Source organism: Tateyamaria armeniaca, assembly GCF_045797845.1.
GTDB classification, from domain to species: Bacteria; Pseudomonadota; Alphaproteobacteria; order Rhodobacterales; family Rhodobacteraceae; genus Tateyamaria; species Tateyamaria armeniaca.
The window spans coordinates 3,715,574-4,099,920 of the sequence record NZ_JBHDIY010000002.1; the positions used below are offsets into that span (position 1 = coordinate 3,715,574).

Here is a 384,347-nt window from a genome sequence, read left to right on the forward strand (position 1 = left end):
CAGCCTTCGAAGTTCAATTCTGGGACCGACCGTCGCGCCTGGGCAAGCATCGCTTCTGTCATCGAGGTCGTGCTGTTGGGGTTAATTATGATGATCGTCATCAGACCATGCCTTGGCCGGCGTCAGAGCCGTTCCGTGCCCGTCGCCTATTCGTAATCCACGCAATCAGGAGAAAAACTCCGATGACCAACAGCGAGAATACGGTCGTCAAAGTGCCCAAGGCGAAAAGCACCGGCGTGGTCACGTTTGTTGTCATACCGAATATCTCAAGCGGTAGTGTGTTATAGCTGCCGGAGGTCAGCAGCGTTCGCGCAAACTCGTCGTAGCTTAGGGTGAAGCCAAAGAGCGCGACACCGATGAGCGAGGGCGCGATAATGGGAAGGACCACGTGGCGTATGACTTGCCATGGGCTAGCGCCAAGGTCGCGGGCCGCTTCTTCAAAGGATTTGTCAAAGCGGTTGAACACAGCAAACATGATCAAAAGACCGAAGGGCAGAGTCCAAGTCAGCTGCGCACCAAATCCTGAACTTGACCAATGCACGGGCAGATCGGATTGCGACCAGATCAGGCCGACGCCAAGTGAGATCAAGATCGACGGGATCACCAGCGAGGTGATGGTCAGGTAGAACAGTACGGTCGAGCCCGCAAATCGTGTGCGAAACGCCAGCCCACCCATCACCGAAACCACGACGGTGGTGATCATGACCATCAGGCCCAGCACGAACGAGCGGCTGAATGACCCCCAAATATCGCCTACGGCTTGTTGTTCAAACAGGTCCCGGAACCAATGCAATGAGACGCCCCGCATCGGAAAGGTCAGCCCTCCGCCGGGGCCTTGGAACGACAAGATGCCAATGGTTAAAGTGGGACCATAAAGGAAAATCAGAAACAGCACGAAGAAGGCCGTGAGGATGTAAAAGGATTTGGGGCGCGGCTCCATGATCAAAGCTCCCTGCGGATATCGACGAAACGCAGCAGCGTTCCAATCAATAGCAGAACCGTGACAAGCAGAATGACCGCAGTTGCAGAGGCGGACGGATATTGAAGCAGCGCGATGTCGTTCTGGATCAGACGGCCCATATTGGCGGATTGGCTGCCTGACATGAACCGCACTGTGATGAAGTCACCCATGACAAGTGCCACAACGAAGATTGTGCCAATCATGATGCCGGGTTTGGTCAAAGGGATGATCACGTGCCAGAGCGTCTGCCAGCCCGTCGCCCCTGCATCCGCTGCCGCCTCAATCAGCGATTTGTCGATACGCATCATGGTGTTGAAAATCGGGACCACCATGAAAAGCGTGTAGAGATGCACGAAGGCAAGGATCACGCTGAAATCGCTGAACAGCAGCCATTCAAGCGGTTCATCTATTACGCCCATGGAGATCAGGGTCGAATTGGCGATCCCGTTGCGCCCCAAGAAGGGATCCAGGAAATCATTCGTATAATATTCGACGTGAGAAACGGGATCGTGCACAGCAGGAACAGCACGATCTGCCATGTCAGCGTGCGAATATGGAACGCCAAATAATAGGCGACGGTAAAGCCGATCAGCAGGGTGAAAGCCCAAGTGATCGCGGCATATTTAAAGGTGTTTAAAAACACCCGATATGTCACATCAGACGTCAGTAGGAATTCGTAATTGTCGAACAGAAACGCAGGGTAAATCGACCACTCTGTCGCGCCCCAGAAGCTGACCACAACGATCATGACGATCGGGGCGACAAGGAACACCAGGAGTACCAGCGACAATGGGGAGGCTAATAGCCAACCTAAGACGGAGTTATTTCGCAAACCTGCCTCTGCTACCTTGATGGAAATTTTGGGATGCTGGAGGGCCGGAACCCTCCAGCGCGTATTGCTTAGGCCGCGATGAACTCGTTCCACTTGCGGACCATGTACTGGTTCTCGTCCATGACAGAGTTCCAGCAGACCACCGGCCCCATGCGTTCCAGGAAGGAGCCGCCATCGCGCACTTCGCCGGGACCGGCCAGTTTCGCGCCTGTTGGAGAGACGATATCGCCTTGGGATTCTTTGCCTTCGTACCAATAGCCCCATTCGTCTTCGGACATGAATTCTTTGGAGGTGCTTGGCACGGCTGAGTAATAGCCCTGGCGCATCAGATAGCCGCCAACCCAACCGGACAGGTACCAGTTGATGTATTCGTAGGCCGCATCGAGCTCCATGCCAGACAGCGAGGCCGACAGACCCAAGCCGCCACCCCAAGAGCGGTAGCCTTCTTCAAGCGGCTGGTAGACACATGGGATGCCTTGCGAGCGGATTGCAGTGATGGCGGGCGACCACATCGACTGGATGACCACCTCACCGGATGCCATCAGGTTCACGGACTCGTCGAAGGACTTCCAGAACGCGCGGAACTGGCCGTTCTTCTTGGCTACGGTGAAGATTCCAAGGGTCAGATCGATCTCTTCCTTGGTCATGTTTCCTTTGTCGGGGTAGGTGTATTCGCCCATGGATTCCACGACCAGAGCCATATCCATGATCCCGATGGACGAAATATCGAGGATCGACGCCTTGCCTTTGAATTCCGGGTTGAGAAGCTCGCGCCAGTTGCTGATCGGACGACCGATAAGGTCAGGCCGGATGCCGAGAGTATCGGCGTTATAGATTGTTGGGATCAGGGTCATCCAGCCGGATTCTTCCTGAACAAACTCGGTTCCGTTGACGCCCGTGGTGAACCCGACGGTGTGCGGTGCAGTCCCTTGGGCGATTGTACTTTCAGGGGTCAGAAGACCACTGCGGAAGGTACCCGCGATGTTGTCATATTGGGCGATTTTGGACGTATCCATCGCCTGCAGGTTGCCAGCGGCCCAGACCTTTTTGCAGATGAAGTACTCGATATCGGCAATGTCGAAGCTGTTGGGCTGCGTTGCCGCGCGCTGTGTCACGCTGTCTGTATCCAGCGCGGTCATTTCCAGATTGAAGCCCAAATCTTCTTTGACTTTCAGAGCAACGTCATTCAGGTTCGACACCCCGGTGCCGAACTGGCGCAAGGTGATGTCTTTCGTCTCTTGCCCCCAAACCATTGGAGCCGGAAGCGCGGCGGCCGCCACCGCCGCGCCACCCGACTTCAGAAGCGAGCGACGCGAATAGCGTACTTTGGAGATTGTCGTCATGGTTCGTCCTCTCTGTTGAACGGTTCGTTATCCAGCCAAGGCATGTGCCGCCTCGGCCTCCCAGTCGAGGCCGATTGCCTCGCCCAACTCCTTCGGATTGCCGAAGAAATCCTTGTCAGACAGCAGTGCCGTGACTTCTTGTTCGTCGGGAACGGAAGCGGTAAGCGCAACATGCGTGCCTTGATATTCGATGTTGGTGACGGTGCCCGGCAGCTTTGCATCCTTGTCGGTCGTCAGCTTCAGAGCATCCGACCGGACAGCGACCAGTCCCTCGGGCATCGACACCACGTTGTGCGACCCCAGAAAACGAGCGACAAAAGCCGTTTTGGGTGCGTCAAAGACCGCACGCGTTTTGCCCGCCTGCTCAATCTTCGCGTCGTTCATCACGACGATCTCATCGGCAAGCGCCAAAGCCTCATCCTGACCATGGGTGACATGGACAAAGGTGATGCCCAGTTCCCGTTGCAGTTTTTTCAATTCAGCCCGCATACGAATGCGCAAGAAAGGGTCGAGCGCCGACAACGGCTCATCCAGCAACAACACGTCTGGTTTTGTGATCAGGGCCCGCGCCAAAGCCGCGCGCTGTTGTTGGCCACCTGACAGTTGTGCAGGCAGGCGATCCGCCATTGAGGTCATGTCAACTAGCTCCAATAGCTCGTTGGCGCGTGCATGGCGTGTACCTTTATCGATACCTTTCATGGTCAGACTGAAGGCCACATTGTCGAGCACACTTAGGTGCGGGAACAATGCATAGTTCTGAAACATCATCGCGGTGCCACGTTTGGCGGGCGGCAGCGCCGAGATGTCGCGTCCTCCAAGGGTGATTGCCCCATCAGACACAATTTCATGTCCGGCAATCATCCGTAGGGTGGAAGACTTCCCGCAACCCGATGGCCCAAGAAGGCACGCGTAGGTTCCCGCACTGAAGTGGTAGCTGATTGCGTCAACCGCGACCGTCGCGCCATAGCGCTTCGTCAGGCTGATAAGTTCAAGGTCACTCTTTCGGCTCATGTCATCCCCGAGGCGTTGTGGCGACGCTGCCTCAAGCCTCTTGATGCGACCAAGTTGAATCCACCAAACGCGGGGTGAGGGACTGACGGCTATTCAAATTGAAGCATTCGAAGACGGGTTTGTATAAAAATCAGGCATGAATTGTATACAATGTGCGATGACACAACCTGATCCATTGTATTGGATCAGCGCAGTTCGCAAGTTGTCGTCAGAGGGACCAGTATGTCGAGCATAACCAAAACAAAGAGCGCATCTGCAGAAGACATTACTGCACAGCTTGCAAACGCGGTGCATGAGCATCGGCTTAAGCCCGGAGCGAAACTGCGTGAAGACGAAGTCTGTGACATCTTTGGGGTAAGCCGTACAGTCGTTAGACAGGCTTTGCGGGCAATGGCGTTCGAAGGATTGCTGACAATCGAGAAGAACCGTGGTGCTTTTGTCTCAAAACCATCACTGAAAGAAGCCCATGAGGTCTTTCAGGCCCGTGCGTTATTGGAACCGAGCACAGCAAAGGCCGCAGCCGAACGGACGACACCGGATGATATTGCGCTGCTTGAGAGGCACATCAAAGAAGAGCACGAAGCACTTGATCTTAACCAGCCCGGCCTTGCTTTGAAGCTCTCGGGCGATTTTCATCTCGAAATTGCTCGCATCGCAGACCAACAGACAATCGAGCAGTTCCTAAAACAACTTGTGTCCCGTTCTTCGCTGGTCATAGCGCTCTATTGGAAGCGACGCAGTGCTTTGTGCGAAAACAACGCCCATCACGCGCTTGTTGATGCGCTCCGAAACCATGACGGAACTGCCGCCGAAGACCTTATGAAGGGCCACCTCCTAGACATCTATTCCCAGCTTGATCTACGCGGAAAGGATGAAAGCTCGACGTCTCTGAAAGAAGCATTGCGCAGATGACAGATGTCGAAGCGCATCACGCGATTGAGCTGAATACAGTCGGGAAAGTTCTTATGACGGACAGCAACAGCCCAGGGTTATGACGCAGAATGAAGACCTAAGATGCGCCAAAGGCTTCATTCAGCTGCGCACGCCTTCAGGTCGTACCCTTTAACCAAAGCAAACGCAGCGAATGTCCGGAATGCGGGCTGCGGCCGCAGTATTGGACCTGCATGGTCAACGGCAGCAAAGGGCCGGTGCCATCGTTCGGGCCGCTCCTTCTGCGAAGGCGCAAGATCCAATACGGCGGCAGCAATTTGTGCGATGTCATCTGATGTCTTCATCCGAGAGGTTCTTCGCCATCAACGCAATAAACTCTCGTGAGGCGGCTGGCTGAAAAGGCGTTGGAGACCATATGGCGTGAATTGGAAAGCCTTCGAAACGAGCTTTCGCCAGCACTTCTACGACGCTCCCCTCTTTCAGATCGTCGCGAAACGCCCAAAGTGGTCCGAGATGCGCGCCGCGACCGGCTAAAACCGCTTCGCGTACAGCCGCCATTGAATTCACCGCGTAGCGACAAGGCATACGCAGTTCCTGATGCATGCCTTCCCATTCGAAGCTGGAGCGCATCTCTGTCATGCCGGTCCTGTAGGACACAATGCTGATCTGGCTCAGATCCTCGGGCGAAAGGACCTTTGCTGCAAGGTGCGGTGCCGCGACAAGCACACGATGCGAGGTGCCGATCCGCTTCGCCCTCAACGTGCTGTCAGCGAGTTTGCCGATGCGAATTGCGACGTCTATTCCTTCAGCCAGCAGATCGGCAAATCCTGATCCCAGCCTAAGATCGACACTCAGCTCCGGGTGGGCTTCTGACATCTCCATTAGTACCGGGGCGACATAGCGCGCGCCAAAATCAGTGGGTGCTGCCACGCGCAAACGGCCTTTCGGTAGATCCTGACCGCCTGTGACTTCCGCAAGCAGTGCCGCGCGGGCGTCACTCAGACGTCGCACCCCTTCGGCATAGCGTTTTCCGGCTTCGGTTGGCGCAGACGCCCGGGTGGTACGGTTTAGCAGTTTTACTCCCAACTGCGCCTCAAGCGCTGCGATACGCCTGCTGACGCGACTGGGATCAAGACCAGCAAACTGCGCTGCGGATCGAAAGCTACCGCCGTCGACAACAGCGAGGAATAAGTCATCATCAGTCATTGCTGCGTTTTTCGCAATTCTGATTGGTACAATCGCCCCATACCGGATGAACAAGGCACGATCCATATGTTTCTCACGGAAAGGCACAGAGCCTTTTGACAGCAAGGAAACGAAAGGAACGGCAATGTTCAGACTGATTGCATCGCAGCGTCGCGCGCCTGCTCTGCCCGGCAAGCGGGATGACGTGCTGGAGGGCCTCGCAGCCAACGAACGGCTCAGCCATCTGGTTTTGCTCACGTTCTAAGCGCGTTTCGCAACAGTCCAGTCTTACCCAAAACCACGCGCCCGGACCGGGCCAAATCAAGGAGTGATCACAATGACGTCCAATTCGAAAAATACCGCACACGCTCAAAAAGTGTCGCGCCGCCAAATGTTGCGCACAGGCACAATTGGCGCAGCAGCTGTGGCCGCATCCACCGTGATGACCGCGCGCCACGCGGCGGCCCAATCCGGTACCACAACCAGGGAACTTGACGGCAAAACCGCGTTTGTGACCGGCGGCGCCCGCGGCATCGGCCTTGCCTCTGCGGAAGAATTTGCAAAGGCCGGTGCCAATATCGTCCTGTTCGACATCGCGACACCAAACATGCCGCATGTTAGCTATGCTTTGCCCAGCCGGGCCGATCTTGCCACAGCGCAGGCACGGATCGAGGCGCTCGGAGCCCAGTGCATGACGTACCGGGGTGACGTGCGCAATCTGGAGGATCAGCAAGCCGCCATGCGCCGGGCCGTGGACCGTTTTGGCAGCCTCGACATCGTGCTCGCCAACGCAGGTGTAGGCCATGCAGGCGCAATCGAGGATGTCACGGCAGGCGAAATTTCGACGCTCTATGAGGTGAATGTCGGTGGCTATATGAAAACGACACAGGCCGCCTTGCCGCATCTCCGCACTGCCGGTGGGGGCCGGATCATCTATATCTCTTCGGGTCTCTCACGCACAGGCAATGGCATTTTTGGCTCTTACGGAGCGACAAAATGGGCCGTGAACGGCTTTGCCAAAAGTGCAGCACTGGCCTACGGGCGCGAAAACATCATGTGCAACGTTGTGGCACCCGGACTGGTGCGCACACCTTTCGCCGACAATGAAGCGGTTCTGCGCGCAGTTCTGCCGAATGCTGAGAATCCGACCTTCGACGATGTGTCAGCGGCGATCGCATCCGGCAGCACGCTCGGCATCGGCCACCACGAGGTCGAGGATATCGCAAAAGCTGTCATGTGGTTTGCAAGCGATGCGACCAAGCGCATGACGGGTGAGGTGATGGACGTCAGCTATGGGGACGCCGCACGCAGCGTCGGCTAGGCCGAAAACACTGTGCATCGCCGGTACGGGCGGGGCACACAATTCCAAAAGGAGCATGGATTATGTGGAACGAAGCAATCAAAGTGGGAGGCGTCGCGGTCATCATGCATATTTCGACAACGATCAGCACGCTCTACAAATCTCGTTCGGCGTTGACCGCAATTTGCAATCAACGCCGATCCCAAGTTGAAACACGGCCTAGGTATGTAGATCGTCAAGACTTGCTTCTTTCTTGCGACGGGATTGCCCCTTCAGCTTGATGTGCCAGCGATTGCTCGACAATCTATCCATGACGGCGTCTGCGATGATGGGTTTGTCAAATATACAATCGCCTTTGATTTTGTCACGTTTTTGGCCGTGCCGCGATAGAGCAGACATTCATGCATGGTGCGGCACCATGCAATCTGGTCTCATCGCCGCCATTAGATCGGCTGCAGCATTTTAGCTTCAACGGCCCATCATCACCGGCATGGACGGCCCAAAGCCGCCGTCCAACAACTGACTCAGATGCTGCGGCCGCAGCCCGCATAGCCGACATTCGCTGCCAGCGCTCAATTCTTGCATCTGCCGAGGTCTGGATCGCGGGACAAAGCTGACGTGACGTGTACAGCAACCTGCACGACAAGCGCGCCGGTGGGCAACAGTCCAAAAGAAACGCCCGCTGACCTACGCATCCTTCCTCGAAGCGGCCAGTCCGCGAGGACTATGATGTCGCCGAGGTCACCGAACTTGGCCAACGTTCACGGGATGCGTACACCAACGCCCCACCCCTTTTCAGGCCGGAGGCGGCGGGAGGGGGTTGGTGTCCGTGTCTTTTGACTTTTTGTCCGACACTGTTGCCTCCAACCAGTCGGGCGGAACGGGTGCCGGAGTCTCGGGCCCGACTTCCGGGTCGGTCCCAAAGAGCATCTTCAACCCGGCGTCGGACACCGCCTTACGTGGTGGGGTCGGCAGAGGTGTCAACGGCATGGGCTGAACGTCCGGCGTGTCCAGGCGATCCAGCGCAGCAGTCACCACATAGGGCAGCCCGGTGATCGCGTCTTCGGCACACCAGGTCAGCGTACTGTCCGTCAGCACAGGCTCGGCAATATCCTCAAACTCCGGGACGCCATGGTCGATCAGCCGGTACACGCCCTGCCGGAAGGACTGCGCCGGATCCTCGCTGTCGATCCGCGCGCGATAGGCCTCTTCGAAAGCCGCGCGGTCCGTGATGACGCGATAGTCGCGCCCGCGGGCGAAATGGGTGATCACACGCGCCAGCTCCGCCGCCGCTTCCGGCGCAACAAGGTCCGGCATACGCGCAATCACCTCTGTCACAGAGCCCATGGTCTGCGCACCGATCACGGCCTGGGGCGTGGTTCCGTCTTTCTGAAATCCAAGTGCGATTTTGGCGGGTGATGTCATCTGAAGACTCCTTTTCCTAACTTAAGCCACATTGCGCCAGCCATCGGCAAGCCAACCATCGGCATCCCGCTGCTGCGCCAACTCACCTTCGGGATCATTGCGTATACACAGTTTGGGCGTGCCGCTGATCGGGTCGGGCACGATGACGAACATATGGTGGTCTTCCGGGCTGCCCCAGTTGGTGTCCGCCATCACGATCTCCGGCAACCCAAGATCGGCAACCATGCGCACGGTCAGCTCTTCCTTGCGGCGCTCTTTCTGAATGGCGATGGACTCTGCCTTGTAGGCATCGACGTCCGCCTGGGTCATTGGCTGGCCCTTCTTGGTTTTCTTCGCCTGCCGCTGGTCCGCCTTGATCTGGGCCGCAAGGTCTGTCGCAGGGTCCATCGCCTGTTCCAGATGCGCGGCAAATTCGGGCGGCGTCATCGCCCGTGTCGGCACCTCATCGCGCCACGCTTTCTCCAGCGCCGCCTTGACCCGGCCGCTCGTGCGCGAGACGGCGCGCTTCATCTCGTTGTCGAACATGTAGTTCACGCGTTCAAGTGGCATGGCCGTATCCCTGACGGTCACCGCCTTGTCGACCACCTCGCGCTGGATATTGGCGCGGGTCTCTTCGGGCGTCTCGCCCTTCAGCGCCTGCATCGACGGATGGTCCGGCACCGCGTTAAAGACGTGCTGATGCACCGCGACGGGTACCATTCCATCCCCGCCCAGATCAAGGAAACCGGCCAGCAGGTCCGTGGTCCGTTCGGCCGGATCCAACGTGTCCTTGTCCACCTTTCCAGCCAGCTTCTTGCTGGTGTGCTCTTCGCCGTCGAGGACCTGCGCGGCCTCATCACCATAGCCCCCGCCATGCGGCCTGTAGGCCGGTCCGCGGTCCGACTGGAACTGCTTGATGAAGCTGCCGGTCAAAATCGCTTTCAAAAGCTTGTCGACAGTCAGTCCCTTCTTGACGTCGTCCTTGCCGACCCTGGCCTTCACCGCCCTGTACACAAGTTTCAGGAAGTCCTTGTCCGACTCGATCGGCGCACCGCCCATTTTGTCGACCAACTTGAACGCGCCCTGGCTGGACGACCCGTCCCCTGCCAGTTTCGTGACCTCGTTTGGAAAGTACTTGTACTCCACCGCATCCATGATGGCGTTCTGTATGTCGGTCAAAATCGCGTCCGCGCGCTCCGGCTTGAGCGCGCCTTTCAGTTTGCTCAGGCCGCGCGCGGTCGCCTGGTCCAGCTCTTTCTGGTGCCTGTTGTCCTCCAACCGGCTGGTCGCCTGGGCCAAGGTGTATTCAAAACTGCGCAGCACGGCGTTCTCGTCTTCGGGCAGTTGCTGCACCGCACGCACAGGATCCACAGGATCTGCAGGATCGCCACCCGGCAGCTCGTAGACGCCCGTGTCCACAAGCGTCGCCATCGCCTGCATCGTCCCCATCGGGTCTTCCTTGCGCATCTTGACCACCGAGGCGGTCACGAAACAGGACCCGACCTTGTCCTGGTAAACCGGCGTCATCATCGCGGTCACCAGGGCCTTGCGGGTGTCGTTGTCCGTGACCACGAACGCATCATCCCGGCCGGTGGCCTTAAAAACCAGGGCCTGCCCCGCCTTGTCCTGTGGCACCTTGGCGTTCTCGACCAGTTGCACAGCCGCCGGCGTGGTGTCGAAGAACTCAAGCGTTTCGTGCATGTGGCGCACCTGCTCGACCGAGCCGGCGTAGACGCCACCAATATTGAACGCCACGTCCAGCATGGCGTCACGGCCCGCATCCAGGTCCATGGACCCATCTGGTCCGACCATACGGGCCCCGACGGCGTCAACACTTGACTTGCCTGACGCGATCTTGTCGATGCGAACGATCTTTTTCTTCGGGTTCTTCGGATCTTTGCGGACGTCAAAAACCGGCACGATGCCCGGAACATCATCCAGGTGACGACCCGACGCGATATAGGTGTCCAGTTTCTGCACATCCTCAAACGGGATGACCGAAGACACTTTCAGAAGGCCCTCGGCATAGTCGTCCACCGACAGGTCCTCTGGCAGCTGGTTACCGCCGTTGTCTTCGAACCGAGACTCCATCCGCTTGGCCACCGTCTGGGCGCAGAGCAAAACGTTTTCCGGGTTCTCGGACTTGGACGCGATGGCCAGCGCCTTGGCGGCAATGTCCGGTTTTGTCTTGAACAGCTCGACCAACCCAGCCGCTTGCGGGTCCTTCAGCTGATGGGCATGACCCGGCGACAACACCCCGAACTGCATCGCATCCAGCAGCGTCCGCTTGGTGTAGGCCGCGCTTTCCTTCTGCTTGGCCTCGTCATAGGCACTCTGTGCCTCGTCCTTTTTGATCAGGGCCTCCACCGCCTCGAGACGCGCGGGTTCAAACTCCTGTGCCTTTGCATCACGGTCCCGCCCGGCGGCTTTGACCTTGGCGTCCTCGGCTTCATAGGCCGCATAAAGCTTTTTGTACTCCGCGCTTGCACGCGCGTGATCTGCATGCGCGGGATCTGTCAGGGCCGCTTGGTTGTCGCGGTGGAATGCCCGGGCGGCCTCTTCGGCGGTCGCAGCCTCTTTCTTGGCGGCCTCCAGCGCAGTCGTCGCCTTATCAAGCGCATCGTAAAGCGGTAGGGCGACCGCCTCTTTCTCGTCATAGGCCTTGGCTTTTTTACCCAGCTCTTTCTTGCAGTTGGCCGTGGCCAGCGCGCGCGCTTCGAGGTTGTGATGATCCACCGCCGCGCCGTTCAGATCCTTGTCCAGGTCCTTGAGCACCGAAAGCGCCGCAAACATCGTGTCAGGATTGTCCTTGCCGACCTCCAGAAGCATGTTCACTTCCGCGTCCGTCACGCCCGCATTGGTGGGGATCATGACGCGCAGATTGTCGGTTGCGGCCTTGTCCGTGTCGGTTTCCAGGTCTGACAGCCGTTTCTCCAGATCCGTTAATCCGCCATGCGCCGTCGCAATCGCGTTGACCTCCTTGCTGTCCAACGCGGTGCGCAACGCAACGACATCGGCGCGGACGGCGGCGGCCCGCGCCTGCAGACCCGCGTCCGGTTTCACAAGGGCGGCCAGTTTCTTGTCAATCGCGTCCAGCGTCGGAACACCCGTGGTCCACAATTTTGCAACCACGGCCCGCTCGGCGCCGCGGGGCTGGCGCAGCCGGTTCACTTCCACAGTGACCTCATGCAACAGCTTTGCGGCGTTGCCGTAATCCTTGTCGGTTGCCGGGTCCGTCGCCATCAGGTTCTTGGCGTCTTCGATTTTCTTTTCCAGATCGACGGCCTCGGCTGTCAACACATGGTCAGACACCGTGAACCGGTTCAGATGATCGCGCAGAGTATCCTGGCCTTTGTCGTATTCGTTCACATGGTGATACGCCAATTGATAGGCCGGCAGCGCCTTGTCATAGGCGGCCCGCCCGTCCAGGGCCGCAGCCTCGGCCAGGATCTTCTCGATCTTGGCGACGACCTCGGGGGCTGTGACGTGCACCTGCATATCCTTCAGTCGATTCAGAAAGCCGGTGGTCACGTTGACGGTGTCGTAATACACCTGCGTCCAGTCAGGCAGCGCAACCTTGCGTTTGGTGAGGTACTCTTCGACAAACCGGAGACCCACGCTGCTCAACATTCCTGACATGGCCAATCCCCTTGCTGCGTTTCATTCAAGCTGAATGTTTGTTCGATGCGCAGGGCCCAAGGCATCGGGCCGCTTGCTGTTATGACAACGTCTGAGCCGGGGTGTTTATTCGGATCGCCCGGCAAAAAATGTCCAAAAATCCCTGGACCTTTTGCGCGCATATCCACAGGCGTCCTCGCCCCCTGCCCTTCATGGCTACGCCGCCAGAACCTTTCCGATCGCGCCCAGCGAACTCACCGCAGCCCGCGCCACGGTGACCTCGACAAACCCGTTGTTGGTGTCGACGTCCTTGAAAAACGGCTGCTGCAAAAGGCTTTGGTACTGCGCCACCTTCTGGGCCGCGGCCCGCTTGAGCTTTGCGCGCTCGGCACCATCGGGCGTGTTGGTGATGGCGTCCAGAATGGTCTGCAAGCTGTCGTCAAAATCCCTCAGCCGCCCGGTCAAGGTACTCGCGCGCTCTGCCACCTCCTGCAGGGCCTGTTCCTCTCCGCAGGCTGCCTTGATCGCTTTTTCCAGCTTTTTCATCTCGGCAAACATCGTGTTGCGCGTTTTGACCCAGATGACGCGCGACTTCTGGAATGGCACGACGTCCTTGGGCACCTCGGCCTGCTGGCCCGTGCCCTCGGCTGACGTCGCTTTCTCCATCAATGGCTTGATCTTTTCGGCGATCATAATGGCGGCCGCGAATTGGTCCGCATCGGCCTTTTCCGTCGCCATCCCCCATGCTGCGGATATCTTGGCACGGTCCGGCGGGTTCCTGGCCATCACCGCTTCATAAAGCTTAACCATCGGCCCCTGCATGGCCTGCCACTTGGCCTTGTTCGGATCCTCGGCGGTTTCTGCGGGGGTGCCGCCGCCTTCGATGACAGGTCTAATCTTGTTTGCCGTTGCGATCGCCGCCTTGTGGTTGCCTTTCTTGGCCGCGACCTGCGCGCTTGCCCACGCTTTGACAATCGCCGGTGCGCGTGCGTCCCCGGACCGGGTGAAAGTGTCCACCAGCCCCTGTTGGACTGGTTCAATCCTGACCCATTCGGCGACCGCAGGATCATCGGTTACAGGTTCAGCTGCCGCGGTCGGTCCACCTGCGTCCGGCTCTTCGTCGCCGTCGGCCTCCAACACGGATCCGGACGCGTCCATGATCACGATGTTCATCTTCATCCCGATGGTCAGCAAAAACGTGCGCATGGTCCTCGCCATCCCGGGCAAGGCATCCCCTTCCAGCGTCAGTATCGCTTTCTTGCCCTCGATACCGACCTTGCCGCCGACCGCCTTGCTCGTTTCGCCCGCTTTCTTGGCGCGCCGCAACAAAACGTCGGACGACTTCTGCTTGTCGAGGTACATCACGGTGTTTTCCGGCTTCTTGCCCAGGCAGACCCCAAAGGGGATGTCAGCTTTGCGCGCCTTGGCCAGATTGGCCTTCAAGCTGTCGATATCGGTTTGTTCCATGATCGGCATAATGCTCGGTCCTTCTGAGATGCGAGGTGACAACGCGCCATGTCAGGCCCTTGAATTCACCAATGTCAGAGGAGGAACACGCGGATCAGCGGAGTTATTCGCCAAGTCGGACCGAAGAACGTCAAAAATGACGAGACATGACCGCTACGCGGGGCAAATGCTTCACAGTACCCGTGCCCTGTCCGTTATATGGAGAGGATGTGATTTAACACGCCAAATGCCGTGCAAAAGCCATCTCCAAAGCGCCTACGAAACTACGCCGACGCATGCAGCGAGCATTGCGTACGTGATGGTAAAGTGAGACTAGGGTCAGGACCCGTTGATCTCCGCTTGGCGGCGTGATTCATCGCGCCCAAAAGCGGTGAACATGTCTGACCTTTTCTGGCTGAGCGACGAGCAGATGGCACGTCTGAAACCCTTTTTCCCAAAGTCCCACGGGAAGCCTCGCGTTGACGACAAACGGGTCTTGAGTGGGATTATCTTCATCAATCGCAACGGCTTACGATGGCGTGATGCACCAAGGGAATACGGTCCGCACAAGACGCTGTACAATCGCTGGAAGCGGTGGAGCGACAAGGGCATCTTCGCCGAGATGCTGATTAGTTTGGCCGCTGACTATGGTGAAGAGAAGACGATCATGATCGACGCAACATATCTCAATGCCCATCGCACAGCGTCCAGCCTTGCGGTGAAAAAGGGGGGCGTGGCCGTCTGATCGGTCGGACCAAGGGCGGCATGAACACGAAGTTGCATGCATTCTGCGACAGCCAAGAGCGTCCTCTGAACCTCTTTGTGACTGCCGGTCCGGTCAGTGATTGCATCGGTGCACGGGCGCTCGTTGGCAGCCTGCCAAAGGTGGATTGGCTGCTCGGGGATCGTGGCTATGATGCCGACTGGTTCCGAGATGCGTTGAAAGACAAAGGGATACGCGCCTGCATCCCACGTCGAAAACAGCGATAGACAGCGGTCCGATTCGACAAGCGCCGCTACAAAGGACGCAATCGGATCGAGATCATGTTCGGAAGACTGAAGGACTGGCGGCGCGTAACAACCAGATACGACAGGTGCCCAAAGGTCTTCCTGTCGGCAATCGTCTTGGCAGCAATCGTCGTTTACTGGCTATGAGTCCTGAGCCTAGAAACCAGTTATGCTGTCCGCTTCGGGCTCTTTCCGGACCTCAGAGGCAGCGCAGCAATCCGTGATATGGTGCCGCGTCAACGTCAGGTTGTCGTTTTGGGAGGGCATGGCGGATCGGAGGATCAGTCATGGAAACACCAAACCTACCAGCCATTCGCGCACTTCGCCCCGCATGGAACAAGGGCCGCATCGTGGGGCAGAAACGACCGCTGAAACCAAAGCATGTCTGGGCGATCCGTGTTCGACTTGAATTAGCCGAAAACCACCGCGACCTTGCGCTGTTCAATATGGCGATCGACAGCAAGCTGCGCGGCTGTGACCTGGTTAAGATGAAAGTCGTCGATGTAATGGCATCAGGTCAGATTAAGGAGCGCGCCTCCGTCCTACAAAGCAAGACACAGAATCCTGTTCGATTTGAGATTTCCGAAGGCACACGCGCCTCAGTCGAGAAGTGGATGGAAGACGAGTTGATGGTCGGCTCCGAGTACCTTTGGCCTGGCCGGTTTCATGAGCGCCTGCATATTTCTACTCGCCAGTATGCACGGATTGTTCGCGACTGGGTTACGTCAATCGGTCTTGAGGCGAGTGCTTATGGCACCCATTCGATGCGGAGGACAAAAGTCACACAGATCTACAAGAAGACCGGGAACTTGCGGGCGGTTCAGCTCCTACTTGGGCACACCAAGATGGATAGCACCGTTAGGTATCTCGGCGTTGAACTGGAAGATGCCCTTGCGATTGCAGAGGCCATTGAAATCTAACAATTTGGGCCGTCTTCGCGGACGGCCCAAAGGAGACATCCGGCCGTCACCTGAGATGCTGCGGTGCGGCTCGTCGAACCTGTCGTTCGCTGCAGGCGCGAAGCTGAGAGGTGGCTTAACTGGAAGTGTGCGGACGAAGCTGTCGTTCACAGGCACGTTGTTTGTCAGCAGTCAAGCGTCGCGTCCCGCTCCCATTGAGTAAGATGCTGGCAAAATTGCGTCCACTCCCGCATGCGCAGTTTTAGATAGGCTAGCGAAAATTCCGAGCCCAAGGCTGCAGTCAGGTATTTGTCTTTCTCAAAAACACGCAATGCATCGAGCATGTTCAGTGGCAAATTCTTCGCGCTGCGAACTTTATGCCCTTCAGAGTACATGTCGATGTCGAGCCGTTTGCCAGGGTCGAGCGGCCTTTCGAGACCATCCAGGCCCGCAGCTAACAGCACCGCTTGAAGCAGATAAGGGTTTGCCGCACCATCAGCGAGACGCAGTTCCAAGCGTCCACCACCGGGGATGCGCACCATGTGGGTTCGGTTGTTACCCCCGTAAGTCACAGATTGAGGAGACCAAGTCGCACCCGAAAGGGTTGCTGGTGCATTGATACGCTTGTAGCTGTTCACTGTAGGGTTGGTGATCGCGCAAATAGCTTGCCCATGTGCCATTAAACCGCCCAAAAAGTGGTAGGCCACTGCTGACAGGCCCATCTCGTCTTCGCCATCAAACACACAAGTTTGCCCATCGGCGGTCCAAAGCGAATGGTGCACGTGGCAGCCGTTGCCAGTCAGGTGAGAGAAGGGTTTGGGCATGAAAGTCGCACGGAATCCATGTTTCTCCGCGATTTCTTTGACCATAAACTTAAAAAATGCGTGCCGGTCGGCGGTTTCGAGGCACGGACCGAAGTCCCAATTGATCTCGAACTGGCCGTTCGCGTCTTCGTGGTCGTTTTGATAGGGTTTCCAACCCAACTGGATCATCGCCGAGCAAATCTCTGCAATAACATCGTACCGACGCATGAGTGCTGACTGATCATAACAAGGCTTTTCTTGGGAGTCGCGATTGTCAGAAATGTCAGTCCCATCTGCATCGATCAGATGGAATTCTGGTTCCACGCCGGACTTCAGCATGAACCCCTGATCCATGGCTTTCTTAACAAGAGACTTCAGGACGTTTCGCGGCGCTTGAGCGACGGGCTGACCGTCCATCCATGGATCACCTGCAACCCATGCAAGTTCCGGCTTCCACGGCAATTGAATAGCGGTTTCGGCGTCAGGCATCACCAGCATGTCCGGATCGGCGGGCGACATGTCGAGCCAGGCCGCAAAGCCTGCAAACCCCGCGCCACCCTCCTGCGCACCGGCGATCGCTTCAGACGGGACAAGTTTCGCGCGTTGTACGCCAAACAAGTCAGTAAAGTTGCACAGGAAGAACTTGACGCCTCTATCGGCGGCCCATTGGGCGAGATCGGTCATAAGAAGTCTCCCTTTTGTCCAGGTATCCATTCAGTGCCTGCAAGAGGTACGCCCGCCATTGCGGCGGCTTCGATCGTAAGCGCGCAGAGGTCTTCTGGCTCGAGGTTCTGGACGTGGCTCTTGCCATTGGCCCTTGCGATCGTCTGGGCTTCTAGGGTCATGACTTTCAAGTAGTTGGATAGTCTGCGCCCTGCGGCAATGGGGTCAAGTCTAGCCGCCAAATGCGGATCCTGAGTTGTGATGCCTGCGGGATCGTTTCCTTCGTGCCAATCATCAAACGCACCAGCCGTGGTGCCAAGCTTGCGATATTCGTCCTCAAGTGCGGGGTCGTTGTCACCCATAGCGATCAAAGCAGCGCTGCCGATGGACACCGCATCAGCCCCCAGCGCAAGCGCCTTGGCCACATCCGCTCCGGTTCGCACACCACCCGAAATCACAAGCTGTACCTTGCGGTGCATGTCGAGATCCTGAAGCGCCTGCACTGCGGGTCGGATACACGCAAGCGTAGGCTGGCCCACATGTTCAATGAAAACGTCCTGCGTCGCCGCGGTTCCGCCTTGCATTCCGTCAAGTACCACAACATCGGCGCCGGCTTTCACCGCGAGGGTGGTGTCAAAATAAGGGCGCGCTCCTCCGATTTTGATAAAGATCGGGACTTTCCAACCAGTGATTTCACGAAGTTCGAGTATCTTGATCTCAAGATCATCTGGGCCAGTCCAATCTGGGTGGCGACAGGCAGACCGCTGGTCAATGCCTTGGGGCAGATTGCGCATTTCGGCAACCCGGTCGTTGATCTTTTGACCAAGGAGCATCCCGCCACCGCCTGGCTTCGCTCCTTGCCCGACTACAATTTCGATTGCATCGGCTTTGCGCAGATCATCAGGATTCATCCCGTAACGTGAAGGTAGATATTGGTAGATCAACTTGTTCGAGTGACCACGCTCCTCAGGCGTCATGCCGCCATCGCCTGTGGTCGTCGAAGTACCCGCGGCCGAAGCGCCACGCCCCAACGCTTCTTTCGCCTGGCCGGACAGCGCACCAAAACTCATCCCGGCAATCGTGATGGGAATGTCGAGTTCAAGAGGTTTTTCGGCAAAACGCGTGCCCAGAGTAACCTGCGTGCCACAAGCCTCGCGATATCCTTCTAAGGGATAGCGAGACATGGACGCGCCCAAAAAGAGCAAATCATCAAAATGCGGGACACGCCGCTTCGATCCACCACCGCGAATATCGTAAATTCCGGTGGCGGCTGCACGCCGGATATACGACGTAGTATAGTCGTCGAAGGTCCAAGGCTTTACGGGGAACGTCTTGGGCGTTTGATCCATCAATAGGCTCCCGCGTTGTCGATATCGAAATTGTAGAGCTGCCTGGCGGAGCCGTAGCGGCGAAACGTGGAAGGGTCGGCATCGCATTCGGCGGCGCTTAACAGTTCCGAAAGCTTCGCTATATGCTCGGGACGCATCTCCTTTTCGATGCAGTCTGCACCCAGCGAGGCGACCGAACCGCGCACAAAAAGCTGCGCTTCGTAGATGCTGTCGCCCAAGGCATCGCCTGCGCCACCACAAACAATCAAAGTTCCGGATTGTGCCATGAACGCACTCATGTGGCCGATGTTACCGTGCACAACGATGTCGATCCCTTTCATGGAAATCCCGCACCGGCTGGAGGCATTTCCCTTGATCACCAGCAGGCCGCCATGGCCCGTCGCGCCAGCGTATTGGCTGGCGTCACCCTCGACCACCACTTTGCCAGACATCATGTTTTCACATACGCCCGGACCCACCGAGCCCGTTACGCGGATTGTAGCGTGCTTGTTCATGCCTCCACAGTAATACCCCGTGGCACCCTTCACTGTGACGTCGATTTCAGAGTCGAGGCCGCAGGCAATGGCATGCGCTCCTTTGGGATTAAGGATCTCCCATTTGGTTTGGTTCGTTTGAGGGTCTTGCGCTTGCAACATGGCATTCACGTCGCGGAGGGATTGGGTCTCAAGGTCCAATTGCTGCATCAATGGCTCCAGAAATAAACGGTGGCCGGCTCAGGTTCCCACACGTTCGCATGTGCAATTCCGGGCAGGTTCACCAAAGCGCGATATTCCGACCCGAAGGCGACATATTGATCGGTCTCAGCCAGCACAGCGGGTTTGCAGGCAATTGGGTCTCGCAGAACGCCAAACCCGTTCTTGGTGCCCACGACGAAAGTGTAGAACCCATCAAGGTCGCTCAGTCCGGCCTCAAGCGCGTCGCCCAAGTCGTCACCCTGTTCCATTCGGTAGGTGAGGTACGCTGCGGCAACCTCAGTGTCATTCTCAGTTTGGACCTGAGTGCCCCGACGCGCCAGCTGACGGCGCAAACGATTGTGATTGGACAGCGATCCATTGTGCACGAGGCATTGATCAGCACCCGTCGAAAACGGATGCGCCCCGAGGGTTGTTACCGCGCTTTCAGTGGCCATGCGCGTGTGACCAATTCCGTGGCTGCCCGACAGCTCAGGAATGTTAAAACGGTCAGCAACCGATTGCGGCAGGCCAACCTCCTTGTAGATTTCGATCGCTTTTCCACGTGACATCACGCGCAACCCGGGATGCGCAACTTCAATTTGTGCCAGAACTTCTGTGATTGCGTCAGAAGCAACGGTCAGGATGGCGTGGGTGTCAATCACCTCGATTTTGACGCCAAGGTCCTGATGGAGGTCAGCGAAATCGACGGTTGGGTTTGCCGATTGCACGGTTATTTTGAAACACCCTGAGGCCGTTTCTCTGTAGACCGCGATACCAGCACTATCCGGCCCTCGATCGGACATGGTGACCAGCATATCCGTCAGCAGTATACCCAACTGAGGCTGCATTTGCTTGTCTTTCAGAAATAAGCCAACGATTCCGCACATATCCGCACCGCTTGATTTATCCGAAGCCTAGCTTCGGCGCCGATACTGTCGAGCGAAAACCTACCAAAGGGAATATTTTTTCCTTTGGGGAAATTTCTAGCTACTATCATTCCTGCGAGTAACAGATGATCGACAGGTACCGCGCCGGTAGCTTGGTAAGCGTTTCCGGTCCGTGCGGTGCATCCGCGTCGAAGAACAAACTGTCACCCGGAGCGAGTTGGAAAAGCTCTGAGCCATGCCGGTAAGTCACGAAACCTTCAATCATAAAAATAAATTCCATTCCGACATGCTGAAATGCTTTGAAGGTATCGGATTCCTCGCTGAGCGTGATGAGATAAGGTTCAACCACGACAGAACTCGATTGGGCGCTGAGATGGCCCAGCATGGTATAATGGTGACCTGCACGCGTTCCTGCGCGCTCTGCTTCCGCTCCTTCGCCAGCTTTGACCTGCATGACCGGGCGATGCTCTTCATAACCTTGGAAGAACGCCGTGAGCGGAACAGACAGGCTGCGCGACAAAAGCTGAAGCATAGACAATGATGGAGACACCTGGCCGTTCTCTATTTTGGAAACCATCCCTTCGCTCACGTCTACTTCAAGCGCAAACTGAGCGATCGTCCATCCGCGTTGCTTGCGCAAAAGCCGAACTTGACGACCAATGGCCACCTCCAGCTCCTTTTCGCGGAACTGCACCGTGTTGTGCGGGTCTTGCGACAATACTGTTTTCATGTCCCCTCTCTAAAGCCACGATTTCAATTTGTGAGCTTGACCAGAACTCGGGCAATGGAAGCAGCGGGCATCTAACGCCTTGGAGAAAGTTTGGATTGTCCGTTGCTTGTTCTGCAGCTCAGTTCCCGTATGTCGTTTTTGAGAACTTTGTAGCTTGGAACAGGGCGGCTGATCGCGGCTTTTGTCATTTCCAATGCCGTACAGGCAGGGCTCTTTGCGGTTGTTTGCTACGTTTTGCTCCGACGTCTGCCTTGGGTTCTTTTGCGGTCGTTAGATCGAAAGCAGCATTTTCAGTTGTCATATATTGCAGCGCCAGCAAGGATGGCCCTAAGCTGCCGTTGATTGTACTGTTCTATGCTGCAGTCGCAGTCCGGATTCCGGACATTCGCTGCAGTTTCGGAAACTGGTGATCATCGAACGCCCTTGTCGCAGGCTGCGGAGACACTCCCCGCAACCCGTAGTCTAGTGGTAGTTACTCATTCGACATCTTTGTCAGCCCGTTGGCTGGCGTAGGCGTTGAGCATCATTTCCGTGTACTCGACGGTGCTCTTGGTGTGCTCACCCAACCCTGGCCAAGCAATCGGCAACTCCCGCAGACAAAGCTCTAAATCAACATTGACCCCGAGTTGTGCCGCAACCGCGAGTGCTGAAACAGGTTCCTTGTGCTCCGGCCAAAGGTCCTCATCAAAGGTGATGCATACATCGTTGTCATCATGAACAAAGATATCGGCGAACAATGCACCCAAACGCTCGCTCACATTCGAGGCATCGTCAACAAGAGCACTTCGTATCAACAACGTCACCTTTTCTGCATCGAGCTCCAGTTTCAGCCGTGTATCCAAGACATCCACGACTAGCTCGGGCCTCCCATTTAACTCGTTGTCAGCAATGGGTTCCAGCTGAACATCTTGTTCCCCAAGCCACCAAGGACTTTCGAAGACATCAAGCGGTGAGGCGTCGCAGCGTGGGCAATGCCAAAAACTCTTGGCGATTTGTGCGCCAGTTATCGACGCATCGCAGTGCAAGCAGAACCACTCATTTGACTCAGCGCCGTGTATGGGATGACGGACGAGATCGTCGTTGTCAGGTTTGGTTGAACGTCTTGGCCAATCTGATGCTATGCCTGCACGAACCTGTTCCGCACGATTGATTGCGATGGCGAGCGCTTCTTGCTGAAACGCAGCTTCATAGACTGGGGCCTCGTGCTTAATCTGTTTTGCGATCTCTAGGCGAGGTTCCCTGTTTGGAGCTTCAGGCACGTGAAGGTGCCAACCTGTTCCATGCATATGAACGTCGCCCATTGAAGCTGAGATAGAGTATTCGTGCCCGTCAATGGTGCCGTGTTTGACGTCTGTCTCGAGGGTTGAGTCTCCGATAAATGACCCAGATCGAGGTCCTCCAGCTTCATCGCCGGGCAACGCTTCGACGAGCAAGCTTTCAACAGCAGAGACATGCTCCTTTGTCGGAGTCCAACCGGCTCTGTGTGCTTTGGTAACGTCGTTCCAGTGTGAAAAGCCTAGTACTTCGGCAACCGTATCTCGTGCTTTGTGGAGAGGTACCTGTTGAGCCCGTGCGTAGCGCTTGGACAGCTCTTTCAGTTCCTTAAGGTAGTATGTCGGTTTCATGATCCATATCCGAACTGGATCCGAAAAGGTGCCCGCTGCTCATCGGACCCTGCCAACGGCATGGTATCCAAAAAAATGAATTCGCGTTGCTTTGCTTCGCATGGCGGGCACACCGGCCTACGCAAGGCCGCGGATAACATCGCCCACTCGACCGAAAAGGTCAAGCGGCCCGTAGCCGATACTTGGCGCGGGGTCGCGATGCTGCGAGTGGAGCCCGGAAAGTCGACGTTGCTGCCCTTGCAATCATGCTTTCTCGATCTGGCTTACCTCTTTCAACGCTTTGGTTGCCTGTTGGAGTTGAACCTTGGGACCTCCACCGGGAAACCTCGTCCTCTGCAGCTGTTGACCTGCTCCCCTGAGAGTCCTCGTTTATGAGTTAGCTCTGTTCAGGTTTGGTCCTTCTTTGACCGGTTTACATACTCCTTCCGAGTCATGCCAGCGAGGCTGGAATGTGGGCGGTGTTGGTTGAAGTCGATGCGCCATGCCGCCACCAGATTGCGTGCATGGCGCAGAGTGTAGAAGTGGTGCTCGTTTAGTCCGTCTATTGAGTTTGGTGAGGATAGTGACTGCAGGCTGGTTAAGCACATGCTCGCTTCGGTCTCTCAGCATCAGCGTGAGAAAAACGCCGAACAAACATCCAACCGGATGAAGGGCCGGATGATGAATGGGTATTTTGTCTTCGCAGCCCCCGTTGGCTACCGCTACAAAAAGACCAAATCGCATGGCAAACTCCTCACGCGCGATGAACCGGTCGCTTCCATCATCCAAGAAGCGCTGGTAGGATACGCATCAGGCCGCTTTGGCACACAGGCGGAAGTGACGCGCTTTCTCGAAACCCAGCCCGACTTTCCTAAAGACTTACCCGGCGGCCATATTCGTCAGCAAAAAATCACCAACATGTTGGGTCGCGTCATCTATGCTGGATACATCGAACATGAACCCTGGGGCATTGTCCGCCGCAAGGGCCATCATGAACCCACCATTTCCCTGGAGACCTTCCTCAAAATCCAAGAGCGTAAAGCGGCAAAGACAGTTGCCCCCATGCGCAAGGATTTGAATGAAGACTTTCCTCTGCGCGGTGCTGTTGTCTGCGCATGTTGCAGCCAGCCCGTGACGGCTTGTTGGTCCAAGAGTTCCACGGGCAAGCGCTATCCCTATCACTGGTGCCAGAGCCGTAACTGCACCGAGTACCGCAAGAACATCCCTGCTCAGGCGATTGAGGCAGGCTTTGAAGACATCCTCAAAGCCATGAGCCCAACGCCCAATCTCCTAGACATTGTCAAAACCATGCTGAAATCAGCCTGGATCCAAAGAGAGGATCAAGCCGCTGCCATAAAACAAGCCTACAAGCGCGACATTGCCTAGTTGGACAAACAGCAAGATGGTCTTCTGGAACGGTTGGTTGAAACGACGAATCCAAAAGCCATCGCAGCCTTCGAGGCCAAGATCGCCAAGCTGGAAGATGAGAAGCTAATTCTCACCGAAAAGATGAGGCAAAACACCAAACCGCGTGTGACCATGGGCGAGATTTTCGAACTATTGAGTGAATTTCTCTCAAGCCCTTTGGAATATATACGAAAATGGCAGTCTGGGAGTGAAGAAAACAGTGCTCAAAACCGTATTTAGAGCACCCTTGGCATTCGACCGCAAAGCCGGATTTCGAACGCCGCAAACCTCTGTAATCTTTAGGTTTTTGGATGAAATTTCGGAGAAATGTCAAATGGTGCGGCCGGCGAGACTCGAACTCGCACGAGTGTTACCTCACAGCGACCTCAACGCTGCGCGTCTACCAATTCCGCCACGGCCGCATGCCTTGACTTGGTGAAAGGGTCTTTAGCGGTGAACGCCCCCCTTGCCAAGACCACATTGCAAAGAAAAACCGGGGCGCTTGCGGGCCCCGATTTCATGTCTGTTTCCAAAACCGAGCGATCAGTCGCTGGCAACGCCGAACGTGGGCAGTGACGCAGGCTGCACAAGCGGCTGAACCGGTGTCACACTCGAATTCGAGGTACCAAGGCTGAGCGACGCTTTGCGCAGCAGTTCCACACGCTCAGGCTGTCCCGGCGCAAAGACCGCAGGTGCGCCGCTGTCAACGGCCTTGAGACCTTCGGCATACCACACACGGGCGGCATCGACGCGCTTGGAGGTGCCAAAGCCCTGCGCCAGATGGTGCCCCATCAATTCGCCATAGACGTGGTCACCCATCGCGAACAGCATGAGGGCCGAGCCCAGCGCCACATCCATGTCGTCGGTGCGATAACCAACACCCATGCAGATCTGCGCGGTGCCTTTCAGCTGAGCAGGCGACATGCCCGTGGTCAGGATGAACCCGGCCACATCACGCACAACTTCCTGCTGCGTCTTGAGCGCCAGAGCGGACACATGCGGCTGCATCGCCGGGCCGAATTGTTTGCACTGTGCGGCGATCTGATCGGGGGTGAACCCCTGCACCTTGGAAATCATGTCCTCGCTGGTGGCGATGGCATAGGTGCGCGCAAGGCAGAACTGTTCGTTCAGCGCAACATACGGGTCGGTCATGGCCGCGGCCGTGGTAAAGCCGCCATTGGTGTTGGTCAGCAGCGACACCGTGTTGCAATGCGAGGCCAGCGACGGTGAGGCGCCATTGCCAAGGAAGCTGGGCAAACCGGCGGCTGGTGCCTCTGGCGCGGGGGCCGCAGGTGCAGCCGCAACAACCGTCGTTGTGGTTGTCGTGGTTGCAGGCGCAGTGGGCTGTGGGGCGACAACGATGGTCGTGCCCTGCACAGGGGCCGCCGTTTGCCCTGCCAATTCGGCGCGGTATGTTTTCAGCAGCCCACGCGTGCCGTCAGGGTTCGTGGCTACCTGCTGCGTGACTGCATAGCCACCGGCCTGCGCGCGGTTGTAAGAGCTGATCAGAAGGTTCTGTTCAAAGGGCGACAGTTGCCCTGTCGACGGATAGCCCAGATAGGCCTGATAGGATGAAATCGCATTGCGCGAGCGCTGACCCAACTGGCCGTCGACTGTACCGGCGTTGAACCCGAAATAGTTCAGGGATGCCTGGATTTCGCGCCCTTCCTGCGTGGATGGCAGGCGCGGACGGCTGTATGTGCGTGTCGCTGTCCTTTTGCGCTGGTGGTTCTTGGTTGCGGCGTGCCCGACGATGCCGCCGATAATGGCCCCTGCAACGAAATCGCCTGCATCTGCTGCGGCGCGCCCTGCCGGGACAATGGCGATGGACAGTGCCAGAACCGACGCTGTAATTGACTTGGTGAACATGAATGACCCTCCGAAGAATACGCGGACAGGTTAGCACTCTGACCTGATTCCGAAAGTCATTATTTCCCTACCCGGCGCCAAAACCCGTTGAAACGCTTGAAATCTGCGTTTTTGTGCATGATGTAAAACCCGGAACCGCGATCAGGATCACCCCATGCCAACGCCAGACACTGCCCCGGTCATCCAGATCGACATCGTATCAGACGTGATGTGCCCGTGGTGCATTGTCGGGTTTCGCCAGTTGGAACAGGCGCTTGGGGTGACGGGCATGGGGGCACGGGTGCGCTGGCAACCGTTCGAGTTGAACCCTAATATGGGGCGCGAGGGTCAGAACCTCGCCGAACACATCGCGCAGAAATACGGCGCAAGCCCCGAACAGTCGGCACAAAACCGCACGCATCTGCAACAGATCGGTCAATCGCTTGGCATTGATTTCGTGTTTTCACCCGACAGTCGGATCGTGAACAGTTTTGCCGCCCACCAATTGCTCGAATTCGCGCTGAGCGTCGGGCTGCAAAATCCGCTGAAACTTGCGTTGTTTCAGGCGCATTTTACTGAGCAGCGAGATGTGTCGGACATTGACGTGTTGCTGGATGTCGCTCAATCGGTCGGGATCGTGCGCACCGATGCGGCTCAGGTTCTGGAATCCGGTGCACTTGTCGCATCTGTCCGGGAAAAGCAGGCGTTCTGGACGTCGCGCGGCATTTCCGGCGTGCCATCTCTGATTTTTGCGGAAAAATATCTGGTGACCGGGGCGCAAGGCACCGACACCTATGCCGACATTCTGCGCCAGGTCGCCCAAGAGGACGAGGCCGCCTGAGACCCATGGTGGAGTGGATCACCTCTGCCGGTCTGACCGACTATCGCAGCGCGGAGGCATGGATGGAGGCGCGCGCCACCGCCATCGCCGCCGGAGACGCGGAGGAATGCATCTGGTTGCTCGAACACCCCCCGCTTTATACGGCGGGCACCTCGGCCAAACCCGCTGACCTGACGGACCCCGACCGCTTTGACGTGTTCGAGACGCGGCGCGGCGGGCAGTACACCTATCACGGTCCCGGCCAGCGCGTCGCCTATGTGATGCTGGATGTCGGCAAACGCGGTCGCGATGTGCGCGTCTTTGTGCAGCAGTTGGAGGCGTGGGTGATCGCGACACTCGACACGTTCAACGTCCGCGGCGAAATCCGCGACGGGCGCGTGGGTGTCTGGGTCGCGCGACCCGAAAAGCCGCCCCTGCCCGACGGCACGCTCGCCGAGGACAAGATCGCCGCCATCGGCATTCGCCTGCGCAAATGGGTCAGCTTTCACGGGCTGTCGATCAACGTGGAGCCGGACCTGTCACATTTTGACGGCATCGTGCCCTGCGGAATCGCGGATCACGGGGTGACAAGCCTTGTCGATCTCGGTCTGCCGGTCGGCATGGATGACGTGGATGTCGCGCTGAAACAGCAGTTTGGGACGGTATTCGAGGGGGACTAGCCCAACAGGCCCGCCAGCGCACGCGCCTCGTATCCCTTGACCGAGGGGCGGGCACAGCGGCTGGCGCAGATCAGCAATTCGGGGAACACGCGCGCGATCTCGGCGGCAACGGCCCCCTCCTCGCTTGTCCCATACTCAACAGCTTCAGCGGCCTCGCGGGTGAGGTGAAAGCTTTCGGTGGCGGCCCCTTCGGCAAAGATCACTTCGTGGTTGTCCATAAGGATATGGTAATAGGTGATCAGCGGGCGCGGCGCGCGATAGATCAGATCGCCGCGCACCAGATTGACGGCAGGCACCAACACTTCGTCCGCGCCAAACAGCATCTGCGCGCGCCAGTCGGCGATCAGCATCCGGTGTGCAGGCGAAACAAGCAGATCGCGCGTGTTGTCGAGCGCGCCTGCCGCGATGCAAACCGGGGCCAGATCGCCCGAGGCGTCCACCTCGCGGCGCAGCACGGCCCGCACCAGCCTGTTGCCATTGTCCAGCGTTTTCAGACGCATGCCACGGCGCAGCGCCTCGATGGCGACAGGGCCGTCTTCTGTTTCGATCAACGTACCTTCAGTGAAACAGGCCACGTTTGTGTTGTCTTCGGTCAGTTGATTGGCGCTGACCCCGGTAAAGGTCAGCGATCCACCCATGGCCGTATTGTCGGTGAAATCCCCGGTCGACTGGTTCAGGACCCCATCATCGGCAAGGTCGGCGCGCAATTCGCCCAGATGCGTGTAGAACGCGCTGAGGTCGATGAAATCGTTGTTGGCCTGATCGTCGTCCTCGATCCCGCCCGTGTTGCCAAAGTTGAAATCGGTGATGACATCGTCGCCGTCACCGGCATTGTAGACGAACACGTCGTCGCCCGCACCACCGGTCAGCTTGTCATCCCCCGTCCCGCCCGTCAGCGTGTCATCAGACGGATCCGTGCGCGCTACGCGAAAGTTGTCGATCGCAAAACTTTCGTTTGCGATGGTGCTGTTCAGATCACTGCCAAATCCAATCGTCAGGCTGGGCGGTGGGTTGGTGATGGACAGCGCGACATTCAGGATCGTGTCATCAGTTCCGCTGGAATATCCAAGGGCACCAGTGGCTTGGTTGGTGAAGGTAAAGCTGTATGTTGCCCCGTCAGGCCCGGTGAAGGACTGTGGCGCGGGGTCGCTGGCGTCACCTTCAAGGAAGGGCACGCGCACCTCGGTGCCGTTGACGGTGATGATGAAATCTTCACCGTTCCAGCTGTCGAGCAGCAGCGCGTCGAAATCGACTGTGATCTCATCGGCGTCCGAACCAAGGTCAAAAGTGCGCTGCGTCGCGATTATGCCGTCCGGCGATCCAAACCGGCCCAGCGATGTGCCAAGGCTCGGGTCGCTGTCCGTCTGGTTGTTGGACCAGCCCGTCACCGCGCCCTCGAAATCATCCTCGTAAAGCACTGTTTCAACAGAACCATCGTCGCCTGTCAGAACGTCGTTGCCCGCGCCGCCCTCAAGTTCGTCCGAACCTGCATCACCTGCGAGGGTGTCGTTGCCGCCGTCGCCGGTCAGACTGTCATTGCCGGTGCCGCCCGAGATGGAGTCGTTGTCCGCACCGCCAATCAGCGTATCGTTGCCACCGTCACCCGAAATCGTGTCGTCACCTGCGCCACCGTCAAGGACATCGTCGCCCTCGACACCCGCAGGGGTGCCCGTCACGGACGTCGTGGGGCCCGGCGGGATGCCGATCATGTCCGTGGTCAGCAGGTTTTCAGCCACATTGCCCGTATCGGGCCCCGAAATCGTGCCCGACAACACATCCTGCCCGGCATTTTCCCAATAGCGGATCTGGATGGTGTAGGTTTCGTTCGGATCCAGCTGCACATCGCCGAACCGGGTGTTGGACGGCTGGTGAAAGTCGTTGTTGAGATAGTCGAGCGTGCCGCCGGTCTGGTTGCTGAACGACAACGGATTGCCACTGGAATCAAAGATCTGGATGGTCGAACCGTCATCAGATGTGGTTGTCAGCCGATAGGTGCCGCCCAGCGTCGTGTTCAGCGTGCTGGTGTAGATGACACCGAAATCCTGCGGGTTGTTTGTCGTCCCGCGCAGCGTGTTGACCAGACCGCTTTCGTTGAAATCGGTGACATAGCCGGTTCCGGCCAGCGTTCCGTTCTCGATGTCAAAGGCCTGCCCGGCGCTGGAGTCGAAATTGTAGTTGTAGGCCTCAAACAGCCAACTGCCCGCGACAGGGCCATCACCGCTCAGAACGTCAGCGCCTGCGCCACCTATAATGGTGTCAGACCCCAGCGCACCTGTCAGCGTGTCGGCACCGGTAGTGCCCGAAATCACCTGATCGCCTTCGGTGCCCGGATTCGTGTTGTCGTTGGTCGCCATACTGCCCTGTCACTCAAAACTATTGGGGTTTTGCACTCCCCTTGCCCGTGGCAGTACCGGCGAATTTCGGTCCAAGCGTGAACGGACTGTGACAATGGCGCATCCACTTTATGGCAATTTTGTGCATAGTTTTGCGGTTTCAGGTGCTCAAAGGGTGCACTGGCATCAGCGCAACAGACCGAAAAGCCGCTACGCCGCGCGGTTTACGTCTGACGCGCGACAATTCATCCCGGTCACAGCCGCGATCTGTCATTGAAGCGGCAAACGCAAATCTCTAGAAGACTGGGGTAACGCATTGCGCGGACGGGAACCCCGCGCATGCCGAAAACACAAATTTAGGAGGCACCGCATGGCAGACGCAGCCATTCACGGCCACGAACACGAAGACAACCGCGGGTTCTTTACCCGGTGGTTCATGTCCACCAACCACAAAGACATCGGCATTCTCTACCTGATCACGTCAGCCATTGTCGGCTTTGTGTCGGTGGCCTTTACGGTCTACATGCGCCTCGAACTGATGGACCCCGGTGTCCAGTATATGTGTATGGAAGGCGCGCGCCTCACGGCTGCTGCTGCCGGTGAATGCACCCCCAACGGGCATCTTTGGAATGTTTTGATCACCGGTCACGGCATTCTCATGATGTTCTTTGTTGTGATCCCCGCCCTCTTCGGCGGATTTGGCAACTATTTCATGCCCTTGCAGATTGGCGCGCCGGACATGGCGTTCCCACGGATGAACAACCTGTCTTTCTGGCTGTACGTGGCCGGTACCACGCTTGCCATCTGTTCGGTGCTGGCACCGGGCGGCAATGGCCAGCTTGGGTCTGGTGTGGGCTGGGTGCTGTACCCGCCGCTGTCAACCAATGAACAGGGCATGTCGATGGACCTTGCGATCTTCGCGGTGCACGTTTCCGGCGCCTCGTCGATCCTTGGTGCAATCAACATGATCACCACGTTCCTCAACATGCGTGCCCCGGGCATGACACTGTTCAAGGTACCGCTGTTCTCGTGGTCGATCTTCATCACAAGCTGGCTGATCCTGCTGTCCCTGCCCGTTCTGGCCGGTGCGATCACCATGCTGCTGATGGATCGCAACTTCGGCTTCACCTTCTTTGATCCCGCAGGCGGGGGCGACCCGGTGCTGTACCAGCACATCCTGTGGTTCTTTGGACACCCCGAGGTGTACATCATCATCCTGCCCGGCTTTGGCATCATCAGCCACGTGATCGCCACGTTCAGCCGCAAGCCGGTGTTTGGCTACCTGCCGATGGTCTGGGCGCTGATCGCCATTGGTGTTCTGGGCTTTGTCGTGTGGGCGCACCACATGTACACGGTGGGCATGTCGCTGAACCAGCAGGCCTATTTCATGCTGGCGACGATGGTCATTGCGGTGCCGACGGGGGTCAAAATCTTCAGTTGGATCGCGACCATGTGGGGCGGCTCGGTTGAGCTGAAAACACCCATGCTCTGGGCCTTCGGCTTCCTGTTCCTGTTCACCCTCGGTGGCGTCACAGGCATCGTTCTGTCCCAGGCAGCGGTCGACCGCTACTATCACGACACCTACTACGTGGTGGCACACTTCCACTATGTGATGTCGCTCGGGGCTGTGTTCTGCATCTTTGCGGGGATCTACTTCTACTTCCCCAAGATGACCGGCCGCATGTACCCTGAATGGGCAGGCAAAGTGCACTTCTGGACGATGTTCATCGGGGCCAACCTGACTTTCTTCCCCCAGCATTTTCTGGGCCGTCAGGGCATGCCACGCCGCTACATCGACTATCCCGAGGCCTATGCCTACTGGAACTACGTATCGAGCTGGGGCGCCTTCCTGTCCTTTGCCTCGTTCCTGTTCTTCTTCGGTGTCATGTACTACTCGCTGCGCCGCGGCGCTGTGGTGACCGAGAACAACCCATGGAACGAGTATGCGGACACGCTGGAATGGACTCTGCCCAGCCCACCGCCCGAGCACACGTTCGAAATCCTGCCGAAACAGGAAGACTGGGACAAGTCGCATCGCTATCCCGACACGTTTGATGAGTGGGTGGATACCGATCACCCCCATGACGCTCAAAACGAGACGGCCAAGCCCTGACGGGACCTCGATACCCTCAAAGCCAAAGGCCCCCGGTCATACCGGGGGCCTTTTTCATCACCCGCACACGAAAGACTCCACCCCGATGCGCATACCCTTTCTGGCAGCGGCTGCTGCAATACTCCTGACCGCGTGCAGCGCGCCCTCCGAATCCGGGTCTTTCGACCGCAGCCTGAACACCCAGACCGCAGGCGTGGCCGTGGCTGCCAGCTTTGCCAAACTGTGCGGGGGCAAGCGGATCGACGCGTTCGAAAACAGCTATGTCCGATTTGTCAAATCCCAACGCCCCCTCACAGCCGAGGCAGAAGCACAGGTGCGCGACGTTTTCACCCGCGCAGATGCCGGGGTGGCCGCGCGCTTTGACGACGCTGCACGCGCAAAACAATGTGCCGACTACCCACTGAACCAAGCTGCGATCGATCGCGGGATCGCGGGCGACTTCACCGGCCTGATCTGAGACCGGCGCACCAGGCCTCACCAATAAGCCAGCGGCGCGCAACTCTGCTCTGTTATGCAATAACAGACCCGCCCCGACAGCACGTCCTTGCCGACATCGCGCGCCTATTCGGCACCCTGCCGCGCAAGAGCGTGCCCCGTGCGTATGGCCCTTTGCCGCATGCGGTCACAGGCCATATGCAAACGCAACTGCCACTCATTGCGCCCCGCTGCCCGAACGGCGCGGCCCAAACGGTGCAGGAGAACAAGACAAAGGACACTGACATGCTGTCATCCAAACTCACTGCCGCCGTGCTGGCGGTTTCACTCGCCCTTGTGCCCGCAACCCGGGTTGCCGCAGATGGGCGCGACTTTCTTGCCGGGGCCGTTCTGGGCGGCGTGGCCGGTGCGCTAATCCAGAAAGAGGTGCGCAAACAGAGACTGGCGCGCCAGCAGCAGGAACGCTATCGCGCCCGCGCCACAACTCCGCAAAGATACGTGGCACAGCCCGGCCGCGCAGCGCCCAAGAAAACCTACCGCCCCAGCATCCCGGCCACAGCCGAAGGGCGCGACATTCAATCCTCGCTCAACTACTTCGGCTTTGATGCAGGTACCGTCGACGGGCGCGTCGGCCCCGCCACGCGGCGCGCGATCTCGGACTACCAGCGCTATATGGGCTATGACGCCACGGGCAACCTGACCGGCTTTCAGCAACGGCTGCTGACCAGCTCGTACCTGCGGGCCGAAGCGGCAGGCGACAGCACGCTGGGCATCATCGCAGCCTTGCCCGATGGCACCAAGGGCCTGCTGAAAGTCTACCGCGAGGAACTGGCATCCGGGGCCGCACAACAGCGCGGGCTGCGACCTGATCCAACCTCGGCACCGGTGATTGGCGCAATCGACCTCTGAGGCGAAGGTACCACGTGATCAGCGCGCGCCTGCCTGACGGGCGCGCGCTTTTTTGTTGTGTAAGGGAAGGCCTGATCCTGACGGCGCTGGACAAGCCGTCGAATGCCCGGTCATAACGCGTGAGCCTTTCCTCAACTGGACATCCGCGTGACCGCACCACCTGCCACCTTTGAAACCACCTCTGTCCTGATCCTTGCAGCTCTGATCGCGTTTAGCGTGTTCATGTGGTCGCGCAAGACCCCGACCTATGTCCATGCCGCGAGCCTCGGCGCTGCGCTGCTGATTTGCGGATTCGTGCTCGGGTTTTTTAATGTCTCTGGCCTGTCCAATTCGGGCGACTTCAGCGTGGACGCACTGGCCGCCACCACCCCTGCGCTGCTGCAGGACCTCGCCATTCCCGCGTTCGTTTTGCTGTTTGCGGCACCTTGGCTGTGGGTCACACGCAGGTGGCCGCCACAGATATCCCCTGTTGCCGGATACGTACTGCACTGGGTCATAGTATTGGCATGGGGCGGTTTGGTTCTTTTGCAACCCCTCGGCTTTTTGGACATGTCCGCACTGCTGGAGGGCGCAACCGCTCAGGAAAGAAACGGCTTTGTGCAGGAATATGCCGCCCGGTCCCGCGCCCATGGTATCGCAACGCTTTCCTATTTTGCAGTGTTGGCCGCGCTTTGGATGACGCCTCTGATCGGCCTGATTGTCTCTTCTCTGCACAAACGGTCAGTGTGAACGCCAACGCGCGATACGAAGCGCGAAAGGCGGCACCGTTCCGCACACCGCGACAACCTGCCCTTCGACTTGGGCCACAACGCGGCTATACTGTGGCCCATGCCCTACCAGTGGACCACACCGCCCGACAGCCCGACGCAAGAGTTGCAGCTGTGGCCGCACAACTCGCTGCCGCAGGCGGGCATGGCGGCCTTTGTACTGTCGACCTTCACCCTGATCCTGATCCCTGCCCTGCCCCTGCTGGGCAGCGTCGTGCTCTGGGGGTTGTTGCCGTTCCTGATGCTGGCGGTCTGGGGCATCTTCTATGCGCTGCGCCGCAACCGGCGCGCCCGTCAGATCGTAGAGGTGCTGACACTGGATGGGGAGCAGGCCCACCTTGTGCGCACCAACCCCAAGGGCGACACGCAGGAATGGGACTGCAACCGCTACTGGACTCAAGTGCTGAAATACGAGCGCGAAGGGCCGGTGCCGCAATACGTCACGCTCAAAGGCATGGGGCGCGAAGTCGAAATTGGCGCCTTTCTGAGCGAGGAAGAACGCGTCGCCCTCTATGACGACCTGATCCGCGCACTGAAACGGTGACACCAAAAAAAGGCGCAGCACCAGCTACGCCTTACATTGCCGCATGCCCGTAAGGCGGAGGTGTCCTCCGCCCGATCCTCAGATCAGTTGCACAGACGGTCCTTGACCATCGGGCCGACCGAACCGAAATCCATCTGCCCCATATACTTGGATTTGAGCACGCCCATCACCTTGCCCATATCGCGGATGCCGTCGGCCCCCACTTCGGCGATGGCGGCGTCCACGGCCTTGGCGGATTCGTCGTCACTCATCTGCTGAGGCAGGAATTCCTCGATCACCTTGATCTCGCCCAACTCGCGCTCGGCCAGATCAAGCCGCCCACCCTCTTCGTAAGTGCGCGCGCTCTCGACGCGCTGTTTGGACATTTTGCCAAGGATGGCAAGCACTTCGCTGTCCGCCACACCGTCATCCTGCCCGGCGGCGCGGGCGTCGATATCCTTGTCCTTGATCGCGGCATTGATCAGCCGCAATGTCGACAAACGATCCGCTTCCTTGTCTTTCATGGCCTGCTTGAGCGCGGCCGAAATCTTCGTGCGCAAATCCATAATCGATGTCCATCCCCATGGCCACGTGTTAAGCGCTCATTCATAGGCGAAGTCAGAATAGGTAGCAAGGGACGTGGCCCCGCATAACCTATTGAAATCGTTACGAAGTACAAAATTCCAATCCCGCTTGACCCCACGTGGCCCTGCCATTAGTTTCCGCCCAATTTGCCAAATTTGCGCTGATTTGTCCCTTGCTGCCAAAGGTCTGCCCCATGAACACGACTGCCCCCTCCGCGCCGACTGCCTGCCTTGCTCTGGCCGATGGGACGCTGTTTTACGGGGCCGGGTTCGGGGCCACCGGGCAGGTCGTGGCCGAGCTGTGTTTCAACACCGCCATGACCGGCTATCAGGAAATCATGACCGACCCGTCCTATGCCGGTCAGGTTGTCACCTTCACCTTTCCCCATATCGGCAACACCGGCGTGAACCCCGAAGACGACGAAACCGGCGATCCCGTGGCCAGCGGCATGGTGGTGAAATGGATGCCCACGGACCCGTCCAACTGGCGCGCAACCGAAGGGCTGTCGACCTGGCTGGCCGCGCGGGGGCGGATTGCCATCGGTGGCGTCGACACGCGGCGTCTGACCCGCGCCATCCGGCAGGCCGGTGCGCCGCATGTGGCCCTTGCCCACGATCCGGACGGCATTTTCGACACCGACGCGTTGGTTGCTGCCGCGCGCGGGTTTGCCGGGCTCGAAGGGATGGATCTGGCCAAGGAAGTCACCTGCGCCCAGTCCTATCGCTGGAACGAGATGCGGTGGGCCTGGCCCGAAGGCTACAGCCCCCAGACCGATCCCAAATACAAGGTTGTGGCCATCGATTACGGCGCCAAACGCAACATCCTGCGCTGCCTTGCCTCGGCGGGTTGTGATGTGACCGTGCTGCCTGCAACGGCGACTGCTGACGAGGTGATGGCGCATGAACCTGACGGCGTGTTTCTGTCCAATGGCCCGGGCGACCCTGCGGCGACTGGCGCATACGCGGTCCCGATGATCAAGGACGTGCTGGCGCACGACCTGCCGGTCTTTGGCATCTGCCTTGGCCATCAGATGCTCGCGCTCGCCCTTGGTGCCAAAACGATCAAGATGAACCACGGGCATCACGGCGCCAACCACCCGGTCAAAGACCTTGAGACCGGCAAGGTCGAAATCACCTCGATGAACCACGGCTTTGCCGTTGATGCCCAAACGCTGCCAGACGGCGTCGAGGAAACGCACACATCCCTCTTTGATGGATCAAATTGTGGGATTCGCGTGACGGGCAAGCCGGTCTATTCCGTGCAATACCACCCCGAGGCCAGCCCGGGGCCGCAAGACAGCTACTATCTCTTTGAACGCTTTGCGGCCGCCATGGACGCGCAGCGCGCCTGACACAAATCCGGTCAATTTGTCCAGTTTTGCGACAGGCTTAACACAACATTAACCATGCGTGCGCAGGTTGGGACCAGCCCCTGAGGTTCGGACCCCAAAATGAGTGATCCTTTACTGCGATTGTCCGCGCCGCGCCCTGTTGCACGGCGCGACCGCCCCGCCCTTCCGGTGGGACGGCAGTTGGTCAATGACGGGCTGATCAGCCAGACGACCCTGCTGCATGCCCTTGCCGTCCAGCGCCGCATCGACGCGCCGATTGGCGAGATCCTTGTCGCCGAAGGGCATGTGGCGCGCATCGATGTTCTTTCCGCACTCGCGATCCAATATGACGCGGAACGCGTTGACCTGAGCGTTGATCCCCCAAATCCGGAGATGGCCAAGGCGCTGCCCGCCACTCTGTGCCAACGGTTTGGCGTGGTGCCGTGGCGGTGGATCGGACAAACGCTGCTGCTGGCTACGACACGGCCCGACCAGATGGACGACATCGCCGCCGCGTTGCCACTGGGCGGGCCCGAAATGCTGCCGGTGATCGCGGATCAGGATCAGATCATTCAGCAAACCAGCCGTCTTTACGGCGTTCAGCTGGCCCGCCACGCCGTCACCAGACTGGCGGCGGAACACAGTTGCCGCAACTGGGCCCTTGGCGCGGCGAACGGTCGGGTGCGGGCCAGCGTGCTGGGATTCAGTGCCGTGGGCCTTGCCCTGGCCTTTCCGACATGGGCGCTCACACTGCTGATCGCATTTGCCGTTCTCACGCTCGTCATGACGACCACGCTCAAGGCGCTGGCCCTTGTCGCCCGCATCAGCCACCGCGTTCCCGCGCATGTCGAACCGCTGGCCCGCCCGCCGCGCGCACGATTGCCGCGCATCTCGGTGATGGTGCCGCTGTTCAACGAAGAACGGATTGCCGAAGCGCTGGTGCGCCGCCTGTCAAAACTGAGCTACCCCAAGGCCTTGCTGGACGTTGTTGTGGTGCTCGAAGCCAAGGATGCCGTGACCCGTGCCACCCTTCAACGCACCGCGTTGCCCAGTTGGATGCGCGTCATCGAGGTGCCGGATGACGGTAGCCTTACGACCAAGCCGCGCGCCCTCAACTATGCTCTGGATTTCTGCAAGGGTGACATCATCGGGGTCTGGGACGCCGAAGACGCGCCCGAAACGGACCAGCTTGAAAAAGTGGCCACGCATTTTGCCAATGCCGCACCCCATGTTGCCTGCCTTCAGGGCATCCTTGATTACTACAACCCGCGCCAGAACTGGCTGTCGCGCTGTTTCACCATTGAATATGCAAGCTGGTGGCGTCTGGTGCTGCCGGGTGTCGAACGCCTTGGCCTCGTGCTGCCGCTTGGGGGCACGACGCTGTTTTTTCGCCGCGCAATCCTTGAGGAACTGGGCGGCTGGGACGCGCACAATGTCACCGAAGACGCCGATCTGGGCCTGCGCCTTGCGCGGCGTGGATACACCACGGAATTGATCCCGACCGCCACGTTCGAAGAGGCCAATTGCCGCGCCTGGCCATGGGTCAAGCAACGCTCGCGCTGGATCAAGGGATATCTGATCACCTATTTCGTCCACATGCGCAGCCCCCGTACGCTGCTGCGCGATTTGGGGTTCATGCGGTTCCTCGGCATTCAGGCGATGTTTCTCGCCACCGTCTCGCAATTCGCTGCTCTGCCCTTGCTCTGGAGCTTTTGGCTGCCTGCATTCGGCCTGCCCCACCCGGTGATGAGCACTTTGGGTCCATCGGTGTTCTGGCCACTCGCGGTCTTCTTTGTCGCCACCGAAGCACTCAACATCACCATCGGGATGCTCGCCGTGTCAGACCGCAAACACCGCCACCTGTTGGCCTGGGTGCCGACACTTGTGTTTTACTTCCCGCTTGGGTCGCTGGCCAGTTACAAGGCCCTGTACGAGCTGGTGACCAAACCGTTCTACTGGGACAAAACGCAGCACGGGCACGGCGAACATGAGGTCGTGGAAAACGCCTAGCCCTCTTCCTGCCGGGCATTTGCATCCTGTTTCAGCCGGGTCATGAACGCGACCGAGATATGTTCGCGCAGGGCCGCACCTGCCGCGTCTTCATCCTTAGCCTCGATGGCCGCGACGATCTTGTCATGTTCGGTCTGGGCAATCTGCGTGCGCCCCACCGCTGCCAGCGACGTCGTCGCCATCAGCGCCATGGTCCGATGCACCAGATCAAGCTGCTGCACCAGATAGCGGTTGTGCGAGGCCAGATGGATCTGTTTGTGAAACCGCCGGTTGGCGCGTGACAATGCCGCCGGATCGCCGATCAGGGCGTTGTCGTCCTCGACCATCTCGCGCAGGATCCGCACTTCTTCTGCAGTGGCGTGGCGGGCGGCAAGCGACGCGGCCAGTCCTTCCAACTCGCGGCGCACCACGTAAAGCTCGGACATCTGGTTGTGATCCAGCGAGGCCACAATCAGGCTGCGCCCGTCACGCGACAAAAGCGACTGCGTCTCAAGGCGCTGGAGCGCTTCGCGCACGGGCGTCCGGGACACGCCGAACCGCTCTGCCAACTCGCTTTCGACCAACCGGTCGCCGGGGCGATAGGTGCCGATATCGATCGCCTCAAGGATCAGGGAATAGGCATCGGTGCTGGACGGGCGCGCAGAGGGCATGAAAAGACCTGACAAGTCGTTGATTTGGTTCACACTAGGGTGCCGCGCGCGCATCGTGCAACCCTATTGCGGTTGCACGCCCGTCTGATCCCACCTAATCCTCGCACCATGCCAGCCGCTGATTTTGATCATGTCCGGGCGTGGGTCTTTGACCTCGACAACACGCTCTATCATCCCTCCGCCCGACTGTTTGATCAGATCGAGGTGCGGATGGTGGCCTATGTGATGGACGCCCTTGGCGTGGACAGGGCCGAGGCAAACCGCTTGCGTGTGCACTACTGGCGCACCCACGGGACCACGCTGGCGGGGCTCATGCGCGAACACGACCTTGATCCGGACCCTTATCTTGTGGACGTGCACGACATTTCCTTTGACGGGCTGTCCCCCGACCCCACGCTTGCCGCCCATATCCGCGCCTTGCCGGGGCGGCGCATCGTCTACACCAACGGGTCCGCCCCTTATGCCGAACGTGTGCTGGCGGCGCGGGGCCTGTCGGGCCTCTTTGACGCAGTCTATGGCGTCGAACACGCAAGCTATCGCCCCAAGCCAGAGCCCGATGCCTTTGATCAGGTGTTTGCGCGCGATGGACTGGACCCTTCGGTCGGTGCAATGTTCGAGGACGAGCCGCGCAATCTTGCCGCCCCGCACGCCATGGGGATGAAGACGGTGCATGTCGCCCCCGACCCGATCCCCCAGGACCACATTCACCACCACACCGACGATCTGGCCCGGTTCCTGTCGCGTTTGGTCGGGTAGGACAGGATGCCGCCTTGGCCCCGCGCGCCCATGGCATACATCTGTGCCAACGGAGGGCGAACATGACCAACATAACCCACTGCGACATCCTGATTTCCGGCGGCGGCATTGCTGGCCTGACGGCGGCTGCGGCCTTTGGCACAGCCGGGTTCAACGTCATTTGCGTCGATCCCGCCCCGCCAGTCACCGACCGCGAGGCCGACGGGGCCGACATGCGCACCACCGCCATGCTGCAACCCGCGCGCGATCTGTTGCAACAGGCCGGCTTGTGGGACGCGCTGGAACCCCACGCCACGGCCCTTGACGTCATGCAGATCGTGGATGCTGGCGGCACGGACGGGTCCGCACGCGAAGTGAAGGCGTTTCGCGCCAGCGACGTGTCCGACCTGCCCTTTGGCTGGAACCTGCCCAACTGGCGTTTGCGGCGCGAGATGGTCGCACGGCTTGATGCCCTGGACACGGTGGATTTCCGCCCCGGCGTCGGCACACGCAGCCTGCTGGGGCGCACGGCCGAGGCCCGCGTCGGCCTGACAGATGGCAGTCGGATTTCCGCCAAGCTGGTGATCGCCGCCGACGGACGCGCCTCGCCCATGCGGCAGGCCGCAGGGATCAACGTGACGACGAAACGCTACGGGCAAAAGGCGCTGGCCTTTGCCGTCACCCACCCGATCCCGCATGAAAATGTCTCAACCGAGGTGCACCAGACCGGCGGGCCTTTCACCCTTGTGCCGCTGCCCGATCACGATGGGATGCCTTCTTCGGCTGTGGTGTGGATGGACGAGGGGGCTGCAAGTGTTGCGCGCATGGGCTCGGACGTGGCCGATTTCGAGGCCGAGATGACAGCGCGCAGTTGTCAGGTGCTCGGGCCGCTCACACTGGCCTCGCGCCGCTCGATCTGGCCGATCATCAGCCAATATGCCGAACGCCTGTCCGCCACCCGCCTTGCCCTGATCGCGGAGGCCGCGCATGTGGTGCCGCCCATCGGCGCGCAGGGCTTGAACATGAGCCTTGCCGACACCGACACTTTGCTGGGATTGGCCCAAAAACGACCCGACGGGCTGGGCGACGCCGAGATGCTCGACGCCTATCACAAGGCCCGCTACGGCGATATTCGCATGCGGGTCACGGGGATCGACCTGCTCAACCGTGCCAGTCAGGCCACATCACCCTTTGCGCGGGATGCGCGGGCGTGGGGTCTGAACGCGCTGCATCAGGTCACGCCGGTGCGCAAGACCCTGATGGAACTGGGCCTTGGCACCAGGCGGATGCGTTAAAGAACCTGATCGACCACGCGCGCCAGACGGGCCACGGTACCGTCGACGTCATAAAGTTTGTCGAGGCCAAACAGGCCGATGCGGAACGTGCGGAAATCGGCAGGCTCATCGCATTGCAAGGGCACCCCGGCGGCAATCTGCATGCCCTCAGCGGCAAAGCGTTTGCCGGTCTGAACATCCGGGTCACTGGTATAGCTGACGACAACGCCCGGCGCGCCAAACCCATCTGCGGCCACAGATGTGATGCCCTTGTCGGCCATCATCTGACGCACCGCACTGCCCAGTTTCCACTGCGCCTCTTTCAGCCGCTCGAACCCGTAATCCTGGGTCTCAAGCATCGTGTCGCGAAAGTCGCGCAGCGCATCCGTGGGCATCGTCGCGTGATAGGCATGCCCGCCGTTCTCATAGGCCTGCATGATCTGGTGCCATTTCTTGAGGTCGATGGCAAAGCTGTCCGAAGTCGTCTCCTCCATCCGCGCCACGGCACGGTCCGACAACATCACGAGCCCCGCACAGGGCGATGCACTCCACCCCTTTTGTGGGGCCGAGATCAGGACATCGACACCAAGGGCGCGCATATCGACCCAGGCACAGCCCGACGCGATGCAGTCGAGCACCATGAGCGCCCCGACCTCGTGGGCCGCCGCCGCCATGGCCGCTACATAGTCATCGGGCAGGATCACACCCGCGCTGGTTTCCACATGGGGGGCAAAGACTACGCCGGGTTTTTGCGTGCGGATGGTGTCCACCACTTCCTCGATCGCCGCCGGGGCGAAAGGCGACGGGCTGGCATTGCCGGTCTGGCGCGCTTTCAGCACATGGGTCGATGCGGTCAAATCGCCCAGTTCGAAAATCTGGGACCAGCGGTAGGAAAACCAGCCATTGCGCACAACCAGCACGTCCGCCCCGCGCCCGAACTGACGGGCCACCGCCTCCATCCCGAAGGTGCCGCCACCGGGCACAACCACGACGGCATCGGCGGAATATACGTCTTTCAGCATGGACGAGATGTCGTTCATCACGCCCTGAAACGCCGCGCTCATATGGTTGAGCGAGCGGTCCGTGAACACGACCGAGAACTCTTCGAGCCCCTGCGGATCTACCGTATCAAGTAATGCGGGCATTGGCCCCTCCTCTCCTCATTCCCGGCACACATAGCGGCGCATGGCGGTCACGGCAAAGTTTACTTGGGTATACAGCTGTTGCGTTCAGGCAATTTTGCGCGCCGGATCGGACCGCAGGTTTCCGATGGGATGCATCCGCACCTGATTGCGCCCGTCATTCTTGGCAACATACAACGCGTCATCCGCACGCTGGATGGCGGTCTCGATATTGTCAGCCGCCTCTTTCAAAGATCCGCCAATAGAGACAGTCACGCGCAGCGTCGTGCCCGCCTCGTCAATGGGGCTGTCGGCCACCAGCGCGCGCAGCCGTTCGGCTGTCGCCGCCCCCGCACTGTGATCCGTATCCGCCAGAAAAACGACGAATTCCTCGCCGCCAAAACGGCAGACGATATCCTCAGGACTCACCGCGCGCTGCAAAAGGGTGGCCACATGCGCGATCACCTTGTCACCCGTGAGGTGCCCATAGGTGTCATTGACCCGCTTGAAAAAGTCGATATCGACCATCAGCGACATCCCATAGGCCTCGGGTTTTTGCGCCATACGGGCGAAAAAGAAGTCGCGGGTAGACACGTCCGTCAGCCTGTCACGCTCAACCAGACGGCGCAATTCAACTGACAGGCGCACATTCTCGCGAATTTTCGAGCCCACAAACAGGCAGGTCGGGATCGTCACCAAGGTCACGATCATGATCGTGCCCGGCACGGTGCGCGACAGGTAAACAGATGGAAAGATGACGTAATTGAGCGCCACTGCGGACACCATCGTGATGACGGTCACCACCAGCGAAAACAGCACAACATCCAATCTGCTTTCAATTTTCAAGGCGCATTCCCCTGCTTTGCCGGCGCACATCTAGCGCAAGGATACCACCAAACTGTTAATGTCGCCCGCCAAGCGGGCCGGGTCGGCGCTCTTCGCTCAAAAGCACGTTGGCCTCGACCTCGCCCGCGCCCGGCAGCGTCATGATGCGACGGCGCAAAACCCGCTCAAAATCGGGCAGGTCGCGCGCCACGACACGCAGGCGATAGTCGTAAAGACCCAGCACATGTTCGACGGTCTGCACTTCGGGGATGGCGCTGACGGCACGCTCGAAATCCTCAAGGCTGACGCGCCCTTTCGTGGCCAGCTTCACACCCAGAAACACAGTGACCCCAAACCCCAGCGCCTCGGCATCCAGCACCAGCCGCTGACCGCCCACAATTCCTGCATCGCGCAGCCGCTTGATGCGCCGCCACGCAGCAGGCTGGGACAGACCGCAGGCGCGGCCAATGGCTCCGGCGCCCTGCCCGGCATCCTCCGCCAGCAGGCGCAGGATCGCGAAATCGGTATCATCCAACGCACTCACAGCGGCAGCGCCAGATCGCTCTTGATGCGCGCCACATGCATCAGCGCTTCGATGTCCGCGATATGCGGCAGGGTCAGAATGCGGCTGCGATAGAGATGCTGATAATGAGACATATCGCGCGCGATCACGGACAGGCGGACATCCACCCGGCCCAGAAAGGTCTGGATTTCGATGACTTCGGGCACCAAACGCGCTTCGGTCATGAAATCATCAAAGGCGTTGCCTTGCGTCTTGTCCAATGTCACCCGCAATGACACCTCAACCGCATAGCCCAGCATCGCCCAGTCGATCACAGCGGCCACACCCTTGACCACACCCGCGTCGCGCAGCTTGGCCTGACGGCGCGCCAGTTGGCCAACACTCACCCGTGCGCGCTCTGCCAGTTCGGCAGGCGCAAGGCTGGGGTCAGCCTGCCATTGGCGCAATATGCGGCGATCCACGTCATCGAGCATGATTTCACCGCATATCTGTAATAATGCGCATGATCTACCCTTCATCTCGCAAAATAAACTCAAAACCCAACGCTGACGGCCCGTGATCCCGCCCGTATAACGCGCCCCAGACACAAACCGCCAAAGGAAACATCATGCGTGTGTATTACGACCGCGATTGCGACATTAACCTGATCAAGGACATGAACGTGGCCATTCTCGGCTACGGCTCTCAGGGCCACGCCCACGCGCTGAACCTGCGCGATTCCGGCGCCAAGAACGTCGTCGTGGCGCTCCGCGAAGGCTCGGCATCGATTGCCAAGGCCGAAGGCGAAGGCCTGAAAACCATGGGCATCGCCGAAGCCGCAGCATGGGCCGACCTGATCATGTTCACCATGCCCGACGAGTTGCAGGCCGAAACCTACAAGAAATACGTGCACGACAACATCCGCGAGGGGGCTGCGATTGCCTTCGCCCACGGCCTGAACGTGCATTTCGGCCTGATTGAACCCAAAGCGGGCGTTGACGTTGTGATGATGGCGCCCAAAGGCCCCGGCCACACCGTGCGCGGCGAATATGTCAAAGGCGGCGGCGTGCCCTGCCTCGTGGCAGTCGACAATGACGCGAGCGGCCGTGCGCTCGAAATCGGTCTGTCCTACTGCTCCGCCATCGGCGGCGGCCGCTCGGGCATCATCGAAACCAACTTCCGCGAAGAATGCGAAACCGACCTCTTCGGCGAACAGGCCGTGCTCTGTGGTGGTCTGGTCGAGCTGATCCGCATGGGCTTCGAAACACTGGTCGAGGCGGGCTATGCCCCCGAGATGGCCTATTTCGAATGTCTGCACGAGGTGAAGCTGATCGTGGACCTGATCTATGAAGGCGGCATCGCCAACATGAACTACTCGATCTCGAACACGGCGGAATACGGCGAATATGTCTCCGGCCCGCGCGTGTTGCCCTATGACGAGACAAAGGCGCGGATGAAGGACATCCTGACCGACATCCAGACCGGCAAATTCGTGCGTGACTTCATGGGTGAAAACCAGGTCGGCCAGCCGTTCTTCAAAGGCACACGCCGCATCAACGACGCCCACCAGATCGAAGAAACGGGCGAAAAACTGCGCGCCATGATGCCATGGATTTCCGCAGGCAAGATGGTCGACAAGGCCAAGAACTGATTGAAATCACGCATCCGGGAAGGTCGCGGCAAACGCGGCCTTCCCTTTTTCGGTCAGGCGCATGGCCCGACTGTTTTGCACAGGGCACATCCAGCCTTGTTCCTGCATGACACTCAGCATGGCGCGCCCAAGGCTGCCCGCCAGATGGTTGCGCCGCTCGCTCCAGTCCAGGCATGACCGGCACAGCGGTGCCCGGGCGCGGCGCAACCCCGTCACATCGACACCAAATGCGCTGGCAAAGCCATGACCTTCTTGCGTCAGGTCCACATCCTCACCCGTTTCCCGCAACAGCCCGCGACCCAGCATGCTGCGATACATCTGCACGCCCATGCGCCCCGCCAGATGGTTGTAACAGACCCGTGCTTCCTGCATCTGCGCATCGCGCGGGCCCGTACGCACGCGTGTCGCACCACGACGGGCGGCAAGCCCCATCAGCGCCTCAAGCACGCCTGCCACATCGTCATCGGCCAGTTGAAAATACTTGTGCCGCCCCTGTTTGCGAGGACAGATCAGGTCTGCATCGCTGAGCTTGCTCAGGTGCCCGCTGGCCGTGGACAGGCCCACGCCCGCCTCGGTGGCCAGTTCAGACGCGGTCAGCGCTCGCCCGTCCATGAGGGCCGTCAGGATATTGGCGCGTGCCGGATCACCGATCAGCGCGGCGATCTGCGAGATGTCAGGCCCTTCTTTCATAGTTCGACCGTAACCGAAGCATCCGCGTCGCTCAACCGTTTAAAAAAGATGCAGCACAACACCGGAGACCCGACATGCTGACCTGCATCATCCAATACCAGATCGACCCGACCCAACGCGCCGCCTTTGCCGAATATGGCGCGCGCTGGGGCGAGGCCATTCCGCGCTGCGGCGCCGACCTTGTGGGCTATTTTGCACCGCACGAAGGGTCCTCGACCCTCGCTTATGGCATCTATCACATCGAAAACCTTGCCGCATACGAGGCCTACCGGGCGCGCCTGGCCGATGATCCCTTGGGGCGCGAGAATTACGCCTTTGCCCAGTCCCGAAAATTCATCCTCAAAGAGGACCGCACATGGCTCAAATCCGTGCATCGCTAGGGTGGATTTTCACCCCACCCGCTCTCCACCAAGTCCTAACGAATGGTAAATTCGCCTCTGTAACCCATTGATTTTTGGTGTCTCGGTGCATGTCCCTGCATGGGACACCGGTGGACAACTCCGCCCGGATCCGCCAAGACACGCCCAATTCAAAGGAAGGCAAACATGATCGCCGTCATCTTCGAAGTCTGGCCCAGGGACGGCCACCGCGCCGCCTATATGGAGCGTGCCGCAGCCCTCAAACACCACCTCGCCGACATCCCCGGCTTCATCTCGGTCGAGCGGTTTGAAAGCCTGATGGAGCCTGGCAAGCTGCTGTCCCTGTCCTTCTGGGAGAACGAGGCGGCGCTGGAACACTGGCGCAAACTGCCCGATCACCGCGCAGCACAAAGCGCGGGCCGAGACATCCATTTTGACGACTACCGCCTGCGCGTCGCCGGTGTGATGCGGGATTATGGCATGACGGCGCGGGATGAGGCCCCGGCAGACAGCAAGGCCGTGCATGACGGATAGGCCACAGATCACGTGGGTAAGCTGGCTGATGGTCGCCACGCTGGGCCTCACCTGGGGTGCGACCTTTCTGGTGACCGAAGTTGCGCTGGAGGGCATCACGCCCTTCTGGCTGGCCGCGTTTCGCATCGTTTTTGCCGTGACCCTCATGGTGCCGATCTGGCAGTGGCGCGGTGGCGCGTTGTTTTCCGCCCCGCCGCCGCGCAGCGCCAAACTCGCCATCATCGCCATCGGGGGTTTCAGCACCGCGATCCCTTTCATGTTGCTGGCCTGGGGCCAGCAATTCGTGACGGGGGGTTTTGCGGGCGTGTCGATGGCGTCCGTGGCCCTGATCGTACTGCCATTGGCCCATTTCCTCGTGCCCGGCGAGCGGCTGACATGGCGGCGCAGCCTTGGATTTTGCATCGGTTTTGTCGGGGTCTGCGTGCTGATCGGCGCGCAGGCCTTCGAAAGCTCGGGTGCGGCCTATGAAACCGCCGGGCGCATTGCCTGTGTTTCGGCGGCGTGCTGTTACGGGATCAGTTCGGTCCTGATGCGTCGGCTGCCCGCCATCGACCCGATCGGTCTGTCCACGGTTCTGCTGATCATCGCAGCAGCCATCACGGTTCCGATGGCCCTGATCAATGAAGGGCTGCCGCCCCTGCCCGATACGCAAACCCTTGCGGTCATTGCCTTTCTTGGGCTGATCCCGACGGCGGCGGCCAACATGCTGCGTGTGCTGGTGATCCGCAGCGCTGGCCCTGTGTTCATGTCACTCACGAACTATCAGGTGCCGTTGTGGTCGGTAATCATGGGCGCGCTCATTCTGGGTGAGCCGTTGCCATCCAGCCTGCTGCTCGCCATGACGCTGATCCTGATTGGCGTGGGCCTCAGCCAGTACGGCGCGCTCAAACGCTTGTTCAAAGGGGCGGGTTGAAACCCGCCTTACGGCGCTGCGCCCACGGCCTCTTCGACGGCGGCGACGACCTGATCGACACTGTGGTTCAGAATGCCCTCATCCTCGCTTTCGGCCATGACGCGGATCAGCGGCTCGGTCCCCGATTTGCGGATCAGCAACCGCCCGTTGCCCTGCAATCGCGCCTCGGCCTCGGCAATGGCGCTTTGCACCGACGCGATGTCGAGCGGTGCCTGACCCGCCGCATAGCGCACGTTCTTCAACAGCTGCGGCACAGGGTCAAACACGTGCATGACCTCGCTCGCTGGCGCTCCGCTTTCGACCATTGCAGCGAGGAATTGCAAGGCGGCCATCAGCCCGTCGCCGGTCGTGGCATAGTCCGTCATCACGATGTGACCGGATTGCTCGCCCCCAAGGTTGAACCCACCTGTACGCATGCGTTCCACCACATAGCGGTCGCCAACGGATGTGCGTTCCAACCCGACGCCCTTGCCCTGCAAGTACCGTTCAAGCCCGAGGTTGGACATGACTGTCGCCACCAGTGCGCCGCCCTTCAGCCGACCCTCCGACGCCCAACGGGCGGCCATCAGCCCCATGAACTGATCGCCGTCCCCAACGCGGCCATGTTCGTCCAGCAGGATCACGCGGTCCGCATCACCATCAAGGCAAATTCCCACATCCGCGCCATGTGCGACAACCGCCTCGGCCGCAGTCCGGGGGTGCATTGACCCGCACCCGTCATTGATGTTGTGCCCGTTTGGTGCGGTGCCCACAGGGATCACTGTCGCTCCCAGTTCCCACAACGCTTCCGGTGCCACGCGGTAGGCGGCCCCGTTCGCGCAATCGAGGACCACCTTCAACCCGTCCAGACGCATCTGGCGTGGAAAGGAGGATTTCACACGCTCCACGTAGCGATATCGCCCGTCATAGACGTGTTTGGCCCGCCCGATCTCTGATGCGGGCACCGGTTCGACACCACCCGCGACCAGTGCTTCGATCTCTGCCTCAGCAGCATCGCTCAGCTTGTATCCATCGGGTCCAAAGAACTTGATTCCGTTGTCATGGGCGTGGTTGTGGCTGGCCGAGATCATGACCCCCAGATCCGCGCGCATCGACCGCGTCAAAAGCCCGACCGCAGGTGTGGGCACCGGCCCCAGCAACAGCACGTTCATGCCTGTGCTGGTCAAACCCGCCGTCAGCGCATTTTCAAACATGTAGCCCGACAGGCGGGTGTCCTTGCCGATCACCACGCGGTGCACCAGAATCTCCGTCGCGGCGAAAATACCGCCCCACCGCAGCGCCGATGCGCAGCGCGGTTTCCGCCGTCATGGGCGACGTGTTGGCCGTGCCGCGCACGCCGTCGGTTCCGAAAAGTTTGCTCATGTCAGGGATGTGCCACAGCAGCCCGCCACAGCGCAATGGCCTGCGCGTGGTCTGCCACGTCATGGGCGCGGATGATTGCGACCCCTTGCGCGATGGCGGCCAGTGCCACGGCGATGGAGCCGGGTGCGCGGTCTGCCGCCTCTGGCGCGTTTCCGATGGTGCCAATGAACCGCTTGCGCGATGCACCCAAAAGGATCGGCACACCCAGCCCGTGAAACAGGCTGATCCGGTTCAGGATGGCAAGGTTATGGGCTTGCGTCTTGCCAAACCCGATGCCGGGATCGGCAGTGATCTGCGCGCGCGGGATGCCAAGGGCCACAAGCGCGTCGATACGTTCAGCCAATGCATCAAAAACATCCAGCAACACGTTGTCGTAGATCGGGTTTTTCTGCATCGTTTGCGGCTCACCCTGTGCGTGCATCACGCATATAGGCACGCCGCAGGCCGCACAAAGGGGCGCAAGATCAGGATCGAAGGTCAAGCCGGAGACGTCGTTCACCATGCTTGCCCCGGCCTCCAATGCAGCCTTTGCAACCTCTGCCTTGCGCGTGTCGATGGAAATCGGTGTCGCGACACCTGCGGCACGCAGTGCGGCGATCACCGGGGCCGTGCGCGCAATCTCTTCGTCGGCAGGCACAAGCGTGGCGCCGGGGCGCGTGGATTCACCGCCAATGTCGAGAATGTCGGCCCCTGCCGCGACCAGCGCACGCCCTTGGGCGACACCCGTGTCCAACGTGTCAAAGGCCCCGCCGTCGGAAAAACTGTCCGGCGTGGTGTTGAGAATACCCATGATCTGCGGCGCGGCACCGGGGCTGATGAAACGCGCGCGTTCGTCGTCGCTCAACTCGGTTGCGGGGATGATGCGGGATGGCGCTGTGCGCGACAAAACCTCCACATGGGTGAACCAGCACCATCCCATCTGCACGGCCCCGGGCGCTGGCACCGGACCCACCTGCATGAGTGGTCGCAGATAGCGCATCGCTAGATGGTGGCTTGTATGGCTGGCATGACGCGCAGCGCAACGGATGCCTGTTCCGGCGCCGTATCACCGATCACCAGCATTTCGCGCGCCTCGAAAGTGGCCGCAAACCACGAAGCCAAAGCGACAGCGTCAGCCCCTTTGGCCGATGGCCCGTCAACGGCATCAAGTACGATCTTGGACGGTGCCCAGACACAGATCTGACCGTTGCGCATGGCCCAATCAAGCTCCGTGCGCGTGTCCACCACCTTGCAGCGGGCATCGCGCGCGGCCAGCACCCACGCGTTCTGTTCGATGGCAAGCAGATCAATACGGCGCTGCGCCAGCGGGTGGCTGGCCACCGGGGCGGCTGCCTCTGCCGGGCCGACGCAAAAAATCAACGGGCGGCCCATCGCCTCAAGCTGGTCGATCCATGCCCCCAGATGGGGCGACGCAATCGCGGCATTCGAGAGGTATACAAGTTCGGGGTGCAGCGCGTCTTCTTCGGCCAGCGCCTCGACAGGGCGGACGGTGCCCCGGCTGCGCACAATTTCAACGCCCAAAGCACCGGGGCCGCGATCCAGCTTTTCGATGCGCACAAAGACGCGCATGGCCTGCGGTTCCAGCAGAATGCGGTCCGCCACGCGTTCTGCCAATGTCTCAAGCAGGTTCAGACGCTCGTCCGACAACTCATAGGCAATCGCCTCGGTCACCTTGTCGTAGCTGAGGATACGGTCGACATCGTCGTCGATGGGCCCGGTCAGCGGGCGCACTTCGACAACCACGTTGCAGCAGATGCGCTGGGTGACACCGCGTTCGGCCTGGAACGCGCCGATTTCAACATCCACGACATGATCGCGCACCGAAATACGGTCAAGCGGCGCACTTGTGGCCGTGGCCTCGGAACGTTCGGATGGGTGCGAGAACGCAAGGCGGATATCAGAGGCCATGTCAAAGGTGCCTTTGCAGCGAGGGTCAGAGCCGCCGTTCTAGCGCCCACATCGGCCACAGGACAGGGGTAAACACGCCGCCCCCGCGTCGAAAAACGTCAGATCGCGCTAGTTCGTGGCCGTGCGATAGGTGTGGCGGTAAAAGACATGCACGCCAATGGCTGCCGTTTTGCTGTAAACGCGCGACCATTTCGGGTTCACCGCAGTCGTGTGATAGTGCGTGGCACCGCTCGTCAGCGCGGGTGCGCGTCCATCGATCACGGCGCGGGCCACTTTGCCGACATTTTCGTAAGCCGCCTTTTCGCGGATCGTGTCGGGGTTGCCATCGCAGGTGTAGGTGAACTGGCACTGGTACTTGCGCCCCGTTCCCTGATTGATCACCGCACAGATGTTGTCGGGAAAGCGCGAGCTTTTGACACGGTTCATGATCACTTCGGCCACAGCGAACTGGCCTTTCAGTGTTTCACCGCGCGCCTCGAAATACAGCGCCTCTGTCAGACAGGCCCAGTTGGCCTGGCCCGTGGGCGCGGGCTGTGTGTCGAGCCAGCTGCGGGAAAAGGAAACCTCGGTTGCATTTTCGGGCGCGGTCAGCAGACCGGAAAACCGGGACATCGGTACGGAACTCAATCCGCGCGCCTCTGCTTTGCGTACTGCGCTGCTGGCATCGGTGCTTGGTGCTTCGGCAGACAGGCTTGTCGCCAAAGCGAGGCTTGCCGCCACCATGATGGCGGATTTCATAATGAAACGCATAAAAGTGACCCCCAGGATCGTAAGAACATCGGGGCATCTAGCTAAAAATTAATCGATCGTCCAGTTTTGCGGCACGAGATCAGCGGGAATGCGCCCTGCCGTCGGACTTTTGCGGTGGTTTTTGGGGCCCACACGCACGCCGCAAATACCTGTTATTGCTGAGCAATCTGACTGGAGATCGCCAATTGCGCCGCAGCGAGCCGGGCCACTGGCACGCGAAACGGGGAACAGGAAACATAGTCAAAACCCGCATCACGACAAAAGGCAATTGATTCGGGGTTGCCGCCATGTTCGCCGCAAATCGACAGGGTGATGTCGGGGCGCGACGCCCGTCCCCGCTCAGAGCCGAGTTTGAGCAACTCGCCCACCCCGTCGATGTCGAGCGAGTGAAACGGGTCTTCAACGAACACCTCTTGACGCACATAGTCCGACATGAACCGCCCCGCATCATCGCGGCTGAGACCGTATGTCATCTGCGTGAGGTCGTTGGTGCCGAAGCTGAGAAAGCTGCAATGCTGCGCGATGTCACCTGCACGCAGGGCCGCACGCGGCGTTTCCACCATCACCCCGAGGCGATAGGTGAAATCGACACCGGTTTCCGCCGTCACAGCAGCCGCAATGGCATCGACATTGGTGCGCACCAGTTCGACTTCGCGCTTGGCACTGACCAGCGGGATCATGATTTCAGGCACGACCGGTGCCTTGTCGCGGCTGGCAAAAACGGCGGCCTGAAAGATGGCGCGCGCCTGCATTTCGTAGATTTCCGGCACAGTCACGCCAAGCCGCACGCCGCGCAGGCCAAGCATGGGATTGTATTCCATCATCGCCTCGATCCGGCGCGTCACGTCTGACAGCGGCAGATCAAGAGCGTCGGCCAATTCGCTTTGACCCGTGCGGTCCGTGGGCAGGAATTCGTGCAAGGGCGGATCAAACAGGCGGATACAGACCGGCTGACCCTCCATGATCTCGAACAGCTGAATAAAATCAGTGCGCTGCATAGGCAGCAGACGTTGCAAGACGGCCCGCCGGTCATCGCCGGATTCGGCAAAGATCATCTCGCGCATGACCGTCAGGCGGCCCGCCTCGAAGAACATGTGCTCCGTGCGGCATAGGCCGATGCCTTGGGCGGCAAAGTTGCGCGCAGTCTGCGCGTCTGCGGGGGTGTCGGCATTGGCGCGGATGTCGATGTCGCGCGCGGCATCCGCCCACTCCATCAAATCCTGAAATGCGTCATCCAAAGCGGCCTCTTGCATCTCTGTCGCGCCCAGCAGGATGGTGCCGTTGGTGCCATCTACTGTAACGACTTCGCCTGCTGGAATGACGCGGCCATCCTTGGTGACCAACTGCCCTTTGCGGGTCTGAAACCGGATGTCGCTGACCCCGACAACACAGGGCAGACCAATGCCACGACCGATCACCGCCGCATGGCTGGTGATGCCGCCGCGTTCGGTGATCACGGCCTTGGCTGCGTGCATGCCACGGATGTCTTCGGGCGAGGTTTCGCGGCGCACAAGGATACAGTCCTCGTCCCGCGCAGCACTGGCCTGCGCCTCATTCGCCGAAAACACCAGTTTGCCCGTCGCAGCCCCCGGGCTGGCGGCAATGCCGGAGCCAAGCAGTTCACGTTTGGCGTGCCGGTCGATCTGGCGGTGCAGCAATTCGTTGAGCGCATTGGGTTCGATGCGCATCAATGCCTCTTCGCGCGGAATGATCCCGTCACGTGCCAGTTGCACCGCGATGCGCACCGTTGCACGAGACGAGCGGGAAACCCGCACACCGTCAAGAATACGCAACTGACCGTTTTCAATGGCAAATTCGACCTGCATCTCTTCGCGCAGCTTTTCGCGCATCAACTTGGCATGATCGACCAGTTGGGCAAAACAGTCCGGCACGGTTTCTTCCAGCGACGCACCGCGGGGATCGCGGCTGATGTAGAGGCTGTCGGCGTCACGTGCCAGCGCATCGCGGCCCTGGCTTTGGCGCAGGTAGCGCCCGGTGATCTGCGGCATCCCCGTTTTGGAGGACACCAGTTGCAGCACACCCGACCCGCTTTCGCCCTGCCCGACGCCAAAGGCCATCTGCTGCACAACGAGGCCAAGGCCCGCATCCAGCGGCGCACCCTTGGCCTGACGCAACAGGCGGGCGGATGTGCCCTCCCACGCGCGGGCCATGGATTTGAGCACGCCGGCCAGTTGTTCAGCGCGGGTGGCGGGGAACGGCGTTTCGGTTTCGGCCTCATAAGCCTTGAGGACTTCGGCGAGGGCCGCCGGACCTTCGCCGGTGATGTCGTCAAACATATCCGGGTCCAGACGGTCCACGTGGATCGCGTAGCTTTGGACAAAGCGGGTGAACAGTGCCGCGGCAGAGCCGGGCCCGAGGGTGCCGCACAGGATTTCGTAGCGGGCATCGTTCATGCCGATGTTGAGGATGGCCGACGGCCCGCCCCAATCGGGGTCTTCGGAAGACGGGCGCACGCACAAGAGCGCGTCTTGCGGGAACTGTCGCAGGATGGCGTCGATGTCGGGCAAATGGCCGCTGGCAATGTGGTGCACCGCATTGAAGGACAGCGCCACGGTTGTCGGGACAGGCAGGGCCAATCGCGCCAGTCGTTGCAGGCATTTTGCACGCCCCCCATGGGTGGCCGTGGTGATCGGCGCATCGGTGGTCACGAGGGTCGTATCGGGATTATTCTGCACTGCGGCGTTCCTCTCGCGGCGCAGCATAGAGTGTAAACTTGATGTGACAAGAGGGCGCGGATCGGCTGCGCCTGCGGCGGGCGGGTTGGGGGCTCTGCCCCCCGGCGCTGACGCGCCTCCCCCGGAGTTTTTCTGGCGAGATGAAGTCCGGATCAGCCTTCGATTCTGGTCAGGTCCGCGACCGAGAGACACAGGGTGCGGACGCGGCTGAGCAGGTTGAGCCGGTTGCGCCGCAGGGTCTGGTTGTCGGTGTTGATCTGCGTGGCCTCGAAAAAAGCGTCGATGGGCGTGCGCAGAGATGCCATGGCGGACATGGCTGTGGTGAAGTCCTCGGTCGCCATGGCGGGGGTGATTTGCGCCTCGGCGGCGTCGAGGGCCGCAAACAGCGCGCGTTCTTCGTCGGTTTCGGCGAATTTGGGGTCTGCGCCGTATGAGTATTCGACGCCGTCGGCTTCTTCGGCTTGCGTGAGGATATTATTGGCGCGTTTGAAGCCCTGGATGAGGTTTTGGCCGTCGTCGGTTTTGAGCGTTTCGGAGAGCGCTTGGGCCCGTTTGACCAGCAGGGTGAGGTCGTCGTTCTGGGGCATGGCGATGCAGGCGTCGATGATGTCGTGGCGGATGCCCTGGTCGCGGAGGTAAACTTTTAGGCGGTCGTGGAAGAAAGACAGCAAGCGACTTGCGGGGCCCGGAATGTCCGAACGTACAGGCGTCACTTCCACGCTGTCATCCATGTTTTCTTTGGCTTGCGCGATCGTTAAACCAGTCTGGTCTGTATAGTCTCGAGCGGCTCGATCTTCAGCACTATCGGCAAGTGCGTCAAATTGATCCGTCATCTGATGGAATGCTAAATCAATTGCGTCATCAATCAGTGCGAGGCGGATACTATTCTCCAAAATCAAACGAGAAACTCCCAATGCGGCACGACGTAGCGCATAGGGGTCTTTGCTGCCGGTAGGCGTCTCATTAATCGCCCAAAAGGCAGTCAGAGTATCCAACTTGTCCGCCAGCGCCACGGCCACCGACACCGGCCCAGTGGGCACTTCGTCGGATGGACCCAGCGGGGAATAGTGTTCTTCGCAGGCCTCGGGCACGCCGTCGTCGTGACCTGCGGCGGCGGCGTAATACCGCCCCATCAATCCCTGCAATTCCGGGAATTCATAGACCATTTCCGAAGCCAGATCGGCCTTGGCCACGCGCGCGGCCTCTGCTGCCAGATCTGGTTTTGCACCGACCATGGGGGCAAGCTCGCGCGCGAGCGCTTCGATGCGGGCCACCCGGTCGGCCTGACTGCCCAGCTTGTTGTGGAAGGTGACGTCGGCCAATGGCTTGGCCATGCCTTCAAGTCCCACATCACGAACGGTGCGCAAGTCATTCTCCCAAAAGAATTTTGCGTCTGCCAGCCGTGCGCTCAGCACCTTTTCGTTGCCTGCGAGGATCGTCGCCCCATTGTCGGCGGTTTCGCGGTTGGCGACCGTGATGAACCGTTCGATCCGCCCCGTCTTGGGATTGCGCACAGAGAAGAATTTCTGGTGCTCTTTCATCGAAGTTTGCAGCACTTCGGGCGGCAGGTCGAGGAAGTCCTCGCCAATCCTGCCCATCAGCACAACGGGCCATTCGACCAGACCTGCAACTCCGGCCAGCAGGCCCGCATCCTCGACCACTTCCAACCCACTGGCAAAAGCGTTGTTTGTTGCCTCTTGCCAGATCGCGTCGGCCCGTTCGGATGCGTCCAGAACCACGTGCGCGCGCTTGAGCTTGGCGCTGTAATCCTCGAAAGACGTGACAGAAATCCGCGCGGGCGCCATGAAGCGATGGCCGTGCGTGACATCGCCCGCCGCAATGCCATCGACGCTCAGGGACACGACCTCGTGCCCGGCCTCGTCCGACAGAATGCACAGGATCGATTGCAGCGGGCGCACCCAGCGCAGGCTGCCCGCCCCCAGCGCATCGACTTGGGCCATGGGAAATTGCGGATCGTGGCTTCCAGCACTTCGGCGATGATGTCCGCCGCCGGGCGGCCCGGTTTTTCGATCACGGCAAACAGCACGGGGCCTTTTGGTGTGTCGCGCTCCTCAACTTGATCACGGGTCAGACCCGCGCCGCGCAGGAACCCTTCGATCGCCTTTTCCGGGGCATCGGCTTTGGGCCCTTTGCGCTCTTCGCGTGTGGTGGGGGAGTTGGCCAATACCCCCTCGACAGTGAGGGTCAGACGGCGCGGCGTGGAAAAGGCGGCAGCCGAGGCATAGGTCAGCCCCGCCTCGACCAGACCGTTGGTGACCAGCTTTTGCAGATCCTGCGCTGCACGGGTCTGCATGCGCGCGGGGATTTCTTCGGAGAAGAGTTCGATCAGAAGATCAGGCATTATTCATTTTCCAGATTTGGCCGTCTCGGGCATTTTTCGCCCACGATGGTCCCGTCATAGGCTTTTTCGCCGCAATCGTTGAGTTCGTGCCAGATATAGCCGCGCCCGTCCTCGGTGATGGCCACGATCCGGTCGACGCCGAATTCCACGTTCTTCTGGCCCAGAAACGGCAGGGCGGTGCCTGCGTCGAGTTCTGCGGCAATCGCTTCGGCGTCAAAGCAGTCAAACCAGTGCGGGGCGTTGCGCGGTGTGACGTCATCAAGCCCGATGAAGGTTTCGGTCAGCAAAGACAGCGACATATCAGTGGTGAAACAGGCGCGGTAACGGATCGGAGAACTGTCCGCGTCAATTGCCTCGAAGCTGTTGACGCTGATGGGTTCGGGCATATCGGATACGACCGAGACAAGACGCACCTCGGCCTCGTCAGCGCTGACCGGATCGTAGAATCCATAAACCTGAAGGTAGTAGAGGGCGATGCCGCCAATCAGTGAGCCTATCAAGATGATCAGTCCAATCAGTTTGCCGCTCATCCCGCGTCCTCGCCCAGACAGATGACATTGCCATCCGGGTCGGTAACTTCGGCCTCGCGCATGCCGTATTCGGTGACTACGGGGCCGGTATGCGTGCCGCCGGCCTCAGCAATCTGTGCCAGTCGTGCATCCAGATCCTGCGGATAGAGGTAGACGCGCCAGCGTTTGTACTCCGCCTCCGGACCGTCCCAAGCCATCAGGAAAACCTGTGCCGCCCCAGCCCGCAATATCCCGAATCCCACAATCGGCTCGCCAGCCTCTTCCATGACTTCAAAGCCAAGGATGTCGGTGTAAAACGCGCGGGCGCGCTGATAGTCGGACACGCGCAGTACCGGGGTGGCGTTCGTGTAGCTCATGCCGCTGTCTCCGGTTGCCAGCCCCCGGCACGGGTCTGCACAAAGGCGTCAGCGCATTGCTTGGCGAGCGCACGCACCCGCCCGATATAGGCCTGCCGTTCGGTGACCGAGATCACGCCGCGCGCGTCCAGCAAGTTGAACATGTGCGAGGCTTTGATGCACTGGTCATAGGCGGGGTGCGCCATGATGATCCGCTTGCCGGTCTTGGGGTCCACATTTTCCTGTGCAAGGATCTTTTCGCATTCCGCCTCGGCCTCTTCAAACTGTTTGAGCAGCACGTCGGTGTTGGCCACGTCGAAATTCCAGCGGGCGTATTCCTCTTCGGTCTGTTTGAAGATGTCGCCATAGGTCAACGGAATCGGAGTTTGCGGATCGTTGAACGGCATGTCCATGACGTGATCGACGCCAAGGATGTACATCGCCAGCCGTTCCAGCCCATAGGTCAGCTCACCCGAAACAGGGTGGCAGTCGTGGCCGCCAACCTGTTGGAAATAGGTGAACTGTGACACTTCCATACCGTCACACCAGACTTCCCAGCCCAGACCCCATGCGCCCAGCGTCGGGCTTTCCCAATCATCCTCGACAAAGCGGATGTCGTGGAGCGCCATGTCCACGCCGATGGCTTCGAGCGAGCCGAGGTAGAGCTCTTGCAAATCCGGTGGGCTGGGTTTGATCAGCACCTGGTACTGGTAGTAATGCTGCAGCCGGTTCGGGTTCTCGCCATAGCGCCCGTCGGTGGGGCGGCGCGAGGGCTGCACATAGGCCGCGGCCCAGGCTTGGGTGCCGAGCGAACGCAGCGTCGTGGCCGGGTGGAACGTCCCTGCCCCGACTTCCATGTCATAGGGCTGCAAAATCGCACAGCCTTTGGACGCCCAGTAAGACTGCAATCTCAGGATGATTTCCTGAAACGAGCGGGGTGTATCGGGCGGGTTGGACATGGCACTTGGCCCCTTGATGGATGCGCGCCTTTCCTACGGCCCGCCCAAAGGGACGTCAATTGCGCGCAACGTCTCTTTTTTGGGGTATTCCCCCATTTTCATTGCGCGGTTTCCTGCTTATTCTGCACGCTAGGGAAAAACGGCATCAAGACCATCAAAGGGGATATCGGGTGATTTTCAGACGGATAGCGTTTGCGTGGGCGATGATCCTTGTGTGGTGCGGTGCAGGTATCGCGCAAGACAACGTGGTATGGGTACAGATCGAAGCGCAGCCGAGCCTGACCGAAGCCTCTGAGCGCGCGCGCATCTATGCCGCCGATCTGCCGGATGTGAACGGATTTGCACTGGGCGGCGGATGGTATGGCATCGCTCTTGGCCCCTACACGCGACAGGACGCCGAACAGGTGCTGCGCGTCTATCGCAACGAAGGGGTCATTCCCCGCGACAGCTATATCGCCCTTGGCACCAGTTTTCGCCAACAGTTCTGGCCGGTCGGTGCCAACGTCCTGGATCGCGGTGTGGTCGATGCCCCTGTGGACACACCCGTTGTCGCCACGCCAGAAGATCAGGCGGTGGTCGCAGAACCCGCCGTGATACCGCCTGCCCCACCCGCTCCGGATGAAACCCGTGCCGAGGCGCAGCGCAGCGAGCGCCTGTTGAGCCGCAGCGCACGTGAGGAGTTGCAGGTGATGCTCAAATGGGCGGGCGTCTATCCGGGTGCCATCGACGGTGCCTTTGGGCGCGGGACACGCGGCGCGATGTCGGCCTGGCAGGAACAGAAAGGCTTTGAGGTCACGGGCGTGCTGACAACCGGTCAGCGGGCCGCTCTGCTGCGCGATTACAACGCGGTTCTGGACGGTCTGGGGCTGGAAGTGGTGCGTGACGACACGGCGGGCATCGAAATGATGCTGCCCATGGATGTCGTTGCTTTCGAGAAATACGAATACCCCTTTGCCCATTACACCAAGGCGGGTGCTATCGACGCGCGCGTCCTGCTGATCTCGCAGGCGGGCGACCAGTCCACGCTGTTTGGTCTTTATGACATCATGCAGACCCTCGACATTGTGCCGCTGGATGGGCCGCGTGAGCGCAGTGATCGCTCCTTCGTGCTGGTGGGTGAGGACGCCACCCGTGTCTCCGAAACCCGGGTCACGTTGCAGGACGGGCAGATCAAGGGCTTTACCCTGATCTGGCCCGCAGGCGATGAAGAACGGCGCACGCGCCTGATGGCCGCGATGGACAAAAGCTTTGAGCGTCTTGCCGGTGTCATCCCGCCCAGCGCGACCACCGAAGAACAAGCCATTGATCTTGTGTCTGGCCTTGAGGTGCGCAAACCGCGCCTGTCACGCTCGGGCTTTTTCGTGGACCGCCGCGGGACTGTCATCACAACCTCCGAAGTTGTCGGCTCTTGCGGGCGGGTGACGCTGGACGAGGTGACAGAGGCCGATGTGGCCCTCGTGGATGATGCGCGCGGCGTCGCGGTTCTGACACCCACAACCGATCTGGCACCGCTGGCCGTGGCCCGGTTCAGCGATGTTACACCGCGCCTGCAATCGGAGGTCGCAACCTCAGGCTACAGCTTTGAGGGGGTGCTGGGCGCGCCTTCGATGACCTTTGGCACACTCAGCGATGTGCGCGGCCTGGGCGGTGAACAGGACGTTCTGCGGATCGAGATGGGCACCCTGCCCGGCGACGCGGGCGGACCCGTGCTGGACGCGGGCGGCGGTGTCTTGGGCATGTTGCTCCCTGAGGCCCAATCGGGCCGGGCCTTGCCGCAAGGCGTGCGCTTTGCGCTCGACCGAGGTGCCTTGCAGGGTGTGCTGGAACAGGCGGGCATGGCCGCTGCCGGGACAGACAGTGCGACACCCATCGACCCGGTGGATCTCACCGGTGAGGCCACCGGTATGACCGTGCTGGTCAGCTGCTGGGATTAGAAAACCGGGGCAATGGGGGCGTTGCCGCGCTTCCCTCTTGGTATTTCTGATCAGAAGGAACCTAAGCGCTGATCGCAGGGGTGAGGTAGATCAGGGTTGGGCCGTCTGCTGCGAAGGCGGCTTTGACCGTCTCTTGCATCTCTGTCAGCGTTTGCGGTGCGGCTGAGTAAGCCTCGAAAGCTTCGGCCAGTTTGCAGAAATCCGGGTTGCGCGCGACCACCGCGTTGGGCGCGATCTGGGCGCGCACCATCGAGATCCTCGATCTCGCCCAGCTTGGCATTGTCCCACAGGATGATTGGGATCGGCAGGCCCAGTTCCACCGCGACGCCCAGTTCGGCCATGGTATAGTGGAACCCGTAATCCCCGATGATCGCCATGGTGGGCAGGCCCTTGCGCGCCACAGCCCCGCCGATGGCTGCCGGTGTTGCATATCCCAGCGTGCCAAAGCCTGTGGGGTGGTGCCAGTGCCCGGGGCGGTCCATGTCCCAGACTTCCTTGGCGGTATAGGCCAGTTGGGTCATGTCGGAATAGATCATGGTGTCGGGCGGGACGGCGTCGCGCAGGGCATCGCAGACAGGAACGATGCCCGGGCGTACTGCGTCGATCTCAGCGCGCCAGCGGGCGCGCGTGCTAGCGATCTCCGTTTGGGACCATTGGCTGCTCATCGGTTTGACGCGTTGACGATTGGCCAGGCTGCGCAGCATTGCGGGCGCATCCGCAATAAAGCCCTCGCTGGCCCGATGACTGTCCTGCACAACCTCTGGGTCGCAATCTACGCGCACGAAATGCGCGGTGTGACCCAGCTGACTGCGCCACAGGTCCACCTCGGCCAGCTCGGTACCAAATGCGATGACCAGATCGCTTGAGGCGAGGATGTCCTGACTGCCCGCGCGCGACAGCCCGGCGCCAAAGTGCAGGGGCTGATCCGGCGCGACCAGACCGCGCCCGGCATAGGTGACAAAGGACGCAGCCTGCGTGATCTCAAGAAATCCCCTGATCCAATCGGCTGTTTTCCGGCTGTTCGGATCACCCACCATACCTCCGCCGAAGATCACAAGTGGGCGCTCTGCCTTGATCAGCAGGTTGCGTATGTGGTCCGCCTCTCCGCCCGATGTAAAGGACGGACGCACCGTGTCGGCGGACGGGGTGCGTGGCGCGTCAGGCGCAAGACCTTCGAGCAAAGCAATGGGCACCTGAATATGCTTGCTGCGCGGGCGCGTGGTTTCGAACTCGACCAGAGCGCGATCAATGAGCGCATAAGCCGCTTCGGCACTCCGCGCCTCTTCTGACCAGTCACAGACCGTCGCTGCCGCGCCGCGCTGATCCTTCATCTGGTGCAATTGCCCGCGCCGCGCCGCTGTCTCGTCCAGGCAGCTTGAAATCACCAGCAAAGGCACCGAATCCGAATAGGCCTGCCCCATCGGCGTCATGATGTTGCACAGCCCCGGCCCCGTGATCACGTAAGCCACCCCCGGCTTGCCGGTCGCGCGCGCATAGCCATCGGCCATGAACCCCGCCCCCTGTTCGTGACGCGCCAGCACATGGGTAATCCCGGCCTCTTCGATGCCGCGATACATTTCCTGATTGTGCACGCCCGGAATGCCAAAGATCACATCGACCCCGCGATCCTTGAGCATGTGCGAGATTTGGGCACCAAGGGGACGCTGCATTCAGGCTCTCCAGAAACCGACAGTGAAAATGACGTAGACGGCCATCAACTCAAGCCGCCCGATCAGCATCGCAGTGGCAAGCAGCCATTTGGCCGTGTCGTTGAGGCCCGCGAAGTTGCCCGCAGGCCCGATTTCACTGCCAAAGCCGGGGCCGACATTGGCAAGTGCCGTGGCCGCGCCCGACAGCGAGGTCACAAAATCAAGACCCGTCATCGCCAGCGCCACTGACAGCAAGCCCAAGGTCACTGTGAAAAACATGAAAAACGACATGACCGAGTTCAGGACATCATCGCCCACGGGCCGCCCGGCATAGCGCGGCGTAAAAATGCCGTGGGGGCTGCGGGTTTTCTGGAGTTGCGATTTGATCGAGGCAAACAAAAGCTGATAGCGGAACACCTTGATCGAACAGGCGGTCGAGCCCGCGCAGCCGCCGATCAGGCCGGTGAAAAACAGCACTGCAATCGCGAAACTGCCCCACTGGCCGTAATCTGCATTGGCATAGCCCGTGCCTGTCATCAGCGACACCGAATTGAACAGCGCAAAGCGCAGGGCCTCTTCGCCACTGGCATTGGCCTGCAACAGGTTCCAGCCGGTGATGAGGGCGGCAATGACAAAGGCGGTGATGAGAAAAACGTGGATCTGCGTGTCCCGCAGCAGGGGGCGTGCGGTCCCCGCACTCAGTTGCACAAAGCGCACAAACGGCAGGGCGGCCATGATCATGAACAGGCAGGCCACGTAAGACACCGGCGCCCCGAAGGCGGCAAAGGAGGCGTCGTAGTTGGCAAATCCTCCCGTCGCGATTGTCGTCATGGCATGCACCACCGCATCGAATGGACCCATCCCGGCGGAGACGTAAGCGAGGGCGCAGATCAGCGACAGACCGACATAGATGACCGAAATGCGGCTGGCAATCTCGGTCGCGCGAGGCAGGATTTTGCCAAAGGTATCAAACCCTTCGGTGCGGAAAATCTGCATGCCCCCAACCCGCAGTTCGGGCAGGAACACCATCGCGACAACAATGATGCCGATGCCCCCCAGCCATTGCAGGATACCGCGCCACAGCAACAGGCCGCGCGGCAGCGCTTCAAGCCCGGAAAAGACGGTGGAGCCAGTGGTTGTCAGCCCCGACATCGCCTCGAAAAACGCATCGACAAAGCGGGCCTCGGTCGCGCCCAGATAGAAGGGCAAGGCCCCGAAGATGGGCAGCGCCAGCCAGACGCCCGTGGTCAGAAGAAAGGTCTGCTGGATCGTCAGGCCTTCCTTGACGCTGTTGGAACAACTCAGCGCGATCACCCCGCCAATCACGAAGGTGATGATGCCGCTTTCGGCAAAGACCGCCCAATGGCCGTTGCCATCCGCGATATCCATCACCATCGGCACCATCATCGCGGTGCCAAGCATCGCGACAAGCAGTCCGATCACGTATCCAACAGGGCGCAAGTCTAACATTGCGCCCAGCGTTGAAGCGCGGCGCGCGGGGTGTCAAGCAGCACGCGGCAGTGCCAGCCCGCAAGCAACAAAGAGCCCGCGATTTTGCGTGTTTGTCAGATGTGCATCAGGTCGCGGAACACAAAGGCCGGAATGTCTTCGCGGCGCAGGTTCATCGCGGCCAGTTCTGCATCAGTTTTCGCATTCAGTGCCTCGACCTTGCGCAGGCGCGCCTCGGCAGAAGACGAAACGATCATCGCGCGACCGACACCGGCAAAAAAGCGTGTGACGCTGGCGCGGATGTTGGAAAATGCGGTGTTATGGGCGTGTGTGACGTAAGCCATCGGATACCTCGTATGGGTTAGGGTTTTGATCCTCCCGATGGCTCAAAAATAGGGCGGCGCGGTGCCGAATACCATTGCCGATCCTGCATAGCCGGGTTGCGGACAGCGGGTAAGCTGTTTGAAATGCTATATAAAAATCGACGCGCTTATCAGTTTTGGTTCTTTTGGCGAAACAGGGCATCCTGCCCTTTCTGATCATGTTCGGTCTTGCGCTTGTCTGCGTGCAGCGCGCGGCCGGCCTGTACTGCGGGGCGCGCGCCCACCGCCTCCAGCCAACGGGCCATGTGCGGTTTGTCCTCCAGCGTCTGTTGCTGCCCTTCCCAAAGGGACGCCCATGGCCAGATCGCCATATCGGCAATCGAATAGTCTCCGGCCACGTATTCATGTTTGGCCAGTTGGCGGTCGAGCACCCCGTAAAGCCGTGCGGTTTCGGCGCGGTAACGATCCTTGGCATAGGCAATGTCGTGGCCCATTTGGGGTGCGTATTTCAAGAAGTGATGCGCCTGCCCCGCCATTGGCCCGACCCCGCCCATCTGCCACATCAACCACTGGTCCACCGCGATCCGCGCCCGTTCCGTCGAACCACCAAATTTGCCGGTCTTGCGCGCGAGGTATTGCAGGATGGCCCCGGATTCAAAGATTGAAATGGGCGCACCGTCCGGCCCGTCCGCGTCAATGATCGCGGGCATCCGGTTGTTGGGGGAAATTTCCAGAAACGCGGGCTTGTGCTGATCTCCGTTGCCGATATCGACCAGATGGGTGGTGTATGGCAGCCCGAACTCCTCAAGCGCGATGGACACTTTCCAGCCGTTTGGCGTGGGCCAGAAATAAAGGTCGATCATCTGCACATCCCCCGTTTTGTGAGGGGGTCATGATGCGGTTTTCTGTGCCATGGGCAAGGCCAGCGCAAAGGATGGGCGCGCAAACATCCGTGACCAGCGCGGTGCAGGCAACCCGGGCAGGACCTGCCGCATATCCTCCAGCCGCACGCATTCGGGGTGGCGCAGCGCCTGGCCATAAAACCGCAGAACGCCCGGGCGCGTGTAACCTGACCAGTGGCACATCCGTCGACACGGGGCCGCGATATGCCCCCCGAAACGGGTGAGGGCCGCCAGCGTGCGCGGACAATCGAGCTGGATGTTCACTGCATTGGGCAGATCAACCCCGTTGCCCATCGCACGGTCACCACGCAGCGGAGGGGCGGTCAGCCGTTCATACATGAAGTCGAACACATCGTTTTCGCGGCTGGTCACGTTGAACAATTCGGCGGTCTGCCCCGCGCCGCTTTGCATCGCGGACATGGCGCGACTGGCATAGGTCGCACCCGACAGGGTGATGATGCGCTGAATGGCGTGTGGTGGCAGGGCGTTCAGGGCCTCAAAGATGACTTCGGACCCCATGGAATGGCTGATCACGTGGATGGGCCGGTCAGGGGCACGGTGACGGATCAGGGTGATCACATTCGCCAGATGGCGCCCTGCGGCGCGGGCCGAACGCTCTGCCCGCCACAGATTGCCGCGCGCGCGCCAGCCAAAGGCGATGGCGAGTCCTTCGTCCGCATCCCCGGTGCCAAAGCCGAGATGGCGCAGCCATTGCACGTTTCCGGGTTTGTGATGATGCGGTGCCGTGCCAAAGATCAGGGTGTGCGGCGAGCAGGTCGTGTCGGCAGGATCGTATTTGAAACCGTGGATCAGAACGATCACCGGCCCTGCCCCGTCGGCGGCACCCCGGATCACAGGCACAGCGGCGGCGGGCGAGCCGTGCAATGCGAGCCCATCGGGTCCTGCATTCAGTCTCAGGATCGGCATTTCAGCACCTCCTACCACATCTAGTGGGGCTGCTATGGATCAGACATATGACGCAGAGATGAATTTAAGGTTACAGCACCGTGACGCTGTTGACCTGCGGCACTTCTGGCCGTACTCAAACCGCGTGGCGATTTGTTACCGGATTGCGGGCCACCCCAGCGCTTTGACACCAAGGCTGGCTGGAAAACTCCGCTAAAAGGTCAGGATGAAAGCCCCCTTTCGCTTGACTGAGCGTTTGGGGTTTTTTTGTGGCCTGACCCCCATTTCAGGCCCGCCGAAGATGGAGCAATGCTCATGAGAGACAACTGGAACCCCCGCACCCGCGCCGTGCATGGCGGCACACGCCGCAGTCAGTATGGCGAAGTGAGCGAGGCGATCTTTCTCACCCAAGGGTTTGTCTATGACAGTGCCGAGGCCGCCGCGCAGCGGTTCGAGGCCGCCGGTGAAGATGAATTCATCTATGCCCGATATGGCAACCCCACGGTCGCGATGTTCGAAGAGCGTATTGCCATGCTGGAAGGGGCTGAAGATGGCTTTGCCACGGCCAGCGGCATGGCGGCGGTGTCCGGTGCGTTGACGTCCATGCTCAAGGCTGGCGATCGCGTCGTATCCTCGCGCGCATTGTTCGGCTCGTGCCTTTACGTGCTCGAAGACATCCTGACCCGCTACGGGGTCGAGGTCGTTTTTGTCGACGGTACCGATCTGGACCAGTGGCGTGCTGCGATCACACCGGGCACGACCGCGGTTTTCTTTGAATCCATCTCGAACCCAACGCTCGAAGTGATCGATATCGCCGCGGTATCCGACCTTGCCCATGCGGCCGGGGCGACAGTTCTGGTGGACAACGTGTTTGCAACGCCGGTCTTTTCCAACGCCATTCAGCAAGGCGCGGATGTGGTGATCTATTCGGCCACCAAACATATCGACGGACAGGGGCGCGCGCTGGGTGGGATCATCCTTGGCACGCGCGATTTCATCCGCAAAACGGTGGAACCCTACATGAAGCATACAGGCGGCTCCATGTCGCCGTTCACTGCCTGGGTGATGCTGAAAGGGCTTGAAACGCTGGATTTGCGGGTGCGCGCGCAAGCGGCCTCTGCCCTCGCGCTGGCGGACGCCCTGCAAGGGCACAGTGCGCTGACCCGCGTGATTTATCCCGGCCATCCCAGCCACGCGCAGCATGCGCTGGTCGGTGCACAAATGGATGGCAAGGGCGGCACGGTCCTGTCCATTGATTTGAAAGACGGTCAGGCGGCGGCGTTCAAATTCCTCAACGCGCTGACAATCCCGGTGATCTCGAACAACCTCGGGGATGCCAAATCAATCCTCACCCACCCGGCGACGACAACGCATCAGCGCCTGCCGCAGGATCAAAAAGACGCATTGGGCATCACGCCCGGACTGGTGCGTATGTCCGTGGGGCTTGAAGATGCGAGTGATCTGATCGCGGACATTCGGCAAGCCCTTGATCAGGCGCAATAATGCTTGCGCGTGGCGTAAACTGCCCCTCATCGGCGCGGCGCCCGCCTTATTGTCATCCATGTTGCAACGACGCACGTAATCGTTAGCACTATTGGACAATGGGGGCGGGCGGCTTACATGCCTCTCCACACAAGACAGAAAGGGGGCTACTTCTATGAACATTCATACGCCCGACATTACCGCAATACCCGAACGCGACGAGGCCGAAGCCGCACTGAACGTGCTGCGCCGCTGGGCCAAATCAGCCACAGCAACCGACATTCTGGAACTGGACCCCTCCGTCGCGCGTCTTGTGCCCGGTTCTGACGCCGTGGATTACCCGTCGTTCGAGCGGGACTATCCGACAGATTTCACAATCAATGAGGGCTACAAAGACACGCTGCCCGACTTGCAGAACGGCCCTTCCAGCCTGATCCGCGGGGCCAAGCAGCAAATCCAGCATGTGGGCATTTCGAATTTTCGCCTTCCCCTGCGGGTCCAAACCCGCGCGGGCGATGCGCTGACGCTTGAAACCTCCGTGACCGGCACTGTCAGCCTTGAGGCCGACAAGAAGGGCATCAACATGTCCCGGATCATGCGGTCGTTCTACAAATATGCCGAGGAAACCTTCAGCTTTGAAGTGATCGAGGCGGCACTGGACGATTACAAATCCGACCTCGAAAGCTTTGATGCGCGCATCCAGATGCGGTTTTCGTTCCCGATGAAAGTCGACTCGCTGCGCTCGGGCCTGTCGGGTTACCAGTATTATGACATTGCGCTGGAACTGGTCGAAAAGGCCGGTGTGCGCAAAAAGATCATGCACCTGGATTATGTCTATTCGTCAACCTGCCCCTGTTCGCTGGAACTGTCCGAACATGCCCGCGCCACACGCGGCCAGTTGGCCACGCCGCATTCGCAGCGCTCTGTCGCGCGGGTGTCCGTCGTGTTGGACGAAGATGCGCAGTGCCTGTGGTTCGAGGATCTGATCGAGGCCTGCCGCCGTGCGGTGCCAACCGAGACACAAGTGATGGTCAAGCGCGAGGATGAACAGGCCTTTGCCGAGTTGAACGCAGCAAATCCGATCTTTGTCGAAGATGCGGCGCGCCTGTTCTGCGAGCAACTGCTGGCAGACGTGCGGATCGGCGATTTCCGGGTGGTGGCCAGCCATCAGGAAAGCCTACACAGCCATGACGCGGTGTCGGTCCTGACCGAAGGCGAAACCTTCGCCAGCGACAGCATCGACCCGCGCATGTTCGCAACCCTATTCCACGTCGGCTGAGGCGGGGCGCAGGACACCTACGCCTTACATCTCCGCGAAGCGCTTGAGGCGTAGCTATTGCCGCGCCTCCGGCGGGTCGCCCTCTTCGATGAGGTAGGATTGCAGCGCGTGGATCTGCCAGAACAGGAACGCCACCAGCGCAATGGGAAAACCAAAGGTTTCGATCTTGACCCAGGCATCGGTGGACATGGTGCGCCAGATCACCTCATTGGCCACGGCAAGCCCTGCAAACATGGCGCACAAACGACGCGTCAGGATCATCCACCCCTCATGGCGCATCGGCATCGCGTCGTTGAGCACATAGGCCAGCCAGCTTTGGCCACGCAAAAGGCCAATGCCCAAGAGCAGCGCAAACACGCCGTAGACAATCGACGTCTTCATCTTGAAGAACCGTTCGTCATTGAACCACGCGGTCAGGCCACCGAAAAAGATCACCATGAAAGCGGTGAAAATCTGCATGCGTGACAGCTTGCCCGTCATGGCCCACAGCACGCCCATGGCGATCAGCAGGATCGGCACAAAGATCAGCGTGGCGACAATGAAACCGGAATACTCTGTCCCACCCCAGACGTAGGTTTCATCCCGGATGCGCAGATAGATCAGGAAAAAGACGATGGGAGGCCCGAGTTCCAGAACCTGTTTCAGGATCGGATTGATGTCGCGTGCTTCACTCATGTCTCACCTCGTTATCCGCCCATTTCCACGATCACCGCGCCCAGCGCGATCAGGGCCATCAGCGCAATTCTGCGCGGTCCTACCGTTTCTTTGAGGACCAGCCAACCGATAATGGCGGCAAAGACGGTGGATGTTTCGCGCAGCACCGCCGCCTCGCCCACCTTGTCGAGCCGTGTGGCCATCATGACCGACCCAAAGCTGAGGAACGCGACCACACCGCCAATGACACCGCGCAAGGCAAGGGGTGGCAGCGCGGGTGGATTGTCCATGCGTTTCCAGCGCATGTAGGCAATGGGCGGCATGAATATCCCGTCAATCATGAAGAACCACGCCAAAAACGTGAATGGGTTTGCCGTCGCACGGATGCCGTAGGCGTCGTAGGTCGTGTAAAGTGCTACAAACAACCCGGTGACCACTGCCAGCCCAAGGGCGGCGTTGAGCGTGTCCCGCTCGGACGTCAGGAACATCAGGTTGTAAAGCGCAAGGCCGAAGATGCCTGCAAGCAGCACGGCAACGCCCAGCCATTGGGTGAGCGTGAACACCTCTCCGAACAGATAATAGGCCCCGATGACCGTGAAGAGAGGACCCGTGCCCCGCACCACAGGGTAAACGACCGTGTAGGCCCCCTTGGTATAAGCCCAGGCCTGCAGCACCTTGTAGACCACGTGGATGACGAAGACAGTGGCAAAGATCGGCCACATATGCGCCTCGGGCCACGGCACGACGAACAGCGCAAACGGGGCCGCCATCAGCCCGTAGGAGGCATCTATTGCCCCGCGGGTCAGCCACGGATCATGCCGCCCCTTTTGCAACGCGCCGAAAACCGCGTGCAGGAAGGCCGCCAGCAGGGCGAGGCTGAGCGCAACTGTGTGCCCCGTTTCCGTTCCCTCAATGCTGATCAGCCAGTCCGTCATGACCGTGCGGTCTGTGCCTGCGGCGGGCGGGGATGTGGGGCCAGCCCTCCGCCCTGCGGCCTCTCTCCGTGGTATTTCCGGTCAGAAGAGATCAGGATCATTCCGCCTCAAGGCCAGTCAGCGCTGCGGCGAAATCTTCGGGGTCAAAGGCTTGCAGATCGTCGATCTGCTCGCCCACGCCAATCGCGTGGATCGGCAGGCCGAACTTGTCGGCCAGTGCGACCAGAACGCCACCCTTGGCAGTACCGTCGAGTTTCGTCATCACAAGGCCCGAGACATCCGACACCTCCTGAAACACTTTGACCTGATTGAGCGCGTTCTGCCCGGTCGTGGCGTCCAGCACCAGCAGCGTGTTGTGCGGAGCACTTGGATCTTTCTTGCGGATGACGCGCACGATCTTGGCCAGTTCCTCCATCAGATCACCACGGTTTTGCAGGCGGCCAGCAGTGTCGATCATGAGCAGATCAGCGCCCTCGTCCTGCGCCTTGGTCATCGCCTCAAACGACAGGCTTGCCGGGTCCGACCCTTCGGGCGCGGTCAAAACAGGCACGCCCGCCCGCTCACCCCAGACTTGCAACTGTTCAACGGCAGCCGCGCGGAACGTATCCCCCGCCGCGATCACCACTGACTTTCCAGCCGCACGAAACTGACTGGCGAGTTTACCGATGGTCGTGGTCTTGCCCGACCCGTTCACACCCACCACCAGAACCACTTGCGGGGTTTGGGGGTAGATCGGCAAGGGTTTTGCGACCGGTTCCATGATCTGCGCAATTTCGCCCGCCATTAACTCTTTGATTTCGCGCACGGAAAGCTTCTTGCCCATCCGTCCTTCGGCCATGTTCGCCGTCACGCGCAGGGCCGTATCAACGCCCATGTCGGCAGCGATCAGCAACTCTTCGAGCTGTTCGAGCATGTCGTCATCAAGCTCGCGGCGCAGGACGGGCGCTGCATCCTTGCGCCCCAGCAAACGGCCAAGGATACCGCGCGATTGAGGTGTTGGAACCGGCGTTGGATCGCTGAGCGCCGTGGCAGGCGGGTTCGGGTCCGCCGGAGTTGGAACCTGTGTGGGCTCCGGCGTTGGCACAACGTCCGGGGCGCGTGTGGGTATCTCGACCGGCACCGGGTTTGGAGTGGGAATTTCGATGGGCACCAGATCGGGTTCTGGCGTTTGCTCCGGTTCTGGAATTGGCACGGGCTCCGGTGTGGGTATCTGTTCCGGCTCTGGTTCCGGCATGGGTTCAGGTGTCGGCGCAGGCTCGGGGTCTGGCTGTATCTCGGGCGCAGGTTCCGGCACGGCGGGGATTTCGGGTTCAGGTGTTTCAGCGGGTTGCGTGGGCAATTCCTGATCCGGCGCCTGCGCAGGTTCCGCTGCCTCTTCGACACCGCCGTCCTCGACAATCGCCTCTAGCCCTTCGTCCAGTTTGGACGAGGATTTGAACAGCCGATCCTTGAGCTTTTTGAAAAATGCCATTCCCGCACGCCTTATCGCAGTGGTTGGAACCACCTAAGACCTATCGCCGCCAGATGGAAGGCCTCCGCAGCAGGTGCCTAGATCTGCAAAATGCTTTCAGGGACGCTGTCGATGGGCGCAGCAAGGCGCAAGAAGCTCGCATATCTGCCCAGGCTAAGCCAGTCTGACCCAATTACGCTAATCTCTAACGTCTCAATATCTGCACGCCAAGCGCCGGTACCAGGGTGTCTACGCGACTGACCTACTGAACTGAGCACAAAGGATGGAGCCCCAAGTCAAACTTCGTCAGGAAAATGCTGCATCACCAGTTTGATCGGGTTCGGGGCCGCCTGCCCCAGACCACAGATCGACGCATCTGTCATCGCCGTGCACAACTCACCCAGCAATCCCTGATCCCAGCTGTCCGCCTGCATCAGCTTGACCGCCTTTTCACAGCCCACCCGACAGGGCGTGCACTGGCCACAGCTTTCATCCTCGAAAAACCGCAACATGTTGAGGGCTGCATCGCGCGCGCGGTCCTGATCGGACAGGACGACAACCGCCGCCGAACCGATGAAGGTGCCATGGGGCTGGAGCGTGTCGAAATCAAGCGGGATGTCGTCCATCGTCGCGGGCAACAGCCCTGAAGACGGACCGCCGGGCTGGTAGGCCTTGAACACGTGGCCCTCGGCCATGCCGCCCGCTTCGGCAATGATGTCGGTGATGGTTGACCCTGCGGGCAGCAGATAGACCCCCGGCTTGGCCACACGGCCTGACACGGAATAGCTTCGCAAACCCTTGCGTCCGTTCTTTTCCGTGACGTTCAGCACCTCAGGCCCTTCGCGACAGATGCGTGCGATCCAGTGCAGGGTTTCGACATTGTGCACCAGCGTGGGCTGACCGAAAATGCCAACGGCGGCCACATAAGGCGGGCGGTGACGGGGCATGCCGCGCTTGCCTTCGATGCTTTCGATCATCGCGGATTCTTCGCCGCAGATGTAGGCGCCCGCACCCCGGCGCAGGTCGATGTAACCGGCCTCAACGATGCCTGCGGCTTCCAGCGCTTTGATTTCCCGCGCCAGAATGTTGAGCACGGCGGGGTACTCGTCGCGCATGTAGATATAGCAACGCTCGGCCTCGACGGCCCATGCGGCGATCAACATGCCTTCAAGAAAAAGGTGAGGAACACGCTCCAAGTAGTAGCGATCCTTGAATGTTCCGGGCTCGCCCTCGTCTCCGTTCACGGCCAGATAGCGTGGGCCTGCATTGCCTCGGACAAAGCCCCATTTGGTGCCGGACGGGAAACCGGCGCCGCCCAATCCGCGCAAGCTGCTCTCTTTGATCCGGGCCTGCACCTCCTGCCAGTCGCCATTTGCGCGCAAGTCTTTCAGCGCGCCGTAGCCACCTTCGGCCATGTAGGCATCAAGCGTTTCATAGTCAGGCACATGGGCGTGCGTGTCGCCTGCGGCGATGGCGGCGTGCACCTTTTCCGGTGTGGCGTTGTCGATATGGTTGTGGCCCAGTTCCAGCGTCGGTGCAGTGTCGCAACGGCCCATACAGGGCGCACGCAGCACGCGGACCTCGCTGGCATCAAGGCCGTCCTCAAGTGCAGCTTTCAGCGCCTGTGCACCCGCCAGTTCGCAGCTGAGCGAGTCGCACACCCGGATGGTCAAGGCAGGCGGCGGCGTCTCACCTTCCTTCACCACGTCAAAATGCGCGTAGAACGTCGCGACCTCGTAGACTTCGGCCATGCTCATCCGCATTTCTTCGGCCAGCGCGCGCAGATGGGCGGCACTCAGGTGGCCGTATTTGTCCTGAATCAGATGCAGGAATTCGATGAGCAGATCAGCACGGCGCGGCTGATCGCCGAGCAGGTTGCGCACCTCTTCCCGTGGCTGATCTTCCAATGCGCGCCCCTTTGGGCGCACCCGGCCCTTGCCCTTGCCGGACTTCCAGACACCTTTGCCTTTTTCCGCTTGATCCAGCGCCATGCCGCACTCCCCTTGCCCGATTTGTGGTGACAGTATCAGCGCGACGTCCCCGCAATCAGCCCAAAAGCGACCCGTCACGGCGCAAATACCGCGCCGATGCACCTCACTGTGGCGCGCATGGGACACGGGCGGGCGGCTGCGGCATTGCGGCTAAGGCGGGACCAAGCGGGCTGTGTTAGCGTGCGCGCACGAGATTTGGAGTGATTCTGTTTGATGGTCCGTCTGTTGCCCTTTGCCGTTGCGACGCTGACGCCCGCTGCATTGCTGCTTGTGGCTTTTGTCCATGGCGGTCTTTGGGCAGGCAGCGCAATTGCCGCCATCACGGTCCTCGTCTTTGGCCTCGACAAAATCGGGCGGATGGCACCAACCGGCGAAGGCGACGGGCACGCATTGTCGCTTCTGCTCGGGGTGGTGCACTTTGTTCTGCTGGGCGCTGCGGCCTGGGCGATGAACGGGCCACTGCCGCTGCTGGACAAAGTGCTGATTGTGATCGGATGTGGCCTCTATTTCGGCCAGATATCCAATTCGAACGCACATGAATTGATCCATCGCCCCGAACGCTGGGCGTTTCGGCTGGGGGCTGCGAACTATGCCAGCCTGCTGTTCGGGCACCACACCAGTGCGCACCGGCTTGTGCATCACGTCCATGCCGCCACGCCAAAAGACCCCGCGACCGCGCGGCGCGGGGAAGGATTTTGGACCTACCTGCCTCGCACTTGGGCGGGCAGTTTTCGCGCCGGGCTGCGGGCCGAACGCCAGCGCCATGGCGGTCGGCGCTGGCCCGCACCCTATCTGGCCTACGTGACAGGTGCCGTGCTGACGCTGCTAGCCGCCTACGCCTTGGGCGAGATGGCCGGGGTGATCGGGCTGATTGCCATTGCCGTATATGCCCAAACCCAGTTGATGCTGTCCGACTATGTGCAGCATTACGGGCTGGAGCGGGCCGTGCGCAGCGACGGGCGGCGCGAGCCCATGGGACCGCAGCATTCGTGGAACGCGCCGCACTGGTATTCTTCCGCGATGATGCTGAATGCGCCGCGCCATTCGGCACACCACACGCAGCCTGCGCAGGCATTTCCCCGGCTTGATCTGGACGCGCAAACAATGCCCATGTTGCCCCAATCCCTGCCCGTCATGGCCGTGATCGCACTAGTGCCGCCGATCTGGCGACGCATCATGGACAAGCGGGTGGCCGCATGGCGCGGACGCGCAGACCCACAGATCAGCGAATTGGAGCCATTGGCCCCATGATCACGCGCTTGCGACTGGTGCGCCACGTCCGGCTCTGCCAAGGTGGCGCCATGCGTTATCTGTTGTCTGTGCTTGCCCTTGTATCCTCTGCCGCCTCCGCGATGGCGTCCCCCATGTCGGCGGCCGAATTCGAAGCCTACGTCACGGGAAAAACCCTGTATTACGGTCGGGCAGGTGCGCCCTATGGTGCTGAAATATATCACGAAAACCGGCGCGTCACGTGGTCCTTCCTCGATGGCGAATGCAAGGAAGGGTATTGGTACAACGAAGGCACCAACATCTGTTTCGTCTACGAAGACCGGATCGAGCCGCAATGCTGGACCTTCGAAAAAGGACCGCGCGGGCTGATCGCCAATTTCGAGAACAACGCCGAAAGCGAAGAGCTTTACGAGGCGCAGGATGTAGGCGAAGAAATGATCTGCTACGGACCCAAAATCGGGGTCTGACCGCTAGAACAAAGACCCCTGTTCCGGCGGTTTTCCCTTGGCCTTGCGGACACTGGTGCCTCCCCCCAGCTTCAGACGCCCATCGGCAAATTCGACCTCCAACCCGGAGGCGGCCTCAGCCGCTGCCTTGGTTGTCACGATCTCTCCGTCACCGCGCACCACCGCATATCCGCGCGCCAGCGTCGCCTTGTAACTCAACGTCTCGCGCAGGCGGTCCATGCCATCCAGCCGCTGACGCAACCGTTCGATCTGGCGCGTGCCTGTGGCCTGCAGACGCGCGGTGATGGTGTTAAACCGGACTTTGGCCTGATCGACATCCTGCGCAAGCAGGCGCGGCGCAAAACGCGCAGCGCGGGCCTCCAACTGTTCGCGCCGACGCGCGGCGATACGGCCCAGTGCTGGCGCAAGCCGGTCCGAGACGGCGTTTAGTCGCTGGCGTTCGCTGCGCACCTGCCGGGTCAGGACCGTCGGGCGCAGGCTGCCCGCGACATCCGACAACCGCACACGACGGCGCTGAACTCCGGCGATCAACGCGGGCCCAAGCCTGTCCCCCAGCACATCAAGGCGCTGTCGCGGTCCTTCGACCAAAGCGTCAGGCCGCGGCAACGCGCGCGCCAGATCGCGCAAGCGCTGCGATCGGCGCAACACGCCGGAACTGAGCGATGAGGCCATCCGTCCGCCCGCCTGTTCGACCCACGCCGCCAACTCGTGCCGTACCGGGACCGCCATTTCGGCCGCAGCTGTCGGGGTTGGGGCGCGCTGATCGGACACGAAATCAATCAGCGTGGTGTCGGTTTCATGGCCCACCGCAGAAATCAGCGGAATCTCCGAGGCTGCGGCGGCGCGGGCAACGGCTTCTTCGTTGAACCCCCACAGATCCTCAACCGATCCACCGCCGCGCGCCACAATCAACAGATCGGGACGCGGCATCGAACCGCCGGGCGTCAGGGCATTGAACCCGGCAATCGCGCGGGCTACTTCCGGCGCACAGGCCGCCCCCTGCACCGCCACCGGCCAGATCAGCACCTTGCGCGGGAACCGGTCACGCAGACGATGAAGAATGTCGCGGATCACCGCCCCTTGCGGCGAGGTCACAACCCCGATCACCTCGGGCAGATAGGGCAGCGGTTTCTTGCGCGACGCATCAAACAACCCTTCGGCGGCAAGCGCCTTCTTGCGCTTTTCCAGCAGCGCCATCAGCGCACCCTCGCCCGCAATGGCGATGCGCTGTGCGTTCAGCGAAAACTTGGACTGAAACCCGGACGCGGTCATACGCCCCTCGGCGACCACCTCCATCCCCTCTTCGGGCATGGTGCCAAGGTCGCTCACCTGCCCTTTCCATGTCATGCAGGACAACACGTTGCGGTCATCCTTGAGATCGAAGTAAAGGTGCCCTGAACGCGCCAGCACGACGCGTCCGACCTCGCCCTTGATCCGGACCCATCCCAATTCGCCCTCGATCAGCTTTTTGACACGGCCCGCGATCTCGGACACGGAAAATTCGGGCGTATTCGAACCGGGAACCGGATCATCGAGAAGGTCCATGGGCCATCCTTGTGCAGCGCTGATGCGCAGCTTAGAACGCAAGGCACCAAAGGCCAAGGAGTGCTGCGCCATGAACATCCTCATCCTCGGCGGCGGGGGCCGCGAGCATTCTCTGGCCTGGGCCGTGCTGCAAAACCCCAAATGCGACCGGCTGGTGGTGGCCCCGGGCAATGCGGGCATCGCCGCGATTGCGGATTGCGCCGATCTCGACATCAACGATGGTGGCACCGTGGCCGGTTTTGTCGAGGAAGAGGCGATTGATTTCGTGATTATTGGCCCCGAGGCTCCCTTGGCCGCAGGTGTCGCGGACCGGTTGCGCGATGCAGGCATTCTGGTCTTCGGTCCCAGTCAGGCGGCAGCCCAGCTCGAAGCGTCCAAGGCATTTACCAAGGACATCTGTGCTGCCGTAAACGCGCCCACTGCCGCCTATGGTCACTTTACCGACGCCGCCCCAGCCAGAGCCTATGTCACCGCCCAAGGTGCGCCCATCGTGGTCAAGGCTGACGGTCTGGCCGCAGGCAAAGGGGTCATCATCGCCGAAACGGTTGAACAGGCGCACGGCGCCATCGACGACATGTTCGGCGGTGCCTTTGGCGGTGCAGGCGCCGAAGTGGTGATCGAAGAGTTCATGGACGGGGAAGAGGCCTCTTTCTTCGTGCTCTGCGACGGTGCGGACGTGCTGCCCATCGGTACGGCGCAAGACCACAAGCGCGTCGGCGAAGGTGACACAGGCCCCAACACGGGCGGCATGGGGGCCTATTCCCCCGCCCCGGTGCTGAGCGACGCCATCGCAGAACGCGCGCTGACCGAGATCATCCGCCCGACCATGGCGGAAATGGCGCGGCGCGGCATGCCCTATCAGGGCGTGCTTTATGCCGGGCTGATGATCAAGGATGGCGCACCGCGCCTTGTTGAATACAATGTCCGCTTCGGCGATCCCGAATGTCAGGTGCTGATGATGCGGCTTGGGGCACAGGCCTTTGATCTGATGCACGCCGCAGCTGACGGGCGGCTGGCCAAGGCGCAGGTCAACTGGGCGGACGATCACGCGATGACGGTGGTGATGGCAGCAAACGGATACCCCGGTGACTACGAAAAAGGGGCGGCAATCGGCGGGTTCGACAAAATGCCGGAAACCAGCAGCCAGATGGTGTTTCACGCCGGAACCAAGGCGCAAGGTGGCACACTCACAGCCTCAGGTGGGCGTGTGCTGAACATCACCGCGCGGGGCAGCACACTGCAAGAGGCGGCAGAACAGGCCTATGCGATGGTGGACGCGATCGACTTCCCGGGCGGCTTCTGCCGACGCGACATCGGCTGGCGCGCACTCAAATCCTGAGGCGGTCACCCTTTCACCTTGCCAGATAAACTCCCGCCGGAGGCTCCGGCGTTTCAGCCAGCCTCCACGTTGGCCTCACTCTGCGCAGGCCATGGCGCGCGCAAAGGCCGGACGGGTTGTGTCGCGCCCCAGATCAGTGACGGCAAATTCGGAACCGTCCCAACGTATAGCAAGCAATGTCGACCAGTTGCCGGTGGCCACGACCATCTCGGGCCCGCTGCCACAATCGCGAATGCCGCCCGCAATATCCGGCTCGCCGATACGGTGATTGGTGACATTGTCGAAGGTTGCAACTTGGTTCAACACAGCATCCTTGTATCTCCAGATGCGCAATGTTTTGGCCAGATGAGGACGGTCGACATATGCGATTTCCATAATACCGTCGCCATCCAGATCCGCCGCGCCGACCACCGCCAGCCAGCGAAAGGGTGTGCCAATCGGCGGTGTTTCGGCGACAACGGCAATGGTCGTACCAGACGGGTGATCGTCTGTTTTGACTTCGTCAAAGATGCGCAGTGCGGCACCTCTATCAAAATAGGAAACGACCGTTATGACCTCGTTTGTTCCATCCCCGTCAAGATCGACCAGACGCGGTGCAGTGTCCTCGTAGACAGTTCCGGACGTACCGGCGCCAATCTCACGCCCGCCACTCAATCGAAAACCGAGGGCCGCATATTCACCACCCGGCAAAACGCCGTGCCCGTATTGGTCCGTGGGGATATCGTAATAGGCCGCTTCGATCTCAGCGCCGACCGGAGCGCCTGCCACAAGTGCTGTGGCCAGCAGTGCGCCGCGGGTGCAACAGCCCCACAAGCGCATCAGCAGACGCGGCGCCCTGCCCGTCATATCAGATCTGTTTTTCAGGCATTTGCACCACGAGACCGTCCAGCGCATCCGACACTTTCAATTGGCATGTCAGGCGCGACCGGGTCTCGTCCGGCTCATAGGCAAAGTCGAGCATGTCGGTTTCCATGTCGTCCTTTGCGGGCAGCTTGTCCACCCAGTCCGGAGCGACATAGACATGGCAGGTCGAACAGGCACAGGCACCGCCGCAGTCGGCCTCGATGCCGGGAATGTTGTTGTCCCGTGCACCTTCCATGACCGTAAGGCCGTTGGCCACGTCCACCACGTGTTCGGTGCCGCCGTGTTCGATATAGGTGATCTTGGCCATTCATGCCCCCTTGGTGTCCTGATGTTCGCACATTCCTACCTGCGTCGATTTAGACCCGCCAGCCCCTTTTGCGACCCTGCATTTCCCCACTTGCGACATCCGGGATTTGTTCTATCTTTGTTCCCATGCGCATCGCCGAGAATCTCACCCCAGCCCCACAGGGAACAGCGCCCAAACCCTGGCCGCGCCCGCCGTCATGCCTGCGCGCCTGCGAGTTGGATGCCCCGCCCGTCAATGCGCGGATCGCTGTGGCGGGTCTGGTGATCCTGCGCCAGCGTCCGGGCACCGCCAAGGGGGTGATCTTTCTCACGCTTGAGGACGAAACCGGCGTCGTGAACATCATCGTCTGGCGCCATATCTATGAACGCTTTCGCCGTGCAGTGGTGGCAGGGCGGATGCTGCGGGTGACCGGGCGGATGCAGCGGGCCCACAATGTCACCCACGTGCTGGCCGAAGAGATCGAGGATATCTCGCCCCTGCTCGACCAGCTTCTGGCCGAAGACACAGGGCGACAGATGGCCGCCGAAGCGCGCACCGAAACATGGGAAAGCCGCAAGTAACAGGCCCGGGCACGCAGGGCTAGGCAGACTGCCCGCCCCGCGCTATGCTGCCAGAAAAGCCCAACCAGAGGCCCGAGCATGCGATCCATACCCTTTATCCCTGCCCTTGCGGCAGTCGTCTTTGTCACAGCCTGCGCCGAGAACGCAGTCGTGACATCCTCCAACATTGATCCCGTTTCGCTGGCGACATCGCCACCGGGGGCCGCCCCCGGCACGTGCTGGGGCAAAACAGTCAGCCCGGCCGTGGTCGAAACAGTCACCCGCAAGGTGCTGCTGCAACCCGCGCAGATCAGCAGCGACGGGCGCGTGCAGGCCGCACCCATCTACAAGGACGAAACCCGGCAAGAGGTGGTCAGACCGCGTCAGGACACATGGTACGAAGTGCCCTGTGCCACGGACCTCACCCCGGAATTCATCTCCTCCGTTCAGCGCGCGCTTGCCGCACGCGGCTATTATCGCGGCCCTGTTACAGGCGAAATGGACACAGCGACCAAATACGCGATCCAGCGCTATCAGCGCGACGAGGGGCTTAACAGCAAAACACTGTCCGTGGCCGCGGCCCGCAAACTTGGCCTGATTGCCGTGGCCCAACCCAACGCAGGCTGACGGGCGCACCACAGGTGCGCCTTACGGGTCAACCGGCCCTATCCCAACAAAAAAGGCGCCCCGCAGGGCGCCTTTCTCAGTCCATTAGATACGGGCTTACTCAGCCAGGCTGAGTGCCACAAAGCGTGGATCACCGCCCCGACGCACAAGCAGCAGCAACGACTTGCGCCCGGCATCTTTCACTTCTTCCAGACGCGTCTCGAAATCGGCGATGGACGTGACCTTTTGCTGGCCCGCCTCGGTGATCACGTCACCGGCACGCAGGCCTTTTTCATAGGCCTCGGTGGTTTCATCCACGGCTGTCACGGCCAGACCATCCTGATCTTCGCTCAGGCCCAGTTCAGTGCGCATCTCGTCCGTGAGAGTGCTTAGGGTCAGGCCCAGAACATCCTTAGTTACCGGATCGGCGGGCGTATCCTCGGGGCCCTCGGCGACCGCAGGCACGGCCCCTTCGGCTTCTTCGCGGCGGCCAAGTGTGACAAGCAGGGTCACTGTCTCTCCGTCGCGGAAGACAACCACCCGCACCGTCTCGCCCACGGGGCTGTTGCCCACCTGACGGACCAGACCGCGCGTGTCTTCGACATCGACGCCAGCAAAGCTGATGATCACATCACCGTCCTGCATGCCTGCTTCCATCGCAGGCCCTTCGGGTACGGATGTGACCAGCGCGCCCGCGACAGGCTCAAGACCGATGGCTTCAGCGATGTCTTCGGTGACGTCCTGAATGCGCACACCCAGCCAGCCGCGACGGGTTTCGCCGAATTCCTGCAACTGGTCGACAACGCGGGTGACCACGTTGGACGCCATGGAAAACCCAATCCCGATCGAGCCGCCGTTAGGGGACAGGATCGCGGTGTTCACACCAATCACTTCACCGTCCATGTTGAACAGCGGACCGCCCGAGTTGCCGCGGTTGATGGCAGCATCAGTCTGGATGTAATCGTCATAGGTGCCGGACAGCGCGCGGTTGCGCGCCGACACGATGCCGGCAGAGACGGAAAAGCCCTGACCAAGCGGGTTGCCCATTGCAACCACCCAGTCGCCGACCCGTGCGCCGTCACTGTCGCCAAATGGCACGAAAGGCAGCGGGCCGCTGGCTTCGACCTTGAGAAGGGCAATGTCCGTGTTCGGGTCCGTGCCGATCAACTCGGCCTCCAACTCATCGCCGTTGAAGAACTCGATCTGGATCTCGTCCGCGCCTTCAATCACGTGGTTGTTCGTGACGATGTACCCATCTTCGGAAATCACAAAGCCCGACCCAAGAGCAGAAGACCGACGGGGGCGGTTGCCCTGCCCGTTGCGGTCCTGAAACTCACGGAAAAAATCCTCAAACGGCGAGCCTTCGGGCACGATGCCCTGGGGGCCGGTGCGGCCCTCGACAACCGTGGATGTGGTGATGTTCACAACCGACGGGCTGATCTGCTCGGCCAGAGGCGCGAGGCTTTCGGGGCGGGCATGGGCCATCACGGCCTGCACCAGCACAAAGGCCAGTGCGAGGGCGCCAAGCCACAGGGCCCGCATCAGGTTAAGGTTTGGAATCTGCTGTGATAGGGCAATAGCCTGTCTTTGCATCAGGTCTCTCCTGGAACGTCACTCGGCCGGTTTTGGCCATCTGCACATGTATATGCGCCATTGCGCACAGGGTGCATGTAGGGTTGCATCCATGCAACATTAAAGATGGTTTCGCGGCGTCTGGTTTCAACACCGTGTTACCAATGTGTGAAGATCACGTGTTCACAGGCCAAGGAAGAAGGCCAGCCAAAGGCAGATCAGACCAGATACAGCGACCAGCAGCCCGAACTGGCGGCGGATGGGCACAGGCATGCTGCGCAAAACCTCAAGCACCCGTTCGATAAGCGAAGGGGCCAGCGCATAGGCCAGCCCCTCCACAACCATCACCAACCCAAGGGCCAGAAGCACCCAGGCCATCAGTCGCCTTCGACGCTGCGCGATCCTTGATCCGACCGCAGGTAGTTGAAGAACTCACTGTCGGGCGACATGACCATGGTCGAATTGTCACCGCGCAGGGCGCGCTCATAGGCGGTAAGTGAGCGGTAGAATTCAAAGAATTCCGGGTCTTCGCCAAAGGCTTCGGCAAAGATCGCGTTGCGGCGGGCATCTGCCTCACCACGGATGATCTCGGCCTGCCGTTCGCTGTCGGACACCAGTTCCACCACTGTCCGGTCGGCTTGCGCACGCACCCTTTGGGCCGCTTCGTTACCACGGGCACGTTCGTCTGTTGCTTCACGCTCACGTTCGGCGCGCATCCGCTCGAAGGTTGCATCGAGGTTTTCCGACGGAAGGTCGGTCCGCTTCAGTCGCACGTCGATGATCTCGACGCCCAGCGCGCGAGCTTCGGCAATGGCCGAATTACGGATACGCAGCATAAGTGCGGCCCGGTCCGAACTCAGGATGTCGTTGGAAGACACCGAACCCAGAACTTCCCGCGTTTCTGCGCGCAGGATCGAATCAAGGCGATCCTCGGCAAAGACGATGCCACCGGCACCAACCGCCTGACGGAACTGGTTCACATCAACGATCCGGTAACGGGCGAAGGCATCAACGACGAGACGGCGATCATCCAGCGGTGTGACTTCGAGCGGGTCGATGTCACGGCTGAGGATACGGTCGTCATAGCGCACAACCTCCTGGATCAGGGGAATCTTGAACGCCAGACCGGGGTCTTCCTTGACGGCGACGACGCGACCAAATTGCAGGACCAGACCCTTTTCACGCTCGTCCACGATGTAGATCGACGACAGGCCAAGTGCGGCAAGGATCACGACAATGGGCAAAAGATAAGTTGCTTTACGCATCAGTTCGTCCCTCCCGTGCTGCGGCGGAGTTCATTCAGCGGCAGATAGGGGACAATGCCCTGGCCGCCCGCGCCACCGGTGTTTTCGTCGAGGATGATTTTGTCCATCTGTCCAAGCACGCGTTCCATAGTTTCAAGGTAAAGACGCTTGCGCGTCACATCCGGTGCTTTGACGTATTCATCCAGAACAGCAGTGAAACGGGACGCTTCACCTTCGGCCTGGTTGACCTGCTGGGCACGGTACCCTTCGGCCTCTTCCAAGAGCTGCGCGGATTGACCACGCGCTTCGGCAAGGACGCGGTTGGCATAGGCGTCAGCGACGTTTTGCAAACGGTCACGTTCCTGTTCGGCGGCCTGAACATCGCGGAAGGCATCGATCACCTCGACGGGCGGGTCGGCCTTGTCAAAGTTCACACGAATGACGTTCACACCACTGTTGTAGCTGTCCAGCGTGGACTGGATCAGATCCTGAAGGCGATCACCGATCACACCACGGTCCCGGTTGAGGATCGGGGCAAGGTCGGACTGGGCGATAATCTCGCGCATGGCCGACTCAGACACGGCGCGAATGGTTGGGCGTGGATCACGCAGGTTGAACAGGAAAGCGCTGGGATCATTGATGTTCCACTGCACCTGAAAGTCGATGTCGACGATGTTCTCGTCACCTGTCAGCATCAGGCCCGCTTCGGACCCGGCACGGCCCACACCGATCTCTTCGGTGCGTTCGGTGGTGACCGCGATCACCTCTGCGGTGATGACAGGCCATGGGGCAAAGTTCAGACCCGGCTCACCGATGGCGGAAAACTCGCCGAGAAACAGTTCGACCGATTTTTCTTCGGGGCGGACTGTGTAAAAGCTTGCCATCCCCCAAAGGACGATTGCTGCCACAAGTGCGATACCGACTGTGCCACGTGTGAGGAAAGGACCGGCACCGCCGCCGCCACCGCGGCCACCACCTGTGTTGCCGCCACCGCGACCGCCCATCAGGACGCGCAGTTGCTCCTGACCCTTTTTGACCAACTCGTCGATTTCCGGGATCTGCGGCCCGTCATTGCCGGGGCGCTGCCCGCCATTGCCGCGATCTGGGCGACGTGGGCCATCGCCGTCTCCGCCACCTGAATTTCCGCCACCCCCCAGGGGCCGCCCGTATTACCAGCCATATGGTGTAGTTCTCCTCTTATCGTGCAGTCGTGCTGCAACTTGTCCTTGTACCTGTGCTTTTTTCGCGAGAATTCAAGCAGTCCGCATGGGTGTCTTCATGGTTACGATCTCTTCGGACATTGTGGGGTGAACCGCAACCGTCCGGTCAAAATCCTCTTTGGTCGCGCCCATTTTTATCGCGATCCCGGCAAGCTGGATCATCTCGCCCGCATCCGGTGCGACGATGTGACAGCCCAGCACGGTGCGGTTCTTGGCGCTGACGACCAGTTTCATCAGCACGCGATCGGGTTTGCCTGCAAATGCAGTGCGCATGGGCCGGAACGACGTGCAATAGACTTCGATCTCTTCGCGGTCGCGCGCATCCTCTTCGCTTAAGCCAACGGTGCCCATTTCGGGCTGGGTGAAGACGGCAGACGGGATGAGGTCGTGATCGACAGCTGTGGGGTTGTCCTTGAACACCGTTTCGACAAAGGCCATGCCTTCGCGAATGGCGACAGGCGTCAGGTTGACCCGGTTGGTCACATCGCCGATGGCATAGATGCTGTCGGTGGCCGTCTTGGAAAATTCATCGACGACAATCTCGCCGCGCCGACCGATTTCAACGCCGGCCTCTTCCAGCCCCATGTCATCGGTGTTTGGATCACGCCCCGTGGCAAACAGCACCGTGTCGAACACACGCTCGCGCCCGTTCGTGGCCTTGACCCACACTGGCCCGCCCCGGCTGGGGCTTGCAGCATCGGATGTATTATCATTCGCCATCACCTGACTTTGCTGGGCACTTGCGCCCATGGCGGCATCGGACGTGGTGGGCATCGAGGACATCGTGTGATCGTCACTTGCGAGCGCCATCTCGACAATGTTGGTCCCGGTGTGCAACTCGATCCCGCGATCACGCATGGATTCCGCGATCAGCCCGCGCGCCTCGTCATCAAACCCGCGCAGGATCTGGGCCCCGCGGTAATATTGCGTCACTTCGACACCCAGGCCATGCAGGATGCAGGCGAATTCACAGGCGATGTAGCCACCGCCGATGATGAGGATGGATTTTGGCAGGGTTTCCAGATGAAAGATGTCATCGCTGACAATGCCCAGATCAGCGTTTGGCATATCGGGGCGCACGGGGCGCCCGCCGGTTGCCACCAGAATGGTCTTGGCCGTTTTGGTCTCGCCGCTGGACAGCTCGACAGTGTGCTTGTCCTTGAGGCGGGCGCGGGCGTCAAACGTGTCAACACCGGAGTTCTTGAGCAGCGTGCGGTATACAACCTCGAGACGATCCAGTTCGCTTTCAAGACGACCACGGAAATTCTGCCAGTCAAACGTGCCCGATGTCATGTTCCAGCCGTAGGCGCTGCCGACGCTGGCCGACTCGGCAAATTCGCTGGCAAACACCATCAGCTTCTTGGGCACACAGCCCCGGATCACGCATGTCCCGCCATAGCGGTCCTCTTCGGCCAATGCGACGCGGGCATCTGCATCCCCGGCCGCAACCCGTGCTGCACGCACGCCACCCGACCCGCCGCCGATGACAAAAAGATCGTAATCATAGTCGGGCATGTGGGTCGTCCTTATTCTGCAAGATCGGTGAACAGGTTGTCGGTCTCAAGAAAATCGAGCCGATCCTGCTCAACGGTGCCTTCGTTGATATCGCGTATCTCGACGCGCCCGTCGCCATAGCCGATCACGACCGCATCACAAATATCAATGAACAACCCGTTTTCAACCACGCCCGGCATCTGGTTGATCACCAGCGCAAGCTGGCGGGGGTTTCCGATGCGTTGCAGGTGCAGATCAAGGATATAGTTGCCCTCATCGGTCATAAAGGCCTGTTCGCCGTTCATGCGCAAAGACGACTGGCGGCCCAGAACGTCCATGGAAATAAGGGTTTCCTCGACAAGGGCCTGCGTGGTCTGCCAGCCAAAGGGGATCACTTCGATCGGAAGGGGGAACGCGCCCAGATGCTCGACCTCTTTGCCGATATCGGCGATCACCACCATTTGATCGGATGCGGTCGCCACGATCTTTTCCTGCAGCAGCGCGCCGCCGCCGCCCTTGATCAGGTTGAGGTCGCCGTCAAACTCGTCCGCACCGTCAATGGTGATGTCGAGCCACTTGGCCTCGTCCAGACTGATCACTTCGATCCCGACATCGCGCGCCAGATCAGCCGTGCGGGTCGAGGTCGGCACGCCTTTGAACCGCAAACCGCCGTCCCGCACCTGTTCGCCCAGACAGCGCACCAGCCACGCGGCAGTACTGCCGGTGCCAAGGCCCACGCGCATCCCGTCTTCAACGTAATCTGCCGCGCGTTTTGCGGCGACGTATTTGGCCTTGTCGATGGGTGACAGTTCTCCGGTCATGATATGCGACTCCTCGGCGTGGTGGGCGGGTTATAGAGGCAGGCTCGCAGTGTTGCGACCCCAAAGGCACGCCCAAATGGCGCAAGGCGGGTGACAATCGGGTTAAACTGCGGAACAGATAACGCCAACACTTTGAATTGAGAGCATTTGCGACGTGGCCGACCTGTTTGACAACATCAATGATTGGCTGATGCAGGAGGCGCTGGATGAAAACCCGCTCACCAGTATCGTCGAGACCTTCGGCAGGCGCCTTGTCGAAGGGGGCGTGCCGGTGGCACGGATCAGCATCGGGCGGTCGATCCTGCATCCCACAATCGGATTGCTGGATGTGCAGTGGGAACAGGACACAGGGCAGGTCAACACCCAGGCGGTGCCGCGCCAGATCGTGCGCAACAGTCTTGAGATTTTCGACACCCCGTTTGGCGAATTGTCCAAAGGCAAGACAGATCGCCTGTTTGCCGATCTGCGCGACCCGGATGAGGTTGCGCGCTTTCCCATGTTTGAGCAACTCGCCGCACGCGGCATGACGTATTATGCCGCATTCAGCAGGAGTTTCGGGCGCACACATCATCTTTACGAGCGCATTTCCAACGAGTTCCGCGGGGCCTCACTTTCATTCACGACCAAGCGCTTTTCGGGCTTCTCGCAGGCCGATCTGGACGGGTTGGAACGCGTGCTGCCTGCTTTTTGTATCTGCCTGCGCATGGACATAGAACGGTTCGTCGCCGGAGAAATCCTCGAAACCTACCTCGGCAAGATCAGCGGCAAGCAGGTGCTGGACGGACAAGTCGAACGCGGCGACGGGCAAGAGATCGACTGCGCCATCCTCTATTCGGACCTGCGCGGATCAGTCACCCTGTCACAAACGCTCGACAGCACGGCCTACCTTGATACCGTGAACGCCTATTTCGACTGCGTGGCCACGGCCATCGACGAACATGGTGGCGAAGTGCTGAAATTCATCGGGGATGGGGTGCTGGCCATCTTTCCCTTTGACGAGGCCAATCGCCCCCGCGCCAACATGTGCGCCGCCGCCCTGTCCAGCGCCCAAGAGGCGTTCGCCCGCGCCGAGCACGCCAACCGGGGCCGCAGCGGCGATGGCCTTCCTGCCCTGCACTTCGGCGTCGGCTTGCACGTGGGCACGGTGATCTATGGCAATGTGGGCACGGCGCGTCGCCTTGATTTCACCGCGACAGGCCCCGCAGTAGGATTGGCCAGCCGTTGTGAAGGGATGACGCGCGAACTAGACACGCCCCTTGTCGCGACCGGTGCGTTCGCCGAACATTGCCCGCGCGCAGGCGCCGACCTTGGGCAGCACAGGCTGCGCGGCTTTGCTGACCCTATCGCCCTTGTGTCCTATCCGCTGACATGAACGCGGGCTGATGTACTGATGCATCCCCGGCCAACGCCATGCGCCAGGGCATGAGACAGGCAACGACAGATAGTAAAACGATGAAGATTCGCATTTGGCAGCTCCTCCTGCCCTCACTCAACGCCAGCTTGGTTAAAACCGCGTTAAGCCGGGCGGAGGTTTGAAATGGCACTGCAACGAGACAGAATGAAACCGCAGAGCTGATCAGCGTCAGAGCGGGGTAGCGGCTATCTGCGCATGGCCCGCATTCGGCATCTTGAACCCCGGCAGGCGCGTCGCAGTCCTCCTCGCTACCAGATCGCAAAGACACCGAAACCGTCGTTTTTGTAGCGCAGTGTCGTGATCCCCGTGGTATCGCAGGCGCAGGTTCCAAGGAGTTTTGCACGCATGTTCCTGTCCGTCTTCGAGATGTTCAAAGTGGGCATCGGCCCGTCCTCGTCCCATACCATGGGGCCAATGGTGGCGGCGGCGCGGTTCCTCGGACATGATGCGGGCCTCGCCCTTCCAGTTTGCAGGGGTGCGCGCCTCGCTGCATGGCTCTCTTGCCTTTACCGGGGTCGGTCATGCCACGGACCGCGCCACAATCCTTGGCCTTGCCGGATTTGTGCCCGACACCTACGATCACGACCGGGCCGAGCAGGTGCTGAGCGACCTTGACCGGGATCATACGTTGCGCCCGGACGGCCTGCCCCCATTGCAGTTCAATCCCAAAACCGACCTCGCCTTTGACTACGACACACAACTGACCGGCCATGCCAATGGCATGATCCTGATGGCGACAGACGGCCAGGGCGACGTGATCCTGCGCCAGGTATTCTACTCCATCGGTGGCGGTTTCGTGATGACCGAGGAAGAGCTGCAAGCAGGCAAGGACACGGATGAGGGCGCGCCTGTCCCCTTCCCCTTCAAATCCGCCGCAGAGATGCTGGAGATGGCCAACCGCTCTGGCAAATCCATCGCAGCCATGAAACGCGCCAACGAGGAATCGCGCGGAACGCCTGAAAGCCTCAAGGCAGGCACCCGCCGTCTTTGGCAGGTGATGAACGACTGCATCGAACGTGGCCTCACATCAGACGGCACCCTGCCCGGCGGGTTGAACGTGAAACGCCGCGCCAAGGACATCCATGACAGATTGCAGACCGAGCGCGGCATGAACCTGAATGCGCCGCACACGATCAACGACTGGATGGCCGTCTATGCGATGGCGGTGAACGAGGAAAACGCAGCCGGGGGGCAGGTTGTCACCGCCCCGACCAACGGGGCGGCAGGCGTGCTGCCTGCCACGTTGCGCTATTACCTTGATCATGTGCCCGGCAGCAGCGAGGCGCATATCGAAGATTTCCTTCTGACCGCCGCCGCCATCGGCGGGCTGGTGAAATTCAACGCCTCCATCTCGGGAGCCGAAGCCGGGTGCCAGGCCGAAGTGGGCAGTGCCGCCGCAATGGCTGCCGCGGGCCTGTGCGCCGTGATGGGCGGCAGCCCCGAGCAGATCGAGAACGCCGCCGAAATCGCGTTGGAACATCACCTCGGCATGACCTGCGATCCGGTCAAGGGGCTGGTGCAGGTGCCATGCATCGAACGTAACGGACTGGGTGCGATCAAGGCCGTGTCGGCGGCCTCCCTCGCCTTGCGCGGCGATGGCACCCATCTGGTGCCGCTGGATGCCTGCATCGAAACCATGCGGCAGACCGGGGCCGACATGAGTGAGAAGTACAAGGAAACGTCGCTGGGTGGTTTGGCGGTGAACGTGCCCAACTGCTAAGGGTGATGTCCTCGCAGAGTGACCCGCCAAACAGTCGATCCTCAATGCGCCAAACCTCGCCAAGTCCGGCGAAAACCTGCTGAAATAGATCGCCCATTTAACGCAATTCACGCATTGCGGGAAACCCTGCCACCAGCACGCAAACACCCGACGCCAATTCGCGTCACTTATGCTGCAATTGCAGCATTGCGCCCCCGCAAAGCGCTGATAGGGTGCCGCGCATGGCTCAGGATCGCCCCCTCCTCGGCATCCTCTTGATGCTGGGTTTTTGCGTCGTGGCCCCGATGGGGGACGCGGTGGCAAAGCTGTTGGGCCAGACTGTTCCGCTCGGAGAGTTGCTGTTTGTGCGCTTTGCGATACAGGCGATCATCCTGATCCCGCTTGTGTGGCTTGGGCGCCGGGCCTGGAAAATGCGCGGACGGGTGCTGCGCCTCACCGCCCTGCGCACCGTGCTTCATATCTTTGGCATCGGTGCGATGTTCACTGCCCTGCAATACCTGCCGCTGGCGGATGCAGTCGCGATTGCTTTTGTCATGCCGTTCCTGATGTTGCTGCTGGGCAAGTACGTGCTGGGCGAAGAAGTCGGCAGCCGTCGCCTTCTGGCCTGCATCGTGGGGTTCGTCGGCACACTTCTGGTGGTTCAGCCCAGTTTTGCCGAAGTGGGCTGGCCCGCGCTGCTGCCTGTGGTGGTCGCGGTGAATTTCGCCGTCTTCATGCTGGTCACACGCCAGATCGCAAAGGAAACGGACCCTATCGGGCTTCAGGCCGTAAGTGGCGTGATGGCCGTCGTCATTCTTGGCCCCGCGCTGTGGTTCAGCCGAAATGCTGGTATTGCCCCGCTTGAAATGATTGCGGTCAACGGCACCGAAATGGCGCTGCTGGCTGCAATCGGCATCCTTGGCACGCTGGCGCATTTGCTCATGACCTGGTCGCTGCGCTTTGCACCGTCGGCCACGCTGGCCCCCATGCAATACCTTGAAATCCCGGTTGCCACGATCATTGGCTTCATCATCTTTTCGGATCTGCCCAATGGTCTGGCGGCGACCGGCATCTGCATCACGATTGCATCGGGGCTCTATATTGTGCTGCGCGAGCGGGCCATCGCGCGGATGGAGGCGCAGACGCCAGCGCCCGTGTGACCTCTGCCAGATAGGCGCGCGGCAACATGACGATCATCGCCGGGGCATCCATGGTTAACGCAAGCGGACCTGTGGCGGCATTGGACGTACTGGTTTGCCCCATCGGGTGAAAGCGCAGGCCCGCAATCTCCCACCGCAGACCAGAGGACGTGCCACTCACATCACCAAATGGAAACAATGACACGACATCGCCAGAACTGGTGTCGATTTCGATCTGCGGCGGGCAAAGAAATGCAATCTCGATTTCGCCCAACAATACGCAAGGCCGCGCGGGATAGCCCACCAGCACGTTCAGCGCCGCCAGTTGATGATCCAATCGCCCGCCCAGAAAACCGACGCCGATCACGACCGGGGCATCGATATGGCGCAGCGCCTTGTTGAAATCGGTACTGTCCTGTTCGGCAATATGAAAACGGCGCTCAGCTGGCGTCAGCGCCAGCGTTTCCGGCGACACACTGTCAAAATCGCCGATCAAGCCATCCAGTTTGACGCCCGCTTGCCGGGCCAGTTCGGCCCCGCCATCTGCCGCAACACATTGAGGGGCAAGGGCCATTGCGGTTTCGACATCCGTGGTTAACGCCGCACCACCGCCAAGCAGGGTGACCGGTTCGGAACTGTGAACAATCATCTCTTTCATCTGTTTTTAATGCAATTTCCGGAAACAGATCACAATGTCGCCACGAAATGATACCCTTCCGGGCACAGATTCGGGCCGCTTTGGTCCGGCATTGCAGCCTATGACGCTTGCGCAGACAGGCAGAGGACGAGCATCCTATGACAATGAATAACAAAATTCTGACGGTCTCCTACGGTACATTCTCGTGCACGTTGGAGGGATTCGACGACAGTTTCGGCACGATGAAGGCGATTGCGGAGTATTTCCGCGATCTGGCCTCTGACGACCGCTATTTCGGGGCCGAACCGCCGCAGCCGGACGCAGAGATGCTGACCCGCATCGCCGAACGCGAGATTTCCCGCCGTGTCGAGGCGCGCCAGCATGACGGCCGCATCGTGCTGAGCGCAACTGACGCACAGCAACCCGACGCCCTGCCTGCCGCCGCACCCGCTGCCGCAGTGGCCGCCGCACATCTTGCAGAGGACGCGACAGCGCCGGCGGACGACACCGCTCCGGTTGCCGAAGTGGCCGACGCGCCCGACGAGATCGAGGCTGCGCCAGAGGCTGAGACAGAAATCGCAGCGGACGCCCCCACAGAGGTGGAGGCAGAGAGCGCAGCACCGGAAGTCGCGTCAGAGCCTGACGTCGTATTCGACAAAGCGTCTGACGAAGCGGAAACACCGGAAGAAGTCACCGACACGTCCGAAGAAGCTACCGACGCAGTGGGCAACACTGACACACCGTTCGAGGCCGAAGCGTTCTTTGCTGCGAGCGAGAGCGACACCGACGCAATGGCCGACACCAGCGAAGAAGACACAATCGTCGAAGCTGAAACAGTCGAAGCCGCGCCTCAGGACATGCCTGCCGACAGCATCGCCGCCAAACTGCAACGCATCCGCGCGGTCGTGTCGCAAAGCCAACAGGACTCCTCCGAGGACGAAATGTTCGAGGACGAGCACGCTGAAGAGGTCGCGACACCCGAAAGCGCATTCGCCATCTCCGAAGATGTTGCCGAAGACGAGGACGCATCCGATGACGTGATCGCCGATGCGGCGCGCGACATCGAAGAGGCGCTTGACGCCGACGATGCAGCCATTGCGCATCAGGACGATGAAGCGGCGGACGAGGACGACGATGTCACCGCCATGCTGGCCCGTTTTGACACCGACACAACCGCCGAAGCGGGCACTGCCGACGAAGCGGTGAGTGACGACGATCAGGTTGAGGCTCAAAGCGACGACGATATGGGCCTTGATTCCCTCGCCGCACTGATGGCAGCGGATGAAGGTGACACGGACGCTTCGGAAACCGGCGAAAACCTGTTCGATGAAGCCGAGGAAACCGACGACTCAGTTGCGGACGAGGCTGAACAAAACCCCCGCCGCGCCCGTGTGATCAAGGTCAAACGCGCCGATATCGACGCCGCCCTTGCCAGCGGTCAGCTGGAGCAGGTCGAAGATGACGATGATGAGGCAGAAACCTCGTTGTCCGAACAGGAAGAAGCCGAACTGCTGGCCGAATTGGCCGAAGTCGAAGCAGAATTGCCTGCCGAGAATGAAGCTGAGCCTGAAGTTGCGGTCGACAGCGACGAGGATGACATCGCAGAGGAAGTCGAAGACGACGAAGCTGCTGAAGTTGGCGCTGAAAGCGAAGACGACGACATCGCGGACGAAGTTGACGACCTGACCGAAGCGGAAGAAGATGTCACTGCTGTTGCTGCAGAATCCAAATCGCAAAACGTGCAGGACGACGATGTATCCCGCCTGATGGCCGAAGCCGAAAACCAGATGGAAGAACCCGAAGGGTCAAATCGCCGCGACGCGTTTGCCCATCTGAAGGCCGCTGTAAAAGCCAAGAAGGCAGACTCCGATATCGGCAACGATTCAATCAAGGACGAAGACGCGTTCCGCTCTGATCTGGCCGAAGTGGTCAAACCACGCCGTCCCGAAGTGAGCGCAAGCCGCGGCGACCGCCCCGAAAGCGCGCGCCCTGCCCCCCTCAAACTGGTGGCGGAACAACGCGTCGACGTTGACATGGGGCCCAAAGGCCCCGTGCGCCCCCGCCGCGTCGCAGCCCCCCAAGAGGTTGGACAGGATGCACAGGATGCGGACAGCTTTGCGGAATATGTCGCCGAACTGGGCGCGCATGATCTGCCCGCACTGCTGGAAGCGGCCGCAAGCTATCTGAGTTTTGTCGAGGGTCGCGATCAGTTCTCGCGTCCCCAATTGATGACAAAAGTGCGTCAGGTGGAAAAAGAGGACTTCAGCCGCGAAGACGGCTTGCGTTCCTTTGGTCAGTTGCTGCGCTCGGGCAAGATCGAAAAGATCTCCGGTGGCCGCTTTGCCGTAACCAGTGACATCGGGTATCGCCCCGAGCAACGCGCCGCTGGCTAAGCCAGCGTGCTTGCTGAGATCATAGTGAGGCGCCCTTGCCGGGGCGCCTTTTTTGTTGTTCATCCGGCTCATGAATTTTCCGGACCAACCCACCTTGACCGGTGAAACACTTCACTTGCGGCCTTTGCGCGGCGACGACATCCCCGCCCTCACACACGCCGCAAGTGATCCCGCCATCTGGGCCGGACACCCCGCGCGCGACAGATACAAGCCCGAGGTCTTTGCGCCCTATGCACACATGCTGCTCCGCTCTGGTGGCGCGCTGGTTGTCACCGACAAGGCCAGCGGATCAGTGATCGGCTGCTCGCGCTATTACCCGGCGCCCGAAACACCAAAAGCGTACGGTATCGGCTATACTTTCCTCACCCGACCCTATTGGGGCGGTGCCGCCAATAGGGAGATGAAAGCGCTCATGCTGGATCACGCCTTTGAGCACATGGATCAGGTCTGGCTGCACGTCGATCCTGCCAACATCCGCTCACAACGGGCGACACTCAAGATTGGCGCGCGCTTTGTCGAAGAGGCGCAGCGCAACCTTGGCGGCAAGATCGGCATCTGGCGATGCTATGTGGTAGAACGGGACGCATGGCGCGCCTGTCAAACCTGAGCAGGCGGAATGTCTGTGCAAAAGATCAGCTTGTTTCCGAACGGATCAGAGATCGACATATCGTCCATCCCCCAGCTTTGGCGCTGCACGCCTGGCCGCGCATGGCGATAAGACTTGGCATTCAGCGCGGCACACAAGGCGTGCACGTCCTCCACCTCGATCCGCATCGACGCGCCGGGTGCGGCATCGCCGAAATGCTCTGACAGGTGCAATTCGCACCGGCCCAACCGCAACCCCATGTACAGCGGCGTGTCCGGTTCGAAGCGATGTTCAAACACCACCTCGAAACCCAGAAAATCAATGTAGAATTCGCGCGCCTTGGTTTCGTCAAAGCTGCGCAAGATCGGTATTGCGGGGTCGACCCTCATGACATCCTCCGTGCCGTGCCGCACACAGGATAGCACAAGTCTCAGGCGTCAGGGTCCGGTTGTCCAATCCCCTTGAACACATATTTCAGCGGGATCGCCCAGATCACACCCAGCCCCACATAGATTAGCAACTCGACAAGGATCGACGGACGGTCAAACAGCGCAACGATGTTGACGGCCATGACGATGTAAAGCGGCAGACCAAAGACCAGGATCAGCCCCGCCAGCCATTTGCGCGCCCTGTAACTCACCTTTGCGACCTCCTCAGTCCGAAAACGGGTCCCGGACAAGGATCGTGTCCTCCCGCTCGGGTGAGGTGGAAAGTAGGGCGACGGGGCAATCGATCAACTCTTCGACGCGACGGACATATTTGATGGCATTGGCGGGCAACTCGGCCCAGCTGCGCGCGCCTTCGGTCGATTCTGACCATCCGGGCATTTCTTCGTAGATCGGTGTGCATCGGCTTTGCTGATCGGCTGCGGTGGGCAGGTAATCAAGGCGCTTGCCGTCCAGCTCATAACCTACACAGATCTTGAGCGTCTCGAACCCGTCGAGCACATCGAGCTTGGTCAGCGAAATGCCGTTCACACCACTTGTCGCGCAGGTCTGGCGCACAAGGCAGGCATCAAACCAACCACAGCGACGTTTGCGCCCGGTTGTGGTGCCAAATTCATGGCCACGCTCACCCAGCCGGTCGCCGTCTGCGTCATGCAATTCGCTTGGGAACGGCCCCTCGCCGACGCGGGTGGTATAGGCCTTGACGATGCCAAGGACGAAATCGATGGCACCGGGGCCGACGCCGACGCCGGTGGCGGCCTGCCCCGCGATCACATTGGACGAGGTCACAAAGGGATAGGTGCCGAAATCAATGTCGAGCAGCGCGCCTTGTGCGCCCTCGAACAGGATACGTTTGCCGGATTTGCGCGCTTCATTCATCGCCTTCCAGACCGGCGCGGCATAGGCGAGGATTTTCGGCGCAATCTCGACCAGACTGGCCAGCAGTGCATCGCGGTCCACAGGTGCAAGGCCCAGTCCGCGACGCAGCGCGTCATGGTGCACAAGCGCGCGGTCCACGCGCAATTCCAGCGTCGCAGGATCGGCGAGGTCGGCCACGCGCACCACGCGGCGGCCCACCTTGTCCTCGTAACACGGGCCGATGCCCCGCCCAGTGGTGCCGATCTTGGCCACCGAATTCTGCGCCTCGCGCGCGCGGTCCAGCTCTCCATGAATAGGCAGGATCAGCGGTGTATTTTCGGCAATCATCAGCGTTTCAGGCGTAATTTCAATACCTTGAGCGCGGATCGTGTCGATTTCGTTCAGCAGGTGCCACGGGTCCAGCACAACGCCATTGCCGATGACAGACAGTTTGCCGCCCCGCACGACGCCCGAGGGCAGCGCGTGCAATTTGTAGACCTCGCCGTCGATGACCAGCGTGTGGCCCGCATTGTGCCCGCCCTGAAAGCGCGCGATCACATCGGCCCGCTCGCTCAGCCAATCCACGATCTTGCCCTTGCCCTCATCGCCCCATTGCGCGCCGACAACCACTACATTGGCCATGAGAGATCCTTTCCATGCAAACCCGCGCCCGTATAGCGATGCGACCAGCAGAGGCAAACCGATACTTTTGTTTCGTCTGACCAAAAATGCGACGCGCACGGGCATCGAACAGTTGAGATCGGCGTCGTTTCGCGCCATGACGCGCCAACCCTGAAGAAGGATACGACATCATGACGGGATTCCTCTGGCGCTGGCTTTTTGCCTTCGGACTGCTTGCCGCCACGTATAACCCCACAGAATTCAACTATGCGCGCTGGGTGATGGACCATGGCGGGGCCAACCTGTCCATCGCCGTGCTGGTGGGGCTGCTGCTGAGCGTCGGCTACATCATTTACCTGCGTGCCACTCTGCGCTCGATCGGGCCCTTTGGCATGTTGCTGGTGCTGGCGCTCGTCGGGGCGATCCTGTGGGTGCTTTATGATCTGGGGATCGTCAGCCTTGCCAATCCGGGTTTTAACACGTGGCTTGGCCTGCTCGCACTTTCGGTTGTGCTTGGCATTGGTCTGAGCTGGAGCCATGTGCGCCGCTACCTGTCCGGGCAGGCGGATATGGACGACGTGGACGAATAACCCGTGACCCAAAGGCGCTGCGCACGCGATTGATTGAGGGGGCTCTGCCCCCGGCCTGCGGCCTCCCCCGGGATTTTTTTCAATCAGAGAATGTCTGGTCGAGATGAACGGGCTGGCCATGCGGGGTGCGCAAGTAGGCGGCTTCCCATTTGGCGCGCATGTCAGCGAGTGTTTGCGCTTCGGACAGGCCGGAGTCCGTCAACAGTGCTTCGAGTGTCTCAAGCCATGCGGCAAAATAGTCGTCGCCGCCGTTCAATTCCCGATCCAACCCGTGCTGTTTGAGCGTTGCGCCGAACCGTGTCGCCCAGTCGGGCCACGTGAACACGCCCGTCTCGTTCAGATACACCGTCAGCGCAAAAAGCTGTGCATGCCACGGGGCTGCGAATGCCGGTTCCGGCCTCATGGAGAGGCCAGATAGCTGTCCCACAGATCAAGGATCACTTCGTCCTGCGGGTGTTCGGGATGCGCCCAGATGTCGCCTGCCTTGAGGGCCACGGCGTAAAGCGGCTCGGGCGCTTCACCCAAGCCGTGGGCGTTGCTGTCGGGCAGCACATGCGTGCCGTGGACGCGCAGGATATGTCCCATCGCACCGGCGGCATAAGACGGCAGTCTTGTGTGCCCCCCGGCAACCGCCACATTTTCCGGCATCGCACGCAACCGCACCACGTCGCCCACCCCAAAGCGCGGAGCGATGTTGCTGGGGCGGTCTGCAGGCCCGCCCTTTGCCAACACGTCCGCGACGGCGGATGCCTCAAGGCGCCGCGCGGCCAGCGCACTTTCGCCCTGTGCCTGCCCAGCGGCCAGTTCATCGGCGCTCAACGCGCCCTTTTCCACCAGCAGGTCAGCCAGTGCGGCGATCCACTTTTCGTAGTAGGCAAAGCGGGCATAGTCCTTGGGCGCAAGGCTTTCTCGGGCATGGCGGGACACGTCGATGTTCCACAGGCCAAGGCTGCCGCACGCCAGTGTCAGCGCGAGAGCACGCGGATGCCAGTCGGCATGGAATTTCACATCCTCAGGTTCGGGCACCACAGGCCCGTCGCCAAACCGCCCACCCATGTCATGCACGCGGGTCATTGGGCGCCCGCCAGACCACAGCCGATCATGGAATCGCGGCTTACCAGATCCATCAGTGCAGTCTCGTCCAGGCCTTCAGTGCCTGCGGGGCGCTGCGGCAGAACGAGATAGCGCACTTCAGCCGTCGAATCCCAGACGCGCACAGCGCACCCGTCGGGCAGGGTCACACCGAATTCGGCAAGCACCTTGCGCGGTTCACGCACCGCACGGGCGCGGTAGGCATCAGATTTGTACCAGCCCGGCGGAATGCCCAGCAGCGGCCATGGATAGCATGAACACAGGGTGCAAACGACCATGTTGTGCAGAGTGTCCGTGTTTTCGACGACCACCATGTGTTCGCCCTGCCGTCCATAAAACCCAAGGTCGGCAAGGACCGGATCGGCGTCTTCCAACAATGCGGCCTTGAAGGCGGGATCACACCACGCCCGCGCCACCACCTTTGCGCCGTTGCGCGGGCCGATGCGATTTTCATAGGTGTCGATGATTTCATCCAGCGCGGCGGGGTCCACCAACCCCTTTTGCGTGAGGATGGTTTCCAGCGCTTTGACCCGCAAGGCGGGGTCGGGTGGCAACAGACTGTGGGGGTGGTCGTGGTCGGAATGATCATGTGGCATGGGTCAACTCTGGGCGAGGCGATCACAGAAATCCACCCCCTCCTGTGCCCTGATGGCACCGCGCGATGCGGCTGTCCCAAATTGCCACGAAACGCGACTTGCGGGTCAAAGCGTTTCTGCATACATACCGCCCATCGCGCAGCAAAGGTTACGTCCCCGTCCATGGAAAATGTCGTTCTGATCGTCCACCTGTTCCTCGCCCTCGGCCTGATCGCCGTGGTGCTGATGCAGCGCTCCGAAGGGGGCGGTCTGGGCATGGGTGGCGGCGGCGGTGGTGCCATGGCCGGTCGGCCAGCGGGCACCGCACTAGGCAAGGTCACGTGGATCCTCGCCATTTGCTTTATCATCACCTCGATCACGCTGACGATCATCGCCGCGCAAAAGGCCGCAGGCACCTCCGTGATCGACCAGCTGGGCATCACACCACCCGCGCAGAACGCGCCCGCAAACGATCTGGTGCCACCCGGTGGTGATCTGCTGCCGCCCACGGCAACTGACGACGCACCGCTGGTCCCCAGCGCGGACTAGGGCCTTTCGGATTTCCAACCGAGTGGAATTATCGGATTTCGCGTTCGACCGCAGGGAGAGGCAGCGAACATCCGATTCACGACTATCCGAAAGGACTGACACGAAATCTTGAGGCGGTGCGCGCACTTGCAACATCATGTTGCGCGCGCCTTGCCCCTTCAAACCGAATCCTGTTATACTGAGGCCCCGTGGGGAACGCTTTATCGCGCCTCCCGCAGATGGCCTTGTGCCAAAGACGAACCACGGGGGACTCCTACAATATGGCGCGCTATATCTTCATCACCGGCGGCGTTGTGTCATCGCTTGGCAAGGGGTTGGCTTCGGCCGCCCTCGGCGCACTTCTTCAGGCGCGCGGGTTTTCGGTGCGCCTGCGCAAGCTGGACCCCTACCTGAACGTCGATCCCGGCACGATGTCGCCCTTTGAACATGGCGAAGTGTTCGTGACAGATGACGGCGCGGAAACCGACCTAGATCTTGGCCATTACGAACGCTTCACCGGTGTGGCCGCGCGCAAGACCGACTCTGTGTCGTCGGGCCGCATCTATTCCAACGTGCTCGAAAAGGAACGGCGCGGTGACTACCTTGGCAAAACGATCCAGGTGATCCCGCATGTCACCAATGAGATCAAGGACTTCATCGGCATCGGCGATGACGAGGTTGATTTCATGCTCTGCGAAATCGGCGGCACCGTTGGCGATATCGAGGGCCTGCCGTTTTTCGAAGCGATCCGGCAGTTTTCGCAGGACAAACCCCGCGGGCAGTGCATCTTTATGCACCTGACCCTGCTGCCCTTCATCAGGGCGTCAGGCGAGTTGAAAACCAAACCCACCCAGCACTCGGTCAAGGAATTGCGCTCCATCGGCATCGCGCCCGACATCCTTGTGTGCCGGTCTGAGGGTCCGATCCCGGTCAAGGAACGCGAAAAACTGGCCCTGTTCTGCAATGTGCGCCCCGAATCCGTGATTGCCGCACAGGACCTGTCCACGATCTATGACGCCCCCCTTGCCTATCACCGCGAAGGCATGGACCAGGCGGTGCTCGATGCCTTCCAGATCAGCCCGGCCCCCAAGCCCGATCTTACGAAATGGGAAGACGTCAGCGACCGCATCCACAATGCCGAAGGCGTGGTGAATGTCGCTATCGTCGGCAAATACGTGCAGTTGGAAGACGCCTACAAATCCATCGCCGAGGCGCTGACCCATGGCGGCATGGCCAATCGTGTGCGGGTCAAGGTCGAATGGGTCGACGCGGAACTGTTCGAAAACGAAGACCCGGCCCCCCATCTCAGCGGCTTTCACGCCATTCTGGTCCCCGGCGGGTTTGGCGAACGCGGCACCGAAGGAAAGATCAAGGCGGCCGAGTTCGCGCGCACCCGCAAGGTGCCCTATATGGGCATCTGTCTGGGCATGCAGATGGCGGTGATCGAAGCGGCACGCAACGTGGCTGGCCTGACGGCTGCGGGGTCCGAGGAATTCGACCATGAGGCCGGGAAAAAGCGTTTTGAACCGGTGGTGTACCACCTCAAGGAATGGGTGCAGGGCAATCATAAGGTCGAACGCAAAGTGGGCGACGACAAGGGCGGCACCATGCGCCTTGGAGCCTATGATGCCGTCCTGACGGCTGGCAGCCGGGTGGCAGACGCTTACGGCACGACCCAGATCGACGAGCGCCATCGCCACCGCTATGAGGTCGATATCAAGTACCGCGAGCAGCTGGAAAAGGCCGGACTGAAGTTTTCAGGCATGTCGCCGGATGGCCGCCTGCCTGAAATCGTGGAGTGGCCCGATCACCCGTGGTTCATCGGCGTCCAGTTTCACCCGGAGCTGAAATCCAAGCCGTTCGCTCCGCACCCGCTGTTCGAAGATTTCGTGCGCGCCGCCAAAGAGGTGTCGCGGTTGGTGTAAGCCCTCCCTTCGCGAATTCGCCAAAAGCGTGTATCCTGTAGGGCATTGATTTAGTGCATTGCCTGGGGGACACGATATGGAACTGCTCCAAACAGGAAAGACGCGTTATCAGCCTGCCCCGGCGGGTAAGGACGGCTATGCGGCCATTGACCAGCGTGCATTGGCGCGTGTGGTCGGCATGGTCGCGGTGGGGTTGCCGGTGGTCCTGTGGATCGCATCACACCTGCCATCGTCAAATCCATACATTGACTCGTGCTTTCGCTTTTCGATCAGCCATTTTTACTATGCCCCTTTCTGGGGCACCGTGTTTACTGGCGCACTGGTGTTCATCGGGGCCTACCTCATCGTCTACAAGGGCGAGGACAGACATGATGCCGAAAAGCGGCTGGCGAGCTATGCGGGGCTGGCCTGCTTTGGCATCGCGCTGTTTCCGACTGGCGGTTGGGGCTGTGACGAAGTGGTCTTTGCGGCCCGGCCCATGCTGCTGTTCGATCTGATCAAAGGTGTGCCGGTGATTCAGGGTGCATTCGATCCGGACCGCGCCTTCATGCTCTTCAAATATGCCAGCGTCATTCACTACGGCAGCGCCGCTGTGGTCTTTTTCTTTCTCGCCTGGTTCTGTTTTTTCGTCTTCACTGCCATCGACGACGACCAGCGGGGGCCAGATGGCAAGCCGACACAGGTTAAAGTGATCCGCAACGCGCTCTACTACGCAGCCGGAACCGTCATCGTCATCGCCATCTTGGCCATGGGCACTGTGTTTGCAGTCGAAGGGCTGTTAGGCATCCCGGTGCCGTGGTGGGACGCGGGCAACTGGACTTTCACATGCGAGGCTGCCGCATTGATCGCCTTTGGCGTGTCATGGCTGGTCAAGGGCCGATTCATCGCCTGGCTGCAGGACGAGGTCGCCCCTTAACCCTTCCTGCGCAAACTGCACCGCGCTTTGGCCGTGTAAAACTGGGGTCAAAGACCGGATCGGAATGCACTGTCGGGTGGTCCGGTTAACCATTGCGCGCCCGCTCCATTCCGCTACACCCGGGCGCATGCTCAGCTATCAACACATCTATCACGCCGGGAACCTTGCGGACGTTCACAAGCACAGCCTGCTGGCATGGATGCTCGACTACCTCATCCGCAGGGACAAACCGGTCAGCTATATCGAGACGCATGCAGGCCGTGCACTTTATGATCTGAGCGCAGAAGAAGCGGTGAAAACCGGCGAGGCCGACAGTGGCATCGTGCGTGCAAGGTCGTGGTTTTCTGACGATCATCCCTACATCCGCTCCCTGCGGCAAACCACTGAACTGCATGGGGAAACCGCCTATCCCGGCTCTCCCCTGATCGCCGTGCAACGGCTGCGCCACAGTGACACGATCACGTTGGCCGAACTGCACCCGACCGAACATCTCAACCTCGAACTTGCGCTGCCGACCGCCACCTGCCGACGCACGGACGGGTTCGCGATGGCCCATTCGATGCTGCCGCCGACCCCGCGTCGGGGGCTGATGCTGATCGATCCCAGCTATGAGATCAAAGACGACTATCAGACGATCCCTGGGCAGATTAAAAAATACGCACGCGCATGGAATGTCGGGACTATCGTTTTATGGTATCCGATCCTGACATCAGGTGCGCATCACAGCATGTTGAATTCGCTTGAAAACAATCACCCGGACGCTTTTCGCCACGAGGTTCGCTTTCCGCCAGCACGACCCGGTCACGGCATGATCGGCTCAGGCCTGTTTGTCATCCGCCCGCCCTTTGGGCTTGCGGGCGAAGCCGCAAAATTGAAAACTCGCTTCGACGCTCTCAGCTAGGGGCCTTGCCCATGTTCGAACGCCTGTTTCCCAAGCGGCCCAGTGGAAAAGCCAACGCTTCCGGAACCAACCCCGCAGCTTGCCCTTGGCGCGCTATTGGTGCGGATCGCCATGGCCGATCGCGACTACCGCGCCGCTGAAGTGGGGGCCATCGACCGCATCCTGTCGCGCACATTCTCCCTTGGCCCCATCGACGCGGCGAAACTGCGTGCCACTTGCGAGGCACTGGAACGCGACGCGCCGGGCACGCCCGAGTTCGGTGAAATCCTGCGCGAAACCGTGCCTTACGACGATCGCTTCACCCTTGCCCTGTCGATGTGGCAGGTGCTGCTGGCGGATGGTGATCACGCCGAAATCGAAGAGGCCACGCTGCACCAGATCGAGGCTGCCATCGGCATCACCCCCGAAGACAGCGCAAACATAAAATCGCGCGCGCTTGGCTAATGTGATGCACGCGCATATATGCACATAATGTTCCAGGACCTCCTCAACCGCCTGATCCAACCACATCCCGATCCCATCGCGGACGGTGATGCACGTCTTGCCCTCACCGCCCTACTGGTGCGTGTGGCCCGTTCTGACAACGACTACTCAGGTGATGAGAAACGACTGATCGAGCAAATCGCGCAGGATCGATATGCGCTGTCGCCTGCCGATGCCTCCGCCTTGCGCGCCGAGGCCGAGGCGATGGAGGCCGAAGCCCCCGACACCGTGCGTTTTACCCGCGCCATCAAGGACGCTGTGGCCTACGAGGATCGTCTGGCCGTGATCGAGGCCTTGTGGAAGGTCGTGCTGGCGGACGGGCAACGCGCTCAGGAAGAAGATGCCTTGTTGCGCCTTGTGACCAACCTTTTGGGCGTTTCGGACCCCGACAGCGCACGTGCAAGGCAACGCGTGTCACGGTGATTGCATTTCTGGGCATGTACGACATGCCACACGCAGCAGCAGCCTATGACAGGTTTTGGTCGGCCATCCGGGGTGAGCTCGGGCATGGCCCCGACCACCTGACGCGCAGCGCTGAGCCCTGGCCGATCTGGCAGTCGGATGATCTGTTGCTTGCCCAGACCTGCGGTCTGCCCTACCGCGCCCGCCTTTATCCGCAGGTGCGCCTTGTCGGGACGCCCGATTACGGGCTGCGCGACTGCCCGCAAGGCTATTACTACAGTTACATCGTTCGTCGCAGCGGCGACAGGCGCAGCATCCGCGAACTGGCCCGCGCGGGCACCATCGCCTTCAACGAACCGTTGTCTCAGTCGGGCTGGGCCGCGCCGGTTGCGCATCTTGGCCACCTTGGCCTGCGCCCCGGTGAGACAATGCAGACCGGATCGCATCTGGAATCTGCCCGCGCCGTGTTGGCGGGGCATGCCGATTACGCAGCGATTGACGCGATCACCTACCAGATGTGGGACCGCGCCGAACCGCAGGTCTTTGCCGGGCTTGAGGCCTTCACGCGCACCGATCCGACCCCGGGCCTGCCCCTGATCACAAGTGCCACGCAGGATGCGAAAAAGATCGCGCGCGCCGTGACCCGCGCCATCGACACGTTGCCCGCCGAGGATCGCGAGATCCTGATGCTCAACGGGTTAGTGCAGATCCCGCAATCGACGTATCGCGCCATTCCCATTCCACGGATGCCCTGATCAATTTCGCCTCACCTGACGTCAATTTGGGCAAGTGCTGCGTGTTTCGTGTCATTTGCCCGTGGACATGACCCCGGTTTTGCGCCCTTATACCGCCTGATTGTCCAACCAGAGCACACCTTTGTCTGATCAACCCGTTATCGAAATCCGCAATCTTCACAAGGCCTACGGCGCGCTGGAGGTTCTGAAAGGTGTCGATATCGCGGCCCAACGGGGTGACGTGGTGTCCCTGATCGGCTCGTCCGGCTCGGGCAAGTCAACGCTTTTGCGCTGCTGCAATCTGCTTGAGGACAGCCAGCAGGGCGAAATGCTGTTCAAGGGCGAACCGGTGACCTGGAAGGGCAAGGACCATGGCCGCCGCCCGTCTGATCCCAAACAGGTGCTGCGTATCCGCACGAACCTGTCGATGGTGTTTCAGCAGTTCAATCTGTGGGCGCACATGACCATCCTGCAAAACGTGATGGAGGCCCCCGTGACCGTCCTGCGCCGCGATCCGGCCGAGGTCGAAAAGGCGGCGCGCAAATATTTGGACAAAGTCGGCATCGGCGACAAATGCGATGCATTCCCCGCCCAACTGTCCGGTGGACAACAGCAACGCGCCGCCATCGCGCGCGCCCTGTGCATGGAACCCGAAGCGCTGCTCTTTGACGAACCCACCAGCGCGCTTGATCCTGAACTGGAACAGGAAGTTGTGCGCGTGATCAAGGATCTGGCAAGCGAAGGGCGCACCATGCTCATCGTCACCCACGACATGAAACTGGCCGCCGATGTGTCCGACCACGTCGTGTTCCTGCATCAGGGCCTGATCGAAGAACAAGGGCCGCCGAAAGACCTCTTTGGCGCGCCCAAATCCGAACGTCTGCGCGGGTTCCTATCGGCAACCCACGCTGCGTAAACAAAAAACCGAAAAACGGGAGTAATCACTCATGAAATCCATTCTTCTCAGCACTGTTGCGGTCGCCATGACCGCCACGTTCGCCCTTGCCGACGGCCATTCGGTCGTGCGTATGGGCACCGAGGGCGCCTACCCTCCCTACAACTTCATCAATGACGCAGGTGAAGTCGACGGGTTCGAGCGCGAGCTCGGCGACGAATTGTGCGCGCGCGCCGAACTGACCTGCGAGTGGGTCAAGAACGACTGGGACAGCATCATCCCCAACCTCGTGTCCTCCAACTACGACACGATCATGGCTGGCATGAGCATCACGGACGAGCGGGATGAGGTCATCGACTTCACCCAGAACTACTTCCCGCCCACTGCATCGGCCTATGTTGCCGCAGCAGAAGGCGTCGATCTGGCAGGCGGCGTTGTGGCCGCACAAACAGCCACGATTCAGGCCGGTTACATCGCGGAATCCGGTGCGACACTGGTTGAGTTCGCAACGCCAGAAGAGACTGTCGCCGCGGTGCGCAACGGCGAAGCCGACGCTGTCTTTGCCGACCGCGACTACCTCGTGCCACTGGTCGAAGCGTCGGGTGGTGAGTTGATGTTTGTCGGCGACGAAGTACCCCTTGGCGGCGGCATCGGCATGGGCCTGCGCGAAAGCGACACCGAGCTGAAGGAAAAGTTCGATGCCGTGATCACGGACATGAAAGCTGACGGCACGCTGAACGCGCTGCTGGTCAAGTGGTTTGGTGAGGACACAGCCCAATACTAAGCCGATCAAAGGCCTGCTAAGGCCACAGAATCACCAGCGCCTGCGTGGCCCTGTTCACCGCCGAAAGCGGGAAAATGGGGCGATGCAGGCGTTTTTCGTTTTGCAAAACCGCACGGTGTCGCAGGGAATGAACGGCCGTGAAAAATAGCCGCGCGCGCGCGACCACACGGAAAGGTAGCAAAACCCCGTTTCCATTCCGAAAAACAGTTCCTTTTTGTTTTGACAATGATCGAAACGCTCACTCGTTTGGGGGAAGTAATTAAAAATTTTGGAGTTCCCGAATGTTCAAGTTCCTGACTGCGGCTTTTGTCGCGAGTGGTGTAATGGCTGGCGCTGCGAGCGCCACGACAGTGTCGTTCACGACATTTCCGAATTCATTCAACAATAATCCTGAGACACTCACCTTTGACGCCAACGCTTGGGCCGACAACGCTACAATCGCGTCCACAGCTGGCGGAGGAACCCCGGCGGCCAGCCCGGCATCCGGCGCGGACGGAGATCTGTCTACTGCGACCAATCTGAACAACTCGATCGTGGAAATCTCCTTCACCGACAACGTCCTGATCAACGGAGCGGGGGCTGATCTGGTCATCTTCCAGAACACAAACAACAACGTCATTCAGTTGTCCTCAGGCGCCACTTTTCCAAATCTGGCAAGCGGGACCTTCAGAGGGTTCATTCGAGCAAATGAGCCGGGGAACACGAGCGGCTTTGAAATCGGTGTTCTGGAGTTCGACCTCTCCGACCTTGGATTTGCCGATGGGGCCGAGGTGACGGATGGCTTATTTTTGAGACGCGCTTCGATCTTCTCGACGGTGTGGGATGTTGCGGCATTGAACAGCCGTAGCGTTGTCGCCCCGCCGGTAAACCCCGTCCCGCTTCCTGCAGGTCTTCCCCTTCTGCTGGCGGGACTGGGCGTGTTCGCGTTGCTGCGCCGCAAGGGCTGAACCGAAAAACCGGCACCGCGCCCCCACCCGGCACATGGGAGGGGGCGCGTTGTGCGTTTTGGCTGGTACGGCGACGACATTTCGCTAGTCTCTGCGGAACTGCGCCGGAGCCACCCTTACATGTTCTCTTACTGCACCGACCCTGACACGCTCGCCACGCTGAGCTGGCTGACCTGTTACCTGACGACCGGCGTGCATTTTTCCTTCTATTACAGCTTTCTCAAGGTGCTCGGCATTCTGGCCGTCACGGCCCCCGTCGCCCTTGCCTTCGGATTTGGCGGGGCGATGGCGGCGCGCTCTTCCATTCCGCCGTTGTCTTGGTTCGGCAAAGGGTACATCGCAATCGTGCGCGGTGTGCCAGACATCGCCTTTTTCCTGTTTTTCGTCATCGCGCTTGATCAGGGGTTTGAATGGATGCGCCATCAGGTGCTGTGCCCGGACTGGACCGATCCGATCCGGCAGGGCAATGATTTTCTGGTCTGCCCGGAGGCCAAGTTGCCACTGGGCACGGCCCCGCAGGTCGTGCACCAGACATATGCCTTCGGCCTTGCCGTCATCACCTTTGCCCTCGTCTTTGGGGCGTTCGCTGCCAACGTGATCTTTGGTGCTATGCGCGCCGTGCCCAAGGCGCAGCTTGAAACCGCCGAGGCCTACGGGATGAGCCCGCGCCAGACGTTCTGGCGGGTGCTGGTGCCGCAGATGTGGGTCTATGCGCTGCCGGGGCTGAGCAATCTGTGGCAGGTGCTGATCAAGGCCACGCCGCTGCTGTTCCTGCTGGGCATCGAAGACGTCGTCTATTGGGCGCGCGAGTTGGGCGGGACCAAAACCGCCCGCTTTACCGACTATCCGCATGGTGACTGGCGGATGTGGTACTTCCTCGCTTTGCTGGTGTTTTACCTGTTCATGACCTGGGGGTCGGAAAAGATCCTGGGCCGCATCATGGGGCGCCTCACCCGCGGTCAGGCCACCAGCGGCGGTGAGGCACAGCGCAAGGGGGCGCCCGCGTGAGTTGCCTGCAAACCATCCAGGATTACGGCCTGCGCGCCATCGGCATTGGTGAGCGGTTGCTGCCCCGCTCGGACTTTACCTTGTGCGAACAGTTCACGCTGATCGGGTCGGGCATGTTCTGGAACGTGTATTTCGGGGTCATGGCGCTGTGCACAGGCTTTTTCCTCGCAGTCGCCATCGCGGTGGCCAAAAGCCAGCCCAATCCGTGGCTTCGCAAACCGGCGGAATGGTTCATCTTCCTGTTTCGCGGTTCGCCGTTGTTCATCCAGTTCTTCTTTGCCTACTTCCTCTTTCTCAGCCTCAAGAGCGTGCACCCGGTCTTTGATCCGTTCACGGCTGCGTGGCTGGGTGCGCTGATCGTTTTGTTTCTCAACACAGCCGCCTATTCGGCGCAGATTTTCTATGGAGCATTGCAGTCCATTCCCAAAGGCGAAGTCGAGGCGGCAGATGCCTATGGGTTGTCGGGCTGGTCGCGGTTTCGTCGCGTCGTGTTCCCGACCATGTTGCGACTGGCATGGCCCGCCTACACGAACGAGGCGATCTTTCTGTTTCACGCCACTACGCTTGTCTATTTCTCGGGCTTTCCGGCATGGCAGCAGCGGGGCGATGCGCTTTATTATGCCAGTTATTTCGCGGACAAGACATTCAACCCGTTCATCCCCTATCCCATTCTCGCGATGTATTTCATCTTGCTGACGCTGATGATTATTGCTGGCTTCAGTCTGGTCAATGCGCGTCTCAATCGTCATCTCCCTGCCAATACACGCCAGAAACTGCGCGTGCGCCCCAATCTGATCCGCTAGGTCGGTCGGACCCGGCAGCACGGGGCGCGGGCGGCTCACAAAAGAAAAGAACAAGACCCATGCATGAGTGGCTGATCGAAAATCCCCACATCCGGACAATCCGGGTGGCGGCCTCGGATTTAAACGGTGTGGCGCGTGGCAAGCGGATGCCGGTGCGCTTTGCCGATAAGGTGGCAACGGACGGCACGCGCTTTCCCATGTCCGTGCTCAACCTCGACATCTGGGGTGAGGATATCGAGGGCAGCCCGCTCGTGCTCGAATCCGGAGATCGCGACGGCGTGCTGACCCCGACCGAGCGCGGGTTCATGCCCATGCCATGGCTGGAAAACCCATCCGGGTTGTTGCCCATCTGGATGTATCATGAGGATGGACGTCCCTATATGGGCGATCCCCGCCACGCTCTTGCCGCCGTTCAAAAACGATACAAAGACAAGGGGTTGACGCCCGTTGTTGCCGTGGAACTTGAATTCTTTCTGATCGATGATGCGGGCAAGCGGCTGCGCGTGCCAATGTCGCCCCGCTCGGGCAAGCGCCGGGTCGCGGGCGAGATCCTGTCGTTGCGCGCACTGGACCAATTCGACGAGTTCTTTTCCGAGCTTTACGACGCCTGCGAGGCAATGGACATCCCCGCCGACACCTCGATTTCCGAGGCGGGCCTTGGCCAGTTCGAGATCAACCTGATGCATCAGGGCGATGCGTTGAAGGCGGCGGATGATGCGTGGCTGTTCAAAATGCTGGTCAAGGGCATGGCGCGCAAACACGGTTTTGCCGCCTCGTTCATGGCCAAGCCTTACGAGGATTATGCGGGCAACGGGCTGCACATGCACTATTCGGTGCTGGACGCGGAAGGCAAAAACGTCTTCGACGATGGCTCCGCCACGGGCAGTGACATGCTGCGCCATGCGGTCAACGGGTGCCTCAACGGCATGCCCGGATCGACCCTGATCTTTGCACCACATGCCAATTCCTACGCCCGGTTCGTGCCCGGTGCACATGCGCCCACAGGCATCGCGTGGGCGTATGAAAACCGCACTGCCGCCATTCGCATTCCGTCCGGCCCACCGGCGGCGCGACGTATCGAACACCGTCTGGCGGGCGGGGATGTGAACCCATACCTGTCCATCGCTGCCGTGTTGGGGGCGGCAATGAACGGCATCGAAGACGCAACTGACCCGCCCGCGCCCATCACCGGCAACGCCTATTCGCAGGACCTGCCGTTAGTGCCGATGACATGGGAGGGGGCGATTGACGCCTTTGAAACCAACCCCGAAACGGCCCGCATCTTTGACCCTGAACTGATCCGCAACATGGTCATGACCAAGCGGCAGGAAGCGCAGTACATGGCAGAGTTGAGCGTCGAAGAGCAGACAGAAATCTACCTCGACACGGTCTAGGGGCTGCTTTATCTTTGGCCCGTAAACCTTGGGTGATCCATGAAAATCGGCATATTGCAAACCGGTCATGTGGCCGATGATCTGGTTGCGGAAAATGGCGACTACCCGGAAATCTTTGCGCGGTTTCTTGACGGTCGGGGCCTGACATTCGACGCATACCCAGTGGTGGACAACGTCTTTCCCACATCTGTGGACGCAGCCGACGGATGGCTGATCACCGGCTCGAAATTCGGTGCCTACGAAGACTTGCCATGGATCGCGCCGCTCGAAACGCTGGTCCGCGACATCTATGCCGCCGGACGGCCGATGATCGGGGTCTGCTTTGGCCACCAGATCATCGCGCAGGCGCTTGGTGGCAAGGTCGAAAAGTTTGCGGGCGGATGGTCGGTCGGGGCACAGGCTTATGCCGTGAACGGCGCAGATGTGACCTTGAATGCGTGGCATCAGGACCAGGTGGTAAAGCGCCCAAAGGACGCGCAGGTCGTGTCATCGACCGCGTTTTGCGAAAATGCCGCCCTGCTCTACGGCGACCGTGTCTTCACGATCCAGCCCCATCCCGAAATCGACCGGACCTACCTCAAGGGACTGCTCGATGTGCGTGCGCCCGGCGTGGTGCCCGAACCCATGCGGCAAGCGGCCATCGACGCGTTAGACACCCCAACACACAGTGCCGATCTGGCCGACATGTTCGCGCTGTTTTTCAAAGAAAAGAGGATCGCATGAGCGAGCCCATGTTGACCGACCTGCCCGACTCTGCCCGCCTGTATCTGGAAGGCAAACGGCTGGACGAGGTGGAGTGCATCATCTCGGACCTGCCCGGCATTGCGCGCGGCAAGGCGGTGCCTGCGACCAAATTCGCCAAGCAGGACTATTTCCACCTGCCCGACAGCATCTTTTATCAAACCATCACCGGCGACTGGGGCGAAGCGGCGGACGAGGACGGGTTCATTGAAAAGGATATGATCCTCAAGCCCGATATGAGCACTGCAACCGCCGCACCGTGGACGGCGGACTGGACCTTGCAGGTGATCCACGACGCCTATGATCGCAAGGGCGTTGCAGTTCCGTTTTCCCCCGCAATGTGCTGAAACGCGTCGTGCAGCTTTATCACGATCAGGGCTGGAAACCGGTTGTCGCACCAGAAATGGAGTTTTTTCTGATCGCGCGCAATCTGGACCCCGCGCAGGAAATCAAGCCGATGACGGGCCGCTCCGGACGCCCGGCGGCGGCACGGCAAGCCTATTCGATGACGGCGGTGGACGAATTCGGCCCCGTGATCGACGACATCTATGATTTCGCCGAAGCCCAAGGCTTCGAGATTGACGGGATCACGCAGGAAGGCGGCGCAGGCCAGCTTGAGATCAATCTGCGCCACGGGCACCCGGTCAAACTTGCCGACGAAGTTTTTTATTTCAAACGGCTGATCCGCGAGGCGGCGTTGCGTCACAACTGTTTTGCAACCTTCATGGCCAAACCCATCGCAGATGAACCCGGCAGTGCCATGCACATCCATCATTCGATCATCGACATGGAAAGCGGCAAGAATGTCTTTGTCGGCCCTCAGGGTGGCGACACGGATGCGTTTTTCCACTTTATCGCGGGCATGCAGAATTACATGCCTGCAGCCCTTGCGGTGATGGCCCCTTACGTCAACAGCTATCGCCGCTACGTCAAGGATCACGCCGCCCCGATCAATCTGGCCTGGGGTCGGGACAACCGCACGACTGGCATCCGCGTGCCCCTGTCCGAACCCCAAGCCCGCCGCGTCGAAAACCGGATCGCGGGCATGGATTGCAATCCATACCTTGGCATCGCGGCATCACTGGCCTGCGGCTATCTTGGCCTGATGGAAGAAAAGCGCCCCACGGCACAATTCAAGGGCGATGCATACGAGGGCGACGGCGATATTCCCCGGGTCTTGGGCGAGGCACTTATTCTGTTTGACGCCTGTGCGCCGCTGCATGACGTGCTGGGGCCGGAATTCGCGCGCGTCTATTCCATCGTGAAACGCGCGGAATATGACGAATTCCTGCAGGTGATCTCCCCTTGGGAGCGCGAGCATTTGCTGACGAACGTCTGAGACGGCGCCCCGGCCCTTCGGGGAGGATTTTTTCAATCAGAGAAGTTCCATGGATCTGCTTTACGCCAATGATGCCGCAGGGACCTATCCCGACAGCTGGTATGCAGCGACGTCCGACCTTCCTGCCGAACGCGCGCCTTTGCAGGGGAGCGCGCGCGCAGATGTCTGCATCATAGGGGCAGGCTATACCGGCCTGTCCGCCGCCTTGCATCTCGCGCAGGCTGGTCACAGCGTGGTTGTCCTTGAGGCCCACCGCGCGGGCTTTGGCGCGTCGGGGCGCAATGGCGGGCAGCTTGGCTGGGGCCAGCGGGCCGAACAACCCTATCTCGAAGAGATGCTTGGCATGGATGCTGCCCGCGATCTGTGGGCACTGGGGCAAGAAGCTGTTGCGCTCGTCAAATCGCTCGTGCGTGATCACGACATCGACTGCTATCTGCGCCCGGGCCTTGTCCATGTCGGCGAAAGCAAGGGCGAGGTTGCAGACCTGCACGCCTATGCGGCGCATATGGATACCCATTACGGCTATCAACTGGACATGCTGGACAAGGATGCCCTGCACGCGCTTTGCCCCTCACCTGCCTATATGGGCGGGATCATGAACCGGGATGCGGGCCATTTGCACCCGCTGCGCTTTGCGCTTGGCCTTGCGCGGGCGGCGGAACAGGCAGGCGCCGTCATTCATGAACGCAGCGCCGCACTGAACATCGAACGCGACGCAAAGATCACCGTGCGCACAGAAAATGGGCAAATCACAGCCGACCATCTGATCCTCGCCTGCAACGGCTATCTTGGGGATCTGGAGCACAAGGTTGCGCGCAATGTCATGCCCATCAACAACTTTGTTGCCGCCACTGCCCCACTGCGCGACGATGCGGCGCGGGTGCTGGCCGAGGACATCGCCGTGGCTGACAGCCGCTTTGTGGTGAACTACTTTCGCCTGTCCCATGACAAACGCCTGCTGTTCGGGGGCGGGGAATCCTACGGCTACCGCTTTCCGCGCGACATCGCCGGGGTTGTGCGCAAACAGATGGTCCAGATCTTTCCCCATCTGGCGGACATCCCTATCGACTATGCGTGGGGGGGCACCCTTGCCATCACCATGAAACGCCTGCCCTACCTTTCCCGGCTTGCGCCCAATGTCCTGTCAGCCTCGGGCTACTCGGGTCATGGCGTGGGCACTGCGACCCATGCGGGCAAGCTGATGGCGGATGCGATCAGCGGACAGGCCAGTGGCTTTGACACCATGGCCGCAATCCCCGCCCAGCCCTTTCCGGGTGGGCCACGCCTGCGCACGCCGCTGCTGGCCTTGGCCATGACCTGGTATGCGCTGCGCGACCGCATCGGCATCTGATTTTCTTGCACGCCATCACCGCCGATTGGCTGTGACCCGCCTGCGGTGTCACAAAACCGTTTTCTTTTTCAATCAATAGTTTTACTAATCCGAAATCAAATCATAAGGATTCTGAAATATGACCCTTCCCGACATGCACAGTGCCGAAGCGATCCCAGAGGCTGCGCGCAGTGAAATCGACCGTCTCCTGACCTCGGGCGATCTTTTCCGCTACACGGCCGCGTCCGATGCACCCGTTTCCCTCCTTGAATCCGAATTTGCCGAGATGATGGGTTCCAGATTTGCTCTGGCCGTCTCGTCCTGTTCGGCGGCGCTGTTCCTGTCGCTCAAGGCACTGGACCTTCCGCGCGATGCGCGTGTGCTGATCCCCGGCTTTACCTTTGCCGCCGTGCCTTCGTCTGTGATGCACGCAGATTGTCTGCCGGTCCTGTGCGAAGTGCGTGAGAATTACCGCATCGACATCGATGATTTCGCCGCCAAGCTGCCAACCGTCAGCGCCGTGATCGTAAGCCACATGCGCGGTCACACGTCGGACATGGATGCGATCATGGAGCTGTGCGACGCCGCCGACATCCCGGTGATCGAGGATGCGGCGCACTCGCTTGGCACGACGTGGAATGGAACCAGGATCGGGACCATCGGCAAGGTGGGCTGCTTTTCCTTCCAGTCCTACAAGATGATCAACGCCGGTGAAGGCGGGATCATGATCACCGACGATGCCGACCTGATCGCGCGCGCCATCATCATGTCCGGCGCCTATGAGCATAACTGGAAGAAACACCCCGTCCTGCAGGACGCCTTTGCCGCGCACCAGAACCGCCTGCCCTTGTACAACCTGCGCCTGTCCAATCTGTCGGCGGCTGTGATCCGCCCGCAACTGCCCCACCTTGCCCGCCGGGTCGAGGACGGGCGGCGCAATCACGACCATGTCGCCGACCTGCTGGGCCAAAGCCCGCATATCCATGTGCCTGACCCGCTGAAGGGTGAGGTGCGCGCGCCGGATTCGATCCAATTCAACCTGATCGACATGAGCGACGCGCAAGTCGAAACCTTTGTGGATGCGGCAGGCGCGCACGGAGTCAAAGTTCAGGTCTTCGGGGCCAGTGCGGACAATGCGCGTGCCTTCTGGAACTGGCAGTTCATCCCCGATCTGCCCGAACTGCCCCGCACCCGCGACATGCTGATGCGCGCCTGCGATGTGCGCCTGCCCGTCCACCTGCCGACGCATACGCTCAACGCGGTGGCCGATGTGCTGCTGTCAGCTGTGGCCAAGGCGAGCGAACAACAGGCAGCCTGACGCCACGCGTTTTCCGACCAAGTAATCACCGGAGAGGGGCGGCCGGAGGGAATGTCATTGGTCCGACAGACAATGGCGATGCCCCCTTTCCCCGACCAACCGCGCGCGCTAGCGTCCGCCCATGACAGATCTGAGCAAAGGGGCCGCCTGGATGGGCGGCCAGATCATTCCCATCGCGGATGCAGCCATCCCGGTCACCGATTGGGGACTGACCCACAGCGACATCGCCTATGATGTGGTTCCGGTCTGGCACGGGGCGTTCTTTCGCCTTGACGACTACGTCACCCGGTTCATCGCGTCACTGACTGCGGGACGCTATGACATCGGCATGGATCACGCCGCCATCTGTGCGGCCTTGCACGACATGGTGGCTGCCAGCGGATTGAGCGACGCATACGTGGCCATGGTCGCCGCACGCGGACGCAACCCGGTGGCCGGCAGCCGCAATCCGCGCGACTGTGACAACCACTTTTACGCATGGTGCGTGCCATATGTGCACATCGTCAAACCCGAGGCTGCAACCAAGGGAACCAGCGTCTGGATCGCCAAATCCGTGCGCCGCATCCCGGCGGACAGCGTGAACCCGAGGGTCAAGAACTACCACTGGGGCGATTTCACATCCGGCCTGTTCGAGGCGAAAGACAGGGGGTTCGAAACCACCTTGCTGCTTGATCACGCAGGCAACGTGACCGAGGGGCCGGGGTTCAACATCTTTGCCGTCTTCGGGGATCGGGTGGTGACGTCCGATCATGGCGTGCTGCACGGGATCACGCGCAGAACTGTGCTGGAGATGTGCGCCGAGGCGGGGCTGGCAACCGAAACGCGCGCCCTGCCGCTCGAAGAATTCTGGGAGGCGGACGAGGTGTTCCTATCCTCCTCCGGCGGCGGCGTTATCCCCGTGGCACAGGTGGATGAGCGGCACTTTTCCAACGGTGCGGCAGGGCCTGTCGCAACCGGGTTACGGGCGCGTTATTTCGACTGGATCATGCGCGACGAACATCGCACGCCTGTCAGGACATCTTAGACAGTTTCGCCTGCAACTCGGCCAGTTGCTTCTTGATGGTGGCCAGATCCTCGGCCTCTTCGGCTGGCTCCGCATCGGTTGCGCTGCCACCAGTCCAGCCTGGGGTCAGACCGCCTGTCATGGCTTTCATAAAGGCCTCTTGCTGCGCCTGCATCAGCTCGAAACCTGGCATCTTGGTCATCGGGTTCATGGCGGTGACATTCTCCAATACCTTGCTTTGCCCGTCGCGCAGCATCTCGAACGAGGCTTGCAGGAACTGCGGCACCACGGACGCACCACCGCCCATGTAACTGCGCACAAGATCGTTCAGCACATCCACCGGCAGCACGTTCTCGCCCCGGCTCTCATGCTCGGCGATGATTTGCAGCAGGTATTGCCGGGTCAGATCGTCGCCGGTCTTGAGGTCCACGATATGCACCTCGCGCCCGTCACGGATGAACCCGGATATATCCTCAAGCGTCACGTAATCGCTTGTCTCGGTGTTGTAGAGACGGCGGCTGGCATAGCGTTTGATCAAGAGCGGTGCAGGTTTGTCCGTCACGATGCTGTTCTCCCCGAGCGTGCGTGCTGCATTGCAGCTTAGGCCTGTGCGGCGGAAAAAGAAAGGTGGCGTATTGAGGGGTGAGACGCGCGCGCGATCGCCAGCACGCATACGCTAGCGTCTGCCAGCATGGCGCCCCGGCACGTTAGACTGCCTTGCGGAGCGCACATGCCCCAGAGAGCACACATCTGGGTTCGCACAGGACTGATCATTCTCAAAAAAGGGATAATCCTAAATATTTTGCCCATCGTTTCAGAAGGCCTCTTCTCGGTTCCTTAAGTCAGAACCCCCGATTGTGCCGCCCACGCAAGGAGCGCGGTATGCCAGGCTATATCTCCGAGTTCGACTATTTCGGCACTTCGGATCAGGAATTCGTCGAGATCGCCGTGCCCACGGGCACCGATGTCTCGGGCTATTCGCTGGTCTTCTATCAGGGCGACGGAACAGTCTATAACACGGTGTCGCTGGGTTCTTTCACAGGCACCTACGACGATCAGGACGTCTATCTTGTCGATCAGTCTACGCCCGGTTTTGACTCGGGCGGCGACTCGATGGGTACGTTTTACCCGGATGACGCAATTGCCCTCGTAGATGACAACGGCACGGTCATTCAGTTCATCTCGTGGGAAGGGAACACTGTCACTGCATCCGAAGGCCCGGCAAGCGGTATGTCCAGCACGAACGCCGGAACGCAAAGCGACAGTCTGCAAACCAACGATGGTGGCAATACCTACTTTGCCCAGTCTTCGTCGAACGAGGGATCGATTCCGGCCTGCTATGCCGAAGGGACGATGATCGCCACACCCAGCGGTGCCCGCCCGGTCGAACGACTGCGGCCCGGCGACCGGGTCTGGACGGCTGACAACGGCTCTCAGACCATCCGCTGGATCTGGGACAGCACTGTGCCGCTCGAAGATGTCGAGAACCCAAGCTATCCGGTGCTGATCCGCGCCAGTGCCCTCGGCCCCGGCTTGCCCGTTGCCGATCTGGTCGTCTCACCGCAGCATCGCATTCTGGTGGGTGGCGGCGGGCAGCTGACAGGGCCCTTTGAGAAAGCGGTGTTCGTACCGGCCAAGTCGCTGACGTCGCTGCCGGGCATTCGATATCTGCGTGGCAGGAAATCCGTTCGCTGGCTGCACTTTTCCTGCGACCATCACGAAGTGATCATCGCAAATGGCTGCATGTCGGAATCCTTGTATCTGGGCCCGATGATCCTGCGCCAGTTGCCGCGCCGCCTTCGCTATGAACTGCGTGCCATTTATGCAGGTTGCGAAGTGGACGGGCCGATGAATGGGCCGCTGGCGCGTCCCACCCTGTCCGTCGGACAGGTCGAGCGCACCTTACACGCTTGGCGGCGCAGTATGCGCTCCGCGTCTCTTGAGATGCAGGCCTGAGCCGCTGCGTAATATAACGCCTGGCAGTGAGAATGGCGGGTATCCGGCGCACGGATGGCACCTCTGCATCGCGCGAACAGCAAGCCTGCCAATCGATAACATCCAGGGGAAAAACCCATCGGTCAGACCCAAAGAAAAAGGCGGGCCCCGGGGGACCCGCCAAAGTCATCGCACCCGATCAGGGAGGAAGTAGGGCGCGATATTTCTTGAACGCTTACTTGGCAGCGGCAGCTTTCTTGGCAGCAGCTGTCATGTCGCCTGTGGCTTTTTTCACGGCGGCAGATGCGTCTTCGCTCATGTCTTTGCCAGCGGCCATCATCAGCTCGACTGTGTCCATTTGGACTTTTTTCGCGACTTCAGCGAAGGCGGCCATGTGCTCGGCTGTCACTTCAGCATAGGACGACGCGAAGTCGGTCATTGCTTTGGCGTAGTCGGCAGGCTCGGCTTTGGCTTTCGCCATGTCGGACATTTTTGCCAGAGTCTCTTTGGTCCACTTGGACGAGATTTCTGTCGATTTCTCAGCTGCGTCGATCGCGACGGAGCTCAGTTTTTCGTTCAGCGAAGTCGCTGTTTTGAAGGCGTCTTCCATGGATGCTGTGTCGACGGGGAAAGAACCCATAACGTCTTTGAACATCGCGCTCATGTCTTGTGTCTTAGCCATTGTATCAGTCCTTTGTGTTCAGGTGTGGGGGAGGACCCACGGTTTAATTCCTGAAACAGAACATAGATGCTGCGCCGCAGCATTTCAAGTATTTTCGCTGCACTGCAGCAAAAAAGTTAACCCTAAGGAAAGGCTCGCAAAATCCCTTGCAGGCTTAGGGTTTTGCCTTGACGGTCACGTATGTTCCGGGCGCATCACACAGCACAGGGTGCGACTCAGTGCCGGGGATTCGGGCCGCAACCTGCGCCCCTGCCCGCTTTTTCAGCCAGGCGCCCCAGCGCGGCCACCACGACCCTTCGTGAAACTCCGCACTCTCCGCCCAGTCCTGATAATCGAGGCCAAGATCCTCGTTGGTGTAGTGCCCGTACTTGTTCTTGGTTGGCGGATTGACGATGCCCGCGATGTGCCCCGACTGGGTCATGATGAACGTCTTGTCCTTTGACCCCATCGCCTGCACGCCGCGATAGCTGTCTTTCCAGGGCGCGATATGATCCGTCTCGCACGCAATGGCACACAAGGGGACTTCGACATCATCCAGCGTCAGGTGATGGCCCAGCAGGTCAAACCCGCCGTCCGCTAGTTCATTGCGCTGACACAGGCCACGCAAATACTGCATCGCCATCTTGGCAGGCAGGTTGGCCCCGTCCCCATTCCAGTAAAGCAGATCGAAGGCGGGCGGCGTTTGCCCCATCATGTAGCTTTTGATCGCGGGTGTGTAGACGAGATCATTGGAACGAAGGAACGTGAATGTGCGTGCCATGATGACAGAGGGCAGAATGCCTTTCTCTGCCGTTTCGGCCTCGATCCCATCGATGAAGTCATCTGTCAGGAAGGGTGCAAATTCGCCCTGATCACCGAAATCGGTGAGGGCCGTAAAGAAGGTGGCGGACTTGATCGACGTGTCACCGCGCTGTTTCAGCAGGCTCAGGGTCAGCGCCAGCGTGGTGCCCGCGATGCAATAGCCGATGGCGTTGACCTGTTTCTGGCCGGTGATCGCCTTGGCCTCACGGATCGCAGCGAGGTAACCGTCCTCGACATAGTCCTCAAGCCCCACACCGGCATAGGCCGCATCAGGGTTGATCCAGCTGACCACGAACAGGGTGTGCCCCTGTCCGACCAGCCATTTGACCATGCTGTTCTGTTCCTTGAGGTCCAGAATGTAGAATTTGTTGATCCATGGCGGGAACAGGACCAGCGGCAGCTTGTGCACCTTTTCGGTGGTCGGCGTATACTGGATCAGCTCCATCATCTTGTTGCGGTAGACGACCTTGCCGGGCGTGGTGGCGATATTGCCGCCCAGCTCGAACGCCTTGTCATCGGCCAGCTTCACGATCAGCTCGCCATTGTTGGCCTCAAGGTCGGAAATCAGGTTCTCCAGCCCCTGCACCAGCGACTGCCCTTCCGTCTCGACCGCCTTTTCCAGCGCATCCGGGTTGGTGGCCAGAAAGTTGGTCGGCGCCATCAGGTCAAGGATTTGGCGGCTGAAATAGGCAAGGCGCTGCTTTTCCTTGGCGTCCATGTCGGTGACATCGTCGATGGCTTGTTCTACGGCGGCGGCATTGATCAGGTACTGCTGCTTGACGAAGTTGAAATAGGGATGCGTGTCCCAGAGCGGATTGACGAAACGGCGATCTTTGGGGCCGGGATCGGCCAGGGCCTGCAGCTTGCCGGAGGCCAGCGCTTGCTGGGCTTCAACGAAATGGGTGACGGACTTCGACCAGAACTGCAACTGGTGCTCCAGCACCTTGGCCGGGTCGCGCAGGGCCTCACTCCAATAGGCGGTGGCGGCCTTGGAGAACAGCTCCTGATTCGGGCCATCAAGGGCCGCATTGTGCATGCTGCGGTGCGACATAACCTGCGTCAGTCGCTGTGTCAGTTCCTCGACTTTCTTGAGATTTGTGTTCAATTTGTCGAGGTTTTCGCCCGAGACTACACCATTTGTTGTGTCATGCGTCGTCTTGGTTGTCATATTAACGTCTTCCTCGTAGTCTTTGCACATGCAGCATTTGGGTCCGCCCAATTGGTGCCAATGTATGGTCGCATGTTTCAGGGGGCAAAGCGACACTGAGTCCAACGCGGGTTTCGTGCGCACCCGCCCCCAGAGTGTCAAGGAGAGCGCGATGCGCTACATGATCAACTACGACTTGATGGAAACACTGCGAAACACCAATCAATGGCTTGGTGCGACAGCACAGGCGATTGGCAGTTACCCCGCATTTTCGATGATACCAAACCCGGGCATGGAATGGATGCGCGCATGGGGTGAGGTGACCGAACGCACGTTCCAGCGCATGGTCGTCAAACCCGACTGGGGCATTCCGTCGATCACCGGTGAAGACGGCAAGGACCACCTTGTCACCATCGATGTGGTCGTGCCCGAAGCGTTTGGCGATCTGATCCACTTCAACGTGACTGGGCGCAAACCGAGGGACCGCAAGGTGCTGCTGGTTGCGCCGATGTCGGGCCACTATGCCACGCTGCTGCGCTCGACCGTGATGTCGCTGCTGCCCGATTGCGAGGTCTATGTCACGGACTGGCACAATGCGCGCGACATCCCGGTAAGCGCCGGCAAGTTCGATATCGAAGATTACACGCTCTACCTTGTCGATTACATGCGCCACCTTGGCCCCGACACCCATGTGATCGCCGTTTGCCAGCCTGCTCCGCTGACGCTGGCCGCCACCGCTTATCTGGCGGAGGAAGACCCCAAGGCGCAGCCACGTTCGCTGACGTTGATCGGCGGCCCCATCGACCCGGATGCAAACGCCACGGATGTCACCGATTTCGGCCGCCGCGTCACCATGGGCCAGCTTGAGGAAACCATGATCCAGCGCGTGGGGTTCAAGTACCCAGGCGTGGGGCGCATGGTCTATCCCGGCCTGCTGCAACTCGCCTCGTTCGTGTCGATGAACGGCGAAAAGCACGCCAAGGCGTTTCAGGACCAGATCAGCGCCGTCGCGCGCGGCGAAGCGGGCGATCACGACAAGCACAACAAATTCTACGACGAGTACCTTGCCGTGATGGACATGACGGCGGAATTTTACCTGTCGACCGTGGATCGCATCTTCAAGAACCGCGAAATCGCCAAGAATGAATTTACCGTGGCGGGCAAAGCGGTTGATATCGGCAAGATCACGACCGTGGCTGTGAAAACTGTCGAAGGCACCAATGACGACATCTCGGCCCCCGGCCAATGCATTGCAGCCCTTGATCTGTGCACCGGCCTGCCCGCCGAGAAAAAGGCGAGCCATGTCGAAGAAGGTGCGGGCCACTACGGCATCTTTGCCGGGAAAAGCTGGCGCAACAACATCCGGCCCCTCGTGCTGGAATTCATCGACGCCAATTCGCCCAAGACGGCGAAGAAGAAACCGGCGAACAAGAACCGGGCGGCATAACGGCGATGGCGGGTGTTGATCTGCCATTCAAATGTGACTGCGGTCAGGTGCACGGTGTTTTGCGCGGGGTCAGCCCCGAGAACGGCAACCGGATTGACTGCTATTGCAACGACTGTCGCGCCGCTGTCACCTTTGCCTCGCCCGATGGCACTGTGCCTGATGCCCCGGTGCATCTTTACCAAACCACACCGGATCGCATCCGCTTTGACGCAGGGCAGGATCAGTTGGCGGTCTTTTCCCTTTCGCCCAAGGGCATTCTGCGCTGGCATGCCCGCTGCTGCGGCGCGATGCTGTTCAACACTTTGCGCAAGCCCAAGATCGCCTTTGCCGCGTTCTTTATGGACCGCACGCCCGATGCCACACCGCTGGGCCCCGTTAAAACCCGCGCGAACATCCAGAAAGACGACGGCACATCGCGCAGCGAAGGCTTGGGGCACGCGATCCGCTCCCTGTTGCGCCACGCTGTGCCTGCGCGGATTACGGGCACGTGGAAAAACACGCCATTCTTTGATCCCGATACTCTGGAACCGACCAGCGAAATCTATGTCCTGACGAAGGACGAGCGCGCAGCGGCGACGCCTTCTGCCGCTTCAAGCTAGAAACCTAACGCAAAATGAGCGGTTGCCGCATCCAGTTGCGCAATGCCTGCGTCGTCTCTGCAGGCGCTTCAAGCGTGGGCACGTGCCCTGCATGTTCCAGAACGCACAATTCGGCACCGGGGATCAGTTCAGCCATGAACGTGTGGCGTTTGACCGGGCACAGTTCATCGTGTTCACCACACAGGACCAGCGTCGGCACCTTGCATTTGCGCAGTGTTCCCTGCTGGTCGCGGCGGCGTTGCAGCGCGCGGGACTGGCGCACGAAGGTATCGGGGCCAAGGACATCGGCCATGTCCAGCATCAGCTCCGTGATCTCGGTGCGATACGGGCCCGGGCCAAGATAGGAAGGCAACACTTCGTCCCGCATCAATTCGTGCAGCCGACCCGTGCGCACCTTGACGATCTGAGGTTCGCGCGCCGTCGAGGCCTGCGGTGTTTCGGCCAACGGGCTTGTATCCATCAGCGCCAGCCGGGTGATGCGGTCCGGGGCGCGGCGCAGCAGTTCCATCGCCACGATCCCGCCCATCGACAGTCCGGCAAGGGCAAAACGGGCGGGCAATTCGTCCAGCAGACCGCTGGCGATTTCCTCGATCCGCTCGCCACGGGTCACGGGCGATACCATGATTGAAAACTCCGGCGACAACTCAGCGATTTGCGGGCCAAACAGGCGCGCATCGCACATCATCCCCGGAAGTAAAACCAGCGGTTCAGCCATCCCCCAGCCTCATCACTTGCACTATCCCCTGTCCCGCACACTGCCTTGATCGCCACAATGGCTTGTCAGGTGCGGCGCGGCAAGCCCAAGATGTTGTCACATTTCAGGGATATGCGATTCCGCGAAACGGCGGGAAGTCAGCATAGCGTTTCCGGCGCTGTTCCAGCGGTTCACCCGGGCTTTCCCCTGCCCGCAACAGCAACCCTTTTGGCGCGATATAGCTGCCGATCATGCGGCGTGGCGTTGGCCGCCAATCCAGATTGAAGGCGCAGAGCTTGGGGAAAAACCACATCGCCGAGTAAGGCAGATGATCATGCACCCACCACGCCAGGTCACGCCAGTCGCGCCCCGCCTCATAACGGTCGGTGAACCACGGGATCGCCAGCGACGTGCCCGCAATCGCCGCCTCGCCCGTGCCCCAGTCCCAGATGTGGCATTCGATCGGATTGTCATTGCGCGCGCAGTTCAGCTTGTTTTCGTTGCCATACTGGTTGAGTTCGGGCGAGCGATAGCCCGAACGGATGGCGACCCGGCCGAATGTCTCTTCCAGCGGGTCGAGCAGTTGCGTACACAACATGCGCCCGTGTTCAATCGCAAGATCAGGGTCGCGCGGCAGGTTCCTGATTTCGTGGAAGTTTCCGATTTCAGAATAGAGGAAGTCACGCATGTAGAAATGCTTGGACAGCCGCACGCGACCGAGGTTTTCAAGGCTCCACATGCTGGCTGGTCGCCGCATCAGGTGGCCCCATTCCACTGAAACGCGCCGTCCGGGCCAAGCGGGGAGTATGGGTTCCATGCGACTTCCCAGATATGTCCTTCGGGGTCGGCAAAGTATCCATGATGCCCGCCCCAGAACACGTCCGACGCCGGTTTCAGCACCCGCGCCCCAGCTGCCTCGGCGCGCGCCATCAGCGCGGTGACTTCAGCCTTTTCGCGGACATTGTGACTAAGGGTCATCGCCCCGCGTCCCAGATCCTCGACCGCCAAACCAATGTCATCAGCCAATGCCTGAAGCGGATAAAGCCCCAGCGTCTGCCCAATCAGATCAAAGGCAACGACCCCATCGGGGCTGTCCACGCGCGCCCATCCAAGGGCCTCGTAAAATTCCGCCAGCCTCGGCATGTCCCGTGCGCCCAACGTGATCAGGGATACCCGCTGTTCCATCATTGCACCTCAAGCCCGCGCACCCAGTCGAGCATCCGCTGAACTGTTGCCTCGTTTTGCCCCCAATTCTTCAGCCAGACGATCCGGAACCGGTCGGATCTCCTCTGAAGTGGCGGAAAAGCCGTGCACATAGAGGATCGCCCATTCGGTTTGCATGCCCGGATCACCGGCCCAAACAACCCGCTTTTCCACGCCCGGCGTGATGTCATCAAATGCGCCTTCGACACTCGCAAAATGCGCGTCCAGATCAGGGTTTACAGTGACGGATTGCGGGGTCAGCGTGGCGTCTTCGTACGGGCCGAACAGCCATAGGGCGCCGACAAGCAGCCGAAGGCAGAGCAGCACATAGCCCAGCATTCGTCCAATCCGCTTCATGTTGATGCATCCAGTATCTCGGTGATCGCCGCCTCTATCAGACCCAGACAGGGGCCGTCGGAAAAACGGTGATCAGCATCCTTGACCAGCAACAGGCGTATGTCAGGGCTGTCGGCATGGTTCAGCAAACGCACAGCCGTTTCCGTGCTCACAGCCGTGTCCGCCGTGCCTTGCAGGCATCGCACCGGGAAGGGCAAAGGCAAGGGTGCCCGCAGGACAAGCTGCTTGCGGCCATCCTCGATCAGATGGCGGGTGATGATATAGGGCTCCATGTAGTCGGACGGCATTTCGACCTGCCCGTCCCGTTCCAGCGCGGCCCATTGTGCGTCTGTAAAGGACGCGGCGTACCCGTCTTCGGTAAAGTCGGGCGCAGCGGCGATCGTGACCAGTCCGGCCACGCGGTCAGGATGTGCGCGCGCAAACAGCAGCGCCTGCCAACCGCCCATCGAACTGCCCACCACGATCAGTTTGCCGCGCGTCAGTTCCGCCAATGCAGCGCTCGTGTCTTCGGCCCATTCCCCGATGCCGCCGTCTTCGAAGGCCCCGGAACTCAACCCGTGACCGGAATAATCAAACCGTAAAAAGGCGCGGCCCTGTGCGGCACACCATGCCTCAAGGTGCACCGCCTTGGTCCCTTCCATGTCGGATTTCAGCCCCCCGAGGAACACGACGGTAGGTCCGGTGCCATCGGACAGATGATAGGCAAGCCGACGGCCCTGCGCGGTGTCCAAATATGCAGGCTCTGCCATGTCCGCTCCTCCCCTTCGTTTGGCTTGCGGCGATCATGCGCAGGGCACTGGGCACTGTCCATCCTGACGCTGGGAGATTTTTTACGTGACCATCTTGTCACGTGACTATAGAATCACATATATCCAATCCATGGATGCCCTATTCAAAGCCCTCTCCGACCCGGCGCGCCGCACGCTGCTTGACAGTTTGCGCACACGCGACGGGCAAACCCTGCAAGCGCTGGAAACACAGCTCGACATGACTCGGTTCGGCGTGATGAAGCACCTTGGTGTGCTTGAGACGGCGGGGCTGATCACCACAAAGAAGGTGGGGCGCTTCAAGCACCACTACCTCAACGCCCTGCCCTTGCAGGAAGCGATTGACCGCTGGATCGACCCGTATCGGGTGAAACCGGCGGCGCGAGCGGTACTTGACCTCAAATCTCAGCTTGAAGACGAAGGAGACCCCGAAATGTCAAAGCCCGATTTCGTGATGGAGACATATATCAAGACCTCGCAAGACCGCCTGTGGGATGCGCTTCTCGATGAAAATTCGATCCCACATTACCATTTTATCTGCAGCAAAGCGACGCGGGATGGTGATGCGATCACCATGCTGTTTCCCGACGGATCACCGATGCTGGTGAACCGGTTGCTGTCTTCGGACCCGAAAAGCCGAATGGAATGGACGTTTGAGCCGCACTGGGACCCAACGGCGGACATCCCGGCGAGCCGCGTCCTGTACCTGCTCAAGCCCGAGGGCGAATTCATTCGCCTGACCGTTGAACATTACGACCTTGGGGAACCTGCGGTTCCGGGCGAAGGCGTGGCTGACGGCTGGGTGCGCTGGGCCTCGGGCCTCAAGACCTGGCTGGAAACCGGGGACGATGCGCATATCGGCCCCATGGACCGGGCGGAGGCGTGAGACATGGCTGTTGAGTTGATCATTCTTGGCGTTTTGGCGCTGACAGCGGCATCGCTTTGGATTCCTTACATCGTGGGTGTGAACACGGCACCTGACGGGTCGATCCCTGCCGACGCCCCTGACGGGTTCATCATCCCGCCCGATCCAAATGTGCATCGCCCGTGGGTGCGGCGGGCTTATCGCGCGCATCTGAATTTGCTGGAACAGTCCGTGCCCTTTGCGATTCTGGTCCTGCTGGTGGATCGGGTCGACGGGTTCAGCGCACTGACCCTGTGGGCGAGCATTGCGTTTCTGATCCTGCGCATCGCCCATGCGGTCGGTTACATCACCGGCACGGCGCGATTTCCGGGCCGGCCCCTGATCTTTACCGGTGGCTGGATCTGTTGCCTGTTGATGGCATGGGCATTTTTTGCGGCCTGACAGTGCGCCCGTGCCCTTGACGGGCGCGGGCGATCCCGGTTCAGTGCGCATCATGAAAACCTGCAACGCACACCGCTATTGCCCTGGCACGCATCCCTTGCGTGCTTTCGGTGTGCCTGCGTAACACCCACAAAGCCGCGTTCGTGCGGCTTTTCCTCTGCCTTCCCGAACGTGGCCCGTTCGACAGAAGGAGGCAGGGATGCCCATCACCATACGCAAGATGACCAAGGCTGATGTGGGCCAGGTCGTGACGTTGATCAATGCGCTGGCCGCGCATCATGACGACACCCCCGACACCGATGCCGCAAGGCTGTCGCGCGATGCACTTGGGGCACATCCATGGGTCACTGTTCTGGTGGCATCAGGTGGATCGCAAATCGTGGGCTACGCCGCCCTCGTCCCCATGGCACAACTGCAATTCGGAGTGCGTGGCATGGATATGCATCATCTGTTTGTGCATCGCGACGCGCGCGGACATGGCGTGGGCGCGGCCCTTGTACGTGCGTGCAAAGATGAGGCGCGGGCGCAATCCTGCAGTTTCCTGACGGTCGGCACGCATCCGAACAACCAACCGGCCGGGCGATTTTACGAAAATTGTGGGTTCCTGCGGCGCGGCGCCAACGGGCCGCGCTTCAGCGTGCGGCTTGATCAGCCGCTGACATAGGTGCCTTTGGCGGGACGGTAGAATGTCTTTTGATTGTGCAGCTTGCCCAAAAGCTCGTGAATCTGGCGCGCACCATCGCCGGATTTGCCAGCTTTCAGGTCCGATTGGGTCTGGGCCAGTTTACGGCGCCGCAGCGCGTCTTCGATCAGGTCGAGTTCTTCGATGCTCAGTTCGAATGTCGTGTTATATTTGGGCACTGCGCGTTCCTCTTGCGATCAGAAATTTCCGATAGTGAACTGGTTTGTAAAGTAAGGTTTGCGCAAGAAAGGTCCAGCCCAAAACGTCGCAAATCGCACCGCAGAAGTCGTTTTTTCTGCACGCGATGGTATACTGTGCACACAGTCAAATGTGACGCCAAGAGACCGCAACGCCTGTCTTTTATGCGCAAACCCCGACCGGGCGCTTGACGAAACGTGACGCCCCTGCCAAATGCCACCTCACACATAACCCGCAACCGGGCGTTCCGTGGGCGCCAAACTGACGAGGAGTGCCGATATGGCCCAAGTCTCCCTTACTTTTCCCGATGGCAATGCGCGCGATTACGAGGCCGGTGTGACCGCCGCCGAAGTCGCCGAGAGTATTTCAAAATCCCTGTCAAAAAAGGCGATCAGCGCGACCGTGAACGGCCAGCATTGGGATCTGGCCTGGCCGATTGAGGGCGACGCGCAGATCGCCATCCACACCATGGCAGACGAAGAACAGGCCAATGAACTGGTTCGCCACGATCTGGCCCACATCATGGCCCGTGCCGTACAGGAAATCTGGCCCGACACCCAGGTGACCATTGGCCCCGTCATAAAGGACGGCTGGTACTATGACTTTGACCGGGCCGAACCGTTCACCCCCGAAGACCTAGGCGTGATCGAAAAGAAGATGCGCGAGATCATCAACAAGCGTGACCCCGTCCGCACCGAAGTGTGGGAGCGCGACGTGGCGATCCAGTATTACAAGGACCGTGGCGAGCCTTACAAAGTCGAACTGATCGACGCGATTCCGGGTGATGAGCCGTTGCGCATGTACTGGCACGGCGACTGGCAAGACCTGTGCCGTGGTCCGCATCTGCAGCACACCGGTCAGGTGCCGGGCGATGCGTTCAAGCTGATGTCCATCGCGGGTGCCTATTGGCGCGGGGATTCGGATCGCGCGATGCTGCAGCGTATCTACGGCGTGGCCTTCACCGGCAAGGAAAAGCTGCGCGCCCATCTCAATATGCTCGAAGAGGCGGCCAAGCGCGATCACCGCAAGCTGGGTCGCGAGATGAACCTGTTCCACATGCAGGAAGAGGCGCCGGGTCAGGTGTTCTGGCACCCAAATGGCTGGACCATCTACACCGAGCTGCAGGACTACATGCGCCGCAAACAACGGGCTGCGGGATATGTCGAGGTGAACACGCCTCAAGTCGTGGACCGCAAGCTGTGGGAAGCCTCGGGGCACTGGGACAAGTACCAGGAACACATGTTCATCGTCGAAGTGGACGAGGAACACGCGCGCGAAAAGGCGATCAATGCGCTCAAACCGATGAACTGCCCCTGCCACGTCCAGATCTTCAATCAGGGTCTGAAATCCTATCGCGACCTGCCCCTGCGCATGGCCGAGTTTGGCTCCTGCAACCGCTATGAGCCCTCGGGCGCGCTGCACGGCATCATGCGCGTGCGCGGCTTTACCCAGGACGATGGCCACATCTTTTGCCGAGAGGACCAGATCGAGGCGGAATGCGCAGCCTTCATCACCTACCTGTCCTCGGTCTACAAAGACCTCGGCTTTGACAACTTCGAGATCATGTTCGCCACCCGCCCGGAAAAGCGGGTCGGGTCCGAAGAAAGCTGGGATCATGTCGAGGCCGCGCTTGAAAACGCGATCAAAGCCACCGGGCATCCCTATACTCTGGATGCGGGCGAAGGGGCGTTTTACGGCCCCAAGCTTGACTTCAAACTGACCGATGCGATCGGGCGTGAGTGGCAATGCGGCACCTTTCAGGTCGACCCCAACCTGCCCGAACGCCTTGGCGCGACCTATATCGGCGAGGACGGGGCGAAGCATCGCCCCTATATGCTGCACCGCGCCTGTCTTGGGTCGTTCGAGCGGTTCATCGGCATCCTGATTGAGAACTCGGCTGGTAAGCTGCCCTTCTGGCTGGCGCCGCGGCAGGTTGTTGTCGCCTCGATCATTTCGGATGCGGACGCGTATGTGCAAGAGGTCGTGGACACCCTGCGCCGTCAGGGCGTGCGCGCCGAAGCCGACATTCGCAACGAAAAGATCAACTACAAAGTCCGCGAACATTCGGTCGGCAAAGTGCCGGTCATTCTGGCCGTTGGCGCGCGCGAAGTCGAAGAACGCACTGTCACTGTCCGTCGTCTTGGCGAAAAGCAAACCAAGGTGCAGGCGCTGGATGAACTGACACGCGAATTGTCACAAGACGCCACACCGCCCGACATACGCTAGGCTGGAATTGCAACAATTGGGCCTGTTTCACGTCAAAACAGGCCCGAATCCTGACATCGTGTAACGGCTCTGTGACACACGGGGCTGTGAGTGGTAATGTGATGCGAAAGTGTCTTAGTCAGTGTGTACCAAGGTTCTGCTACGAACATCCAAAGGGAGATTGAACATGTCTAACACGATGAAAACCTTCGCAGTTGCGGGCGCAGTTGCCGCCGCACTGGCCGCGCAATCCACCACACCGGCCCAGGCCGCTGGCAAGGAAAAATGCTATGGCGTGTCCCTTGCAGGCGAAAATGATTGCGCCGCAGGCCCCGGCACAACATGCGCAGGCACATCCGTAACGGATTACCAGGGCAACGCGTGGACACTGGTCGATGCAGGCACATGCGCCGAAATCGAACTGCCCGCCATGGCCGACGGCACACCACGCACCGGTTCGCTGGAAGAGCTGGATCGCGACCTGCCCGCATAAGCGCGCACCTGTCAAAATTATCTGTGCCCCAACGCAGCGTGGGGCACAGATCACCACGAATTCGGAAAGGCCACATCATGCTGGATGCGACATCAAACGCGCGCCACCTGCCTGCGGCCCCCGGAGTAGGGTACAAAGCCCAGCATTTCACCGACCTGCGCGCCGATCCTGGCTCGGTCAAGTGGCTGGAAATCCACGCAGAAAACTACATGGGTGATGGCGGACGGCCACGTGCCCAATTGCGTGCCCTGCGCACTGACTTTGCCATTTCTGTGCATGGTGTCGGCCTGTCCATCGGCGGCGAAGGCGCGCTTGACGCGGACCACCTCGCGCGCCTGAAAACCCTGATCGACTGGCTGGAACCGGCCAGCTTTTCCGAGCATCTCGCTTGGTCGACGCACGGGGCCGAGTTTCTCGATGACCTGTTGCCCCTGCCCTATACCGATGCCACGCTGACCCGCGTCGCCGATCACATCGATCAGGTTCAAGAGGTACTTGGCCGCCAGATGCTGCTGGAAAACCCGTCGAGCTATCTTGCCTTTGAGGAAAGTACGTTGAGCGAGACGGCGTTCCTGGGCGAACTGGTGCGTCGCACCGGCTGTGGTCTTTTACTCGATGTGAACAACGTGTTCATTTCCGCAACCAACCTCGATTACACGCCAGAGGGCTACCTTGACGCCTATCCCCTTGCCGCTGTGGGGGAAATTCATGTCGGCGGTCACGCCGAGGATGCGGACGAACATGGTGCACCGCTTTTGATCGACAGCCACGGATGCACCACGGCCGACCCGGTCTGGACCCTTCTGTCGCACGCGCTGGCCGCCACCGGCCCTGCCCCTGTGCTGGTTGAATGGGACAATGACGTGCCCGAGTGGCCCGCCTTGCGCGCCGAAGCGGACCGCGCGGCGCAGGCCCTTGCCGCGCATGTTGCCAGCTGACCTGTCATGACCGGCACGCAATCACAGTTCAGATCGGCCTTGCTTGACCCAGAGGCGCGGCCCCCCGACGGATTGCGCGACGCCCAAGGACGCCCGGCAATCAAACGGTTTGACGTCTACCGCAACAACGTGACCGTCGCACTGATCGAGGCGCTCGGCACCGCCTTCCCGGTCCTGCACAAGCTGCTCGGCACGCAAAACTTTGACCATCTGGCGCGTCTTTTCGCCCGCGCCCATCCCCCCGAAACACCGCTGATGATGCACTATGGCGCCGCGATGCCCGCCTTTCTGGAAGGGTTCGCGCCACTCTCGCACATTGCGTACCTGCCGGACGTGGCGCGGTTGGAACTGGCGCTGCGGCGGTCCTACCACGCAGCGGACGCGCCGGAATTTGATGCCGGACGGTTGGGTGCAGTGTCGCCGGACGCGCTGATGGCCTCTACCCTCACGCTTGCGCCTGCTGTTGAGCTGATCGCCTCACGCTGGCCGCTGGTCGACATCTGGCGTTTCAACACAATCGACGACGCCCCAAAACCCCGCGCCAGCGCGCAATCCGCACTGATCACCCGGGCCGCGTTCGACCCCGAACCCCATCCGCTTGATCCGGCGCAAACCGAATGGGTCGCGCGCATCATGTCCGGCGCATCCCTGGCCGCCGCACAGGACGCAGCCGGCGCAATTGACGCCGCATTCGACCTCACGCCGCTGCTCAGCCTCTTGATCCAGAACAACGCCATTGCCGACGTCACGACCCCAAAGGAATAGACTTATGACTGCCCTCACACGCCTGCACACCGCCATCTTCGCTCCGCTGGAACGCGCCGAGTGGATCCTGCCGACCCTCGCCCGGTTCCTCTTTGCGGCCGTGCTGGCCGTCTATTTCTGGGTGTCGGGGCTGACCAAGGTGGGTGACGGGCTGTTCGGGGTGTTCCAACCCTCGCTCGGGGCCTATGCGCAGATCTTTCCCAAGGTGATGGAAAACGTGGGTTATGACATCACCCAGTTGAGCCTTTATCACTGGGCCGTGGTCACAGCGGGCACAGTGGCCGAATTCGTCTTGCCACTGCTGATCATCATCGGACTGCTGACGCGCCTGGCCTCGCTGGGAATGATCGGGTTCATCGTGGTGCAATCTCTGACCGACCTTAACGGTCACGACAAATGGGGCGACGGACTTGTGTTGGGGGCGTGGTTTGATGCGCCGTCAAACAGCCTGATCATGGACCAGCGCGCACTGTGGGTGTTCCTGCTGCTTCTCTTGGTGATCAAAGGGGCCGGGCCGCTGTCCTTTGACCGTGCCCTTGCCCCGCGCGCGAGCGCCTAGGCGACACCAAGCGACTTTTGCACGTCCCCGGTCCAGCCCAGATACAGCGCATCGCCATCGACGATCAGCGGGCGCTTCATCAGGGCCGGATGGTCAGCAAGCAGCACCTCGGGGGCCTTGGCCCGTTCATCCTCGGACAATCCGCGCCAGGTGGTCGAGCGGGTGTTGAGCAAGGCGGCCCCGAATGCACCGCGCGCACGCTCCATCACGTCTTCGGGCACACCGTCTGCACGGACATCGACAAAGCGCGCCGCAGGCAACGCCTTGATCGCCTTGCGGCACGTGTCACAGGTTTTCAAACCGTATATTTCCATACCAACCTTCACATTTTCGTTGAATTAAGCAGCATCTGCACCGCTTTGCACCCGTGGCGTCTTGATTTTCAAGGCTGAAGGGCAATCTCATAACCCATGCGTGCAAAAATTGAGACAAATGTCTTGGCGCGCATGAACGAACCCCGCTGATGCGGGACTGACTGAAAGGCAAAAGGAGGCACGGACCATGCCAACTGGCACCGTGAAGTGGTTCAACACCACAAAAGGCTACGGATTTATCGCCCCTGACGACGGCGGAAAAGATGTTTTTGTACATATTTCAGCCGTGGAACGGTCGGGTCTGACCGGGCTTGCCGACAACCAGAAGGTCGGCTTCGAGATGCTCGAAGGGCGCGACGGACGGCAAATGGCGGGCGATTTGAAGCTGCTTTGACCGAGGTAGCACGGTGAGATGCCGCGCCGATAATTTTTCCTGACACGACCGACCAGCCACAGGCTGAGCGCAACAGCTTTTGCGTGGTGTGGCGGCAGGCTGGGAGCGGTTGGTGCGGAGCCGTGTCAGCGCCGAGCCGCGGGGTGGCGCGCCCTACGGTTACGCGGCGCGATTTATGGGTGTGATGATAGCGCGAGGCGCAAGCGGAGTACTTGTGTAAACATAGCGCCGCCCCGGGGGCGGGTCGGCGCTGGCACGGCGGCCTGCGGCCTTGATCCCGTGCTTGGTTTTTGTGCGGGTGGGGTCCAGGAAGCGTCTCGCAAAGTCAATTGTGTTGTTCGTGATAAAGGGATGCAAGCCACCGAACAAAACTGTAGCCTTGGCCCACCAGAACTACGGTAGTCATTTCCGAAGGTTGACTGGGCTCTGTTTGGCCGTCGGCATGCCTATAAAAATGAGCGGCATCTATCCATTCCGAAAAGGAACGTACCGTCTTTAGCGACGCTTGTTGCTCCGGGCTTTGCCCCTCAAAACGCGCTTGTATGGAACTCTGCAAGACACTTCGGATTGCAGCGCTGTTTAAGCTATTTTGGGTTGGGAACATAATTCGGAAAATATTTTCTGCCGCATCAAAAATACCTCGTACTGCACTGCGGCCATCCATCGGCACTTGAAGAAGCATTCTGTCGACACTTGAAACATGCTCCAACGCCGCCGCCAAGTCACCAGCGTTCAGCGTAAGTATCGTGTTTGTTCGCTCACTCTCAAAGGCTTCATCAAATCGGCGTCGGACGATTCCACTATCATCTATAGCGTAACCGACACATTCCTCGTCGAAAATTCGAGAGTATTCCTGCCGAAGGCAACCCCTCCTATTAGAGATCGTCATTCTATCTCGAAAGACTGAGTCGGGAACTATGCGAATGGAAAGCGTTAGAGTATCAAAGACGTCCCTCAATTCGCCTCCGCGAAACAAAGAACCCCAGTCCGAATACGAAGAAGAAGCAATTCGAACAACGTCTATACCGCACTCACGCTCTACTAGCCTACCTAATTCGAGCGAAATCGATCTATCATCTCTGTGGCTTAGGAAGTGCTCTAGCGTTCTCAACAGACGGTTGCGCATTCGCGCACTATCTCGTGCCAAATCCTCGCGGCGCTCGTAAATCTGAGAATAGCGACTAAGAGTCTTGCTCATAAGAACTCACCCAATCACCCCCATAAACTCCCGCCATTCCCCCTTGCTCATCCCCGACGTCTCCTGCGTCACCTCCTCGCCCTTGATCATCCGGCGTACACAGTCCAGCGCCTTGCCCGACATCGTCGCCCCCCCAACCGGTAATCCTCGAACGCGCCGTAGGCCGCAGGCACCCAGTCCTTCACCATCTCACAGATCGCATCGGCATAGACCCTGATCTCGTACTGCGCATGGGCATCGGCCCGCAGGCGCAGGAAGTGGAAGAGGTTGTGCAGATCCACCTTCCAGTACCACTGGGTGTAGATGTTGGCGGGCAGGTTCATGCGCGCCAGTTCCCGGGCGAGACCCTGCTGGCCGTCGTCCGAGATCATCTCTTCGTAGTGGTCATAGGCGCGGTTGCTGTCCGCCTTGAGGATTTCAAGGACACGTTCGGCCTCGGCCCCTTCCAGCACGGCGCCGCGCCCCTGATTGTTGACCACGGATTGTGCGTTCAGCGCGTCGGGCTGCGGGATGTAGAATTCACGGTCCAGGATCGAATACCGGGCCGAGTATTCGTTGACGTTCGCAGTGCGGTGGCGGATCCACTGGCGCGCCACGAACACGGGCAGTTTGACGTGCAGCTTGATCTCGCACATCTCGAACGGGGTCGAGTGCCAGTGGCGCATGAGGTAGCGGATCAGCCCCTCGTCATTCTGAACGGATTTGGTGCCCTTGCCATACGACACTCGGGCGGCCTGACAGATGGCGGCATCGTCGCCCATATAATCGATAACGCGAACAAAGCCGTGATCGAGAACGGGGCGGGCGTGATAGAGATGCGCCTCCATCCCCGGTGACGTCGCGCGCAAGGTCGGCTGGGGGGTGGCGCGCAGGGCTTCGATTTCGGCAAGCTGTTCGGGCTCAAGCGGCATGATGCGCATCCTTTATCCACAGAATCTGTCAGAGGTTCACTCTATATGGTGGACAGCAATACGTGAACCACCATATGAGGGTGCGCTTTTGGCAACGGTTATGGTTGAGGTCTGCGTCCTAGCCTCAAGATTTCGTTGACTTTTGCGCGATTGGGGCAGAGTCTCGGCTCAAAGAGGCAGAAAATTAAACCGCAAAAGGTTTGGCAGGTATGAAACGGACAGCAGCAGCGATGTGCGCGCTCGCCCTTGGGGTCGTTGCGTGCGGGGATGGCAATCCATTCACAGATGGCGGCACGACGACGCCGGGTGGGGGCACGAACACATCCAACGTGCCTGCCGAGATTCTGAACGATCTGGAGCGCATCAGTTTCAACGCGACAACCAACACCCTGACGGTAACGGGTCTGACGCAGGACGGGGTGCCGCTGGTCAACAACTATCGCCACATTCCCGCGACCTTCGCCGCGGGCTACGAGACCTTTACTGGACAGAATGACCCGCTTGGACGTCACGCCACAGCCTTTGTTGCTAGCCGCGAAGGTGTGCAGGCGGGAGTTGTGCTGACTGGCGGGCAATTCAACAAATTCTTTGGCGGGTCGTTTTTTGAGCGAACGGGCACATACACGGCACCCACCGCGCCCGAGAGCCGGTTCGACGTGACCTATTACGGAAACTATGCGGGTGGCATCAACGGCGTTGGCCCCGTCACCGATTTGTTCCCGACCGTTGGGTTGGATCCGAGTATCGGTCGACCCACCCAAACAGCCTATGTGCGCGGATTGATGTTCGTAAACGTGGACCTGAACGATTTGTCGGTCGAGGGCGAGATCTACAACCGGACCGGAGTATTTGAAGGTGGATTTGCCGACCTGCCCGATCTTGTGCTGGTTGATGGCGCATTGACCGGGGACGGCACGTTCAGTGGTAACATCGAATTTGATGCCCGCGACACGAACCCCGGCACGCCAGCAGACCCCGTCGGCGACGACATCGGGGATTTCGCCGGAGTGATTGGCGGACCGGGCGGCAATGCCATGGCTGGTGGGACCGTGTTGTCGGAATTCACCGACGAATTGGAAAACGAACTGGAATACGGTGTCTTTGTTCTGGACCTTTGCGTGGCCGGAAACCCCGACCCGATTTGTGTCAACGCCCAACAACCCTGATCCGCGATGAAACGCGCGTTCCTGGCAGCCGCATTTGCGCTTTGGGCGGGTGTGGCCGTACCTCAGACTGCGGACCCGGATGCGGGCGCCACCTTCACGCTTGATCAGGCGCGCGCAGTGGCCCGTCATGCGTTGGCGGTCGGGGATTTCGAACTGGCACGCCAGATCGCGATGGGCTTGTTAAAGGCGGATGCCGAAGATCCGTACGCCTACGGTGTTCTGGCGGCCGCTCATTCCCGCCTGAACGACCCCCGTCTGGCGCGCGCGGCAGCGCGGCTGTCCTACCGCTATGCCGAAACGAGTGCGCAAAAGTTCGGAGCCGCCCGTACCGCGGCCAGCGTGGCCGCTCAGCAAAAACGCCCGACGATGTCGCAAGCCTGGCTGCGCATAGCGGCAGCACATACCGAAACCCCACAGCAGGACAAACTTCTTGCGCGTGAATACGCACAGGCCCGCGCCGCAAATCCACTCCGGTTCAACATCAACGTCTCTGTCGCCCCCTCTGACAACGTCAACAGCGGCACGGACAACGTGCTTGAGGTGATCAACGGGGTACCCACCTTTGGTTTCTTTCAGGGCAGTTCGCGCGCGTTGTCGGGCACAGTCGGTGTGTTTGATGCGCGGCTTCGGTACCGCCTGAGGGCAGACGAGTCATCGCGCTCGACGGCAACCGGTCGCCTCTACACACGGCGCGTGGACCTGTCGAGCGAGGCGCAAACCCTCGCGCCGAACGTCACAAACAGCGATTTTGCGTCGACTTACGCGGAACTCGGCGTTGAACACCGCTTTGCGCTCGGGGCCGTGGGCAATGCCATGACCCTAGGAGGCGCTTTGGGCGCCAGCTGGTCCGGCGGCGAACGGACATATGACTTTGCGAAGCTCTATGCACTACGCGATGTGCGGTTGACGCCAAACACACGGTTAAGCCTGAACGGGGCGGCAGAGCGCCGCCTGTCCACCGTGTCATCGACCCGGGATGCCGACGTGCTGACATTGGGCGCACATCTGGGCCACAAGCTGGCGCGCGGAGACAGCCTGAGTATCGGTCTTACGGTGCAGAACGTGACGGGCGACATCGTCAATGCCGATTACCAGACCGCGAGCCTGCGCGCGCGCTACACCTTTGCCAAACAAGTCGGACCGGTGCAGGTCACCACGGGTCTGACCTACGGATACACCGACTACGATTCCTATGTGCTGGTGCGTCCGGTGGACGGTGGACGGCAAGACACGTCACTTTACGGCGATGTGTCCCTGTTCTTTGCCGATTACGACTTTGCCGGGTTCGCTCCGACCGTACAACTGCGCACCGGGCGGCGGTCATCCAACGTCAATCGGTTTGAAATCAGCGAAACGACCATCAGCCTCGGCATTCAATCAAAGTTCTGAGAGGCGCTGGCCCTGCTCGTACGACGTGTTAGGTTAACAACAAGTGTTTATTAACAAAGAAAGACGCGCTGATGCCAACCAAATACCTGCACACCATGGTCCGGGTCAAAGACCTCGACGCCTCGATGGCATTCTACAAACTTCTGGGGCTGGAAGAGACCCGGCGCATGGACAGCGAAAAGGGGCGCTTTTCCCTGATCTTCATGGCCCCGCCGGATCAGCCGGAATGCCCTGTCGAGTTGACGTATAATTGGGATGGGGATGATGGCCTGCCCAGTGACAGTCGCCATTTCGGACACCTCGCCTACCGCGTCGACAATATTTACGAGATGTGTCAGCACCTTATGGACAACGGCGTCACGATCAACCGCCCCCGCGCGACGGACATATGGCTTTTGTGCGCTCACCTGACAACATCTCGATCGAGTTGCTGCAGGAAGGTGACGACCTGCCCCCGGCAGAGCCCTGGGCAAGCATGGAAAACACAGGTCATTGGTAAGGGCAGCAGCCCTTCTGGTCGCGCTTTGCGCGGCCTCTCCGGCGGCAGCGTGCCGTTTGGCGTTGTTGTTGGCGCTGGATGTCTCGTCGTCCGTGGATGCAACCGAAGACCAGTTGCAGCGTGGCGGGTTGGTGGCCGCCCTCACCTCTCCCGAAGTGCGCGCGGCATTCTTTGCGGTGGATGCCCCCGTCGCACTGGCCGTGTTCGAATGGTCGGGCCGGTACAATCAGGAAGTCGTGCTGGACTGGACATTGATCGACAGCCCCGCCGCCCTGCTGTCTGCAGCCGAAACCGTGGCCGCCAGCAAGCGCAGTCATAACGAATTTCCCACGGCCATGGGGTACGCGCTTGGGTACGGGGCCGAAATGCTGCGCCGCGCCCCTCACTGCCTGAACGAGACCATCGACATGGCGGGGGACGGACAGAACAACGAAGGGTTCGGCCCGCGACTTGCCTATAAGGAGTTCGATTTTGCGAACGTGACGGTAAACGGGCTGGTGGTGAATGCCGCCGAGTTCGCATCCGAAACCCAACTGATCGAGTTCTACCGCAACGAAGTGCTGTGGGGGCCGGGCGCGTTCATGGAAGTGGCGCAAGGGTTCGAAGACTATGAGCGCGCGATGCGACGCAAGCTGGAACGCGAACTGACACCGCCCGTCATCGGAGGCCTGATCGACGAGCGGCAGGCCGGATGAGAGCGCTGTTGCTTGCACTGACCCTCGGCGGTTGGGCTGGCTTCGCTGACGCGGCCTGTCGGCAGGCGCTGGCCCTTGGGCTGGATGTGTCCGGATCGGTCGATGCGCGCGAATACCGGTTGCAAATGGATGGGCTGGCGGCAGCGCTCGATGACCCAAAAGTGCGCCAGGCGCTGATGGTAATGCCGGGCACGCCCGTGCATCTTCTGGTCTATGAATGGAGCGGGCCGGAAGACCCGACAGTCGTGCTGCCATGGACTGCCGTGACTGGCCCGCAGGTTTTGAACGGCATTATCGGTCATTTGCGCAGTCTTGAACGGCGCAATTCAACGCCGGGTACCGCACTTGGTCTAGCCATGCGCGAAGGAGTGGCGCATTTGAACCAGCGATCCGAGTGCTGGAAGCGCACGCTTGATCTGTCAGGTGACGGCAAATCCAACCTTGGACCACGACCCGTGGACATCAAGTCAGAGATCGAGCCGACGGGCATCACGGTCAATGCGTTGGTCATTGGTGCGGACGCGCCCGCGCTTGGGGATGTCCGGCAAGCGGAGATTTCAGCGCTGTCTGCCTACTTTCATGCCAACGTCATTGTGGGTTCAGACAGTTTTGTCGAAACCGCACTTGGCTTCGAAGACTACCCCGAAGCCATGGCGCGCAAGCTGGAACGCGAACTTGAAACACTGATCCTCGGGGCGGCGCCTGACTTGGCCCCAGCGCGCGCACCCGGTCAGTAGATATAGCGGATCTGATCCGTCCAGTACCGTTCCATCCGTTTGAGGGATGCTGTGATGTCCACGATCCCTTCGGGGCCAAGGACCCCTTTGGCCTGCAAGCCGTCAGCATGGCGCAGGAACAGTTCCGCCACCACATCCCGGATTTTGCGACCCTTTTCCGTCAGCTTTACCCGGACCGAGCGGCGATCAATCTCGCAGCGCTGGTGGTGCATATACCCCATCTCGACCAGTTTCTTGAGGTTGTAGCTGACGTTCGAGCCTTGATAATACCCACGGCTTTTCAACTCACCCGCCGTCACCTCGTTGTCGCCGATATTGAACAGCAACAGCGCCTGCACGGCGTTGATTTCCAGCACGCCCACCCGCTCGAATTCGTCTTTGATCACATCCAGCAGCAATCGGTGCAGCCGTTCGACAAGCGATAGCGCTTCCAGATAGCCAACCATAAAGCTCGCGTCGTTGCGCGGCGGGGTGTCTGCCAGTCCGGTGGACTGTGCGATGGGATCCTGAATGCTCATCCGCGTTCTCCGACTCATGTCTGCTCGGGAACAGAAAATGACCATGATTCGGAAATATTCGGTTAAACGCCGAATTCACTTGGTTTTTTGCCCTGAAAGGTCTGCGAAATATCAGAAATGAGGGCTGCGAACGCTTCCGGCGCGGCCTCTTGTCCGGTCACCCAGCGGATCAGATCCTGATCGTTTTCGTTCAACAGGGCATCGTAAGTATCAAGCTGTGCGTCATCCATATCGCCCAGATGCGTGCCCGCATAGGCCGACAGGATCAGGTCCATTTCCTTGATCCCGCGCCGCATCGAACGCATGTGCAGCCGTTTCAGACGGTGCTGGCGCGTCTCTTCACTCATCGACAGAGATTTCCAACGTCGCGCGCAGCCGCTTTTCCAGCCGCGCCACCTGTTCGGCGCGTTGCAGCATGTCGGCGCGCAAATCACGCAACTCTGTCAGGATGTTGCGGGTCTCGTCCGTCATCGTGCCGCTGGTTTCAACCGGGCCAGTCAGCCCTTCGCCTTCGCCGTTGATCAGCCACATCATCGAGACATTCAGCAGCCCCGCCATGATGGACAAACGGTTTGCGCGCGGCTCGCTCAGGTCGTCCTCCCAGGATCGCATCGTCGCCAGACGCACCCCCAGCCGCTTGGCCAGTTGCTTTTGTGTCATTCCGGCTGCTTCGCGCGCGGCGGCAACGCGGTCTCCGAATGTCGCGGCGTCTGCGCCGTACCAGTCCTGTGCATCGTCCATGATCATTCTCCTAGTCTGAGGCATATCCGGCGCGCCTAGCGCTTGCCCGAACCGGGCCGCGCGCCTATGACGGGTCGCGAACCCTTATTAACGAGGCTTGGGCACAGATGACATTCCTTTCCGCGACGCTTGACCGCGTCAAACCGTCCCCCACCATCGCCGTCACCAACAAAGCGGCAGAGTTGAAGGCTGCAGGCCATGATGTCATCGGCCTTGGCGCGGGTGAGCCCGACTTCGACACGCCCCAGTCGATCAAGGACGCGGCCGTTGTTGCCATCGCACTTGGCAAGACGAAATACACGGCCGTGGACGGGATTGCCGAGCTGAAACAGGCCATCGTGGCCAAGTTCAAGCGCGACAATGACCTCGACTACACCCCGGCGCAGGTGTCCGTGGGCACAGGCGGCAAACAGGTGCTTTACAACGCGCTGATGGCCACGCTGAACCCCGGTGACGAAGTGATCGTGCCAGCCCCCTACTGGGTCAGCTACCCCGACATGGTCCTGTTGGCAGGCGGCACGCCTGTTACCGTGTCTTGCGGGATCGAAAGTGCGTTCAAGATGACAGCGGAACAGCTTGAGGCCGCGATCACGCCCAAAACCAAGTGGCTGATCTTCAACTCGCCTTCCAACCCCACCGGGGCGGGCTACAACCGCGAAGAGCTCAAGGCCCTGACCGACGTGTTGATGCGTCACCCGCATGTCTGGGTGATGACAGACGACATGTATGAACACCTTGCCTATGACGGCTTTGAATTCTGCACCCCTGCCCAGGTTGAACCGGGGCTTTATGACCGCACACTGACGGTGAACGGGGTCAGCAAGGCCTATGCGATGACCGGCTGGCGCATCGGCTATGCCGCAGGGCCAGAACAGCTGATCCGTGCGATCCGCAAGGTGCAGTCGCAATCGACATCCAACCCCTGTTCCATCAGCCAGTGGGCGGCGGTCGAGGCGCTTAACGGTCCGCAGGACTTCCTTGCCCCCAACAACGAGACGTTTGTGCGCCGCCGCAATCTCGTGGTCGAGATGCTGAACGCCATCGACGGCATGGAATGCCCGGTGCCTGAGGGGGCGTTCTATGTCTATCCGTCCATCAAGGGGCTGATCGGCAAGACCAGTGCCGCAGGCACAATGATTGTCGATGACGAAGCCTTTGCCACCGCCTTGCTGGAGGAAACCGGCGTTGCCGTCGTTTTCGGCGCAGCATTCGGGGTATCGCCCAACTTTCGGGTCAGCTACGCTACCTCCGACGAGGCCCTGAAAGAGGCCTGCACCCGCATTCAGACCTTTTGTGCGGGACTGACCTGAGCGAGGGGGCAATGGGCACCGAACTACCCGAATACTATTTCCGCGTGCGCGAAAACGGGGCGGCGGTGTTCCGCGTGGACACCGAAAACCGCCAGCGCCGGATTGAGATGGACCAGATCGCGGTGATTAACATCCGCAATGGCGAGATCAAGCCACACGGGGATCGTACCTTGTCCGACGCCGATCTTGCGCGGATCGAAGCGTGGATGGCGGAGCGCGCAGATGTGTTGGCCCATCGCGACATCGACGACATTCACCGGGCGGTGGATTACCTCAACCTCACAACCCAATGGGCGCAATCGCGCGCCAGCGAAGAGCAGCTTGAGGATGTAACGGACGCGCTGCTGCTGGCCATGCACGATCTGCGTTCGGTGCTTGTGCGCAAAAAGGCCGACAGGCTGACGTCCAAGACGTGAATTGGGTCACGGGGCACCAAAGGCCCTGTCAGGATGCAGGCACCACGTCCGCGCCGCCATCATCGGCAAGGCGGGGCACCATGACCCACCAAAAGCGGATGATCAAAGCCACGCCCGCACAAGCAAGGCCCAGCGTGAGGCCAAGCCAGACGCCGACGCCTTCCCACCCGACCACAAAGCCAAGCACGTAAGACACAGGCATCCCCACGACCCAGTAGGACACCGCCGCAAGGACCATCGGCACCTTGGCATCCTGCACACCGCGCAACAGCCCAAGGGCGACAACCTGCGCCCCGTCAACCAACTGGAACAATGCCGCGAGAGCCATGAGGACAACGCCAATGGCAACCACCTCGTCCCGCGCCTCTTGCCCGGCGTCGATAAAGATGCTGATCAGTTGTTCGGGCAGGGTAACAAACAGAACAATCGTGGCGAGGGCCATTGCGACACTCATGCCCAGCACCATGCGGGCGCCGCGTTTCATGTGTTCCAGATCATGCCGCCCATAGGCGTTGCCCGCCCGGATCGTGGCGACGTTTCCAAGCCCCATGTGCACCATGAACGTGATCGATGCGAGTTGCAGTGCGATCCCGTGCGCGGCCAGCGGGACGGTCCCGAGCCAGCCCATCATGAAAGCCGATGCGGCGAACAAGCCAACTTCGCTTAAGGACGTCAGACCGATGGGCCAGCCAAGGTGAAAGACGCGCCCCAGCATCTCGAAATCGGGACGCCACAGGCGTTCGAGGATGCCGTGTTCGGGCAGCGCCCACAGCGCGTAGACGACCACACCGACAAGCGAGACAAACTGCGTGACCAGTGACGCGACAGCCGCGCCCGCAATGCCCATTTCAGGCGCACCCCAATTGCCGAAGATGAATGCGTAATTCGCCAACCCGTTTGTCAGAGCCGCCACAAGCGTGATCCACAGCACGATCTGAGTGCGCTCAAGGGCGGCGAGATAGCTTTTGAACGTCATGACGATCAGCGCGGGGATGATCCCCCACCCCGCAATCTGCAAATACGCCGCCCCGTCGCGGGCCACCTGATCGGTTTGTCCAAGGCCCAGCAGGATCGCCTCTGACCAGATCATGATGGGCATGACCGCAACCGCAAAGGCCATGCTGAGCCACAGGCCCATCCGTGTGGCACGGCGCAGGTTCACCTCGTCTTCTTCCGCGGCATAGGATGCCACCATGGGCATCACGGCCCAGGCAAAACCGGACCCCATGAGGAACAGGACGAAAAACAACGATCCTGCCGCCGTCATTGCGGCCAGTTCCTCGACTCCGTAACGACCCAGCATGACAGTGTCGGTGATGCCGATGGCCACCTGCCCCAGATGCCCGCCGACAAGCGGCAGACCAAGGACCATCACCGCGCGGGCGTGACCGGAATATGACATATGAGAAAGGGCCATGTCTTTCCCTTACGCCTGCTTTTTGGGCAAGGAAAGCCCCGCACTGTTCGCGGATGACAGATGTGGATGTGCGCCGGTGCAATCGCCGGGGTCTGCCGTCCTGTCCGCGCCGCGACAGGCTAGAGCAGAGGCAGTGCCAGTGCGGTCGCAACAAGTGCGATCAACCCACCGGCCACGATTTCGATCAGGGCCATGGCGCGCACGGCCCCCGCCCCGCTGAACCCTGCCAAGGCCGATTTGCGCGTGCCCACGGCTGCAAGGGCGACAAGCACCGTCACGCTGGCCGTCCCCAGCCCCATCACGAAAGCGCCTGCGATCCCGGCCCACGGGATTCCGAGCGCAAAACACAGGATCAGAAGGAACACGGCACCCGTGCAGGGCCGGATCGCAATGGAGGCGATGATTGCAGCGGCATCCCGCCACGACGTGACTGCCTCTGCCTGATCGACACTTGGCCCGTGGGCATGGCCGCAGGTTTCGCAGTGCCCATCGGCATCAACGGCATGGGCGGCCTTTGAAAAGGCCCGCCGCGCACCGCGCACAACCAGCCAGGCCCCCACAAGGGCGATGGCGATGAAACTCGCCGGGGCCAGAACTTTGTCGGCCGTGTCGGTCATCTGCGTACGGCTCCATCCCAGGATCAACGCCCCGGCCGCAACCAGCAGGATCGCCGCCAGTGCCTGTGCAAGCGAGGATGCGATTGCGAGCACCGACAGACGCAACGCCGTGACCCGTGCCGCCGCGCCGTAGCCGCCGATCACCAGCTTGCCATGTCCCGGACCCGCCGCATGGAAAAAGCCATAAGCCGCGCACAAGCCCATCAATGTCGCCCAAGCGCCGGTTTCGCCCGCACGCACGGCCCGCAACCCTTGCGCAAGCGCATTCTGGGCATCGCGCTGCTGCGCATTGGCCCATTGGGAAATGTCGCTCATGCCGCCAAAGCCGAACAGCCACAGCAGGACCGCTGCTGCGGTGATCAGCACCCCGATCCTTACTGATCGCATGACAGCATCACCGTATCGGCAAAGGATTCGCCCACTTCGGGGTAGTAATCCGTCGCCTCGCTTTCAGGTGTTGCGAAAAGCAACTCTTCGAGCCGGGAATAGGCTGCGTCCAGATCCGCAGGTTCGATCACTGCAGTGCAGGGCCCATCGACCTCGACCTGCCCCACAAGCGCGTAGGCAGTGTAAAAGGTCGGATCAAAGGCTTTGATCTGCAAACCGGCTGCCGGCGCTTCGGCGGCGCGGAAATGTGTGGTGATGATGCGCCCGTCTTTGACCGTGGTGCCACGGGCCTGAGGCGGACCAAGGGCAACGGGTTGCCCACCCTGACGGGCATAACTGTCGCCTTCGTAACCTTCGACCCATTCCAGATCAAACCCTTCGAGGCGTTGCAGCTCGTCCGGGCGCAACCGCCCGTCCCCATCTGAATCCACGCCGAGATCGGCAAAAATCAGCAGCGAGTAGAAATCATCATAGGCCCACTGCACCTCAAGCCCTTTGAAAGTGCCATCCTCATCCACGACCGCCCGCAGTGTCGTGTCGATAAAGACATGCGGATGGGCCTGCCCGATGATGGGTGTGGCAGACAGGCACAAGGCCAGCAGGGGCGCGCGCAACATGGACATGAGCGTGATGTAGCGACCCACCCCACCGTCCTCAACCCTCGGGGGCAGAAAACTGAAGCCGCGCGTGCCGCGCTGACGGATTGGTGATAAGTATTGGAGCACAGCGGGAGTTGGCGTGACTGATTCCCGTCATTGGGGAAATTTCGGATGTCACGCGCGTGTCCGGAAAAACCTGCAAAGGAAGAGACTATGACTGCCCGCACGATCCAGGCCCTTGCCACCGTAGCAGCCGCTGCCCTGACAGGTGCGGCACTGGCCAATCCCATTGATCAGATCCGGCCCGATGCGCCTGCGCTTGCGCCATATGGCATGTTTCCCATCGGGGTGCAGACCCTGACGGCCACCATCCCGGGCAGTATCGACGTGCTGAATGTCACCGAAGACGATGTGCCACTCTATGACCGCCCGCTCACGCTTGAGGTCTGGTATCCGGCGGAACTGGGCACAGTGCAGGGTGGCAGCTATACTGCGTTCCTGCGGGACGGCGTGACCGAGGTGACACTGACGGGCCGTGCGGCACGCGACGCAACTCCGGCGACCGGGGCACAGTTTCCGCTGGTCGTGATCAGCCATGGCTATCCCGGCAACCGCTACCTGATGAGCCATCTGGGCGAAAACCTTGCCTCCAAAGGCTATGTGGCCGTGTCGATCGATCACACAGACAGCACCTATTCAGATCAGGGGGCGTTCGGCTCCACCCTGCTCAACCGCCCGCTCGATCAGGCTTTTGTCGTGGATCACATGGCAACGCTTGAGGGGCAGTTGGGTGACATCATCGACGCCGACAACACGGGCGTCATTGGCTATTCCATGGGCGGGTACGGCGCGCTGATCTTTGGCGGGGCGGGGGTAACCCAGGCCTCGACTGAATTCAGCTGGGGCACACCAAACGGGCTGCTGGAACAGCACCTTGCCGGGTCCGAAAGCCATGAGGCGTTAATGGATCCGCGCATCAAGGCGGTGATCGCCATCGGCCCCTGGGGCAACAATGCGGGTTTCTGGGACGCAGACGGGCTGGCAGGACTTCGCGTGCCACTGATGCTGATGGCAGGCAGCGATGACGATGTGTCAGTTTATGGCGCTATGCGCAGCATCTTTGATGGGGCCGTGGACACGGACCGGCATCTGCTGACCTTTGACCACGCAAACCACAATGCCGCAGCCCCCATGCCGGCCCCGGCCGAGGCATGGATGCCGTCCGATACGCTCGATTTCGTTCCGTTCGAACATTACGCCGATGCGGTTTGGGACACCACGCGGATGAACAACATCGCGCAGCATTTTGCGACTGCCTTCATGGGGGTACACTTGAAGGGCGACCCCGAGATGGCGGCCTATCTCGATCTGGTTCCAGACTCGGACGACGGTGTGCATGCCCTTGATGATGCGGGAAACCCGACCGAGGATCACACCTATTGGGCGGGGTTCGCGGCGCGCACCGCCAAGGGGCTGACATTCGAAACGAAGAGAACCGGCGAATGATGCGCGTCACGCAGCGCGATCTGAACGGTCACAGCTTTACCGTGCGCGAATGGGGCGTCGAAGGACTGCCCAAATTGCTGATGTTGCACGGCTTTCCCGAGTATGGCGGCGCATGGAACGCACTTGCCCTGTGCCTGTCGGATCGATTTCATTGCATCGCACCGGATCAAAGGGGTTATGGGGCCAGCTATGCGCCTGAAGCGGTGGAAGACTATAAATTGGACGCCCTCGTCGGAGATATGGTCGCCCTGATCGGATCAGAACCTGTGATCGTCATGGGCCACGACTGGGGATCGGCGGTGGCTTATGGACTGGCGATGTTCCATCCCAATCTGGTCAGCCATCTGATTGTGGCCAATGGCGTACACCCGGTCGTTTTTCAGGACGCCACCGCCGCAGGCGGCGCACAATCGGAGGCCTCGCACTATATCGACAAGCTGCGCAATCCCAAGTCGGACGCAGTGCTGGAGGCGGATGACTTTGCGCGCATCATGGACATGTTTTCATCCCACATGGACAAGTCATGGCTGACAGGCGATGTGATGGAGGCACAAAAGGCCGCGTGGCGGCAATCGGGCCTGCGTGGCATGATCAACTGGTATCGCGCCTCTCCCTTGGTGGTGGCAGACCCCGGCAAACCGATCGAACTGCCGCCCAGGCCACAGGAACGGTATATGGTATACTGTCCGCACCTGCTGATCTGGGGCCAAGGGGACACCGCGTTGCTGCCCGAAGCGACGCAGGGGTTGGAAGACTTTGTGCCCGACCTCACACGGGAAACCATCCCGGATGGCGATCACTGGGTGTTGCATCAACATCCCGACCGGGTGGCGCGGATCATCCGCGACTGGCTGTCCTAGCGCCTTTGCAGAAAACCGATTTCGCGTCATAGTGGCAGGTATTCAACAAAGGTATTTGTCATGTCTCACAGCTATGAAATCAAACTGGCCGCGCAGATGGCCGAAGCCTCTTATGCGGGGCGCAATCATGGATCGCTGGCCACGGCCTTGCGCAAGGAACTGGACGACGACGACGTGCAGGCGCTGTTCCTCAAGGGGGATATCCTGCTGATACCGGGTTCGAACTCGGTCGCGGATTACCTCAAGTTCAATCTGCGCGTCCTCAACATCGGCGGCAAACGGTTCCGCCTGAACGATGATCACACCGAGGCCGGCGCGTCCGGCACAATCTGGCATCAGGGGTTCCTGCGCCATGCACAGGTGATATTCGCCTGGCTCGAACGCGAGCGGCTTCGGCCCAAATTCATCATCGGACATTCGCTGGGGGCCGCGGCCACGCAGATCCTTGTGCGAACCTACGGCGTACCCGGCATCGGCTTTGCGGCACCGCGCCCACGGCGCAGCCGGGGTGCGATCAAGCATTCACATCTGTGCCTGTGCATCAATCGCGACGATGACGCAGTCTGCACTCTGCCCGGCTCGTTCCACCACATGGGGCATGTGCACCACGCCCGCGCGAAACGATCCGTCTTTGGACCGGATCACAGCATGAAACACTACCGCCGCGTGATCGATGAACAGCAAGTGGCCGGGATATTGGGCAAGCGCTGGCCAGGCTAAAGGCATCGGCTGGCCAATGGTTGCGGCGGTAAAGGGCCTGATTCGTCTTGAGACCGGGGTTTTCGCGATAGTTGAATAATACCAACCCCCGGTAGCACCGAAAAACAATTCGCCAAAGTGCAGGCGCGTTGTTCTCGAAATTGGCGACAAAGGATGCGTAATCTTTTGTCGCCAAATAGGCGCTTAACCATTTCATTTTGTTAAGATTAATTAATTTTCTCTCGCAATAGTAGAAATCACAAACTGGAAAAACACTCGCGCAGCTGACCAATTAAGGCGTAACTTGGACGCGCTAAGTACTTTATTATGGTGAGGACGTGTTTTGAAAAGCCTATTGATTGCATTCGCCGTTGCGGCCATTTCACTGACAACCGCAACTGTCACCCACGCGACAACATACGTGTACCAACTGGCCGACCACCCAAATGGCGGTTTGGCGGGCACCTATGATTACGGCCTGCGGCTTGACCGCGAAACGCCCAGTCCGCGCTTCTTTTCCTTTGGCAACGGAGCGTCGGCGACGCTGTCCTATGACTCCGTCAACCTGACCGCCACGATGTCCGGCACGATGGTTGAAAGCCTGGGCAACGGGTCGACTGGGGCCACCTACTCGTTCAGCTACACGATGGACGGGCTGACCGACATCGGGAACGGCGGGTTCATCGACACAACTGGCAACGGTTCGGGCAGCGTCATCGGCGCAGGTGTCGGTATGACCGATCTGCTGCTTGGCGCTGCCGCCAAGGGCAGCGCGCCTTACGTCGGTGAATACTTCCGCTTTGGTCTGGATGCACTGGCGGATCGTGCCTTCACAGGGTTCGAGGGCACAGGTTGGGTCCAGTCGAAACCGGGCGCGAACGACTTCCTGTTCACGGCAACCCTTGTCACCACACCTTTGCCGGGCGCGGCATGGATGTTGCTGGCCGGTGTTGGAGGGTTGGGCCTGATGCGCCGCCGCAAGAAAACCAGCTAAGGGGGCCAAACCCCAAGGCTTAGGAAAGGCGGGCTCAGGCCCGCCTTTTTCCGTGTGAGCCGGCGCGCACGCCCACACGCACCCCCTTCCCCCGGATATGACGGTCTGGCATACTCGGCAGCAACAAACAAAAAAGAGCAGCTGCCATGACCGACCTGCTAAGCGGGGCCGCCAAGGCCTCGGACTATGACGCCTCCTCCATTCAGGTGCTGGAGGATATGGAACACGTCCGGCTGCGCCCGGGCATGTATATCGGCGGCAAGGATGACCGCGCCCTGCACCACATGGTGGCCGAGATCATCGACAACTCGATGGACGAGGCCGTTGCGGGCCACGCCACCTGGATCGAGGTTGAACTGCACGAGAACGGCCATGTGTCGGTACGCGACAACGGGCGGGGCATCCCCACCGATCCGCACCCCAAGGACCCGTCCAAATCCGCGCTTGAGATCATCTTTTGCACGCTGAATGCGGGTGGTAAGTTCTCCGGGGACTCTTACGAGACATCGGGCGGCCTGCATGGCGTCGGCAGTTCTGTCGTGAACGCCTTGTCCGACCATTTGAGGGTCGAGGTGGCGCGCAACCGCGAACTTTATGCGATGGAGTTTTCGCGCGGTTTGCCGCAGGGCCAATTGGAAAAGATCGGCTCGGCCCCCAATCGGCGCGGCACAGCCGTCACCTTTCATCCCGACCCTGAGATTTTCGGGTCCCTCAAACTCAAACCCGCCCGTCTGTTCAAAATGGCGCGCTCCAAGGCGTACCTGTTTTCTGGCGTGGAAATCCGCTGGAAGACAGCGATTGCCGACGGCGACACACCAACCACCGCGACGTTCCACTTTCCCGGCGGTCTTGCCGACTACCTGAACGAAGTCATGGCAGGTGCCACGACCTATGCAGATGCCCCGTTCGCGGGCACGGTGTCCTTTGACAAGTTCAAGGTGCCGGGCAAGGTCGAATGGGCGATCAACTGGACGCCCGCGCGCGACGGCTTCATCCAGTCCTATTGCAACACCGTCCCCACCCCCGAGGGCGGCACGCATGAGGCCGGGTTCTGGGCGGCCATCCTCAAAGGGATCAAGGCTTACGGCGAGTTGGTGAACAACCGCAAGGCCGCGACCATCACGCGCGAGGACCTGATCACCGGGGCGGGCGCGCTGGTGTCCTGTTTCATCCGCGAACCGGAATTCGTGGGCCAGACCAAGGACCGCCTTGCCACGGTCGACGCCCAACGCATGGTCGAAAACTCGGTCCGCGACCACTTCGACAACTGGCTTGCGGCCGATACGAAATCCGCAGGCGCGATCCTCGACTTTCTGGTGCTGCGGGCCGAGGAACGGCTGCGCCGCCGCCAGGAAAAGGAGACCGCGCGCAAGACTGCTACGCAAAAGCTGCGCCTGCCCGGCAAACTGACCGACTGCTCAAGCAAATCGCGTGAAGGGACCGAATTGTTCATCGTCGAGGGCGACTCGGCGGGTGGCTCTGCCAAAATGGCGCGGGATCGCAAGACGCAAGCCCTGCTGCCCCTGCGCGGCAAGATCCTGAACGTGCTTGGTGCGGCCAGTTCCAAACTGGGATCAAACGCCGAGATTTCCGATCTGACGCAAGCCCTTGGCGTAGGTCTGGGGGCCAAGTTCAACGTCGACGATCTGCGCTATGACAAGGTCATCATCATGACCGACGCGGACGTGGACGGCGCCCATATCGCAGCACTGCTGATGACGTTCTTTTTCACCCAGATGCGGCCCATGATCGACGCAGGCCACCTCTACCTCGCCTGCCCGCCGCTGTTCCGCCTGACGCAAGGGGCACGCCGGGTCTATTGCCTTGATGAGGCCGAAAAGAACGCGCTGATGGAGCAAGGTCTGGGCGGCAAGGCCAAGATCGACGTATCGCGCTTCAAGGGTCTGGGCGAGATGGACGCGAAGGATCTGAAAGATACCACGATGAATCCGGCGACCCGCAAACTGATCCGCGTGAGTATCGACGATGACGAACCCGGAGAGACGGGCGATCTGGTTGAACGGCTGATGGGGAAGAAGCCTGAGATGCGGTTTCAGTACATTCAGGAGAACGCGCGGTTTGTGGAGGAGTTGGATGTTTGAGTGAGAAACCAGGATTCCAAAGAGTCTACAAATTCTATTCCTCTCATTCAGCCTTACGGAACATTTCCAGCCAACGCTTAAAAGTGTCTACTCTTGATGATTTGAATGATCCATTCGAGTTTCTTGGTTTTCAACTTCCAAAACCGGAACCAAGAAACTCTTGGATCGCGGCGAAGACAGTCTTGCAAAAGCGGATCGGCTTGATCAGTTTTTGCAAATCCTGGAGCAACCCTCTCGTCTGGGGGCACTACGCTGAGAACCACAGAGGCTTGGCACTTGGGTTTGATGTTTGGAGCAGCATGCTTCGACCCGTAAAATACTACAAACACCGTCGAAAGTTGCCGAACCTGTCTTTGACAGACCCTGACCTGACTTATCAAGCGGTAGTCTCGGCACTTTATGCGAAGTACATACATTGGCAATACGAGGAAGAGTATCGCATTGCCTTGCGACTTCCCGACACGATTCAAGAAAATGAGATGTACTTTCAACCGTTTGAAGATTGGTTGAAGCTAAGTGAGGTCATCGTAGGATCACTGTCCCAAGTATCAGCGCAAGACCTTGTGAATGCCGGACTTTCAAATTCTACAAAGGTAAAGAGAGCCCGGCTGTCGTTCAAAAGTTACAGAGTTGTTCTAGCTGGAAAGGAATGATCGTAATTCTAGTGCGCCGCATTGGTTTGCCGCGGTACGGCGCTCCGAACACCCCACCACGGCACTTAATCCAAGCCAAGTAAATCTTCGCTCACAGCTATGCACCAACACCCACCATATCGCCGTGCCGGGGGACGGCCCGGCTATGGCCCTCTCGCACATCGCTTCGCAATGTGCTGCCGGGTTACGCGCCCACGGTGTGGACGCTAAGGCGGCGGCCTGCGGCCTTGATTCCGCCCTTTGCGCAAAGTGTCGTCGTGTTGCTAGCGCTGACCCACTCCGAAACTGCTCGGGGATACGCTGCCAGATAACACGAAAAGGAACGGAGGCTCTCGCCCCCGCTCCATACTCGTTACCAAACCAACGGGCGACAACTCTGCCCGTGGCTCTGTTCTTTTTGCCGCGTAAAGGTGAACACGTGTTTACCAAAGCAAGGCATCTTCAAGGCATTTTACCGACCTCCTTTGGCCATCCTCCCCGACGATTGGCTTGTTTCCGCCGATGCGATGAAGCAGCGCCAAATCCACATCCAAAACCGTCCAGACCCCTGTATTTCCTGACGCAAGCGCAGCGCCCCGCGTGCTGGCACTGTCGCCACCCCTCGCCCAATGTGGCAAAAATGGTGTGACTGTCGACATCCCCGTCACAGACGCAATTGCGCGGGTCCGTGGCATCATCTCGGACGACGCAGCACCAAGCTCGCGGACAGGACAATGGTACAGGTCGCAAAGACGCATACGGAACGCTTGATTCCAATGGCCATGCATAGAGGCACTGGCATTATGCGCAGAGTGATCCATGATCCGCGCTCACTGGACCCTGCCCGCAGCGCTACGAGCCAAGCCCATCACCGACACCCATGACAATCTGGCGTATTCGCGTCTTGATCCTCGTCGCGTTCTGGCCCCTACTGCGCACATGATCCTGCGCACTCTTTTGATCCTGACCCTGCTTGCGGGCTGTGGGCGGCCCCTGACCCAAGCCGAGATCGCCTTTTCCTCGACCATTCACGGCGATGCGCTGGATACCTCTCGGGTACGCCTTGTGAACGGTTCACCCACCCGCGCTGTCACCTTTCGGCGCAAGGCGCGGCCCCGCACCTCATGCCGCGAGCTGATCCTGCCGCCACCTACGGACGCCATCGTGACGGCCAAACCCGCTGCCGTTGCCCTGTGGCACAGCGTGCTGTTCGACAAGGACTGGTACCTTGAGGATTACGTTCCCGACTATCCCGACCAGATCAACCTGATCGCGGCGATGCTGTTGGCACACGAACTGACCCATGTCTGGCAGTGGCAAAACCGGGCAGAGACGGGTTATTCCCCCTGCGTGCTGCGCGCGAACATCAGGTGAGCGATGACCCCTACCTTTTTGATATCGCGGCAGACCGCGAGTTTTCGGAATTCGGCTACGAGCAACAAGGCTCCATCGTCGAAGAGTTCGTCTGTTGCCGGGCACTCGCCCCGCAAGCGCCGCGCACCAAGCGTCTGCATGCCCTGATATCCAAGGCGATGCCCGTCGCCGCCCTGCCCCAGTCACGTCAACACGATGTGCGCCTGCCCTGGGACGGGGTAGAGCTGGACGGGATTTGCGGCTGACCGATGTCTGACAAGGAAAGATCACCCATGGCCCATTATGCCCTGATCATGCTGCTGGCCGGGATCGGCATACCGGTTCTTGCCGCCCTCAATGCCGCCCTTGGCACGCGCCTTGGCAATCCGGCGGCGGCGGCTGTGGTTCTGTTCATGATTGCGCTGCTGACGGCGACGGTCGTCTTTGCCCTGACCGGCGCGCACGGGATGGACCGGGTGGCGGCGGCGCCCAAACACCTGTTTCTGGCAGGTGCGCTGATCGCCTTTTATGTGCTGTCGATCACCTTCATCGCGCCGCATTTCGGCATCGGGAACGCGGTGTTTTTCGTGCTGATCGGGCAGTTGATCAGTGCGGCGGCCATCGATCATTTCGGGCTATTCGGCGCGCAGGCGATGGCCCTCAGCCCCGCGCGTATGGGCGGGATTGCCCTGATGGCTGCAGGTGTGTGGCTGACGCAGCAGGCCTAGTCCGACAGGGCTAATTCCTGCGCCTGCGCCCAAGCTGCATCGTCCACGTCCGCCGGATCTGCGATCACGCGCCGCTGACCCGGCATGCGCCCGCCTGCATCCTCTGCAATCATCGCGCTCAGCGCATCAAGCCGGTTCCGGAACGCGTCAGACGTGCTGGGATCAATCAGAATGTAGTATTGCCCAAGATCGTGGGGCGGACCTTCGGGTGCTTTGAGCGGTTTGACATCGCGGCTGAGCACACCGCCGGTCATGCCGGCCGCAAGCAGTTCGGCCATCAGACCAAAGCCCCAGCCCTTATAACCCCCCATCGACACCAGTGACCCGGCCAAAGCGGCCTCCGGGTTAGTCGTGGGATTGCCGTCCGCATCCAGCGCCCAGCCCTCGGGGATCGCCTCTCCGGCGGCCTTGGCCATCGTGATCTTGCCCAGCGCCACGGTCGTGGTTGACTGATCGAACTGCATCGCCAACCCGCCCTGCCCGTCTGGTACGGAAAACGCGATAGGGTTCGTGCCGATCATGCGCGTCTTGCCACCGGGCGGGGCCACGATGGGCGAGGCATTGGTCATCCCCAGCCCGATCAGACCTGCTTGCGCAATCTGTTCGGTGAAATAGCCCAGTGAGGTGCACGTATGTGCATGCCCAACGGCCAGCGTTGCCACCCCGTATTGCCGCGCGGCGTCCAGGGCCGGGGCCAGACCATAGGCAAAGGCGGGTTGGGCAAAGCCCATGAGCGCATCGACCTGAATGGCCGAGGGGCGCACGGCTGTGACGACAGGCACCACATCGCCCTGCACCCGGCCAGTGCGCAACTGCGCGCAATAGCTTTCGAGGTAGTAAAGGCCGCAGATGCGGTTGCCCGTTGCCTCGGCGCGCGCCACGGCCCGCGCCACTTCGGCAGCCGCAAAGGTTCCGGCACCATGACGCATCAATGCGGCCTGAACGGTACGTTCGATTTCAGCCAGTGAGACAGATGCCATGTTCAGTTCCTTTGCGGAATGGCCGCAACGCACAGTCAGAGCAAACCGCGCAGTCCACGTCAAGCGTGCCCGTGAGGTCCAGAGGGATGTATCCCGCCTAAGCTGTGCTCAAACGTCCCGCATCCAACCGCAGGGTGCGATCCATGCGCGCGGCCAGCTCAAGGTTGTGCGTGGCGATCAGTGCCGACAGGCCGGTATCGCGCACCAGCGTCATCAGCGTGTCGAACACCTGATCCGACGTGGCCGGATCAAGGTTGCCCGTCGGCTCATCGGCCAGCAGCAGGCGCGGCCCATTGGCAAGTGCGCGGCAAAAGGCGACCCGCTGCTGCTCCCCGCCCGACAACTCGGCAGGACGGTGATGCGCCCGCGGGGCCACTCCCACTTTGTCCAGCAACATCAGCCCGCGCGCGCGCGCCTCACCTTTGGTCACGCCATTGCTCAGCTGCGGCAAGACAATATTTTCAAGGGCCGAGAATTCGGGCAGCAAATGGTGAAACTGATAGATGAAGCCCACATCCGCCCGCCGCGCGAGCGTCCGGCGCCGATCGGACTGTCCGGTCAGGTTTTGACCCGCCAAAGTGACAGTCCCGGTGTCAGGCGTGTCCAGCAGCCCCGCGATATGCAGCAATGTCGACTTGCCTGCGCCAGATGGGGCCACAAGGGCGACGATTTCGCCCGCGTCAACGCTCAGATCGACACCGCGCAGCACCTCGACCTGGCTGGGTAGGCCCACATTGTAAGTCTTGGCGATCCCTTGCAGCGCCAGCACAGTGTCACTCATAACGCAGCGCCTCGACAGGGTTCATCCGGGCCGCACGGCGCGCCGGAAAGATGGTGACGATAAACGACAGGCCCAGCGACAGGGCCACGGCACTCAGCACATCGGACAGGTTTAATTGTGCGGGCAACGCATAGATGCCCCGAATGCTCGGATCCCATACGCCGCCGCCCATCACGTAGTTCACGAAAGAAAACAGGGGGTCGATGTAAAGGGCAAAGAGGCACCCAAGCACCACGCCCATGGCCGTGCCGATGAGGCCTGTGAAAGCACCGCAGATGAAGAAGACGCGCAGGATCGACCCTTCGGTCAGACCCATGGTGCGCAGGATACCGATGTCTCGCCCCTTGTTCTTGACCAGCATGATCAGGCCCGAAACGATGTTCATCGCCGCGATCAGCACAAGGATGCTCAGGATGATGAACATCACGTTGTCCTCAACCTCAAGCGCGCGCAGGAAACCGCCCGACGCATCGCGCCATGTCCAAAGCTGCGTGCGCTCGCCCGCGGTTTCCAACAAGGCGGTGGCATAGGTGTCGACAGCCTCGGGGTCGTCCACCATCACTTCGATCTCGTCCACCACCCCTTCGCGGTTGAAGAATGTCTGCGCCTCGGCCAGCGGCAGATAGACCCGCACCCGGTCGATGTCATAGCGCCCTGCGGAAAAGATATAGGTGACTTCATAGGCATTGATGCGCGGGCTGGTGCCAAAGGCGGTCCTGACCCCGTTGGGCGAAATCAGCTTGATCCGGTCGCCCACCTGCGCGCCGAGTTCAAGGGCCACACCCGACCCGATGGCGATCCCCTGTTCATAGCGTTCAATGTCACCTTGCGCCGTTTCAGGGTCGGCAATACGTGGCAGGCTGGCAAGGTTTTCTGCCGACATGCCATAGACTTGCACCCCGGCGTTCGCGCTGCGTAGGTTGGCCATCACCTGCCCGCGCACAATGGGGGCCGCACGGGTCACGCCCGGCACGCTGCGCAGGGCCTCGGCCTTGGCGTCATAGTCGGTGATGGTGCGGTCAATCGCCCCGGTCGGGGTGACTTCGCCGATCTGATAGACGGTCACATGGGCGTTGGCCCCCAGGATCGTGTCCACAAACTCGGCCCGAAAGCCCGAGCGCACCGACAACGTCGCGATCAGCGCAAACACGGCCAGCGTGATGCCGATCAGGCTGATCCACGTCATCGTGCTGACGCCGCCCGTCGCACGGCGCGCACGCAGGTAGCGCCATGCGATCATCCACTCGAAAGGCGCAAAGGGGGTGTGGCCACGGTTTCGGGCTCCTGCTCAGTAATTGATGCAGACTTGGGCGTATCGCGCGGCAAGGTCAAGCGGTTGGGCATCTGTGCTTGGCACCGGGCATGTTCACGCTATGGTTAACGGCGACGCGGTGCGATGAACGCACCGCCCAAAAGCACCGCGCTTTTGCATCCGTAGCCAACCGACAGGCTTTTTCCCATGACACATATGAAATCCATTCACCCCGCCGCCCACGCCTATGCCGACGAGGTCAAGGCAGGCACCCTCAGCCGACGCGAATTTCTGACCCGTGCCACATCGCTTGGCCTCACGGCGGCGGCATCCTACGGGTTGTTGGGCCTTGCCCGGCCAGCCAAGGCCGCAGCCCATGCCCAGACAGGCGGGACGTTGCGCATCGAAAGCTCGGTCAAGGCGCTGAAAGATCCGCGCACCTATGACTGGCCACAAATGTCCAACTTCACCCGTGGCTATCTTGAATACCTGGTCGAGTACCAGGTGGATGGCAGCTTTGCCCCCTCGCTGCTGTCTGGTTGGGAGGTCAATGCAGACGCGACCGAATACCTGTTGACGGTCCGCGAAGGCGTCACATGGTCCAATGGCGATCCCTTCACCGCCGAAGACGTCGCCTTCAACATCGCGCGCTGGTGCGAAAAGGCGGTCGAGGGCAACTCCATGGCCTCGCGCATGGATTCACTGGTGGATGCAGAGACCGGTCTGGCGCGCGAAGGCGCGATCACGGTGGTCGATGCCAGCACAGTGAAACTGGTGCTGAACACCGCTGACATCACGCTGATCGCAGGTTTCTCCGACTATCCGGCGGCCATCGTCCACCAGTCCTTCAATGGCGACCCGCTTGCCAATCCCATCGGCACCGGCCCCTACCTACCCGGCGAGTTCGAGGTCGGGGTCAAGGCCGAACTGGTCAAGAACGAAAACCACACATGGTGGGGCGAAGGCGCCTATCTCGACACAATCGAATATATCGACTTTGGCACCGATCAGGCTGCCATTTTCGCCGCCGTCGACGCGGATGAGGTGGACATGGTCTATGAATCCATCGGCGAATTCATCGAATTGTTCGATTCCATCGAATGGACCAAAAGCGAGGCGGTGACCGCAAACACGGTCGTGATCCGCCCGAACCAGCAGGCCGAGATCAATGGCATGAAACCCTACGCAGATGCGCGCGTGCGCCGTGCGCTGGCCATGGCCATCGACAACAACGTGCTGCTGGAACTGGGCTTTAACGGCAACGGGCTGGTGGCGGAAAACCACCACGTCTCACCCATTCATCCCGAATATGCCGAACTGCCCGCGCCCGTACATGACCCCGAAGGCGCAATGGCCCTGCTGGAAGAGGCCGGGATGGCGGATTTCGAACATGACCTGATTTCCATCGATGACACATGGCGCAAGAACACTTCGGATGCCGCGGCAGGTCAGTTGCGTGATGCAGGCATCCCGGTCAAACGCACGGTGCTGCCCGGATCGACCTTTTGGAACGACTGGGCCAAATACCCGTTCTCGACCACGGACTGGGCGCAGCGCCCCCTTGGCGTGCAGGTTCTGGCGTTGGCCTATCGCTCGGGCGAGGCGTGGAACGAAAGCGCCTTTGCCAACGAGGAATTCGATGCGACTCTGGCCGAGGCGCTGTCCATTGCCGATGCCGATGCCCGGCGCGAGGTGATGGCCAAGCTGCAAAAGATCATGCAGGACGAAGGCGTTGTGGTCCAACCCTACTGGCGGTCGATCTATCGCCACCACAAGCCCGGCATCGTGGGCGGAGAAATGCACCCGACGTTTGAGATTCATGTCGCCAAGCTGGGTTTTGCGGCCTGATCGCTTACGTTCCGGCGCGGCGTGGGCTGCGCCGGAACGGCCATGCAAGAATTTTGAGCGCTGCCCAGAACGCCACCAGCCCGGCAAGAAACCCTGCCCCGGCAAAACTAACCCCGGCCATGTCCAGCGGCACAGCCGGTTTGTAGGCCTCCAGCGCTGCGCGGGCGACATCTTCGTCCGTCATCCGGGCTGCGTGATAGGCGCGCATGAACGGTCCAGATTTTTCAAGCACAACCAGATCTTCGCGCAACGTGTCATAGCGCGCGAATGTGCGGGTCATGTCACGACGCCGAGCGTCCAGAAAATCAGTGCCCTGCATTTGTGACAGCGCCGCCTCACGGCTCAGGCCCGCATCCGCCGCAGAGGCATCAAAGTCGGCCACGACCTTGCCCAACGCATCGACCGCCCCACCCAGACGCTGGGTGTATTGCTGCGCAAACTCGGGAAATTGCGAGGCCGACGCCCCGCCCAGAACACCAGTGGCCAGCATAAAGGCCCGCAGGATCACTGGAACGGTCCATAGGCCGCGCGGCCCATCACGGCATCGAGGTCCCGGCGCGCGTCATCATCGACACATCCGTCATATCCCATGACGGCCGTCCATTCGCCGCCCCAGGTCACGGCATAGGCACCGACGCTGAACAGGCCGGGAAAACACAACGACCCGAAGTGCCAGAAGTTATAGGTGCCATCGCCGGTGTGGTTTTCGCGGAAAACCGTGCCAAGGCCGTAATATGCACCGCTCGTTCCAAGGGGGACGTGGGGGTAGTTCATTGGCGCGCGGCCCGTATCATTGCCGGGTCCGAACCAGTGACTGTGCACCCGCGCATAGTCCAGCGGTGACATCGCCCAGCCACCCCAGCTGAGGAACCCGCCACTGCGCTCAGAGGCTTCGCCGCGCGCGCCAGCCGGTTCAAGCACAAGGCGGTGACAAACCTCTTCGTAGGTTTCACCACTGCTGGCTTCGATCACCATCGCCAGCACCGCGTAGTTGACATTGTTGTAGTGATACGTGCCCGCCGGTCCGACAGGCTCTTTCATCAGGTTCACCACGATGTCGGCGCGATGCCCCTCCGTATTCAGCCACAGCACCATGAGCGGCTGCGTGATGTCAGCGACAATCCCACTGGTGTGGGTGACAAGTGACGCGACGCTCACATCCGGCCCGCGCCCCAGCACTTCGCGCACGCTGGCCGAAAAATCCAGACGCCCCGCATCTGACAGGGCGGCAGCACATAGCGCAGTAATGGATTTGCTGACACTGGCAAGGTCAACTGGCGCCGACCCATCGCCAATCACCGTGGTCGGCGCACCTTGATAGGCAAAAGCGCCGGTGCCCGTCACCTCGTTGCGTACCAGCCAGCCCGCATAGGCATCCCGAAGCGCCGTCATGCGGTCCGCGTCCTGTGCAGCCACGCCCAGCGGCAGCCACATCAGAACCAAAACAGTTCGAACAAGAGCAAGCATTTCAGTCACCCTATCACATCGTCGCGGCTAGTGGTTGGCGTAAATCTCCGCGACGCGCTTGACCGCCTCTTCAGGCGGCAATTCTTCGCTAACGCCGGTGCGGCGCGAGGTCAGTTCGACCACCCCGTTCTTGAGGCCACGCGGCCCGACGGTGATGCGCCATGGCAGGCCGATCAGGTCCATCGTGGCGAACTTGCCCCCGGCCCGTTCATTGCGGTCGTCATACAGCGGCTCAAGCCCCAGCAGGCCAAGGCTCGCATAAAGCGCCTCGCAGGCGGCATCGGCCTCGGCGTCGCCCTGTTTCAGGTTCACGATCCCGCAGTGATAGGGCGTGACCCCTTCGGGCCAAATGATGCCCTTGTCGTCATGGCTTGCCTCAATGATCGCGCCCATCAGGCGGCTGACCCCGATGCCGTGACTGCCCATGTGCACCGGCACCTGTTTGCCATCGGGGCCCTGCACGACTGCGTTCAAAGGTTCGGAATACTTGGTGCCAAAGTAGAATATCTGCCCCACCTCGATCCCGCGCGCCACGCGGCGGCGCTCTTCGGGGATGGCGTTGAACAGGGCCTCGTCATGGGTCTCGTCCGTGCGGGCATAAAGATTGGTAAATTCTTCCATGACACCCGCGCATTGGGCCACATCATCATAGTCGATGTCGCGATCCCCAAAGGTCAGGTCGGTGACTGCGCTGTCGTAAAACACTTCGGACTCGCCCGTGTCGGCCAGCACAAGGAATTCATGTGTGTCGTCGCCCCCGATGGGCCCGGAATCCGCGCGCATCGGAATCGCCTGCAACCCCATACGCTCGTACGTGCGCAAATAGCTCACCAGATGGCGGTTATAGGAATGCATCGCATCTTCTTTGGTGAGGTCGAAATTGTAGCCGTCCTTCATCAGAAACTCGCGGCCCCGCATCACGCCAAAACGTGGTCGGATCTCGTCGCGGAACTTCCACTGGATCTGGTACATCGTCAGAGGCAAGTCCTTGTAGCTGCCCACATGGGCGCGAAAGATGTCCGTGATCAGTTCCTCAGCGGTGGGCGTAAACAACATGTCCCGGTCATGCCGGTCGGTGATGCGCAGCATTTCGGCGCCGTAGGCATCATAGCGCCCGCTTTCGCGCCACAGGTCTGCTGACTGGATGGTGGGCATCAGCATTGCCATGTGCCCGGCGCGCCCCTGTTCCTCGTGCACGATGTTTTCCAGCTTGCGCAGCACCTTGAACCCAAGCGGCAGCCATGAATAGATGCCCGCACTCGCCTGCTTGATCATACCCGCACGCAGCATCAGGCGATGGCTGACGATTTGCGCCTCGCTGGGGTTTTCCTTCAGAACGGGCAGAAAATAACGGCTCAGGCGCACGGGGGTGTCTCCTTTTCAAGTCGTCCCTGATTAGGGCAAAGGCAAAACGCCCGCAACGTCCCTTCTCTGATTGCAAAAAATCGCGAGGCGGCATCGCACACCCCGGCGCCGAGCCCCTCATGAAAAAGCGCGCGCGCCAGCGCACCGTTTGGCAGCGTCAAGGGCCGCATACCCCTTGCAGCAGCGCGCAAAACCCCGCAAATGTAGCCCATCCATTAAGGTCGGAGAACAGCATGGCCCTGCCGGTGCGCGAACAGATCAAGTATTGGGGGGCCGCTGCAGCGGTCTTTTTCGTGCTGCTCTATGCCCTTGGTGACCAGCTTTTGCCGTTCTTTCTGGGTGCTGCCATCGCCTATTTCCTCGACCCGGTCGCCGACTGGCTGGAGGCACATGGATGCAGCCGGGCCGTGGCGACGGCCATCATCACGATCACGGCCATCATCGTTTTTGTGCTGCTGGTGCTGCTGGTGATCCCGACCCTCGTGCAACAGGCCGTTGCCCTGTTCAACGCCGCCCCCGAAATCGCACGCAACGTGGGCACCTTTTTGGCCGAGAAGTTTCCAAGCCTGCTGGACGAAGGGTCCACGATACGCAAATCCATTGACGGGTTGGGCCAGACCATTTCCGAACGCGGCGGACAGCTTTTGAATTCCGCGCTGACATCGGCGGCAAGCCTCATCAACATCATTGTGCTGTTCGTGATCGTGCCGGTCGTCGCAGTCTACATGCTGCTGGATTGGGACAGGATGGTGGCGCGCGTGGACACGCTTCTGCCGCGCGACCACGCACCGGTAATCCGCCGCCTCGCGCGTGAAATCGACGCTACGCTGGCCGGTTTCATTCGGGGCATGGGCACCGTCTGCCTGATCCTTGGCACTTATTACGCGATCACGCTCATGCTGGTGGGTCTGCAGTTTGGGCTGGTTGTGGGCTTTGTCGCAGGGCTGCTCACCTTCATCCCCTATGTCGGCGCGCTGGTCGGCGGGGCGCTGGCCATAGGCCTCGCCCTTTTCCAATTCTGGGGCGAATGGGCCTGGATCGCTGCCGTGGCGGGCATTTTCATGATCGGTCAGGTGGCCGAAGGCAACGTGCTGACGCCCAAGCTGGTCGGCGAAAGCGTTGGCCTGCACCCTGTCTGGCTCATTCTGGCGCTCACCGTGTTCGGCGCGCTCTTTGGTTTTGTCGGAATGCTCGTGGCCGTGCCGCTTGCCGCCTCTCTTGGCGTCTTTGTGCGCTTCCTTATCGATCAGTATCAGGACAGCCGGCTGTATCAGGGGCTAGAGGCAGAGAACCGGGATGCCAAAACCGGCACTGACGACTGATCATGGCAACGCAACTGGGATTGGACCTGCCTGCACGCGCAGCCCTTGGGCGTGATGACTTCATGGTTGCCCCCTCCAACGCGCTGGCGCTCGCGATGATCGATGCCTGGGAAACGTGGCCGCTGCACAAAATGGTGCTGAGCGGGCCGGACGGGTCGGGCAAGACACACCTCACCCATGTCTGGGCCGCCGCCAGCGGCGCGCGCATCATCGCAGCACGCGATCTGACACCCGAAACGGTCGAAGACGGCACAACCGGCCCGATCGCGATCGAGGACGTGCCGGAAATCGCCGATGACATCACGGCACAAACTGCGCTGTTCCACCTCCACAACCTCCTGCACGCGGCGGGCTTGCCCTTGCTGATGACAGGGACCCAAGATCCGTCTCTGTGGCACATGTCCCTGCCCGACCTGCAAAGCCGCATTGACGCCGCAGGCCACGCCGCGCTGGATGCACCGGACGACAATCTGCTGGCCGCGGTGCTGGCCAAGTTGTTCAACGACCGGCAAGTGACGCCGCGCCCGGACGTGATCCCCTATCTCGTCACCCATATGGAGCGCAGCTTTGACGCCGCGGGCCGGATCGTGACGATGCTCGACAAGGCAAGTCTGGCGCGTAAGAAACCGGTGACCCGCGCCCTCGCCGCCGAGTTGCTGGACATTGACGGGGGCGATGGGGGATAGTCGTCACTCAACCTTCATATGTGATCGCCATACCCCTGCCATGACCAACGCAGATTTCCTTGCCTCGCCCTTTCCCGAACCCGTTGACCTGCCCGATCTGGACACGAACGGGCCGGGCCGCTTTTTCAATCGCGAACTCAGCTGGCTCAGCTTCAACTGGCGTGTTCTGGAAGAGGCCGAGAACCCGCGTGTGCCGCTGCTGGAACGGTTGCGGTTCCTGTCGATCTCGGCAGGCAACCTCGATGAATTCTATACCGTGCGGGTCGCCGGCCTGCGCGAACTGGCCATCGCTGGCAACACGACACCCGCTGCTGACGGGCTGTCGCCTGCCGAACAACTGGTTCTGATCAACGAAAATGCCCGCGCCCTGCTGATGGAACAACAGCGGGTGCTGGTAGATTTGCACGAACAGATGGACGCCGAAGGCATCAATGTCCTCACCCCCCAAGAGTTGACGGAAGAAGACATCGCGCATCTCGAAGACGTGTTTCTGGCCGAAGTCTTTGCAGTTCTGTCGCCCCTCGCCATCGACCCGGCACACCCGTTCCCGTTCATTCCCAACACCGGCTACGCCCTTGCCCTGCAGATGGAGCGCAAGGCCGACAAGCGTTCCTTGCAAGCGCTGCTGCCGATCCCGGCCCAGATTGACCGGTTCATCGCGCTGCCCGGCCCCGGCCAACGCTTTCTGCCGCTCGAAGAGTTGCTGATCATCCACATCCCCAGCCTGTTTCCGGGCTACAAGCTCAAGGCGCATTTCGAATTCCGCGTGCTGCGCGACAGCGATCTTGAAGTCGAGGAAGAGGCCGAAGACCTCGTGCGTGAATTCGAAGTCGCCCTGAAACGACGCCGCCGCGGTGAAGTGGTGCGTATGACGCATTCTGCCGGCGCGCCTCCCGCGCTGATGTCTGTGATCAAGGAGGAACTCGGGGTCACCGATCCCGAAGTGGTCGAAGTCGACGGGATGCTGGGCCTGTCAGACCTGAGCGCGCTGGTGCTCGACAACCGACCCGATCTGCTCTGGCCGTCGTTCACGCCCCGTGTCCCGGAACGCGTCAGCGATTTCGAAGGCGACATGCTGGCCGCCATCCGCCAGAAGGACATGCTGCTGCATCACCCGTACGAGACATTCGATATGGTGGTGCGCTTTCTGCAGCAGGCCGCGCGCGACCCCGACGTTGTGGCGATCAAGCAGACGCTTTATCGCACCTCGAAAAAGTCGCCCATCGTCGAAGCACTTTGCGAGGCGGCCGAAGACGGCAAATCCGTCACCGCACTGGTCGAGTTGAAAGCGCGGTTCGACGAGGCCGCCAACATCCGCCAGTCCCGCCGTCTGGAACGCGCTGGCGCGCATGTGGTCTATGGCTTCCTCGACCTCAAGACCCACGCCAAGATCAGCACCGTGGTGCGCCGCGAGGGCAAGAAGCTGGTGACCTACACCCATTACGGCACCGGCAACTATCACCCCATCACCGCACGGATTTACACCGACGTGTCGCTGTTCACCTGCGATCCCATTCTGGGGCGCGATGCGACCAAGGTGTTCAACTACCTGTCGGGCTACGCCCTGCCCGAAGGGCTCGACAACCTCGCCATTTCGCCCACCACGCTGAAACCCCGCCTGCTGGAAATGATCGCCGCAGAGGCCGACCATGCCGCCAACGGCAAACCGGCAGAGATCTGGGCCAAGATGAATTCACTGATCGATGACGAGGTGATTGACGCGCTTTACGCCGCCGGACAGGCCGGGGTGAAGATCAGTCTCGTCATCCGCGGAATTTGCGGATTGCGCCCCGGTATCAAAGGGTTCTCGGACAATATTCGTGTGAAATCCATCGTGGGCCGGTTCCTCGAACATTCGCGCATCGTCTGTTTCGGCAATGGGCACGGGCTGCCTTCGAAAAAAGCGCGGGTGTTCATCTCAAGCGCGGACTGGATGGGGCGCAACCTGAACCGCCGTGTGGAAACGCTGATCGAGATCGAAAACGCGACCGTCAAGGCACAGATCGTCAGCCAGGTCATGGCCGCCAACCTCGCAGACGTCGCTCAAAGCTGGGTGATGGCGCCGGATGGGTCTTTCACCCGGCCCGAACTGCCCGAAGGCACCTTTGCGTTCAACTGCCACCGTTTTTTCATGGAAAACCCGTCCCTGTCCGGGCGCGGATCGGCGGGCGCGTCGGACGTGCCCAAACTGACCCATACCGAAGACTAGGGCGTGCAGCCCGGGTCGGCGGGTGGGCGTCTTTCGGCGCAGCCGAAACAGTGCCACACGGCGGCGCGGGCGCATTGACCCGACGGTCACACTGGTCCATCACTGAAAAGGCAAAGGCACCACGGGGGGTCCATGAACGCTTTGGTCGAACCGCACCATGACGGGGGCCTGTTTGGTCGTCCGCTCTTTGAGGATCCGTCCGCCCGCGCGCTGGCCCGTGTCGGTGTTGTCGATGTCGGATCGAACTCGGTCCGGCTGGTCGTCTTTGACGGGGCAGCACGCAGCCCGGCCTATTTCTACAATGAAAAAATCATGTGCGCGCTGGGTGCGGGTCTTTCTGACACCGGCCACCTGAACCCCACCGGGCGCACCCGCGCGCTGGGGGCGCTGCGCCGTTTCCAGCGTCTGGCGATGGGCATGGGCCTGTCCGACCTCACGGTGGTGGCCACGGCCGCGGTGCGCGATGCCAGCGACGGTGCTGATTTTTGCGCCGATGTCGAACGCGACACCGGCCTGTTCGTGCGCACGATTGACGGGCGGGAAGAGGCGCGCTTGTCCGCGCAAGGCGTGTTGCTGGGCTGGCCGGGTTCTTATGGGCTGGTCTGCGATATTGGCGGGTCGTCCATGGAACTGGCCGAGATTTCGGGCGGCATCGTGGGGCGGCGCGAAACCTCTGATCTGGGCCCACTGAAACTACAAACCGTCAAGGGCGGCAAAAAGGGGCGGACCGCCCACATCAAGGCCACGATGGAGCGGCTGCAGGCCGCGATGGGCACGCAACGCGACCGCCTGTTTCTGGTTGGCGGATCGTGGCGTGCCATCTGCAAGGTCGACATGCACCGGCGCGGATACCCGCTGCAGGTGCTGCACGAATACCGCATGACGCCAAAGGCGGTGCGCCAGACGGCCAAATTCATCGCCGCCCACGAGGATCACGAGGCGTTGCGGTCTGCCTGCGGTATCTCCTCCACCCGGATGGCCCTCGTGCCGCTGGCCTGCGAAGTTCTGGTGCGGCTGGTCAAGACCTTCAAACCCAAGGACATCGCCATCTCAAGCTATGGCATCCGCGAAGGGATGCTGTACGAGCAGATGCCGCAGCGCCTGCGCGACCGGGATCCACTCATCGAGGCGTGCCGATTTGCGGAGGCCAAGGACGCGCGCATGCCGGGCTTTGGCAAGCTATTATACGCCTTCATCGAGCCGCTGTTCAAATCCGCACCCCAGCCGCGCAAGCGCCTGATCAAGGCGGCGTGCCTGCTGCACGACGTCAGTTGGCGCGCCCACCCCGATTACCGGGCCGAAGTCTGCTTTGACAACGCCACCCGCGCCAACCTTGGCGGGCTGAAACACTCCGAACGCATCTTTCTGGGTCTCGCCCTGTTGCACCGCTACACAAACAAGCGTGAAGGGACCCATTTCGAAGAGCTATATGACCTCATCGACGAAAAGACCAAGGTAGAGGCCGAAGTGCTGGGCAAGGCGATGCGGTTCGGTGCGATGCTGTGGATGGACAAAGACGCCAACCTCGGCGAATTCCGCTGGTATCCGAAGAAGAAACAGCTCGAACTGCGCCTCGCCCCCAATGCAATGCCCTTATTCGGGGAAGTGGCCGAGGCGCGGCTGAACTCACTTGCTGCCTCGCTTCAGGCCGAGGTTACGGTCAAACAGCGCAAGCGCTAGATGTCGATCTGTGCATCCGGGTCGGGATCGGCATCTGGCACCGGATCGTCCTGCGGTGGTTTACGGCGGATGATGATATCGCCATTGTCGAGCATCTCGGGCGGCTCGTAAACGCTCCAGTCCTCGACCTCATCCAGCAATCCGCGCAACGCAGGCCCCATCTGGGCAGTGAAGTCGCGCAAGGACGGGCCGAATTCCTCGGCCATGCCCTGCAAGTCTTCCAGTGCCGGTTCCATCTCGCGCATCAGCCCTTCCATCAGCATCTGCGCGCCGCGTTCCATCAGGGACCAACTGTCCTGTTCGCCATCCTGGGCCATGGCAGGCGTGGCAAGACCAATCGCAGCTATCAGGATCATACGTTTCATAGGCCTAATATGGGGCCTCAAAGCGCAATATCCAAGGTGACGGGGAAATGATCGGACGCGGTGACAAGTGCATCGCGCAGCTCGGGCTTTGCCCAGCATTCCGGATCATCCAGCGGATGCCAGATGCGCCAGTGCCCGTCGCGCGCCGCCAGATCGGGCGACACCATGATGTAATCCAGCAACGCCTGCAAATACCGCTGCTCGGGTCTGATCCAGAAGCGGGCCGTGGTGGGCGTGGCCCCCAATCGACGCTGCAAGGCTGTGCGGGCGTGTGGGTCAAACAGCGAGCGATCGCCCTCACCCATTATGATCTCGACCGAAGAGCGACCAAAGAGGTGTTCATATTCATCAAGACCGGGACCATCGTTCAGATCGCCCATCAGGATCAGCGACGTGTTGTCTTCAAGATGCGCGGCGATCCGCGCCCTGAGCCAGATGGCCTGCGCCAGTTGCTTGCGCCGATTGGCAATCGAGATGCGCAACACCTCGTCCCGCGTCGTGGCGCCATAGGGCGCCTTTGATTTCAGATGCGCCCCGATCAGGCGAAACCGCGCACCCGCTGTCGTCTCAACCTCCAGTTCCAAAGGTGGTTTTGAGAACACCACGCGATCCTCGGTCGCGTCGATATCCAGATCGATGGCAAAGGCGCTGTCAAATTGCGGAGCACCCGCGTGCGTTTGCGGGTCGTGACGGACCGACATCACATCGGGATCAAACAGCAATGCGATCTCTTGCTGGGTGTCATTGGCAAAGCCGACGATGGCTTTGCGGGTGCGAAGGCCCGCATGATCCGCGAATTTCTCAAGCGCCTGCACCGTGCTGCGGGATCGGCTATCATCCGGCGCTTCGATAATCATCGCCGCATCAGCGTCAATTGCGCGAAACACCATCGACAACGCGGCAATCTGCTCAGCGCGGGTGATGTCGTGACGCCCGGACCATTCGCCATCATTCAGCAAGGCACCATTGTCACCAAACAGGCTGTTCATCCATTCAACATTGTAGGTCGCAAGGCGCATCAGCTATGCGCGCTCCGGATGTCTTCCCAGGCACGGTTGATGTCGATCATCCGCTTTTCAGCGAGGCGCACCGCCTCTTCGGGAACGCCGCGGGCCATCATCGCATCGGGGTGATTTTCGCGCACCAGCTTGCGCCAGACGGCGCGCATCGCCTCAAGGTCCATATCGGGTGTCACGCCCAAAACGGTGTAAGGGTCAGGCACGGCATCCGGCACGAAACGGGCACGCAAGGCACTGAATTCAGCGTCGGGAATGCCAAAAATATGGGCCACCTGCTCAAGAAAAGCATCCTCATCCGGGTGATAGAACCCATCCGCCATGGCGATGTGGAACAACCCCTCCAAAAGGTCAGCCAAGGTCTCGGGCTGCTCGGAGAACATGGAATGGATGCGCGTGGCATAGTCTTCGAACCCGGCCACGTCCTGACGGGCCAGGTTGAACACGCGGGCCGCGCCCGCCTCGTCCTGTGCGGCGATGTGAAAAACGTCGCGAAAGGCGGTGACTTCGTCCCGGGTCACTTGCCCGTCGGCCTTCGCCATCTTGGCCCCCAGCGCGATCACGGCAATGGCAAAAGCGACGCTGCGCTCGGGCGGGGCGCGCAAACGGTCGAAAATCGCCGTCAGCCCCTCGCCCGCGGACAAGGCGGCCAGCGCGTCGGATATGCGAGTCCAAAGTGACATGAGGCAATCTTATAAGCCAACACGCGGGCGCATGTTAGCCAAGAACGCGGTGCTAAAGCAGCTTTTGCATCAGGATCAGATCCAGCCATTGGCCATGCTTGCGCCCCACCTCAGGCATCTGCGCAACCCTATCGAAGCCCATCGCCGCGTGGAAGGCGACTGCACCGGGATTTGCACCGCTGATACCCGCGACCATAACGTGATGCCCCGCATCGCGCGCGTGATCCATCAGGGTCTGCATCAGCACCCGCCCCTGCCCGTGGCCCTGCGCCGCCGGGTCGATCAGGATCGTATGTTCCACCGTCGCAGCGTACCCGGGGCCCGAGCGAAACGGGCCATATGTGGCGAAACCGGCATCTTCGGGCAGCACCAGAATCGGGCGTGTCCGGATCATTTCTGAAACGTCAGCAACAGATTTGAGGTCGGTGGTGAAGGTATGAAGCGTCTCTGAAATCATCGCGTTCCAAAGTGCCGCGATCCAGCCAGCGTCCTGCGATGTCGCAGGCCGGATCACAGCGAGCGTTCGCCGTGGGGCGTGTCAAAGACTGCATGCATCGCAACCGGGCCAACCTCAAATCCGACGCGCGGATCGTTCAGGTGGGTCGTCAGGGCAGTCGCGAGAGTGTCAGCATCCGGATGGACAAGCGTCAGGCGTTTCAAACGCACACGGGTCGGCGTCAAGCGTGCGGCGGGGTGGGCACCGGGTGGCCATTCGATCAGCGCTGGCCACAGGTTGTCAAATGGTGTCGTGCCATCCTGTGACACCGCCATCCGCCACTTCAGCGACCCACGGGCCACGTCAACCGGTGCACCCACGCCCTCGGGCATCTGATCAAGATCGGCGGTCATATCCTCAACCGCGCAGGCCCAGTTGGACAGACGTGCCGGGCCAGAAAAGCGGTCAAGGTCATACCAGCGCGGGCGCTGCGGTTTTGGGGCGGCAGGATCGGGCGCGATGGCCTCAAGGTATATGCCATCTTCCAGCCCCATCAGCGCGTTGTGCGTGTGAAACACACTGTGCTGCCCGCCCGGTTGCATGGGCAGGCCCAGCGCGTTTTCGACGATTGCCTGCGCTTCGGCCAAGGTTTTGGCGCCGACGACAAGGTGGTCGAACAACATCGTCTAAGCCTCTGTTTCCCCGAGGATTGTCAAAATCTCCTGAGCGGCGGCAGGGATATTGGTGCCGGGCCCAAAGATCGCTTTGACCCCCGCATCATAAAGGAATTGATAGTCCTGCTGCGGGATCACACCGCCGCAAATCACGATGATGTCTTCGGCCCCGGCCTCCTTCAGCGCTTGCACCAGTTGCGGCGCCAGTGTCTTGTGCCCAGCGGCCTGAGACGAGATGCCAACCACGTGTACATCGTTGTCCACGGCGTCCTGCACCGCCTCGGCAGGGGTCTGGAACAACGGGCCCACATCGACGTCGAATCCGATATCGGCAAAGGCTGTCGCGATCACCTTGGCGCCACGATCATGCCCGTCCTGCCCCATTTTGACGACAAGCATGCGTGGGCGGCGGCCCTCGGCTTCGGCAAAAGCTTCAACCGATTTCTGAATGGCGGCGAACCCTTCGTCCCCTTCATATGCCGCGCCATAAACGCCGGCGAGGGTTTTGACCTCGGCCCGGTGACGCCCGAATATCTTTTCCATCGCCATGCTGATTTCTCCTACGGATGCCCGGGCGCGGGCGGCCTCAACCGCGAGTGCAAGCAGGTTGCCCTTGGCGGCGGCGCCCTCGCTAAGAGCGGACAGGGCCGCCTGACATGCGGCTTCATCGCGGCTGTTTTGGATGCGGTCGAGCCGCGCGATCTGCGCCTCGCGCACGGCGGCGTTGTCGATATCGAGAATGTCGATCGGGTCTTCCTTGCTCAGGCGGAACTTGTTCACACCGACGATCACCTCGTCCCCCTTGTCGATCAGCGCCTGCCGGGTGGCCGCCGCCTCTTCGATGCGCAGCTTGGGCATGCCGGACGCGACGGCCTTGGTCATGCCGCCCATCTCCTCGACTTCTTCGATCAGCTTCCACGCTTCTGTCGCAAGATCATGGGTCAGCTTTTCGACGTAGTAGCTGCCCGCCAGCGGGTCGACCACGTTCGTCACGCCCGTTTCGTTTTGCAGGATCAACTGCGTGTTGCGCGCGATGCGAGAGGAAAATTGTGTAGGTAAAGCAATGGCTTCATCAAAGGAGTTCGTGTGCAGCGATTGCGTTCCACCAAGTACGGCTGCCATCGCCTCATAGGCCGTACGGACCACGTTGTTGTATGGGTCCTGTTCCTGCAAGGACACGCCTGACGTCTGGCAATGCGTGCGCAGCATGGAGGATTTGGGGTTCTTCGGCTCAAATTCGGCCATGATCTTGTGCCAGAGCAAACGGGCCGCGCGCAGCTTGGCCGCTTCCATGAAAAAGTTCATGCCGATGGCAAAAAAGAAGCTGAGCCGCCCGGCAAAGGCGTCGACATCCATGCCTCGCGCTATCGCGGCGCGGACGTATTCGCGCCCGTCGGCAAGGGTAAAGGCCAGCTCTTGGACAAGGTTCGCCCCGGCCTCTTGCATGTGATAGCCCGAGATGCTGATCGAGTTGAATTTGGGCATCTCGGCAGACGTATATTCGATGATATCCGCGATGATCCGCATCGATGGTTCGGGCGGATAGATATAGGTGTTGCGCACCATGAATTCCTTGAGGATGTCGTTCTGGATAGTGCCCGACAAGGCGGCGCGATCGACCCCTTGTTCTTCGCCAGCGACGATGAAATTTGCAAGTATCGGAATAACTGCGCCATTCATCGTCATGGAAACGCTGACTTTTTCCAACGGAATGCCGTCGAACAGGATCTTCATGTCCTCGACAGAGTCGATGGCAACGCCTGCCTTGCCCACATCGCCCTGTACGCGGTCATGGTCACTGTCATACCCGCGATGCGTGGCCAGATCGAAGGCGACGGACACGCCCTGCTGACCAGCGTCCAGCGCGCGGCGGTAAAAGGCATTGGATTCTTCGGCCGTGGAAAAGCCCGCATATTGGCGGATGGTCCAGGGGCGACCGGCATACATCGTCGCCTTCACACCCCGGGTGAACGGGGCCTCCCCCGGAATGGTGCCCAGATGATCGACGACGTCCAGGTCCTCTTCGGTATAGACGGGGGCGACGTCGATCCCCTCAAGCGTCTTCCACGTCAGATCGTCCGGGCTTTTGCCGCGCAGTTCGCCTTCAGCGAGGCTGCGCCATGCGCCTTTCTTCGATGTCATGTCCTTGTCCTCTATGATGCGGACCGTGTGGCGGGGTTTTCCCCGCGCGTGTCTGGTCCAGTTCCTCTGTCAGTGTCGCCAACCCGTCTGCACCGGCCACAAGCCAGTGCATGTCGTCAGCATATGCTTCGCGCAGAGCTGCATGCCCGGCCCTGTCAAACGGGCTCCAGCGGGCGGGCCTGTTGGGCACGGCACCTGCATCTTCTCCGCGTTCTGTCAAAAGCGCGTGCAGTTGTGCGGCATTCGGGGCCCTGTTCAACCATTCGGGCGCGTTGTCGCGCGGTGCGGCGTGACCCGTGCAGGCGCTAAGCATCAGATCGGGGCGTCCCACCGAAACCTCGAACGGTATGACCTCAATCTGGGCGAGCGGTGCCGCGCAGGACACATCGGCAACCACATCGCGCCACGTGCGCGCGCCTTGTGCCACAGCAGCGCATCGGTCGGCATCCGGCAACGCGTGCCCGCGCCCCACCCCATAGGCAATCGCGGACGCCCAATAGTGATCAAGGCCACGCACAGACATCACGATCTTGTCGATGCGCTGATCAAAGGCGCATACGTAGCGGGACATGCGTTCGCCGATATCAGGATAAAGCCGCCCCTTGCGCAGGTTCAGCCGCACTGATCCCATCATGTTTTCGTCGCTGACCAGCAGCGTTTGGACGCCATTTGTCTGCGCCTTTTTCATCTGCAACAAAAGGCGCCCGCGCGCCCGGCGCGCCGCTTCAAGACCGAAGCCGGGTGTGGGCTGGATACCGGCAAACAGCCCTTTACGCGTGCGGGCGGGCCCCCAAAAGCCGACGCCGTCCTCGCGCAGATCACCCGCGTGCCGTCGCACATAGGATTGGAAGCTGGTTGTCGCGGTGCGATGTGCGCCGATGTGCAGAATGACTTTCATCTGTGCCCCTTTTGATGCCCTATGGGCCATATGGCGCGCTTTTGGCATACGCACGCGGGGCGAACGTGACATGAAGAGACTTGCAGAGCGATTAAAGCTAAAATTGATGTGACCAGCAGTCGCAATCGCGAAAAAGGCTGCTACATAACGGTCATCAGGAGAGCATATGAAACACGTACTACCCGTTGTTATTGCAGGACTTATGGGCGGATCACTGGCAGCCGCAGAAGGTGATATCCCACCCTCGGCCTCCATTTTTCTGGAGGGTGATGTGGAAGATTTGAGCCAATTTGTCTGGGAAAAGCGCCCCATCATCGTTTTCGCGGACAGTCCGAACGATTCCAGCTTTAGCCTGCAGATGGAATACCTGAATGCCCGGGTCGAAGATCTGGAAGAGCGGGACGTGGTTGTCCTGACCGATACGGACCCGTCAGTGCAAAGCGCATTGCGCACCAAACTGCGTCCGCGCGGCTTTATGATGGTGCTGATCGGCAAGGATGGCGGCGTCAAACTGCGCAAACCCTTCCCGTGGGATGTGCGGGAAATCAGCCGGACCATCGACAAAATGCCCATGCGACAACGTGAAATCCGCGAACGCCGTGCGAATGACGACAGTTGAACGGGCCGTTTACTCACCCTTAGCCTGACGGTGCTAGGGCTCGGGCAAACCTTGCGAAACGCCGCGCGCGCACGTATATTGACGACATCGAGAGGCGGCGCAGGCCGTCTGCATCTTTGAGGTACGGATATGGCTGATACGACCAAACGCTCTACCCCTATCACTGGCCGGAACGGGCCGAGCCCGGGCTACTGACATCCGGCGCGACACCCATTTCTCGCAGCGCCTGTAGGGCATAGGTCTTCGCACGCTGCTTCATCTGCAAATACTGAAAATATGATATCTCGCGACGGCGGCGGCTGTCCTCGTCCGTGCCTTTGACAAAGGGATCAAGGCGCGAATCCGCAATCTGCGCGTCAATCGCCTTGAGTTGCGAATAGTACTTCACAACAGGGTCAATCACCGTCTTTGGCAGGATGTGGATATTGGCCAGCACCGACTGGAACACCATGTCGTTGTCTTCGCTTGGCAGAAACGGCACATAGCCGTTCGCGATGCGCGGTTGCATCGCCTCCCACGCCGCATTCAGGTCCTCACCTTCCAGCACTTCGAGATAGTGCTTGATCTCGGCCACGATAGCTCGCTGCACATCGTCGCGCCGCTCGCGGCGCAGCCGACGCGCATCCGCGCGGTTTTGCGCGCCGTTCACGATCCAGCCCACGGCCACAAACAGGCCGGCCAGCACCGCCTGCCAGACCCGCGGGTCTATGGCTGAAATCCAGCCCTCTATGCCAGCCTCGCCACTCACTCAAATTCCAGAATGACTTCGTCGACGGCCAGACTGTCGCCTGCTCCGGCATTGACCTTGGACACAATGCCCTTGCGTTCAGCACGCAGGATGTTTTCCATCTTCATCGCCTCGATGGTGCACAGGGCCTGACCGACCTGAACCTCTTCGCCCGCCTCGACATGCAGCTTCACGACGAGTCCCGGCATCGGGCACAAGAGCAGCTTGGACGTGTCGGGCGGCGTTTTGACCGGCATCAGGCGCGCCAGTTCGGCCTGACGTGGCGTGCGCACGTGTACAACCATATCAGCACCGCGCGTGCGGATGCGAAAACCCCCCGAGACTTTGCCGACCTTGAGGACAAGCGGGGCATCATCGACCGTCATCAGCGCCAGTTGGTCACCGGGCGTCCAGTTGCCTGACACGCGCAGTGTCTTCCCATCCGCCAGACGCACCGTCGCCCCGGCGTGATCCGCATCGATGGTCACATAAATGGATTTGCCCTGCAGCGTGACGTTCCAATCCTCGCCCACCTTTCGCTCGTGATTGTCCATGCGGCCAGACACCCGCGCGCGGCGAATTTCGGCAACCCGGTGCATCGCGGCACAGGCGGCAGCGACGCGGGTCAGGTCGGCGTCTGGCAATGTGACCCCTTCGAACCCGTCGGGATATTCCTCGGCGATGAATGCGGTTGTCATGTCGCCCTTGATGAAAATCGGATGATCCATCACGGCACTGAGGAAGGGCAGATTGTGGCCGATCCCTTCCACCTCAAAGCTGTCGAGGGCCACGCGCATCGCCTCAATGGCGGTGGCGCGGTCCGGACCCCATGTGCAGAGCTTGGCGATCATCGGGTCGTAATACATGCTGATCTCGCCACCCTCGTACACGCCGGTGTCATTGCGCACCGCCGTCTCGCCCGAGGGCGCATCGCCCTGCCATTTGCCGGTCTCCAGCAATGGGCCTGCTGCCACCTCCATGGGCGGGCGGTAGCGGGTCAGGCGGCCGATGGAGGGCAGAAATCCGCGATACGGGTCTTCGGCATAAAGGCGGTTTTCGATGGCCCAACCGGTCAATGTCACATCGTCCTGCGTGATCGACAGTTTTTCGCCCGCCGCCACGCGGATCATCTGTTCAACCAGATCGACGCCGGTGATCAGCTCGGTCACCGGGTGTTCGACCTGCAAACGCGTGTTCATCTCAAGGAAATAAAAGTTCTTGGACCCATCCACGATGAATTCAACAGTACCAGCGCTGGCATAGCCCACGGCCTTGGCCAAAGCGACGGCCTGTTCGCCCATGGCCTTGCGGGTGGCCTCGTCCAGAAACGGGCTTGGGGCCTCTTCGACCACTTTCTGGTTGCGGCGTTGGATCGAACATTCGCGTTCGCCCAAGTAAATGCCGTTGCCATGGGCATCACAAAGCACCTGAATTTCGATGTGGCGGGGTTGGGTCACGAATTTCTCAATGAAAATGCGGTCATCGCCAAAGGAATTGGCCGCCTCGTTCTTGGAGGACTGAAACCCCTCGCGCGCTTCGTCATCGTTCCACGCGATGCGCATCCCCTTGCCGCCGCCACCCGCACTGGCCTTGAGCATCACGGGATAGCCGACCTCGTTGGAGATTTTCACAGCCTCCTCCGCATCGGCGATCAGACCCATGTATCCGGGCACCGTGCTCACACCTGCTTCCTTGGCGATCTTCTTTGAGGTGATCTTGTCCCCCATCTTTTCGATGGCGCCCACGGGCGGGCCGACAAAAGCGACACCGGCAGCATCCAGCGCCTCGGCGAATTTGGAGTTTTCCGACAGAAACCCGTATCCGGGGTGGACCGCCTGTGCGCCCGACGACGTGACCGCATCCATCACCTTGTCGATCACGATATAGGACTGGTTGGCGGGCGCGGGGCCGATATGGACGGCCTCATCCGCCATCTGAACGTGCAGGGCCTGTGCATCAGCATCGGAATAGATCGCGACAGTGGCAATTCCCATCTTGCGCGCGGATTTGATAACGCGGCAGGCGATTTCGCCCCGGTTGGCGATCAGAAGCTTTTTGAACATGGGGCCTCACTTGAGTTGGGTGGTGTGATACGCAAAACGCCGCCGTGCTGCGCAGCACGACGGCGTTTCAGGAATTTCTGTTCGGGTGACGCGCGCGGCGTCAGGGTGTCAGCAGTTGACGCTTTCCAGTTCGCAGGCCAGCACGTTGCCTGCAGCACCGATTGCAGCCCCGCCAACGACGCTTCCGCCTGTGACAGCACCGGCGCCTGCACCAACCGCTCCGCCGATGACGGCGCGCTCAGCAACTGTGTCACCGCAAGCCGCGAGGCCGAATGCTGCAACTGTCGCGAGTATAACTGGTTTGAATGGCATGATTTTTTTCCTTTGCTCGTGTTCGTTCTGAATAACGAAACACCCCGCAACGTCAAATGTTCCCGCGCCTCGCGCGGAAAATGCGCGCGGAGTTGCCGAGACGGGCAAAGAACCGCCTGTAGAGCGCAATGACGCCGATGCTGGAGAGTTGAGAGCGGGCGTGAGCCCGGAGAAAAAAGGTGGGCAGCAGGGTGTCCGAAGACATCTGCTGCCCACCAGGGGAAGGGGTACGGAAATGGTATTGGCCGACGGGGTTTTTCTGGGGAACCGCCGACACGATTCCACCGTTGCACGCGCCTGTCGATAGCGCAAAGCGCATTTTTGCCGCGCGGCGCCGATCAGCCAAGTTTCGCCATATCCGGGAATTTCTTGGCGGCTTTATGCTTATGGGTGTGTTGATCACCGCGCCCCCTCCCCGTCAAACGCATCCGGAAAAGACGCGCGTGCCACGGTCTCGTCGATGACCAGAAGGGCCTCGTAATCGGCAACATCAAAGGGGTCCGTGGCCGGGATCACCTCGCGCCCGAACAGCCATGACAGGCGGCCCGCATCCAGGTTGCCGCGCTCGAACGGCTCTGGCCCGAACTGCGCCCAAAGCGCTGCCATAAAGGCCGCATCAGCACGTTTGTCGGGCGGGCGGCGGTCGGAAAACCGCTCGCGCCGGGTCAGCGGAGTCACCCCTTTGGGGTTCGGACGTCGGATTGTGAACTGGAAATCTGTGCCGGACAGGCGCCCGGGAAAGCCGCGATGTTTCAGCATGTGCTGCCCCCCGCGGATAGGGGTGTCAGGGCGGGCTGTTGGGCCCGCCCTGCGAAATTACTTGAACTTGCCCGTGTGGACCGGTTCCTGGCTGATGGGCTCCGGATCAACCACAACGAATTCTTCGTTGTTGTTGCGGCCACATGCTGCGGCCAGAACCATGAGGCTAACCAAGCCCAACGCTTTGATGCTCTTCGACATCTGTCTCTCCTGTATTCAAAAATTGGACGCACCGACCGGCACGCCCCCTGCGAGGTAAGGCGATCTTGGGGATGCCTTATCCGCCATATACGGGAAATCGGGTTCAAAAGAAACGGTATCGCAACGAGTTGCGCGGGTTGTGGCCGCAATGCCGCAACACAAGCATGCGTCGGTGAATGCCCCAAACCCATCAGAATGCCTCCCAGATGCAGCGATCATCGGCGATCCTGAAGGCTTCGATAAACTGGGTGGCGTCGGCGTCGGCCTGCCCGAAAGGCACCGGGCGATCCATCAATGCAACGACAATCACATCCGGTGCCAAGTCGAATTCGACAACATAGGGACGGGCGACGGTGTCACACAGATGTTCAAAATCCGCCTCCGCCTGCGCATAGGTGACATCGCCATCGTCGCGCGCGATTTGCGGCGCCAGAAACCGGAACCGCAGCCAGCTTTCGGCATTCACCTCGTCAATCAACACTTCGTGCAAGGAAATCGCCTGACCGGACGGCACATCAATGGCCCATGCGGGCGTCGCCAAAGCAATGAGAAAAACGCAGCCCCGGACCCCGAACCGTTTCCGGAACAAGGCTCCTCCCTCCGGGGCTGCTGTGCGGGCGTATAACGGCCAACGCACTATCCTGTTCACCAACGTATGGGCGCGGCGAAAGTTCATTTTGCACCTTCATCCTGCGTTGTAAAGTCGGCAGGCGACGTGATTTCGACCAGTTCCATGTCGTCAGAATGGCGCACCTCGCGGTGTACGATGCCGGGGGGCTGCAACACGGACGACCCGGCGCGCAGGGTGTGTTCCCCCTGCCCCTCATACTCGAACACAACCCACCCTTTGGTGACATAGACCATCTGAAAATCGAGGTCATGACTGTGCCAGGTACCTGGGCTTTCCATGCCCGGAACGGCGCGGATCACATGTGCGCCGAACTTGCCTTGGGTCGCTTCCTTGATGCCCAGTTGACGGTATTCAAAGAAGGGGCGCAGGCCCGCACCCTCAAAGGTGCCGCTGTCCGCATGTGCGATGACAAAAGCCTGATTTTTCCAAGTGCTCATGACATGATCCCCGCGTTGCTGATCCAGCGGTCCCGTTTCGCGACATCGTTCAGCACCGCCTCTATCCGCGCTTCAACCTCGGCACTGACCTGCCCCATCGCCCGCCCACCGGCCGTAACGGTCCATCCGGCCCCATCTCGTTCCAACCTCACCACCGGCGAAAAGCCCCGCACATCCCTTAACGCGCGCCACAGATCCTGACGGATCTGATGGGCCAGCCGTGCGGGGCGCGCGGCAGGCAGGTGCGTGTGCGCAGCCACGTCAAAGCGCGGCGGCATATGACGGCACAGCGTGACGCCGCCCGCTTCTTCAAGGATATGCCAGCCCTTCCTCATGCCGGTCGCCGCGCGATGCAGTCGATTTCGACCAAGGCACCAACAGCCAGCGCAGTCACCCCAATGGTCGTGCGGGCGGGTCTGCGATCGGGTGGAAAATACGTCTGATAAGCCTCGTTGAATGCGGCATAGTCCCGCTCGAATTCGGTGAGATAGGCGCGGCATTGCAGCACGTGGGAGAGGTCGAGGCCGACGCCATTCAATACAATTTCGAGGTTGTTCATGACACGGCGCGTTTGTGCCTCAATGCCATCTGGCAAGGGGGCGTCTGGCGCGTCCGGGTCGGTGGGCATCTGACCGGTCAGGATCACCCAGCCGTCGGATTCCACGGCGTGCGAAAACGGCGCAACAGGGCGCGGGCCTTGCGAAAGCAGGTGGAAATCAGCCATGCGTCACCTCGCAGTCACACCGCCGTTCAATGGCGGTGTGCGGCGAATGCGCCAGCATAGTTCCAGCTTTCACACCCGCCCCCATCATCAGCCAAAGAACTTTACGCCGCGACACTGCGCACTGGAAAACCCGGGCTGCACAGCAACCTTCGCCTCTGCCTTGGGCACGTAGTTTCCGGGATTTTCGATGCGCGGCCAGATCAGGACCACGACAATGCGGTGATAACTCAGATCCGTCAGTTCGGCCTGCAAGGTGGGCAGGAACGTCCGGCAGATCGTCTTGATCCGATTGCCGGTCACCTGTCTGGACCCGTTATATTCACCGAACATCAACACTTCGATTTTGCCGGTTGCATTTTTGCGCACCGACGAACTGGCACCGTCATCACGCGTGCGGGTCGTCGTGATCTGTGATGTCCCCACTTCCTGCAAGCATCCATAGGACCCGTCGCCAAGGTCAAATGCCTGTTTGCCCCGACATTCGCGTTCCTGCTGCGCAGCGGCTGGCAGGGCCAGAAGTAGGGTGAAAATCAGAAAATATTTGTGCATTTGAACTCCGATACATTGGCTAAAGGATGAAAAAACAACGTGCTACAATGGGATGTTGTCGTGCTTTTTCCAGGGCGTCTGGACGTTCTTGGTGCGAAGAGACGCAAAGGCGCGTGCGACGCGCTTGCGGGTGCTGCGCGGCTGGATCACTTCGTCAATGAACCCACGTTCGGCGGCCACGAACGGATTGGCGAACCGGTCTTCGTAATTCTTCGTGTGCTGTGCGGTCTTTTCCGCATCACCCAGATCGGCGCGGTGGATGATCTCGGTCGCGCCCTTGGCCCCCATCACCGCAATCTCGGCCGTGGGCCAGGCATAGTTGAAATCGCCGCGCAGGTGCTTGGACGACATCACCACATAAGCCCCACCATAGGCCTTGCGCGTGATCACCGTCACCTTGGGCACCGTCGCCTCACCATAGGCAAACAGCAGCTTTGCCCCGTGTTTGATCACGCCGCCATATTCCTGCGTGGTGCCGGGCAGGAAACCGGGCACATCGATCAGCGTCAGGATCGGAATGTCAAAGCAGTCGCAGAAGCGGACGAACCGCGCCGCCTTGCGGGCACTGTCGATGTCCAGCACACCGGCCAGCACCATGGGCTGGTTGGCAACGACACCCACGGTCTGCCCCTCAAGGCGAATAAAGCCGGTGATGATGTTGCGCGCAAACTCCTCCTGCAGCTCGTAAAAATCGCCCTCATCGGCGAGTTTTTCGATCAGCTCCTTCATGTCGTAGGGTGTGTTGGGGTTGGACGGCACAAGCGTATCAAGGCTGGTCTCGCTACGCGCCGGATCATCAAAGAACGGGCGTACGGGCGGTTTCTGCCGGTTGTTGAGCGGCAGGAAGTCGATGAGGCGACGGGCCTCTGCCAGCGCCTCGACATCATTTTCGAACGCAGCATCCGCCACGCTGGACTTGCGGGTGTGGGTGCTGGCCCCGCCCAGCTCTTCGGCTGTCACGTGTTCATTGGTCACCGTCTTGACCACGTCCGGGCCGGTCACAAACATGTAAGAGCTGTCTTTGACCATGAAGATAAAGTCAGTCATCGCCGGGCTATAGACGGCACCACCCGCGCAGGGGCCCATGATCAGGCTGATCTGGGGGACCACACCGCTGGCGCGGATGTTGCGCTGGAACACTTCGCCGTATCCCGCAAGGCTGTCGACGCCTTCCTGAATGCGCGCACCGCCGGAATCGTTGATCCCGATGACCGGCGCGCCATTGTCCATCGCCATATCCATGATCTTGCAGATCTTGGAGGCATGTGTGGCCGACACCGATCCGCCCAGCACGGTAAAGTCCTGGCTGAACACGTAGACCATACGCCCATTGATGGTGCCCCATCCGGTCACGACCCCGTCGCCTGCGGGCTTTTGGTTTTCCATCCCGAAATCGGTGCAGCGATGGGTGACGAACATGTCGAACTCTTCGAACGATCCTTCGTCCAGCAACAGTTCGATGCGTTCGCGGGCTGTCAGCTTGCCACGCGCGTGCTGCGCATCGACACGCTTTTGTCCACCGCCCAGACGCGCATCCGCGCGCCGCGATTCCAATTCGGTCAGGATATCGTTCATGCTGTCCCCGCTGGTGATTTTGCAGCAGCATACAAGCGCGAAGGGGTATCGTGAATGGCCATTTGGAATATTTGCAAAGTCTTTTCATGAGCACTTCTGCAAACTGCTAATCTGCAAAGCACAGAGCACCGTGCAAAACTGCACTGGACAGTTCATTTAGCCCGTCCTAACTCCGGTGACATGGACAACCACCCCAAGGTCCGCTTTCTGGATCGCTCCACTCCGCCACATATTTCGACGCTGATCCTGCTGGCAGGCGTATCGGCCATGGTCATGAACATGTTCCTGCCCAGCCTGCCGAACATGACCGCCTATTTTGAAACAGATTACAGTGTCATGCAACTGTCCGTGGCGCTCTATCTTGCGATATCTGCCGTGATGCAGACGATCATCGGCCCGATCTCGGACAATATCGGGCGGCGCAAGGTGCTGATGTGGGGGATCGGCCTGTTCATGCTGGCAACGCTTGGATGCATCTATGCGCCCAATGCCGAAGTCTTTCTGGTCTTTCGCATGTGTCAGGCGGTCGTCGCGGTCGCCATGGTGCTCAGCCGCGCGGTGATCCGCGACCTTTATGATCAGGATCATTCGGCATCCATGATCGGCTATGTCACCATGGGCATGGCCGTCGTTCCGATGATCTCGCCCGGATTGGGTGGCCTAATGGACGAGGCGTTTGGCTGGAAATCTGTCTTCTGGTTCTTCTTTGCCACTGGCGGGCTGATGATGTGGCTGGTCTATGCCGACCTTGGCGAAACCGCGCAAAAATCCTCCAAAAGCCTGATCGGGCAATTCAAGGAATACCCCGAACTGCTCCGCTCGCCCCGGTTCTGGGGTTATTCGCTGGCAGCGGCATTCTGTTCGGGCTCCTTCTTTGCGTACCTTGGTGGTGCACCTTTTGTCGGCACCGAAGTGTTTGGCATGGGCCCGTCCGAGCTTGGCTTTTACTTTGGCGCACCCGCAGTCGGGTACTTTCTGGGCAACTTCCTGTCCGGGCGTTACGCGACCACATTCGGTGTGAACAGGTTGGTTCTGTGGGGCTGTATCGCCAATGCAGTCGGCACCTTCGTGTCTCTTGTGATCTTCTTGGCAGGCTTTGGCACACCGCTCAGCTTTTTCGGGATGATGACCTTTGTTGGCTTGGGCAACGGCCTTGTGATCCCCAACGCGACAGCAGGCATGTTGTCGGTACGCCCCCATCTGGCAGGCACCGCGTCGGGTCTGGGCGGGGCAATCATGATCGGGGGCGGTGCGGCCCTGTCCGCGCTTGCTGGGTTCCTGCTGACGCCGGACACTGGCGCATACCTCCTGTTGCTGATCATGTGCGCCACCGGCGTCTGTGCCTTGCTGGCCATCGCCGCAGTTTATCGCCGTGAACGACGCCTCGCCCTTGCCTAAGGGTTGCCCGCGCCGCTTTGCAAACCTAGCGTAGCGGCATTGCAAACCTGCAAAGGCGGGATTCAGATGGCCAGCCCCAAACTTTATGCCGGTGCCAAGCTGCGCGAGGTGCGCACGCGCGTCAGCCTGACCCAAAAGGACTTTGCCGCCAAGCTGGGCGTGTCCCTGCCCTACCTCAACCAAATGGAGAATAACAACCGACCCGTCAGCACGTCGGTTGTGCTGAGCTTGGCACAGGAATTCGGGCTGGACGTCACGGAACTGAGCGCGGGCGACGGGGCGCGTCTGGTCTCTGACATGCGCGAGGCGTTGGCCGACCCGGTCTTTGCCGCCGATATGCCCCCCTCGCCGATCTGCGCCTTGTGGCCTCCAACGCGCCCGCGCTGGCCCATGCGTTTCTGGATCTGCATCGAGCATACCGGCAAACCCATGAACGCCTTGCCTCTCTGGACGAGGCGTTGGGGCGCGAGGATGCACGCCTGCGCCCGTCCCCATGGGAGGAGGTGCGCGACTTTTTCCACTATTGCGACAACTACATCGATGCGGTCGACCGGGCCGCCGAACGGTTTGCCACCGCTGATGGCGGGCATGGCAACATCCGCGTCGCCGCCGTATCGACCCTCGCCAATGCAGGCGTCACAGTCAGTTTTGAAGACAGCGACACCTTGCGCCGCTATGACGCCGAGGCCGGCACGTTGGTCATCTCAACCCGCGCGGCCCATCAAAGCCAGACGTTCCAACTGCTTCTCCAGGTCGCTCTGGTGCGCCAGAACGCGCTGCTGGATGCGACGCTTGATCTTGCGCGGTTTCATTCGGACGAGGCGCGCGCCATCGCCAAAATCGGCCTTGCCAACTATTTCGCCGGGGCGGCCCTGATGCCCTACGCGCCGTTCCTTGAGGCTGCCCAGTCCACTCGACACGATCTGGAACAACTCGCCACCGGGTTCGGGGCGTCCATCGAACAGGTCTGCCATCGTCTGTCGACGTTGCAACGCCCGGGGGCCAAGGGCGTGCCGTTCTTTTTCGTCCGTGTCGATCAGGCAGGCACCATCACCAAACGCCATTCGGCCACACGGCTGCAATTTGCGCGTTTTGGCGGGGCCTGCCCGCTCTGGAACGTGCATCGGGCGTTCGAACAACCCGGCCAGTTCCTGCGCCAGCTTGCCGAAACGCCCGATGGCGCGCGCTATGTCAGTCTGGCCAGGGATGTGTCCAAAACCGGCGGGCGCTTTGGCGCGCCCGTGCGCCGTTATGCGATTGCGCTGGGATGCGAGGTCAAACATGCGCCGCACCTGGTGTTCGCTGACGGTCTGGACATCAGCCGGGACGCGGCATTCGAGCCTATCGGGATTTCCTGTCGCATCTGCGAGCGTAAGGAATGCCATCAGCGTTCGGTGCCGCCGCTGGAACGGCAATTGTCCGTCGATCCGGACCTGCGCGGCGTGTTGCCCTATGCGGTCCGCTAGCGACGGGCGGCCCGCCAGCCCGCGTCGCGGGCCTGCGCGCTTGAACAGAACCAACGCTCGCCCCGATCTGGGTTGATTCCAGTCTGTTCGTAAAACGCCTGACCGGGCACGTGAAAGATGTAGCCGTTTTTTGATATGTTGCCCTTGATCCGACAAGTCGGGTCGGGCGGGATGCGCCCCTTGGCACGGGTCTTGCGGAACTGTGCGGGCGACTGAACGCGAAACCCGTGCAGGCCGCGGTCGGCCACATAGGCCGACTTTTCATCCAGATCATAGTCCATTCCATAGCGACGATAGGCAAAGGCCCAGCCTTGGGCGACGATCTCCTGGCCGACGTCAACGCCATTTGCTTCACAGGTCGCCACAACGCGGCCATAACGGTCGGTATCGGTCTGAGTGCAGCGTGCATGCGCGCCCTCAAACCGGGCAGTGACCTGCGCACTGGCCCACTGCCCGCAGGCAAAGGCGATGCCGTGTTCTGTCTCGCACATCTGATCCTGTTCGGGAGCGTCGATGGCGTGCAGACGCACGCGGGTCTGGCCCACGTCGAACGTATCCGCATCAACGACGCGCACGTGACCCGCAACGTCCGCCCAAACGGGCAGGCTCGTGCAAATCAGAACAAGAAAAGAACAAAGTCTTAACATCCCCTTTACGTGGGGAAGCCGCGTTAGGAATTCAATCACATTTGTGCGGTGTGCTTAACGCTGCGATTTTTCCCACTCGGGGTGAATCCACGGCATATCGTTGCTGCGCGCCAGCGGGTCGCGGCCCAGAATATGATCGCTCATCTTTTCGCCGGTCATGATCGAGGGCGCGTTCAGGTTCCCATTTGTGATGCGCGGAAAGACGGAACTGTCCACGACCCGCAATGCATCAACTCCGATCACCCGGCCCTGCGGGTCCACCACCGCGTGCTTGTCATCGTGCCGCCCCATCCGGCAGGTGCCGCAAGGGTGATAGGCGCTCTCGGCATGTTCGCGGACGACATCGTCGAGGTCCGCATCGCTTTGGGCTGCGGCACCCGGTTGAATCTCATGCTTCACAAAGGGCTCAAAGGCGTCCTGCGCAAAAATTTCGCGCGTCAGGCGGATGCAGCGGCGGAAGTCATCCCAATCCTCATCGGTGCTCATGTAGTTGAAGCGGATCACCGGAGCGTCGCCCGGATCGGCAGAGCGCAACGTGACCGCCCCGCGCGAGGGCGAGCGCATCGGCCCGACATGGGCCTGAAACCCGTGCCCCTCGGCAGCCGTCTTGCCGTCATAGCGCACGGCAATGGGCAGGAAATGATACTGGATGTCGGGATAGGGCACGCCGGCCTGCGACCGGATAAAGGCGCAGCTTTCGAACTGGTTCGAGGCCCCAAGCCCCGTGCCGGTGAACAGCCATTGCGCCCCGATCACCGCCTTGGACGCCAGGTTCCAGTGTTTATAAAGTGTGATCGGCTGTTTGGAGGCCATCTGTATATACATCTCAAGATGGTCCTGCAGGTTGGCCCCGACACCGGGACGATCCGCCACCACGCCAATTCCGTGTTCGGCCAGATGCGCGGCGGGGCCGATGCCGGACAGCATGAGTATCTTGGGCGAATTGATCGACGAGGCGGCAAGGATCACCTCGCGCCGTGCCGTCACCACCTGCCCCCCGGCCAGTGCCACGCCAGTGGCGCGCCCGTCTTTCATCACCACACGCTCGACCAGACCCCGGATCAGATCGCAGTTGGCGTGCTTGAGTGCGGGGCGCAAATACGCGTTGGCCGCCGACCAGCGCCGCCCCTTGTAGACCGTCTGCTCGAAGGGGCCGAAGCCTTCCTGCTTCTCGCCGTTATAGTCATCAGTGACCTCGTAACCGGCCTGCCGCCCGGCCTCTACAAAGGCGTGAAACAGGGGGTTGGCACGCGGGCCGCGCATTACATGCAGCGGGCCATCCATGCCGCGCCAGCTTGGATCGCCACCGTGGCCCGCATCATTCCACGTTTCCATCCGTTTGAAATATGGCAGCACGTCCGCATAGGACCACCCATCGGCACCCGTTTCCGCCCAATGGTCAAAATCCATGGCATGTCCGCGCACGTAGACCATGCCGTTGATCGAGGATGACCCGCCAATGACCTTGCCGCGCGGACAGGCCAGGCGGCGGCCCCCCAGATGTGGCTCGGGCTCGGAACTGTAGCCCCAGTCGTAGCGCGCCATATTCATCGGATAAGACAGCGCGGCAGGCATCTGGATGAACGGGCCTGCATCCGTGCCGCCATGTTCGATCACCAGCACCGATTGGCCAGCCTCGGCCAGCCTATAGGCCACGGCGCAGCCCGCCGACCCGGCCCCAACAATTACGAAATCCGCTTCCATCATTCACCTCTTGGTGATTCCGCGGAGGGTCAAGGATGCGAAGCACCGCGCGCATGCGCGGCATGTCCTTGAGGCTCCGGGGAATCGCGTCTCACGATCGATAAGGTGACTTGAGGATCGAACCGATCCCTCAAGCACCTCTCAGTAAAAATCCTTCAAACCTAAAATTCCGCAGCGGTCGCCCCCTATGCCGCCCTTTTTCCGGAGCCCGGGGTGGGCGGGCGGGCGGGCTCCGGAAAAAGGGCCTGCTCAAAACGGGGCCTCAAGATCGCCCATGCGCACGTAGACCGACTTCAACTGGCTGTAATGCGCGATGGCGGCCTTTGAATTCTCACGGCCCACGCCGGACAGTTTTGAGCCGCCAAACGGCGCCTCGACCGGCGCATCGTTATAGGTGTTGATGTAACAGGTGCCCGCCTGAAACCCGGCCGCGACGCGATGCGCGCGGGCCAGATCACGGGTAAAGACGCCCGCAGCAAGGCCAAATTCGGTGTCATTGGCACGCGCCATCACCTCGTCTTCATCGTCGAAATCGAACACGGCCATGACCGGGCCAAAAATCTCTTCGCGCGCGATGGTCATGTCGTCGGTGACGTCTGCAAAGACGGTGGGTTCGATGAAAAATCCATCCTTCGCCAAACGCTTACCGCCATAGACCAGCCGCGCCCCTTCTTCTTGTCCATTCGCGATGTAACCCTCGACAATGCCAAGCTGACGCTCTGACACCATCGGGCCAAAAGACGTCGCCGGGTCCTGTGGGTCGCCGATCACAGCGCCCTTCAAGCGTTCAGCCAAGCGGGTCAGGAACGCCTCCTTGATCCCGGACTGCACAAACACGCGCGTTCCGTTCGAACAGACCTGCCCGGAGGAATAGAAGTTGCCAAGGATCGCGCCGGACACCGCGTTTTCGACATCCGCGTCGTCAAAGACGATCATCGGGGATTTGCCGCCAAGCTCCATCGTGACGTGCTTGATGCCCGCCGCTGCCGCGGCATAAACTTTGCGCCCCGTCGGGACCGACCCGGTGAGCGACACCTTGTCCACCCGGTCATCCGCCACCAGTGCGGCCCCGACGTCCCCAAGGCCCTGAATGACGTTGTAGACACCTGCAGGCGCGCCCGCTTCGTGCAGGATTTCAGCCACCTTGAGGGCACAGAGCGGCGTGGTTTCAGACGGTTTGAACACCATCGTGTTGCCACAGGCCAGTGCCGGCGCGCCCTTCCAACTGGCGATCTGGGTGGGGTAGTTCCACGCGCCGATCCCGACACAGACGCCAAGGGGTTCGCGGCGGGTATAGACCCAGTCCTCGCCCAGCTGGATATGCTCACCCGTGAGCGTCGCCGCCATACCGCCGAAATACTCCAATGCGTCCGCCCCGCTGGTCGCATCCACGACAGAGGTTTCCTGATAGGGCTTGCCCGTGTCGTAGGTTTCGAGCACCGACAGGTCGTGGTTGCGATCGCGCATAATGTCGGCAGCGCGGCGCAGGATGCGGCCCCGTTCGGTGCCTGTCATCGCGGCCCACGCAGCTTGGGCGTTGCGCGCCGCACGCAGCGCCTGATCGATGATCGCAGGCGTCGCGGAATAGACCCGCCCAATCACGGCGCCGGTCGCGGGATAGATGACGTCGATGGGCATGCCGGTGTCATCCTCGACATAAGCGCCATTGATGAAATGGCTGGCAGTGGGTTGGGTTGGATAGGTCATGTACGCCTCCGGCGGTGGTATTTCTGGTCAGAAGAAGATCATTCGCCGCGCGGGAAACGCTGGTTTTCTTCGACGGTGTTGAGGTCCATGTGATTGCGCATGTATTGCTCTGACGCTTTTTGCAGGGGCTGGTAATCCCACGGGTAGTACCCTCCTTGCCGCAGTGCCTCGTAGACCACCCAGCGCCGTGCCTGGCTGGCGCGCACATCTGCGTCGTAGCGCTCAAGATCCCACCGCGCTTCGGACTTTGCGCGCAGTTGATCGAGCGTGCCCCGATGTTCGGGGACCTCGGCGAGGTTGGTCAGCTCATGCGGATCAGCCTCAAGATCGAACAGTTGATCGGGGTCGAGCGCGCAGCGGTTGTACTTCCACTTGCCATAGCGCAGCGACACCATCGGGGCGTACGACCCTTCGGCGGCGTATTCCATGGCAACCGGTTCGGTCCGCGCAACGCCCTGCCCTTGCGGCACGAGGCTTTGGCCGGTAGTCCACGCGGCCACTTCGGACATGTCGACACCGGCCAGATCACACAGCGTGGGGCACACATCGATATTGCTGACCGGATCGGTGACCAGCCCGGGCGTCATATCGGGGCTTGAGATCATCATCGGCACGCGCGCGGACCCTTCAAAGAAGGACATCTTGAACCACAGCCCCCGCTCGCCCAGCATATCGCCATGGTCAGAGACAAAGAGGATGATCGCCTCTTGCCGCGTGGCTTCCAGCGCCTCCATCACTTCGCCGATCTTGTCATCGAGGTAAGAGATGTTGGCAAAATAGGCGCGGCGCGAGCGGCGCACGTCTTCTTCCGTGATGTCAAAGCTACGCCAGTCGTTGGCGTCAAAGATGCGTTTGGAATGGGGGTCCTGATCCTCGTAAGGAATGGGGCCAACCGTCGGCATCAGGTGGTCGCAATCCTCATAGAGATCCCAGTATTTCTTGCGCGCCACATAGGGGTCATGTGGGTGCGTAAAGCTCACCGTCAGGCACCATGGCCGGTCATCATGCCCTCGTGCCAGATCATAGACTTTGCGCGTCGCGTAATAGGCAACCGCATCGTCATATTCCATCTGGTTCGAAATCTCGGCCACGCCCGCGCCCGTGACCGACCCCATGTTGTGATACCACCAGTCGATCCGCTCGCCCGGTTTGCGGTAATCCGGCGTCCAGCCGAAATCAGCGGGGTAAATGTCGGTGGTCAGCCGTTCCTCGAACCCGTGCATCTGGTCGGGACCGACAAAGTGCATCTTGCCGGACAGGCAGGTCTGGTAGCCCGCGCGGCGCAGGTGGTGGGCGTAGGTGGGGATGGAGGACGCGAATTCGGCCGCATTGTCATAGACCCCGGTGACAAAGGGTAGTTGGCCGGACATGAACGCCGCCCGCCCTGGCGCGCACAGCGGCGACGCGGTGTAGCAATTGGCAAAGCGGGTCGACCGGGCAGCCAGTTTCTTGAGGTTGGGTGCATGCAACCAGTCGGCAGGCCCGTCCGGGAACAAAGTGCCGTTCAACTGGTCGACCATGAAGATCAGGATGTTGGGCGTGCTCATTGCTTTGGTCCAATCAGGGTATCAAGGGCACGCTGTGCCGTGGCGCGCGCCTGCTCGACCGTGCCATCGGGCGACAGGGCCGCGCGCAGGTAAAGCCCGTCGATCAACGCGCCCAGCATCTCGGCATGCCCGCGCGGGTCCGCACTCAGTGGGCGCAGGGCGTGGGTCAGATTGCTGCGCAAACGCCGCTGATAGAGGTGCAGCAGACGGTGCGTTTCAGGATGGGTGGTGGCCTGCGCATAAAGCGTCATCCAGGCACTGACCGTGGCAGGGGCAAAGCAGGAGGGCGCGAAACTGGCGGCAATCAGCGCTTCGGCGCGCCCTCGGGCCGTGTGGGCCTGTCGCAAGCCCGCCACCACCTCGACCCCGAAGTCGCGCAAGATCTGGCGCATCGCGGCAAGGAATATCTGGTCTTTGCCACCAAAGTAGTGGTGCGCGAGGGCGGTGGACATGCCTGCCCGCTTGGCGATCTGCCCGACAGTGACATCCAGTGACCCGGCTGCCCCGATCTCGGCAATTGTGGCCTCGACCAGTGCGGCGCGCCGGATCGGCTGCATTCCCAGTTTTGGCACATCTGCCCCCTCGCTTTACATCGCTGCAAAACGTGGCGGTTTTTTATTGACTCGTCAATCAAGAAAAAATCTACATCTTCGTCGCAGGTGTCGGCGGCGTCATCGGGCGTCGTTTCAGGACCGCCTCGCGCCATGTGATGAAGGTGACCGAGGCAAGGATCAGCGCACCGCCAAAGATCACCCAGATGTCGACGGGTTCGGCAAAAACGAGCGCACCGAGGGCAACGGCCCAGACAAGCTGCAGGAACGTAACGGGTTGCGTGACGGTCACCGGGGCGGCGGCAAAGGCCATGGTCATCGTGTAATGCCCTGCGGTGGCAAAACAGGCGACGGCGAACAGCAGCCCCAGATCGCCCCAAGTCGGCGTCACCCAATCGGCCAGCGCAAAGGGTGCGAGGCCAATGGTCACAAAGATCGACAGCATGAATACGACCACGGCGGGTTTCGCCTCGTCCGCGAGGATCTTGGCCAGCAGGTACGACCCGGCAAAGGTCACGGCACAAAACAGCATTGCGACGTGGCCGGGTTCGACGACGCGAAAGCCGGGGCGCAGGATGACCGCAGTGCCGATCAGGGCAACGACAATTGCCGCGATCCGGCGCATGGCCAGCTTTTCGCCCAGAAACAGCGCGGCCCCGATACTGACATAAACGGGCGCGAGGTAATTCATCGCCGTCACTTCGGCGATGGGGATGCGCGTCATCGCATAAAACCACAGCATGACGCCCCCTGAATGAAAGATGCCGCGAAAGGTGAACAGCCGCCATTGGCGCGGTGTCAGGTGCGCTGCCCGCACCGCAGGTAGCATCGGCAGCAGAAACCCCAGACCCAGCAGATAGCGCAAGAATGCAGCCTCGGCCGGGGGTACGCGGGGGCCCATATATTTGACAAGCGCCGTCACAGCGACAAAGCAAAAGCCGGTCACCAGCATCCAGAATATACCTGTCAAAGGTTTCGCGTCACCGGTTTGCATGGGCTATCAATGCGGGCTGGCGCGCAGGCTTGCAAGCCCGTTGCGTGCCCTCAAAGATAAAGCAGTTTCAACGCGATGGCCCACATGGTCAGTGCGATGATGGCGTCCAGCACACGCCACGCGCGCGGGTTGGCGAATACCGGGGCCAAAAGGCGCGCCCCGTATCCAAGCGCAAAGAAAAACGTGAAACTGGCAAGTGTCGCACCTGCCCCGAACAGCACCTTGTCTTCGTATTGGGACGAGATCGATCCGATCAGCACAACCGTGTCCAGATAGACATGCGGGTTCAGAAAGGTCAGCGCAAGCAGCGTGAGGATCGCCTGCCGCAGACTTTGCGTTTCCGCCCCCGCGGTGGTCAGAACGGACCCGCCACGCCACGCCGAGCGGGCGTTGAGCCACCCGTACCACAACAGAAATGCCGCCCCGCCATAGCGCATCACAGGCTCGAACCACGGCACCGCCTCGGTCAGTGCGCCGAATCCGGCAACGCCACAGATGATCAGAACCGCATCGCTCAACCCGCATGTCAGACACACCCAGAACACGTGCGCGCGGCGCAAACCCTGCCGCAAAACAAATGCGTTCTGCGCCCCAATCGCCAGAATAAGCGAAAATGACAGGAAAAAACCGGGTAAAAATGAAGCCATTTTGAACGCCTAGACCACTGCAACAGCGTCCATAAGTCATGTAAAGACTGCTCACAAGTCCACGCAAGGTATACGTTTTTTGCACAGCAGCCATGCACAGATTGACAGAGCAATTCCAGATCGCCTGCCTTATATCCCTAAAACCCAACCGGCGATGTCTTGCCAAAAAATGACACCAGCACTGCGTATCACGGTGATCTGATCATAGATGATTAGCGTAACCCTGAAGAACACTTATGCTGGTCAAAGATAACAAGGATAAATTCCGATGCTCGACGAGACACACAGCGTTGACCTGACCCTCCAAGACCTCGAGCTGATCGAGGCGGCCCTGCAAACGCAGGAAAAGATCTTGTCGGTACAAAGCCGTGCGGGCGGAAGTGCTGCGCGCACACGCCTGAATGACCTCAAGGGGCTAATGCGTCGTTTGCGCCGTCAGACGCCCGCGCCACAAGGTGCGTCCGCCGCCAGCTGGAGCCAGACCGCACGCCAGTTGTTCTTCTGACGCCAGTCACCACCACTCACGAAAAACGCCGCGCCCGTTTCCGGGGCGGCGTTTTTTTGTTGCCAACTGCTGCGTGTCTGATCAGATCACTCGTCTTCCAACTGCGCCATGACCTCGTCGCTGGCCTCAAAGTTGGTGGTGACCTGCTGAACATCGTCGTCGTCTTCAAGCGCATCCATCAGCTTCATCAGCTTTTGCATCCCCTCAAGGTCCATCTCTGTGGTGGTGGTGGGGCGCCAGACCAGCTTGGTGGATTCAGACTCGCCCAATTCGGCCTCAAGCGCGTTTGATACTTCGTTAAGGTCCGTGTCCGCACACCAGACGGTGTGACCCTCTTCGCCGGATTCCACGTCCTCTGCCCCGGCCTCGATCGCGGCCATCATGACGGTGTCAGCATCACCTGCATCGGCGGGATAGTTCACTGCGCCTTTGCGTTCGAACATGAATCCGACGCTGCCCGTCTCGCCCAGGTTGCCGCCGTTCTTGGTGAAGGTCGAGCGCACGTTGGATGCGGTGCGATTGCGATTGTCCGTCATCGCCTCGACAATCACCGCCACGCCATTGGGCCCGTACCCCTCATAGCGGATTTCCTCGTAATCCTCGCCCTCGCCCGCAATCGATTTCTTGATCGCGCGGTCGATGTTGTCCTTGGGCATGGACTGGGATTTGGCCTCTTTCACGGCCAGACGCAGACGCGGATTTTTGTCGGGATCAGGGTCGCCCATCTTGGCGGCAATCGTGATTTCCTTGGACAGTTTCGAAAACAGCTTGGCGCGGATCTTGTCCTGCCGCCCCTTGCGGTGCTGGATGTTTGCCCATTTGCTGTGGCCTGCCATGGCTGTCTCCTGTCGTCTGCGAGATGGCGATATGTATGCGCCGCGCTGCTATAGGGCAAGGCGGCAATCAGGGGCAAGTCGCATCCCGAAATGCCCGGCGTGCCCGGCCCGAATTGTTTCGCCGGACAATCCACGCGCGCGGTCAAGGTGACCGCCGCCTCGCCTCCATTTTGTCCTCGCATTTAGCATCTGGCGTTGAACAGGGTGCACGCCTATCGTGCGCGGTCATGACCAGTGATCAAATTATCCTCTTCTGTCTCTTTGGCGCGGTGTTTGGCCTGCTCCTCTGGGGTCGGTTTCGTTATGATATCGTGGCGTTCACCGCCCTTATGGTGGGCGTTGTCCTTGGGGTTGTACCCAACTCTGAAGCGTTTTCTGGCTTTGGCCATCCCGCGACGCTGGTTGTGGCCCTCGTGCTTGTGGTTTCCGCCGGGCTTGTGCGGTCTGGCGCAGTCTTTCTGATCACGCGCACTCTGGTGGATGCCAGCCGCAGCCTTGGCAGCCATATTGCGCTGATGGGGGCCATCGGTGGTGTGTTGTCGGCCTTCATGAACAATGTGGCCGCCCTTGCCCTGCTGATGCCTGTCGACATCCAGACCGCGCGCAAGGCGGGGCGCAGTCCGGGCCTCAGCCTGATGCCGCTCAGCTTTGCCACGATCCTTGGGGGCATGGTCACCCTGATCGGCACGCCCCCCAACATCATCATTGCAAGCATCCGCGAAGAAAGCCTGGGCGAGCCCTTCCGCATGTTCGACTTTGCACCGGTGGGCGGTGTTGCAGCAATTGCCGGGTTGATCTTTGTCGCGCTGATCGGCTGGCGCCTGATTCCGGCACGCAGCGACGCAACGTCCGAGCTGGAGGATGTGTCCGAGTACATTGCCGAACTGACCGTACCCATCGACAGCAAGCTGATCGGCAAACGTCTTGGCGAACTGTCCGAAGACGCTGAAAAAGCGGACGTGGCGCTGATCGGGCTGATCCGAGATGGCAAACGGCGCTATGGTCAGGCGCGCAATTCCACTTTGCAGGCGCAGGACGCTCTCGTGATCGAGGCCACGCCGGACGCGTTGGATGAGTTCCGCGCGGCCACCGGGCTGGCGGTCGCCGATGCCGAACGTGAGGAACGGCTGAAGGCGGGCGGTGACGGGGTCGAGATCATCGAGGTCGTGGTCACGGACAATTCGCGCCTCGTGGGCCGGACGGCACAGGCGGTCGGGCTCGCATGGCGGCGGTCCACCGTCATGCTGGGCATCTCGCGACAGGGGCGCAAGGTCACCAAGCAAATCCGCAAAACGCCTGTACGCACAGGCGATATTTTGCTGTTGCTCGTGCCGCGCGATTCCGGTGCGGATGTCACTCAGTGGCTGGGCTGTCTGCCATTGGCCGAACGCGGGCTGGCCGTGACAGCAGATGACAAAGTGTGGCTGGCCATCGGCCTTTTTGTCGGCGCAGTGGCCGCTGCCAGCGTCGGGCTCCTCTATCTGCCCGTTGCGCTCGGGCTTGTGGTCATCGCCTTCGTGCTCTCCAAGATTGTCCCTCTGTCCGAACTTTACACCCATATCGAGTGGCCGGTCATCGTGCTTTTGGGCTCGATGATCCCGCTGGGTGCAGCACTTGAGGACTCCGGTGGAACGGAACTTATCGCGGGTTGGCTTGTGGCCCTCACCGGCGGTATGCCCGCCTGGGCCGTGCTGACTGTGCTTATGGTGGTCACGATGAGCCTGTCGGACGTGCTCAACAACACCGCCACGACCATCGTCGCCGCACCCGTCGGCATTCAGATGGCGCAAACTCTTGGCGTCTCACCCGATCCGTTCCTGATGGCAGTGGCGGTGGCGGCCTCCTCGGCCTTTCTCACCCCCATCGGGCACAAGAACAACACGTTGATCCTTGGGCCCGGCGGCTATCAGTTTGGCGACTATTGGCGCATCGGTCTGCCGCTTGAGGTGATCGTCGTGGCCGTTTCGATCCCGGCCATCCTTGTGTTCTGGCCGCTGTGAAGCATCAAAGACAAACACCCGCGCCTGCGCGCTCCGGAAGGACATAAATGGACATACTGATCAACGTCGTTTTGCCACTCTCGCTGGCGGTCATCATGCTCAGCCTCGGGATCGGTCTGACGGTGAGCGATTTCACCCGCGTGCTGAAAGCGCCCGCCGCCTTTGCCATCGGTGCCATCAGTCAGGTGATCCTGCTGCCCATCGCTGCATTTGCCACAGTCATCGCGTTCGATTTGCACACCGAAATCGCCGTGGGGTTCATGCTGCTCAGCTTTTGTCCGGGCGGGGTGACATCGAACATGGTGTCAAAGCTGGCCAAGGGCGACGTCGCCCTGTCGGTATCCCTCACAGCTGTGATCAGCCTTCTCAGCCTGCTGACCGTGCCGGGCCTGACGGCACTGGCGGTCGAGTGGTTCATGGGTGGCTCGGCACTTGACGTCTCCATCGCGTCGCTGACCATCGCGGTGTTCCTGATCACCACCCTGCCCGTTGCCGTCGGAGTGGCGATCCGCCATTTTGCGTCCGGATTTGCACAGGCCATCGACCGGACCCTGTCGACCATCGCCATCGTCCTGTTCGTCATCATCGTCGTGGCCGCACTTGCCGCCAACTGGGGCGTTTTCATTGACAACCTTGCCACTCTAGGGCCTGCCCTGATCCTGCTGAACGTCGCACTTCTGCTTATCGGCCTTGGGCTGGCACGCATCGTCTCGCTGGGCTGGCAGCAGGCGAAAACAGTGTCGATCGAAACCGGCATTCAGAACGCCACCCTTGGCATCACGCTGGCTGCACTGATCTCGGGCCAGTCCGAGGGGTTCAGCACCATGGCCTTGCCCTCTGCTGTCTACGGGATCACCATGTACCTTGTCGCCGTGCCATTCGTGGCGTGGTACCGCAGCCGTTAGGAGACCAATCATGGATCAGGCAGACGCTATTGTCGTGGGTTCCGGCCTTGCCGGCCTTGCTGCCGCAGCCGAGTTGGGAGACCGCGGCAAACACGTGCTGATCGTCGATCAGGAACCGCGCAGTTTTCTGGGTGGCCAGGCGTTCTGGTCCCTTGGCGGTCTGTTCATGGTCGACACCCCCGAACAACGCCGCATGGGCATCAAGGACAGCCGCGCCTTGGCCCTGAACGACTGGATGGGCAGCGCGCAATTTGACCGGGATGAGGACGCGTGGCCGCGCAAATGGGCCGAAGCCTACCTGGACTTTGCCGCAGGCGAGATGCGCCCGTGGCTGCACGCCATGGGCCTGCGCTGGTTCCCTATCGTGGGCTGGGCGGAACGCGGCGGTGGCTTTGCCGATGGGCACGGAAACTCGGTCCCGCGTTTTCACCTGACATGGGGCACTGGCCCGGGGATCATCGAACATTTCGTGCGCCGCTGTGAAGAACATGAAAAGGCCGGGCTGATCCAGTTTCATTTCCGCCATCAGGTTGACCGGATCGACATGGAAAACGGGGCTGCCAAAGGTGTCAGTGGCACGATCCTTGCCGATGACACCGCCGCGCGCGGACAAAAGACCAACCGCGACGCGGTGGGCGATTTCGCGTTGCGCGCCCCGTCTGTCATCGTGACCTCAGGCGGGATCGGCGGCAATTTCGAGATGGTGCGCAAGGTCTGGCCCACAGACCGTCTGGGCCCCGCCCCCAAGGAGATGATCGCAGGGGTACCCGCCCACGTGGACGGGCGCATGATCGACATCAGCGAACAGGCAGGCGGCCATGTGATCAACGGGGATCGCATGTGGCACTACACCGAAGGCGTCAAGAACTGGGATCCGATCTGGCCCGCCCACGGCATTCGTATTCTGCCCGGGCCGTCGTCGATGTGGTTCGATGCGCGCGGCAACCGCTTTGCGCCCCCGGCCCTGCCCGGTTTTGACAGCATGGGCACGTTGCGCGAAATCCTTGCCACCGGGTTTGATTACAGCTGGTTCGTGCTGACCCAGAAGGTGATCAAAAAGGAATTCGCGCTGTCCGGGTCTGAACAGAATCCTGACCTGACGTCCAAGAAATGGGCCGAGGTGATCAAGCAGCGCGTCTTGTCCGGCGGCAATGCCACCGGCCCGGTCGAGGCGTTCAAGGAAAAGGGTGAGGATTTCGTCGTTGCCAATGACCTGTCCACCCTTGTGAACGGCATGAACCAGATCGCGGGCGGCAACCTGATCGACGAGGCGCGGCTGCGCCGACAGATCGAGGCGCGCGATGCCCAGATCGACAATCCGTTTTCCAAAGACGCACAGATGATGGCAATCCATGCCGCGCGCAACTATCGCGGCGACCGCCTGTTGCGCACAGCCAAGCCGCACAAATTCCTCGACCCTGCCAACGGGCCGCTGATCGCAGTCAAGCTGCACGTGCTGACACGCAAGACGCTGGGCGGGCTGCAAACAAACCTTGAGGCCCAAATGATCGGCGCCGATGGGCAGACCGTGCCGGGCCTGTTCGCCGCCGGAGAAGTTGCGGGTTTTGGCGGCGGTGGATACCACGGCTGGAACGCGCTTGAGGGCACGTTTCTAGGGGGCTGCATCTTTTCCGGGCGCAATGCGGGGCGGGCGCGCAGCATCGCCTGAACCTCGGCCTTGCACGTCGCATCGCTCAAGTTTTAGGCACTTTTCCCATGCCAACACATCATTAACCACCTATACGTGCAGCGGGGACACAACCCCGCGCAACTTTGATGAAAGGTGGTGTCAGACATGCAAGCAAGCGTCCTACAACGCGATGAAACGGCAACCATGCGCGACTTGGGCTTTGACACGCCTGAACGCGAGGCCGCCATGATGGCCTGCAGCCCGGATTGCATCAAACTTCTGTCCGCGGACGGCGCCATCGCCTACATGAGCCAGAATGGGCTGTGTGCGATGGAAATTCCGGCGCTGTCGAACATTCTGGGCAAGTTCTGGCCCGACCTCTGGCCTGAATCGCAGCGCGACCTTGTCGCCTCTGCCGTAACTGCCGCGGGCCAAGGGAAGACCGTCAATTTCGTCGCCGATTGCCCCACGGCCCTTGGCAACCCCGCCCGTTGGGATGTGACTGTGCAGGGCGTGTTCGCGCCTGACGGGCAGTTGATCGAAATCATCTCGGTCTCGCGGTTGACCAAGGATCCGTTGCGCGCCCTGTCGGTGGTGCAGACCTAAAGCGGCCAGTTGAACGGGATCACGAAGGATGCCAAGACCGCAATGCTGAGGTTAAGTGGTATCCCCACCCGCATGAAATCGCTGAATTTATACCCGCCGGGGCCATAGACCAGCGTGTTGGTCTGATAGCCGATGGGCGTGGCAAAGGCGCAAGAGGCCGCGATCATCACCGCCACCACCAGCGGACGTGGATCCAGCCCCAGCGCCGCTGCGAGGCTGATCGCGATGGGTGTCATGATCACGGCCACGGCATTGTTCGACACGATCTCGGTCAGGGTCGAGGTCATGATGAACACAACGAACACGATCAGAGGTGCGGGCAACATCGCCAACCCCGGTGAAGCCCCATCGACGATCAGCATGATTGCCCCTGAATTCTGCAATCCGGCCCCGACTGCAAGCATGCCAAAGATCAGGGCCAGCAGCTGCCCGTCGACAAAGGAAAACGCCTCATCCGCGTCAATGCAGCCGGTGACCAGCACAAGCGCCACCGCCAGCACGGCCAGCAACAGGATCGGGGCGACATTGAGCGCGGCAAGGATCACGATACCTGCCAGTGCAGCAATTGCGATGGGCGCATGGGCACGGCGATAGGCGCGGGCCGAGGGGTGAGACACATCCACCATCTCCTGATCTGCGGCGAGGCGCTGGATGTCCGCCGGGGCCCCTTCCAGCAGCAGCGTATCGCCGACCTTGACCACCAGCGCATCCAGTTGCCGCCCGATGTTCTGGTTCCGCCGGTGCACCGCCAACGGATAGACCCCATAGCGCCGCCGCAAGCGCAGCGACCCAAGGGAACGGCCCACCATCTTGCACCCCGGCGTGATCAGCGCCTCGACAGTGGTCGTTTCAACCGCAGACACCTGATCAACGCGGCGCAATTCCTTGTTGGCTTGCAGGCTGAGCAGTTCGGTCATCTGTGTGCGCAACACCACCCGGTCCCCGACTTGCAACACCACATCGGCCAGCTCGCGGCGCAGCGAGGTATCGCCGCGCACCACATCGATCAGGCGCACACCCTCACGTTTGAAAAGTTGCACGCCGGTGACTTCGCGCCCGATGAGGTTGCTGTCAGGGGGGATCACCGCCTCGGTAAAAAATTTCATCTTTGAGCGGTCCGACAGCATGTTCGCCATGCTGTCACGGTCCGGCAAAAGACGCGGCGCAAAGATCGCCATGTAGATCAGCCCCCAGACGCAGACGACAAGGCCGATGGGCAGGATTTCAAAGATGCCGAACGGGGCCAGCCCCTGATTGCGCGCCACACCGTCCACCAGCAGGTTGGTCGATGTCCCGATCAGCGTAAGCGAGCCACCCATGATCGCCGCATAACTAAGCGGGATCAGCAGTTTGGAACCTTTGACGCCCAGCGTCTGGCTTAGCTGCACCATCACCGGGATCATCACGACCACAACGGGCGTGTTGTTCATGATGGCGGACCCGGCCATGACGGCGATGATGACCCCGACAAGGGTCGTCTTGGGCCGAATCTTGGCATGGCGCTCCGCTTGTCGTGTCAGCACATCAAGCGCGCCTGTGCGCACAAGCGCCCCCATCACGATGAACATGGCCGCGATGGTCCAGGGTGCTGGGTTGGACAGTACGGAAAGGGCTTCGTCATAGGGCAGGATGCCCGTGGCCAACATCAAGGCCGTGCCCGCGATCGCCACCACTTCGGTCGAAAACGTCTCGCGCACGAACAGCACGAACATGACGACAACCAGAAACAGCGCCAAGAGCGGACTGATCAGAGGCGAGGCAGAGAGCAGCGACATGGGTGCATCATCCTGAAAGCGCGCAGAACGGGACGCGCGAACCTAGACGCGAGTGTTGCGCATTGCCGATGTGTCATCAAGCGCCGCTTTGCCGCGCGGCTGCACAAGGTACATGCCGAGCAGCATCAGCGCCAGCGCACCCCAGATCACCGGCGGATAGGCTTCGTTCAGGATCAGCTTGGCCCACAAAAGTCCAAACAGCGTGACAAGATAGCTGATCTGGACGGTGAACACCGGCCCCGCCCGCCCCACCAGCCAGACATAGCCGGTATAGGTAAGCACATGCAGCACCGAACTGATCAAAAGAGCCAGGTCCGGCGCGGCGTAAGGCGGGCGTGGATCGATCCACTGACCTGAGCCCAGCGCCAATGGCAAGGCAATGATCGACCCGACAATGGACGCCCCCCACAGCACCTGAATTGGGTCAAGCCCGGCCGTGCCCCACTTGGCCACGAAATTGCCCTCAAAGGCATAAAACAACCCCGAAATCAGGCCGATCATCACCCAGAACACCGAGATTGCCCCGGACATTTCTGCCCCGGGCAGCACGATCAGCAACACCGCGCACAGGCCCGCAACAAGGCCAGCGAACCGGCGCCATTCGAACCGGTCGAGCGCCAGCAGCAATGCAATGGGAAAAGCCCAGATCGGGATCATCGACAACAGGATGGACAGGATCCCCGACGGCAGGTGTGCTGCCGCCTGATAACTCGCCGTGTTGGGCAGGACCGACCCAATGAGCGCAATCAGCAGGTATATCCGCAGTTGAGGGCCCCCCAGCGGAAGGCGCGTGCCCCGCAGTGCCGCGATGGTCGACATCACGATCACACCGATGGCCAATTGCCAGAACAGCAATCCGAAATGCTTGTAGCCCGTGCTCACCGCGATCTTGGTCAGCGGCATGGTCATGCCCCACGTCGCGCCCAGTACGATCAACGCACCGACGCACAGCAACGTCTCGGACCGGCTCATGGCCCGCAGGTCTGCAGCGCACCACCCTGGCGCACCATCTCGATCCGGGTCGCGTGACCTCTTTCATCCGTCTCGAAATAAACGCCGGACAGCGTGGCCGGACCCAAGGCAGGGGCAAAGCGTTCCTTGGGCATACCCGTGATGAAGCGGCGCAAGGGCTCATCGCGCTGCATCCCGATCACCGAATGGTAATCCCCGCACATGCCCGCATCGGTGAGGTACGCACAGCCTTTGGGCAGGATCATCGCGTCGCCCGTGGGCACATGGGTGTGGGTGCCCACCATCAGGCTCGCACGTCCGTCACACCAATGACCCATGGCCATTTTCTCGGACGTCGCCTCGCAATGAAAATCCACCACAATGGCATCCGCCTCACCGCCCAAGGGATGCGTGCGAAACACCGCCTCAAGGGCGGAAAACGGATCGTCAAAGGGGCGCTTCATGAACACCTGTCCGAGCGCTTGGGTGACCAGAACCGTCTTGCCACCGCGTGCTTTGAACAGGCGCGCACCCTTGCCCGGTGCCGCTTTTGAGAAATTGAGCGGGCGCAGGATGCGCGGCTCGGTCTCGATAAACTGCAACATGTCCTTTTGATCAAAGGCATGATCGCCCAGCGTCACACAATCGGCGCCCGCTTCCAGCAAGGCGCGGGCATGTGCGCCCGACAGGCCCATGCCAGATGTCGCGTTTTCGCCATTCACCACGACGAAATCGAGATCCCATTGGTCACGCAGACGGGGCAGGTGATCGGTGATCGCCTGACGGCCCGACCGGCCCATCACATCACCCAGAAACAATATCTTCATACCGCCCCATATGCCGCGATGTATGCGATGGGCAAGGATGCAGCGTTTCTTTTGACCAAAAATACCACGGCGGCGCAGCAAGCGCCGGGGCATAGCCCCTTCAGACTTCGATCACCTCAGTATCCGTGACGATCATGTCCAAGGTTTGGTCCGTTGGCTCAAGCGGCAAGGTCGCTACCTCCTGCGCCCCATAGGCAAAGCCGATGGCAAGCGTCGCGCGCGCGCCGCGCAAACCTGCAAGCGTGCGATCATAAAACCCACCACCATAGCCCAGCCGCCCCCCGGCGCGGGTGAACGCAACCAACGGGACAATCACGATTTCCGGGTCAAAAAAGTCATCGATCTCCGGCACTCGCGCTCCGAAAGGGCCTTCGCGCAGCGCGCCGTTAGGCGTCCAACGCGAAAACATCAAGGGCCGGGCCTCGCCCATGATCACAGGCACGCTGACGGGACCATGGGCCGCCGCCTCGGCCATGGCAGGCAAAGGGTCAATTTCTGACCGGATCGGCATGTAGCCTGCCAACGGGACACCGCGATAACCCGCAAGCACAGAGGATAACAGACCCGACGCCCCACCCCGATCCAGATCAAAGGCCGCCTTGCGTGCGGCAAACGCCGCCTTGCGCACGGCCGCCTTTTGCGCATTTAAGTCCATGACACTCCAACGGGTCGGCGGGCGGGCGCATTTGCCCGGATGGGCGAACAGCCCGGTCCCGACCTCTTCACAACAATACCAACGCGGCCAGCCCCAGAAAGGCAAAGAACCCAACCACATCCGTGACCGTCGTCACGAAAGCACCCGAGGCCAGTGCCGGGTCCACGCCCAACCGGTCCAGCACAACAGGAATGACGGTGCCCGCAAATCCGGCCACCACCATGTTGACGACCATCGCCGCGGCAATCACGTAGCCCAAAGCGGGTGAGCCGAACCAGATGATGCCGACGATCCCCATGACCACGGCAAAGACAAGGCCGTTGATCAATCCGACCAGCACTTCGCGCCTGATGACGCGCCACACGTTTGCACCCGTCAAATCCTTGGTCGCCAGCGCGCGCACTGCCACCGTCAGCGATTGCGTGCCCGCATTGCCACCCATGGACGCCACGATGGGCATCAACACGGCCAGCGCCACGATCTGGGCAATCGCCATCTCGAACTGGGCAATGACCAGAGAGGCCAGAATGGACGTCACAAGGTTCACCGCCAGCCAAGGCAGACGCTGGCGCGTCGTTTCGGCCACATTGTCGGACAGCGCGGATTCGTCCCCCACCCCGGCGAGACGCAGGATGTCTTCCTCGTGCTCTTCATCCAGCACGGCCATCGCATCATCAATGGTGATCTGACCGATCAGACGCCCCTCGTCATCGACCACGGGCGCGGAAATCAGGTGGTACTGGTTGAAAGCGTAAGCGACCTCGCTTTCGGCCTGCGTCGCGGGGATCAGGCGGAAGGTCTCCTCCACCAGATCCTTCAGGTGCACCTCACGGCGCGACCGCATCAGCTTGCCCAGCGTCACATTTCCGATGGGGTGCAGGCGCGGGTCGACCAGTACAAGGTGATAAAACTGATCCGGCAATTCACGCTCATCCGCGCCGCGCAAATGATCGATGGCCTCGCCCACTGTCCAGTGTTCGGGGGCCATGACCACTTCGCGCTGCATAAGGCGTCCGGCCGAGTATTCGGGAAAGGCCAGCGACTGTTCGACCAAGGCGCGGTCAGATTCTTCGAGCGCGCCTAGAATGGTTTCCTGCTGGGCGTCGTCCAGATCCTCGATCAGATCGACAACGTCGTCACTGTCCAGTTCGCGCACCGCATCCGCAAGCACGGCGGGCTTGAGGACGGCAATCACCTCTTCCCGGATCGACTCGTCGAGTTCGGACAGAATCTCGCCGTCAAATTCGCGATCATAGAGGCGGATCAGCCGCGCCCGCTCAAAGGCGCTGATCTGCTCCAGAAGGTCGGCAATGTCGGCCGCGTGCAGCGGCTCCATAAGTGCGACCAGCTGCTCACGGTCGTCGATTTCAACAGCATAGAGGATCGCCGCAACGTCTTTGCTTTCAAGGACATAGCCCTTGTCTTCGCCTTTGTCCTCGGCGGCGGGCTCCATCATATCGGTGTCGTCAGACATGGGGCCCTCGTCCGTTGCGTTACGTGTCGGGCTGACCATAGGGCGCGGCTTGCAAACTGACAATGGGCGCGCGTTTTCACTTTGCGCGCCGCGCCCCTGATGGTCATAAGGCGATATGAATACCCGCCATCTTCTCACCGGCCACGTGCTGCGCTTTTCGGGCAATCCGTATACCGGCCCATGGCAGGATGCCGTGCGCATCGATGAAAACAGCGCCCTTCTGATCGAGGACGGCCACATCGTATCGGTCGGAGAAGCCGCACACGCCGCCGCCGGGCCTGACGCCGTGCTGCACGACTATACCGGACAGTTGATCAGCCCGGGGTTCATCGATGCCCATGCGCATTATCCCCAAACGGCGATGATCGCGTCCTGGGGCAAGCGTCTGATCGATTGGCTCAATACCTACACCTTCCCCGAGGAAATGCGGCTGGACGATGCGGATTATGCGCGCACCATCGCCGCGCGGTATCTCGATCTGGTGCTGGATCACGGCACGACATCGGTGGCGAGCTTTTGCACCATCCACCCGCACAGTGTCGATGCGCTGTTTCAGGCAGGTGCCGCGCGCGGCATGGCCATTGTCGCGGGCAAGACCTGCATGGATCGCTACGCGCCCGACGGTTTGCGCGACACGGTTCAAGGCGCCTATGACGACAGCAAGGTCCTGCTGAACCGCTGGCACCGAACCGGCCGCGCGGTCTATGCCATCACGCCGCGTTTTTCGCCGACCTCCAGCCCCGATCAAATGCACGCTCTGGGCGCGCTCTGGGCCGAATACCCGGACGCGCTGATGCAGACCCATCTGAGCGAACAGGTGGACGAAATCGCATGGGTGCGCGACCTATACCCTGAGGCGCGCGATTATCTCGATACCTACGAGGCCACAGGTCTGCTGGGCGCGCGCGGCCTTTACGGCCATTCGATCCACCTTGAGCCGCGCGAGATTGACCGGCTGCGCGAGGTGGGCGCGGGCGTCGTACATTGCCCGACATCCAACACGTTCATCGGCTCTGGGCTGTTTGATCTCATGGGCCTGGCACGTGGCGGGCAGTCGGTGGGGCTTGCTACGGACACAGGCGGCGGGTCGTCCTTTTCGATGCTGCGCACGATGGCGGCGGCATATGAGGTGGCGCAACTGCGCGGAGAGGCGGTGCATGCCGCCCAGCTTTTGTGGCTGGCAACCGCAGGATCAGCGTGGGTTTTGCATCGTCAGGATGAAATCGGCGCTCTCGCCCCCGGCATGGCCGCGGACATCTGTGTGCTCGACCTTTCCTCGACCCCGGCCATCGCGCAGCGGAGCCACGAGGCGGAGCAGATCTGGGACGCGGTGTTTCCGACGATCATGATGGGGGATGACCGCGCCGTTTCCGCAGTCTGGGTGAATGGAAAGCTGCGGCGCGGCTAACAGGGCGCTGCCAGCACCATGACCCAGCGGTTGCCCGTCACCTGCGCCACACCCACTGCGCGGGCCTTGCGGTGCAGGATGTTGTTGCGATGCCCGCGCGACGTCATCCACGACTGCATCACTTCGCTCAGGCTGCGCTGTCCGGCGGCAATGTTTTCGGCCCCAAAGCAATAGGCGTAGCCAACGCGGCGCAACCGGTCGCCGATGTCCGACCCGTCAGAACCGGTGTGCGAGAAAAAGCCGCGCCGCGCCATGTCTTCGCCATGCGCGCGGGCCGCAGCCTCCAGCTTTGGGTCATAGACCAGCGCGGCGCGTCCATTGTCGGCCCGCGCCGCGTTAACGGCTGCCAGGGTGGCCGGATCGGCCTGGGCCGCGGCACTCATCAGGATTAGTGCCAATATCGCGTGTTTCATCATGCTTCCTCAGTCAGGGCGCGCGCCAATGCGTTCTGGCGCGCCACCGCCTTGCCAAGATCAAAAGTTACCACATGCCCGTCTCGCACAACCTGCCGCCCTTCCACGAACAGATCGCGCACCGTCGTTGGCCCGGCCAGCAACAGGGCCGCCGGGTCCCAACTGCCTGCCGAGGCGACGCCGGACACGTCCCAGATCGCGATATCGGCGCGGGCATTCACGGCAATGCGTCCGCATTCGTTGCGACCGAGCACATCCGCACCGCCCCGCGTCGCAATCTCAAGCGCTTCCATGGCCGACATCGCGTCCGCGCCATATGCCACGCGCTGCAACAGCATGGATTGGCGCGCTTCGGCCACGAGGTTGCCCGCATCATTGCTGGCTGAACCATCCACTCCAAGGCCAACCGGCACGCCCGCATCGCGCATGGCACGGACCGGAGCGATGCCCGACCCAAGGCGACAGTTCGAACAGGGGCAATGCGCCACGCCCGTGCCGGTGCGGGCAAACAGATCAATCTCGGATGCATCCAGCTTGACACAATGCGCGTGCCAGACATCCGGCCCTACCCAGCCAAGGTCTTGCGCATATTGACCCGGGCGGCAGCCGAACTCGGACAGGGAATAGGCGATATCCTCGTTGTTTTCGGCCAGATGTGTGTGCATCATCACACCCTTATCGCGCGCCAGTACGGCCGCATCGCGCATCAGGTCCCGACTGACGGAGAAGGGCGAACAGGGGGCCACGCCGACCCGGCACATCGAAGCCGCAGACGGGTCGTGAAAGGCGTCAATCACCCGGATACAATCCTCAAGGATCGCCGCCTCATCTTCGACAAGACTGTCGGGGGGCAGGCCGCCATCGCTCACGCCGATGCTCATCGCACCGCGTGTGGGGTGAAAGCGCAATCCGACTTCGCGCGCCGCGGCAATCGTGTCGTCCAGCCGTGCGCCCCCGGAAACAGATAAAGATGGTCCGATGTCAGCGTGCAGCCCGACAGCGCCAGCTCGGCCAGCCCCACCTGCGCCGAGACAAACATATGTTCCGGGTCGAACCGCGCCCAGATCGGATACAGCGTCGTCAGCCAGCCAAACAGCAGCGCGTCCTGCGCGGCAGGCACGGCGCGGGTCAGCGTCTGGTAGAGGTGGTGATGCGTGTTCACGAGGCCCGGGGTCACGACACAGCCCGACGCATCCACAACTGCGCCTGTCGTGGTGAGGCCGGTGCCCACAGCAACAATCGCACCGTCGCGGATCAGGACGTCGGCCCCGTTCAGAACGCGCCGTGTGTTATCCATGGTGACAAGGTGGTCGGCACCCCGGATCAGCGTCTCGCTCATCTTTGGGCCTGCAGGATGTCGAGGGCCGCGCGGTGAATGTCGCGGTTGGCCGCTGCGAGAGCACGCCCGCCTTCGTGCACCAGGCCACCTTCCCAATTGGTCACAATACCGCCTGCGGCCTCGATCAGGGCAATCGGGGCCTGAATGTCGTAGGCGTTCAGACCGGCCTCGATAACCAGATCGACGTGCCCCGCCGCGACCAGCGCGTAGGCATAGCAATCCATCCCGTACCGGACCAGTTGCACGTTACGCGCAACTGCCTCGAACCCGGCGCGGTCGTTCTCTGTGCCCACTTCGGGGAAAGTGGTGAACAGGGTCGCTTCGCTCAGATCGCGTGGCGCGCGCGTCCTGATATCAGACGCCCCGTGCGGCCCGACCAGTCTGGACCGCCCAGCAGCACCGATGAAACGCTCGCCAATATAGGGTTGATCGATCACGCCAAGGATCGGACCCGTATCAGGGCCAACGGCGATCAGTACTCCCCATGTGGGCGTGCCGGCGACAAAGCCGCGCGTGCCATCAATCGGGTCGAGCACCCATGTCAGTCCAGATGTTCCGGCCGTGGTGCCGAACTCCTCACCCAGAATGGCGTCATCGGGGCGCAGATCGGCCAGCACGGCGCGCATCGCCTCTTCGGCGGCGCGGTCGGCCACGGTGACAGGGTCATAGCCGCCCGCCAGTTTGTTGTCTGTGTGAAGGTCTGTAGCCCGAAAATGGGGCAGGATTGCCGCACGGGCCGCATCGGCAAGCGCATGAGCGACCGCCGTCAGTTCATCAATCTGTTTGTCCATGTATTTCGGGTGCCAGACACGACGCCCGGACGCAAGAGAGAGATGCGCCAGTCAGAACCGGCAAATGCGTCTTAGGCCACGTCGCTGAGCACGCGGGCCAGTTCAAACAGACGACGCCGCTGGTTTTCGGGAATCGCGTAATAGGTACGCACCAGTTCCATCGCCTCTTTGTCGCTCAGCATGTCGGGCGCTGCATCGCTGTGGCCGCTGCCCTGATACATGCCCTCTTCCTTGATCCCTTCGAAAAAGAAGGCGACCGGCACGCCCATCGCTTCGCCAATATCCCAAAGGCGGGAGGCGCTGACACGGTTGGAGCCGGTTTCATATTTCTGGATCTGCTGGAATTTGATACCGACGAGGTCGGCCAGTGTTTGCTGCGTCATTCCGATCAGCCAACGCCGCTGGCGAATTCTCTTACCGACATGAACGTCCACGCTATGTGCCATTAGGAAAATCCACCTTGTTTGTGCATTTGTTGTGCTGAATTATCCCAGCGGGTCGCTCGTGACGTTACACTTTCGTGCAATTTACTCAGGTTGTAAAAGACAATACGCCGCATCGGACCAACTTTCAACGCTCACTACCCGTAATACGCGAGTTACATCGCGGAAACCAACCTCAAAAGTTGTTAACCTTTTTTAACAGGTTGTTAACGATTTCAGTTGCTTGATGCAGCAATTGGGTTGCACTCAGGCCTGTGAACAAATGTTTGTGTGGGTGCAATCAATGCCTTAGCCACAGGCACTGCATGTACAACTTTAACGGGAATAGCAAGAGGACCGCGGGCCGTTTTGCAGCGCGCAATGCTTGCATAAAACGGGCCAAAGGCACGGGCGAAAAACCGCGCACTTTGGCCCCGTACACGCAACACCGCAGCGAATCATCACTGCCTACAGGTTGGAAACCGTGCGCAACTGCACGGATTCCGGTGCCTTGAAGGCGCGGCGCAGCATCGACACCAGCGCGTCCTGCACCTCTCCCCCCGCGCGCGCTGCGCCATAAAGGTTAATGCGGTGGGCGGGCAGTTCCGGCAGGGTGCCGCCATGATCGATGCGGTCCAGATGCGGAGGCTCGGTGCCTTCGATCATCGTATGCACTGCCAAATCCGCGCTGACCGTCGCCTCGATGGTGCGGTCGCTTTCGGTTTCAACCACGACGTCCCAGGGGATTCCGGCTTCGTCCAGATGCTCGACGACACGCGGGCGGAAGGTGCATTGACGGCCAAATGCCAGTTTGAGCGGACGCTGACGCCAGGCCGACCCGCTTGGCGCTCCAACCCAGCACAAGGGCCGAACAGCCAGCTCTTCTCCGCCCGCATCCAGCCCGGTTTCGGTCGTCAGGATGATATCGCAGGCCCCTTTGGCAAATTCCGACTTGAGGCGCAGGGTGAATGAACTGTCCAATTGCACCTTCACGCGCGGGAACGCGGCATGGAACTGTTTGAGAACCTGCGGGATCGCCGGATAGACGATGTCATGGGGCACGCCGAGGGTGATTTCCCCTTCATAGGCCTGATCGGTCAATCGCGTCATGACCTCGTCATTCAGTGCCACCATGCGACGGGCATAGACCAGCAACTGTTCCCCCGACGCCGTCAGCGCGATGCTGCGCCCGGAGCGGTCAAACAGATCAAGCCCCAGCAACTCTTCGAGCCGTTTAAGCTGCATCGACACCGCAGACTGGGTCAGATGCAGGAAACCGGCGGCCCGCGTGACGCCGCCGCTTTCGGCGACAGCAACGAAGGAGCGCAGCGTCGTTATGTCCAGATTTCTCATATCACCATCCTTGATGTGTCGGGTCACAAACATTCGTTTTCAAAATGTGCCACATACGTCCATATACATCAACAGATTTGATAGGAACCCGATGAACCATCACCTTTACCCAAGGAGAGACCACATGGCACTGACAGATTTCACCAACGGGCACACCCGCATCGACACCCGCCCTGCCACGCCCCGGTTTTCCCTCATGACCATGTTGTCGGTCTGGAGATCGCGCCGCGCGCTGGCCCAGTTGGACGCCCACGCGCTGGAAGACATCGGCATTAGCGCAAAACGCGCACAGGCCGAGGCCAGCAAGCCCATCTGGGACGTGCCAGCAACTTGGCGCAAATGAATGAAAAACAGGCAGTCTGCGGCAGATTGACCCGATTTATGACAAAAACAGTCGGAATGTCGCCGTCTGCCCCTGCAATCCTTGCGAAAAAGCCTTGAAACACATCCGCAGGCACCCGATATTTGACGCAATGCGGGCGGAAATCCGCGCCCCGGTGTAAATCACCGGCAACTTGTATCAATTGGAGGTCACTATGGCTGAGTTGAATACGATCCGGTCAGCGTCCCAAACACAGGCCGCCCAGATCGACGCCGGGCTACGCGCCCACATGAATAAAGTCTACGGCACAATGTCCGTGGGCATGCTGATCACGGCTGCGGCTGCTTGGGCCATTGCGGGCCTTGCAGTTACGTCCGACCCGACAGGCGCAACAGTTGCGCTGCGTGAAGGTCAGTACCTGACAGGCCTTGGCGAAGTGCTCTACACGACGCCGCTGCGTTGGGTTGTGATGTTTGCCCCGCTGGCCTTCATCCTGTTTGGCTGGGGCGCGTTGATGCGCCGTGGGTCGGCTGCGACCGTGCAACTGGGCTTCTTCATCTTCGCCGCCGTTATGGGCGTGTCGATGAGCTCGATCTTCCTTGTGTTCACCGCCTTCTCGATCACACAGACCTTCCTGGTCACTGCGATCGCCTTCGCGGGCCTCAGCCTCTGGGGCTACACAACCAAGAAGAACCTGAGCGGTATGGGCACATTCCTGATGATGGGCGTGATCGGCCTGATCGTTGCGATGGTCATCAACCTGTTCTTGCAGTCCCCTGCAATGATGTATGCCATCTCGATGATCGGTATCCTGATCTTTGCGGGCCTGACAGCGTTCTACACGCAGGACATCAAGAACACCTATGTGGCGCACGCCGCACATGGTGATCAGGAATGGCTGGACAAAGCCGCTTCTGACGGCGCGCTGAGCCTCTACATCTCCTTCCTGAACATGTTCCAGTTCCTGCTGATGTTCATGGGGCAACAGGAATAAAACCTGTCGCATAAGTGACGAAAGGGCTGGTCTTCGGACCAGCCCTTTTTTTGTTCGATCCCCAAAATCACCTGCATGGCCACTTTGAAACCCGCTGTCGCCAAGGCGCGTCAACCTCCCGTATAGCGTGTTTTTATGCACTAAAATGCCGGATTATCTTGACCCGTCGCGTTCAACCTGTGCAGACCAGATGCAGATTTTAACTTATTTTATGAGGTTTTTGATGAAACGGCATCTAATTTCGCTTGTCGCCGCCCTCACGCTCAGTGCGAGCGCCGCGCAGGCGATCACCATTGTAAATGCCGGGTTCGAAGATCCTGCAGGCTCAGGACTCCTGTCCTTTTCCCCGTCCGTTCCACTGCCCGGCTGGACTGTCATCAGCGGAGATGTCGAAACAGTCGACGCCGGTGCATTTTGGGCGCCCTCCGAAGGGTCGCGCAGCCTTGACCTCAATGGTTTGAATCCGGGCGCCATCCGGCAAACTCTGTCAGGCTTTCAGGTCGGATCGACGTATGAGCTGCTTTTTGACATGGGCGGCAACTTCTATTCCGGTGCGTTCTCGCAGATTGCCAATGCCTCGATTGGCTCGGCGAGCCAGGACTTCACCTACACCCTCGAACCGGGGGACACGCGGGGCAATTTCACCTGGAAAGAAATGTCGCTGCAATTCACAGCATCGGCCACATCTCAGGATCTGACGTTCACTCAGGTTTCGCTGGCGCTTGGCGCAGGTGCCGCATTGGATAATGTCCGGGTCAACCTTGTGGGCGTTCCTGCCATTCCGGTACCCGCGACGCTTCCGTTGCTTTTGGCTGGTGTCGGGGCCTTTGCATGGATGCGTCGCCGAAAAGGCTAAAGCGCGCGCAACATCTTGATCGAAGGAAAGACGATCCCTTCGGCCAGCGTGACATCGATCGGCCCGACTGTGTGGAATCCGACGGCCTCATAGAACGGCACAGCCGTGCGCGTGGCCCAACACTCCATTTTGGTCATCCCTGCGCTCCGCGCTTTATCAAAGCAATGCTGCATGAGCGCCCGTCCCACCCCGCGCCGCACTGCACGGTCGTCTGTCACCACGTGACGGATGTGGCCCAGCCCCTGCACCTTGCGATCCGGTGTCCACCCACCCGCGCCAAGGATACGCCCGTCTTCTTCAACCACATAATATGTCCCGCAGACCAGCAGGTGAGGCTGTGCGCGCGCGATGATCGGCAACGCTGTAACCAGAACGGACGGCGGGTAGTCGGCCTTGAGCAGCTTGGGATAGCTGCGCGCCAAAAGCGCATCCACGGCCGCCAGATCGGCCTTGGTCGAGGGGCGGATCAACATGGGCTTGCCTCCGAGCAAACAAAAAAGGCCGCGTCCTTGCGGCGCGGCCCTTTGAAACGAAAAGAGAGGCGATCTTACTTGATCTTGCCTTCCTTGTATTCCACGTGTTTGCGCACCACGGGGTCATATTTCTTGACGACCATCTTTTCGGTCATGGTGCGCGCATTCTTTTTGGTCACATAGAAGTGGCCAGTGCCTGCGGTCGAGTTCAGGCGGATCTTGATCGTGGTTGGCTTGGCCATTGTGTGTCTCCTGCGTCGCGGGCGCGCCGCAAAGGGCGCGACAGCGGGAAATTCGTTAGAGCGCCGCTTTTACCCGCAGCCACCCCCGAGTCAACCCCGCTTGCAGCGCATTCGGGCCGGGGCGGCAGAAATTCCACCCCGGCCCGCCGGATCAGACGAACACTGCGCGGATCAGCGGCCAGCCAGTGACAACTGTGGCCACCATGCCACCGATCCAGAACCCGCTGCGGATATGGGTGATGCCCAGCGCATAGGTCAGCGCGTGCCCCGCGCGAAAGGCAAGAAAGGCGAGAGCCGCGATCCCGGTGACAGACGTATTGAGCCCGGCCACGACTAGCGCTGTGGCAACGGGCACAAACATCACCGCGTTTTCGACGTGGTTCACGGTTGCCCGTGCCAGACGCTGCGATGTGGGCGGCATGTCCTGATCGTCACGATTGGACAAGGCCCACGCAGCCCCCTTTGCCTTGTCGTTAAAGAGTTGCTGTCCAAACACCAGAAACACCCATACCGCGCTCAGGCCCGCCATCGCCCAAAGCTCGGGCACCATTTGCGCGCCCTCAGCCAACGACATTGCCCCCGATGGCGTAGCCACCCGTGGCCGCTTCCATGATTTGGATGTTGATGTATTGACGGATGTCGCCCTTACCGGCGTCTGTTGCGACGCTCGCAAGGCTGCTGGTCAGACCATCGGCGATTTTCGCTTTTTCTTCCGTGCTCCATGCGCCTGCGGGCACTGTGACTTTGATTGTGGGCATGTGATTTATCCTCTACTGTTGATTATGCATCAAACGATGCATAATGAGAGATAAGGACATGGCGTTCATTTTGCAACGCTTGATGCAAAATTATGGCCCGACCCCGCAATTTTGATGAAGATAAAGTTCTGGATGCCGCGATGATGGCGTTCTGGCGTCATGGGTACGAGGCCACGACCACCCGCATGCTCGAAGATGCGACAGGCGTGGGCATCCGCGGTCTGTTCAATGCGTTCGGCAGCAAGGAGCAGTTGTTTGAAACCGTGCTTGCCCGCTATTTCGCCATGGTCAGCACGACTCTTGAACAGGTCTTTGCCACGCCTGGGCGCGCCGCCATCGACATGGTGTTCGCGGGGTTCTCCCAACCCGAACCGCCCGAGGCCATTGCGCACGCAGGGTGTCTGATGGTCAATACCGTGTCCGAGCTGGAACGCACAAATGCGGCGATACGCGCGCGGGTGAACGCCTATCGGGACTTGTGGAAAGCGCAGTTTCGCATCGCGCTCGTCGCGGATGGGATTGCAGATGCGGACAACCGCGCCGAATTTCTGGTCGGCGCGCTCTGGGGGGCGCTGAACCAGATCAAGCTGGCGGGTGACAAGGCCGCCGCCGTTCCGCTGGCCGAAGTCATGCGTGACACGGTGCGGGGATGGTAGATGCGCGGAGAGGCTGTAAGCCGGATTCTGTCTAGGACGGTTGCCCGCCCCGAGATGACCATTCCTCTTGAGGTGCTGTTGCCAACACCCCTCTAGCTGCCAACCCGGACCTGCTGGGGCAAAGCGGCCCCGTTGGTTGCCCAACGCGCGGTCCCTATTTGGCATTGCTCCCGGTGGGGCTTGCCATGCCCGGTCTGTTGCCAGCCCGGCGGTGGGCTCTTACCCCACCGTTTCACCTTGACCCTGCAAGCAGGGCAGTCTGTTTTCTGTGGCGCTGTCCGTCGGGTTGCCCCGCCCGGGCGTTACCCGGCACCGTATCTTCTGGGAGTCCGGACTTTCCTCTGTGACAGGTTACCCCGTCACAGCGGCCATCCGCCCCTCCGCGCGACGTTTGCCTTACGGGGTGTGGACGGGGTGCGTCAATGGGGGGCATTGCGCACGGGGCGACTGCGGGAGCCTCCGGCGGGAGTTTATTTGGCGAGATGAAGGTGGATCGGGGTCAGATTGCGAAAGGCGCGAGAGGTGTGAAGTCCTGTGGCTCGATCGGGCCCGTCTTGAAGCCGCGATACCGCAGGCGTACGGCGGCGAGCAGCGTTTCAGGATCGGTGTTCATGGTATAGCCTGCACTGCGCGCGCGCACCGTGAACTGTGTAAGCTGCGCGTCCTTTGGGCCGGGGGTGCTCCCACGCTGCCCGGCCAGCCCTTGCGCCTCCAACCGAGGCCAGTCGAACCACGGCCCCGGATCGAACTTGCGCCCCGGTGCCATGTCCGAGTGGCCGATCACGTTTTCAGGCGGGATGTCCCATGCGTTCAGCATCTGTGCCAACAGCGCCTCAAGGCTTTGCATGAGCGCTTCGGCAAATGGCCCCTGACCGTCATTGTCAAGCTCGATCCCAATGGAGCGCGAGTTGATATCCCGCAGCCCGTGCCATTCCCCGGCTCCGGCGTGCCATGCGCGCAAGCCCTCGCTCACCAACTGGCTTACACGCCCTGTCTTGCAGATCACGTAATGGGCCGACACTTCGTGGGTGGGATCGCACAGCCGCGCAATCGCCGCCTCGGCGCTTTTCATTGCGGTGTAGTGCAGCACCACGAAACGCGGGATTAGCCCGTCACGTCGCGGGCCGCAATTCGGGGACGGGATCTGGTGGATCTCCACCTCGGCTCTCAGCCGCCAGAGGCGCGCCGGAACGGGGCCGGATCCCAGCCGCAGGCATAGCCATCCCCATCCGGGTCAAGGCCCTTGCGGTCCCGTTCGGGGCCACCAAAGGCCAGAAAGTCGATCTGCGCCTCATCCGAAGAATTGTACTGCGCGCAATTCCGCTGCGTGCGGGCCGCCGAAGCAATGCTGACACGCCGGTGCACTTGCGTGCCGCGCGGATGGCTTGTCTGCAGCGCGTATTGCACGACGTTGGGCTGGGTGTTGCCGCTGCGCGATGGCAGGGCGGTGGGCTGGATCACCTCGTATTGCTGCCTGTTGGCCGCAATCCGGGCTGCATCGCTTTCGATGGACTGGCGCGAGGCGACGGCGTCAAAGCTGTTTTCGTCCGAAATGCCCGGATTGTTCAGCAGTGGCGGGGCCGCATTGGACGGGCTGGCATTCACCACGTTTTCACCCGAATTGGCACGCGCTGCCGCAGCATCGTTTTGCGTGGCGATCTGAGCCAGTTCGGCATCCAGCCCTTGCGGGTCGGACACGGCACGGGGTGCGGTGGCAGACCCGGCCTGCGGCAATGTCGAAGTTCCAACGGAAGGTGCCGGTGCAATCGTGCTGCGCGACAAGGCGGCTTCACGCGCGGCAAGCGTGCTTGGGTTGTCAAAGCCCACACCGCGCCCCGGGTCCGCGATCCCTGCACCGCTGTCGGGAATAGCAGGCTGGCACGCGGCCAGCGCGGCGGTCGCACCGAGGATCAGAAAGTGTCGGATTTTCATCTCTGCTCACCCTTGTTCTGGGTTCTCTTTCGAGATGCCTACCACCATTTTGCAGGCTTGGCCACAAACCCGGCCCGCGCCTCCAAAGCGTAAGCGGTGTTCAGCAAATCACCCTCTTCCCATGGGCGGCCGATCAGTTGCAGACCCAGTGGCAAACCCTGTTTGTCCTGCCCCGCCGGCACGGCGATGCCCGGCAATCCGGCCATGTTGACCGTCACGGTGAAGACGTCGTTCAGGTACATCTCGACCGGATCATCCGATGCCTCGCCCAGCCCAAAGGCCGCCGAGGGGGTCGCTGGTGTCAGGATCGCGTCGATGCCTTGCGCGAAGACGTCCTCAAAATCCTTCTTGATCAGTGTCCGCACCTTGCGCGCGCGGTTGTAATAGGCGTCATAGAACCCCGCCGACAGCACATAGGTGCCGATCATCACGCGCCGCTGCACCTCGGCGCCGAACCCTTCGGCGCGGGTTTTCTCGTACATCTCGGTGATGCCATCGCCCTGATCGAGTCGGGCCCGGTGCCCATAGCGCACGCCATCATAGCGCGCGAGGTTCGAGGACGCCTCGGCAGGCGCGATCACGTAATAGGCAGGCAGCGCGTATTTGGTGTGGGGCAGCGAGATGTCCACAATCTCGGCCCCCGCATCGCGCAGCATGGCAGTGCCGTCGGCCCACAGCGCTTCGATCTCATCCGGCATACCGTCCATGCGGTATTCTTTCGGGATACCGATCTTCTTGCCTTTGATGTCGCCCGTCAGCATCGCTTCGAAATTGGGCACAGGCAGGTCGGCAGAGGTGGAATCCTTGGGATCATGGCTGCACATCGCTTCAAGCATGATGGCCGCATCGCGCACCGACTTGGTCATCGGCCCCGCCTGATCGAGTGAGGAAGCGAAGGCCACGACGCCCCAGCGCGAACAGCGCCCATATGTCGGCTTGATGCCGGTGATGCCGACAAAGGCTGCGGGCTGGCGAATGGAGCCACCGGTGTCAGTGCCCGTCGCGGCCAGGCACAGGTCCGCGGCCACGGCAGAGGCGGAGCCACCCGACGATCCACCGGGCGTCAGGGCCGTGTCATCATTGCCGCGCCGCCACGGGTTCACTGCATTGCCGTAGACAGAGGTTTCGTTGGACGACCCCATGGCGAATTCGTCCATGTTCAACTTGCCCAGCATCACGGCCCCTGCATCAAACAGGTTCTGGGTGATGGTGCTTTCGTATTGCGGCAAGAACCCTTCGAGGATGCGCGACCCGGCCTGGGACGGGACACCCTTGGTGCAGAACAGATCCTTGATGCCCACAGGCAGACCGCACATGGCGGGCGCATCACCGGCCTTGATGCGCGCATCGGCAGCGGCGGCTTGTGCACGGGCGATGTCGGGCGTGTGGTGGACAAAGGCGTTCAACGCCCCTGCCCCGTCGATCGCAGTCAGGCAGGCATCGGTCAGCTCCACGCTTGTGACGTCACCCTTGCGCAGCGCATCGCGCGCCTCGGCCAGTCCCAGTTTGTTCAGATCAGCCATTATTCAACCACCTTCGGCACCGCAAAGAACCCCTCGCGCGCGTCCGGCGCGTTGGCGAGCACCGCCTCCTGCTGGCTGCCGTCCGTCACCTCGTCCACGCGCCGCTTGAGCCGCTGCGGGGTTACGGAGGTCATCGGCGCGACACCCTCCACATCGACTTCGCCCAACTGCTCGATAAAGCCGAGGATGGTGTTAAACTCGGACGCCAGGGCCGGCAGGCGGTCAGGTTCGACCTTGATACGGGCCAGTTTCGCCACGCGGGCGGCAGTGCTTTCGTCGATGGACATGGAAACCCCTAGAGATACTGGTTTGCGCAGGCTTTAGCGCGGGCGTGCCACGCCTTCAAGAGCATGGGCGCGGATATGGCGCACGTAGACCTCGATCATCCAGCCCAGCATCACCGCATTCAGCACATGCCAGATGAAATGCGTGCCCAGCGGCAGATCGGCACAGAGGGTCTCGTCCACCGAACGTGCGGTGAGCGAGACCAGCAAGATGCCCACCCCGATCAGAAGGCCCCGTGCCGTTTTCGGATACCGCCGCCACAAGAGCACCGCATAGATCGCGATCAGCATGGGGACAGGCATATAGCCCGCAGAGACACCCAAAACCGGCAGACCCTGCCACAGCGGGACAGTCAGCGCGGCATATGGGATGAACAGGGCCGTGCCCAGCAACGCAACCCACACCGGCATGCCCCAGACATCCCGGTTTACTGCGAAGATATAGATCAGGATGTAGCCAAGGATCGGCGTTACATCCAAAATTGCTGCCCAGACCTGCGCATGGGTGTGAAACAGATAACTGCCCACGCCTATCAGGCCCAGGACCACACACAAGCCGCGTGCCATCGGCACACCGTGCGACCGGCGCCACATGATCAGGGCGGCAAGGACAAAGGCTGCATTTGTCAGCGCATTGACTGGCTCGGCCCAGTATCCCGGGTCCATCCGTTCGCAATAGCCATCAATCTCGCGCCATAACTCCATGCCCTGCCACATAAAGCCTGACGCGGATCAATCAATCTCCAAAGGCGGGGGCATCTGACCGGACCAGATCAGACCGACGTATCCCGCAAATATACGTGCGCAAGGTTCCCCTTCTCTGATCTAAAAAAATCCCCACCGAAGGCTCCCGAAACCACAAACACGCGCTAAAGTGCGGTAAAAGAGGGGGACGCCATCATGAACATCATCTGGCTTGGTCACGGCAGCTTTCGCATTGAAATCGGCGATCAGATCTTGCTGATCGACCCGTGGCTTACGGGCAATCCGATGTTGTCCGAAGACCAGCATGACGCAGCGGTCGAGGGTGCGACGCATATCCTGATCACGCACGGGCACTTCGATCACACCGCTGACGTGGTCGACATCAGCAAATCAACCGGAGCACCCGTGTCTGCGGTCTACGAATTGGGCAAACACCTGCACGGGGCTGGCGCCGTCGAGGGGCACGCCTATGGCAAGGGTGGCACGATTGCGCTTGGCGATGTGACCGCGACCCTCGTGCCTGCCTCGCATTCGTCTTCCATCGATGTGGATGGGCGCAATGTCTACATGGGGGCCGAATGCGGGTACATCGTCAAAGGTGAAGGCAAGGTCATATACTTGTCCGGCGACACGGACATCATGGCCGACATGGACTGGATCGGGGATTACTACAAACCCGGCATCGGCATCCTGTCGGCGGGTGGGTATTTCACCATGGACATGGCCGGGGCCGCCTATGCCGCCAAACGCTATTTCAACTTCGACACCGTGATCCCCTGCCACTACCGCACCTTTCCGCTGCTCGAACAGGACGCAGAGGCGCTCAAGGCGGGGCTGACGGGGGTCGATGTGATCGAACCCCAGGTGATGCAGGCGATCACCCTGTGAGCGGGTCACAGGACCCCTTTGTACCCTCGCCAGAACTTGCCGCTATCGCGCGGCGTTGGCTGGTGGCCCATGCCAGCCGCGATGTCACCGCGACCCTGGGCCTGTTCTCGCAAAGCGCTGCTCTGACCTTTGTCGGCTCGGACGAAGGCGAATTCGTGACCGGCGCAGACGTGCATGACACGTTTGCAGACTATTTTGACGACGGGGTGAAACTGGAAGCTCAGGACATTGAGGTCATCGCTTACGAGGCGGGCAGCTTTGGATGGGCTTTTACCACGTTGACCGTGCATGCCCCCGACAGCAACATGTTCATGAAATTCCGCAATACGCTCGTGTTCTCGCTGGAAAACGCGGTGTGGCGGGTGGTGCACGCGCACAATTCCAACCCCAAACCCAATATTGAATCCATGGGCTATGACGCCCCCGATCTGGATAAACTGATCGAGGCCAGTCGCGGCAAGATCGACGCAGGGCGCACCGGCATCGCTTCGGTCATGTTCACCGACATCGTGGACAGCACAGCACTGGCCGCAGCGACCGGGGACAGCAGGTGGAGCCGGATCGTGACCGACCATGTGGGCGACATCACCCGGTCCGTCGAGGCGTCGGACGGTAAACTGGTGAAATCGCTGGGCGATGGCACCTTGTCGACTTTCGGCTCGGCCAGTGCGGCATTGCACGCAGCCCAAGCCATCATGCGCGCAGCCGCCGCACAAACGGATGAACCCCACCTGCGCCTGCGCATCGGCATACACACCGGCGATGTGGTCGAGGCCCAGGGCGACTATCTTGGCACTGTGGTGAACAAGGCCGCCCGTGTCGCCGCCGCCGCCAGCCCGGACGAAATCCGCATCTCGGACGCCACCCGCGCCATGGTCAGCGCAGGTGATTTCAGCTTTGTCGACCCGATCACCGTACCGCTCAAGGGGCTGGACGGCGAACATGTCCTTTACAGCCTCGCGTGGCAGGCATGATCGCCCCCTCGCCCGAGATCGAAGGCATTGTGCGGCGCTGGACCAATCTGATCCGCACCCATCGGGTCGAGGACCTGCCCCACTACCTGTCCCGCTCCGAGGCGCTGATCTATATCGGCACTGCGGATGGCGAAAGCTGGCGGGGACAACTGGTTCGGGATGGCATCGCCGATCACATGGCCGAAGTGCCCGACTTCATTGAGGAAGACGTTGAAATTGACGCCTGGGAAAACGGCGACACCGGGTGGGCCAACTACAAAAGCCGGTTTACTTTCCCCGGCACCGGCACCCAGGGCGTGCACCGCGCAACCTTTGTCTTTGTCCTTGAACGGGGTAGCTGGAAAATGGTGCAGCACCACATCAGCCAACCGGATTCCAACGTCGCCAAGATGGGGGTTGACCACAACGCCTTTGCGTCGCTGATCGCAGCAGCGCAGGCGACGCAGCACGATTTCGGGACCGAAGGCCTCGCCTCGATCATGTTCACGGACATCGTCAACTCTTCGACGCTGGCAACCGCTACGGGGGATCGCGCGTGGTCGGCAATCGTCGCGGATCATTTCGCTGCCTTGCGCAGGATCATCGAAGAACATGACGGACAGTTCGTGAAATCGCTGGGGGACGGCACGATGTCGTCCTTTGCCTCGGCGCGCAAAGCGCTGGCCGCCGCCCGTGCTATCCAGCGGCACATGGCGTCCCGCGACATCGAGCCCCGTCTTGGCCTGCGGATCGGGGTGCATACGGGCGACGTTGTGCAGTCGGATGACGACTTTTTCGGCTCTGTCGTGAACAAGTCGGCGCGCATCACCGCCGTCGCCGATCCCGGTGATATTGTCGTCTCGGACGTCACGCGGGCCATGGTCGGCGACGCGCCAGACTTTGTGTTCGAGGCCCCGCAAAGCATCCCGCTCAAGGGATTTACAGGCAAAACGACGCTGTTCCGCCTTGTGTGGAAGGGCTGAAAACCCACAGCTATGGTGCGACGCAGGGTTACCGACAACTGCCGGATCTCCTGACTTGACCCACGTATAGGTTGCAGACACACTTTCAGCGCATGCAATTTTCGCATGTCGATGAAAAGGAATTTTGAACCATGCCTGATAAGAAAGCTGAACCCACATTTGAAGAACTCAAGAAAGAAATGGACGCCTTTTTCGCTGATTTTGAAAAGCGACTAAAAGCGCTGAAACTCGATCCCAAGGTGAATGACGAGGTCAAGAAGAACTTCATGCCGACCCAAAAGCAGTTGATGGACTGGGCCAAGAAGAACCAGACCAACAATGCGGTTCCGATGAAGAAATTTCAGCCCCTCGCCAAGAAGTCCTGCAAGGGCGTTCCCTGGTTCCACATTTCGGCCTCCAAAGGCATGCCGCCGGAAATTCCCGATGGCATCAAATTCAACTTTGGCAGCAAGAAGATTTCAGCCGGGTTCAAGCTGAAGTTCGACAGCAAGAAGCAAAAGTTGAAACTTGAACCCGTCGGGACCATCAAGTTCAACTTTTGAGCTTTAATGGACGTGCAGCGCGCGTTGTGAAAGGCCGGCGGCCTCTAGCCGCCCGCCACCTGCCGCGCATATTCCTCTGCGTCGAACCACCCGCGCGATGCCTTGACGTTCATATCTGCATCCATGTCCCATTCTTCCCAGCCATGGATGGTCAGCAGCAATCTATTCAATGGACGTCGTCATTGGCATTCTTTCTATGGCTTGGATTGAATGGGCCCCACTCTGCGCAGAATGGATCACCCTGTCCAATGCTCAGCGCTTGGCGGCAAAGAAATCCCGCAGCAATGCCTCGGCCTCGGACGCGGCAATCCCGTCATAGATCTGGGGCACGTGATGGCTTTGGGCGTGGGAAAACACACGTGCGCCTTGCGCCACACCGCCCGATTTCGGATCGGAGGCTGCGTAATACAACCGCTCGATCCGCGCTGCCGCAATGGCGGCGGCACACATCGCGCAGGGTTCAAGCGTGACATACAGGGAATGCCCCCCGAGCCGCTCAGACCCCAGCGCTGCACAAGCCGCGCGAATGGCCAGCATTTCGGCATGGGCCGTCGGGTCACGCAACTCGCGGGTCCGGTTGCCGGCGCGCGCGACCACATCACCTCCCGGTGCCACGACAACCGCCCCCACGGGTACCTCATCGCGGGCACCGGCTGCGCGCGCCTCTTCCAGCGCCAGTTCCATGAATGAGCGAAACTCCATTCCTCCAGTTGCCACGTCCCTTGCCTCATGCGCAAGCCACCGCTATGGCCACGTCATGACCGACACCCCATCAAAGGGCGACCGCATCGCCAAGGTTCTTGCCCGTGCCGGGATCGCCAGCCGTCGTGGTGCCGAAACCATCATCGCCGCCGGGCGGGTCAGCGTGAACGGCAAGCAGATCGACAGCCCCGCACTGAACGTCACGGACGCCGACCGCATCACCGTCGATGGCAAGGCGCTGAGCGAACCCGAACCCGAACGGATGTGGCTGTATCACAAGCCTGCGGGCCTCGTGACCACGGACGCGGACGAAAAGGGGCGGCGCACGATCTATGACGCGCTGCCTGAGGACATGCCGCGCGTGATGTCCATCGGGCGGCTCGACATCACCTCCGAAGGGCTCTTGCTGCTGACCAATGACGGTGGGATCAAGCGCAAGCTAGAACTGCCCAGCACCGGATGGATGCGCAAATACCGCGTGCGCATCAACGGACGGCCCACAGATGCCACCCTGGAGCCCTTGCGCAAGGGGATCACAGTCGAAGGTGAGCGGTTCCAGCCCATGCAGGTGAACCTTGATCGCCAGCAAGGGGCCAACGCCTGGCTGACGGTCGGCCTGCGCGAAGGCAAGAACCGTGAAATCAGGCGCGCGATGGAGAGCATCGGGCTGGTGGTGAACCGGCTGATCCGGATCAGCTATGGCCCCTTCCAGCTGGGAGATCTAAAGCCGGGCGCGGTCGAGGAAATCCGCCGCAAGATCGTGCGCGATCAGTTGGGCATCGAAACGCCCGACGCCACCGGAACGGCCAAACCCAGACCCAAAGCGCCCGTGCGCAAGCGCAAATCGCGCTGAAACCGCCTGAAAATGCGGCAAAACCCGCAGAATTCCCCTTGCGCGCGCCCGACGCGATTATACCTCTTGCGGGGGCACGCTGGCGTGCGGGACGGCTCTAGTGCCGCACCTGCAAAACACCTATAGTCGCGCCAACACGGGTCGGGGGACATTGATGCAACCAACTGCGTTCCAGAAAATCGCCTATGCGGTGCTGATTGCACTGATGTTTGGCGTGACCACCGGCCTGATCGGGGGCTTTGAACCTATGGCGCAACGCTTTGGCGGAAAATACAGCCCCGATGGCAACGACACCGCACCCAAAGGGGGCGAACGCGGGGCCTTTCAGGGCGCGCAGGTGGACCCTGTCGGCGCCCGCGCCAACATCCTGTTCCTGCCCGCCATCCCGATGGTTTTTCTGGCGCTGAACGACGGCGCATTGAACCTTGCGCTGGCGCTTGTGTCCGCTGGCATCCTGACGCTGGCGGCGTGGCTGCTGCGCGGCGGCCTGCTGGCCGAAGCGGCCTATACCGCGCGCAAGGTCGCCCGCCGCCCTGCTATCCCGCGCAAACTGTTCTCGTCCGTGCTGACCGGCTTCGGCATCGCGATTGCCGCCTACCGCTCGGAGCCCGGGCTGGTGGCCCCAATCCTTTTTGGTGTCGCCGCAGGCGGGTTGCATCTGGCCGCCTTCGGGATCGACCCGCTGAAAGACAAAGGGATGGAAGGCGTCGACACGTTCCAGCAAGACCGCGTGGCGCGCGTCGTGGACGAGGCTGAAACGCATCTGAGCGCCATGACAGACGCTATGAAGCGTGCCGAAGACCGCCAGATGGCGCTGAAGCTGGAGAAATTTCAGGCCACCGCCCGCGATCTGATCCGCACAGTCGAGGAAGACCCGAGGGACCTGACCGCCGCGCGCAAATATCTGGGCGTCTATCTGATGGGCGCGCGCGATGCGACGATCAAGTTTGCCGACATCTACGCCCGCACCCGCGACACACAGGCGCGCAGTGACTACAGCGACCTGCTGGACGACCTGACCAACAATTTCGCCGCCCGCACGCGCAAGCTGCTGGTCGAAGACCGCTCTGATCTGAACATTGAAATCGACGTGCTGCGCGACCGGTTGCAGCGCGAAGGGGTGCGGACCGCGCCCGAAGACACTTAAATTACAGCAAGGTATCCCATCATGTCCGAGACCATCCGCAAAAAGGCCGAAAGCGCTCTGGCCGCCGTCGAAGAAGTGACAGCCGTCGTGTTGCCCGAACCCAAGGACGCGAACGCGATTGTGCCACTGGCCGAGGCGGACGCCCCTGTCGGCACCGAAATCCGCGCCCGGATGGACGAGATTGATATGAACGACACCAATTCAATCGTGTCCTTCGGCTCTGCCGCTCAGGCCGAATTGCAGGAAATCTCTCAGGCCATGCTGACGGATGTGCGCAACAAGGATGTGGGGCCTGCCGGTGACTCCTTGCGCGGGATCGTGACCACCATTCGCGGCTTTTCCATCTCGGAACTCGACGTGCGCCGCGACCGGTCGTGGTGGGAAAAACTGCTGGGCCGCGCGGCCCCGTTTGCCAAGTTCACGGCGAAGTTCGAAAAAGTGCAGGACCAGATCGACAAGATCACCGACAACCTGCTGGCGCATGAACACACGCTGCTGAAAGACATCAAATCGCTCGACCTGCTGTATGAAAAGACGCTGCAGTTCTATGACGAGCTGGCGCTGTACATTGCCGCCGGCGAGGAAAAGATCAAGGAACTGGACGACACCGTCATTCCAGCCAAGGAAAAGGATGTCGAAGCGGCAGCCGAAGACGACAAGGTCATGGTTGCACAGGAACTGCGCGATCTGCGGGCTGCCCGCGACGATCTGGAACGCCGGGTGCACGATCTGAAACTGACGCGTCAGGTGACCATGCAATCGCTGCCCTCGATCCGTCTGGTGCAGGAAAACGACAAGAGCCTCGTGACCAAGATCAACTCGACCCTCGTGAACACCGTGCCGCTTTGGGAAACCCAGCTGGCTCAGGCCGTCACCATCCAGCGCTCTGCCGAGGCTGCGGCTGCGGTGCGCGATGCCAATGACCTGACCAACGAATTGCTGACCTCGAATGCGGCCAACCTGCGCGAAAGCAACAAGGCCATCCGCACGGAAATGGAGCGCGGCGTATTCGACATCGAAGCTGTCAAGAAGGCCAATGCCGACCTGATCGGCACCATCGAGGACTCGTTGCGCATCGCGGACGAAGGCAAGGCAAAACGCGCCGCCGCCGAAGAAGACCTCAAGAAAATGGAAGCCGATCTGCGCGACACACTGGCCTCGGCCAAGGCGCGCAAGGATGGGGCTGGCGACAACGCGGCCACCTCCGTTCCGGGCTGATCGACAAGGGCATGACCGGCGCGCGGGCCAGAAAATCAGGGTGGGTGTGGCGCGGATTTGCGGCACTCACCCTGCTTGCGGCCTGTGACGAATTCGCGCCGGTTGAACCCGTGCTGACCCCACAGGCGCGCCCGGCGGCGGTGGCCCTGCCTGCCCCCGCCCCGCCCCGCGCCACGTCCGAGCGCAGCGCGGCCCTGCGTCAATATCTGACCCAGGTGCAATCCAGCCAATTGACGTCGGGACTGCTGCGGCAGGACGGCGGCGGCCCGGACACGCCATTCTCGGCAGAAATGCTGGCGCGCAATTTCGAGCAAATCGTGTTTTACAACGAATACGCGCCCAATGGCGCGCGTCGCGGCGGGGCCAGCGATCTGCGCCGCTGGTCTGGCCCGGTACGCATCGGCGTGGCGTTCGGCCCGTCCGTACCACCCAGCCAGCGCATGCAGGACCGCGCCGACGTGCGCGCCTATGCCAGCCGTCTGGCGCGCACGACTGGGCACCCCGTGTCGGCCTCGGGCACGCCGAATTTCATGGTGGTCTTCGCCAGCGAAGATGACCGCGCCGCCACCCTCGACCAGATCGCCGCTCGCCTGCCCGGGGTAACCGTTGCAAACCTGTCCGCCCTGCGCAATCTGCCCCAGGACGCCTATTGCGCGGTTGCGGCCTATGCGTCCGGCGCCGACCGCACAACCTACACTGCTGCCGTGGCGGTGATCCGCGCCGAAAACCCCGACTTGTTGCGCCTGTCCTGCATTCACGAGGAACTGGCCCAAGGCCTTGGCCTTGCCAATGACAGCCCCGAGGCGCGGCCCAGCATCTTCAACGATGACGACGAATTCGCCTTGCTGACGGATCATGACGAGGCCCTGCTGGGCATGCTTTATGATGCGCGCCTCGCGCCCGGCATGACCGTTGAAACCGCGCGCCCTATCGTGCGCATTCTCGCCCGCGAGGCCGTTTCCGGCCCGCTCTGACACGACCAAAGGAGACCCCAAATGGGTATTTTCGACTTCCTCTCCGGTGAATTCATCGACGTCATCCACTGGGTGGACGACACCCGCGACACGATGGTCTGGCGCTTTGAACGCGAGGGGCACGAGATCAAATACGGGGCCAAGCTGACCGTGCGCGAAGGGCAAGCGGCGGTGTTCGTGCACGAAGGGCAACTGGCCGATGTCTTCACCCCCGGGCTCTACATGCTTGAAACCAACAACATGCCGATCATGACGACGCTGCAGCACTGGGATCACGGCTTCAAAAGCCCGTTCAAATCCGAAATCTACTACGTCAACACAACCCGCTTCAACGATCTGAAATGGGGCACCAAGAACCCGATCATCTGCCGCGACCCGGAATTCGGCCCCGTGCGCCTGCGCGCTTTTGGCACCTATAGCGTCAAGGTGGCAGACCCGGCCAAGTTCCTTGTGGAAATCGTCGGCACGGACGGCGAATTCACCATGGACGAGATCAGTTTCCAGATTCGCAACATCATCGTGCAGGAAATGTCGCGCAGCCTTGCCAAATCCGGTATCCCGGTGATGGACATGGCCGCCAACACCCGCGAACTGGGACAGATCGTAGCCAAGGAAATCAGCGCGCAAGTGGCCGAATACGGTCTGGTGATCCCCGAACTTTATATCGAAAACATCTCGCTGCCCCCCGCGGTCGAGGAGGTGATGGACAAACGATCCTCCATGGGAGTGATCGGAAACCTCAACGAATACATGCAATTCCAGGCCGCCGAAGCGCTTGGGCGCGAAGGTGGCGGGGCCGGAGACGCGATGCAGGCGGGCCTTGGGGCCGCGATGGGCCTGCAAATGGGCAACATGGCGGCGCAATCCGGTCCGTGGGGGCGCAGCCTACGCGCAGCGCCGCACCCACACCGCCCCCGCCCCCTGTCGAACATGTCTGGCACATCGCCGAAGGCGGACAGACCACCGGTCCGTTCTCCAAAGCACGCATGGCCCGCATGGCAGCGGATGGCGACCTCAGACGGGACTCCTATGTCTGGACGGCCGGGCAGGACGGATGGCTCAAGGCCGAGGATGTGACGGAACTGGCGCAACTTTTCACCATCCTGCCACCCCCGCCACCGGGCGCATAAGGGGGCACGGCGGCGCGCCTTTGACCGGGATCGCAAGCACAGATGGAACGAATTGGCATGCGCGGCACGTACGCCCCCGCATGCCAATATTTTGACGGGCCATGCCGGCACCCCGGACCAGCTGACACAAATGTCACCAGACGATTCGCATCGCCGTGCCCAAGTTACCTTTCCGAAACGTCTCGGGTCGTGTATCAGCTTCCGGTATAACAAAAAAATAGCAGGCACATGTTTGATCACGACGACACGGCCGGGCAGACGCCCGCGCAGCGACCTGCCATTGAATGGGTCAAGACACTTTCCCAATATCGCGAACCTGATGCCCTGCGCAGCTCGTTCGAGCTGGCGGTGACAATCGGGCCGTTCGTGCTGCTTTGGGCGCTGGCATGGTGGGCCATGTCGATCAGCTATTGGCTGACATTCACCATTTCGCTGATCAACGCCGGGTTCCTGCTGCGCCTGTTCTGTATCCAGCATGATTGCGGGCATGGCGCGTTTTTCAAGAACCGCACAGTCAGCGACTGGCTGGGGCGTGTCATCGGGGTGGTAACCCTGACACCATATGATGTGTGGCGGCGCTCGCATTCGCTGCATCACAGTTCGTCGGGCAATCTCGGGCGGCGTGGAATGGGCGACGTGCACACGCTGACCGTGACGGAATATCGCGCATTGACCCCCTTCAACCGCTTGATTTATCGCCTTTATCGCAACCCCGTTGTGTTGTTTGGTCTTGGGCCCGGGTACCTGTTTTTGCTCCAAAACCGGCTGCCATTGGGTTTGACGGGTCACGTCAAATACTGGGTCAGCGCGATGTGCACCAATGCGGCCATCATCGCCTGGGTCGCGCTCATCGTGTACCTGGGGGGACTGATGCCGATCCTACTTATTTTCCTGCCCTCGACACTGCTGGCAGCCACCGCAGGTGTCTGGCTGTTCTACGTGCAGCATCAGTTTGAGACGACGATCTGGGACAAGGAAGAAAGCTGGCAGATGCACCACTCTGCCCTTGAGGGCAGTTCGCATTACGTTTTGCCGCCCGTGTTGCAATGGGTGAGTGCAAATATCGGCATTCATCACGTTCACCACCTCTACAGTCGCATTCCGTTCTACCGATTGCCGGAAGTGTTGCGCGATCACGTGGATCTGGCCGAGGGCAACCGAATGACCATCAGGCAAAGCCTTGGCAATGCGCGCCTGAACCTGTGGGATGAAGAATCCAGACGCCTGGTGTCATTCGCGCGTGCAAAGGCGCTGTAGCGCCGCGCGAACTGAGAGTGCTGCCACACTCTGAGGGCACAGCGCCGAAGCGCCAGCACACTTTCTCTTGACCGGTGCCAACCCGCACGGATCTTGACAGCTCGCACGTCCAGCCCACACTGAAACGCGTGAAAAACACACGCCCCCTTCTGTCGCGCCTGCCTGCACGGCGCACCGCCCTGAAATGGCTGCACTGGGTCATGGTGCCGCTGTTCATCTGGTTCCTGCTGGTCCAGCCCAAAGACGTGACCCCCTTCGGTCCCGCCGCCTTTCAGGCGCACTCCATGCTCGCCCTGATCTTTGTGTCGCTGTCGCTGTTGTGGTTTGCAGACCTGATGCGCCGGGGGTTGGCCAGCCGACCGGGCCCCAAGCTGAAAGGGCGCTGGCGGACCTTGCATCGCGCGCTGCATCTGACCCTAATCTGGGGGCTGTTCTTTGTCGCTGTCACCGGGTTCCTACTCGGCCTCACATCTGCGGTGTTGCTCAAGGCCGGAGGGTTCCTGCCCATCGCCCCGCCCATGGGCTGGCGCGACGCCAATGACATCGTCGGGCAAATCCACATCATCGAATTCTACGCTCTTGGCGTGGTCGCGGGCGGACATGCCCTGTTCCATCTCTGGCGGCACTACATCTTACGGGACAACGCCTTGCGGATCATGTTACCCAAGGTCCTGCACCGATACCTGTAAAGGGCAAACCCGAATGCGCCGCCGCGCCACGATCCTTCTGCACTGGCTCACCTTCGTGGTGCTGATCCTGCTGGTCGCCGCAGGACCACTGCCCGCTCTTGCATGGACCTTCGGGCTGAGCGGGCTGGCGATGTGCGCGCTTGCGCTGACAAACGGGCTTATGAACGGCCCCGGTCCCAAACTGGAAGGGGCCTTGCGCACCGCGCATCCGTGGCTCAGCCGGGCCATGTACGCAGCGCTCGGGGGTGTTGCAGCCCTCAGCATCTGGGGACAGGTGGCACAAGGGCCTGACCTCGCGCCGATCTACTTTTACCTCATGTCCGCATCGGCGCTGCATGCCATTTTCCATCTCTGGCGGCATACGGCTCTTGGCGATGGTGCCTTGCGCAGGATCACACCCAAAGCAGTGCACGGAGTGCTATGACAGACCTGCCCGACCTCTCGAACGCGCCCGCCCCGGCGGACCACCGTTTTCCCTGCGACAATTGCGGGGCGGATTTCCGTTTTGACCCGCAAGCAGGCACGCTGACCTGCGATCATTGTGGCAACACGACCCAGATCGAAGGGACGCGCGAGGCAGCGCCTGCGGCCATATCGGAACTCGACTACCGCGCCGCCTTAAACGCCACCTTGCCCAGCGAAGAGATCGAGGAAACCCGCGTTTCCAAGTGCCCGAACTGCGCGGCACAAGTCGAATTCGACGCCAACGTGCACGCCGCCGAATGCCCGTTCTGCGCCACGCCCGTGGTCACGGACACCGGCGCGCACCGCCACATCAAACCGCGCGGTGTGTTGCCCTTTGCCATGACCGAGGCCGAGGCACGCAAGGCCATGACCGACTGGCTCGGCTCGCTTTGGTTCGCCCCGAACGGGCTGCAGGACTACGCGCGCAAGGGGCGCAGCCTGCAAGGCATCTATGTGCCCTACTGGACCTTCGATGCAGACACGCGCAGCGCCTATACCGGCGAACGCGGCACGGTCTATCACGAGACGCAAACTGTAATGCGCGACGGCAAACGCACACAGGTGCAGGTGGCCAAGGTCCGCTGGCAACGCACGCGCGGCAAGGTTGCCCGCTTTTTCGACGACGTGCTTGTGCTGGCCTCAACGTCGCTTCCCAAACGCTTTACCGATGCGCTGGAACCCTGGGATCTCAGCGCATTGCAACCCTATGCCCCTGAATTCCTCGCGGGCTTTCGGGCCGAAGGGTACGCGGTCGAGCTTGAACAGGGTTTTGTCGAGGCACGGCTGCGCATGGACCGCATCATCGCCCGCGACGTGCGTTTTGACATCGGCGGGGATCGCCAGCGTATCCATTCCGTTGACACCAAACTTGGCGCAGTCACCTTCAAGCACATCCTTTTGCCCGTCTGGCTGGCCGCCTACAAATACCGCGGCGAAACCTACCGCTTCGTCGTGAACGGGCGCACGGGCCGGGTGCAGGGCGAACGCCCTTATTCGGCGGGCAAGATTGCACTGGCCGTTGTGATCGGGGTGCTGATCGCCGGGGCCGTCGGATTCGTCGCGGCGTTGCAGGGATGAGCGGTTACGACACGCTCACCGACCTGCTGCGCGCCCGTTTTTCCTGTCGCGCGTTTCTGGACACTCCCGTGCCGCAGGATAAGATCGCCCGCATCGTGCAGGCCGCACGCCACGTGCCAAGCTGGTGCAACGCCCAGCCGTGGCAGTTGATCATCACCAGCGGGGCCGCCACCGACGCATTCCGCGAAGCACTTTTCACAGCCGCCAGCACAACGCCCCCTGCCCCCGATCTGCCATGGCCCGAAGGCTACCCCGGTGTGTACGGGGATCGCCGCCGCGCCTGCGGTTTTCAGCTTTATGATGCGGTGGGGATCGAAAAAGGCGACCGCGCCGCCTCGGGCAGACAGATGATGGAAAACTACCGCCTGTTCGGCGCACCGCACGTGGCCATCGTGACAGCGCCAAAAGCACTCGGACCCTACGGCGCGATGGACACCGGCGGCTTTGTCACCGCCTTTTGCCTTGCGGCCCAAGCACTTGGAGTGGCCAGCATCCCGCAAGCGGCCATCGCGGCGCAAGCCCTCTTCGTGCGCAACCATTTCGACATACCCGAAGACGCGATGATCCTCTGCGCCATTTCTTTCGGCTATGCCGATCCTAACCACCCAGCGAACAATTTGCGCACCGCGCGGGCCGAGGTCGAAGACATCGTGGACTGGCGCAGATGAGAGCGCTGCTGCAACGGGTGAGCCACGCGCAAGTCGAGGTTGCGGGCGAAGTGGTTGGCCAATGCGGAGCGGGTCTGCTGATCCTTGTCTGCGCGATGCCCGGTGATGATGTAGACACGGCGACGGCCCTTGCCGCGAAGATATCAAAGCTGCGTTTGTTCAAAGACGATGCGGGCAAGATGAACCTCTCCATCCTGCAAACCGGTGGCAGTGCCTTGGTGGTCAGCCAGTTCACTTTGGCGGCGGACACATCGCGCGGCAATCGCCCCGGATTCTCGGGTGCCGCAGGGCCCGACGCGGCCGAAACTCTCTACCTGCAATTCGCACACGCCCTGCGCGACATCGGCATCACGACAGAGACGGGAAAGTTCGGCGCGGACATGAATGTTTCACTGGTCAATGACGGGCCGGTGACGATCTGGCTGGATACGAACGACCCTTAAGTCCGCTGCACATGCGGGCGCATCGCGGATGCGGACACATCCGATCGGCCCACCATGCTGTTGGCACGTCCAGCCAGGGCTTATCACGGAGAAATGTCGTCAGGGTCGTTTCACTGGCCCACCTTTGTGTGAACCCAGACTTCCGCTTCTGGTTCATGCTGTGCCCTCGTGCCATCTGTACTGGCCCCAAGCCGTTTCGCCACAGCCTGTGAGCGGGTATTGCCGCAGTCAATGTAGCTGTAAAGCTGATCCAGCCCCAGCTCCTCAGCGGCCCATTTTTTGACGGCAATCGCCGCTTCTGTTGCGTAGCCTTTTCCTTCCGCGCCTTCGAACAGATGCCACGCCAGTTCCTCGTCCGGCCAATTGGAATGCTTGAGCAGGCCCACGCGACCAACCGGCTGTCCGGTCTTTTGTAGAACGAGCGTAAAAAAGCCGAAGCCGTGCCACTGCCAGTGGCCGACGCCCGTCAGAAATCCGAACCACGCCTGTTCCGCTGTGATCGTCTCGCCCTGCGCCTGCATCGACGGGGCACTGGTCATGAACCGGGTAAACGCCGCAAGATCACTCCGTTCAGGTCCACGAAGGGTTAGCCGTTCGGTCGTCAGCATGGGTGCGGTTGTGAGATTCTTCATGACACGCCTTTCTGTTCGCAGACCCGGGGGGCAGTTAGGAGAAGTATAGCGAAGGGTGTCGTCCCACTGAAAGCAGCCATTTGGGAGCTTCCGCCGCAAGCTGAGACCCACCGTGAACACTCAAGAGACCTACAGGCTGCCCGTCATGGGGCACAGACACGTCTCATGGCTCGCGAAACGCCTCGCGCGACTTGTACAGCGGCTTCAGAAGATACTGCAGCACTGTCTTTGAACCGGTGTGCAACTCCACCTCGGCCTGCATGCCCGGACGGATTGCAATGCTGCGCTGGCGAACACTCAGATCGGACGTATCCACTCCAAGTGTCACTTTGTAATGCGGATCGCCATCCGCCTTGCGCTCGTCCTTGAACGTATCCGCCGAGATCAGGCGCACCTGCCCTTTGAGCGAGCCATAGATGGTGTAATCATACGCACTCAGCTTGATCGTCGCCTCTTGCCCCGGACGCACCCCGGCGATGTCCTTGGGGGACACCCGCGCCTCGACGAACAGTTCCTCGTCCAGCGGAATGATCTGCATGATCTCTTCGCCCGGGCGCACCACGCCGCCGATGGTCGTGACGGACAGATTGTTCACCACGCCGCGCATCGGGCTGACCAGCGCAGTGCGGTTCAACTGGTCCTGTGCGGCCTTGAAGTTCTGGCGCAACGTGCCGAGTTCCTTGAGCGTGTCAGAATAGGCCTGCGCGCGCTCCAACTCGGTGCTGGTCATGATCTCATCCAGCTTGATGCGCGCATCCGCGTGGGCTTTGCGGGCGCGCGTCACTTCGATCAGCGCCACGATGTTGCGCTCCAGCAAGTCTTCGAGCAGTGCACGTTCCTTGGCCGCCTGATCCAGCACCCGTTGTGCGCCCTCCCGACGGCTTAAAAAATCCGTCTGACGTGCATTCAGCAACGCGCGTTCACTGGCAAGCAGCCCTTGCATTTGCGCGCCAAGATCTTCGGGGATCGTAAAGTCGAACTGCCCGGCCAATTCCGCCTCAAGACGCAACTGGCGGACAGTCAATGCGGTGATCTGGTTTTGCAGATCGTCCGCCTGACTTTGAAACTGGGTGCTTTCAAGCCGCGCCAGCACTTCACCCCGGTTCACGATATCGCCCTCGCTCACCGACAATTCCGCCAGAATGCCCCCTTCGAGGTTCTGGATGATCTGCGGGCGCGAGGACGAAATCATCTCGCCCTGCCCGCGCACAATCTCGTCCACCCATGCAAACGCCGCCCAAAGGACAAAGACCACCACCGCCGCACCACACAGATAGATGACGCGGGCCGGGCCGCGCATGTCCGCCTCAAGCTGCGCGCCCAGACTGGCAGAGGCCATGGTCATGCGATTTTCCCCCGCAACGGAACTGCCTTGTTGATGTGGGCCAGCACCTGATCCTGCGGCCCATCAATCGTCATGCGACCGTTCTGCAGGATCAGCGTGCGGTTGGTCAGCGACAGGATCGGCACACGATGGGTCGCAATGATGGCCGTGCGTCCGGCCATCCATGTCTCAAGCCGTTTGACAAGCGTGGCCTCAAGCGTCTGATCCAGCGCTGCCGTGGGTTCGTCCAGCAGGCAGACCTTGGGGTCCTGCAACCACAGGCGCGCCCAGCCGATCGACTGGCGCTGCCCGATGGACAGGCCCTGCCCGCCGTCCTGAATTTCCAGATCAAGGCCCTTGTGGTGCTCCTTGACGAATGGGCCAAGCCCCGCGAAATCAAGCGCTTGCATCAGGCGCGCATCGTCACGCTCCAAAAGCGTCAGGTTCAGGTTGTCGCGCAACGTGCCCGAAAACAGCCGCACGTCCTGCCCCAGATAGCCGATCAGGCGGCGCAAGTCGCGCGGTTCGATCTGGGCCATGTCGGTGCCGTCGATCAGCACGCGCCCTTTGGTGGGTGCATAGACGCCCGAGAGGAGTTTGAGCAGTGACGACTTGCCTGCGCCATTGCTGCCCAGCACCGCGATCTTTTGACCCGGTTTGATCTGAACCGCCCCGATGTCGAGCGTGGGCGCGCCGTCCTCTTCATACTGGAACTGGACATCGCGCAGCTCAAAATGGCCGTTGAGTGCATCGCGTCGCAGATAGGTCCGGCCCGGCAGTGCATCCTGCGGTGCCTCTGCAATGGCCTCAAGCCCATCAAGTGCCGCCTTGACGTTGCCCCAACGCGCCATGGTGCCTGCAAGCTGCGTGAGCGGCGCAAGTGTGCGCGACGTGAGAATGCCGACGGCGATGATCGAACCGACGGTCAACTGCCCGGCGAATACCAGATAAGTGCCCGCAATCACCGCGCCCACATAGGTCATCTGCTGCATGCCTTGGCTCCAGAACGTCAGCACCGAGGCAAGGCGGCGCTGTTCGGAGGACTTCATCGCACTCAGCGTTGTCAGTTCCTGCCACAGGCGCATGACGCGATCTTCGGCGCGCTGGGTCTTGACCGTGTCGCGTTCAAAAATTGCCTCGTGCAGCAAGCGCGAGGATTTGGCAGAGGCCCCTTGGGTATCCTGGGTCAGTTGCAGCATCCGCCGTTGCAGAAAAAAGCCGGGGATGACCATTAGCGCGCCGCCCAGGATCAGAACCCATACAACCGGCCCCGCAATCGACGCGACAAGCAACAGGAACACAAAGATGAACGGAATGTCGGCAATGGTGCCGATGGTCGAGGCGGTGAAGAATTCGCGCACCGACCCGAATTCGCGCATGGCCGAGAATGTCATCGACGGCGACTGGCCACGCAGGTCCGACCGCATGCCCATCACGCGCTCCATCAGCAGGGTCAGCACGCTGAGTTCGATCTGGCGGCCCGCGCCGTCCATTAGACGTGCCCGCGCGATCTTGAGGAACGCCTCAAGCAGCAGGGCAAGGCAGGCACCGATGGCGAGCACCCACAGCGTCGCCTCGGACTGATGCGGGATCACCCGGTCATACACCTGAAGCGAAAACAGCGCGACAGACACAGCCAGCAGATTGGCGACGAACGATCCCAGCGCGATCTCTCCCAACGCCTTGCGGAAACGATGAAATTCACCCCAGAACCAATGTGGCTTGTCGCCTTCGGTGCCATGGGTTTCGGCAACGCGCGACAGTGGTGCCTCGGCCCGTACCACCAGCCCCGCAAAGAACGGGGCAAATTCGGTGACCGGCACCTGTGCGCGGTTGTCGGTGCAGGTCTTGTCGTAAAGGATCACATCGCCGCGCGACACGCCCAGCACCAGCACGACCTGCCCGCTGGTCATGTAGGCAAGGGCGGGCCACTGGTCGGCGGACAGATGTTTGACCTTCTGCGCCTGCGCGACCAGACCACAGGCCTGCAACCCGGCAACAAGGGCTTGCGCCTCGTCCGTCACACTCGCCCCGGCGCGGGTGCGCGCGCGCAAGCTGTCAAGGACATCCGCATGGGCCGTTTTCACACCCAGAATACCAGCATAAGCGACCGACACGTCCGCACGCGCATGCAGGCGATCATCAAAACGGTTGGCATTGTCGGCCTGATTGACTTGCCGCGCCGCACCTGTCCCGGCACTGATCGACGCACCATTTCCGTTCATGATGGTGAGGGTAAAAGGGCGTTTGGGGCTCAAATCTGATCTCCGTCCGCAAGCACGCCCTGCACGCGCGCCAATTCGATCTGCAACCGCAGTGCTTCGAATTTGAGGGTGATCTCGCTGGTCTGGCGGGCGGCGAAGGTTTCGTACACGCCGACCACATCCATGACAGGGCGGCGTCCGGCCTCGTACTGGGCGCGGAACAGATTAAGGTTGGCCTTGGCCTGCGCGGTCAATCCGCGCGACTCCTGTGCCTGACGGGCCTTGGCGGCCACTTGCCCTTCGAGCTTGCGCAAGGTGCGGTTGGCGTCTTCAGTGGCTTGGGCAACGCGGCGGCCTGCCGCCTCTTTTGCGGCGCTTATGGCTTGCAAGCGTGCGCTGGTACCAAGGCCGATGCCCGTGCCCCCGGCGGTGATGCCTGCCCCGCTGTTTTCACCCACGGCGGCTTGCGCGCTTATGCCGGGCAACTGATTGGCGCGGTCGATCCGGGCCTGCGCGATGTCGCGCTCTTTTTCCGCTTCGGCGCGGGTGACGGCCAAAGGTTGCGCTGCAGAGGCGCTGACGCTCAGCGCCTGAAGACCGCGCACGTCGTTTTGCGGGGCGATGGACATTGCGTTGAGTTCGGCCAGAGCCGTTCCCGCCGCTTCATCGCTTGCCGCAATCGAGGCGCGGATTTCGGACAGTTTCTGGCGGATCACGTTCAGGTCAGACATATCGGACACCCCGCCGCGAACGCGTTCGGACATGATGTATTCGAAATGCTCCATCTCGCGCAGTGTGGCCCGGTGCAGATGCGCCGCCTCGCGCCCCTCGGCAGCTGCAAGGTACAGGCCAAGCCCCGTTGCGACCCGATCATTGGTGTCTTCGGCCAGTGTGACAGCAGCCACTTCGACATCCGCCTTGGCAAAGGCACGCTCCCCTTTCTTGCGGCCATTGTCGAACAGCACCTGATCGACAACGATCTGGCTGACGATGTCTCCAAGGGAATTGAGGCTGATGCGGGGGCCAATCGTGGGCAGCCAGTTTTTGGAGGCCGCTGACGCGCGCAGGCGTGCCGCACGCAATTCGGTTTCTGCCGCGCGCGCATTTGCCGCCAGCACGCTGGTTGTCACACGCTCATATGCGCTGCCCGAGGGCAGGACGGATGAACGCGTCAAAAGCCCTTGGATAACAACGCTTTCACTGTTCAGTGTCGCATCGTTTTTCGTCGGAGTCTGGCGCAGGGCCGCATTGGGTCGCTCTGTTCCGACATCCATACCCGCACCGGAATTCATCCGCGAGACAAAGGACGCCTCACCCGTGCTGCCCATGCACCCTGCCTGCAGCGTTGCAGCGACACACAGCGCCGCCAACCTGATACCACCTTGCCTCATCGTCCGGTCCCGTTTCGGGTTATTATCGTTGTAGAGGATGGGCGCGGTTGCGGAGTTTCGGTCCGCGCCTCTTATCTTTCTGGAATGCTCGATTTTTTTGTTTTTGTTGGTCTTGCCCAGTGAAATTTCGTTTGATTTTACCTTATGCGATGGCCGTGTTGACGGTGATGTCATCGTCGAGGATGACAGTGCCCTCGGTGCCCAGCGAATAGACATCATAGGTCTGGTCATCGACCGCGACCGATCCGGTCCAGGTGGCCCCTGCGATTGTCACAGTATCGTCCGCGCCGCCATGAATGGTCAGGGTGTCGGTTGCATCCGACAGGCCCACAAGCTGCGCTTCGGTGATGGTCAGGTTCGCTTCTTCGGCGAATTGCAACTCGACCGCTTCGATCTGGTAGCCACCCAGCGATGGGTTGGACAGATCAATGGCGCTGTTCGCGCTTTCGTCGTCCAGCACGACGTAGGTGCCACTGGTGTTGCCTGCCGCATCTGTCGAGTTCACGATCAGATGCGAGCCGTCCGGCACGTTTGTGGCAAACTGGAAATTGGTCTCGCCCAGCACGTCGATGTCCACCTGCGTTGCCTGCACATCGCTGATGGTGCCATTTGCGTTGACCTGTGCAACTGTCAGATCGCCGTCGCTTTGCTCGGTCGATATCCCGCGGATGCCGTCGCCAGCGCGGGTGTAGCTGGCAATGACCGGGCCGTCTGGCGCGTCCGTGTCGATGGCCAGCGTGTCGCTGATCGTGTCGGTATTGCCCACGGGATCCGTCGCCAGGACCGTGATCGCCGCATCGTAGGTGCCGCCCGGGATCGCGGATGCCGGGATGTTCAGCGACCAGCTGCCCGAAGCATCTACATTTGCGGCCAGCACGGTGCCGTTGAAATCGACCATGACGGTCGATCCCGCCTCGACCTGACCGCCAAGCGCGATGCCGCTGCGCGCCTCGGCCCCGCTGATCACATCGTCCGCTGTAACAGTGTCCTGAATGTCGAGCTGATTGACCAGCGTATCGACCCGCACGGTGTCGCTGACCGACGCCACGTTGCCTGCCAGATCGGTCGCCGTCACGCTGACATCGGTGATGTATTCGCCCAAGGGCACCTGCGCAGGCGTGAAAGGTGCTGTCCAGTTGCCTTGCGCATCCACGATGGCCTGCACAGGTGTGCGCGCCCATTGTGACCATAACGGACGATCCAGGCTCGGTCGTGCCGGTCAGGATGACGCCGTCAGACTGCTCTTCGGCGTTGATGATGTTGTCGCCTTCGATCACATCCGCTGCGACCGACAGGTTGTCGACCCGCGTATCCACCTGAACTGTGTCCGTGGCTGTGGCCGTATTGCCTGCGGCATCTGTGGTCGTTGCCGATATCTGCGCCTGATAGGTGCCCTGCGGGATCTCGGCAGAGGAATAGAAGGCCTGCCAGACGCCCGACCCGTTTGCCACCGCCTGATGGGTGACCCCGTTCATCGTCACGCTGACAAGCGCGCCGGGGTCGGCATTGCCCGTCAGGATGACACCGTCGCTGGCCTCGACCCCGTTGATGATGTCATCGCCCTCGATCGGACCTGCGATGGTCAGGACACTGGCGTCAGTGTCGACATTCACCGCCTGTGTGATGCTGCGCGTGTTGCCTGCGGCGTCTGTGGCTGTTGCGCTCACCTGAGTGGCATAGGTGCCGGGCGCGATGGCGTCGCTTGAGAAACTCGCGGTCCACGTGCCGTTGGCTGCCACGATTGCCGTGGTGGAGGTTCCACCAAGGGACACAACGACACTCGATCCGGGTTCCGTGACGCCGGTGACAACCAGACCGGACGCGGCCTCGGCTGCGTTGATCACGCCGTCTGACCCACTTGCGGTCGAGGTGAATTCCAGCGTGTTGACCAGAGTGTCGACCGTGACTGTTCCAGTGGCGGTCGACGTGTTGCCCGCCGCATCTGTTGCCGTGGCCGAGACGTTCACCTGTGTCTCGCCCGACGGAATGTCGGACGGGCCGTAAGTTGTTGACCAGTTTCCGTTGCCATCGACCGTTGCTGTCTGGGTGACACCTTTGAATGTCACCTCGACAGTCGATCCCAGCTGTGCACTGCCAGTCAGGGTGACGCCATCGGCGGCCTCGGCGGCGTTGATCACGCCGTCGCCTTCGACTGTGGCCGTCACAAGGGACAGTTCGGCGATCGTATCGACCACCAGGACATCCGTGACCGTGGTTGTGTTGCCAAAGCTGTCTGTCGCCACGATGCGCACGTCCGACGCATATTCGCCCTCGACCAACGTACCGGACTGCCATGTGGCCGACCACGTGCCAGTGTCGGAAACCGTGACGTTGCGCGTCACATCCGCGATGGTGATGGCAAGCGTCGCGCCCGCCTCGCCCGTGCCGGTCAGCGTGACGCCGCCTGACAGTTCCGTACCATTTACGACGTGCCCAGCGCTTTCGACACCCGTCGTGATCGCGACATCCGGGCCTGTTGTGTCGATGACAAAGACAGGGCCGTCAATTGTTGTTTCGCCGCCGCCGCCATGCGTAAAGGTTACGACTGTTTCCGCCATGCCGTCGGCCGGGAAGTTGGCGCCCTCATAGGTGATCGACCACGTACCATCGTCACCAATCGTCGTTGTCTGAACCGAGCCACCCGCATCCACTTCGACCGTGTCACCGGGTTCGCCCGTGCCGGAGACAACAAAGACATGCGTGTCCGTATCGTCACCGCCCAGTTCCGTCGTGGTGCCGACATTGTCGACTGTCGGCGTTGCAGGGGCGGCTGGACCACCTCCGCCATCTCCTCCGCCACCGCCGCCGCCCAGAACGGCAGCACCACCGACAACAGCAGCCGCGGCTGCAGCGCCGGAGCCAAGCAATCCGGAACCGCCCAGCAAGGCGGCCCCGAGCATCGAGACGTCCTCGTCACCATCCGTGTAAGCGGCATTCGCAACTTCTGTCCGGCCGAGATAGATCAGATCGTCCGACGGGCTCCATTTGCCCCACTGCTCTGTCGGGCCGTATTGCGCGTACAATGCGCCATCGGATGTTTCGACAAACACGACCTCGTTCAGGTAGCCATCTGCCGAAATGAACAGACGGTTCGTCGGGCCTGCATCGTTGAAATAGTTTTCAAGGGTGATCGTGCGGCCATCGACAAGCGTGATGATCAAATCGTCGCCGCTGCGCTGCTGCCCGGCGAGGTCGATCTGCCTCAGGTTCAGGGACACTTCCTGCCCGCTTGTCAATGCGACGTTCGTATCCTGCTCGACAGGAACAATACCACGTTGCAATGCGCCCGTACTATCACGGACAACGAAATCAATCGCTTTCATACCAACACCACTCTCGCCTCTGGCCGCTTTTCGCGATCCAATTCTAATATGCCGCCAGCATTATTCGCCGTGTCAGCACCGCTTTGTGTCGCCATGCATAGCGGAATCGCGAATCAAGGGATAGAGTCTTTTTGACCGTACGTCACAATTTAGCGGGTCCAGCGGTAGATGTTGTGGCGTATCGGGTGTGTTTTGCCGCTGAAAGGTGAGGATTGGGCATGGAAAAGACGGATGACATCATGGCTTTGTGGATGACAGGCGTGCGCGCAGTGCGCGGCGACGTGGCCGTATCCCGTGCGATAGCGGATGGCATTGTGCCCAAGCCTGATCGCATCATCGCGGTTGGCAAGGCGGCCGTGGCGATGGCCCGGCCCGCCTGCGATACGTGGCCGGATGTGCCCTGCCTGATCGTCACGAAATACGACCATGCCGAGGGCGCGCCGCCCCATGCCACGGTGATGGAGGCCGCGCACCCCGTCCCGGACGAAGCGTCGATCACAGCGGGCCGCGCCCTGCAGGAAGCGGTCGCCGCCTGCGACAGCAGTTCCCGCCTGCTGATGCTGGTGTCGGGCGGGGCCTCGGCACTGGCCGAAGTGCCCCAGGACGGGTTGAGCCTGCAGGATCTGATGGACAGCACCAGTGCTTTGCTCGCCTCGGGCGCGACAATTGCCGCGATGAACATGCACCGCTCGGCCCGTTCGCAGATCAAGGGCGGCAAGTTGTTGGCCGGGTTCAAGGGCGCACAGGTCACGACGCTCGCCATTTCGGATGTTGAGGGCGACGCGCTTGCCACAATCGGGTCGGGCATCGGCGACGCGCCCGCAGACCGCGAATTTGACTTCCAGCCTTACATCGTCGCCAGCAATACCATCGCGCGGGACGCCGTGGCCGCTGCCAGCGCATTGCCGATCACGATGAAAGCCGAAACGCTTTACGGCGACATCACCTCTCTGGTCCCGGTCCTGCGCGCACAACTGCATGCAGCACCCGCCGGCCTGATCGTCCTGGGTGGTGAACCGGTGGTTCTTTTACCCCCAGCCCCCGGCAAGGGCGGGCGCAACATGGCACTGGCCCTGAACCTTGCCCGCGAGATTGCGGGTATTGAGGGCCTTCGCATTCTGGTGGGCGGCACCGATGGCACCGACGGGCCAACGGACGCCGCGGGCGCACTGGTGGACGGCTCGACTTGGGATGACAGCGGGGCAGACGCATTGGAGCGCGCGGATGCATATCCATGGCTTGAAGCACGCGGCGCATTGGTCAAAACGGGCCCGACGGGTACGAATGTCGCCGACCTTCTGGTCGCGATCAAGGATTGAGGGGGAACGCTTGACTCTGACACGCGGCGACGAAACCGTGCGCCCATGAAAAACACCCTGCGCGAGATCGAAGAAACCCCCGACCTTGGGATCACCATGGCCGATGGCACCCGCCTGTCGGCGCGCATGTGGCGGCCCGTTGATGCAGGCGATGATCCGGTGCCGGTGATCCTCGAACACCTGCCCTATCGCAAACGCGACGGAACCTGCGCGCGCGACGCGCTGACCCACCCCTATTTTGCGGCCCGTGGCTATGCCTGCCTGCGCGTGGACATGCGCGGAAACGGGGACAGCCACGGGCTGATGGAGGACGAATACACCCAAACCGAACTGGATGACGCCGTCGAGGTGATCAACTGGGTCGCAGCACAGCCATGGTGTAATGGCAGCGTCGGAATGATGGGGATCAGCTGGGGCGGCTTCAACGGGTTGCAGGTCGCGGCCATGGCGCCCGAGCCGCTCAAGGCAGTGATCACGCTGTGTTCGACCGTAGATCGATTTGCCGATGACATCCACTACAAGGGCGGTTGCCTGCTGAACGAAAACCTTGGATGGGGGGCGACGATGTGGAGCTATTCGTCCCGCGCGCCCGACCCTGTCCTGCGCCCCGACTGGCGCGAGATGTGGCTTGAGCGGCTTGAGGCGGAACCGTTCCTGCCGTCGGTCTGGCTGCGCCATCAAAGCCGCGATGCCTACTGGAAACATGGCTCGGTGATCGAAACCTATGACACGATCAAGGCCGGGGTTCTGGCCATCGGTGGCTGGGGCGATGCCTACAAGAACGCGGTGCCGCAACTGGTCGATGCCTTGCCCGGCGCAAAAGGCATCATCGGGCCATGGGTGCACAAGTATCCGCATTTCGCAGTGCCCGAGCCGCGCATCGGTTTTTTGCAGGAAGCGCTGCGATGGTGGGACAAATGGCTCAAACGAGTGGACACAGGTGTCGAGGAGGACCCTGATCTGCGCACATACCTCATGGACGGTGTGCGCCCCGCCACTTGGTACACCGAACGGCCCGGGCGTTGGCTGGCAGATGCAAGCGCCGACACGCAGACATGGCACCTGAGCGATGCCGGGTTGAGCGAGGCGCCCGACCGATTCCACCGCACGATTGCCTCGCCACACGACACCGGCGCAGACGGCGGAGAATACTGCGCCATCTGGCTGGGCCCGGAACTGCCCGGCGACCAACGCCATGATGATGCGCGCAGTGCCACCTTTGACAGCGCCCCGCTTGACCAAGACGTGTCGATCATCGACGCACCGACGATCCGCCTGACCCTCAGCGCCGATGCCCCTGTCGCGCAGATCGCTGTCAGGCTGAACCATGTGCATCCGGACGGAGCCTCCACCCGGATCACCTATGGCGTGTTGAACCTTGCCCGCCATCTGGGGCGTGCGCTCACTCCCGGCCAGGAGGAAGAGATCGAACTGGCGCTTGATCATATCGCCTACACCGTCCCTGCGGGTCATCGGCTGCGCATCGCCATCTCGACCGCCTACTGGCCCCTGATCTGGCCAACGCCAACGCCGGTCACCCTTGAATTGCACGCAGGCTCCCTATCCGTGCAGGCCTTGCGGGCTGCGGGCGACTGGACCTTCCCCGATCCCGACGCGGCGCCGCCGTGGCGGACAGAGGAGTTGCGCCCGGAAAACCATATACGTCGACAGGAAACGGATATGGTCACTGGCGTCACCAGCCTGATCATCGAGGACGATTTCGGAAAGGTCCGCGATCTGGAGTATGGGCTGATCAACGGATCGATTGCACGCGAGCGCTGGTCGATCCATCCCGACGACCCGCTGTCGGCAAGGGGAGCCTGCCACTGGACGGAGGAGCTGAAACGCGACGGCATCGCACTGCGCACCGAAACAAAGTCCGAGATGTGGTCTGATGCGACCCACTTCCATCTGCGCGCATCGCTTGACGCATTCGAGAACGGCAAATCCGTTTACCACCGAGAGGTGACAGACAAAATCAAACGCGATTTGCTCTAAGCCTGCACCCGCATGTCACAGAATTGTCGTGTCAGTTTCCGGCATTAGCCCTTGCGAGCAGGCGGCAAATGCTTAGGCTCTGCGCCACAAACAAAAATACCGCGCACCAGACGCGGATATGATCCAATTGGGAGACACATATGTCGAAAGAACTAGAAAAGCTGTCCGCACGCGTGACAGCAGGTGCGATGACGCGCCGTGAATTCATGAGCCGCGCCGCCGCACTGGGTGTGAGCGCAGCCGTGGCGTCTTCGATGCTGGCCACGCCAGCCAAAGCCGCACCTGTCGCGGGCGGCACCTTTAAAATGGGTGTACAAGGTGGTGAATCCACCAACAGCCAGGACCCCGCCACATGGGCCTCGGACGTGCCGATTGCCGGTGGTCAGCTCTGGGGTGAGGGCCTTGTCGAGGTGGAAGCCGACGGTTCGCTGACAGGTCTTGTCGCCGAAAGCTGGGAAGGCACATCGGATGCCAAGACATGGCGCTTCAAGGTGCGTCAGGGCATCACATTCTCGAACGGTCAGGCCGTCACGGCCGAAGACGTCATGCAGACCATGGCGCGCCACTCGAACGAAGACTCCAAATCGGGCGCCCTCGGCATCGTGCAGGGTATTGAATCCATGCGCACCGATGGTGACGTTTTCGAAGTCACGCTGGCCGTCGGCAACGCCGACCTGCCCTACCTGATGGCCGACTACCACCTGATGATCCAGCCGGGTGGCGGCTTTGACGATCCAACTGCAGCCATCGGCACCGGCGCCTATACGCTGGAAAGCGACGAGCCTGGCGTGCGCATGGTTGGCAAGCGGCGCGACGATTACTGGGGCGGCGACCAGACAGTCACGGCCCACTACGACACGGTCGAAGTCATCGTGTTGAACGACGCCACCGCCCGGACAGCGGCCCTGCAATCGGGCCAGGTCGATACGATCAACCGGGTTGAACCCAAGATTGCAAAACTGCTGGACCGTGCGCCCACGATCGACGTGCTGTCCACAGCCGGGCGCGGTCACTATGTGTTCATCGCACATATCGACACCCCGCCCTTCGACAATCTGGACCTGCGTCTTGCGCTGAAATACGCGCTTAACCGCGAAGAAATGGTTGAAAAGATCCTGCAGGGCTATGGCTCGGTCGGGAACGACATGCCGATCAACGCCGCCTACCCGCTGTTTGACGAAACCATCCCCCAGCGCGAGTTCAACCTCGAAAAAGCGGCCGAGCATTACAAGAAATCAGGCCACGATGGCTCGCCCATCATCCTGCGCACCGCCGACGGGGCCTTCCCCGGCGCGGTCGATGCCGCCGCCCTGTTCCAGCAATCGGCCCAAGCCGCCGGTATCCCGCTGGAAATCAAGCGTGAGCCCAATGATGGCTACTGGTCCGAAGTCTGGAACGTGCAGCCCTTCTGCTGTTCCTATTGGGGCGGTCGCCCGGTGCAGGATCAGATGTACACCACAGCCTACCTCTCCACGGCAGACTGGAACGACACCCGTTGGAAACGTCCCGAATTCGACGCGATGCTGCTTGAGGCGCGCGCCGAACTCGACGAGGCCAAGCGCAAGGACATCTACTCGAAAATGGGTCGCATGCTGAACGAAGAAGGCGGCCTGATCGTTCCGATGTTCAACGACTTCGTCGACGCCGTATCGACCAATGTCAAAGGCTGGGAAAGCGATCCCAACGGTCCTCAGATGAACTGGTACGCGTTCAAAAAGACCTGGAAGGCTTAAAAGCACAGGATCGGGCGGCCCCCACACGGGGCCGCCCGATTGCTTTTAGACACATATATGAATGTCTCGACAAACAGCGAACGGATCGCGCGGCCTTGGCACAGGCCTGCCATTTGCTCGTATCGGTCAGAGACGCTCCTTGGCAGCGGACCGCTGACACCGGCACCGCGCCCAAGCATTTTTAGCAGAACAGGTCCATCCTCATGCACCCCATCCTGAAACTTGTGGCAGAACGCCTCGGCATCGGGCTTTTGCTGCTGCTGGCCGCCTCTGCCCTGATCTTTGGCCTGACCGAAGTCCTGCCCGGAGATGCCGCGCAAGCCGTGCTCGGTCAGGGCGCGACCGAAGAAAACCTCGCCAACCTGCGCGCCGAAATGGGTCTGGATCGCCCGGCCTTCACCCGCTACTTCGAATGGCTCGGCGGCATATTCACAGGTGACATGGGGCTCGCACTGACCAACAAGCTGCCTATTGGCGAGCAGATCGCGCGGCGCATGTCCGCCACACTGTTCCTTGCCTTCTGGGCCGCCATCATCTCGGTCCCTCTGGCGATCCTGCTGGGCCTGATCGCCGTACGCTATCAGAACCGCTGGCCGGACAAGCTAATCTCGGGGATCACGCTCGCCTCGATCTCGCTGCCGGAATTCATGATCGCATATGTGCTAATCTTTTTCTTTGCCGTGCAAAGCATGACATGGCCGATCTGGGGGTGGGTCGGCATGGACCCTGTCGCCTTCCCCTCCTTTGCTTCTGTCTCGCCTGGTATGCCGCTTTCAGCACAGCTTTACGCCATCGCGCTGCCCGTGGCGGTCCTGACGCTGGTGGTGCTGGCGCATATGATGCGCATGACACGCGCCGCGATCCTGAACGTCATGCAGTCGGCCTATATCGAAACAGCGGAACTCAAGGGCCTCAACACCTTCGCCGTGATCCGCAAGCACGCCTTTCCAAACGCCATCGCGCCCATCGTGAACGTGGTGATGATTAACCTCGCCTATCTGGTGGTGGGCGTCGTGGTGGTCGAAGTGGTGTTCGCCTATCCCGGCATGGGCCAATATCTGGTCGATGCCGTGGTCAAACGGGATGTGCCGGTCGTGCTCGCCTGCGGGGTCATCTTTGCCGCCGTTTACATCATCCTCAACATTGTCGCTGACGTGGTGTCCATCCTCGCCAACCCGCGCCTGAGGCACCCCAAATGAGTTTTGTGCAACAAAACTCATTTCGAGCGGATGGAAGTCTTTGCGCAGCAAAGGCGCGATCCGGCACCCGTTCGCAAATCTGGGCGCAAATCAAATGCTAAAAAACATACCCCTCTCCGCCGCCATCGGGCTCACGATCACCGCGATCTACTTCCTCGCTGCCATCTTTGCTGACCTCATCGCCCCTTACGGCATGGCCGAAGCGGTGGGCGATGTCTGGGAACCCTCGTCCGCCAAACACTGGCTTGGCACCGACCAGATCGGACGCGACCTGCTGACACGCATGATCTACGGCGGGCAAACCACCATCCTGATCGCCACTCTGGCCACAATGCTCAGCTTCACAACAGGCTCGATCCTAGGGTTTATCGCCGCCGTCTCGGGCGGGTGGGTCGATCAGGTGATGAGCCGCCTTGTTGATCTGTTCATGTCGATCCCATCCCTGATCCTCGCCCTCGTCATCCTGTCCTCGATCGAGGCCACAGTGGTCACACTGGTGGTGATCATGGGCCTGCTCGACAGCACGCGGGTCTATCGCCTGTCGCGCGCCGTGGCCGTCGACATTTCGGTCATGGACTATGTCGAGGCCGCCCGCCTGCGCGGCGAAAAACTGACATGGATCATCTTCCGCGAAATCCTGCCCAACGCGCTCTCACCACTTGTCGCCGAAATGGGGCTGCGGTTCATCTTCATGGTGCTGTTCATCTCGACACTGTCCTTCCTCGGGATCGGGGTCCAACCCCCACTCGCGGACTGGGGCGGCATCGTGAAAGAGAACAAGGAAGGGATCAACTTCGGCATCGGTGCCGCACTCTACCCGGCGGTCGCCATTGCCACGCTCGCCATCAGCGTCAACCTCATCGCCGACTGGATCCTGAACCGGACCACCTCGCTCAAGGGGGTCGCGGATGACACGATCCTTCTTCATCTCGCCAGAAAAACTCCGGGGGTCCGGGGGCAGCGCCCCCTGGGATAGCCACTCATGACCACACCTCTCCTGCAAGTGCGCGGCCTCAAGATCGGGGCCACTGTCTACCCACCCGGTGAAAAACCGCATGACATCGAAATCGTGCATGGTGTCGATTTCGACGTCGAGGCGGGCAAGGTGCTGGGCCTCATCGAGGAATCCGGCGCCGGAAAATCCACGATCGGTCTTGCCGCCATGGCCTATGGGCGCGGCGGCGTGGAACTGACGGGCGGCACGGTCACGGTCAACGGGCGCGATGTGCTGCAGGCCTCGACCCGCGATGTGCGCCGCCTGCGCGGGGCCGAGGTGACGTATGTCTCGCAATCCGCCGCCGCCTCGTTCAACCCGGCCAAGCGGATCATGGAGCAGGTGATCGAGGCCGCCGTGCTGCAGGGCAAGTTCTCCAAATCCGACGCGGAAAAGCGCGCAGTCGAGTTGTTCAAGAAACTTGGCCTGCCGGACCCGGAAAACATCGGCAACCGCTACCCCCACCAGGTCTCGGGCGGGCAGTTGCAACGCTGCATGACAGCGCTCGCGCTTTGCCCTGAACCCGACCTTGTGGTGTTTGACGAACCGACCACCGCGCTTGATGTGACCACACAGATCGACGTTCTGAAAGCGATCAAGGATGCGATCCGCGACACCGGCGTTGCTGCTCTCTACATCACCCACGACCTCGCTGTGGTCGCGCAGGTTTCTGACCACATCATGGTCCTGCGCATGGGCGAAAAGGTTGAATACGGCACGACGGACCAGATCATCAACGCACCCCAGGAAGAGTACACCAAGGCGCTCGTTTCGGTCCGCTCCATCGTGCATAAGGAGAAGCAACCGACTGAGCCGGTTCTGAGCGTTCGGAACATCACGGCGCGCTATGCGGGCACCAATTTCGACGTTCTGCATGATGTCAGCGTGGACCTCAGCCCCGGGCAGACGCTGGCGGTGGTGGGTGAGTCCGGGTCGGGCAAGTCCACCCTCGCCCGCGTCATCACGGGGCTTTTGCCGCCCCGTGACGGCTCAATCGAATTTGCGGGCCGCACCCTGTCAGCCGATCAGCCCTCGCGCACCCGCGAGGACCTGCGCGAGTTGCAGATGATCTACCAGATGGCGGACACCGCGATGAACCCGCGCCAGACCGTGGGCACGATCATCGGGCGTCCACTTGAATTCTACTTTGGCCTCAAGGGGGCCGAGAAACAGAAGCGCATTCAGGAACTGCTGGACGAGATCGAACTGGGGAGCGGCTTTCAGGATCGATATCCGGCGGAGCTGTCAGGCGGGCAGAAACAGAGGGTCTGTATTGCCCGCGCGCTGGCGGCCAAACCCAAGCTGATCATCTGTGACGAGGTCACGTCGGCCCTTGATCCGCTGGTGGCTGACGGCATCCTGAAACTGCTGCTGGACCTTCAGAAGATCGAGGACGTGGCCTATCTGTTCATCACCCACGATCTGGCTACGGTGCGGGCCATCGCGGACAGTATCGCGGTGATGTATCAGGGGCGGGTGCAGCGGTATGGGACCAAGTCCGAGGTGCTGACCCCGCCCTTTGATGACTACACCGATCTGCTGCTCAGCTCGGTTCCGGAGATGAAACTGGGCTGGCTTGAAGAGGTGATCGCGCACCGGAAAATGGAGAGCGCCGGAAACTAGGTGTCCCACGCTGGGACACTATTCCGCCCTAGCAATTTCAAGGGGTTACAGAGGCGGATTCACCTTTCGTTAGGATTTCGGGCACCTTCTGCGCCCCATTTGCCCGCGTAAACTGAAGGCAAACGGCCCCCCGCTGGGCCATCTTCGGCGAATTTATTCGACAGGACACGGGCGCGCGCGCTAGCGTTCGGACCATTGCTTACTCGACCCAATTTTATCAGGAGACCGCGATGACACGTCAGCAATTGGCCATGGACTTTTTCGATGCCTGCGAGACCGGCAAAGGCTGGGACGTCTGCAAGGACTGGTGCACTCCGAACGCGAGCTTTTCCGCTCAATCCGATGCCATCGCGGATATCGACACGCTTGAAGCCTATTGCGAGTGGATGAAGGGGCTGCTGACGCCCGTGCCGGACGGGCATTATGAGTTGAAGGCCTTTGCCATGGATGAAGAGCGCGACACAGCCCTTGGATTTGCGGTCTTTCACGGCACGCAGACTGGCCCCGGTGGCCCTGTGGAACCGACGGGCAAGACGGTTGCCGCCGATTATGTCTATGCCATGAGGTTTGAGGGCGACAAGATCAGCCACATGACCAAGATCTGGCATGACGGGATATCGCTGCGCCAGCTTGGCTGGGCATAAGGCCCCTGCTCAGGCCACGGCGGCTTTGTGCGCGGCGAACACCTGCGCCAGTTGGCTGGCCTGCTGCAAGCCTTGCACGGTCTGGTGCAATTCCCCGTCGCCATCAAACAACAGCAGCGTCACATGCGGCACGCGGTACCGGCGGGCAAAGGCCGCGCCTTCGGGCGTTTTGATGTCGGCCACCAGATAGGTGATCCCGCAATCGTCGAAATCGCGCAATGCGGCGCGGGTCTGTTTCTGCAAGGCCGTGCAGGTCGGGCATTGCGGGTCGTGGATCTGCACGATGGTGACCGGCCCCTCGCCCACACGGCTGAGGTCGTGTTCGGCGGCATAGGCGCGGAACGAACTGACGCCCCAGATGCCGGCACCCGCAGCCCCGGTTGCGGCGATCACACCGCCCCCCGCCAGTTTCAGCACATTGCGGCGCGTCGGCGCGGCAGCAGATGCCGGAGCGGATTTGGATTTGCGGGACTTGGCGCGGGATTTGGGCATGATCTGTTGGTCCTTCGTTGCGCCCCGACCCTAGTGCCAAAACGGATCACGCGGCCCTCACAACTCTGTCATGTCGCCAAGAAAAAAGGCGCGCAGGCCCAAAGGTCTGCACGCCCGTTACCGCAGTCGCTGGTGGTCGCCTACTTGGCCGCCGTGGCCCCTTGCGCCACTTCCCAGGGCCGCACGAAATCGCCCAGCACGGTCTGGACCGAGGCTTGCGTGGCCCCGTTCAGGGCCACCTGGGCAACCAGCCCGCGTTTCTTGTCATCGATGACGGATGTGACGCGCGCCTCAAGCTCTGCCTTGCTGAGCGTTTCATTGTAGATTCGCGTGATCGCTTCCTTGCGCAGATCGGGTTTGAACACTTTGCCAACAGCCGTTTTGGGCAGTTCCGGCATCACCGTCATGTGTTTGGGTTGGGCGGCGCGTTCGTGCACGTGTTCCTTGCAGAACTCCATCAACGCATCCGGGGTGACGGACGCACCCGCCACCAGTTCGACATAGGCGCAGGGCACTTCGCCTGCGTGGATGTCCGGTTGTCCGATTGCCCCGGCAAAGGCGACGGCCTCGTGACCCAAAAGCGCCTCTTCAATCTCGGCGGGGTCGATGTTGTGACCGCCGCGAATGATCAGATCCTTGGCCCGGCCCGTGATCCACAGATAGCCATCCGGGTCGATCCGCCCCAGATCGCCCGTGCGCAGGAAGTCCGTGTTGTAGAACAGGTCGGTGTTCTTGTCTTCTTCGGTATAGGTGTGGCCAGCATAGACGCCGGGGTTGGACACGCAGATTTCGCCCACCTCGTCCACGTCCGCCTCGACCGGCCCTTCGGGCGTGACCTTGTAGATTTTGACGCGGGTGTAGGGGAATGTGATGCCGACCGATCCGATCTTTTTCTCGCCATCGAGCGGGTTGACCGACACGACACAGGTCGCTTCGGTCATGCCGTAGCCTTCGATCAGGTTCACGCCGGTCGCCTTTTCGAACCGCTTGTAAAGTTCCTGCGGCAGCGGGGCGGAGCCTGAGAACGCCGTCTTGATGGTTGAAATGTCGGCATCGATGGGTCGCTGCATCTTGGCCGAAATGGCCGTTGGCACGGTGATGATGAAGGTGACCTTCCAGCGTTCGATCAGTTTCCAGAAATTGTCGAACACCCCATCACCGCGATAGCCCTGCGGTGTCGGGAAGACCACATGCGCGCCCGATGCGATGGCCCCCATCAGGATCGGATGGCAGGCAAAGACGTGAAACAGCGGCAGCGGGCACATCACCACGTCCTGTTCGGTGAACAGCAGTTTCTGTGCGCACCAGCCGTTGTAGATCATGCCGGAATACTTGTGCTGTGCGACCTTGGGCATGCCCGTGGTCCCGCCGGTGTGGAAATAGCAGGCCACGCGGTCCACCTGTTCATCTTCGAACTGCAGGGTGGTGGGCTGTTTGGCGCATTCGGCGTTGAACGCCTTGTAGGTCACGCCCGGTGCCTTTTCCATCTTGGGCCGGATCAGCGGGATGATCAGGGATTTGAGGCCCGACACATGGGTCAGCAGATCAACCTCGAGCACGGTTTTGACATTGGGGGCCAGGGCGACCGCCTCTGTCGTTTTTTGTGCGACATCGGTTTTGGGGAAGGGGCGCAGGGTGACGACAACCTTGGCGTTGGTTTCGCGCAGGATCGCGCCGATCTGTTCGGCCTCAAGCAGCGGGTTGATCGGGTTGACGATTCCAGCCGTTGCCCCGCCCAGCAGGGTGATCACCGTTTCGGTGGCGTTGGGCAGCACATAGGCGATGACATCGGTGGGGCCGATGCCAAGGGCGCGGAACATATTGGCGCATTGCGTCGTGCGATCCTTGAGCTGTGCCCAGGTCAGCGTGTCGGCCTTGGATTTCGGATCAGAGAAGATCTGGTAGCTGATCGCCTTGTGGGTCGGATAGGCCTGTGCTGTGTTGCTGAGCATGCCGTACAGCGTTGTGGCAAAGCCGCGTTTGTCCCACGGCATTTCATTCTCGATGGCGTCGCGATCGGCGATCCCGGCAAAGGTCATTGGCATCCTCCCTGATGCGCCTTTGGTTTTTATGGCGGCGCATGTGTTCCTTTTGTCAGGATGCGGTGCATGGTCGCATAGTTCAAGTTTTGCAAGATGCAGGGTGGCTGCGGGACGCGGCGTCAGAGGATGTGACCCTGGGTCACGATTAGCCCTGTGTCACTCGGCCGCAATGCCGTCGGTGAATTGCAGCCGGGCGAGGCGTGCGTATAGCCCGCCCTCTTCGACCAGCGCGTCATGGGGGCCTTGGGCCACGATGCGCCCCTGATCCAGAACGATGATCCGGTCCGCCTTTTTCACCGTGGCAAGGCGGTGGGCGACGATGAGGGTGGTGCGCCCTTGTGACAGGCTGTCGACGGCATCCTGCACGGCCCGTTCGCTTTCGGCATCCAGCGCGCTTGTCGCCTCGTCCAGCAGCAGCACGGGGGCGTCGCGCAGGATGGCGCGTGCAATGGCGATGCGCTGCTTTTGCCCGCCCGACAGCATTACGCCCCGCTCCCCCAGCGGGCTGTCATAGCCCTGCGGCAGGGCAGAGATGAAGTCGTGCGCGGCTGCCGCCCCGGCCGCCGCCTCGACATCCGCGCGCGATGCACCGGGGCGGCCAAAGGCGATGTTTTCAGCGGCAGAGGTGGCAAAGATCATCGGGTCCTGCGGGACCAGCGCGATGTTCTGGCGAAATTCTTCGCGCGCCATGTCGGCAACGTCGATCCCGTCAAGGCGGATGTGGCCCGACTGCGGATCATAAAACCGCAGCAGCATCTGTATCACGGTGGTTTTGCCCGCGCCCGAAGGGCCGACAAAGGCCACGGTTTCGCCGGGCTGGATGTCGAAACTGGCCCCGTCCAGCGCATTGATCGAAGGGCGCGCGGGGTAGGAAAAGTGCACGTCCTCGAAGGTGATGCGCCCCTGCACGGGGTGCGGCAGGACGGCGGGGCTGTTGCTGTCGATCACATCGTCTTTGGTCTGCAACAACTCGACCAGCCGTTCGGTGGCACCAGCCGCGCGCTGCAACTCACCGATGATTTCAGACAGGGCGGCGACGGCCCCGGCGACCATGACGGCGTAGATCACGAACTGGATCAGCGCGCCCTGCGACATGAGGCCAGCGCGCACGTCATTGGCACCGATCCACAGCACACCGACAATGCCCGAGAAGGTCAGAAAGATGACGATCACAGTCATCAAAGCGCGCGTCGTGATGCGCCGTTTGGCCGAGCCATAGCTTGCCTCGGTCACGTCCGAAAACATCATGCGGCTGGCCGCCTCGTGGGTGAAGGCCTGTACCGTCTGAACGGCACTGAGCTGTTCGGACGCACGCCCCGACGAGGCCGCGATCCAGTCCTGATTTTCACGGCTGAGAACCCGCAACCTGCGCCCCAGCACAAGGATCGGCACGACCACGGCAGGCACGATCAACAGTACGAGACCCGTCAGTTTGGCCGAGGTCAGCAGCATCAGCACAAGGCCCCCGGCAAAGATGAGGATATTGCGCAGGGCAATCGATACGGACGAGCCGATGACGCTGAGGATCAGGGTGGTGTCGGTCGTGATGCGGCTCAGGACTTCGCCGGTCATGATGTTTTCATAAAAGCTGGGCGACATGCCGATCACCCGGTCAAACACAGCCTTGCGGATGTCGGCGACAACCCGTTCGCCCAAGCGCGTCACAAGTGCGTAGCGGATGCCGGTGCCAACGGCCAAGAGCCCCGCAATGCCAATCGCAGCCATGAAATAGAGATCAAGAATATGCGGATCTTCGGAACCGAAATTGTCAACGACACGGCGCACGGCCAGCGGCAGCGTCAAGGAAATGATCGCCGTGCTGACAAGGGCCGCAAGTGCGGCGATCAGCAGACGCCAATAGGGCAGCACAAACGGGAAAAGTTGACGCAAAGCCCCGATTTTCTTGGACTTCTCACGCTCTTCATTGCCCGAGGGAGGGGGCGTCTGAGGGGTCGCGGTATCGCTCATGCGGGCTCCGGATTTCAACTTGCACCGCAGATGGCCGCAATGGGCCTGTAAGGTCAAGTGGACACGATCCCGCAGGCAGGTCGCGTGGTCAATTTTCTTGAGATTGGAGCGGGCGGCGGGAATCGAACCCGCGTCATTAGCTTGGAAGGCTAAGGTCTTACCACTACACAACGCCCGCTCAACGGATTGAGGTAGTATTTGATCGCTTTGAGAGCGTCAAGGGAAGCCGTGCGGTGCGGCGGTCGTGAGAGGGGCGGTGGCTGTCGCTCGTTTTGGTGGGTGGGTTGCGTTCGTGTTGTGGGGCTGCGGCCGGACATGCGCTGATGGTGTGTCATTAGAGTGACGTGGACTGTCCGTAGTGCGGGACAATATTGCCGTTCGAACATCACACCACCCCGCCCGGACTCAAGCCGAAGGCGCCGGGCGATCGACAGCCCGTCCCGACGGGATGGCGATATGACACCATTCGCAACCCGCTGATCGGGAAGATGCACATGGCAGCCATAAAGCGCAGTAGCGGACAGGCCTGATCGCCACCCCACGGGCTGGCGATGCCCCGGCTTGCGTTGGCGCAGAGGTTTCGAGGCAGGGTTGGACGTCCAAAGCACATGTCGAGGGCGGCAAAGCAGGACAGGGCTGACTTTGAGAGACTGCTGTTCTAACGTCTGAAGCGGGAGGAACAGTCATGTCAGAGCGCGTGTCTGGTGGATGCAAATGTGGGTCAGTGCGTTATGAAGGCACCCGTTTGGATGTCCCGATGTTTCGCTGCCACTGTCGTGATTGCCAACAGCTCACAGGTTCGGGGCATTCTGAAATGATGCCTCTTGCCCGCGCAGATTTTTCCATAACGGACACCTGTAAAACATACGAAATGATGGGCGGATCGGGTCAATCAACCTTCAGCGGTTTCTGTCCGCAATGCGGATCGCAGATTACCCGGAACAGCCAGCGGATGAGCGACCGGATTTATGTGCATGCGTCTTCACTGGACGATCCGGCCACGTATGAGCCGGAAAAATCAATTTACCCGGACTCTGCGCAGGCATGGGATGAGGCGGCAATCATCAAAGGGTAGTTAGGGGCCAATGGCCGTCTGCCGTCGCTGTTGCTGAATGATGGGCCATCAAAAAGGAAGCATTCTTGGTGACTTCGCAGGAAGCGTGTATGCAGGCAGGCACACATCACCAACCGGGTTAGGGTCATCGTGGTGCAATCCCCCCTCTTTGACATGTTTCTGTGCCACAACAGTGCCGACAAGGCCGCCGTCAGCGCTATCGAAGCCCAACTGCGCGCGCGGGGCATGCGGTGCTGGTTTGACCGGCATGAATTGCGGCCCGGCAGCGACTGGAAGGCCTTTGTGCGTGCCGAATGGCCCCGCATCGGTGCGCTGGTGGTCTGTCTGGGGCCAAACGGGCTCAGCCCCGGTCAGCTATTTGAGATCGACGCGTTGGCCCCGGTCGTGGGCCCGACCCAGTCCGTCGTTCCGGTGTTGTTACCCAGCATTGCGTCGGATGTTGCTGCGCACGAAGTCGTGCCCGAGCAGCTCAAGGGGCTGATCTGGGTGGATTTCAGGCGCGCTGACGGCGATCCGCTGCAGGCGCTGATCTGGGGCGCGAATGGCGAGAACCCGCATATTCGCCTGTCGGTCGGCAGCTATTACCGTGATGCGGATGGGCTGGAGGACGACGCACTGCGTACCTGTCTGGGCAGGATCACCAAGGAGGGCCACCATCGGATAAGCTATCAACCGCAGGCCACCGAAGCCATGAAAGACCTGTTTCGCGATCCGCTGAACGATCAAAATGTCATCCGCTTTCATGACGGTGTTTCGGTTCCCATCACTTCATATGGACCGGGCGCGGTGCCGCAGGATCGCTGGAACAAGGATCACATCTGGCCCAAGGCCTTCGGTTTTGCCGACAATGCGACTGCCCATGCGGACCTGCATAATATCGCTGTGGCCGATGCGGTTCACAACTCAAGGCGCAGTGCGGGTCTGTTCTATGACCGGCGTCTGGATCATCTGGAGCGGGAGATGGAAGTGGCACCCGAGCGCCACTTTGACCCGCGCGGTGTGATCGCGCGTGCGTGCCTGTACATGGCGGTGCGCTATCAGGGTGTTGATGGCGATCCCGAGCTGACGCTGGACGAGCGCGCCCATGTGATTGGCGAGCCCCATATCGGTTCGCTTGAGACGTTGCTGTTGTGGAACAAGCTGGCCCGTGTCAGCCGGGCGGAGCGGATCAGGAATGACCAGATTGCCGAACGACAGGGCAATCGCAATCCGTTCGTGGACCGGCCCGACTTTGCCGATTTGATCTGGTATCCGGTTTGAGCGGGTGTTTTGGCCTTGTCGCGCACCACCGTTTCGGAGCGTCATGGCGTGGTGGCGGCGTTCGTTGCGCAGACCGAAGTGGCGCGACGCTTGCGCGCTAGGCCCCGACCAGCTCTTTCAGTTTGGTCATCTCGTCATGCGCGCGCTTCAGTTCCGTCACTGCCTGTGCGACCGGCATGCTGACGCGGGCGCCCTGTCCGTCCGAGAACGTGGCGACATCGTCTGCCACGCGAATGTCCAGCACTTCGGGGTCATAGTAATACTCGAACACCACGTGTTCTCCGCGCTCCAGTTGGTCTGGTGCGGCCACAAGCAAGGCGGCGATGATGTGGTCGAAATCGTCCTCAACGAAAATCGGCCCGCCCTCACCTTCGATGGCGAGCCCCCCGACGCAGTCGTTGAAGATGTCATGCTCGGCGCGCAACTGCTCTTTGGCGATGAATTCGCGGGCGTAGATATAGTCGCGGTCGGGCAGCGTGAAGTAGAGGATGATCTCTGAACCGGGCATGCGGGGCCTCCTTTGCCTATTGGCCGATGGCGCGGCCGATGGCCATCATGTCGGGCATTGTCATTGTGACTTTGGTGCCGTGAACCATATCGGCCTTGGGCACCGCGGGTGTACCGGCCAGCTTGATGCCGATATGAATATCGGCTGGCGGGGGAATGTCCACACTGACGGTGTCCTTCAGGAAACCGGGCTGGGCTGCGGTGGCAATCGCGGTGTGAAACGCAGCTGTGTCTGCGTAATTGGCACGCACGGCGGACAACGCCTTTTCCACGACCTGTGTGACATTGCCGACGTTCACTTCTTCGGGCAGGAAGGAATTGACCTTTTGCGCCTTGGCCTGTTTGCGCAATGAGCGCAGCTTGGTACCCGGCGGCGGCAGATTTCCGGTGCCTTCGCCGGGCCATGGCGGAACCCCTTCGTAGGCCGCGGCGATCATGTGCCCGGCGGTCACGTCATCCGGGTTGGGCCCACCATCGACGTGGCCGAATTTGAACGCTTCGCGCACGTGACGCCCGCAGATGTGGTTCTTGCGGATGGTTGCCGCTTCGGGCGCGGGCGGGGGTGGTGCCGCACCGACGGCGCCCGGAGGAGGAGGTGGCGGAGGCGGGAGCGCGATATTGCACGGCTCGACAATATTCGTGCCGCTCGGCAGGCCCGACGCAACGGTCGGGTATGGTGCGAATTTGATGCCCGAGGCCACGCGAATGAGTTCGTCCTGCTGTGCACCGACGTGATTGGATCGCCGCTTGGTTTCGGTTGTCATCATGGTCGCGACACCGGAACTGGCCATGATGTCGCCTGCTTGGGCAACGCCTGTGTGGCCGTTCGCATTGATCCAGGCGGTCCAACCACTGGCAATCGCGTTCAGGCGGGAAATCGATGACCCGGCATCATCCGGATCGATCGCGCGCTGTGCCGCCAGTGCCTGGGTCACTTTGGTATCGGCCTCGGTATTCAACTGGTTCAGACGGGCGGTGTCGGGATGCGATCCGGACAACGCGGACAGGGCTTCGGTAACGGCGACCTTGACGGCATTTGCGCTTTCGCTCCACTTGGCGGCGGCGCTGTTGGCCGCTTCAAAGGCCGCAACTGCGGTGCGCAGGGCCGCGTCGGGCGTGACACCGCCCACCGCCGTCGTCAGTTCCGTCGCATTGACCCCGCCGGGCACTGCCGGGACTTTGCCGATGCGGTCGTCCACAAGCGCTGTGGCAAGTTTGCTCACTTCCTCGTTTGCGTCGCGCACCGCGACCAGCGCCTCGACCTTGGCCAGTTTCGACGCACCCGGTGCCGCCGCCAGCGCCTGCGCCTTGGCGGCGGCGTTGCGTTTTTCGGTGGCATCGGCGCTGTCCAGCAACTCTTGCGCCAGCAACCCGTTGGCCGTTTTGCACATGGCGGCGCGAAGCTCTTCGGTTTGCGCCGAAAGTGCCGACCCATCCATCGAATTGGTGGCCCCAACCCCCACGTAGTCGTCGATGAGCGTCTGACGTGACGCGCTGGTCAGCGTTGACTGGTTGCCTTGCTCCGTCGCCAATGCCGCGTTGGCCCCGTCCAGTTGCTCATCTGCGTATTTGCCTGCAGCCGCATGGACTTCTTTCAGGGCGAAAGTGGCTTGCGTGACGACCCGTTTGCGCAATGCCTCATCAACGACCATCACCGCCAGACCAAGCGCCACTTGTGCCTTGGCCTCGGCATCGTCAATCAAATCCTTGTAATTGGCATCTGTGGCACTTGCCACATTCAGAACTTCCTGAGCGAGCTTGGCCGCATCACCGGCATCGCTTGCATCCTTTTCCCTGGCCGTGATCACCACGCCCAAACCGTCCGTATCTGGCGCACCTTGCAGTGCTGCATCCCGCGCGGCTTTTGATGCCGCCGCCGGGTCGGTGAGAATGCGTTCCACCTCCAAAAGCGCCATGCCGCTTCGACGTGCCGCTGCGGCCACTTCGGCGACATTAACGGCCTCGGCGTCCATGCCTGCCGCGACAAGGTTGGCATGGGTCTGGTCGCAATCGCCGCCTGCGGCCAGCGCCTCGGCGGCGGCGGGGTTGTCATAGGCTGCAGCCACTTTGGATGCAGCCGCGGCGCGTTGCGCGGCCTTGGCCGACGCCTTGCTTGCCTCTTTTGCGGCGTCGAATGCAGCCTTTGCCTGCGGTTCACCCGGTGCGGCCTGACCGGCGGCAGCAGCAGCGGCTGCCAGTGCAGCCACGCGTGCCACCAGTGCCGGATCAACCGGCGGGGCGGCCCGCAGGATTTCTGTGGCCGCCTCATTCGCCGCCGCAGCGGCAGCCGTGGCTGCCGCGTTGCGCCGGTCCGTTTCCGCGCCGCGTTCGCCCGCGTCCAGCAAATCGACTTGTGCCTTGGCCGCCGCTGCGGTTTCTGCCGGTGTGCCAGAGGCGGCGGCAGCGGCCACTGCCCCGTCCATTGCTGCTGCGGCCAGTTCGTTCAGCACCGCCTTTTCGGCATCGCTGGCACCGGAGCGCAGGGCCAGCGTTTCGGCGATACCAACTGCCGCACTTCCCGCCTCGGCCGTTTGGGACAGCGCGTGCGACGACAGCCGGGCCAGTGCGGTGTCAATCGCCTGACCCGCCGCGCGCACTGCCACAATGGCCGCAGACCGCTTGTCATCATCGGGTTCACTTCCGGCCCGCGTCATCAGGGCGTCGGCCTGTGCCTCCAGCGCCTTGATCGCGGTAATCTCGACCCCGGTTGCCGCCTTGAGAAGAGCATCGGTGGCCGTTGACAGCTCACCCGTCAGAACTTCGGTTTGTGCGCTGTATTCGTCATCTGCGTCTCCAGCCGCGGGTGTTTTTTCAAGCGCAGCCGCGCGGTTTTCCAACCCGGTGGAGGACAGTGCGAGGGCCGCGGCGTCCGGGCCAAGCATCAGGGCGATCTGGCCCTGATCCAGCGTCGCGCCGGGCCCGCCAGCGGCCAGAAGGGTCGTCATGGCCCCCCCTATCGCATCGGGCGCGCGCGGAGCACCTGCGGCTGCTGCATCTGCGGACCGGTCGGCGGCACCGGCAGTCACATCCGGCGTGCCGTTCGAGCGTGCCATCTGTTCCAGCTTGGTCATGAACGGATCCTGCAGGCGTTTGGCCGCATCCGCTGTGGAGCATCCGTCGCGGAAAACGAACCCCTCCAGCGTTGATTTCAGCCTTTCGCCCGCTTTGCCATCCTCACCATCAAAGGCGGTGATCATGTGTTCGAACTGATCCAGGTGCGACACGGCAGGTGCGACGCCAGGGTCGGTATGAAACCCGTCGTACAGCTCTTTCAGGCGGGTCGGATCATCGTCCAGCCCCGTGCGGATCACGTCCGCCAGCAAACCGGGCCGCCCGGAGGCCGAGCCATCAAGCCCACCTTCGGTCAGCATCGTGTTCAGCCGGGTCAAATCATCGTCCGTCGTGAACCCATCGGCCAGCTTTTTCAATGTTGCGCCATCGTCTCCCGTCACCAGCGCGCCTAATGCATCGGGGCATTGCGCCAGACCACCTGCGCCCAGCGCTTTTTCCAGCTTGGCCGCGTCGCCGGGGGCTTTGAATTTGTCCACGACCTTGGCCAGTTCGGAGGCCGTGCCACCGCAGCCCTGAAGCAGGGCGGCCAGCGCCTCGGGGCGCTTGGTCATGCCGCCCTTGTCCATGACAACCTGAAAATCGGCGTTGCCTGCGAATGTGGTGGCGAAATCCTTGAGTTTGCCGACGTCACCGCCACATCCTTTGGCCGCAACCAGACCAAGTGCGCGCATATCGCCGCCCAGCGTGCCGTCCACCAGCGCGGCCAATTCGGCAGGATTGTCAAAGGCCGCCAAAATCGCCTTGGCGCCCGGGTTTTTGGGCATTTCGGTCAGGAAGGCGTTGGCCTTGGCGGGGTCGGTAAAGGCAGTGGTCAGGCGGGCCAGTTCAGTTGCGTCCAGATCGGTGCGCAATGCGCCTTGCGCTGCGATCATGGAGATCACCTGGATCGCGTAGCGCTCCAATGCGCTTGCGGATTTTTTGACAGCATCGAGGGTCATGGCAGCGCCTTGTCCAGGTCAGCCAGGGCCGCCTTGTGCAGTTTGTCGAGTTCAGCAAGTTCGGCGGGGGACGCATGGGCCGGTTTCAGATCCACCGCCCCGATGCGCTGCGCCAGACCGCGCAGGTCCACCTTGAACGCCTTGGCTGCTGTTGCAACCTTGACCAGTTCCGCAATGGCGGCGGCACTTTCGGATGCGACGGTTTTCAAAAGCGCGGCGGCGGTCGTCGCCTGATCGGCGAACGCCTTTTGCTGTTTGTCCGACATCTGGTGCACGGACGCGCCGGCGATAAAGGCGTTCACTTCGGTCAGCTTGTCCTGCACGTCTGCGCAGGCCTTGTTCACGTCCGCGAGTGCCGCATGCACTTCGTCCCGGTCGGTTTCCATCTTGGCCAGAAGTGTCGTCAGCTTGTCGGTCGCGGTTTCGGGCCACTGTTCGGGCTTGGCGGGGTCGCGCATGACCTCATAGGCCTTGATCAACGCCTCTGCCTGCAATTTGACCGGTTCGGACATCGCCGGTGGGACGGCCGCATCGGGCGTCAAGGCGCCGCTGCCCCAGACCAGCGTGTCGAGGACGGCGACCACCTTATCGCTGTGCAGTTTGCGCGCAGCGACACTGGCGCGGACATCTTCCAGTTTCTGCGCCAACGCGGTGACCAGCGGCGCGACCTCGTCCAGAACTTTTTGCGCAGGCACGCCCGACAGATCGGGAAACCGGGCCAGTATCTCGTTGATTTCGCCTTGTTCCCCGGCTGTCGCGCCCTCAACCTTGACGTTGGTCTGAGCGGCCAGAATTTCGTCGCGCCGCAAAATGCGCGCAGCCACGGCCAGCTTTGTGTCCTGCACCAGCGTGTCCAGCAATGCGCGGTTTTCTTCTGCCGTCTCAAGTTGCTTCGGGCTTGGATATTCAGGCAGGTCGTCTGTCACGCGCTTGCGGGCCGTTTCAAGTGCTGCGGCCTCGTCTCCGTCGGCACCTTCCACCTTCGCCGATGCGACGGCCTTTCGCAATTTGTCGGCCTTGCTTTTACGGTCTGCTACGACGTCAGCAAGGTCACTGGCCGCTTGCTGCAACAGTTTCAGCGGCTCATCACCATCGCCAAGTTGATCCCACGTCGGGGGCGTGTCCCAATCCTGTGTGACCTTTTCCGCCAGTTCCAAAAGCGCCTTGGCTTCGGTTTCCGTGGCGTGATCCACCACAGCCTTTTCCACCGCGTCACGCACCTCGGCGGCCTTTTCCTCGCGTTTCTCAAGGTCAACGCGCGCCCGTTCAGCGGCTTCACCCACGAAAGTGGCCAGCGCCTTGATGTCGGTGTCTGCCTGAACCAAAATCGGCTCGTCAGGGGCGGGTGGCGCCAACCCGACGCGGATCAGCGCGAGGCGGTTGGTGATCTCCATCTTGTCCGCGTCCAGAAGATCCGGGCTGGCAGACTGTTCAACCGTATCGCATTCAAGAACCAGCGCATCGCGCCGGATCCGGCGCAGGCTGGCGTCGTGCGGGGCGCGCATGCGTTGAACAACCTTGGCCGCAGCACTTATGTCCGCCTTGGTGATAGGGGGCGTGAGAAAGCTCATCACTTCGCGTTGCAGACCCTGCAATTCGGCCTTTTCCGCCGAATTCGCAAGATCAGGTGGCCCAAACTTGTCCATGAGTTCGCGCAGCGTCACGGTATCCTTGAACAGCTTGTCGCTGTCCGCCTCAGCCGGGGTTTCGCGTGGCGGCTCATGGTCCAGCCCGCGTACGCGCATCGAGTGCTGGGTCACATAAGTTTCGAGAAACGTGCGCTGTGTGTCTGTAAGCTCGGTCATAAACCGACTTTTCCAAAGTGGCTTAACAATAGACCTTCAGAGTTGCCCGAATTGCGCAGCTATTCAAGCATTACGTGCATTTCTTTGTCTTCGTGACGTGCGCAAAGCCAGAGTGGTTGTCGCGCTGCTGTCCGAGGAAGGGTTTTCTTTCAATTACTTGCCGCGCACCGCCACGTCGCCAATGTCCATCGTCGGATTTTTGGCGTTTTCCGGACTGACGGTCGGTCTTTTGAGAAGGTCATGTTCTTTGCGCTGTCGCGTGCGCGAAATTTCAGCGCGGCATACGCGCTTGTCTGGTGCAGCGCGTCGGCCTCGTATGGCAGGTCCAACTCCGCAAAACTTGATCGCCACACGCTCCGGTGGCATGATCGGACCATCGACGCCCTTTTGGTTGGCCGTCACTTTGGCCAGCCCATTTCATATTGCTTCGCCTTTTTTGATTGTGTCCAAAATGAAGAATTCAAATTCAATAGCCCCAAAGGCTTTGCGAACGGCACTGTTTGATCCCGACATATTTGCGGATTTTGTTGCAGTCGTGTCAAAAGCGCTTGCTGCTGCCGACGTCTGTTCCGACATCGCGCCGCAAAAGCTGAAACCGATGATCGCGTGCGCGCCGACCCTGTTGCAGCAGGCGCGCGACGTATTGGGCGGCAATGGCCTGGCGGCAGAGACGCTGCGCGAGACGCTGGGCGCGTTCGGGGGTGCGGCCTATCCCACGTCAGTTGGGATTTGGGCCATTCAGACGGATACGTCGAAACTGAAGCCAAGCAACACAAAGCGCATTAAACTCAGCCCTGCCCGGTCGGGCGAGCCGAGGCTTGTGGCGTTCGAGGATCTGGAAACCGTGCTGGCCGCAACAGTCTATGTGTCGCGCACCCCTGCCGAACTTGCGGTCCATCTGGGGGGCATGCAGCTTGCCATTCAGGGCGTTGACGAAATGCAACACCTGTATCGGCTGGCCCTTGATGGGGCACAGGGACCCGATTTTTCAAGCGCCTTTGACACCGCCGTGCGCGTGCTGTCATCGACACCGGGCTTTCCCTTTGAACCGGGTCGCCCCGGCCTGCCCGGTGTGCCTTTTGGCCCGCCCGGTGCGGCGCCGTGGTTTGACTGGCCGCCCGGATCAACGCCGCCCAACACGCAACCACGCGTGCCCACATCGCCGCCACTGCCGACCGAAGTGCCGCGCGGCATCCGGCTGACGGATTATTTCGAGCGGTGCCTGACCAATGATCTCATTCCCGAAATGCACCGGCGCGGGATCGGATTTATCAACCTGATCACCAACAACAGCGGCGCCTACAGGGTGACGTCCATCGACCCGGCATCAGTTTGCCCCGGCGCCCGGATCGACATTCTTGGGTCGAATTTCAACGGCACGACCGAGGTCCGCTTTGTCAATGCGCGGGGGGAAACCATTTCGGCCGAGCCGAGCGAGGTCAGCGACGACAAGATCGAAGTCGTCGTGCCCCTTGATGCGCGATCCGGGCCCGTCTGGCCCTATATCCCCGTCACCGTCCGGTTGTGCCTGACCGACATCACGACCGCGCGCCCCGGTGTCGGCGGCGAGATTGAGATCGGCGTGCCGGTGATCCACCGGTTCGGGCTTGAGGCGGGGCGGGACTGCGTCGGGCCCGGTGACCCTGCGACCCTGAACTGGTCGATCAGCCCGGACACCGCGCGCGTCACCATCGTGCAGATTGCCCCTTGGGGGGAACGCACGACCCTCGTTTCGGCGGACAGCGCAATCGGGACGTTGGCGCTGGATTTCCGGGGCTTTGGCAGATGGACCTACGAGCTTGAGGCGGATGTGCCTGGCCTCACCTGCGGGATCACGCGCGCCACCCGTCACATCGACGTCGCCGAGCGTGGCAATGCCAATTACGCGATTGCAGGCATCGAAGTGACACAAGGCATTCAGGTGTTTTCCCTCGAAGACCCTCCGCCCGAGCCGAATAACTCCATCGATCTGATCGACGGCATGGACACGATCGTGCGCGTCTATCTGCGCTCTATTCTGGCGGGTGATTTTGGCTGGCACGCGCGCTGCACGGGCACGCTGACGCTGGATGGCACGACGTTCACCCCGATCAACGAGGATGCACCGGGTGTCGCCAATCCGTTCATCGAAACAGTTCCCAGCCCACGGCGCGACATCACCAACAATTCGCTGAACTTTCAGATACCTGCGGCACTTGCGACGGGCCTTGATCAGCGCGCGGTTGTCGAGGTGTTCAACACCGGCGTCTGCGCACCACTGACCCGCCGCGAAGAGCTTACGCTCAGCTGGCTGACCCGCCCCGCCCTGCCCGTCACCATCCGCCGCATCGCCGAAAGCGACAGATCACGCACCCCGCGGTCGGTGGCAAGCAGCATGCGCCTTGTTGTCGATGCGTTTCGCAGGATGCCCAGCCCGCGCACCGCAATCGTGGTCCATCCCGGCGTGTTCCAGATCGAGGAGGGCACGACCGAAGACAATTACTGCAATGACGGTGGTTATTATCAACTGGCCCTTTCGATTGCCTATGAACACAACGACAACGAAGGCTATCCGCCAGCCGACCACACATCGTCGTGGATCGGTCTGTATGAGCGGTTTGGGTGTTCGGCGGGCGGGATGATGGCGTGGCCGTCGACATCGACCTGCATCTCGCAACGATCCAGAGAAGTCATTGCCCACGAATTGCTGCACACCGTTGGCCTCGGGCACACCAAAACCAGCGTCGGCGAAGACTGTGAAAGCCTGTTCCAACCCGTTGCCTGTCACATTTTGCGCGACGCAAGCGGTGTCGACAGGAATGGCCTGCTGATCCATGTGCCTTTCGATATTGACGGCAACACGGCTGTCAGAGGTGCGGCCGACCTGCAATCTTATCGTCGCGAAGAACGCTGGTTGAGCGCGCAATTGTGGGTTCTGGCCCGCACGCTGATGGACACACGGTACCCCGGTTAGAGAGGTTTTGGATGCAAAACGGATACATCATCTTGGAAGGGACGCTGAGCGAAGGCGGCCTGTTCTCATTGATCCGCGGCACCGAACAGCAACAGGCGGAACTGCCAGCGCGCTTTGCTGACGCCGCCGTGCCAAACGGCGGGCGGCAGGTCGAGGCAGTCCTGTTGGACAGGGACATGAAACCGCTGTCGCGCGCCACCTGCCCGCTTCACTTTCCGACGGGATGTGAGGGCCATGGCCAATTTCAGGGGGTCGGCCTTGTCCGTGCAGCGCTGCCCACCGATGACGCGGCGCGCAGGCTTGAATTGCATTATGACGGCGCCACAGTCTTTTCCGCAGACGTGCACCCGCAGCCGCCGGATGTCCGGGTCAAAAGTTTCAGGGCCAGCAAGACCGAGGCGCGCCTGACGCTGGAAGACTGTGAGGAGATGACCGTCACCATCTGGGCCGATCTGAAAGATGGCAGACGCCTCAGACCCAAAACCACCCAAAAAGGATCGACGTGGTTGATCGACCTTGGCACCCTTGCCGGGTTTGGCGAGGCTGATCTTGTGCTCGAAGCGGTTGCAGAATTTCGCAGTGCCGACATCGCGCTTGGCCAAGTGGCGCTGCCGCCAAGTGACGTCGTGGCGTGGATCATCGAACCGGTTGAGGACGCCACCATTCCTTTTGGCAAGACTGTGAGCCTGATCGCCACGCTGTCAGATCAGAACGGGCGCCTGATCGACTGGTGCGACAAGAGTTATGCCTGGCGCGTTGATGGCAAGGTTGTCGCCAAAACCAGCCCTCAGATGCTGGCGTGGCGGGCGGACAAGCCCGGGAAACACAAGGTCGAAGTGATCGCGGGACCCTCGAATGCGAAACGACCGAAGGTTCTTGCGTCAGTCGCGTTTGAAGTTCAGGAAATGACCGAGGCGCAGGCGGAGTATTTTGCCCTGATCAAATCACGCAACGCTCAGTCAGAAACCGCACAGTCAGGCACGTGATCCGAGTTGTTTTACGTGTGAACGGCATCTGCCACGACCAGCAGGGCAGCCAGTGCCTCATCTCGACAGACGATTGCGCATGGACCCGTACCCGACAGTCCAGCCAACAGTGATCTCACCGCCTTTGCACCTTCCCGGCACAGCACCCATCCCCATACCAGCAGTTGTGATCGACCATCGGCCTTGCCATGCGCGAAAATGGTAAGCATGATCAGGCTCCGGGCGTTTTTCTGCCGCATTGCCAACTGATCAATTGAAGGGGACTATTTTGCCCAACGGATCGCCGCCGCCCAATCTTGTTGTGACCAGCATCAATGCCAAACAGATGGAGTTCATTCAGACGCATCTGGGCAAAAACTACAAAGGCAAAAACAAGGACCGTCAGGACCGGCTGACCCAGGCCTGGAACCGCCTGACGACCAACCGGGACCGGAGCCTTGATATTGTGGACCAGGTGGACCGTGTTGCGGCGACCAAGGAAGACCGAGAATTCGTTACCCGTCAGAAAAAGTCGATCTCTGATGCCATGACGGCGGTGAACCAGGCAAAGATCAAATCTCTCAAACAATCCCTTGCCGTCATCGAAACCGCAGACACGGCCGTTCAGCAGCACCGTCAGGAGTCGATGAAGTACCTTTTGTCGGCGGGGCAATCGGGCCGAGATTTGGACACAGAGGACGAAATCGCGCGCGCCAAGGCCGTGGCATTGGCCGAATGGACGTCGGTGAGCGTCGAGTTTGACGAAAAGCTGCAGGGCACCAAGGACAAGCTCAGGGAAGAAACCGGAGTCGAGGCGCTGTCCTTAGGCATCAGTGCCGATTTTTCGGCACGCATGAAAGTGTTCCGCACGCAGATCGAAGGGGTGCCGCAACGGGGCACTTGGGCAGACCCGGTCGTGGCGCAAGAGGCGCTGGACGACATCGTCGCCAACATGCGCACCTTGCTGAGCGGAGCACCAACGGGCGGTGGCACGGGCGGCGTGCTGCAAACGATTGAAGAGGTGAATGACAGCGAACTGCTCGCCTTCTTCATCGAAAGCGTCAAGCGGCAAACCATGTTCAACGGGCAAATGGACCTGCTCAACGGGCATCTGGACACGCTCAACCGCTGGGACACGGACACGTACCCGGCGCTGAATGCCAAGGCCAAGGACATGACCAAGATCGCCGGCACGGTGTTCAAACCGTTCAAGGCGCTGGTCGAAGGTGAAACGGACGCTTTGGGCGAGACGGAAGAGAACCTGATCATCGATGCGCGGCGCGAAATCATTTCAGCGCAGCGCGCGATTTCGGCGGCGGAAAACGCGTTTGACGAACCAAAACGGGCGCTTGAAGCGGAATACAACCTGCTCGAAGCGCGCATGGCGGCGGTGCGCAAATCCGTCGACAAGGAACAGCGCGCCCCGATCGAGGCCTATCTTGCGGCCCTCAAAAACGCGATTGTGGGCTTGGGCGGGTTCAATGTGGACGCTCTGAAACCTGCGCGGGCGATGATGGTCGAAGCGACGTCACTGGTGGCCGCCGCCGAACAGATCAAAGTGATCAACACGGGCATCGAAAGCGTTCTGGCCGAGGCCGCAACCACCGCCTCTGCGTTCAAGGATAAGGCAAATGCGCTGGCCGAAGTCGCGGTTGAGCTGATCGCCGAGATCAAAACCTTCAAGAAGACCTACAAGACCCTCGCAATCAGCGACGCACAGGTGCAGGTCGATGCACTTAAAGTAAAGGCGAGTGAGGAGAAGGCGCGCAACGACGCACTGGTGGCAAAGCGGGCCGATGTGCAGACCGGGATCGACAATGCCGAACGGATGCTCACGGATTTCAACGCGAAATTCCGCGAAATGCTTGCTCATGCGAACCGCGACGTAAAGGATTACTCGGGCAGTTTCCGCGCCGATCTTGACACCTGCATCAGCTGGAACCAGACCAAAACGCAGCCCGATTTCTATGACACGATCCACGCCAAGCTGGCCTCGTTGACGGCAGAGGTCGGCGTAAAAATGACGGAAATCAACGACTTCCTGAAAACGCCAATGGATGCGCAAGAGAGAGCCGCCAGCGTGGCGGCCACGAAATACGCCGGCGACACGCGCGACCTGAAAGAGCGGTTGGGCAAGGAAACCGACGAAGACAAGCGCGCGGAACTCTACAAGGAACTGGCCGACCTCAAAGCGGCCTATGAGGACGAAACCAAAGGCATGGGGCTTTTGTACGAGTTCGCCGAAGAGATGGCCGCAAGTGAGGCGGACATGGCCGTCGCGCTCCGCCAGAAAGAGCTTTATATCCAGGAGGCTGCCGAATTCCTCAAAAAAGCGGCAGCCGAGGTGAAAGACAAAACGTCGGTTCTGCATGCCTACAAGGACGAGGTCGTGCCGCAGATCAACCGGGTCAAGACCACCTATGATCTGGTCCGGGGCAACAAACCGGGTGCGGATGGCCAGATCGGACGCAGCGAACTGGGCTTTGTTAAAAAGTTCCTCGACAGTGTCCGTGCGCGCGGGGAGAAGACGAAAAAGACCGAGCTGGGCAATATCGGCGCGCAATGGGCAACCCAAGTCAAAGGTCTGAGCGATGCCACCAAGGCGCTGATGGACGAAATCGTCGCGTTCGAAAACATGTATGCCGGGCAGAAACACGACACATCCGCTAAAATCGAAACCATCCTGAAAGAGCTGATTTCACGCGTCGACACGCCTGAATTCACCCGCGCAGGCACGCAGATGGCGACCGCACAGGATCGTCAGGCCGTCAAAGCGGCACGTGAACTGGCCCTTAGCGAAATCCGGCGCTGCCGTGCCGTTCTGCTGAACGACAAAGTGTTCCAGAAATGCGTGATGAACCCGTTCAAGGTGCGCGTCGGATCGGAAGCAGCAAACCGGCTGGATCAAATCGAATTGAATGTTTTGCGCGGTGTTTGAAGCACTTAAGCGCCGCTTGAAAGGGCAATACTATGCCAAACGATGATGTAGACCCGCTCGTCTTGGTCCAGACCAAATGGCTCAAGGATTTTGAATCCAAGTTCGAGCTGTCGGCAGGCAACCTGGAAATGATGGATCAGCGCAAGGCCGGTCAGGCCGCGATCCAGACACTGGACGCCCAAAAAGAGGGTATTCGCGATGCGCTGATGGGCATCAAGGTGACCGTCAAGGGTGGCCCTTTCGGCATCGGCGGCAAGAAAATGAAGCTGCTGGAGGGTGAAGGCGACTACCGGGCGGAAATCGACACCGTCCATCACGGCAAAAAGATGAAAGAGGCGATGTCGCCCGAGCAATCCAACATCGTCAAGGCACAGTTGGACAAGATCACGGCGATACGCGCCCAGTTGGACGGCAACCCCTATTACGATGCGGGCGAGCGCCCGGCCATGATCGAAGCGCCAGAGCGCACGGATGACATGAGTGACATCGAATATGATGACCTGTTCCGCAAATACACCGAAGACTGCATCGCACAGGAAAAGGAATGGGAAGCCAAAGTCGCCGAATGCGAACGCCATGTCACCGAAGATTTGTGGACCCCGATGGTGCGCGAAGGTGTCATTCCGGAAAACCTCGTTCCGCAAAAGAATTCCGAGGTCGCGACCCTTTTTGAAAACTCTGCCGCTGCCTATGATGAACGGCTGGACGAGTATGCCGCCGATCTGACGGATGCGGACCTTTTGCAGCAAAAATTCGACCTTGGCTTCAAGATCGGCAATTCGGTACTGAAATTTGCAGGTTCCCTGAACGAATTCTCAGGCGCGGTGGGTGGCGACGGCGTTCAGGACGGTGTCGGCGTTGCCAGCGACGTGTTTGAATATATGGGCATCGCGATGACCCTTGGCGAAGGCGTCGCCAAGGCTGTGATCACCGACAAGGATTACATCGGTGTGGGCCTTGCCATTGCAGATGCCGCGGCAGCCACCATCGGCAAGGCGTCTGACAGTGACACCGCCGGGATCATCGGCAGCGTGATCGAAAATGGCGCGCGCAGTGTGCGCGTGGGCCAAAAGCTGAGTGCTGATCCACCCGATTATGAAGGCGCGTTCATGGACGTCGTCGAGGGAGTGTCCTCGGAACTGGAGAGAAACGATCCCGACGACGATGGCGGCCTGATGAGCGACATCGCCGCCGGTCTGACCACCTCTGCCACGGCCGCCTTCCAAAGCAAGAACATCGCCGCCATGGTCCAAAGGGGTGACCCGCCATTGGCGATCCTGTCTGCGATCATGGATGCAGGCGACACGCTGGGCAGCTATGCGCTGAGCAAGGCAGGCGTGATCAAGGATGATGAAGACGGGGGTGACGGCGACGAAGGCCCGGATGAGGGTGAACTGTCCCAGGACATCATGGACGGGCTTGCAGCACTTAACGGCAAGTTTGACGAGGACAAACGCGCCGAGATCGAGGCCCGCACCAAGGAGATGGACATCGTCGCCGCCGAGCGGTTGAAGGAAGCTGCCGAAGCTGCCGCCGCCGAAGAGCAGGCCCAGTTCGAGATGCACCTGCGCATGGGCTTTCCCCTTGCGACGGACGACCAGGAAGCCGCCGATATCGCCGAATTCGAGCGGGTGAACTCCATCGAATTCCTGATCGCGATGCAAAAGAAGAACGAAGCAACCTTTGCGATGTGCGAGCAGATCAAGGACAAGGGCATGGCCTTTGTCGAAAAGCTGTTCCCGCCTGCAGCCCTCGTTTCGGCCTGTATCACCCTCGCCCTCACCATCAAAAGCGCGATTGAGCAGACCCAGGAAATGATCATGTGGCGCGAAAACGTGGCCGACGCGATGACAGCCGTTTCGCCTCAGGTCGACGCGATGTTGAACCGGTCAGGCTTGCAGACCAAGCAGGCCATGCAGCAAAACGTGCAGGCCGCACTGGACGCCGCCAAAGTCGTGGCCGAAGTTCTGAAGCTGACGCCGGGCGCGCCTGCCGCGCCCATCGTGTCGGCGAGTGTGGGCGCCATTGAGGCGGGGATTGAACTGGCCGATCTGATTTATACCGAAGTGCAGTTGAACGCCGCGTGGAAGATTTATCAGCAAGCGCAGGCAACACCCGATGATCGGTATCTGGCGCGCGAGGCCCTGCGCGAGAACCCGACCCTGTCGAAATATGCCATGGCCTATGGGTCACTCAACGGCGACGCCATCGCGATAGAAGGTATGCGCCGCTGCGGGCTGAACAAACAGGTCCTTGCCAATCCCGACACCAACATTGCCAAAGTGGTGACCTATCTGGAATCGAAGTACCCCGATGATCCCGTATTGCTGCGGGCCAACCCGCCGTCGGACAAATGGTATCCCGGAAATATCGAATTGAACGCCCAGAACTGGATGCTGTTTTATCAGGCGGCCATCAGCGACGCTGAGCTGGACCCCGGTGGTGACACATCCGGCGTGGCCGCCGCCTTGGGCCGTCTGGATGAAGCCGAGACGGCGTTTGAGGCGGCCTTGAAAGACGTCGCGGAGCGCGCCAAGACCACCACGGTTTCTGCGCACAAGGAAACGCCGGTCGTCATTGACACAAGCGCCAAGGACACGCTTCTGATCAGCCTCATTCAGGTGCGCGGGAAGCTGGACGGCTACAAACCAAAGCAACTGGGCGGTTCGGTGGCCCATGACAGCATGGCCGCTTATGTTGATGCCCTGCGCGCCAAGGCCGAACAGCGCACAGGGTCCGTCAACCGTATCGTGGACAGCGCGCCGTGGACGTCAAAGCTGCAAAAAGATCCCGAAACGACGGGCGGTTAAGGGCCACACACCCGTTATTGGTAGACGCAATACGCCTGCGCCTACAGTCCCAGATCGGCCAGCCGCCTTTTCTGGCGGGTGGCAAGTGCGTCGATTTCGCCGATAGCCTGCGCGCTCAGCCCAGCGCCCGGTTTGCGCAGCGTCGGATGCGCGATGATCCCTTGCTGCGCGAGGGAGTGTTTCCGGATCGCCAGCCCCATGCCGGGCTGCGCCTCATAGCGGATCATCGGCATGTAGGCGTCAAAGATGTCGCGCGCGCGCTCCACCTCCCCGGCCAGATACGCATCCACAACCTGCCGCATCATTTCGGGGTATCCAAAACCGGTCATCGCGCCATCAGCCCCGCGCATCATTTCTTCGAGCAGGTACATCCCGCCATTGCCACACAGGATCGATATGCGGCGCGCGCCGCTGTCGGATGCGCCTCGCAGCGTCGTGATCTTTTCCAGCCCCGGCCAGTCCTCGTGCTTAAGCATCACGCAGGTCGGGCACTCCTCAACGATCTGCAACACGACCGAGGGTGACATTTGCACCCCTGTCGCAAGCGGAAAATCCTGCAAAACAAATGGGATAGGCCCCAAGGCATCTGCCGCGTTGTGGAAATAGCCGACGATCTGCGCATCTGTCTTGAGGCCCATGGGTGGCGCGACCATAACCCCTGCCGCTCCAGCCTCCATCGCCTTGGTGGCCAGTTCGGACATCGCCGCAAATCCCGGAGCGGAGACGCCAACGACAACCGGCACAGTGCTGCGCGATACAACCCGCTGCACGACGGCCACCGACTCTGCTGCGGTCAACTTGCCCGCCTCGCCCATCATCCCAAGGATGGTCAGACCGTTTGCGCCCTTTTCGATATAGGCGTCTGTCAGCCGGTCGATGCTGTCGAAATCGAGCGCCCCATCGGGCAGGAATGGTGTGGCGGCGATGGTAAAGACGCCCTTGGTGGTTTCATCAAGCATGATCAGTTCTTTGCACGTTGTGAGACAGGTTCAGACGGATTTGACCCACCGCCATGCTGACGGCGGCCTGCGTCGGTTCGACAACCGGCAGGCCGGTCGCCTCTTGCAACGGTGCGCGGTAAAGGGCCATGCCTGCGCATCCCATGATCAGCACGTTCGCGCCGTCCTCGTCACGCAGGCGTTTGCCCGTTGCGATCATCGCATCAAGGCTTTTGCCCTCATCGGCCAGATCGGCGACACCCAGACCAAGGGCACGATCCCCTGCGAGCCTGTCCAGAACACCCATAGCCGCAAAGGCGCGCAGATGGCGCGGGATGGACGCGGGCAGAATCGCAATGACGCCAAAGCGCTGACCCAGGGTCAGAGCCGTCATAACAGATGCCTCCTGTATCCCGACCACAGGCACTGACGTCTGGTCGCGCAACGCGTGCAGCCCCGGGTCGCCAAAGCAGGCGATGACATAGCCTGCGGCATCCTGCTGTGCCGCGGCCAGTGCCAACATCGGAGCGATGGTCAGGTCGGCCTGTCGCTGGGTTTCAATGCCCGGCGGGCCTTCGGTCAAAGTGAGGCAACGGATCGGAATACCAAAGCTGCGCAGCGGATCGATGGCCGCATCGATCCCGTCGGTGACCGTGGTCGAAGCGTTTGGATTGATGACGATCAGCGTGCTCATGCGCCGGGCCGCGTCGCGGATTGCACTTCGATCTGGTAGCCTTCGGGATCGTTGAAGACAAAAGCGCGGATGCCGATTTCGTCGTTCACAAACAGCTCTGACAGGTTGTCGAGCTTTTGTGCCTGCGCATACGTGTACCAATCATCGACACTGGGCACCCGGATGCACAGTTGCACGGGCTTGATTGCGGCCCATTTGTTCATGCCCTTGGTTTCGTCGACCAGCCCCACATGGGCGCCGGGACAAATCCGGTAAATCTTGCACCAGCCCTGATCGATAGCCAGCGGCAGGCCCAGCACATCCTCGTAAAAGCGCATCGCGGCGGGCAGGTCGCGGTAGTAAAAGAAGGTGATCGCCAGTGCGTTGGGTGCCTCAGGTCGGTTCATGCAAGGTCAGCCTTTTGTGTCGTCGCGTTCGGTTGCGTGGACAATGCAGGCCGGTCGATCCAACGGCCACTGCCCGGGGTGCCAAGGAATGTGCCGTCTTGCACAAGTGTCTGCCCCCGCAGAATGACATGGTCCGGCCAGCCAGTAACAATGTGCCCTTCCCATGGATTGTAGCCCACATTGTCGTGCAGATCATTGGCGCCATAGGTCACCTGTTTGTCCGGGTTCCAGATCACGATATCCGCATCCATCCCTTCGGCAAGCGCGCCCTTGTTCTGCAACCCATAAAGCTGCGCAGGCGCGGTCGAGGTCAACCTGACAAACGCCTCCGGTCCGCCACGCCCTTTCGACACCATCGCATCGAACAACAGCGGCAGCCGCGTTTCCAGACCGGGCAAGCCATTGGCGATCTGGTGAAATCCCGCATCTGCCCCGGCGGCAAGTTTGCCGGTTTCATCATAACGGTAAGGCGCGTGATCCGAGGACACGAGGGCAAGCGTCCCCCGCTCCAACGCATCCCACAACGCGTCCTGATCCGCGGCGGTCCTTTGTGGTGGCGAACACATCCATTTCGCCCCTTCAAGCCCGGGTTTGTCGAGCACTTCGTGGGTCATCAACAGATAATGCGGGCAGGTTTCGGCCCAGACGGGCACGCCCCGGGCCTGTGCGGCTGCGATCACCGCAGCACCTTCGCGGGTCGAGATGTGGAACAGCATCACGGGTTGGTCGAGATATTCGGCAAAGCGGCAGATGCGCTCCACCGCCTCGATTTCCGCCATTCTGGGGCGGGAGCGGGCGTGATCGCGTGGCGTGACCTGACCGGCATCGATCAGGTCCTGTCTGGCCTGCGCGATGATCGCATCGTTTTCGGCGTGCACACAGACCAGCGCACCGCTGTGTCGCGCGCGCCCGAAGATGTGCAGCAACTCCGCGTCGCTGAGTTGAATATTGTAGGTGGTAAAGACCTTGAGCGATCTGTGACCGGCCTTGATCAATGTGGCCAGATCATCGTCAAACCCGGCCACCCCGGTATCAGTCAGCGTAAGGTGAAAGGCATAGTCGATCATCGCGCCGCGTGATGCGCGTGCGGCATAGTCCGCGACGGTTGAGGCAAGGGATTGTCCACTGGCTTGCGCGGCGAACGAAATGACGCTGGTCGTGCCCCCCATCGCTGCTGAGCGCGTCGCGGTTTCGAACGTGTCCGCATTCCATTGCCCCATGCCCGACATCTGTTCGATATGGGCGTGCGGATCGACACCGCCGGGCATGACCCATTTGCCTTTGGCCGACACGCGGGTCTTGGCATCTGCGAGCGGCGTGCCCACTGCGACGATCTTGCCATCGGCAATCGCGAGATCGCCTTCGATGATGCCGCCGGGTGTCACCAATCGGCCATCGTGGATAACAAGGTCTGGGACCGGGGACATCGCTGCGTGCCTCTCCATAGCGGGATCAGAGCCAGCATGCCCTTAAATCGGGGGGCTGCAAAGCGGTCTGCCGAACAAAAATGAAGACGGCGGCAGCACTTACTCCGGTCGCGTCACAGCCGGAGTTTGCGTTGCGCGCGCCAGTTCACCACTGCCGGATGCATCCCGCGACCCGTCCTTTGGCCGCAAACTTTTCCTTGCCGAAACCGGTTTCGGCGCTCAGAGTGAGCGGTGGGGAGAGACGTGTTGCCTACCAAAACTGCACCAGTTTCGAGCGATCGTGCGGCGATGCGTGTGACGATCAGCGACATGGCGGATGCGCTTGGACTGACCAAATCCACGGTGTCGCGTGCCATGAACGGGTACAGCGACATCTCGACCGCGACGCAGTTGCGGGTCAAACGGATGGCCGAGACGCTGAACTATCAACCGCTCAGTCATGCGCAGGCGATCAAGACCGGGCGCACGCGTTCCCTCGGGCTTGTTCTGCAGTTGTCGGACCACGATGCGCAGCGCCCGTTTCTGGCCGAATTCCTGGCCGGTGTCTCTGCCGGGGCCAGCACCGAAGGCCACACGCTGACAGTCGCCTCGGCCGACAATGACGCCCACCTGATCGAGACGTTCCGAAGCCTGTTTCGCGATGGCAAGGCGGACGGGTTCATCCTGCCCCGCGCCCTTGTGAACGACCCGAGGGTCGACATGCTGCGCGATGCCAATATCCCGTTTGTTCTTTACGGCAGGCAGGACAAAGCGTCGGGATGTGCGTGGTTCGATGTGCGCGGCGAAGATGCGATGCACCATGCTGTGCTGCACCTTGCCGGATTGGGCCATAACCGCATCGCCTTTATCAATGGCGGGCATATCTACAGCTATGCTGGGCTGCGCTGGGATGGATTTGCGCGGGGCATGCGTGCCGCGGGCCTGCGTATTGCGCCGGAACTGGTGTTCGAGGATGCCGTCACAAGCGAGGATGGCGCTGCGGCAGGCGCGCGTCTGCTGGACATGCCCGATCCGCCCACGGCCATCGTCTGCGCCGTCGACAGGGTTGCCTTGGGTGTCTACCGCGCAGCGAACGACCGGGGTCTGCGCATAGGTTTCGAAGTGTCCGTGATCGCCTATGACGGCATACAGGACGGGGCACATGCGCAACCACCCCTGACCACCTTTGCCGTGGACAACCGCCTTGCCGGGGTCAGGCTAGCGACCCTGCTGATCCGCCGCCTGCGCGGCGAAGCGCCAGAGGCCCTGCGCGAAACGGTGCCTGCGACGTTCCTGAGTCGCGGATCGACCGGCCCCGCACCATCAAGCAGCAAAACAAACAGAAACCACTGGGAGGAAGACAATGAAACTTAAGGGAAAAACACTCGCTCTGACGAGCACGGCGCTGGTGCTGTCCGCCGTATCGCTTTCGGCAGAAGAACTGCGCTTTTGGACCACCGAAGAACAACCCGAACGCCTTGCGCGCCAGGAAGCGATGGCAGCCGATTTCGCGGCCGCATCGGGCCACACAGTCGAGGTGATCCCGGTGTCCGAGAACGATCTGGGCACGCGGGCCACCGCCGCCTTTGCCGCCGGTGACCTGCCGGACGTGATCTATCACACGCTGCAATTTGCTGCCCCCTGGGCCGAGGCTGGCATCCTCGACATCGATGCAGCCACCGATGTGGTTGAGGCCTTGGGCGCGGACACGTTCGCACCGGGTGCGCTGGAAATGGCGGCAACGCCGGATGGCTATGCCTCTGTTCCGGTCGATGGATGGACGCAAATGCTGGTCTACCGCGCTGATCTGTTTGAGGAAAACGGGCTTGAGCCACCCAATTCCTACGCCAATGTTCTGGCTGCCATCGACGCGCTGCACAACCCACCAGAAATGTACGGCTTTGTCGCGGCCACCAAGATTGACGAGAACTTCATGAGCCAGGTTCTGGAACACGTTTTCCTTGCCAATGGCGTGTCCCCTGTCGGCCCCGACGGCGTGCAGCCGCTGGACGAAGCGGCGACCATCGAAGTGCTGGAGTTCTACAAGGCCATCGCCGAAGCCTCGCCCCCGGGTGATCTGTATTGGGATCAGTCCCGCACGCTCTATTTCAGCGGAAACGCGGCGATGATCATCTGGTCGCCCTTCATCCTCGATGAATTGGCGGGCCTGCGCGACAGTGCCCCGCCCACGATCAACGATGATCCGACCTCTTCCGATCTTGCGGCGGCGACCGGCATCGTGACCAACTTTGCCGGACCATCCAACCCGGATGGGGCTGCGTGGGGCGACGTGCGCTATTTCGGGATCACGTCCGATGCCTCCACCGATGCCGCGATGGAATTCGTCCAGTATTCGATGAACGAAGGGTACGGCGCCACGCTTGCCATCGCGCCTGAGGGCAAGTTCCCGGTTCGGCGCGGCACAGCCGACAACCCGACCGAATTTGCCGATCTGTGGGCAACTCTGGACGTCGGTGTGGATCGCAAGGCCCCGCTGGGCGATCTTTATGACGCGGCCATGATTGAAGAAATCGTGGGTGGTCTGGATGTGGCCCAGCGCTGGGGTGTGGCCGACGGCCAGCTTTCTGCTGCCTCTGCGATCATCAACAGTCAGGTGATCAACCGTCTGGTGCGTGAATATATCGACGGCGAACGTGATGCTGCCGCGACCGTGGCTGAACTGAACAGCGCCATCGCCGCAGTACAGTAACCGTTAAGAAACGGAGGGCGCGTCACATGCGCGCCCTCCACCTCTCGCAAACACCAACACAAGGCAGGTGTTTTCATGGCAGAGCTGCAACCCCCTGTCGGAACCGGCCCCCTCGCCAAACGCGAGGCGCGGCTGGCATGGGGATTGCTGTTTCCGACCATCACGGCGGTTGCGCTGGTTGTGGTTCTCCCGCTCCTTTCGATCTTCTGGATTTCGTTCAAACCGGTTGAACTGGGCGATCTGCGCGCGCCCGAAGTGGTGCTGCGCGAGGATATCCGTGGCGACACTGAAGCCGTCGGGGACGAAGCCAACATACGCTACCGACTGCGCAATTCGTCTCAGGACGAGCCGATCACCGGCGTCACCTTTCAGGACGTCATCCCCGAAGGACTGGTGGTGTCAGAGCTCGACCCGCGCTGCGACTTGTCGGGTCGCGATCTGAACTGCGACCTTGGCGATTGGGAGCCGGGGGCGCGCGAAACGCTGCGCATCCCAGTCACGGTGGGACAGGCCTATCTCGACAACGATCTGCGCCCGCAGGACAGCCCGGCCACCACCACGGGCGTTTCCTCGAACGTGCTGACCAATGCCACCTTCACGCTTGAAAACTTCGCGCGCATTTTCAACGGTGACGAGTTCATGGAAGTGCTTTGGGTTACGCTGTTTTACACGGTTTTCGGGACCATCGGCGCGCTGCTGGTCGGCCTCTTTGCCGCACTTCTGCTCAACAAATCCTTCAAAGGTCAGGGCATTTTACGCGGCCTTTACCTGTTTCCCTACGTGGCACCCGTGATCGCAGTCGCCTTTGCGTGGTTGATCCTGTTCGATCCGTTTTCGGGATCGGCCAATGCGCTGCTGATCCAGATGGGCGTGACGCAGCAATCCATCAACTTTTTCGGGGAACGCCCCTTGGCCCTGATCATGGTCACGGTGTTCGAAATCTGGCGGTACTTCCCGCTGTCCTTCCTGTTCATCCTCGCGCGCATGCAAAGCATCGACACCGACATGTACGAGGCAGCGGACATGGATGGCGCCTCACCGTTTCAGCAATTCTGGTATCTGAGCGTGCCGCAACTGCTGGGCATTCTAAGTGTGCTGTTCCTGCTGCGCTTTATCTGGACGTTCAACAAGTTCGACGACATTTTCCTGCTGACAGGCGGCAATGCCGGGACGCGGACGTTGACCGTGAATGTCTATGAACAGGCCTTTGCAGTGTCCAATATTGGCGCGGGTGCTGCGGTGGCCGTTGTCATCTTTGGCTGCCTGCTGACCTTCTCGCTCTTCTTCCTCAAATACATCAGCCGCGAGGAAGGGTTGTGATCCGCCGCGGCTATATTACCGGTCCGGTTCTTGGGGCCCTGTGGATGGTGGTGCTGTCGGTCACCGTGGCCGTGGCCATGTCCTTTGCCACGGGCGATCCGTTCCGGCCAAGCATCCTGTTGTCGCTGCTTTTGGGTGCCATCGCGGGCGGTGCCATGGTCTTTGCCCGGGGCGGGCGGGTGATGCAGGCCGCAACTGGCGCCGTGATCGCCATCGCCGTGCTGGCCGGGGTCGGGCCGATGCTGACGGGGGCCGAGGCAGGCCTTGCCGCCCGCATTTTTGGCGCGGCGGCGCTTGCCATCACCTTTGCCCTGTCCATCGAACCGATCCTGGACGAAATCGTGCCCGGCGCGCTGACGCGCCACGAATTCGAGGGCGCCGTGATCCGCTTCCTGACCGGGTTCGGCTACATCTTTTTCACCGCTATCGTGCTCATTCCGTTTTACGTGATGGTGATGACCAGCCTCAAAAACCAGTCCGAGCTGATGCAGAACCCGCTGGATTTCTCCATCGACATCGGGCGCGGGGTCGAGCTGTTCCGGTCCTATGATGAGCTGTTCACGCAGTTCAATTTCGGCACGTATTTGTTCAATTCGTTCTTCATCTCGGTCCTCACCGTCTTCATCACCCTCGCCTTCGCGATCCCCGGCGCTTATGCGGTTGCACGTCTGCGGTTCAGCGGACAGGCCGCATTTTCCCGATCGATCCTGCTGATCTACATGGTGCCGATGATCGTTCTGGCACTGCCGATCTACATCGCGTTTTCGATGACGGGCCTGCGCAATTCCTTCTGGGGCATCGTGATGATCTATCCGGTCACGACAATCCCCGTCGCGCTTTACATGCTGCAGGGCTATTTCCGGGGCCTTCCGGCCGAGGTCGAAGAGGCGGGCCTGATGGACGGGCTGTCCCGTCTTGCCGTGATCTGGAAAATCACCCTGCCCTTGTCGCTGCCCGCGCTGGCTTCCGTCTCGCTTTATGTCTTCATGATCGCGTGGAACGAATTCCTGCTGGCCTTTATGCTGCTGGATGATCCGGCGAAATTCACGCTCACACGCGGCATTGCTTCTCTCAACTCCTCTGAAATACCGCGACAACACCTGATGGCGGGCGCGGTCATCGCGACTGTGCCGATCATGGCACTGTTTCTGGGATTGGAGCGTTTCATGACCAAGGGCCTGACGGCCGGGTCGGTAAAGGGATGACCATGGACTTACACGAACAGGCACGCCAGATCCTGCGCGGAAATGATCGCGGCGGTTACACGCTGCCCACCCACGGCCTTTATCCCTACCAGTGGAACTGGGACAGCGCCTTTGCGGCATGGGGGTTTGCGACCTTCGACATCGCGCGGGCCTGGGACGAATTCGACACGCTGCTGGCCAGCCAGTGGGATACCGGCATGGTGCCCCACATCATCTTTCACGAAGTCGATCCCAGCTATTTCCCCGGCCCCGATGTGTGGTCGACCGGGCAAAGCCCCGCAACCTCGGGCATCTCGCAACCCCCCGTGGCCGCGACGATGGCGCGGCTTGTGTGGGAAATGGACAAGGCGGCGGGGCATGACAGGCTGGCCGAGATCTATCCCAAGCTGGTCGCGTGGCATCGCTGGTGGCACGAGGTGCGCTGCGTGCATGGGCCAGCCGCAATCATCCACCCATGGGAAAGCGGGCGCGACAACTGCCCGGATTGGGACATCGGTATGGACGGCGTCGATGGATCAAGGGTCGGGCCCTACACGCGCCGCGACACGGGCCATGTTGATCCATCCATGCGCCCGCACAAGGAACAATATGACCGCTATATCGCGATGGTACAGTTCGGGGTCAGCGTCGGCTGGGACCAAAGGCAGATCGTGGCCGACGGCCCGTTCCTGATGGCCGATCCCGGCATCACTTTCATCCTGTTGCGCGCGCACGCGGACCTGATCGTTCTGGGCGAGGTCCTTGGGCATGACACCAGCGAGATCGAAGGGTGGGCGGCGCAGTTGCGATCCGCTCTGCCCGAAATCTGGAACGCCGATCTTGGCGCTTACGACGCGCGCAACCTGCGCAACGGGCGCTTTGCCGGAGTTCTGGGGTCGGGCGCGTTGCTGGCCTATGTGGCGGATGCCGGAAACCCGACACTGGATGAACACTTGATCCGGGTCTGGGATGCGGTCAGCTATGGTATTCCTTCTGCCGATCCACAGGCCGATATCTTTGATGCGCGCCGCTATTGGCGGGGTCCGTCATGGCCGTTCCTCAATGCCCTGATTGCGCTGGGTTTCCGCGAAATGGGCCGCCACGATCTTGACGCGCGCCTGCGCCGGGAAACGGCGCAAGCCATAGCCAAGAACGGGTTCGCCGAATACTTCGATCCTCACGATGCAACGGCCTGCGGTGGTGCCAACTTTACCTGGACCGCTGCCATCTGGCTGACCTGGGCGGGGCAGGATCTGGAACACGCCAAGGGGGCCGCCTGATGTCGTCGATTACGCTCAACTCCGTCGAAAAGTGGTTTGGCAACGTACAGGTCATCAAGGGCGTCGACCTGACGATCAACGAGGGTGAGTTCGTCATTTTCGTCGGCCCCTCGGGCTGCGGAAAATCCACACTGCTGCGCATGATTGCCGGGCTTGAGGAAACGTCGCGCGGGCAGATCATGATCGGTGAGCGGGATGCAACCGCCGAACCACCCAGCAAGCGGGGGCTGGCGATGGTGTTTCAGTCCTATGCGCTTTATCCGCATATGTCGGTGCGCGACAATGTCGGCTTTCCGCTGAAATCTGCGGGTTTACCGAAGGCCGACATCGACGCCAAGGTCAACGAGGCCGCGCGTGTGCTCAAACTGGATGACTATATGGATCGCCGCCCCAAGGACCTGTCGGGCGGACAGCGGCAGCGCGTGGCCATTGGGCGATCCATCGTGCGCGATCCGACTGCGTTCCTGTTTGACGAACCCCTGTCGAACCTCGATGCGGCCCTGCGGGTCGAAATGCGCTACGAGATCGCCAAGCTGCACCAGACGCTTAAATCGACCATGATCTATGTGACCCATGATCAGGTCGAGGCGATGACACTGGCCGACCGGATCGTCGTTCTGGAATTTGGCAGGATCGCGCAGGTCGGAAGCCCAAGAGAGTTGTACGAAAAACCGGCCAACCTGTTCGTGGCGCAGTTCATCGGCTCCCCACGCATGAACGTGATTGATGCGGTGCCCGCGCTCAAGGTCGACATGACGCCAGACACACGCTCCATCGGCATCCGCCCCGAACACATCTCGCTGATTGAGCCCGGCGCGGGCAATATCGATGGCACCGTCGATGTGCTGGAGTATCTGGGCGCGGACACATTTGTCATCCTGACCTGCGGCACGGCAGGCCAACTGACTGTCCGTGTCAATGGCAGCACATCCCTGAAACCCGGCGACAGCGTGGGCTTGCGTTTTGAGGCCGACCACGTGCACCGATTTGATGCCCAGGGACTGGCGTGCTGATCTGCGGGCTTTGACAGCCGTTGCGCTTTGTTCCTAGGGTCTGCACGGATGGCGGATCATCGGGGGTAGCGCGTGCAGTTCCACTTGAACGGATTTCGAACCGGCGATCCTTCGGTCGCCGAACAACCCGAAGTGACGCAGCCGCCACTTGACACTGTCGATGTCCTGATCGTGGGATGCGGCCCCGCCGGACTGACCCTTGCCGCCCAGCTTGCGCAATTTCCCGACGTCACGGTGCGGATTGCAGAACGCAAGCCCGGCCCGCTGGAAGTGGGCCAGGCCGACGGCATTGCCTGCCGGTCTGTCGAGATGTTTCAGGCCTTCGGCTTTGCCGAAAAAGTCGTCAAGGAAGGGTATTGGGTCAACGAGGTGACGTTCTGGCGGCCCGCCCGGGACGCAACCGGGATCGCGCGCGCCGACCGCATTCAGGACGTCGAAGACGACCTGTCCGAAATGCCCCACGTCATTCTCAGCCAGGCGCGGATTCATGATTTCTATCTTGAAGTCATGCGCAATGCGCAGCGCAGACTGGTCCCGGACTACAACCGCGAACTCGTCTCGCTTGAGCGGACGGACGATGCCGACCACCCGGTGACGGCAACCTTTGCACACGCCGATGGCAGTGGCGTAACAGAGGTCATTCGGGCCCGCTATCTGGTCGGGTGTGACGGCGCGCGAAGCAAGGTGCGCGCGCAGATGGGCCACGCCCTTGAAGGGCAATCCGCCCGACAACTCTGGGGCGTGATGGACATTCTGCCGCGCACGGATTTTCCTGATATCCGGCTGAAATGCGCAATCCAGTCGCAGGATGCGGGCAGTATTCTGATCATCCCGCGCGAGGGCGGCTATATGGTGCGCCTGTACATCGAACTTGACGCGTTGGGCGATGGTGAGCGTGCCGCCGACCGGGGTGTCACGTCGGATCAACTGATATCGCGCGCACAGCAGATCATGGCGCCCTATCAGATTGAGGCGGCAGAGGTCGCGTGGTGGTCGGCTTACGAAATCGGCCAACGCCTGTGTGACCGCTTTGATGATGGCGATCTTGCTGGGCATCAGCCCCGCATCTTCATCGCCGGGGATGCCTGCCACACACACAGTCCAAAGGCCGGACAGGGCATGAATGTGTCCATGGCTGACGCCTTCAATCTTGGCTGGAAACTTGCAGCAGTGCTGCGCGGACAGGCGGAACCCGCATTGCTACAGACTTATTCAGAGGAGCGGCATGCAAAGGCGAAAGAGCTGATCGAATTTGATCGCGACATGGCCCGCCTGTTCAGTGCAAAACCGCGCGATGCAGCCGAAGCCGCTTTGTTTCAGGAATATTTTCAAAAACATGGGCGGTACACGGCAGGTGTGGAAACCCGCTACACGCCGTCCCTGATCACCGCGACACCGCGACATCAGGCCCTTGCCCGAGGGTATGTGGTGGGCAAGCGGTTTCATTCCGCGCCGGTCGTGCGTCTGGCCGATGCGCGGCCTATGCATCTGGCCCATGCGTTCACTGCGGACGGGCGCTGGCGGATTGTGTTGTTCGCACCGCAAGGCGATGACGGAGCCAGAGGCGGCCCGGTTGAGCGCCTATGCCATCATCTGTCCAGTCCGCAAGGTCTGATCGCCCGTGTCACGCCGCCCGCTGCCGACATCGACAGCGTGATTGATGTCAGGGCTGTGTTCCAGCACGCCCACCGCGATATGGATCTTACGCAAGTGCCCGGCCTTTTGACGCCGCAGAAAGGGCGGCTGCACCTCACTGATTATGAAAAGGTCTTTTGCCCCGCACCGGCTGGCCCAGACATTTTCGATCTGCGCGGGATCGACAGAACATGCGGTGCGGCGGTGATTGTCCGGCCCGACCAATACGTGTCGGACGTTGTGCCCCTTGATGCGCACGACAAGATCGACGCGTTCTTTGATAGCATCCTGCGCAATACCGGGTGACGCAGAGGTCATTGGGAACCGCATTCGAGGCCCCGCCCAATTGCACCTGTCACACGCAAACGGTTAGGGTTTGACATGACAGATAGAAACCCTCCCCGCTTCGCCGCTCGTCTCAACGCCTTCAAGATCGGGGCGGCGGATTACTGGCCCGGCAAGAACACGGTGACCACGTCCGATCTGCTGGCCCGCGCCGCAACCGCCGGGCTGAACGCGGCCGATCTGAACTACCCCGATCATTTTGAACACGACCGCCCAAGTGATCTGTCGCGCACGCTGGATGACAACGGCATGGTGCTGAACGGCATGGCGATGCGCTATTACACGGACCCCGGCTATAAGCTGGGGGCGTTCACGCATCCGGATGCTGCGGTACGGCGCGCCGCCTTGGATGAAACGAAACGCGGGCTGGATGTGCTGGCCGAAATGGGTGGCAACCTCATGACCCTCTGGATGGGGCAGGACGGGTTCGATTACTCCTTTCAGATGGACTATGCCCGCGCGTGGGATCACACGATCGCGGCGATGGCCGAGGTTGCCGATCATAACCCGGCCCTTGATATCGCGCTGGAATACAAACCCAATGAACCCCGCGCCTTTGCCCTGATGCCGGATGCAGCCACAACACTGCTGGCAATTACCGAGATCGGGCGCAAGAACACCGGCGTCACCCTCGATTTTGCCCACGTGCTTTATGCCGACGAAATGCCCGCCTTCGCCGCCGCACTGGTGGCGCGCCATTCGCGAATCCTGGGCGTGCATCTGAACGACGGCTACAGCAAGTGGGACAACGGGTTGATGGTGGGGGCCGTACACCCGATCCAGACCATCGAGTTGTTGGTCGAACTGGAGCGCATTGGATATGACGGCGCGCTTTATTTCGACACGTTTCCCGACCATTCCGGCCTCGATCCGGTGGAAGAGGCGCGCACGAATATCGACGTGGTCGGGCGCTTGCGCAAGATCGCGGCGGACCTGGTCAGCAACGCCGATCTTCAGTCGGCCATCGCGCGACAGGACGCGCCGCGCGCCATGCGTCTGGTGCAGGCGGCGATGCTGTCGTGAGCATTCTGGTTGCCGGATCGCTGCATCTGGACGTGGTGTTGCGCGCCCCGCACCTGCCCGCGCTGGACGAAACGGTGACGGGCAGTTCGGTCGGTTACGTGTTCGGCGGCAAAGGGGGCAATCAGGCGCGCGCCGCCGCCCAAATGGGGGCAGAGGTGTCTTTTGCCGGACGCGCGGGGTCGGATCGGTTTGGCGACATGATCCGCGACACACTGATGGCCAGCCGCATAGACACGTCCCAACTGCAACGCGATGAAGGCCCCAGCGGCATGAGTGCGGCGATCCTGAATGCAGATGGTGATTACGGCGCGGTGACCGTGTCAGCGGCGAACCTGAACATTGAGGCAGACAAGATCGGAGTGGCGCCGGGTACATCACTGGTCGTGTTGCAAAACGAAATCCCCGAGGCCGTCAACTGTGCCGTCGCAAGAAAAGCCCGGGATGCAGGCGCGCAAGTCTGGCTGAACGCCGCCCCTGCCCGCCCCCTGTCGGATGATTTGGCAGCGACGGTAGACTTGCTGATCGTGAACCGGGTCGAGGCTGAGTTTTATGAACGCGACGCACGATTTGCGCGGGTGTTGACCACGCTTGGGGCGAACGGTGTTGTCTTTGACGGGCAGTCTTATCCGGGCTGTCCCGTCGATGTGGTATCAAGCCATGGGGCCGGTGACATGTTCGTCGGCGCGCTGGCGGCCTGCGTGAACAGTGGCCAAAGCATCGCAGAGGCCATCGCCTTTGCCCAAGCCGCTGCCGCAATGCACGTGTCCACGGAGGACAGCGCGCGCGCCCGGATTGATCGCGCCAGCGTCGAGGCGTTCCGCGCCGCTCATGCCAGCCGATAAAACCGTGCCGCTGTTCCGCCAAAGATGTCAGCCCGCTCAGTTGCGGACAGAGTGTCCGTCAGCGACTGTGCTACGCTGTGCCAATCCCGGTATTCCGCCTGCAAACGGCACACGGGCCAGTCCGACCCCCACATGACCCGCGCAGGCCCAAAGGCGTTCAGAACGTGATCGGCAAAGGGGCGCAGATCATCAATGGACCAGCCGTCATCCGCCTCCGTCACCAGCCCTGAGAATTTGCATACTCCATCGGTCTCTTCTGCCAGAGCCGACATGCCCTCCGCCCATTTTGAAAACGCATCCAGCCCGGCGCGTTGGTCGCGGATTTGCGGCTTCATGCAGTGGTCGTAAACCACGCGCATCTCGGGATAGCGTTTGATCAGCGTCAGAAAGTTGGGCAAATGCTGCGGAAAGCCCAAGGCATCAAAGGTCAGGTCCAGATCAATGAGCGCCGCGTAGGCCCACTGCACATCGTCGCGCAGCATCCAATCCACATCCGGGATGTCCTGTATCATCGGACGCACCCCCAGAAACTTCGGATGCGCCGCCAGACGGGTCAGACGCGCAAAATCGGCAGGGTTTTCGAAGTCTATCCAGCCCACCACGCCCTTGATCGTGGGCGTGGCGTCCGCAAGACCCAGCATATACTCCGTCTCGTTGATCGTGGCGGCGGCCTGCACCAGCACTGTCCCATCAATGCCGATCTGGTCCAGCGTGGGCGCAAGATCATCCGGCGCATAGGCGCGGTTCAAGATGGCGTTGTCCTGCGGCATCCAGTCGTAATCGCCGCGCAGCGGTTGCCAGAAATGCTGATGCGCGTCGATCTTCACGTGGGCGCGTCCTCGCGCAGCAGCCCCTTGGCCTTGAGGTCGGCCCAAAGGCCTGCCGGAATCTCGGCATGGGCTGCCTGCAGGTTGCCTTCGGTTTCCGAAACCCCCTGCCCGCCCGGAATGACCGACACATGCGCCGGGTGCAGCAGCGGGAACTGGAATGCGGCGTCAACCATCCGCACGCCATGTGCGGCGCACACATCCTCGATCGCTTTCACCCGGTCCAGTACGTCCTGCGGGGCCAGTTCGTAATTGTAATAGGCCCCCTGCCGCGCGCCCGTCGCAAGGATACCGGAGTTGTAAGGGCCACCCGTCACGATCCCGATCCCGCGTGCCTCACAGAGTGGCAGGAAACTGTCGAGCGCCTTTTGTTCCAGCAGCGTGTAGCGCCCCGCCAGCAAAAACAGATCGAAATCACCCCGTTCGGCCAGCGTCTGGCAGACTTCCCACTCGTTCACCCCGCCGCCGATGGCCTTGATCAACCCCTGTTCACGCAAGGACACCATGGCATCGTATCCACGCCCGCCAAAGAATTCCTCGATCCGCATGTCCGAGATTTCCTTGGAACCATGGGAAAAGATGCAAAGATCGTGGACATAAAGGATATCGATGCGATCCACGCCAAGGCGGGAAAACGAATGCTCGAAGGACCGCATGACGCCGTCATAGGTGTAATCATATTGCTCCCGCCGACAGGGCACTTCGAACCACTTGCCCTCGCCCGCACGATGCTCGGGCGCGCAGGCCTGCATCAGCCGCCCGACCTTGGTGGACAGCACGTAGTCGTCGCGTGGCTTGTCGCGTAGAAACGGGTTCAGCCGCGTTTCCGACAGCCCCAGACCGTAAAGCGGGGCAGTATCATAGTACCGCACGCCCCCGTCCCATGCCGCATCAAGGGTAGCGCGCGCCTCGTCATCCGTGATCGCCTTGTAAAGGTTGCCGAGGGGCGCCGTGCCAAAGCCGAGTTCCGTGAATGTCAGCCCGCCATTGCCAAGCCTGTCCCAGTGCCGCGTTTTCAAAGCCATCCATACCTCCGTTTCGTTGATCCAACTCTAGCCCACATTTCCTTTGCGTGAACAGGGACCTGACCATAAAGTTGCCGTGGGGAGAGCAGACATCATGACAGCGAATTTTGAGCGGGTGTTCGGGCGGACAAAGCCTGTCATTGGCATGGTCCATATCGGGGCCTTGCCGGGTACGCCCCTGTTTGACCCAGCCTTTGACCTCGTGGCGGGCGCACGTGCGGACTTGCTGGCGTTGCAAGAGGCCGGGTTCGATGCGGTGATGTTCGGCAACGAAAACGACCGCCCTTACGAATTTAAGGTCGACACCGCCTCGACCGCGACCATGGCCGCCATCATCGGCGCGTTGAAATCCGAGATCACCGTGCCCTTTGGCGTCAACGTGCTGTGGGATCCGATGTCGAGTGTGGCGCTGGGTGCCGCCACCGGTGCGCATTTTGTGCGAGAGATTTTCACCGGCACCTATGCCTCCGACATGGGGCCGTGGATCCCGGATGCAGGGGCCGCGATGCGCTATCGCAACCGGCTGGGGCGGCCCGACATGGCCATGCTGTTCAATGTTTCGGCCGAATTCGCCCATTCGCTTGATCGACGCCCCCTGCCCGATCGCGCACGCAGTGCTGTGTTTTCATCAATCCCCGACGCAGTTCTTGTGTCCGGCCAGATCACCGGAGAGGCCGCGGCTTTGTCTGATCTGGAGGCGGTCAAGGCCGTGTTGCCCGACATCGCCGTTATGGCCAATACCGGGGTCAAGCACGATACGGTAGCGGATGTTTTGCGCATCGCCGATGGCTGCATCGTGGGGTCCTCCCTCAAGGTCGACGGCGACACATGGAACGCGATTGACCCCGACCGCGCGCGCGATTTCATGGACCGGGTGCGGGCGGTACGCGGATGAAAGAACGGATCAAAACCGACCTAATTGACCTCATGCTGGTGCCGGGCCTGTCCGGCCACGAGGATCGCATACGCCACGCCATACGGGATCGGCTGGATGGGATGGGCATTACCTCGCAGACAGACCGCCTTGGCAATCTGGTCGCCACTTTCCCGGGGACAGGCCCCAGCGTCATGCTGTTCACCCACATGGATCAGCTTGGTTTCATCGTGCGCCGCATCGAAGCCGACGGCCTGATCCGTCTCGAACGGCTGGGCGGTGTGCCCGAACGCGCGCTGGCCGCCCAAGAGGTGTTGATCTGCGTTGGCGAGGGTCACGACGTGCCCGGTGTCATCGCCAACAAAAGCCACCACGCCACGACCCCGGCCGAGAAATACACCGTCACACCTTATGCCGACCTCTACGTGGACACTGGCATCGCCTCAGCCACGGACGTTGAGGCTGCAGGCATCCGCATCGGATCGCCGGTAGTTTACGCCCCGCGCGCCACAGCGCTCGCAGATGACCGCATCATGGGCACTAGCGTCGATGACCGCGCGGGCTGCGCCGTGCTGCTCGAAATCGCGCGCCACCTCAAGGACCGCACATCCGGCCCACCCGTCCACCTCGCCTTCACCGTGCTCGAAGAGTTCAACCTGCGCGGTGCTCTGCCGCTCGCCCAATCCCTCCAGCCAGACATCGCCATCCAGCTCGATCTGATGCTCGCCACCGATACGCCGGACATGGATGCGCGCGGTGATATGGTGCTGGGCGGCGGACCGGGGATGAGCCTTTATTCCTTTCACGGGCGCGGCACGCTCAACGGTGTAATCCCGCACCCGGCGATGGTGCATCTGTTCGAAACAACCGCAGAGGCCCAGAACATTCCCCTGCAACGCAGTGCACAAGTCGGAGTGCTGACGGACCTGTCCTATGTGCAGCTTGTGGGTAACGGGGTTGCCTCAATCGATCTCGGCTACCCCATGCGCTATTCACATTCCGCGCGCGAGGTCTGCGATCTGAACGATCTGGTGGCGCTCGCGCAGTTGCTGGACGCTGGCCTTGCCCGGATTGGGCCGGATTTTTCGCTGGAACGGGATGATTACACCTGATGGCCTACACGCTTGGCATCGACATCGGCACCTACGAGACCAAAGGCGTTCTGGTGGATACAAATGGTGTGATCCACGCGCAGGCCGCACGCGGGCACAAGATGCTGGTGCCGCAACCCGGCTGGGCCGAACACCGGCCCGAAGAAGACTGGTGGGGCGATTTCGTGCATGTGACGCGTGCGCTGTTGGCCGACAGTGGCGTGGACCCGTCCGAAATAAAGGCCGTTGCCTGCAGCGCCATCGGCCCCTGCATGCTGCCCGTGGACGACAACGGCAAACCGCTGATGAACGGCGTCCTTTACGGCGTAGATGGCCGGGCCGAGGCGGAAGTGAGCGAACTGACAGACCGCATCGGTGAGGACACAATCATCGCACGCTGCGGCAACGCGCTGACGTCACAATCAGTAGGACCAAAAATCCTATGGCTCAAACGCACCCGCCCCGAAACCTACGCCCAAACCGAGCATATCCTCACCTCCACCAGCTTTCTGGTGCAACGGCTGACCGGAGAGGTGGTGATCGACCACTACACAGCGGCCAATTTCTCGCCCCTTTACGATGTGACCACGCAAACATGGGTCGATGATCTGGCCGACGACATCATCGCCCTCGGCAAACTCCCGCGCCTCATGTGGTCCAACGAAATCGCCGGTCAGATCACACAAAAGGCTGCAACCGAAACCGGCCTCTCCCCCGGCACGCCCGTCACCGCAGGCACCATCGACGCGGCCGCCGAGGCGTTCTCGGTCGGTGTGGATCAACCCGGCGACATGATGATGATGTACGGCTCGACCATCTTCATCATCCTGCGCGCAGCCGCTCGCGTGACCGACCCGCGCATCTGGTACGCGCCGTGGCTCTTTGAGGGCGAACATGCCTCGATGGCGGGCCTTGCGACCTCGGGCACCCTCACCCACTGGTTCCGCGATCAGATCGCACGCGATCTGGATGTCAGCGAGGCGTTCCCAACGCTGGCCGAAGAAGCCGCAGCCTCTCCTCCCGGCGCCAATGGGTTGCTGATGCTCCCCTATTTTTCCGGCGAGCGCACCCCGATCCACGATGTGCATGCCAAGGGCGCGCTCTTTGGGCTGAACCTCACCCACACCCGCGGCGACATGTACCGCGCCCTGATCGAAGGGATCGCGCACGGCACCCGCCACGTGACCGACACGTTCGCAGAACTGGGCCAGCGGCCCGAACGGTTGCTGGCCGTCGGGGGCGGAACTAAGAATGCGCTGTGGCTTCAGGCGACCTCAGACATCACCGGGATTGATCAGATCGTCTGCGAAAAGACGACCGGTGCAAGTTATGGCGATGCGTTTCTGGCGGCCCTTGCCGTGGGGCTGGTAGAACGCGGCGACATTGCGCAATGCAACCCCGTAGTCGAGACGATCCGGGCAGTGCCGAGTTCGGTATATGACGACGCGCACCGATTGTTTCGCAGGTTGTACGCACAGACAAAGGACATTGCCGCGCAGTTGGGGTGAGGTCAGCCGTGCGGGAGTTTCCCGTTATTGATGACCAACTATCTACGACTCTGGTCAAGCGAAACCATCTCGGGCGTGCCGCGCCCGTCGTTCCACCAGCGGTTAGGATTATCGTTCCTTGGCGTGTAGTTTGCACGGCTCGCCCATTCCTCGCGGACGTGGATGATCGGCTCCTCGTATTGATGAGCGTGGAGAACGGCCTCCATGATCTTTTGGAGTAACTGCATATCACGCTCGAAAGAGACCTTCAGCTCAACCGAGGGATAGACTTCGGTGCCATCAGCCTCGAAATCCTTGTTGTGAATTCGCGTAACAGTCTGTTCTCCCGGTCTTCCTGTCTCCGCTCCCTGAGCGGTTACGGTCGCATTCCGCTCGTAAGCGCCAACGGCAAGCGGATGAACCTTGAAGATCGCATCCAACAACCGTTCCGCATCATCAGGTCGCGTGTTTATCTCCACTCGAAAAACGGGGATCAGTTTTCCGGACTGAGATTCATATTCTTGGATGCTGCTCATTTTTTCTCTCCCGCATCAGGCAACTCTAGGATGGCATACGCCGCAGCCAGGATTTGTCAGCAGTATCACCTCACACCGTTTTTTGCGTGGCAGGGTTCTGCACTCCGGGCTCAATACGGCAAGGTGCAATGACACAGGCCCGCGTTTTGAGGCGTCCCTCAAATCGATCTGTCGTGGCTCAATATTGAGTTGGCCTATCATCAAGAGTTCGACGCTTGGACGGGCGGTGCGAGAGAAGGGACTCGTGTGTCCAGACACCAACTTCCAGCCGTCACAGCAAAGTAGCGACTTGGGAACACACACTGCTATGCGTCCGCCGCCGCCCAAAAACGTATGGAAAATCTTTGCCCGCGTTGAACTTACGGGCAGTCCAACTCCTGCGCAAACTCAGCGACATTGGCATCAATGGGCAGCACCGTGATGTCGCGCTTAAACACACGCAGAACATCCCGGAGAAGATCGCCACTTGAACACGGGATGAACGGCGACATGCCTTTCGTGTCCCGCAAACGCTCATGCATCAAAGCTGAGCTTGCCCCACGTTTCCAACCGGATGATCCAATCCTGCGGCAGGATCAGGCCGCGCATCATTTCTTCGACACTTACTGACCGTCGGCAGTGCCCGCGATCGCCCAGATGGAGTGCCGAGCCATAGTGTGCATAGCGGTCAGGGTGGTTTTGCCCGCCTGATCGCATGCATTGCAACAAAATCGACGCCTGTCGTGAATAGATCCACAGGTCTGCGTGTTTCCCTTTCGTGGCCGGAACACACCGCGCCGTTTGACAAGGAAATGAACACCGCCACCCGCATGCGCACCCATCAGATCGCACGTGCCTAGTGGAACCGCCAAACCCCCGAACTTGATATCCGCAGGAGAAAATTCATGAGACGCATCGGCAACATCGATTACCCGAACACATTCTACACCATTGTGGCCGACCCGGCCCTTGCCCCCGTTTTGCACGAATATTGCCAGGCCACTAAACTGGACGACAATTATGAATATCTGATGGCGATGCGCCAACCCATTGATCCGCGCAAGATGTATCGCAAGTTTATCAGCTATGACGGCGAATACCCGGTAAATGTCGGCCACAACGCACGCGCAATTGCAAAGAAACTGGCCGAAGAGCGGGACTGGAATTCGCCGTTCTGGTATTCCCTGTTCGGGTCCATCCAGACCGAGCTTCTGTCACTGTTGAATGCTGAGCACGTGTCCGGCAAATTCTGGGCGCATAAGGTATTTCTGGACCATCACGTCAACGTCAATCAGGGCAATGCGGACGATGCCTATACGGTTGTGGACGACCCCGTTGTCACGGGCCGCGCACTGGCGGCGCGCGTGTTGGGTTTGGGGGACTCGCCTCTGCTGGAAAGGGCCATCGCGAATTTCGAAAAAGAAGGCGAGACGCTGCGCACGTGGTCGATCTTTCAGGACTACCTCAAAGGGCAGAAAAGCACGATGCGAGCACAGGATGCAGTCAAGATCCTGCTGGCGAACGGAGTTTTGTCCGCCCCCGAAGAGAGTGTCGCCATGAACATCGCCGATACCCTGAACACGCCCGATATCAGGGCGACTGAGGCGTTTTACGAGGCCTTCAAGAAAGTCCGTGGCGACGGTCGTGCCCTGTGGGATTTGGTGACCGAATTTCAGGCCACCATCGGCAAAGGCGGCACGCCCGCAACATTTCTGAGACGGCTGGACAGGGAAAAGCTTTTGCCGGCGCATGCAGACCCGTTGGCCCCCGGAGAAGAAGAAGATATCCCGCCCGCCCCACCAGCGGACGAAGATGTGGAGGCAACAGCCCAACCCGCTGCGGATGACATGCCGCCCCCGCCCCCGCCAAGTGATGAAGACGTGCCGCCCCCTCCTCCACCCCTTGATGAGGACGAGGATGTTCCACCTCCGCCGCCGCCATTGGATGAGAGCGATCTGCCGCCGCCGCCCGCCTATGGCCAAGTCGAGGATTACCCCGATCATATTGCAGCGATCGAAGCGTTGCTGCCCGGGCGTGATCAGGCCAAAATCACCAAGGCGGTAAAGACTCTGATGGCCGCCATGGCCGCCAACGGTGAGTGCCCGCCGGGCACCCCTGTCCAGCAGATTGCGGCCGAGGTGATCCGCCTCGTCAAGGCCAAGCGCAGGGCAGCTGCCGAGGCTGATGCGTTCCCCGAACCCGCAGCAGACGCCGATCCGCTTCCGCGCCCCACTGCCGACCCGTTCCCCGACGATGTCGAGCCACAGGAAGAACCGTTCCCGGATACCGGACCTGTGGGCGTCGACCTCAACGGTCTTGACGATGCGGATGCGGACGCTGAGGACGGCGACGATGGCAACGATCCGTTCCCGGGCGCACCCGGCGATGGTCAACCACGCCCACCCCGCGCCCCCGATCCGTTTCCAGACGATGACACCGTGCAGCCCGATGCCGGATCAGATGATGGCAGCGGATCGGACGCCGGTGCGGGCGCAGATGATGGTGACACTGATCCGGGTGCCGGTGGTGCCGGTGCAAGCCCCAGACAGCTCAGAACCTATCTCCAGCGCGAGGTCGCCAACATCGCAGGCATGTTGGGCAACGATGACAATGAAGGCGCCAAAAGCCATGCCATCACCGTGGCCGAAACGATGGAAAAGCTTGGCGGAGAGAAAGCGGCAATACCGCCCAAGGACATTCTGAGTGCCGCTCTGAGACAGCTTAGGAAAAACAGCCCGTCCGAGATCAGCGCACTTGAAAGCGACACCGGGGCCGTGTCTGCGCCCGGGCAGATCAAGCTGACCAACTGGCATGCCAACAATGCGAATTGGGCCGCCTTTGCCAAGCACTACTGCCTGGGTGAGGACGATATTCAGGCCAGCAGGCTGATCGCCCTCGCAGTCGCCAAAGACGGGACCAGCAGTCCCAAGGCGATCGGAGCGGCGAAAAAACTGGCGGAGAAAGTCAGCAAGGACAAATCGGCAAAGTTCAAGTTCAAGAACTACCGCCACCTTGTCGCCGCCGTGTTCCAGTTGATGACCCTGAAGGCGACAAACGACAAGCTGTTGCGCCCGCTCAAGGCTACTGACGTGGCCGACACGGTGTCCGTGCAGGAAAACGCGTGATTGCAAAGCGGGGCTGGCCGAGTGGTCGGCCCCGCACCTGCTCCGAGCCATCCCGTAAGCTTCGTAAAGATTAGCGCAATGGCATGCGCAGGACAGACGCGGCTACTTGACCGCGCCAGCCGCCATCCCCTTGATGATATATTTCTCCAGGAAGATCGCCACGATCACCAGCGGCAAGATCGCCGCCGAAGAAAGCGCCGCCATGGACCACCAGTTGATCCCCTGAGATCCGGTCTGCGAGGCCACCATCACGGGCAATGTCGTGGCGTTGGTGGCGGTTAATAGAGCCGCGAAGAAGTATTCGTTCCAGCACAGAACGAGGCTCAGGATGAACGCTGCCACCATCCCCGGCAGCGCGATGGGCAGCACAATCTGAAAAAACGACCCCCAGATGCCCAAGCCATCGACGAGGGCCGCTTCCTCCAGTTCGACAGGTATCCCCTGAAACTGATCCCGCATGATCCAGATCACGATGGGAAGCACCATCAGGGTGTAAAGCAGGATCAGGCCCACGCGGCTGTCGAGCAGTGCCAACGATTTGTAGAGCACGAGGAAGGGCAAGGCGAGGACGACGGGCGGAAGGATCATCTGGCTGAGGAAAAAGAACGAGATGTCGGAATTGCGCATGAACCCGAAACGGTAGTTGAAGCGGGACAGACCATAGGCGGCGAGCGAGCCGAGTATGACGGCCAGCAGCGATGCGGAGATCGCAACCACGGTGCTGTTCCAGAAGCGCTTCAGGAACTCTTCGCGCACGGTCGAAACCTCGCCAATCAGGCGTGGCGAGACGCCGATGGATTCCCAGCCTTTCCAGCGCGGTGTGAAGTCGACCCACGGGATCAGGTTCCCTTTCATCACGTCCGGGGCCAGTTTGAAAGACGTCGTGATGGTCCAGAAGATCGGGAACAGGCACACGATGGCCCACGTGATGAGGGCGGCGTAGATGGCAATGCGGCTGGCCCACCACTTGGTTTTGATGCGTGTATCACCCTCGTGATCTTTCATGACAGCACTCATGCGGGGCGCTCCATCCAGCGGCTGACAAGTTTCAGCAGCAGGGTGACAAAGATGATGATCAGCACCAGATAAACCATGGCAAGTAGCGTGCCGTAACCCACGTTTGAGCGATCACGATATTCGCGGAAGATGAAACTGGTGACCGAGTCCGTTGCCCCTCCGGGCCCTCCCGAGGTCACGTTGATGATCACATCGGCCAGCTTCAGTTTAAAGATGATGCGGATGACCACAGCGGTGACCGAAACCGGCAGCATCAAGGGAAAGATGACCTCCTTAAAGCTTTGCCAGCCTGACGCCCCGTCGACTTTGGAGGCCTCAATCACCTCGCTCGGCAAGGCCTGCAGACCCGCCAAGAGCATGATCATCATGAAAGGAATGAAGGTCCAGGCATCCATCGCCATGATCATGAAACGTGCGATTTCCGGGTTGCCGAAAAAGCTCGGCTCGAACCCCATTTCGCGGATCAGGCGCGAGATCGGACCAAAACGGACCTCAAGCATCGACTTGCCGATCATCCAACTCACAGCCACAGGGCTTAGCATCAGGGGCAGCAAAAACACGACCCGAAAGAACTTGCGCGCCCGAATCTGGGCGTTCAGCAACAGCGCAAGGCCGAAGGCGATCACATATTCCACGCTGACGGCGAGGACGTAATAGACCATGTTTTTCAACGCGTTCCAGTAAAACCCGTCGTTCCACATCTGCACCATGTTGTCCCAGCCATTGGGCTGCGGCCCGTTGGGGGAGGCAAGGTTCCAGTCGGTGAAAGAGATGTAGAGCGCGAACAGCAGCGGGAAGACGACGAGGCTGATAACGAAGAGCGCTGCGGGAAGGACGAACAGCGTGCGCTTGCCCTTTTCCCCGTTGACGATGACTTGCGCGGCGCACAGGGCGAAGGCCCAGAGCACATAGGCGTAAAGCACGGGCCGCCATGTCTCAAAACCGCTTGTGACCCGACCCGTTTCAAACATCATCTGCCAGATCGCCAGCGCTGCGCACAACCCGGCAGAACCCCAGACCATCGCCTTGCCCAGACGGCGGCGTTGGTCCGAAATGTTGTCCGCCGTCACGGTATGCAGAAGATCGCCTTCGGTGTTCATATCCTGACGTTAGCGAGGTGGATGATCGGTGTTAAGCCGAAAAACCGTTTTGATCGCGAGAGTTGCCAAAGATGCCTTTGATCGGAACTTGAGCGGACAACAGGATCGACGCGCCTGCCTTTTTGTGGTTGCCTGTCCGTAACATCATTTGACGTTGATCGGATTGTGGAGGGCGCAGAATGCTTGAAATCAGCACCGGAAAGGTCGTCAGGGTGATCATGCTGACCCGCGAATATGGACCGGACAACGTACATCTGTCCGACTACATCGCAAGTCTCAATGACGATGAAAAGATGAACCTTGTCGCGGTCATGTGGATCGGGCGCGGCAGCTTTGAAGCCGAAGAGCTGGAAGAGGCCAAGGCGGAAGCGCGACGCGAGGCAACGGCCCCGACCGAAGCGTACCTGTCGGGCATTCCGGGGCTGGCCGAGCATCTGGAAAGCGGCTTGGACGCGCTTGGGATCGACGTCACGGACGCCGAGGACAGGTTTTGAGAACCGTTTCGGAACATGATTGAACGCCTCGACTATACCTCCATAAACGGCCCCGCCATCGCAGGCATGGCGAAGGCCAAGAACAACATGCCGTCCATCGATGCGAAATTGCGCGCGATCATTGAGTTGCGGGTATCGCAGATCAACGGGTGCGCTTATTGCGTCGACCTCCACATGTCGGAAGCGCGGCGCGCCGGAGAGACCATGCAACGGCTGGATTGTCTGACAGTCTGGCGGGAAGTGACCTTTTTCGACGAGGCCGAGAAAGCCGCGCTGGCATGGGCGGAGGCGATTACGAAAATCACAGAAAACGGGGCACCGGAATTGCTCTACCAAGCCCTGCTGGCGCATTACTCCGATGCGCAGGTTGTCGATCTGACGCTGATCATTTCTCAGATGAACGCGTGGAACCGTCTGGCCATCAGCTTTGGGCACGGCCCAGATCCAAGGCCAGACGCATAGTCAAAGAAAAAGGCGCGGCCGTGAAACCGCGCCTTTACTGGCTTTCAACCGATCACAGCCCCAGCGACGCCTTGTAGACCTCGATCTGGCTGTCCCGCCCGATCTGATCCGTGATCTCTTCCCAGTGCGGCTGCAATCGCATCTGCCGTTTCCTGCGCAGACCCGTATTGCCCGGCATAACCCTTCGCCAATTCGTCCTCGGCGACGGAATAGTACTGGAAGATGCCCGGAATGCGGGGTTCAATCGCTGCGTTGGGATGATTGTAGCTGTCCGCGTTTGAGCCGAGGTAATCCTCGACATAAGCGCGGTCATATCCGGCCTCTTCCCATTCCTCGAACTGGAAGTGGGACTGGCGATAGGGCTGGAAGCCCGACGGATAGGCCGAGGCCCAAAGCGACAGGTCCTTGCCACCCAGATGGGCTGCGGCTGACCAAGCGGCCTTCTTCTTCTTCTCGTCGCCCTCGACCGTAGCCATGACGTACACGCCCCAGCCGATATAGGCCATGTTGGGTGCCTCGTTGCGGGTGTCTTCCCATGCGCCACTTTGCGCGTTGTAGACGCGATCCGAGGCCGGGTTGATGCCAAAGCCGACAACATCGCCAACGACAGATGTGTCCGAGGTGCGCGCGCTTGAGCCCACATCGCCCCACCACATCAGCATCGAACCGGTACCGGCAAGGAATTGCTGGAACGCAGTTGTGCCTGGGTCGGCGTTGATCTGATCGGTCGGGTATGCGCCCGCGTCGATCAGGTCCATGACGTCCTGAATGGCCTGCACCCAAGCCGGGTTGTTGACCATGGGTTTCATGGTGTCCGGTTCGAACAGCCATGCCGGGCTATTGGGGTGCTTGGCATAGGCCGAGGCGCGGTTTTCGAGGAAGTAGAAGCCAAAACCACCCCAACCTTTCAGCGGATCGAGGTAGCCATGTGCGGGCAGTCCAGTCAGCGGGTCCTCTTTGCCGACAAGGTCCTTGGAGACCTGATTGATCTCTTGCCATGTGGTGGGCACCTCTGCGCCGCCAATGCCATCAGGTCCGAAATAGTCCTTGCGATACGCGAACGTATGGCAGTCACCATCGATGGACACGCGATAGGTCTTGCCACCCCATGTACCAACCGGGGCCTTGAGGTAATCCACATAGTCATCCATGTCGATCTGCTCTTTGACCCAGTCGGGCATCTCGGAGGCGAGGCCCTTGCCCAGCACATCGCCCTCAAACGGCGCACCCATTTCGATGATGTCGAAATCGACCGTGCCGGTGGCAATGGATTGCTGAAGACGGGCGTTGTAGTCGGCTTGCGCCAGATCGATCCAATTGATCTTGGCGCCGGTATACGCCTCCCACGGCTTCAGGAACCCGCGGAACAGGAAGTTGTGCAGGTTCTGGTTGTTCAGCCCCATAAAGGTCAGTTCGACCCCTTCGAACTCGCCCTCGGCCACATTCTCCTTGGTGGCACCAAGGCACATCTCGCCGACCTTCTGCCAGTCGCTGTCTGTCGGAGAGCCCGCACCGACGCCGGGAATCTTGAGGATTTCGGCGCGCACATTCGCGTGCCCATCGGCCATGGCCGTTTTGGGCATCATCGCCATCGCACCAAGGGCGGCAGACCCTTTCAGCACCTGACGGCGGTTCATTTTCTGCGCCGCTCTAATGTAGTTATACAGTTCGACTTTCACGTTTATCCTCCCGAGAAAACATTTTTGATCGTATTGGTGCGGACGACGGACAGGGCCAGAAATAACTTATACTTATGAATAGGCTGTGCCTGAACGCTCCCCACGAAGTTACGAGTATGGTCGATCCTTACCCCAAGTCAACTGAACTCGTCGCTTGGGCGTGGACAGTGCAAACCGCATTGTCTAGCATCGACAATTGAGGTGGGGAAATCCGTTTATGGCAGGCGTCAAGATACAAGACATCCGCAAGTCCTATGGCGCGCTTGAGGTGATCCATGGACTGAATGTCGACATTTCCGATGGAGAGTTCGTGGCCCTTGTCGGCCCGTCGGGATGTGGCAAATCCACCCTCTTGCGGATGATCGCAGGCCTTGAACCCATCGACGGCGGCACCATCGCCATCGGGGACCGGGTCGTGAACAACCTGCCCCCGTCGCAGCGCGATATCGCCATGGTGTTTCAGACCTACGCCCTTTACCCACACAAATCCGTGGCCGAAAACATGGGCTTTGCCCTAAAGGTTTCGGGCACCCCGCGCGCCGACATCGACCGCCGGGTCAGGGAGGCGGCCGAGATCCTCAGCCTGACGGACTACCTTGATCGCAAGCCGCGCCACCTGTCGGGCGGCCAGCGCCAGCGCGTCGCCATGGGCCGTGCCATTGTGCGCGATCCGGACGTGTTCCTGTTTGATGAACCCCTGTCCAACCTCGACGCCAAGTTGCGCATACAGATGCGTACGGAAATCAAGGAACTGCATCAGCGCCTCAAGACCACAACCGTTTTCGTCACCCACGACCAGATCGAGGCGATGACGCTGGCCGACCGTATCGTCGTCATGCAGGGCGGCAAGATCGAACAGATCGGCACGCCGCTTGAGCTTTATGACAACCCGATCAACGATTTTGTCGCAACCTTCATCGGTGCCCCGTCGATGAACCTGCTGATGGCCGAGCGCAAGGACGGCACAGTCACCCTAGGGCCCCAGACCGTGGCGGGCCCCGATGGAACCGGCAAGGTCAAGCTGGGCGTGCGCCCCGAACACCTGATCCTTGCCGAAGACGGCATTCCGATGCAGGTCAAGGTCGTCGAACCCACGGGGGCTGAAACCATGGTGTTCCTGCGCTTTGAGGGACAGGACGTGACAGCCGTTTTTCGCGAGCGGCACAGCTTCTCTCCGGGCGAAACCATCCACCTCAAGCCGGACCCCGACCACATACACATGTTTGACGCCGAAACCGGCCAGCGCTTGGATTAGGCGCAATGGCCCCCCGCTCCCTCTTGTGTTTCGGTGACAGCAACACCCACGGCACATTGGCCATGCGCCATATGGGGGATCGCAGGCGACTGGCCAAACCAGAACGCTGGACGTCCGTGATGGGTGAGGCCCTTGGCCCCGAGTGGAACGTGATCGCCGAAGGGCATCCGGGCCGCACCACGGTGTTCGAAGACCCGATTGAGGGCGTACACAAAAGCGGCCTGCGCGCCCTGCCCGCCCTGCTGGAAAGCCATCGGCCCCTCGATCTGGTCCTGATCATTCTGGGCACCAACGACCTCAAGGCGCGCTTTGGCCTCACCGCCTTTGACATCGCACTGGGCGTGCAGCGGCTGGCGCTGGATACGCGCCGCTCTGACAGCGGACCGGACGGTCAGCCGCCAAAGGTGATGCTGGTGGCGCCTGTGGCCGCGCTGGAATCCGGGTGTCTCGCACCCATCTTTGAAGGCTGCGCGCCAAAGTCCGCGGCCTTGCCGGGTCACCTTGGCCAGATCGCTGCGGCCAATGATCTTGGCTTTGTCGATCTCAACGCGGTGGCACAGGTCGATCCGCTCGATGGCATTCATCTGGATGCTCAGGCGCACGCTGCCATCGGCACCCACGTGGCGCAGGCGGTGACGGAATTCATGACGCAAGACTGAACAGGAGGACGCAACATGCTCAAGGGAATTGATCCGATACTGAACGCCGATGTGCTCTATGCACTGAGGGCCATGGGGCATGGCGATGATCTAATCATTGCGGATACGAACTTTCCCTCTGACAGCGTCGCTCGCGAAACCGTGTTGGGTCAGGTGCTGCGCATCGACCGCCCCGCCGCCGAGGTGGTCAGGGCGGTCCTGTCCGTCTACCCCATCGACACCTTCGTCGATGACGCCGCGGCCCGGATGGAAGTCGTGGGCGAGCCTGACACCATTCTGCCGGTGATGGAGGAGGTGCAGGCGCAGGTCAGTGCCGTGGACGGGCCCCAGATGATCGGTGTCGAACGCTATGCCTTTTACGACCGGGCCAAGCAGGCCTATGCCGTGATCCAGACGGGCGAGCGGCGATTTTACGGCTGTTTTGCACTGCGCAAGGGCGTCGTCCCACCGGATGTGGCGTAAGATGGGCAAGGTCGTCATCCTCGGCGTTTTTGTCGCCGATACTGCCTATCGCGCCGCGCGCATGCCGCGGATGGGCGAGACGGTCATGGGCACCTCCTTTGCCCTCGGGCCCGGTGGGAAGGGATCAAATCAGGCCGTGGCCTGTGCCCGGATCGGGGCCGACACCCACATAATCTCAAAACTCGGTCAGGATGATTTTGGCAAGCTGGCCCTTGATACGTGGGCCGAAGCCGGTGTGACCCCGCATGCGCAACAGCACGCGGACAGCTATACCGGTGCGGCCTTTATCTTTGTGGATGATGCGACGGGCGACAATGCCATCATCGTCTCGCCCGGAGCTGCGGCGCTGATCACTGCCGCCGACATCGACGCCCATATCGATCTGATCGAAGGGGCGGATGTCTTTGTCACCCAGCTTGAACAGCCCATGGACGCTGCGATGCGCGCCCTTGAGGTTGCGCGCGCCGCAGGTGTCACCACTGTTCTGAACCCAGCACCTGCGGCACCCCTGCCGGACGGAATGCTTGCCTTGTGCGACTACGTGACCCCCAACGAAACCGAATGCGAGGCACTGACCGGCATGGCGGTTGAGTCTGCGTCCGATGCAGAACGCGCCTGCGCCGTCTTGCGGGATCTGGGTGTGAAAACCCCGATCATCACCATGGGCGAACAGGGCGCATATCTGGACGGGCACGGGTTGGTTCCAGCGGTCAATGCAGGGCCAGTCGTGGAAACCACCGGTGCGGGCGATGCGTTCAACGGCGCTTTTGCAGCGGCACTGTCCGAAGGGCGCACGCCGCTTGAGGCGGTACAATATGGCTGTGCAATGGCCGGGCTGTCAGTGACCAAGGCCGGAACGGCCCCGGCAATGCCGAGCCGCGCGAAAGTCGATGCCCTGCTGACCTAGCGCGCGCCGTTCACGTTCAGAAACACGGAATAAAGCGAGGTCGTCCCGGTGATGAACAGCCGGTTCAGCTTTGGCCCGCCAAAACAGACGTTCGACACGATTTCAGGGATATGCACCTTGCCGATCAGAGTGCCGTCCGTGTCGATGCAATGCACGCCGTCCTCGGCAGAAGTCCAGATGCGCCCGTCGCGATCAAAGCGAAACCCGTCGAACAGGCCCGCCGTACACTCTGCAAAAACCGTGCCACCTGTCAGCGAGCGTCCATCCGCACTGACGGTGTGGCGGCGGATATGCTTGGGGCCACCTTCGTCATGGGTCGCGCCGGTGTCGGCAATGAACAACTCGGATCTGTCCGGGGAAAAGGCAAGGCCGTTTGGCTTGACGTAGTCCGTAGTGACTTGTGTCAGACCTTCGGTCTCGGGGTCCCAGCGATAGACGTGGCAGGCCCCGATCTCGCTTTCTGCCCGCTCGCCCTCGTAGTCCATGAGGATGCCATAGCTGGGATCTGTGAACCAGACGGACCCGTCCGATTTCACCACCACGTCGTTGGGGGAATTGAGCCGCTTGCCCTCGAAACTGTCTGCCAGAACTTTGATCGAGCCATCGAATTCCGTGCGCGTCACGCGCCGCGTCAGGTGTTCGCAGGAAACAAGGCGACCGTGATTGTCGACCGTGTGGCCGTTGGAATTGTTGGACGGTTCGCGGAAGACAGACACCGACCCGTCCGTTTCATCCCAGCGCATCATCCGGTTGTTGGGGATGTCCGACCACACCAGATACCGCCCGGCGGCAAAATACGCAGGCCCCTCGACCCAGCGCCCGCCCGTCCACAACCGCTCGACCTTCACGTGGCCGATGAAACAGGCCTCGAACCGGGGATCGAGCACTTCGAAACCGGTGCCTTCAATGGTGCCAAACATAGGTCCCTCCCTGCGCCGGATCAGTTGACGGGTGTCAACAGCGGCTTACCGGCAAAATAGGCTGCAAGGTTGTCACGTTGCAACTGCCCCATGATCTTGCGCGTCTGGACGGTACCAGACGACTGGTGCGGGGACAGCAGCACATTGTCGAGCGCCATGAACCGGGCATCAATGTCGGGTTCGTTCAGAAACACATCCAGTGCCGCCTTGCCCAATGCGCCACTTTCAAGGGCTGCGAGCAACGCGCCCTCATCCACCGTTGTCCCGCGCGATGCGTTGACCAGCAGACCGTTTGGACCCAGCGCTGCAATCGCTTCGGCGCCGACGATCCCAACCGTTTCCGGCCCGCCCGAAACGCAGATGATCAGACTGTCGACCGCGCCTGCAAGGCTGACGATATCGCTGTGATGGGTCCAGCCGGGTGTGTCCTTGGGTTGCCGCGCAAAGTAATGCAGATCGCACCCAAACGGCACAAGGCGATCGGCCACCGCCCGACCGATGCGGCCCAGCCCCACGATCCCGACACGACTGCCCGACACCTTGCTTTGCAGCCCATAGGCCCCGTTTTTGGCCCAGTTGCCCGACCTGATCCAGTCCGACGCGCCGATCATACCGCGCGAGGCCGCAATCAACATACCCACGGCCAGATCGGCCACATCCTCGGTCAGCACATCGGGGGTATTGGTGACCTTGATGCCGCGCGATGTGGCGTGGGCCACATCAATCGTGTCAAAACCGACCCCGTAATTGGCGATCATCCCCAGCTTTGGAAAGGCGTCCATGATCCGGGCATCCAGCGCGTCATGGCCCTTGAACGCAAACGCTTCGACTGTCTGGAACGCCTTGGCCGGAAGGCTGTCCAGGGATGCGCCGTGGGGCAGGTTGTAGACTTGGTATTCGGCCTCCATCGGCGCAGCATCCCAGTCGTCATAGGTTTCAAAAGTCAGGATGGGTTTCTTGGTCATGGATATTCCGTTTCTTGGTCGGGGACTGCCGCGACATCCCGCATGAGGGGTCAGTGATTGCGGATGCGGTTCATCTGGTTATGAAGCGTGGCACGCGTGTCCGCAGTGTTTCCGGGATGAGCCGGATCGTCGCCCCAGATCGCTTGATAGCTTGGCACCGCCATACCGCGCCGTTCAAAGATGACGCTACACGCCACCAGCCCGGCCCACCACAGCACCAGCACAATCCACATCCAGTTGGGCCCGTTGGCGTGCAACAGACCGTAGATGATGGTGACGGCCCCCAGCACAAGGACGCCGTAGCCGATGGATTTGTGCAGCGTCTCAAACGCGCGTCTGCGTGGGGTCATGTCATAGTGATCACCACTGAGCGTACCGTCATCCGCACGCGCCGTCGGCCCGCCCTTGCTGCCCCGAAACAGGCCCAAAAGAACCTGAATGACCAGTGCGACCAGGACAACAAGACCAAGGATGCCGTGCACGTTCGGTTCGGCCCATTGCAACGGCAGCACCAGAACAAGGGCAGTCACCGACAGGCCCATAACCACCATCTGCCCGATCCAATGGGCGCGCCACCATGTCTGGTTGTCCAGTTCGCGCGGCCAGTCCTGACCGGGCATCACTTTGAAATAACGGGCAAACACCACGGCGAGCGGGGCCAAGATGCCCCAGGCCAGCACCATGAAGCGCCCGTGCCAGGCGACGGAAAACCCCACCGCGTGCGGTGCCGCCGCATCAATCGGAGAGAGGAGCCATTCCCACATCAGCCCTTGACCGCACCGGCTGTCATGCCTGTGATAATCTGGCGCGACGCAAACAGCGTGAAGATGATGGGTGGTATCGCCAGCAGCATTCCCGTCGCCATGATCACACCCCATTCGACGTTGAATTCGGACATGTTGTTCACGATCAGGATCGGCACGGTGCGCGTGTCCCGGTCCGACAGGGCCGAGGCCAGCAGATATTCGTTCCACGCGATCCGAAACGTAAAGATCGCCGCTGCCGCCAGACCCGGCTTGATCAGCGGCAGAACCACTTTGAAAAACACCTGAAACGGCCCTGCCCCATCGACGCGCGCGGCCTCTTCCAGACTGCGGGGGATCTGGACAATGAAACTTTGCAAGATCCATATCACGAAGGGCAGGTTCATCGCGACATAGATCAGGATGATCCCACCATGGGTGCCGGCAAGGCAGACATCGCCGCGGCCCCCGAAGGTGTCGCGGATCGCGCCACCGATCAGGCCGTCGCGGTCCAGACAGAATTCATTGTTCCACAGGCCAAACACCGGCACCAGAAGCACCGCAGGCGGCACCATGCGCACCATCAGCGTGGACAGCGAAACTGTATCGCGCCCCATGAACCGGAAGCGCACCAGCGCATAGGCCGCCATGCATCCGATCACCAGCGTCAACACTGTCGAAATCAGCGCGATGATCAGTGAGTTGATAAAGGCTCCACCGAATTTCAGCGAACAGAAATCGACGTGATCCGGTTCGTACCACAGCACATCGCACAGCGCCTTTTCGTAGTTCTGGATGGTGGGCAGAAAGATCAGGCCCGACCCGCCCGAGATGATGTCCACATCCAGCTTGAATGAGTTCATCAGCATCAGAATGACAGGGCCAACGGACATGAAAACAAGCAGGGCGATGACGGCGTAAAAGGCCGGGTTGGTTTTTGTGTTGGGGGCAGACATCAGAGGTCCTCCTCCACAGCGGCCTGAATCCGTTGCGCGCGCGCCTCTTGCCAGCGGTTGAAGGCGAACATGGCCACCGTCAAAAGCAACAGCAGCATCAGCAGGTAATTCGACATGGCCGCAGCCACACCCAATTCGCGGAATTCAGTGGCCGTACGCGAAATGCGCAGGGCAAGGATTTCGGTGCTCAAGCCCGGCCCGCCCTCGGTCATGACAAGGATCACTTCGAGGACCTTAAACGCATCAATCAGGCGCAGCAGGGCTGTGACGATCAGAACGGGCATCATCAGGGGCAGCTTGATATGGATGATCTGCTGCCAAGCGGTTGCGCCATCAATGCGCGCAGCCTCGAGAGCAGAGCGCGGCAGCGATTGCAAAGCGGCCAGCGCAAGGATGAAGATGAACGGCGTCCATTGCCAGATGTCAGCGATGATGATCGACATCAGGGCATGATCGCCCAGCCAGTCCACGCGCGGCAGACCAAGGCTGTCCAGTGTACGATTAAAGGTGCCGACCGTGGGATGGTACATGTAGCGCCACATCAGGCCCACAACGACCGGTGCAATCATCATCGGCAGAATGAACATGGTGCGCAGAACAGAGATGCCGCGAATATCACGGTCCAGCAGGAGTGCAAGCCCCACGCCGATGAACATTTCGATGGTCACAACAAAAAAGGCGAATTTCAGTGTGACGGTCAGGCTTTCATGGAAGTTCGGGTCACCCAAAAGGGTGATGTAGTTCTTCAGCCCGACAAACTCGGCCTCGCCGATGGTCTGGCTCGGGTTCCAGTCCCGAAAACTGCCCCAGATCATGTAGCCCAGCGGGTACATCAGCGCGAGCGCCATGATGACGATGGCGGGCGCCATGAACATGTAGGGTGTCAGCCGATTGGGTAGCCCCGTGCGCATGACAAATCTTTCGTGTCAGGTGAAGGGTGCGCGTGCAAAGGAGGCCCTCTGCACGCGCCGCTTGCTTACTGCCAGGTGTAGTAGCCGGCGTCGTCCATGACGGCCCGCGTCCGCTCGGCCACGCCATCCAACGCTTCCTGAATGTCGAGACCTTCAGTCAGAACCTTGGACATGGTGGTGCCGATGTCGGCGTTGATCTTGCCCCAGACGGGGATGATCGGACGCCAGTCAGGGTCAGCATATTGCAGCGCTTCGCCAAAGGTCGCCGAGAAGGGATACTTCTCGTTCAGGCCCGCATCCTGATAGGTCGAGAACCGCGAGGGGTTGCCGCCTTCCATGGCCACCATCAAGTCACCTTTTTCGAGGTGAGCCACTGCATCAGCAGGAATGCCGCTTCCTTGTTTTCAGCGTTCTTGGGGATGGCAATGCCGAACCCGCCTGTCTGGCTGCCACGGCGCACACCTTTGGGGTGCATCGCATAGCCGACCTTGCCAGCAACAGAGGACCGCTCAGGATCTTCAAAGCCGGGCATGAAGGCGATGGAGTCCATGAACATCGCCGCATCACCGTTCGAAAAGGCGTTGGCCGCCTCGGAGGGACCAAAGCTCATCGCGCCTTCCGGACCGCAATCCACGATGGTTTTCAGTGCGTTGGCGGCAGCGACACCTGCTTCGTTGTTGATGATGGGGTTCCACGCATCGTCAAAGACGCGGCCGCCCAGAGGGGCGAGGTGCAACAGGAACGCGTGGCTCGCCTCGGTGGCCAGAGGCCGCGCGCGATGCCATGCCGCCCATGCCGGGCTCAAGCTCGGGAATTTTGCAGGCCGCATCCAGAAGCTGATCATAGGTCTCTGGCTTGGCGATGCCGTGCTTTTCAAAGATGTCCTTGCGATAGGCGAGAACGGATGTTTCGGAGCCAAATGGGATGCCGAACAGCGATCCCGTCGGACCCGGCAGATAGCCTTTGGTCCCGCCTGCAACGCCGATGTTCTGCACATAGCCGTCGATCAGGTCGTCCGCGTCATAGTTGGGGTCGGCCAGTTTGGGGTTCATGAAAAACTTTGCGAGGTTTTCGAGCTGATCCGCAAACACATAGTCGGCCTTGGAAAACACGACGTAGGAAATCAGGTCATATTCGCCTTCGTCCTGCGCCAGTTCCAGCGTTTGCCGCTCGCGCATTTTTAGGTAGGGCAATTGGTCGACCTCGACTTCGATGCCGGTTTCCTTGGTGAATTCCGGCAGCACCTTGATCGCCGCGTTATAGTGCGGGTGCGCGGGGAAGTTCACGATCAGCGTCGTGCCCTCGTATTCCGCATAAGGGTTGGCGAATGCAGCCCCTGCCATGAGTGCTGCGGTCGTCAGACCAACAGCCGTTGATTTCAATCCTTTAATCATCAGTTCCTCCCATTGAACTTTATGTGCGCGTTAAATCGCGGCTTTGGTTTGCGCGCTTTCAGCGCGACTTTTGGTTGCGCGCTTTCAGCGCGACTTTTGGTTGCGCGCTTACAGCGCGACTTTTGGTTGCGCGCTTACAGCGCGACTTCGCTTTTGCGATCAAACAGGTGCACACCACCCGGATTGACCGCGAATGTCAGGGTTTGGCCCAAGGCGACGGGCGTTTCGGAATTCAGCTCAACCATCACGCGGGCGGACCCGCATTTGCACAGCAACACCGATTGGGCGCCCACGTATTCCGAGACTTCGATGTCCAGCGTCAGTGACTTTTTCGGGTCTGCATTTTCATCAAAGCTGAGGTCCGAGGGGCGGATGCCCATGGTGATTTCCTTGCTTGAATGCGCGCGGGCCGTGGCCGCCTTTTCACCTTCAAGCTGCACGTCAAAGCCGTCTCCGGCGACGAACACATCCCCGTCCCGCTCGACGATTTCGCCGTTGAGAAAGTTCATCGGCGGCATGCCCATGAACCCGGCCACAAACTTGTTCACAGGGCGCTTGAACAATTCTTCGGGCGTGCCCTGCTGCTGGATGTAGCCGCCGTGCATGACGACAATGCGGTCCGCCAGCGTCATCGCCTCGATCTGGTCGTGGGTGACGTAGATCATGTTTTTCTGCACCCGCTGGCTCATCAGGGCAAGTTCGGCGCGCATCTGGCCGCGCAACTTGGCGTCGAGGTTGGACAGCGGTTCGTCAAAAAGGAAAATACCGCTGTCCTTGGCCAGTGCCCGCGCCATCGCGACCCGCTGGCGCTGGCCGCCCGACAGGGCACCGGGCTTGCGGGCCAGAAACTCGGTCAGGCCGACAGTGTCGGCCACTTCCCGCACTTTTTTGTCGATCTCGGCCTTGGGACGGCGCGCAAGGCGCAGCGCAAAGCTGATGTTCTGGGCGACGTTCATATGCGGGTAAAGCGCGTAATCCTGAAACACCATCGCAAGATCGCGGTCCTTGGGCTCCAGATGGCTGACGGGCTTGCCGTCAACGTAAATCTCGCCCTCGCTCACATCCTCTAGACCGGCAATCATCCGCAGGGTGGTTGATTTTCCGCAGCCGGACGGGCCCACAAGAACGGTGAACTCGTTGTCCGCCATCTCAAGTTCGATGCCATGCAGAACCTCGACATCGCCGTAGCGCTTGATCAGGTTTTCCAGATGAATCGTCGGCATATCGGCTCTCCCCCGACTTGTTACCGGTCACATTAGGCGATGTGACCGGTAACACAAGAAAAAAGTGTCATTGTCTTTTTCGGGGATGTTTCAGGTCTAGCCTTCGGTTTTCGTGCTTTCACGAAAGGCCAGTTCGACATCCACACTGACATGCCGGGGGGTCTCGTCTGCATCATCAGGCTGTGACAACAGGTCTGAAATCATCTGCCCCGCCGCCTGTCCGATGCGTTTGGGATCGACCTTCACCGTGCTGATCGTCGGCGTGGAAAAGCGTGACACTTCGAAATTGCCGAACCCAAGGATGCCGATGTCGCCCGGCACAGATTTACCTGCGCGGCGCAAGGCCGAACTCACCCCAAAGGCGGGGGCGTCAGATACGCAGAAAATGCAATCGGTGTCGGGATAACGCTCCAGAAGTGCCGGCACTGCGGCCGCCCCGTCTTCGATCGACAAGGGCGGTTTGCCCATCCGCAAAATGCGGTGACCGGACAGCCCGGCATCGTCCATCGCCTTGCTGAACCCCTTGCGCCGCGCCGCGCCGCGGGTCCAGTCGTCTTCGACCTCTCCCAGAAAGGCGATGTTGCGGTATCCGCGGGCAATCATGGCATGGGTCATCGCCTGCGCGGCGGCGACGTTTGAAAACCCGACTGTGTGCGCAATCGGCTCTTCGGGCCGCTCCCACAACTCGATCACGGGCACATTCGCGTCCCGCAGCAACTGGCCCGTGCGTTCGGTGTGTCCGTCGTAAGATAGCACAATCGCTTCGGGGCGACGGCGCAGCATGGTCTCGACCAGTTCTTCCTCGCGGTCGCGCTGATAGTTGGTATAGCCCAGTAAGACCTGTTGCCCGATCACCTCAAGTTCTTCGGTCAGCGCCTGCACCGTTTCGGCAAAGTGCAGGTTGTTCAGCGACGGGACCAGAACCGCGACAAAGCCCGAGCGTTTCGTGGTCAGACTGCCCGCCATCTGGTCGGGGACATAGTTCATCTTGCGCACAATCGACAGGATGTGTTCGCGGGTATCCTGCGACACCGGGCTGTCCTTTTTCAACGCCCGACTGACCGTCATCCGCGACACGCCAGCGGCCTGCGCCACGTCGCGCATGGTCACCGTCGATTGCGATTTCTGGGGCTTCTTCACGTGGTCCAACCATCAGATGTTATCGGTCACAGAATGCGGGACAGGTGGCAGCCATGCAAGGGTCCGTGGCATCCACGACGTGATGGCTGCGTGCGCGCTCTGCCAAATCGCCACATTGCCCGACCCGCCCGCATGGGCGAGGTTGCAACGCTGTGGCCTGTCAGTCTGCGTTTTGCGACATAGGTATGGCAAACCGGGGAGAGTTGCGTTGCTTAAGATCACGTCTGTCAAGAAATCTTACGGCGACAGCGATGCCAGGGTCCCGGTGTTGCGCGGTGTGAGCTTTGATCTGGCAAAGAGTCAGACACTTGCCCTGACCGGGGAATCGGGCAGCGGGAAAAGCACGTTGCTGCACATCGCCAGCGGGCTTGAGGCCCCGGATTCCGGGTCCGTTGACGTTCTCGGGCGCGACCTGACCCGTATGGATGACAGCGCGCGGGCCGCGTTCCGGCGCACCGAGATCGCATTGGTGTTCCAGCAGTTCAACCTGATCCCGTCGCTGACAGTCGCGGCCAATATCTCGTTTCAGGCCGCGCTTTCAGGCCGGGTCGATCAGGCCCATATCGATACTCTTGTGCAGGCTTTGGGCCTGTCAGAGCAGATGGCGAAATACCCCGAGGCCCTATCGGGCGGACAGCAGCAACGCGTGGCCATCGCCCGCGCGCTGGCGGCAAAGCCCAAGCTGATGCTCGCCGATGAACCCACGGGCAATCTGGATGAACAGACGGCAGATGCGGTTCTGGATCAGATGCTTGATCTTGTGGCCCAAAGTGATGCGGCATTGATGGTGGTCACCCATTCGCCAAAAGTGGCAGCACGAATGGACCGCACATTGCATCTGGCCGGTGGGCACATCCTATGATCCGCACGTGCCTTGTTGCCCTGTTGTCGCACTGGCGGCGCAATCCGATCCAGTTGTTCGCCTATCTGGCGGGTCTGGCCATTGCGACGGGCCTGTGGTCAGGCGTGCAGGCCATCAATTCCGAAGCCCGCGCGAGTTACGATGCTGCCGCTGCGACCCTCGGCGAAGGGCAATACGATCAGCTTGTGCCAAGGCTGGGGGACAGCATCCCGCAGGAGACGTTCATTTCCCTCAGGCGCGCCGGCTGGCTTGTATCGCCCGTGCTCGATGTCCAATTGGACGGTGTTCGCGTTGTCGGGATTGATCCTGTCACCTCGCCCACCGGCTTTGGGATGCTTACCGCACCCGAGGCGTCGGCATTCGCGCCGGGTGAAGACCCGCGCCTGTTTGCCAACAGTGAAACAGCGCGTGCGATAAGTGCAGACGCAACGATCATCATTGACGAAAACGTCGCCCCCGGCATCGCTTTGGGGGATGTCGGCGCGGTCCAACGCCTGTCCGGGCGCGATGATTTGTCCCGCCTTGTCGTTTTGCCGGAACAGCCGATAACGCAGCCGGACCTGAGCGTCATTGCCCCCGCGCTGCGCCTGCAACCATCACAACAAGTGGCAGATGTGGCCCAGTTGACCGACAGCTTCCATCTCAACCTCACTGCCTTCGGATTGCTCAGCTTTGCGGTGGGTCTATTCATTGTGCACAGCACCATCGGTCTGGCCTTTGAACAGCGGCGCGGCATGATCCGCACGATCCGGTCGCTGGGTGTGCCCTTGCGCACGCTGGTGACGTTGATCGTGGTTGAGATGCTGGTGCTGGCCGCCATCGGCGCGGTGATCGGCATCCTGCTGGGGTACCTGATGGCAGCACTTTTGTTGCCAGATGTCGCCGCCACTCTGCGCGGTCTTTACGGCGCGCAGGTGTCGGGCACGCTGGCGCTGCGACCGGAGTGGTGGCTGTCAGGCTTCTTGCTTGCCATGATGGGCACCGCTGCGGCGCTTGCCGGGCGCATTTGGCAAATTGCGCATATGCCGCTTTGGCAAGCGCGCGCCCCCGCGCATGGGTGATGTCGGGCGCGGCACGCTTTGGGGTGCAGGCATGGGCGGCCATCATCCTGCTGGGTCTTGCCGCTGCCTTGACGGTGTTTGCGGATGGTCTGATCCTTGTTTTTGCATTGCTCGGCTGCCTTCTTGTCGGCGGCGCGCTTGCCCTGCCCGTGCTCGCAGCGCGCGCGCTGGCGGTCTTTGAACGACGCGCCACGCGGCCCCTCTGGCAATGGTTCTGGGCCGACACGCGCCAGCAGCTTCCCGGTCTCAGCCTCGCGCTTATGGCGCTTCTGCTGGCGGTTTCGGCCAATGTCGGCGTCTCGACCATGGTGTCGAGCTTCCGGCTGACATTTGTGGGGTTTCTAGATCAACGCCTTGCCCCGGAACTGTTCATCCAGGTTGAAGACGAGGGGCAAAGTGCAGCACTCGAGACCTTCCTGAGAGGCGAAGGCATTGAGACGCTGCCGCTGCTGTCGGCCCCGACGCAAGTCCAGGGACGGCCCGCGCGCCTTTACGGGGTACGCGTCGGCCCGACCTATCGCGACAACTGGGTGTTTCTTGGGGCGCGTGCGGATGTCTGGGACCGGGTGCAACGCTCGGCGGCTGTGATTGCCAATGAACAGCTGGCGCGGCGCAGCGATCTTTGGGTCGGCGACAGGGTCGAGGTCGCGCCCGACCTCACTTTGCCAATTGCTGCCGTCGTCGGGGATTACGGCAACCCCGAAGGGCAGTTGGTGATGTCCGAAGACCTGTTTCGCACCCTCTATCCTGACAGCTACGCCACGCAATTCGGAATGCGCACCAAAGATGCCGCCGCCTTGCGCCAAAAGATCGTTCAGGACGTGGGTGTGCCAGACAATGCGATGATCGATCAGGCCGCAATCAAGGCAATGTCGCTTGAAGTGTTCGAACAGACATTCACCGTCACGGCCGCCTTGAACGTCCTCACGCTGGGGGTGGCCGCCTTCGCGATTCTGATGAGCCTTCTGACCCTTGCCGACCTGCGCGTGCCGCAGCTTGCCCCGGTCTGGGCTATGGGGGTGACGCGGCGGCGTCTGGGTCTGCTGGAGTTGCTGCGCGCCGTAGGTCTGGCCAGTCTGGTCTTCGTCTTTGCGATCCCACTGGGGCTGGCACTCGCATGGATTTTGCTGACGCTGGTCAACGTCGAGGCCTTTGGCTGGCAACTGCCGATGTTCCTGTTCCCCCTCGATTATCTGACCCTCGGGGCCTACGCGCTGATCGCGGTTGCACTGGCCGCCGCATGGCCTGCCCGCCGCCTGATCCGCACGCCGCCCGCCACGCTTTTGAAAGTGTTTGCCAATGAACGCTAGACTGATCCTCTTGTTCTGGCTGTGGCCGCTCAGCCTGTTTGCACAAGGGTTCTCGGGTCTCGGGTCTAATGCGGGTGCGGAATTTTCCAACCCCGCACCGAACCCTGCCTTCACCTTTCCCGCCGATCACGGGCCGCACCCGGATTACCGGATCGAATGGTGGTATCTGACCGCGACGTTGCAGGATGACGCCGGAACGCATTACGGATTACAATGGACGCTGTTTCGCACAGCGCTCGCCCCCGGCGAGGCCGAGGGTTGGAATTCGCCCCAGATCTGGTTCGCCCATGCCGCCGTTACCACGCCGGACGCGCACCTGGCCACAGAACGCTTTGCCCGCGGCGGCATCGGTCAGGCCGGGGTCGAGGCGTCACCGTTTCGTGCGTGGATCGACGATTGGGCGCTGGAAGGGCCGGACTTTGAAACCATGTCCCTGCGCGCGACGGGGCCGGATTTTGCGTATGTGATGGAACTTGAGGCACAAGGCCCGCTGATCTTTCACGGACAATACGGCTATTCCGTCAAATCCGCCGAGGGGCAGGCAAGTTACTACTATTCACAACCCTTCTTCGACATCGAAGGGACGCTGACGCTGCCCACCGGCGACATTGCAGTCAGCGGGCAGGCCTGGCTGGATCGGGAGTGGTCCTCGCAACCCCTAAGCGAGACGCAGGAAGGCTGGGACTGGTTTTCGCTGTCCTTTGATGACGGGGCCAAGCTGATGGGCTTCCAGTTGCGCCAGACCGATGGATCGACCTTCAGTTCAGCCACCTGGATCGAAGAAGACGGGACAACGACGCCTTACAGCGACGGGGCCTTCACTGCGCGCGCGCTGGCCAGCACGCAAGTCGCAGACCGCGATGTCCCGACCCGGTGGCACGTCACATTGCCGGATCGCGGCGTCAATGTGACGGTGGATGCGATGAACCCAAAGGCGTGGATGGACCTGTCGATCCCTTATTGGGAGGGGCCTGTGACCATCACCGGCAGCCATACGGGGCGCGGATATTTGGAGATGACAGGATATGAGTGATCCGAACGATCTGGGCGCATTTCTGGACGGCGCATGGCAGCACCTGACGCGCGGCGTGGCGGATGCCAGATCGCCCTCGCGCTATCCAACACTTGCCACGGTTTCGCCCGAGGGCTGGCCCGAGGCACGTACCGTCGCGCTGCGACAGGCGGTGCGATCCCGCGCCATGCTTGAGGTGCACACAGACGTCGAAACACCCAAAGTCGCTTCACTGCGCAAAGCGCCCCGCGCCCAATTCCACATCTGGATCCCCAAATCAGACTTGCAGATCCGGATCAGTACACATGTCGAGGTGCTGACCGGTGCGGACATCGAAGATCAATGGGCCAAGGTGCCGCCCGCATCGCGCGTGTCCTATGGCACCATGCCGATCCCGGGCACTGCCATTGCATCCGTCTATGACTATGAAAAACCGGCGGAGCGGAGCCGTTTTGCCGTGCTGCACTGCACGATGACCGAGATCGACCTGGTGCATCTGGGCCAAAGACATCGCCGCGCAGTCTATCGCGCAGAAACAGGGTGGCAAGGCACCTGGGTCGCACCATGAAAAAGGCCCGGACCATCAAGTCCGGGCCTTTCAATTTGCAATGCAAAGAAAAAGCTTATTGCCAGCCAACCGTGTTAAAGATGCGCTGTGCGGCCGGCACGTTCTTGGCCACTTCGCTCAGATCGACATCATCGGGTTTGAACAGGCCCAGTTGTGCGACGGACGGGCTGAGACCCACACCAGGCACCGCCGGATACTCGTCATTTCCGGCCGAGAAATACTGCTGCGCCTGATCGCTTGCGAGGTATTCCAGAAAGCGCACGGCGTTGTCACGGTTGGGGGCATGGGCCGCCACGCCGCCGCCTGACAGGTTCATGTGCGCGCCTTGCGCATTCTGGGACGGAAAGACCCAGCCGATATTTGCGCGCGCCTCTGCGGGCAGGCCATCGACGTCGGTGCGGATAGCGCGGGCAAAGTAATAGGTGTTCGAGATCGAGATCGCGCATTCCCCGGACACAAGCCCGCGCAACTGATCGGTGTCACCGCCCTGCGGTTTGCGGGCAAAGTTGTCGACCACGCCTTGTGCCCAGTCGCTTGCCGCGTCTTCACCCAGATGTTCGATGACCGAGGCCAGCAGTGTCTGGGAGTAGACGTTCGTGGACGACCGGTGGCAGACCATCCCCTGATAGGCCGGATCGGCAAGGGCTTCGTAGGTCTGCGGCGGGTTGGTCACTTCGGTCTTGTCGTAAAAGATGATCCGCGCACGCTGGCTGAACCCGAACCACTGGTTTTCGCTGTCTTGCAGATAGGCCGGGATGCGCGCCTCAAGCACGTCACTGTCCACGCTCTGCAGCACCCCTTCGGATTTGGCGCGCTCAAGGCGGGATGTGTCCACTGTCAGCAAAACGTCGGCGGGTGAATTGGCGCCTTCAGCCTGCATCCGGGCGATCAATTCGTCGCCGTTTCCTTCGATCCGGTTGATGGTGATCCCGGTGGCGTCGGTGAAATCCGAATACAGGCGTTCATCGGTGTCATAGTGGCGCGAGGAATAGAGGTTCAGCTCACCTTCGGCAGAGGCGGCGATGGGTCCAAGCGTGACCGCTGCGGTGGTCAATGCAGTCGTCAGAAAGAGAGATGGGCGGGACATGATAGCTCCAGATGAATATGTTTACTAAAACACTCAGATACTATTTCTGAACGCAACGCAAGTAACCTTAGTAATTTAGTCGGAAATAAATTCACCCATTGGTGAGATGCCGCTCACATCACCGGCTTTCGGTGAAATCGACGTGGATATGATTGCCGTCAGGATCCCAAATATTGAAGGCCACGATGCCCAGTTCGGCAATCCCTGATGTCTTGTAGGGCACGCCATGCGCGTTCAATCGCGCCTCGAACGCATCCACATCCGTTGCCCGCAGCGCAAAGTGTTCCAATTTGAGATCACCGTCAGACCCCGCACCCGGATCGCCGGAGACCTCGATCAGATGAACGATGGCCGCATCCCCGGCATAAAGCCACGCGCCGGGAAAGCCGAAGTCGGGGCGCGCGCCATTCTCAAGGCCCAGTATGTCGACATACCATGCGATCATCCTGTCCAGTTGCGCAGTGCGCAGGTTGACATGGTCGAGTTTGGTGATCCGCATTTTGTTTGCGCCCTTGTGTTCCCGCCCCATCTATTCAGCCATGACCTGAGGCGTCAAATCAGTCCTGGTCAGCGGGTGCATGCAGCAAGGACAACAGATCGCCAAAACGCGTGGTGGGATCCAGCAGCTTGGCCCGCATTCCCCAGATCGCCCTTTTGCGCGTCTCTGGCAGCGCGCCGGACATGGCGTGAAATTTGGCCTCGACCTCCGCCAGCGTCATGGGGGCCTCAGGCCCGCCACGCGCATGCGCGTCGCCCGAGGCCAGCACGCGCCCGTCGCGCAAGGTGAGCGTCACATCGGACCAGCGCCCCAGAGGGAAACGGCTGGAATGGCGCGCGTCTTCGGTCACTGTGATCCGAGGCAGGACATCGGCGACATCCGCATCGCACAGCCCTGCGCCTGACACATGTTCTGGCCCGATGCGCCCATGCACGGCCCGCACCGCAAGCGCAAAGCCAAGCGAATACTGCGCCTTTGACGTGGTATCGGGCATGCCCGCATAGAGCGAAGCGGCCTGCGCGAACGTGGTCACGTCGATGCGCGCAATATCATCGGCCACCAGAGCGTTGTCGTCCATCAATACCCCTAGCGCGTCGAGCGCCGCATGCGCCCAGCGACAGATCGGGTACGGCTTGATGTAATTCTGCGTGATGGTCCAGTTTTCACCAAGGTCCGCCCAATGCGGTGCCGCTTCGGGCGCTTCGAGCGTGATCGCCGGCGCGCCTTCGAACCCGTCTTCGGCCATCAGCGCCGACATACTCCCGACCAGCGCGCCCATGCCCGATCCATCATGAAGCATCGTCGGGTTGGCAATCTCGCGCATCATCTGGCTGCGCGGCCCGTGGTATTCGGCGATGCCGAGAGCGTGGCGCAACTGGCCAGCCTTCATGCCCCGCAACCGGCACCCGAGTGCCGCAACCCCCAGCGCGTTCCATGCCCCGGACGTGTGATAGTCGCTGACTGACGCATGCAGGGCGATCGCGGCACGCGCGGACAGCTCGTAGGACATGACCATTGCAACCAGTGCATCGCGCGCGCCGAGGTCCGGCATATGTTCAGCAAAGGCGCATAGACCCGGCACAACGGCGCACCCGATATGGCCTTTGGTCGGGTTGTATCCGTCATGGGCGTCCAGATTGTCGATCTGCGTGGCCAGCGCAAAGGACACACCGGGCACAGACGCGCGTCGCCCATCGAACAACAAAGTGGCGGCGTCACGTGGCGTTCCGGCAGCCATAAAACGCACGGCGTGATCCCGCGCGATCCGCGCAGGTGCCAGATCAACCGCGCCTGCGGCAACCCCCAGCGTGTCGATCAGCAGCGTGGCCGCCATCTTCATTGCCTCTTCGGGCGGAACAAACGGCCCAAGGGCGAAGGCGGCGATTTCGTCAAACGTCATACGTTCAGCGTGACCCGTCGGCCCTTGATGCGCTGTTCCTTTCCCGACGCGTGCACTGTCCGTTCGCGACGCCGCTCAGTCTGGGGGACCGGGGCGGGTGTCATCATCCAGCAATATCCGCGCCGCATCGCCTGCCGGATCGTCGTACTGGTCATGCCGCAGCGTCCAGACAAAGGCGATAAGCGCGCCAAGGCCTAGGATCAGCGAACAAGGGACAAGGATCACAAGGATGTTCATGGGGCGGCTCGCGTTCTGAGGGCGTTGAGGGTGACGGTAATCGAACTGGTGGACATCGCAAGGGCGGCCATCAGCGGCGAGGCAAAACCAGACAATGCCAGCGGGATTGCGATCATGTTGTAAAGGGCGGCAAGCGCAAAGTTTTCAAGGATGCGCCGCCGCGCGCTGCGCGCAATGTGCAGCACCGTGCCGATGCCAGACAGGTGCTGGCCCAGCAACACGACATCGGCGGCGTTCTGGCTGGCCTCCAGCGCGGTGCCCGGCGCGATGGAGGCCCAGGCCTGCGTAAGCGCCAGCGTGTCGTTAAGCCCGTCGCCGACCATCAGAACCTTGTGCCCGGCCGCTTGCAGATCATGGATGAGGGCCTGTTTCATCTCGGGGCCGACAGAGGCGTGCACATGATCGACATCCAGCGTGGCGGCCATGCGATCCGCATGGGCCTGGCTGTCACCGGTCAGCATGTGGACGTTCAGACCCATAGCGCGCAAAGTCTGCACGGTCGCTGCGGCCTCTGGCAACGCGCGTTCGCGACGGGCCAGTGGATAGATGTCGCCGCCCACTTGCAGGGCGGTTCCAACCCCCTGCCCGATCCAAGCCGCATCCCCCAACGCGACGGGCATTCCGTTCCATGTGCCTTTGACCCCGGCACCACGATGTTCGCTGATCCCTGACACATGAGCAGCACCGACATCCGCCAAAGCAGGCAGAACAGAGCGGCTGAGCGGGTGGTTGGACGCGTCGGCCAGCGCCTTCAGCACTGCGCGCGCATCGTCCGGCATGTCCTTTGCGGGAACAAGTGCGCTGTCGCTGAGCGTGCCGGTCTTGTCAAAGACGACAGTGTCGATCTCGGCCAGTCGTTCCAGCGCAGTTTCGGATTTCACCAGAACACCCGCGCGGAACAATCGGCCCGTCGCCACTGTCGCGACGGCAGGCACGGCCAGACCAAGCGCGCAGGGACACGTGATGATCAGCGTCGCGATGGCGATTGTGAGCGCGTGATAGACATCACCCGTCGCATAGACCCAGCCAAGGAACGCGGCAAAGGACAGCCCGTGCACGAGCGGCGCGTAGATGCCTGCAGCTTGGGTCGCGAGGCTCGTGTACCGGCTGCGTGCCCCTTCTGCGACCGAGGCCAACTGGATCAGGCGGCGCAGGGTCGACCCGCTTGCATCGACCGTGGTGCGTAAGGTGACAGGACCGCTCAACATGACTTCACCCGCCGTCAGCACGTCGCCTTTGGATACAGCAATGGCATCGCTTTCTCCACTCAGGGCACTGCGATCCACCTGGGCATTTGGCGCCAGCAACACTCCGTCCACCGGCACGCGGCTGCCTGCAGCGAGCCAGAGTGTATCGCCTGCCTTGACCTCATCCACGGGGCAACTGACCCGGGCATCGCCGTCCACACGGGTAACACGGTTGGGTTCCAGTGCGGCCAGATCAGCCGCCGCAGAGCGGGCCGCACGGCGCATCCGCGTCTCAAGCACACGGCCCCCAAGCAGGAAGAAGGTGAGCGACAAGGCCGCGTCAAAATAGGCGTGCTCGCCCCCCACCATGGTCTCGTAGAGCGAAAGGCCGCAAGCCAGCAGGATCGCGAGCGAGATCGGCACATCCATGTTCAGGCGTCTGACCTTCAGCGCACTCCAAGCATTGATGAAAAACGGCTGGGCGCAGAACAGCGCGGCAGGCAGGGCGATCGTGGCCGCGATCCAGTGCAGGAAATCGCGCGTGCTGTCGGTGGCCCCCGACCAGACGGCGACGGACAGGAGCATCACGTTCATCATCGCAAAACCCGCAATGCCAAGGCGCAAGGTCAGACCGTCATCCGTGTTCGCCACTCCGGCACCGCGGGCTTCGTGGGCTTCGAACCCGATGCCCGCCAGTGCAGTCATCCACGGGGCGGGGTCCGCATCGGGGGCGGCACTGATCGCGACACGCTTGCGGCTGAGGTTCACGCGGGCCGAGGCGATGTCGGGCCGTGCGTTCAGCAACCCTTCGACCGCGCGGATGCAGGCTGAACAATGGATGGTCGGCAAGATCAACTCGTGTGTGGGCAAGCCACCGCGCGCAGCGGCGGCTTGGGCCACGGGGCCCGCCGCAACACAGCCGGGGCAGCTTGCCATTGTCATGGCGCAACCCGCACGATCACGCGCTGACGGAATGCCGTGCCATCGGGCGCTTCGGCAGCCAGACGCAGGTTCCAGTTGCCTGCCCCCAAGACCGGAATGTCAGCAACAAAGCGCACGCCGTCATGGCGGAATACAGGCGTGATATCCTCGCCCACATGGGTGGCGCGGCCCAATGTGGCCGATTTGATATGCGCGACCACCGGTCCGATATCATCGTCGATCAGCAAGTGCAGTTCGGTGCCCGCAACATCCGCTGAAACCTCCCAGCCCAGCGCCTCCTGTGCAGCGCGATCCGCCTCGAATGCCTGGCTGACCACGTAGGAATTGCGGGTTTCCAGGCCGGGAAAGGTTGCCACGGCCTGAAAGGCCAGCGTCAGGTTAACCCCGATGATCACGGCGAAGGCGCTGCCAAAGATTGCCAAAACGTGCCAGCCGGTCAGTTCCCTTGTCATCATGGTTCAACCCTTTCCGTTAAAGATGGTGGCGACGCCTGCACGGTCGTCGGTTTCGGTGTCTTCGACCCACAGGCGCAAGTCGGTGCTTTCGGTTTCAGCGGCCGCATCCTGCGGACGTGCGATGACATAGACACGCGCCTGCAGGGTCTCGTTTGCCGGGACAGTGACGTGGTTGGCCACGGGCCCTGCGGATTCTACGTCGATGCGCAGGATTTCGTCAGAGGTCAGCATGACCCGGAATTCGCGGTCCTCCGCCGTCAGGTTGCGGATGCGCAGCGTGTAGGTGTTGCGGACCGATCCGTCCGACAGGGTGACAAATTGCGGATTGCGCACAGGCTCGACGGTGAGGTCGATGTCGGACCGCACGAACAGCGCATAGACCAGCGCCACGCCGATCAGTGACCACATGGCCGTGTAAAGAAGGGTGCGCGGGCGCAGGACATGGTGCCAGATCGGACGCGGCGGCGTGCCTGCGGTTTCCCGCTCTTCGTCTGCAAGGGCGAGGTAGTCGATCAGGCCGCGCGGCTTGCCAATCCGCTCCATCACGTCGTCACATGCGTCGATGCACAGTGCGCAGGTAATGCATTCCATTTGCTGACCGTCACGGATGTCGATGCCCGCAGGGCAGACATTCACGCACGCCATACAGTCGATGCAGTCCCCAAGTGCCTCAGCGCCTTCGGCCTTGCGGTGCTTGCCGCGCGGTTCACCCCGCCAGTGCCGATAGGCGACGGTCAGTGTGTCATTGTCCATCATTGCCGCCTGAATGCGCGGCCAGGGGCACATGTAATTGCAGACCTGTTCGCGCATGAACCCGCCAAAGACAAAGGTTGTCGCCGTCAGGATCAAAACGGTGGTGTAGGCCACCAGCGGGGCCTGAAGCGTAAACAGATCGAACAGCAGCGTGGGTGCGTCGGCGAAGTAGAACACCCATGCCCCGCCCGTTGCCATCGCGATAAGGAACCAGATGACCCATTTTGTCATGCGCAGGCGCAGTTTGCGCGCCGACCAGTCAGCGTTCCACAGACGGACACGGGCGTTGCGATCCCCTTCGATCCAACGCTCGACAAGGATAAAGAGGTCCGTCCAAACAGTCTGCGGACAGGCATAGCCGCACCAGACGCGCCCCAGGGCCGACGTGAACAGGAACAGGCCCAGCCCCGCCATGATCAAAAGGCCCGCAACAAAGTAGAACTCGTGCGGCCAGATCTCGATCCAGAAAAAGTAGAAGCGACGGCCCGCAAGATCAATCAGCACCGCCTGATCGGGCAGGTTGGGGCCACGATCCCAGCGGATGAACGGGGTCAGATAGTAGATCGCAAGGGTCACCCCCATGATCCACCATTTCAGCGTGCGGAAGGTGCCCTTGACCCGCCGGGGAAAGATCGGTTCGCGCGCAACATAGAGTGCGGGCGGTGTGTCCGGTGATTGTGTCATAGCAATGTGTCCTGTTCGTAGAACGCTTGTCACCCGCGCGCTGATCCTGCGCCTTGATCTGGATCAACGCCCTTTCAAAAGAACGCCCGGCCCCTGCTAGGTACGAACAGGACAGGGACCGGGGTGCTGCGCGTTTCCCCTCCGGGTTGCCACCGGATTTCACGCGCAGCGCATGGCGGTCCGGCTTATTCGCCGCCGCCAAGCTGGTGCAGATAGAGCGTGACCGCCTTGATCTCCGCCTCGTCCAGACGCTGACCCCACGGGGGCATGACGCCGAAGCGGGAATAGGTCACCGTCTCTGTCAGGGTGTCGCGATCCCCGCCATAGAGCCAGATGGCGTCCGACAGGTTGGGCGCGCCCATTTCGCGGATGCCCTCGCCTGCTTCGCCATGACAGGCCGCACAGTTGTCGAGGAACAGTTCAGTGCCCTGCTCGGCAAGGGCCGCATCATGCTCCTGTCCTGACAGGGCCAGAACATATTCGACGGAAGCCGCGATCTCTTCATCGCTGAAGATGTCGCCATAGGCGGGCATTTCCGTCCAGCGGGCATCGGGGTCGATGTCGTTGCGGATGCCGTGACGCACCGTGTACTCGATCGCCTCAAGGTCACCGCCCCAAAGCCAGTCATCGTCCAGCAGGTTGGGATAGCCCCCCGCCTGCACGCCGGCGGCCCCTGCGCCATGACATTGCGAACAGTTGGCAAGGAACACGGACGCCCCGCCAGCCACGCCGTAGCGGTATGCGGGATCATCCGGCGCCAGCGCGGCCAGATCGGCCGATGCAAGGCGCTGCGCAACTTCGGCATTCTGCGCATCGACTGCGGCGATCTGCTCGGCCACTTCGGCCCGCGTGGAATAGCCCAAAACCCCGGATGTGGCCGCATTGACCAGTGGCCATGCGGGATAGGCAATCGTATAGGCGATGCCCCACACGATGGTCCCGTAAAAGCACCACAGCCACCAGCGCGGCAAAGGGTTGTTGAGTTCCTTGATGCCGTCCCAGTCATGGCCAGTGGTGTCGATGCCTGTGACGTCGTCTTTGTCGATGTTGTCAGCCATCACTTGGCCTCCACTTCTTGGGATTTTGGGTCGGCCTCGCCGTCATTTCTGAACGGGATGCCCGCGGCCTCTTCATTTGCCGGACGCGCACCGGGCCGAAAGGCCCAAAGGCAGGCGATGATGTAAAAGACCATCATGGCCAGCAGCACCCAGCTGTCCGCCAGTTCGCGCAGGAAAGAATAGGTATCCATGTTTCAAACCCTCCTTAGCGGCTTGCATCTGGTGTGAAGGTCGAAAAATCGACCAGCGTGCCCAGCATCTGCATGTAGGCAATCAGCGCATCCATCTCGGTCAGTTCGGGCTGACCATCAAAGTTGGACACAACCGCGCCGGGATAGCGTTCGACCAAAGCATCCCAATCGGAATCCGGGTCACCCTGGGCTGCGAAATCGAAGACCGCGTTTTCGATCATCTCTTCGGTATAAGGGACACCGACCATGCGGTGCGTGCGCAGCAGATCCTCGATATGCTCGCCCTCGATGGGCGTGCGCCCGAGGAAGGCGTATTTCGGCATGATCGATTCCGGAACGACAGACTGCGGGTTGTTGAAGTGATCAACATGCCAGGCATCCGAATAACGCCCGCCCACCCGTGCCAGATCGGGACCGGTGCGTTTAGACCCCCACTGGAACGGGTGGTCGTACATCGACTCCGCCGCCAGTGAGTAGTGGCCATAGCGCTCGACCTCGTCCCGCATGGGACGGATCATCTGGCTGTGGCACACATAGCACCCTTCGCGGATGTAGATGTCGCGCCCGGCCAGCTCAAGCGGGCTGTAGGGGCGCATCCCATCCACCTCTTCGATAGTGTTTTCGAGGTAGAACAGGGGCGCGATTTCCACGATGCCACCGATGGTGACCGTCAGCAGCGAGAAGACAAACAATAGCGTCGGGCTGCGTTCAAGGATCTGGTGTCGCTGAAGAAATTGAGTTTTCATGTTTTTAACTCCTTAAGCGGCTTGCGCGGTTGCAGGGGCGGGTGGCGACACCGAGACGGGCTTGCCGCCCCGGATGGTCATCCACATGTTCCACACCATGATGATACCGCCCGCGAGGTAGAGAACCCCGCCCAGACCACGCACCACATACATCGGGAACTTGGCGCTGACGGTGTCGGCGAACGAGTTCACGAGGAACCCTTGGGCGTCGACTTCGCGCCACATCAGGCCTTCCATGATGCCGGTGACCCACATCGACGCGGCGTAAAGGACGATGCCGATGGTCGCGAGCCAGAAGTGCCAGTCGATGGCCGACATGGAATACATCTGCTTGCGCCCCCACAAACGTGGCGTGAGGAAGTAAAGCGCCCCGAAGGTGATCATGCCGTTCCAGCCAAGTGCGCCGGAATGCACATGCCCGATGGTCCAGTCGGTGTAGTGCGACAGCGAGTTCACCGCGCGGATCGACATCATCGGACCCTCGAAAGTGGACATGCCGTAGAAGGCGAGGCTGATCACCATCATCCGAATGATCGGATCAGTGCGCAGTTTGTCCCACGCGCCTTGCAGCGTCATCAGACCGTTGATCATACCGCCCCATGAGGGCATCCACAGGATGATCGAAAACACCATGCCAAGGGTCGAGGCCCAGTCAGGCAAAGCGGTGTAGTGCAAGTGGTGCGGACCCGCCCAGATATAAAGGAAGATCAGCGCCCAGAAGTGGATGATGCTGAGTTTGTAGCTGAACACAGGGCGCTCGGCCTGTTTCGGCACAAAGTAATACATCATGCCCAGGAACCCGGCAGTCAGGAAGAACCCGACTGCGTTGTGGCCATACCACCACTGCGTCATCGCATCCTGAACACCCGAAAACACTTGCACCGACTTGGAGCCGAGAAGCGAGACCGGGATGGACAGGTTGTTCACGATATGCAGCATCGCGACGGTGATGATGAAGGACAGAAGGAACCAGTTGGCAACGTATATGTGCTTTTCCCGCCGGCGGAAAATGGTGCCGAGGTAGACGGCCAGAAAGGCCACCCAAACCAGCGTCAGCCAGATGTCCACATACCACTCAGGTTCGGCATATTCCTTGGATTGCGTGGCCCCCAGAAGATAGCCGGTGGCGGCCAGCACGATAAACAGCTGGTAGCCCCAGAACACGAACCACGCGAGGTTACCGCCCCAAAGGCGCGCGCCGCAGGTTCGCTGCACGATGTAGAACGACGACATGATCAGCGCGTTGCCCCCAAAGGCAAAAATCACCGCTGACGTGTGCAGCGGGCGCAACCGTCCGAAATTGGTGAAGGGTTGCCCCCATTCGAAATTCAGCCCCGGAAAGGCAAGCTGAAAGGCGATGAACACGCCCGCCAGAAAGCCGACGACGCCCCAGAACCCCGTGGCAATCACCCCGGCCCGCACAACGCTGTCGAGATACCCGCTTGTATCTACAACCGCCGGGGCGTTTCCGATCTGGCGCAACTGCCAGATGAACATTCCGCCCGCGATCAGCATGATCAGCGCGGCGTGCACCTGATAGGCCACGTCATGCCCCCAATCCGCTGCAATGGCGGCAAGAAGGGCAACAAGGCCAAGGGCAATCAGTTTGACATAATCCAACATGACTTATCCTTTGTCGTTTTGCGCAGCCCCGAATGGGGGCCGCGCACCTGTTCGCAATTTTTGGTGATAGGCAGGACGCGCAGGGCCTGCGTTGATCTGGATCAACCTTGCGCGCTTTAACGGATCACGTGCACCGCGCAGTGGGCATGGCGCACAACCCAGGCGGCCGTCGAGCCAAGCAGAATGTCGGACATCACCGGCGTGTGCGATGCGATGACGATGCAATCCACGCCCGTCTCATCCGCCCAGTTGGTGATGCTCCGTCCGGTGGGGCCGTCAATCACCACGACACGGGCGTTTTCGATGTCCCCGACCAGCTCGTTCAGCTTGGCCCGCGCCGTTTCGCGGGTCTCTGACAGGATATTGTCGGGAATGTATTCGGTGACGTAGATGGGCACCTGCTCCATCACGTGCAGAAAGGTGATCGACGCGCCCTCGGCTGCGATCCGTTTGGCGATCTCGATCGCACCGGACACATCCTTTTCCGCGTCAAACGCGATTGGGATAAGAATATTGGAATACATGTCGTCCCCTTTGTCTTTTGGCTTCGACACAAGGGGATAGAGCGTTGGGTCAGGGCGCGCGTTGATGTGGATCAAGCAAGACAGCGACGCCTAAAAGAGGGTGCCGCCGTCGCTGTCATCACCGGTTTCAAACAACAGCCCCTCGAGGTCGGGGATGCGCACGATCCGGTTGCCATCCAGCTCGATCACGCCATCCTTGCGCAGCCCTGTAAACTGCCGGCTGACCGTTTCGATGGTGAGGCCAAGGAAGTTGGCCATGGTCTCGCGGCTGATCGGGAGTTCAAGGCGCGTGGTGTCGCCCATCACCTTTCCGTCGGGATGCACGGTGCGTTTGGCAATCAGCATCAGCAGGCTGGCGATCTTTTCGCGCGCCGTTTTGCGGCCCAGCAGAAGCATCCAGTCGCGCGCCGCGTCCAGCTCATCGAGCGCCATTTCCAGCAACCGTTGCTGCACGGCAGGAATGCGGATCAAGAGCGCCTCGAACGGTTTGCGCTGAAAGCAGCACAAGGTGACATCGGAAACCGCCGTCACATCATATTGCAACGTCGGGCGACCCGGTCTGCCGATAAAATCCGAGGGCAGCAAAAGGCCCACCATCTGCGTGCGCCCGTCTTCGATCACTCGTTCCAGCGTCGCCGTCCCGGCCACGACCGAGGCGACCACATCCAGTGCATCGCCGCGCATGGCGATGGTCTGGCCTGCAGCGTAGGTTTTGTAGAACTTGATGTCGTTCAGCTGGCTCAGCTCGTCTTCGTCACAGCGCGCGCATACGGCGCGGTGCCGGATCGGGCAGGACGAACAGTCCTGCGTTGCCAGAACCCGTCCTGCCATCACGCGGCCCTTTGATCTGGGTCAATGCGCGTGCCTAAAGCCGCGTTCATCCTGACGTTATGAAACATGTATCCGACCTGTCCCGCTTTGGCCTATTTGACGCGAAAGTGCCGCGATTCACAAGCTACCCTCCCGCGAACTGGTTCAGCGACGACGTGGATTCGGACTGCGCGGGTGCTTGGCAACGTGCTGCACCCAAGGATGCAGAGATTTCGCTTTATGTCCACGTTCCCTTTTGCCGCAGACTGTGCTGGTTTTGCGCGTGCCGCACGCAAGGGACGCGCAACGATGCCCCGCTGGCCCCATATGTCGAACGAGTCCTGACCGAAGCACGCGCCGTGCGCGCCCGGTTCGTGAACGGTGCGTCCCCGCGTCGCCTGCATCTTGGTGGCGGGACGCCGACCATTCTGTCCCCCGATCTGCTCGACACATTGCTCAGTGGTCTGAACGACATCTGGCAGCTTGACGAGCTCGAAGAATTCTCGGTCGAAGTCGACCCGACAGATGTAGGCCCTGCCCGTCTTGATGTTCTCAAGGCCCATGGCCTCAGCCGCGCAAGCCTTGGCATTCAGGATTTTGACGCACAGGTGCAGGCAGCCATCGGGCGCACGCAGTCCCGCGAACTGACGCAACAGGTGGTCGACGATCTGCGCGCGCGCGGAATCGAGGCGCTGAACTTCGATCTCCTTTACGGCCTGCCTTTCCAGACATCGCGCACTCTGGCCGCCACCCTAGATGCGGCCCTTGCCATGCAGCCCAGCCGCATCGCGCTGTTCGGCTACGCTCACGTGCCGTGGATGTCAAAACGTCAGGTGCTGATCCCAAGCGACGCGCTGCCCGATCCCAAGACGCGCCTTGCCCTCTTTGATCAGGCGCGGCGCACCTTGCTGGGTCAGGGGTACATCCAGATCGGGATCGACCATTTCGCCTTGCCGCATGACACGCTGGCCCAGGCCTATTATTCGAAATCACTGAAACGCTCGTTCCAGGGATATACGGATGATCGCGCCCCTTACCTGATCGGTCTGGGCGCGTCTGCAATTTCGACCTACCCCGACGGTTTTGCGCAGAACATTCCGGTCACCGGCCAGTATGCCGATAGGATCGACAACGGAAAGCCCGCCACATGGCGCGGTTATGCGCTGACCGATCGCGACCGCCTCAAGGCCGATCTGGTCGAACAGTTGATGTGCTATCACGAAGCGGAGCTGAGCCCCGCGCAGCGCGCCGATAGCGCGCTGATCCGGGATCTGGATCGCGTGGCCCTCGCCTTTGCCGGGGCCGTCACGTGGGACGGGTTCAAATTCGTGATTGATCGCTGGGCACATCCGCTGGTGCGCCTGATCGCGGTGCAACTGGTTACCCCGACAGATGTCACGGCAGGCGAGCGTACCTATAGCGCAGCCATCTAGGGCGCGCGCATCGTCCGCAAGACCGCCCTTGTCGCTTCGACCAGAGGATCATGCGTGTCCTTGAGGATCGCAACGCGGTCAAATCGTGCCGGATCGCTGTTGATCGAGGCGCGCAATGCAGAGCCGAAAGCCTGACGCAGTTCCGTGCCAATGTTGAATTTGCAGATGTTGGTGGAGGTCGCGAGCTTGCGCCGCTGCGCGGCCGGTACGCCCGACCCGCCATGTATGACAAGGGCCACGTCTGTCACCTCCTGAATGGCAGCGATGCGCGCCTCGTCCAGACCGCCGGACTGGTCGGTCTGCAAGTGCACGTTGCCAACTGAAATCGCCATCGCGTCCACGCCGGTTTCCCGGGCAAAGATGGCAGCCTCGTCCGGGTCTGTTCCTGCCGAGGCTTCGCCCTGATCATAACCGACAAATCCAATCTCGCCCTCGCACGAGATCCCTGCCTTGTGCGCCATCTCGGCGATGGCTGCGGTTTCGTCGATATTCTGCGCCAGCGGTTTGCGCGACCCGTCGAACATCAGGGAGGTGAAGCCCGACTCCAGCGCCGCCTTGCAGTCCTCAAATGTGTATCCGTGATCCAGATGTGCAACGACGGGCACCGAGGCCGCTTCGGCCAGATTGCGAAACATCGCACCCAGAACGGGCAGGGGCGTATGGGCGCGGCAGGACGGCCCAGCCTGCAGGATCACAGGGCACTCTTCGGCTTCGGCGGCGGCCACATAGGCGCGCATGTCTTCCCAGCCCAGACAAACGAGACCCGCAACAGCGTAGCCGTCAGCGCGGGCCGGGGTGAGGACGTCAGCAAGCGTGGCAAGTGTCATTTGAATTTTGCGATCATGTCTTTGATGCCGGGAATGGTTTCGATCTGATCGGCATGCGAGGGTTGGAAATACTGCACAAGGCTACGCTGGCTGAGACCGGCCAAAATGGTGAAGTAATACATTTCATAGCCCGGCAGCACCGCGCAGGGGTGGTATCCGTTGTCCAGACAAATGGTCGACCCATCGACGATGTGATAGGCATCCCCGGCCTTGCCCTCGGCGCGTTGCAGCATCTGTACGCCTGATCCGTGATTGGGGCGAAAGCGGAAATTGTAGGTCTCGTCATGGCGGGTTTCGATCACGTCGCCACCCTCAGAGCGGTCCGTGTCGTGCTTGTGGCTGGGAAAGCCTGACCAGCCGCCCTGCCCGACCGTGAACAGCTCGGACACCAGCAAGCGTCCGACCTTGTCGTGGTACTTGGTGCCGAGGATGTGCTTGATCTTGCGATGCGTCTTGGTGTCGTCCGATCCGTATTGCACGAGGTCCAGATCGTCGCTGCGCACAGCGAACGCCTCAAGCACCTTGTCGTATTTGGCCCCGGCCACGAACACTTCGGCCGCGTCCGAGGTGCAGATCATCTCGGCCCGCGCAGCGGTGGGCACATAGACGCCCTCGGGCTCTCCGTCCCATACATCCACGCCGCGTCCGCCAAGGTCTGCGACCTTAAACCCTTCGACATCGACATCAACCGTACCCGTGGCAGGCACGATGCAGGTTTCAAACCCCGGCACCGCATATTCGAACGCCTGACCCTTCTTCAGCTTCACGATGTTGAAGTAGTTGAGGGGCACGGTCGTATCGCCCGCATCGACAATGGGTTTGTTCTGATTGTCGTAAGGCGCGATATGCATGGCGGCCTCCTTCTTGGAATTACGGGTGTGTCGGGCCGGGATGGTTGGTCAGGAAGGCCGACAGAACGTCAGGGTCCGGCATGGCAGGCGCACAGCCGGGCTTGGACACGGTGATCGACGCGCAGGCCGACCCGCGCAGGATCGCGGTTTCAAGGTCGTTGCTGGCCGCAAGGCCCGTCATCAAACCGGCCATGAACGCATCCCCCGCGCCGTTGGGTTTGACGGCGGTAACGGGGTAGATACCGGTCGAGATTTCCTGATCACCAGCATAGGTCACAGCGCCGTTTTCACCCTTTTTGTAGATCACAATTTCGGCGCTGGAGCGGGACAGATCGCGGGCCTTGGCCTGCCCCTTGTCCATGCCCCCGGCCATAAAGCCGAATTCCTCGTCATTGCCCACAATCATGTCCGATGCCTCCGCCGCACGGCTCAGAACCTCTGCGGCAACCTCAGGCGAGGGCCACGAATAGGGGCGGTAATCCACGTCAAAGATGATCGGCACACCCGCGGCCTTGGCCAGTTCGAAGGCGCGAAAGGTGGCACTGCGCGACGGTTCAGCGGCAAAGACGGTTCCGGCCGTGATCAGCGCGCCGTAGGCGGCGTAGTCCACCGCTTCGACATCCGCGACCTCCATCTGGAAATCGGCAGCCCCGTTGCGGTAGATCACGTTGCGGTGCCCTTCGAGCACGCTTTCGTAGAATGCCAGCGAATTGCGGAACTCGCCGCCCACCCGGCGTACGTGGGTGGTGTCGACCCCGTAATGCTCAAGGCGGTTGATGCAATAGCTGCCGACCGAGTCATCAGACACCGACGTGACCAGCGCAGCCTTGCCGCCCAGCTTGCAGATGCCCGCCGCGATATTGGCCGCAGAGCCACCCAGATCGACGGTAAGGCGCTCCGCATCTTCGGCCCGCACGCCGACATCGGTGAAAAAATCGATGCCCGCCCGGCCAACTATGACGAAATTGTTCGCCTTGATGCCGTCCAGAAGCGCGCTCACTTGATCCCTTCCGCGTTCACTGCATCCGCCTGATCCAGCACCTCTGGATAGGGATAGTTGAAGCCCAGAAGCTGGCGCATTTCGGGGCTTGCGGCATCGATGAAAGACGCAGGCAGAGCGCCCGGCATATCCTCAAGCGGTTTGACCCATTTGGGAATGTAGTTGATCAGCACGGCGTTGCGGTCGTGATCGGCCTGATTGGGCATTGCGCAGTGCCACGCGGCCCCGAAAAACAACACCGTGTCACCCGGATCACCCGTCATGCGCGCGCAGTTGTCGTAGAAATGCGCGTGATCCTCGGGCGTGGGATAGCGCAGGTGTTTCTGGGTGCCGGGCAGGTAGGCAGTCGCGCCGCTTTCTTCCGTAAACGGGTCCAGTGCAATGGTGACCTGCGCGTTCATCGGGAACGACGCGTTCAGACCTATCGGGTGCGTTTCGACCCCATGGAAATCCCAATAAGGAAAGTCGATATGCGGCTCCTGCCCCGGCCCGCCGGGCAGGATGCGGTTGGCGGCGATGGACCCCATGATGAATTCGGTGCCCAGCCAGCGGCTGAGAACAGACATTATCACCGGGTGTGCGGCCATGTCGGAAAAGACGGCCCCCTTGGCCAGCAGATTCCACACCCGACGCTGCAGGTTGACACGCCCTTCTTCCATCGCAGCGCCCTGAAAATGGGTGACTTTGTCGCCCTCTTTGTCGGAATGCTCCATGATGATGGCCCGGGCATCGGCAATCTGATCGGCTGTGAACAGCCCCTTGATCTTGACGGCACCGGCGCCATTCAACAGCTCGTCGCAAATGGCGATGGGGTCGGCCTGATCTGCATCAAAGGTCAGCATATGCCCGCGCCGTTTTGTCCCGATTGTACGTCCACGCGAATTCCCCCTGTCGAGGGTCCGCCTGATCGCTCATGTCACGATTCTGCGTTGACCCATCTTCTGCTATGACGATACCAAGACTGAAACCGGTTGCAATACGTATTCAGGGAGGTGTGGATGTCGTAAATCGCGCCTTCCATCGGGATCGGAGTATCCGGGGGCGGCAAAATGGGCACGGCGCGTGCGGTGGCGTTTGCAGTCGCGCAGTCGGGCCGCAGAGCGGCGCGCGGCACGAGCACATCCGCCTTATGTTTCGCTAGATCACAAAGGGGCCAAGGCCATGTCGAGCTGGATCACACTGGACTGTAACGGCGCACCGCATTGTCGGCACGAAAACGGATTTGCCGCGTATGGTGGCAAATTCTACCTCTTTGGCGGGCGGCGTATTCAGCCGGTCGATATCTTTGATCCAGATACGAACACTTGGACGCATGGCACCCCACCCCCATCGAAATCCACCATTTTCAGCCGGTGATCGTGGGCAAGCAAATCTGGTTGCTGGGCACGATGACAGGGCTGTTTCCCCGCGAGACACCTTTGGAAACCGTGTTCATTTACGAACCCGAGGCAGATCGCTGGCTGGAAGGGCCGACGATACCGGCGGAACGGCGACGCGGCGCGTCAGGATGCGCCCTGCACAGCGATGGCTGGATCTATGTTGTGGGCGGCATCGTGGACGGGCACCACGCGGACACTCAGGCGTGGTTTGATCGCATCCACCCCGAAACAGGCGCTTGGGAAATCCTGCCGGACGCGCCGAACAAACGGGATCACGCGCCCTGCGCCATTGTCGGCGACATCCTTTATTTCTTTGGCGGGCGCGAGACGGGGCGACACAATGGCACCGACTACAATCAGTTGTTCTTTGACACGATCGGCGACGTGGATGTGTTCAGTTTTGCGCGCCAGGAATGGTCGGTTCATCCCGAACCCCTGCCCATTCAGACCGCCGCCGGGGGCACCGGCGTGCTGGGCGGGAAAATCCACTATGTCGGGGGCGAGGCCGGGCGGATGGAAGCGTTCACCGAGATGCAGATATTCGATCCCCGCGCAGGTCAATGGCACTTGGGCGCACCCCTCAACCGTGCGCGGCACGGCACGAATTGCTGCGTGCATGACGGCAAGTTATGGATCGCTGCGGGCAGCGGCGCACGGGGCGGAGAACCCGAACTGACCAGCATCGAAGTCATCGCGATTGAATAAGCGCGCGAACTAGTGCCCGCCGTCATATTTCGACCAGTCGATCTGACGGAACTGCCAAAAGGCGACAACGCCCAGCGCAACAAAGACGAGGGACCAGATCGCATTGCCCAGCGCCAGTTCGAACAGACCCCATCCGAAACAGACCGCCAGCGTCAGATGGCGCCGCCACGCATGCGCAAAAAACGCATTGTCGAGATCAATCAGCTTTTTCAAGGACGCCCCCGTGTGCAGGGTTTAATTGGCAGTTTGAACATCAGCATGCAGGGTCCTCTTCCAACTCGTGCAGGATCACGCCGCAGGTGCGCCAAGTCAAATGCCATCCGGCGCACGGCTCACTCGGCAATGACATCCTTGGGCGGCGCAACCTTGACCACGTGGTGCCAGCCCAGCAACACCAGCGCAGCAACCAGCCCGATGGTCATCACCAGCGGCGTCTTCCACAACACAAGCACGGCCAGCAGCAGGCGCAATGCAACCTCCCATTGCGCCAACCGCATCTTGTCAAATCGCGACAGCGCAGAGGCCACCAGATAAAGCGACAGCGCCAGTTTCGCCAGAAGCATGCTCAACTGGCCCCAGTCGACCTGTCCGGTGTAGCCCGCAATCAACTCGCGCTGACCTGCTTCGTTGCTGATCGTCACCGCTTCTTCGATCAGCAGCAGTTCGGGATACCACGCAAAGACAAAGGGGATCGTGAACATCACGATGCCCACGCGCACGGCAGCCACCCCCGTGCGCATCGGCTCGCCCCCCGTGACCGAAGCTGCGGCAAAGGCCGCAACTGCGACCGGCGGCGTGATGGCCGAGGCAACGGCGAAGTAAAAGACAAACATGTGCGCCGTAAAGAAACTGACGCCGAGGTTGGCCAGCAATGGCCCCAGCAACAGCGCGACGTTGACGTAGGCAGGCACGGTCGGCATGCCCATCCCCAACAGGATCGCGCACAGCATCGCGCAGATCAGCGCCAGCATCAGGTACACCCCGCCCACAATCGGGATTTCGTATCCGAACAGGCGCAGCACATTAACTTTTTCCAGCCACGAGGTGACGGCGCGCGTCAACTCGCCCGTCAGCCCGCTTTCGTTAAGGAAGGCGGCGATGATCGACACTGCAAACAGCAACAGGAATAGGCGAGACAGCAATATCCCCCCCTCGCCCAGAGACACCAGCACGCGGGACGGGTTGCGGCGGGTGTCCGCATCGAGAAACAACAGCGGCACTAGGATCGCAACGGCCCACCACCCGGCCGAAATTGCATCGCCCGTAGCGTTGATGATGGTCAGGACAAGCACGCTGTCAGCCCCGAACATCCAAGCGAGCAGCCCCGTGGCCACGGCATCCTTGTTTCCGAGCAACAGGTACAGGATCGTCAGGATCGGCACGAAAATGATGATGAGATTGAACCAGTCCTGCCGCTCCATCACCAGATCGTCCGGAACCTCGCGCATCGCAGCCACGTTTTCGCGCCGCGCCTGAAACATCACCGCCAGAAAGATCGAAAAGAAAAAGCAGAGTGCTGGCAGAAATGCTGCCGTGATCACCTTGGTGTAGGGCACCGCCGTAAGGGCCACGAGGACAAAGGCGGCCACCCCCATCACCGGTGGCATGATCTGCCCGCCGGAGGAGGCCGCCGCCTCGACCCCGCCGGCAAAATATTTGTTGAATCCGTTGCGCAGCATCATCGGGATGGTCAGGCGCCCCGTAGACAGCACATTGGTCACCGGCCCGCCGGTGATGGTGCCAAACATGGCTGAGGACACGATGGCGGCATGGGCGGGCCCGCCGCGCAAATGCCGGGTCAGGCGCACGGCCAGCTTGATCAGCGATGTGCCCCCGGCTGACGTGCCGAACAGCGCGCCGAGGATCACATAGGGAAACACCTGATTGACGACGATATCCATGAACCGGCCCATGAACCCATCGGGCGAGATAAACACATTCGTCGCCTTCTGCGTGGCCGCCGCCATGACATCACCGCCATCCGCACCCAGCTTGGTCAGCAGGAAATTGTTGTCCGACAGATCAAAGACCCAGATCAGTGCTGTGCCCACCGTATACAGCACCACGATGCTGGACACGATCACCAGCGGCAGGCCCCAGACCCGCACATTGTAAAGGAAAAACAGGGTGATGATGACAAAAAGCAGCGGGATCGTCCAACTGCCAAAGCGGGCCTGACAGGACGGCACTTCGGCCTCGAACGAGATGCCGGGGATCACGTTGGCCGAATTCGCGGCATCCTCGGCAATGAGACGCGCGCGTTCTCCGGTGATCTGGTCGATCAGGCAGACGCTGTCGATCTCGACCATGTAGCCGAATGCACCCAGAAACGCCGCCGTGATCAGGCCAAGATCCAGCAACAGGCCCAGCCACGCGCGCTTGGGGCGCTCGACCTTCCACGCGCGATACACGCTCGCGTCAAAGACGACGATGGTCATCATCAGGAAAAAGACGGGGGGAAGAAATATTCCGTCGCAAAACCGGAAATGCGCAGCAGCGGAATGCCCGTGACCTCGCGCGCCCAATTCTGCAGACCCTCGATCTCGGGCAGCGTGTTGATCATCCCCACAACCACCAGGATCAGGGACAGGCCCATCGCAATACGGTGACCGGTCGAGCGATTGTTGGGGGTCATCTCTGTCACGCGCGGCGTCCGATCGGGGCTGTGGACCCGGCCAAGAAGACCGGGCCCGGATCACTTAGGGGCGCAGGCAATCCGCAATTGTGTGGCCCTGTGCTTCGTAGGCGCGGATGGCGCCCGGGTGCATCTTGATCTGCACGGCCCCGCACGCGCCTTGGCTGACGCCGTCGATGTCGCCAAAGGTGATGTTCAGATACGGCCCCATGGGCGCGCCTTGTTCGAACCGTTCCTGCGCGTTGAGCATGGCAGTTACGATGTCGAACACCAGCTCTTCGGGCATGCTGGCCTGCACAATCTCGGCAAAGGCTGTGGAGTAGCTGTCGAACGTGTCATCATCGGTCACGATGGTGATGTCGTTGCCCTCGTAGGCTGCGCGATAGACATCCACAGGCACCGAAAACGGCGCGTGGCCCGGGGCCTTGACGATTTGCTGGCCCAATTCGCTGTTCAACAGATCAGACGGGACGTCGTGAATGGTGATCGCACCGGCGGCGGAAAACTGGATTTCGCGCCCACCTGGCAGACCAGAGGGAAAGCTCCACGCATCCACTGCACCGCCGGTCACGGTCGAGACTGCATCAGGCCAGGGTGTCTGCACGCCCTCGTAGCCTTCGCCGTCTTTCAGACCGGCAAACAACTGGATCATGGCCCGCCCCGAGGTCAGCGCCGCCCCGCGCGGGGGACCGTTCCAGATGCGCAACCCGTCGAGCTTGCGGATGTTGGCCACTGGCTTGGAATCGTAGTAGCCAAAGGTCTGGTGCGCCCCTGCATGGAAATAGAGCGCGCGGATGCCTGCGGCGAGTTCCGCGCCTTTCTCTGCCCCTACGCCACTGTACGGACCAATCCCACGCTGCAGCAAAAACGGCAGGATCAAAGGGGCCGTGGCCACATCCACGCGCCCTTCGGCAACGGCCTGCACGGAATTTGTCAGCGTCGCGCCTTCGGTCATTTGCAACGTCGCCACACCTGCACTGTCAAGCGCGGCTGCAAAGGTTGTCGAGACATAGTGCGCCGGTCCGCCCGGCGACGATGTTTCAGCCGTCAGCGTGGCCTGTGCGGCAACACCCAGTGGCGCAAGCGCCAGTGTGGCACCCATCAATACGGTTCTTAGCATGGTAATCCTCCCAGATTGCAGCGCCCCTCCACTGGCGCATCGCCCCGCAGTCGCAGGGGTCTTGGGGGAAACCTTGCAGACATTATATGACTTGTCACGCAATTTTATTCAGTGTCTAGTATCGACCAAAGGACAACGCGGCATGACAAAGCACTCCCAACCGCAGCAAGACCGGATAGATCAGCGCCGCGCATACGAGGCACGCAATCCGTTCTCTCGGGTGGATTCGGCCTATGCCGCGTCGCGCCAGCAGAGCATGCGCATTCTGCAACAGACAGCGGGCCTCACGACCGTGGAATGGCGCGTCCTGTGGGATCTGCATGCCGCTGGCCCGATGAGCATCCGCGACCTTGCCCATATCCAGCGCACCGATCACTCCCTTCTCAGCCGGGCGTTGCCCGCGATGGAGCGTAAGGGCCTTGTGCGCCTGACACGCGGGTCAAAGGACGCGCGGCAGGTCGTTGTGGAATTGGACACAGCCGGGCGCGCGGCATACACCGCCGCCGCCCCCTACATGAAACGGCGGCGGGATGCGTTGCGGGCCACCTTTACGGACTCCGAAACAGAAACCTTCGTCGATCTGCTTGAGCGGTTCGAAGAGTTCCTGCGCCAACCCATCGACACGATTCTTCAACCGGAGCTGACAGAATGACCAACCGCCCCAATGTCCTCTGGATCATGGCCGACCAATTGCGGTTCGACTACCTTAGCTGTTACGGGCATCCGCATCTGCACACACCAAACATTGACGCGCTGGCGGCACGCGGGGTCAGGTTCACCAACACCTATGTGCAGTCCCCCGTCTGCGGGCCTTCGCGTATGTCTGCCTATACGGGGCGCTACGTGCGCAGCCACGGCTCGACCTGGAACGGGATGCCCATGCGGGTGGGCGAGCCAACGCTGGGGGATCATCTGCGCGACGCAGGTGCGCGCGCGGTGCTGGTCGGCAAGACCCACATGGTCGCTGACAAGGTCGGCATGGACTGGCTGGGCATTGATCCGGCAAGCGAGATTGGCGTGCGTGTCGCGCAATGCGGCTTTGAACCTTTTGATCGCGACGACGGCCTGCACCCCAACAGTTCCCGCCAGCAATGGTCAGCCTATGACGACTACCTCGTCTCCCTTGGCTACACATCCGACAACCCGTGGGAGGATTTTGCAAACTCAGGCTATGACAAGGACGGCAAGCTGGTCTCGGGCTGGCTGCTGGAAAACTCGCAGCTTGAAGCGAACATACCCGAGGAACATTCCGAAACCGCCTATATGACGAACCGCGCCATGGAGTTCATGGAAGGCGCGATCGACGGCGATGCCCCGTGGCTGTGTCACCTCAGTTATATCAAGCCGCACTGGCCCTATATCGTGCCCGCCCCCTATCACGACATGTACGGGCCCGAACACGTGATCGACCCGATCCGATCAGAGTCTGAGAAAGAGACGGATCACCCGCTGTTGCGCGCCTACCAGAACATGCGGGTCAGCCGAAGCTTTGCCCGCGATCATGTGCGCGAGCACGTCATCCCCGCCTATATGGGGCTGATTAAGCAGCTTGATGACAACCTCGGGCGTCTGTTCAAATGGATGGATGACAAGGGGCTGAGCGACAACACGATCATCGCCTTCACCTCGGATCACGGCGACTACATGGGTGACCACTGGCTGGGGGATAAGGATTTTTATCACGAAAGTGCGGCCAAGGTGCCGCTGATCATCGCCGACCCAAGGCCCGAGGCGGACGCGACGCGCGGCACCGACAATGCCGCACTGATCGAGATGATCGACCTTGCCCCCACTTTCATGACGGCGCTTGGATGTGCACCCAAACCTGAAGTGGTCGAGGGACGTGACCTTACGCCCTTGCTGCATGCAGGCGATGGATTTTACCGGCGCTACGCGATCAGCGAACATGACTATTCCAGCTTTGAAATGGCGCGCGTGCTGAACGTCGCGCAGCAGGATGCGTTCACCAAGATGATCTTTGACGGGCGCTGGAAATACATCCACTGCGAAGGGTTCGAACCGATCCTCTTCGATCTGGAAACCGACCCGGAAGAGGTCAACGATCACGGTCAGTCTGATGAACCCGAACACGTTGCGGTGCGCGTCCGGATGAAAGACGCGCTGCTGGCATGGTCACTGCGCCATCACACACGGGTCACGGCGACCCGGCAGGTTCTGGACAGTCAGACCAAGGCGACCGAAACCGGCATTCTGATCGGGTTCTGGGACGAAGATGAATACGAAGCTACGGCGGGCAAGCCGTTTTCAAGTCTCGTCGCTGCCGGGCCACCGCAAGGGTAGATCAGGCTCAGGACGAGGCGCTGACCCGCGCCGCTGTGGTAACCGACACACGGGCCGTCAGCGCGGCAACCGAACTGCGTTCCAGGACCATCGGCCCGTCAAGGCCAGCCAGCGGAAAGATGATCCACGTGTCTTTGTCCGCATTTGTCATGACCGTGAGTGGCTCGGCCTCCTGCACCGCATTGCCCGCACAGTAAAGCACGCTCAGCACACCGGCGGTCGACGGCGCTGCAAAGGCATCCGCCGCAGACCCGGCATCAGGGTCGGACAGACCCAGCTTGACCATGGCCGCAACCACATCGTCGCGCCGCGATCCGGCAGAGCCATGCAGCGTGGCCAGGGTCTTGTGATCAGTCTCGATGCGGGCTTCAGCCTCAAGCCGATCCAGCGTTGCACCGACAAAGGCCGCACAGGCACCAGCTGCGGCTGTGAAATCTGCATAGCGGGTCATCTCGAACATCCCGTCGCCGCGCTGGATCAGGCCGACAAAATCGCTTCCCGACACATGTACGGTCAGCCTCTGCACGTCATCGCCAGCCTTGCGCTCGCTGGTTAGCACGATGGTGGGGTTCACAAGGGCCAGAACGGCTGCCGTCATCTCGTCGGTAAAGTTCAGACCTTGGTCGGGGTCACCAAAAAGACGCCCGGAGGCCTGCAACCGCTCACCGCCCTCCTTGACCCACTCGGACATGGCGTCCGGGTCGTCCGGCAAGAACGGCGCATCGCCCCACCCGATGATGTTGGACACCTTGGCATAGGCAAAGGCATAGGCCAGTTCCGAGGGATGAATGTGGATGGGGGCCATGGATCACTTCCAGATGAATTTTGACATCGCGTCGAGCTTGTCCTTGGTCTCTTTCGGCGTGTCGGGACCAAGGGTGCTTTCGGGATCGCGGGTTTGCTTTGTGGCGTCTTGTGCCTTGTCGACAGCATCTTCAATGGCTTGGGAGGTGTCCAGCACCTCCTCGGCGGTGTCCTCTTGGGGTTCGAAATCCTGATCCTTTTTGCCCCGGAAGAAATCAAGCATGTTGTCGATGGTCGAGGCAACCGCGTCACGCACCGTCTTCAGGCCCTTTTCCAAGGCTATAACAGCGGCCGCGGTTTTTTTGACCACACCATCGCCTGAGGTCTTCTCAACCCAGTATGGAATTCCGTCAAACTGCCCCGCTATCGGCCAACTTGCCGGAATAATCTGAACTTTGTCGTCCAGATAGTGATACCCGGGACCCTGATCATGAAAGTTTTGCAAATACCCGGCGGCATCATGGACCGTGCCGTGCAGGGCAATCGGGTTATCCGGGTCCAGACTCACCGCCAGATTGCCCGGTCCGACCAGACCGCCCGTGGGGCTCAGCAGCGCACCGAACACCTCGTGAATGCCAAAGGCATCGCCCAGCACTTTGCCACACATCAACTGCGCTCGCGATCCCATGAAATCCCCGTGCATGAATTCTGACAGACCCTCGGCCTCTTTGCCTGCAATTGCCTGCTGCTGTTTGCGCAGGATCAGGAACCGGCCATAATCAACGGCCAGTTGGTCTGCGGTCGGAGGGCTGCCGACTTCTTCCTCAAGCCTTTTCATTACCTTCATGCGGTCATCGTTGGAAACACCGGCGGCCACTAGTTTCATCGCCGCATTGAGCCCCATCGTCCCTTCGCCCTTGAACTTGGTCTTGCGCAAAGCCTCCATATTGTCGTTGCTGAACAAGGCCTTCACGTCCGTCTTGGTCAAGTCCTTTGTGGCAAGCTCTTCTGGTGTCAGCTTGTTTAGGGCCTCGTTCTCAGCCGCGCTGACCGGGGCGCAACACCCCAAATGCACTTTCAAAAATTCACTTTGCCGATCTGATAGTTTTGGCAAAAAGGTCTCCGACGCAAAGGCTTAACGTAACAGTTTAATTCAGCCACCTAAAAGCAACATCCACAAAAGCGCAACGGTTTTGACTTGTAAAACACGTGCTGCGCGCCGGTTCTTACCGCGGTGGTTCCCTTGTGGCGAAGGCGGGCACAGCCCGTGCGTCTGGCCCACGCGTCAGCTGCTGCGGCGCAATCCGGTGTCCGTGTCAAACAAATGCGCCTGCCCCGGCTGGATGGAAAACCGCATGTGGTGGCCGCGGTCCTGCAGCGTGTGCACCCCTTGCAGGCTGGCCGTAAAATCCAGAGGCGCGCCTTGCAGCTTGCCGTGAAACAGCGTGTTTGCGCCCAGCGGTTCGGTCATTTGGACAGTGACCTGCAATGGCCCCTCTTGATCGAGCGACAGATGCTCTGGCCGGACACCGAGTTTGACCGGACCATCCGGACCTGTCGCGTCGGCGACGGGCGATCCGGCCAGCAGCACCTTGCCGCCCGCCACTTCGGCGTCGATGATGTTCATCGCCGGGCTGCCGATGAATTGCGCAGCAAAAAGAGTGCGCGGGGTTTCATAGACTTCGAGCGGCGTGCCGATCTGTTCAGCGACACCGCCGTTCATCACGATCATGCGGTCGGCCATGGTCATCGCCTCGACCTGATCGTGGGTGACATAAAGCGATGTGATCCCCAGCTTGGATTGCAGTTCCTTGATCTCAAGGCGCATCTGCACGCGCAGCTTGGCATCGAGGTTGGACAGGGGTTCGTCAAACAGGAACACCGCTGGTTCGCGCACAATTGCACGCCCCATCGCGACACGCTGGCGCTGACCACCTGACAGTTGCTTGGGCTTGCGGTCCAACAGTGCTTCGAGTTGCAAAAGCTTGGCAGCTTCCTCGACCTTGGCGTCGATCTGATCCTTGGGCAGCTTGGCGATCTTGAGGCCATAACCCATGTTCTGACGCACCGACATGTGCGGATAAAGCGCGTAGTTCTGGAACACCATCGCAATGTCACGGTCCATGGGTTCAAGGTCATTGGCGCGCGTCCCGCCGATGATCACGTCGCCCGCGCTGACTGTTTCCAACCCCGCAACCATCCGCAACAGCGTGGACTTGCCACAGCCCGACGGGCCGACAATGACGATGAATTCACCGTCCTCGATCTCGGTACTGATCCCGTGGATCACATCCGTGGGGCCAAAGCTTTTCTTGACATCTTGAAGGGTGACGGTCGCCATATTCTATTTCTCACTGTCCACGAGGCCGCGGATAAACAGCCGTTGCATGCCGACCACGACAATCACCGGGGGGATCATCGCAAGGATCGAAGTGGCCATGATCACGGGCCAGTCGGCGACATCATCGCCCGACGGGAACATCTGTTTGATGCCCATGACGATGGTGTTCATTTCAGGGTCCGTCGTGATCAAGAGCGGCCAAAGGTACTGGTTCCAGCCATAGATGAACAGGATCACGAACAGGGCGGCGACATTTGTGCGGCTCATCGGCACGACGATGTCCCAGAAGAACCGCATGGGGCTGGCCCCATCCACGCGCGCTGCTTCGGCCAATTCATCCGGGATGGTGAGAAAGAACTGGCGGAACAGGAACGTCGCCGTCGCCGATGCGATCAGCGGAAAGATCAGGCCCGAATAGCTGTTGAGCATACCAAAGCCCGCGACGACCTCGTACGTGGGCACGATCCGCACTTCGACCGGCAGCATCAGCGTGAGGAAGATCATCCAGAAGAAGATGTTGCGCCCCGGAAAGCGGAAATAGACGATGGCAAAGGCCGACAGGAGCGAAATGACAATCTTGCCCACGGCAATGCCAATGGCCATGACGAGGCTATTGAGCAGCATCGTCGACACCGGCACGTTCACACCGGAAAACAGCGCAGCCGAATAGTTTTCCCAGAACTGGTCCCCGGGCCAGAGCGGCATCGGTGGGCGCACGATTTCGGGCTGCGTCACAGTCGAGGCGACAAAGGCCAGCCAGATCGGAAAGAAGATCACCAGCACCCCGAGGATCATGAACACATGCGTCAACCACAGGCCCGATCCGCGCTTTTCCACCATCCCATGCACTTCGTTTGCCATCAGTAATGCACCCGTTTTTCAATGAACTTGAACTGGATGATGGTCAGCAACCCGACCACGATCAGCAGAATGACCGACTGGGCAGAGGATGAGCCAAGGTCCTGGCCCACAAACCCGTCCGAGAACACCTTATATACAAGGATGGTGGTGGATTGCTGCGGACCCCCTGCCGTGATGGTGTGGATCACGCCGAAGGTCTCAAAGAAGGAATAGACGACGTTCACGACCAGCAGAAAGAAGGTCGTGGGCGACAAAAGCGGCAGCACAATGGTCCAGAACCGTTTCCAAAAGCGCGCGCCGTCGATCGCGGCGGCCTCAATGACCGAGCGTGGTACGGCCTGTAACGCGGCAAAGAAGAACAGGAAGTTGTAGCTGATCCGGCCCCAGGCCGAGGCGACGACGACAAGGCCCATCGCCTCGCCCCCGTTCAACACGTGGTTCCAGTCATAGCCCAGGTTGCCCAGATACCATGACACGACGCCCACGCGGGTGTTGAACATGAACAGCCACAGCACGCCCGCCACGGCAGGGGCCACGGCATAGGGCCAGATCAATAGCGTGCGGTAGACGCCGGACCCCTTGATCAGCCGGTCGGCGATGACCGCCAGAAACAGCGCGGGGATCATGGAACAGAGGGTGACGAGGATCGAGAATATCGCCGTGGTCACAAATGACGCGCGATAGAACCGGTCGCTCAGCAGGAATTCGAAATTGCCAAAGCCGACAAACTGGGCCGACAGGCCGAAGGGGTCGGGTATGAACAGCGATTGCCAAATCGCCTGCCCCGCCGGATAGAAGAAAAACACAGCCGAGATGATGACCTGCGGCGCAATCAGCAAAGCAGGCAACAGCCATCCGCGAAACGTCACGCGTTTTTCCAAGCCATTGTCCCCCTTTGTATTGGAAAAGGGCAGGCCCGTATCAGGCCTGCCCTCAGGTATTTAGCGGTTGGCCGCTTCGAACCGGCGCAGCAATGCGTCGCCGCGTTCCTTGGCGCTGTCCATCGCTTCTTGGGCGGACTTGTCACCAGCCCAGATCGCTTCCAGCTCTTCGTCGATGATCCCGCGGATCTGGTCGAACGAGCCAAGGCGCAGACCCTTGGAATTGGCCGTGGGTTCCTTGGCCGTCATCTGGATCACCGCGATGTCGGTGCCGGGGTTCTGTTCATAGAAACCCGCCTCGCGCGTGGCGACGCCCGCCTCTGCCGTGATGGGCAGATAGCCTGTGTTCTGGTGCCACGAGGCCTGCACGTCCGAAGTCGACAGGAAGCTCAGGAACTCGCCCACGCCTTTGTATTCGGCATCCTCATGTCCCGACATAACCCACAGCGACGCACCACCGATGATGGTGTTTTGTGGCGCATTGCCGACCCCTTCCCAATAGGGCAGCGGACGCACGTCAAAATCAAACTCGGCTTCCGAGCTGATCCCGGCATAGCCTGCCGAGCTTTCGGTGAAGAGCGCGCATTCGCCAGCGCGGAAGTTGGCGCCACCCTCGTTGCGCCGACCGGTGTAGATGAACTTGCCATCAGCGGCCCACTCACCCATGGCCGTCAGATGCGCCACCTGTGCCGGGCCGTTGAGCATCAACTCAGTGTCCAGACCGGCAAAGCCATTGTCCTGGCTGGCAAAGGGCACGTCATGATAGGCCGAGAAGTTTTCGAGGTGGATCCAGCTTTGCCATGCGGTGACAAGGCCACATTCCTCGCCGCCCGCTTTCAGCGCATCCAGCGTCTCACCGACTTTCTGCCATGTGGACAGGTCCGTGTCGGGATCGACGCCCGCCGCTTCCATGGCGTCACGGTTCACCCACAGAACGGGCGTGGACGAATTGAAAGGCAGTGACAGCATCTGGCCATCGGTCGAGGTGTAGTACCCTTTGACCGCACCGATATAGGCATCCGGATCAAAGGAAGCGCCGCTTTGCTCCATCACTTCGTAGACTGGTTTGATCGCGCCGCCGGCGGCCATCATGGTCGCGGTGCCCACTTCGAACACCATCAGGATGTGTGGCTGTTCACCTGCACGGAACGCGGCGATGCCTGCGTTCAACGTCTCGGAATAGTTGCCCTTGTGGCTTTCGACGACGGTGTATTCGTCCTGGCTTGCGTTGAATTCCTCAACTTGCGCCTTGACCAGATCGCCCAGACGGCCCGTGAACGCGTGCCAGAATTGCACTTCGGTTTCGGCGGATGCGGCCACGGGTGACAGCAAAGCAGTTGATGCGGCGAGAACGCCGATTAAGGTCTTTTTCATAGTTCCTCCCAGGCACCGGAGTGGTGCATGTTGTGTGATGCGACGTACGCACATCTTTGTGACAACACGACAACGATACACCCGCGATTGGAGAATACAAGAACGCGCACGTACCCGCGCGGTGCGGCGCCCCTGCCCTATTGCAGGAACGTCGGCAGGAACAGCGCTATGGCGGGGAAAGCAATCAGCAGGAAGGCCATGGCCAGCATCGTTAGACAATACGGCAATGCGCCCAGCATGACCTCGTTCAGGCTGCCCGATTTGCGCGCCCCCTGCACGACATAAAGGTTCAGACCGACCGGCGGCGTGATCAGCGCCATCTCGATCAAAACGATCATGAGGATGCCGAACCAGATCACATCGTAGCCCTGCGCCACAACCAGCGGCACGATGATCGGGATCGTCACAACCATCAGCGACAGCGTTTCGATAAAAAACCCAAGCACGATGTACAGCACCACGACCACGAGGATGGTCTTGAGCGGCGTAAGGCCCAAGCCCGTCATGAATTCAGTCAATTCGCGCCCCAGACCCGCCGAGGCGAGGGTAAAGTTGAGGAACGACGCACCGATCACGATCAGCATGATCATCGAGGTGATCTTGACCGTCCCTGTCAGGCTTTGCGTCAGCATGTCCCAGGACACGCCGCCAAAGGCCAGCGCGATCAGAAAGGCACCAGCCACCCCGACAGCCGCCGCCTCAGTCGGTGTCGCCCAGCCCAGATAGATGGATCCGACGATCAGCCCAAACAGGATCAGGATCGGGATCAGGTCAATCAGCGCGCGCAGCATTTGCGGGAAAGGAAACGTGCGCCGCACGCCGCCCAGATCGGGGCGGATGACGCAGATCAGGACTGTAACAGCCATAAAGGCCAGCGCCAGTGCGATGCCCGGGATGAGGCCCGCCAGAAACAGTTGAGGGATCGAGGATTGGGTGAGGAAGCCGTAGACGATCAGGTTGATCGACGGCGGAATCATAATGCCAAGCGTGCCTCCGGCTGCGATTGCGCCGGAAAACAGCTTGGGGTCATAGCCCAGTCTTTCAGCCTGCGGCATGGCGACCGTGGCCACCGTCGCCGCGGTCGCAACCGAAGACCCGGACGTGGCCGAAAACATGGTGGCGGTCGCGACATTGGCGTGTACCAACCCGCCGGGCAACCACGACACCCAGCGATCAAGGGCGGCGTAGGTGCGCGTGGCGACGCCGCTGCGTACTAGGATTTCACCCAGCAGGACAAAGAATGGGATCGCGATCAGCGTGGCGGAATTGGAGGACGACCAAACCATGTTCCCCAGACCGCGGGTCAGCGGGAAACTGGAGAACCATGTATCAACGCCAAACCCCAAAAGGAAAAGCACGATGCCAACGGGAATGGACAGCGCCAGCAACCCCAGCAAGCCGACAGAGATGAAACCGATCATTGCAGCATCTCCTGCTCGGCAAAGGCACCGGCGATGGTTTCGGTATCGCTGTATCTGCGTTTCACCAGCAGGCTGAGCGCAGCAACGGTGGTGAGTGTGGACATGACGGCGAACCAGACCCAGCCGGCGAACCATGGCAGTTGCACCAGTGCCAGCGGCGTTTCCAGCGGTGTGTTGGCGCGCGATCCGTTGGTCAAAGAGCGTTCAACCACCGGCCAAGCCTTGATTGCGATAGTGATGACGACGCCCGTCATCACGATCATCGAAAACACGTCAAACAGTGCCTTGCCGAAACTCTGAAACCGGGTGCGCAGCAGATCGATGCGCACATGGCCCAGTTCCAGCAGTGTAAAGGACATCCCCCAAGAGGTCGCGAGCGCCATGGCGTATCCCGCGATCTCTTCTGTTCCGCCAAGGGACGTGCCGATCTGGCGCATGATGATATCGGTCAGCACAAAGGCCGCACAGCCGAGCAAGCCAAAGCCGACGCACAGCGCGACACCCCGGTTCAGGGCCCGCAGGCGTTTTATCATCACAAGTTCCATATCAACACGTCCCCTATCGGTTGCGTTCAGTTGATGGTCACGCCAACAACGGCACCCACACTGTCATTCCAACGCTGCGCCCAGTCTCCACCAGCGCGCTCGGCCCATTCGGGCAGCACTTCGCTGGTCAGGATCTCGCGGGCACGGTCGAAGTCCGCATCGCTCACATCGACAAGGGTCATGCTGCGCGCATCACCCGATGGGCAGTCGCCGTTGCCGGTGAGGCAGGCGATATCGTTGACCAATGCGTTTTGCGCACTGTCCCACGCAGGCGTTTCAAAACCGCTCGCAATTTCGGCAGTGATCAGGGCCTGATTGTCCGCGCTGAGGCTGTTCCATTTGTCCAGATTCATCGCCGTCACGACCGAATCCCAGCCACCCAACGGGATCGGCAGCAAATGCGTCGACACTTCCCACCAGCCCGCGCTGTAGCCCGACCCGGCACCGGTGACGGCACAGTCAACGACGCCGTTTTGCAAGGCACCAGGGACTTCGGCAAAGGACACGTTCACGCCTTCGGCCCCCAAGGCTTCAAGCAGTTTGGCGGTCATCCGACCGGAGGCACGTACCTTCAGCCCTTCGAGGTCGGACAGCTGCGCAATCTCGTGGTTGCAGAAGACAACCTGCGGCGGGTACGGCGCGATGGCCAGAACGTGCGAATTGAACCGGTCGCGATAGATGTCGGCCACCATTGGGCGGGCCGCATCGACCATCGCGCGCGCCTCATCAGCCGTCAAGGCGAGCAGCGGGACATCGAGCCCCTCAAGTTCAGGCGCGTCGGCCACGGCATAATCCGCCACGGTCATCGCCACGTCGTAAACGCCCTGCCCCAGCAGCGGATAGATGTCGCCGAGGCCAAGGCTCATCTGGTTGTGCGTTGTCAGTTCGACATTGATGCTGCCCCCGGACGCGGCGGGCAATGTCTCGCTCCAGAACGGCGCTTCGTACTGGTTGTGCAATGGCAGGCTGGACCAACTGCCAACAACCGAAATGTCTTCGGCCAGAGCAGGTGCGGCAAGGGCGGTGCTTGCGATCAGCAGTGAAAGGGTCTTTTTCATGAGGTCGTCTCCTTGTTGGTTCTTGTGTTGGTCAGAATTGTTGTCTCGGCGTCTTCCGCGACATCGGCGATCAGCATGTGACCGGGCGCGTGCGTGATGCAGATCGGCAAAGCGGCTTGCAGCAGGACGTTTTGCGGGGTCACGCCGCAGGCCCAATAGACGGGGACTTCGCCCGACCTGATCTCGACCGCGTCGCCCCAGTCGGGGCTTGCGAGGTCTGCAATCCCGATCTGGGCAGGATCACCCACCGCAATCGGTGCGCCGTGGGCTTGCGGATAACGTCGGCTGATTTCCTTGGCCTGATCAACCAGATGTGCAGGGATGGGCCGCATCGTCACGACCATATCACCGCTGAAAATCCCCGCAGGCGCGAGTGCGATGTTTGAGCGATACATCGGGACGTTTTTACCTGTTTCGAGATGGCGCACAGGCACGCCATTGCGCACCAGTGCGTTTTCAAAGGTGAAAGAACAGCCCAGCGCGACTGTCACAAGGTCATCCGCCCAGTCGCCCGATATGTCGGTGACCTCGTCCGTCAATCGCCCGTCCCGAAAGACACGGTATCGCGGCACGTCCGTGCGAATGTCGATGTCATGGCCCAATGTCGGCAATGTCGGATCACCGCTGTCGCCCACCCCGACCAAGGGGCAGGGTTTGGGATTGCGCTGGCAAAATCGCAGAAAGTCGAGGGCATAACGCTCGGGCAGGATGGCGAGGTTGCATTGCAGCTTTCCCGCGGCCAAGCCCGCCGTATGGCCGTCATAACGCCCACTGCGGATCGCGGAACGCACCTGCACGGCACTTTCGGCGACGAGGTCCGCGTGCGAAACCCGTGTGATGGTCATGTGACAGCCCCCGTTCTATTGCAGAACAATCTCACGTAGGGGCAGTTTCACGCAAATTATCATTTTAGATCGATAGTGATAGAAATCTTGAATTCAGCTTGGATGAATCCGGTCCCATTTCACTGCCACGTCCCGCGCCATCTCTGCACTGTTCTCGACAAGGAAACTGCGCGGCTCTGACAGGTATGAGGCCGTAAAAGCAAGCGGGTTGGGCCGGAATCCGGGATCGAATTCAACGATCCGCCCGGCTTCGAGATAGTCATTGGCGAGCGCGCGCGGATAGGGGCCAACCGCAATGCCCGCCGCAATCATCTTGAGGCTCGCCGAGAGCGAGGCCGACGCATAGACACGCAATCCCGGCCCGACGCGCCGGGACAGTTCGGCCATCAACTCGCGATAGGGGCGCGTCTGGCTGGAATAGGAAATCACCGGTATCCGGCCCAAGTCCGTTTCCGAGTTCGTGGTGGATCGGTACCAGTGCAGATCAAAGGGCGGCAGGTCCAGATTCTCGACCGTGAATTCGGACACCGGCCCCATCAGCAAGGCCATGTCCAACCTGCGTTCCAGCAACGCGGCACGCAGGTTCAGCGAAATATCGACAGTCAGGTCGACATTCACGCGCGGATATTGAGCGCTGAAGGCCTCAAGAAATTCCGGCAACCACGCCTGTGCGATGGTTTCCGAGGCCCCAACCCGAAACAAGCCCTCGGCCTCGGACGGGTTGGCAACGCGCTGCTTGATCTCTTCTTCGACGAACAGCATCTGCTCGGCATAGGCCAAAAGCAAAGTGCCGTGTTTGGTCAACACCAGATCGCCGGGGCCGCGTTCAAACAAATGCACGCGCAATTCCTGCTCAAGATTGGAGATGCGCGTCGACACTGCGGGTTGAGATAGAAAGAGCCGGTCAGCAGCCCTGCGAAACCCACCAAGCCGCGCCACCCAAAGAAACGTACGTATCTGATCGAATGTCATGGGCCATTCATGGCACAGATCGTATTTGCAGACGATCCATAAACAGAATTGATGAAGGGGGTCAAAGTAGAGTTGACATCATGTCAGCCGGATCAACAGGTCTGCTGCCATCCCAGTCTGGAACGGACAAAGGATGCCACCGCCAGGCGGCAGTGACATCCCCTTGCATCCGACGGGCAGATGGTCAGCCCTGTGCCGGAGCCTCCACATCAGACCATTCCGCGACCATGGGCGGCATCCGCGCACCCTGCACGTCGATGGCGGCGACCTGGGCATTCAGTTCAGCCAGCTCAGCCTGTGAAAAGCTGACGTCGCGCGCTGCGTTGTTTTCCAGCAGATGAGGCATCTGTGTCGTTCCGGGGATCGGCACAATCGACGGGCCCTGCGCCATCAACCACGCCAGCGCGATCTGCCCGGGTGCCGCGTTTTTGCGGGTGGCCCATGCCTTCACCAGCTCAACCAGCGCGAGGTTCGCCTCGCGGTGCTCAGGATCCATACGGGATGTATTTGCGCGGAAATCACCGGGGGCAAAGCTGGTGCCCATGTCAATCGCGCCGGTCAGGAACCCATAGCCCAGCGGGCTGAACGGAACGAACCCGATACCCAGTTCGGCGCACAGTGCCAGCAAGCCATTTTCAGGGCCGCGCCACAACATCGAATACTCGTTCTGAACAGCAGCGACCGGCAATTCGGCGTGCGCGCGGCGCAGGGTGTTGGGCCCCATTTCCGACAGGCCCCAGTGCAGCACTTTTCCTTCATCCATGAGGTCACGCACGGCCCCAGCCACATCCTCGATCGGAACAGTCGGATCGACGCGGTGCTGGTACAAAAGGTCGATCCGGTCGGTCCGCAGGCGTTGCAGCGACCCTTCGACTGCGCGTTTGATGTGGGATGGATCGCTGATCAGGCCCGGCGCCCATTCCCCGGTTTCAAGGTCCACGTTAAAGCCGAACTTGGTCGCGATCTGGATCTGGTCCCGGATGGTGCCGGTGGCTTCACCAAGGATACGCTCGGATTCATGCGGGCCATATACTTCGGCTGTGTCGATAAATGTGACACCCTGATCAACCGCCGTGCGGACGATTTTGTGCATCTCGGCACGGTTCGGGATGGTTGTGTGGAAAGTCCGGCTATGGTTCTGAACTCCGAGGCCGATGGCGGACACCTCAAGCGCGCCCAGCATGCGCCGCCCCTGCGGCGCCGATACAGCGTTGGTCGCCTGAGCGGCAGTGCGCGTGGCGGAAAGGCCACCCAGCGCGAGGGCCGCGGCCCCTGCAGTCAGAATGGAACGGCGGGTTGGGTTGATTGGATCAGTCATTGGATGTCTCCTGAATGTCAGTGGTTGAGGGTCATTTTCCGGAATGCGCGATCAGCCGCGGTGCAACTTGCGCAATGTCGCAGCACAGAGCGGCGCGGCATCTGCATATACAGACGTGGCGGTGATGCCTGTTGATACCGTGGCAGTGTGTGAGCGTTTCATTGATCGGTCTCCATCGCGGTTGGTGTGATGGGACTAATCTGGGGTATGAATCACATAATGAAAAATTCTATGAAGCTATAGTATTCATGCCTTTTTGGCATTTATCCCTTCAACAATCTGCCAAAGCCTTTGCGTCAGCCCCCCGGCAGACTTGCGTGTGACAAACAGAAATTCGATGGGCACCGACAGCCCCTTTACTGCGTGGAACCGCACGTTCTGCGGTGGTCGGTGCATGTTGGCCGAGTTGACAAAGGCACAGCCGACACCCGCCGAGACAAGGCTTAGCATGGTCGTTTCATTTTCAGCCTCCTGCACGATCACGGGGTCAAACCCGATGGCCGTCAGCGCGCGGCCCAACGCGTCGTGATAGGCGGGCGCGACCACGCGCGGGAAGGCGACGATAGGCAGACCGTCAATATCGTCGAGATCCAGTGGTCCATCCTTTTCAAAGTCGAGATCGGCAGAGGCCGCAAGCACCACATTGTCCATGCGCAACGGCAGGATCGACAGCGCATCCGCGACCAGGTTTTCCTGACGGTAGACAAAGGCCGCGTCCAGATCTTCGGCCAGAACCGCGTTGATCTGTTCGACCGATCCCATGGGCACAACGTCAAGGCGCACATCCGGATAGGCACGGGCAAACCGGCTGAGGGCCTGCGGCAGGTGACCGGACCATGACGCGCTTTCCAACAGCCCGATGCGAAGGTGCCCGGCCTCGCCCCTGTCTATCCGCCGTGCCTCGTCCACAGCCGCGTGCGATGCCGCCAGAACCGCACGCGCACGATCTGCAAAGGCGCGACCGGCATCGCTCAGGATGACGCGCCGCCCCTCGCGCACAAGCAGCTCGACACCCAGTTCCGCCTCAAGATCACGGATCTGACGCGACACTGCGGGCTGGGCGATGTTTAGCCGCTCCGCCGCGTGGGTGATGCCCCCATGATCCGCAACGGCCACAAAATATCGCAGGTGGCGCAGCTCCATCACTCATACCTCAGCGCTATCATTCTTTACTCTATTTAGCATTGGTAGGTATCACTCACAAAGCGCATTCTTGTACCGATCTGCAATGGAGACGCGTCATGATGATGAAACAGCACACCGGTCCGGTTCTTGGTCTTCTGACAGTCTTGTGCTGGTCAGGCTATAATGTCGCCGCCAAACACGGGATCGATGCGGGGTTATCGCCGCATGCACTCGCCTTTTTGCGCTTTGCTGTGCCGGGGCTGCTCGTGGTACCCGCGTTGCTTGTTCTGCATGTGCGGGGAAAGACCGTCGGCATCCCGATCCTCCGCCTGATGGCCCTGATCCTGCTGGGCGGGCCATTGTTTGGCCTGGTCGCAGTCAGCGGCTACGTGCACGCCCCCCTGTCACACGGATTGCTGTTCGCCCCAGTGGCGGTGTTCGTCACGGGCAGCTTTCTGGGCCACGTGCTGTTGCAGGAACGCGTGTCAACCAACCGCCTCGCAGGTGCTGCGGTGATGTTCGCAGGCCTTGCAACGCTGGTCGGCCTGGACATGCGTGGCCTCGGTGCGACGTGGGCGCAGGGTGCCGTCCTGTTCATTCTGGCAGGCAGCATGTGGGGTGGATATACGGTGCTGCTGCGCCGGTGGCGGATCTCGAATGATCGAAGGGACGTTGGCCGTGGCCAGCGGGTCAGCCCTCATCGCCCTGCCCCTGCTTGGGCCATATGCAATCGAGGCCATGGGCGCGGCGTCCCAGTCCACTCTGGCTTTGCAGATCGTGATGCAGGGGATCGTCGGCGGCCTGATCAGCGTTGTCGCGCTGATCGGCGCGGTGCGCACACTGCCTGCACAAGTGGCAGCACAGTTGCCAGTCTTCACGCCAGTCGTGGCCCTTGGCCTTGCGTACATTGCGTTCGGCACGATTCCATCCACGGCAGAAATACTGGGTGCGCTGATCATTGCCACCGGCTTTGTGATGAGCTTGGGTGTGTTGAACGCCAGAGGGTTGCCAAGGCCGCGCATCGCCACACGTCACTGACCTGCAACCCGCTTGCGCCGCCAAAGAGAAACCCAATGACCCCAACCGACACCGATCAATTTGCCGCAGAATCGACCGCCCGCCTGATCCGCGCCGAGCAGAAGGGGCTGCGCCTTGCCATCGCCTGCCGCACCGTCGTCACGGGGCTTGCTTTTGCATGGTATGTCGGTGCGCCGTTCCTCTTCTCCGAATTCGAACCGCGCCTTGCAGCCATCGTGGTCCTGCTCATTTTCACGGGCGTCGGTGTTGCGCACCTTGCGGTGATCGGAACACGGTTTGACCGCTGGTGGATGAAATACGCCGTCTATACGCTCGATACGCTGTCGATCTGCGCCTTGTTCGTTCTGATCCCGATCAGCCGCGCGGATGATGTACCACAGATCATCGCCTTTCGCGCATACGGCATCTACTACCTGTTCCCGATGGTTGCGATTTGCTGCCTCAGCCTGTCGTGGCGGCTGGTGATCTGGACGGGCGCGATGTGCATCATCGGCTGGTGGGGCGCCTTCCTGTGGGTGATTTCTGGGATGGAGGAAACGCTGTCCTGGGCCGACATACCACCCGATGCCACGCGGGGCGATTACGAACGCGTTTTCCTGTCCATCGACTTTATCGGGCGGGGCAACAGGATCGAGGAAACGGCCATGCTGATGTTCGCTGCCCTTGCCCTTGCTGTCGCCGTCTACCGGGCACGGGGGGTATTTTTTGCACAAGTCGCCTCGGACATCGAATGGCACCGCGAACGCACCGCCCGCGAAAAAGTAAGCGCGCTGTTCGGCAAATATGTACCTGCCGAAATCGCGAAAAAGCTGATTTCCAATGATGGACCAATGCGCCCGCAACGCACGCCCGGCACCGCCTTGGTTATGGACATCGCCGGGTTCACTGAGTTTTCCGCCGCGCATCCACCCGAACATGTGATCGGCACGCTCGACGCTTTTCTTGCGGACGCAACAGATGACGTGTCAGCGCTGGGTGGGATCGTGATGTCCTACCTGGGTGACGGATTTCTGGTCACGTTCAATGCGCCCATCGCCGTCGAGGACCCGGGCCGCGCAGCGATCCTGACGGCCCAAGCACTCCTTCGCACCGCGCGGCGCCACAACTTTTCCGTTCGGGTCGGAATTGCCAGCGGCGATCTGGTGACGGGCACCATCGGTTCATCCGAACGCCAATCCTTCACCGTCTACGGGGACGCGGTAAACCTCGCCGCGCGACTGGAAAGCCGATGCAAGGACCTTTGCGTGTCCGTACTTGTCGATCAGCAGACGCAAAAGACGTGCGGTATCCCTGAGATGCTGGAAGCTGCAGGGCAGCATTCGATTGATGGTTTGGCAGAGGATGTTGCCGTATTTCGTTTGTCCGCAGAGGTGTGAGAACGCGTTGCGGAGTGGCGTTGAGCACAGCCGCGCGTTCAGTTTTTTTGTTCCACGGACATTTGAGCGCCGTGACGAACTAGCGCCGCAAATTGCAGCAAGTCGTGCGAACAACCCTTTCAACCGCGCACGGTTTATGGCGCATAGTTTTCTGTCTGGTAACTAATTCGCAGAAGGGGTCCGATGCCTTGCCAGCGCCCACGACGGGTTCAAAATGCGGGCGAATTTGTCGGGGTTATGGCGGAGACGAAGGGATTCGAACCCTCGAGACGATTCCTCGCCTACTCCCTTAGCAGGGGAGCGCCTTCGACCACTCGGCCACGTCTCCGCTGATCGGTGTACACCTGCACGCGCACGGGAAACAAGGGCAAAACGGACGGCAATGCCGCGCCTGCAAAAAAGAAACAGCGCTCGTGAAATTCCAACGCGCGATCAGGTCGCAATACGCAGCAGTGCACTGTTCTGCGATGGATCACGCACCACTCTATTCGCGGCCGGTGCGGGCGGTTGCGGCAAAGGCACCGAATAGCGCACCTTGTCTGCCAGATCGTGGCCAAACCGCGCCACCAGTGCATTGCCCAGTGACCGGTTCTTTCGCATCGCCTCGCACAGTTTTGAGGTACACCATTCGGCGTAGATCGCGCCCTTTGGCACACGCACTGTCGCGCTGGCCACGCCCCCCTGCAACAGCATGATCTCACCAACGAATGCAGGCCCTTTGGCGGTATAGACCTTGCCCTGCTTTTCAACGGTGTAGTGCGGCGCGTTGATGAAAAACAGGCGATCTGAATGCGCACCCTCGTGCAGCAAAATGCTCTGTTCGTTCGCGATGCGCCAGCGCGCGCAGCGATTGACCCAGCGAAACTGGCCCGGCGACAGTGTCTTGAACTGTTCGAACACCCGCCGATCCTTGTTGGACATGAACAGGTTGGACCGCTCAAGCGTGATGATCAGGATCAGCGACAAGTTGATGACGACAAGCACAGTGTTGGTCATCACCGACCCCCAGATGGACGGGCTTTGCAGAATGTAAAAGGCGATGTCGCAAAACGTCCCGATGATCATCAGAACGCGCAAAAGCAATTCGTCGCGCACCATGAAGCCTGCGGATCGAAAGAAAAGACCAAGGAAAATCAGGGCGATGTAAGGGTTGTCGAACATGATCGGACCAATGCGATAAAGTATGGTCCGACCCTAGCAGGTGCGCCTTTGGGTTCAGAGTAGTGAATACCTGACCCGAGGGTCACGTTCCGGTCTGTCCGAAAGTGGCGCGGCGAACGGTCCTTTAGGTGTTGAACAGGAAATGCAACACATCCCCGTCCTTGACCGTATATCCCTTGCCCTCCGCGCGCATCTTGCCTGCATCCTTTGACGCCTGTTCGCCGCCCAGCGCGACAAAGTCGTCATAGGCGATGGTTTCGGCGCGAATGAACCCTTTTTCGAAATCGCCATGGATCACGCCTGCGGCTTTGGGCGCAGTGGTGCCAGACTTGATGGTCCAGGCGCGCGCCTCTTTCGGACCGACGGTAAAGTATGTCTCAAGGTGCAACAGCGCGTAGCCTGCGCGGATCAGCCGGTCGAGCCCTGCCTCCGACAAGCCCATTTCTTCGAGGAACATCTGCGCCTCATCCGGTTCCAGCTGGCTGATCTCTTCCTCGATCTGGGCCGAAATCACCACATGGGCATTGCCCTGCGCTGCCGCCATCTCGGCCACGGCCTGCGAATGGGCATTGCCGTCGGCCGCTTCGGCCTCACCGACATTGCACACATATAAAACAGGCTTGGTTGTCAAAAGCTGAAGCATATTCCACGCGCGCCGGTCCTCGTCGTCCACATCGACCAGACGGGCGGGGCGGCCATCTTCGAGGGCAACCAGGGCCGCGCGCAACAGGCGCTCTTGCTGTACTGCCTCTTTGTCGCCACCACGCACTTTGCGCACGATGTTTTGCAGCCGCTTCTCGATGGATTCGATATCGGCCAGCATCAATTCTGTTTCGATGGTTTCCGCATCGGCAACCGGGTCCACACGGCCCTCGACATGTGTCACGTCGCCATCCTCAAAACAGCGTAGCACGTGGGCGATTGCATCGACTTCGCGGATGTTGGCCAGAAACTGGTTGCCCAGCCCCTCGCCTTTTGACGCCCCTTTGACCAGTCCTGCGATGTCCACAAAGGTCATGCGAGTCGGGATAATGGATTTAGATGCGGCAATGGCGGCCAGCTTGTCCAGACGCGCATCCGGCACCGCCACCTCGCCCACATTGGGTTCGATGGTGCAAAAGGGAAAGTTGGCGGCCTGCGCGGCAGCCGTCTTGGTCAATGCGTTGAAAAGCGTGGATTTTCCGACGTTCGGAAGGCCCACAATGCCCATCTTGAAACCCATGTCAGCGTCCTTTTGCAAGCTGGCGCTGTCCTAGGGTGTCTGGTGGGTCAAGACAAGTCCCTGTGCTGGCGACGATCCTCGCGGGCGTGAAAGATCAAAAACCACGCAAGCAGGATGAACATCGGATGGGTCAGCCCACCGGAAAAGATCAGCGCGGGGATCCAGATCAGGAACACCACAATGGCAAGAAAGGGTCGTCCTGTCAGCAGGATCGACAGGGGCGGCAGCAGGATGGCAAGAATATAGTTCATTCAGAGCAATATAGGATGAACGTGGCCGGGTGTGAGGGGGGCGGCGGAATTTTCTTCGCAACGGCCCTGCCATTTGCTGCATTGATTTCCCCGCGCCTTTTGGGCATTGCGGGGGCCGGAAACACCTGAGGGAGAACCGGTCGATGAGCCGAATTGACGCCAAGTTTGCCGAATTGCGCGCCGCCGGGAAAAAGGCGTTCGTGGCCTATGTGATGGCGGGCGATCCCGACTACGACCGCTCGCTTGAAGTCGTGCGCGGCCTGCCCGGCGCAGGTGTCGACATCATCGAACTGGGCCTGCCCTTCACCGATCCGATGGCCGATGGCCCCACCATCCAGTTGGCCGGTCAGCGCGCCCTTGAATCGGGTATGACGCTGGAACGCACGCTTGAGATGGCGCGCGCCTTTCGCGAGACGGACGACACGACACCGATTGTGATGATGGGCTATTACAACCCGATCTATTCGCGCGGCGTGGACCGCTTTCTTGACGATGCCAAGGCGGCCGGTATCGACGGGTTGATCGTTGTCGACCTGCCCCCGGAAGAGGACAGCGAATTGTGCATCCCGGCCCAGGCGGCGGGTCTGAATTTTATCCGTCTGGCGACACCGACAACGGATGCCAAACGTCTGCCGCGCGTGCTGCAAAACACGTCCGGCTTTGTATATTACGTCTCGATCACCGGGATCACGGGGGCGGCAGAGGCCGAAGCCACAGATGTCGGCCCCGAAGTTGCACGTATCAAGGATGCCACCGATCTGCCCGTAATTGTCGGGTTCGGGATCAACACGCCGGAAAAATCCCGCGCGATTGCGACCGTTGCGGACGGCGCGGTGGTCGGCTCTGCCATCGTCAGCCGGATTGCCGCCGGGGACAGTGCACAGGACGTGCTAAACTTTGTCAAAACCCTGTCGGATGGCGCGCACGCCGCCTAGGTGCGTGCCTGCTCGACCACGGCGATGGCTGCGGCCACCGCGGCGTCTATTCCCATCTCCGACGTGTCCAGCACGATGGCGCCCTCGGCGGGTCTAAGGGGGCCGCGCTGCGCTCACTGTCGCGCCTGTCGCGTTCACGCACATCGTGCAAAACCTGTTCATATTCAGGGGCATGGCCACGCGCGCTCAATTCGTCAAAGCGGCGCTGCGCGCGCACTTCGGGGCTTGCCGTCACAAACAGCTTCACCTCTGCCTGCGGACAGATCACCGTGCATATGTCGCGCCCGTCCAGCACTGAACCACCTGCCCTGCGGGCAAACGCGCGCTGGAAATCCAAAAGGGCCGCACGCACTTCGGGAATGACGGCAACTTTGCTTGCCGCCTGCGCGACAGTGGCGGTGCGCAAGGCGTCATCTTCAAGCGCATAGGCATCCAAAGCGCAGGCCGCTGCAATCGGATCGGCCCCCGAAAGCACCTGCGCCCCAACCGCACGATAAAGCAATCCCGTATCCAGATGCGCCAACCTGAACCGCTGCGCGATGGCACGCCCGATGGTGCCTTTTCCGGCAGCAGCAGGGCCATCAATGGCGACGGTAAAGGGTTGCGTGGCTTCCATTACGTCCGGCGCACCTCGGCCCCAAGGGCCGCCATGAGGGGCTCAAAAATGGGAAAGGACGTGGCAATCGGCCCGCCGTCATCGACGGACATCGGCTTTTGCGTGGCCATGCCCATGACAAGGAACGACATGGCAATCCGGTGATCCAGATGGCTTGCGCAGGTCACGCCGCCCGGCACATTGCCATGACCAAGGCCCATCACGGTCCACCAGTCCGGCCCATCCTCGACCCCGACCCCGGCGGCGCGCAATCCCGCCGCCATCGCATCGATCCGGTCGCTTTCCTTGACCCGCAATTCCTTGACGCCCGGCATGTGTGTCTCTCCCTTAGCAAAGGCAGCCACAACCGAAAGCACCGGGTATTCGTCGATCATGCAGGCCGCGCGATGCTCGGGCACCGTGATCCCTTTGAGGTCGGGCGAGAAACGCGCGCGCAGATCAGCAACAGGCTCGCCCCCTTCTTCGCGCTCATTCTCATAAGTCAGGTCCGCGCCCATTTCGCGCAAGGTGGTGAAGAGGCCCGCACGGGTGGGGTTCAGTCCGATATTGGGCACCAGCACATCCGATCCGGGCACGATTAAAGCAGCACAGACGGGAAAGGCCGCCGAGGACGGATCACGCGGCACCTCGATATGCTGTGGATTCAATTCCGGCTGTCCTTTGAGGGTGATGACGCGGCCCTCGCTCGTGACCTCTGTGCTGATCTCGGCCCCGAACCCCGCCAGCATCCGCTCTGTGTGATCGCGGGTGGCTTCGGCTTCGATCACGACTGTCTCACCGGGCGCATTAAGACCTGCCAGCAGCACGGCCGACTTCACCTGCGCCGAGGGCACCGGCACTGTGTAATGGGCCGGCACAGGGTCGGCCGCACCAACCAGCGTCATGGGCAACCGCCCACCATCACGTCCCACGGCCTGACAGCCAAACAACGCCAAAGGATCGGTGACGCGCGCCATGGGCCGTTTGTTCAGGCTCGCATCGCCGGTGAAAGTCGCGGTGATCGGCGAGGATGCCATCGCACCCATGATCAAACGCACGCCGGTGCCGGAGTTGCCGCAGTCGATCACCTGATCAGGCTCTGCGAATCCGCCCACACCGACACCATAAACCGACCACTTGCCGCCCCCGTGATCGGTCACGTCGGCACCAAAGGCGCGCATGGCTTTTGCGGTGTCAAGCACGTCCTGCCCTTCCAGCAGTCCGGTGATCGTGGTTTCACCCACCGCCATCGCCCCAAGGATCAGGGATCGGTGTGAAATCGACTTGTCCCCCGGCACATGCGCGTCGCCCGTCAAAGGGCCACAGGCGGCAGAGGTCATGGGGATCGGGTCACCGTGGCTGGACATGGTTGCGCTCGCATCAATTGGCTCGGCGCACTCCTATCCCGCTGCCGAAGGGGCGTCCAGACCATGCCACACGCCATCTGTTTCCTGTGACTGAAAATACCACGGGGAGGCGCTGTGCGCGCGGGGGGAGGCAGAACCCCCGCACCCTAACCCTTTCGCTGGAATGTCAGGTAGTGAGGCACGCGCCCCTCACGCAGCGCCTTTTGCTCATAGCGGGTGCTGATCCAGTCGTCCCACGCCACGCGCCAGTCCTGTGGCCCCTCGGCCAACCACTCAAAACCGGCCCTTGGAACTTCTTCGAGAGTCTGGCGCACATAATCGGGAATGTCCGTTGCCACCCGCAGGATTGCACCGGGCTGCATCACGCGGGCGAGCGGTTCCAAGTGTTCCGGCGTGACAAAGCGGCGGCGGTGATGTCGCGTTTTGGGCCATGGGTCGGGATAGAGCAGAAAGGCGCGGGCAATACTGGCATCGGGCAGCACGTCCATCAGATCGCGCGCATCGCCTGGATGGACCGACAGATTGTCGACCCCCGCTCGCCGGATCTTGCCCAGCAGCATCGCCACGCCGTTGATGTACGGCTCTGCGCCGATGATGTCGACATCCGGATTCGCGGCGGCCTGATGCACCAGATGTTCACCACCGCCAAAGCCAACTTCAAGCCAGACCGGGCGCCCTCCGAAAAGTGCTTTAAGATCAAGCGGCGCACGCTCCGGATTGTCCTCCCATGACACGGGACCCGGCGACAGTGCAGCCAGATCTTCGGCAAGATAGGTCTTTTGGCTGTCTTTCAGGGTCTTGCCCTTGATACGGCCATAGAAATTGCGATGGGGGCGTTTTGTCATGGCCGGGCGTTTAGCGCGGCAATCTGCCCGGGGCAATGGCGCGCGTCAGTCGCGGGCTGCATCCATCATGATGCGCAGATCACGCAGCACGGGCGTGATTGCCAGCAAACGCTCGACATCGAAATCCTTGGCCATCTGCGCGAATTCCAAGCCAAGTACTGCAATCGTCTCGGCACGCAAGGCACGGCCCGCATCCGTCAGCCACACCCGTTTGGACCGCCCGTCCTCTTCGTTGGGGCGCAATTGCACCAGCCCATGCGCCTCAAGCCCTTTCAGCGTATGCGTCATCGACGTCTTTGGCACCTGAAACGCGCGGGCCATGTGAACGGGCGTCTGCCCGTCCCTGACCCGTACAAGGTGATTCAGAACCGTGAAATGCGGGGCAATCAGCCCGTGGGGCAGCCGCGCCTCCAGAACGGCGCGGCTGAGTTGTTCGATAATGCCGATCTCGTTGAACACCTCAAAGAAAACGGCGGGGTTGGGATCAGGCATTCACAATTTTGCTTTCAAGTGGCCATCGCGGGCTTTGCGGCACGGGGGTGCCATAACCCAATCGTCCCAACATTTGCACGGTTCCACCTCCGGGCGCCAGCATCTGGTGCGCCTCAGCGTAATGCGCTGCCATCTCGGGAAATTCCTGCAAGGCCTGGCTCATCGGTTGCATGCCAAGGCCCGCCGCAGTGGTGGCAAGGTTCAGACGGACCCAGTCGCGCCCCGCATTGATCTGGTCGGTGCGCGTGTTGCCATCGCTTGTCAGCCAGACATAGGCCATGCCGCTCATCGCCGTTTCGGTGATCTGCTCGATCGCAGTCTGGAAGGAGAACCCTTCCGGGTCCATTGCTGCCTCTTTGCTGAACAGACCCGTCATCCGCAGGGTTTCAAACATCGGCCCTGTAAAGTCGAGCCCATCTGGATTGGCATCCACCTCCCGGTGCCCGATGCGGAACAGGTCGACGCTTTCCTTGTAGGTGTTGGGCGTGTCGAACTCGGTTTCAAAGGCGCGCACCGTCAGGACGCGCAAGGCCGCCACCAGATCGGGGTCATTGCTGCTGGCTATGTGCGTGCCGCGCGTCACCGACTGTTCAATCTGCGCCAGCGTCGCATCGCTGACCGCTTGCGTCGTGTCATAAGGTTCCTTGAGCGAGCGGCGGTCCATCACATGGCCAAACAGGTCCGGTTCCGGCTGCGCACCGCCTTCGATGAACCGCGCCACGGCGACGCGGCGGGTGTCCAGAGCGGTGGGGTCCTCGCCATCCGGGAACAGGTCCAGATCGACGGCGTAACCCTGCTCGGCCGCTGCCAGCACCATCAGTTCAAGGAAACAGCCCAGGCCACAGACAATCTGGCGGCTGAACGGGTCGGTGTGGGGCAGCAGGCGATCCGTATCCACGCGCAAGGTCACCTCACCTTCGGTGCGCAGATCGACCTGCCACGGCTGGCGGTTGTGCGGGTTGGGCGCGAGGATCGCATAACTGAGGGCGCGCATCCGCGGCTCGGCATAGGTGCCTGCCGCCTCCCACGGGGCCAAGGCAGTCTGTGGTATGCGGGTCACGCTGTATCCGGCGACACCCGTGGCGGCCAGAATGGTACCACCGCCCAAAAGGGCCAGTGTTTTGCGACGGGACAGGGTCATATGTTTCTCCATGTTGGTACAATTTCGAACTACATGGAGCTATATAATGCGATATCGCACCAAACAAGTCCTAAATCGAACTAATTTGGCGATCTCAAAAAGGTTATTGATCCCAACTGGTCGAATTGGTAATGAAAACTGACCAATATACGAGGTTTGCACGTGCCCGTCATCACCAATATCGAAGATCTCAAACGCATCTATAAGCGCCGCGTGCCGCAGATGTTCTATGACTACTGCGAATCTGGCAGCTGGACAGAGCAGACATTCCGCGAGAACTCCTCTGACTATGATCAGATCAGGCTGCGTCAACGCGTGGCTGTGGACATGACCGGGCGCAGTACAAAAACGCAGATGATCGGGCACGATGTCGCGATGCCTGTCGCGCTCGCCCCCGTCGGCCTGACGGGCATGCAGCATGCAGATGGCGAGATGAAGGCCGCGCGTGCCGCCGAAAAATTTGGCGTGCCCTTTACGTTGTCCACCATGTCCATCAACTCGATCGAGGATGTCGCGGGCTTTACCGACGCGCCCTTTTGGTTCCAGCTTTACACCATGAAGGACGAGGATTTCGTTTCGCGCCTGATCCAGCGGGCCAAGGATGCCAATTGCTCGGCCCTTGTCATCACGCTTGATCTGCAGATCCTCGGGCAGCGGCACAAGGACATCAAGAACGGCCTGTCCGCCCCGCCGAAACTCACACCCAAGACGCTCGCCAACCTCGCCACCAAATGGGGCTGGGGGATCGAGATGCTGAGCGCCAAGCGGCGCGAATTCGGCAATATCGTCGGCCACGTCAAAGGCGTGTCGGACATGTCCCAACTGGGGGCCTGGACGGCCGAACAGTTCGACCCGTCGCTGGATTGGAACAAGATCGCCAAGTTGAAAGAGCAGTGGGACGGCAAGGTCATTCTCAAGGGTATTCTGGACGCTGAAGACGCCAAAATGGCGCTCAAAGTCGGGGCCGATGCGATCATCGTGTCCAACCACGGCGGTCGCCAGCTTGATGGCGCGCTCAGCTCGATCCGCATGTTGCCCTCGATCCTTGATGCTGTCGGGGATCAGGTTGAAGTGCATATTGATGGTGGCATCCGGTCGGGTCAGGACGTGCTCAAGGCCGTCGCGATGGGGGCCAAGGGCACCTATATCGGGCGCGCCTTCATCTATGGCCTTGGCGCGATGGGCCAGCAGGGCGTGACCGAGACGCTGAATGTGATCCAAAAGGAACTCGACACCACGATGGCGCTGTGCGGAGAGACCAGTGTCGAAGACCTTGGGCGGCACAACCTGCTCGTACCGGAGGATTTTGAAGGGCGTTGGCGGCAGTAACTTTGGCGGTCTACGGGCTTGGCCCCGGGCCAGTGGGCGCCTCCCGGCCCGCCAGCATCCGTGCCCATGCAGGCAGCAATACCGTCGCAACCACAAACATGATCGCACCGATCACGTAGAATGATGCGCGCAAACCAAACCCTTCGGCCACATAACCCATAATCACCGGTCCGAGGAAGAACGCCGCATATCCCAGTGCAGCGGCCTGCGAGATCGCAGCGAGCCGATGGCGCGGCGACACGGCCTGCCCGACCAGCCCCAAGGCCAATGGGCCAACCACAGAGACGCCAAGTCCTCCGAGGAGAAATCCAACATACGCAATCGAGAGTATTGGCGCGGCCCCAGCCAGCGCAAGTCCGATTCCGGCAATGCACGAAGCAAGGATCATCACCCGGATCGGCGGCCAGTTGGCCCCGAACAGGTGCGCGCCCAGACGACCGACAGCCATCCCCGTGGCCAGCAATGCGGGTCCCAACGCACCTTCGGCCGGGCCACCGCCCAGCGTACGCTCCACATGCAGGGCGGACCACCCTTCGGATGCGGCCTCGCCCAGAAACGCGGCCAGAACGACAAAGCCGCCCACCCAGACGAGACCATAAGGCATGCCGGTGGCATCGCCCGCCTCATGATGCATCGCACGGCGATCTGGCAACTTCATCCAAGCCATCAATGCCGCGACAGCAACACCCATGCCGCAAAAGATGGCAACAGGCCCGAACCCGGCCTCTCGTGCGGCCCCTACACAAATGGCAGCCACAGCATAGCTGACGGAAAACATACCGTGGTTCAGGTTCATCAGGCTCCGGCCTGTGTCGGATTCGGCCTCGCTGACCTCGGCATTGGCAAGGACGTCAGCAACCCCCGACCCGCCTGCCGCCAGAAACAAACCAAACCCGACGACTGCTGGCCCCTGCGCCATACCGGTCACCAGAAACCCCAGTATCATGAAGGCGACACCGGTGATCATCGCCCACGATCCGATCAATCGGTAGACCAGCGGGGCCAGCCACATCGCCATCAGCGCGCCGGTCGACCCGACAAGGATCAGCGTGCCCCAAAAGCCGTCGCCAACACCCACCTGCGCCTTGATCACAGGCATTTGCGCCGAAAAACTGGCCCAACCGATGCCGATCACGGCAAAGCCCGCAAGGGCACGGCGCGAAGCGCCAAGATCATCCCAAATTCGCATCACCCAGCGGTGCCACGTGACCCGCACAACGTCCAGTGCATTCCGTGGCGTATTAGCACTTTTCAAGGGGGCAAATCCGGTCTATAGCGCCCCCTTCACGCGGGGTGACAGCCTTGGAGGCATCCCGCCCTAACTTTGGAGAATTATCATGGCTGGAGAGATTCCTGATCTCGAAGCTCTGGAACGGACGGGGACAGGCAAGGGCGCCGCTCGTCAGGCACGCCGCGATGGCATGGTTCCGGGGATTGTATTTGGTGGCGACACAGATCCGCTGCCCATCAATCTGCCCTTTAACAAACTGCTGAAAATGTTGCGCGCGGGACGGTTCAAATCGACCCTGTTCAACATGAAAGTCGACGGCCACGACGACGTCCGCGTCATCTGCCGCGACGTGCAGCGCGATGTGGTCAAGGACCTGCCGACGCACGTGGACTTCATGCGCCTCAAGCGGACCACAAAAATCAACCTGTTCATCGGTGTTGAAGTGGACGGCGAAGAAGTTTCGCCCGGCCTGAAAAAGGGTGGCGTGCTGACCCTGATCCGCCCTGAAGTCGAACTGGTTGTGACCGCGGGCGACATTCCCGATCACATCACCATCGACGTCTCGGAACTCGAAATCGGCGACAACGTCACCATTTCGTCGGTCAAATTGCCCGAGGGTGCCAAGCCGACCATCGACCGCGACTTTGTGATCGCCAACATCTCTGCGCCATCCGGCCTGCGTGCCGCCGATGACGAAGATGAGGCGGAGACAGAAGAAGTCGATGCAGCGGATGTTCCAGCGGTAGAGCAGACCGAAGAGGCATAAGCTCCTTCCTCATGCGTATTCGAAACAAGGCCGCTCCGATCCGGGGCGGCCTTTTTCATTGCGGTGCGGGGACTGTCACTCCTCGGCACTGTTGGGCAAACGGCAAAAGGCCCGGAGGAAGGCCCGGGCGCATCACGTCGTTGTATCCTGTTTCGGCGTTACGCCTTGCGCATCCGACGCCGCAAGACAGACAGCGCGCCAAAGCCGCTCAGCAGCAGCAGCACGCCCGCAGGCAGGGGCACAACACTGATCGAAGGCGCAAATGTCGCTGTGTACTGGCCGTTATTGAAATACGCAGTTGATCTCGCCTCAGCGATGTTGGTGGGAAAGAATGCCTTCCACGCACCAATGGCCAGCGTGTAAGAGCCGTCCGCCAAGGCATCCGCACCGAGAAACGACAAAGTGGCCGTGCCACCTCCATTACCCGCACCACGTGCACTGCGCGCCACAAGTCCAGAACCTGAATACAACGCGATCATCTCGCGGAAATTGCTGCCCGGCGTGCTGGTCACTGAAATCACCATTTCCGAGACCGATTGGCCGGAAGACGCATCAAGCGAGAACTCGATGAAGTCGACAGTCTGCACGCGCAGAGTCTGGGTGGTGCTTGCGCCGCCTGTCACATCGCCAAGAATGTGCGTGACGGCAGACCCGGTCGTCGCAGAGGCGACAACAAGCGCAAAAGACAGGAAAAGGGATTTGATATTCATCATCCGCATCAACATTACAGGTTACAAAACAAAGCGTTCCGGCACGAATCTGCACGGCACACTCAAATGGCAGTGAACAAGGGTTATCCTTACAATTTGTTAAAAATGAGGCCAATTGCGGAAGGTCGGCCCGCAAACGGCAATCGCCCCACACGATCTGCTGACAATGCGGCCTTCGTGCAGTCCTTGTTCCCCCTGCGCGCGCCTTTATGCTGCACAGCGGCAAACCCGCGAGAGGACCCCATGAAACTGATTGTCGGCCTTGGAAATCCTGGCGCGAAATACGCGCGCAACCGGCACAATATCGGGTTCATGGCGCTTGACCGGATCGCTGCCGATCACGGATTTCCGGGCTGGAAATCCAAGCATCAGGGCGCCGTATCCGAGGGCCGGTTTGGGTCCGACCGGGCCGTGCTGCTCAAGCCGGACACCTACATGAATAAATCCGGAGACTCGGTGGGCGCGGCCATGCGGTTCTACAAGCTGGAACCACAAGATATCATTGTTTTTCATGATGAAATCGACCTCGCCCCCGGCAAGGTCAAATGGAAAATGGGCGGGGGTCATGCAGGTCACAACGGGTTGCGATCGATCCACGCCCATATCGGCGCGGACTATGGCCGCGTGCGTTTGGGTGTGGGCCATCCCGGCCACAAGGACGCTGTGCCCGGCTATGTGCTGCGCGACTTTCCCAAGGCGGATGCGGACTGGCTCGACGACGTTCTGCGTGGCTGCTCGGATGGGGCACCGCACCTTGCGCAGGGTGATGGGGCGAAATTCATGAACGCTGTCGGCATGCGCCTCTCCCCACCACGCTCCAACGACAGCGAAAAGAAAACCAAACCGCCGAAACCTCCCCAACCGGAGGCGGCACCGGTCGAAGACACCCGCTCCACCCTGCAAAAGCTGATGGATCGGTTCACGTGAGCCTTGTTCAGGCCTTTCGCGACCAATCCGGCACCTGCGCGCGCATGGGCTCGCCCCTGATGGGGCGCGTGCTGACGATCCTTGCCGACAATTGGGATACCGGCAGCGCGTTGGGTCAGAAAATGGCGCAATATCAGGGCGATATCGGCCCTGCAGGCCACTCACTGCCATTGCGCATTTGCGGCGGTCTGCACGCGCTTGTCCTGCAGGATCGCGACGGCCCTTTGCGTGCGGCCTATCCGCCCAATGAGGTCAGTGATGCAAAGCTTGAAAAGGCGGTCCTTAACGCTCTGACAACGCACGAAGACTTCCTGATCGACTGGACGCAAAGCCCGCCCCAAACCAACGAAGTGCGCCGCAGCGCCGCGCTCATCGCCATGGCGCATGTCGCCCTATCGCAGTTCGAGCGGCCCATCGTGCTGTCGGAACTGGGGGCGAGCGGCGGGTTGAACCTGATGTGGGATCGCTTTGCGCTGGCCACAGGCCATGGCCGCATCGGGCCATCGGATGCTGTCCTGACACTTGAGCCCGACTGGACAGGTGCTGCACCGCCTGAGGCCAAGCCACAGATAGTAGACAGATCAGGTGTCGACCTTAACCCGTTGAATCCCAAAGACCCGGCAGACCTGTTGCGCCTTACGGCATTCCTGTGGGCGGATCAGCCGCACCGTCTGGCACTGACCGAGGCGGCAGCCTCTGTTTGGGATGCAAAAGTAGACAAAGGCGATGCAATCAACTGGTTGGAGGCCCGTCTTCAGTCGGCCCCCAAAGATCACATGCACATCATCCAACACACTGTCGCTTGGCAGTATTTCCCAGCAGACGCACAAAAACGCGGCAGGGACCTGATTAAGGCGGCAGGTGCGCGCGCCACGCCCGATACGCCACTGGCATGGATGCAGATGGAAACGGATGGCGACACTACGGGCGCAATCGGTGCCGCGCTGACTTTGCGGCTTTGGCCCGGCGATCTGACATTGCATCTGGGACGTGCCGATTTTCACGGGCGTTGGATCAAGTGGGTGGGCTGATGTTTCTGGCAATGCGAGTTGAGTGAAATTTCTGAGTGGTGAGGATCGGTTGATGCGAATAGTCTTGAAATGGATACTCCGGGTCGGGTTTGCGTTGATAATTGCCGCTCTATTGGTCGGATTCTGGAAGCGCGAAGAAATCACGCGTCTGCTCGTTGTGAATTCGCTGTTCGACGAAGACCGGATTGTGTCGAATTTCTCCAACATGGAGGGCGCATTCCTCCACAGAGATATCCCCAAGGGCGATGGCCCGGTCAGCCCCCTGCCCGTTGGCGCGCAAATGGTCATGCCCGACACATATGCCAGTTGGGTCACGGAGCGGAGCGTGACGTCGGTACTGGTTCTCAAGAACGGCGAGATTGTACACGAGGCCTACTACCTCGGCACCGCCCCCGACGACCGCAGGATCAGCTGGTCCGTCTCCAAAAGCTACGTGTCCGCCCTGTTTGGCATTCTGGTCGCGGAAGGTGCCATTGCGTCGCTTGACGATCCGGTGACGAAATACGCCCCGACGCTTGCAGGTGGTGCGTATGACGGGGCCAGCGTCCTCAACGTCCTACAAATGTCCAGCGGCATCACCTTTGACGAGGATTATCTGGATTATGAAAGTGATATCAACCGGATGGGCCGCGTGCTTGCCCTTGGTGGCAAGATGGATGACTTTGCCGCAGGGCTGACAGAGACTTTCGCAGAGCCCGGTGAAACCTGGAAATACACCTCCATTGACACGCATGTGGTGGGCATGGTGGCGCGTGGTGCGACGGGACGCGACATTCCCGACCTGATGAGCGAAAAGCTGATTGAACCGCTGGGGCTGGAGCAGACACCGCTGTACCTCACCGACGGTGTGGGAGTCGCCTTTGTGCTTGGCGGACTCAACATCACGACGCGGGACTATGCGCGCTTTGGCCAGATGATACTGCAAAACGGCGAATGGCAGGGACAGCAGGTCGTGCCAAAAGACTGGATTGCCGCCTCGACCACGCCAAGCGCGCGAACCGAACCCGGTCGCATCGGATATGGATATCAGTGGTGGATCCCCGTGGGTGCGAAGCCCGGGCAATTCATGGGACGTGGCATTTACGGTCAATACCTCTACATTGATCAGTCAGCAGGCGTCGTCATCGTGACCACGGGTGCGGACCGTCAATTCCGCGAAGACGGCGTGAACGAACGAAATATCAGCATGTTCCGCGACATCGTTGAAGCGACGAAAGACTAGCGCCATGGACCCGGACGACAGCATAAATGTGCTTGGCACCGCACTGGAGCTATGTGGCATGGATCCCGTCACCGGATTTTTCCGCGATGGGCATTGCAACACCTGTGCCGCCGATCAGGGCAGCCATACGGTCTGCGCCGTGATGACGGCCGAATTCCTCGCCTTTTCCAAATACGTGGGCAATGACCTGAGCACACCGCGCCCCGAATTTGGCTTTGTTGGCCTGAACCCCGGTGACAGTTGGTGCTTGTGCGCCGCCCGGTTCCTGCAGGCGCATGACGAAGGCTGTGCGCCCAAGGTCAGCCTTGCGGCGACGCATCAACGTGCGCTCGACATCGTGTCGCTCGAAGTTTTGCGGGACTATGCGGTCTAACCCAACGGACCGCCCATCAGATCGTCGATAAACAGGCTCAGCAATTGCGGGCGTCCGGACACGCCCGCCTTTCGATAAATGGCGTTGGTCTGGGCCTTGACTGTGCCTTCGGACGTGTCGCGAAACGCTGCGATATCCTGTATGCTCACCCCTTTGATGGCAAACCGCGCGACGTCCTGTTCAGCGGGGGTGAGCTTCCATTCTTCAAAGCGCTCTTCCATCAATTCCATAAAAGCGCCCGAAGCCGCGCGCAGTTGGCTTTCCATCTGCGCCGTGCGGCGCCAGGTCGAGCGCAACATGCTGGCGCCCACAACAACGCCAAGCAACAGACCGATGGCGGCTCCGATTTCGATCAACTCCATGACTTTCCAGTCAAAAGGTGCGACCGGAATGCCAAACAGGGTGACCAGAATCTGCGAAATGAAAAAAATGCGCACAGCACCTGCACCAGAAATACAGAAATGAGGAGCCAGCGCCGCATCACAGCGTGGCCTCGCCTTGGCGATCAGTCGTCATCGCCGTCATCCCCGTCACCGCCGCTGTTTCCGCTTCCCCTGCCACTGTTGTCGTTATCGTCGTCCCCGTCGTCTTCGTCGTCGTCATCATCATCATCGTCGTCGTCGCGATAATCGTCGTCATCATAATCGTCGTCATCCTCACCGCCGCCACCGGCTTGCCCTGCGGGTGGGTTGAACAAGGTGGGGCCGTCTCCTCCATGCTGCGAACGCCAATAGTCGCGCAGGATTTCTCCTGTCAGGGGGTTAAGGATGATTTCGCGCACCAGATCACCACGACGCGACACAATGCGGGACCGGCCCAACCAAGTGCGGGACACTTCAATCCGGCTGAACCCTTGTTCCGAGAGCTGGCGGACAACGCTGTCTTCGATTGGGCCGCTTAATGCTGGACCAGACAGAACGACGGACAGCAAACAGGGGATCAGCCAGTTGCGCATCATGCCATGCGCCGTGCATGTGCGCGCCGTCGAAACGGCGCGCCATCTTTTGCGGTCAACGGGATCAGCCCATCAGTGTGATCAGTCGTCGTCGCTGTCATCATCGCTGTCGTCGTCGCCGCCGTTGTCATCATCGCGGTCATCGTCGCCATCGTCGTCATCGTCGTCACTATCATCATCGTCATCGTCATCGTCGTCACTGTCATTGTCATTATCATCATCTTCATCATCGTCGTCGTCGTCGTCGTCGTCATCGCGATCATCATCGTCAAGAAAGTCGCGGTCACGCGTGTCAATGTCGATAGGCTGGCCGTCAACGACAGTGCCCACAAAGCGTTCCGTTTCCTGCTTGAGGATCGCGCCATTGGCCCGGTCATAGATCAATTCAAGCTTGGTGTCGTTTCGAACAGCCTCAAACTTGGTTTGTGTTGGACCCTCATCGATTTCGATGGTCTGGAAGCCCTGTTGGCTCAGCGTATTCACGACCCGTTCGGAAAAGCTTTGGGCATAGACCGGGGCGGTTGTCAGCACGGTCAGGGTCGTGCTCAGCAGAAGTGCGTTTTTCATGTCTTATCCTTTCTTGATGTGACTGACGCGTCGGTTTGCGTCGGATGGATCAAGAAAAGCCAAAAGCAGGCGGACCGGGAATCGGCGAATGGTTTAGATCAGTGTCGCTAAACTGCAGGCAAACGGCCATAAACCCAAGTTTAGGGCTGTACCCGACGGACAAACGAAGCCGGTCTGTTTCCCAACTTATTCGACGTTGCGTCCTTCGGGACCTGTCATATCAAACCCAAGCGCGCGGGCGACGGTAAAGATGTCTTTGTCGCCGCGCCCACACATGTTCATGCAGATGATGTGATCGGCAGGCAGGTCCGGCGCGATTTTCATCACATGGGCCAGCGCGTGAGACGGTTCGAGCGCGGGAATGATCCCTTCGAGCGTGCAGCAAAGCTGGAACGCCTCCAGCGCTTCCTTGTCCGTGATTGAGACATATTCTGCGCGCCCGATGTCGTGCAGCCACGCGTGTTCAGGCCCGATGCCGGGATAGTCGAGACCGGCAGAGATTGAGAACCCTTCGAGGATCTGGCCGTCATCATCTTGCAGCAGATAGGTCCGATTGCCGTGCAGAACGCCGGGGCGTCCGCCGGTGAGCGAGGCGCAATGCTCCATCTTGGCATTCACGCCCTTGCCGCCCGCCTCGACGCCGATGATCCCGACCTCTTTGTCGTCGAGGAAAGGAAAGAACAGGCCCATCGCGTTCGACCCGCCACCGATGGCGGCGATCACAGTGTCGGGAAAGCGCCCTTCGGCCTCGACCATCTGTTCGCGGACTTCCTTGCCGATGATGCTTTGGAAATCGCGGACCATCGCCGGGTACGGATGCGGCCCGGCCACTGTGCCGATGCAGTAAAAGGTGTCGCGCACGTTGGTCACCCAGTCGCGCAGCGCGTCGTTCATTGCGTCCTTCAGCGTGCCGCGGCCAGAGGTCACGGGGATCACTTCGGCACCCAGCAGTTTCATGCGGAACACGTTGGGGGCCTGCCGTTCGACATCATGCGCGCCCATGTAGACCACGCATTTCAAACCGAATTTCGCGCAGACCGTGGCGGTGGCAACCCCGTGCTGGCCTGCGCCCGTTTCGGCGATGATGCGGGTCTTGCCCATGCGACGGGCAAGGATGATCTGGCCGAGCACGTTGTTGATCTTGTGCGCACCTGTGTGGTTCAGCTCATCCCGTTTCATGTAGATCTTGGCGCCGCCCAGATGTTCGGTCAGACGCTCGGCATGGTAGAGGGGGCTGGGCCGACCCACGTAATGCTTCCACAGGAAATCCATTTCTGCCCAGAAGCTGTCATCTGTCTTGGCCTTTTCGTATTCTTCTTCCAGCGCAAGTATCAGCGGCATCAGCGTCTCGGACACGAACCGCCCGCCGAAATCACCGAACCGCCCGTTTTCGTCCGGGCCGGTCATGAAAGAGTTGAAAAGGTCGTTTGCCATATGGCCCTCGCGCGTTCAGATCAGATCGCGTTTATACCCGATATGCGAAGGGGTAAAGCCGAGGCGCTGGTAGAAACGGGCGGTATCGGTGCGACTTTTGTTCATGGTCAGTTGCATTAGGGTGCAGCCTGCGGTGCGCGCACGGGCTTCGGCATCTGCGATCATGAGCGCGCCAACCCCCTGCCCGCGCAGATCGCTGGCCACACGCACCGTTTCGATCTGTGCGCGCCGTGCCGCCCGCAAGGACAGGCCCGCGATGAACGTGATCTGGTAAGTCGCCACGATCCGCCCCTCGCGGGTGCCGACGATAAGATGGTTGTTGCCCTCACGCTCCATGGTCTGAAAAGCTGCGCGGTAACCCGCGATGTCCTGCACCTCTCGGGTCGCTCCCAGCACATCATCGGCCATCAGGGTCAGCACTTCCGGCAGGTCATCGAGGGTGGCGGCGCGGAACTGAACGCTCATATGGCTTTCGTGGCCGTCAGAAACTGACGGATCAGCCCACTGTCCTTTTGCCCCGGAGCCGTTTCCACGGCCGAGCTGAGATCGACCTGTTGTGCACCTGTCACACGCACCGCTTCGGCCACGTTGTCATGGGTCAGACCACCGGCCAGCATCCATGGCACTGGCCAGCGTCGCCCGGAAATCAGTGTCCAGTCAAATGCCGCGCCGTTGCCACCGGGCAGGTCCGCGTCTTTTGGGGGCTTGGTATCCACCAGCAACTGGTCCGCCACGCGGCCATAGTCATCGAGGGCAGGAAGGTCACTGGCATCGGCCACGCCTACCGCCTTCATCACCGGCAGGCCATAGCGCGCCTTGATCTCAGCCACGCGTGCAGGAGGCTCGGAGCCATGCAGTTGCAACATGTCCAGCGGCACAGTCGCCGTCAGTGCATCAAGAAAGGCATCGTCGGGGTTCACGACCAAGGCCACCTTGGCCACACCGGCGGGCACATCAAGGGCAAGGTCCCGCGCGGTTTCAAGGCTCACATTGCGCGGCGATTTCGGGAAAAACACAAAACCGATGTACTTCGCCCCGGCCTCTACCGCAGCGGACACGTGTTCCGGGCGGCTCAGGCCGCAGATTTTCACGGATAGATCGGACATGGGGTCCGTTTAGCTTGCCTCGTCCAGCAGGGCCAGCACTTCGTCCTTGCCCTCGTGCTTCTCGGACTTGAGGCGTTTCACTTCACGCTCAAGGCGGCGCACTTCGCGGGCATTGCGCGCGTTTTCGGCACGGACTGCATATTCGCGCATCCATTCCCAGATAAAGCCGACCAACAGGCCCGTCAGGATACCGCCAAAGATGACGATGAACAGGGGCAGTTGAACGGTGGGGGCGACGGCAAACAGGCCCGCAATCTCATCCGGCAACAGCTTGAGCGTCACCGGGCCACGATTGGCCAGCGCAACAGCAATCAGGGCAATCGCAAAAACCGCGATGCACGCGTAGCGGATGTAACGCATCAGGCTTTCCCGTTCAGGCGATCACGCAACAGCTTGCCGGTCTTGAAGAACGGCACATGCTTTTCCTCGACATCCACGGTTTCGCCGGTCCGCGGGTTGCGTCCGATGCGCGCGTCTCGCTTTTTGACCGAGAACGCGCCAAAGCCGCGCAGCTCGACCCGGTCGCCCCGTGCCATCGCGTCGGTTACTTCATCAAAAATGGTGTTCACAATGCGCTCGACATCGCGCTGATAGAGGTGTGGATTTTCATCGGCGATCTTCTGGATCAGCTCGGATCGGATCATGGATATTCCTCCCAAGGGCGCATCGTTATGTCGATTTTCAGACCCCGACTATAAGAACAATAACGCCTCCCGTGAATAGGAAGCCTTTGGTCTGAGCGGGTTTTTACGCCACAAGGTCCGGTTCGCAGGACGCTTATTGCAGCATTTGGACATTCGCGGACGCCTTGGGTGCGCCGCCTGTGGTTGCGCCCCTCCTGTCACGGGCGCGTGATTCGGAGGTTATCGTTGGGCACCGCGCACAAAAAAGCCCCGCACGATGGCGGGGCTTTCTCAATCAGTTGCGATATGATCAGTCGTCGGTTTTCAATGCCGCGCCAAGGATATCGCCCAAGCTCGCGCCGGAGTCCGAAGAACCGTACTGTTCGACGGCCTCTTTCTCTTCTGCGATCTCGCGCGCCTTGATGGAGACACCCAGACGACGGGTCTTGCTGTCGATATTGGTGATGCGCACGTCCACCTTGTCACCGACCGAGAAACGCTCGGGGCGCTGTTCGGCACGGTCACGCGACAGATCAGAGCGGCGGATAAAGGATTTCATGCCTTCATATTCCACTTCGACGCCACCGTCTTCGATGGCCGTCACTTCGACAGTCACGATCGAGCCGCGTTTCACGCCGCCAACCGCTTCGGCAAACTTGTCGCCACCCACGCCTTTGATCGAGAGCGAGATGCGCTCTTTCTCGACGTCGACTTCGGACACAATCGCGTGGACCATGTCGCCCTTGCGGTAGTCCTGAATGGCTTCTTCGCCACGCTGGTCCCACGACAGGTCGGAAAGGTGGACCATGCCGTCAATGTCGCCGGGCAGGCCCACGAACAGACCGAATTCGGTGATGTTCTTGACTTCGCCTTCGACTTCCGTGCCCTCGGGGTGTGTTTCTGCAAACACTTCCCATGGGTTGCGCATGGTCTGTTTCAGGCCCAGAGACACGCGGCGCTTGGCACCGTCGATTTCCAGAACCATGACTTCGACTTCCTGAGAGGTCGACACGATCTTGCCGGGGTGGACGTTCTTCTTGGTCCAGGACATTTCGGACACGTGCACGAGGCCTTCGACACCGGGCTCCAGCTCGACAAAGGCACCGTAATCCGTGATGTTGGTCACGCGGCCTGTGTGTGTGGATTCCAGCGGGTACTTGGCTGCGACCAGATCCCATGGATCTTCCTGCAGCTGCTTCATGCCCAGGGAAATACGGTGTGTTTCCTTGTTGATCTTGATGACCTGCACCTTGATCGTTTCGCCAATCGTCAGAATTTCCGACGGATGGTTCACACGACGCCATGCCATGTCCGTGACGTGCAACAGGCCGTCTACGCCGCCAAGGTCCACGAACGCACCATATTCGGTGATGTTCTTGACCACGCCGTCGACAGTCTGACCTTCGGTCAGGTTGCCGATGACTTCGGCGCGCTGTTCGGCACGGGATTCCTCGAGGATCGCACGACGCGACACAACGATGTTGCCCCGGCGGCGGTCCATTTTCAGAATCTGGAACGGCTGTTTCAGACCCATCAGAGGGCCCGCATCGCGCACGGGGCGGACGTCGACTTGCGAGCCGGGCAGGAAGGCCACGGCGCCGCCGAGGTCGACAGTAAAGCCACCTTTGACACGACCAAAGATCGCGCCTTCGACGCGTGCTTCGCCGGCATAGGCGGTTTCAAGGCGATCCCATGCTTCTTCACGGCGCGCCATCTCGCGCGAGATGACGGCCTCGCCCTTGGCGTTTTCGGCCGAGCGCAGGAAGACTTCCACTTCATCGCCAACAGCGATTTCAGGGGCTTCACCGGGATTTGCGAATTCTTTGAGTTCGACGCGGCCTTCCATCTTGTAGCCTACGTCGATGATGGCCTGGCCCGCTTCGATGGCGAGCACTTTGCCTTTGACGACAGACCCTTCTTCGGGTGTGTCCATTTCGAAGCTTTCTTCAAGGAGGGCTTCGAATTCCTCCATCATTTTATCTGCCATGTGGCGTCGGTTTCCTTTAGGTGTTGTTTCTGGCCGCGCGGTTGTCTCCGCCGGTCTTCGGGTTTCATTATCGGGTGCCCTTAATACAAAAAGGGCCGGTAACCCAGCCCTATTTTGCAAATTTCATAAAGTCATCAAGCGGCGCGTAATGCGACCCTTGCACAGACGTCGACTTTCAGGCCGTCTGGCGGCGGCGCATCCAGGCCAAGCCACCGATACCGGCCAATAGCAGTGGCAGACCTGCCGGCAGCGGAACCGCTGCGATTGCTTGCCGTGCGACCAAAGCATCCGCTTCAATCGAGACTGTGTAGGTTGTCGACACGCCCACGCTGTTTTCGTTCAGCCAGAACATGTAATCACCAGCGCCCTGCGACCCAAAAACATTCAGATAGGTGCCCGACGTGAGCACATGATGACCCAGCGAGATCTTCGTGCGGATTGAATGAGCCATCATCGCGGAAAAGCCGCCATGGCGTTTCGCCTTCCGACACGCTGAACATCTCGATGGAGAAGGTGAAATCAGTCGCAGAGGAGAACCGGAAAATATCACGACGATCATCGGTTCCTGGTGCGCCAGTGCCGCCTTTGACAGTTATGGAGTCGCCCGGCGCTGCAATTGTACCAAGTGCTGCCGCGTACAAGGGGCTGCGCGATGCATCCCCATCGATCGCTTCGTTATAGTTCGTGACGGTGGCGGAATGGGCAGCGCTGGCTAAACCAAGCCCCGCAGCCAGTGTCATAACAGACAACTTCATTTGGTACCCTAACTCACAAAAATCGTTACTTTGTATTACCAGATCGCCTGCATGCACGCCAGACTTACCCTACGT

Annotated in this window: 365 protein-coding genes, 3 tRNA genes, 1 other RNA gene and 21 pseudogenes (1 of these 390 cut by a window edge); 166 read left to right on the top strand and 224 right to left on the bottom strand. The window is 60.7% G+C overall.

From position 1 onward, the window contains the following. The 5 genes and pseudogenes from ACERZ8_RS18865 to ACERZ8_RS18885 form a co-directional block, all read right to left on the bottom strand. Window positions 1-101: the beginning of an aspartate/glutamate racemase family protein gene (locus ACERZ8_RS18865; protein WP_407593707.1), read on the bottom strand. 550 nt of this gene lie to the left of the window's left edge; only the first 101 of its 651 coding nucleotides appear in the window; the start codon lies at window positions 99-101; the stop codon falls past the left edge of the window. Then, window positions 101-940 (bottom strand): ABC transporter permease, encoded by an 840-nt coding sequence (locus ACERZ8_RS18870; RefSeq protein ID WP_407593708.1) that lies wholly within the window; start codon window positions 938-940, stop codon window positions 101-103. The genes ACERZ8_RS18865 and ACERZ8_RS18870 overlap by 1 nt, the downstream gene beginning before the upstream one ends. A gap of 2 nt (window positions 941-942) precedes the next feature. Next, window positions 943-1,793: pseudogene (locus ACERZ8_RS18875) on the bottom strand (ABC transporter permease). Between the two features lie 68 nt (window positions 1,794-1,861). Next, window positions 1,862-3,127, bottom strand: a complete 1,266-nt coding sequence (locus tag ACERZ8_RS18880) for an ABC transporter substrate-binding protein (RefSeq protein WP_407594319.1) — start codon at window positions 3,125-3,127, stop codon at window positions 1,862-1,864. 36 nt (window positions 3,128-3,163) lie between these two features. Further along, window positions 3,164-4,147 (bottom strand): ABC transporter ATP-binding protein, encoded by a 984-nt coding sequence (locus ACERZ8_RS18885; protein WP_407593709.1) that lies wholly within the window; start codon window positions 4,145-4,147, stop codon window positions 3,164-3,166. Between the two features lie 222 nt (window positions 4,148-4,369). Between ACERZ8_RS18885 and ACERZ8_RS18890 the strand changes: the two genes are divergently transcribed. Further along, window positions 4,370-5,059, top strand: a complete 690-nt coding sequence (locus ACERZ8_RS18890; protein ID WP_407593711.1) for a GntR family transcriptional regulator — start codon at window positions 4,370-4,372, stop codon at window positions 5,057-5,059. 306 nt (window positions 5,060-5,365) lie between these two features. Here the strand turns inward: ACERZ8_RS18890 and ACERZ8_RS18895 are convergent, their stop codons facing one another. Then, window positions 5,366-6,310, bottom strand: coding sequence for a LysR family transcriptional regulator (locus ACERZ8_RS18895; protein ID WP_407593712.1), 945 nt, complete (start codon window positions 6,308-6,310; stop codon window positions 5,366-5,368). Window positions 6,311-6,560: 250 nt separating this feature from the next. On the opposite strand from ACERZ8_RS18895, the gene ACERZ8_RS18900 reads away from it, so the two are divergent. After that, on the top strand, window positions 6,561-7,544 hold the full coding sequence (locus ACERZ8_RS18900; RefSeq protein WP_407593713.1) for an SDR family NAD(P)-dependent oxidoreductase: 984 nt from the start codon (window positions 6,561-6,563) through the stop codon (window positions 7,542-7,544). Between the two features lie 774 nt (window positions 7,545-8,318). Here ACERZ8_RS18900 and ACERZ8_RS18905 read toward each other — a convergent pair. The 3 genes from ACERZ8_RS18905 to ACERZ8_RS18915 all read right to left on the bottom strand — a co-directional run bounded on the left by ACERZ8_RS18905 (window position 8,319) and on the right by ACERZ8_RS18915 (window position 14,021). Next, on the bottom strand, window positions 8,319-8,948 hold the full coding sequence (locus ACERZ8_RS18905) for a hypothetical protein (protein WP_407593714.1): 630 nt from the start codon (window positions 8,946-8,948) through the stop codon (window positions 8,319-8,321). Window positions 8,949-8,969: 21 nt separating this feature from the next. Continuing rightward, window positions 8,970-12,566, bottom strand: a complete 3,597-nt coding sequence (locus tag ACERZ8_RS18910; protein WP_407593715.1) for a hypothetical protein — start codon at window positions 12,564-12,566, stop codon at window positions 8,970-8,972. 195 nt (window positions 12,567-12,761) lie between these two features. Continuing rightward, window positions 12,762-14,021 carry a hypothetical protein gene (locus tag ACERZ8_RS18915; RefSeq protein ID WP_407593716.1) on the bottom strand — a complete coding sequence of 420 codons (1,260 nt, stop codon included), beginning with the start codon at window positions 14,019-14,021 and terminating at the stop codon, window positions 12,762-12,764. A 367-nt stretch (window positions 14,022-14,388) separates the two neighbouring features. On the opposite strand from ACERZ8_RS18915, the pseudogene ACERZ8_RS18920 reads away from it, so the two are divergent. Together ACERZ8_RS18920 and ACERZ8_RS18925 are read left to right on the top strand one after the other, a co-directional pair. Further along, window positions 14,389-15,146: pseudogene (locus ACERZ8_RS18920) on the top strand (IS5 family transposase). A gap of 140 nt (window positions 15,147-15,286) precedes the next feature. After that, on the top strand, window positions 15,287-15,919 hold the full coding sequence (locus ACERZ8_RS18925) for a tyrosine-type recombinase/integrase (protein WP_407593717.1): 633 nt from the start codon (window positions 15,287-15,289) through the stop codon (window positions 15,917-15,919). Window positions 15,920-16,083: 164 nt separating this feature from the next. On the opposite strand, the gene glnT is transcribed toward ACERZ8_RS18925, so the two are convergent. The 7 genes and pseudogenes from glnT to ACERZ8_RS18960 form a co-directional block, all read right to left on the bottom strand. Then, a complete protein-coding gene (glnT, locus tag ACERZ8_RS18930; RefSeq protein ID WP_407593718.1) occupies window positions 16,084-17,385 on the bottom strand; it encodes a type III glutamate--ammonia ligase in 1,302 nt (433 codons plus the stop codon). Beyond that, complete coding sequence (locus ACERZ8_RS18935; RefSeq protein ID WP_407593719.1) at window positions 17,382-18,713, bottom strand: FMN-binding glutamate synthase family protein; 1,332 nt, start codon at window positions 18,711-18,713, stop codon at window positions 17,382-17,384. The genes glnT and ACERZ8_RS18935 overlap by 4 nt, the downstream gene beginning before the upstream one ends. Beyond that, window positions 18,713-19,396 carry a GltB/FmdC/FwdC-like GXGXG domain-containing protein gene (locus ACERZ8_RS18940; RefSeq protein ID WP_407593720.1) on the bottom strand — a complete coding sequence of 228 codons (684 nt, stop codon included), beginning with the start codon at window positions 19,394-19,396 and terminating at the stop codon, window positions 18,713-18,715. Before ACERZ8_RS18940 ends, ACERZ8_RS18935 begins: the two co-directional genes overlap by 1 nt. Beyond that, window positions 19,396-20,274 carry a class II glutamine amidotransferase gene (locus tag ACERZ8_RS18945; protein ID WP_407593721.1) on the bottom strand — a complete coding sequence of 293 codons (879 nt, stop codon included), beginning with the start codon at window positions 20,272-20,274 and terminating at the stop codon, window positions 19,396-19,398. Before ACERZ8_RS18945 ends, ACERZ8_RS18940 begins: the two co-directional genes overlap by 1 nt. A gap of 106 nt (window positions 20,275-20,380) precedes the next feature. After that, window positions 20,381-21,004, bottom strand: a complete 624-nt coding sequence (locus ACERZ8_RS18950) for a helix-turn-helix domain-containing protein (RefSeq protein WP_407593722.1) — start codon at window positions 21,002-21,004, stop codon at window positions 20,381-20,383. 476 nt (window positions 21,005-21,480) lie between these two features. After that, window positions 21,481-22,629 carry a P-loop NTPase family protein gene (locus ACERZ8_RS18955; protein ID WP_407593723.1) on the bottom strand — a complete coding sequence of 383 codons (1,149 nt, stop codon included), beginning with the start codon at window positions 22,627-22,629 and terminating at the stop codon, window positions 21,481-21,483. 386 nt (window positions 22,630-23,015) lie between these two features. Then, window positions 23,016-23,165: pseudogene (locus ACERZ8_RS18960) on the bottom strand (integrase core domain-containing protein); the annotation flags it as partial. Between the two features lie 49 nt (window positions 23,166-23,214). Here ACERZ8_RS18960 and ACERZ8_RS18965 point away from each other — a divergent pair. Together ACERZ8_RS18965 and ACERZ8_RS18970 are read left to right on the top strand one after the other, a co-directional pair. After that, window positions 23,215-23,994, top strand: coding sequence for a recombinase family protein (locus tag ACERZ8_RS18965; RefSeq protein WP_407593724.1), 780 nt, complete (start codon window positions 23,215-23,217; stop codon window positions 23,992-23,994). Next, window positions 23,995-24,255 carry a hypothetical protein gene (locus tag ACERZ8_RS18970; RefSeq protein WP_407593725.1) on the top strand — a complete coding sequence of 87 codons (261 nt, stop codon included), beginning with the start codon at window positions 23,995-23,997 and terminating at the stop codon, window positions 24,253-24,255. Window positions 24,256-24,350: 95 nt separating this feature from the next. On the opposite strand, the gene ACERZ8_RS18975 is transcribed toward ACERZ8_RS18970, so the two are convergent. Both ACERZ8_RS18975 and ACERZ8_RS18980 read right to left on the bottom strand, forming a co-directional pair. After that, window positions 24,351-24,437: transfer RNA gene (locus ACERZ8_RS18975), tRNA-Leu, on the bottom strand. A gap of 121 nt (window positions 24,438-24,558) precedes the next feature. Continuing rightward, window positions 24,559-25,884, bottom strand: coding sequence for a peptidoglycan-binding domain-containing protein (locus ACERZ8_RS18980; RefSeq protein ID WP_407593726.1), 1,326 nt, complete (start codon window positions 25,882-25,884; stop codon window positions 24,559-24,561). A gap of 154 nt (window positions 25,885-26,038) precedes the next feature. Here ACERZ8_RS18980 and ACERZ8_RS18985 point away from each other — a divergent pair, with 154 nt between their 5' ends. Together ACERZ8_RS18985 and lipB are read left to right on the top strand one after the other, a co-directional pair. Next, complete coding sequence (locus tag ACERZ8_RS18985) at window positions 26,039-26,704, top strand: DsbA family oxidoreductase (protein WP_407593727.1); 666 nt, start codon at window positions 26,039-26,041, stop codon at window positions 26,702-26,704. A 5-nt stretch (window positions 26,705-26,709) separates the two neighbouring features. Beyond that, window positions 26,710-27,363 (top strand): lipoyl(octanoyl) transferase LipB, encoded by a 654-nt coding sequence (lipB, locus tag ACERZ8_RS18990; RefSeq protein WP_407593728.1) that lies wholly within the window; start codon window positions 26,710-26,712, stop codon window positions 27,361-27,363. Here the strand turns inward: lipB and ACERZ8_RS18995 are convergent. Further along, the gene (locus ACERZ8_RS18995) at window positions 27,360-29,717 is read right to left on the bottom strand and encodes a Hint domain-containing protein (RefSeq protein WP_407593729.1); all 2,358 of its coding nucleotides are present in this window, start codon (window positions 29,715-29,717) and stop codon (window positions 27,360-27,362) included. The genes lipB and ACERZ8_RS18995 overlap by 4 nt on opposite strands. A 349-nt stretch (window positions 29,718-30,066) precedes the next feature. On the opposite strand from ACERZ8_RS18995, the pseudogene ctaD reads away from it, so the two are divergent. From ctaD to ACERZ8_RS19020, 5 genes and pseudogenes are all read left to right on the top strand, one after another. Continuing rightward, window positions 30,067-31,737 (top strand): annotated as a pseudogene (gene ctaD / locus ACERZ8_RS19000) (cytochrome c oxidase subunit I); the annotation flags it as partial. A gap of 157 nt (window positions 31,738-31,894) precedes the next feature. Next, window positions 31,895-32,266: a hypothetical protein gene (locus ACERZ8_RS19005; protein WP_407593730.1), complete on the top strand. Its 372-nt coding sequence runs from the start codon at window positions 31,895-31,897 to the stop codon at window positions 32,264-32,266. A 263-nt stretch (window positions 32,267-32,529) separates the two neighbouring features. Next, window positions 32,530-33,153, top strand: a complete 624-nt coding sequence (locus ACERZ8_RS19010; protein ID WP_407593731.1) for a peptidoglycan-binding domain-containing protein — start codon at window positions 32,530-32,532, stop codon at window positions 33,151-33,153. A gap of 147 nt (window positions 33,154-33,300) precedes the next feature. After that, entirely contained in the window at window positions 33,301-33,882 is a 582-nt protein-coding gene (locus ACERZ8_RS19015; protein ID WP_407593732.1) for a hypothetical protein, read from the top strand. Between the two features lie 99 nt (window positions 33,883-33,981). Beyond that, entirely contained in the window at window positions 33,982-34,464 is a 483-nt protein-coding gene (locus tag ACERZ8_RS19020) for a DUF2244 domain-containing protein (protein ID WP_407593733.1), read from the top strand. A gap of 83 nt (window positions 34,465-34,547) precedes the next feature. On the opposite strand, the gene ACERZ8_RS19025 is transcribed toward ACERZ8_RS19020, so the two are convergent. Then, window positions 34,548-35,009: a GatB/YqeY domain-containing protein gene (locus ACERZ8_RS19025; RefSeq protein ID WP_407593734.1), complete on the bottom strand. Its 462-nt coding sequence runs from the start codon at window positions 35,007-35,009 to the stop codon at window positions 34,548-34,550. A gap of 212 nt (window positions 35,010-35,221) precedes the next feature. Here ACERZ8_RS19025 and carA point away from each other — a divergent pair, with 212 nt between their 5' ends. Together carA and ACERZ8_RS19035 are read left to right on the top strand one after the other, a co-directional pair. Next, complete coding sequence (carA, locus tag ACERZ8_RS19030; protein WP_407593735.1) at window positions 35,222-36,379, top strand: glutamine-hydrolyzing carbamoyl-phosphate synthase small subunit; 1,158 nt, start codon at window positions 35,222-35,224, stop codon at window positions 36,377-36,379. Between the two features lie 99 nt (window positions 36,380-36,478). Beyond that, window positions 36,479-38,368, top strand: a complete 1,890-nt coding sequence (locus tag ACERZ8_RS19035; protein WP_407593736.1) for a glycosyltransferase family 2 protein — start codon at window positions 36,479-36,481, stop codon at window positions 38,366-38,368. On the opposite strand, the gene ACERZ8_RS19040 is transcribed toward ACERZ8_RS19035, so the two are convergent. After that, complete coding sequence (locus tag ACERZ8_RS19040) at window positions 38,365-39,018, bottom strand: GntR family transcriptional regulator (protein WP_407593737.1); 654 nt, start codon at window positions 39,016-39,018, stop codon at window positions 38,365-38,367. The two genes, ACERZ8_RS19035 and ACERZ8_RS19040, sit on opposite strands and share 4 nt — an antisense overlap. 108 nt (window positions 39,019-39,126) lie before the next feature. Between ACERZ8_RS19040 and ACERZ8_RS19045 the strand changes: the two genes are divergently transcribed. Beyond that, window positions 39,127-39,774 carry a pyrimidine 5'-nucleotidase gene (locus ACERZ8_RS19045; protein ID WP_407593738.1) on the top strand — a complete coding sequence of 216 codons (648 nt, stop codon included), beginning with the start codon at window positions 39,127-39,129 and terminating at the stop codon, window positions 39,772-39,774. Between the two features lie 62 nt (window positions 39,775-39,836). Next, window positions 39,837-41,048 carry a UbiH/UbiF family hydroxylase gene (locus tag ACERZ8_RS19050; RefSeq protein ID WP_407593739.1) on the top strand — a complete coding sequence of 404 codons (1,212 nt, stop codon included), beginning with the start codon at window positions 39,837-39,839 and terminating at the stop codon, window positions 41,046-41,048. Here ACERZ8_RS19050 and ACERZ8_RS19055 read toward each other — a convergent pair. The 4 genes from ACERZ8_RS19055 to ACERZ8_RS19070 all read right to left on the bottom strand — a co-directional run bounded on the left by ACERZ8_RS19055 (window position 41,045) and on the right by ACERZ8_RS19070 (window position 43,969). Beyond that, window positions 41,045-42,172 (bottom strand): aminotransferase class V-fold PLP-dependent enzyme, encoded by a 1,128-nt coding sequence (locus tag ACERZ8_RS19055; RefSeq protein WP_407593740.1) that lies wholly within the window; start codon window positions 42,170-42,172, stop codon window positions 41,045-41,047. The two genes, ACERZ8_RS19050 and ACERZ8_RS19055, sit on opposite strands and share 4 nt — an antisense overlap. A gap of 84 nt (window positions 42,173-42,256) precedes the next feature. After that, window positions 42,257-42,994 carry a GGDEF domain-containing protein gene (locus ACERZ8_RS19060; protein WP_407593741.1) on the bottom strand — a complete coding sequence of 246 codons (738 nt, stop codon included), beginning with the start codon at window positions 42,992-42,994 and terminating at the stop codon, window positions 42,257-42,259. 55 nt (window positions 42,995-43,049) lie between these two features. Continuing rightward, complete coding sequence (locus ACERZ8_RS19065) at window positions 43,050-43,517, bottom strand: Lrp/AsnC family transcriptional regulator (RefSeq protein WP_407593743.1); 468 nt, start codon at window positions 43,515-43,517, stop codon at window positions 43,050-43,052. Further along, window positions 43,514-43,969 carry an Lrp/AsnC family transcriptional regulator gene (locus ACERZ8_RS19070; protein WP_407593744.1) on the bottom strand — a complete coding sequence of 152 codons (456 nt, stop codon included), beginning with the start codon at window positions 43,967-43,969 and terminating at the stop codon, window positions 43,514-43,516. The genes ACERZ8_RS19065 and ACERZ8_RS19070 overlap by 4 nt, the downstream gene beginning before the upstream one ends. 134 nt (window positions 43,970-44,103) lie before the next feature. On the opposite strand from ACERZ8_RS19070, the gene ilvC reads away from it, so the two are divergent. Next, entirely contained in the window at window positions 44,104-45,126 is a 1,023-nt protein-coding gene (ilvC, locus tag ACERZ8_RS19075) for a ketol-acid reductoisomerase (RefSeq protein WP_407593745.1), read from the top strand. Window positions 45,127-45,132: 6 nt separating this feature from the next. Here the strand turns inward: ilvC and ACERZ8_RS19080 are convergent, their stop codons facing one another. Further along, entirely contained in the window at window positions 45,133-45,816 is a 684-nt protein-coding gene (locus tag ACERZ8_RS19080) for an ArsR/SmtB family transcription factor (RefSeq protein WP_407593746.1), read from the bottom strand. Window positions 45,817-45,890: 74 nt separating this feature from the next. On the opposite strand from ACERZ8_RS19080, the gene ACERZ8_RS19085 reads away from it, so the two are divergent. The 3 genes from ACERZ8_RS19085 to ACERZ8_RS19095 all read left to right on the top strand — a co-directional run bounded on the left by ACERZ8_RS19085 (window position 45,891) and on the right by ACERZ8_RS19095 (window position 47,622). Beyond that, window positions 45,891-46,196, top strand: coding sequence for an NIPSNAP family protein (locus ACERZ8_RS19085; protein WP_407593747.1), 306 nt, complete (start codon window positions 45,891-45,893; stop codon window positions 46,194-46,196). A 165-nt stretch (window positions 46,197-46,361) separates the two neighbouring features. Then, entirely contained in the window at window positions 46,362-46,709 is a 348-nt protein-coding gene (locus ACERZ8_RS19090) for an antibiotic biosynthesis monooxygenase family protein (protein ID WP_407593748.1), read from the top strand. Beyond that, window positions 46,699-47,622: a DMT family transporter gene (locus tag ACERZ8_RS19095; RefSeq protein ID WP_407593749.1), complete on the top strand. Its 924-nt coding sequence runs from the start codon at window positions 46,699-46,701 to the stop codon at window positions 47,620-47,622. The genes ACERZ8_RS19090 and ACERZ8_RS19095 overlap by 11 nt, the downstream gene beginning before the upstream one ends. A gap of 8 nt (window positions 47,623-47,630) precedes the next feature. Here ACERZ8_RS19095 and glmM read toward each other — a convergent pair. The 9 genes and pseudogenes from glmM to ACERZ8_RS19140 form a co-directional block, all read right to left on the bottom strand. Continuing rightward, a pseudogene (glmM, locus tag ACERZ8_RS19100) lies at window positions 47,631-48,984 on the bottom strand (phosphoglucosamine mutase). 1 nt (window position 48,985) lies between these two features. Beyond that, entirely contained in the window at window positions 48,986-49,963 is a 978-nt protein-coding gene (folP, locus tag ACERZ8_RS19105; protein WP_407593750.1) for a dihydropteroate synthase, read from the bottom strand. Window positions 49,964-49,965: 2 nt separating this feature from the next. Next, the gene (locus ACERZ8_RS19110) at window positions 49,966-50,892 is read right to left on the bottom strand and encodes a dihydroneopterin aldolase (RefSeq protein ID WP_407593751.1); all 927 of its coding nucleotides are present in this window, start codon (window positions 50,890-50,892) and stop codon (window positions 49,966-49,968) included. 108 nt (window positions 50,893-51,000) lie between these two features. Further along, window positions 51,001-51,630 carry a cell wall hydrolase gene (locus ACERZ8_RS19115; protein ID WP_407593752.1) on the bottom strand — a complete coding sequence of 210 codons (630 nt, stop codon included), beginning with the start codon at window positions 51,628-51,630 and terminating at the stop codon, window positions 51,001-51,003. Between the two features lie 164 nt (window positions 51,631-51,794). Further along, window positions 51,795-54,365 carry a putative PEP-binding protein gene (locus ACERZ8_RS19120; RefSeq protein ID WP_407593753.1) on the bottom strand — a complete coding sequence of 857 codons (2,571 nt, stop codon included), beginning with the start codon at window positions 54,363-54,365 and terminating at the stop codon, window positions 51,795-51,797. Between the two features lie 125 nt (window positions 54,366-54,490). After that, a pseudogene (gene glyS / locus ACERZ8_RS19125) lies at window positions 54,491-56,700 on the bottom strand (glycine--tRNA ligase subunit beta). Continuing rightward, window positions 56,700-57,230, bottom strand: coding sequence for a DUF6446 family protein (locus ACERZ8_RS19130; RefSeq protein ID WP_407593754.1), 531 nt, complete (start codon window positions 57,228-57,230; stop codon window positions 56,700-56,702). Before ACERZ8_RS19130 ends, glyS begins: the two are co-directional and overlap by 1 nt. Further along, window positions 57,227-57,586 (bottom strand): VOC family protein, encoded by a 360-nt coding sequence (locus ACERZ8_RS19135; protein WP_407593755.1) that lies wholly within the window; start codon window positions 57,584-57,586, stop codon window positions 57,227-57,229. The genes ACERZ8_RS19130 and ACERZ8_RS19135 overlap by 4 nt, the downstream gene beginning before the upstream one ends. Then, window positions 57,583-58,524 carry a glycine--tRNA ligase subunit alpha gene (locus tag ACERZ8_RS19140; RefSeq protein ID WP_407593756.1) on the bottom strand — a complete coding sequence of 314 codons (942 nt, stop codon included), beginning with the start codon at window positions 58,522-58,524 and terminating at the stop codon, window positions 57,583-57,585. Before ACERZ8_RS19140 ends, ACERZ8_RS19135 begins: the two co-directional genes overlap by 4 nt. 203 nt (window positions 58,525-58,727) lie before the next feature. Between ACERZ8_RS19140 and ACERZ8_RS19145 the strand changes: the two genes are divergently transcribed. After that, on the top strand, window positions 58,728-60,458 hold the full coding sequence (locus tag ACERZ8_RS19145; RefSeq protein WP_407593757.1) for a serine protease: 1,731 nt from the start codon (window positions 58,728-58,730) through the stop codon (window positions 60,456-60,458). Between the two features lie 61 nt (window positions 60,459-60,519). Here the strand turns inward: ACERZ8_RS19145 and ACERZ8_RS19150 are convergent. From ACERZ8_RS19150 to ACERZ8_RS19170, 5 genes and pseudogenes are all read right to left on the bottom strand, one after another. Then, window positions 60,520-62,095: pseudogene (locus tag ACERZ8_RS19150) on the bottom strand (thiamine pyrophosphate-binding protein). A gap of 33 nt (window positions 62,096-62,128) precedes the next feature. After that, a complete protein-coding gene (locus ACERZ8_RS19155; protein ID WP_407593758.1) occupies window positions 62,129-63,577 on the bottom strand; it encodes a TrkH family potassium uptake protein in 1,449 nt (482 codons plus the stop codon). Between the two features lie 95 nt (window positions 63,578-63,672). Beyond that, the gene (locus ACERZ8_RS19160) at window positions 63,673-63,900 is read right to left on the bottom strand and encodes a hypothetical protein (protein WP_407593759.1); all 228 of its coding nucleotides are present in this window, start codon (window positions 63,898-63,900) and stop codon (window positions 63,673-63,675) included. A 149-nt stretch (window positions 63,901-64,049) separates the two neighbouring features. Continuing rightward, entirely contained in the window at window positions 64,050-64,742 is a 693-nt protein-coding gene (locus ACERZ8_RS19165; protein WP_407593760.1) for a glutathione S-transferase N-terminal domain-containing protein, read from the bottom strand. A gap of 27 nt (window positions 64,743-64,769) precedes the next feature. Then, window positions 64,770-65,708 carry a DUF726 domain-containing protein gene (locus ACERZ8_RS19170; protein WP_407593761.1) on the bottom strand — a complete coding sequence of 313 codons (939 nt, stop codon included), beginning with the start codon at window positions 65,706-65,708 and terminating at the stop codon, window positions 64,770-64,772. Window positions 65,709-66,002: 294 nt separating this feature from the next. Here ACERZ8_RS19170 and metZ point away from each other — a divergent pair, with 294 nt between their 5' ends. After that, window positions 66,003-67,190, top strand: coding sequence for an O-succinylhomoserine sulfhydrylase (gene metZ, locus ACERZ8_RS19175; RefSeq protein WP_407593762.1), 1,188 nt, complete (start codon window positions 66,003-66,005; stop codon window positions 67,188-67,190). A 154-nt stretch (window positions 67,191-67,344) separates the two neighbouring features. Next, window positions 67,345-68,448, top strand: coding sequence for a GTP cyclohydrolase FolE2 (folE2, locus tag ACERZ8_RS19180; RefSeq protein ID WP_407593764.1), 1,104 nt, complete (start codon window positions 67,345-67,347; stop codon window positions 68,446-68,448). A 54-nt stretch (window positions 68,449-68,502) separates the two neighbouring features. On the opposite strand, the gene ACERZ8_RS19185 is transcribed toward folE2, so the two are convergent. From ACERZ8_RS19185 to ACERZ8_RS19200, 4 genes are all read right to left on the bottom strand, one after another. Beyond that, window positions 68,503-69,123 carry an inner membrane-spanning protein YciB gene (locus tag ACERZ8_RS19185; RefSeq protein WP_407593765.1) on the bottom strand — a complete coding sequence of 207 codons (621 nt, stop codon included), beginning with the start codon at window positions 69,121-69,123 and terminating at the stop codon, window positions 68,503-68,505. Between the two features lie 11 nt (window positions 69,124-69,134). Next, window positions 69,135-70,037, bottom strand: a complete 903-nt coding sequence (locus ACERZ8_RS19190; protein ID WP_407593766.1) for an EamA family transporter — start codon at window positions 70,035-70,037, stop codon at window positions 69,135-69,137. A 97-nt stretch (window positions 70,038-70,134) separates the two neighbouring features. Beyond that, a complete protein-coding gene (gene ftsY, locus ACERZ8_RS19195; protein WP_407593767.1) occupies window positions 70,135-71,508 on the bottom strand; it encodes a signal recognition particle-docking protein FtsY in 1,374 nt (457 codons plus the stop codon). A gap of 275 nt (window positions 71,509-71,783) precedes the next feature. Then, window positions 71,784-73,478: an NAD(P)H-dependent oxidoreductase subunit E gene (locus ACERZ8_RS19200; RefSeq protein WP_407593768.1), complete on the bottom strand. Its 1,695-nt coding sequence runs from the start codon at window positions 73,476-73,478 to the stop codon at window positions 71,784-71,786. A gap of 213 nt (window positions 73,479-73,691) precedes the next feature. Here ACERZ8_RS19200 and ACERZ8_RS19205 point away from each other — a divergent pair, with 213 nt between their 5' ends. Both ACERZ8_RS19205 and ACERZ8_RS19210 read left to right on the top strand, forming a co-directional pair. Next, window positions 73,692-74,729, top strand: a complete 1,038-nt coding sequence (locus ACERZ8_RS19205; RefSeq protein ID WP_407593769.1) for an alkane 1-monooxygenase — start codon at window positions 73,692-73,694, stop codon at window positions 74,727-74,729. A gap of 50 nt (window positions 74,730-74,779) precedes the next feature. After that, window positions 74,780-75,175, top strand: a complete 396-nt coding sequence (locus tag ACERZ8_RS19210) for a hypothetical protein (RefSeq protein ID WP_407593770.1) — start codon at window positions 74,780-74,782, stop codon at window positions 75,173-75,175. A 3-nt stretch (window positions 75,176-75,178) separates the two neighbouring features. Here the strand turns inward: ACERZ8_RS19210 and xseA are convergent, their stop codons facing one another. Beyond that, window positions 75,179-76,720 (bottom strand): exodeoxyribonuclease VII large subunit, encoded by a 1,542-nt coding sequence (xseA, locus tag ACERZ8_RS19215; RefSeq protein WP_407593771.1) that lies wholly within the window; start codon window positions 76,718-76,720, stop codon window positions 75,179-75,181. 70 nt (window positions 76,721-76,790) lie between these two features. Between xseA and purD the strand changes: the two genes are divergently transcribed. Next, the gene (purD, locus tag ACERZ8_RS19220; RefSeq protein ID WP_407593772.1) at window positions 76,791-78,059 is read left to right on the top strand and encodes a phosphoribosylamine--glycine ligase; all 1,269 of its coding nucleotides are present in this window, start codon (window positions 76,791-76,793) and stop codon (window positions 78,057-78,059) included. A 75-nt stretch (window positions 78,060-78,134) separates the two neighbouring features. Here the strand turns inward: purD and ACERZ8_RS19225 are convergent, their stop codons facing one another. Both ACERZ8_RS19225 and ACERZ8_RS19230 read right to left on the bottom strand, forming a co-directional pair. Further along, entirely contained in the window at window positions 78,135-78,905 is a 771-nt protein-coding gene (locus ACERZ8_RS19225; protein WP_407593773.1) for a VCBS repeat-containing protein, read from the bottom strand. Window position 78,906: 1 nt separating this feature from the next. Beyond that, the gene (locus tag ACERZ8_RS19230; protein WP_407593774.1) at window positions 78,907-79,230 is read right to left on the bottom strand and encodes a 2Fe-2S iron-sulfur cluster-binding protein; all 324 of its coding nucleotides are present in this window, start codon (window positions 79,228-79,230) and stop codon (window positions 78,907-78,909) included. A gap of 125 nt (window positions 79,231-79,355) precedes the next feature. On the opposite strand from ACERZ8_RS19230, the gene ACERZ8_RS19235 reads away from it, so the two are divergent. Both ACERZ8_RS19235 and ACERZ8_RS19240 read left to right on the top strand, forming a co-directional pair. Beyond that, a complete protein-coding gene (locus tag ACERZ8_RS19235) occupies window positions 79,356-79,790 on the top strand; it encodes an OB-fold nucleic acid binding domain-containing protein (protein ID WP_407593775.1) in 435 nt (144 codons plus the stop codon). A 78-nt stretch (window positions 79,791-79,868) separates the two neighbouring features. Further along, window positions 79,869-80,396, top strand: a complete 528-nt coding sequence (locus ACERZ8_RS19240; RefSeq protein ID WP_407593776.1) for a peptidoglycan-binding domain-containing protein — start codon at window positions 79,869-79,871, stop codon at window positions 80,394-80,396. Window positions 80,397-80,492: 96 nt separating this feature from the next. Here the strand turns inward: ACERZ8_RS19240 and ACERZ8_RS19245 are convergent, their stop codons facing one another. The 6 genes and pseudogenes from ACERZ8_RS19245 to rpiA form a co-directional block, all read right to left on the bottom strand. Then, window positions 80,493-81,968 carry a DegQ family serine endoprotease gene (locus ACERZ8_RS19245; RefSeq protein ID WP_407593777.1) on the bottom strand — a complete coding sequence of 492 codons (1,476 nt, stop codon included), beginning with the start codon at window positions 81,966-81,968 and terminating at the stop codon, window positions 80,493-80,495. 162 nt (window positions 81,969-82,130) lie between these two features. Beyond that, window positions 82,131-82,325, bottom strand: a complete 195-nt coding sequence (locus tag ACERZ8_RS19250) for a DUF2065 domain-containing protein (protein ID WP_407593779.1) — start codon at window positions 82,323-82,325, stop codon at window positions 82,131-82,133. Next, the gene (gene hflC, locus ACERZ8_RS19255) at window positions 82,325-83,212 is read right to left on the bottom strand and encodes a protease modulator HflC (RefSeq protein WP_407593780.1); all 888 of its coding nucleotides are present in this window, start codon (window positions 83,210-83,212) and stop codon (window positions 82,325-82,327) included. The genes ACERZ8_RS19250 and hflC overlap by 1 nt, the downstream gene beginning before the upstream one ends. Then, window positions 83,212-84,371 (bottom strand): annotated as a pseudogene (hflK, locus tag ACERZ8_RS19260) (FtsH protease activity modulator HflK). Before hflK ends, hflC begins: the two are co-directional and overlap by 1 nt. 73 nt (window positions 84,372-84,444) lie before the next feature. Beyond that, entirely contained in the window at window positions 84,445-85,926 is a 1,482-nt protein-coding gene (locus ACERZ8_RS19265; protein WP_407593781.1) for an FAD-dependent oxidoreductase, read from the bottom strand. Between the two features lie 11 nt (window positions 85,927-85,937). Next, a complete protein-coding gene (gene rpiA / locus ACERZ8_RS19270; protein WP_407593782.1) occupies window positions 85,938-86,726 on the bottom strand; it encodes a ribose-5-phosphate isomerase RpiA in 789 nt (262 codons plus the stop codon). 154 nt (window positions 86,727-86,880) lie between these two features. Here rpiA and ACERZ8_RS19275 point away from each other — a divergent pair, with 154 nt between their 5' ends. The 3 genes and pseudogenes from ACERZ8_RS19275 (at window position 86,881) to ACERZ8_RS19285 (ending at window position 90,999) form a co-directional block, all read left to right on the top strand. Then, window positions 86,881-88,098, top strand: coding sequence for an adenylate/guanylate cyclase domain-containing protein (locus ACERZ8_RS19275; RefSeq protein WP_407593783.1), 1,218 nt, complete (start codon window positions 86,881-86,883; stop codon window positions 88,096-88,098). Between the two features lie 387 nt (window positions 88,099-88,485). Beyond that, window positions 88,486-89,860 (top strand): annotated as a pseudogene (locus tag ACERZ8_RS19280) (L-serine ammonia-lyase). Window positions 89,861-90,081: 221 nt separating this feature from the next. Beyond that, on the top strand, window positions 90,082-90,999 hold the full coding sequence (locus tag ACERZ8_RS19285; protein ID WP_407593784.1) for a DMT family transporter: 918 nt from the start codon (window positions 90,082-90,084) through the stop codon (window positions 90,997-90,999). On the opposite strand, the gene ACERZ8_RS19290 is transcribed toward ACERZ8_RS19285, so the two are convergent. After that, window positions 90,917-91,636, bottom strand: coding sequence for a thiamine diphosphokinase (locus tag ACERZ8_RS19290; protein ID WP_407593786.1), 720 nt, complete (start codon window positions 91,634-91,636; stop codon window positions 90,917-90,919). The genes ACERZ8_RS19285 and ACERZ8_RS19290 overlap by 83 nt on opposite strands. Window positions 91,637-91,773: 137 nt before the next feature. On the opposite strand from ACERZ8_RS19290, the gene ACERZ8_RS19295 reads away from it, so the two are divergent. Both ACERZ8_RS19295 and ACERZ8_RS19300 read left to right on the top strand, forming a co-directional pair. Beyond that, the gene (locus tag ACERZ8_RS19295; protein WP_455771656.1) at window positions 91,774-94,008 is read left to right on the top strand and encodes a hypothetical protein; all 2,235 of its coding nucleotides are present in this window, start codon (window positions 91,774-91,776) and stop codon (window positions 94,006-94,008) included. 70 nt (window positions 94,009-94,078) lie between these two features. Continuing rightward, window positions 94,079-94,615, top strand: coding sequence for a GNAT family N-acetyltransferase (locus ACERZ8_RS19300; RefSeq protein ID WP_407593788.1), 537 nt, complete (start codon window positions 94,079-94,081; stop codon window positions 94,613-94,615). Here the strand turns inward: ACERZ8_RS19300 and ACERZ8_RS19305 are convergent. From ACERZ8_RS19305 to ACERZ8_RS19315, 3 genes are read right to left on the bottom strand one after another with little or no spacing between them, the layout of a single operon-like run. After that, the gene (locus ACERZ8_RS19305; RefSeq protein WP_407593789.1) at window positions 94,606-94,983 is read right to left on the bottom strand and encodes a glyoxalase superfamily protein; all 378 of its coding nucleotides are present in this window, start codon (window positions 94,981-94,983) and stop codon (window positions 94,606-94,608) included. The genes ACERZ8_RS19300 and ACERZ8_RS19305 overlap by 10 nt on opposite strands. Before the next feature lie 41 nt (window positions 94,984-95,024). Beyond that, entirely contained in the window at window positions 95,025-95,234 is a 210-nt protein-coding gene (locus ACERZ8_RS19310) for a DUF2842 domain-containing protein (RefSeq protein WP_407593790.1), read from the bottom strand. 13 nt (window positions 95,235-95,247) lie between these two features. Then, entirely contained in the window at window positions 95,248-96,540 is a 1,293-nt protein-coding gene (locus ACERZ8_RS19315; RefSeq protein WP_407593791.1) for an adenylosuccinate synthase, read from the bottom strand. Window positions 96,541-96,710: 170 nt separating this feature from the next. Between ACERZ8_RS19315 and ACERZ8_RS19320 the strand changes: the two genes are divergently transcribed. Further along, window positions 96,711-97,109 carry a DUF6524 family protein gene (locus tag ACERZ8_RS19320; RefSeq protein WP_407593792.1) on the top strand — a complete coding sequence of 133 codons (399 nt, stop codon included), beginning with the start codon at window positions 96,711-96,713 and terminating at the stop codon, window positions 97,107-97,109. Window positions 97,110-97,188: 79 nt separating this feature from the next. Here the strand turns inward: ACERZ8_RS19320 and ACERZ8_RS19325 are convergent, their stop codons facing one another. From ACERZ8_RS19325 to nthA, 3 genes are read right to left on the bottom strand one after another with little or no spacing between them, the layout of a single operon-like run. Then, window positions 97,189-97,512 (bottom strand): nitrile hydratase accessory protein, encoded by a 324-nt coding sequence (locus ACERZ8_RS19325; RefSeq protein ID WP_407593794.1) that lies wholly within the window; start codon window positions 97,510-97,512, stop codon window positions 97,189-97,191. Further along, window positions 97,509-98,183 carry a nitrile hydratase subunit beta gene (gene nthB, locus ACERZ8_RS19330; RefSeq protein WP_407593795.1) on the bottom strand — a complete coding sequence of 225 codons (675 nt, stop codon included), beginning with the start codon at window positions 98,181-98,183 and terminating at the stop codon, window positions 97,509-97,511. Before nthB ends, ACERZ8_RS19325 begins: the two co-directional genes overlap by 4 nt. Next, a complete protein-coding gene (gene nthA / locus ACERZ8_RS19335) occupies window positions 98,180-98,797 on the bottom strand; it encodes a nitrile hydratase subunit alpha (protein WP_407593796.1) in 618 nt (205 codons plus the stop codon). Before nthA ends, nthB begins: the two co-directional genes overlap by 4 nt. A 162-nt stretch (window positions 98,798-98,959) precedes the next feature. On the opposite strand from nthA, the gene secG reads away from it, so the two are divergent. The 18 genes and pseudogenes from secG to ACERZ8_RS19425 all read left to right on the top strand — a co-directional run bounded on the left by secG (window position 98,960) and on the right by ACERZ8_RS19425 (window position 116,248). Then, window positions 98,960-99,325, top strand: a complete 366-nt coding sequence (gene secG / locus ACERZ8_RS19340; protein WP_407593798.1) for a preprotein translocase subunit SecG — start codon at window positions 98,960-98,962, stop codon at window positions 99,323-99,325. A gap of 260 nt (window positions 99,326-99,585) precedes the next feature. Next, window positions 99,586-101,229: a CTP synthase gene (locus ACERZ8_RS19345; RefSeq protein WP_407593799.1), complete on the top strand. Its 1,644-nt coding sequence runs from the start codon at window positions 99,586-99,588 to the stop codon at window positions 101,227-101,229. Between the two features lie 76 nt (window positions 101,230-101,305). Continuing rightward, the gene (locus ACERZ8_RS19350) at window positions 101,306-102,145 is read left to right on the top strand and encodes a hypothetical protein (RefSeq protein WP_407593800.1); all 840 of its coding nucleotides are present in this window, start codon (window positions 101,306-101,308) and stop codon (window positions 102,143-102,145) included. A gap of 127 nt (window positions 102,146-102,272) precedes the next feature. After that, window positions 102,273-103,046 (top strand): 23S rRNA (adenine(2030)-N(6))-methyltransferase RlmJ, encoded by a 774-nt coding sequence (gene rlmJ, locus ACERZ8_RS19355; protein WP_407593801.1) that lies wholly within the window; start codon window positions 102,273-102,275, stop codon window positions 103,044-103,046. Window positions 103,047-103,088: 42 nt separating this feature from the next. Further along, the gene (locus ACERZ8_RS19360) at window positions 103,089-103,490 is read left to right on the top strand and encodes a tellurite resistance TerB family protein (RefSeq protein WP_407593803.1); all 402 of its coding nucleotides are present in this window, start codon (window positions 103,089-103,091) and stop codon (window positions 103,488-103,490) included. A 27-nt stretch (window positions 103,491-103,517) separates the two neighbouring features. Next, window positions 103,518-103,952 carry a tellurite resistance TerB family protein gene (locus ACERZ8_RS19365; protein WP_407593804.1) on the top strand — a complete coding sequence of 145 codons (435 nt, stop codon included), beginning with the start codon at window positions 103,518-103,520 and terminating at the stop codon, window positions 103,950-103,952. After that, window positions 103,949-104,686, top strand: coding sequence for a phosphate/phosphite/phosphonate ABC transporter substrate-binding protein (locus ACERZ8_RS19370; RefSeq protein ID WP_407593805.1), 738 nt, complete (start codon window positions 103,949-103,951; stop codon window positions 104,684-104,686). Before ACERZ8_RS19365 ends, ACERZ8_RS19370 begins: the two co-directional genes overlap by 4 nt. Before the next feature lie 121 nt (window positions 104,687-104,807). Beyond that, on the top strand, window positions 104,808-105,581 hold the full coding sequence (locus ACERZ8_RS19375) for an ABC transporter ATP-binding protein (RefSeq protein ID WP_407594320.1): 774 nt from the start codon (window positions 104,808-104,810) through the stop codon (window positions 105,579-105,581). 31 nt (window positions 105,582-105,612) lie between these two features. Further along, window positions 105,613-106,344 (top strand): transporter substrate-binding domain-containing protein, encoded by a 732-nt coding sequence (locus ACERZ8_RS19380; RefSeq protein WP_407593806.1) that lies wholly within the window; start codon window positions 105,613-105,615, stop codon window positions 106,342-106,344. A 281-nt stretch (window positions 106,345-106,625) separates the two neighbouring features. Next, entirely contained in the window at window positions 106,626-107,291 is a 666-nt protein-coding gene (locus ACERZ8_RS19385) for a VPLPA-CTERM sorting domain-containing protein (RefSeq protein WP_407593807.1), read from the top strand. Between the two features lie 120 nt (window positions 107,292-107,411). Then, entirely contained in the window at window positions 107,412-108,299 is an 888-nt protein-coding gene (locus tag ACERZ8_RS19390; RefSeq protein WP_407594321.1) for an ABC transporter permease, read from the top strand. After that, window positions 108,296-109,102, top strand: coding sequence for an ABC transporter permease (locus tag ACERZ8_RS19395; protein ID WP_407593808.1), 807 nt, complete (start codon window positions 108,296-108,298; stop codon window positions 109,100-109,102). Before ACERZ8_RS19390 ends, ACERZ8_RS19395 begins: the two co-directional genes overlap by 4 nt. Window positions 109,103-109,161: 59 nt before the next feature. After that, a complete protein-coding gene (locus ACERZ8_RS19400; RefSeq protein WP_407593809.1) occupies window positions 109,162-110,496 on the top strand; it encodes a glutamine synthetase family protein in 1,335 nt (444 codons plus the stop codon). A gap of 39 nt (window positions 110,497-110,535) precedes the next feature. Continuing rightward, window positions 110,536-111,219, top strand: a complete 684-nt coding sequence (locus tag ACERZ8_RS19405; protein WP_407593810.1) for a type 1 glutamine amidotransferase — start codon at window positions 110,536-110,538, stop codon at window positions 111,217-111,219. Between the two features lie 8 nt (window positions 111,220-111,227). Beyond that, window positions 111,228-112,576, top strand: a pseudogene (locus ACERZ8_RS19410) (glutamine synthetase family protein). Window positions 112,577-112,625: 49 nt separating this feature from the next. After that, a complete protein-coding gene (locus ACERZ8_RS19415) occupies window positions 112,626-113,927 on the top strand; it encodes an NAD(P)/FAD-dependent oxidoreductase (RefSeq protein WP_407593811.1) in 1,302 nt (433 codons plus the stop codon). 118 nt (window positions 113,928-114,045) lie between these two features. Next, window positions 114,046-115,224, top strand: coding sequence for a DegT/DnrJ/EryC1/StrS family aminotransferase (locus ACERZ8_RS19420; protein ID WP_407593812.1), 1,179 nt, complete (start codon window positions 114,046-114,048; stop codon window positions 115,222-115,224). A gap of 121 nt (window positions 115,225-115,345) precedes the next feature. Further along, window positions 115,346-116,248 carry an aminotransferase class IV gene (locus tag ACERZ8_RS19425; protein ID WP_407593813.1) on the top strand — a complete coding sequence of 301 codons (903 nt, stop codon included), beginning with the start codon at window positions 115,346-115,348 and terminating at the stop codon, window positions 116,246-116,248. On the opposite strand, the gene phaR is transcribed toward ACERZ8_RS19425, so the two are convergent. Next, complete coding sequence (gene phaR, locus ACERZ8_RS19430) at window positions 116,235-116,789, bottom strand: polyhydroxyalkanoate synthesis repressor PhaR (RefSeq protein ID WP_407593814.1); 555 nt, start codon at window positions 116,787-116,789, stop codon at window positions 116,235-116,237. The genes ACERZ8_RS19425 and phaR overlap by 14 nt on opposite strands. 320 nt (window positions 116,790-117,109) lie before the next feature. Between phaR and ACERZ8_RS19435 the strand changes: the two genes are divergently transcribed. Further along, entirely contained in the window at window positions 117,110-118,183 is a 1,074-nt protein-coding gene (locus tag ACERZ8_RS19435; protein ID WP_407593815.1) for a Hint domain-containing protein, read from the top strand. Between the two features lie 214 nt (window positions 118,184-118,397). On the opposite strand, the gene ACERZ8_RS19440 is transcribed toward ACERZ8_RS19435, so the two are convergent. Then, window positions 118,398-118,844 (bottom strand): phasin family protein, encoded by a 447-nt coding sequence (locus ACERZ8_RS19440; protein WP_407593816.1) that lies wholly within the window; start codon window positions 118,842-118,844, stop codon window positions 118,398-118,400. Window positions 118,845-118,998: 154 nt separating this feature from the next. Next, the gene (locus ACERZ8_RS19445) at window positions 118,999-120,813 is read right to left on the bottom strand and encodes a PHA/PHB synthase family protein (RefSeq protein ID WP_407593817.1); all 1,815 of its coding nucleotides are present in this window, start codon (window positions 120,811-120,813) and stop codon (window positions 118,999-119,001) included. A gap of 151 nt (window positions 120,814-120,964) precedes the next feature. Between ACERZ8_RS19445 and phaZ the strand changes: the two genes are divergently transcribed. Then, window positions 120,965-122,239: a polyhydroxyalkanoate depolymerase gene (gene phaZ, locus ACERZ8_RS19450; protein WP_407593818.1), complete on the top strand. Its 1,275-nt coding sequence runs from the start codon at window positions 120,965-120,967 to the stop codon at window positions 122,237-122,239. 5 nt (window positions 122,240-122,244) lie between these two features. Next, window positions 122,245-122,838, top strand: a complete 594-nt coding sequence (locus tag ACERZ8_RS19455) for a DUF6151 family protein (protein WP_407593820.1) — start codon at window positions 122,245-122,247, stop codon at window positions 122,836-122,838. A gap of 4 nt (window positions 122,839-122,842) precedes the next feature. On the opposite strand, the gene ACERZ8_RS19460 is transcribed toward ACERZ8_RS19455, so the two are convergent. From ACERZ8_RS19460 to ACERZ8_RS19480, 5 genes are all read right to left on the bottom strand, one after another. Continuing rightward, window positions 122,843-123,553, bottom strand: a complete 711-nt coding sequence (locus tag ACERZ8_RS19460) for an alpha/beta fold hydrolase (RefSeq protein ID WP_407593821.1) — start codon at window positions 123,551-123,553, stop codon at window positions 122,843-122,845. A gap of 103 nt (window positions 123,554-123,656) precedes the next feature. Next, a complete protein-coding gene (locus ACERZ8_RS19465) occupies window positions 123,657-124,271 on the bottom strand; it encodes a hypothetical protein (protein WP_407594322.1) in 615 nt (204 codons plus the stop codon). A 17-nt stretch (window positions 124,272-124,288) separates the two neighbouring features. Next, the gene (locus ACERZ8_RS19470; protein ID WP_407593822.1) at window positions 124,289-124,717 is read right to left on the bottom strand and encodes a VOC family protein; all 429 of its coding nucleotides are present in this window, start codon (window positions 124,715-124,717) and stop codon (window positions 124,289-124,291) included. Window positions 124,718-124,726: 9 nt separating this feature from the next. Next, window positions 124,727-125,092 (bottom strand): hypothetical protein, encoded by a 366-nt coding sequence (locus ACERZ8_RS19475; protein WP_407593823.1) that lies wholly within the window; start codon window positions 125,090-125,092, stop codon window positions 124,727-124,729. Continuing rightward, the gene (locus ACERZ8_RS19480; protein ID WP_407593824.1) at window positions 125,089-125,841 is read right to left on the bottom strand and encodes an alpha/beta fold hydrolase; all 753 of its coding nucleotides are present in this window, start codon (window positions 125,839-125,841) and stop codon (window positions 125,089-125,091) included. Before ACERZ8_RS19480 ends, ACERZ8_RS19475 begins: the two co-directional genes overlap by 4 nt. Window positions 125,842-125,971: 130 nt before the next feature. Here ACERZ8_RS19480 and ACERZ8_RS19485 point away from each other — a divergent pair, with 130 nt between their 5' ends. The 3 genes from ACERZ8_RS19485 (at window position 125,972) to ACERZ8_RS19495 (ending at window position 127,829) form a co-directional block, all read left to right on the top strand. Then, on the top strand, window positions 125,972-126,745 hold the full coding sequence (locus ACERZ8_RS19485; RefSeq protein WP_407593825.1) for an ArsR/SmtB family transcription factor: 774 nt from the start codon (window positions 125,972-125,974) through the stop codon (window positions 126,743-126,745). Between the two features lie 3 nt (window positions 126,746-126,748). After that, window positions 126,749-127,165, top strand: a complete 417-nt coding sequence (locus ACERZ8_RS19490; protein WP_407593826.1) for an MAPEG family protein — start codon at window positions 126,749-126,751, stop codon at window positions 127,163-127,165. 199 nt (window positions 127,166-127,364) lie between these two features. Then, entirely contained in the window at window positions 127,365-127,829 is a 465-nt protein-coding gene (locus ACERZ8_RS19495; protein ID WP_407593827.1) for a GNAT family N-acetyltransferase, read from the top strand. Here the strand turns inward: ACERZ8_RS19495 and ACERZ8_RS19500 are convergent. Further along, window positions 127,814-128,026, bottom strand: a complete 213-nt coding sequence (locus ACERZ8_RS19500; RefSeq protein WP_407593828.1) for a hypothetical protein — start codon at window positions 128,024-128,026, stop codon at window positions 127,814-127,816. The two genes, ACERZ8_RS19495 and ACERZ8_RS19500, sit on opposite strands and share 16 nt — an antisense overlap. Window positions 128,027-128,324: 298 nt before the next feature. On the opposite strand from ACERZ8_RS19500, the gene thrS reads away from it, so the two are divergent. The 5 genes from thrS (at window position 128,325) to ACERZ8_RS19525 (ending at window position 133,005) form a co-directional block, all read left to right on the top strand. After that, window positions 128,325-130,271 carry a threonine--tRNA ligase gene (thrS, locus tag ACERZ8_RS19505; RefSeq protein ID WP_407593829.1) on the top strand — a complete coding sequence of 649 codons (1,947 nt, stop codon included), beginning with the start codon at window positions 128,325-128,327 and terminating at the stop codon, window positions 130,269-130,271. Window positions 130,272-130,437: 166 nt separating this feature from the next. Then, entirely contained in the window at window positions 130,438-130,743 is a 306-nt protein-coding gene (locus tag ACERZ8_RS19510; protein WP_407593830.1) for a BufA1 family periplasmic bufferin-type metallophore, read from the top strand. Window positions 130,744-130,820: 77 nt separating this feature from the next. Continuing rightward, on the top strand, window positions 130,821-131,681 hold the full coding sequence (gene bufB / locus ACERZ8_RS19515) for an MNIO family bufferin maturase (protein WP_407593831.1): 861 nt from the start codon (window positions 130,821-130,823) through the stop codon (window positions 131,679-131,681). Window positions 131,682-131,687: 6 nt separating this feature from the next. Next, entirely contained in the window at window positions 131,688-132,446 is a 759-nt protein-coding gene (locus ACERZ8_RS19520) for an HvfC/BufC family peptide modification chaperone (RefSeq protein WP_407593832.1), read from the top strand. A 4-nt stretch (window positions 132,447-132,450) separates the two neighbouring features. After that, entirely contained in the window at window positions 132,451-133,005 is a 555-nt protein-coding gene (locus ACERZ8_RS19525; RefSeq protein ID WP_407593833.1) for a DoxX family membrane protein, read from the top strand. Here the strand turns inward: ACERZ8_RS19525 and ACERZ8_RS19530 are convergent. Then, entirely contained in the window at window positions 133,002-133,319 is a 318-nt protein-coding gene (locus ACERZ8_RS19530) for an ArsC/Spx/MgsR family protein (protein WP_407593834.1), read from the bottom strand. The two genes, ACERZ8_RS19525 and ACERZ8_RS19530, sit on opposite strands and share 4 nt — an antisense overlap. Window positions 133,320-133,506: 187 nt before the next feature. On the opposite strand from ACERZ8_RS19530, the gene ACERZ8_RS19535 reads away from it, so the two are divergent. Further along, window positions 133,507-133,713 (top strand): cold-shock protein, encoded by a 207-nt coding sequence (locus ACERZ8_RS19535; RefSeq protein WP_407593835.1) that lies wholly within the window; start codon window positions 133,507-133,509, stop codon window positions 133,711-133,713. A gap of 325 nt (window positions 133,714-134,038) precedes the next feature. Here ACERZ8_RS19535 and ACERZ8_RS19540 read toward each other — a convergent pair whose 3' ends face one another. Continuing rightward, window positions 134,039-134,602 carry a hypothetical protein gene (locus ACERZ8_RS19540; RefSeq protein WP_407593836.1) on the bottom strand — a complete coding sequence of 188 codons (564 nt, stop codon included), beginning with the start codon at window positions 134,600-134,602 and terminating at the stop codon, window positions 134,039-134,041. A gap of 315 nt (window positions 134,603-134,917) precedes the next feature. Further along, window positions 134,918-135,822 (bottom strand): annotated as a pseudogene (thyX, locus tag ACERZ8_RS19545) (FAD-dependent thymidylate synthase). Window positions 135,823-136,031: 209 nt separating this feature from the next. Between thyX and ACERZ8_RS19550 the strand changes: the two are divergent. From ACERZ8_RS19550 to ACERZ8_RS19570, 5 genes and pseudogenes are all read left to right on the top strand, one after another. Next, window positions 136,032-136,988 (top strand): hypothetical protein, encoded by a 957-nt coding sequence (locus tag ACERZ8_RS19550; RefSeq protein ID WP_407593838.1) that lies wholly within the window; start codon window positions 136,032-136,034, stop codon window positions 136,986-136,988. Window positions 136,989-136,994: 6 nt separating this feature from the next. Continuing rightward, the gene (locus ACERZ8_RS19555) at window positions 136,995-138,377 is read left to right on the top strand and encodes a hypothetical protein (protein ID WP_407593839.1); all 1,383 of its coding nucleotides are present in this window, start codon (window positions 136,995-136,997) and stop codon (window positions 138,375-138,377) included. Between the two features lie 71 nt (window positions 138,378-138,448). Continuing rightward, a pseudogene (locus ACERZ8_RS19560) lies at window positions 138,449-138,876 on the top strand (VOC family protein). Continuing rightward, the gene (locus ACERZ8_RS19565; RefSeq protein ID WP_407593840.1) at window positions 138,870-139,571 is read left to right on the top strand and encodes a DUF1194 domain-containing protein; all 702 of its coding nucleotides are present in this window, start codon (window positions 138,870-138,872) and stop codon (window positions 139,569-139,571) included. The pseudogene ACERZ8_RS19560 and the gene ACERZ8_RS19565 overlap by 7 nt, the downstream one beginning before the upstream one ends. 8 nt (window positions 139,572-139,579) lie before the next feature. After that, window positions 139,580-140,308: a DUF1194 domain-containing protein gene (locus ACERZ8_RS19570; RefSeq protein ID WP_407593841.1), complete on the top strand. Its 729-nt coding sequence runs from the start codon at window positions 139,580-139,582 to the stop codon at window positions 140,306-140,308. Here the strand turns inward: ACERZ8_RS19570 and ACERZ8_RS19575 are convergent. The 3 genes from ACERZ8_RS19575 to ACERZ8_RS19585 all read right to left on the bottom strand — a co-directional run bounded on the left by ACERZ8_RS19575 (window position 140,302) and on the right by ACERZ8_RS19585 (window position 141,567). Next, on the bottom strand, window positions 140,302-140,826 hold the full coding sequence (locus ACERZ8_RS19575) for a MarR family winged helix-turn-helix transcriptional regulator (protein ID WP_407593842.1): 525 nt from the start codon (window positions 140,824-140,826) through the stop codon (window positions 140,302-140,304). The genes ACERZ8_RS19570 and ACERZ8_RS19575 overlap by 7 nt on opposite strands. 62 nt (window positions 140,827-140,888) lie before the next feature. After that, entirely contained in the window at window positions 140,889-141,173 is a 285-nt protein-coding gene (locus ACERZ8_RS19580) for a succinate dehydrogenase assembly factor 2 (RefSeq protein WP_407593843.1), read from the bottom strand. Further along, window positions 141,166-141,567, bottom strand: coding sequence for a helix-turn-helix domain-containing protein (locus tag ACERZ8_RS19585; RefSeq protein WP_407593844.1), 402 nt, complete (start codon window positions 141,565-141,567; stop codon window positions 141,166-141,168). Before ACERZ8_RS19585 ends, ACERZ8_RS19580 begins: the two co-directional genes overlap by 8 nt. A 107-nt stretch (window positions 141,568-141,674) precedes the next feature. Here ACERZ8_RS19585 and ACERZ8_RS19590 point away from each other — a divergent pair, with 107 nt between their 5' ends. Both ACERZ8_RS19590 and ACERZ8_RS19595 read left to right on the top strand, forming a co-directional pair. Continuing rightward, the gene (locus ACERZ8_RS19590; protein ID WP_407593845.1) at window positions 141,675-142,877 is read left to right on the top strand and encodes a pyridoxal phosphate-dependent aminotransferase; all 1,203 of its coding nucleotides are present in this window, start codon (window positions 141,675-141,677) and stop codon (window positions 142,875-142,877) included. A gap of 11 nt (window positions 142,878-142,888) precedes the next feature. Continuing rightward, window positions 142,889-143,293 carry a hypothetical protein gene (locus ACERZ8_RS19595; protein WP_407593846.1) on the top strand — a complete coding sequence of 135 codons (405 nt, stop codon included), beginning with the start codon at window positions 142,889-142,891 and terminating at the stop codon, window positions 143,291-143,293. A 28-nt stretch (window positions 143,294-143,321) separates the two neighbouring features. Here ACERZ8_RS19595 and ACERZ8_RS19600 read toward each other — a convergent pair whose 3' ends face one another. The 3 genes from ACERZ8_RS19600 to ACERZ8_RS19610 all read right to left on the bottom strand — a co-directional run bounded on the left by ACERZ8_RS19600 (window position 143,322) and on the right by ACERZ8_RS19610 (window position 146,358). Beyond that, complete coding sequence (locus ACERZ8_RS19600) at window positions 143,322-144,710, bottom strand: MATE family efflux transporter (RefSeq protein WP_407593847.1); 1,389 nt, start codon at window positions 144,708-144,710, stop codon at window positions 143,322-143,324. 119 nt (window positions 144,711-144,829) lie between these two features. After that, the gene (locus ACERZ8_RS19605) at window positions 144,830-145,714 is read right to left on the bottom strand and encodes a nickel/cobalt transporter (protein ID WP_407593848.1); all 885 of its coding nucleotides are present in this window, start codon (window positions 145,712-145,714) and stop codon (window positions 144,830-144,832) included. Continuing rightward, window positions 145,702-146,358 carry a DUF1007 family protein gene (locus ACERZ8_RS19610; RefSeq protein WP_407593849.1) on the bottom strand — a complete coding sequence of 219 codons (657 nt, stop codon included), beginning with the start codon at window positions 146,356-146,358 and terminating at the stop codon, window positions 145,702-145,704. The genes ACERZ8_RS19605 and ACERZ8_RS19610 overlap by 13 nt, the downstream gene beginning before the upstream one ends. Window positions 146,359-146,526: 168 nt before the next feature. Here ACERZ8_RS19610 and ACERZ8_RS19615 point away from each other — a divergent pair, with 168 nt between their 5' ends. From ACERZ8_RS19615 to ACERZ8_RS19650, 8 genes and pseudogenes are all read left to right on the top strand, one after another. Beyond that, on the top strand, window positions 146,527-147,819 hold the full coding sequence (locus ACERZ8_RS19615) for an alpha/beta hydrolase family protein (protein WP_407593850.1): 1,293 nt from the start codon (window positions 146,527-146,529) through the stop codon (window positions 147,817-147,819). After that, window positions 147,816-148,679 carry an alpha/beta fold hydrolase gene (locus ACERZ8_RS19620; protein WP_407593851.1) on the top strand — a complete coding sequence of 288 codons (864 nt, stop codon included), beginning with the start codon at window positions 147,816-147,818 and terminating at the stop codon, window positions 148,677-148,679. Before ACERZ8_RS19615 ends, ACERZ8_RS19620 begins: the two co-directional genes overlap by 4 nt. Window positions 148,680-148,739: 60 nt before the next feature. Next, window positions 148,740-149,399, top strand: coding sequence for an alpha/beta hydrolase family protein (locus ACERZ8_RS19625; RefSeq protein ID WP_407593852.1), 660 nt, complete (start codon window positions 148,740-148,742; stop codon window positions 149,397-149,399). 322 nt (window positions 149,400-149,721) lie between these two features. Further along, a complete protein-coding gene (locus ACERZ8_RS19630) occupies window positions 149,722-150,372 on the top strand; it encodes a VPLPA-CTERM sorting domain-containing protein (RefSeq protein ID WP_407593853.1) in 651 nt (216 codons plus the stop codon). Between the two features lie 146 nt (window positions 150,373-150,518). Beyond that, the gene (gene parE, locus ACERZ8_RS19635; RefSeq protein ID WP_407593854.1) at window positions 150,519-152,474 is read left to right on the top strand and encodes a DNA topoisomerase IV subunit B; all 1,956 of its coding nucleotides are present in this window, start codon (window positions 150,519-150,521) and stop codon (window positions 152,472-152,474) included. Beyond that, window positions 152,471-153,127 (top strand): DUF2971 domain-containing protein, encoded by a 657-nt coding sequence (locus ACERZ8_RS19640; protein WP_407593855.1) that lies wholly within the window; start codon window positions 152,471-152,473, stop codon window positions 153,125-153,127. Before parE ends, ACERZ8_RS19640 begins: the two co-directional genes overlap by 4 nt. Before the next feature lie 918 nt (window positions 153,128-154,045). After that, window positions 154,046-154,725: pseudogene (locus ACERZ8_RS19645) on the top strand (hypothetical protein). Between the two features lie 27 nt (window positions 154,726-154,752). Further along, window positions 154,753-155,187 (top strand): DMT family transporter, encoded by a 435-nt coding sequence (locus ACERZ8_RS19650; RefSeq protein WP_407593856.1) that lies wholly within the window; start codon window positions 154,753-154,755, stop codon window positions 155,185-155,187. Here the strand turns inward: ACERZ8_RS19650 and ACERZ8_RS19655 are convergent. The 3 genes from ACERZ8_RS19655 to ACERZ8_RS19665 form a co-directional block, all read right to left on the bottom strand. Continuing rightward, on the bottom strand, window positions 155,184-156,167 hold the full coding sequence (locus ACERZ8_RS19655; RefSeq protein ID WP_407593857.1) for an Ldh family oxidoreductase: 984 nt from the start codon (window positions 156,165-156,167) through the stop codon (window positions 155,184-155,186). The genes ACERZ8_RS19650 and ACERZ8_RS19655 overlap by 4 nt on opposite strands. Window positions 156,168-156,264: 97 nt before the next feature. Then, window positions 156,265-156,948 carry an ABC transporter ATP-binding protein gene (locus ACERZ8_RS19660; protein ID WP_407593858.1) on the bottom strand — a complete coding sequence of 228 codons (684 nt, stop codon included), beginning with the start codon at window positions 156,946-156,948 and terminating at the stop codon, window positions 156,265-156,267. Further along, window positions 156,941-158,188 (bottom strand): lipoprotein-releasing ABC transporter permease subunit, encoded by a 1,248-nt coding sequence (locus ACERZ8_RS19665; RefSeq protein ID WP_407593859.1) that lies wholly within the window; start codon window positions 158,186-158,188, stop codon window positions 156,941-156,943. The genes ACERZ8_RS19660 and ACERZ8_RS19665 overlap by 8 nt, the downstream gene beginning before the upstream one ends. A 219-nt stretch (window positions 158,189-158,407) precedes the next feature. On the opposite strand from ACERZ8_RS19665, the gene ACERZ8_RS19670 reads away from it, so the two are divergent. Further along, window positions 158,408-160,048, top strand: a complete 1,641-nt coding sequence (locus ACERZ8_RS19670) for an ABC transporter substrate-binding protein (RefSeq protein WP_407593860.1) — start codon at window positions 158,408-158,410, stop codon at window positions 160,046-160,048. A gap of 4 nt (window positions 160,049-160,052) precedes the next feature. Here the strand turns inward: ACERZ8_RS19670 and ACERZ8_RS19675 are convergent, their stop codons facing one another. From ACERZ8_RS19675 to proS, 3 genes are read right to left on the bottom strand one after another with little or no spacing between them, the layout of a single operon-like run. Then, window positions 160,053-160,556 carry a DUF2937 family protein gene (locus tag ACERZ8_RS19675; protein WP_407593861.1) on the bottom strand — a complete coding sequence of 168 codons (504 nt, stop codon included), beginning with the start codon at window positions 160,554-160,556 and terminating at the stop codon, window positions 160,053-160,055. Next, entirely contained in the window at window positions 160,553-161,515 is a 963-nt protein-coding gene (locus ACERZ8_RS19680) for a serine hydrolase domain-containing protein (protein WP_407593862.1), read from the bottom strand. Before ACERZ8_RS19680 ends, ACERZ8_RS19675 begins: the two co-directional genes overlap by 4 nt. A 27-nt stretch (window positions 161,516-161,542) precedes the next feature. Beyond that, entirely contained in the window at window positions 161,543-162,880 is a 1,338-nt protein-coding gene (proS, locus tag ACERZ8_RS19685; RefSeq protein ID WP_407593863.1) for a proline--tRNA ligase, read from the bottom strand. Between the two features lie 233 nt (window positions 162,881-163,113). Between proS and ACERZ8_RS19690 the strand changes: the two genes are divergently transcribed. The 4 genes from ACERZ8_RS19690 to ACERZ8_RS19705 all read left to right on the top strand — a co-directional run bounded on the left by ACERZ8_RS19690 (window position 163,114) and on the right by ACERZ8_RS19705 (window position 168,777). Beyond that, window positions 163,114-164,202, top strand: a complete 1,089-nt coding sequence (locus tag ACERZ8_RS19690; RefSeq protein WP_407593864.1) for an AI-2E family transporter — start codon at window positions 163,114-163,116, stop codon at window positions 164,200-164,202. A gap of 2 nt (window positions 164,203-164,204) precedes the next feature. Next, window positions 164,205-164,888 (top strand): P-loop NTPase family protein, encoded by a 684-nt coding sequence (locus ACERZ8_RS19695; protein WP_407593865.1) that lies wholly within the window; start codon window positions 164,205-164,207, stop codon window positions 164,886-164,888. A gap of 40 nt (window positions 164,889-164,928) precedes the next feature. Next, window positions 164,929-167,097, top strand: a complete 2,169-nt coding sequence (locus ACERZ8_RS19700) for an RNA degradosome polyphosphate kinase (RefSeq protein WP_407593866.1) — start codon at window positions 164,929-164,931, stop codon at window positions 167,095-167,097. Between the two features lie 132 nt (window positions 167,098-167,229). Further along, window positions 167,230-168,777 (top strand): Ppx/GppA family phosphatase, encoded by a 1,548-nt coding sequence (locus tag ACERZ8_RS19705; protein ID WP_407593867.1) that lies wholly within the window; start codon window positions 167,230-167,232, stop codon window positions 168,775-168,777. On the opposite strand, the gene ACERZ8_RS19710 is transcribed toward ACERZ8_RS19705, so the two are convergent. The 7 genes from ACERZ8_RS19710 to ACERZ8_RS19740 are packed head-to-tail and all read right to left on the bottom strand — an operon-like array spanning window position 168,774 to window position 174,991. After that, complete coding sequence (locus ACERZ8_RS19710; protein WP_407593868.1) at window positions 168,774-169,142, bottom strand: hypothetical protein; 369 nt, start codon at window positions 169,140-169,142, stop codon at window positions 168,774-168,776. The two genes, ACERZ8_RS19705 and ACERZ8_RS19710, sit on opposite strands and share 4 nt — an antisense overlap. Window positions 169,143-169,159: 17 nt before the next feature. Continuing rightward, window positions 169,160-170,161: an endonuclease/exonuclease/phosphatase family protein gene (locus tag ACERZ8_RS19715; RefSeq protein ID WP_407593869.1), complete on the bottom strand. Its 1,002-nt coding sequence runs from the start codon at window positions 170,159-170,161 to the stop codon at window positions 169,160-169,162. Further along, window positions 170,161-170,841 carry a TerB family tellurite resistance protein gene (locus ACERZ8_RS19720; RefSeq protein WP_407593870.1) on the bottom strand — a complete coding sequence of 227 codons (681 nt, stop codon included), beginning with the start codon at window positions 170,839-170,841 and terminating at the stop codon, window positions 170,161-170,163. The genes ACERZ8_RS19715 and ACERZ8_RS19720 overlap by 1 nt, the downstream gene beginning before the upstream one ends. 52 nt (window positions 170,842-170,893) lie before the next feature. Beyond that, entirely contained in the window at window positions 170,894-171,355 is a 462-nt protein-coding gene (locus tag ACERZ8_RS19725) for a GNAT family N-acetyltransferase (protein WP_407593871.1), read from the bottom strand. Continuing rightward, window positions 171,352-171,960, bottom strand: a complete 609-nt coding sequence (locus ACERZ8_RS19730; protein WP_407593873.1) for a VOC family protein — start codon at window positions 171,958-171,960, stop codon at window positions 171,352-171,354. The genes ACERZ8_RS19725 and ACERZ8_RS19730 overlap by 4 nt, the downstream gene beginning before the upstream one ends. 3 nt (window positions 171,961-171,963) lie before the next feature. Further along, window positions 171,964-174,093: a methylmalonyl-CoA mutase gene (scpA, locus tag ACERZ8_RS19735; protein ID WP_407593874.1), complete on the bottom strand. Its 2,130-nt coding sequence runs from the start codon at window positions 174,091-174,093 to the stop codon at window positions 171,964-171,966. Continuing rightward, window positions 174,056-174,991, bottom strand: coding sequence for a hypothetical protein (locus ACERZ8_RS19740; RefSeq protein WP_407593875.1), 936 nt, complete (start codon window positions 174,989-174,991; stop codon window positions 174,056-174,058). Before ACERZ8_RS19740 ends, scpA begins: the two co-directional genes overlap by 38 nt. A 166-nt stretch (window positions 174,992-175,157) precedes the next feature. Between ACERZ8_RS19740 and ACERZ8_RS19745 the strand changes: the two genes are divergently transcribed. Then, a complete protein-coding gene (locus ACERZ8_RS19745; protein ID WP_407593876.1) occupies window positions 175,158-175,610 on the top strand; it encodes a DUF4174 domain-containing protein in 453 nt (150 codons plus the stop codon). A gap of 160 nt (window positions 175,611-175,770) precedes the next feature. Here the strand turns inward: ACERZ8_RS19745 and ACERZ8_RS19750 are convergent, their stop codons facing one another. The 11 genes from ACERZ8_RS19750 to ACERZ8_RS19800 all read right to left on the bottom strand — a co-directional run bounded on the left by ACERZ8_RS19750 (window position 175,771) and on the right by ACERZ8_RS19800 (window position 183,588). Then, window positions 175,771-176,358 (bottom strand): hypothetical protein, encoded by a 588-nt coding sequence (locus tag ACERZ8_RS19750; RefSeq protein ID WP_407593877.1) that lies wholly within the window; start codon window positions 176,356-176,358, stop codon window positions 175,771-175,773. Continuing rightward, window positions 176,355-178,400: an acetyl-CoA carboxylase biotin carboxylase subunit gene (locus ACERZ8_RS19755; protein ID WP_407593878.1), complete on the bottom strand. Its 2,046-nt coding sequence runs from the start codon at window positions 178,398-178,400 to the stop codon at window positions 176,355-176,357. Before ACERZ8_RS19755 ends, ACERZ8_RS19750 begins: the two co-directional genes overlap by 4 nt. Before the next feature lie 108 nt (window positions 178,401-178,508). After that, the gene (locus ACERZ8_RS19760; protein ID WP_407593879.1) at window positions 178,509-178,712 is read right to left on the bottom strand and encodes a hypothetical protein; all 204 of its coding nucleotides are present in this window, start codon (window positions 178,710-178,712) and stop codon (window positions 178,509-178,511) included. Window positions 178,713-179,111: 399 nt separating this feature from the next. Next, a complete protein-coding gene (locus tag ACERZ8_RS19765; RefSeq protein ID WP_407593880.1) occupies window positions 179,112-179,471 on the bottom strand; it encodes a hypothetical protein in 360 nt (119 codons plus the stop codon). Window positions 179,472-179,528: 57 nt separating this feature from the next. Continuing rightward, entirely contained in the window at window positions 179,529-179,672 is a 144-nt protein-coding gene (locus ACERZ8_RS19770) for a hypothetical protein (protein ID WP_407593881.1), read from the bottom strand. 190 nt (window positions 179,673-179,862) lie between these two features. Next, window positions 179,863-180,261, bottom strand: coding sequence for a DUF6497 family protein (locus tag ACERZ8_RS19775; RefSeq protein WP_407593882.1), 399 nt, complete (start codon window positions 180,259-180,261; stop codon window positions 179,863-179,865). Between the two features lie 83 nt (window positions 180,262-180,344). Continuing rightward, window positions 180,345-180,740, bottom strand: a complete 396-nt coding sequence (locus ACERZ8_RS19780) for a cupin domain-containing protein (RefSeq protein WP_407593883.1) — start codon at window positions 180,738-180,740, stop codon at window positions 180,345-180,347. Continuing rightward, window positions 180,737-181,075 carry a hypothetical protein gene (locus ACERZ8_RS19785; protein WP_407593884.1) on the bottom strand — a complete coding sequence of 113 codons (339 nt, stop codon included), beginning with the start codon at window positions 181,073-181,075 and terminating at the stop codon, window positions 180,737-180,739. The genes ACERZ8_RS19780 and ACERZ8_RS19785 overlap by 4 nt, the downstream gene beginning before the upstream one ends. Beyond that, window positions 181,072-181,464, bottom strand: a complete 393-nt coding sequence (locus tag ACERZ8_RS19790) for a RidA family protein (RefSeq protein WP_407593885.1) — start codon at window positions 181,462-181,464, stop codon at window positions 181,072-181,074. Before ACERZ8_RS19790 ends, ACERZ8_RS19785 begins: the two co-directional genes overlap by 4 nt. 87 nt (window positions 181,465-181,551) lie before the next feature. Then, on the bottom strand, window positions 181,552-182,013 hold the full coding sequence (locus ACERZ8_RS19795) for a hypothetical protein (protein ID WP_407593886.1): 462 nt from the start codon (window positions 182,011-182,013) through the stop codon (window positions 181,552-181,554). 42 nt (window positions 182,014-182,055) lie between these two features. Beyond that, entirely contained in the window at window positions 182,056-183,588 is a 1,533-nt protein-coding gene (locus ACERZ8_RS19800) for an acyl-CoA carboxylase subunit beta (RefSeq protein ID WP_407593888.1), read from the bottom strand. Between the two features lie 180 nt (window positions 183,589-183,768). Between ACERZ8_RS19800 and ACERZ8_RS19805 the strand changes: the two genes are divergently transcribed. Together ACERZ8_RS19805 and ACERZ8_RS19810 are read left to right on the top strand one after the other, a co-directional pair. Then, window positions 183,769-184,986 (top strand): multidrug effflux MFS transporter, encoded by a 1,218-nt coding sequence (locus ACERZ8_RS19805; protein WP_407593890.1) that lies wholly within the window; start codon window positions 183,769-183,771, stop codon window positions 184,984-184,986. A 66-nt stretch (window positions 184,987-185,052) separates the two neighbouring features. Beyond that, window positions 185,053-186,452: pseudogene (locus ACERZ8_RS19810) on the top strand (helix-turn-helix domain-containing protein). Here ACERZ8_RS19810 and ACERZ8_RS19815 read toward each other — a convergent pair. The 7 genes from ACERZ8_RS19815 to ACERZ8_RS19845 form a co-directional block, all read right to left on the bottom strand. Next, a complete protein-coding gene (locus tag ACERZ8_RS19815; protein WP_407593892.1) occupies window positions 186,449-187,099 on the bottom strand; it encodes a thermonuclease family protein in 651 nt (216 codons plus the stop codon). The pseudogene ACERZ8_RS19810 and the gene ACERZ8_RS19815 overlap by 4 nt on opposite strands. A gap of 54 nt (window positions 187,100-187,153) precedes the next feature. Then, window positions 187,154-188,803 (bottom strand): choline dehydrogenase, encoded by a 1,650-nt coding sequence (gene betA, locus ACERZ8_RS19820; RefSeq protein WP_407594323.1) that lies wholly within the window; start codon window positions 188,801-188,803, stop codon window positions 187,154-187,156. A gap of 249 nt (window positions 188,804-189,052) precedes the next feature. Then, window positions 189,053-190,510 carry a betaine-aldehyde dehydrogenase gene (gene betB, locus ACERZ8_RS19825; RefSeq protein WP_407593893.1) on the bottom strand — a complete coding sequence of 486 codons (1,458 nt, stop codon included), beginning with the start codon at window positions 190,508-190,510 and terminating at the stop codon, window positions 189,053-189,055. Between the two features lie 38 nt (window positions 190,511-190,548). Beyond that, window positions 190,549-192,057: a choline-sulfatase gene (gene betC / locus ACERZ8_RS19830; RefSeq protein WP_407593894.1), complete on the bottom strand. Its 1,509-nt coding sequence runs from the start codon at window positions 192,055-192,057 to the stop codon at window positions 190,549-190,551. Continuing rightward, window positions 192,054-192,629, bottom strand: coding sequence for a choline-binding transcriptional repressor BetI (gene betI, locus ACERZ8_RS19835; RefSeq protein WP_407593895.1), 576 nt, complete (start codon window positions 192,627-192,629; stop codon window positions 192,054-192,056). The genes betC and betI overlap by 4 nt, the downstream gene beginning before the upstream one ends. Window positions 192,630-192,699: 70 nt before the next feature. After that, window positions 192,700-193,602, bottom strand: a complete 903-nt coding sequence (locus ACERZ8_RS19840) for a DMT family transporter (protein ID WP_407593896.1) — start codon at window positions 193,600-193,602, stop codon at window positions 192,700-192,702. A 50-nt stretch (window positions 193,603-193,652) separates the two neighbouring features. Continuing rightward, on the bottom strand, window positions 193,653-194,249 hold the full coding sequence (locus tag ACERZ8_RS19845; protein WP_407593897.1) for a LysE/ArgO family amino acid transporter: 597 nt from the start codon (window positions 194,247-194,249) through the stop codon (window positions 193,653-193,655). A gap of 268 nt (window positions 194,250-194,517) precedes the next feature. Between ACERZ8_RS19845 and ACERZ8_RS19850 the strand changes: the two genes are divergently transcribed. After that, window positions 194,518-194,754 (top strand): hypothetical protein, encoded by a 237-nt coding sequence (locus tag ACERZ8_RS19850; RefSeq protein ID WP_407593898.1) that lies wholly within the window; start codon window positions 194,518-194,520, stop codon window positions 194,752-194,754. Window positions 194,755-194,840: 86 nt separating this feature from the next. Here ACERZ8_RS19850 and ACERZ8_RS19855 read toward each other — a convergent pair whose 3' ends face one another. Further along, window positions 194,841-195,590, bottom strand: coding sequence for a YebC/PmpR family DNA-binding transcriptional regulator (locus ACERZ8_RS19855; protein ID WP_407593899.1), 750 nt, complete (start codon window positions 195,588-195,590; stop codon window positions 194,841-194,843). Window positions 195,591-195,817: 227 nt separating this feature from the next. Here ACERZ8_RS19855 and ACERZ8_RS19860 point away from each other — a divergent pair, with 227 nt between their 5' ends. The 4 genes from ACERZ8_RS19860 to ACERZ8_RS19875 all read left to right on the top strand — a co-directional run bounded on the left by ACERZ8_RS19860 (window position 195,818) and on the right by ACERZ8_RS19875 (window position 200,731). Then, window positions 195,818-197,590, top strand: coding sequence for an SLC13 family permease (locus ACERZ8_RS19860; RefSeq protein WP_407593900.1), 1,773 nt, complete (start codon window positions 195,818-195,820; stop codon window positions 197,588-197,590). A gap of 47 nt (window positions 197,591-197,637) precedes the next feature. Further along, a complete protein-coding gene (locus ACERZ8_RS19865; RefSeq protein ID WP_407593901.1) occupies window positions 197,638-198,495 on the top strand; it encodes a bile acid:sodium symporter family protein in 858 nt (285 codons plus the stop codon). Between the two features lie 10 nt (window positions 198,496-198,505). Beyond that, window positions 198,506-200,164: an FAD-binding dehydrogenase gene (locus tag ACERZ8_RS19870; protein ID WP_407593902.1), complete on the top strand. Its 1,659-nt coding sequence runs from the start codon at window positions 198,506-198,508 to the stop codon at window positions 200,162-200,164. Between the two features lie 126 nt (window positions 200,165-200,290). After that, window positions 200,291-200,731, top strand: a complete 441-nt coding sequence (locus tag ACERZ8_RS19875; protein ID WP_407593903.1) for a PAS domain-containing protein — start codon at window positions 200,291-200,293, stop codon at window positions 200,729-200,731. Here ACERZ8_RS19875 and ACERZ8_RS19880 read toward each other — a convergent pair. From ACERZ8_RS19880 to mgtE, 5 genes are all read right to left on the bottom strand, one after another. Continuing rightward, window positions 200,728-202,506: an SLC13 family permease gene (locus tag ACERZ8_RS19880; protein ID WP_407593904.1), complete on the bottom strand. Its 1,779-nt coding sequence runs from the start codon at window positions 202,504-202,506 to the stop codon at window positions 200,728-200,730. The two genes, ACERZ8_RS19875 and ACERZ8_RS19880, sit on opposite strands and share 4 nt — an antisense overlap. 42 nt (window positions 202,507-202,548) lie before the next feature. Continuing rightward, complete coding sequence (locus ACERZ8_RS19885) at window positions 202,549-203,478, bottom strand: DMT family transporter (RefSeq protein ID WP_407593905.1); 930 nt, start codon at window positions 203,476-203,478, stop codon at window positions 202,549-202,551. Next, window positions 203,475-204,284: a TIGR00282 family metallophosphoesterase gene (locus tag ACERZ8_RS19890; protein WP_407593907.1), complete on the bottom strand. Its 810-nt coding sequence runs from the start codon at window positions 204,282-204,284 to the stop codon at window positions 203,475-203,477. Before ACERZ8_RS19890 ends, ACERZ8_RS19885 begins: the two co-directional genes overlap by 4 nt. Before the next feature lie 100 nt (window positions 204,285-204,384). Further along, entirely contained in the window at window positions 204,385-204,939 is a 555-nt protein-coding gene (locus ACERZ8_RS19895) for a 5-formyltetrahydrofolate cyclo-ligase (protein WP_407593908.1), read from the bottom strand. A 67-nt stretch (window positions 204,940-205,006) separates the two neighbouring features. Then, complete coding sequence (gene mgtE / locus ACERZ8_RS19900) at window positions 205,007-206,413, bottom strand: magnesium transporter (RefSeq protein ID WP_407593909.1); 1,407 nt, start codon at window positions 206,411-206,413, stop codon at window positions 205,007-205,009. A 115-nt stretch (window positions 206,414-206,528) separates the two neighbouring features. On the opposite strand from mgtE, the gene guaD reads away from it, so the two are divergent. Then, entirely contained in the window at window positions 206,529-207,821 is a 1,293-nt protein-coding gene (gene guaD / locus ACERZ8_RS19905; protein WP_407593910.1) for a guanine deaminase, read from the top strand. On the opposite strand, the gene ACERZ8_RS19910 is transcribed toward guaD, so the two are convergent. The 5 genes and pseudogenes from ACERZ8_RS19910 to ACERZ8_RS19930 all read right to left on the bottom strand — a co-directional run bounded on the left by ACERZ8_RS19910 (window position 207,818) and on the right by ACERZ8_RS19930 (window position 212,139). Next, window positions 207,818-208,204, bottom strand: a complete 387-nt coding sequence (locus ACERZ8_RS19910; protein WP_407593911.1) for a CAP domain-containing protein — start codon at window positions 208,202-208,204, stop codon at window positions 207,818-207,820. The genes guaD and ACERZ8_RS19910 overlap by 4 nt on opposite strands. Window positions 208,205-208,233: 29 nt before the next feature. Then, window positions 208,234-209,573: pseudogene (locus tag ACERZ8_RS19915) on the bottom strand (8-oxoguanine deaminase). Further along, window positions 209,570-210,364 (bottom strand): histidinol-phosphatase, encoded by a 795-nt coding sequence (hisN, locus tag ACERZ8_RS19920; RefSeq protein ID WP_407593912.1) that lies wholly within the window; start codon window positions 210,362-210,364, stop codon window positions 209,570-209,572. The pseudogene ACERZ8_RS19915 and the gene hisN overlap by 4 nt, the downstream one beginning before the upstream one ends. Window positions 210,365-210,435: 71 nt before the next feature. Further along, window positions 210,436-210,810, bottom strand: a complete 375-nt coding sequence (locus ACERZ8_RS19925) for a helix-turn-helix domain-containing protein (protein ID WP_407593913.1) — start codon at window positions 210,808-210,810, stop codon at window positions 210,436-210,438. A gap of 444 nt (window positions 210,811-211,254) precedes the next feature. Then, complete coding sequence (locus tag ACERZ8_RS19930; RefSeq protein WP_407593915.1) at window positions 211,255-212,139, bottom strand: LysR family transcriptional regulator; 885 nt, start codon at window positions 212,137-212,139, stop codon at window positions 211,255-211,257. A gap of 124 nt (window positions 212,140-212,263) precedes the next feature. On the opposite strand from ACERZ8_RS19930, the gene ACERZ8_RS19935 reads away from it, so the two are divergent. The 3 genes from ACERZ8_RS19935 (at window position 212,264) to ACERZ8_RS19945 (ending at window position 214,311) form a co-directional block, all read left to right on the top strand. Continuing rightward, on the top strand, window positions 212,264-212,482 hold the full coding sequence (locus ACERZ8_RS19935) for a DUF1127 domain-containing protein (protein ID WP_407593916.1): 219 nt from the start codon (window positions 212,264-212,266) through the stop codon (window positions 212,480-212,482). A gap of 193 nt (window positions 212,483-212,675) precedes the next feature. Next, on the top strand, window positions 212,676-213,455 hold the full coding sequence (locus tag ACERZ8_RS19940; protein WP_407593917.1) for a Bax inhibitor-1/YccA family protein: 780 nt from the start codon (window positions 212,676-212,678) through the stop codon (window positions 213,453-213,455). Between the two features lie 223 nt (window positions 213,456-213,678). Beyond that, window positions 213,679-214,311, top strand: coding sequence for a DUF642 domain-containing protein (locus tag ACERZ8_RS19945; protein ID WP_407593918.1), 633 nt, complete (start codon window positions 213,679-213,681; stop codon window positions 214,309-214,311). Here the strand turns inward: ACERZ8_RS19945 and ACERZ8_RS19950 are convergent. The 4 genes from ACERZ8_RS19950 to ACERZ8_RS19965 form a co-directional block, all read right to left on the bottom strand. Beyond that, on the bottom strand, window positions 214,308-214,784 hold the full coding sequence (locus ACERZ8_RS19950; protein WP_407593919.1) for a GNAT family N-acetyltransferase: 477 nt from the start codon (window positions 214,782-214,784) through the stop codon (window positions 214,308-214,310). The genes ACERZ8_RS19945 and ACERZ8_RS19950 overlap by 4 nt on opposite strands. Window positions 214,785-214,858: 74 nt before the next feature. Then, window positions 214,859-215,026: a 50S ribosomal protein L33 gene (rpmG, locus tag ACERZ8_RS19955; protein WP_058315632.1), complete on the bottom strand. Its 168-nt coding sequence runs from the start codon at window positions 215,024-215,026 to the stop codon at window positions 214,859-214,861. 151 nt (window positions 215,027-215,177) lie between these two features. Then, on the bottom strand, window positions 215,178-215,600 hold the full coding sequence (locus ACERZ8_RS19960) for an MAPEG family protein (RefSeq protein ID WP_407593920.1): 423 nt from the start codon (window positions 215,598-215,600) through the stop codon (window positions 215,178-215,180). Continuing rightward, complete coding sequence (locus tag ACERZ8_RS19965; RefSeq protein ID WP_407593921.1) at window positions 215,587-215,784, bottom strand: tautomerase family protein; 198 nt, start codon at window positions 215,782-215,784, stop codon at window positions 215,587-215,589. Before ACERZ8_RS19965 ends, ACERZ8_RS19960 begins: the two co-directional genes overlap by 14 nt. A gap of 92 nt (window positions 215,785-215,876) precedes the next feature. Here ACERZ8_RS19965 and ACERZ8_RS19970 point away from each other — a divergent pair, with 92 nt between their 5' ends. Beyond that, window positions 215,877-216,440, top strand: a complete 564-nt coding sequence (locus ACERZ8_RS19970; RefSeq protein WP_407593922.1) for a TetR/AcrR family transcriptional regulator — start codon at window positions 215,877-215,879, stop codon at window positions 216,438-216,440. On the opposite strand, the gene rnpB is transcribed toward ACERZ8_RS19970, so the two are convergent. From rnpB to ACERZ8_RS20000, 6 genes are all read right to left on the bottom strand, one after another. After that, window positions 216,441-216,824, bottom strand: an RNA gene (gene rnpB / locus ACERZ8_RS19975) — RNase P RNA component class A. A 115-nt stretch (window positions 216,825-216,939) separates the two neighbouring features. Further along, complete coding sequence (locus ACERZ8_RS19980) at window positions 216,940-217,599, bottom strand: N-acetylmuramoyl-L-alanine amidase (RefSeq protein WP_407593923.1); 660 nt, start codon at window positions 217,597-217,599, stop codon at window positions 216,940-216,942. A gap of 8 nt (window positions 217,600-217,607) precedes the next feature. Beyond that, window positions 217,608-218,372 carry a hypothetical protein gene (locus ACERZ8_RS19985; protein WP_407593924.1) on the bottom strand — a complete coding sequence of 255 codons (765 nt, stop codon included), beginning with the start codon at window positions 218,370-218,372 and terminating at the stop codon, window positions 217,608-217,610. A gap of 38 nt (window positions 218,373-218,410) precedes the next feature. Further along, window positions 218,411-219,895: an Asp-tRNA(Asn)/Glu-tRNA(Gln) amidotransferase subunit GatA gene (gene gatA / locus ACERZ8_RS19990; RefSeq protein ID WP_407593925.1), complete on the bottom strand. Its 1,485-nt coding sequence runs from the start codon at window positions 219,893-219,895 to the stop codon at window positions 218,411-218,413. Next, on the bottom strand, window positions 219,895-220,182 hold the full coding sequence (gene gatC / locus ACERZ8_RS19995; protein WP_407593926.1) for an Asp-tRNA(Asn)/Glu-tRNA(Gln) amidotransferase subunit GatC: 288 nt from the start codon (window positions 220,180-220,182) through the stop codon (window positions 219,895-219,897). The genes gatA and gatC overlap by 1 nt, the downstream gene beginning before the upstream one ends. A gap of 33 nt (window positions 220,183-220,215) precedes the next feature. Then, complete coding sequence (locus tag ACERZ8_RS20000; protein WP_407593927.1) at window positions 220,216-220,884, bottom strand: ceramidase domain-containing protein; 669 nt, start codon at window positions 220,882-220,884, stop codon at window positions 220,216-220,218. Window positions 220,885-221,079: 195 nt separating this feature from the next. Between ACERZ8_RS20000 and ACERZ8_RS20005 the strand changes: the two genes are divergently transcribed. The 4 genes from ACERZ8_RS20005 (at window position 221,080) to ACERZ8_RS20020 (ending at window position 224,250) form a co-directional block, all read left to right on the top strand. Then, window positions 221,080-221,772, top strand: a complete 693-nt coding sequence (locus tag ACERZ8_RS20005; protein ID WP_407593928.1) for a metal-dependent hydrolase — start codon at window positions 221,080-221,082, stop codon at window positions 221,770-221,772. Further along, on the top strand, window positions 221,769-222,746 hold the full coding sequence (locus ACERZ8_RS20010) for an adenylate/guanylate cyclase domain-containing protein (protein ID WP_407593929.1): 978 nt from the start codon (window positions 221,769-221,771) through the stop codon (window positions 222,744-222,746). Before ACERZ8_RS20005 ends, ACERZ8_RS20010 begins: the two co-directional genes overlap by 4 nt. Beyond that, window positions 222,743-223,708 (top strand): nuclear transport factor 2 family protein, encoded by a 966-nt coding sequence (locus tag ACERZ8_RS20015; RefSeq protein WP_407593930.1) that lies wholly within the window; start codon window positions 222,743-222,745, stop codon window positions 223,706-223,708. The genes ACERZ8_RS20010 and ACERZ8_RS20015 overlap by 4 nt, the downstream gene beginning before the upstream one ends. Before the next feature lie 131 nt (window positions 223,709-223,839). Next, window positions 223,840-224,250, top strand: a complete 411-nt coding sequence (locus ACERZ8_RS20020) for a hypothetical protein (RefSeq protein ID WP_407593931.1) — start codon at window positions 223,840-223,842, stop codon at window positions 224,248-224,250. A 44-nt stretch (window positions 224,251-224,294) separates the two neighbouring features. Here ACERZ8_RS20020 and ACERZ8_RS20025 read toward each other — a convergent pair whose 3' ends face one another. Both ACERZ8_RS20025 and ACERZ8_RS20030 read right to left on the bottom strand, forming a co-directional pair. Beyond that, window positions 224,295-224,420 (bottom strand): hypothetical protein, encoded by a 126-nt coding sequence (locus tag ACERZ8_RS20025; protein ID WP_407593932.1) that lies wholly within the window; start codon window positions 224,418-224,420, stop codon window positions 224,295-224,297. An 82-nt stretch (window positions 224,421-224,502) separates the two neighbouring features. After that, window positions 224,503-224,952: a nucleoside deaminase gene (locus ACERZ8_RS20030; protein WP_407593933.1), complete on the bottom strand. Its 450-nt coding sequence runs from the start codon at window positions 224,950-224,952 to the stop codon at window positions 224,503-224,505. Between the two features lie 55 nt (window positions 224,953-225,007). Between ACERZ8_RS20030 and ACERZ8_RS20035 the strand changes: the two genes are divergently transcribed. The 11 genes and pseudogenes from ACERZ8_RS20035 (at window position 225,008) to dtd (ending at window position 234,873) form a co-directional block, all read left to right on the top strand. Then, window positions 225,008-225,805 carry a pseudouridine synthase gene (locus ACERZ8_RS20035; protein WP_407593934.1) on the top strand — a complete coding sequence of 266 codons (798 nt, stop codon included), beginning with the start codon at window positions 225,008-225,010 and terminating at the stop codon, window positions 225,803-225,805. A 247-nt stretch (window positions 225,806-226,052) separates the two neighbouring features. Beyond that, the gene (locus ACERZ8_RS20040) at window positions 226,053-226,952 is read left to right on the top strand and encodes a 5-bromo-4-chloroindolyl phosphate hydrolysis family protein (protein WP_407594324.1); all 900 of its coding nucleotides are present in this window, start codon (window positions 226,053-226,055) and stop codon (window positions 226,950-226,952) included. A 21-nt stretch (window positions 226,953-226,973) separates the two neighbouring features. Then, window positions 226,974-228,170: a toxic anion resistance protein gene (locus ACERZ8_RS20045; RefSeq protein ID WP_407593935.1), complete on the top strand. Its 1,197-nt coding sequence runs from the start codon at window positions 226,974-226,976 to the stop codon at window positions 228,168-228,170. Window positions 228,171-228,181: 11 nt separating this feature from the next. Further along, entirely contained in the window at window positions 228,182-229,144 is a 963-nt protein-coding gene (locus tag ACERZ8_RS20050; protein WP_407593936.1) for a DUF2927 domain-containing protein, read from the top strand. A 21-nt stretch (window positions 229,145-229,165) separates the two neighbouring features. Further along, window positions 229,166-230,274 (top strand): annotated as a pseudogene (locus ACERZ8_RS20055) (SPFH domain-containing protein). A 228-nt stretch (window positions 230,275-230,502) separates the two neighbouring features. Further along, window positions 230,503-231,531, top strand: a complete 1,029-nt coding sequence (locus ACERZ8_RS20060; RefSeq protein ID WP_407593937.1) for a fatty acid desaturase — start codon at window positions 230,503-230,505, stop codon at window positions 231,529-231,531. 128 nt (window positions 231,532-231,659) lie between these two features. Next, the gene (locus tag ACERZ8_RS20065) at window positions 231,660-232,220 is read left to right on the top strand and encodes a cytochrome b (RefSeq protein ID WP_407593939.1); all 561 of its coding nucleotides are present in this window, start codon (window positions 231,660-231,662) and stop codon (window positions 232,218-232,220) included. A gap of 13 nt (window positions 232,221-232,233) precedes the next feature. Beyond that, window positions 232,234-232,644: a hypothetical protein gene (locus ACERZ8_RS20070; protein ID WP_407593940.1), complete on the top strand. Its 411-nt coding sequence runs from the start codon at window positions 232,234-232,236 to the stop codon at window positions 232,642-232,644. Continuing rightward, window positions 232,641-233,762 (top strand): TFIIB-type zinc finger domain-containing protein, encoded by a 1,122-nt coding sequence (locus ACERZ8_RS20075; protein WP_407593941.1) that lies wholly within the window; start codon window positions 232,641-232,643, stop codon window positions 233,760-233,762. Before ACERZ8_RS20070 ends, ACERZ8_RS20075 begins: the two co-directional genes overlap by 4 nt. Next, window positions 233,759-234,430, top strand: a complete 672-nt coding sequence (locus tag ACERZ8_RS20080; RefSeq protein ID WP_407593942.1) for a nitroreductase — start codon at window positions 233,759-233,761, stop codon at window positions 234,428-234,430. Before ACERZ8_RS20075 ends, ACERZ8_RS20080 begins: the two co-directional genes overlap by 4 nt. Further along, window positions 234,427-234,873 (top strand): D-aminoacyl-tRNA deacylase, encoded by a 447-nt coding sequence (gene dtd / locus ACERZ8_RS20085; protein ID WP_407593943.1) that lies wholly within the window; start codon window positions 234,427-234,429, stop codon window positions 234,871-234,873. The genes ACERZ8_RS20080 and dtd overlap by 4 nt, the downstream gene beginning before the upstream one ends. Before the next feature lie 110 nt (window positions 234,874-234,983). On the opposite strand, the gene ACERZ8_RS20090 is transcribed toward dtd, so the two are convergent. From ACERZ8_RS20090 to ACERZ8_RS20120, 7 genes and pseudogenes are all read right to left on the bottom strand, one after another. Beyond that, window positions 234,984-235,505: a GNAT family N-acetyltransferase gene (locus ACERZ8_RS20090; protein ID WP_407593944.1), complete on the bottom strand. Its 522-nt coding sequence runs from the start codon at window positions 235,503-235,505 to the stop codon at window positions 234,984-234,986. A gap of 163 nt (window positions 235,506-235,668) precedes the next feature. Next, the gene (locus tag ACERZ8_RS20095; protein WP_407593945.1) at window positions 235,669-236,850 is read right to left on the bottom strand and encodes an HlyD family type I secretion periplasmic adaptor subunit; all 1,182 of its coding nucleotides are present in this window, start codon (window positions 236,848-236,850) and stop codon (window positions 235,669-235,671) included. After that, the gene (locus ACERZ8_RS20100; protein WP_407594325.1) at window positions 236,847-239,054 is read right to left on the bottom strand and encodes an ATP-binding cassette domain-containing protein; all 2,208 of its coding nucleotides are present in this window, start codon (window positions 239,052-239,054) and stop codon (window positions 236,847-236,849) included. The genes ACERZ8_RS20095 and ACERZ8_RS20100 overlap by 4 nt, the downstream gene beginning before the upstream one ends. 29 nt (window positions 239,055-239,083) lie before the next feature. Then, on the bottom strand, window positions 239,084-240,361 hold the full coding sequence (locus ACERZ8_RS20105; protein ID WP_407593946.1) for a TolC family protein: 1,278 nt from the start codon (window positions 240,359-240,361) through the stop codon (window positions 239,084-239,086). A gap of 205 nt (window positions 240,362-240,566) precedes the next feature. After that, window positions 240,567-240,929 (bottom strand): hypothetical protein, encoded by a 363-nt coding sequence (locus ACERZ8_RS20110; RefSeq protein WP_407594338.1) that lies wholly within the window; start codon window positions 240,927-240,929, stop codon window positions 240,567-240,569. Window positions 240,930-241,232: 303 nt separating this feature from the next. Continuing rightward, window positions 241,233-241,322, bottom strand: a pseudogene (locus ACERZ8_RS20115) (hypothetical protein); the annotation flags it as partial. Window positions 241,323-241,647: 325 nt separating this feature from the next. After that, window positions 241,648-243,747: pseudogene (locus ACERZ8_RS20120) on the bottom strand (Ig-like domain-containing protein); the annotation flags it as partial. Window positions 243,748-243,965: 218 nt separating this feature from the next. On the opposite strand from ACERZ8_RS20120, the gene ACERZ8_RS20125 reads away from it, so the two are divergent. The 7 genes and pseudogenes from ACERZ8_RS20125 to ACERZ8_RS20155 all read left to right on the top strand — a co-directional run bounded on the left by ACERZ8_RS20125 (window position 243,966) and on the right by ACERZ8_RS20155 (window position 253,257). Next, a complete protein-coding gene (locus ACERZ8_RS20125) occupies window positions 243,966-245,066 on the top strand; it encodes a DUF4147 domain-containing protein (RefSeq protein ID WP_407593947.1) in 1,101 nt (366 codons plus the stop codon). A gap of 45 nt (window positions 245,067-245,111) precedes the next feature. After that, complete coding sequence (locus tag ACERZ8_RS20130) at window positions 245,112-247,064, top strand: CocE/NonD family hydrolase (protein ID WP_407593949.1); 1,953 nt, start codon at window positions 245,112-245,114, stop codon at window positions 247,062-247,064. Between the two features lie 140 nt (window positions 247,065-247,204). Further along, window positions 247,205-248,797 carry an ABC transporter substrate-binding protein gene (locus tag ACERZ8_RS20135; protein WP_407593951.1) on the top strand — a complete coding sequence of 531 codons (1,593 nt, stop codon included), beginning with the start codon at window positions 247,205-247,207 and terminating at the stop codon, window positions 248,795-248,797. A gap of 203 nt (window positions 248,798-249,000) precedes the next feature. Then, window positions 249,001-249,996 (top strand): ABC transporter permease, encoded by a 996-nt coding sequence (locus ACERZ8_RS20140; RefSeq protein ID WP_407593953.1) that lies wholly within the window; start codon window positions 249,001-249,003, stop codon window positions 249,994-249,996. A gap of 94 nt (window positions 249,997-250,090) precedes the next feature. Next, a pseudogene (locus tag ACERZ8_RS20145) lies at window positions 250,091-250,897 on the top strand (ABC transporter permease); the annotation flags it as partial. Window positions 250,898-250,978: 81 nt separating this feature from the next. Further along, a complete protein-coding gene (locus ACERZ8_RS20150; protein WP_407593954.1) occupies window positions 250,979-252,613 on the top strand; it encodes an ABC transporter ATP-binding protein in 1,635 nt (544 codons plus the stop codon). A gap of 230 nt (window positions 252,614-252,843) precedes the next feature. Then, the gene (locus ACERZ8_RS20155; RefSeq protein ID WP_407593955.1) at window positions 252,844-253,257 is read left to right on the top strand and encodes an ester cyclase; all 414 of its coding nucleotides are present in this window, start codon (window positions 252,844-252,846) and stop codon (window positions 253,255-253,257) included. Window positions 253,258-253,266: 9 nt separating this feature from the next. Here the strand turns inward: ACERZ8_RS20155 and ACERZ8_RS20160 are convergent, their stop codons facing one another. The 4 genes from ACERZ8_RS20160 to ACERZ8_RS20175 form a co-directional block, all read right to left on the bottom strand. After that, window positions 253,267-253,749 carry a thioredoxin domain-containing protein gene (locus ACERZ8_RS20160; protein WP_407593956.1) on the bottom strand — a complete coding sequence of 161 codons (483 nt, stop codon included), beginning with the start codon at window positions 253,747-253,749 and terminating at the stop codon, window positions 253,267-253,269. Window positions 253,750-253,889: 140 nt separating this feature from the next. Continuing rightward, window positions 253,890-255,788, bottom strand: a complete 1,899-nt coding sequence (locus ACERZ8_RS20165) for an acyl-CoA synthetase (protein ID WP_407593958.1) — start codon at window positions 255,786-255,788, stop codon at window positions 253,890-253,892. 159 nt (window positions 255,789-255,947) lie between these two features. Continuing rightward, a complete protein-coding gene (locus ACERZ8_RS20170) occupies window positions 255,948-257,759 on the bottom strand; it encodes an ABC transporter transmembrane domain-containing protein (RefSeq protein WP_407593959.1) in 1,812 nt (603 codons plus the stop codon). A 104-nt stretch (window positions 257,760-257,863) separates the two neighbouring features. Beyond that, a tRNA-Gly gene (locus tag ACERZ8_RS20175) sits at window positions 257,864-257,937 on the bottom strand. 507 nt (window positions 257,938-258,444) lie between these two features. On the opposite strand from ACERZ8_RS20175, the gene ACERZ8_RS20180 reads away from it, so the two are divergent. Together ACERZ8_RS20180 and ACERZ8_RS20185 are read left to right on the top strand one after the other, a co-directional pair. Further along, window positions 258,445-258,834 (top strand): GFA family protein, encoded by a 390-nt coding sequence (locus tag ACERZ8_RS20180; protein WP_407593960.1) that lies wholly within the window; start codon window positions 258,445-258,447, stop codon window positions 258,832-258,834. A gap of 132 nt (window positions 258,835-258,966) precedes the next feature. Beyond that, window positions 258,967-260,094 (top strand): endonuclease, encoded by a 1,128-nt coding sequence (locus ACERZ8_RS20185; RefSeq protein WP_407593961.1) that lies wholly within the window; start codon window positions 258,967-258,969, stop codon window positions 260,092-260,094. A 97-nt stretch (window positions 260,095-260,191) separates the two neighbouring features. Here ACERZ8_RS20185 and ACERZ8_RS20190 read toward each other — a convergent pair whose 3' ends face one another. The 3 genes from ACERZ8_RS20190 to ACERZ8_RS20200 are packed head-to-tail and all read right to left on the bottom strand — an operon-like array spanning window position 260,192 to window position 266,416. After that, window positions 260,192-260,602 (bottom strand): hypothetical protein, encoded by a 411-nt coding sequence (locus tag ACERZ8_RS20190; RefSeq protein ID WP_407593962.1) that lies wholly within the window; start codon window positions 260,600-260,602, stop codon window positions 260,192-260,194. Window positions 260,603-260,618: 16 nt separating this feature from the next. Continuing rightward, on the bottom strand, window positions 260,619-264,611 hold the full coding sequence (locus ACERZ8_RS20195) for a hypothetical protein (protein ID WP_407593964.1): 3,993 nt from the start codon (window positions 264,609-264,611) through the stop codon (window positions 260,619-260,621). Further along, window positions 264,608-266,416, bottom strand: coding sequence for a hypothetical protein (locus tag ACERZ8_RS20200; RefSeq protein ID WP_407593965.1), 1,809 nt, complete (start codon window positions 266,414-266,416; stop codon window positions 264,608-264,610). The genes ACERZ8_RS20195 and ACERZ8_RS20200 overlap by 4 nt, the downstream gene beginning before the upstream one ends. A gap of 240 nt (window positions 266,417-266,656) precedes the next feature. Here ACERZ8_RS20200 and ACERZ8_RS20205 point away from each other — a divergent pair, with 240 nt between their 5' ends. Genes ACERZ8_RS20205 through ACERZ8_RS20215 form a run of 3 tightly spaced genes read left to right on the top strand, consistent with a single transcriptional unit; the run spans window position 266,657 to window position 270,355 of the window. Continuing rightward, window positions 266,657-266,920, top strand: a complete 264-nt coding sequence (locus ACERZ8_RS20205; protein WP_407593966.1) for a hypothetical protein — start codon at window positions 266,657-266,659, stop codon at window positions 266,918-266,920. Window positions 266,921-266,951: 31 nt separating this feature from the next. Next, a complete protein-coding gene (locus ACERZ8_RS20210) occupies window positions 266,952-269,369 on the top strand; it encodes an IPT/TIG domain-containing protein (RefSeq protein ID WP_407593967.1) in 2,418 nt (805 codons plus the stop codon). 11 nt (window positions 269,370-269,380) lie between these two features. Beyond that, the gene (locus tag ACERZ8_RS20215; RefSeq protein WP_407593968.1) at window positions 269,381-270,355 is read left to right on the top strand and encodes a hypothetical protein; all 975 of its coding nucleotides are present in this window, start codon (window positions 269,381-269,383) and stop codon (window positions 270,353-270,355) included. Between the two features lie 11 nt (window positions 270,356-270,366). Here ACERZ8_RS20215 and ACERZ8_RS20220 read toward each other — a convergent pair whose 3' ends face one another. Continuing rightward, window positions 270,367-270,564, bottom strand: a complete 198-nt coding sequence (locus ACERZ8_RS20220; protein ID WP_407593969.1) for a hypothetical protein — start codon at window positions 270,562-270,564, stop codon at window positions 270,367-270,369. Window positions 270,565-270,656: 92 nt separating this feature from the next. On the opposite strand from ACERZ8_RS20220, the gene ACERZ8_RS20225 reads away from it, so the two are divergent. After that, window positions 270,657-273,272 (top strand): hypothetical protein, encoded by a 2,616-nt coding sequence (locus tag ACERZ8_RS20225; protein WP_407593971.1) that lies wholly within the window; start codon window positions 270,657-270,659, stop codon window positions 273,270-273,272. A gap of 32 nt (window positions 273,273-273,304) precedes the next feature. Next, window positions 273,305-276,082 carry a hypothetical protein gene (locus ACERZ8_RS20230; protein WP_407593972.1) on the top strand — a complete coding sequence of 926 codons (2,778 nt, stop codon included), beginning with the start codon at window positions 273,305-273,307 and terminating at the stop codon, window positions 276,080-276,082. A 41-nt stretch (window positions 276,083-276,123) separates the two neighbouring features. Here ACERZ8_RS20230 and ACERZ8_RS20235 read toward each other — a convergent pair whose 3' ends face one another. The 4 genes from ACERZ8_RS20235 to hydA are packed head-to-tail and all read right to left on the bottom strand — an operon-like array spanning window position 276,124 to window position 279,527. Further along, a complete protein-coding gene (locus tag ACERZ8_RS20235; RefSeq protein WP_407593973.1) occupies window positions 276,124-277,041 on the bottom strand; it encodes a dihydrodipicolinate synthase family protein in 918 nt (305 codons plus the stop codon). After that, window positions 277,034-277,714: an aspartate/glutamate racemase family protein gene (locus ACERZ8_RS20240; RefSeq protein ID WP_407593974.1), complete on the bottom strand. Its 681-nt coding sequence runs from the start codon at window positions 277,712-277,714 to the stop codon at window positions 277,034-277,036. The genes ACERZ8_RS20235 and ACERZ8_RS20240 overlap by 8 nt, the downstream gene beginning before the upstream one ends. Then, the gene (locus ACERZ8_RS20245) at window positions 277,711-278,100 is read right to left on the bottom strand and encodes a VOC family protein (RefSeq protein WP_407593976.1); all 390 of its coding nucleotides are present in this window, start codon (window positions 278,098-278,100) and stop codon (window positions 277,711-277,713) included. Before ACERZ8_RS20245 ends, ACERZ8_RS20240 begins: the two co-directional genes overlap by 4 nt. Then, window positions 278,097-279,527, bottom strand: coding sequence for a dihydropyrimidinase (hydA, locus tag ACERZ8_RS20250; RefSeq protein WP_407593977.1), 1,431 nt, complete (start codon window positions 279,525-279,527; stop codon window positions 278,097-278,099). Before hydA ends, ACERZ8_RS20245 begins: the two co-directional genes overlap by 4 nt. Before the next feature lie 288 nt (window positions 279,528-279,815). Here hydA and ACERZ8_RS20255 point away from each other — a divergent pair, with 288 nt between their 5' ends. The 9 genes from ACERZ8_RS20255 (at window position 279,816) to ACERZ8_RS20295 (ending at window position 290,858) form a co-directional block, all read left to right on the top strand. Continuing rightward, window positions 279,816-280,880 carry a LacI family DNA-binding transcriptional regulator gene (locus ACERZ8_RS20255; protein ID WP_407593978.1) on the top strand — a complete coding sequence of 355 codons (1,065 nt, stop codon included), beginning with the start codon at window positions 279,816-279,818 and terminating at the stop codon, window positions 280,878-280,880. After that, window positions 280,870-282,216, top strand: coding sequence for an ABC transporter substrate-binding protein (locus ACERZ8_RS20260; RefSeq protein WP_407593979.1), 1,347 nt, complete (start codon window positions 280,870-280,872; stop codon window positions 282,214-282,216). Before ACERZ8_RS20255 ends, ACERZ8_RS20260 begins: the two co-directional genes overlap by 11 nt. A 75-nt stretch (window positions 282,217-282,291) precedes the next feature. Continuing rightward, window positions 282,292-283,536 carry a sugar ABC transporter permease gene (locus ACERZ8_RS20265; RefSeq protein ID WP_407593980.1) on the top strand — a complete coding sequence of 415 codons (1,245 nt, stop codon included), beginning with the start codon at window positions 282,292-282,294 and terminating at the stop codon, window positions 283,534-283,536. Next, window positions 283,536-284,741 (top strand): carbohydrate ABC transporter permease, encoded by a 1,206-nt coding sequence (locus ACERZ8_RS20270; RefSeq protein WP_407594327.1) that lies wholly within the window; start codon window positions 283,536-283,538, stop codon window positions 284,739-284,741. The genes ACERZ8_RS20265 and ACERZ8_RS20270 overlap by 1 nt, the downstream gene beginning before the upstream one ends. Beyond that, window positions 284,738-286,000, top strand: a complete 1,263-nt coding sequence (locus ACERZ8_RS20275; protein WP_407593981.1) for an MGH1-like glycoside hydrolase domain-containing protein — start codon at window positions 284,738-284,740, stop codon at window positions 285,998-286,000. The genes ACERZ8_RS20270 and ACERZ8_RS20275 overlap by 4 nt, the downstream gene beginning before the upstream one ends. Continuing rightward, window positions 286,000-287,013, top strand: a complete 1,014-nt coding sequence (locus tag ACERZ8_RS20280) for an ABC transporter ATP-binding protein (protein WP_407593982.1) — start codon at window positions 286,000-286,002, stop codon at window positions 287,011-287,013. Before ACERZ8_RS20275 ends, ACERZ8_RS20280 begins: the two co-directional genes overlap by 1 nt. Window positions 287,014-287,085: 72 nt before the next feature. Beyond that, window positions 287,086-288,954: an FAD-dependent monooxygenase gene (locus ACERZ8_RS20285; protein ID WP_407593984.1), complete on the top strand. Its 1,869-nt coding sequence runs from the start codon at window positions 287,086-287,088 to the stop codon at window positions 288,952-288,954. 75 nt (window positions 288,955-289,029) lie between these two features. Beyond that, a complete protein-coding gene (locus ACERZ8_RS20290; RefSeq protein ID WP_407593985.1) occupies window positions 289,030-290,016 on the top strand; it encodes a TIM barrel protein in 987 nt (328 codons plus the stop codon). Continuing rightward, on the top strand, window positions 290,013-290,858 hold the full coding sequence (locus ACERZ8_RS20295; RefSeq protein ID WP_407593987.1) for a PfkB family carbohydrate kinase: 846 nt from the start codon (window positions 290,013-290,015) through the stop codon (window positions 290,856-290,858). Before ACERZ8_RS20290 ends, ACERZ8_RS20295 begins: the two co-directional genes overlap by 4 nt. Here ACERZ8_RS20295 and ACERZ8_RS20300 read toward each other — a convergent pair. Then, entirely contained in the window at window positions 290,843-291,685 is an 843-nt protein-coding gene (locus tag ACERZ8_RS20300) for an amidohydrolase family protein (protein ID WP_407593988.1), read from the bottom strand. The two genes, ACERZ8_RS20295 and ACERZ8_RS20300, sit on opposite strands and share 16 nt — an antisense overlap. Then, window positions 291,682-292,710, bottom strand: coding sequence for an aldo/keto reductase (locus ACERZ8_RS20305; protein WP_407593989.1), 1,029 nt, complete (start codon window positions 292,708-292,710; stop codon window positions 291,682-291,684). Before ACERZ8_RS20305 ends, ACERZ8_RS20300 begins: the two co-directional genes overlap by 4 nt. A 94-nt stretch (window positions 292,711-292,804) precedes the next feature. Between ACERZ8_RS20305 and ACERZ8_RS20310 the strand changes: the two genes are divergently transcribed. From ACERZ8_RS20310 to ACERZ8_RS20320, 3 genes are read left to right on the top strand one after another with little or no spacing between them, the layout of a single operon-like run. Then, complete coding sequence (locus tag ACERZ8_RS20310) at window positions 292,805-293,605, top strand: BtpA/SgcQ family protein (RefSeq protein ID WP_407593991.1); 801 nt, start codon at window positions 292,805-292,807, stop codon at window positions 293,603-293,605. Next, window positions 293,602-294,696 (top strand): M42 family metallopeptidase, encoded by a 1,095-nt coding sequence (locus ACERZ8_RS20315; RefSeq protein ID WP_407593993.1) that lies wholly within the window; start codon window positions 293,602-293,604, stop codon window positions 294,694-294,696. The genes ACERZ8_RS20310 and ACERZ8_RS20315 overlap by 4 nt, the downstream gene beginning before the upstream one ends. After that, window positions 294,696-296,183 (top strand): FGGY-family carbohydrate kinase, encoded by a 1,488-nt coding sequence (locus tag ACERZ8_RS20320; protein WP_407593994.1) that lies wholly within the window; start codon window positions 294,696-294,698, stop codon window positions 296,181-296,183. The genes ACERZ8_RS20315 and ACERZ8_RS20320 overlap by 1 nt, the downstream gene beginning before the upstream one ends. Before the next feature lie 38 nt (window positions 296,184-296,221). On the opposite strand, the gene ACERZ8_RS20325 is transcribed toward ACERZ8_RS20320, so the two are convergent. Continuing rightward, window positions 296,222-296,698 (bottom strand): hypothetical protein, encoded by a 477-nt coding sequence (locus tag ACERZ8_RS20325; protein WP_407593996.1) that lies wholly within the window; start codon window positions 296,696-296,698, stop codon window positions 296,222-296,224. A gap of 513 nt (window positions 296,699-297,211) precedes the next feature. Then, window positions 297,212-297,406, bottom strand: a complete 195-nt coding sequence (locus ACERZ8_RS20330) for a hypothetical protein (RefSeq protein WP_407593997.1) — start codon at window positions 297,404-297,406, stop codon at window positions 297,212-297,214. A gap of 176 nt (window positions 297,407-297,582) precedes the next feature. Between ACERZ8_RS20330 and ACERZ8_RS20335 the strand changes: the two genes are divergently transcribed. Then, entirely contained in the window at window positions 297,583-299,802 is a 2,220-nt protein-coding gene (locus ACERZ8_RS20335) for a regulator of G-protein signaling domain-containing protein (RefSeq protein ID WP_407593998.1), read from the top strand. Window positions 299,803-299,904: 102 nt separating this feature from the next. Here ACERZ8_RS20335 and ACERZ8_RS20340 read toward each other — a convergent pair whose 3' ends face one another. Continuing rightward, complete coding sequence (locus ACERZ8_RS20340; RefSeq protein WP_407594000.1) at window positions 299,905-300,819, bottom strand: carbohydrate ABC transporter permease; 915 nt, start codon at window positions 300,817-300,819, stop codon at window positions 299,905-299,907. Continuing rightward, a complete protein-coding gene (locus tag ACERZ8_RS20345; RefSeq protein ID WP_407594001.1) occupies window positions 300,816-301,919 on the bottom strand; it encodes a carbohydrate ABC transporter permease in 1,104 nt (367 codons plus the stop codon). Before ACERZ8_RS20345 ends, ACERZ8_RS20340 begins: the two co-directional genes overlap by 4 nt. A 179-nt stretch (window positions 301,920-302,098) precedes the next feature. On the opposite strand from ACERZ8_RS20345, the gene ACERZ8_RS20350 reads away from it, so the two are divergent. Beyond that, window positions 302,099-302,413, top strand: coding sequence for a DUF3775 domain-containing protein (locus ACERZ8_RS20350; RefSeq protein ID WP_407594002.1), 315 nt, complete (start codon window positions 302,099-302,101; stop codon window positions 302,411-302,413). Window positions 302,414-302,428: 15 nt separating this feature from the next. Beyond that, window positions 302,429-302,875 carry a carboxymuconolactone decarboxylase family protein gene (locus ACERZ8_RS20355; protein ID WP_407594003.1) on the top strand — a complete coding sequence of 149 codons (447 nt, stop codon included), beginning with the start codon at window positions 302,429-302,431 and terminating at the stop codon, window positions 302,873-302,875. Between the two features lie 44 nt (window positions 302,876-302,919). Here the strand turns inward: ACERZ8_RS20355 and ACERZ8_RS20360 are convergent, their stop codons facing one another. After that, on the bottom strand, window positions 302,920-304,554 hold the full coding sequence (locus tag ACERZ8_RS20360; RefSeq protein ID WP_407594004.1) for an extracellular solute-binding protein: 1,635 nt from the start codon (window positions 304,552-304,554) through the stop codon (window positions 302,920-302,922). 217 nt (window positions 304,555-304,771) lie between these two features. Between ACERZ8_RS20360 and ACERZ8_RS20365 the strand changes: the two genes are divergently transcribed. From ACERZ8_RS20365 to rbsK, 4 genes are read left to right on the top strand one after another with little or no spacing between them, the layout of a single operon-like run. Next, window positions 304,772-305,809: an ABC transporter ATP-binding protein gene (locus ACERZ8_RS20365; protein WP_407594005.1), complete on the top strand. Its 1,038-nt coding sequence runs from the start codon at window positions 304,772-304,774 to the stop codon at window positions 305,807-305,809. 5 nt (window positions 305,810-305,814) lie between these two features. Next, window positions 305,815-306,468 (top strand): SGNH/GDSL hydrolase family protein, encoded by a 654-nt coding sequence (locus tag ACERZ8_RS20370; protein WP_407594007.1) that lies wholly within the window; start codon window positions 305,815-305,817, stop codon window positions 306,466-306,468. Between the two features lie 15 nt (window positions 306,469-306,483). Beyond that, the gene (locus tag ACERZ8_RS20375; protein WP_407594008.1) at window positions 306,484-306,930 is read left to right on the top strand and encodes an RbsD/FucU family protein; all 447 of its coding nucleotides are present in this window, start codon (window positions 306,484-306,486) and stop codon (window positions 306,928-306,930) included. Further along, window positions 306,920-307,837 carry a ribokinase gene (gene rbsK, locus ACERZ8_RS20380; RefSeq protein ID WP_407594009.1) on the top strand — a complete coding sequence of 306 codons (918 nt, stop codon included), beginning with the start codon at window positions 306,920-306,922 and terminating at the stop codon, window positions 307,835-307,837. The genes ACERZ8_RS20375 and rbsK overlap by 11 nt, the downstream gene beginning before the upstream one ends. Here rbsK and ACERZ8_RS20385 read toward each other — a convergent pair. The 10 genes from ACERZ8_RS20385 to ACERZ8_RS20430 form a co-directional block, all read right to left on the bottom strand. Next, complete coding sequence (locus ACERZ8_RS20385; RefSeq protein ID WP_407594010.1) at window positions 307,834-308,757, bottom strand: SMP-30/gluconolactonase/LRE family protein; 924 nt, start codon at window positions 308,755-308,757, stop codon at window positions 307,834-307,836. The two genes, rbsK and ACERZ8_RS20385, sit on opposite strands and share 4 nt — an antisense overlap. Window positions 308,758-308,777: 20 nt before the next feature. Next, window positions 308,778-309,722 (bottom strand): 2-hydroxyacid dehydrogenase, encoded by a 945-nt coding sequence (locus ACERZ8_RS20390; RefSeq protein ID WP_407594011.1) that lies wholly within the window; start codon window positions 309,720-309,722, stop codon window positions 308,778-308,780. A 50-nt stretch (window positions 309,723-309,772) separates the two neighbouring features. Further along, window positions 309,773-310,486, bottom strand: a complete 714-nt coding sequence (locus ACERZ8_RS20395; protein ID WP_407594012.1) for a cytochrome b561 domain-containing protein — start codon at window positions 310,484-310,486, stop codon at window positions 309,773-309,775. Beyond that, window positions 310,486-311,421: a carbohydrate ABC transporter permease gene (locus tag ACERZ8_RS20400; RefSeq protein ID WP_407594014.1), complete on the bottom strand. Its 936-nt coding sequence runs from the start codon at window positions 311,419-311,421 to the stop codon at window positions 310,486-310,488. Before ACERZ8_RS20400 ends, ACERZ8_RS20395 begins: the two co-directional genes overlap by 1 nt. Further along, a complete protein-coding gene (locus ACERZ8_RS20405) occupies window positions 311,421-312,332 on the bottom strand; it encodes a carbohydrate ABC transporter permease (RefSeq protein WP_407594015.1) in 912 nt (303 codons plus the stop codon). Before ACERZ8_RS20405 ends, ACERZ8_RS20400 begins: the two co-directional genes overlap by 1 nt. Window positions 312,333-312,397: 65 nt before the next feature. Next, complete coding sequence (locus tag ACERZ8_RS20410; RefSeq protein WP_407594016.1) at window positions 312,398-312,679, bottom strand: hypothetical protein; 282 nt, start codon at window positions 312,677-312,679, stop codon at window positions 312,398-312,400. Beyond that, a complete protein-coding gene (locus ACERZ8_RS20415; protein WP_407594017.1) occupies window positions 312,679-313,068 on the bottom strand; it encodes an extracellular solute-binding protein in 390 nt (129 codons plus the stop codon). The genes ACERZ8_RS20410 and ACERZ8_RS20415 overlap by 1 nt, the downstream gene beginning before the upstream one ends. Then, window positions 313,034-313,726, bottom strand: a complete 693-nt coding sequence (locus tag ACERZ8_RS20420) for an ABC transporter substrate-binding protein (RefSeq protein WP_407594019.1) — start codon at window positions 313,724-313,726, stop codon at window positions 313,034-313,036. Before ACERZ8_RS20420 ends, ACERZ8_RS20415 begins: the two co-directional genes overlap by 35 nt. Before the next feature lie 134 nt (window positions 313,727-313,860). Continuing rightward, window positions 313,861-314,949 (bottom strand): ABC transporter ATP-binding protein, encoded by a 1,089-nt coding sequence (locus ACERZ8_RS20425; protein ID WP_407594020.1) that lies wholly within the window; start codon window positions 314,947-314,949, stop codon window positions 313,861-313,863. 96 nt (window positions 314,950-315,045) lie between these two features. Then, window positions 315,046-316,089 (bottom strand): LacI family DNA-binding transcriptional regulator, encoded by a 1,044-nt coding sequence (locus ACERZ8_RS20430; RefSeq protein WP_407594021.1) that lies wholly within the window; start codon window positions 316,087-316,089, stop codon window positions 315,046-315,048. Window positions 316,090-316,297: 208 nt separating this feature from the next. Between ACERZ8_RS20430 and ACERZ8_RS20435 the strand changes: the two genes are divergently transcribed. From ACERZ8_RS20435 to ACERZ8_RS20455, 5 genes are read left to right on the top strand one after another with little or no spacing between them, the layout of a single operon-like run. Continuing rightward, window positions 316,298-316,951 carry an ABC transporter ATP-binding protein gene (locus tag ACERZ8_RS20435; RefSeq protein WP_407594023.1) on the top strand — a complete coding sequence of 218 codons (654 nt, stop codon included), beginning with the start codon at window positions 316,298-316,300 and terminating at the stop codon, window positions 316,949-316,951. Continuing rightward, window positions 316,948-318,012 (top strand): ABC transporter permease, encoded by a 1,065-nt coding sequence (locus tag ACERZ8_RS20440; protein WP_407594024.1) that lies wholly within the window; start codon window positions 316,948-316,950, stop codon window positions 318,010-318,012. The genes ACERZ8_RS20435 and ACERZ8_RS20440 overlap by 4 nt, the downstream gene beginning before the upstream one ends. Further along, a complete protein-coding gene (locus ACERZ8_RS20445) occupies window positions 317,982-319,322 on the top strand; it encodes an FtsX-like permease family protein (protein ID WP_407594025.1) in 1,341 nt (446 codons plus the stop codon). The genes ACERZ8_RS20440 and ACERZ8_RS20445 overlap by 31 nt, the downstream gene beginning before the upstream one ends. Further along, complete coding sequence (locus ACERZ8_RS20450; RefSeq protein WP_407594026.1) at window positions 319,312-320,355, top strand: lipocalin-like domain-containing protein; 1,044 nt, start codon at window positions 319,312-319,314, stop codon at window positions 320,353-320,355. The genes ACERZ8_RS20445 and ACERZ8_RS20450 overlap by 11 nt, the downstream gene beginning before the upstream one ends. Next, window positions 320,348-320,902: a pyridoxamine 5'-phosphate oxidase family protein gene (locus ACERZ8_RS20455; RefSeq protein WP_407594028.1), complete on the top strand. Its 555-nt coding sequence runs from the start codon at window positions 320,348-320,350 to the stop codon at window positions 320,900-320,902. The genes ACERZ8_RS20450 and ACERZ8_RS20455 overlap by 8 nt, the downstream gene beginning before the upstream one ends. Before the next feature lie 55 nt (window positions 320,903-320,957). On the opposite strand, the gene ACERZ8_RS20460 is transcribed toward ACERZ8_RS20455, so the two are convergent. The 13 genes from ACERZ8_RS20460 to fnrL all read right to left on the bottom strand — a co-directional run bounded on the left by ACERZ8_RS20460 (window position 320,958) and on the right by fnrL (window position 333,118). Continuing rightward, window positions 320,958-321,989 (bottom strand): extracellular solute-binding protein, encoded by a 1,032-nt coding sequence (locus ACERZ8_RS20460; RefSeq protein WP_407594029.1) that lies wholly within the window; start codon window positions 321,987-321,989, stop codon window positions 320,958-320,960. A 118-nt stretch (window positions 321,990-322,107) separates the two neighbouring features. Continuing rightward, entirely contained in the window at window positions 322,108-322,488 is a 381-nt protein-coding gene (locus ACERZ8_RS20465; protein ID WP_407594030.1) for a VOC family protein, read from the bottom strand. Window positions 322,489-322,546: 58 nt separating this feature from the next. Beyond that, on the bottom strand, window positions 322,547-323,887 hold the full coding sequence (locus ACERZ8_RS20470; protein ID WP_407594031.1) for an MmgE/PrpD family protein: 1,341 nt from the start codon (window positions 323,885-323,887) through the stop codon (window positions 322,547-322,549). Between the two features lie 75 nt (window positions 323,888-323,962). Next, window positions 323,963-324,124 carry a cbb3-type cytochrome oxidase assembly protein CcoS gene (gene ccoS, locus ACERZ8_RS20475; RefSeq protein ID WP_407594032.1) on the bottom strand — a complete coding sequence of 54 codons (162 nt, stop codon included), beginning with the start codon at window positions 324,122-324,124 and terminating at the stop codon, window positions 323,963-323,965. Then, on the bottom strand, window positions 324,121-326,211 hold the full coding sequence (locus tag ACERZ8_RS20480; RefSeq protein WP_407594033.1) for a heavy metal translocating P-type ATPase: 2,091 nt from the start codon (window positions 326,209-326,211) through the stop codon (window positions 324,121-324,123). Before ACERZ8_RS20480 ends, ccoS begins: the two co-directional genes overlap by 4 nt. Window positions 326,212-326,249: 38 nt before the next feature. Beyond that, the gene (locus ACERZ8_RS20485) at window positions 326,250-326,708 is read right to left on the bottom strand and encodes a FixH family protein (RefSeq protein ID WP_407594034.1); all 459 of its coding nucleotides are present in this window, start codon (window positions 326,706-326,708) and stop codon (window positions 326,250-326,252) included. Window positions 326,709-326,711: 3 nt separating this feature from the next. Further along, the gene (ccoG, locus tag ACERZ8_RS20490; protein ID WP_407594036.1) at window positions 326,712-328,145 is read right to left on the bottom strand and encodes a cytochrome c oxidase accessory protein CcoG; all 1,434 of its coding nucleotides are present in this window, start codon (window positions 328,143-328,145) and stop codon (window positions 326,712-326,714) included. 185 nt (window positions 328,146-328,330) lie between these two features. After that, window positions 328,331-329,203, bottom strand: a complete 873-nt coding sequence (ccoP, locus tag ACERZ8_RS20495; protein WP_407594037.1) for a cytochrome-c oxidase, cbb3-type subunit III — start codon at window positions 329,201-329,203, stop codon at window positions 328,331-328,333. After that, entirely contained in the window at window positions 329,203-329,394 is a 192-nt protein-coding gene (locus ACERZ8_RS20500; RefSeq protein WP_407594038.1) for a cbb3-type cytochrome c oxidase subunit 3, read from the bottom strand. The genes ccoP and ACERZ8_RS20500 overlap by 1 nt, the downstream gene beginning before the upstream one ends. A gap of 14 nt (window positions 329,395-329,408) precedes the next feature. After that, window positions 329,409-330,140: a cytochrome-c oxidase, cbb3-type subunit II gene (ccoO, locus tag ACERZ8_RS20505; RefSeq protein WP_407594039.1), complete on the bottom strand. Its 732-nt coding sequence runs from the start codon at window positions 330,138-330,140 to the stop codon at window positions 329,409-329,411. A 12-nt stretch (window positions 330,141-330,152) separates the two neighbouring features. Next, the gene (gene ccoN / locus ACERZ8_RS20510) at window positions 330,153-331,763 is read right to left on the bottom strand and encodes a cytochrome-c oxidase, cbb3-type subunit I (RefSeq protein WP_407594040.1); all 1,611 of its coding nucleotides are present in this window, start codon (window positions 331,761-331,763) and stop codon (window positions 330,153-330,155) included. Between the two features lie 116 nt (window positions 331,764-331,879). Further along, window positions 331,880-332,287: a universal stress protein gene (locus ACERZ8_RS20515; protein ID WP_407594042.1), complete on the bottom strand. Its 408-nt coding sequence runs from the start codon at window positions 332,285-332,287 to the stop codon at window positions 331,880-331,882. A gap of 90 nt (window positions 332,288-332,377) precedes the next feature. Then, window positions 332,378-333,118, bottom strand: a complete 741-nt coding sequence (gene fnrL / locus ACERZ8_RS20520) for a transcriptional regulator FnrL (RefSeq protein ID WP_407594044.1) — start codon at window positions 333,116-333,118, stop codon at window positions 332,378-332,380. A gap of 59 nt (window positions 333,119-333,177) precedes the next feature. Between fnrL and hemN the strand changes: the two genes are divergently transcribed. After that, window positions 333,178-334,530 (top strand): oxygen-independent coproporphyrinogen III oxidase, encoded by a 1,353-nt coding sequence (gene hemN, locus ACERZ8_RS20525; RefSeq protein ID WP_407594046.1) that lies wholly within the window; start codon window positions 333,178-333,180, stop codon window positions 334,528-334,530. On the opposite strand, the gene ACERZ8_RS20530 is transcribed toward hemN, so the two are convergent. From ACERZ8_RS20530 to ACERZ8_RS20545, 4 genes are read right to left on the bottom strand one after another with little or no spacing between them, the layout of a single operon-like run. After that, window positions 334,527-335,357 (bottom strand): class II fructose-bisphosphate aldolase, encoded by an 831-nt coding sequence (locus ACERZ8_RS20530; protein ID WP_407594047.1) that lies wholly within the window; start codon window positions 335,355-335,357, stop codon window positions 334,527-334,529. The two genes, hemN and ACERZ8_RS20530, sit on opposite strands and share 4 nt — an antisense overlap. Next, complete coding sequence (locus ACERZ8_RS20535) at window positions 335,354-336,208, bottom strand: 5-deoxy-glucuronate isomerase (protein ID WP_407594048.1); 855 nt, start codon at window positions 336,206-336,208, stop codon at window positions 335,354-335,356. The genes ACERZ8_RS20530 and ACERZ8_RS20535 overlap by 4 nt, the downstream gene beginning before the upstream one ends. 19 nt (window positions 336,209-336,227) lie before the next feature. Further along, complete coding sequence (iolC, locus tag ACERZ8_RS20540) at window positions 336,228-337,208, bottom strand: 5-dehydro-2-deoxygluconokinase (RefSeq protein WP_407594049.1); 981 nt, start codon at window positions 337,206-337,208, stop codon at window positions 336,228-336,230. Continuing rightward, window positions 337,205-338,050: a phytanoyl-CoA dioxygenase family protein gene (locus ACERZ8_RS20545; RefSeq protein WP_407594051.1), complete on the bottom strand. Its 846-nt coding sequence runs from the start codon at window positions 338,048-338,050 to the stop codon at window positions 337,205-337,207. Before ACERZ8_RS20545 ends, iolC begins: the two co-directional genes overlap by 4 nt. 319 nt (window positions 338,051-338,369) lie before the next feature. Here ACERZ8_RS20545 and ACERZ8_RS20550 point away from each other — a divergent pair, with 319 nt between their 5' ends. Then, on the top strand, window positions 338,370-338,564 hold the full coding sequence (locus tag ACERZ8_RS20550; protein ID WP_407594052.1) for a hypothetical protein: 195 nt from the start codon (window positions 338,370-338,372) through the stop codon (window positions 338,562-338,564). A gap of 2 nt (window positions 338,565-338,566) precedes the next feature. After that, window positions 338,567-339,292: a Kelch repeat-containing protein gene (locus tag ACERZ8_RS20555; RefSeq protein ID WP_407594053.1), complete on the top strand. Its 726-nt coding sequence runs from the start codon at window positions 338,567-338,569 to the stop codon at window positions 339,290-339,292. 9 nt (window positions 339,293-339,301) lie between these two features. Here ACERZ8_RS20555 and ACERZ8_RS20560 read toward each other — a convergent pair whose 3' ends face one another. The 4 genes from ACERZ8_RS20560 to ACERZ8_RS20575 form a co-directional block, all read right to left on the bottom strand. Continuing rightward, window positions 339,302-339,505, bottom strand: a complete 204-nt coding sequence (locus tag ACERZ8_RS20560) for a hypothetical protein (RefSeq protein ID WP_407594054.1) — start codon at window positions 339,503-339,505, stop codon at window positions 339,302-339,304. Between the two features lie 119 nt (window positions 339,506-339,624). Next, complete coding sequence (locus tag ACERZ8_RS20565) at window positions 339,625-341,733, bottom strand: TRAP transporter permease (protein ID WP_407594055.1); 2,109 nt, start codon at window positions 341,731-341,733, stop codon at window positions 339,625-339,627. After that, window positions 341,733-341,936, bottom strand: a complete 204-nt coding sequence (locus ACERZ8_RS20570; RefSeq protein WP_407594056.1) for a hypothetical protein — start codon at window positions 341,934-341,936, stop codon at window positions 341,733-341,735. Before ACERZ8_RS20570 ends, ACERZ8_RS20565 begins: the two co-directional genes overlap by 1 nt. Before the next feature lie 55 nt (window positions 341,937-341,991). Further along, window positions 341,992-343,047: a TAXI family TRAP transporter solute-binding subunit gene (locus ACERZ8_RS20575; RefSeq protein WP_407594057.1), complete on the bottom strand. Its 1,056-nt coding sequence runs from the start codon at window positions 343,045-343,047 to the stop codon at window positions 341,992-341,994. Between the two features lie 142 nt (window positions 343,048-343,189). Between ACERZ8_RS20575 and ACERZ8_RS20580 the strand changes: the two genes are divergently transcribed. Both ACERZ8_RS20580 and ACERZ8_RS20585 read left to right on the top strand, forming a co-directional pair. Then, entirely contained in the window at window positions 343,190-343,699 is a 510-nt protein-coding gene (locus tag ACERZ8_RS20580) for a MarR family winged helix-turn-helix transcriptional regulator (protein WP_407594058.1), read from the top strand. Next, window positions 343,696-345,348, top strand: coding sequence for a sulfatase-like hydrolase/transferase (locus ACERZ8_RS20585; RefSeq protein ID WP_407594059.1), 1,653 nt, complete (start codon window positions 343,696-343,698; stop codon window positions 345,346-345,348). Before ACERZ8_RS20580 ends, ACERZ8_RS20585 begins: the two co-directional genes overlap by 4 nt. Before the next feature lie 7 nt (window positions 345,349-345,355). On the opposite strand, the gene ACERZ8_RS20590 is transcribed toward ACERZ8_RS20585, so the two are convergent. The 13 genes from ACERZ8_RS20590 to ACERZ8_RS20650 form a co-directional block, all read right to left on the bottom strand. Further along, window positions 345,356-346,153 carry a hypothetical protein gene (locus ACERZ8_RS20590; RefSeq protein WP_407594060.1) on the bottom strand — a complete coding sequence of 266 codons (798 nt, stop codon included), beginning with the start codon at window positions 346,151-346,153 and terminating at the stop codon, window positions 345,356-345,358. A gap of 3 nt (window positions 346,154-346,156) precedes the next feature. Then, window positions 346,157-347,080 carry a hypothetical protein gene (locus tag ACERZ8_RS20595; RefSeq protein WP_407594061.1) on the bottom strand — a complete coding sequence of 308 codons (924 nt, stop codon included), beginning with the start codon at window positions 347,078-347,080 and terminating at the stop codon, window positions 346,157-346,159. 297 nt (window positions 347,081-347,377) lie between these two features. After that, on the bottom strand, window positions 347,378-348,433 hold the full coding sequence (locus ACERZ8_RS20600) for an ABC transporter ATP-binding protein (protein WP_407594063.1): 1,056 nt from the start codon (window positions 348,431-348,433) through the stop codon (window positions 347,378-347,380). 3 nt (window positions 348,434-348,436) lie between these two features. After that, complete coding sequence (gene ugpE, locus ACERZ8_RS20605) at window positions 348,437-349,273, bottom strand: sn-glycerol-3-phosphate ABC transporter permease UgpE (RefSeq protein ID WP_407594328.1); 837 nt, start codon at window positions 349,271-349,273, stop codon at window positions 348,437-348,439. 20 nt (window positions 349,274-349,293) lie between these two features. Then, window positions 349,294-350,175, bottom strand: a complete 882-nt coding sequence (ugpA, locus tag ACERZ8_RS20610) for a sn-glycerol-3-phosphate ABC transporter permease UgpA (protein WP_407594064.1) — start codon at window positions 350,173-350,175, stop codon at window positions 349,294-349,296. A 60-nt stretch (window positions 350,176-350,235) separates the two neighbouring features. Continuing rightward, a complete protein-coding gene (gene ugpB, locus ACERZ8_RS20615; protein WP_407594066.1) occupies window positions 350,236-351,549 on the bottom strand; it encodes a sn-glycerol-3-phosphate ABC transporter substrate-binding protein UgpB in 1,314 nt (437 codons plus the stop codon). A gap of 137 nt (window positions 351,550-351,686) precedes the next feature. Beyond that, on the bottom strand, window positions 351,687-352,970 hold the full coding sequence (locus ACERZ8_RS20620; protein ID WP_407594067.1) for a TRAP transporter large permease: 1,284 nt from the start codon (window positions 352,968-352,970) through the stop codon (window positions 351,687-351,689). Further along, window positions 352,967-353,515 (bottom strand): TRAP transporter small permease subunit, encoded by a 549-nt coding sequence (locus ACERZ8_RS20625; RefSeq protein WP_407594068.1) that lies wholly within the window; start codon window positions 353,513-353,515, stop codon window positions 352,967-352,969. Before ACERZ8_RS20625 ends, ACERZ8_RS20620 begins: the two co-directional genes overlap by 4 nt. Window positions 353,516-353,541: 26 nt before the next feature. After that, window positions 353,542-354,573, bottom strand: coding sequence for a TRAP transporter substrate-binding protein (locus tag ACERZ8_RS20630; RefSeq protein WP_407594069.1), 1,032 nt, complete (start codon window positions 354,571-354,573; stop codon window positions 353,542-353,544). Beyond that, window positions 354,570-355,418, bottom strand: coding sequence for a putative hydro-lyase (locus tag ACERZ8_RS20635; RefSeq protein ID WP_407594071.1), 849 nt, complete (start codon window positions 355,416-355,418; stop codon window positions 354,570-354,572). Before ACERZ8_RS20635 ends, ACERZ8_RS20630 begins: the two co-directional genes overlap by 4 nt. Window positions 355,419-355,511: 93 nt before the next feature. After that, window positions 355,512-356,390: a LysR family transcriptional regulator gene (locus tag ACERZ8_RS20640; protein ID WP_407594073.1), complete on the bottom strand. Its 879-nt coding sequence runs from the start codon at window positions 356,388-356,390 to the stop codon at window positions 355,512-355,514. A 184-nt stretch (window positions 356,391-356,574) separates the two neighbouring features. After that, window positions 356,575-357,708 carry an aldo/keto reductase gene (locus ACERZ8_RS20645; RefSeq protein WP_407594074.1) on the bottom strand — a complete coding sequence of 378 codons (1,134 nt, stop codon included), beginning with the start codon at window positions 357,706-357,708 and terminating at the stop codon, window positions 356,575-356,577. A 246-nt stretch (window positions 357,709-357,954) separates the two neighbouring features. Then, complete coding sequence (locus ACERZ8_RS20650) at window positions 357,955-358,851, bottom strand: LysR family transcriptional regulator (protein WP_407594075.1); 897 nt, start codon at window positions 358,849-358,851, stop codon at window positions 357,955-357,957. Between the two features lie 104 nt (window positions 358,852-358,955). Between ACERZ8_RS20650 and ACERZ8_RS20655 the strand changes: the two are divergent. The 3 genes and pseudogenes from ACERZ8_RS20655 to ACERZ8_RS20665 all read left to right on the top strand — a co-directional run. Further along, window positions 358,956-359,360, top strand: a pseudogene (locus ACERZ8_RS20655) (EamA family transporter); the annotation flags it as partial. Between the two features lie 130 nt (window positions 359,361-359,490). Next, on the top strand, window positions 359,491-359,871 hold the full coding sequence (locus ACERZ8_RS20660) for a hypothetical protein (RefSeq protein ID WP_407594339.1): 381 nt from the start codon (window positions 359,491-359,493) through the stop codon (window positions 359,869-359,871). 35 nt (window positions 359,872-359,906) lie between these two features. Then, the gene (locus ACERZ8_RS20665; protein WP_407594329.1) at window positions 359,907-361,247 is read left to right on the top strand and encodes an adenylate/guanylate cyclase domain-containing protein; all 1,341 of its coding nucleotides are present in this window, start codon (window positions 359,907-359,909) and stop codon (window positions 361,245-361,247) included. 238 nt (window positions 361,248-361,485) lie between these two features. On the opposite strand, the gene ACERZ8_RS20670 is transcribed toward ACERZ8_RS20665, so the two are convergent. The 4 genes from ACERZ8_RS20670 to ACERZ8_RS20685 all read right to left on the bottom strand — a co-directional run bounded on the left by ACERZ8_RS20670 (window position 361,486) and on the right by ACERZ8_RS20685 (window position 363,881). Beyond that, window positions 361,486-361,575: transfer RNA gene (locus tag ACERZ8_RS20670), tRNA-Ser, on the bottom strand. 104 nt (window positions 361,576-361,679) lie between these two features. Next, window positions 361,680-362,408, bottom strand: a complete 729-nt coding sequence (locus ACERZ8_RS20675; RefSeq protein WP_407594077.1) for a cyclic nucleotide-binding domain-containing protein — start codon at window positions 362,406-362,408, stop codon at window positions 361,680-361,682. Window positions 362,409-362,532: 124 nt separating this feature from the next. Next, window positions 362,533-363,630 (bottom strand): redox-regulated ATPase YchF, encoded by a 1,098-nt coding sequence (gene ychF, locus ACERZ8_RS20680; protein ID WP_407594078.1) that lies wholly within the window; start codon window positions 363,628-363,630, stop codon window positions 362,533-362,535. A gap of 47 nt (window positions 363,631-363,677) precedes the next feature. Beyond that, window positions 363,678-363,881, bottom strand: a complete 204-nt coding sequence (locus tag ACERZ8_RS20685; RefSeq protein ID WP_407594080.1) for a hypothetical protein — start codon at window positions 363,879-363,881, stop codon at window positions 363,678-363,680. A gap of 143 nt (window positions 363,882-364,024) precedes the next feature. Here ACERZ8_RS20685 and trpA point away from each other — a divergent pair, with 143 nt between their 5' ends. Continuing rightward, window positions 364,025-364,816 (top strand): tryptophan synthase subunit alpha, encoded by a 792-nt coding sequence (gene trpA, locus ACERZ8_RS20690; protein ID WP_407594082.1) that lies wholly within the window; start codon window positions 364,025-364,027, stop codon window positions 364,814-364,816. On the opposite strand, the pseudogene ACERZ8_RS20695 reads toward trpA, so the two are convergent. The 5 genes and pseudogenes from ACERZ8_RS20695 to ACERZ8_RS20715 form a co-directional block, all read right to left on the bottom strand. Then, a pseudogene (locus tag ACERZ8_RS20695) lies at window positions 364,813-365,432 on the bottom strand ((d)CMP kinase). The gene trpA and the pseudogene ACERZ8_RS20695 sit on opposite strands and share 4 nt — an antisense overlap. After that, window positions 365,432-366,778: a 3-phosphoshikimate 1-carboxyvinyltransferase gene (gene aroA / locus ACERZ8_RS20700; protein ID WP_407594083.1), complete on the bottom strand. Its 1,347-nt coding sequence runs from the start codon at window positions 366,776-366,778 to the stop codon at window positions 365,432-365,434. Before aroA ends, ACERZ8_RS20695 begins: the two are co-directional and overlap by 1 nt. Before the next feature lie 146 nt (window positions 366,779-366,924). Beyond that, the gene (gene trmB, locus ACERZ8_RS20705) at window positions 366,925-367,623 is read right to left on the bottom strand and encodes a tRNA (guanine(46)-N(7))-methyltransferase TrmB (protein WP_407594084.1); all 699 of its coding nucleotides are present in this window, start codon (window positions 367,621-367,623) and stop codon (window positions 366,925-366,927) included. 45 nt (window positions 367,624-367,668) lie between these two features. Then, complete coding sequence (locus ACERZ8_RS20710) at window positions 367,669-368,115, bottom strand: MarR family winged helix-turn-helix transcriptional regulator (protein ID WP_407594085.1); 447 nt, start codon at window positions 368,113-368,115, stop codon at window positions 367,669-367,671. Beyond that, window positions 368,108-369,256 carry an Acg family FMN-binding oxidoreductase gene (locus ACERZ8_RS20715; protein ID WP_407594086.1) on the bottom strand — a complete coding sequence of 383 codons (1,149 nt, stop codon included), beginning with the start codon at window positions 369,254-369,256 and terminating at the stop codon, window positions 368,108-368,110. Before ACERZ8_RS20715 ends, ACERZ8_RS20710 begins: the two co-directional genes overlap by 8 nt. A gap of 162 nt (window positions 369,257-369,418) precedes the next feature. Between ACERZ8_RS20715 and ACERZ8_RS20720 the strand changes: the two genes are divergently transcribed. Further along, entirely contained in the window at window positions 369,419-370,585 is a 1,167-nt protein-coding gene (locus ACERZ8_RS20720; protein ID WP_407594088.1) for an alpha-hydroxy acid oxidase, read from the top strand. Window positions 370,586-370,595: 10 nt separating this feature from the next. Here ACERZ8_RS20720 and ACERZ8_RS20725 read toward each other — a convergent pair whose 3' ends face one another. Further along, on the bottom strand, window positions 370,596-371,774 hold the full coding sequence (locus tag ACERZ8_RS20725; protein ID WP_407594090.1) for an MFS transporter: 1,179 nt from the start codon (window positions 371,772-371,774) through the stop codon (window positions 370,596-370,598). Window positions 371,775-371,922: 148 nt separating this feature from the next. Between ACERZ8_RS20725 and ACERZ8_RS20730 the strand changes: the two genes are divergently transcribed. Next, complete coding sequence (locus tag ACERZ8_RS20730) at window positions 371,923-372,582, top strand: 50S ribosomal protein L25/general stress protein Ctc (RefSeq protein ID WP_407594091.1); 660 nt, start codon at window positions 371,923-371,925, stop codon at window positions 372,580-372,582. A gap of 158 nt (window positions 372,583-372,740) precedes the next feature. Here ACERZ8_RS20730 and ACERZ8_RS20735 read toward each other — a convergent pair whose 3' ends face one another. Beyond that, window positions 372,741-373,295: a VPLPA-CTERM sorting domain-containing protein gene (locus ACERZ8_RS20735; RefSeq protein WP_407594092.1), complete on the bottom strand. Its 555-nt coding sequence runs from the start codon at window positions 373,293-373,295 to the stop codon at window positions 372,741-372,743. 240 nt (window positions 373,296-373,535) lie between these two features. Between ACERZ8_RS20735 and pth the strand changes: the two genes are divergently transcribed. The 4 genes from pth to ACERZ8_RS20755 are packed head-to-tail and all read left to right on the top strand — an operon-like array spanning window position 373,536 to window position 376,845. Beyond that, entirely contained in the window at window positions 373,536-374,219 is a 684-nt protein-coding gene (gene pth, locus ACERZ8_RS20740; RefSeq protein WP_407594094.1) for an aminoacyl-tRNA hydrolase, read from the top strand. Continuing rightward, a complete protein-coding gene (locus ACERZ8_RS20745) occupies window positions 374,216-375,250 on the top strand; it encodes a DUF2332 domain-containing protein (RefSeq protein ID WP_407594095.1) in 1,035 nt (344 codons plus the stop codon). Before pth ends, ACERZ8_RS20745 begins: the two co-directional genes overlap by 4 nt. Window positions 375,251-375,302: 52 nt before the next feature. Beyond that, a complete protein-coding gene (locus tag ACERZ8_RS20750) occupies window positions 375,303-376,472 on the top strand; it encodes a serine hydrolase domain-containing protein (RefSeq protein WP_407594096.1) in 1,170 nt (389 codons plus the stop codon). Between the two features lie 4 nt (window positions 376,473-376,476). Further along, window positions 376,477-376,845 (top strand): DUF2237 family protein, encoded by a 369-nt coding sequence (locus ACERZ8_RS20755; RefSeq protein WP_407594097.1) that lies wholly within the window; start codon window positions 376,477-376,479, stop codon window positions 376,843-376,845. Here the strand turns inward: ACERZ8_RS20755 and ACERZ8_RS20760 are convergent. The 11 genes from ACERZ8_RS20760 to ACERZ8_RS20810 form a co-directional block, all read right to left on the bottom strand. Further along, window positions 376,842-377,282 (bottom strand): helix-turn-helix transcriptional regulator, encoded by a 441-nt coding sequence (locus ACERZ8_RS20760; RefSeq protein ID WP_407594099.1) that lies wholly within the window; start codon window positions 377,280-377,282, stop codon window positions 376,842-376,844. The two genes, ACERZ8_RS20755 and ACERZ8_RS20760, sit on opposite strands and share 4 nt — an antisense overlap. Before the next feature lie 68 nt (window positions 377,283-377,350). Next, on the bottom strand, window positions 377,351-377,803 hold the full coding sequence (locus tag ACERZ8_RS20765) for a hypothetical protein (protein WP_407594100.1): 453 nt from the start codon (window positions 377,801-377,803) through the stop codon (window positions 377,351-377,353). A gap of 78 nt (window positions 377,804-377,881) precedes the next feature. After that, complete coding sequence (locus ACERZ8_RS20770; protein WP_407594102.1) at window positions 377,882-378,367, bottom strand: PepSY domain-containing protein; 486 nt, start codon at window positions 378,365-378,367, stop codon at window positions 377,882-377,884. Window positions 378,368-378,553: 186 nt separating this feature from the next. Next, window positions 378,554-379,801 carry a tryptophan synthase subunit beta gene (trpB, locus tag ACERZ8_RS20775; RefSeq protein WP_407594103.1) on the bottom strand — a complete coding sequence of 416 codons (1,248 nt, stop codon included), beginning with the start codon at window positions 379,799-379,801 and terminating at the stop codon, window positions 378,554-378,556. Between the two features lie 15 nt (window positions 379,802-379,816). Beyond that, on the bottom strand, window positions 379,817-380,266 hold the full coding sequence (locus ACERZ8_RS20780; protein WP_407594105.1) for a GNAT family N-acetyltransferase: 450 nt from the start codon (window positions 380,264-380,266) through the stop codon (window positions 379,817-379,819). Further along, window positions 380,263-380,907, bottom strand: coding sequence for a phosphoribosylanthranilate isomerase (locus tag ACERZ8_RS20785; RefSeq protein ID WP_407594106.1), 645 nt, complete (start codon window positions 380,905-380,907; stop codon window positions 380,263-380,265). Before ACERZ8_RS20785 ends, ACERZ8_RS20780 begins: the two co-directional genes overlap by 4 nt. Before the next feature lie 9 nt (window positions 380,908-380,916). Continuing rightward, on the bottom strand, window positions 380,917-381,267 hold the full coding sequence (locus tag ACERZ8_RS20790) for a LapA family protein (protein ID WP_407594107.1): 351 nt from the start codon (window positions 381,265-381,267) through the stop codon (window positions 380,917-380,919). After that, complete coding sequence (gene ihfB, locus ACERZ8_RS20795; protein WP_407594109.1) at window positions 381,267-381,551, bottom strand: integration host factor subunit beta; 285 nt, start codon at window positions 381,549-381,551, stop codon at window positions 381,267-381,269. Before ihfB ends, ACERZ8_RS20790 begins: the two co-directional genes overlap by 1 nt. A gap of 289 nt (window positions 381,552-381,840) precedes the next feature. Then, window positions 381,841-383,517: a 30S ribosomal protein S1 gene (gene rpsA / locus ACERZ8_RS20800; RefSeq protein WP_407594110.1), complete on the bottom strand. Its 1,677-nt coding sequence runs from the start codon at window positions 383,515-383,517 to the stop codon at window positions 381,841-381,843. A gap of 175 nt (window positions 383,518-383,692) precedes the next feature. Then, the gene (locus ACERZ8_RS20805) at window positions 383,693-383,869 is read right to left on the bottom strand and encodes a VPLPA-CTERM sorting domain-containing protein (protein WP_407594111.1); all 177 of its coding nucleotides are present in this window, start codon (window positions 383,867-383,869) and stop codon (window positions 383,693-383,695) included. 4 nt (window positions 383,870-383,873) lie between these two features. Beyond that, window positions 383,874-384,272, bottom strand: a complete 399-nt coding sequence (locus ACERZ8_RS20810) for a hypothetical protein (protein ID WP_407594113.1) — start codon at window positions 384,270-384,272, stop codon at window positions 383,874-383,876. Window positions 384,273-384,347 lie beyond the last annotated feature (75 nt).

What these genes read in the sequence shown, in the direction of transcription:
- ACERZ8_RS19585 (WP_407593844.1), bottom strand. Translation starts at nt 141,567, where the DNA reads ATGGACGATGCACAGGACTGGTACGGCGCAGACGCCGCGACATTCGGA.
- ACERZ8_RS19520 (WP_407593832.1), top strand. Translation starts at nt 131,688, where the DNA reads ATGACCGGCACGCAATCACAGTTCAGATCGGCCTTGCTTGACCCAGAG.
- ccoO (WP_407594039.1), bottom strand. Translation starts at nt 330,140, where the DNA reads ATGAAAACTCAATTTCTTCAGCGACACCAGATCCTTGAACGCAGCCCG.
- gatC (WP_407593926.1), bottom strand. Translation starts at nt 220,182, where the DNA reads ATGTCCATCGACGAAAGCACTGCCGCCCGCGTGGCGAAACTGGCCCGT.
- ACERZ8_RS19535 (WP_407593835.1), top strand. Translation starts at nt 133,507, where the DNA reads ATGCCAACTGGCACCGTGAAGTGGTTCAACACCACAAAAGGCTACGGA.
- ACERZ8_RS19590 (WP_407593845.1), top strand. Translation starts at nt 141,675, where the DNA reads ATGACATTCCTTTCCGCGACGCTTGACCGCGTCAAACCGTCCCCCACC.
- ACERZ8_RS19710 (WP_407593868.1), bottom strand. Translation starts at nt 169,142, where the DNA reads ATGAAACGTATGATCCTGATAGCTGCGATTGGTCTTGCCACGCCTGCC.
- ACERZ8_RS19690 (WP_407593864.1), top strand. Translation starts at nt 163,114, where the DNA reads ATGGCCCTGCCGGTGCGCGAACAGATCAAGTATTGGGGGGCCGCTGCA.
- ACERZ8_RS18870 (WP_407593708.1), bottom strand. Translation starts at nt 940, where the DNA reads ATGGAGCCGCGCCCCAAATCCTTTTACATCCTCACGGCCTTCTTCGTG.
- ACERZ8_RS19880 (WP_407593904.1), bottom strand. Translation starts at nt 202,506, where the DNA reads ATGTCGCTGCTCTCTGCCTCGCCTCTGATCAGTCCGCTCTTGGCGCTG.
- ACERZ8_RS19020 (WP_407593733.1), top strand. Translation starts at nt 33,982, where the DNA reads ATGCCCTACCAGTGGACCACACCGCCCGACAGCCCGACGCAAGAGTTG.
- ACERZ8_RS20030 (WP_407593933.1), bottom strand. Translation starts at nt 224,952, where the DNA reads ATGGAGTTTCGCTCATTCATGGAACTGGCGCTGGAAGAGGCGCGCGCA.
- ACERZ8_RS19695 (WP_407593865.1), top strand. Translation starts at nt 164,205, where the DNA reads ATGGCAACGCAACTGGGATTGGACCTGCCTGCACGCGCAGCCCTTGGG.
- ACERZ8_RS19325 (WP_407593794.1), bottom strand. Translation starts at nt 97,512, where the DNA reads ATGAGGCCGGAACCGGCATTCGCAGCCCCGTGGCATGCACAGCTTTTT.
- ACERZ8_RS20100 (WP_407594325.1), bottom strand. Translation starts at nt 239,054, where the DNA reads ATGAACGGAAATGGTGCGTCGATCAGTGCCGGGACAGGTGCGGCGCGG.
- ACERZ8_RS18915 (WP_407593716.1), bottom strand. Translation starts at nt 14,021, where the DNA reads ATGCCGATCATGGAACAAACCGATATCGACAGCTTGAAGGCCAATCTG.
- ACERZ8_RS20730 (WP_407594091.1), top strand. Translation starts at nt 371,923, where the DNA reads ATGGCTGGAGAGATTCCTGATCTCGAAGCTCTGGAACGGACGGGGACA.
- folE2 (WP_407593764.1), top strand. Translation starts at nt 67,345, where the DNA reads ATGAACATTCATACGCCCGACATTACCGCAATACCCGAACGCGACGAG.
- ACERZ8_RS20220 (WP_407593969.1), bottom strand. Translation starts at nt 270,564, where the DNA reads ATGCTTACCATTTTCGCGCATGGCAAGGCCGATGGTCGATCACAACTG.
- ACERZ8_RS20155 (WP_407593955.1), top strand. Translation starts at nt 252,844, where the DNA reads ATGACACGTCAGCAATTGGCCATGGACTTTTTCGATGCCTGCGAGACC.
- ACERZ8_RS18890 (WP_407593711.1), top strand. Translation starts at nt 4,370, where the DNA reads ATGTCGAGCATAACCAAAACAAAGAGCGCATCTGCAGAAGACATTACT.
- ACERZ8_RS20035 (WP_407593934.1), top strand. Translation starts at nt 225,008, where the DNA reads ATGACCGACACCCCATCAAAGGGCGACCGCATCGCCAAGGTTCTTGCC.
- ACERZ8_RS19315 (WP_407593791.1), bottom strand. Translation starts at nt 96,540, where the DNA reads ATGGCCAATGTAGTGGTTGTCGGCGCGCAATGGGGCGATGAGGGCAAG.
- ACERZ8_RS20305 (WP_407593989.1), bottom strand. Translation starts at nt 292,710, where the DNA reads ATGGCTTTGAAAACGCGGCACTGGGACAGGCTTGGCAATGGCGGGCTG.
- ACERZ8_RS19970 (WP_407593922.1), top strand. Translation starts at nt 215,877, where the DNA reads ATGGCCCGACCCCGCAATTTTGATGAAGATAAAGTTCTGGATGCCGCG.
- rlmJ (WP_407593801.1), top strand. Translation starts at nt 102,273, where the DNA reads ATGCTCAGCTATCAACACATCTATCACGCCGGGAACCTTGCGGACGTT.
- ACERZ8_RS20190 (WP_407593962.1), bottom strand. Translation starts at nt 260,602, where the DNA reads ATGCCCGGTTCAGAGATCATCCTCTACTTCACGCTGCCCGACCGCGAC.
- ACERZ8_RS19435 (WP_407593815.1), top strand. Translation starts at nt 117,110, where the DNA reads ATGCCAGGCTATATCTCCGAGTTCGACTATTTCGGCACTTCGGATCAG.
- ACERZ8_RS20040 (WP_407594324.1), top strand. Translation starts at nt 226,053, where the DNA reads ATGGCGCAACGCTTTGGCGGAAAATACAGCCCCGATGGCAACGACACC.
- ACERZ8_RS20580 (WP_407594058.1), top strand. Translation starts at nt 343,190, where the DNA reads ATGACAAAGCACTCCCAACCGCAGCAAGACCGGATAGATCAGCGCCGC.
- trpB (WP_407594103.1), bottom strand. Translation starts at nt 379,801, where the DNA reads ATGGCAAACGACCTTTTCAACTCTTTCATGACCGGCCCGGACGAAAAC.
- ACERZ8_RS20240 (WP_407593974.1), bottom strand. Translation starts at nt 277,714, where the DNA reads ATGAGCACGCTGATCGTCATCAATCCAAACGCTTCGACCACGGTCACC.
- betC (WP_407593894.1), bottom strand. Translation starts at nt 192,057, where the DNA reads ATGAGCACGCCCAACATCCTGATCTTCATGGTCGACCAGTTGAACGGC.
- ACERZ8_RS19575 (WP_407593842.1), bottom strand. Translation starts at nt 140,826, where the DNA reads ATGAGCATTCAGGATCCCATCGCACAGTCCACCGGACTGGCAGACACC.
- ACERZ8_RS20735 (WP_407594092.1), bottom strand. Translation starts at nt 373,295, where the DNA reads ATGATGAATATCAAATCCCTTTTCCTGTCTTTTGCGCTTGTTGTCGCC.
- ACERZ8_RS20805 (WP_407594111.1), bottom strand. Translation starts at nt 383,869, where the DNA reads ATGTTCTGGCTGAACGAAAACAGCGTGGGCGTGTCGACAACCTACACA.
- ACERZ8_RS19210 (WP_407593770.1), top strand. Translation starts at nt 74,780, where the DNA reads ATGCGTTATCTGTTGTCTGTGCTTGCCCTTGTATCCTCTGCCGCCTCC.
- nthB (WP_407593795.1), bottom strand. Translation starts at nt 98,183, where the DNA reads ATGACCCGCGTGCATGACATGGGTGGGCGGTTTGGCGACGGGCCTGTG.
- ACERZ8_RS20130 (WP_407593949.1), top strand. Translation starts at nt 245,112, where the DNA reads ATGAAAAACACCCTGCGCGAGATCGAAGAAACCCCCGACCTTGGGATC.
- ACERZ8_RS19425 (WP_407593813.1), top strand. Translation starts at nt 115,346, where the DNA reads ATGACAGATCTGAGCAAAGGGGCCGCCTGGATGGGCGGCCAGATCATT.
- ACERZ8_RS20575 (WP_407594057.1), bottom strand. Translation starts at nt 343,047, where the DNA reads ATGCTAAGAACCGTATTGATGGGTGCCACACTGGCGCTTGCGCCACTG.
- rbsK (WP_407594009.1), top strand. Translation starts at nt 306,920, where the DNA reads ATGTGGCGTAAGATGGGCAAGGTCGTCATCCTCGGCGTTTTTGTCGCC.
- ACERZ8_RS18965 (WP_407593724.1), top strand. Translation starts at nt 23,215, where the DNA reads ATGCTCGCTTCGGTCTCTCAGCATCAGCGTGAGAAAAACGCCGAACAA.
- ACERZ8_RS19770 (WP_407593881.1), bottom strand. Translation starts at nt 179,672, where the DNA reads ATGTCGAAGAGCATCAAAGCGTTGGGCTTGGTTAGCCTCATGGTTCTG.
- aroA (WP_407594083.1), bottom strand. Translation starts at nt 366,778, where the DNA reads ATGTCCAGCCACGGTGACCCGATCCCCATGACCTCTGCCGCCTGTGGC.
- secG (WP_407593798.1), top strand. Translation starts at nt 98,960, where the DNA reads ATGGAAAATGTCGTTCTGATCGTCCACCTGTTCCTCGCCCTCGGCCTG.
- ACERZ8_RS20630 (WP_407594069.1), bottom strand. Translation starts at nt 354,573, where the DNA reads ATGAAAAAGACCCTTTCACTGCTGATCGCAAGCACCGCCCTTGCCGCA.
- ACERZ8_RS20565 (WP_407594055.1), bottom strand. Translation starts at nt 341,733, where the DNA reads ATGATGACCATCGTCGTCTTTGACGCGAGCGTGTATCGCGCGTGGAAG.
- ACERZ8_RS19705 (WP_407593867.1), top strand. Translation starts at nt 167,230, where the DNA reads ATGAACGCTTTGGTCGAACCGCACCATGACGGGGGCCTGTTTGGTCGT.
- ACERZ8_RS19555 (WP_407593839.1), top strand. Translation starts at nt 136,995, where the DNA reads ATGAAACGCGCGTTCCTGGCAGCCGCATTTGCGCTTTGGGCGGGTGTG.
- ACERZ8_RS19010 (WP_407593731.1), top strand. Translation starts at nt 32,530, where the DNA reads ATGCTGTCATCCAAACTCACTGCCGCCGTGCTGGCGGTTTCACTCGCC.
- ACERZ8_RS20230 (WP_407593972.1), top strand. Translation starts at nt 273,305, where the DNA reads ATGCCAAACGATGATGTAGACCCGCTCGTCTTGGTCCAGACCAAATGG.
- ACERZ8_RS18905 (WP_407593714.1), bottom strand. Translation starts at nt 8,948, where the DNA reads ATGACATCACCCGCCAAAATCGCACTTGGATTTCAGAAAGACGGAACC.
- ACERZ8_RS19135 (WP_407593755.1), bottom strand. Translation starts at nt 57,586, where the DNA reads ATGAGCTACACGAACGCCACCCCGGTACTGCGCGTGTCCGACTATCAG.
- ACERZ8_RS18925 (WP_407593717.1), top strand. Translation starts at nt 15,287, where the DNA reads ATGGAAACACCAAACCTACCAGCCATTCGCGCACTTCGCCCCGCATGG.
- ACERZ8_RS20635 (WP_407594071.1), bottom strand. Translation starts at nt 355,418, where the DNA reads ATGACCATCACACGGGTTTCGCACGCGGACCTCGTCGCCGAAAGTGCC.
- ACERZ8_RS18945 (WP_407593721.1), bottom strand. Translation starts at nt 20,274, where the DNA reads ATGTGCGGAATCGTTGGCTTATTTCTGAAAGACAAGCAAATGCAGCCT.
- ACERZ8_RS19245 (WP_407593777.1), bottom strand. Translation starts at nt 81,968, where the DNA reads ATGCAAAGACAGGCTATTGCCCTATCACAGCAGATTCCAAACCTTAAC.
- ACERZ8_RS20665 (WP_407594329.1), top strand. Translation starts at nt 359,907, where the DNA reads ATGACCCCAACCGACACCGATCAATTTGCCGCAGAATCGACCGCCCGC.
- ACERZ8_RS20365 (WP_407594005.1), top strand. Translation starts at nt 304,772, where the DNA reads ATGGCAGGCGTCAAGATACAAGACATCCGCAAGTCCTATGGCGCGCTT.
- ACERZ8_RS19185 (WP_407593765.1), bottom strand. Translation starts at nt 69,123, where the DNA reads ATGAGTGAAGCACGCGACATCAATCCGATCCTGAAACAGGTTCTGGAA.
- ACERZ8_RS19490 (WP_407593826.1), top strand. Translation starts at nt 126,749, where the DNA reads ATGGCTGTTGAGTTGATCATTCTTGGCGTTTTGGCGCTGACAGCGGCA.
- ACERZ8_RS20770 (WP_407594102.1), bottom strand. Translation starts at nt 378,367, where the DNA reads ATGAAAAACGCACTTCTGCTGAGCACGACCCTGACCGTGCTGACAACC.
- ACERZ8_RS20280 (WP_407593982.1), top strand. Translation starts at nt 286,000, where the DNA reads ATGTCGTCGATTACGCTCAACTCCGTCGAAAAGTGGTTTGGCAACGTA.
- ACERZ8_RS19035 (WP_407593736.1), top strand. Translation starts at nt 36,479, where the DNA reads ATGAGTGATCCTTTACTGCGATTGTCCGCGCCGCGCCCTGTTGCACGG.
- ACERZ8_RS20460 (WP_407594029.1), bottom strand. Translation starts at nt 321,989, where the DNA reads ATGTCCCGCCCATCTCTCTTTCTGACGACTGCATTGACCACCGCAGCG.
- ACERZ8_RS19875 (WP_407593903.1), top strand. Translation starts at nt 200,291, where the DNA reads ATGCAAGCAAGCGTCCTACAACGCGATGAAACGGCAACCATGCGCGAC.
- ACERZ8_RS18885 (WP_407593709.1), bottom strand. Translation starts at nt 4,147, where the DNA reads ATGAGCCGAAAGAGTGACCTTGAACTTATCAGCCTGACGAAGCGCTAT.
- ACERZ8_RS20675 (WP_407594077.1), bottom strand. Translation starts at nt 362,408, where the DNA reads ATGTTCGACAACCCTTACATCGCCCTGATTTTCCTTGGTCTTTTCTTT.
- ACERZ8_RS19285 (WP_407593784.1), top strand. Translation starts at nt 90,082, where the DNA reads ATGGCTCAGGATCGCCCCCTCCTCGGCATCCTCTTGATGCTGGGTTTT.
- ACERZ8_RS20715 (WP_407594086.1), bottom strand. Translation starts at nt 369,256, where the DNA reads ATGACCCTGTCCCGTCGCAAAACACTGGCCCTTTTGGGCGGTGGTACC.
- ACERZ8_RS19845 (WP_407593897.1), bottom strand. Translation starts at nt 194,249, where the DNA reads ATGGCTTCATTTTTACCCGGTTTTTTCCTGTCATTTTCGCTTATTCTG.
- ACERZ8_RS18895 (WP_407593712.1), bottom strand. Translation starts at nt 6,310, where the DNA reads ATGGATCGTGCCTTGTTCATCCGGTATGGGGCGATTGTACCAATCAGA.
- ACERZ8_RS20425 (WP_407594020.1), bottom strand. Translation starts at nt 314,949, where the DNA reads ATGCCGACGATTCATCTGGAAAACCTGATCAAGCGCTACGGCGATGTC.
- ACERZ8_RS19265 (WP_407593781.1), bottom strand. Translation starts at nt 85,926, where the DNA reads ATGCCCGACTATGATTACGATCTTTTTGTCATCGGCGGCGGGTCGGGT.
- ACERZ8_RS20590 (WP_407594060.1), bottom strand. Translation starts at nt 346,153, where the DNA reads ATGGCCCCCATCCACATTCATCCCTCGGAACTGGCCTATGCCTTTGCC.
- ACERZ8_RS20450 (WP_407594026.1), top strand. Translation starts at nt 319,312, where the DNA reads ATGAACGCTAGACTGATCCTCTTGTTCTGGCTGTGGCCGCTCAGCCTG.
- ugpB (WP_407594066.1), bottom strand. Translation starts at nt 351,549, where the DNA reads ATGAAAAAGACCTTAATCGGCGTTCTCGCCGCATCAACTGCTTTGCTG.
- ACERZ8_RS19790 (WP_407593885.1), bottom strand. Translation starts at nt 181,464, where the DNA reads ATGGCTGATTTCCACCTGCTTTCGCAAGGCCCGCGCCCTGTTGCGCCG.
- ACERZ8_RS19290 (WP_407593786.1), bottom strand. Translation starts at nt 91,636, where the DNA reads ATGAAAGAGATGATTGTTCACAGTTCCGAACCGGTCACCCTGCTTGGC.
- ACERZ8_RS19945 (WP_407593918.1), top strand. Translation starts at nt 213,679, where the DNA reads ATGAAACGGCATCTAATTTCGCTTGTCGCCGCCCTCACGCTCAGTGCG.
- ACERZ8_RS19095 (WP_407593749.1), top strand. Translation starts at nt 46,699, where the DNA reads ATGACGGATAGGCCACAGATCACGTGGGTAAGCTGGCTGATGGTCGCC.
- ychF (WP_407594078.1), bottom strand. Translation starts at nt 363,630, where the DNA reads ATGGGTTTCAAGATGGGCATTGTGGGCCTTCCGAACGTCGGAAAATCC.
- ACERZ8_RS19870 (WP_407593902.1), top strand. Translation starts at nt 198,506, where the DNA reads ATGGATCAGGCAGACGCTATTGTCGTGGGTTCCGGCCTTGCCGGCCTT.
- ACERZ8_RS19935 (WP_407593916.1), top strand. Translation starts at nt 212,264, where the DNA reads ATGGCACTGACAGATTTCACCAACGGGCACACCCGCATCGACACCCGC.
- ACERZ8_RS19765 (WP_407593880.1), bottom strand. Translation starts at nt 179,471, where the DNA reads ATGCTGAAACATCGCGGCTTTCCCGGGCGCCTGTCCGGCACAGATTTC.
- ACERZ8_RS20070 (WP_407593940.1), top strand. Translation starts at nt 232,234, where the DNA reads ATGCGCCGCCGCGCCACGATCCTTCTGCACTGGCTCACCTTCGTGGTG.
- ACERZ8_RS19475 (WP_407593823.1), bottom strand. Translation starts at nt 125,092, where the DNA reads ATGAAGCGGATTGGACGAATGCTGGGCTATGTGCTGCTCTGCCTTCGG.
- ACERZ8_RS20260 (WP_407593979.1), top strand. Translation starts at nt 280,870, where the DNA reads ATGAAACTTAAGGGAAAAACACTCGCTCTGACGAGCACGGCGCTGGTG.
- ACERZ8_RS19110 (WP_407593751.1), bottom strand. Translation starts at nt 50,892, where the DNA reads ATGGCCTCTGATATCCGCCTTGCGTTCTCGCACCCATCCGAACGTTCC.
- ACERZ8_RS20660 (WP_407594339.1), top strand. Translation starts at nt 359,491, where the DNA reads ATGATCGAAGGGACGTTGGCCGTGGCCAGCGGGTCAGCCCTCATCGCC.
- ACERZ8_RS19140 (WP_407593756.1), bottom strand. Translation starts at nt 58,524, where the DNA reads ATGTCCAACCCGCCCGATACACCCCGCTCGTTTCAGGAAATCATCCTG.
- ACERZ8_RS19950 (WP_407593919.1), bottom strand. Translation starts at nt 214,784, where the DNA reads ATGTTGATCCGCCCCTCGACCAAGGCCGATCTGGCGGCCGTGGATGCG.
- ACERZ8_RS19525 (WP_407593833.1), top strand. Translation starts at nt 132,451, where the DNA reads ATGACTGCCCTCACACGCCTGCACACCGCCATCTTCGCTCCGCTGGAA.
- nthA (WP_407593796.1), bottom strand. Translation starts at nt 98,797, where the DNA reads ATGCCACATGATCATTCCGACCACGACCACCCCCACAGTCTGTTGCCA.
- ACERZ8_RS19295 (WP_455771656.1), top strand. Translation starts at nt 91,774, where the DNA reads ATGACAATGAATAACAAAATTCTGACGGTCTCCTACGGTACATTCTCG.
- ACERZ8_RS18985 (WP_407593727.1), top strand. Translation starts at nt 26,039, where the DNA reads ATGCCAACGCCAGACACTGCCCCGGTCATCCAGATCGACATCGTATCA.
- ACERZ8_RS19655 (WP_407593857.1), bottom strand. Translation starts at nt 156,167, where the DNA reads ATGGCATCTGTCTCACTGGCTGAAATCGAACGTACCGTTCAGGCCGCA.
- ACERZ8_RS19130 (WP_407593754.1), bottom strand. Translation starts at nt 57,230, where the DNA reads ATGAGCGGCAAACTGATTGGACTGATCATCTTGATAGGCTCACTGATT.
- ACERZ8_RS19470 (WP_407593822.1), bottom strand. Translation starts at nt 124,717, where the DNA reads ATGGAACAGCGGGTATCCCTGATCACGTTGGGCGCACGGGACATGCCG.
- ACERZ8_RS20105 (WP_407593946.1), bottom strand. Translation starts at nt 240,361, where the DNA reads ATGGGCAGCACGGGTGAGGCGTCCTTTGTCTCGCGGATGAATTCCGGT.
- ACERZ8_RS19720 (WP_407593870.1), bottom strand. Translation starts at nt 170,841, where the DNA reads ATGTCACTTTGGACTCGCATATCCGACGCGCTGGCCGCCTTGTCCGCG.
- ACERZ8_RS19960 (WP_407593920.1), bottom strand. Translation starts at nt 215,600, where the DNA reads ATGTCGTTGGCTGAGGGCGCGCAAATGGTGCCCGAGCTTTGGGCGATG.
- ACERZ8_RS20535 (WP_407594048.1), bottom strand. Translation starts at nt 336,208, where the DNA reads ATGCATATCGCGCCTTACGACAATCAGAACAAACCCATTGTCGATGCG.
- ACERZ8_RS19090 (WP_407593748.1), top strand. Translation starts at nt 46,362, where the DNA reads ATGATCGCCGTCATCTTCGAAGTCTGGCCCAGGGACGGCCACCGCGCC.
- ACERZ8_RS20645 (WP_407594074.1), bottom strand. Translation starts at nt 357,708, where the DNA reads ATGACTGATCCAATCAACCCAACCCGCCGTTCCATTCTGACTGCAGGG.
- ACERZ8_RS19145 (WP_407593757.1), top strand. Translation starts at nt 58,728, where the DNA reads ATGATCCTTGTGTGGTGCGGTGCAGGTATCGCGCAAGACAACGTGGTA.
- ACERZ8_RS19390 (WP_407594321.1), top strand. Translation starts at nt 107,412, where the DNA reads ATGTTCTCTTACTGCACCGACCCTGACACGCTCGCCACGCTGAGCTGG.
- ACERZ8_RS19445 (WP_407593817.1), bottom strand. Translation starts at nt 120,813, where the DNA reads ATGACAACCAAGACGACGCATGACACAACAAATGGTGTAGTCTCGGGC.
- ACERZ8_RS20725 (WP_407594090.1), bottom strand. Translation starts at nt 371,774, where the DNA reads ATGCGAATTTGGGATGATCTTGGCGCTTCGCGCCGTGCCCTTGCGGGC.
- ACERZ8_RS20685 (WP_407594080.1), bottom strand. Translation starts at nt 363,881, where the DNA reads ATGAACTATATTCTTGCCATCCTGCTGCCGCCCCTGTCGATCCTGCTG.
- ACERZ8_RS20000 (WP_407593927.1), bottom strand. Translation starts at nt 220,884, where the DNA reads ATGGAGTTATGGCGCGAGATTGATGGCTATTGCGAACGGATGGACCCG.
- gatA (WP_407593925.1), bottom strand. Translation starts at nt 219,895, where the DNA reads ATGGCTGATCTGAACAAACTGGGACTGGCCGAGGCGCGCGATGCGCTG.
- ACERZ8_RS19300 (WP_407593788.1), top strand. Translation starts at nt 94,079, where the DNA reads ATGAATTTTCCGGACCAACCCACCTTGACCGGTGAAACACTTCACTTG.
- ACERZ8_RS20625 (WP_407594068.1), bottom strand. Translation starts at nt 353,515, where the DNA reads ATGGAACTTGTGATGATAAAACGCCTGCGGGCCCTGAACCGGGGTGTC.
- ACERZ8_RS19120 (WP_407593753.1), bottom strand. Translation starts at nt 54,365, where the DNA reads ATGCTGCGCCGCGAGAGGAACGCCGCAGTGCAGAATAATCCCGATACG.
- ACERZ8_RS20135 (WP_407593951.1), top strand. Translation starts at nt 247,205, where the DNA reads ATGTCGAAAGAACTAGAAAAGCTGTCCGCACGCGTGACAGCAGGTGCG.
- ACERZ8_RS20600 (WP_407594063.1), bottom strand. Translation starts at nt 348,433, where the DNA reads ATGGCGACCGTCACCCTTCAAGATGTCAAGAAAAGCTTTGGCCCCACG.
- ACERZ8_RS19240 (WP_407593776.1), top strand. Translation starts at nt 79,869, where the DNA reads ATGCGATCCATACCCTTTATCCCTGCCCTTGCGGCAGTCGTCTTTGTC.
- ACERZ8_RS19910 (WP_407593911.1), bottom strand. Translation starts at nt 208,204, where the DNA reads ATGAGTGCCGCGGCCCAGGCCGATCCGGCCACCCTGGCAGCCGTTAAC.
- ACERZ8_RS20180 (WP_407593960.1), top strand. Translation starts at nt 258,445, where the DNA reads ATGTCAGAGCGCGTGTCTGGTGGATGCAAATGTGGGTCAGTGCGTTAT.
- ACERZ8_RS19860 (WP_407593900.1), top strand. Translation starts at nt 195,818, where the DNA reads ATGACCAGTGATCAAATTATCCTCTTCTGTCTCTTTGGCGCGGTGTTT.
- ACERZ8_RS20310 (WP_407593991.1), top strand. Translation starts at nt 292,805, where the DNA reads ATGACAGCGAATTTTGAGCGGGTGTTCGGGCGGACAAAGCCTGTCATT.
- ACERZ8_RS20075 (WP_407593941.1), top strand. Translation starts at nt 232,641, where the DNA reads ATGACAGACCTGCCCGACCTCTCGAACGCGCCCGCCCCGGCGGACCAC.
- ACERZ8_RS19625 (WP_407593852.1), top strand. Translation starts at nt 148,740, where the DNA reads ATGTCTCACAGCTATGAAATCAAACTGGCCGCGCAGATGGCCGAAGCC.
- ACERZ8_RS20195 (WP_407593964.1), bottom strand. Translation starts at nt 264,611, where the DNA reads ATGACCCTCGATGCTGTCAAAAAATCCGCAAGCGCATTGGAGCGCTAC.
- xseA (WP_407593771.1), bottom strand. Translation starts at nt 76,720, where the DNA reads ATGGACCTTCTCGATGATCCGGTTCCCGGTTCGAATACGCCCGAATTT.
- ACERZ8_RS20545 (WP_407594051.1), bottom strand. Translation starts at nt 338,050, where the DNA reads ATGCTGACCTTTGATGCAGATCAGGCCGACCCCATCGCCATTTGCGAC.
- ACERZ8_RS20205 (WP_407593966.1), top strand. Translation starts at nt 266,657, where the DNA reads ATGTTCTTTGCGCTGTCGCGTGCGCGAAATTTCAGCGCGGCATACGCG.
- ACERZ8_RS20265 (WP_407593980.1), top strand. Translation starts at nt 282,292, where the DNA reads ATGGCAGAGCTGCAACCCCCTGTCGGAACCGGCCCCCTCGCCAAACGC.
- ACERZ8_RS20405 (WP_407594015.1), bottom strand. Translation starts at nt 312,332, where the DNA reads ATGCGCACGGGGCTACCCAATCGGCTGACACCCTACATGTTCATGGCG.
- ACERZ8_RS20410 (WP_407594016.1), bottom strand. Translation starts at nt 312,679, where the DNA reads ATGGTGGCCATGGAAGGCGGCAACCCCTCGCGGTTCTCGACCTATCAG.
- ACERZ8_RS19420 (WP_407593812.1), top strand. Translation starts at nt 114,046, where the DNA reads ATGACCCTTCCCGACATGCACAGTGCCGAAGCGATCCCAGAGGCTGCG.
- ccoG (WP_407594036.1), bottom strand. Translation starts at nt 328,145, where the DNA reads ATGACACAATCACCGGACACACCGCCCGCACTCTATGTTGCGCGCGAA.
- ACERZ8_RS19235 (WP_407593775.1), top strand. Translation starts at nt 79,356, where the DNA reads ATGCGCATCGCCGAGAATCTCACCCCAGCCCCACAGGGAACAGCGCCC.
- ACERZ8_RS19230 (WP_407593774.1), bottom strand. Translation starts at nt 79,230, where the DNA reads ATGGCCAAGATCACCTATATCGAACACGGCGGCACCGAACACGTGGTG.
- ACERZ8_RS19385 (WP_407593807.1), top strand. Translation starts at nt 106,626, where the DNA reads ATGTTCAAGTTCCTGACTGCGGCTTTTGTCGCGAGTGGTGTAATGGCT.
- ACERZ8_RS19250 (WP_407593779.1), bottom strand. Translation starts at nt 82,325, where the DNA reads ATGGCCTGGGTGCTTCTGGCCCTTGGGTTGGTGATGGTTGTGGAGGGG.
- ACERZ8_RS19025 (WP_407593734.1), bottom strand. Translation starts at nt 35,009, where the DNA reads ATGGATTTGCGCACGAAGATTTCGGCCGCGCTCAAGCAGGCCATGAAA.
- ACERZ8_RS18980 (WP_407593726.1), bottom strand. Translation starts at nt 25,884, where the DNA reads ATGTTCACCAAGTCAATTACAGCGTCGGTTCTGGCACTGTCCATCGCC.
- ACERZ8_RS20400 (WP_407594014.1), bottom strand. Translation starts at nt 311,421, where the DNA reads ATGTCTGCCCCCAACACAAAAACCAACCCGGCCTTTTACGCCGTCATC.
- ACERZ8_RS20810 (WP_407594113.1), bottom strand. Translation starts at nt 384,272, where the DNA reads ATGAAGTTGTCTGTTATGACACTGGCTGCGGGGCTTGGTTTAGCCAGC.
- ACERZ8_RS19840 (WP_407593896.1), bottom strand. Translation starts at nt 193,602, where the DNA reads ATGCAAACCGGTGACGCGAAACCTTTGACAGGTATATTCTGGATGCTG.
- ACERZ8_RS20455 (WP_407594028.1), top strand. Translation starts at nt 320,348, where the DNA reads ATGAGTGATCCGAACGATCTGGGCGCATTTCTGGACGGCGCATGGCAG.
- ACERZ8_RS20320 (WP_407593994.1), top strand. Translation starts at nt 294,696, where the DNA reads ATGGCCTACACGCTTGGCATCGACATCGGCACCTACGAGACCAAAGGC.
- ilvC (WP_407593745.1), top strand. Translation starts at nt 44,104, where the DNA reads ATGCGTGTGTATTACGACCGCGATTGCGACATTAACCTGATCAAGGAC.
- ACERZ8_RS20215 (WP_407593968.1), top strand. Translation starts at nt 269,381, where the DNA reads ATGCAAAACGGATACATCATCTTGGAAGGGACGCTGAGCGAAGGCGGC.
- betA (WP_407594323.1), bottom strand. Translation starts at nt 188,803, where the DNA reads ATGGAAGCGGATTTCGTAATTGTTGGGGCCGGGTCGGCGGGCTGCGCC.
- ACERZ8_RS19780 (WP_407593883.1), bottom strand. Translation starts at nt 180,740, where the DNA reads ATGAGCACTTGGAAAAATCAGGCTTTTGTCATCGCACATGCGGACAGC.
- ACERZ8_RS20385 (WP_407594010.1), bottom strand. Translation starts at nt 308,757, where the DNA reads ATGTTTGGCACCATTGAAGGCACCGGTTTCGAAGTGCTCGATCCCCGG.
- ACERZ8_RS19045 (WP_407593738.1), top strand. Translation starts at nt 39,127, where the DNA reads ATGCCAGCCGCTGATTTTGATCATGTCCGGGCGTGGGTCTTTGACCTC.
- ACERZ8_RS20095 (WP_407593945.1), bottom strand. Translation starts at nt 236,850, where the DNA reads ATGACCATGGCCTCTGCCAGTCTGGGCGCGCAGCTTGAGGCGGACATG.
- ACERZ8_RS19665 (WP_407593859.1), bottom strand. Translation starts at nt 158,188, where the DNA reads ATGATCGCATGGCGCTACCTGCGTGCGCGCCGTGCGACGGGCGGCGTC.
- ccoS (WP_407594032.1), bottom strand. Translation starts at nt 324,124, where the DNA reads ATGAACATCCTTGTGATCCTTGTCCCTTGTTCGCTGATCCTAGGCCTT.
- phaZ (WP_407593818.1), top strand. Translation starts at nt 120,965, where the DNA reads ATGCGCTACATGATCAACTACGACTTGATGGAAACACTGCGAAACACC.
- ACERZ8_RS20315 (WP_407593993.1), top strand. Translation starts at nt 293,602, where the DNA reads ATGAAAGAACGGATCAAAACCGACCTAATTGACCTCATGCTGGTGCCG.
- ACERZ8_RS19985 (WP_407593924.1), bottom strand. Translation starts at nt 218,372, where the DNA reads ATGAAAATCCGACACTTTCTGATCCTCGGTGCGACCGCCGCGCTGGCC.
- ACERZ8_RS19465 (WP_407594322.1), bottom strand. Translation starts at nt 124,271, where the DNA reads ATGTGGAGCCTTGAAAACCTCGGTCGCGTGCGGCTGTCCAAGCATTTC.
- ACERZ8_RS20620 (WP_407594067.1), bottom strand. Translation starts at nt 352,970, where the DNA reads ATGATCGGTTTCATCTCTGTCGGCTTGCTGGGGTTGCTGGCGCTGTCC.
- ACERZ8_RS19205 (WP_407593769.1), top strand. Translation starts at nt 73,692, where the DNA reads ATGGTCCGTCTGTTGCCCTTTGCCGTTGCGACGCTGACGCCCGCTGCA.
- ACERZ8_RS19940 (WP_407593917.1), top strand. Translation starts at nt 212,676, where the DNA reads ATGGCTGAGTTGAATACGATCCGGTCAGCGTCCCAAACACAGGCCGCC.
- ihfB (WP_407594109.1), bottom strand. Translation starts at nt 381,551, where the DNA reads ATGATCCGATCCGAGCTGATCCAGAAGATCGCCGATGAAAATCCACAC.
- ACERZ8_RS19615 (WP_407593850.1), top strand. Translation starts at nt 146,527, where the DNA reads ATGACTGCCCGCACGATCCAGGCCCTTGCCACCGTAGCAGCCGCTGCC.
- ACERZ8_RS19785 (WP_407593884.1), bottom strand. Translation starts at nt 181,075, where the DNA reads ATGAGGAAGGGCTGGCATATCCTTGAAGAAGCGGGCGGCGTCACGCTG.
- ACERZ8_RS20470 (WP_407594031.1), bottom strand. Translation starts at nt 323,887, where the DNA reads ATGACGTTTGACGAAATCGCCGCCTTCGCCCTTGGGCCGTTTGTTCCG.
- ACERZ8_RS19460 (WP_407593821.1), bottom strand. Translation starts at nt 123,553, where the DNA reads ATGGCTGAACCGCTGGTTTTACTTCCGGGGATGATGTGCGATGCGCGC.
- ACERZ8_RS19855 (WP_407593899.1), bottom strand. Translation starts at nt 195,590, where the DNA reads ATGGCAGGCCACAGCAAATGGGCAAACATCCAGCACCGCAAGGGGCGG.
- ACERZ8_RS18910 (WP_407593715.1), bottom strand. Translation starts at nt 12,566, where the DNA reads ATGTCAGGAATGTTGAGCAGCGTGGGTCTCCGGTTTGTCGAAGAGTAC.
- betB (WP_407593893.1), bottom strand. Translation starts at nt 190,510, where the DNA reads ATGACCTATCCAACCCAACCCACTGCCAGCCATTTCATCAATGGCGCT.
- ACERZ8_RS20465 (WP_407594030.1), bottom strand. Translation starts at nt 322,488, where the DNA reads ATGCGGATCACCAAACTCGACCATGTCAACCTGCGCACTGCGCAACTG.
- ACERZ8_RS20255 (WP_407593978.1), top strand. Translation starts at nt 279,816, where the DNA reads ATGCGTGTGACGATCAGCGACATGGCGGATGCGCTTGGACTGACCAAA.
- ACERZ8_RS20550 (WP_407594052.1), top strand. Translation starts at nt 338,370, where the DNA reads ATGTCGAGCTGGATCACACTGGACTGTAACGGCGCACCGCATTGTCGG.
- ACERZ8_RS19550 (WP_407593838.1), top strand. Translation starts at nt 136,032, where the DNA reads ATGAAACGGACAGCAGCAGCGATGTGCGCGCTCGCCCTTGGGGTCGTT.
- ACERZ8_RS19865 (WP_407593901.1), top strand. Translation starts at nt 197,638, where the DNA reads ATGGACATACTGATCAACGTCGTTTTGCCACTCTCGCTGGCGGTCATC.
- ACERZ8_RS20755 (WP_407594097.1), top strand. Translation starts at nt 376,477, where the DNA reads ATGGACCCGGACGACAGCATAAATGTGCTTGGCACCGCACTGGAGCTA.
- ACERZ8_RS19170 (WP_407593761.1), bottom strand. Translation starts at nt 65,708, where the DNA reads ATGCCGATCCTGAGACTGAATGCAGGACCCGATGGGCTCGCATTGCAC.
- ACERZ8_RS20500 (WP_407594038.1), bottom strand. Translation starts at nt 329,394, where the DNA reads ATGGATACCTATTCTTTCCTGCGCGAACTGGCGGACAGCTGGGTGCTG.
- ACERZ8_RS18900 (WP_407593713.1), top strand. Translation starts at nt 6,561, where the DNA reads ATGACGTCCAATTCGAAAAATACCGCACACGCTCAAAAAGTGTCGCGC.
- ACERZ8_RS19815 (WP_407593892.1), bottom strand. Translation starts at nt 187,099, where the DNA reads ATGTTAAGACTTTGTTCTTTTCTTGTTCTGATTTGCACGAGCCTGCCC.
- ACERZ8_RS18935 (WP_407593719.1), bottom strand. Translation starts at nt 18,713, where the DNA reads ATGGATCAAACGCCCAAGACGTTCCCCGTAAAGCCTTGGACCTTCGAC.
- ACERZ8_RS19670 (WP_407593860.1), top strand. Translation starts at nt 158,408, where the DNA reads ATGACACATATGAAATCCATTCACCCCGCCGCCCACGCCTATGCCGAC.
- parE (WP_407593854.1), top strand. Translation starts at nt 150,519, where the DNA reads ATGACCGACCTGCTAAGCGGGGCCGCCAAGGCCTCGGACTATGACGCC.
- ACERZ8_RS20790 (WP_407594107.1), bottom strand. Translation starts at nt 381,267, where the DNA reads ATGCGTTACATCCGCTACGCGTGCATCGCGGTTTTTGCGATTGCCCTG.
- ACERZ8_RS20585 (WP_407594059.1), top strand. Translation starts at nt 343,696, where the DNA reads ATGACCAACCGCCCCAATGTCCTCTGGATCATGGCCGACCAATTGCGG.
- ACERZ8_RS18955 (WP_407593723.1), bottom strand. Translation starts at nt 22,629, where the DNA reads ATGAAACCGACATACTACCTTAAGGAACTGAAAGAGCTGTCCAAGCGC.
- ACERZ8_RS20275 (WP_407593981.1), top strand. Translation starts at nt 284,738, where the DNA reads ATGACCATGGACTTACACGAACAGGCACGCCAGATCCTGCGCGGAAAT.
- ACERZ8_RS19730 (WP_407593873.1), bottom strand. Translation starts at nt 171,960, where the DNA reads ATGTTGTTCGACCACCTTGTCGTCGGCGCCAAAACCTTGGCCGAAGCG.
- ACERZ8_RS19455 (WP_407593820.1), top strand. Translation starts at nt 122,245, where the DNA reads ATGGCGGGTGTTGATCTGCCATTCAAATGTGACTGCGGTCAGGTGCAC.
- ACERZ8_RS20650 (WP_407594075.1), bottom strand. Translation starts at nt 358,851, where the DNA reads ATGGAGCTGCGCCACCTGCGATATTTTGTGGCCGTTGCGGATCATGGG.
- ACERZ8_RS19885 (WP_407593905.1), bottom strand. Translation starts at nt 203,478, where the DNA reads ATGAGCCGGTCCGAGACGTTGCTGTGCGTCGGTGCGTTGATCGTACTG.
- ACERZ8_RS19680 (WP_407593862.1), bottom strand. Translation starts at nt 161,515, where the DNA reads ATGCTTGCTCTTGTTCGAACTGTTTTGGTTCTGATGTGGCTGCCGCTG.
- ACERZ8_RS19925 (WP_407593913.1), bottom strand. Translation starts at nt 210,810, where the DNA reads ATGGCACATAGCGTGGACGTTCATGTCGGTAAGAGAATTCGCCAGCGG.
- ACERZ8_RS19350 (WP_407593800.1), top strand. Translation starts at nt 101,306, where the DNA reads ATGGAACTGCTCCAAACAGGAAAGACGCGTTATCAGCCTGCCCCGGCG.
- ACERZ8_RS19365 (WP_407593804.1), top strand. Translation starts at nt 103,518, where the DNA reads ATGTTCCAGGACCTCCTCAACCGCCTGATCCAACCACATCCCGATCCC.
- ACERZ8_RS20090 (WP_407593944.1), bottom strand. Translation starts at nt 235,505, where the DNA reads ATGAAGAATCTCACAACCGCACCCATGCTGACGACCGAACGGCTAACC.
- ACERZ8_RS19050 (WP_407593739.1), top strand. Translation starts at nt 39,837, where the DNA reads ATGACCAACATAACCCACTGCGACATCCTGATTTCCGGCGGCGGCATT.
- ACERZ8_RS19055 (WP_407593740.1), bottom strand. Translation starts at nt 42,172, where the DNA reads ATGCCCGCATTACTTGATACGGTAGATCCGCAGGGGCTCGAAGAGTTC.
- ACERZ8_RS19700 (WP_407593866.1), top strand. Translation starts at nt 164,929, where the DNA reads ATGACCAACGCAGATTTCCTTGCCTCGCCCTTTCCCGAACCCGTTGAC.
- ACERZ8_RS20485 (WP_407594034.1), bottom strand. Translation starts at nt 326,708, where the DNA reads ATGATGACAAGGGAACTGACCGGCTGGCACGTTTTGGCAATCTTTGGC.
- ACERZ8_RS20290 (WP_407593985.1), top strand. Translation starts at nt 289,030, where the DNA reads ATGACAGATAGAAACCCTCCCCGCTTCGCCGCTCGTCTCAACGCCTTC.
- ACERZ8_RS20235 (WP_407593973.1), bottom strand. Translation starts at nt 277,041, where the DNA reads ATGCTTGATGAAACCACCAAGGGCGTCTTTACCATCGCCGCCACACCA.
- ACERZ8_RS20340 (WP_407594000.1), bottom strand. Translation starts at nt 300,819, where the DNA reads ATGAGTGCTGTCATGAAAGATCACGAGGGTGATACACGCATCAAAACC.
- ACERZ8_RS19715 (WP_407593869.1), bottom strand. Translation starts at nt 170,161, where the DNA reads ATGCGCCTTGCGACCTACAATGTTGAATGGATGAACAGCCTGTTTGGT.
- ACERZ8_RS19480 (WP_407593824.1), bottom strand. Translation starts at nt 125,841, where the DNA reads ATGGCAGAGCCTGCATATTTGGACACCGCGCAGGGCCGTCGGCTTGCC.
- guaD (WP_407593910.1), top strand. Translation starts at nt 206,529, where the DNA reads ATGAATACCCGCCATCTTCTCACCGGCCACGTGCTGCGCTTTTCGGGC.
- ACERZ8_RS20350 (WP_407594002.1), top strand. Translation starts at nt 302,099, where the DNA reads ATGCTTGAAATCAGCACCGGAAAGGTCGTCAGGGTGATCATGCTGACC.
- ACERZ8_RS19345 (WP_407593799.1), top strand. Translation starts at nt 99,586, where the DNA reads ATGGCGCGCTATATCTTCATCACCGGCGGCGTTGTGTCATCGCTTGGC.
- ACERZ8_RS19040 (WP_407593737.1), bottom strand. Translation starts at nt 39,018, where the DNA reads ATGCCCTCTGCGCGCCCGTCCAGCACCGATGCCTATTCCCTGATCCTT.
- ACERZ8_RS19745 (WP_407593876.1), top strand. Translation starts at nt 175,158, where the DNA reads ATGAAACACGTACTACCCGTTGTTATTGCAGGACTTATGGGCGGATCA.
- folP (WP_407593750.1), bottom strand. Translation starts at nt 49,963, where the DNA reads ATGCGCTATCTGCGACCACTCATGCAGGTGGGTCCGGTGCCAGCGCCC.
- mgtE (WP_407593909.1), bottom strand. Translation starts at nt 206,413, where the DNA reads ATGTCTGACGACACCGATATGATGGAGCCCGCCGCCGAGGACAAAGGC.
- ACERZ8_RS19605 (WP_407593848.1), bottom strand. Translation starts at nt 145,714, where the DNA reads ATGCGATCAGTAAGGATCGGGGTGCTGATCACCGCAGCAGCGGTCCTG.
- ACERZ8_RS19305 (WP_407593789.1), bottom strand. Translation starts at nt 94,983, where the DNA reads ATGAGGGTCGACCCCGCAATACCGATCTTGCGCAGCTTTGACGAAACC.
- ACERZ8_RS19070 (WP_407593744.1), bottom strand. Translation starts at nt 43,969, where the DNA reads ATGCTCGATGACGTGGATCGCCGCATATTGCGCCAATGGCAGGCTGAC.
- ACERZ8_RS20375 (WP_407594008.1), top strand. Translation starts at nt 306,484, where the DNA reads ATGCTCAAGGGAATTGATCCGATACTGAACGCCGATGTGCTCTATGCA.
- ACERZ8_RS20325 (WP_407593996.1), bottom strand. Translation starts at nt 296,698, where the DNA reads ATGAGCAGCATCCAAGAATATGAATCTCAGTCCGGAAAACTGATCCCC.
- rpsA (WP_407594110.1), bottom strand. Translation starts at nt 383,517, where the DNA reads ATGGCAGATAAAATGATGGAGGAATTCGAAGCCCTCCTTGAAGAAAGC.
- glnT (WP_407593718.1), bottom strand. Translation starts at nt 17,385, where the DNA reads ATGACCGATCTCGCCCAATGGGCCGCCGATAGAGGCGTCAAGTTCTTC.
- pth (WP_407594094.1), top strand. Translation starts at nt 373,536, where the DNA reads ATGAAACTGATTGTCGGCCTTGGAAATCCTGGCGCGAAATACGCGCGC.
- ccoN (WP_407594040.1), bottom strand. Translation starts at nt 331,763, where the DNA reads ATGTTGGATTATGTCAAACTGATTGCCCTTGGCCTTGTTGCCCTTCTT.
- ACERZ8_RS19600 (WP_407593847.1), bottom strand. Translation starts at nt 144,710, where the DNA reads ATGGCCCTTTCTCATATGTCATATTCCGGTCACGCCCGCGCGGTGATG.
- ACERZ8_RS20515 (WP_407594042.1), bottom strand. Translation starts at nt 332,287, where the DNA reads ATGTATTCCAATATTCTTATCCCAATCGCGTTTGACGCGGAAAAGGAT.
- rpmG (WP_058315632.1), bottom strand. Translation starts at nt 215,026, where the DNA reads ATGGCCAAGCCAACCACGATCAAGATCCGCCTGAACTCGACCGCAGGC.
- ugpE (WP_407594328.1), bottom strand. Translation starts at nt 349,273, where the DNA reads ATGGTGGAAAAGCGCGGATCGGGCCTGTGGTTGACGCATGTGTTCATG.
- ACERZ8_RS20200 (WP_407593965.1), bottom strand. Translation starts at nt 266,416, where the DNA reads ATGACCGAGCTTACAGACACACAGCGCACGTTTCTCGAAACTTATGTG.
- hisN (WP_407593912.1), bottom strand. Translation starts at nt 210,364, where the DNA reads ATGGACAAACAGATTGATGAACTGACGGCGGTCGCTCATGCGCTTGCC.
- ACERZ8_RS19225 (WP_407593773.1), bottom strand. Translation starts at nt 78,905, where the DNA reads ATGACGGGCAGGGCGCCGCGTCTGCTGATGCGCTTGTGGGGCTGTTGC.
- ACERZ8_RS20355 (WP_407594003.1), top strand. Translation starts at nt 302,429, where the DNA reads ATGATTGAACGCCTCGACTATACCTCCATAAACGGCCCCGCCATCGCA.
- ftsY (WP_407593767.1), bottom strand. Translation starts at nt 71,508, where the DNA reads ATGGCATTTTTCAAAAAGCTCAAGGATCGGCTGTTCAAATCCTCGTCC.
- ACERZ8_RS18950 (WP_407593722.1), bottom strand. Translation starts at nt 21,004, where the DNA reads ATGAAAACAGTATTGTCGCAAGACCCGCACAACACGGTGCAGTTCCGC.
- ACERZ8_RS19805 (WP_407593890.1), top strand. Translation starts at nt 183,769, where the DNA reads ATGGACAACCACCCCAAGGTCCGCTTTCTGGATCGCTCCACTCCGCCA.
- ACERZ8_RS20640 (WP_407594073.1), bottom strand. Translation starts at nt 356,390, where the DNA reads ATGACATTCGATCAGATACGTACGTTTCTTTGGGTGGCGCGGCTTGGT.
- ACERZ8_RS19795 (WP_407593886.1), bottom strand. Translation starts at nt 182,013, where the DNA reads ATGCACAAATATTTTCTGATTTTCACCCTACTTCTGGCCCTGCCAGCC.
- ACERZ8_RS20165 (WP_407593958.1), bottom strand. Translation starts at nt 255,788, where the DNA reads ATGACCTTTGCCGGGATCGCCGATCGCGACGCCATCGAGAATGAAATG.
- ACERZ8_RS19155 (WP_407593758.1), bottom strand. Translation starts at nt 63,577, where the DNA reads ATGTTAGACTTGCGCCCTGTTGGATACGTGATCGGACTGCTTGTCGCG.
- ACERZ8_RS20335 (WP_407593998.1), top strand. Translation starts at nt 297,583, where the DNA reads ATGAGACGCATCGGCAACATCGATTACCCGAACACATTCTACACCATT.
- ACERZ8_RS19440 (WP_407593816.1), bottom strand. Translation starts at nt 118,844, where the DNA reads ATGGCTAAGACACAAGACATGAGCGCGATGTTCAAAGACGTTATGGGT.
- ACERZ8_RS20060 (WP_407593937.1), top strand. Translation starts at nt 230,503, where the DNA reads ATGTTTGATCACGACGACACGGCCGGGCAGACGCCCGCGCAGCGACCT.
- ACERZ8_RS19190 (WP_407593766.1), bottom strand. Translation starts at nt 70,037, where the DNA reads ATGACGGACTGGCTGATCAGCATTGAGGGAACGGAAACGGGGCACACA.
- hydA (WP_407593977.1), bottom strand. Translation starts at nt 279,527, where the DNA reads ATGTCCCCGGTCCCAGACCTTGTTATCCACGATGGCCGATTGGTGACA.
- ACERZ8_RS19085 (WP_407593747.1), top strand. Translation starts at nt 45,891, where the DNA reads ATGCTGACCTGCATCATCCAATACCAGATCGACCCGACCCAACGCGCC.
- ACERZ8_RS20765 (WP_407594100.1), bottom strand. Translation starts at nt 377,803, where the DNA reads ATGATGCGCAACTGGCTGATCCCCTGTTTGCTGTCCGTCGTTCTGTCT.
- ACERZ8_RS20530 (WP_407594047.1), bottom strand. Translation starts at nt 335,357, where the DNA reads ATGACACTTGCCACGCTTGCTGACGTCCTCACCCCGGCCCGCGCTGAC.
- ACERZ8_RS19005 (WP_407593730.1), top strand. Translation starts at nt 31,895, where the DNA reads ATGCGCATACCCTTTCTGGCAGCGGCTGCTGCAATACTCCTGACCGCG.
- ACERZ8_RS19320 (WP_407593792.1), top strand. Translation starts at nt 96,711, where the DNA reads ATGACGGGATTCCTCTGGCGCTGGCTTTTTGCCTTCGGACTGCTTGCC.
- ACERZ8_RS20390 (WP_407594011.1), bottom strand. Translation starts at nt 309,722, where the DNA reads ATGACCAAGAAACCCATCCTGACTTTTGAAACCTATGACGACTGGGAT.
- ACERZ8_RS20370 (WP_407594007.1), top strand. Translation starts at nt 305,815, where the DNA reads ATGGCCCCCCGCTCCCTCTTGTGTTTCGGTGACAGCAACACCCACGGC.
- ACERZ8_RS20160 (WP_407593956.1), bottom strand. Translation starts at nt 253,749, where the DNA reads ATGCCCAAATCCCGCGCCAAGTCCCGCAAATCCAAATCCGCTCCGGCA.
- ACERZ8_RS20345 (WP_407594001.1), bottom strand. Translation starts at nt 301,919, where the DNA reads ATGAACACCGAAGGCGATCTTCTGCATACCGTGACGGCGGACAACATT.
- ACERZ8_RS20420 (WP_407594019.1), bottom strand. Translation starts at nt 313,726, where the DNA reads ATGATTAAAGGATTGAAATCAACGGCTGTTGGTCTGACGACCGCAGCA.
- ACERZ8_RS19115 (WP_407593752.1), bottom strand. Translation starts at nt 51,630, where the DNA reads ATGAAATCCGCCATCATGGTGGCGGCAAGCCTCGCTTTGGCGACAAGC.
- ACERZ8_RS20170 (WP_407593959.1), bottom strand. Translation starts at nt 257,759, where the DNA reads ATGAGCGATACCGCGACCCCTCAGACGCCCCCTCCCTCGGGCAATGAA.
- ACERZ8_RS19930 (WP_407593915.1), bottom strand. Translation starts at nt 212,139, where the DNA reads ATGAGAAATCTGGACATAACGACGCTGCGCTCCTTCGTTGCTGTCGCC.
- ACERZ8_RS20150 (WP_407593954.1), top strand. Translation starts at nt 250,979, where the DNA reads ATGACCACACCTCTCCTGCAAGTGCGCGGCCTCAAGATCGGGGCCACT.
- ACERZ8_RS20245 (WP_407593976.1), bottom strand. Translation starts at nt 278,100, where the DNA reads ATGAACCGACCTGAGGCACCCAACGCACTGGCGATCACCTTCTTTTAC.
- scpA (WP_407593874.1), bottom strand. Translation starts at nt 174,093, where the DNA reads ATGACATCGAAGAAAGGCGCATGGCGCAGCCTCGCTGAAGGCGAACTG.
- ACERZ8_RS19540 (WP_407593836.1), bottom strand. Translation starts at nt 134,602, where the DNA reads ATGACGATCTCTAATAGGAGGGGTTGCCTTCGGCAGGAATACTCTCGA.
- fnrL (WP_407594044.1), bottom strand. Translation starts at nt 333,118, where the DNA reads ATGGCAGGACGGGTTCTGGCAACGCAGGACTGTTCGTCCTGCCCGATC.
- metZ (WP_407593762.1), top strand. Translation starts at nt 66,003, where the DNA reads ATGAGAGACAACTGGAACCCCCGCACCCGCGCCGTGCATGGCGGCACA.
- ACERZ8_RS19160 (WP_407593759.1), bottom strand. Translation starts at nt 63,900, where the DNA reads ATGGCTTACGTCACACACGCCCATAACACCGCATTTTCCAACATCCGC.
- ACERZ8_RS19080 (WP_407593746.1), bottom strand. Translation starts at nt 45,816, where the DNA reads ATGAAAGAAGGGCCTGACATCTCGCAGATCGCCGCGCTGATCGGTGAT.
- bufB (WP_407593831.1), top strand. Translation starts at nt 130,821, where the DNA reads ATGCTGGATGCGACATCAAACGCGCGCCACCTGCCTGCGGCCCCCGGA.
- lipB (WP_407593728.1), top strand. Translation starts at nt 26,710, where the DNA reads ATGGTGGAGTGGATCACCTCTGCCGGTCTGACCGACTATCGCAGCGCG.
- ACERZ8_RS19485 (WP_407593825.1), top strand. Translation starts at nt 125,972, where the DNA reads ATGGATGCCCTATTCAAAGCCCTCTCCGACCCGGCGCGCCGCACGCTG.
- ACERZ8_RS19755 (WP_407593878.1), bottom strand. Translation starts at nt 178,400, where the DNA reads ATGTTCAAAAAGCTTCTGATCGCCAACCGGGGCGAAATCGCCTGCCGC.
- ACERZ8_RS20045 (WP_407593935.1), top strand. Translation starts at nt 226,974, where the DNA reads ATGTCCGAGACCATCCGCAAAAAGGCCGAAAGCGCTCTGGCCGCCGTC.
- ACERZ8_RS19595 (WP_407593846.1), top strand. Translation starts at nt 142,889, where the DNA reads ATGGGCACCGAACTACCCGAATACTATTTCCGCGTGCGCGAAAACGGG.
- ACERZ8_RS20020 (WP_407593931.1), top strand. Translation starts at nt 223,840, where the DNA reads ATGCCTGATAAGAAAGCTGAACCCACATTTGAAGAACTCAAGAAAGAA.
- ACERZ8_RS19760 (WP_407593879.1), bottom strand. Translation starts at nt 178,712, where the DNA reads ATGCCATTCAAACCAGTTATACTCGCGACAGTTGCAGCATTCGGCCTC.
- ACERZ8_RS20785 (WP_407594106.1), bottom strand. Translation starts at nt 380,907, where the DNA reads ATGTCCGATCTATCCGTGAAAATCTGCGGCCTGAGCCGCCCGGAACAC.
- purD (WP_407593772.1), top strand. Translation starts at nt 76,791, where the DNA reads ATGAACATCCTCATCCTCGGCGGCGGGGGCCGCGAGCATTCTCTGGCC.
- ACERZ8_RS20080 (WP_407593942.1), top strand. Translation starts at nt 233,759, where the DNA reads ATGAGCGGTTACGACACGCTCACCGACCTGCTGCGCGCCCGTTTTTCC.
- ACERZ8_RS18940 (WP_407593720.1), bottom strand. Translation starts at nt 19,396, where the DNA reads ATGCAGCAATTGGACCTTGAGACCCAATCCCTCCGCGACGTGAATGCC.
- ACERZ8_RS19400 (WP_407593809.1), top strand. Translation starts at nt 109,162, where the DNA reads ATGCATGAGTGGCTGATCGAAAATCCCCACATCCGGACAATCCGGGTG.
- ACERZ8_RS20750 (WP_407594096.1), top strand. Translation starts at nt 375,303, where the DNA reads ATGCGAATAGTCTTGAAATGGATACTCCGGGTCGGGTTTGCGTTGATA.
- ACERZ8_RS19740 (WP_407593875.1), bottom strand. Translation starts at nt 174,991, where the DNA reads ATGAAAGTCATTCTGCACATCGGCGCACATCGCACCGCGACAACCAGC.
- ACERZ8_RS20710 (WP_407594085.1), bottom strand. Translation starts at nt 368,115, where the DNA reads ATGCCTGATCCCAACCCCGCCGTTTTCTTTGAGGTGTTCAACGAGATC.
- ACERZ8_RS19800 (WP_407593888.1), bottom strand. Translation starts at nt 183,588, where the DNA reads ATGAACGATATCCTGACCGAATTGGAATCGCGGCGCGCGGATGCGCGT.
- ACERZ8_RS19380 (WP_407593806.1), top strand. Translation starts at nt 105,613, where the DNA reads ATGAAATCCATTCTTCTCAGCACTGTTGCGGTCGCCATGACCGCCACG.
- ACERZ8_RS19890 (WP_407593907.1), bottom strand. Translation starts at nt 204,284, where the DNA reads ATGAAGATATTGTTTCTGGGTGATGTGATGGGCCGGTCGGGCCGTCAG.
- ACERZ8_RS19965 (WP_407593921.1), bottom strand. Translation starts at nt 215,784, where the DNA reads ATGCCCACAATCAAAGTCACAGTGCCCGCAGGCGCATGGAGCACGGAA.
- ACERZ8_RS20050 (WP_407593936.1), top strand. Translation starts at nt 228,182, where the DNA reads ATGACCGGCGCGCGGGCCAGAAAATCAGGGTGGGTGTGGCGCGGATTT.
- trmB (WP_407594084.1), bottom strand. Translation starts at nt 367,623, where the DNA reads ATGACAAAACGCCCCCATCGCAATTTCTATGGCCGTATCAAGGGCAAG.
- ACERZ8_RS18995 (WP_407593729.1), bottom strand. Translation starts at nt 29,717, where the DNA reads ATGGCGACCAACGACAACACGAATCCGGGCACCGAAGGCGATCAGGTG.
- hemN (WP_407594046.1), top strand. Translation starts at nt 333,178, where the DNA reads ATGAAACATGTATCCGACCTGTCCCGCTTTGGCCTATTTGACGCGAAA.
- ACERZ8_RS19510 (WP_407593830.1), top strand. Translation starts at nt 130,438, where the DNA reads ATGTCTAACACGATGAAAACCTTCGCAGTTGCGGGCGCAGTTGCCGCC.
- ACERZ8_RS20125 (WP_407593947.1), top strand. Translation starts at nt 243,966, where the DNA reads ATGGAAAAGACGGATGACATCATGGCTTTGTGGATGACAGGCGTGCGC.
- ACERZ8_RS19165 (WP_407593760.1), bottom strand. Translation starts at nt 64,742, where the DNA reads ATGATCGACCTTTATTTCTGGCCCACGCCAAACGGCTGGAAAGTGTCC.
- ACERZ8_RS20395 (WP_407594012.1), bottom strand. Translation starts at nt 310,486, where the DNA reads ATGTGGGAATGGCTCCTCTCTCCGATTGATGCGGCGGCACCGCACGCG.
- hflC (WP_407593780.1), bottom strand. Translation starts at nt 83,212, where the DNA reads ATGCGTAAAGCAACTTATCTTTTGCCCATTGTCGTGATCCTTGCCGCA.
- ACERZ8_RS20780 (WP_407594105.1), bottom strand. Translation starts at nt 380,266, where the DNA reads ATGAGCGTTCAGTTCCGCGCCGCCACCCTCGATGACCTGCCGGAAGTG.
- ACERZ8_RS20005 (WP_407593928.1), top strand. Translation starts at nt 221,080, where the DNA reads ATGAACATCATCTGGCTTGGTCACGGCAGCTTTCGCATTGAAATCGGC.
- ACERZ8_RS20440 (WP_407594024.1), top strand. Translation starts at nt 316,948, where the DNA reads ATGATCCGCACGTGCCTTGTTGCCCTGTTGTCGCACTGGCGGCGCAAT.
- ACERZ8_RS19850 (WP_407593898.1), top strand. Translation starts at nt 194,518, where the DNA reads ATGCTCGACGAGACACACAGCGTTGACCTGACCCTCCAAGACCTCGAG.
- ACERZ8_RS19200 (WP_407593768.1), bottom strand. Translation starts at nt 73,478, where the DNA reads ATGGCGCTGGATCAAGCGGAAAAAGGCAAAGGTGTCTGGAAGTCCGGC.
- ACERZ8_RS20140 (WP_407593953.1), top strand. Translation starts at nt 249,001, where the DNA reads ATGCACCCCATCCTGAAACTTGTGGCAGAACGCCTCGGCATCGGGCTT.
- ACERZ8_RS19620 (WP_407593851.1), top strand. Translation starts at nt 147,816, where the DNA reads ATGATGCGCGTCACGCAGCGCGATCTGAACGGTCACAGCTTTACCGTG.
- rpiA (WP_407593782.1), bottom strand. Translation starts at nt 86,726, where the DNA reads ATGACCGGAGAACTGTCACCCATCGACAAGGCCAAATACGTCGCCGCA.
- ACERZ8_RS19895 (WP_407593908.1), bottom strand. Translation starts at nt 204,939, where the DNA reads ATGGACTTAAATGCGCAAAAGGCGGCCGTGCGCAAGGCGGCGTTTGCC.
- ACERZ8_RS19405 (WP_407593810.1), top strand. Translation starts at nt 110,536, where the DNA reads ATGAAAATCGGCATATTGCAAACCGGTCATGTGGCCGATGATCTGGTT.
- ACERZ8_RS19495 (WP_407593827.1), top strand. Translation starts at nt 127,365, where the DNA reads ATGCCCATCACCATACGCAAGATGACCAAGGCTGATGTGGGCCAGGTC.
- carA (WP_407593735.1), top strand. Translation starts at nt 35,222, where the DNA reads ATGAACACGACTGCCCCCTCCGCGCCGACTGCCTGCCTTGCTCTGGCC.
- ACERZ8_RS19530 (WP_407593834.1), bottom strand. Translation starts at nt 133,319, where the DNA reads ATGGAAATATACGGTTTGAAAACCTGTGACACGTGCCGCAAGGCGATC.
- ccoP (WP_407594037.1), bottom strand. Translation starts at nt 329,203, where the DNA reads ATGGCTGACAACATCGACAAAGACGACGTCACAGGCATCGACACCACT.
- ACERZ8_RS19650 (WP_407593856.1), top strand. Translation starts at nt 154,753, where the DNA reads ATGGCCCATTATGCCCTGATCATGCTGCTGGCCGGGATCGGCATACCG.
- ACERZ8_RS19415 (WP_407593811.1), top strand. Translation starts at nt 112,626, where the DNA reads ATGGATCTGCTTTACGCCAATGATGCCGCAGGGACCTATCCCGACAGC.
- dtd (WP_407593943.1), top strand. Translation starts at nt 234,427, where the DNA reads ATGAGAGCGCTGCTGCAACGGGTGAGCCACGCGCAAGTCGAGGTTGCG.
- ACERZ8_RS20015 (WP_407593930.1), top strand. Translation starts at nt 222,743, where the DNA reads ATGATCGCCCCCTCGCCCGAGATCGAAGGCATTGTGCGGCGCTGGACC.
- ACERZ8_RS19660 (WP_407593858.1), bottom strand. Translation starts at nt 156,948, where the DNA reads ATGAGTGACACTGTGCTGGCGCTGCAAGGGATCGCCAAGACTTACAAT.
- thrS (WP_407593829.1), top strand. Translation starts at nt 128,325, where the DNA reads ATGGCCCAAGTCTCCCTTACTTTTCCCGATGGCAATGCGCGCGATTAC.
- trpA (WP_407594082.1), top strand. Translation starts at nt 364,025, where the DNA reads ATGAGCCGAATTGACGCCAAGTTTGCCGAATTGCGCGCCGCCGGGAAA.
- ACERZ8_RS19580 (WP_407593843.1), bottom strand. Translation starts at nt 141,173, where the DNA reads ATGAGTGAAGAGACGCGCCAGCACCGTCTGAAACGGCTGCACATGCGT.